This window comes from Devosia neptuniae (assembly GCF_025452235.1).
GTDB lineage: Bacteria > Pseudomonadota > Alphaproteobacteria > Rhizobiales > Devosiaceae > Devosia.
In genome coordinates, this window is sequence record NZ_CP104965.1 from 1,732,501 (window position 1) to 2,187,195 (window position 454,695).

At 62.7% G+C, this 454,695-nt stretch carries 433 protein-coding genes, 4 tRNA genes, 1 other RNA gene, 3 pseudogenes and 2 riboswitches (2 of these 443 cut by a window edge); of the genes and pseudogenes, 240 read left to right on the forward strand and 201 right to left on the reverse strand.

Going from position 1 to position 454,695, the window contains the following annotated elements:
- The 5 genes from N8A98_RS11335 to N8A98_RS11355 all read left to right on the forward strand — a co-directional run.
- Positions 1–484 carry the 3' portion of a GNAT family N-acetyltransferase gene (locus N8A98_RS11335; RefSeq protein WP_262171416.1) on the forward strand. Its footprint begins 11 nt before the window's first position, so only the last 484 of its 495 coding nucleotides appear in the window; the start codon falls outside the window, past its left edge; it ends in the stop codon at positions 482–484.
- A gap of 127 nt (positions 485–611) precedes the next feature.
- A complete protein-coding gene (locus N8A98_RS11340; protein WP_262171418.1) occupies positions 612–2,780 on the forward strand; it encodes a mechanosensitive ion channel domain-containing protein in 2,169 nt (722 codons plus the stop codon).
- A 164-nt stretch (positions 2,781–2,944) separates the two neighbouring features.
- Entirely contained in the window at positions 2,945–4,159 is a 1,215-nt protein-coding gene (locus N8A98_RS11345) for a lytic murein transglycosylase (protein ID WP_262171419.1), read from the forward strand.
- Between the two features lie 319 nt (positions 4,160–4,478).
- A complete protein-coding gene (locus tag N8A98_RS11350; RefSeq protein WP_262171421.1) occupies positions 4,479–5,489 on the forward strand; it encodes an alpha/beta hydrolase in 1,011 nt (336 codons plus the stop codon).
- Positions 5,490–5,523: 34 nt separating this feature from the next.
- A complete protein-coding gene (locus tag N8A98_RS11355; protein WP_262171422.1) occupies positions 5,524–6,135 on the forward strand; it encodes a nucleotidyltransferase family protein in 612 nt (203 codons plus the stop codon).
- Here N8A98_RS11355 and N8A98_RS11360 read toward each other — a convergent pair whose 3' ends face one another.
- The 5 genes from N8A98_RS11360 to N8A98_RS11380 all read right to left on the reverse strand — a co-directional run bounded on the left by N8A98_RS11360 (position 6,136) and on the right by N8A98_RS11380 (position 9,301).
- Entirely contained in the window at positions 6,136–6,546 is a 411-nt protein-coding gene (locus N8A98_RS11360) for a VOC family protein (RefSeq protein WP_262171424.1), read from the reverse strand.
- A gap of 68 nt (positions 6,547–6,614) precedes the next feature.
- On the reverse strand, positions 6,615–7,100 hold the full coding sequence (bfr, locus tag N8A98_RS11365) for a bacterioferritin (RefSeq protein ID WP_035103068.1): 486 nt from the start codon (positions 7,098–7,100) through the stop codon (positions 6,615–6,617).
- The gene (locus N8A98_RS11370; protein ID WP_113123676.1) at positions 7,066–7,377 is read right to left on the reverse strand and encodes a (2Fe-2S)-binding protein; all 312 of its coding nucleotides are present in this window, start codon (positions 7,375–7,377) and stop codon (positions 7,066–7,068) included. Before N8A98_RS11370 ends, bfr begins: the two co-directional genes overlap by 35 nt.
- A 110-nt stretch (positions 7,378–7,487) precedes the next feature.
- A complete protein-coding gene (locus N8A98_RS11375) occupies positions 7,488–8,183 on the reverse strand; it encodes a DUF599 domain-containing protein (protein ID WP_262171426.1) in 696 nt (231 codons plus the stop codon).
- Between the two features lie 80 nt (positions 8,184–8,263).
- The gene (locus N8A98_RS11380; protein WP_262171427.1) at positions 8,264–9,301 is read right to left on the reverse strand and encodes an aldo/keto reductase; all 1,038 of its coding nucleotides are present in this window, start codon (positions 9,299–9,301) and stop codon (positions 8,264–8,266) included.
- Between the two features lie 223 nt (positions 9,302–9,524).
- On the opposite strand from N8A98_RS11380, the gene N8A98_RS11385 reads away from it, so the two are divergent.
- The 9 genes from N8A98_RS11385 to N8A98_RS11425 all read left to right on the forward strand — a co-directional run bounded on the left by N8A98_RS11385 (position 9,525) and on the right by N8A98_RS11425 (position 19,919).
- Positions 9,525–9,601 (forward strand) — tRNA-Met (locus N8A98_RS11385).
- A 276-nt stretch (positions 9,602–9,877) separates the two neighbouring features.
- Positions 9,878–9,970 carry a K(+)-transporting ATPase subunit F gene (kdpF, locus tag N8A98_RS11390; protein WP_162740466.1) on the forward strand — a complete coding sequence of 31 codons (93 nt, stop codon included), beginning with the start codon at positions 9,878–9,880 and terminating at the stop codon, positions 9,968–9,970.
- Between the two features lie 16 nt (positions 9,971–9,986).
- Entirely contained in the window at positions 9,987–11,696 is a 1,710-nt protein-coding gene (gene kdpA, locus N8A98_RS11395) for a potassium-transporting ATPase subunit KdpA (protein ID WP_262171429.1), read from the forward strand.
- 9 nt (positions 11,697–11,705) lie between these two features.
- Entirely contained in the window at positions 11,706–13,760 is a 2,055-nt protein-coding gene (gene kdpB, locus N8A98_RS11400) for a potassium-transporting ATPase subunit KdpB (RefSeq protein ID WP_262171431.1), read from the forward strand.
- 14 nt (positions 13,761–13,774) lie between these two features.
- Positions 13,775–14,341, forward strand: a complete 567-nt coding sequence (kdpC, locus tag N8A98_RS11405; protein ID WP_262171433.1) for a potassium-transporting ATPase subunit KdpC — start codon at positions 13,775–13,777, stop codon at positions 14,339–14,341.
- 1 nt (position 14,342) lies between these two features.
- The gene (locus N8A98_RS11410) at positions 14,343–17,009 is read left to right on the forward strand and encodes an ATP-binding protein (RefSeq protein WP_262171435.1); all 2,667 of its coding nucleotides are present in this window, start codon (positions 14,343–14,345) and stop codon (positions 17,007–17,009) included.
- Entirely contained in the window at positions 17,006–17,689 is a 684-nt protein-coding gene (locus tag N8A98_RS11415) for a response regulator (RefSeq protein ID WP_262171955.1), read from the forward strand. The genes N8A98_RS11410 and N8A98_RS11415 overlap by 4 nt, the downstream gene beginning before the upstream one ends.
- 88 nt (positions 17,690–17,777) lie before the next feature.
- Positions 17,778–18,449, forward strand: coding sequence for a GntR family transcriptional regulator (locus tag N8A98_RS11420; protein ID WP_262171437.1), 672 nt, complete (start codon positions 17,778–17,780; stop codon positions 18,447–18,449).
- 42 nt (positions 18,450–18,491) lie between these two features.
- Positions 18,492–19,919: a mannose-1-phosphate guanylyltransferase/mannose-6-phosphate isomerase gene (locus tag N8A98_RS11425; RefSeq protein ID WP_262171439.1), complete on the forward strand. Its 1,428-nt coding sequence runs from the start codon at positions 18,492–18,494 to the stop codon at positions 19,917–19,919.
- 6 nt (positions 19,920–19,925) lie between these two features.
- Here the strand turns inward: N8A98_RS11425 and N8A98_RS11430 are convergent, their stop codons facing one another.
- Positions 19,926–21,320 carry an L-serine ammonia-lyase gene (locus N8A98_RS11430; RefSeq protein ID WP_262171957.1) on the reverse strand — a complete coding sequence of 465 codons (1,395 nt, stop codon included), beginning with the start codon at positions 21,318–21,320 and terminating at the stop codon, positions 19,926–19,928.
- Between the two features lie 140 nt (positions 21,321–21,460).
- Between N8A98_RS11430 and N8A98_RS11435 the strand changes: the two genes are divergently transcribed.
- Entirely contained in the window at positions 21,461–22,060 is a 600-nt protein-coding gene (locus tag N8A98_RS11435) for an alpha/beta hydrolase (protein WP_262171440.1), read from the forward strand.
- Between the two features lie 5 nt (positions 22,061–22,065).
- Here N8A98_RS11435 and N8A98_RS11440 read toward each other — a convergent pair whose 3' ends face one another.
- Complete coding sequence (locus N8A98_RS11440; RefSeq protein WP_262171442.1) at positions 22,066–22,512, reverse strand: hypothetical protein; 447 nt, start codon at positions 22,510–22,512, stop codon at positions 22,066–22,068.
- 151 nt (positions 22,513–22,663) lie between these two features.
- Between N8A98_RS11440 and N8A98_RS11445 the strand changes: the two genes are divergently transcribed.
- Positions 22,664–23,710, forward strand: coding sequence for a DUF3298 domain-containing protein (locus tag N8A98_RS11445; protein WP_262171443.1), 1,047 nt, complete (start codon positions 22,664–22,666; stop codon positions 23,708–23,710).
- Here the strand turns inward: N8A98_RS11445 and N8A98_RS11450 are convergent.
- Both N8A98_RS11450 and N8A98_RS11455 read right to left on the reverse strand, forming a co-directional pair.
- Positions 23,707–24,006: a GNAT family N-acetyltransferase gene (locus N8A98_RS11450; protein WP_315974546.1), complete on the reverse strand. Its 300-nt coding sequence runs from the start codon at positions 24,004–24,006 to the stop codon at positions 23,707–23,709. The genes N8A98_RS11445 and N8A98_RS11450 overlap by 4 nt on opposite strands.
- Positions 24,007–24,051: 45 nt before the next feature.
- Positions 24,052–24,753, reverse strand: a complete 702-nt coding sequence (locus N8A98_RS11455; protein WP_262171445.1) for a DedA family protein — start codon at positions 24,751–24,753, stop codon at positions 24,052–24,054.
- A gap of 107 nt (positions 24,754–24,860) precedes the next feature.
- Here N8A98_RS11455 and N8A98_RS11460 point away from each other — a divergent pair, with 107 nt between their 5' ends.
- Positions 24,861–25,259 carry a RidA family protein gene (locus N8A98_RS11460; protein ID WP_262171446.1) on the forward strand — a complete coding sequence of 133 codons (399 nt, stop codon included), beginning with the start codon at positions 24,861–24,863 and terminating at the stop codon, positions 25,257–25,259.
- Between the two features lie 342 nt (positions 25,260–25,601).
- Here N8A98_RS11460 and N8A98_RS11465 read toward each other — a convergent pair whose 3' ends face one another.
- From N8A98_RS11465 to N8A98_RS11475, 3 genes are read right to left on the reverse strand one after another with little or no spacing between them, the layout of a single operon-like run.
- Positions 25,602–26,453, reverse strand: coding sequence for a fumarylacetoacetate hydrolase family protein (locus N8A98_RS11465; RefSeq protein WP_262171448.1), 852 nt, complete (start codon positions 26,451–26,453; stop codon positions 25,602–25,604).
- 36 nt (positions 26,454–26,489) lie between these two features.
- Positions 26,490–26,924, reverse strand: a complete 435-nt coding sequence (locus N8A98_RS11470; RefSeq protein WP_262171450.1) for an RbsD/FucU family protein — start codon at positions 26,922–26,924, stop codon at positions 26,490–26,492.
- A gap of 30 nt (positions 26,925–26,954) precedes the next feature.
- On the reverse strand, positions 26,955–27,698 hold the full coding sequence (locus tag N8A98_RS11475; protein WP_262171451.1) for a GntR family transcriptional regulator: 744 nt from the start codon (positions 27,696–27,698) through the stop codon (positions 26,955–26,957).
- A gap of 123 nt (positions 27,699–27,821) precedes the next feature.
- Here N8A98_RS11475 and N8A98_RS11480 point away from each other — a divergent pair, with 123 nt between their 5' ends.
- Positions 27,822–29,372: a D-arabinonate dehydratase gene (locus N8A98_RS11480; protein WP_262171453.1), complete on the forward strand. Its 1,551-nt coding sequence runs from the start codon at positions 27,822–27,824 to the stop codon at positions 29,370–29,372.
- A gap of 16 nt (positions 29,373–29,388) precedes the next feature.
- On the opposite strand, the gene N8A98_RS11485 is transcribed toward N8A98_RS11480, so the two are convergent.
- The 6 genes from N8A98_RS11485 to N8A98_RS11510 all read right to left on the reverse strand — a co-directional run bounded on the left by N8A98_RS11485 (position 29,389) and on the right by N8A98_RS11510 (position 34,903).
- On the reverse strand, positions 29,389–30,021 hold the full coding sequence (locus N8A98_RS11485; protein ID WP_262171454.1) for a class I SAM-dependent methyltransferase: 633 nt from the start codon (positions 30,019–30,021) through the stop codon (positions 29,389–29,391).
- Complete coding sequence (locus N8A98_RS11490) at positions 30,018–30,923, reverse strand: SMP-30/gluconolactonase/LRE family protein (RefSeq protein WP_262171456.1); 906 nt, start codon at positions 30,921–30,923, stop codon at positions 30,018–30,020. Before N8A98_RS11490 ends, N8A98_RS11485 begins: the two co-directional genes overlap by 4 nt.
- 57 nt (positions 30,924–30,980) lie before the next feature.
- Positions 30,981–32,168 (reverse strand): alpha-hydroxy acid oxidase, encoded by a 1,188-nt coding sequence (locus tag N8A98_RS11495; protein ID WP_113123622.1) that lies wholly within the window; start codon positions 32,166–32,168, stop codon positions 30,981–30,983.
- A 1,023-nt stretch (positions 32,169–33,191) separates the two neighbouring features.
- The gene (locus N8A98_RS11500; RefSeq protein WP_262171458.1) at positions 33,192–33,989 is read right to left on the reverse strand and encodes an anti-sigma factor family protein; all 798 of its coding nucleotides are present in this window, start codon (positions 33,987–33,989) and stop codon (positions 33,192–33,194) included.
- Positions 33,986–34,492 carry a sigma-70 family RNA polymerase sigma factor gene (locus tag N8A98_RS11505; protein ID WP_262171459.1) on the reverse strand — a complete coding sequence of 169 codons (507 nt, stop codon included), beginning with the start codon at positions 34,490–34,492 and terminating at the stop codon, positions 33,986–33,988. Before N8A98_RS11505 ends, N8A98_RS11500 begins: the two co-directional genes overlap by 4 nt.
- Positions 34,493–34,510: 18 nt before the next feature.
- Positions 34,511–34,903, reverse strand: a complete 393-nt coding sequence (locus tag N8A98_RS11510; RefSeq protein ID WP_262171461.1) for a COG4315 family predicted lipoprotein — start codon at positions 34,901–34,903, stop codon at positions 34,511–34,513.
- 203 nt (positions 34,904–35,106) lie between these two features.
- Between N8A98_RS11510 and N8A98_RS11515 the strand changes: the two genes are divergently transcribed.
- The 7 genes from N8A98_RS11515 to N8A98_RS11545 all read left to right on the forward strand — a co-directional run bounded on the left by N8A98_RS11515 (position 35,107) and on the right by N8A98_RS11545 (position 44,749).
- Complete coding sequence (locus tag N8A98_RS11515; RefSeq protein WP_262171463.1) at positions 35,107–36,057, forward strand: carbohydrate kinase family protein; 951 nt, start codon at positions 35,107–35,109, stop codon at positions 36,055–36,057.
- A gap of 77 nt (positions 36,058–36,134) precedes the next feature.
- On the forward strand, positions 36,135–36,611 hold the full coding sequence (gene dps, locus N8A98_RS11520; protein ID WP_262171464.1) for a DNA starvation/stationary phase protection protein Dps: 477 nt from the start codon (positions 36,135–36,137) through the stop codon (positions 36,609–36,611).
- 76 nt (positions 36,612–36,687) lie between these two features.
- On the forward strand, positions 36,688–37,236 hold the full coding sequence (locus N8A98_RS11525; protein ID WP_262171466.1) for a dihydrofolate reductase family protein: 549 nt from the start codon (positions 36,688–36,690) through the stop codon (positions 37,234–37,236).
- A gap of 418 nt (positions 37,237–37,654) precedes the next feature.
- Positions 37,655–42,397 (forward strand): glutamate synthase large subunit, encoded by a 4,743-nt coding sequence (gltB, locus tag N8A98_RS11530; protein WP_262171467.1) that lies wholly within the window; start codon positions 37,655–37,657, stop codon positions 42,395–42,397.
- Between the two features lie 5 nt (positions 42,398–42,402).
- A complete protein-coding gene (locus tag N8A98_RS11535) occupies positions 42,403–42,708 on the forward strand; it encodes a hypothetical protein (protein WP_262171469.1) in 306 nt (101 codons plus the stop codon).
- Between the two features lie 4 nt (positions 42,709–42,712).
- A complete protein-coding gene (locus tag N8A98_RS11540) occupies positions 42,713–43,312 on the forward strand; it encodes a glutathione S-transferase family protein (RefSeq protein WP_262171960.1) in 600 nt (199 codons plus the stop codon).
- A 9-nt stretch (positions 43,313–43,321) separates the two neighbouring features.
- A complete protein-coding gene (locus N8A98_RS11545) occupies positions 43,322–44,749 on the forward strand; it encodes a glutamate synthase subunit beta (RefSeq protein WP_262171471.1) in 1,428 nt (475 codons plus the stop codon).
- A gap of 60 nt (positions 44,750–44,809) precedes the next feature.
- On the opposite strand, the gene N8A98_RS11550 is transcribed toward N8A98_RS11545, so the two are convergent.
- The 3 genes from N8A98_RS11550 to galE all read right to left on the reverse strand — a co-directional run bounded on the left by N8A98_RS11550 (position 44,810) and on the right by galE (position 48,240).
- The gene (locus N8A98_RS11550) at positions 44,810–45,970 is read right to left on the reverse strand and encodes an SGNH/GDSL hydrolase family protein (protein WP_262171472.1); all 1,161 of its coding nucleotides are present in this window, start codon (positions 45,968–45,970) and stop codon (positions 44,810–44,812) included.
- Between the two features lie 73 nt (positions 45,971–46,043).
- Entirely contained in the window at positions 46,044–47,249 is a 1,206-nt protein-coding gene (locus tag N8A98_RS11555; RefSeq protein WP_262171474.1) for a lytic murein transglycosylase, read from the reverse strand.
- Between the two features lie 4 nt (positions 47,250–47,253).
- Positions 47,254–48,240 carry a UDP-glucose 4-epimerase GalE gene (gene galE / locus N8A98_RS11560; RefSeq protein WP_262171475.1) on the reverse strand — a complete coding sequence of 329 codons (987 nt, stop codon included), beginning with the start codon at positions 48,238–48,240 and terminating at the stop codon, positions 47,254–47,256.
- Positions 48,241–48,336: 96 nt separating this feature from the next.
- Between galE and galU the strand changes: the two genes are divergently transcribed.
- Positions 48,337–49,221, forward strand: a complete 885-nt coding sequence (gene galU, locus N8A98_RS11565) for a UTP--glucose-1-phosphate uridylyltransferase GalU (RefSeq protein ID WP_113123681.1) — start codon at positions 48,337–48,339, stop codon at positions 49,219–49,221.
- Positions 49,222–49,286: 65 nt separating this feature from the next.
- On the opposite strand, the gene N8A98_RS11570 is transcribed toward galU, so the two are convergent.
- The 7 genes from N8A98_RS11570 to eda all read right to left on the reverse strand — a co-directional run bounded on the left by N8A98_RS11570 (position 49,287) and on the right by eda (position 54,708).
- A complete protein-coding gene (locus tag N8A98_RS11570) occupies positions 49,287–50,576 on the reverse strand; it encodes an outer membrane beta-barrel protein (RefSeq protein ID WP_262171477.1) in 1,290 nt (429 codons plus the stop codon).
- A gap of 96 nt (positions 50,577–50,672) precedes the next feature.
- Positions 50,673–51,125, reverse strand: coding sequence for an NfeD family protein (locus N8A98_RS11575; RefSeq protein WP_262171479.1), 453 nt, complete (start codon positions 51,123–51,125; stop codon positions 50,673–50,675).
- Positions 51,126–51,134: 9 nt separating this feature from the next.
- Positions 51,135–52,127, reverse strand: a complete 993-nt coding sequence (locus N8A98_RS11580) for an SPFH domain-containing protein (protein ID WP_113123703.1) — start codon at positions 52,125–52,127, stop codon at positions 51,135–51,137.
- An 80-nt stretch (positions 52,128–52,207) separates the two neighbouring features.
- Positions 52,208–52,888, reverse strand: a complete 681-nt coding sequence (modB, locus tag N8A98_RS11585; protein ID WP_262171481.1) for a molybdate ABC transporter permease subunit — start codon at positions 52,886–52,888, stop codon at positions 52,208–52,210.
- Between the two features lie 14 nt (positions 52,889–52,902).
- Positions 52,903–53,634 carry a molybdate ABC transporter substrate-binding protein gene (gene modA, locus N8A98_RS11590; protein ID WP_262171482.1) on the reverse strand — a complete coding sequence of 244 codons (732 nt, stop codon included), beginning with the start codon at positions 53,632–53,634 and terminating at the stop codon, positions 52,903–52,905.
- 65 nt (positions 53,635–53,699) lie between these two features.
- Positions 53,700–54,068 (reverse strand): winged helix-turn-helix domain-containing protein, encoded by a 369-nt coding sequence (locus N8A98_RS11595; RefSeq protein ID WP_262171484.1) that lies wholly within the window; start codon positions 54,066–54,068, stop codon positions 53,700–53,702.
- Between the two features lie 4 nt (positions 54,069–54,072).
- Positions 54,073–54,708: a bifunctional 4-hydroxy-2-oxoglutarate aldolase/2-dehydro-3-deoxy-phosphogluconate aldolase gene (gene eda / locus N8A98_RS11600; protein ID WP_262171486.1), complete on the reverse strand. Its 636-nt coding sequence runs from the start codon at positions 54,706–54,708 to the stop codon at positions 54,073–54,075.
- Positions 54,709–54,830: 122 nt separating this feature from the next.
- Here eda and nadA point away from each other — a divergent pair, with 122 nt between their 5' ends.
- The gene (gene nadA / locus N8A98_RS11605) at positions 54,831–55,898 is read left to right on the forward strand and encodes a quinolinate synthase NadA (protein ID WP_262171488.1); all 1,068 of its coding nucleotides are present in this window, start codon (positions 54,831–54,833) and stop codon (positions 55,896–55,898) included.
- Here the strand turns inward: nadA and N8A98_RS11610 are convergent.
- A complete protein-coding gene (locus N8A98_RS11610; protein WP_262171489.1) occupies positions 55,895–56,347 on the reverse strand; it encodes a hypothetical protein in 453 nt (150 codons plus the stop codon). The two genes, nadA and N8A98_RS11610, sit on opposite strands and share 4 nt — an antisense overlap.
- 77 nt (positions 56,348–56,424) lie before the next feature.
- Between N8A98_RS11610 and N8A98_RS11615 the strand changes: the two genes are divergently transcribed.
- Positions 56,425–58,011 carry an L-aspartate oxidase gene (locus N8A98_RS11615; RefSeq protein ID WP_262171491.1) on the forward strand — a complete coding sequence of 529 codons (1,587 nt, stop codon included), beginning with the start codon at positions 56,425–56,427 and terminating at the stop codon, positions 58,009–58,011.
- A gap of 71 nt (positions 58,012–58,082) precedes the next feature.
- Here N8A98_RS11615 and N8A98_RS11620 read toward each other — a convergent pair whose 3' ends face one another.
- Positions 58,083–58,538, reverse strand: coding sequence for an Hsp20 family protein (locus tag N8A98_RS11620; protein ID WP_113123691.1), 456 nt, complete (start codon positions 58,536–58,538; stop codon positions 58,083–58,085).
- Positions 58,539–59,068: 530 nt separating this feature from the next.
- Between N8A98_RS11620 and N8A98_RS11625 the strand changes: the two genes are divergently transcribed.
- The gene (locus N8A98_RS11625; RefSeq protein ID WP_262171493.1) at positions 59,069–60,043 is read left to right on the forward strand and encodes an alpha/beta fold hydrolase; all 975 of its coding nucleotides are present in this window, start codon (positions 59,069–59,071) and stop codon (positions 60,041–60,043) included.
- A 40-nt stretch (positions 60,044–60,083) separates the two neighbouring features.
- Here the strand turns inward: N8A98_RS11625 and hisN are convergent, their stop codons facing one another.
- Positions 60,084–60,869: a histidinol-phosphatase gene (gene hisN, locus N8A98_RS11630; protein ID WP_262171495.1), complete on the reverse strand. Its 786-nt coding sequence runs from the start codon at positions 60,867–60,869 to the stop codon at positions 60,084–60,086.
- A gap of 209 nt (positions 60,870–61,078) precedes the next feature.
- Positions 61,079–61,975, reverse strand: coding sequence for an N-formylglutamate amidohydrolase (locus tag N8A98_RS11635; RefSeq protein ID WP_262171496.1), 897 nt, complete (start codon positions 61,973–61,975; stop codon positions 61,079–61,081).
- Positions 61,976–62,234: 259 nt separating this feature from the next.
- Between N8A98_RS11635 and cpdR the strand changes: the two genes are divergently transcribed.
- Positions 62,235–62,594: a cell cycle two-component system response regulator CpdR gene (cpdR, locus tag N8A98_RS11640; protein WP_035103227.1), complete on the forward strand. Its 360-nt coding sequence runs from the start codon at positions 62,235–62,237 to the stop codon at positions 62,592–62,594.
- A 275-nt stretch (positions 62,595–62,869) separates the two neighbouring features.
- On the opposite strand, the gene N8A98_RS11645 is transcribed toward cpdR, so the two are convergent.
- From N8A98_RS11645 to N8A98_RS11660, 4 genes are all read right to left on the reverse strand, one after another.
- A tRNA-Val gene (locus N8A98_RS11645) sits at positions 62,870–62,944 on the reverse strand.
- Between the two features lie 30 nt (positions 62,945–62,974).
- Positions 62,975–63,049: transfer RNA gene (locus N8A98_RS11650), tRNA-Val, on the reverse strand.
- 222 nt (positions 63,050–63,271) lie between these two features.
- The gene (locus tag N8A98_RS11655; protein ID WP_262171500.1) at positions 63,272–64,069 is read right to left on the reverse strand and encodes a phosphodiesterase; all 798 of its coding nucleotides are present in this window, start codon (positions 64,067–64,069) and stop codon (positions 63,272–63,274) included.
- Between the two features lie 94 nt (positions 64,070–64,163).
- The gene (locus tag N8A98_RS11660) at positions 64,164–64,562 is read right to left on the reverse strand and encodes a winged helix-turn-helix transcriptional regulator (RefSeq protein ID WP_262171501.1); all 399 of its coding nucleotides are present in this window, start codon (positions 64,560–64,562) and stop codon (positions 64,164–64,166) included.
- Positions 64,563–64,686: 124 nt separating this feature from the next.
- On the opposite strand from N8A98_RS11660, the gene N8A98_RS11665 reads away from it, so the two are divergent.
- Entirely contained in the window at positions 64,687–65,283 is a 597-nt protein-coding gene (locus N8A98_RS11665) for an NADPH-dependent FMN reductase (protein WP_262171503.1), read from the forward strand.
- A gap of 12 nt (positions 65,284–65,295) precedes the next feature.
- On the opposite strand, the gene N8A98_RS11670 is transcribed toward N8A98_RS11665, so the two are convergent.
- Positions 65,296–65,910, reverse strand: coding sequence for a pyridoxamine 5'-phosphate oxidase family protein (locus tag N8A98_RS11670; RefSeq protein ID WP_262171505.1), 615 nt, complete (start codon positions 65,908–65,910; stop codon positions 65,296–65,298).
- Positions 65,911–66,016: 106 nt separating this feature from the next.
- Between N8A98_RS11670 and msrB the strand changes: the two genes are divergently transcribed.
- Positions 66,017–66,421 (forward strand): peptide-methionine (R)-S-oxide reductase MsrB, encoded by a 405-nt coding sequence (gene msrB / locus N8A98_RS11675; RefSeq protein ID WP_262171506.1) that lies wholly within the window; start codon positions 66,017–66,019, stop codon positions 66,419–66,421.
- A 267-nt stretch (positions 66,422–66,688) separates the two neighbouring features.
- On the opposite strand, the gene hrpB is transcribed toward msrB, so the two are convergent.
- Positions 66,689–69,136 (reverse strand): ATP-dependent helicase HrpB, encoded by a 2,448-nt coding sequence (gene hrpB / locus N8A98_RS11680; protein ID WP_262171507.1) that lies wholly within the window; start codon positions 69,134–69,136, stop codon positions 66,689–66,691.
- 125 nt (positions 69,137–69,261) lie between these two features.
- On the opposite strand from hrpB, the gene N8A98_RS11685 reads away from it, so the two are divergent.
- On the forward strand, positions 69,262–70,125 hold the full coding sequence (locus N8A98_RS11685) for an aldose 1-epimerase family protein (protein ID WP_262171508.1): 864 nt from the start codon (positions 69,262–69,264) through the stop codon (positions 70,123–70,125).
- A 115-nt stretch (positions 70,126–70,240) separates the two neighbouring features.
- On the opposite strand, the gene N8A98_RS11690 is transcribed toward N8A98_RS11685, so the two are convergent.
- Both N8A98_RS11690 and N8A98_RS11695 read right to left on the reverse strand, forming a co-directional pair.
- Entirely contained in the window at positions 70,241–71,749 is a 1,509-nt protein-coding gene (locus N8A98_RS11690; protein ID WP_262171509.1) for a helicase HerA domain-containing protein, read from the reverse strand.
- A gap of 180 nt (positions 71,750–71,929) precedes the next feature.
- Positions 71,930–73,210, reverse strand: coding sequence for a Gfo/Idh/MocA family oxidoreductase (locus N8A98_RS11695; protein WP_262171510.1), 1,281 nt, complete (start codon positions 73,208–73,210; stop codon positions 71,930–71,932).
- Positions 73,211–73,454: 244 nt separating this feature from the next.
- On the opposite strand from N8A98_RS11695, the gene N8A98_RS11700 reads away from it, so the two are divergent.
- The 6 genes from N8A98_RS11700 to N8A98_RS11725 all read left to right on the forward strand — a co-directional run bounded on the left by N8A98_RS11700 (position 73,455) and on the right by N8A98_RS11725 (position 81,250).
- Complete coding sequence (locus N8A98_RS11700; RefSeq protein ID WP_262171512.1) at positions 73,455–74,129, forward strand: GntR family transcriptional regulator; 675 nt, start codon at positions 73,455–73,457, stop codon at positions 74,127–74,129.
- A gap of 66 nt (positions 74,130–74,195) precedes the next feature.
- Complete coding sequence (locus tag N8A98_RS11705) at positions 74,196–75,110, forward strand: alpha/beta fold hydrolase (RefSeq protein WP_262171513.1); 915 nt, start codon at positions 74,196–74,198, stop codon at positions 75,108–75,110.
- Positions 75,111–75,193: 83 nt separating this feature from the next.
- On the forward strand, positions 75,194–78,100 hold the full coding sequence (locus tag N8A98_RS11710) for an insulinase family protein (protein WP_262171515.1): 2,907 nt from the start codon (positions 75,194–75,196) through the stop codon (positions 78,098–78,100).
- Positions 78,101–78,334: 234 nt separating this feature from the next.
- Complete coding sequence (locus tag N8A98_RS11715; protein WP_262171516.1) at positions 78,335–79,339, forward strand: ligase-associated DNA damage response exonuclease; 1,005 nt, start codon at positions 78,335–78,337, stop codon at positions 79,337–79,339.
- Entirely contained in the window at positions 79,336–80,913 is a 1,578-nt protein-coding gene (locus N8A98_RS11720; RefSeq protein ID WP_262171518.1) for a cisplatin damage response ATP-dependent DNA ligase, read from the forward strand. The genes N8A98_RS11715 and N8A98_RS11720 overlap by 4 nt, the downstream gene beginning before the upstream one ends.
- 40 nt (positions 80,914–80,953) lie before the next feature.
- A complete protein-coding gene (locus tag N8A98_RS11725) occupies positions 80,954–81,250 on the forward strand; it encodes a UvrB/UvrC motif-containing protein (RefSeq protein ID WP_262171520.1) in 297 nt (98 codons plus the stop codon).
- Positions 81,251–81,255: 5 nt separating this feature from the next.
- Here the strand turns inward: N8A98_RS11725 and N8A98_RS11730 are convergent, their stop codons facing one another.
- A complete protein-coding gene (locus N8A98_RS11730) occupies positions 81,256–81,648 on the reverse strand; it encodes a MerR family DNA-binding protein (RefSeq protein ID WP_262171521.1) in 393 nt (130 codons plus the stop codon).
- Entirely contained in the window at positions 81,645–83,357 is a 1,713-nt protein-coding gene (locus tag N8A98_RS11735; protein ID WP_262171523.1) for a long-chain-fatty-acid--CoA ligase, read from the reverse strand. Before N8A98_RS11735 ends, N8A98_RS11730 begins: the two co-directional genes overlap by 4 nt.
- A 276-nt stretch (positions 83,358–83,633) precedes the next feature.
- On the opposite strand from N8A98_RS11735, the gene N8A98_RS11740 reads away from it, so the two are divergent.
- The 9 genes from N8A98_RS11740 (at position 83,634) to N8A98_RS11780 (ending at position 95,338) form a co-directional block, all read left to right on the forward strand.
- Complete coding sequence (locus tag N8A98_RS11740; protein WP_262171524.1) at positions 83,634–86,099, forward strand: acyl-CoA dehydrogenase; 2,466 nt, start codon at positions 83,634–83,636, stop codon at positions 86,097–86,099.
- Positions 86,100–86,143: 44 nt separating this feature from the next.
- Positions 86,144–88,105 (forward strand): 3-hydroxyacyl-CoA dehydrogenase NAD-binding domain-containing protein, encoded by a 1,962-nt coding sequence (locus tag N8A98_RS11745; RefSeq protein ID WP_262171526.1) that lies wholly within the window; start codon positions 86,144–86,146, stop codon positions 88,103–88,105.
- A 3-nt stretch (positions 88,106–88,108) separates the two neighbouring features.
- Entirely contained in the window at positions 88,109–89,392 is a 1,284-nt protein-coding gene (locus tag N8A98_RS11750) for an acetyl-CoA C-acetyltransferase (RefSeq protein WP_262171528.1), read from the forward strand.
- Entirely contained in the window at positions 89,389–89,553 is a 165-nt protein-coding gene (locus N8A98_RS11755) for a hypothetical protein (protein ID WP_262171529.1), read from the forward strand. Before N8A98_RS11750 ends, N8A98_RS11755 begins: the two co-directional genes overlap by 4 nt.
- 218 nt (positions 89,554–89,771) lie before the next feature.
- Positions 89,772–91,385 (forward strand): peptide ABC transporter substrate-binding protein, encoded by a 1,614-nt coding sequence (locus N8A98_RS11760; RefSeq protein WP_262171531.1) that lies wholly within the window; start codon positions 89,772–89,774, stop codon positions 91,383–91,385.
- Positions 91,386–91,490: 105 nt separating this feature from the next.
- The gene (locus tag N8A98_RS11765) at positions 91,491–92,414 is read left to right on the forward strand and encodes an ABC transporter permease subunit (RefSeq protein ID WP_113122456.1); all 924 of its coding nucleotides are present in this window, start codon (positions 91,491–91,493) and stop codon (positions 92,412–92,414) included.
- Positions 92,414–93,334 (forward strand): ABC transporter permease, encoded by a 921-nt coding sequence (locus N8A98_RS11770; RefSeq protein ID WP_113122457.1) that lies wholly within the window; start codon positions 92,414–92,416, stop codon positions 93,332–93,334. Before N8A98_RS11765 ends, N8A98_RS11770 begins: the two co-directional genes overlap by 1 nt.
- A 1-nt stretch (position 93,335) precedes the next feature.
- Positions 93,336–94,319 (forward strand): ABC transporter ATP-binding protein, encoded by a 984-nt coding sequence (locus N8A98_RS11775; protein ID WP_262171533.1) that lies wholly within the window; start codon positions 93,336–93,338, stop codon positions 94,317–94,319.
- Positions 94,316–95,338 (forward strand): ABC transporter ATP-binding protein, encoded by a 1,023-nt coding sequence (locus N8A98_RS11780; protein ID WP_113122459.1) that lies wholly within the window; start codon positions 94,316–94,318, stop codon positions 95,336–95,338. The genes N8A98_RS11775 and N8A98_RS11780 overlap by 4 nt, the downstream gene beginning before the upstream one ends.
- On the opposite strand, the gene N8A98_RS11785 is transcribed toward N8A98_RS11780, so the two are convergent.
- Positions 95,335–95,835, reverse strand: coding sequence for an HIT family protein (locus tag N8A98_RS11785; RefSeq protein WP_262171961.1), 501 nt, complete (start codon positions 95,833–95,835; stop codon positions 95,335–95,337). The genes N8A98_RS11780 and N8A98_RS11785 overlap by 4 nt on opposite strands.
- 224 nt (positions 95,836–96,059) lie before the next feature.
- On the opposite strand from N8A98_RS11785, the gene ykgO reads away from it, so the two are divergent.
- Complete coding sequence (gene ykgO, locus N8A98_RS11790; RefSeq protein WP_035098668.1) at positions 96,060–96,185, forward strand: type B 50S ribosomal protein L36; 126 nt, start codon at positions 96,060–96,062, stop codon at positions 96,183–96,185.
- 84 nt (positions 96,186–96,269) lie between these two features.
- A complete protein-coding gene (locus tag N8A98_RS11795; protein ID WP_113122460.1) occupies positions 96,270–96,674 on the forward strand; it encodes an SRPBCC family protein in 405 nt (134 codons plus the stop codon).
- Here N8A98_RS11795 and N8A98_RS11800 read toward each other — a convergent pair whose 3' ends face one another.
- The 3 genes from N8A98_RS11800 to N8A98_RS11810 form a co-directional block, all read right to left on the reverse strand.
- A complete protein-coding gene (locus N8A98_RS11800; protein WP_262171537.1) occupies positions 96,675–97,772 on the reverse strand; it encodes a DUF4037 domain-containing protein in 1,098 nt (365 codons plus the stop codon).
- 75 nt (positions 97,773–97,847) lie between these two features.
- Positions 97,848–99,287, reverse strand: coding sequence for a pyruvate kinase (pyk, locus tag N8A98_RS11805; RefSeq protein WP_113122462.1), 1,440 nt, complete (start codon positions 99,285–99,287; stop codon positions 97,848–97,850).
- The gene (locus tag N8A98_RS11810; RefSeq protein WP_262171539.1) at positions 99,284–99,868 is read right to left on the reverse strand and encodes a DUF1036 domain-containing protein; all 585 of its coding nucleotides are present in this window, start codon (positions 99,866–99,868) and stop codon (positions 99,284–99,286) included. Before N8A98_RS11810 ends, pyk begins: the two co-directional genes overlap by 4 nt.
- Positions 99,869–100,196: 328 nt before the next feature.
- Between N8A98_RS11810 and N8A98_RS11815 the strand changes: the two genes are divergently transcribed.
- On the forward strand, positions 100,197–100,457 hold the full coding sequence (locus tag N8A98_RS11815; protein ID WP_035098656.1) for a DUF2312 domain-containing protein: 261 nt from the start codon (positions 100,197–100,199) through the stop codon (positions 100,455–100,457).
- 49 nt (positions 100,458–100,506) lie between these two features.
- Here the strand turns inward: N8A98_RS11815 and N8A98_RS11820 are convergent, their stop codons facing one another.
- On the reverse strand, positions 100,507–101,244 hold the full coding sequence (locus N8A98_RS11820) for a UdgX family uracil-DNA binding protein (RefSeq protein WP_262171541.1): 738 nt from the start codon (positions 101,242–101,244) through the stop codon (positions 100,507–100,509).
- On the opposite strand from N8A98_RS11820, the gene N8A98_RS11825 reads away from it, so the two are divergent.
- Positions 101,243–101,530, forward strand: a complete 288-nt coding sequence (locus tag N8A98_RS11825) for a DUF3175 domain-containing protein (RefSeq protein ID WP_262171543.1) — start codon at positions 101,243–101,245, stop codon at positions 101,528–101,530. The two genes, N8A98_RS11820 and N8A98_RS11825, sit on opposite strands and share 2 nt — an antisense overlap.
- Positions 101,531–101,555: 25 nt before the next feature.
- Positions 101,556–102,020 (forward strand): DUF305 domain-containing protein, encoded by a 465-nt coding sequence (locus N8A98_RS11830; protein WP_262171544.1) that lies wholly within the window; start codon positions 101,556–101,558, stop codon positions 102,018–102,020.
- A gap of 5 nt (positions 102,021–102,025) precedes the next feature.
- Here N8A98_RS11830 and N8A98_RS11835 read toward each other — a convergent pair whose 3' ends face one another.
- Positions 102,026–102,778, reverse strand: coding sequence for a sulfite exporter TauE/SafE family protein (locus N8A98_RS11835; RefSeq protein ID WP_262171546.1), 753 nt, complete (start codon positions 102,776–102,778; stop codon positions 102,026–102,028).
- Between the two features lie 117 nt (positions 102,779–102,895).
- Between N8A98_RS11835 and N8A98_RS11840 the strand changes: the two genes are divergently transcribed.
- The 3 genes from N8A98_RS11840 (at position 102,896) to ligD (ending at position 106,555) form a co-directional block, all read left to right on the forward strand.
- Entirely contained in the window at positions 102,896–103,069 is a 174-nt protein-coding gene (locus N8A98_RS11840) for a hypothetical protein (RefSeq protein WP_162740312.1), read from the forward strand.
- A gap of 93 nt (positions 103,070–103,162) precedes the next feature.
- Positions 103,163–103,972: a non-homologous end joining protein Ku gene (gene ku, locus N8A98_RS11845; RefSeq protein ID WP_315974548.1), complete on the forward strand. Its 810-nt coding sequence runs from the start codon at positions 103,163–103,165 to the stop codon at positions 103,970–103,972.
- A gap of 3 nt (positions 103,973–103,975) precedes the next feature.
- Complete coding sequence (gene ligD, locus N8A98_RS11850; RefSeq protein ID WP_262171550.1) at positions 103,976–106,555, forward strand: DNA ligase D; 2,580 nt, start codon at positions 103,976–103,978, stop codon at positions 106,553–106,555.
- Positions 106,556–106,564: 9 nt separating this feature from the next.
- On the opposite strand, the gene N8A98_RS11855 is transcribed toward ligD, so the two are convergent.
- Positions 106,565–107,611, reverse strand: a complete 1,047-nt coding sequence (locus tag N8A98_RS11855) for a PAS domain S-box protein (protein ID WP_262171552.1) — start codon at positions 107,609–107,611, stop codon at positions 106,565–106,567.
- Between the two features lie 196 nt (positions 107,612–107,807).
- Here N8A98_RS11855 and N8A98_RS11860 point away from each other — a divergent pair, with 196 nt between their 5' ends.
- Positions 107,808–108,299: a YciE/YciF ferroxidase family protein gene (locus N8A98_RS11860; protein WP_113122468.1), complete on the forward strand. Its 492-nt coding sequence runs from the start codon at positions 107,808–107,810 to the stop codon at positions 108,297–108,299.
- 57 nt (positions 108,300–108,356) lie between these two features.
- Here the strand turns inward: N8A98_RS11860 and N8A98_RS11865 are convergent, their stop codons facing one another.
- From N8A98_RS11865 to N8A98_RS11880, 4 genes are all read right to left on the reverse strand, one after another.
- Positions 108,357–108,827, reverse strand: coding sequence for a hypothetical protein (locus N8A98_RS11865; RefSeq protein ID WP_262171554.1), 471 nt, complete (start codon positions 108,825–108,827; stop codon positions 108,357–108,359).
- Positions 108,828–108,915: 88 nt separating this feature from the next.
- On the reverse strand, positions 108,916–109,104 hold the full coding sequence (locus N8A98_RS11870; RefSeq protein WP_113122471.1) for a DUF3008 family protein: 189 nt from the start codon (positions 109,102–109,104) through the stop codon (positions 108,916–108,918).
- A 76-nt stretch (positions 109,105–109,180) separates the two neighbouring features.
- Positions 109,181–109,780 carry a hypothetical protein gene (locus tag N8A98_RS11875; protein ID WP_262171556.1) on the reverse strand — a complete coding sequence of 200 codons (600 nt, stop codon included), beginning with the start codon at positions 109,778–109,780 and terminating at the stop codon, positions 109,181–109,183.
- Positions 109,764–111,002, reverse strand: coding sequence for a hypothetical protein (locus tag N8A98_RS11880; protein WP_262171558.1), 1,239 nt, complete (start codon positions 111,000–111,002; stop codon positions 109,764–109,766). Before N8A98_RS11880 ends, N8A98_RS11875 begins: the two co-directional genes overlap by 17 nt.
- Positions 111,003–111,171: 169 nt before the next feature.
- Here N8A98_RS11880 and N8A98_RS11885 point away from each other — a divergent pair, with 169 nt between their 5' ends.
- Complete coding sequence (locus N8A98_RS11885) at positions 111,172–112,311, forward strand: glycosyltransferase family 2 protein (RefSeq protein WP_262171559.1); 1,140 nt, start codon at positions 111,172–111,174, stop codon at positions 112,309–112,311.
- A gap of 151 nt (positions 112,312–112,462) precedes the next feature.
- On the opposite strand, the gene dxs is transcribed toward N8A98_RS11885, so the two are convergent.
- The 5 genes from dxs to N8A98_RS11910 form a co-directional block, all read right to left on the reverse strand.
- A complete protein-coding gene (dxs, locus tag N8A98_RS11890) occupies positions 112,463–114,394 on the reverse strand; it encodes a 1-deoxy-D-xylulose-5-phosphate synthase (protein ID WP_262171561.1) in 1,932 nt (643 codons plus the stop codon).
- Between the two features lie 148 nt (positions 114,395–114,542).
- Positions 114,543–116,183 (reverse strand): peptidoglycan L,D-endopeptidase MepK, encoded by a 1,641-nt coding sequence (locus tag N8A98_RS11895; protein WP_262171562.1) that lies wholly within the window; start codon positions 116,181–116,183, stop codon positions 114,543–114,545.
- A gap of 264 nt (positions 116,184–116,447) precedes the next feature.
- Positions 116,448–118,136, reverse strand: coding sequence for a L,D-transpeptidase family protein (locus N8A98_RS11900; RefSeq protein ID WP_262171564.1), 1,689 nt, complete (start codon positions 118,134–118,136; stop codon positions 116,448–116,450).
- A 404-nt stretch (positions 118,137–118,540) separates the two neighbouring features.
- Positions 118,541–118,837 carry an Atu4866 domain-containing protein gene (locus N8A98_RS11905; RefSeq protein WP_262171963.1) on the reverse strand — a complete coding sequence of 99 codons (297 nt, stop codon included), beginning with the start codon at positions 118,835–118,837 and terminating at the stop codon, positions 118,541–118,543.
- A 105-nt stretch (positions 118,838–118,942) separates the two neighbouring features.
- Positions 118,943–119,443: a nuclear transport factor 2 family protein gene (locus N8A98_RS11910; RefSeq protein ID WP_262171566.1), complete on the reverse strand. Its 501-nt coding sequence runs from the start codon at positions 119,441–119,443 to the stop codon at positions 118,943–118,945.
- Between the two features lie 115 nt (positions 119,444–119,558).
- On the opposite strand from N8A98_RS11910, the gene N8A98_RS11915 reads away from it, so the two are divergent.
- The gene (locus tag N8A98_RS11915) at positions 119,559–120,455 is read left to right on the forward strand and encodes a LysR family transcriptional regulator (RefSeq protein ID WP_262171567.1); all 897 of its coding nucleotides are present in this window, start codon (positions 119,559–119,561) and stop codon (positions 120,453–120,455) included.
- A gap of 201 nt (positions 120,456–120,656) precedes the next feature.
- On the opposite strand, the gene N8A98_RS11920 is transcribed toward N8A98_RS11915, so the two are convergent.
- A complete protein-coding gene (locus N8A98_RS11920; RefSeq protein WP_262171569.1) occupies positions 120,657–121,562 on the reverse strand; it encodes a LysR family transcriptional regulator in 906 nt (301 codons plus the stop codon).
- Between the two features lie 93 nt (positions 121,563–121,655).
- On the opposite strand from N8A98_RS11920, the gene N8A98_RS11925 reads away from it, so the two are divergent.
- From N8A98_RS11925 to N8A98_RS11945, 4 genes and pseudogenes are all read left to right on the forward strand, one after another.
- Positions 121,656–122,864, forward strand: coding sequence for an MFS transporter (locus tag N8A98_RS11925; RefSeq protein WP_262171570.1), 1,209 nt, complete (start codon positions 121,656–121,658; stop codon positions 122,862–122,864).
- 10 nt (positions 122,865–122,874) lie between these two features.
- A pseudogene (locus N8A98_RS11935) lies at positions 122,875–123,971 on the forward strand (alpha/beta hydrolase).
- Positions 123,972–123,985: 14 nt separating this feature from the next.
- Positions 123,986–124,180, forward strand: a complete 195-nt coding sequence (locus N8A98_RS11940; protein WP_262171573.1) for a hypothetical protein — start codon at positions 123,986–123,988, stop codon at positions 124,178–124,180.
- Positions 124,177–124,637, forward strand: a pseudogene (locus tag N8A98_RS11945) (cyclophilin-like fold protein). Before N8A98_RS11940 ends, N8A98_RS11945 begins: the two are co-directional and overlap by 4 nt.
- 278 nt (positions 124,638–124,915) lie before the next feature.
- Here N8A98_RS11945 and N8A98_RS11950 read toward each other — a convergent pair.
- Genes N8A98_RS11950 through N8A98_RS11975 form a run of 6 tightly spaced genes read right to left on the reverse strand, consistent with a single transcriptional unit; the run spans position 124,916 to position 130,792 of the window.
- Complete coding sequence (locus N8A98_RS11950; RefSeq protein WP_262171575.1) at positions 124,916–126,043, reverse strand: ABC transporter ATP-binding protein; 1,128 nt, start codon at positions 126,041–126,043, stop codon at positions 124,916–124,918.
- Positions 126,043–126,780 (reverse strand): tyrosine-protein phosphatase, encoded by a 738-nt coding sequence (locus N8A98_RS11955; protein ID WP_262171576.1) that lies wholly within the window; start codon positions 126,778–126,780, stop codon positions 126,043–126,045. The genes N8A98_RS11950 and N8A98_RS11955 overlap by 1 nt, the downstream gene beginning before the upstream one ends.
- The gene (locus tag N8A98_RS11960; RefSeq protein ID WP_262171578.1) at positions 126,780–127,655 is read right to left on the reverse strand and encodes a carbohydrate ABC transporter permease; all 876 of its coding nucleotides are present in this window, start codon (positions 127,653–127,655) and stop codon (positions 126,780–126,782) included. Before N8A98_RS11960 ends, N8A98_RS11955 begins: the two co-directional genes overlap by 1 nt.
- Positions 127,645–128,565, reverse strand: a complete 921-nt coding sequence (locus tag N8A98_RS11965) for a carbohydrate ABC transporter permease (protein WP_262171579.1) — start codon at positions 128,563–128,565, stop codon at positions 127,645–127,647. The genes N8A98_RS11960 and N8A98_RS11965 overlap by 11 nt, the downstream gene beginning before the upstream one ends.
- Before the next feature lie 54 nt (positions 128,566–128,619).
- Positions 128,620–129,909, reverse strand: coding sequence for an ABC transporter substrate-binding protein (locus tag N8A98_RS11970; RefSeq protein WP_262171581.1), 1,290 nt, complete (start codon positions 129,907–129,909; stop codon positions 128,620–128,622).
- 13 nt (positions 129,910–129,922) lie between these two features.
- Complete coding sequence (locus N8A98_RS11975; protein ID WP_262171582.1) at positions 129,923–130,792, reverse strand: metallophosphoesterase; 870 nt, start codon at positions 130,790–130,792, stop codon at positions 129,923–129,925.
- A gap of 150 nt (positions 130,793–130,942) precedes the next feature.
- Between N8A98_RS11975 and N8A98_RS11980 the strand changes: the two genes are divergently transcribed.
- A complete protein-coding gene (locus N8A98_RS11980; protein WP_262171584.1) occupies positions 130,943–131,512 on the forward strand; it encodes a TetR/AcrR family transcriptional regulator in 570 nt (189 codons plus the stop codon).
- 5 nt (positions 131,513–131,517) lie between these two features.
- On the opposite strand, the gene N8A98_RS11985 is transcribed toward N8A98_RS11980, so the two are convergent.
- The 7 genes from N8A98_RS11985 to N8A98_RS12015 all read right to left on the reverse strand — a co-directional run bounded on the left by N8A98_RS11985 (position 131,518) and on the right by N8A98_RS12015 (position 137,657).
- Positions 131,518–132,252: a tyrosine-protein phosphatase gene (locus N8A98_RS11985; protein WP_262171585.1), complete on the reverse strand. Its 735-nt coding sequence runs from the start codon at positions 132,250–132,252 to the stop codon at positions 131,518–131,520.
- Positions 132,253–132,311: 59 nt separating this feature from the next.
- Positions 132,312–133,610, reverse strand: coding sequence for an ABC transporter substrate-binding protein (locus N8A98_RS11990; RefSeq protein ID WP_262171587.1), 1,299 nt, complete (start codon positions 133,608–133,610; stop codon positions 132,312–132,314).
- A gap of 24 nt (positions 133,611–133,634) precedes the next feature.
- Positions 133,635–134,489: a metallophosphoesterase gene (locus N8A98_RS11995; RefSeq protein WP_262171589.1), complete on the reverse strand. Its 855-nt coding sequence runs from the start codon at positions 134,487–134,489 to the stop codon at positions 133,635–133,637.
- Between the two features lie 45 nt (positions 134,490–134,534).
- On the reverse strand, positions 134,535–135,203 hold the full coding sequence (locus N8A98_RS12000) for a TetR/AcrR family transcriptional regulator (protein ID WP_262171590.1): 669 nt from the start codon (positions 135,201–135,203) through the stop codon (positions 134,535–134,537).
- A 244-nt stretch (positions 135,204–135,447) separates the two neighbouring features.
- A complete protein-coding gene (locus tag N8A98_RS12005; RefSeq protein WP_262171591.1) occupies positions 135,448–136,020 on the reverse strand; it encodes a dihydrofolate reductase family protein in 573 nt (190 codons plus the stop codon).
- 133 nt (positions 136,021–136,153) lie between these two features.
- Positions 136,154–136,933: a class I SAM-dependent methyltransferase gene (locus tag N8A98_RS12010; protein WP_262171592.1), complete on the reverse strand. Its 780-nt coding sequence runs from the start codon at positions 136,931–136,933 to the stop codon at positions 136,154–136,156.
- Between the two features lie 70 nt (positions 136,934–137,003).
- Positions 137,004–137,657, reverse strand: coding sequence for a TetR/AcrR family transcriptional regulator (locus N8A98_RS12015; protein WP_262171593.1), 654 nt, complete (start codon positions 137,655–137,657; stop codon positions 137,004–137,006).
- Between the two features lie 101 nt (positions 137,658–137,758).
- Between N8A98_RS12015 and N8A98_RS12020 the strand changes: the two genes are divergently transcribed.
- A complete protein-coding gene (locus tag N8A98_RS12020; protein ID WP_262171594.1) occupies positions 137,759–138,298 on the forward strand; it encodes a GFA family protein in 540 nt (179 codons plus the stop codon).
- A 13-nt stretch (positions 138,299–138,311) separates the two neighbouring features.
- Here the strand turns inward: N8A98_RS12020 and N8A98_RS12025 are convergent, their stop codons facing one another.
- The 4 genes from N8A98_RS12025 to N8A98_RS12040 form a co-directional block, all read right to left on the reverse strand.
- Positions 138,312–138,797 (reverse strand): hypothetical protein, encoded by a 486-nt coding sequence (locus tag N8A98_RS12025; RefSeq protein ID WP_262171595.1) that lies wholly within the window; start codon positions 138,795–138,797, stop codon positions 138,312–138,314.
- Between the two features lie 11 nt (positions 138,798–138,808).
- Positions 138,809–140,959 carry an autotransporter domain-containing protein gene (locus N8A98_RS12030; RefSeq protein ID WP_262171596.1) on the reverse strand — a complete coding sequence of 717 codons (2,151 nt, stop codon included), beginning with the start codon at positions 140,957–140,959 and terminating at the stop codon, positions 138,809–138,811.
- A gap of 483 nt (positions 140,960–141,442) precedes the next feature.
- Complete coding sequence (locus N8A98_RS12035; protein ID WP_262171597.1) at positions 141,443–142,411, reverse strand: AraC family transcriptional regulator; 969 nt, start codon at positions 142,409–142,411, stop codon at positions 141,443–141,445.
- Positions 142,412–142,538: 127 nt separating this feature from the next.
- A complete protein-coding gene (locus N8A98_RS12040; RefSeq protein WP_262171598.1) occupies positions 142,539–143,519 on the reverse strand; it encodes a LacI family DNA-binding transcriptional regulator in 981 nt (326 codons plus the stop codon).
- 223 nt (positions 143,520–143,742) lie between these two features.
- On the opposite strand from N8A98_RS12040, the gene N8A98_RS12045 reads away from it, so the two are divergent.
- The 9 genes from N8A98_RS12045 (at position 143,743) to N8A98_RS12085 (ending at position 155,420) form a co-directional block, all read left to right on the forward strand.
- The gene (locus N8A98_RS12045; protein ID WP_262171599.1) at positions 143,743–145,671 is read left to right on the forward strand and encodes an ABC transporter substrate-binding protein; all 1,929 of its coding nucleotides are present in this window, start codon (positions 143,743–143,745) and stop codon (positions 145,669–145,671) included.
- Positions 145,672–145,735: 64 nt separating this feature from the next.
- Entirely contained in the window at positions 145,736–147,847 is a 2,112-nt protein-coding gene (locus N8A98_RS12050) for a family 10 glycosylhydrolase (protein WP_262171600.1), read from the forward strand.
- An 86-nt stretch (positions 147,848–147,933) separates the two neighbouring features.
- The gene (locus N8A98_RS12055; RefSeq protein ID WP_113122491.1) at positions 147,934–148,920 is read left to right on the forward strand and encodes an ABC transporter permease; all 987 of its coding nucleotides are present in this window, start codon (positions 147,934–147,936) and stop codon (positions 148,918–148,920) included.
- A gap of 9 nt (positions 148,921–148,929) precedes the next feature.
- Complete coding sequence (locus tag N8A98_RS12060; protein WP_262171601.1) at positions 148,930–150,096, forward strand: ABC transporter permease; 1,167 nt, start codon at positions 148,930–148,932, stop codon at positions 150,094–150,096.
- A gap of 10 nt (positions 150,097–150,106) precedes the next feature.
- Complete coding sequence (locus tag N8A98_RS12065) at positions 150,107–151,816, forward strand: ABC transporter ATP-binding protein (RefSeq protein WP_262171602.1); 1,710 nt, start codon at positions 150,107–150,109, stop codon at positions 151,814–151,816.
- Positions 151,817–151,820: 4 nt separating this feature from the next.
- A complete protein-coding gene (locus N8A98_RS12070) occupies positions 151,821–152,852 on the forward strand; it encodes a Gfo/Idh/MocA family protein (RefSeq protein ID WP_262171603.1) in 1,032 nt (343 codons plus the stop codon).
- A gap of 10 nt (positions 152,853–152,862) precedes the next feature.
- Positions 152,863–153,777, forward strand: coding sequence for a sugar phosphate isomerase/epimerase family protein (locus N8A98_RS12075; protein ID WP_262171604.1), 915 nt, complete (start codon positions 152,863–152,865; stop codon positions 153,775–153,777).
- Positions 153,778–153,780: 3 nt separating this feature from the next.
- Entirely contained in the window at positions 153,781–154,566 is a 786-nt protein-coding gene (gene hyi, locus N8A98_RS12080) for a hydroxypyruvate isomerase (RefSeq protein WP_262171605.1), read from the forward strand.
- The gene (locus N8A98_RS12085) at positions 154,563–155,420 is read left to right on the forward strand and encodes a 2-hydroxy-3-oxopropionate reductase (protein ID WP_262171606.1); all 858 of its coding nucleotides are present in this window, start codon (positions 154,563–154,565) and stop codon (positions 155,418–155,420) included. Before hyi ends, N8A98_RS12085 begins: the two co-directional genes overlap by 4 nt.
- A gap of 1 nt (position 155,421) precedes the next feature.
- On the opposite strand, the gene N8A98_RS12090 is transcribed toward N8A98_RS12085, so the two are convergent.
- Positions 155,422–158,124: a DUF4344 domain-containing metallopeptidase gene (locus N8A98_RS12090; protein ID WP_262171607.1), complete on the reverse strand. Its 2,703-nt coding sequence runs from the start codon at positions 158,122–158,124 to the stop codon at positions 155,422–155,424.
- A gap of 377 nt (positions 158,125–158,501) precedes the next feature.
- On the opposite strand from N8A98_RS12090, the gene N8A98_RS12095 reads away from it, so the two are divergent.
- Positions 158,502–160,376: an ABC transporter ATP-binding protein gene (locus N8A98_RS12095; protein ID WP_262171608.1), complete on the forward strand. Its 1,875-nt coding sequence runs from the start codon at positions 158,502–158,504 to the stop codon at positions 160,374–160,376.
- A 50-nt stretch (positions 160,377–160,426) separates the two neighbouring features.
- On the opposite strand, the gene N8A98_RS12100 is transcribed toward N8A98_RS12095, so the two are convergent.
- Positions 160,427–162,439 carry a methyl-accepting chemotaxis protein gene (locus N8A98_RS12100; protein WP_262171609.1) on the reverse strand — a complete coding sequence of 671 codons (2,013 nt, stop codon included), beginning with the start codon at positions 162,437–162,439 and terminating at the stop codon, positions 160,427–160,429.
- Between the two features lie 406 nt (positions 162,440–162,845).
- Between N8A98_RS12100 and N8A98_RS12105 the strand changes: the two genes are divergently transcribed.
- Positions 162,846–164,696: an ABC transporter ATP-binding protein gene (locus N8A98_RS12105; protein WP_262171610.1), complete on the forward strand. Its 1,851-nt coding sequence runs from the start codon at positions 162,846–162,848 to the stop codon at positions 164,694–164,696.
- A gap of 121 nt (positions 164,697–164,817) precedes the next feature.
- Positions 164,818–165,903, forward strand: a complete 1,086-nt coding sequence (locus N8A98_RS12110) for a LacI family DNA-binding transcriptional regulator (RefSeq protein ID WP_262171611.1) — start codon at positions 164,818–164,820, stop codon at positions 165,901–165,903.
- A gap of 352 nt (positions 165,904–166,255) precedes the next feature.
- Here N8A98_RS12110 and N8A98_RS12115 read toward each other — a convergent pair whose 3' ends face one another.
- A complete protein-coding gene (locus tag N8A98_RS12115) occupies positions 166,256–167,278 on the reverse strand; it encodes a LacI family DNA-binding transcriptional regulator (RefSeq protein WP_262171612.1) in 1,023 nt (340 codons plus the stop codon).
- A gap of 157 nt (positions 167,279–167,435) precedes the next feature.
- Here N8A98_RS12115 and N8A98_RS12120 point away from each other — a divergent pair, with 157 nt between their 5' ends.
- From N8A98_RS12120 to N8A98_RS12140, 5 genes are all read left to right on the forward strand, one after another.
- Positions 167,436–170,213: a glycoside hydrolase family 2 protein gene (locus N8A98_RS12120; RefSeq protein WP_262171613.1), complete on the forward strand. Its 2,778-nt coding sequence runs from the start codon at positions 167,436–167,438 to the stop codon at positions 170,211–170,213.
- Between the two features lie 210 nt (positions 170,214–170,423).
- Positions 170,424–171,509 carry an ABC transporter ATP-binding protein gene (locus N8A98_RS12125; RefSeq protein WP_262171614.1) on the forward strand — a complete coding sequence of 362 codons (1,086 nt, stop codon included), beginning with the start codon at positions 170,424–170,426 and terminating at the stop codon, positions 171,507–171,509.
- A gap of 91 nt (positions 171,510–171,600) precedes the next feature.
- Complete coding sequence (locus N8A98_RS12130; RefSeq protein ID WP_262171615.1) at positions 171,601–172,875, forward strand: type 2 periplasmic-binding domain-containing protein; 1,275 nt, start codon at positions 171,601–171,603, stop codon at positions 172,873–172,875.
- A 225-nt stretch (positions 172,876–173,100) separates the two neighbouring features.
- Positions 173,101–173,982, forward strand: a complete 882-nt coding sequence (locus N8A98_RS12135; protein ID WP_262171616.1) for a carbohydrate ABC transporter permease — start codon at positions 173,101–173,103, stop codon at positions 173,980–173,982.
- A complete protein-coding gene (locus N8A98_RS12140; protein WP_262171617.1) occupies positions 173,979–174,860 on the forward strand; it encodes a carbohydrate ABC transporter permease in 882 nt (293 codons plus the stop codon). The genes N8A98_RS12135 and N8A98_RS12140 overlap by 4 nt, the downstream gene beginning before the upstream one ends.
- A gap of 302 nt (positions 174,861–175,162) precedes the next feature.
- On the opposite strand, the gene N8A98_RS12145 is transcribed toward N8A98_RS12140, so the two are convergent.
- Entirely contained in the window at positions 175,163–176,053 is an 891-nt protein-coding gene (locus N8A98_RS12145; RefSeq protein WP_262171618.1) for a LysR family transcriptional regulator, read from the reverse strand.
- Between the two features lie 119 nt (positions 176,054–176,172).
- Between N8A98_RS12145 and N8A98_RS12150 the strand changes: the two genes are divergently transcribed.
- Positions 176,173–177,030: an SDR family oxidoreductase gene (locus N8A98_RS12150; RefSeq protein ID WP_262171620.1), complete on the forward strand. Its 858-nt coding sequence runs from the start codon at positions 176,173–176,175 to the stop codon at positions 177,028–177,030.
- A gap of 282 nt (positions 177,031–177,312) precedes the next feature.
- Here the strand turns inward: N8A98_RS12150 and N8A98_RS12155 are convergent, their stop codons facing one another.
- The 3 genes from N8A98_RS12155 to N8A98_RS12165 are packed head-to-tail and all read right to left on the reverse strand — an operon-like array spanning position 177,313 to position 180,314.
- On the reverse strand, positions 177,313–177,954 hold the full coding sequence (locus N8A98_RS12155) for a ThuA domain-containing protein (protein ID WP_262171621.1): 642 nt from the start codon (positions 177,952–177,954) through the stop codon (positions 177,313–177,315).
- Positions 177,955–177,975: 21 nt separating this feature from the next.
- Positions 177,976–179,073, reverse strand: a complete 1,098-nt coding sequence (locus N8A98_RS12160) for a Gfo/Idh/MocA family protein (RefSeq protein ID WP_262171964.1) — start codon at positions 179,071–179,073, stop codon at positions 177,976–177,978.
- Positions 179,073–180,314, reverse strand: coding sequence for an ROK family transcriptional regulator (locus N8A98_RS12165; protein ID WP_262171623.1), 1,242 nt, complete (start codon positions 180,312–180,314; stop codon positions 179,073–179,075). Before N8A98_RS12165 ends, N8A98_RS12160 begins: the two co-directional genes overlap by 1 nt.
- 209 nt (positions 180,315–180,523) lie before the next feature.
- On the opposite strand from N8A98_RS12165, the gene N8A98_RS12170 reads away from it, so the two are divergent.
- The 4 genes from N8A98_RS12170 to N8A98_RS12185 all read left to right on the forward strand — a co-directional run bounded on the left by N8A98_RS12170 (position 180,524) and on the right by N8A98_RS12185 (position 184,800).
- Positions 180,524–181,819, forward strand: coding sequence for an extracellular solute-binding protein (locus tag N8A98_RS12170; protein ID WP_113121204.1), 1,296 nt, complete (start codon positions 180,524–180,526; stop codon positions 181,817–181,819).
- A gap of 150 nt (positions 181,820–181,969) precedes the next feature.
- Positions 181,970–182,830, forward strand: coding sequence for a carbohydrate ABC transporter permease (locus N8A98_RS12175; protein ID WP_113121205.1), 861 nt, complete (start codon positions 181,970–181,972; stop codon positions 182,828–182,830).
- A gap of 82 nt (positions 182,831–182,912) precedes the next feature.
- Positions 182,913–183,695 (forward strand): carbohydrate ABC transporter permease, encoded by a 783-nt coding sequence (locus N8A98_RS12180; protein WP_390888836.1) that lies wholly within the window; start codon positions 182,913–182,915, stop codon positions 183,693–183,695.
- 37 nt (positions 183,696–183,732) lie between these two features.
- Positions 183,733–184,800: an ABC transporter ATP-binding protein gene (locus N8A98_RS12185; RefSeq protein ID WP_262171625.1), complete on the forward strand. Its 1,068-nt coding sequence runs from the start codon at positions 183,733–183,735 to the stop codon at positions 184,798–184,800.
- A gap of 107 nt (positions 184,801–184,907) precedes the next feature.
- Here N8A98_RS12185 and N8A98_RS12190 read toward each other — a convergent pair whose 3' ends face one another.
- From N8A98_RS12190 to N8A98_RS12215, 6 genes are all read right to left on the reverse strand, one after another.
- Positions 184,908–185,648, reverse strand: a complete 741-nt coding sequence (locus tag N8A98_RS12190) for a FadR/GntR family transcriptional regulator (RefSeq protein ID WP_262171627.1) — start codon at positions 185,646–185,648, stop codon at positions 184,908–184,910.
- 1 nt (position 185,649) lies between these two features.
- Positions 185,650–186,627 (reverse strand): galactofuranose ABC transporter, permease protein YjfF, encoded by a 978-nt coding sequence (gene yjfF / locus N8A98_RS12195; RefSeq protein ID WP_262171628.1) that lies wholly within the window; start codon positions 186,625–186,627, stop codon positions 185,650–185,652.
- On the reverse strand, positions 186,624–187,628 hold the full coding sequence (locus N8A98_RS12200; protein ID WP_262171630.1) for an ABC transporter permease: 1,005 nt from the start codon (positions 187,626–187,628) through the stop codon (positions 186,624–186,626). The genes yjfF and N8A98_RS12200 overlap by 4 nt, the downstream gene beginning before the upstream one ends.
- Entirely contained in the window at positions 187,625–189,142 is a 1,518-nt protein-coding gene (locus N8A98_RS12205) for a sugar ABC transporter ATP-binding protein (protein WP_113121211.1), read from the reverse strand. Before N8A98_RS12205 ends, N8A98_RS12200 begins: the two co-directional genes overlap by 4 nt.
- Before the next feature lie 188 nt (positions 189,143–189,330).
- Positions 189,331–190,305: a galactofuranose ABC transporter, galactofuranose-binding protein YtfQ gene (gene ytfQ / locus N8A98_RS12210; RefSeq protein ID WP_390888822.1), complete on the reverse strand. Its 975-nt coding sequence runs from the start codon at positions 190,303–190,305 to the stop codon at positions 189,331–189,333.
- Between the two features lie 382 nt (positions 190,306–190,687).
- The gene (locus tag N8A98_RS12215) at positions 190,688–191,725 is read right to left on the reverse strand and encodes a LacI family transcriptional regulator (RefSeq protein WP_262171632.1); all 1,038 of its coding nucleotides are present in this window, start codon (positions 191,723–191,725) and stop codon (positions 190,688–190,690) included.
- Positions 191,726–192,000: 275 nt separating this feature from the next.
- On the opposite strand from N8A98_RS12215, the gene N8A98_RS12220 reads away from it, so the two are divergent.
- The 5 genes from N8A98_RS12220 to N8A98_RS12240 all read left to right on the forward strand — a co-directional run bounded on the left by N8A98_RS12220 (position 192,001) and on the right by N8A98_RS12240 (position 199,538).
- Positions 192,001–193,320, forward strand: coding sequence for an extracellular solute-binding protein (locus tag N8A98_RS12220; protein WP_262171633.1), 1,320 nt, complete (start codon positions 192,001–192,003; stop codon positions 193,318–193,320).
- Positions 193,321–193,509: 189 nt separating this feature from the next.
- Positions 193,510–194,409 (forward strand): carbohydrate ABC transporter permease, encoded by a 900-nt coding sequence (locus N8A98_RS12225; RefSeq protein WP_113121214.1) that lies wholly within the window; start codon positions 193,510–193,512, stop codon positions 194,407–194,409.
- On the forward strand, positions 194,410–195,225 hold the full coding sequence (locus N8A98_RS12230; RefSeq protein WP_262171635.1) for a carbohydrate ABC transporter permease: 816 nt from the start codon (positions 194,410–194,412) through the stop codon (positions 195,223–195,225).
- Complete coding sequence (locus N8A98_RS12235; RefSeq protein WP_262171637.1) at positions 195,222–198,422, forward strand: alpha-mannosidase; 3,201 nt, start codon at positions 195,222–195,224, stop codon at positions 198,420–198,422. Before N8A98_RS12230 ends, N8A98_RS12235 begins: the two co-directional genes overlap by 4 nt.
- 60 nt (positions 198,423–198,482) lie before the next feature.
- Positions 198,483–199,538, forward strand: coding sequence for an ABC transporter ATP-binding protein (locus N8A98_RS12240; protein ID WP_113121217.1), 1,056 nt, complete (start codon positions 198,483–198,485; stop codon positions 199,536–199,538).
- On the opposite strand, the gene N8A98_RS12245 is transcribed toward N8A98_RS12240, so the two are convergent.
- Entirely contained in the window at positions 199,535–200,560 is a 1,026-nt protein-coding gene (locus N8A98_RS12245) for a LacI family DNA-binding transcriptional regulator (protein WP_262171639.1), read from the reverse strand. The two genes, N8A98_RS12240 and N8A98_RS12245, sit on opposite strands and share 4 nt — an antisense overlap.
- A gap of 159 nt (positions 200,561–200,719) precedes the next feature.
- On the opposite strand from N8A98_RS12245, the gene N8A98_RS12250 reads away from it, so the two are divergent.
- The 4 genes from N8A98_RS12250 to pbpC all read left to right on the forward strand — a co-directional run bounded on the left by N8A98_RS12250 (position 200,720) and on the right by pbpC (position 210,615).
- A complete protein-coding gene (locus N8A98_RS12250; RefSeq protein ID WP_262171641.1) occupies positions 200,720–202,393 on the forward strand; it encodes a Na/Pi cotransporter family protein in 1,674 nt (557 codons plus the stop codon).
- A complete protein-coding gene (locus N8A98_RS12255) occupies positions 202,393–202,893 on the forward strand; it encodes an NUDIX hydrolase (RefSeq protein ID WP_262171642.1) in 501 nt (166 codons plus the stop codon). The genes N8A98_RS12250 and N8A98_RS12255 overlap by 1 nt, the downstream gene beginning before the upstream one ends.
- A 94-nt stretch (positions 202,894–202,987) precedes the next feature.
- The gene (locus N8A98_RS12260; RefSeq protein ID WP_262171644.1) at positions 202,988–208,486 is read left to right on the forward strand and encodes an MG2 domain-containing protein; all 5,499 of its coding nucleotides are present in this window, start codon (positions 202,988–202,990) and stop codon (positions 208,484–208,486) included.
- Positions 208,483–210,615, forward strand: coding sequence for a penicillin-binding protein 1C (gene pbpC / locus N8A98_RS12265; RefSeq protein WP_262171645.1), 2,133 nt, complete (start codon positions 208,483–208,485; stop codon positions 210,613–210,615). The genes N8A98_RS12260 and pbpC overlap by 4 nt, the downstream gene beginning before the upstream one ends.
- A 78-nt stretch (positions 210,616–210,693) precedes the next feature.
- On the opposite strand, the gene N8A98_RS12270 is transcribed toward pbpC, so the two are convergent.
- Positions 210,694–212,649 carry a TonB-dependent receptor, heme/hemoglobin family gene (locus tag N8A98_RS12270; RefSeq protein ID WP_262171647.1) on the reverse strand — a complete coding sequence of 652 codons (1,956 nt, stop codon included), beginning with the start codon at positions 212,647–212,649 and terminating at the stop codon, positions 210,694–210,696.
- A 315-nt stretch (positions 212,650–212,964) separates the two neighbouring features.
- Between N8A98_RS12270 and hemP the strand changes: the two genes are divergently transcribed.
- The 10 genes from hemP (at position 212,965) to N8A98_RS12320 (ending at position 220,676) form a co-directional block, all read left to right on the forward strand.
- Positions 212,965–213,141: a hemin uptake protein HemP gene (gene hemP, locus N8A98_RS12275; RefSeq protein WP_113121223.1), complete on the forward strand. Its 177-nt coding sequence runs from the start codon at positions 212,965–212,967 to the stop codon at positions 213,139–213,141.
- 8 nt (positions 213,142–213,149) lie between these two features.
- Positions 213,150–214,205, forward strand: a complete 1,056-nt coding sequence (locus N8A98_RS12280) for a hemin-degrading factor (protein WP_262171649.1) — start codon at positions 213,150–213,152, stop codon at positions 214,203–214,205.
- Between the two features lie 8 nt (positions 214,206–214,213).
- Positions 214,214–215,083: a heme/hemin ABC transporter substrate-binding protein gene (locus N8A98_RS12285; protein ID WP_262171651.1), complete on the forward strand. Its 870-nt coding sequence runs from the start codon at positions 214,214–214,216 to the stop codon at positions 215,081–215,083.
- 17 nt (positions 215,084–215,100) lie between these two features.
- Complete coding sequence (locus N8A98_RS12290) at positions 215,101–216,183, forward strand: FecCD family ABC transporter permease (protein ID WP_262171652.1); 1,083 nt, start codon at positions 215,101–215,103, stop codon at positions 216,181–216,183.
- 4 nt (positions 216,184–216,187) lie between these two features.
- Positions 216,188–217,012, forward strand: coding sequence for a heme ABC transporter ATP-binding protein (locus N8A98_RS12295; protein WP_262171654.1), 825 nt, complete (start codon positions 216,188–216,190; stop codon positions 217,010–217,012).
- The gene (locus tag N8A98_RS12300) at positions 217,012–217,440 is read left to right on the forward strand and encodes a hypothetical protein (RefSeq protein WP_262171655.1); all 429 of its coding nucleotides are present in this window, start codon (positions 217,012–217,014) and stop codon (positions 217,438–217,440) included. The genes N8A98_RS12295 and N8A98_RS12300 overlap by 1 nt, the downstream gene beginning before the upstream one ends.
- An 11-nt stretch (positions 217,441–217,451) precedes the next feature.
- On the forward strand, positions 217,452–218,147 hold the full coding sequence (tolQ, locus tag N8A98_RS12305; RefSeq protein WP_262171657.1) for a protein TolQ: 696 nt from the start codon (positions 217,452–217,454) through the stop codon (positions 218,145–218,147).
- Entirely contained in the window at positions 218,147–218,581 is a 435-nt protein-coding gene (locus N8A98_RS12310) for an ExbD/TolR family protein (protein ID WP_262171658.1), read from the forward strand. The genes tolQ (N8A98_RS12305) and N8A98_RS12310 overlap by 1 nt, the downstream gene beginning before the upstream one ends.
- A 1-nt stretch (position 218,582) precedes the next feature.
- Entirely contained in the window at positions 218,583–219,551 is a 969-nt protein-coding gene (locus N8A98_RS12315) for an energy transducer TonB family protein (RefSeq protein ID WP_262171660.1), read from the forward strand.
- A 210-nt stretch (positions 219,552–219,761) separates the two neighbouring features.
- Complete coding sequence (locus tag N8A98_RS12320; RefSeq protein WP_262171661.1) at positions 219,762–220,676, forward strand: dihydrodipicolinate synthase family protein; 915 nt, start codon at positions 219,762–219,764, stop codon at positions 220,674–220,676.
- Positions 220,677–220,898: 222 nt separating this feature from the next.
- Here the strand turns inward: N8A98_RS12320 and N8A98_RS12325 are convergent, their stop codons facing one another.
- From N8A98_RS12325 to N8A98_RS12335, 3 genes are read right to left on the reverse strand one after another with little or no spacing between them, the layout of a single operon-like run.
- On the reverse strand, positions 220,899–221,903 hold the full coding sequence (locus N8A98_RS12325) for a 4-hydroxyproline epimerase (RefSeq protein ID WP_262171663.1): 1,005 nt from the start codon (positions 221,901–221,903) through the stop codon (positions 220,899–220,901).
- A gap of 6 nt (positions 221,904–221,909) precedes the next feature.
- Positions 221,910–223,142, reverse strand: coding sequence for an NAD(P)/FAD-dependent oxidoreductase (locus N8A98_RS12330; protein WP_262171665.1), 1,233 nt, complete (start codon positions 223,140–223,142; stop codon positions 221,910–221,912).
- Positions 223,142–223,882 carry a GntR family transcriptional regulator gene (locus tag N8A98_RS12335; RefSeq protein WP_262171666.1) on the reverse strand — a complete coding sequence of 247 codons (741 nt, stop codon included), beginning with the start codon at positions 223,880–223,882 and terminating at the stop codon, positions 223,142–223,144. The genes N8A98_RS12330 and N8A98_RS12335 overlap by 1 nt, the downstream gene beginning before the upstream one ends.
- Before the next feature lie 179 nt (positions 223,883–224,061).
- On the opposite strand from N8A98_RS12335, the gene N8A98_RS12340 reads away from it, so the two are divergent.
- From N8A98_RS12340 to pip, 7 genes are all read left to right on the forward strand, one after another.
- Positions 224,062–225,111, forward strand: coding sequence for a LysR family transcriptional regulator (locus N8A98_RS12340; RefSeq protein WP_262171668.1), 1,050 nt, complete (start codon positions 224,062–224,064; stop codon positions 225,109–225,111).
- Between the two features lie 113 nt (positions 225,112–225,224).
- Positions 225,225–225,305, forward strand: coding sequence for a pyrroloquinoline quinone precursor peptide PqqA (pqqA, locus tag N8A98_RS12345; RefSeq protein ID WP_113121237.1), 81 nt, complete (start codon positions 225,225–225,227; stop codon positions 225,303–225,305).
- 25 nt (positions 225,306–225,330) lie between these two features.
- A complete protein-coding gene (pqqB, locus tag N8A98_RS12350; RefSeq protein WP_262171669.1) occupies positions 225,331–226,224 on the forward strand; it encodes a pyrroloquinoline quinone biosynthesis protein PqqB in 894 nt (297 codons plus the stop codon).
- Entirely contained in the window at positions 226,221–226,985 is a 765-nt protein-coding gene (pqqC, locus tag N8A98_RS12355; RefSeq protein WP_262171671.1) for a pyrroloquinoline-quinone synthase PqqC, read from the forward strand. Before pqqB ends, pqqC begins: the two co-directional genes overlap by 4 nt.
- Positions 226,986–227,017: 32 nt before the next feature.
- On the forward strand, positions 227,018–227,305 hold the full coding sequence (pqqD, locus tag N8A98_RS12360; protein ID WP_390888837.1) for a pyrroloquinoline quinone biosynthesis peptide chaperone PqqD: 288 nt from the start codon (positions 227,018–227,020) through the stop codon (positions 227,303–227,305).
- Positions 227,302–228,477: a pyrroloquinoline quinone biosynthesis protein PqqE gene (pqqE, locus tag N8A98_RS12365; protein WP_262171674.1), complete on the forward strand. Its 1,176-nt coding sequence runs from the start codon at positions 227,302–227,304 to the stop codon at positions 228,475–228,477. Before pqqD ends, pqqE begins: the two co-directional genes overlap by 4 nt.
- On the forward strand, positions 228,474–229,445 hold the full coding sequence (gene pip / locus N8A98_RS12370) for a prolyl aminopeptidase (protein WP_262171675.1): 972 nt from the start codon (positions 228,474–228,476) through the stop codon (positions 229,443–229,445). The genes pqqE and pip overlap by 4 nt, the downstream gene beginning before the upstream one ends.
- Here the strand turns inward: pip and N8A98_RS12375 are convergent.
- On the reverse strand, positions 229,419–230,468 hold the full coding sequence (locus N8A98_RS12375; RefSeq protein ID WP_262171677.1) for a dipeptidase: 1,050 nt from the start codon (positions 230,466–230,468) through the stop codon (positions 229,419–229,421). The two genes, pip and N8A98_RS12375, sit on opposite strands and share 27 nt — an antisense overlap.
- A 10-nt stretch (positions 230,469–230,478) precedes the next feature.
- Positions 230,479–231,963, reverse strand: coding sequence for a sigma-54-dependent transcriptional regulator (locus N8A98_RS12380; protein ID WP_262171678.1), 1,485 nt, complete (start codon positions 231,961–231,963; stop codon positions 230,479–230,481).
- 183 nt (positions 231,964–232,146) lie between these two features.
- On the opposite strand from N8A98_RS12380, the gene N8A98_RS12385 reads away from it, so the two are divergent.
- From N8A98_RS12385 to N8A98_RS12415, 7 genes are all read left to right on the forward strand, one after another.
- On the forward strand, positions 232,147–232,896 hold the full coding sequence (locus N8A98_RS12385) for a YbaY family lipoprotein (RefSeq protein ID WP_262171679.1): 750 nt from the start codon (positions 232,147–232,149) through the stop codon (positions 232,894–232,896).
- Positions 232,897–232,971: 75 nt separating this feature from the next.
- Entirely contained in the window at positions 232,972–234,777 is a 1,806-nt protein-coding gene (locus N8A98_RS12390) for a M3 family oligoendopeptidase (RefSeq protein WP_262171681.1), read from the forward strand.
- A 51-nt stretch (positions 234,778–234,828) separates the two neighbouring features.
- Positions 234,829–235,080: an aa3-type cytochrome c oxidase subunit IV gene (locus tag N8A98_RS12395; protein ID WP_113121245.1), complete on the forward strand. Its 252-nt coding sequence runs from the start codon at positions 234,829–234,831 to the stop codon at positions 235,078–235,080.
- 115 nt (positions 235,081–235,195) lie between these two features.
- On the forward strand, positions 235,196–236,704 hold the full coding sequence (locus tag N8A98_RS12400) for a Re/Si-specific NAD(P)(+) transhydrogenase subunit alpha (RefSeq protein WP_262171684.1): 1,509 nt from the start codon (positions 235,196–235,198) through the stop codon (positions 236,702–236,704).
- On the forward strand, positions 236,705–237,067 hold the full coding sequence (locus N8A98_RS12405; RefSeq protein ID WP_262171686.1) for a proton-translocating transhydrogenase family protein: 363 nt from the start codon (positions 236,705–236,707) through the stop codon (positions 237,065–237,067). It begins immediately after the preceding gene.
- A gap of 4 nt (positions 237,068–237,071) precedes the next feature.
- Positions 237,072–238,499, forward strand: a complete 1,428-nt coding sequence (locus tag N8A98_RS12410; RefSeq protein ID WP_390888823.1) for an NAD(P)(+) transhydrogenase (Re/Si-specific) subunit beta — start codon at positions 237,072–237,074, stop codon at positions 238,497–238,499.
- Positions 238,500–238,621: 122 nt separating this feature from the next.
- The gene (locus N8A98_RS12415) at positions 238,622–239,038 is read left to right on the forward strand and encodes an SgcJ/EcaC family oxidoreductase (protein ID WP_262171688.1); all 417 of its coding nucleotides are present in this window, start codon (positions 238,622–238,624) and stop codon (positions 239,036–239,038) included.
- A 101-nt stretch (positions 239,039–239,139) separates the two neighbouring features.
- Here the strand turns inward: N8A98_RS12415 and N8A98_RS12420 are convergent, their stop codons facing one another.
- The 4 genes from N8A98_RS12420 to N8A98_RS12435 all read right to left on the reverse strand — a co-directional run bounded on the left by N8A98_RS12420 (position 239,140) and on the right by N8A98_RS12435 (position 241,261).
- Positions 239,140–239,958, reverse strand: coding sequence for an alpha/beta fold hydrolase (locus N8A98_RS12420; RefSeq protein ID WP_262171689.1), 819 nt, complete (start codon positions 239,956–239,958; stop codon positions 239,140–239,142).
- A gap of 24 nt (positions 239,959–239,982) precedes the next feature.
- Positions 239,983–240,189: a SlyX family protein gene (locus N8A98_RS12425; RefSeq protein WP_262171691.1), complete on the reverse strand. Its 207-nt coding sequence runs from the start codon at positions 240,187–240,189 to the stop codon at positions 239,983–239,985.
- Positions 240,186–240,641: a redox-sensitive transcriptional activator SoxR gene (soxR, locus tag N8A98_RS12430; protein WP_262171692.1), complete on the reverse strand. Its 456-nt coding sequence runs from the start codon at positions 240,639–240,641 to the stop codon at positions 240,186–240,188. The genes N8A98_RS12425 and soxR overlap by 4 nt, the downstream gene beginning before the upstream one ends.
- Positions 240,642–240,787: 146 nt before the next feature.
- On the reverse strand, positions 240,788–241,261 hold the full coding sequence (locus tag N8A98_RS12435) for a hypothetical protein (protein ID WP_262171694.1): 474 nt from the start codon (positions 241,259–241,261) through the stop codon (positions 240,788–240,790).
- Positions 241,262–241,627: 366 nt separating this feature from the next.
- Between N8A98_RS12435 and N8A98_RS12440 the strand changes: the two genes are divergently transcribed.
- A complete protein-coding gene (locus N8A98_RS12440; protein ID WP_262171696.1) occupies positions 241,628–244,609 on the forward strand; it encodes an AfsR/SARP family transcriptional regulator in 2,982 nt (993 codons plus the stop codon).
- Between the two features lie 10 nt (positions 244,610–244,619).
- Here the strand turns inward: N8A98_RS12440 and N8A98_RS12445 are convergent, their stop codons facing one another.
- Both N8A98_RS12445 and N8A98_RS12450 read right to left on the reverse strand, forming a co-directional pair.
- Positions 244,620–245,243, reverse strand: coding sequence for a LysE family translocator (locus N8A98_RS12445; RefSeq protein ID WP_262171698.1), 624 nt, complete (start codon positions 245,241–245,243; stop codon positions 244,620–244,622).
- Between the two features lie 154 nt (positions 245,244–245,397).
- Entirely contained in the window at positions 245,398–246,018 is a 621-nt protein-coding gene (locus N8A98_RS12450; RefSeq protein ID WP_262171700.1) for a response regulator, read from the reverse strand.
- A gap of 41 nt (positions 246,019–246,059) precedes the next feature.
- Here N8A98_RS12450 and N8A98_RS12455 point away from each other — a divergent pair, with 41 nt between their 5' ends.
- The 7 genes from N8A98_RS12455 (at position 246,060) to N8A98_RS12485 (ending at position 251,988) form a co-directional block, all read left to right on the forward strand.
- Positions 246,060–247,766 (forward strand): hybrid sensor histidine kinase/response regulator, encoded by a 1,707-nt coding sequence (locus tag N8A98_RS12455; RefSeq protein WP_262171702.1) that lies wholly within the window; start codon positions 246,060–246,062, stop codon positions 247,764–247,766.
- A gap of 160 nt (positions 247,767–247,926) precedes the next feature.
- Positions 247,927–248,061 carry a hypothetical protein gene (locus N8A98_RS12460; protein ID WP_262171704.1) on the forward strand — a complete coding sequence of 45 codons (135 nt, stop codon included), beginning with the start codon at positions 247,927–247,929 and terminating at the stop codon, positions 248,059–248,061.
- A 73-nt stretch (positions 248,062–248,134) separates the two neighbouring features.
- Complete coding sequence (locus N8A98_RS12465; RefSeq protein ID WP_262171706.1) at positions 248,135–248,269, forward strand: hypothetical protein; 135 nt, start codon at positions 248,135–248,137, stop codon at positions 248,267–248,269.
- A 277-nt stretch (positions 248,270–248,546) separates the two neighbouring features.
- Positions 248,547–249,080, forward strand: a complete 534-nt coding sequence (locus tag N8A98_RS12470; protein ID WP_262171708.1) for a tryptophan-rich sensory protein — start codon at positions 248,547–248,549, stop codon at positions 249,078–249,080.
- Between the two features lie 85 nt (positions 249,081–249,165).
- Positions 249,166–249,804 carry a DsbA family oxidoreductase gene (locus N8A98_RS12475; RefSeq protein ID WP_262171710.1) on the forward strand — a complete coding sequence of 213 codons (639 nt, stop codon included), beginning with the start codon at positions 249,166–249,168 and terminating at the stop codon, positions 249,802–249,804.
- A gap of 53 nt (positions 249,805–249,857) precedes the next feature.
- Positions 249,858–250,676 (forward strand): alpha/beta hydrolase, encoded by an 819-nt coding sequence (locus tag N8A98_RS12480; protein WP_262171714.1) that lies wholly within the window; start codon positions 249,858–249,860, stop codon positions 250,674–250,676.
- Between the two features lie 82 nt (positions 250,677–250,758).
- Positions 250,759–251,988, forward strand: a complete 1,230-nt coding sequence (locus N8A98_RS12485) for a multidrug effflux MFS transporter (RefSeq protein WP_262171716.1) — start codon at positions 250,759–250,761, stop codon at positions 251,986–251,988.
- A gap of 245 nt (positions 251,989–252,233) precedes the next feature.
- On the opposite strand, the gene rpsU is transcribed toward N8A98_RS12485, so the two are convergent.
- Complete coding sequence (gene rpsU / locus N8A98_RS12490; protein ID WP_035100030.1) at positions 252,234–252,503, reverse strand: 30S ribosomal protein S21; 270 nt, start codon at positions 252,501–252,503, stop codon at positions 252,234–252,236.
- A 231-nt stretch (positions 252,504–252,734) separates the two neighbouring features.
- On the opposite strand from rpsU, the gene N8A98_RS12495 reads away from it, so the two are divergent.
- Positions 252,735–253,427: an alpha/beta fold hydrolase gene (locus N8A98_RS12495; RefSeq protein WP_262171720.1), complete on the forward strand. Its 693-nt coding sequence runs from the start codon at positions 252,735–252,737 to the stop codon at positions 253,425–253,427.
- Positions 253,428–253,430: 3 nt separating this feature from the next.
- Here the strand turns inward: N8A98_RS12495 and N8A98_RS12500 are convergent, their stop codons facing one another.
- From N8A98_RS12500 to N8A98_RS12510, 3 genes are all read right to left on the reverse strand, one after another.
- A complete protein-coding gene (locus N8A98_RS12500; RefSeq protein ID WP_262171967.1) occupies positions 253,431–254,480 on the reverse strand; it encodes a 5-(carboxyamino)imidazole ribonucleotide synthase in 1,050 nt (349 codons plus the stop codon).
- A 40-nt stretch (positions 254,481–254,520) separates the two neighbouring features.
- Positions 254,521–254,985 carry a 5-(carboxyamino)imidazole ribonucleotide mutase gene (purE, locus tag N8A98_RS12505; protein ID WP_113120217.1) on the reverse strand — a complete coding sequence of 155 codons (465 nt, stop codon included), beginning with the start codon at positions 254,983–254,985 and terminating at the stop codon, positions 254,521–254,523.
- Positions 254,986–255,090: 105 nt separating this feature from the next.
- A complete protein-coding gene (locus N8A98_RS12510; RefSeq protein ID WP_035100036.1) occupies positions 255,091–255,306 on the reverse strand; it encodes a YdcH family protein in 216 nt (71 codons plus the stop codon).
- Between the two features lie 154 nt (positions 255,307–255,460).
- Between N8A98_RS12510 and N8A98_RS12515 the strand changes: the two genes are divergently transcribed.
- A complete protein-coding gene (locus tag N8A98_RS12515; RefSeq protein WP_162740050.1) occupies positions 255,461–255,634 on the forward strand; it encodes a YdcH family protein in 174 nt (57 codons plus the stop codon).
- Between the two features lie 126 nt (positions 255,635–255,760).
- On the opposite strand, the gene N8A98_RS12520 is transcribed toward N8A98_RS12515, so the two are convergent.
- From N8A98_RS12520 to N8A98_RS12535, 4 genes are all read right to left on the reverse strand, one after another.
- Entirely contained in the window at positions 255,761–256,522 is a 762-nt protein-coding gene (locus N8A98_RS12520) for a sulfite exporter TauE/SafE family protein (RefSeq protein ID WP_162740051.1), read from the reverse strand.
- Between the two features lie 54 nt (positions 256,523–256,576).
- On the reverse strand, positions 256,577–258,409 hold the full coding sequence (locus N8A98_RS12525; protein ID WP_262171725.1) for a monovalent cation:proton antiporter-2 (CPA2) family protein: 1,833 nt from the start codon (positions 258,407–258,409) through the stop codon (positions 256,577–256,579).
- Positions 258,410–258,759: 350 nt separating this feature from the next.
- Positions 258,760–259,494, reverse strand: coding sequence for a DUF1013 domain-containing protein (locus tag N8A98_RS12530; protein WP_113120047.1), 735 nt, complete (start codon positions 259,492–259,494; stop codon positions 258,760–258,762).
- A 141-nt stretch (positions 259,495–259,635) separates the two neighbouring features.
- The gene (locus N8A98_RS12535; RefSeq protein WP_262171728.1) at positions 259,636–260,649 is read right to left on the reverse strand and encodes an NAD(P)H-quinone oxidoreductase; all 1,014 of its coding nucleotides are present in this window, start codon (positions 260,647–260,649) and stop codon (positions 259,636–259,638) included.
- Positions 260,650–260,726: 77 nt separating this feature from the next.
- Between N8A98_RS12535 and N8A98_RS12540 the strand changes: the two genes are divergently transcribed.
- Entirely contained in the window at positions 260,727–260,909 is a 183-nt protein-coding gene (locus N8A98_RS12540; RefSeq protein ID WP_262171730.1) for a DUF1192 domain-containing protein, read from the forward strand.
- 308 nt (positions 260,910–261,217) lie between these two features.
- Positions 261,218–261,736 (forward strand): protease adaptor protein RcdA, encoded by a 519-nt coding sequence (gene rcdA, locus N8A98_RS12545; RefSeq protein ID WP_262171732.1) that lies wholly within the window; start codon positions 261,218–261,220, stop codon positions 261,734–261,736.
- Here the strand turns inward: rcdA and N8A98_RS12550 are convergent.
- Both N8A98_RS12550 and rpmE read right to left on the reverse strand, forming a co-directional pair.
- Positions 261,733–262,053: a YnfA family protein gene (locus tag N8A98_RS12550; RefSeq protein WP_262171734.1), complete on the reverse strand. Its 321-nt coding sequence runs from the start codon at positions 262,051–262,053 to the stop codon at positions 261,733–261,735. The genes rcdA and N8A98_RS12550 overlap by 4 nt on opposite strands.
- A gap of 94 nt (positions 262,054–262,147) precedes the next feature.
- The gene (rpmE, locus tag N8A98_RS12555) at positions 262,148–262,369 is read right to left on the reverse strand and encodes a 50S ribosomal protein L31 (RefSeq protein WP_262171736.1); all 222 of its coding nucleotides are present in this window, start codon (positions 262,367–262,369) and stop codon (positions 262,148–262,150) included.
- 224 nt (positions 262,370–262,593) lie between these two features.
- On the opposite strand from rpmE, the gene N8A98_RS12560 reads away from it, so the two are divergent.
- Positions 262,594–264,411 (forward strand): ABC transporter transmembrane domain-containing protein, encoded by a 1,818-nt coding sequence (locus tag N8A98_RS12560; RefSeq protein ID WP_262171737.1) that lies wholly within the window; start codon positions 262,594–262,596, stop codon positions 264,409–264,411.
- Between the two features lie 118 nt (positions 264,412–264,529).
- Here the strand turns inward: N8A98_RS12560 and N8A98_RS12565 are convergent, their stop codons facing one another.
- Together N8A98_RS12565 and N8A98_RS12570 are read right to left on the reverse strand one after the other, a co-directional pair.
- Positions 264,530–265,555, reverse strand: a complete 1,026-nt coding sequence (locus N8A98_RS12565) for a peptidoglycan -binding protein (RefSeq protein WP_262171739.1) — start codon at positions 265,553–265,555, stop codon at positions 264,530–264,532.
- Positions 265,555–266,541: a flagellar motor protein MotA gene (locus N8A98_RS12570; RefSeq protein ID WP_113120052.1), complete on the reverse strand. Its 987-nt coding sequence runs from the start codon at positions 266,539–266,541 to the stop codon at positions 265,555–265,557. The genes N8A98_RS12565 and N8A98_RS12570 overlap by 1 nt, the downstream gene beginning before the upstream one ends.
- 158 nt (positions 266,542–266,699) lie before the next feature.
- Between N8A98_RS12570 and N8A98_RS12575 the strand changes: the two genes are divergently transcribed.
- Positions 266,700–267,413: a DUF1868 domain-containing protein gene (locus N8A98_RS12575; RefSeq protein WP_262171741.1), complete on the forward strand. Its 714-nt coding sequence runs from the start codon at positions 266,700–266,702 to the stop codon at positions 267,411–267,413.
- On the opposite strand, the gene N8A98_RS12580 is transcribed toward N8A98_RS12575, so the two are convergent.
- The 14 genes from N8A98_RS12580 to tkt form a co-directional block, all read right to left on the reverse strand.
- Complete coding sequence (locus N8A98_RS12580; protein WP_262171743.1) at positions 267,410–267,880, reverse strand: group II truncated hemoglobin; 471 nt, start codon at positions 267,878–267,880, stop codon at positions 267,410–267,412. The genes N8A98_RS12575 and N8A98_RS12580 overlap by 4 nt on opposite strands.
- A 74-nt stretch (positions 267,881–267,954) precedes the next feature.
- A complete protein-coding gene (locus N8A98_RS12585) occupies positions 267,955–268,749 on the reverse strand; it encodes an inositol monophosphatase family protein (protein WP_262171744.1) in 795 nt (264 codons plus the stop codon).
- A 2-nt stretch (positions 268,750–268,751) separates the two neighbouring features.
- On the reverse strand, positions 268,752–269,318 hold the full coding sequence (gene efp, locus N8A98_RS12590) for an elongation factor P (RefSeq protein ID WP_262171746.1): 567 nt from the start codon (positions 269,316–269,318) through the stop codon (positions 268,752–268,754).
- Positions 269,319–269,521: 203 nt separating this feature from the next.
- A complete protein-coding gene (locus tag N8A98_RS12595) occupies positions 269,522–270,607 on the reverse strand; it encodes a tetratricopeptide repeat protein (RefSeq protein WP_262171747.1) in 1,086 nt (361 codons plus the stop codon).
- Complete coding sequence (locus tag N8A98_RS12600) at positions 270,604–271,230, reverse strand: thiamine phosphate synthase (protein ID WP_262171748.1); 627 nt, start codon at positions 271,228–271,230, stop codon at positions 270,604–270,606. The genes N8A98_RS12595 and N8A98_RS12600 overlap by 4 nt, the downstream gene beginning before the upstream one ends.
- 138 nt (positions 271,231–271,368) lie before the next feature.
- Complete coding sequence (locus N8A98_RS12605) at positions 271,369–272,397, reverse strand: class I fructose-bisphosphate aldolase (RefSeq protein ID WP_113120059.1); 1,029 nt, start codon at positions 272,395–272,397, stop codon at positions 271,369–271,371.
- 106 nt (positions 272,398–272,503) lie between these two features.
- Positions 272,504–273,013: a GNAT family N-acetyltransferase gene (locus N8A98_RS12610; protein WP_262171749.1), complete on the reverse strand. Its 510-nt coding sequence runs from the start codon at positions 273,011–273,013 to the stop codon at positions 272,504–272,506.
- An 11-nt stretch (positions 273,014–273,024) separates the two neighbouring features.
- Positions 273,025–273,534 (reverse strand): GNAT family N-acetyltransferase, encoded by a 510-nt coding sequence (locus N8A98_RS12615; protein ID WP_262171750.1) that lies wholly within the window; start codon positions 273,532–273,534, stop codon positions 273,025–273,027.
- 6 nt (positions 273,535–273,540) lie between these two features.
- Positions 273,541–274,743, reverse strand: a complete 1,203-nt coding sequence (locus tag N8A98_RS12620; RefSeq protein WP_262171751.1) for a phosphoglycerate kinase — start codon at positions 274,741–274,743, stop codon at positions 273,541–273,543.
- A gap of 82 nt (positions 274,744–274,825) precedes the next feature.
- A complete protein-coding gene (locus N8A98_RS12625) occupies positions 274,826–275,116 on the reverse strand; it encodes a hypothetical protein (protein WP_262171753.1) in 291 nt (96 codons plus the stop codon).
- A gap of 66 nt (positions 275,117–275,182) precedes the next feature.
- Positions 275,183–275,719 (reverse strand): putative glycolipid-binding domain-containing protein, encoded by a 537-nt coding sequence (locus N8A98_RS12630; RefSeq protein ID WP_262171754.1) that lies wholly within the window; start codon positions 275,717–275,719, stop codon positions 275,183–275,185.
- Between the two features lie 67 nt (positions 275,720–275,786).
- A complete protein-coding gene (locus tag N8A98_RS12635; protein ID WP_262171756.1) occupies positions 275,787–276,398 on the reverse strand; it encodes a GyrI-like domain-containing protein in 612 nt (203 codons plus the stop codon).
- A 109-nt stretch (positions 276,399–276,507) separates the two neighbouring features.
- Positions 276,508–277,515: a type I glyceraldehyde-3-phosphate dehydrogenase gene (gene gap, locus N8A98_RS12640; RefSeq protein ID WP_113120065.1), complete on the reverse strand. Its 1,008-nt coding sequence runs from the start codon at positions 277,513–277,515 to the stop codon at positions 276,508–276,510.
- A 47-nt stretch (positions 277,516–277,562) separates the two neighbouring features.
- Positions 277,563–279,536 carry a transketolase gene (gene tkt / locus N8A98_RS12645; protein ID WP_262171758.1) on the reverse strand — a complete coding sequence of 658 codons (1,974 nt, stop codon included), beginning with the start codon at positions 279,534–279,536 and terminating at the stop codon, positions 277,563–277,565.
- A 196-nt stretch (positions 279,537–279,732) separates the two neighbouring features.
- On the opposite strand from tkt, the gene N8A98_RS12650 reads away from it, so the two are divergent.
- A complete protein-coding gene (locus tag N8A98_RS12650; RefSeq protein WP_113120067.1) occupies positions 279,733–280,020 on the forward strand; it encodes a DUF4164 family protein in 288 nt (95 codons plus the stop codon).
- Positions 280,021–280,024: 4 nt separating this feature from the next.
- A complete protein-coding gene (locus N8A98_RS12655; RefSeq protein WP_262171760.1) occupies positions 280,025–280,402 on the forward strand; it encodes a cell division protein ZapA in 378 nt (125 codons plus the stop codon).
- Here the strand turns inward: N8A98_RS12655 and N8A98_RS12660 are convergent.
- The gene (locus N8A98_RS12660) at positions 280,399–282,027 is read right to left on the reverse strand and encodes a Na+/H+ antiporter (RefSeq protein WP_262171761.1); all 1,629 of its coding nucleotides are present in this window, start codon (positions 282,025–282,027) and stop codon (positions 280,399–280,401) included. The two genes, N8A98_RS12655 and N8A98_RS12660, sit on opposite strands and share 4 nt — an antisense overlap.
- 129 nt (positions 282,028–282,156) lie before the next feature.
- Here N8A98_RS12660 and N8A98_RS12665 point away from each other — a divergent pair, with 129 nt between their 5' ends.
- The 6 genes from N8A98_RS12665 (at position 282,157) to N8A98_RS12690 (ending at position 285,150) form a co-directional block, all read left to right on the forward strand.
- The gene (locus N8A98_RS12665) at positions 282,157–282,420 is read left to right on the forward strand and encodes a type II toxin-antitoxin system ParD family antitoxin (protein ID WP_262171763.1); all 264 of its coding nucleotides are present in this window, start codon (positions 282,157–282,159) and stop codon (positions 282,418–282,420) included.
- 3 nt (positions 282,421–282,423) lie between these two features.
- Entirely contained in the window at positions 282,424–282,711 is a 288-nt protein-coding gene (locus tag N8A98_RS12670; protein WP_262171764.1) for a type II toxin-antitoxin system RelE/ParE family toxin, read from the forward strand.
- Positions 282,712–282,753: 42 nt separating this feature from the next.
- Positions 282,754–282,911, forward strand: a non-coding RNA gene (gene ssrS / locus N8A98_RS12675) — 6S RNA.
- A gap of 20 nt (positions 282,912–282,931) precedes the next feature.
- A complete protein-coding gene (locus N8A98_RS12680; protein WP_262171766.1) occupies positions 282,932–283,516 on the forward strand; it encodes a 5-formyltetrahydrofolate cyclo-ligase in 585 nt (194 codons plus the stop codon).
- Positions 283,513–284,331 (forward strand): TIGR00282 family metallophosphoesterase, encoded by an 819-nt coding sequence (locus N8A98_RS12685; RefSeq protein WP_262171768.1) that lies wholly within the window; start codon positions 283,513–283,515, stop codon positions 284,329–284,331. The genes N8A98_RS12680 and N8A98_RS12685 overlap by 4 nt, the downstream gene beginning before the upstream one ends.
- Before the next feature lie 72 nt (positions 284,332–284,403).
- Positions 284,404–285,150 (forward strand): YebC/PmpR family DNA-binding transcriptional regulator, encoded by a 747-nt coding sequence (locus tag N8A98_RS12690; RefSeq protein ID WP_113120074.1) that lies wholly within the window; start codon positions 284,404–284,406, stop codon positions 285,148–285,150.
- A gap of 50 nt (positions 285,151–285,200) precedes the next feature.
- Here N8A98_RS12690 and N8A98_RS12695 read toward each other — a convergent pair whose 3' ends face one another.
- Both N8A98_RS12695 and N8A98_RS12700 read right to left on the reverse strand, forming a co-directional pair.
- The gene (locus N8A98_RS12695) at positions 285,201–285,980 is read right to left on the reverse strand and encodes a GGDEF domain-containing protein (protein WP_262171770.1); all 780 of its coding nucleotides are present in this window, start codon (positions 285,978–285,980) and stop codon (positions 285,201–285,203) included.
- 74 nt (positions 285,981–286,054) lie between these two features.
- Entirely contained in the window at positions 286,055–286,810 is a 756-nt protein-coding gene (locus N8A98_RS12700; RefSeq protein WP_162740055.1) for a GGDEF domain-containing protein, read from the reverse strand.
- 165 nt (positions 286,811–286,975) lie between these two features.
- Between N8A98_RS12700 and ruvC the strand changes: the two genes are divergently transcribed.
- The 20 genes from ruvC to N8A98_RS12800 all read left to right on the forward strand — a co-directional run bounded on the left by ruvC (position 286,976) and on the right by N8A98_RS12800 (position 307,154).
- Positions 286,976–287,482 (forward strand): crossover junction endodeoxyribonuclease RuvC, encoded by a 507-nt coding sequence (gene ruvC / locus N8A98_RS12705; protein WP_262171772.1) that lies wholly within the window; start codon positions 286,976–286,978, stop codon positions 287,480–287,482.
- Positions 287,479–288,096, forward strand: coding sequence for a Holliday junction branch migration protein RuvA (gene ruvA, locus N8A98_RS12710; RefSeq protein WP_262171773.1), 618 nt, complete (start codon positions 287,479–287,481; stop codon positions 288,094–288,096). Before ruvC ends, ruvA begins: the two co-directional genes overlap by 4 nt.
- Positions 288,097–288,155: 59 nt before the next feature.
- Positions 288,156–288,446 (forward strand): AbrB/MazE/SpoVT family DNA-binding domain-containing protein, encoded by a 291-nt coding sequence (locus N8A98_RS12715; protein WP_262171775.1) that lies wholly within the window; start codon positions 288,156–288,158, stop codon positions 288,444–288,446.
- Positions 288,443–288,841: a type II toxin-antitoxin system VapC family toxin gene (locus tag N8A98_RS12720; RefSeq protein WP_262171777.1), complete on the forward strand. Its 399-nt coding sequence runs from the start codon at positions 288,443–288,445 to the stop codon at positions 288,839–288,841. The genes N8A98_RS12715 and N8A98_RS12720 overlap by 4 nt, the downstream gene beginning before the upstream one ends.
- Complete coding sequence (ruvB, locus tag N8A98_RS12725) at positions 288,838–289,875, forward strand: Holliday junction branch migration DNA helicase RuvB (protein WP_113120080.1); 1,038 nt, start codon at positions 288,838–288,840, stop codon at positions 289,873–289,875. Before N8A98_RS12720 ends, ruvB begins: the two co-directional genes overlap by 4 nt.
- Positions 289,876–289,891: 16 nt before the next feature.
- Positions 289,892–290,710, forward strand: coding sequence for a metallophosphoesterase (locus N8A98_RS12730; RefSeq protein WP_262171779.1), 819 nt, complete (start codon positions 289,892–289,894; stop codon positions 290,708–290,710).
- Positions 290,707–291,105, forward strand: coding sequence for a tol-pal system-associated acyl-CoA thioesterase (gene ybgC, locus N8A98_RS12735; protein ID WP_262171780.1), 399 nt, complete (start codon positions 290,707–290,709; stop codon positions 291,103–291,105). The genes N8A98_RS12730 and ybgC overlap by 4 nt, the downstream gene beginning before the upstream one ends.
- 207 nt (positions 291,106–291,312) lie before the next feature.
- Entirely contained in the window at positions 291,313–292,014 is a 702-nt protein-coding gene (tolQ, locus tag N8A98_RS12740) for a protein TolQ (protein ID WP_262171968.1), read from the forward strand.
- A gap of 1 nt (position 292,015) precedes the next feature.
- A complete protein-coding gene (tolR, locus tag N8A98_RS12745) occupies positions 292,016–292,465 on the forward strand; it encodes a protein TolR (RefSeq protein WP_113120083.1) in 450 nt (149 codons plus the stop codon).
- A 9-nt stretch (positions 292,466–292,474) separates the two neighbouring features.
- Positions 292,475–293,641: a cell envelope integrity protein TolA gene (locus N8A98_RS12750; protein ID WP_262171782.1), complete on the forward strand. Its 1,167-nt coding sequence runs from the start codon at positions 292,475–292,477 to the stop codon at positions 293,639–293,641.
- A 60-nt stretch (positions 293,642–293,701) separates the two neighbouring features.
- Positions 293,702–295,012, forward strand: a complete 1,311-nt coding sequence (gene tolB / locus N8A98_RS12755; RefSeq protein ID WP_262171784.1) for a Tol-Pal system beta propeller repeat protein TolB — start codon at positions 293,702–293,704, stop codon at positions 295,010–295,012.
- A gap of 224 nt (positions 295,013–295,236) precedes the next feature.
- On the forward strand, positions 295,237–295,725 hold the full coding sequence (pal, locus tag N8A98_RS12760; protein WP_113120222.1) for a peptidoglycan-associated lipoprotein Pal: 489 nt from the start codon (positions 295,237–295,239) through the stop codon (positions 295,723–295,725).
- A gap of 181 nt (positions 295,726–295,906) precedes the next feature.
- A complete protein-coding gene (ybgF, locus tag N8A98_RS12765) occupies positions 295,907–296,929 on the forward strand; it encodes a tol-pal system protein YbgF (RefSeq protein ID WP_262171785.1) in 1,023 nt (340 codons plus the stop codon).
- The gene (gene tilS / locus N8A98_RS12770; RefSeq protein WP_262171787.1) at positions 296,914–298,188 is read left to right on the forward strand and encodes a tRNA lysidine(34) synthetase TilS; all 1,275 of its coding nucleotides are present in this window, start codon (positions 296,914–296,916) and stop codon (positions 298,186–298,188) included. Before ybgF ends, tilS begins: the two co-directional genes overlap by 16 nt.
- Before the next feature lie 539 nt (positions 298,189–298,727).
- A complete protein-coding gene (gene ftsH / locus N8A98_RS12775; protein WP_113120086.1) occupies positions 298,728–300,659 on the forward strand; it encodes an ATP-dependent zinc metalloprotease FtsH in 1,932 nt (643 codons plus the stop codon).
- A 132-nt stretch (positions 300,660–300,791) separates the two neighbouring features.
- On the forward strand, positions 300,792–302,135 hold the full coding sequence (glmM, locus tag N8A98_RS12780) for a phosphoglucosamine mutase (RefSeq protein WP_262171789.1): 1,344 nt from the start codon (positions 300,792–300,794) through the stop codon (positions 302,133–302,135).
- A gap of 132 nt (positions 302,136–302,267) precedes the next feature.
- Positions 302,268–302,999 (forward strand): outer membrane beta-barrel protein, encoded by a 732-nt coding sequence (locus tag N8A98_RS12785; RefSeq protein ID WP_262171791.1) that lies wholly within the window; start codon positions 302,268–302,270, stop codon positions 302,997–302,999.
- A gap of 104 nt (positions 303,000–303,103) precedes the next feature.
- Positions 303,104–304,081 (forward strand): D-erythronate dehydrogenase, encoded by a 978-nt coding sequence (gene denD, locus N8A98_RS12790; protein ID WP_262171792.1) that lies wholly within the window; start codon positions 303,104–303,106, stop codon positions 304,079–304,081.
- A gap of 94 nt (positions 304,082–304,175) precedes the next feature.
- Positions 304,176–305,177, forward strand: a complete 1,002-nt coding sequence (locus N8A98_RS12795) for a LacI family DNA-binding transcriptional regulator (RefSeq protein WP_390888824.1) — start codon at positions 304,176–304,178, stop codon at positions 305,175–305,177.
- 60 nt (positions 305,178–305,237) lie between these two features.
- On the forward strand, positions 305,238–307,154 hold the full coding sequence (locus tag N8A98_RS12800; protein WP_262171794.1) for a glycoside hydrolase family 127 protein: 1,917 nt from the start codon (positions 305,238–305,240) through the stop codon (positions 307,152–307,154).
- 46 nt (positions 307,155–307,200) lie between these two features.
- On the opposite strand, the gene N8A98_RS12805 is transcribed toward N8A98_RS12800, so the two are convergent.
- The 3 genes from N8A98_RS12805 to N8A98_RS12815 form a co-directional block, all read right to left on the reverse strand.
- Positions 307,201–308,394, reverse strand: coding sequence for an MFS transporter (locus tag N8A98_RS12805; protein WP_262171795.1), 1,194 nt, complete (start codon positions 308,392–308,394; stop codon positions 307,201–307,203).
- Positions 308,395–308,454: 60 nt separating this feature from the next.
- Positions 308,455–309,444 carry an AraC family transcriptional regulator gene (locus N8A98_RS12810; RefSeq protein WP_262171797.1) on the reverse strand — a complete coding sequence of 330 codons (990 nt, stop codon included), beginning with the start codon at positions 309,442–309,444 and terminating at the stop codon, positions 308,455–308,457.
- Positions 309,445–309,558: 114 nt separating this feature from the next.
- Positions 309,559–310,773: an MFS transporter gene (locus tag N8A98_RS12815; RefSeq protein ID WP_262171798.1), complete on the reverse strand. Its 1,215-nt coding sequence runs from the start codon at positions 310,771–310,773 to the stop codon at positions 309,559–309,561.
- A gap of 127 nt (positions 310,774–310,900) precedes the next feature.
- Here N8A98_RS12815 and N8A98_RS12820 point away from each other — a divergent pair, with 127 nt between their 5' ends.
- Positions 310,901–311,491, forward strand: coding sequence for a TetR/AcrR family transcriptional regulator (locus N8A98_RS12820; protein ID WP_262171799.1), 591 nt, complete (start codon positions 310,901–310,903; stop codon positions 311,489–311,491).
- 1 nt (position 311,492) lies between these two features.
- Here the strand turns inward: N8A98_RS12820 and N8A98_RS12825 are convergent, their stop codons facing one another.
- From N8A98_RS12825 to N8A98_RS12845, 5 genes are all read right to left on the reverse strand, one after another.
- Positions 311,493–311,852 (reverse strand): cytochrome C oxidase subunit IV family protein, encoded by a 360-nt coding sequence (locus N8A98_RS12825; protein ID WP_262171801.1) that lies wholly within the window; start codon positions 311,850–311,852, stop codon positions 311,493–311,495.
- Between the two features lie 5 nt (positions 311,853–311,857).
- Entirely contained in the window at positions 311,858–312,580 is a 723-nt protein-coding gene (locus tag N8A98_RS12830) for a heme-copper oxidase subunit III family protein (protein WP_262171802.1), read from the reverse strand.
- Positions 312,577–313,296 carry a cytochrome c oxidase subunit 3 gene (locus N8A98_RS12835; protein WP_262171804.1) on the reverse strand — a complete coding sequence of 240 codons (720 nt, stop codon included), beginning with the start codon at positions 313,294–313,296 and terminating at the stop codon, positions 312,577–312,579. The genes N8A98_RS12830 and N8A98_RS12835 overlap by 4 nt, the downstream gene beginning before the upstream one ends.
- Positions 313,293–315,062 carry a cbb3-type cytochrome c oxidase subunit I gene (locus tag N8A98_RS12840; RefSeq protein ID WP_262171805.1) on the reverse strand — a complete coding sequence of 590 codons (1,770 nt, stop codon included), beginning with the start codon at positions 315,060–315,062 and terminating at the stop codon, positions 313,293–313,295. The genes N8A98_RS12835 and N8A98_RS12840 overlap by 4 nt, the downstream gene beginning before the upstream one ends.
- A 71-nt stretch (positions 315,063–315,133) precedes the next feature.
- Positions 315,134–315,925, reverse strand: coding sequence for a cytochrome c oxidase subunit II (locus tag N8A98_RS12845; RefSeq protein ID WP_113120097.1), 792 nt, complete (start codon positions 315,923–315,925; stop codon positions 315,134–315,136).
- Positions 315,926–316,294: 369 nt separating this feature from the next.
- Between N8A98_RS12845 and N8A98_RS12850 the strand changes: the two genes are divergently transcribed.
- Entirely contained in the window at positions 316,295–316,591 is a 297-nt protein-coding gene (locus N8A98_RS12850; RefSeq protein ID WP_262171807.1) for a DUF2934 domain-containing protein, read from the forward strand.
- 6 nt (positions 316,592–316,597) lie between these two features.
- Here the strand turns inward: N8A98_RS12850 and N8A98_RS12855 are convergent, their stop codons facing one another.
- Both N8A98_RS12855 and N8A98_RS12860 read right to left on the reverse strand, forming a co-directional pair.
- Entirely contained in the window at positions 316,598–317,023 is a 426-nt protein-coding gene (locus N8A98_RS12855) for a low affinity iron permease family protein (protein WP_262171809.1), read from the reverse strand.
- A 23-nt stretch (positions 317,024–317,046) separates the two neighbouring features.
- Entirely contained in the window at positions 317,047–317,457 is a 411-nt protein-coding gene (locus tag N8A98_RS12860) for a VOC family protein (protein WP_113120099.1), read from the reverse strand.
- A gap of 154 nt (positions 317,458–317,611) precedes the next feature.
- Here N8A98_RS12860 and N8A98_RS12865 point away from each other — a divergent pair, with 154 nt between their 5' ends.
- From N8A98_RS12865 to N8A98_RS12880, 4 genes are read left to right on the forward strand one after another with little or no spacing between them, the layout of a single operon-like run.
- The gene (locus N8A98_RS12865; RefSeq protein ID WP_262171811.1) at positions 317,612–317,935 is read left to right on the forward strand and encodes a hypothetical protein; all 324 of its coding nucleotides are present in this window, start codon (positions 317,612–317,614) and stop codon (positions 317,933–317,935) included.
- A gap of 56 nt (positions 317,936–317,991) precedes the next feature.
- The gene (locus N8A98_RS12870) at positions 317,992–318,330 is read left to right on the forward strand and encodes a hypothetical protein (RefSeq protein WP_113120101.1); all 339 of its coding nucleotides are present in this window, start codon (positions 317,992–317,994) and stop codon (positions 318,328–318,330) included.
- 25 nt (positions 318,331–318,355) lie between these two features.
- Positions 318,356–318,964 (forward strand): cysteine hydrolase family protein, encoded by a 609-nt coding sequence (locus N8A98_RS12875; protein ID WP_262171813.1) that lies wholly within the window; start codon positions 318,356–318,358, stop codon positions 318,962–318,964.
- Positions 318,961–319,926, forward strand: a complete 966-nt coding sequence (locus tag N8A98_RS12880; RefSeq protein ID WP_262171814.1) for a TIGR03885 family FMN-dependent LLM class oxidoreductase — start codon at positions 318,961–318,963, stop codon at positions 319,924–319,926. Before N8A98_RS12875 ends, N8A98_RS12880 begins: the two co-directional genes overlap by 4 nt.
- Here N8A98_RS12880 and N8A98_RS12885 read toward each other — a convergent pair.
- The 4 genes from N8A98_RS12885 to N8A98_RS12900 form a co-directional block, all read right to left on the reverse strand.
- Positions 319,923–321,695, reverse strand: coding sequence for an alpha-amylase family glycosyl hydrolase (locus tag N8A98_RS12885; protein WP_262171816.1), 1,773 nt, complete (start codon positions 321,693–321,695; stop codon positions 319,923–319,925). The two genes, N8A98_RS12880 and N8A98_RS12885, sit on opposite strands and share 4 nt — an antisense overlap.
- Before the next feature lie 104 nt (positions 321,696–321,799).
- Positions 321,800–321,997: a hypothetical protein gene (locus tag N8A98_RS12890; RefSeq protein WP_113120105.1), complete on the reverse strand. Its 198-nt coding sequence runs from the start codon at positions 321,995–321,997 to the stop codon at positions 321,800–321,802.
- Between the two features lie 54 nt (positions 321,998–322,051).
- On the reverse strand, positions 322,052–323,698 hold the full coding sequence (locus N8A98_RS12895; RefSeq protein ID WP_262171818.1) for an alpha-amylase family protein: 1,647 nt from the start codon (positions 323,696–323,698) through the stop codon (positions 322,052–322,054).
- A gap of 1 nt (position 323,699) precedes the next feature.
- Positions 323,700–324,593 (reverse strand): SDR family oxidoreductase, encoded by an 894-nt coding sequence (locus tag N8A98_RS12900; protein WP_262171819.1) that lies wholly within the window; start codon positions 324,591–324,593, stop codon positions 323,700–323,702.
- A 235-nt stretch (positions 324,594–324,828) separates the two neighbouring features.
- Between N8A98_RS12900 and N8A98_RS12905 the strand changes: the two genes are divergently transcribed.
- Positions 324,829–326,430: a metallophosphoesterase family protein gene (locus N8A98_RS12905; protein WP_262171821.1), complete on the forward strand. Its 1,602-nt coding sequence runs from the start codon at positions 324,829–324,831 to the stop codon at positions 326,428–326,430.
- Here N8A98_RS12905 and N8A98_RS12910 read toward each other — a convergent pair.
- The 5 genes from N8A98_RS12910 to N8A98_RS12930 all read right to left on the reverse strand — a co-directional run bounded on the left by N8A98_RS12910 (position 326,427) and on the right by N8A98_RS12930 (position 331,543).
- A complete protein-coding gene (locus N8A98_RS12910; protein WP_262171823.1) occupies positions 326,427–327,506 on the reverse strand; it encodes an ABC transporter ATP-binding protein in 1,080 nt (359 codons plus the stop codon). The genes N8A98_RS12905 and N8A98_RS12910 overlap by 4 nt on opposite strands.
- A gap of 5 nt (positions 327,507–327,511) precedes the next feature.
- On the reverse strand, positions 327,512–328,405 hold the full coding sequence (locus N8A98_RS12915) for a carbohydrate ABC transporter permease (RefSeq protein ID WP_113120110.1): 894 nt from the start codon (positions 328,403–328,405) through the stop codon (positions 327,512–327,514).
- Positions 328,405–329,262 carry a carbohydrate ABC transporter permease gene (locus N8A98_RS12920; RefSeq protein WP_390888838.1) on the reverse strand — a complete coding sequence of 286 codons (858 nt, stop codon included), beginning with the start codon at positions 329,260–329,262 and terminating at the stop codon, positions 328,405–328,407. The genes N8A98_RS12915 and N8A98_RS12920 overlap by 1 nt, the downstream gene beginning before the upstream one ends.
- 79 nt (positions 329,263–329,341) lie before the next feature.
- Positions 329,342–330,565, reverse strand: a complete 1,224-nt coding sequence (locus N8A98_RS12925; protein ID WP_262171826.1) for an ABC transporter substrate-binding protein — start codon at positions 330,563–330,565, stop codon at positions 329,342–329,344.
- Between the two features lie 48 nt (positions 330,566–330,613).
- Positions 330,614–331,543, reverse strand: coding sequence for a sugar phosphate isomerase/epimerase family protein (locus N8A98_RS12930; RefSeq protein ID WP_262171970.1), 930 nt, complete (start codon positions 331,541–331,543; stop codon positions 330,614–330,616).
- Between N8A98_RS12930 and N8A98_RS12935 the strand changes: the two genes are divergently transcribed.
- From N8A98_RS12935 to N8A98_RS12945, 3 genes are all read left to right on the forward strand, one after another.
- The gene (locus tag N8A98_RS12935; protein WP_262172136.1) at positions 331,487–331,714 is read left to right on the forward strand and encodes a hypothetical protein; all 228 of its coding nucleotides are present in this window, start codon (positions 331,487–331,489) and stop codon (positions 331,712–331,714) included. The two genes, N8A98_RS12930 and N8A98_RS12935, sit on opposite strands and share 57 nt — an antisense overlap.
- A gap of 63 nt (positions 331,715–331,777) precedes the next feature.
- Positions 331,778–332,845, forward strand: coding sequence for a LacI family DNA-binding transcriptional regulator (locus N8A98_RS12940; protein ID WP_262171827.1), 1,068 nt, complete (start codon positions 331,778–331,780; stop codon positions 332,843–332,845).
- Positions 332,846–332,889: 44 nt separating this feature from the next.
- A complete protein-coding gene (locus tag N8A98_RS12945) occupies positions 332,890–334,542 on the forward strand; it encodes a GMC oxidoreductase (RefSeq protein WP_262171829.1) in 1,653 nt (550 codons plus the stop codon).
- Positions 334,543–334,673: 131 nt separating this feature from the next.
- Here the strand turns inward: N8A98_RS12945 and N8A98_RS12950 are convergent, their stop codons facing one another.
- Positions 334,674–335,567, reverse strand: coding sequence for a LysR substrate-binding domain-containing protein (locus N8A98_RS12950; RefSeq protein WP_262171830.1), 894 nt, complete (start codon positions 335,565–335,567; stop codon positions 334,674–334,676).
- A gap of 127 nt (positions 335,568–335,694) precedes the next feature.
- On the opposite strand from N8A98_RS12950, the gene N8A98_RS12955 reads away from it, so the two are divergent.
- The 10 genes from N8A98_RS12955 to N8A98_RS13000 all read left to right on the forward strand — a co-directional run bounded on the left by N8A98_RS12955 (position 335,695) and on the right by N8A98_RS13000 (position 346,329).
- Positions 335,695–336,666, forward strand: a complete 972-nt coding sequence (locus N8A98_RS12955) for an ABC transporter substrate-binding protein (RefSeq protein ID WP_262171832.1) — start codon at positions 335,695–335,697, stop codon at positions 336,664–336,666.
- Positions 336,667–336,720: 54 nt separating this feature from the next.
- A complete protein-coding gene (locus N8A98_RS12960; protein WP_262171833.1) occupies positions 336,721–338,067 on the forward strand; it encodes an MATE family efflux transporter in 1,347 nt (448 codons plus the stop codon).
- Positions 338,064–339,071: a FecCD family ABC transporter permease gene (locus tag N8A98_RS12965; RefSeq protein WP_262171835.1), complete on the forward strand. Its 1,008-nt coding sequence runs from the start codon at positions 338,064–338,066 to the stop codon at positions 339,069–339,071. The genes N8A98_RS12960 and N8A98_RS12965 overlap by 4 nt, the downstream gene beginning before the upstream one ends.
- Positions 339,068–340,102 (forward strand): FecCD family ABC transporter permease, encoded by a 1,035-nt coding sequence (locus N8A98_RS12970; protein WP_262171836.1) that lies wholly within the window; start codon positions 339,068–339,070, stop codon positions 340,100–340,102. The genes N8A98_RS12965 and N8A98_RS12970 overlap by 4 nt, the downstream gene beginning before the upstream one ends.
- A gap of 8 nt (positions 340,103–340,110) precedes the next feature.
- Complete coding sequence (locus N8A98_RS12975; protein ID WP_262171838.1) at positions 340,111–340,899, forward strand: ABC transporter ATP-binding protein; 789 nt, start codon at positions 340,111–340,113, stop codon at positions 340,897–340,899.
- Positions 340,900–341,159: 260 nt separating this feature from the next.
- Positions 341,160–342,488 carry a sn-glycerol-3-phosphate ABC transporter substrate-binding protein UgpB gene (gene ugpB / locus N8A98_RS12980; protein WP_262171840.1) on the forward strand — a complete coding sequence of 443 codons (1,329 nt, stop codon included), beginning with the start codon at positions 341,160–341,162 and terminating at the stop codon, positions 342,486–342,488.
- Between the two features lie 110 nt (positions 342,489–342,598).
- On the forward strand, positions 342,599–343,483 hold the full coding sequence (ugpA, locus tag N8A98_RS12985) for a sn-glycerol-3-phosphate ABC transporter permease UgpA (protein WP_262171841.1): 885 nt from the start codon (positions 342,599–342,601) through the stop codon (positions 343,481–343,483).
- A 12-nt stretch (positions 343,484–343,495) separates the two neighbouring features.
- Positions 343,496–344,344 (forward strand): sn-glycerol-3-phosphate ABC transporter permease UgpE, encoded by an 849-nt coding sequence (ugpE, locus tag N8A98_RS12990; protein WP_262171843.1) that lies wholly within the window; start codon positions 343,496–343,498, stop codon positions 344,342–344,344.
- A 4-nt stretch (positions 344,345–344,348) separates the two neighbouring features.
- A complete protein-coding gene (locus N8A98_RS12995; RefSeq protein WP_262171844.1) occupies positions 344,349–345,389 on the forward strand; it encodes a sn-glycerol-3-phosphate import ATP-binding protein UgpC in 1,041 nt (346 codons plus the stop codon).
- A 154-nt stretch (positions 345,390–345,543) separates the two neighbouring features.
- On the forward strand, positions 345,544–346,329 hold the full coding sequence (locus tag N8A98_RS13000) for a DeoR/GlpR family DNA-binding transcription regulator (protein ID WP_262171846.1): 786 nt from the start codon (positions 345,544–345,546) through the stop codon (positions 346,327–346,329).
- 542 nt (positions 346,330–346,871) lie between these two features.
- On the opposite strand, the gene N8A98_RS13005 is transcribed toward N8A98_RS13000, so the two are convergent.
- Entirely contained in the window at positions 346,872–347,768 is an 897-nt protein-coding gene (locus N8A98_RS13005) for a LysR family transcriptional regulator (RefSeq protein ID WP_262171847.1), read from the reverse strand.
- Positions 347,769–347,874: 106 nt separating this feature from the next.
- Here N8A98_RS13005 and N8A98_RS13010 point away from each other — a divergent pair, with 106 nt between their 5' ends.
- From N8A98_RS13010 to N8A98_RS13035, 6 genes are all read left to right on the forward strand, one after another.
- On the forward strand, positions 347,875–348,303 hold the full coding sequence (locus N8A98_RS13010; RefSeq protein ID WP_262171849.1) for a (R)-mandelonitrile lyase: 429 nt from the start codon (positions 347,875–347,877) through the stop codon (positions 348,301–348,303).
- Entirely contained in the window at positions 348,300–349,184 is an 885-nt protein-coding gene (locus tag N8A98_RS13015; protein WP_262171850.1) for an aldo/keto reductase, read from the forward strand. The genes N8A98_RS13010 and N8A98_RS13015 overlap by 4 nt, the downstream gene beginning before the upstream one ends.
- 11 nt (positions 349,185–349,195) lie before the next feature.
- Complete coding sequence (locus tag N8A98_RS13020) at positions 349,196–350,176, forward strand: aldo/keto reductase (RefSeq protein ID WP_262171852.1); 981 nt, start codon at positions 349,196–349,198, stop codon at positions 350,174–350,176.
- Positions 350,173–350,769: an NAD(P)H-binding protein gene (locus N8A98_RS13025; RefSeq protein WP_262171853.1), complete on the forward strand. Its 597-nt coding sequence runs from the start codon at positions 350,173–350,175 to the stop codon at positions 350,767–350,769. Before N8A98_RS13020 ends, N8A98_RS13025 begins: the two co-directional genes overlap by 4 nt.
- An 83-nt stretch (positions 350,770–350,852) precedes the next feature.
- On the forward strand, positions 350,853–351,869 hold the full coding sequence (locus N8A98_RS13030) for a zinc-dependent alcohol dehydrogenase family protein (protein WP_262171855.1): 1,017 nt from the start codon (positions 350,853–350,855) through the stop codon (positions 351,867–351,869).
- A gap of 91 nt (positions 351,870–351,960) precedes the next feature.
- Positions 351,961–353,175 (forward strand): multidrug effflux MFS transporter, encoded by a 1,215-nt coding sequence (locus N8A98_RS13035; protein WP_262171856.1) that lies wholly within the window; start codon positions 351,961–351,963, stop codon positions 353,173–353,175.
- Positions 353,176–353,232: 57 nt separating this feature from the next.
- Here N8A98_RS13035 and N8A98_RS13040 read toward each other — a convergent pair whose 3' ends face one another.
- A complete protein-coding gene (locus N8A98_RS13040) occupies positions 353,233–354,288 on the reverse strand; it encodes a LacI family DNA-binding transcriptional regulator (RefSeq protein ID WP_262171858.1) in 1,056 nt (351 codons plus the stop codon).
- A 283-nt stretch (positions 354,289–354,571) separates the two neighbouring features.
- On the opposite strand from N8A98_RS13040, the gene N8A98_RS13045 reads away from it, so the two are divergent.
- The 9 genes from N8A98_RS13045 (at position 354,572) to N8A98_RS13085 (ending at position 362,752) form a co-directional block, all read left to right on the forward strand.
- Entirely contained in the window at positions 354,572–355,834 is a 1,263-nt protein-coding gene (locus tag N8A98_RS13045) for an ABC transporter substrate-binding protein (protein ID WP_262171859.1), read from the forward strand.
- Positions 355,834–356,748 carry a carbohydrate ABC transporter permease gene (locus N8A98_RS13050; RefSeq protein ID WP_262171861.1) on the forward strand — a complete coding sequence of 305 codons (915 nt, stop codon included), beginning with the start codon at positions 355,834–355,836 and terminating at the stop codon, positions 356,746–356,748. Before N8A98_RS13045 ends, N8A98_RS13050 begins: the two co-directional genes overlap by 1 nt.
- Positions 356,749–356,752: 4 nt before the next feature.
- Positions 356,753–357,580, forward strand: a complete 828-nt coding sequence (locus N8A98_RS13055) for a carbohydrate ABC transporter permease (protein ID WP_113122557.1) — start codon at positions 356,753–356,755, stop codon at positions 357,578–357,580.
- Between the two features lie 4 nt (positions 357,581–357,584).
- Positions 357,585–358,652, forward strand: coding sequence for an ABC transporter ATP-binding protein (locus N8A98_RS13060; RefSeq protein ID WP_262171863.1), 1,068 nt, complete (start codon positions 357,585–357,587; stop codon positions 358,650–358,652).
- Between the two features lie 102 nt (positions 358,653–358,754).
- A complete protein-coding gene (locus tag N8A98_RS13065; protein WP_262171864.1) occupies positions 358,755–359,642 on the forward strand; it encodes a sugar phosphate isomerase/epimerase family protein in 888 nt (295 codons plus the stop codon).
- Positions 359,639–360,670 carry a Gfo/Idh/MocA family protein gene (locus N8A98_RS13070; RefSeq protein WP_262165939.1) on the forward strand — a complete coding sequence of 344 codons (1,032 nt, stop codon included), beginning with the start codon at positions 359,639–359,641 and terminating at the stop codon, positions 360,668–360,670. Before N8A98_RS13065 ends, N8A98_RS13070 begins: the two co-directional genes overlap by 4 nt.
- Positions 360,667–361,434, forward strand: coding sequence for a hypothetical protein (locus N8A98_RS13075; protein ID WP_262165940.1), 768 nt, complete (start codon positions 360,667–360,669; stop codon positions 361,432–361,434). Before N8A98_RS13070 ends, N8A98_RS13075 begins: the two co-directional genes overlap by 4 nt.
- 11 nt (positions 361,435–361,445) lie before the next feature.
- Positions 361,446–362,270 (forward strand): 3-keto-disaccharide hydrolase, encoded by an 825-nt coding sequence (locus N8A98_RS13080; RefSeq protein ID WP_262165941.1) that lies wholly within the window; start codon positions 361,446–361,448, stop codon positions 362,268–362,270.
- A 17-nt stretch (positions 362,271–362,287) separates the two neighbouring features.
- Positions 362,288–362,752, forward strand: coding sequence for a heme-degrading domain-containing protein (locus N8A98_RS13085; RefSeq protein ID WP_262165943.1), 465 nt, complete (start codon positions 362,288–362,290; stop codon positions 362,750–362,752).
- A 50-nt stretch (positions 362,753–362,802) separates the two neighbouring features.
- Here the strand turns inward: N8A98_RS13085 and N8A98_RS13090 are convergent, their stop codons facing one another.
- Positions 362,803–363,018 (reverse strand): hypothetical protein, encoded by a 216-nt coding sequence (locus tag N8A98_RS13090; RefSeq protein ID WP_262165944.1) that lies wholly within the window; start codon positions 363,016–363,018, stop codon positions 362,803–362,805.
- Positions 363,019–363,336: 318 nt separating this feature from the next.
- Between N8A98_RS13090 and N8A98_RS13095 the strand changes: the two genes are divergently transcribed.
- Together N8A98_RS13095 and serA are read left to right on the forward strand one after the other, a co-directional pair.
- Positions 363,337–364,509: a phosphoserine transaminase gene (locus N8A98_RS13095; protein ID WP_262171971.1), complete on the forward strand. Its 1,173-nt coding sequence runs from the start codon at positions 363,337–363,339 to the stop codon at positions 364,507–364,509.
- A gap of 157 nt (positions 364,510–364,666) precedes the next feature.
- Positions 364,667–366,250, forward strand: coding sequence for a phosphoglycerate dehydrogenase (gene serA / locus N8A98_RS13100; protein ID WP_262165946.1), 1,584 nt, complete (start codon positions 364,667–364,669; stop codon positions 366,248–366,250).
- Positions 366,251–366,312: 62 nt separating this feature from the next.
- Here serA and N8A98_RS13105 read toward each other — a convergent pair whose 3' ends face one another.
- Positions 366,313–367,260: a DMT family transporter gene (locus N8A98_RS13105; protein ID WP_262165947.1), complete on the reverse strand. Its 948-nt coding sequence runs from the start codon at positions 367,258–367,260 to the stop codon at positions 366,313–366,315.
- 156 nt (positions 367,261–367,416) lie between these two features.
- Here N8A98_RS13105 and N8A98_RS13110 point away from each other — a divergent pair, with 156 nt between their 5' ends.
- Positions 367,417–368,706 (forward strand): adenylosuccinate synthase, encoded by a 1,290-nt coding sequence (locus tag N8A98_RS13110; RefSeq protein ID WP_113120118.1) that lies wholly within the window; start codon positions 367,417–367,419, stop codon positions 368,704–368,706.
- A gap of 48 nt (positions 368,707–368,754) precedes the next feature.
- Positions 368,755–370,800 carry a hypothetical protein gene (locus tag N8A98_RS13115; protein WP_262165951.1) on the forward strand — a complete coding sequence of 682 codons (2,046 nt, stop codon included), beginning with the start codon at positions 368,755–368,757 and terminating at the stop codon, positions 370,798–370,800.
- A 158-nt stretch (positions 370,801–370,958) separates the two neighbouring features.
- On the opposite strand, the gene N8A98_RS13120 is transcribed toward N8A98_RS13115, so the two are convergent.
- Genes N8A98_RS13120 through thiB form a run of 3 tightly spaced genes read right to left on the reverse strand, consistent with a single transcriptional unit; the run spans position 370,959 to position 374,209 of the window.
- Positions 370,959–371,600 (reverse strand): ATP-binding cassette domain-containing protein, encoded by a 642-nt coding sequence (locus N8A98_RS13120; protein WP_262165953.1) that lies wholly within the window; start codon positions 371,598–371,600, stop codon positions 370,959–370,961.
- Positions 371,587–373,179 carry an ABC transporter permease family protein gene (locus tag N8A98_RS13125; RefSeq protein ID WP_262165954.1) on the reverse strand — a complete coding sequence of 531 codons (1,593 nt, stop codon included), beginning with the start codon at positions 373,177–373,179 and terminating at the stop codon, positions 371,587–371,589. Before N8A98_RS13125 ends, N8A98_RS13120 begins: the two co-directional genes overlap by 14 nt.
- A 25-nt stretch (positions 373,180–373,204) precedes the next feature.
- Positions 373,205–374,209: a thiamine ABC transporter substrate binding subunit gene (gene thiB / locus N8A98_RS13130; RefSeq protein ID WP_262165956.1), complete on the reverse strand. Its 1,005-nt coding sequence runs from the start codon at positions 374,207–374,209 to the stop codon at positions 373,205–373,207.
- 74 nt (positions 374,210–374,283) lie between these two features.
- Positions 374,284–374,380, reverse strand: a riboswitch (TPP riboswitch).
- Positions 374,381–374,421: 41 nt separating this feature from the next.
- On the opposite strand from thiB, the gene N8A98_RS13135 reads away from it, so the two are divergent.
- A complete protein-coding gene (locus tag N8A98_RS13135; RefSeq protein ID WP_262165957.1) occupies positions 374,422–375,096 on the forward strand; it encodes a thiamine diphosphokinase in 675 nt (224 codons plus the stop codon).
- Positions 375,097–375,146: 50 nt separating this feature from the next.
- On the opposite strand, the gene rpoH is transcribed toward N8A98_RS13135, so the two are convergent.
- Together rpoH and N8A98_RS13145 are read right to left on the reverse strand one after the other, a co-directional pair.
- Positions 375,147–376,019, reverse strand: coding sequence for an RNA polymerase sigma factor RpoH (gene rpoH / locus N8A98_RS13140; RefSeq protein WP_113120123.1), 873 nt, complete (start codon positions 376,017–376,019; stop codon positions 375,147–375,149).
- 291 nt (positions 376,020–376,310) lie between these two features.
- Entirely contained in the window at positions 376,311–377,339 is a 1,029-nt protein-coding gene (locus N8A98_RS13145; protein WP_262165959.1) for an RluA family pseudouridine synthase, read from the reverse strand.
- Here N8A98_RS13145 and N8A98_RS13150 point away from each other — a divergent pair.
- Positions 377,338–377,691, forward strand: coding sequence for a DUF6476 family protein (locus N8A98_RS13150; RefSeq protein WP_262165961.1), 354 nt, complete (start codon positions 377,338–377,340; stop codon positions 377,689–377,691). The genes N8A98_RS13145 and N8A98_RS13150 overlap by 2 nt on opposite strands.
- A gap of 177 nt (positions 377,692–377,868) precedes the next feature.
- Here N8A98_RS13150 and N8A98_RS13155 read toward each other — a convergent pair whose 3' ends face one another.
- Positions 377,869–378,783 carry a coiled-coil domain-containing protein gene (locus N8A98_RS13155; protein ID WP_262165962.1) on the reverse strand — a complete coding sequence of 305 codons (915 nt, stop codon included), beginning with the start codon at positions 378,781–378,783 and terminating at the stop codon, positions 377,869–377,871.
- A gap of 300 nt (positions 378,784–379,083) precedes the next feature.
- Here N8A98_RS13155 and N8A98_RS13160 point away from each other — a divergent pair, with 300 nt between their 5' ends.
- Positions 379,084–379,983, forward strand: a complete 900-nt coding sequence (locus N8A98_RS13160; RefSeq protein ID WP_262165963.1) for a dihydrodipicolinate synthase family protein — start codon at positions 379,084–379,086, stop codon at positions 379,981–379,983.
- Positions 379,984–380,225: 242 nt separating this feature from the next.
- Here N8A98_RS13160 and N8A98_RS13165 read toward each other — a convergent pair whose 3' ends face one another.
- A complete protein-coding gene (locus N8A98_RS13165) occupies positions 380,226–380,792 on the reverse strand; it encodes a DUF1134 domain-containing protein (RefSeq protein WP_113120128.1) in 567 nt (188 codons plus the stop codon).
- Positions 380,793–380,976: 184 nt separating this feature from the next.
- On the opposite strand from N8A98_RS13165, the gene N8A98_RS13170 reads away from it, so the two are divergent.
- From N8A98_RS13170 to N8A98_RS13180, 3 genes are all read left to right on the forward strand, one after another.
- Positions 380,977–381,396, forward strand: a complete 420-nt coding sequence (locus N8A98_RS13170) for a YHS domain-containing (seleno)protein (RefSeq protein ID WP_162740060.1) — start codon at positions 380,977–380,979, stop codon at positions 381,394–381,396.
- Between the two features lie 64 nt (positions 381,397–381,460).
- Positions 381,461–382,141: a histidine phosphotransferase ChpT gene (chpT, locus tag N8A98_RS13175; RefSeq protein WP_262165965.1), complete on the forward strand. Its 681-nt coding sequence runs from the start codon at positions 381,461–381,463 to the stop codon at positions 382,139–382,141.
- A 79-nt stretch (positions 382,142–382,220) separates the two neighbouring features.
- On the forward strand, positions 382,221–382,586 hold the full coding sequence (locus N8A98_RS13180) for a response regulator (RefSeq protein ID WP_113120131.1): 366 nt from the start codon (positions 382,221–382,223) through the stop codon (positions 382,584–382,586).
- On the opposite strand, the gene N8A98_RS13185 is transcribed toward N8A98_RS13180, so the two are convergent.
- The 5 genes from N8A98_RS13185 to ctrA form a co-directional block, all read right to left on the reverse strand.
- Positions 382,583–383,842 carry an RNA polymerase sigma factor gene (locus N8A98_RS13185; RefSeq protein WP_262165967.1) on the reverse strand — a complete coding sequence of 420 codons (1,260 nt, stop codon included), beginning with the start codon at positions 383,840–383,842 and terminating at the stop codon, positions 382,583–382,585. The genes N8A98_RS13180 and N8A98_RS13185 overlap by 4 nt on opposite strands.
- 98 nt (positions 383,843–383,940) lie before the next feature.
- Complete coding sequence (locus N8A98_RS13190) at positions 383,941–384,300, reverse strand: YciI family protein (protein ID WP_262165969.1); 360 nt, start codon at positions 384,298–384,300, stop codon at positions 383,941–383,943.
- A 29-nt stretch (positions 384,301–384,329) separates the two neighbouring features.
- Entirely contained in the window at positions 384,330–385,196 is an 867-nt protein-coding gene (locus N8A98_RS13195; protein ID WP_262165970.1) for an alpha/beta fold hydrolase, read from the reverse strand.
- Positions 385,197–385,284: 88 nt separating this feature from the next.
- Complete coding sequence (locus N8A98_RS13200; protein WP_262165972.1) at positions 385,285–385,800, reverse strand: DUF2867 domain-containing protein; 516 nt, start codon at positions 385,798–385,800, stop codon at positions 385,285–385,287.
- 121 nt (positions 385,801–385,921) lie between these two features.
- Positions 385,922–386,629: a response regulator transcription factor CtrA gene (ctrA, locus tag N8A98_RS13205; protein ID WP_113120136.1), complete on the reverse strand. Its 708-nt coding sequence runs from the start codon at positions 386,627–386,629 to the stop codon at positions 385,922–385,924.
- Positions 386,630–387,061: 432 nt separating this feature from the next.
- Here ctrA and fliI point away from each other — a divergent pair, with 432 nt between their 5' ends.
- Together fliI and fliJ are read left to right on the forward strand one after the other, a co-directional pair.
- Positions 387,062–388,390 (forward strand): flagellar protein export ATPase FliI, encoded by a 1,329-nt coding sequence (gene fliI, locus N8A98_RS13210; protein ID WP_262171974.1) that lies wholly within the window; start codon positions 387,062–387,064, stop codon positions 388,388–388,390.
- Between the two features lie 52 nt (positions 388,391–388,442).
- The gene (fliJ, locus tag N8A98_RS13215; RefSeq protein ID WP_113120138.1) at positions 388,443–388,853 is read left to right on the forward strand and encodes a flagellar export protein FliJ; all 411 of its coding nucleotides are present in this window, start codon (positions 388,443–388,445) and stop codon (positions 388,851–388,853) included.
- Between the two features lie 57 nt (positions 388,854–388,910).
- Here fliJ and N8A98_RS13220 read toward each other — a convergent pair whose 3' ends face one another.
- From N8A98_RS13220 to N8A98_RS13255, 8 genes are all read right to left on the reverse strand, one after another.
- Positions 388,911–389,546: a LysE family translocator gene (locus N8A98_RS13220; RefSeq protein ID WP_262165975.1), complete on the reverse strand. Its 636-nt coding sequence runs from the start codon at positions 389,544–389,546 to the stop codon at positions 388,911–388,913.
- A gap of 57 nt (positions 389,547–389,603) precedes the next feature.
- Entirely contained in the window at positions 389,604–389,849 is a 246-nt protein-coding gene (locus tag N8A98_RS13225) for a hypothetical protein (RefSeq protein ID WP_262165976.1), read from the reverse strand.
- 106 nt (positions 389,850–389,955) lie between these two features.
- The gene (locus N8A98_RS13230) at positions 389,956–390,363 is read right to left on the reverse strand and encodes a cytidine deaminase family protein (RefSeq protein WP_262165978.1); all 408 of its coding nucleotides are present in this window, start codon (positions 390,361–390,363) and stop codon (positions 389,956–389,958) included.
- A gap of 35 nt (positions 390,364–390,398) precedes the next feature.
- The gene (locus tag N8A98_RS13235) at positions 390,399–390,776 is read right to left on the reverse strand and encodes a SecDF P1 head subdomain-containing protein (protein WP_262165979.1); all 378 of its coding nucleotides are present in this window, start codon (positions 390,774–390,776) and stop codon (positions 390,399–390,401) included.
- A gap of 105 nt (positions 390,777–390,881) precedes the next feature.
- A complete protein-coding gene (locus N8A98_RS13240) occupies positions 390,882–391,808 on the reverse strand; it encodes a PRC-barrel domain-containing protein (protein WP_262165981.1) in 927 nt (308 codons plus the stop codon).
- A 72-nt stretch (positions 391,809–391,880) separates the two neighbouring features.
- On the reverse strand, positions 391,881–392,489 hold the full coding sequence (locus N8A98_RS13245) for a PRC-barrel domain-containing protein (protein ID WP_262165982.1): 609 nt from the start codon (positions 392,487–392,489) through the stop codon (positions 391,881–391,883).
- A 354-nt stretch (positions 392,490–392,843) separates the two neighbouring features.
- Positions 392,844–393,299, reverse strand: a complete 456-nt coding sequence (locus N8A98_RS13250; RefSeq protein ID WP_262165984.1) for a GNAT family N-acetyltransferase — start codon at positions 393,297–393,299, stop codon at positions 392,844–392,846.
- Between the two features lie 32 nt (positions 393,300–393,331).
- Positions 393,332–394,390, reverse strand: a complete 1,059-nt coding sequence (locus tag N8A98_RS13255; RefSeq protein WP_262165985.1) for a zinc-binding metallopeptidase family protein — start codon at positions 394,388–394,390, stop codon at positions 393,332–393,334.
- 146 nt (positions 394,391–394,536) lie between these two features.
- Between N8A98_RS13255 and N8A98_RS13260 the strand changes: the two genes are divergently transcribed.
- The gene (locus tag N8A98_RS13260; RefSeq protein WP_262165987.1) at positions 394,537–395,148 is read left to right on the forward strand and encodes a LysE family translocator; all 612 of its coding nucleotides are present in this window, start codon (positions 394,537–394,539) and stop codon (positions 395,146–395,148) included.
- On the opposite strand, the gene N8A98_RS13265 is transcribed toward N8A98_RS13260, so the two are convergent.
- The gene (locus N8A98_RS13265; RefSeq protein ID WP_262165988.1) at positions 395,149–395,532 is read right to left on the reverse strand and encodes a VOC family protein; all 384 of its coding nucleotides are present in this window, start codon (positions 395,530–395,532) and stop codon (positions 395,149–395,151) included.
- A 115-nt stretch (positions 395,533–395,647) separates the two neighbouring features.
- On the opposite strand from N8A98_RS13265, the gene N8A98_RS13270 reads away from it, so the two are divergent.
- On the forward strand, positions 395,648–395,845 hold the full coding sequence (locus N8A98_RS13270) for a DUF2934 domain-containing protein (protein WP_262165990.1): 198 nt from the start codon (positions 395,648–395,650) through the stop codon (positions 395,843–395,845).
- 16 nt (positions 395,846–395,861) lie between these two features.
- Here N8A98_RS13270 and N8A98_RS13275 read toward each other — a convergent pair whose 3' ends face one another.
- The 8 genes and pseudogenes from N8A98_RS13275 to fliF all read right to left on the reverse strand — a co-directional run bounded on the left by N8A98_RS13275 (position 395,862) and on the right by fliF (position 404,123).
- On the reverse strand, positions 395,862–396,434 hold the full coding sequence (locus N8A98_RS13275; RefSeq protein ID WP_262165991.1) for a histidine phosphatase family protein: 573 nt from the start codon (positions 396,432–396,434) through the stop codon (positions 395,862–395,864).
- 128 nt (positions 396,435–396,562) lie between these two features.
- On the reverse strand, positions 396,563–396,841 hold the full coding sequence (locus N8A98_RS13280) for a putative quinol monooxygenase (RefSeq protein WP_262165993.1): 279 nt from the start codon (positions 396,839–396,841) through the stop codon (positions 396,563–396,565).
- A gap of 2 nt (positions 396,842–396,843) precedes the next feature.
- Entirely contained in the window at positions 396,844–398,979 is a 2,136-nt protein-coding gene (flhA, locus tag N8A98_RS13285) for a flagellar biosynthesis protein FlhA (RefSeq protein ID WP_262165995.1), read from the reverse strand.
- A 52-nt stretch (positions 398,980–399,031) separates the two neighbouring features.
- Positions 399,032–400,398 (reverse strand): annotated as a pseudogene (flbD, locus tag N8A98_RS13290) (sigma-54-dependent transcriptional regulator FlbD).
- Between the two features lie 13 nt (positions 400,399–400,411).
- Complete coding sequence (gene fliN / locus N8A98_RS13295) at positions 400,412–400,702, reverse strand: flagellar motor switch protein FliN (RefSeq protein ID WP_262171975.1); 291 nt, start codon at positions 400,700–400,702, stop codon at positions 400,412–400,414.
- Positions 400,703–400,752: 50 nt separating this feature from the next.
- Positions 400,753–401,412, reverse strand: a complete 660-nt coding sequence (locus N8A98_RS13300; protein ID WP_262165996.1) for a FliH/SctL family protein — start codon at positions 401,410–401,412, stop codon at positions 400,753–400,755.
- Positions 401,413–402,486 carry a flagellar motor switch protein FliG gene (gene fliG / locus N8A98_RS13305; RefSeq protein WP_113120150.1) on the reverse strand — a complete coding sequence of 358 codons (1,074 nt, stop codon included), beginning with the start codon at positions 402,484–402,486 and terminating at the stop codon, positions 401,413–401,415.
- Positions 402,487–402,491: 5 nt separating this feature from the next.
- Positions 402,492–404,123, reverse strand: a complete 1,632-nt coding sequence (gene fliF, locus N8A98_RS13310) for a flagellar basal-body MS-ring/collar protein FliF (protein WP_262165999.1) — start codon at positions 404,121–404,123, stop codon at positions 402,492–402,494.
- A gap of 157 nt (positions 404,124–404,280) precedes the next feature.
- Between fliF and N8A98_RS13315 the strand changes: the two genes are divergently transcribed.
- On the forward strand, positions 404,281–404,895 hold the full coding sequence (locus tag N8A98_RS13315; RefSeq protein WP_262166000.1) for a glutathione S-transferase family protein: 615 nt from the start codon (positions 404,281–404,283) through the stop codon (positions 404,893–404,895).
- An 87-nt stretch (positions 404,896–404,982) separates the two neighbouring features.
- On the opposite strand, the gene sciP is transcribed toward N8A98_RS13315, so the two are convergent.
- The 4 genes from sciP to N8A98_RS13335 form a co-directional block, all read right to left on the reverse strand.
- Complete coding sequence (gene sciP, locus N8A98_RS13320) at positions 404,983–405,261, reverse strand: CtrA inhibitor SciP (RefSeq protein ID WP_035102845.1); 279 nt, start codon at positions 405,259–405,261, stop codon at positions 404,983–404,985.
- A gap of 219 nt (positions 405,262–405,480) precedes the next feature.
- Positions 405,481–406,176, reverse strand: coding sequence for a flagellar hook assembly protein FlgD (locus N8A98_RS13325; RefSeq protein WP_262166007.1), 696 nt, complete (start codon positions 406,174–406,176; stop codon positions 405,481–405,483).
- Positions 406,177–406,186: 10 nt separating this feature from the next.
- A complete protein-coding gene (locus N8A98_RS13330) occupies positions 406,187–406,666 on the reverse strand; it encodes a flagellar hook-length control protein FliK (RefSeq protein ID WP_315974555.1) in 480 nt (159 codons plus the stop codon).
- Between the two features lie 39 nt (positions 406,667–406,705).
- On the reverse strand, positions 406,706–407,704 hold the full coding sequence (locus N8A98_RS13335; protein ID WP_262166008.1) for a hypothetical protein: 999 nt from the start codon (positions 407,702–407,704) through the stop codon (positions 406,706–406,708).
- Positions 407,705–407,964: 260 nt separating this feature from the next.
- Between N8A98_RS13335 and mnmA the strand changes: the two genes are divergently transcribed.
- The 3 genes from mnmA to N8A98_RS13350 all read left to right on the forward strand — a co-directional run bounded on the left by mnmA (position 407,965) and on the right by N8A98_RS13350 (position 410,719).
- Complete coding sequence (gene mnmA / locus N8A98_RS13340; protein ID WP_315974460.1) at positions 407,965–409,119, forward strand: tRNA 2-thiouridine(34) synthase MnmA; 1,155 nt, start codon at positions 407,965–407,967, stop codon at positions 409,117–409,119.
- Between the two features lie 5 nt (positions 409,120–409,124).
- The gene (locus N8A98_RS13345; RefSeq protein ID WP_262166010.1) at positions 409,125–410,012 is read left to right on the forward strand and encodes a phosphotransferase family protein; all 888 of its coding nucleotides are present in this window, start codon (positions 409,125–409,127) and stop codon (positions 410,010–410,012) included.
- Positions 410,013–410,086: 74 nt separating this feature from the next.
- On the forward strand, positions 410,087–410,719 hold the full coding sequence (locus tag N8A98_RS13350) for a LysE family translocator (protein WP_262166011.1): 633 nt from the start codon (positions 410,087–410,089) through the stop codon (positions 410,717–410,719).
- A 104-nt stretch (positions 410,720–410,823) separates the two neighbouring features.
- On the opposite strand, the gene N8A98_RS13355 is transcribed toward N8A98_RS13350, so the two are convergent.
- Positions 410,824–411,015: a hypothetical protein gene (locus tag N8A98_RS13355; protein ID WP_262166012.1), complete on the reverse strand. Its 192-nt coding sequence runs from the start codon at positions 411,013–411,015 to the stop codon at positions 410,824–410,826.
- A gap of 156 nt (positions 411,016–411,171) precedes the next feature.
- Here N8A98_RS13355 and N8A98_RS13360 point away from each other — a divergent pair, with 156 nt between their 5' ends.
- Positions 411,172–411,684 (forward strand): RNA polymerase sigma factor, encoded by a 513-nt coding sequence (locus tag N8A98_RS13360; protein WP_262171978.1) that lies wholly within the window; start codon positions 411,172–411,174, stop codon positions 411,682–411,684.
- On the forward strand, positions 411,681–413,798 hold the full coding sequence (locus tag N8A98_RS13365; RefSeq protein WP_262166013.1) for a vWA domain-containing protein: 2,118 nt from the start codon (positions 411,681–411,683) through the stop codon (positions 413,796–413,798). Before N8A98_RS13360 ends, N8A98_RS13365 begins: the two co-directional genes overlap by 4 nt.
- Before the next feature lie 60 nt (positions 413,799–413,858).
- Here N8A98_RS13365 and N8A98_RS13370 read toward each other — a convergent pair whose 3' ends face one another.
- Complete coding sequence (locus N8A98_RS13370; protein WP_262166014.1) at positions 413,859–414,809, reverse strand: ring-cleaving dioxygenase; 951 nt, start codon at positions 414,807–414,809, stop codon at positions 413,859–413,861.
- 263 nt (positions 414,810–415,072) lie between these two features.
- Here N8A98_RS13370 and N8A98_RS13375 point away from each other — a divergent pair.
- The 4 genes from N8A98_RS13375 to N8A98_RS13390 all read left to right on the forward strand — a co-directional run bounded on the left by N8A98_RS13375 (position 415,073) and on the right by N8A98_RS13390 (position 420,578).
- Positions 415,073–415,149, forward strand: a tRNA-Met gene (locus N8A98_RS13375).
- Positions 415,150–415,312: 163 nt separating this feature from the next.
- On the forward strand, positions 415,313–416,413 hold the full coding sequence (locus tag N8A98_RS13380; RefSeq protein ID WP_262166015.1) for an efflux RND transporter periplasmic adaptor subunit: 1,101 nt from the start codon (positions 415,313–415,315) through the stop codon (positions 416,411–416,413).
- Positions 416,410–417,501 carry an efflux RND transporter periplasmic adaptor subunit gene (locus N8A98_RS13385; RefSeq protein ID WP_262166016.1) on the forward strand — a complete coding sequence of 364 codons (1,092 nt, stop codon included), beginning with the start codon at positions 416,410–416,412 and terminating at the stop codon, positions 417,499–417,501. Before N8A98_RS13380 ends, N8A98_RS13385 begins: the two co-directional genes overlap by 4 nt.
- Positions 417,498–420,578, forward strand: a complete 3,081-nt coding sequence (locus tag N8A98_RS13390; protein ID WP_262166018.1) for an efflux RND transporter permease subunit — start codon at positions 417,498–417,500, stop codon at positions 420,576–420,578. The genes N8A98_RS13385 and N8A98_RS13390 overlap by 4 nt, the downstream gene beginning before the upstream one ends.
- 52 nt (positions 420,579–420,630) lie before the next feature.
- On the opposite strand, the gene N8A98_RS13395 is transcribed toward N8A98_RS13390, so the two are convergent.
- Both N8A98_RS13395 and N8A98_RS13400 read right to left on the reverse strand, forming a co-directional pair.
- Positions 420,631–421,329, reverse strand: coding sequence for a L,D-transpeptidase family protein (locus N8A98_RS13395; protein ID WP_262166019.1), 699 nt, complete (start codon positions 421,327–421,329; stop codon positions 420,631–420,633).
- 118 nt (positions 421,330–421,447) lie between these two features.
- Entirely contained in the window at positions 421,448–422,119 is a 672-nt protein-coding gene (locus N8A98_RS13400) for a hypothetical protein (protein ID WP_262166021.1), read from the reverse strand.
- Positions 422,120–422,331: 212 nt separating this feature from the next.
- On the opposite strand from N8A98_RS13400, the gene N8A98_RS13405 reads away from it, so the two are divergent.
- From N8A98_RS13405 to N8A98_RS13430, 6 genes are all read left to right on the forward strand, one after another.
- Positions 422,332–422,604: a hypothetical protein gene (locus N8A98_RS13405; protein WP_262166022.1), complete on the forward strand. Its 273-nt coding sequence runs from the start codon at positions 422,332–422,334 to the stop codon at positions 422,602–422,604.
- 129 nt (positions 422,605–422,733) lie between these two features.
- Positions 422,734–423,306: a PepSY domain-containing protein gene (locus tag N8A98_RS13410; RefSeq protein WP_262166024.1), complete on the forward strand. Its 573-nt coding sequence runs from the start codon at positions 422,734–422,736 to the stop codon at positions 423,304–423,306.
- Positions 423,303–423,968: a response regulator transcription factor gene (locus tag N8A98_RS13415; RefSeq protein WP_262166025.1), complete on the forward strand. Its 666-nt coding sequence runs from the start codon at positions 423,303–423,305 to the stop codon at positions 423,966–423,968. The genes N8A98_RS13410 and N8A98_RS13415 overlap by 4 nt, the downstream gene beginning before the upstream one ends.
- Positions 423,965–425,308: a sensor histidine kinase gene (locus N8A98_RS13420; RefSeq protein WP_262166027.1), complete on the forward strand. Its 1,344-nt coding sequence runs from the start codon at positions 423,965–423,967 to the stop codon at positions 425,306–425,308. The genes N8A98_RS13415 and N8A98_RS13420 overlap by 4 nt, the downstream gene beginning before the upstream one ends.
- Positions 425,309–425,512: 204 nt before the next feature.
- Positions 425,513–425,956 (forward strand): DUF1236 domain-containing protein, encoded by a 444-nt coding sequence (locus N8A98_RS13425; protein WP_262166029.1) that lies wholly within the window; start codon positions 425,513–425,515, stop codon positions 425,954–425,956.
- Between the two features lie 73 nt (positions 425,957–426,029).
- Positions 426,030–427,340 (forward strand): DUF6600 domain-containing protein, encoded by a 1,311-nt coding sequence (locus tag N8A98_RS13430; RefSeq protein ID WP_262166030.1) that lies wholly within the window; start codon positions 426,030–426,032, stop codon positions 427,338–427,340.
- Between the two features lie 268 nt (positions 427,341–427,608).
- Here N8A98_RS13430 and N8A98_RS13435 read toward each other — a convergent pair whose 3' ends face one another.
- The 5 genes from N8A98_RS13435 to N8A98_RS13455 form a co-directional block, all read right to left on the reverse strand.
- Entirely contained in the window at positions 427,609–428,772 is a 1,164-nt protein-coding gene (locus tag N8A98_RS13435; RefSeq protein ID WP_262166032.1) for an HPP family protein, read from the reverse strand.
- 108 nt (positions 428,773–428,880) lie between these two features.
- Positions 428,881–430,200, reverse strand: coding sequence for an HlyD family type I secretion periplasmic adaptor subunit (locus N8A98_RS13440; protein WP_262166033.1), 1,320 nt, complete (start codon positions 430,198–430,200; stop codon positions 428,881–428,883).
- The gene (locus tag N8A98_RS13445; RefSeq protein ID WP_262166035.1) at positions 430,197–431,921 is read right to left on the reverse strand and encodes a type I secretion system permease/ATPase; all 1,725 of its coding nucleotides are present in this window, start codon (positions 431,919–431,921) and stop codon (positions 430,197–430,199) included. The genes N8A98_RS13440 and N8A98_RS13445 overlap by 4 nt, the downstream gene beginning before the upstream one ends.
- Positions 431,922–431,939: 18 nt before the next feature.
- Positions 431,940–433,202: an Ig-like domain-containing protein gene (locus N8A98_RS13450; protein ID WP_262166036.1), complete on the reverse strand. Its 1,263-nt coding sequence runs from the start codon at positions 433,200–433,202 to the stop codon at positions 431,940–431,942.
- 208 nt (positions 433,203–433,410) lie between these two features.
- A complete protein-coding gene (locus N8A98_RS13455) occupies positions 433,411–433,794 on the reverse strand; it encodes a pyrimidine dimer DNA glycosylase/endonuclease V (RefSeq protein ID WP_262166038.1) in 384 nt (127 codons plus the stop codon).
- Between the two features lie 129 nt (positions 433,795–433,923).
- Here N8A98_RS13455 and N8A98_RS13460 point away from each other — a divergent pair, with 129 nt between their 5' ends.
- From N8A98_RS13460 to N8A98_RS13480, 5 genes are all read left to right on the forward strand, one after another.
- Positions 433,924–434,433, forward strand: a complete 510-nt coding sequence (locus tag N8A98_RS13460; RefSeq protein ID WP_262166039.1) for a lipocalin family protein — start codon at positions 433,924–433,926, stop codon at positions 434,431–434,433.
- A gap of 54 nt (positions 434,434–434,487) precedes the next feature.
- Positions 434,488–434,695: riboswitch (cobalamin riboswitch) on the forward strand.
- 144 nt (positions 434,696–434,839) lie between these two features.
- Complete coding sequence (locus N8A98_RS13465; RefSeq protein WP_262166041.1) at positions 434,840–435,850, forward strand: ABC transporter substrate-binding protein; 1,011 nt, start codon at positions 434,840–434,842, stop codon at positions 435,848–435,850.
- Between the two features lie 44 nt (positions 435,851–435,894).
- Entirely contained in the window at positions 435,895–436,887 is a 993-nt protein-coding gene (locus N8A98_RS13470) for a FecCD family ABC transporter permease (RefSeq protein ID WP_390888839.1), read from the forward strand.
- A gap of 204 nt (positions 436,888–437,091) precedes the next feature.
- A complete protein-coding gene (locus tag N8A98_RS13475) occupies positions 437,092–437,340 on the forward strand; it encodes a hypothetical protein (protein ID WP_262166045.1) in 249 nt (82 codons plus the stop codon).
- Positions 437,341–437,589: 249 nt separating this feature from the next.
- Positions 437,590–438,195 (forward strand): zinc metalloprotease, encoded by a 606-nt coding sequence (locus tag N8A98_RS13480; protein ID WP_262166047.1) that lies wholly within the window; start codon positions 437,590–437,592, stop codon positions 438,193–438,195.
- A 41-nt stretch (positions 438,196–438,236) separates the two neighbouring features.
- Here N8A98_RS13480 and N8A98_RS13485 read toward each other — a convergent pair whose 3' ends face one another.
- Complete coding sequence (locus tag N8A98_RS13485; RefSeq protein WP_262166048.1) at positions 438,237–439,175, reverse strand: substrate-binding domain-containing protein; 939 nt, start codon at positions 439,173–439,175, stop codon at positions 438,237–438,239.
- 116 nt (positions 439,176–439,291) lie between these two features.
- On the opposite strand from N8A98_RS13485, the gene N8A98_RS13490 reads away from it, so the two are divergent.
- The gene (locus N8A98_RS13490; RefSeq protein WP_262166050.1) at positions 439,292–440,746 is read left to right on the forward strand and encodes a xylulokinase; all 1,455 of its coding nucleotides are present in this window, start codon (positions 439,292–439,294) and stop codon (positions 440,744–440,746) included.
- A gap of 63 nt (positions 440,747–440,809) precedes the next feature.
- On the opposite strand, the gene N8A98_RS13495 is transcribed toward N8A98_RS13490, so the two are convergent.
- A complete protein-coding gene (locus tag N8A98_RS13495; protein WP_449240164.1) occupies positions 440,810–442,426 on the reverse strand; it encodes a GMC family oxidoreductase in 1,617 nt (538 codons plus the stop codon).
- 144 nt (positions 442,427–442,570) lie between these two features.
- On the opposite strand from N8A98_RS13495, the gene N8A98_RS13500 reads away from it, so the two are divergent.
- The 5 genes from N8A98_RS13500 to mce are packed head-to-tail and all read left to right on the forward strand — an operon-like array spanning position 442,571 to position 449,574.
- Positions 442,571–444,103, forward strand: coding sequence for an acyl-CoA carboxylase subunit beta (locus N8A98_RS13500; RefSeq protein WP_262166052.1), 1,533 nt, complete (start codon positions 442,571–442,573; stop codon positions 444,101–444,103).
- A gap of 2 nt (positions 444,104–444,105) precedes the next feature.
- Complete coding sequence (locus N8A98_RS13505; protein ID WP_262166053.1) at positions 444,106–445,050, forward strand: hypothetical protein; 945 nt, start codon at positions 444,106–444,108, stop codon at positions 445,048–445,050.
- Positions 445,047–447,062 (forward strand): acetyl-CoA carboxylase biotin carboxylase subunit, encoded by a 2,016-nt coding sequence (locus N8A98_RS13510; RefSeq protein ID WP_262166055.1) that lies wholly within the window; start codon positions 445,047–445,049, stop codon positions 447,060–447,062. Before N8A98_RS13505 ends, N8A98_RS13510 begins: the two co-directional genes overlap by 4 nt.
- Positions 447,062–449,179 (forward strand): methylmalonyl-CoA mutase, encoded by a 2,118-nt coding sequence (gene scpA / locus N8A98_RS13515; protein ID WP_390888762.1) that lies wholly within the window; start codon positions 447,062–447,064, stop codon positions 449,177–449,179. Before N8A98_RS13510 ends, scpA begins: the two co-directional genes overlap by 1 nt.
- Positions 449,176–449,574, forward strand: coding sequence for a methylmalonyl-CoA epimerase (gene mce, locus N8A98_RS13520; protein WP_262166058.1), 399 nt, complete (start codon positions 449,176–449,178; stop codon positions 449,572–449,574). The genes scpA and mce overlap by 4 nt, the downstream gene beginning before the upstream one ends.
- 4 nt (positions 449,575–449,578) lie before the next feature.
- Here the strand turns inward: mce and N8A98_RS13525 are convergent, their stop codons facing one another.
- The gene (locus N8A98_RS13525) at positions 449,579–450,457 is read right to left on the reverse strand and encodes a LysR family transcriptional regulator (RefSeq protein WP_262166060.1); all 879 of its coding nucleotides are present in this window, start codon (positions 450,455–450,457) and stop codon (positions 449,579–449,581) included.
- Between the two features lie 95 nt (positions 450,458–450,552).
- Between N8A98_RS13525 and N8A98_RS13530 the strand changes: the two genes are divergently transcribed.
- Positions 450,553–452,049 (forward strand): CoA-acylating methylmalonate-semialdehyde dehydrogenase, encoded by a 1,497-nt coding sequence (locus N8A98_RS13530; RefSeq protein WP_262166061.1) that lies wholly within the window; start codon positions 450,553–450,555, stop codon positions 452,047–452,049.
- A 397-nt stretch (positions 452,050–452,446) separates the two neighbouring features.
- On the opposite strand, the gene N8A98_RS13535 is transcribed toward N8A98_RS13530, so the two are convergent.
- Entirely contained in the window at positions 452,447–454,120 is a 1,674-nt protein-coding gene (locus N8A98_RS13535; protein ID WP_262166063.1) for an electron transfer flavoprotein-ubiquinone oxidoreductase, read from the reverse strand.
- A gap of 183 nt (positions 454,121–454,303) precedes the next feature.
- On the opposite strand from N8A98_RS13535, the gene N8A98_RS13540 reads away from it, so the two are divergent.
- Positions 454,304–454,695, forward strand: the 5' portion of a protein-coding gene (locus tag N8A98_RS13540; RefSeq protein WP_262166064.1) for a flavin reductase family protein. The gene runs 109 nt beyond the window's last position; the window shows 392 of its 501 coding nt (coding positions 1–392); its start codon is at positions 454,304–454,306; its stop codon lies beyond the right edge, outside the window.

The window sequence follows — 454,695 nt, forward strand, 5'->3', positions numbered from 1 at the left end:
TGAAATTCGCAAGGCTATAAAAGCCGATGCCGTCGCGATCCTGGAAATCCTGCAATCGGTAGCCTTGTGGCTGGAAACGGCGGGGCCTGGCAAGCTGTGGTCGGCCTCAAGCTTCAGCCTGTCCGGTGTCGTTGACAGGATCGAGGCGGAGGAAGCCGTGGTGCTCGAGGCCGATGGGACTGTCGCGGCCATTATGTATCTGCAAGGCCGGGACGACATATTCTGGCCGGACGATCCGGCCGGTGAGGCGCTCTATATTCACAAGCTGGCGATAGCGCGGCCATTCGCGGGCCTTGGGCTGTCGCGGCTGATGCTTGATTGGGCCGCCGATCAGGCCAGGCAGGCGGGCCGGCACTATCTGCGGCTCGACTGCGCGCCGCGGGCCAAGCTCATTGCCATTTATCGCGATGCGGGGTTCAGCCGGGTCGGAGACGATATTGTCGTCGAGGGGTATTCCGTGGCGCGTCTGCAGCGGAGTATTTGAGCTATTGCCGCGCTCAAAGCGCTCACCAGGGCAAAATCTGGGCTTATTCGCAGCCTAGGCTTGACCGGCTGACAACCAGCGCCATGCTGGACCCAGATCCTGGATTTCAATCGGACCTTATTGCCCCATGCGCTTTATTCTCGTCATCGTGGCCCTATTTGCCTTGGGCATGCCCGCTCTTGCCCAGCAGGCGGCGCCGGCTGCCGCGCCGGCCAGTGCCAGCGATGCCGATATCGATACGCTGATCAAGATTATCGAGAATGATCAAAGCCGGGCGGCGCTGATTGAGCGGTTGCAGCAATCGGCTAGTGCCGAGCCGGCGGTACCGGCCGAAGCGCCAGCGGATCTGAGCATTGCCCGACAACTGGCCGAATATACCCGCAGCGTGGCGGAAGGTGCGTCGGCGACTTTTGCGGCGGTCGGTCAGGTGTTTTCCGATCTGCAACAGGGCTTTAATGGCGCCGCCAATGGCGACCTGAATGCCCTGCGCGACATCGCCATTGGCGTATTGCTGGTCGGTCTCGGCTTGTTCGGCAGTTTCCTCGTGCTGCGGCTGCTGGTGGTGTGGCTGCAGGGCATGATTGCCGGCCGCGTCGCCAATCGCGCCTGGTATGTGCGGCTGCTGGGTGCCGTGGGTGCGGCGGCAATCGATGGCGGCTCGGTGGTGCTGGCGTGGGCCATTGGCTATGTGCTGGCGCTCAGCGTCATTGGCGGCAATGCGGGGCGGATGGGGATCAACCAATCGCTGCTGCTCAATGCCTTCCTCGTCGTGGAAATGAGCAAGCTGGTGGTGCGGGCCATTCTGGTGCCGCGTCACACGGCTTTGCGCCTGCTGCCGGTGTCGGACAGCAATGCGGCCTATTGGTCATTCTGGCTGGCGCGGGTCATCTCGCTGGTCGGCTACACCTTCATGTTCGTCTCGCCGGTCATCGCGGCCAATCTGTCACTGGGGGCGGCCAGTGCGGTGCAGGCTCTGGTTATGCTGACGGCCGTGGTCATCGGCATCATCATCGTCTTGCAGAACAAACTCGACGTGCGGCATTGGCTCAATGAGCTGGCGCAAAAGCGCGAGAAGGACGGGCTGGGCCAATTGTTCATGCTGGTCGGCCAGTTCTGGCATCTGGTGGCGATCGGCTATCTGCTGGCGCTGCTCGTGGTCTGGTTTGCCAATCCCGAACGGGCCTTGCCCTTCATGATCGCGGCCACGATCCAGTCGCTGATCGCCATCGTGGTTGGCGCGGTGATTGTGGGTTTTGTCGGCCGCTTTGTAGGCGTCGGCCTGCGCCTGCCGGGGGATATCAAGGCGCGGCTGCCATTGCTCGAAGCGCGGCTGCATGCCTTTGTGCCCCGCGTCATGCAGGTGGTTCGCTGGGTGGTGATTGCCGGGGTGGTTGCGGCCATTTTGCAGGCCTGGTCGCTGTTCGATTTCCTGGGCTGGATCGGCAGCGAACAGGGCCAGCAGATTGCCGGCTCGATCGTGTCCGCCGCGCTGATCGTGCTGGTCTGCGTGGTGCTTTATGTCGTGGTGGCGTCCTGGGTCGAATATCGGCTCAATACCACGGTGGGCAAGGCGCCGACGCCGCGCGAAAAGACGCTGCTCAACCTGTTCAAGAATGCCTTCACCATTGCCCTGGTGGTGTTCGGGCTGATGCTGGCGCTCGCCCAGATCGGGGTGAATATCGCCCCGCTCCTCGCCGGCGCCGGGGTGATTGGTCTGGCCATCGGGTTTGGTGCGCAAAAGCTGGTGCAGGACATCATCACCGGCATTTTCATCCAGTTCGAGAATGTCATGAACGAGGGCGATGTGGTGGAGGCCGCCGGCAAATCCGGCGTGGTCGAAAAGCTCACCATCCGCTCGGTAACCATTCGCGACATGACCGGCACGGTGCATCTGATCCCGTTCTCCTCGGTGGATCAGGTCTCCAATATGGTGCGCGGCTATTCCTTCTATGTCGCCGAATTCGATGTCGCCTATGACAGCGATATCGAGGCGGTCAAGCAGGTGCTGCGCGATGCGTTCGTGGTGGCCATGCAATCGGAACACCGCGACATGGTGATCGATGATCTGGATCTACAGGGCCTGGTGTCGCTGACCGGCGGGGCGATGAAAGTGCGGGCTCGCATCAAGACCATGGCCGGCAAGCAATGGGGCATTGGCCGGCTCTATAGCGAAACCGTCAAGCGCATGCTGGCCGAGCGCGATATTCGCAGCCCCTCCCAGATCGTCACCTACCGGACGGTTGACCGGCCGCAAATCCTGCCGCCGCTGGATGACGAGGCCGCCACGCAACCGTGATCGCAGCGGCACGCAAGTGTGATCGCCTCGGGCTTTAGCCTTAAGCCGATCTTAATTTGATCGGTTAAAATAGTGATACGCGTCCTGTGCGGCACACTTGACGCGCGGGCGGGGCCTGTTTGCTCCGCCACCGTGACTGAAGTTAGCGTATCACGAGGCCCGCCATGCACCCATCCGGCAAGAAGATTGCCTTTTTCCGCCGCCTGCTCATGCTGGCTCTGACCGCGCTGTTGGCGTTTGGCGCTATTGTGCCGGCCTTTGCCAATAGCGCCGATTTCGTGCGCCGGCTGTGGCCCGATGCGCAGGCGCAGGGGGTGAGCCGCGCGGCCTTTGACGCGGCCTTTGCCGGGTATAGTTTTTCGCCGAAAATCATGGAGCTGACGCGCAAGCAGCCCGAATTTTCCCAGACGGTGCAGCAATATGTCGATCGCCGCGTCACCGATGCCCAGGCCGGCAAGGGAAGGGCCATGCGTAGCGAATGGAACCAGACCCTGACCGGCGCGCAGCAGCGCTATGGCGTGCAGCCGGAAATCGTATTGGCCATCTGGGGCATGGAAACCAATTTCGGTGGCTTTATGGGCGGCGAGAACACCATCCATGCGCTCGCCACCTTGGTCGAGGGCGGCTATCGCGCCGACTTCTTCAAGCGCGAGTTGCTGACCGCCTTGCGCATTATTTCGGATGGGAATGTGAGCCCCGCTAACATGGTGGGCTCCTGGGCCGGCGCCATGGGGCATACCCAGTTCATGCCATCGAGCTTCATGGCCTATGCGGTCGACTATAATGGCGACGGCAGGAAGGATATCTGGAACTCGGTGCCTGATGCGCTCGGTTCGACCGCCAATTATCTCAAGAGCTTTAACTGGCGGCCGGGCGAGACGTGGGGCTATGAAATCAAGCTGCCCTCCGGCTTCAATTTTGCCGCCGCACGGCAGTTGGAGCGGGCGCCGCTCAGCCAATGGCAGGCCATGGGGATTACCCGGGTTTCGGGCAAGCCGTTCCCGCGGCAGAGCGATGTGGCGCGGATCTATATGCCGGCCGGGGCAGTGGGGCCATCCTTCCTGCTGCTGCACAATTTCGATGTGATCAAGCGCTACAACAATTCGGACAGCTATGCCCTGGCCGTCGGGCACCTGGCCGACCGGATCATCGGGGGCGGGCAGTTCGCTGCGCCCTGGCCATCGGGTGATTATGCGCTGAGCAAGGATCAGCGCGCCCAGGTGCAATCGCTGCTGGCGCGGGCCGGCTATGATGTCGGTTCGCCCGATGGGGTGATCGGCCCCAAGACGCGGGCGGCGGTGATGGCCTTTCAAAACCGCGCAGGCGTGGTGGCTGACGGACATGTGTCCGGTCGGCTGCTGGATATGCTCAAACGCTAGGACCAACCGCCCTTCAGCTGATGCTGGCCTGCAAATGGGCAGTTTTCTGCGCTTCCGGTCCTCACGTACCCAAAAGTACGCTCCGGTCCGGTTCTCGCAAACCACCATTCTCGGCTCAGCCTGAGCTGAAAGTCGATTGCTCCTCGTGTCGCCGTTAACCTATCGTTAACCAATTGCGCCCAGATTTGTCGGCGCTTAAGTAGAGGGCAGGCGCGTCTCGGACCATTGAGACTCCTGCCCTCGCCCATTCTGGATGGCCATAAAATCCTCCGCATTGGGCGCTAGGCACCCTCATTCTCCGCTGAAAACCAAGATGGTCATGACCCGAAATCCCTTGCTGCTGCGCCCGATCCTGATGGCGCTGATGGTGTTGATCGCGATCCACCCGGCGCCCAGCATGGCGCTGTCGCTGCTCGATCCGTTCAACCTGCCGGCGGCCATGGATGCCGGCACATCCAAGGTTGGCGACGGCATCGCCTATGCCGATGGCCCCCGCCACAAGCTGGACGTTTACGCTCCTGAGCAGCGGGGCACGCCGGCGCCGGTGGTCTATTTCATCTATGGCGGCGGCTGGAATCGGGGTGAGCGCAGCGACTATCAGTTCGTTGGCCGGGCTCTGGCGGCGCGGGGTTTTGTCACCGTCATCGCCGATTATCGGCTGGTGCCCGAAGTGCGCTATCCGGAGTTTCTGGAAGACAATGCCAATGGCCTGCGTTGGGTGCAGGACAATATCGCCCAATATGGCGGCGACCCCAATCGGGTGTTCCTGGCCGGGCATTCGGCCGGCGCTTACAACGCGGTGATGCTGGCGCTCGACCCGTCTTTCCTGCGCGAATATGGCGTGACGCTGTCGATTCTGGGGGTGGCGGCTTTATCGGGACCCTACGATTTCTATCCGTTCGAATATGGCGAAGTGCGCGATGCATTTGGCGATGCGCCCAATCCGCAGGGCACTCAGCCGATCAATCTGGTCACTTCCGATACCCCGCCCATGTATCTGGCGACGGGCACCACCGACCCCATCGTGCGGATGCAGAATACCGAGCGTTTCGCCCAGAAACTCAAGGATAGCGGTATCTGGGTCACCACCAAATATTACAATGGCTTCGGCCATATGGAGCCGGTGATTGCCATGGGCGCGATGTGGCGTTGGCGCATGCCGGTGCTCGACGACATGGTGAGTTTTTTCCAGATGTTCGGGGCGTTTCCGAGCGGGGTGCCCTATGTCGCGGTGGCGCCGGAGCCGCCGGAGCAATTGCCGGAATCGATTGCGCCGATGGATCAGATCATCCAGCAGATGGATGCCATGTTCCAGCCGATCCAGAAATAGGCACAGCGCCGGAGAATCGCGCTAGCTTGCTCGGATGAGCGATCATTTGCGATTTTCCGGCGCCAGCCACCAGGTTCAGGTCGAGACCGTCAAGGCCATCATCCGGCGGCAGCCGGTGCTGATGACTATTCTCGAACGGCTGCGCGACATGGCCTTGCCCGACCCGCTGCTGGGGTCCGGCGCGATCTACAATTCAGTGTGGAACGAGCTGAGCGGAAAACCGCCGCTGACCGGCATCAAGGATGCCGATGTCGTCTATTTCGACGATAGCGATCTCTCCTATGAAGCCGAGGACCGCGTGATCCGCCGCGCGGCGGCAGTGTTCGGCGATCTGCCGCTACCGGTCGAGGTGCGCAACCAGGCGCGGGTGCATTTGTGGTTCCCGCAGAAATTCGGCACGCCCTATCCGCAATTGCGCAGCAGCGCCGAGATGATGGACTATTTCGCCTCCAAGACTCATGCGGTCTCGGCGCGGCTCGAGGATGACGATGCGATCAGCATCTTCGCGCCGTTCGGGCTCGATGACATGTTCTCGTTCCGCATTACGCCGAATACTGCGCTCGACAATCGCAACACCCATAACGTCAAGGCCGAGCGCAACAAGGGCATCTGGCCCGAACTGACCGTGGTGCCATGGCCCGGTTGATCAGGCTGGATCGAACCTGACTGACTCGGCCGAGCGCTGCACCGGGCCGTGGAACACTGCCTCGATATTGTTGCCATCGGGGTCGAGTACGAAGGCGCCGTAATAGCCGGGATGGTAGTGCCGCTCGCCGGGCGGCCCGTTGTCGCTGCCACCGGCCGCCAAGGCGGCTTTATAAAAAGCGTCTACCATGGCGCGGTCCTTGGCCTGAAAGGCCAGGTGGATATGGGTGGGCACGGTCCTGGCGTCGGCGGCGTCGACGAACAGCTCGTCGACCTGGAACCAGTTCTTGCCCGATTGCTCGATTCTGTGGCCAAGCACGGCCAGCACTTTTTCGTAGAAATAGCGCGTGGCGGCAAAATTCCTGGCACGCAGATGGACGTGGTCGATAAGACGGCCGGTATGCCAGGTCATATGTGGTCCTCACGTAAAAAGACCGCCCAGGGGATAGCCGGGCGGTCCATAGAAAATAGGCAAAAAGCTTATTCGGCTTCGTCGGCGGAAGCGGAATTGAGCTGGCCGTATTTTTCTTCGCCGATCTTGGAGAGCAGCTCGAGCTGGGTTTCAAGGAAGTCGATGTGACCTTCCTCGTCGGTCAGCAGGGCCTCGAACAGGTTCTTGGAAACATAGTCGCCCAGGCTTTCGCACAGCTCGCGGCTGGCCTTATAGGCGGCGCGGGCATCGTATTCGCCGGCAAGGTCGGCTTCGAGCACTTCCTTGATGGTCTGGCCGATTCGCAGGGGCGCGACGCGCTGCAGGTTCGGATGGCCTTCGAGAAAGATGATGCGCTCGATCAGGCGATCGGCGTGATGCATTTCCTCAATTGATTCAGCGCGCTCCTTGGCGGCGAGCTTCTTATAGCCCCAGTCGTCCAGGAGACGGAAGTGCACCCAATACTGGTTCACCGCGCCGAGTTCGAGAAAGAGGGCCTCGTTAAGCCGCTCGATGACTTGTGCTTCGCCTTTCACGACGTACTCCACTCTGCTGTTTCTTGAGCTTCTCCAGCCCGGTCTGAATGTGGATCAGATCGGCAGGCGGATGGGCTTGCTGCGAGTGGTAGTTTTCGGTGACGCGAACAATAATGTCCACCACATTCGGCACGCAACCGCTGCATTTGGCGCGGCGGTTGAGCTCGTTATAGACCTTGGCCGGAACCACCAATTGCCACGGGTCGGCCTTGAGAAGGTCGAGAACGATGTCCTCGATTTCCTTGGACGTGATCATGTTGCATTGGCAGACGAGCATTTGTGCCGGCTTGTCAGGGTGGAGCTTGCTGGGCGGCATAAAGCGTCCAGCATTCATGATTGTCAATGTCAGAAATTAATATCGCCGAACACATTTGCTGGAAACGGGGCTCAGCTATCGGCCTTTTGCTGGCGGCGCGCGGCGATGACCGCGGCAAGGGCAGCCGTGCGATGCGCGGTCGAGAAGAATTCGCGATGGGCCAGGATGAATATGGTGGCAAGGCACGTGGCGATGGCCAGCCATTCGGAAGCGAACCAGGCCACCGTCGCCACCGAGAAATAATAGGCACGGATGCCGCTGTTGAAATTCTTGGCGCCCAGCGCATTCATGCGGGCAATGGCCTCGATTTCGTCTTCGGGCGTCTCCACATTGTGGTCGAGCGCTCCCAGCATGATGCAGAAATGGTTGAACTGGCGCAGCGACAGGGTGAAGGCAAAAAACGCCAGCACGAATAGCGCCAGCATGACCACGAGATGGATTTCCACGTCGCTGACCGAATAGGCCCGGTCCAGCGACAGGGAATCGAGCGCCGCCATCAATGTCGGCAATTGCCCGAACACGGCGAACACCGCCAGCACCATCAGCACGGCGGTGGAGGCGAGGAAACTGACCGATTGCATGATATTGCCCGACAGGATGGCGTCGAACGGGGTTTCGCGCTTGGCGGCATTGGCGACCCAACGCCGGCGCTGCATGTTCATGATCACCGAGAGCGAGGGACGCCGCCGCTCGATCCAAGGCACGATGATGTTATAGGCGAAATAGCAGATCAGCGGCAGGATGGTGGAGATCAGCGTGATCGACAAGGTCGTGGCCCCGGAGTGGTTTGCTTCACTTATAACGCGGCCGTGAAAAAAGGCGACGGCATCAACCGCCGCCTTAAGGCTTAGATGGTGCGCGGCCAGCGGCGGTGAATCGCTTCGATCGCCGTCAGCACCTCTGGCGACAGGATAAGCTTGGCGGCGCCGATGGCATTGGCCAATTGGGCGGTGCTGGTGGCGCCGACAATCACCGAGGTCATGAACGGCCGGGTGAGGGCGAAGGCAATAGCCATTTGTGCGGGATCAAGGCCGTGCTCCCGGGCCAGGGCGACATACTCCTTGGCCGCGGCCTCCGAATAGGCATTGAGGCGCCAGAAGCCCTTCTGGTAGTCGGCGCGGCTGCCGGCAGGAATGGCGCCATCGAAATATTTGCCGGTCAGCAGGCCGCCGGCCAGCGGGGAATAGGCGAGCAGCCCCACCTGTTCATGGTGGCTGAGTTCGGCCAGGTCGAGATCGAAATGCCGGCGCAGCAGGTTATACTCGTTCTGCACCGAGACCAGGCGCGGCAGGTTGCGGGCCTCGGCAATGGCCAGCCATTGGCTGATGCCCCAGGTGGTTTCGTTGGAGACGCCGGCATGGGCAATCTTGCCCTCCTTGACCAGCGCGCCCAGGGTTTCGAGCATGTCCCCGATATTGTCGAGCACATCGGCTGTGTCCTGCTTATTGGGCGCATAGGTCCAGGAGCCGTCGAAATTATAGCTGCCGCGCGAGGCCCAATGGACCTGGTAGAGCTCGATGCGGTCGGTCTTGAGGCGCTTCAGGCTCTGTTCGAGCGCGACGCGAATCGAAGCGCCGTCGGCACGGGCGCCGTTGCGGATATGGCTACTACCGCCGCCACCGATCTTGGAGGCCAGGATCCACTGGTCGCGCTTGCCGCTTTGGGCGAACCAATTGCCGATGATTTCCTCGGTGCGCCCGGACGTCTGGGCGCTGCCGGGCACGGCATAGAGCTCGGCGGTATCCATGAAATTGATGCCCGCTTCGAGCGCCAGGTCAATCTGGGCGTGGCCCTCGGCTTCGGTATTCTGGCTGCCCCAGGTCATGGTGCCAAGGCAGATTTCGGTGACCCGCAATTCGGTGCGGCCCAATGGCTTCAATTTCATGAGCAAATTCCAGATGATCGGGGGAAACGGGAGGCGGCAGTTAGCGGATAAAACGGCTGGCTGCGGCAGACAAGGCGCTGATCCGGTATAAGTGTCAAAAAAGCGTCATGGCGGACCGTTTAGGGGTTGAGCTGAGCGAATTCACCCCCTATATACGCCTCACGTCGCGACCACCGGGTCGCCGTGATGACCAAGCCAACCGGCATTGTTATCAACGTTTTGACGCGGGATGGAGCAGCCCGGTAGCTCGTCAGGCTCATAACCTGAAGGTCGCAGGTTCAAATCCTGCTCCCGCAACCAAAAAAGCCCAGCAAAGCCAAGTGCTTCGCTGGGCTTTTCCTTTTCCGGGCCAGCAGTTCTGCGGGCAGGCCGGCATTTGATCCGAGCGATGCCGGCGATGGCGCCCTTATGAAATCCTTATGCCGCGGCGTCGCATTCCATATGGAAATCTGACGGCGCATGGGTGCAATGAATGGGCCTCAATTGGAGGCTCGTTATGCTCGACCTTGCATTTATTGCTCTTGGCGCCGGCACGTTGATCGCTCTGGCGATCTATGCCGCGGCGCTGCATCGCCTGTGAGCGGCACCATGCTCATCATCGCTTTTCTTATCGCGCTGGCGCTGGCCGTCTACCTTGTGGTGACGCTGCTGGCCCCCGAGCGCTTCTGATCCTTCGGAGCCAGATATGTCCCTCATTGGCTGGCTGCAAATCGGCTTTGTGCTGGTTGCAGTCCTTCTGCTCGTCAAACCGCTTGGCCTCTATATGGCCAAGGTGTTTTCCGGCGAGCGCACTTTTCTCTCGCCCATGCTCGCTCCCGTCGAGCGCGGCTTTTATGCCCTCGCCGGGGTGCGCCCCGACAAGGAGCAGGGCTGGCTCGGCTATACGATCGGCGTGCTGCTGTTCAGCCTCGTCGGGTTCCTGTTTCTCTACGCCATCTTGCGGCTGCAGAATGTGCTGCCGCTCAATCCGCAGGGCTTTGCTGGCGTGCCGCCAGACCTGGCCTTCAACACCGCCGCCAGCTTTGTCACCAATACCAATTGGCAGAGCTATGGCGGGGAAACCACGATGAGCCATCTCAGCCAGATGCTGGGCCTCACCGTGCAGAACTTCGTTTCGGCCGCCACCGGCATTGCCGTGGCCATGGCGCTGACCCGGGCCTTTGTGCGCTCGGGCGCCAGTGAGCTGGGCAATTTCTGGGTCGATCTGACCCGCGCCACGCTTTATGTGCTGCTGCCGCTCGCCATCGTGGTGGCACTGGCTTTCGTGGCGCTCGGCCTGCCGCAGAGCCTTGATGCCAGCTTTACCGCGACGACGTTGGAAGGGCTGCAGCAGACCATCGCCACCGGGCCGGTTGCCAGCCAGGAGGCCATCAAGCAATTGGGCACCAATGGCGGCGGGTTCTTCAACGTGAATGCCGCCCATCCGTTTGAAAATCCCAACGCCTTCTCGAACTATCTCAATATCATCGCCATGCTCGGCGTGTCGTCGGCCCTGGTCTATGCCTTCGGGCAGATGGTGGGCAATCGCCGCCAGGGCTGGGCGCTGATTTCGGTCACCGTCATCATGCTGGTGATCGGCACCGGCGCCATCTATTGGGCCGAGACGTTTGGCAATCCGCTGCTGACGGCGGTGGGCGTCGATCCCTCTCTCGGCAATATGGAAGGCAAGGAAGTCCGCCTCGGCCAGGCGATGTCGGCGCTCTATGCCGCCGTCACCACAGGCCTATCGAATGGCGGCGTCAATGCCATGCATGGCTCGCTCACCCCGCTTGGAGGCCTCGTGCCCATGTTCCTGATCCAGCTGGGCGAAGTGCTGCCCGGCGGGGTTGGTTCGGGGCTTTATGGGCTGCTGGTCTTTGCCATCCTCGCGGTCTTTGTGGCCGGGCTGATGGTGGGCCGCACGCCGGAACTGTTGGGCAAAAAAATCGAGGCCCGCGAGATGAAGTTTGCCATGCTGGCCATTCTCATCCTGCCGCTGACCATACTGGGCTTTACCGCCATTTCGGCGGTGGCCGAATTTGGCACCAGCTCGATCCTCACCCCCGGCCCGCATGGGCTCAGCGAAATTCTCTACGCCTATACCTCGGCGGCGGGGAATAATGGCTCGGCCTTTGGCGGGCTCACGGCGAACACGCCCTGGTACAATACGACGCTTGGCATCGCCATGCTGCTGGGTCGCTTTGCGTATCTGGTGCCAGTGCTGGCCATTGCCGGTGGGCTGGTGGCCAAGCCACGCGTGCCCGCCTCCTCGGGCACGTTCCCCACCGACAGGCCGCTGTTCGTGGGCCTCCTCATCGGCATCATCATCATCCTGGGCGGGCTGCAATTCTTCCCGGCCCTGGCTCTGGGTCCCATTGTCGAGCATTTCGCCATGCTGGCCGGGCAGAGCTTTTAGGAAACCAAAATGTCCACTTCCGCCAAATCCATTTCCATTCTTTCGCCCGCCATTCTGGTGCCGGCGCTGCGCGACGCGGTGATCAAACTCGATCCGCGCCAGCTGATCCGCAATCCGGTTATTTTCGTCACCGAAGTGGTGGCGGTTGTCGTCACCGCCATCTTCATCCAGGACCTGTTCGGCGGCGTGAGCGCCAGCTTTTCCGGCCAGATCGCGCTCTGGCTGTGGTTTACCGTGCTGTTCGCCACCTTTGCCGAAGCCGTTGCCGAAGGGCGCGGCAAGGCGCAGGCGGAGAGCCTGAAACGCAGCAAATCGGACCTCGTCGCCAAGAAAATGCTGTTCGCCAATCAGAGCGGCAATAATGGCTGCGAGGTTATCCCGGCTACGGCGCTCAAGATCGGTGACATCGTCTTGGTCGAGGTCAATGACCTTATCCCCGGCGATGGCGAAGTTATCGAAGGGGTGGCCTCGGTCAATGAAAGCGCCATCACGGGCGAGTCTGCACCGGTGATCCGCGAGGCGGGCGGGGATCGCTCGGCCGTGACCGGCGGCACGCAGGTGATTTCCGATTGGCTCAAGGTGCGCATTACCACCAAGCCCGGCGAGAGCTTTGTCGATCGCATGATCGCGCTGATCGAAGGCGCCAAGCGGCAGAAGACACCCAATGAAATCGCGCTGTCGATCCTGCTCTCCGGGCTGACGCTGGTGTTCCTCATCGCCGTGGTGACGCTCTATGGGCTGGCGCTCTATTCGGGCACGACGCTGTCGGTGGCCGTGCTGGCCGCCTTGCTGGTCACGCTGATCCCCACCACGATTGGCGGCCTGCTCTCGGCCATCGGCATTGCCGGCATGGACCGGCTCATCCGCTTCAATGTCATCGCCACCTCGGGCCGGGCGGTGGAAGCGGCGGGGGATGTGGATACGCTGCTGCTCGACAAGACCGGCACGATCACCTTTGGCAATCGCATGGCGTCCGAGTTTTTGCCGGTGTCGGGAGTGAGCGAAAAGGAATTGGCCGAGGCGGTGCTGCTGGCGTCGCTGGCGGATGAGACCGCCGAAGGGCGTTCCATCGTGGCGCTTGCCAAAACCGATTTCGGCCTCAGTGAGCAGCGCATCGTGGGCAATGGCACGACGACCATTGCCTTCTCCGCCCAGACCCGGATTTCGGGCATCGATATCGAGGGCAGGCGCATTCGCAAGGGCGCGGTGGATGCCGTGTTGCGGTTTGTCGGGCTCGACAAGGCGCAGGCCAGCCCCGAATTCAACAAGGCCGTCGATGCCATTGCGCGCACCGGCGGCACGCCGCTGGCTGTGGCGGAAGCCGATCGCCTCCTGGGCGTCGTGCATCTCAAGGATGTGGTCAAGCCGGGCATCAAGGAGCGGTTTGCGGCCCTGCGCGCCATGGGCATCCGCACCATCATGGTCACGGGCGACAATCCCGTCACGGCCGCGGCCATTGCCTCGGAAGCGGGGGTGGATGATTTCCTTGCCGAAGCGACGCCCGAGCAGAAGCTGGATTTTATCCGCAAGGAACAGACTGGCGGGCGGCTGATCGCCATTTGCGGCGACGGCACCAATGACGCCCCTGCTTTGGCGCAGGCCGATGTGGGTGTCGCCATGCAATCGGGCACCCAGGCGGCGCGCGAGGCGGGCAATATGGTGGATCTGGATTCCAGCCCCACCAAGCTCATCGAGATTGTCGAGATCGGCAAGCAGATCCTGATGACGCGCGGTTCGCTCACCACCTTCTCCATCGCCAATGACGTGGCCAAATATTTCGCGATCATCCCGGCGCTGTTCCTGGTCACCTATCCGCAGCTAGGCGCGCTCAACATTATGGGGCTGACCTCGCCGCAATCGGCGATCCTGTCGGCAGTGATCTTCAACGCGCTGATCATCGTGGCGCTGATCCCGCTGGCTTTGCGCGGGGTGAAATACCGCCCGGTCGGCGCCGCGGCGCTGTTGTCCCGCAACCTGCTCGTTTACGGCCTGGGGGGCCTGGTCGCCCCGTTTATCGGCATCAAGCTGGTGGATATGGCCGTCACCGCGCTTGGCATCATCTGAAGGGAGCCACAAAAATGCTCAACCAAATCCGCCCTGCCATCGTCCTCACTGTCCTGCTCTCGGCCGTCACGGGGCTGGCCTATCCCCTCGCCATTACCGCTGCGGCGCAGGTCGCCTTTCCCGGGCAGGCCAATGGCAGCCGTATCGAGCGCGATGGCGTCACCATCGGCTCCGACCTGATCGGCCAGAATTTCAGTGAGCCGAAATATTTCTGGCCGCGTCCTTCGGCGACCGGGCCCGAGTCCTATAATGCGGCTGCATCCACCGGCTCCAATATCGGGCCGACCGGCAAGGCGCTGGTTGATCGCGTCGCTGGTTCGGTGCAGGCCATGGGCGGTGGACCAGTGCCGGGTGATGCGGTCACCACCTCGGGCTCAGGGCTTGATCCGCATATTTCTCCGCAATATGCCGCCAGCCAGATCGCCCGCGTTGCCCAGGCGCGCGGGGTCGAACCGGCAGCAATCGCCAAGCTCGTCGCAGATGTGACGGAAGGCCCGGCTTTGGGTATATTCGGCGAAATGCGCGTCAACGTGCTGCGCCTCAATCTGGCGCTGGACGCGGCCGCTCCCCTCGGGAATTGATATGGCTCGCCAGACCGAAACAGACCGGCCGGACCCCGCCGTCCTGCTCCAGCTTGCCGCGCGCGAAGGCCGTGGCAAGCTGACGGTGTTTCTGGGTGCGGCGCCCGGCGTGGGGAAAACCTATGCCATGCTGGAGCGGGCACGCGGGCTCAAGACCAGCGGCATGGACGTGGTCATTGGGCTGGTCGAAACGCACGGCCGCAGCGAAACGGCGAAGCTGGCCGAGGGCATTGAAGTGCTGCCGCGCCAGGGCGGCGACACGCCCTATGGCGAGTTTGATCTCGACGCGGCTTTGGCCCGGCGGTCGGCTTTGCTGATCGTGGACGAATTGGCGCATAGCAATGCGCCCGGCTCGCGCCATCCTAAGCGCTATCAGGACATTGCCGAACTGGTGGGCGCGGGGATCGATGTGTGGACCGCGCTCAATATCCAGCACCTCGAAAGCCTCTCAGATCTCGTCGCCCGCATTGCCGGCATTCCGGTGCGCGAGACCGTGCCCGATATTGTGCTCAAGCGGGCCGATGAGGTGATCCTGGTCGATCTGCCGCCCGCCGAGCTGATCGCCCGGCTCAATGCCGGCAAGGTCTATCTGCCCGACAATGCCAAGCGGGCGCTGGACGGCTTCTTCAAACCTGCCACCCTCACCGCCCTGCGCGAACTGGCCCTGCGCCGCGCCGCCGACCGGGTGGACGACCAGATGGTCGATTTCCTGCGCCAGAGTGCGGTGGAAGGCCCCTGGGCCACCGGCGAACGGTTGCTGGTCTGCGTCGGCCCCGACACCATGTCGGAAAGCGTGGTGCGGGTGGCCAGCCGCCTCGCCTCGGGACTCAATGCCCGCTGGCTGGTCGTGTCGCTGACAAGGCCGGGCACACCCTTGCCCGCACCGGCCGATGCCGAACAGCTGGAGGAAACCCTGCGCCTGGCCGAGCGGCTCGGCGCTGAAACGCGGCGCGAAAGCGCCAGTGATTTCGTTGATGCCATCCTGCGCATCGCCCGGCGCGAGCATATTACCCAGATCGTCATCGGCCGGCCGGCGACCCGAAGCTGGTTGCGCCGCTCGCTGCCCGATGCGCTGCTACGCGGGGCCGGCGAGATCGGCATTCACATCGTGCCCGGCGAAGGCTCGGCTCCGTCCCGCCGCGCCCGCAAATGGCCCAGCCTGCCGGAATGGGCGCTGACCCTAGGCCTGCCGCTACTCTCGGTTGGTGCCACGACGCTGTTCGGCCTGGGCCTGACGGCGCTGGTGGCGCTGCAGAACCTCTCCATGCTCTATCTCGCCGCCGTGCTGCTCTCGGCGGTGATTGCCGGGCGCGGTTCGGCGCTGATCGCGGCGGGCCTGTCGTTCCTTGCCTATAATTTCTTCTTCATCGAGCCCACCGGCGAATTGACCGTGGCCCAGCCGCAGGAAGTGCTGTCGCTGGTCATCTTCATCGCGGTCGCGCTCGCCGCCGGACAATTGGCCGCCCGGCTACGCGAGAGTGCAAAAGTCTCCCGCCAGCAAGCGCGGCAGAGCCAGGCTTTGCTCGATTTTTCCCGCAAGCTCTCGGCCGCCCATGGCCAGGAAAGCGTCGTCGACGCCATTGCCAGCCATCTCAATGCCAGCCTGGGCCGACCCGCCATCGTGCTGGTGCCTGACGAATCCGGCGACCTGCTGCCCACTGCTGCCTGGCCGCCCGACCAGGCGCTGGGCGCAGCCGAACTCACCGCCGCGCGCTGGGCCTTCGACAAGAAGGAGCCGGCCGGCTTCCTGACCGGCACCCTGCCGCAAATCCATTACCTGTTCCGCCCCATCATCTCGGCGCAGCGCCTGCTGGGCGTGGCGGGCCTCGTCATGGGCCCGCGCGATATTCCGCTGGCGCCGGACGAAGAGCGCACCTGGATTGCCCTGCTCGATCAATCCGCTATTGCGCTGGACCGGGCCCGCCTCACCCGCGAAAGCGCCAGGGCCTCGGTGGCGCGCGAGAGCGAGAAGGTGCAATCGGCCCTCCTTTCTTCCCTCTCCCACGACCTGCGCACCCCGCTCGCCTCGATTATCGGGGCGGTGACCAGCCTGCGCCAGCTGGGCGACAAGATGCCGCCCGAGAGTCGAGCCGATCTGCTGCTGTCGATCGAGGAAGAGGCGGGGCGCCTCAATCGCTTTGTCGCCAATCTCTTCGACATGACTCGTATCGAAGCGGGTATGATGAAGGCGCGGCGCGAGCCGATCGAGCTTGCCGCCATTATCGACACCAGCACCGCCCGGGCCCGCAAATTGCATCCTGACCTGCTCATAGAAACCAGCATCGCGCCTGGCCTCCCCCGTGCGCTGGGCGACGCCGTGCTGCTCGAACAGGTGCTGTTCAACCTGTTCGACAATGCCCGCAAATATGGCGGGGCGAGCCTGCCCGTCACCATCTATGCCCGCGCCGAGGATGGCGAAGCGAGCATTGCGGTGACCGATCAGGGCAAGGGCATTCCCGAAGCCGAGCTCGAAAAAATCTTCGACAAATTCTATCGCCGCGCCAAGGGCGACGGCCGCCCGGCGGGCACCGGGCTGGGCCTTTCCATCGCGCGGGGCCTGATGGCCTCCATGGGCGGCTCCATCAAGGCGAGCAGTCCCGCCATCCGCAAGCGCGGCACCCGCTTTACCCTGCGCCTGCCTCTGGCCGAGCCGGGAAAGGCCAGCTGATGCAGCAGCGTATCCTCGTGGTCGATGACGAGCCGCAAATCCAACGCTTTCTCAAACCCGCACTGCTCGCCGCCGGTTTTGACGTCGAGACCGCCGCGACCGCCGCCGACGCCAAGCGCCTCGCCGCCACGCGGGCGCCGGCGCTTATCGTGCTCGATCTCGGTCTGCCCGATGGCGACGGCAAAACCGTTATTGAAACGGTGCGGGCCTTCTCGGCCGTGCCGATCATCGTGCTCTCCGCCCGCGACCAGGAAATCGAGAAGATCGCGGCGCTCGACCTGGGCGCCAATGATTATGTCGAAAAGCCCTTCGGCATTGGTGAATTGCTGGCCCGCATCCGTGTCGCGCTGCGCCAGGCCGGGTCTGCGGAGGCCCACCTTAGCCAACAACGCTTTGGCAATCTGGTGCTCGATCTCGAATTGCGGCACGTGCTGGTCGATGGCGTGCCCGTGCATCTGACGCCCAAGGAGTTCGATCTCTTTGTCCTTTTGGCGTCCCATGCCAATCGAGTGGTCACCCACCGCCAGGCGCTGACCAGTATTTGGGGACCGGCTCACCAGGACGACGTGCAATATCTGCGCGTCGTCATCGGCCAGCTGCGGTCCAAGCTCGAAGCAGACCCCAAGGCCCCCAGACATCTGGTCAGCGAGGCTGGCGTCGGCTACCGGCTGATGGAATAGCCGCGATGCATTGACTTCGCCCCGCCGCTCTACCACAACGCCTCGAAGAGTTATCGTGAGCGCGGATATCGGTCGGTGAGTCACTAGCATGGCCATTCCCAATGCAGTTGCGGGCCTGTTGCGGCGTCCCGCCCGGCTGGGCGACGAGGTTTATTCGGCCATTTTCGCGCGCATCATGTCCGGGGAGATCGGCCCGGGCGGGCGGATTGGCGTCGATGCGCTAGCCCGGCAATTGGGCGTGTCGCAGACCCCGATCCGCGAGGCTTTGGGGCGGCTCGAGGCCGAGGGGCTGGTCGTCAAGACCCATCTGGTGGGCTATAGCGTGGCGCCGCAATTGAGCGCCCGCCAATTGGCCGAGCTTTATGAAATGCGGCTGCTGATCGAGCCCTTTGCGGCGCGCAAATGCGCCGAGGTGATGCCCGAGGCGGTGATCGCCCAGATCGAGGCTTTGTGCGCCGATATGGCGGCGCTGGCCAATGCCGAAGGCCTGGATGCCTATGCCCAGTTCGGCCAGCTCGACATGGCGTTTCACGACCAGATCGCCGTCAGCGCCGACAATGCGCTGCTATTGCAGGCGCTGGCAGGGCTGCATGCCCATGTCCACCTGTTCCGGCTGGTGCGCGAGCCCCGCGTGACCCGTACGGTGCTGGACGAGCACGAGGCGCTGGTGGCCGCCATCAAGGCGCGCGATCCCGCTGCCGCCGAGCAAGCGATGCGCGCCCATATCGAGCGCTCGCATGCCCGGTTTGCGGCGGCGTGAGGAACTGGCTAAGTTGCGGCCTCGTCTGAGTTGGAGCCTTGTATGAGTTCTCGTATCGTACCCGTCATCCTGGCCGGCGGCCAGGGCACGCGGCTGTGGCCGATGTCGCGCGCGGCGCGGCCCAAGCAGTTTTTGCCGCTGACGGGGGCACAGAGCCTGTTCCAGCAGACGCTGGCGCGGGTGGCGGACGGGCAGGTCTATACCCCCGCCATCATCATCACCAATGCCGATTATCGCTTCATCGTGGCCGAGCAGGCCAGCGAAATGGGTGCGCCGCTGGCCGGGGTTTTGCTCGAGCCGGTCGCTCGCAATACCGCGGTGGCGATTGCAGCGGCTGCAGTCTATGCGCGCAATACATTTGGCCCCGATGCGGTGCTGCTCGTGCTGCCATCCGACCATGATGTGACGGTCGATGCCGGCTATCTGCAGGCGGTGCAGCAGGCGGCGATTGCAGCGGCCGAGGGCCGCCTGGTCACTTTCGGCATCGTGCCGGCCGCCCCCGAGACCGGCTATGGCTATATCAAGGCCGGCGCCGGCCTGGGTGAGGGCGTCAGCGCGGTCGAGCGCTTCGTTGAAAAGCCCGATCTGGTGCGGGCCGAACAGATGCTGGCTGATGGTGGCTATCTGTGGAATTCGGGCATGTTCATGATCGGCGCCGAGGCATTCCTTGCCGAGTGCGCGGCGCTGTCGCCCGAGACGCTGGCCGCGGCCAGTGGCGCTGTTGAAGCAGCGCGGATTGATCTGGATTTCGTGCGGCTCGATGAGGCGGCATTCGCCACCGCGCCCAATATCTCAGTCGATTACGCGATCTTTGAAAAGACCAGCCGGGCCGCCGTGGTCGCGGTCAGCTTCGGCTGGTCGGACCTGGGCAGCTGGGACGCGGTCTGGAAAGCCCAGGAGCATGACGCCGCGGGCAATGCCGGCAGCGGCGCGGTGACGTTCAGCAATACCTCAAATTCGCTGGTCGTTACCGATCACGCCCATGTCGCCATCGAAGGGCTGGACGATATCGCGGTGATCGCCAGCGAAGACGCCATCTATGTCGGCAAGCTCTCCGAAGCGCAGAAAGTGGGGCCGCTGGTCAAGTTGCTGCGCGCCGGCAAGGAGACTGTGGGGCTGACCGAAATTCACCGCACCGCCTATCGGCCCTGGGGCGGCTATGCCTCGGTGCTCAATGGCGAGCGCTTCCAGGTCAAGCGCCTCTTCGTCAAGCCGGGCAAGAAGCTCAGCCTGCAAAAGCATCATCACCGTTCCGAACATTGGGTCGTGGTGCGCGGCACGGCTGAAGTGACGCTGGATGGCGTGGTCACCATGCTCAGCGAAAACCAGTCGATCTACCTGCCGTTGGGCTGCACGCATCGGCTGGCCAATCCGGGCAAGATCGAGCTGGAACTGATCGAAGTGCAGACCGGCTCGTATCTGGGCGAGGACGATATCATCCGCATCGAGGACGAGTTCGGGCGGGCTTAGGGGCGTTCAACAGGCCACAACGTTGACAGCCAGCCCTGCCAGGCTCGTTTCCTTATAGCGCTCCGACATATCCAGCCCGGTCTGCCGCATCGTTTCGATGCAGGCGTCGAGCGGCACGGCATGGGTGCCGTCGCCCTTCAAAGCCAGAGAAGCGGCAGTGACGGCTTTGACGGCGCCGAAGGCGTTGCGTTCGATGCAGGGGATTTGCACCAGCCCCGCGACGGGGTCGCAGGTCATGCCCAGATGGTGTTCGAGCGCGATTTCGGCGGCGTTTTCGACCTGGGCCGGGGTGCCGCCCATAATGGCGCAGAGTCCGGCGGCGGCCATGGCCGAGGCGGAGCCGACTTCGCCCTGGCAGCCCACTTCGGCGCCGGAAATCGAAGCATTGTGCTTGATGATGCCGCCAATGGCGGCGGCGGTCAGCAGATAATCGCGCACGTCCTGCGGGCTGGCGGCGGCATTGAATTTGAGAAAATAGCGCATCACGGCGGGGATCACCCCGGCCGCGCCATTGGTCGGCGCGGTGACGACACGGCCGCCGCCGGCATTCTCCTCATTGACCGCCATAGCGTAGAGGCTGAGCCAGTCATTGGCCATCAGCGGGGTCAGTTCATTGCGCTGCCATTGCGCATCGAGCTGCAGGAAAATGGAGCGGGCGCGGCGCTTGACGTTGAGCCCGCCCGGCATGATGCCGTCCTGGGCCAGACCCCGGTCGATGCAGGAACTCATCACGCCCCAGATTTCGTCGATGCCGCGGTCCAGCGCCACGCGTTTGGTCGTGGCTTCCTCATTGGCGCGTTTCATGGCGGCGATGGAGAGACCCGAGGCCGCGGCCATGGCCAGCATGTCCTTGGCATGGGCAAAGGGATAGGGCACGTCGGCCTGGGCCGGGGAGGCGTCCTTGAGCGCTTCGAGTTCCTCGGCGCTGACCACAAAGCCGCCGCCGATGGAAAAATAGGCGCGGCGCAGCAGCAATTGCCCATCCGTGTCATAGGCGGCAAATTGCAGCCCATTGGGGTGGCCGGGCAGGGCGTTGCGCTTGTCGAAGACCAGATCGACGGCGGGGCGGAAGCGATAGGGCGCATGGCCGGGCGGATGCACCATGCCGGAGCGTTCGACCCCGGCGATAATGGCATCCATCGTATCGGGATCGACCGTCTTGGGGTCTTCGCCACACAGGCCCAGAATGACCGCACGGCCGCTGCCATGGCCGATGCCGGTATAGGCCAGCGAGCCATGCAGGCTCGCCGTCAGCGCGGCGGCGCGGGCATTGGCGGGGCGGGGGCGGTCATTGTGCTTGAGCTCATCGAGAAAGCGCCTTGCCGCACTCATCGGCCCCATGGTGTGGGAACTCGATGGCCCGATGCCAATCTTGAAGACGTCGAAAATCGATAGGAACATGGCCGTATAGTGCATGGAACGCGGCGACGCGCAACGCGACTATCGTTTCCCATTGGGCAACAGTGCGTGACGTTGAAGGGCGATTGTGCCGCGGCTTGCCTTCCCCGATATCGGAGGGCGAAGACATAAGGAGACAAGCCATGGCCGAGTATCACTATCGCGAAGGCAAGGGCGCCGACGCCGCTTCGCCGCTGTTTGTGCTGCTGCATGGCACGGGTGGGGACGAGAACCAGTTTTTCGAGCTGGGCGGGCAATTGCTCCCAGGCGCCCGCCTCATCGCGCCGCGCGGCGATGTCAGCGAGCATGGCGCGCTGCGCTATTTCAAGCGCACCGGCGAGGGCGTCTACGACATGGCCGACCTGGCGCTGCGGACCCGGCAAATGGCCGATTTCGTCACCGCGCGGCGCAACGAAGGCAAGCCTTCGCGCGTGGTCGGGCTGGGCTATTCCAACGGTGCCAATATTCTCGCCGCGGTGCAATTTGCCGCGCCGGAGCTGTTCGACGCGACCATCCTGATGCATCCGCTGATCCCCTTCACCCCGCCGGCGGTGGATTTCGGCGGCCGACAGGTGCTGATCACGGCAGGGCAGCGCGATCCCATGGCCTCAGTGGCGATGACCGAGGCGCTGGGCGATTATTTCACTGCCCATGGCGCCAGGACCGAACTGGTCTGGCATGCCGGCGGCCACGAATTGCGCCAGGAGGAATTGCGGGCGGCGCAGGGATTTCTGGCGGGGTAGGGGCGTCAAACCAGCCCATGCTCCGCCATTGCGCCCTGCTCATCCGGCGTCACATAGGCGAAAATCTTGGGTTCGCCTGACGCTATCGTGACGAAGTAGTAATTGGTGAAGGTCACATGGCCGCTTTTGCCTGCCTTGTTGGTATAGGCGAAATCCCAATCGACATCGGCAATGGCGTGCAACTCATCCAAGGGCGTGACCGTCAGGCCCTTGATGGTCATGTGCTTGCCGCCGACCTTGCGGTAATGGGCGAAGCCTTCCGGGATTTTCTTGCGGAATTCATTGTCGTTGGGTCCGCCGAACACGCCTTGCGGGCTCGAGCCGACGAAATATTCGGCAAAGGCGGCGGCATGGCCGCCACTATCCTCGATGGGCGGGTCCTGCAGGGCGTCGTCGCTGCGCCGGCCATAATGGTCGAACAGGCGGCGCACCTTGGTTTCGAGCGGGTTCATCCTCTCCTCCTCTGCATCATGCCGCCACAACGCGAGCGGCGGCCATCGGGTTCACTGCCGGAGATTTGCGGTCATATTGCTGCCCGAAGGGGGTGATCTCAGACGCAAAAGCTGCCACAAACGGCCGGGCGATGCGCTTGCGGAGGACGAGATGAGCAAAACGATCAAACTATTGAGCGCATTGGCGATGCTGGGGGGGCTGGCTGCGCCGGGCGTTGTCCTGCCGGCAGCCGCTGCGAGTTTTGATTGCACCAAGGCCTCCACTCCGTTCGAACATGCCATCTGCGACCGGCCTGAACTGTCGGCGGCCGATGAGGTATTGGCCAAGACCTTCGCCACCGCCATTGGCGGGCTGACCAAGGATGGCACCGAGGCAATGCGGGCGGGCCAGCGGGTGTGGCTCGATTACGCCCAGCGGGTATGCACCGACACTGCGACGCCCTTGACCGAAGGCGCTTACGACGATGACAGCGCGGCGTGCCTGTTGGAAAAATTCAAGGCGCGCAGCACGGTGCTGGAAGCCAGCCGGATGATTGGCGGGCATCGTTTTTATGTCGCCTCGCAATACCGCGCCATGCCCGACCCCAATGAGGCGGACGATCCCGATTCCTATTGGAAGGTGGCGAGCCACGAGCTGAGCTATCCGCTGCTCGACCATGACGATGCCATGGCCGAAAGCTTCAACGGCTTCATCAAGCAGAACTGGACGGCATTGGTTCCGGTCAATCCTCAAGACGATAGCGAAGCCAGCAGCGATTCCGTCGATAGCGCGGTGATCAAGCAGGTGCTCAATTCGCGCATTACGCTTGAGACCAGCACCTATTGGTTCGGCCATGGCGCCGCGCATGGCAATGGCGCTACCCGCTATCTGCATTATTTCGTGCCCGAACACCGGGCGCTGGCAGCCAGCGATATATTTGCCGGCGAGGGCTGGGAAAAGGCGCTGCTGGCGCTGGCCAAGACCGGGCTGGAGGCCGAGCATAGTGATTGGCTGCAAATGCCGGACGATGCGGACCTGGAGGCGATCATCATCGATCCAGCGCGCTGGAGCTTCGAGGACGATTACGGGTTGGTGATCCAGTTCAACCAGTATGAAATCGCGCCTTATGCCTATGGTGCGCCGACCGTCACTATCCCTTGGGACCAGCTCGAAGAATTCAAGGCCGACAACCAGGATGCGGTGCGCTACGGCAGCTAGGCCCGCAGGTCCGCCCATTCGGGGTGGCGGCGGAACTGGGCCACGACATAGGAGCAGAGCGGGGTGATCTTGAAGCCCTGCTCGCGCGCATCGGCAATGGCCCGATTGACCAGCTTGGCGGCAATGCCACGGCCCTCATATTCGGGCGGCACGCCGGTATGGTCGATGATGATGGTGCCATCGGCTTCCTTGCGGAAGGTCATTTCGGCATCATAGCCCGGCGCCAGATGGATGACGTAGCGGCCCCGCGTTGGGCCGTCTTCGCGCTGCACGATCAGTTCGGCTTCACTCATCATTTGCACTCCTGTTGCCATCGAATGTGGGTGTTGCCACAGCCAAGCTCAATGGACCGCGTCGGAATTGCCCCAACGGGCGCGGATCGAGCGGCCAAAGCCCCCCATCCAGGGGGCAAAGAACAGCAGGATGCGGCGGTGATAGTGCAGGCCCAGGAACAGCACGGTCAGCACCAGCGCGCCCACCACGATGACCAGCTCGAGCGACAGGCCGATGGATTTGAGCCATGCCGTCAGCAGCATGCCGGGCAGGATATGGGCAGCAGCCCAGACAAAGGCCGAGGTCACGTTGATCACGGTAAAATGGCCGTAGCGCATGCCCATAATGCCGGCGACGCCGGGGATCACCGCTTTGACGCCGGGGATGAAGCGGCCGATGAACACCGCCTTGCCGCCATGCTTGGCAAAGAACACTTCGCCCCGGGTGATCAGGTCGACATGGTTGCGGAAGGGCCACATGGTCTTGATCTTGTCCTTGAGGAAATGGCCGATCGTGTAGGAGATGGCGTCGCCGATAATGGCGCCGATCACCGCGGCAAAATACACTTCCCAGAATGGCAGCCGTCCTTCGGCAATAATGCCGCCCGCCATCAGCAGAACGGGCGTCGAGGGTACGAACAGCCCCAGGATGAACACGGCCTCGCCGATGGCAACGCCGAAAATGAACCAGAAGGTCAGCCAGAAATTGCCGGAAATGGCATCGAGGAAAGTCTCGAGATAGAGCGAGATCGTGTGGAAGAACTCGAACATGAACCGACTGCTCCGCAGCGCTGATAGCGGTGCGAACTGCCCGCCGGAGATTGACTTATGGCTGGTGCCGCACCCAGGCTCAAGCATGATCACACTGGAGTTATGCAATGAGTGAGCCGATTTACCACATGGTGGCATCCGGGCCACGCCCGGTGGCCCCATTTTCCCATGCGGTCGAGGTCGATGGCTGGGTGTTCGTGACCGGCCAGATGCCCACCGACCCGGCTGCGCCCGACGCACCATTGGTGGAGGGGATCGAGGCGCAGACGCGCCGGGTGGTGGAGAACTTGCGCGTCGTGCTGGGCGGCATCGGGGTGGGCCTCGAGCATGTGACCATGGCGCGGATTTATCTGACCCAGTTCGAGCGCGATTATGCGGCGCTCAATGCGCTGTGGCCGAGCTTTTTTGAGCCAGGGAAATTGCCGGCGCGCACCACAGTGGGGGTGACGGCGCTGGCAGTCGGCGCGCTGGTGGAAATCGATCTGGTGGCCAAGCGGCCGGCCTAGTTCCCCTCTCCCCTTGAGGGAGAGGGACGGCATTCTGCGTTCAGCAGAAATGACAGGGTGAGGGGTTTGCGCCATCCTATACCAGAAGCTTAGAAAGCGCCCCCTCATCCCAACCGAAATTCGCCTTCGCGAATTCGGTGTCGCTGCGCGGCACCTTCTTCCTCAAGGGGAGAAGGGAAGAGCGAGCAGTCTCTCCCACCCTCGGTGTCACCCCGGCGCAGGCCGGGGCCCATCCTGAGATGACTGGGCGTTACCAATGGCCGAACTGACACCTTGCGGCAGAGGCCATATCTCAAGATGGGTCCCGGCCTGCGCCGGGATGACATTGTGGTCGTGGCAGTACTAAGCGCTGTAAGCCTTCACATTCTGCTGCTGCTCACCCAGGCCTTCGATGCCCAGACGCATGACGTTGCCGGGCTGGAGCCAGACCGGGTTTGGCTTGATGCCCATGCCGACGCCGGGCGGGGTACCGGTGGAGATGATGTCGCCGGGCTGCAGGCTCATGAACTGGCTGACATAGGCGACCACATTGGCGACGCCGAAGATCATCGTTTTGGTGGAGCCGTTCTGGTAGCGGTGGCCGTCGACATCGAGCCACATGCCCAGCTTCTGGGGATCGGCCACTTCGTCCTTGGTGACGAGCCAGGGGCCGATCGGCCCGAACGTATCGCTGCCCTTGCCCTTGTCCCAGGTGCCGCCACGTTCGGTCTGGAAATGGCGTTCGGACACGTCATTGACCACGCAATAGCCGGCGACGTGGTCAAGCGCGTCAGCCTCCTCGACATAGCGGGCTTCCTTGCCGATGATCACGCCCAGCTCGACTTCCCAATCGGGCTTGATGGCATTCTTGGGAATGATCACATCGTCATTGGGTCCGATAATGGCGCTGGTGGCCTTCATGAAGATGATGGGCTCGGCCGGAATGGGCGCGCCGGTTTCGGCTGCATGGTCGGCATAGTTCAGCCCGATGCAGATGAACTTGCCCACATTGGCGACGCAGGGGCCGATGCGCTGGCCGGCATCGAGCTTGGGCAGCACACCGATATCGGTGGCGCGGATCTTGGCCAGGCCCTCGGGCGTCAGCGTCTCCCCGCCGATATCGCCGACAATGCCCGAGAGATCGCGGATCGAGCCGTCTTCGGCCAGGATTGCCGGCTTTTCGGCACCCTTGGCGCCAACACGAAGCAGTTTCATAGGTCAGGTTCTCCAGAAATAGTCGAATGCAGCAGCTCAGCCCTTGGGGCGGATAATGCCCTTTTTGAGAATGATATTGCCGTAGAGCCGGCTTTCCCCGGTCTGCACGATGGCGTAGCCGGTCTTGACCCGGTCGTAGAAGGCAAAGCGTTCCAGCGAGGAGAGGCCCATGGCCGGCTCATGCTGCTTGATAATGGCCTCGAAGGCGTCCATTACCGGCTCGCGCTTGGCTTCATTGCCCACCACCTGCATGCAGATCGCGGCCTGATCGACAAAGTCGTCGAGCGGCATGACCGTCAGGATGGCGTCGAGCACGTCGGTGGCCGCAATGCCGTCGAGGCGTACGAGAACGGGACCCGCCGAGTCCGCCGGGTAATTGGCGTCGACAATGGCGATTTCATCGCCATGCCCCATGGCCCGCAAGATGCCCAGCAGATCGGGGCCGAGCAGCGGCGGAATATTCTTGAGCATAAATGTCCTCCCTGGACACCGGCTGGGTGATCAGCCGAATGGAAACGTCTCCTCCTCGAGCGTCTTGCCATCGGCAAAGGGCTCGGGATTGTCGCGCGCAAAGGCGAAGAGTTCGACCATGACCGCGTCGATATGGGCGCGGATGGCGGCGATGGCCTGCTCCTGGTTCTCGGCCAGGATGCCGGCGAAAATGGCCTGGTGCTCGGCAATGGTCAGCGCCAGCCGGCGCGGCGTGATGATCAGCCGCCGGGCGCGATCCAGATTGGCCCGCGCCGAATCGATAATGCCCTTGATCTTGGAAAACCGCATCGAGCGGAAGATGATGTCGTGGAAATCGATATCGATCTGATGGAAGGCTTCGGCATCGTCGCGCGCTGCGGCGTCGCGTTGCGCCGCCATATTGGCATGCAGCGCGGTGATGACATCGTGGTCGATATTGCCGATCAGCACCCGCAAGGCCTCGCTCTCCAGCGCCTTGCGGATCAGCATATATTCTCGGACATCGGCAATTTTGACCAACGAGACGGTGGAGCCGCGTTGCGGGGCGATATCGACCAGCCCTTCGGCGGCCAAGCGCGCCAGCGCTTCGCTGACCGGAAAGCGGGAGACACCCAATTGCTCGCAAATAGCTGATTTATCGATGCTTTGCCCCGGCGCCAGCGCCAGCGTGACGATCGCCTGGCGCAGCACATTGGTCACGTCCAGCGTGACGCTGCCACGCGTCAGCGCCGTTGGGCGTGCAAGAAAATGGTAGGGACTTTCTGCCGATATCATGCTAACATGTTAGTTAGAGAAGTGATGTTTTACAATCGTCCAATAGCTCAGGATTGCGCGCAATCTGGAGGCAAACCGGATGCAGGTAAAGCGCAGTTGAGATCCGACCCCGAAAGCCCCTTCATGTCCGAAACCCTGACCCGTCCCCAAAGCCGTACGCTGGTGTTGAACCCGGCCGACAATATCGCCGTGGCGCTTGCCAATCTGGAGGTGGGCAGCGACACCCCGCAGGGCGTCACCATAAAGCGCCGCGTGCCCAAGGGGCACAAATTTGCCACCCAGGGGATCCGGGCCGGCGAGGCTATCGTCAAGTTCGGGCAGATTATCGGCTTTGCCAAGGAAGCCATTCCGCCGGGCGATTGGGTGCATGAGCATAATTGCGGCATGGGCGGCGCCGATGGCAGTCTCAAGCATGATTATGCCTTTGCCGAAGGCGCCATCCCGCCCGAAATGATCCCGGTGGGACAGCGCGCCACGTTCGAAGGCTATCGCCGCGCCAATGGCAGTGTGGGCACCCGCAATTATGTGGGCATTCTCACCTCGGTCAATTGCTCGGCCACCGTCGCCAAATTCATCGCCGAGGGCATCAACCGCTCGGGGATATTGGACGATTATCCCGAGATCGATGGTGTCGTGCCTTTCGTGCATGGCACGGGCTGCGGCATGGAGAGCCGGGGCGAGGGCTTCGATATTTTGAAGCGCACGCAATGGGGCTATACGTCCAATCCCAATCTGGGCGCTGCCATGCTGGTCGGGCTGGGCTGCGAAGTGTTCCAGATCGGCCGGATGAAGGAGATGTACGGGATTGTCGAAAGCGACACGTTCCAGACCATGACCATCCAGGAATCGGGCGGCACCAAGAAGATCATCGAATGGGGCATTGAGCGCATGAAGGAAATGCTGCCGGTGGCCGCTCGCGCTCGGCGGGAAACAATCGATGCATCCGAATTGACGCTGGCGCTGCAATGCGGTGGTTCGGACGGCTATTCGGGCATTACCGCCAATCCGGCGCTGGGTTACGCGGCCGATATTCTGGTGCGCAATGGCGGCACGGCAATCCTGAGCGAAACCCCGGAAATCTACGGCGCCGAGCATTTGCTGACGCGGCGTGCGGTGAGCCGGGAAGTGGGCGAAAAGCTGATCAGCCGCATCCATTGGTGGGAGGATTACACCGCCCGCAACCATGGCGAGATGAACAACAATCCCTCCCCCGGCAACAAGCTGGGCGGGCTGACTACCATTCTCGAAAAGTCGCTCGGCGCGGCGGCCAAGGGCGGAACGACGCCGCTGACCGCGGTTTACGAATATGCCGAGAAGGTGACTGAGAAGGGCTTTGTGTTCATGGACACGCCCGGTTTCGATCCGGTGTCGGCAACGGGCCAGGTGGCCGGCGGCGCCAATATCCTGGCCTTCACCACCGGCCGCGGATCGGCCTATGGCTGCAAGCCGGTGCCCTCGATCAAGCTCGCCACCAATTCGGACATGTATGGCCGCATGACCGACGACATGGATATCAATTGCGGCGATATCGTCGAGGGGGTGTCCATCGAGGCCAAGGGGCAGGAGATTTTTGATCTCATGCTGCGCGTCGCTTCGGGCGAAGCCACCAAGTCCGAAGCCCTGGGTTATGGCGACAACGAATTCGTGCCCTGGCAGGTCGGGGCGACGATGTGAGCCGCCAGCAAACTGTCTATTTGATTGCATAGACTGACCCCGTCCGATCCGTGCTGCTGCGTTGATCCCCGACGTCGCCAACTGGGTAAGAGGCGAGGCGGGTGAGGCTTTGGTGGGGCAGGTCGCGGCGGTCGGGGTCGCCGATCAGTACTGCTATGCCTGCCTCGGCGCAGCGGACGAGGAAGGGCAGCATAAGTCCGGCGATCTCGGCATTGTAGAAGACGTCGCCGGCGGCGATCAGGTCGATATTTTGGGGCGGTGCGCTGCTGATATCGATGTCGATCAGGGGCAGGGCGACGTCGTTGGCTGCGGCATTGAGGGCGATGGCGGCGCGGCCGTTGGGGTCGATTTCGGCGGCGCTGGCCCGCGCCCCCAATTTCGCCGCGACGATACCCACCAGCCCCGAACCCGCGCCCAGATCGAGTACGCGCCTGCCAGCCACCACGTCCGGATGCGCGCGAAAATGCTGCGCCAGTGCCAGCCCACCCGCCCATTGATAGGCCCAATAGGGCGCCGGCGGATCGTTCTCATCGCCGGCGAACTGCGATAGCCGGCTGCCGGGATGGGCGGTGTAGAGCCGGATATCGGGCAGGGTCGGGACCGGTTCTAGCCGCAGATATCGGGCGATGGCAGCATTGCGATCGATCAAGGATATTGCAGGCCGGTGGCGGTGACGTAGATCGCCATCAGATACTGGCTCGAGGTGATGAAGAGCCGGTTGCGGGCCGGGCCGCCAAAGGTGACGTTGGAGGTGGATTGGCCGGTATGGATGCGGCCGAGCAGCGCGCCGGCGGGATTGTAGACGTTTACGCCGGGGCCGGCGCTGGTCCAGATATTGCCTTCGGTATCGAGGCGGAAGCCATCGGGCAGGCCGCTGTCGATATCGGCAAAGACGCCCGGATTGGTCAGCCGATCTCCACTGACGGCGAATTTGCGGATCTGGGCCGGCCAGTCCGGATTATGGCTGCGGCCGGTATCGGAGACATAGAGCAGGCTTTCGTCGGGCGAGAAGGCCAGGCCGTTGGGCTTGGCGAAATCGTCGGCGACGACGGTCAAAGAGCCCGTGGCTGGATCGAAGCGATAGACGTAGCAGCCGGCCTGTTCCTGGTCCGATTTATGCCCCTCATAGTCGGAGAGAATGCCGTAGGGTGGGTCGGTGAACCAGATCGTGCCGTCGGATTTGACCACGACGTCATTGGGGGAATTTAGCCGCTTGCCTTGGTAGCGATCGACCAATGTGGTGATCGTCCCATCGATCTCGGTGCGCAGCACGGCGCGGGCGCCATGCGAGCAGGAAATCAGCCGCCCCTGCCGGTCCCGCGTATTGCCATTGACGTAATTGGAGGGCGTGCGAAACGCACTTACGCCGCCATCGGGGACCCAGCGCAGCATGCGGTTGTTGGGAATGTCGCTCCACACCAGCATGTTGGCATCGCCGAACCACACCGGCCCTTCGGCCCAGCGGCATTGGTCGTAGAGCACTTCCAAGGCGGCGCTGCCGATGGTCAGGTCATTGAATTTGTTGTCGATGCGCTCAAGAACCCCGGCCATCGTATTCCTCCATATTTTTAGGCAGCATTTGAGAGGAAGGCCGGGGCGCTGGCAAGGCTAGCCGTTGGCGCCAAGCGGCGAATTCCGCGGCGGCAGGTCGATGGAATAGATATTGTGCAGGCCGACATTGCGGATGTCGCGCTCGCCGCACAGCGCCATGGTGATATCGAGCTCGCGCTGGATGATCTGCAGCGTGCGGGTGACGCCGGCTTCCCCGCCAGCGCCCAGGCCCCAGAGGAAGGCGCGGCCGATAAAGGTGCCCTTGGCGCCCAGTGCCATGGCTTTGAGCACGTCCTGGCCGGAGCGGATGCCGCCATCGAGATAGATGTCGGTAAGATTGCCCACCGCATCGACGATTTCGGGCAGCACGCGGATGGAGGAGGGGGCGCCATCGAGCTGGCGGCCGCCGTGGTTGGAGACGATGATGGCATCGGCGCCATGGGCGACGGCGGCCTTGGCGTCATCGGCGTCGAGGATGCCCTTGACGATAACCGGGCCGCCAAAGCGTTCCTTGACCCAGGCGACGTCCTTCCAGCTCAGCGCCGGATCGAACTGATTGGCGGTCCACACCGACAGCTTGGAGAGATCGCCGGCATTTTCGACATGGCCGACAATATTGCGGAAGCTGTGCCGCTTGGTCCCCAGCATGCCCAATGCCCAGCCCGGCTTGCGGGCCATTTCAAACACGAAGCGCGGGGTGAATTTGGGCGGGGCGGACATGCCATTGCGCAGGTCCTTGTGGCGCTGGCCCAGGATCTGCAGGTCCATGGTCAGCACCAGGGCCGAGCATTTGGCAGCTTTGGCGCGATCGATCAGCCGCTCGATAAAGGCGCGGTCGCGCATCACATAAAGCTGGAACCAGAACGGCTTGCTGGTGTTCTCGGCCACGTCCTCGATGGAGCAGATCGCCATGGTGGAGAGGGTAAACGGCACCCCGAATTTCTCGGCGGCGCGGGCCGCCTTGATCTCGCCATCGGCGCTTTGCATGCCGGTCAGGCCAGTAGGCGCAATGGCGACGGGCATGGTTGCCTGCTCGCCGGTCATGGTGGTGGCAAGGCTGCGCCCATCCATATTGACCGCGACGCGCTGGCGCAGCTTGATCTTCTGAAAATCTTCCTGATTGGCGCGATAGGTGCTCTCGGTCCAGGCGCCGCTATCGGCATAGTCGAAGAATTGCTTGGGCACCTTGCGCTTTGCCGCGGCCATCATTTCTTCGATGGTGAGAATCTTGTCGAGGGACGGCATGGCGCGGGCTCCGGGGAATGGTCTGGCGCTGGCCTAGCAACTAACATGTTAGTCGTCAATTGGCCATGCGGAAGCGCCGCCTGGCGCGGTTATCGAAGAGACGGACGGACCCGAGACGGCTTTCGCCTCGTAAGGGATAAAAAATGAGACGGAAACCGTCTCGGGGTGCCGGGACTTTTTCGGACGGCGCGATCGCAGGCCCCAGCGTTTGCCGTAGCGCCCGCCCGATTGCCTCGTCCGCTCGACCCGGAGCGGAGCGCGACCTCCCCTCCCCCAGCTGGCTCCCGGACGCTCGTCGCTGCAGCGCCGCCCGTATCCCGGAAGATGGAGGGAGTATGCGGGAGGTTTGGGGGGTGGGGGATAAGTTTGTGTGGGGGCCGCTGTTCCCTCCAATTATAGTCATCACCCGGCTTGTCCGGGTGATCCATGTCTCAGCGCCAGCGGCAGCATGGATTGCCCGGACGAGCCGGGCAATGACGGTGGAGTAGCGTTGGGAAGAGGCAACGAGATCCCGTGCCGACCCGAGAAAACAGAGGTTCCCGCCTGCGCGGGAATGACATTGTGGAGGTGAGCTGGGGCATGCCACCAATGCTCCCAATATCACTGCATCTCCCTCGGGCCTGACCCGAGGGTCTTTCTCAAATCCGGCACAAGCGGCAAGTGGCCCTCGGGTCAGGCCCGAGGGAGAGCGGTGGGGAGGGGAGATTGGGGATGGTTCTGGGATCGCGCAATCAATCACGGTGTCATTCCGGCGGAGGCCGGAATCCATGCTGAAGGTCACCCTCAAGCTGGATGGTTACGGGGCGCCACGGACATGGATTCCGGCCTGCGCCGGAATGACGCCGTGGGTGGGGATGGGTTTGAGCGGGGGAGGAGAAAGGGCGGATGGATCGGGGCTCTCATTACCCCCTCCTAGCCTCCCCCTGATAGGGGGCGGGATCTCTCCACTCTTGGGGCTGGATCGAGTTCTAACCCCTAGGCTGTCCCTCCCCCTATCAGGGGGAGGCTAGGAGGGGGTATCCCCTAACCCCAATTCGCCCGTGCCACATCGCCCTCGGTCAGTTGCTGATATACCGCCCGCGACACGGTTTTCATCTCTGCCTCGGGCAGGGTGCCCACTACTGTGCAGGTGATGCGGGCATTGGCCCAATAGAAGGCTTCGGCGCCGTCCTGGCTGGCGAATTGATAGGCGGGGGCGCGGTCGGGCAGGGCGGCGGTGACATAGACGGTGATGCGCTGCTTGGCGGCGTTTTCATACATCAGCTGGGCGGCGCGGCCGCCGCGGCTGGGTTCGCCCGGCAGCAGGCGCCCGCCCACCAGGGTAAAGCCTTCGGCGCTCAGGTCGGGCATGCCCAGATTGGTGTCGAGGCGGTTGGAAAGCCAATTGGACAGGTGCTCGCTATCGCTGCCGGGGACTTCCACGGCATGCCGGTTTTCGGCGACGAATACCGTATGCGCGTTGACCGCGTCGGCAATCAGATATTGGCTCGATGGTTCGGCGTCGAACAGCGGGCGGGCAAACCAGCCGGCGCCCAGGCCCAGGCCGACCAGCACCAATGCGGCGGCGGCCCAACCAAAGGTATTGCTGCGGCGGCGACCCAGCTCGGCCGCAATGCGGCGCGGGCGCAGGCGGGCGGGCACGGGTTCGGCGCCGGCCGGACCAAACAGGGTGCGCAAGGCATCAGACTGGCGCTGCCAGGCGGCGATTTCGGCGGCGAGATCGGGATTGGCGGCCAGATGGGCTTCCACCGCAGCGCGCTCGGCCTCCGGCAATTGCCCATCGGCAAAGGCCATCAATCTATCGCTGGTGAACTCGCTCATTTGACCGTCCTCAGATGCGGCTCGGCCGGATTGCCGGTGGCCAGCCGCAGCGCCGCACGGGCGCGACCCAGCCGGGACATCAGCGTGCCGAGCGGAATCTTCAAGATGTCGGCGGCCTCGGCATAGGGGAGGCCCTCCAATGCAACCAAGAGAATGGCTTCCTTCTGTTCGAGCGGCAGGGTTTCGATGGCGCGGGCCATTTCGGCCAGCGCGATATGGCCGGGCTGGGGCGCAGGCGTGCCCGGCTCGGCAATGGCGTCCATGGCCAGGAAGGTGCCGTGCCGGCGGGTGGCGCGGAGGCTGTTGCGATAGAGATTGACCAGGATGGTGAACAGCCAGGCGCGGACCTCGCCACTGGGGCGAAATAGCCCGCGCCGGGAAATGGCGCGTTCCAGGCAATCCTGCACCAGATCATCGGCCAGATCGATATTGCGCGTCAGCGCCCGGGCATAACGCCTGAGGGCCGGCACGCAGGCTTCGATCTGGTCGAGAAAATCTTGCAAGGCCGGGAATCCAGAACCTTATTCGACGGCAAGATGCCAGACGCCGCCGACGCCGTCACCAGTGATATCGCCCGGCTTGGCATCGCTCTTCCAATAATACAGCGGCCAGCCCTTATAGGCCCACATCTTGGAGCCATCGGTGCGGTCGACAATGGTGAATTCGCCTTCTGGCTTGGCCGAGGCATCAGCCATGAGCGGGGGCCAGTTGACGGCGCATTGCTCGTAGCAATTGGTGACGCCGGGAGCGTCCTTGTCGAAGATATAGAGCGTCATGTCATTGGGGCCGGTCAGCACGGTCTTGCCACCGATTTCGGCGGATTTGACGGCGCCGCCGACATAGTCTTCGGCAAAGGCGGGGGCAGCGAACAACGCCAGCACGGCAGCGCCAGCCAGGATAGAACGAAGTTTCATTTGGTATTCCCTCCGAGTTGCGGGGCCTTTCCTTGAAGGCCCTCGATCCCAACAACACCGCTCGGGCCGGTTTAATCCGCGGCACCCAAAATATTTCTATCGGCTGGACGAATACGGCGGGGCCGCACTGGTGACAGCAGCTGCAAAAATGATATTGGCTGGCTCCGCGCCAGCGGGGCGCCCGGTGCCTGGAGGTCAAATCTATGTTCGTGGTGAGCGGCGAAAGCCTGATCGATCTGGTGTCCGAGCCGCGCGGGGCGGATGGGTCCATCGTCATGCAGGCCCATCAGGGCGGCTCGCCCTATAATTGCGCCATCGCGCTCTCCAAGCTGGGCAATGATACGGGTTTTTTGTGCCCCATTTCCAAGGACGGGTTCGGCTCCTATCTGCTCGAGCCGCTTGACGCCGCCGGGGTGACGCCGCTGCTCAAGGAGCGGGTGTTCGCGCCGACCACATTGGCCGTGGTGACGCTCGATGCGCAGCGCAAGGCGCAGTATGAATTTTACCGCAATGCCGACCATGCCTTTACCGAGGCCGGGCTGATCGCGGCGCTGCCCGAGCAGATCGAGGTCTACCAGACCGGCGGTTTCTGCCCGATCCTGCCCGAGGATGCGGCGATCTGGCTGCAGGTCATCAAGGCGGCCATTGCCCGGGGCGCGACGATCACCATCGACCCCAATGTGCGGCCATCTTTGGTCGAGGATTTCGAGGGTTATAAACAACGCCTGAGCCAGTTCCTCGATCTGGCGCATCTGGTCAAGGTGTCCGAGGAAGACCTGGCGGAGCTCGATGCAAAAAAGAGCATCGAGCAGCATGCCGCCGATCTGCTGGCGCGACCCAATTGCGAACTGGTGGTGGTGACGCTGGGCGAAAAGGGCTCGCGCGCCTTTACCGCTGCCGGCGAAGCCCGCGCCGATATCTATTCCCCGCCGGTCTTCGGCGACACGGTTGGCGCGGGCGATAGTTTGATGGCGGGGATTTTGACCTGGCTGCATGAGGCGGGGGATCTGAGGCCCGGCAAGCTCAAGCAACTCGACAGTGCGGCTTTGGCGACCACGCTGCGTTTCGGCGCGGTGGTGGCCGGGCTCAATTGCGCCGAGCAGGGCTGCAAGCCCCCGACCCGGGCGCAGGTCGATGCGGTGCTGGCGGCATAGAAGACTTCCGCGCCGGACGGAACCTGCGGCCACGCGCCCTAGTTGAAGCAGCAGCTTCTCCTCAAGGACACCTCAGCATGAAAACGCCCGCCATCAAGCTCGCCTCCAGCAATGCCAAATCCGCCATCATCGATATCCTCAATGGCAGGCTGGCCGACGCCATCGATCTGGCGCTGATCACCAAGCAGGCGCATTGGAACCTCAAGGGCCCCAATTTCATCGCCGTGCATGAAATGCTCGATCCGATGCGCGCCAGCATCGACACCCATGTCGACATCATTGCCGAACGCATCGCCCAGCTCGATGGCATTGCCCTGGGCACCAGCCAGGTCGTCGCCAAGGCCAGCAAGCTCGAGCCCTATCCCACCGATATCCGCAAGACCGCCGACCATCTGGCGGCGCTGGCCGACCGCTATGCCGCCCTCGCCAATCAGGTGCGCGAGGATATCGATGCCACCGACGAAGCCGGGGATGCCGACGCGGCCGATATCCTCACCGCCTTCTCCCGCGACCTCGATAAAAATCTCTGGTTCATCAAGTCGCATCTGGAATAGGGGCGGGCACCGCCACCTTTACGCCACCGCTCTTGCACCCTACCTTTCCTGGGCGCACGCCCAGGAGACTGAAATCTTGCCTCACGATATCGTCGGCCACGCCATTGTCTCTGCCGATGGCAAGATCGCCACGGCCGATGGCGCCATGCCGGCCGAACTGCGCAATGACCTCGATTGGCAGCGCTTCCAGACCCATCTTGATCGCGCGAGCCTGGTCGTCCTCGGCCGCCCGGGCCATGAGCGCAATCCCAATCCGGGGCGCAAGCGGCTGGTGGTCACCTCCACCGTTGGCGATCTGGCGCTCGATCCGGCCGACAAGCATGCCCATTTCTGGAACCCGGCCGGCCTGTCCTTCGATTCGGCGCTGACCGCCCTGGGCGTTGCCGAAGGGACGATCGCCATTACCGGAGTGTTCGACCTGTTCCGCGAGCGCTTCACCGCCTTCGATCTGGCCGAATCCAATGTGGTGCTGATCCGCGATGGCCAGCCCTGTTTCAGCACCGGCCATCCTCGCCTCGTGCTGGCGGATTGCGGGCTTTTCCCCGTCAGTTTCGAAGCGCTCGACCCCGAGGCCAATGTCACGCTGACCCGCTGGCGGCGCCTGTCGGACAGCGAACTCCTATGATTTCCTATAGCTGGATTGGAAATCTCCTATAGGACTTTTGTAAATCCGCTTGCAGCCAGTTTGGAATTATGCAAATGTGACCTTGTTAGGGCAGCACGACTGTCCTATCTGACGCGTCGCCCCGCTCTCCGCGGCCAGCACGCACGCTGGTCCGGCTGGACCGCTTCATGTGAGCGGAAACGGATAGGCGGGGTTGAGATAAAACCCGAATTGAGCGGCCATTTGGATGCAGCGCCGCTCCCCACGCATGGACGTATTTGGCAATGCGAGCCGTACTGTAGTAGTACGACCCGCCTGAACACTGCGCCCACCAGAGGACGAGACCGCATCCATAAGCCCCAACGGGCACCATCAGGATGCACACGACATAGCGACAGAGCCCGGTAACGGGCGCGATCAACAAGCGAGGAACAACGATATGGCACACGCGCGGAACGGACAGCTTACTCCGGTCACCACCAAAGCCACCAATCGCAAAACCTTGATTGAGCATGCTCGCCCCGTCACTGGTCGTCCCGAGGCCCAGGGTCTCTACGATCCGGCCAATGAGCATGATGCCTGCGGCATCGGCATGATCGCCAATATCAAGAACAAGCCCAGCCATGAAGTGGTGGAAAAGGGTCTCGAAATCCTCGAGAACCTGGAACATCGCGGCGCCGTGGGTGCCGATCCGCTGATGGGCGACGGCGCCGGCATTCTGGTGCAGACTCCGCACGGCTTCTTCAGCCAGGTGCTGGATTTCCCGCTGCCGGAAAAGCACCACTATGCCGTGGCCATGCTGTTCTATCCCAACATCGTCGCCCTGCGCGACAAGTGCGCCGAAGCCGTGCGCGGTGTGCTGGCCCGCGAAGGCCTGACCCTATTGGGCGAACGCGTCGTCCCCACCGACAATTCCGCGCTCAGCGAAGGCGTCATCGCCACCCAGCCGATTATCGAGCAGATGGTGATCGCCCGGCCGGCCGGCCTGACGCTGGATGAATTCGAGCGCAAGCTCTTGATCGTGCGCAAGGTGATTTCCAACACCGTCTATGCCGCCATTCCCGAAAGCGATGGCGACAATGGCTTTTATGTCGTGTCCATGTCGGCGCGTACGCTGGTCTATAAGGGCATGTTCCTCGCCTTCCAGCTCAAGGCCTTTTTCCCGGACCTGTCCGACGAGCGCTTTGAATCCGCCATCGCCCTGGTGCATCAGCGTTTTTCGACCAATACTTTCCCCAGTTGGAAGCTGGCCCATCCCTATCGCATGACCACCCATAATGGTGAAATCAACACCATTCGGGGCAATGTGAACTGGATGGCTGCCCGCCAGGCTTCGGTGTCTTCGCCCCTATTCGGCGACGACATCACCAAGATCTGGCCGATCTCCTATGAAGGCCAGTCCGACACGGCGTGCTTTGACAACGCGCTCGAATTCCTCGTGCGCGGCGGCTATTCGCTGCCCCACGCGGCGATGATGCTGATCCCCGAAGCCTGGGCCGGCAATCCCTTGATGGACGACACGCGGCGCGCTTTCTACGAATATCACGCTGCCCTGATGGAGCCGTGGGACGGCCCTGCCGCCATGTCGCTATCGGACGGCCGCTATGTCGTGGCCACGCTGGACCGGAACGGGTTGCGCCCCGCCCGCTATCTCGTGACCCGCGAAGGCCACGTCGTGCTCGCGTCGGAATCCGGCGTGCTCGACATCCCGGACGAGGACATTGTCGAACGCTGGCGCCTGCAGCCGGGCCGCATGCTGCTGCTTGATCTGGAGGAAGGCCGCATCATCTCCGACGAGGAGATCAAGCGCACCCTTGCCACCAAGAACCCCTATGCCGAATGGCTCGCCCGCAGCCAGATCGTGCTCGAAGACCTGCCCGAGACCGAGCCCAAGGCTCCGGTTACCTCGGAGTCGCTGCTCGATCGTATGCAGGCCTTTGGTTACACCCAGGAAGACATCAAGCTGCTGATGGCCCCCATGGCCACTACCGGCCAGGAAGCCGTCGGCTCGATGGGCACCGATACGCCCATCTCGGCGCTGAGCGACAAGTCGAAGCTGCTCTATACCTATTTCAAGCAGAACTTCGCCCAGGTCACCAATCCGCCCATCGATCCGATCCGCGAGGAATCGGTGATGAGCCTGGTCAGCTTCATCGGCCCGCGCCCGAACATCTTTGATCTGGAAGGCGTGTCGCATCAGAAGCGGCTGGAAGTTCGTCAGCCCATTTTGACCAATGAGGATCTCGAAAAGATCCGCGCCATTGGCGATATGGAAGACAACCAGTTCAAGACCAAGACGATCGACATCACCTATCCCGCCGATATGGGCGCGGTGGGCATGGAAGCGGCTATCTCGGCCATCTGCGAAAAGGCCGAGGCCGCCATTGCCGGCGAGTACAATATCATTGTGCTCTCCGATCGCCTCGTCGCGTCCGACCGCATCGCCATTCCCGCACTGCTGGCCACAGCCGCCGTGCATCACCACCTGATCCGCAAGGGGTTGCGCACCTCGTCGGGCCTGGTTGTCGAAACCGGCGAAGCCCGCGAAATGCACCATTTCGCCATGCTGGCCGGCTATGGCGCCGAAGCCATCAACCCGTACCTCGCCTTTGAAGCGCTTGCCGCTTTGCAGGCCGAAGGCGAGTTCCCGGCCGAGGTCGACGCCTCCGAAGTGGTCTATCGCTACATCAAGTCGGTCGGTAAGGGCCTGCTCAAGGTCATGTCCAAGATGGGCATTTCCACCTACCAGTCCTATTGCGGCGCGCAGATTTTCGACGCGGTTGGTCTCAAGACCGATTTCGTCAAGCGCTTCTTCTTTGGTACCGCCACCACCATTGAAGGGGTGGGCCTTGCCGAAGTGGCCGAGGAAACCGTGCGCCGGCATCGCGACGCCTTTGGCGACGATGTGGTGCTGCGCAAGGCGCTCGATGTGGGCGGGGAATATATGTACCGCATCCGCGGCGAAAAGCATGCCTGGAGCCCCGACGTCGTCGCGGACCTGCAGCACGCCGTCCGCACCAAGGATGAAAGCCCCGAAACCGCGCAGGATCGCTACAACAGCTTTGCCGAACGGGTGAACACCGGCGAAAACGGCTATCTGGCCATTCGCAACCTGTTCGACATCAAGCCGCTCGGCGCTCCCGTGCCGCTTGAGGAAGTCGAACCGGCGGTCGATATCGTCAAGCGCTTTGTCACCGGCGCCATGTCCTTCGGCTCGATTTCGCGCGAAGCCCATACTACGCTCGCCCAGGCGATGAACCGCATCGGCGGCAAGTCCAATACCGGCGAAGGTGGCGAGGAGCCCGATCGCTATAAGCCGCTGCCCGATGGCAGCCAGAACCCGCTCCGCTCTGCCATCAAGCAGATCGCTTCGGGCCGCTTCGGCGTCACCGCCGAATATCTGGTCAATGCCGATGCATTGCAGATCAAGGTTGCGCAGGGTGCCAAGCCCGGCGAAGGCGGCCAATTGCCCGGCCACAAGGTCGATTGGATCGTCGCCAAGACGCGCCATTCGACGCCCGGCGTGGGCCTGATCAGCCCGCCGCCGCATCACGATATCTATTCCATCGAAGATCTCGCCCAGCTCATTTACGATCTCAAGAACGTCAATGAGCAGGCCGATATCTCGGTCAAGCTGGTCTCCGAAGTCGGCGTCGGCACTGTCGCGGCCGGCGTCGCCAAGGCCCGCGCCGACCACATCACCGTCTCCGGCTATGATGGCGGCACCGGCGCTTCGCCCTTGACCTCGCTCAAGCATGCCGGCGGACCGTGGGAAATCGGTCTGGCCGAAACCCACCAGACCCTGGTGCTCAACCGTCTGCGCTCGCGCGTCGTCCTCCAGGTCGATGGCGGCCTCAAGACCGGCCGTGACGTCCTCATCGGCGCCCTGCTTGGTGCCGACGAATTCGGCTTCTCGACCGCGCCGCTGATCGCCGCCGGCTGCATCATGATGCGCAAGTGCCACCTCAACACCTGCCCGGTTGGCGTCGCTACCCAGGACCCGGTGCTGCGCAAGCGCTTCAAGGGTACGCCCGAGCATGTCATCAACTACTTCTTCTTCATCGCCGAAGAACTGCGTGGCCTCATGGCCGAATTGGGCGCGCGCAACCTCAAGGACCTGATCGGCCGTTCCGACCTGCTCGATCAGAAGCGCCTCAAGGATCATTGGAAGAGCGAAGGTGTCGATTTCACCAAGCTGTTCTATAAGCCCGAGCCGATTGGCGGGGACACGCTCTATCATTCCGAGTTCCAGAACCACCATCTGGAAGCCGTGCTCGATCGCAAGCTGATCGAGCTGGCCCAGCCGGCTCTGGACAATGGTACCCCGGTGCAGATCGAGTTGCCCATCCGCAGCCGCGACCGCTCGGCCGGCGCCATGCTGTCGGGTGCCCTGGCCCGCAAGTATGGTCATGAAGGCCTGCCGGACGACACCATTTCGATCAAGCTGACCGGCACCGCCGGCCAGGCCTTCGGCGCCTTCCTGGCTCGCGGCATTTCCATCGATATGGTGGGCGACGCCAATGACTATGTCGGCAAGGGCCTATCCGGCGGCCGCATCGTCGTGCGCCCCTCCGACAAGGCCACTTTCGTGCCGGAAAAGTCGATCATTGTCGGCAATACCGTGCTCTACGGCGCCATTGCGGGCGAGTGCTACTTCCGTGGCGTGGCCGGCGAACGCTTCGCCGTCCGTAACTCGGGCGCGGTGGCGGTCGTCGAAGGCACTGGCGATCATGGCTGCGAATATATGACCGGCGGCGTCGTCGTCGTCATCGGCCAGACCGGCCGCAACTTCGCCGCCGGCATGTCGGGTGGCGTCGCCTATGTGCTCGACGAGGACGAGACCTTCCGTGACCGGTGTAACCTGGCCATGGTCGATCTCGAGCCCGTGCCCGAGGAAGAAAACCTCATGCAGAAGCTCCACCATCACGGTGGGGATCTCGAATGGCACGGCCGTGTCGACATTTCCGGCGACATGACCCGGCACGACGACGAGCGCCTGCACCAGCTCATCTCCAACCACCTGCACTATACCGGCTCGACCCGCGCCAAGTTCATCCTCGACAACTGGGTCGACATGCGCCCGAAATTCGTGAAAGTGATGCCGGTCGAATATCGCCGCGCCATCCGCGAAATGGAAAAAAAGCGCGCCAGCGGCACCATGGGCATGGCGGCGGCGGAATGAGCAGCATGACGAAGGCAAACAGACTCGTCCCGCTACTCGCTGCTGTGTTGGCGGTGACAGTGGTCACTGGCCCAGTCATGGCAGCGCCCGAGGCGGCGATCGTCCTGCAGTACAAACTGACCGACGGGACCCTCAAACCGCTGCTGTTCACGGCCCCCGAGGGCCTGAGCCTGGCTGACTGCCGCTCGCAAATTCGCGACGTTCTGCCCACCTTCAAGCGGCAGGTCGAGCAGATGGCCATTCCCGAATTTTCCGGAGCCGAGTTCGTCGACGCCAAGTGCGAACGCTACTCCGAAGACCTGTTGAAGTAACATGATGCAAATCTATGGCGACCTTGCGTCAGGCAATTGCCTCAAGGTCAAGTACATCGCTGACGCGCTCGGCCAGCCCTATGTCTGGCACGATGTCATTGCCAGGACCGGCGCCACGGCGACGCCGGAATTTCTGGCGCTCAATCCTGCCGGCCAGGTTCCCGTCGTCGTGCTCGACGATGGCCGTCCCTTGGCGCAGTCCAATGCCATCCTGCGCTATCTGGCGCTGGGCTCCCGCTTCATTCCCAGTGATGCCTATGAGGCCGCCAAGGTGGACGAATGGCTGTTCTGGGAACAATATAGCCACGAGCCGACGGTGGCGGTGGCGCGCTCCCGTATCCGCTACAATGGCCAGACCTTTGCGACCCTGGACGCGGATCTGGTGGCCCGCGCCAACAAGGCGCTCGACCGGCTGGAACAGGCCTTGGCCGGCAGCACGTTCCTGGTCGGGAACACCATGAGCATTGCCGACATTGCTCTACTGGCCTACACCCGCCTGGCTCCCGAAGCCGGCTTTGATTTATCTGGGCGGCCCGCGCTGTTGCGCTGGATTGCGGCCTGCGAACAAGAACTCGAACTACCTGCCGTAGCGGCAGCGAATTAGGGGCACGATATGGGTAAGGTAACAGGTTTCCTCGAGATCGAGCGTGAAGAGCCCCGGTACGAACCGGCTTCCGATCGCATCCGCCATTTCGGCGAATTCACCGTGCCAATGTCGGAAGGCCGCGTGGTCGATCAGGCGGCGCGCTGCATGGATTGCGGCATTCCCTTCTGCCATGGCGATACCGGCTGCCCGGTCAACAACCAGATCCCGGACTGGAATGACCTCGTCTATAATGGCGATTGGGAAGAGGCGGCGCGCAACCTGCACTCGACCAACAATTTCCCCGAATTCACCGGTCGCATCTGCCCCGCCCCCTGCGAGGAAGCCTGTACGCTCAATCTCGAAGATACCCCCGTCGCCATCAAGACGGTGGAACAGGCCATTGCCGACCGCGCCATCCGCTCGGGCTGGGTCAAGCCACAGCTGCCCAAGGCCAAGACCGGCAAGTCGGTCGCCATTGTCGGCTCCGGTCCCGCAGGTCTGGCGGCCGCCCAGCAGCTCGCCCGCGCCGGTCACGATGTTCATGTCTATGAACGCGAGCCCAAGGCCGGTGGCCTGATGCGCTATGGCATTCCCGACTTCAAGATGGAGAAGGACCATATCGACTTCCGCGTCAGCCAAATGGAAGCCGAGGGTGTCACTTTCCACTATGGTGTCAATGTCGGGGTTAACACTCCGCTAACCGATTTGCAGCAGAAGCACGACGCGGTGCTGCTCGCCGGTGGCTCGGAAAAGCCCCGTGATGTCGACGCCGAAGGCACCCATTTCAATGGCGTCCACTTCGCCATGCCCTTCCTCGTGCAGCAGAACCGGCGCCTGGGCGGCGAGGATGTGAGCGAAGAAATCCAGCTCACGGCAGCGGGCAAGCATGTCGTCGTGGTCGGTGGCGGCGATACCGCAAGTGACTGTGTTGGCACGTCTTTTCGCCAGGGCGCCATCGCCGTGACCCAGCTCGACGTGCGCGCCCAGCCGCCCGAGCTTGAGAACAAATTGACCAATTGGCCCAATTGGGCGGTCAAGATGCGTACCTCGTCCAGCCAGGCCGAAGGCGCCATCCGCGAATTCGCTGCCGGCACGATGAAGATCATCGGCAATGCCAAGGGCCAGGTCACCGGCGTCGAATGCGCCCGCGTCGATCGCAAGCGCCAACCCATTGCAGGCACTGAGTTTATTATCAAAGCGGACTTGGTTCTGCTGGCCATCGGCTTCGCCCATCCGATCCACGAAGGCATGCTGACCGAGCTCGGCGCCCAGCTCGACAAGCGCGGCAATCTCTTCGCCGACACGCTGAGCTACAAGACCACCGTCCCCAAGGTCTACGCCGCCGGCGACATGCGCCGCGGCCAGTCGCTGGTCGTCTGGGCGATCCGGGAAGGCCGCCAGGCCGCCCGCTCCATCGACTTTGATCTGATGGGCAAGACGGACCTGCCGCGCTAAGAAATGATAGGGCAGCCCAGGCTGCCCCATTTCGCTATAAGATGCCGCAATTGCCGAGGCTTAGCGCCCGCTGGCATTCTGCGCCGGGCTCGCCGTCGGATCGATGCCCACCCCGAACGCATCCACTCGCCCGATCGGCGCGGCCACCAATTCATCCAGGGTAAAGGCCGGTGCCGCAGGCGCACCTGCCGCGGTCAGCAGCTCCCCGGCCCGCTGCGGCGCCCGGCTCAGCGGGATCACCGCGCCCGCCACTTCAAGCAGCCGGATCTGCCCAAGCCCTTGATAAGGCGGGCGCAACATGGCCGCAGCATCGGTTCCCAGCAGCGGATCGCCCACTGCCACACTCACTCCGCTGCCGCGGTAGAAGGTGCGGATGGTCTGGCTCAGGTAGAATGCCAGTTTATCCGCGCCAGCCGCCGAAAAATGGATGCCGTCATCCTTGCGCATCAGTGCATTCTGCCCGCTGACATCAGGCCCATAGGAGGAATATTTGCCGTCCTCGCCCAGAAATCTCTCATAGATATCAAGGAATTCCGCACCGCCAGAGAAGCTGGCCAGTTTCTGGATATTGCTGATCTGCGTCATCGCGGTCGAATAATCGCCCTTGGCCATGGGCGGCAATCCCACCCAGATCACCGGCTTGCGCGCCGCCCTGAGCTGCCCCAGAAAATCGGCAATCCGCGCCTGATAGGCCGCATTCCACGGCTCGCTCAGCGCCGCATAGGAGCCGATATCCTGCCGGTCGTTGATCCCCATGATGACCACGGCGAGATCAAAACTGTCGGCGGCAATCTGCTCGCCAATCGCCTTGTCCCAGTCGAAATAATCGGCCCGCACAAAGCCCGACGAGCCCACGCCCTGGCCGATCACCACCAGATTGGGGTCCTCGGCATAAAACCGCTCCAGCGCCTTGGCCAGGTCCACCGCTAGCGAATCCCCGAACACCGCCAGCCGTGTAGCGTCAGCCGCCTTCTCGATCTGCGGCTTGGGTGGCGGCAGGCTGGCCCGCGGTGCCGACGGCTGCGAACGCGGTTGCTGGCGGGGCTGTTGGCGCGGCTGCTCCACCGGCGCCTGCGGCTGGTCATCGCCAAACAGCAGATCAAACAGCGTCCGGCGCCGCTGCTGCTGAGCCACCACCAGCGTATCGTTCTGGGCAAAGGCCGGCGCCACGTCGATCAGGACGAGCAGAGCCACCATGATTGCCACAACAAGCCGCTTCATTTTCAGTCCCACGCATGCTTCTTGGCCGTTCTAGCAAAGCCGGGCGGCAAAACCCACGCCTGTCGCCCCAATGTTACCGCGTCGCGGCCGCCAGTGCTTCATAGGACGCCCGGGTGATAAAGCCATCGGCTACCTCGCCCCGCGCCGCCTGGAACCGCGCATAGGCCGCCTGGCTGATCGGCCCGATCCGTCCATCCACGGCCCCGCGATAGAGCCCCAGATCGATCAACGCCTGCTGAATGGCCTTGCGCTGCGCCAGATTCGGGAAGGCGGTACTGCGCGGCCAATCCTGCACGAAGCTGCCGCCGCCCTTGAGCCGGTCGGTCATATGCGCCACGCTCATGGCGTAGCTATCGGAGAAATTATAGCCCTTGAGCACCAGATAATTCCCCGTCATCAGGAATTTCGGGCCGTCCTTGCCCGCCGGCACATAGAGGAATACCGGCGTGCGTGCATCGGCAAAAGCCCGCCCATTGGCCCGCGTCACCCCGCGCTCGGCAAAGAACGAGACGGGCCGCAACTGCTCCCGATCGGCCAGCAGATAATCAAATCCCGCCGGCAAAACGACCTCAAAGCCCCAATCCACCCCGGGCTGATAGCCCAGATCGCGCAGGAATTTGGCTGATGTCGCCAGGGCATCGGCCAGCGAATTGTGCAAGTCGATCCGCCCGTCGCCATCCCCGTCAGTGCCATGCGCCACCACATTGCTCGGATTGACCTGCAAATGCCCGATCGCCCCGGCCCAGGACCCGACCAGATGGGATGCGTCGAGCGGCCCGCGCTGCACCAAAAGCAGCGCTCCGATCAGGTCGGCCTCATCCTCCACCAGCCGCGTCCGCTGCTGATGCACCAGCGTCGCCAATGACCGCACGATGGGGCGGATCAGGCTGGCATTGCCCAGCACGGTGCCATAATCGGTTTCCATGCCCCAGATGGCACCCAGCACATAGGGATCAACGCCGTAGCGCTGCCCGACACTGCTGAAGAGATCGGCATTGCGTGTCAGCGCCGCCTTGCCCCGCTCGATCCGCCCCGCGGTCACCCGGCCCTCGATATAGTCCCACATCGGCGTGGTGAATTCGGGCTGGCTGGTGACCAGGTCCGGCACCCGCGGGTCGGGCGTCAGCCCCGTCATGGCCGCATCATAGGTGGCCGCGCTCACCCCCGCAGCCAGAGCCTTGGCGCGGAAATTGGCGACGAAGCTAGCAAAGCTCTCGACCGGCTGCGCCTGAACGGAGGCGACCATCAGCAGCAGAAACAGCCCGATCAGGCGAACCATGGGCTTACCTATTTCTCACCATCAGATGCCGCTCCCAATCATAGGCCGACTGGACGATTTCGTTGAGATCATCATGCTGGGGCACCCAGCCGAGCAGGGAGCGCACCTTCTCGCCGGTCGCGGTGATCGAAGCCGGATCGCCCGGCCGGCGCGGGCCTTCCTCGGCCAGAAAATCGACACCCGACACGGCTTTGACCGTATCGACCACCTGGCGCACCGAATAGCCCTGCCCATAGGCGCAATTGAGCGTGGTGCTGTCGCCACCGCCGCGCAAATGCTTGAGCAGCAGCGCATGGGCTGCGATCAGGTCGGTGACGTGAATATAGTCGCGCACGCAGGTGCCATCCGGCGTTTCGTAATCGGTGCCGAAAATATCCATCTTGGCGCGCTGACCCAACGCCGTCTGGCACGCCACCTTGATCAGGTGCGTCGCCAAAGGCGTCGATTGCCCGCTGCGCTTGCCCGGATCGGCGCCGGCCACGTTGAAATAGCGCAGCACGCCATAGGTCATGGGGTGCGCTGCCGCCACGTCGGATAGCATCCATTCGGTCATCAGCTTGGAGCGGCCATAAGGCGACATAGGGTTGAGCGGGGTGGTTTCCACCACGGGCGCCAGACCGGTCATGCCATAGACGGCAGCCGTCGAGGAGAAAATGAAATGCTTGACCCCGCCCTTGACGGCCGCTTCGATCAGATTGCGAGAAGTGGCAGTATTATTGCCGTAATATTTTAGCGGATCGGCAACCGATTCGGGGACCACAATGGAGCCGGCAAAATGCACGATCTCGGTGATCTTGTGGGTTTCGATCAGCTTCAGCACGAAGTCGATATCGCCGGCATTGCCCTGGACGAATTTGGCGCGCCCGTCGATGGCCCAGTCAAAACCGGTGACCAGATTGTCCAGCACCACCACGTCTTCCCCGGCGTCGGTGAGGTTGAGCACCATATGGCTGCCGATATAGCCAGCGCCGCCCGTAACCAGTACCGTCATACCGTAACTCCTGTCTTGAGAACGCAATTTTGCCCTGATGATATACTGCATGTCTTGAGATAGCTTTACCCCTGCCACTCAAATGGAGTTCCCGATTTGCCAAAGCGCGTAAGAACGGCCGTGTTTCCTGTCGCAGGCCTCGGCACCCGGTTCCTGCCGGCCACCAAGGCAATGCCCAAGGAAATGTTGACGGTAGTGGACCGCCCACTGATCCAGTATGCGGTCGATGAGGCACGCGAGGCTGGTATCGAGCACTTCGTCTTCGTCACCGGTCGCAACAAGGGCGTCATCGAGGACCATTTCGATCGCCAGTTCGAGCTGGAAACCACGCTCGAGGTTCGCGGTAAAAACAATGCGCTCAGTGAGTTGCGCAAGGACCTGCCCTCGGCCGGCCGCACCAGCTTCACCCGCCAGCAGGAGCCTTTGGGCCTGGGCCACGCGGTCTGGTGCGCCCGCGACATCGTGGGCGACAATCCCTTCGCCCTGCTGTTGCCCGACATGCTGTTCAAGGGCGAGCCGGGCGTGCTGCGCCAGATGATGGACGCATATGAAGAAACCGGCGGCAATGTCATCGCCGTCGAGGAAGTACCGCCCGCCGAAGTGTCCTCCTATGGCGTCATCGCCCGTGGCGAAGGCGAGGATAATGGGTTCCGCGTCACCGGCATGGTGGAAAAGCCCAAGGTGGAAGAAGCCCCGTCCAACCTCATCATTTCAGGCCGCTATATCCTGCAGCCCGAAGTGTTCTCGCTGCTGGCCGACCAGCCCAAGGGCGCGGGTGGAGAAATCCAGCTCACCGACGCCATGCAGACCCTGATGCATACCCAGCCCTTCACCGGCGTCAAATACCAGGGCAAGAGCTTTGACTGCGGCTCCAAGATCGGCTTTCTGACCGCCAATGTGGTCTATGCGCTGGACCGCGACGACATCCGCGACGGCTTCCTCAAGGAATTGCAGAAGCTCGATCTGGGCGCGCATTTCTAGGCAGACTGGCCCGGTCGCTCACGACCGGGCCGCCGCTAAATCCCCAGGCACATCCCTGCGACAAATCAGCGCGAGACGGTCAGCCCGACCATGATGCGGTGGCTGTCTTCAACGCCATCCGTGGTGCTGTCGCTATGGGAAAAGTCGTAATCGGCCGACACCGTCGTATGCGGGCCGAGCTGATAATCGGCACCCAGGCCATAGCCGTTGCCATCTTTGGTCTCGGAACTGCCCTCGTAACGCGTCGTGCTCCAATCGGCCGAGGCGCGGAGCGCCAGCCAGGAATTGACCGCATAACCGATCTCGCCGCTTGCTGCATAGCGCACCGCGGTGGTGCCGGCCGAAGTGGGGCCGGGCGGCTCGACGCTGGTCGATAGCGTACCGGTCGCGCTCCAGCGCTCGTCGGGGGTGAAGGTGACGCTGGCGTTGTAGAGATGAGTGACGACCTCGCCCAGGCTTGCCTCGTCGAAGCGGCGCAGGTTGAGACCGGTCGAGGCCGTGGCCTGCCAGACGCTGCTCCAGCGCCCGGTGACGCCGGCCTCGATACTGGCTTCATTGGCATCGGTTTTGATCAGCAGGACCGAGGAAGGATGGTCGAACATGTCACGGCCCAGGCCCGCCCGGCCGAAGACTTCAAAGATCGGCGTCATCTGGAAACCCAGCCGCAAGCCGGAATCCAGCGCCCAGACGGCGCGGTCGGCATTGTCGATCACGCTGCCATCCACGAGGCCGGTTTCCCCATAGACGCTGCGCTGCACGGCCCCGGTCACGCCCAGATTGAAGCGGCCGAACTTGCGGGTCACGCCAAACTCGACGCCGCCGGAAATGCGCTGTGGCGGGTCGGCGATATTGCTGGCGACGCCCGGCATGCCGGGCAGGTCCTGCGTGAGGGAGAAATTGGCGTCGGCCGAGGCAAGGGTTTCCCGATCGAGCGCGTAATCGCCCGACAGGTTGAGCCGCAAGGCGGTAACATCGATCTGCCCGTCATCGGGCCGGGTCACTTCGGCTTCCGCATCGAGGCCAATGGCCGAGCGGGAGCCCACATGGTTCAGCGTTACGCTGGGCACCAGCCGCGTGTCGAAGCGCTCTCGTTCGGCGTTCTGGGTATAGGTGCCACGCAACGCCACCGACCAATCGACGTCGAAGAATGGATCATAGGGCTCGGGAACGCCGCTGCCATCGGCCAATACCGGGCCGGCAGCGGGATAGATATCGGGCAATAGCCGCTGATTGTCGGTGCCTGAGCCATCTCCGGCGGGACGCTCGGAACCGGCCATGGCCGGCGCGACAAGGCAGGCAAGGCCAAGCGCAAAAGCGCCGGCCCATTGTCCCGATTGCCGTATGCGCCAGGGCAAGGTCCGCTCCGCCAGCTGAAATCAGCCCGCGACGATGAAAGTCCGGGCCTTACCCAATCCTTTCATCTTATGGTTAACGAAAGTTTGCTGCCGCCGTCAGGAAATCGGCTCGACCTTGAGCACGGCGCCATCGCTGCCGACAATCCGCACCCGCGCGCCAACGGGCAGGTCCGGTCCGGCGACGCGCCACACCGAATCTCCCAGCACGATCCGCCCGAAGCCGCCCGCAATGGGCTGTTCCAGCACGGCTTCCTGGCCAGTATAGCGATCGGCCCGGCGGTTGAGATAGGGGCTGTCATTGGCCGTCTCGCGGCCACGGCTCCAACGGGTCCACAGGAAGATCGTCACCAGTGACAATGCGCCAAAGATCAGCCATTGCAGCGGCCAGCCGATCGGCTGGAATAGGGTGAGCAGGCCCACAATCAGCCCGGACACCCCCATCCACAGCAGAAAGCCGCCGGGCACCACCAGCTCAAGCGCCAGCAGGATCAGCCCGGCAACGATCCAGGACCACGGGCCATAGTCGGCAATGAACTGCACGACCTGCATCTAAGCCTCCTATTGCGAGGAACCCGTCGACGGTGGGCGGCTCGGCCGTGCCGCCGCCGGAGCGCCGCCGCCAAAGGTTTCCTTGGCGATTTCGGCAATGCCGCCAATCGCCCCGATCACGCTGGAGGCTTCCACCGGCAGCATCAGGATTTTCTGGTTGGGCGAAGTGGCGATGGCTTCGAGCGCCTTGATGTAATTATTGGCCACGAAATAGTTGATGGCCTGCACATTGCCCCCGGCAATGGCGTCGCTCACCATCTGGGTTGCGCGCGCTTCAGCCTCGGCCGAACGCTCGCGCGCCTCGGCGTCGCGGAACGCGGCTTCCTTGCGGCCCTCGGCTTCCAGCACCTGGGCCTGCTTGGCGCCTTCGGCCTGCAGGATGGCCGATTGGCGGCGCCCTTCGGCCTCAAGAATGGCCGCACGCTTCTCGCGCTCGGCCTTCATCTGCCGGCCCATGGAATCCACCAGATCCTTGGGCGGATCGATGTCCTTGATTTCGATACGGGTGATCTTGATACCCCAGGGCGACACGGCCGTATCGACCACGCGCAGCAGGCGCTCATTGATCTCGTCGCGATGGCTGAGCAGCTCATCGAGGTCCATCGAGCCCATCACGGTACGGATATTGGTCATGGTGAGGTTGAGGATGGCGTTTTCGAGCCCCGAGATTTCGTAGGCCGCCGCAGCCGCATCCAGAATCTGGTAGAAAGTCACGCCATTGGCCGTGATCGAGGCATTGTCGCGGGTGATGACTTCCTGGTGGGGAACGTCGAGCACCTGCTCCATGACATTGATCTTTTTGCCCACCGTATCGATGAACGGCACGATCAGATTGAGGCCGGGTTTGAGGGTGCGGGTATATTTGCCGAACCGCTCGATGGTGTAATTAAAGCCCTGCGGCACCGTCTTGGCCCCGGCAAACAAGACCAGCAGCGCCAGAATGCCCAGGCCGATCAGCGTGATGCTGAGCCCATCCAGCGCAAAGCCGTTGGTGATTTCCATCAGCGATTCTCCCTTATTCTTCATGGCGGCGACATTATGCAGGCGCGTCCCTTTGAGCAATCAGTTCCGGCGATTGGCCCTTAAGGCATGGGCGTGTTCAGCCGCCGGTCCACCGTCAGCGTCACCGCGATGACCACAAAGGCAAAGATGACCATGCCCAGCGCCAGCACGTGGGCATTGCCCCATTGCAGCCGCTCGACATAGTCGTAGAGCGCGATGGCGATCACCTTGGTCTGGCCCGGAATATTGCCGCCGATCATCAGCACGACGCCAAATTCCCCCACCGTATGGGCAAAGGTCATCACCGCCCCGGTAATGTAGCCCGGCCGCGCCAGTGGCAGCACGACCCGCCAGAAGCGTTGCCAATTGCTGGCGCCCAGGCTCGATGCGGCTTCCAGCGGCTCATTGCCGATGGCGGCAAAGGCATTGCGCAGCGGCTGGATCATGAAGGGCAGGGAATAAAAGAACGAGCCGATGACGAGGCCGGTAAACGAAAAGGCCAGCGTGCGTCCGCCCCAGAGCCCGGCAATCCAGCCGCCCGGCCCATTGGGGCCGAGCGCCAGCAACAGATAGAAGCCTAGCACGGTTGGGGGCAGCACCAGCGGCATCGACACCACCGCCCCCACCATTTCACGATACCGGCTCTGGCTGCGCGCCAGCCACCAGGCAATCGGCGTGCCTGCCAGCAGCAGGATGAGCGTATTGATGGCCGCCAGGCTCAGCGTCAGGCTGACGGGCTGCCAGATTTCGGCAAGGCTCATCCTGTCGGCTCCGTTTATTCGACGGTGTAGCCTGCGGCTTTTATCACGGCCACGGCCTTGTCGCTCTTGAGGAAATCAATGAACGCCGTCGCTGCCGGATTGGCCTCGCCGGTCTTGAGCAGCACCGCGTCCTGCCGGATCGGCTCGTAAAGGTCAGCCGGCACGATCCACACGCCTTGCTTGCCCACCACCTGGCTGGCCGCGACAAAGCCCAATTCGGCATTGCCGCTTTCGACAAATTGCAGCGTCTGGCTGATGTTCTCGCCGGTCACGATCTTGGGCTGCACGGCATCATAAATCCCCAGCGCCGTCAGTGCTTCCACCGCCGCACGGCCATAGGGCGCGGCTTCCGGATCGGCGATGGCGAGCTTTTCAAACGGCCCCTTGAGCGCCGCTTCCCCGTCAGTCACGTCGATCGAGGTCGAATACAGCGCCAGCGTGCCGATGGCATAGGTGAACACCGTGCCATCCACGCCGAACCCGTCCGTCACCGCCTTGGTGGGCCGCTCATCATCGGCCGCCAGCAGGATTTCGAACGGCGCGCCCTGGGTGATCTGGGTATAAAGCTGCCCGGTCGCCCCGAAGCTGAGCACCAGATCATGGTCCGTCTCGGCCTTGAACAGCACCGCCAGCTCTTCAGCGACCTTGGTAAAATTGGCAGCGACAGCCACGCTGGCACTGTCGGCGTGGGCGGCGCTAGAGACCAGCAATCCGGCCAGAAGTGTGCCCAGGAAAACGCGCTTCATCGACAGCTCCGATATGTTCTAAAAACCATATCGGTTTTGGCAAAGCCAAGCCCGTCCCGCAAGCGTTATTTCCGCGGCGCCATATCGAGAATGGCGCGCAGCGCCACGACATCCCCGGCAATCGCCGCCCGTGTCTTGTCCTGCATCTGCCGATAATGCCCCAGCACGGCCCGTCCGGCCTCGGTCAACTGCGCCCCACCCTGCGCCGCCCCGCCGCGGCTGGATTCGACAAGCACAATGCCAAAGCCTTCATTGAGCGCCTGCACCAGCCCCCAGGCCCGCTTATAGCTCATCCCCATAGCCTTGCCGGCGGCCGAGATGGACCCGGTGCTGCCTATCAATTCCAAGAGATCCGCCCGGCCCGGCCCCAGATAGGCCGTTTCGCTCAGGGTGACACGGAGATGGCTGAGGCCGTCTTCGGGCACGTCGGCCATGGGTCTAGCCGCGCAGCGCGGCCGCCTCACGCGCCAGCGCTTCGATGCGGGCAAAATCATTGGCCGCCAGCGCATCCGCCGGCATGATCCAGCTGCCGCCCACGCAGATCACATTGGACAGACCCAGATAAATCTTGGCCTTGGCCGGGTCGATGCCGCCCGTGGGGCAGAAGGTGATGTCGGGCAGGGGCGAGGCAAAAGCCTTGAGCACCGGGGCGCCGCCATTGGCTTCGGCCGGGAAGAATTTGAGGAAGCTATAGCCGCGCTCGGCCGCCGTCATGGCTTCGCTGGGCGTGGCAATGCCGGGGAGCAGGGGAATGCCGATATCGTCGGCGGCGTCGAGAATGCGCGGGGAAATCCCCGGCGACACCATGAATCGGCAACCGGCATCCACCGACTGCTTCATATGGGTCGCATTGCGCACGGTACCCGAGCCGACAATGGCGCCGGTGACCTTGGCCATTTCTTCCATCACCTTGAGCGCATTGGGCGTGCGCAGCGTGACCTCGAGGATCGGCAACCCGCCCGCCACCAGCGCCTCGGCCAGCGGCCGTGCCTGGGACACGTCATCGAGAATGATCACCGGCACGACCGGAGCCAGCGACAGGATGGAACGGATGGCGGACGCGTCTTGCGGCATGGCTCGGCCTCTCGAGGGGAACGTTGAGGAACGGTTAGGCGCATGGAAAAATTCCCGCAACCCCGTTCATTGAAAAGCCGTCAAATAATCCCTAGGTTCCGCCCCACCATTGGGAGGCCAGTATGGTTCAGACGATCAACGCTACAACGCCGCTGGACGAAGCGCGCGCCATTCTGGCCCGGAATTTCGATCTCAAGTTTTCCAAGGCCGTCGAGCAGGCCACGGAAAGTGTGTTTGATCGGGTCAAGGACAAGATTCCCGCCATTGAATGGCCCTTCTATGCGCCGCTGATTTTCGAGATCAACCGGCTCAAGAAGGAAAAGGACGCGGTCATTCTGGCGCATAATTACCAGACCCCGCAGATCTATCACGGCGTCGCCGATATCGTGGGCGATAGCCTGCAATTGGCGATCGAGGCAACCAAGGTCACCCAATCGGTCATCGTGCAATGCGGCGTGCACTTCATGGCCGAGACGTCAAAGCTGCTCAACCCGAGCAAGACGGTGCTGATCCCCGATAGCCGCGCCGGCTGCTCGCTTGCCTCCTCGATCACCGTCGAAGATGTCATGGCCATGCGCGCCATGTATCCCGGCGTGCCCGTGGTGACCTATGTCAACACCTCCGCCGCCGTCAAAGCGGTGACCGATGTGTGCTGCACTTCCTCGAACGCGCTCGACATCGTCAATCGCGTCGAGGGCGACACGGTGATCATGATCCCCGATCAATATCTGGCGCAAAACACCGCCAAAAAGACGCATAAGAAAATCATCACCTGGGCCGGCGCCTGCGAAGTGCACGAGACCTTCACCGCCGACGACATTGCCGAATTGCGCCACGCCTATCCCACGGCCAAGATCATCGCCCATCCCGAATGCCCGCCCGAAGTGATCGACGCAGTGGACTTTGCCGGCTCGACCGCCGCCATGATCGATTGGGTCAAGACCGAACGCCCCGCCCGCGTCGTCATGGTCACCGAGTGCTCGATGTCGGACAATGTGGCCAGCGAAACCACCGGCGTCGATTTCCTGCGCGGCTGCAATATCTGCCCCCACATGAAGCGGATTAACCTCGAAAACGTGCTCTGGTCGCTCCACACCATGACCGAAGAAGTCACTGTTCCTCTCGACATCATTCCCCCAGCGCGGCTGGCGGTGGAACGCATGATCGAGATGAGCCGAAAGGGCGACTAAGCGCCGAGCACGCTGCGCCGATGAAACGCCAGATGGGCGGGGCTCGGCTGGAACAATGGTTCGACAGGCACCACGAGGCGCCCGCTGGTGTGCAGGCGGATCGCGAGTGCGCGGGGCAAGGCATCGGGATTGGGGACGACGACGGCGTAATCGTCTTCGACGAGAAACAGCCCGGCCCGGAAGGCGCGGGCCGCGTGTTCTTCAAGGGCCAGGTAATTGTTGATCTGCAGCGGCCCGCCGGCATCGCGCGGGCGGATGGCGATGACTTCGAGATGGGGGTGAATGAGACCGATATCGGGCTGGAATTGCTCGCCGGTCAATGCGCAGCGGTAGCTATACGCGGTCAACACCAGCCGATACACAGATTCATAGGCATCCAGAGACGGCGCAGCAGCAAAACCCTGCTGGGCGAATTCACCGAACGCATTTTCCTTATCCGAACTTGCCATCTGTCGCGGTCCCAGCCCTGCTACGGACCTGACCTTAGGCAAGAATACGTATCTTGAGAACAGGGCGGAGCCCGGCCATGACCACCTTTGACAACACGCTTAACGCCGATGGCGCACTCATCGTCGGCGCCGGTCTGGCGGGTCTGTTCACCGCGCTCAAGCTGGCGCCCCGGCCGGTGACGGTGCTTTCGCCCAAGCCGCTCGGCACCGGGGCCTCCTCGGCCTGGGCACAAGGGGGCGTCGCGGCGGCCGTGGGCAAGGGCGACAGTTCGCACGCCCATGCCGTCGATACCGAAATGGCTGGCGCCGGCATTGTCGACCATGGCACGGCCGAAAGCGTTACCGCTGAAGCTGCCGCGCGCATCGAGGATCTGGCCCGCTGGGGCACGCCCTTTGACCGCGATGATTTCGGCAATTTCGCGCTGGGCCGCGAAGCCGCCCATTCAGCCAATCGCATCGTCAAGGTCGAGGGCGATCGCGCCGGCTGGGCCATCATGCAGGCGCTGATTGCCGAAGTGCGCCGCACCCCCTCGATCCGCGTCGTCGAAGGCATTACCGCGCTCAGCCTCGCCCGCGACAATGGCCGCATTGTCGGCGTCTTCTGCCGCAAGCTGGGCGACCGCTATTCCGAGCCTGTCTTCATCCGCGCCCGCGCTACCATCCTCGCCGCTGGGGGCCTGGGCGGGCTTTATGCCGTCACCACCAATCCGCCCGGCGTGCGCGGCCACGCCATGGGCATGGCGGCCCGGGCCGGGGCATTGATCGCCGACGCCGAATTCGTGCAATTCCACCCCACCGCCATCGCCACCGGCGCCGATCCGGCCCCGCTGGCCACCGAGGCTTTGCGTGGGGAAGGGGCAATCCTGGTCAATGATCTGGGCGAGCGCTTCATGCCCGCCATCCATCCTGATGCGGAACTCGCCCCGCGCGACATCGTCGCCCGCGCCAATTTCCGCCAGATCCAGGCCGGCCGAAAGGTGTTCCTTGACACCCGCAAAGTGCTGGGCGAGGCCATCCTCACCCGCTTCCCCACCGTCGCCAAATATTGCCTCGATGCCGGCATCGATCCGGTCGCTGGCATGATCCCGGTCACCCCGGCCGCCCACTTTCACATGGGCGGCGTCAAGGTCGATGAACGTGGCCGCTCCTCGCTCCCGGGCCTCTGGGTCTGTGGCGAAGCCAGCTGCACGGGCCTGCATGGCGCCAATCGCCTGGCGTCCAATTCCCTGCTCGAAGCCACCGTTTATGGCGCCCGCATTGCCGAGGATATTGGCGGGCTCGAACCCGTCCGCTCGCTCGCCCCGTTCAAGGGCATCGAATGGGATGAAGCCGAAGGCGAAAAGGCCGAACAGGTGCTGCGCAACCTGCCTGCCGTGCAGCAATTGCGCCATATAATGACCGATCTGGTCGGGGTCGAGCGTGATGCCGAGGGCCTGAAGCAGGCCCTGCGCGCCATTGCCACGCTCGAAGCCAATGCCGAGCACGTCACCCGCGCCTATCTCAATATGACCACCTCGGCCACCATGGTCGCCGCCGCGGCCCTCAAGCGCACCGAAAGCCGGGGCGGCCATTTCCGGACCGACTATCCCCAGACCAATGAAAGCTGGGAGCACCACACCACGATGACGCTGGAAGAAGCACTGGAAATCCGGTCCGGCGCTTAGGTTCGCAGTCCCGGACGCAAAAAAGCGCGGCCCTTGCGGACCGCGCTTTTTCTCGTCTCGGGAGGAGGCGATTAGTTGACGGACTTGTCCTCGATGGAGGCGGCGGCGCCGTTGATCGCGATCTGGCGCGGCTTTTTGCTTTCGGGCAATTCGCGCTTCAGTTCGAGATGGAGCAGGCCGTTTTCGAGCGTGGCGCCCTGAACCTCGACATAGTCGGCCAGCTGGAAGCGCAGCTCGAAGGCGCGCTCGGCAATGCCGCGATGGAGGAATTCACGGGCCTTCTCGGCGCTCTCCTGGGGCTTGGCGCCCTTGACCACGAGGCTGTTCTCCTTGGTTTCGATGGCGATATCGCCATTGGAGAAACCGGCCACGGCGATGGAGATGCGATAGGCATCCTCGCCGGTGCGCTCGATATTGTAGGGCGGGTAGGTCTTGGTTTCCTGGCCGCTCAAAGTATCGAGGCGGTTGAACAGACGGTCAAAGCCGACCGTGGAACGGTAGAAGGGGGAAAAATCGATGGTCTGCATGTCACATTCTCCTGTGAGCAACGTGGATCTCCCGGTGGTCTGCACAAGCGTTCCCAGCATTAGGCGAACGGCATGATCGGCAGGTCGGGGCCCCCGGATTTCCGGCGGGCCAACAAGATGTAGGGAGAGGGCGAAATGGTTCAAGAGCCCCGAAGCTGAATGAATTATGAACCGAAAATGAACGGGCCCGTCCGGTTTGGTTCAGGCAGGGGGGCGTAGAGCTTATCTCGTGTTCAGGAGACATCTTGAATACGCCCCGCGGTCCATCATCCGCCCCCCGCATGGACCGCACCTAAAAAAAGAGACCAGCGTCCCCCACCAGGCCGCTGGTCTTCTTTTTTTGCTGGGTGCCTTTCTGCTTTTGAGGGTCTGCAAATAGCGGTGCTCTGCGCTTCCGGTGCTCACGTACCGATGTACGCTCCGCTCCGGTTCTCGATCACCACCATTTTCGGCTCGTCCAAAGCAGAAATGCTTCCCAGCAATGGTGGTCTGCCGCTATGCAGGATGGACCAGAGAGGTGATTGTTCTTCATGACCATTACTGTCGATCCCGATGGACCCGAGCTGGTCAATATTGCGTCCAATCCGGTGCCGGACGGCGTGCGGGCGGGGTATTTTGCCACTGAGGACAAGGTGCGGCTGCGCTATGCGATCTGGCCCAAGGGGCAGGGCGCGCCGCGGGGCACGATATGCCTGGTGCAGGGGCGGGCCGAATTCATCGAAAAGTATTTCGAGACGGTTGCGGATTTCCGCAAGCGGGGCTTTGCCGTGGCGACCTTCGACTGGCGTGGGCAGGGCGGCTCGGAGCGGCTGATCGGCAATCAGAGCCTGGGCTATGTCGACCGGTTCGATGATTACTGGACCGATCTCAAGAGCTTTCATGGGCAGATTCTGCTGCCCGATTGCCCGCCGCCCTATTACCTGGTGGGCCATTCCATGGGCGGGCTGGTGTGCCTCAATGCGGGCACGCGCGACCGCATGATGTTCGAGCGCATGTTCCTGTCGGCGCCCATGCTGGCGCTGGACAACCAGCCACTGAGCATGGCGGGCATGGCGCGGCTGACCGAGACGCTGAGCTTTGTGGGGCTCGGGCGGCTGCCGGTGCGGCGCCGGGCGGACAGGCCGGCAAGCGAACTGACCTTTCCGGGCAATCCGCTGACCTCGGACATGCTGCGCTATATGCGGATGATCGACGCGCTCAAGGCGCAGCCGGGATTGGAGACCGGATCGCCCACCATTCGCTGGGCGGCGGCGGCCATGGGGGCGATGGCGAAGGCGGGCCGGGACGATTTTCCGGGGCAGATAAAAATCCCGGTGCTGATGCTGGCGGCAGCGCGGGACGAAGTGGTGTCGACTGCGGCGATCGAACGGTTGGGGCTGCGCATGCGCACGGGCCACCATCTGCTGGTGGGCGGTGCGCGGCATGAATTGTTCATGGAAAACGACACGATCCGCGGGCAGGTTCTGGCCGCGTTCGATGCGTTTATTACGGATTTAACGGTTTAGGTTTCGGCCGTTGGCATCAGGCTGGACGAGGCCGTGCCCCTCAGGCCGCGTTGATCAATTCCAGGGCTTTTTCCAGAAGCTCGGGAGTAGCCGCGGCCACCACATCGCCGCCGCCGGTGGGTTCGCTGCCGTCCCAGCAGGCGATGGCGCCGCCGGCTTGCCGGATGATGGGGACGAGCGCGGCAATGTCATAGGTGTTGAGGGAGGGCTCGATGACGAGGTCCGCGTGGCCGGCGGCGAGCAGGGCATAGCCGTAGCAATCCATGCCGAAGCGTTGCAGGCGCGTGGCTGACTCCATGGCTTGCCATTTGGGCCAGTGTTCGCCGAGGAACAGGTTCGGCGTGGTGGTGAAAACACGAGACTGCGCCAGTTCGGTCTGGCCGCTGGTGCGAATGGGTTGGGCTGCGCCAGCGCGGCGATAGGTGGCGCGGCCGGGCACGGCGAGGAAGGTTTCGCCAATGAAGGGCTGGCTCATCAGGCCGGCAATGGCGACGCCATTATGGGCAAAGCCGATCAGCGTGCCCCAGACGGGGGCGCCGGAAATGAACGAACGGGTGCCATCGACCGGGTCGATGATCCAGCAATATTCGCTGTTGCCCGAGGTGCCCCATTCTTCCCCGATAATGGCGTGATCGGGGAATGCCTCGGCGATGACGGCGCGGATGGCGGTTTCGGCTGATTTATCGGCCTCGGTGACGGGGTCGAAGCCTTGGCTGAGCTTGTTGTCCACGGCCAGCGACGTGCGGAACAGGGGCAGCGTGCATGTTGCGGCGGCGTCGGCGGCGGCGAGCAGGGTGGCTTCGATTTTGGCGAGGTCGGGGGGCATGAATGGGTCCGGGGATCGTGCCACGACCTCGTGGTTCGACAAGCTCACCATGAGGTCTACTGAGGGATTGGGGGCGTTGATAGCATGGTGGGGGTGAGGTGGGAATTGCGCCGTGCGGGACGGAAGAAAACGGAGGTTTCCGCTTTCGCGGGAATGACATTGTGGGAGGAATAGGAGTTTGCGGAGCGGGTGGGAATAGGGGGCGGAAACTATTCTGCGGCGGTTTTTTCCGGGAGGGGTGGGGTGCCGACCAGAGCGGGGAGGTCGAGGCCGATCAGGGCGAAGATCAGGCGTTCGAGCAGGGCTCTGGTGGCATCGAAATCTTCGTTTTTGGCCAGAGTCACCTCGTTCATATAGAGGTGGCGGCTGATTTCGATTTGCAGGGCATGCACGCCATGCTGGGGGCGGCCGTAGGAGCGAGTGGCAAAGCCTCCAGCATAGGGGCGGTTGCGGGCGACCTTGAGGCCGGCGCCGGCAAAGATGGTTTCGACCAGATCGACCAGTCCCGGCGCGCAGGTGGTGCCATAGCGATCGCCCAGCACGATATCGGGCGCGGCGCGCTCGGCGGTGCGGGTGATGCGGGGCATGGAATGGCAATCGATCAGCACGGCCACGCCAAAGGCTGATATGGCCTCGCTGAGCAGCTTTTGCAGGGCGGCGTGATAGGGGTGGTAAATCCCCTCGATGCGCATGCGCGCATCATCCAGCGTCAGGCGCTCGCGATAAATGGGTTTGTTCTCAGCGACCACGCGGGCCAGCGTGCCCAGGCCCGCCGCAACGCGGGGCGAAGTGGTGTTGAACCGGTCCGACAGGGGCTCGACGAACATGGTGGGATCGAGCTCCCAGGGTTCGCGATTGACATCGAGATAGGCACGCGGGAAATGGGCGCGCAGCATGGGAGCGCCCAAATGGGGGGCGCGGCCGAACAATTCATCGACCCAGGCATCCTCCGACTGGCGGATGGAGAGGTGATCGAGCCGGGTCATGGCGAGGAAGCGGTCGGGATAGACGCGGCCAGAATGGGCAGAATTGAACACGAGTGGCGCAACCAACCGCCTCGGACGGATGGTTTCGAACGCCGGCTGATCCCAATAGTCGGACCGCACTATGCCTCCCCCAATTGTCTGCCCCCGCAAAAGTTACGGGGCGCAGCAATGATTTGCGGCCAGTTTGGCGCTTTGTCGGGGAATTGTCCAGATTGTCGCAAAATTGCGAGCTGAAATCGTGCTGTGGTTGTCAAAGCGCAAAACTCGCTTAAACATCGTGGCATATTTTATGGGGCAGCGCGGATTCGTCCGAAAGGTGATATCACCTTGAGCCAGTTGCCCAGAAATGCCACCCAAGCCGGACTGCCGGAGAGATTTGATGAAGCGAATCCTGCTCGCCGAAGATGACAATGACATGCGCCAGTTCCTGACGCGCGCGCTCAAGAACGCGGGCTATGACGTGGTGAGCTTCGATAATGGGCTATCGGCCTATGAACGCCTGCGCGAAGAGCCATTTGCCCTGCTGCTCAGCGATATCGTGATGCCGGAAATGGACGGAATCGAACTGGCCCGCCGGGCGACGGAACTGGACCCCGATCTGAAGGTGATGTTCATCACCGGGTTTGCTGCGGTGGCGCTGAACCCTGATAGCGACGCGCCCAAGGATGCCTCGGTATTGAGCAAGCCGTTTCATTTGAAGGATCTGGTCAATGAGGTTGAGCGGCTGTTGGCCGCTTGAAACCAAGCACTGTTGATTTGAGTAATCCCCGCGAAAGCGGGGATTTTGTTTTTGGGCTTAGACTGGTATTTGCGGGGAGATCGCACCCCTCACCCTGACCTTCCGCTGAACGCGTCAGGTCGGTCCCTCTCCCACAAGGGGCGAGGGTTGGCTGCGCGTTTAACCCAACCACGGGGCCTTCCTTCTCCCCTTGTGGGAGAAGGTGCCCGAAGGGCGGATGAGGGGGCGTGCGCCAGCAATGCGAGGGATGGCTGCAAAAATCAAAAGAAGGGAAATGGTGGGAGTAACAAGGATTGAACTTGTGACCCTTCGCGTGTGAAGCGAATGCTCTCCCGCTGAGCTATACTCCCATCGCCATCAGGCGAAAGTCTTTAGAGAGATGGTGGGCGTAACAAGGATCGAACTTGTGACCCCCTCGATGTCAACGAGGTGCTCTCCCGCTGAGCTATACGCCCATCTCTCCGGGAAGGAAAAGCCGTAAAGCCTGTCCAGTGGCGCGGATAGACCATAAAACCCCGACAGGGGTCAAGAGGCTAGTTTGGGCTTTGTGGAAAGAGGGTGAGGCGGGGATGGTTTTGCATCGTCGATTGACGTGTGGCGGTCGCCCGTATCCCTCAGCATGGACCCCGGCCTGCGCCGGGATGACATGTGGTTGGGAGGGATACGGACGAAAATAATCACTCGCGAACCGTATCGATGATTGCATTGCCGTTGATGAAATCGTCGAACAGCACGGTGGTGCGGTCTGGTGTGCCGACGACGACGGCCATCTGGCCGGGGCCTTCGAGGCGGTGGAGCGGGGCCTCGGGACGGTCGACGTCGAAGCTGACCGAATAATGTCCGCCGGCCAGGGTGGTGAAGGGCAGGCCGTGCCAGATGGCGGTCGAGGTCAGATGCACATGGCCGGCAATGACCTGGCGGATATCGGGATGGGTCTTGAGGGCGGCGATGAAGGCATCGGGCTCGAGAATGCGGATCGTATCGGCGTGGATATGCAGGGCATTGGCATTGTGATGCAGAATCACGATGATCGGGCGGTCCTGCGCCTCGGCGAGGCGGGCGGTGAGCCAGTCGATCTGGGCGGCTTCGAGCACGCCATCGACCCGGCCGGGTTCGGACGAATCAAGCAGGATGATGCGGTAGCCCTTGATGTCGATGATCTTGTCGACCTTGCCGGTTTCGGCGGCGAAATGGGCGCCGAAACTGTCGAGGAAGGTGGGGCGGTCGTCGTGATTGCCCAAGGTGATATGCACCGGGATGGGCAGGCGCGCGATAATGGTTTTGAGGCGCTGATAGGCGGCCGGATTGCCGGTATCGGCGAGATCGCCGGCCAGTACGCAGAAATCGGCGTCGCCATAGCGGGCGATCACTTCATCGACCGCGCGTTCGAGGCGCGCGGAGGTGTCGAGCGTCAGAGATAGTTCGCCCTCGGGCAGCAGATGCAGGTCACTCATCACCACGAATTTCAGGGTCATTCTTTTTGCCTTTTGGTCGGTTTGGCGACCTCGTAGCTGGAGAGGATGACTGGGGCGTGACAGTTGGCTTCTGCCGCTGCGGCGGCGGGTCGGATCAGGCGACGCCGCGCTCGGCGGCATAGCGGGCGCGGGACGCCGCGATGGCGTCGCCGTTGCGCTCGGTCCATTCGGCGATCGCTGCAAGGGGCCCGCGCAATTCCATGCCGATTACGGTCAATTCGTAATCGACACGTGGCGGAATGATCGGGGTGACCTTGCGGGTTACCAGGCCGTCTTCCTCCAGGTCGCGCAGCGTTTGCGTCAGCATCTTCTGGGAAATGCCGTCAACCTGCCGCCTGAGGTCGGAAAAGCGCATGGGGCCACGGGTCAGCGCCATGATGACATAGATCATCCACTTGCCGCCGATCCGGCTGAGTACGTCAGCAACGGGCACCGCGGCCTGGTTGCATTCGGCAAAGCTATGCGGTTCCCCGCGGGTGACCAGACTAACCATTGCGTGCCTCGGGTGAAGAAATAGTGCCGTCTTGTGCGGGTATTGGACAAGCACGATTATAGGGTCGGTTACCCTTTGTGACCAGCTTCCCATTCGTACCTTCACTGAAAAATAGAGACATTTCATGACCCAGCCCAAGATCGGCATCATCATTTCCACGACCCGCAAGGGGCGCCTGGGCGAGCGCATCGCGCGCTGGGTGCATGAGCTGGCCCAGGGCCGCACCGACCTGTCGTTCGAAGTCATCGACCTGCGCGACTATCCGCTGGGATTCTACGAGGTGGAGGTATCGCCCCGCTTTGCTCCACTCGACGGCGCTGTCGAACAGGCCTGGGCCGGCAAGATGGCGAGCCTTGATGGCTATATTTTCGTAACGGCCGAATATAACCGGTCCATCACCGGCGTGCTCAAGAACGCACTCGACCATCTCTATTACGAGCCGGGTCGCAAGCCGGCAGCCTTTGTAGGCTATGGCGCGGCGGGCGGCGTGCGGGCGGTGGAACAATTGCGGCTGATGGCGGTGGAACTCAGCATGGTGGTGACCAAGAACGGCGTCCACATCGGCATGGAGCCGATGCTGGGGCTGATGCGCGAAGGCAAGGAACTCGCCGATTTCCCCTATCTGAGCCCCACCGTGGTGACCATGCTGGACGAACTGGCCTGGTATGCCAAAACCCTCAAGACCGGACGTGACGAAGAGGCGCAGAAGACTGCGGCCTGACGGACCTTGTCCTCACCACATGGTCTGTTTGGCCCGCTCCGGCCAGGCCTGGTCATAGGTCTGGCCACCCACCTGATTGTCGGTCATGGCAGCGAGGATGTCGCCGGGCGTCGGGAGGGCCTTGGGATCGATGTGGCGGGCCGGGTTCCACAATTCGGAGCGGATGATGGCGCGGGCGCATTGGAAATAGAGCTCGTCGATGGCCATGACGATGACCGAGCGGGGCGGTTTGCCATCCACCGCAAAGCTCTCGAGCAGATCAGGATCGGTGCTGAGATGGGCACGGCCATTGGCGCGGAACGTGGTGCCCGAGCCGGGGAGCAGGAAGAGGAAGGCGACGCGCGGATCGCGCACGATATTGCGCAACGAATCGATGCGATTATTGCCGCGCCGATCGGGCATCATCAGCGTGGTGTCGTCATGAATGCGCACGAAGCCGGGATGGTCGCCGCGCGGGGAGCAATCAATGCCCTCGGGGCCGATGGTGGCCAGAGCGGCAAAGGGGCTGGCCTCGATCAGTCGGCGATAATGCGGCGTCATCCTATGCGCCACTTTGACGGTGGAGGCGGCAACGGGAGCAGGGGTATAGAGCGCTTCGAGCTCTTCGATCGTGCGAATCGTGGTCATGATTGTCTCGAAAGGTCACGCCGCCGTGATGGGGCGGATGGGTGTCGGCGCGGGCAAGAAGATACTATATCTGTGCCCAGTGACAGACAGACAAAAGGGGAATGCCATGGACACCCACGCCTTCAAGGTGACCCGTACCGATGCGGAATGGCGCGCCAAGCTGACGCCCGAGCAATATCAGGTGATGCGCAATCACGGCACCGAACGGCCGGGCAGCTGCGCGCTGCTCTATGAAAAGCGGGCAGGGGTGTTTTCCTGCGCCGGCTGCGACACGCCGCTGTTCGAATCGACGCTGAAATTTGAGAGCGGCACGGGCTGGCCCAGCTTTAACGATCCGCTGCCGGGGTCGGTGGAGACCACGACGGACCGCTCTCATGGCATGGTGCGGACGGAATGCCATTGCGCGGTGTGTGGCAGCCATCTGGGGCACGTGTTCCCCGATGGTCCGCCGCCGACGGGATTGCGCTATTGCATCAATGGGGTGGCACTGGAGTTTAGGCCCAAGGCGTGAGCCATTGTTATTTGAGTGAGATTGGGAACCCCCGGGGCGTTAGCCCTGGGGGTTTTTATTTATCTGGGTGTGGGTGCTTTCTTCCTTCTCCCCTTGAGGGAGAAGGTGCCCGAAGGGCGGATGAGGGGTTGTTGCTGTAAGCACCCAAGCATGGGCGGGCGCAGAACCCCTCACCCTGGCATTTCTGCTGAACGCAGAAATGCCGTCCCTCTCCCTCAAGGGGCGAGGGGAAGAGGGGCTCTCGGCCTCGTGCGCCCCGCGTCCTTACTATGTGCCTCGTGGCTTTGCCCTCGCAGTTGCTGCTGCGTTGATTGGGTCTTCGGGCCAGAAATGTCTTGGGTATCTCCCCTTTAAATCCTTGGCGACGTCTTTCCAGGAACCGCGCCAGAAGCCGGGGAGGTCTCTTGTGGTCTGGATGGGGCGGTGGGCGGGGGAGAGGAGGATGAGGAGGAGGGGGATTTTGCCGTTGGCGATCGAGGGGTGGCGGTCGAGTCCGAAGAGTTCCTGCACGCGGACTTCCAGCGCCGGGCCGTTTTCGGCGGCGTAGTCGATGGGGAGGTGGCTGCCGGAGGGGGCGGCGAAATGGCTGGGGAGGAGCGTATCGATCTGCTGGCGTTCGGACCAGGGCAGGAGACTGTCGAGGGCGGCGCCGAGGTGTTCGGCAGTGATGGCGGCGAGGCGGGTTTCGCCCAAGAGATGGGGGGCGAGCCAATCGGTGCTGGTGGCGAGGGCGTCGGCGGAGAGGTCGGGCCAAGGGGCGCCGATGGAGTGGTGCAGGAAGCTGGCGCGGGCGCGCAGGGCGCGTTGATCCTTGGACCAGGGGAGAGCGTCGGGGCCGCGCCTGATAGCGGCTTCTGCGAGGAGTCGCGCGGCGGCCTCCAGGTCTTCGACCGGGGCGGGGTCGTCGGCGAGGCGTAGGGCGTCGAGGTGTTTGATGCGGCGGGCGCGGACGGCGGAGGAGGCTTCGTCGAAGGCGAGGGTGGTCTCGGTCGTGATGTGTTGGGCAAAGAGGGTTTCGAGATCGTCACGGGAGAGCGGCGCGGCGGCGCGGATGCGGGAATTGGCGGCGGCGCCGGTCAGGTCGGTGACGACGAGGAAGGGGGCGCTGGCGAGGGCATCGGTTTGCTCGAGGCTGGCCTGGCGACCATTGGCGAGGCGGAATTTTCCGCGGGGGCCGGCCGCCTGGGCGATGCGGTCGGGGAAGGCGCGGGCCAGGTGGTGGCCGGCGGGGAGATTGCCGCCAGACTTGCCGCCGGCGAGCTTGGCCCAGCGCTGGGCCATGGCGCGGGCATCACTGGCGCGTTTGGAGCGGTCAGTACGGAAGCGGTCGAGGCGGTGGCTGAGATCGGTGCTGTCCCCGCCCAGGCCCCGTTCGCCGATGAGCACGGCGAGTTCGGCGGCGGTTTGGGCATCGTCTTCGAGGGCGGCGGCGACCACCATATGGGCCAGACGTGGATGGAGCGGCAGGCGGGCGAGGGCTTTGCCATCGGCGGTTAGGTGGCCGGTGGAGTCGATGGCGTCGAGGCGTTGCAGCAGCGCGGTGGCTTCGGCCCAGGCGGGGGCGGGTGGGGCGTCGAGGAAGCGCAGGGCGCTCGGTGTCGTGATGCCCCAGGCGGCGAGATCGAGGGCGAAACCGGCAAGGTCCGCAGCGAGAATTTCGGGGGTGTCGAAGGGTTCGAGCGCGGCGGTCTGGCCCTCGTTCCACAGGCGGATGGCGACGCCCGGACTGGTGCGGCCGGCGCGGCCGCGGCGTTGGTCGGCGCCGGCGCGGGAGACGCGGCGGGTTTGCAGAGTGCTCAACCCAGTCGCCGGTTCATATGCAGAGACGCGGCGGAAGCCGCTGTCGATGACGATGCGGACGCCATCGATGGTCAGGGAGGTTTCGGCAATGGAGGTGGCGAGGACCACCTTGCGGCGGCCGGGTTCGGCGGGGCGGATGGCGCGATCCTGCTCGGCTGGGGTGAGCTGGCCGTACAGGGGGGCGATATCAATATTGGCGGGAACGCGGGGGGCGAGGCGTTCGGCGACGCGGGTGATTTCGCCCTGGCCGGGCAGGAAGACGAGGGCGGAACCATCGTGCCCGCGCAGGGCGGCGAGAATGGCCGCGCTGACTTGGTCTTCGAGGCGCTGGAGCGGGTCGGGCTCGGCGTAGTGCGTTTCTACCGGGAAGGCGCGGCCCAGACTTTCGATGATGGGGGCATTGTCGAGCAGGGTGGCGACCTTTCCGCCTTCGATGGTGGCGGACATGACGAGGACGCGCAGATCGGGGCGGAGGGCTGCGGCGTCCAGCGTGAGGGCAAGGCCCAGATCGCCATCGAGGCTGCGTTCGTGGAACTCGTCGAACAGCACGGCGGCAATGCCGGTCAATTCGGGATCGTCGAGCAGCATGCGGGTGAAGACGCCTTCGGTGACGATTTCCACGCGAGTTTTGGCGGTGATGCGGGTGTCCATGCGGACGCGGTAGCCCACGGTTTCTCCGACTTCCTCGCCGAGGAGGCGGGCCATCTGGCCGGCGGCGGCGCGGGCGGCCAGGCGCCGGGGTTCGAGGACGATAATGCGATTGTCCTGGCGCCAGGGGGCAGAAAGGAGGGCGAGGGGGACACGGGTGGTTTTGCCGGCGCCGGGTGGGGCGACGAGGACGGCATAGGGGCTCTGCGCCAGGGCCGTCAGGAGGGCGGGGAGGGCGTCGTCGATGGGCAGGGGCGGCAGGGACAAGCGGAGCTCCGGGTTGGCGGAGGCTTACCCCCAACGTTACCCGCCCCACAAGTGGGAGGGGCGGACTGACGGATTGCGGGCGAGTGGGGGTGCGGGTAGCGTGCGTGGGTATTCAGGAGTGCGGCATGAGCAATATCAGGATCGGCAATGAGCATTTGAGCGTCGAGGTTTCCGCGCTTGGGGCCGAGATGCAGTCGCTGACGACGCGGGATGGGCGGGATTGGTTGTGGAATGGCGATGCCGCGTTCTGGACCGGGCGGTCGCCGATCCTGTTTCCCATTGTGGGAAAGGCGCCGGAGGATCATGTCAGTATCGGGGGCGTGCGCTATCCGATGGGGCAGCATGGTTTTGCGCGGCGGAGTGAATTTGCGCTGACCGAGAGCGGCAGTGATTTTTGCCGGTTCGAGCTGACGGCGAGCCAGGCCACCCGGTCGATCTATCCGTTCGACTTTGTGCTCAGCCTGGAGCACCGGGTTGTGGGATCAGCGATAGCGGTGACGGCGGAGGTAACCAACAGGGACACTCGGCCGATGCCGTTTGGCATCGGGTTTCATCCGGCCTTTCTGTGGCCGCTACCGGGCTGCGAAGGGCAGGATCACACGATCCGGCTCGATAGCGGCGGGTCGCCGGCTTTGGCGCGGCTCGAAGGTGGGCTGGTCGATCCGCAGCCGCGACCCTCGCCATTTGTGGATGGCGTGCTGGCGCTGGACCGGAGCCGGTTTACCGGCGACACGATGATCTTTTTAGAAGGGGCGGGGAGTGGGCTGCGCTATGGCGCCGAGGGCGCGCAAGTGCACCTGACCTGGGAGAATTTGCCGAACCTGGCGTTCTGGAGCAAACAGGCGGATGCGCCGTTTTTGTGTCTTGAGCCGTGGCATGGCACGGCGGCGGCTGTTGGACGCGGGGACGGGATCGAGGCGCGGCCGTCGACGGTGGTGTTGGGGGCCGGGGAGACGGGGCGGTATCGGTTTGTGGCGGAGGTGGGGTAGGTTTTTGCTTCAGCATTGAAGCATGGGCTAGCTCCCAACCCCTCACCCTGTAATTTCTTCTGGACGAAGAAATTACTGTCCCTCTCCCTCAAGGGGCGAGGGGAGAAAGAGGCGCCTACTCGGCTGCGCCGCGTTCGTCCACCATGGTGTCGGGGCCGTTGGGGTCGCCGGCAGCGGTTTCGGCGTTGAGGTCGGGGAAGGCGACGACGCGGTTGTTGCGGAAGTCGAGGCGCACGACAAGGAGGCCCCGTTCTTCGAACCAGGTGAGGAGGCGCCTGGCGCGGCTGGCCGAATGGGTGCCGTAAAGGCGCGCCAGGGTTGCGTCGGAGGGGCAGGGGGCATTGGTGAGGGCGGCTTGGGCCAGCACGAGGAAGACGCCCTGCACGTCATCGGAGAGGGTTTCGGATAGCGATAGCGCGGTCTGCCAGCCATCGGATTGGGCGGTTTCGGTGTCGGGGGCGACGCGGGCGACGGCGAGCTTGCGCTTGAAAGCCGGCAGAGCCGGTGGCTCGCCGGGGACGCGGCGGATGCGGCAGCGGACAAGAAAATCCTGATAGAGCACGGCGACGGTGCGGAAGCTGGCGTCGGGATCGCCGAGCAACTCGACCATGATGGCGTCGATCTGGCTTTCGCGTTCGGCCTCGTCGATCTCGGGGAACAGGCTTTGCGGCGCAGCTTCCACTTCGGGGCGGGCGCGGGCGACCTGGGCCAGCAGCTCATTGGTCGAGGGCGGCGGTGGTGGGGCCGGGCGGCGCACCACGGGCCGGACGATCTCTTCGGGGCTGGCGGTGAAGATCAGGTCGGCAGCGTCAACTGGCGCTTCGAAGGGGGTCAGCTTGGGGCTGGTGGAGCGGGCCGAGGTTTCGACCGCGCCGATGGTGACCGGCATGGGGCGGCGGGAAATGGCGGGGCCGAGGGCGACGAAATGGCCGCGAGCCAGATCGCGGAACTGCTCGGCCTGGCGCTTTTCCATACCCAGGAGATCGGCGGCGCGGGCCATGTCGATATCGAGGAAGGTGCGGCCCATGAGGAAGTTACTGGCCTCGGCGGCGACGTTTTTGGCCAGCTTGGCGAGGCGCTGGGTGGCGATGACACCGGCCAGACCCCGCTTGCGGCCGCGGCACATGAGATTGGTCATGGCGCCGAGCGAGAGTTTGCGGGCTTCGTCACTGACTTCGCCGGCCACGGAGGGGGCAAAGAGTTGGGCTTCGTCGACGACGACGAGGACGGGATACCAGAAATCGCGATCGGCATCGAACATGCCGCCGAGGAAGGCGGCGGCGGCGCGCATTTGCTGCTCGACGTCGAGGCCTTCAAGATTGAGCACGACGGAGACGCGGTGCTGGCGGATGCGGCCGGCAATGCGGGTGAGTTCGGCTTCGGTGCGGGTGGCATCGACCACGACATGGCCGAATTTATCGGCCAGGGTGACGAAATCGCCCTCGGGATCGACAATGCATTGCTGCACCCAGGGAGCGGATTGCTCGAGCAGACGGCGCAGCAAATGGGATTTGCCGGAGCCGGAATTGCCCTGCACCAAAAGGCGCGTGGCCAGCAATTCCTCGAGATCGAGCGTGGCGGGCGCAGACCCCGTCGTCGCGCCCATGTCGATTGCTACCTTCATCAAATCTCCAGGCCGGCCAGTCACGTCTCGGTCGGAGACTCAGGCAGATGGTTGACCTAGCGTTAGCATGATTTTGGGCGCGCGGGGGTAGGGCTGGCCGGGAATTTCACAGGGCGATGCGCTCTGGCTCGCGTGGAATGCATAAGGGCCCGGCACAAAAGCGTGCCGGGCCCTCGTGGTTCAGAAGCGAACCAGTTTGCGCACGTCCACCGGCAGGCCGGTGGCGAAGGACTGGTTGGCGGCGATGCCGGTCAGGATCGATAGCGCGCCGTCGCGATGGTTGGCGCCATAGCCGGGCCTGGGCGTGGCGTCGCCGAAGATTTCGTTGAGCATGATATTGTCGCCGCCGCCATGCCCGCCTTCAGCATGCTTGATCGGGATGACGCGGGCTTCGCCGTGCAGGGGGAAGTGATAGAGATCGATACCCTTGGCGGCGCCTTCGGCGGTCGAGGTGGAGCCGGCATTGATGTAGGAGGTTTCGCGCACCATCAGCTCGAGGCGCCCGCCGGTGCCGTTGATGGCGACGTTGAAGCCTTCCCAGGGGGCATAGGCATAGAGCGAATAGGTCATCACCGCCTTGTTGCGGTAGCGGACCATGACATTCATCGTATCCTCGATGGAGATGCCGTCGCCAAACACGTTCTGGTCGCGCTGGTAGCCGTCTTCCTTTTCGCCGTCCCAATAAAGGCCCTTCTGGACCGGGTTGGCGGTGAGGTCGATGGCGAAGGGATCATCCTTGGCCGCTTCGACGCCGGTGGTGCGGGTATAGGGGGTGAATACCCCGCGCTCCTCGGCATTGGCGCGGCCGTAGAATTTGAGATCGCCCATGGCAAAGACCGTGTCGGGCTGGCTGCCGAGCCAGAAATTCACGAGGTCGAAATGGTGGGTCGATTTGTGGACCATCAGGCCGCCACTATTGCGCTTATCGCGGTGCCAGCGGCGGAAATAGTCGGCGCCGTGGCGGGTGTCGAGCAGCCATTCGAAATGCACCGAAGTCGGGGTGCCGATGGCGCCTTCGGCGATCAGTTCGCGCAGGGCAGAATTATGCGGGGCGTAACGGTAATTGAAGGTCACCCGCACCGAACGGCCGGTCCGCTCGACCGCGTCCAGGATGGCCTGGCACTTTTCGGGATCGGTGGTCATCGGCTTTTCGGTGATGACGTCACAGCCGGCTTCGAGCGCCGCAATGATATATTGGTGGTGGGTGCGATCGATTGAGGTGACGATGACGGTATCGGGCTTGGCCTCGGCGATCATCGTGGCAAAGTCGGCGGCCTTGTAGGTGGGGACGGCCTTGCCGGACAGCTCTTTTTCGATCGCGCGATTGGTGTAATCCATGCGGACCTGGTTGGTGTCGCAGAGCGCGACGAGCCGGGAATGTTCGCGATGAGGACCCAGGATGGCTTCATAAAACATCCGCGCCCGACCCCCGGTTCCCACCAGTGCATAGGTCTTGGCCATTCGATTTTCTCCAGTCTCGATGCGATTATTGCGCCCATGGACAGGCAACGACGAAGCATCTACCATACAAGATTGCGAGGGGCACTAGTTCTTTTGATTATTTTGAGAGTGGGAAGCTCCGTCCTCCATTGAGGGGCCGGTAGACGGGCCGGGCAGGCAAAAGACCAAAAACCTGTGGATCGCGGCCGATTGGGGGAATTGGGCGCGATCAAAGCAGGCATGGTTGGGGAGAAACAACGAGACGATGGCCCAGGTGCTGGAAACGAACGAGGAAACCATTGCGCTGCGCGTGGTGCGCGCATTGCGCGACGAGATTGTCACCATGGCCCTGCGGCCGGGCGATGTGATTTCCGAAAGCGATATTGCGGGGCGCTATGGGGTGTCGCGCCAGCCGGTGCGCGAGGCCTTTATCCGCCTGGCGCAGCAGGGATTGCTGCTGATCCGGCCCAAGCGGGCCACCGTGGTCAAGAAAATCTCGCCCGACGGGGTGCGGCAATCGCGGTTCATCCGCGAATCCATCGAGGTCGAGATCATTCGGCGGGTGGCGGCCAAGCCGGGCAAGGATGCCCTGGCCGTGCTCAACGGGTTGATCGCCGATCAGGAAAAGGCCTCGGCGGCCAATGACCGGGCGGCGTTTCATACGCTGGATGAATTGTTTCATCGTACGCTCGCCCGGCTGGCGGGTGTGGAATATGCGTGGCAGTTGATCGACGATCACAAGATCCAGCTCGATCGGGTGCGCTATCTGACGCTGGGCGTCTCCTCGAGCCAGCGCGCCATTGCCGAGCACAAGGAAATTGCCGCTGCGGTGGGCAAGGCCGATGTGGCGGCGGCCGAGCAGGCTATGCGCGAACATCTGGAACGCGCCGAAGTGCTGCTGACCCAGACGATCGAGGATTTCCCGGATTATTTCGAATAGGCCTCGGGGCCAGCCACGCTGAACCATGTCGGGGGTCTGTCGTTGAGACAGGCAAGGAGAACCGACATGAGCGAGAGCTGGCAGGCCGAGCGGCGTAATCTTGACCGGTTGACCAAGCATCGGCGCATGGACGTCGATGGGGTCGATGTTTTTTATCGCGAGGCGGGGCCGGCCGATGGCCCGGTCCTGCTCTTGCCGCATGGCTATCCCGGCTCGTCGATGGAGTTTCGCGGGCTGATGCCGGCGCTGGCCGACCGCTACCGGCTGCTGGCGCCGGATTTTCCCGGGCAGGGATTGAGCGCCACCCCGGAAGGGTTCGATTATAGCTTTGACGGCTATGCGCGGTTTCTGGAGCGCTTTGCCGAGAGGCTGGGCGTGCAGCGGCTGGTGCTTTACCTGCACGATTTCGGATCGCAGATCGGGCTGCGCCTGGCCATCTTGCGGCCCGAATGGATTGCCGGGCTGATCATTCAGAACGGGGACATCTACGAGGACGTGCTGGGCCCCAAATATGGGGGGCTCAAGGCCTATTTCGCCGACAAGAGTCCCGAGCACGGCAAGGCCATCGAAGATGCGGTGAGCCAGGAGGGGTTCAGGGAAGAATATCTCAATGCGCTGCGGCCCGAACTGGCCGAAACCCTGCCGCCCGAACTCTGGCTCTATCACTGGTCGCTGATGACGCCGCGGCGCAAGGCCATCATGGTGGATATCATCAAGGGGCTGGAGCAGAACCTGGACTGGTTCGGGCGTTACCAGTCCTATCTGCGCCAGCACCAGCCGCCGGCGCTGATCCTGTGGGGGCCGCAGGACGGCTATATGCCCGAGGAATCCGCACGCGCCTATCAGCGCGACCTGCCGCGGAGCGAGCTGCATCTGCTCGATGCCGGCCATTGGGCGCTGGAGACCAGCCTTGACGACATGGTGCCGCTGATCCGGGACTTTCTCGGACGGGTCTGGGCGGACCGCGTTACAAATGCGTAATGGAGTGGCAGCGGGGGCTGGCGGATCGGGGTAGGGGTGCCTACCTTGGAGGCAATCGATAAGAACCCTGCCGAGTATTCCTTATGTCCCATCCCGCATTCGAGCTGATCCGTGACGAGCATATCGCGGAGGTCAATTCGCAGGCGCAATTGTTCCGGCACAAAAAGACCGGGGCGGAGGTGCTCAGCCTCGTCAATGACGATGAAAACAAGGTGTTCGGCGTAACCTTCAAGACGCCGCCGCAGGATTCGACCGGGATTGCGCATATTCTGGAGCATTCGGTGCTGTGCGGATCGCGCAAATATCCGGTCAAGAAGCCGTTTGTGGAACTGCTCAAGGGCAGCATGCACACATTCCTCAATGCCATGACATTTCCGGACAAGACCGCCTATCCGGTGGCCAGCCAGAATCTCAAGGACTTTTACAACCTCGTCGATGTGTATCTCGATGCGGTGTTTTTTCCGCTGATCAGCGAAGACACGTTCCGCCAGGAAGGCTGGCATTACGAACTGGAAAATGTGCAGGCGCCGCTGGTTTATAAGGGTGTGGTGTTCAATGAGATGAAGGGCGTGTTTTCCTCGCCCGACGCGGTGATGCGCGATCTCAGCCAGCGCTCACTTTATCCCGATATCACCTATGGTAAATCGTCCGGCGGCGATCCCAAGGCCATTCCCGAGCTGACCTATCGGCAGTTCAAGGAATTTCACGACACCTTCTATCATCCGTCCAATACGCGGGCGTTTTTCTCGGGGGATGATGATGCGGGCAAGCGCCTCGCCATCCTCGACGAATATTTCAGCCAGTTCGAACGGCTGGACGTGGATGCCGAGGTGCAGTTGCAGCCGCGGTTCAATGCGCCGCGGCAGATCGTGGCCACCTATGCCGGGCCCAAAAGCGAGGGCAAGGCGCGGGATGGCATGGTGTCGGTCAACTGGATGATCGATCCGCCGGCGGACCGCACCGAAGCACTGAGCCATTCCATGCTGAGCTATCTGCTGGCGGGGAATCCCGCGGCCCCCCTCCGCAAGGCGCTGACCGAATCGGGGCTTGGCGAAGGCATGACCGGAGGCGGCATTGGCTCGGGCCTGCGCCAGCCGATGGCGAGTTTCGGCATGAAGGGGATCGATGCGGCGGATGCCGAAAAGGTCGAGGCGCTGATCCTGTCGACGCTCAAAGATGTCGCCGACAAGGGGTTTGCCGAGGACCAGCTGGAAGCGGCGATCAATACATTCGAGTTCTCGCTGCGCGAGAACAATACCGGATCTTACCCGCGTGGCATGACCTATATGTTCACCGCCATGAATGGCTGGCTGCATGGCGGGGACCCGCTGGAGCCGCTGGCTTTCGAAGGTCCGCTGGCGAGCCTCAAGGCCAAGGCGGCAGAGGGACATTTCGCCAGGGAGATTTCCCGGCTCTTCCTCGACAATACCCACCGAACCACGGTGACGCTGAGCGCGGATCCCGACCAGGGGGCGCGCGAAGCAGCCGAAGAAGTGGCGAAGCTGGCCGCTGTGCGGCAAGGGCTGGACGAGGTAGCGCTGGCAGCGGTGGTGGCCGAGACTGAAAAGCTCAAGGCCTTGCAGGAAAGCGTGGATGATCCGGCGGAACTGGCCAAGATTCCGACGCTGACACTGGCAGATCTGCCACGCGAAAGCCGGACGGTGCCGATCGACATCGGCACGCTGGCCGATACCAGGCTGTTTTATCATGACCTGCCCACGCTGGGGATCGTCTATCTCGATCTGGGCTTTGACCTGCATGTGCTGGACAAGGAGCTTCTGCCCTATCTGCCGCTGTTTGGACGGGCATTGTTGCAGACCGGGACGAGCAAACAGGATTTCGTATCGCTGACGCAGCGGATCGGGCGCGCGACGGGCGGGATTGCGCAGCATCGGGGCCTCTCGGCTCGGCAGGGGAGCGATGGCAGCGCGGCGTGGTTTTTCCTGTCGGGCAAGGCCGTGCCGGACAAGCATGAGGAAATGCTCGCCATTATGGGCGATGTGCTGCTCGATGCGCGGCTGGATAATCGCGAGCGGTTCCGCCAGATGGCGCTGGAGGAAAAGGCCGGGTTCGAGACGCGGCTGGTGCCGGGGGGCAATGCCATTGTCGACACCAGGCTGAAATCCGGGCTGACCGAGGCAGGCTGGATTGCCGAGCAATCGGGTGGCGTCAGCTATCTGGGCTTTCTGCGCGAATTGGTGCAGCGGATCGATAGCGATTGGGCCAGTGTGGAAGCGGCGCTGGTGCGCATTCGCGATACGCTGTTCCAGCGCGGGCATATGGTGGTCAATGTCACGGCCGATGGTTCGCTATGGGATCGAGCCAAGGTGGAGATCGGGAGCTTCCTCGGGCGGCTGCCCAATGGCACGCCGGCCTTTGCCGATTGGTCGGTGGACCTCGCGCCCAAGTCGGAAGGGCTGATCATTCCGGCGCAGGTCAATTATGTGGGCAAGGGCGCTAACCTGCGGGCGCTCGGGTTCGAGCTGACCGGCGCTTCCAGCGTGGTGCTGAAGTTTTTGAACACCACTTATTTATGGGACAAGGTGCGGGTGCAGGGCGGGGCCTATGGCGGCTCGAGCCGGTTTGACCTGACCTCGGGCAATTTCTCGTTTCTGTCCTATCGTGATCCCAATCTGCTCAAGACGCTGGATGCCTATGATGGGGCGGCCAAGGCGCTGAACGCCGGGATTGGCGAGAACGATCTGACGCGTTCGATCATCGGGGTGATCGGGGATATCGACGGCTACGAATTCCCCGATGCCAAGGGGTATTCCTCGATGTGGCGGCAGTTGACGGGGACGACGGATGCAATCCGGCAGCAGCGGCGCGATGAGGTTTTGGGCACAAGTGCAGCTGATTTCAAGCGACTGGCCGAGGCGGTGGACGCGGTGGCGCGGCACGGCCATGTCGTGGTGCTGGGCGGAGAAGCGGCAATCACCGCAGCCAATGAGACGCGGCCGGGACTGTTGAAGGTCAGCAAGGTGCTTTGAGGAAGCGGTTTAGCGCCCACTGCTTCCTTCTCCCCTTGTGGGAGAAGGTGCCCGTAGGGCGGATGAGGGGTGTTTTTCTGAGCTTCTGGCATGGGATGGCAGAACCCCTCACCCTGATCATTCTGCTGAACGCAGGATGATCTGTCCCTCTCCCACAAGGGGCGAGGGATGATGACTGATGGGGTTGTGTCAGAATCTGAACCAGGTCTGCCCGCCTTGCGTTATCATCGCGCCATGGCCAGTCCGATCCTCGATCGAAATCTGCATATAAAGGCGATCGATGCCTATATCGATCCGAGCGTGCCGCGGGAGCGGGCGATTGTTACCCATGGGCATGCGGACCATGCGCGGGCGGGGCATGGGGCGGTGCTGGCGACGCCCGATACGATTGCCATCATGAAGACGCGGTATGGCGAGGATTGTGCCGGGCGGTTCGAGCCGCTGGATTTTGGCGTGCCATTGCGGATCGATGAAGTGACGATCACGCTGCATCCGGCGGGGCATATTCTGGGTTCGGCGCAGGTGCTGGTGGAGCAGGCCGGGCAGCGGGTGGTGGTGACCGGGGATTACAAGCGCCTCAGAGACCGGACGGCGCAGGCTTATGAGCTGGTGGAATGTGACCTGCTGGTCACCGAGGCGACGTTTGGGCTGCCGGTGTTTCAGCATCCGTCGCCGAGCGTTGAAATCGGGCGACTGCTGAAATCGGTGGCGGACAATCCCGAGCGGGCCCATCTGATCGGCTGTTATGCGCTGGGCAAAGCCCAGCGGGTAATCGCGCTATTGCGGGATGCGGGTTATGACGCGCCGATTTATCTGCATGGCGCGATGCTCCGGCTCTGTGCGCTTTATGAGGAACTGGGCGTGAGCCTGCGGGAATTGCGGCCGGCGCTGGATGTGCCCAAGGCGGCTTTTGCCGGGCAGATCGTGATGGCGCCGCCCTCGGCTATTCGCGACCGCTGGAGCCGGCGGTTTCCCGATCCGGTGACCTGCCAGGCCTCGGGTTGGATGAGTGTGAAACAACGCGCAAGACAGGCGCTGGTGGAATTGCCGCTGGTGATTTCGGACCATTGCGACTGGGGAGAATTGCAGCAGACGATCCGCGAGACTCAAGCCGAAACCGTGTGGGTGACGCATGGGCGGGAGGATGCGCTGGTCTATTGGTGCCAGACGCAAGGGCTGACAGCCGAACCGCTCAATATCCAGGGTTTTGAGGACGATGGCGGGGAGGGCGAGGCGTGAAGCGGTTTGCCCAATTGCTGGAGCTCTTGGCGCTGACGCCGTCGCGGACGCGAAAGCTGGCCGCGCTGACGCAGTATTTTCGCGAGGTGCCCGACCCGGACCGGGGCTTTGCGCTGGCGGTGCTGACCGGGGCGTTGAGCTTTCGCAATGTGAAGCCGGCTTTGCTCAAGGAAACCGTGCTGGCCGAGGTGGACGCGACGCTGTTCGCCATGAGCTACGATTATGTTGGAGACCTGGGCGAAACGATTGCGCTGATCTGGCCGCATCATGGGGCGCAGGAAGATCTGCCGTCGCTGACCGATCTGATCGAGCTGTTCAATACGACCTCCAAGAGCGAATTGCCCAAATTGATCGCCTCGCTGCTGACGCGGGCGGGGATCAATGAGCGCTGGGCGCTGGTGAAGCTGGCGACGGGGGCGCTGCGCATTGGCGTGTCGGCGCGGCTGGCCAAGACGGCGTTAGCCGAGATGAGTGGCGTCGAGGTGCAGGAAATCGAGGAAGTCTGGCACGGGCTCAAGGTGCCTTATCTCGACCTCTTCGCCTGGCTTGATGGCAGAGCGGGGCGGCCGGATATCGATCAATCGGCGCGGTTTCATCCCTTGATGCTGAGCAATCCGATCAACGAGGAAAAGGACCTCGCCAAGCTCGACCCCAGGGATTTCTCGGCCGAGTGGAAGTGGGACGGCATTCGGGTGCAACTGGTGTTGGGCGGGGGGACGGTGTCGCTGTTTTCGCGCACGGGCGATGATATCGCGACGGCATTTCCCGACATTGTCGAGAATGTGCATGGGCTGGCGGTGCTCGACGGAGAACTGCTGGTGGGGCGGGATTTCGAGCCGGGTTCGTTCAACGACCTGCAACAGCGGCTGAACAAGAAGGTGGCGTCGGCCAAGCATCTCAAGGAATCACCCGCGTTTATTCGCGTTTATGACATGCTGTTCGATGGGCGCGAGGATGTGCGGGTGCTGGGATGGACGGAGCGCCGCAAGCGGCTCGAGGCGTGGTTCGCGGCCAATCCGCAGACGCGGCTGGACCTGTCCGAGGTGCTGCCGTTCGCCGATTGGGACGACCTGGCGAGGCTGCGGCGGCAGGGGGCGGACGAGCACGGGCATGAGGGGGTGATGATCAAGCTCCGCACCTCGCCTTATGTGCCGGGTCGACCCAAAGGCTATTGGTTCAAGTGGAAGCGCGACCCCAATGTGGTCGATGCCGTGCTGATGTATGCGCAGCGCGGGCATGGCAAGCGGAGTTCGTTTTATTCGGACTATACGTTTGGCGTGTGGAAGGGGAACGAGATCGTGCCGATCGGCAAGGCCTATTTCGGCTTCACCGATGAGGAATTGAAGCTGCTCGACAAGTGGATCCGGGCCAATACATTGGCCTCGTTCGGGCCGGTGCGGGAGGTTCGCAAGGAACTGGTGTTCGAGGTGGCATTTGACTCCGCGCAAGTGTCGAGCCGGCACAAGTCGGGCGTGGCGCTGCGGTTTCCACGGATCAGCCGGATCCGCTGGGACAAGCCGGCGGCGGAGGCAGGGACGCTGGAGGATATGGCTGTTTTTATTGGAGCGACTTAGCCAAAGACCCTGCGGGCTGGATAACCAGGAGAGCAAAACAATGTCATCGCGATCCAATCATTTGCGGCTGGTGGCGCTGGAGAAGCAGATGGCGGCGGCGGCCGAGGCGATGGATTTCGAGCAGGCCGCGGCGCTCCGCAATGAGATTGCGCGGCTCAAGGGGGAGACGCCGGTGGTGAGCGAGGATGGGGCGGTGAGTGTCACCGTCAGTCAGCCGCCGCCCGGCGCTATGGGGCTGGGCACGCAAGTGCCGGTGCGGCAGCCGCCCAAGGGCTGGGTGAAGCCGAAAAAGCCGGATTTTTTGACCAAGAATGTGAAACCGCGAGGCGGGCGGTAGGACGCCTATCCCGCCTGCTTGATACGTTCGTCGGCGAGTTTCTTGATTTCCTTGAGTTCGCTGATCGTCGTCTGCAGGTCCGAGAGCTGGGCTTGCAGGGAGGCGAGGCGTTCGTCGACCTTGCCGATGAGGAGGCTGACTTGCTGGCTGCGGTCGGCGTCGTAGAGGCTGAGATAGTCGGAGATGTCGCGGAGGGAGAAGCCGAGGCGCTTGCCGCGCAGGATGAGGATGAGGCGGGCGCGGTCGCGGCGGCGGAAGATGCGGGTGGCGCCGACGCGCTCGGGGGCGAGTAGGCCCTTGGCTTCGTAAAAGCGGATGGCGCGGGTGGAAATGCCGAATTCCTTTGCCAGATCGGCAATGGCAAAGAGATCGCGGCTGTCAGGCTCTGGGCGGTTCACGATTTTTTGGCCTTGGTGGCGGCGTAGTCCTCGCGCAGCTCTTTTTTGCTGAGCTTGCCGATCAGAGTCTTGGGCAGGGCATCCTTGAAGATGATTTCGCGCGGCATTTCGATCTTGTTGAGTTTGTCGGCGAGGAACAGTTTGAGTTCGGTATCGGTGACCGATTTGCCGGATTTGAGCTTGATATAGGCGACGGGGGCCTCGCCGCGATATTCGTCGGGTACGCCGATGACATTGTTTTCTTCGACCGCCTCATGAGTCATCAGCGCTTCCTCGATAATGCGGGGATATACGTTGAAGCCCGAGCAGATGATGAGGTCCTTGGTGCGATCGACTAGGAAGACATAGCCGTCTTCGTCCATATGGCCGACATCGCCGGTGCGCAGCCAGCCATCGTGGAAGGCTTCCCCATTGGCTTCGTCATTGTTGAAATAGCCGGTCATGACCTGGGGGCCGCGGACTTCAAGCTCGCCATTCTCGCCAATGGCGGCGACTTCCCTGTTGTCGATATCGACGAAGCGAATATCGGTGCCGGGGAGAGGCAGGCCAATGGAGAGGGGTTTGCTCGGCACGCGCAGGGCGGCGCAGCAGACCACGGGCGAAGCCTCTGTGAGGCCATAGCCTTCCGCCAGCAGCGCCTTGGATTTTTTGGCGAAATTGGCGCGGATTTCATTGGGCAGAGCGGCGCCGCCAGAAATGGCGACTTCAAGGCTCGCCAGCTTGGCGGAAATATTGGGGTCTTCGGCGCGGGCTATGGCCGAGAGCAGGGTGGGCACGGCAGGCAGCACATTGGCCTTGGTGCGGGCGAAGAGGTCGAGTAGCGCCTTGAGCTCGAAGCGGGGCAGCATGACCACCTGGGTGCCATTGCAGAGCGGCACGTTCATGCAGACCGTCATGGCGAAGATGTGGAAGAAGGGCAGCACGGCCACGACCTTGGCGGGCGGGTAGAACAGCCCGCATCCCCATTGGTCGATCTGGCTCATATTGGCGGCGATATTGGCGTGGCTGAGCAGGGCCCCCTTGGGCACGCCAGTGGTGCCGCCGGTATATTGCTGGACGGCGATGTCCTTATAGGGATCGATAACGACGGCGCTGGGGGTTTCCTTGCGGTCGATCAATTCGTTGAAGGCGGCGATGCGGTCGCGGACCGGGGATTTGCGCAGCTTGGCGAGGTCTTTGCGCTTGGCGATGGAATAGAGGATTTTCTTGGGTAGCGGCAGCGCGTCGGGGAAGTGGCAGACCACCAGCGATTTGACATGGCCGAGCTGGACCAGCTGTTCGGCCTTTTCGAAAATCTGCTGCAGATCGAGGGTGATCAGCAGATCGGCGCCGGCATTGGCGGTGATGTGACTGAGTTCCTTGACGGTATAGAGCGGGTTGCAATTGACCACGATGCCGCCGGCCCGCAGCACGCCGTAATAGGCGATGGGGTAGAAGGGGGTATTGGGCAGCATGATGGCCACGCGGCTGCCCTTTTTGACTCCGAACTGGGTCTGCAGCGCGCCGGCAAAGGCGGTGATCTTGCGGGCCAGTTCGCCAAAACTGGTAGTGCCACCCATGAAATCGAGCGCCGTGGCGAGGGGGTTTTTGGCGCAGGCGGCCAGCACTTGTTCGTGCACCGGGCGGGTATCGATCTTGACGTCCCAGGCAATGCCATCGGGGTAGCTGGCGATCCAGGGGCGCATTGCCCGCTCGTTCCGCTGGTCCATCAATGTCCCTCCTCGTGCCGTTCGGCTTGGGCTTTGCCCTTATCACGCAGTATTCCATGGCTTTACGTTAGCGTCAAAGGGGTGACGGAGGATTTTGAACATAGGCCGCGACCTCGGCTTACGTGAACGTAATGTGTCGTTAGTTGACGTTTACGTAAAGAACGGTAAAGTGCGGCCTCAACACTGGGGATATGGTGCGCTATGGTTTGAGCGCGGCAGGCCCAGCAGGAAACCGGAGGACCGGGAAACGGTCTGACGTTTTGGGAGGAGGCCGCCGTGACACTTGCGCTTTTCGTGATCAGCCTCATTATTTTTGGCGTGCTGGCCTGGCGGGAAAGCCCGCTCTGGCATTGGGGCGTGGCGGTGCTGGTGATCGGGCTGCTGAGCCGGCTCGATGTGGGCGGCAGCGGGCTGTCGCTCGATGGCGGGTTTGGCGGCCTGTTGCTGGCGCTGGTGCCGGGCGCGGTGTTGTTGCTGCTCAGCGTTGAGGCCATTCGCAAGCCGGTGCTAACGCGGCCGGTCTATGGGGCGGTCAAATCGATTTTGCCGAAGGTCAGCAAGACCGAGCAGGATGCGCTGGATGCCGGCACAATCGGCTGGGATGCGGAATTGTTTTCCGGCAAGCCGGACTGGAGCAAGCTGACCGATATTCGGCCGCTGACGCTAACGGCGGAGGAGCAGGCCTTTATCGACGGGCCGACCAATGAGGTCTGTGCCATGATCGACGATTGGGACACGCGCAACAATCGCGCTGATCTGTCGCCCGAGGTCTGGCAGTTCCTCAAGGACAAGGGGTTCCTCGGCATGCTGATTGCCAAGGAATATGGCGGGCTGGGCTTTGGCGCGCAGGCGCAGTCGATGATCGTTTCCAAGATTTCGAGCCGGTCGGTGGCGGCGGGGATCACTGTCATGGTGCCCAATTCGCTCGGGCCGGGCGAGTTGCTAGAAAAATACGGCACGCAGAGCCAGAAGGACAAATATCTCGGACGGCTGGCCAAGGGTCTTGAAGTGCCGTGCTTTGCGCTGACCGGCGTGCATTCGGGGTCGGATGCCGGTGGCATGCGCGATATCGGCATTGTCACCAAGGGGACCTATCAGGGCGCCGAAGTGTTGGGCATCAGGCTGAGTTGGGACAAGCGCTACATTACGCTGGCGCCGATCGCCACGCTGGTGGGCCTGGCCTTCATCCTCAAGGACCCGGATAATCTGCTGGGCAAGGGCGAAGAGATCGGTATCACGCTGGCGCTGGTGCCGCGCGATCACCCGGGTGTTGAAATCGGGCGGCGGCATTTTCCGGCGCGGCAGGCTTTCATGAATGGGCCGACGCGCGGTACGGATGTGTTCATTCCCATGGAGTTTTTGATCGGTGGCGTGGACCGGGCCGGGCAGGGCTGGCGCATGCTGATGGAGTGTCTCTCCACTGGGCGGGCGATTTCGCTGCCGGCGATTGGGACGACCTCGATCAAGCAGGCTTTGCGGGTGAGTTCGGCCTATGCGCGCATCCGGCGGCAGTTCGGCATTCCGGTGGGGATTATGGAGGGCGTGGCCGAACCGCTCGGGGAAATGGTCAAGCGTGCCTATACCTATGAAGCGAGCCGGCGGCTGACGGCTTCCATGGTGGATGAGGGGCAACGGCCGGCGGTGATTTCGGCGCTGCTCAAATATCGCACCACGGAGGCCATGCGCGAGAGCGTGGATGATGCCTTCGATATTCATGGTGGGCGGGCCATTCAGGACGGGCCGGGCAATTACCTGTTCGGTGGCTATATGGCGACGCCGGTGGCCATCACGGTGGAGGGCGCCAATATATTGACGCGCACGCTGATGACCTTTGCGCAGGGCGTGCTGCGGGCGCATCCCTTCCTTTATAAGGAAATTGCGGCGGCGCAGAATCCCGACAAGGCGGCCGGGCTCGACCAGTTCGATCTGGCCTTTGGCGGGCATACCAAATTCATGCTGCGCAATATTGCGGCCAGTTTCGTGCATGGGGTGAGCAATGGAGCTTTTGCCTCGGCGCCCGCGCAGTCGGAAATGGGGCATTGGTATTGCAAGCTGCATCGCTACAGCCAGGATTTTGCCCTCGTGGCCGATTGGACCACGGTGGTGCTCGGCGGGGCGCTCAAGCGCAAGCAGAAGATTTCCGGGCGGATGGCCGATATTCTGGGCGAGCTCTATCTGATGTCGGCCGTGCTGAAGCGGTTTGAGGAAGAGGGGCGCTTGGTCGAGGATCGCGAGCTGGTCGATGCGATTCTGGCGGACCGGATCGCGGCGATGGAGCGGACCTTTGGCGAGGTATTTGCCAATTTCCCCAATGGGCTGCTGGCCAATGCTATGCGGTTCCTGTGCTTCCCGCTGGGACGGCATGCGAGACCCGCCAGTGACCGGGTAAATTACCGCTTCGTGCGGGCCGTGCTGCGGCCGGGGGCGTTTCGTGACCGGCTGACCACAGGCGTGTTCGTATCGATGGACCCCAATGATGTAACCGGCGTTCTGGAAGACGGGTTGCTCAAGGTGACCGAGGCCGAGGAGATCGAGGCGCGGTTCGTCAAGGCGGCGCGCAAGGGCGTGATCGAGCGGCGGCTGGATCGCGATGCGATTGCCGATGCCGTGGCGGCCGGGGTGCTCAATGAGAATGAAGCGGGGATCATGCGGGCGGCGGATGAGGCGACCGACCGGGTGGTGAAGGTGGATGATTTTGCGGCCGATGAACTGGCGGCGGAGCATAAGCGGGCGGCCGAGTAAGCCGGCGGAATATGGCGACAAGCCAAACGATTTGAGGAGGCAAGATGATTGCGCTGCAGGAGACGGTGACCAAGCATTGGAGCTTTCACACCGATGTGGAAAGGCTGGGCTGGCTGACGATCAACACGCAGGGGGCGGGGGTCAATACGCTCAGCCGCGAGGCGATCATGGAGCTCGAAACGCTGGTGGCGCGGATCGAGGACCTGGCGAGCTCGGGCGAAGTAATCGGGGTGATCCTGCTCAGCGGCAAGGATAGCGGGTTCATTGCCGGGGCCGATGTCAGCGAATTCGATGCGATGAGCGATTTTTCGGTGCTCCCGGAGGCGCTGAAGCGCACGCATGCGCTGTTTACGCGGATCGAAAAGCTCAAAGTGCCGGTGGTGGCGGGGATACACGGCTTTTGCCTTGGCGGCGGGCTGGAGCTGGCGCTGGCGTGTCACTATCGCATCGCGGTCAATGACGAGAAGACGCGGATCGGGTTTCCGGAAGTGAATCTGGGGATTTTTCCCGGCTTTGGTGGCACGGGGCGCTCGATAAGGCAGGCGGGGCCGGTCGATGCCATGCAGATCATGCTGACGGGCAAGATGCTGAAAGCCGGTGCGGCGCGGGGCTTGAACCTGGTCGATAAACTCGTGCGGCATCGCGACATGCTGGCCTGGGAGGGGCGCAAGGCGGTGTTGCAGAAGCGCAAGAGCGTCGCCGCGGCGCCGGTCAAGCGCTTGATGGCGATGGGGCCGATCCGCGGCTATGTGGCGAGCAAGATGCGCGAGCAGGCGAGCAAGAAGGCGAACAAGGCGCATTATCCCGCCCCGTTTGCGCTGATCGACCTGTTCGAGGCGCATGGCAATGATTGGCAGGCGATGAGCCGGGGGGAGATCGACGCTTTCGTGCCGCTGATGGGCACGGAGACCGCGACCAATCTGCGCCGGGTGTTTTTTGCCTCCGAGAGCCTCAAGAAACAGGGCGCTAAGGGCGCCAAGTTCGCGCGGGTGCATGTGATCGGGGCGGGGGTGATGGGCGGCGATATTGCGGCCTGGTGCGCCCTGCGCGGCATGGCAGTGACGCTGCAGGATATCGAGATGGAGCGCATCAAGCCGGCGCTGGAGCGAGGCAAGGCGCTGTTCAAGAAGCGCCTCAAGAGCAAGCGCGAGGTCGATACGGCCATGCTGCGGCTTGAAGCGGACCCCAAAGGCAAGGGCGTGGCGCGGGCCGATGTGATCATCGAGGCGGTGGTGGAAAAGCTTGAGGTCAAGCAGGCGATTTTCAGCGGGATCGAGGATCAGCTCAAGCCCGGCGCCATTCTGGCAACCAATACATCATCGATTGAATTGGAGCGGATTGCCGAGGGGCTGAAGGACCCGGCGCGGCTGATCGGGCTGCATTTCTTTAATCCGGTGGCGCAGCTGCCGCTGGTGGAGGTGATAAGGTCCACGTTCAATTCCGATGCGGAAATCGGCAAGGGCGCGGGTTTTGCGCTGGCGATCGGCAAGTCGCCGGTGGTGGTCAAGTCGGCGCCGGGGTTCCTCGTCAACCGGGTGCTGATGCCCTACATGCTGGGCGCGGTGAAGCGGGTTGAGGCGGGCGAGAGCAAGGAATTGCTGGATGCTGCCGCGGTGGCCTTCGGCATGCCGATGGGACCCATCGAGCTGATGGACACGGTTGGACTCGATGTGGGGCAATCGGTGGCGCGGGAATTGGGGCAGGCGGTGCCGGCGGAGTCCAAATTTGCCGGGCTGGTGAGCGCGGGTAAGCTCGGGCGCAAGACTGGCGAAGGCTTTTACAAATGGGTCGATGGCAAGGCGCAAAAGGGCGAGACGCCGCCCCATGCCGACCTGGCCGGGCTGGGGCGTGAGCTGGTGCAGCCGCTAGTCGATACAACCGAAGTGGTAGTGGCCGAGGGCGTGGTCGCCAATGCAGGCCTGGCCGATATCGGGGTGATCCTGGGGACGGGCTTTGCGCCGTTCCTCGGTGGCCCCCTCAAAGCACGTGCGGATGGGAGGGCTTGAGACATGGCCGAATTGCGGAGAGTTGCCATTGTCGGGTCGGCCCGGACGCCGTTTGCGCGGGGGCATACGGCCTATGCCGATGAGACCAATCTGTCGCTGCTGGCGACGGCATTGGGTGGGCTGGCGGACAAGTTTGGCCTCAAGGGCGAGAAGATCGATGAGGTGATGGCCGGCGCCGTCATCGGGCATAGCCGGGATTTCAATCTGGCGCGGGAGGCGACGCTCGATGCGGGGTTTTCGCCCCGCACGCCGGGAACCAATACCCAGATCGCCTGTGGCACGAGCCTGCAGGCGGCGTTGGTGTTGGGCGCCAAGATTGCCACTGGCGAAATCGAGAGCGGCATTGCGGCGGGCTCGGATACGGTCAGCGATGCACCGGTGGTGTTCGGCAATAAATTCCAGCACCGGATGATCGAATTGTCCAAGGCGCGCTCGGCGGGCGAGAAGTTCGGAGCGTTCAAGGGATTTTCGTTTGGCGAGTTGCGGCCGGTGGCGCCTTCGACGCAGGAGCCGCGCACGGGCCTCTCCATGGGCGAGCATTGCGAGCTGATGGCGCGCAATTGGGGAATTTCGCGCCAGGCGCAGGACGAGCTGGCCGTGGCCAGTCATCGCAACGCGGCCAAGGCTTATGACGAAGGGTTCCACGACGACCTGCTGGTGAGCTGTGCGGGCCTGGTGCGCGACAATAATGTGCGGGCCGACACCAATATCGAGAAAATGGCCAGCCTCAAGCCGGCCTTCGACAAGAGCTCGGGTCTGGGCACGCTGACCGCCGCCAATTCGACGCCGCTGACCGATGGAGCCAGCGCGGTGCTGTTGGCGAGCGAGGATTGGGCGCGGGCACGGGGATTGCCGGTGCTGGCTTATCTGACCATGGGGCGGGTCGCCGGCAATGACTTTGCCCATGGCGAAGGATTGCTGATGGCGCCCACCATTGCGGTGTCGGAACTGCTGGCGCGGGCCGGCATCGGGTTTGACGATATCGACTATTTCGAGCTGCATGAGGCATTCGCCGCGCAGGTGCTGTGCACGCTCAAGGCGTGGAACGATCCGGCGTATTGCAAAGATGTGCTGGGGCGCGATGCCGTGATGGGCGTGATCGATCCGGCCAAGATCAATGTGAAGGGGTCGAGCCTGGCCTATGGGCATCCCTTTGCCGCCACCGGCGCGCGGATTTTGGGGCTTACGGCCAAATTGCTGTCGACGGAACCGGGAAAACGGGCTTTGATTTCGGTGTGTACGGCCGGCGGCATGGGTGTCGCGGCTTTGGTAGAGAGCCCGCTATGAGCGACAATGTCGTTAAATTCCGCCGCATCGAGAAACAGCCCGAGCCGCCGGTGAAAAAGCCACGCGGTCCGCTACCGGGCTGGGTGCCGTTCGTGGCGCTGGTGGCGATCGCGGTTGCCATCTACTTTATCCGGCAAGCGGGCCTGCTGGGCGGCGCTTGAAGAGGCTGTGTCTCTCAGGCTTCACAGCATGTTAATAATTCCGGCGGCCTTGACGCTTAGGTCAATGTTTTACTTGTCAGTGGACGGAATTGCGTAATACCGTCCAGCAATCTTGACCGTCGGGTCAAATCTGACGGCCACAAGACTACCCACCCGCTGCAACAAACGCGCGGGACAAGAAAAAACTCAGGAAACTCCAAAAGGAGATGGGAACGAGCATGAAACTTCACAAAACCCTGACAGCGGTAGCGGCCGCCGGCGCCGTGGCGCTGATGATGAGCACGGCCGCTTCGGCCGTCACGCTGCAGATGCATAATGGCGGCGATCCGGGTTCGCTTGATCCGCACAAGGTGTCGGGCGACTGGGAAAACCGCATTGTCGGTGACTATATCGAAGGTCTGGTCACCGAAGACATCAAGGCAGACGCCATTCCGGGGCAGGCCGAGAGCTGGGACATTTCCGAGGACGGCACGGTCTATACCTTCCATCTGCGCGAAGGCATCAAGTGGACCGATGGCGAGCCCGTCACGGCCGAAGATTTCGTGTTCGCCTTCCAGCGCCTGATGAACCCGGCGACGGCGTCCGAATATGCCTATCTGCAATATCCCATCAAGAATGCCGAGGCCATCAACTCGGGCGAAATCACCGATTTCAGCCAGCTCGGCGTCAAGGCCATCGACGACAAGACCGTCGAGATCACCCTGGAAGCGGCGACCCCGTTCTTCCTGCAGGCGCTCACCCATTACACCGCCTATCCGGTGCCAAAGCACCTGGTGGACGAATATGGCGATGCCTGGACCAATATCGAGCATATCGTTGCCAATGGTCCCTACAAGATTACCGAATGGCTGCCGGGCTCCTATGTCCATTCGGTCAAGAACGAAGATTACTACGACGCAGCGAACGTGAAGATCGACGAGGTCTATTACCACGTACTGGAAGATCAGGCTGCGGCGCTCAATCGCTACCGTGCCGGTGAATTTGACATCCTGACCGATTTCCCTGCTGACCAGTATCAGTGGATCCAGGACAATCTGCCGGGCCAGGCCCATGTCGAGCCGTTCCTGGGCATCTATTACTATGTGCTGAACCAGGAAAAGCCGCCGCTGAACGATCCCAATATTCGTGAAGCGCTGTCGATCTCGGTGCTGCGCGACGTGATCGGCCCCGATATCCTGGGCACTGGCGAATTGCCGGCCTATGGCTGGGTTCCTGAAGGCACCGCCAATTATGAAGGCGAAGTCTATCTGCCCGAATGGTCCAAGCAGCCCTATGAAGAGCGTGTCGCCAAGGCCAAGGAATTGATGGCCGCGGCCGGCTATACGCCGGAAAAGCCGCTGACCCTGCAGCTGCGCTACAACACCAATGACAACCACCAGCGTATCGCCGTGGCGATTGCTGCCATGTGGGAGCCGATCGGTGTGAAGGTCGAGCTCTTCAATGCCGAAACTGCCGTGCACTATGATGCACTGCGTGCCGGTGACTTCAATGTCGGCCGCGCCGGCTGGCTGCTCGACTATTCCGATGCCTCCAACACGCTTGATCTGCTGCGCACCGGCACCAAGCAGGGCGACACGATCAACTGGGGCAACAATTACGGCCGCTATTCGAATGCCGAATTCGACCGCCTGACCACCGAAGCGTCTTCGGAGCTGGATCTGGTCAAGCGCGCCGGCCTGCTGCACCAGGCCGAAAAGCTGGCCATGGACGAGTTCGCGGCCATCCCGATCTACTGGTATGTGTCCAAGAACCTGGTATCGCCCAAGATCACCGGCTTTGAAGACAATGCCAAGGACATCCACCGTACGCGCTGGTTGACCAAGGCCGAGTAAGCCCAAGGGCTTGATGATCGTGGGGGCCCGACCGGCTCCCACGATCTCTTTTATTCCGGCGAGCGCGCGTGGACGCAGCGCCCTGGATAGCAAAGGTTTACAATCATGTTGGGTTATGCCCTGCGGCGCGTGCTATCGGCCATTCCGATCGCATTGATTGCCGTAACCGTCTGCTTTTTCATTCTGCGCCTGGCACCGGGCGGTCCGTTCGATGGTGAGCGTGCGCTCCCCCCCACGGTGCTCGCCAATCTGCGGGCGCATTACAATCTCGATCAGCCCCTGATCAACCAGTACTTCATCTATCTGTGGCGGCTGCTGCATGGGGATCTGGGTCCGTCCATGGTGATCGACGGCTTCAATGTGAGCCAACTGATCCGCATCGGCTTTCCCTTCACCCTGACCGTGGCGCTGACCGCCTTCGTGATCGCCACCAGCATCGGCATTGTCGCCGGCATGATCGCCGCGGTGAACCAGAACAAATGGCCCGATTATGTGCTGGTGCTGGTGGTGATGCTGGGCGTGGTGGTGCCGAACTTCCTGATGGCGGCGATCCTGCAGCTGTGGTTCGGCGTCTATCTGGGTTGGCTGCCGGCGGGCGGCTGGGTCAATGGTTCGGCCTGGCATCTGGTCTTGCCGGTGACGGTGCTGGCCTGGCCACATGCGGCGCGTATTTCGCGGCTGATGCGCGGCTCGATGATCGAGGTGCTGGGCACCAATTATGTGCGCACCGCCAAATCCAAGGGCCTGGGGCAGCGGCTGGTGCTGGCGCGCCATGCCATCAAGCCGGCTTTGTTGCCGGTCGTGTCCTATCTGGGGCCGGGGCTCTCCTATTTGCTCACCGGCTCGCTGGCTGTCGAACAGATTTTCGGGCTGCCGGGGATCGGCAAATATTTCGTCACCGCAGCGCTGAATCGCGACTACGGCATCGTTCTGGGAACGACTATCCTTTACATGTTCATTATCCTGGCGCTCAATCTTCTGGTCGATCTCCTCTATGCCTGGCTTGACCCCAAGGTGAGGTATCGCTGATGGCCGGGATTACTGGAAAAGACGAAGTCCTCAGCGCCTATGCGCGCAAGCTCGAAACGCTGGACGCGCCCAAGGGCCGCTCGCTGACGCAGGACGCCATCAGGCGCCTCAAGCGCAACAAGGCTTCGGTGGTGGCGATCTTCCTCGTCATCTTCATCGTGCTGGCAGCGTTTATCGGGCCGTATTTCCTCACCTGGGGCTATGCCGAGGTCGATTGGACCGCCATTCGCAAGCCACCCGATTTCGCCAAGGGCCATTATTTCGGCACCGACCAGAATGGCCGCGACATGCTGGCCCGCGTGCTGCAGGGCACCCAGATGAGCCTGATCGTGGCGGGTGTCGCCACCATCGTGTCGGTCTCGATCGGGGTGGTTTATGGCGCTGTGGCCGGCTATTTCGGCGGCCGGGTCGATGCGGTGATGATGCGCATCGTCGATATCATGTATGCGCTGCCCTATATCCTGTTCGTCATTATCCTCGTGGTGATGTTCGGGCGCAATCCGGTGCTGCTGTTCGTGGGCATCGGGGCGATCGAATGGCTGACCATGGCGCGCATCGTGCGGGGGCAGACCCTGTCGCTGAAGGAAAAGGAATTCGTCGAGGCGGCACGCGCGGGCGGGGCCAAGCCCTGGACGATCATCCTGCGCCATATCGTGCCGAACCTCACCGGTCCGGTGGTGATCTATGCCACGCTGACCATTCCCGAAGTCATCATTGCCGAGAGCTTCCTGAGCTATCTGGGCCTTGGCGTGCAGGAGCCGCAGACCTCGCTGGGCACGCTGATTTCGTTCGGCGCGCCGGTGGCGGAAGTGCTGCCCTGGATGCTGCTGGCCCCGGCCGGCGTGCTGGTGACGCTCCTGCTCTGCTTTACCTATATCGGGGACGGCTTGCGCGACGCGCTCGACCCCAAGGATCGCTAACATGAAACAAGTCCTTAAAGTGGAAGACATGTCGGTGACCTTCGCTCTGCATGAGAGCGAAGTGCATGCCGTGCGCGAGATGAATTTCGCCCTGTCGGAAGGGGAGACCCTGGCCGTAGTGGGCGAGAGCGGGTCGGGCAAGAGCCAGGCCTTTCTCGCCATCATGGGCCTCTTGGCCAAGAATGGCCGCACCGGCGGGCGCGCCATGATGGGCGATGTCAACCTGATCGGGCTGGCGCCCAGGCAGCTGGATATCTATCGCGGCAAGGATATCGCGATGATCTTCCAGGATCCGATGACCTCGCTCAACCCCACATTGCGGGTCAAGACGCAACTGGCCGAAGTGCTGGTCAAGCATCGCGGCTTCGAGAAGGGCAAGGCGATCAAATCGGCCGTGGAAATGCTCGAGCGGGTCGGCATTCCCGAACCCGCCAAGCGCGCCAATGCCTACCCGCATGAGCTCTCGGGCGGCATGCGGCAGCGCGTGATGATTGCCATGGCCCTGCTCTGCCAGCCCAAGATCCTGATTGCGGACGAGCCGACCACGGCACTGGACGTGACGGTGCAGGCGCAGATGCTGGACCTGTTCAAGACGCTGACCGACGATTTTGGCACTTCGCTGGTGCTGATCACGCACGATCTGGGCGTGGTGGCCGGCATCGCCGACCGCATGATGGTGATGTATGGCGGGCGCGCCGTGGAAAAGGGGGTGACCGACGATCTGTTCTACGATCCACGCCATCCCTATACGCTGGGCCTCTTGCATTCGACGCCCCACATCGCCAAGCGCGCCGAGCGGCTCGACCCGATCCAGGGCCTGCCGCCCAGCCTTGAACACCTGCCCAAGGGGTGCTCGTTCAATCCGCGTTGCGCCTTTGCGTTCGACCGCTGTCTCAATGAACGCCCGCCTTTGACCGATACCGGCAATGGACGGGAAAAGGCCTGTTTCTATGAAGGCCCGATGACTTACGGAAAGGTCGCATGATGGACCAGACCCCGATCAATCTGCTCGAAATCAAGAATCTCAAAAAGACCTTTGCGATTTCCTCGGGCCTGTTCGCACGGCCGCTGACGCTGACGGCGCTCGAAAATATCAATTTCACCATCCGCCAGGGCGAAACGCTGGGCATTGTGGGCGAGAGCGGTTGCGGCAAGTCCACGCTGGGCCGCTGCATCCTGCAATTGCTCAGCCCCGACGAGGGACAGGTGCTGTGGCTGGGGCAAGACCTGACCAAGCTGCCGGCCGAGGAAATGCGCAAGCGGCGGCAGGACCTGCAGATCATTTTCCAGGACCCGCTAGCCTCGCTCAATCCGCGCATGACGGTGGGCGAAATCATCGCCGATCCACTACGCACGCTGCGGCCGGAGCTGAAAAAGGACGAGCGGCGCGCCCGCGTGCTCAAGACCATGGAAGCGGTGGGGCTCTTGCCCGAAATGATCAACCGGTATCCGCACGAATTTTCGGGCGGGCAGGCGCAGCGTATCGGCATTGCCCGGGCGCTAATCACCGAACCCAAGCTCATCGTGTGCGACGAGCCAGTTTCCGCGCTCGACGTGTCGATCCAGGCGCAGATTCTCAACCTGTTGAGCGAACTCAAGGACGAGTTCGGCCTGACGCTGATTTTCATCTCGCACAACCTCTCGGTGGTGCGGCATGTGTCGGATCGCATTCTGGTGCTCTATCTGGGGCGGATCGTCGAACTGGCAACGGGCGACGAGATTTACGAAGAGCCCAAGCATCCCTATACGCGGGCGCTGCTGACGGCGGTGCCGATCCCCGATCCCAAACTGGCGCGACAACGCAATATCGATGCGCTCAAAGGGGAAATTCCTTCCCCGATCAATCCGCCCTCGGGCTGCACCTTCCGCACCCGCTGTCGCTTCGCTAAGCCCTTCTGCGCCGAACAACGCCCGCCGCTCGAAACCATCGATGGCGGAAGGCTGGTAGCCTGCCACCGCTGGCGCGAAATCGAAGTGCCGGAAGAAGCGGTGCTGGGGGTTTAGTCTCCCAGCGCTGCCAGAGTGGCAGCAATTCGCGCGGCGATATCGCCCATTTCGGCGTCCGGAAGTTTGAGGACGCCGTTTTCTGCCATCAGCGCGTGATATTGCTGTTGCTCATAGGGCACGCCCTTGGGCAGCGGCACCACGTGCCAATGGATATGGCTATTGCCCGATTGGCTACCGAGCGAGAGCACATAGATCCGCTCGGCATCGAAGACCTGTTTAAGCGCACGGGACAGGCGGTGCACATGTGACTGAAGCTTCAGGTAATCATCCGGCGTCAGGCCCTCGGCCAAGTCTTCGATATGGGCCTTGGGACAGACGATCGTGTAGCCGGGCAGGGTGGGATATTTGCTAAGAAAGGCGACGACGAACTCGTCTTCGGCAATGACGTGGTGCCGGTATCCCGGATCGCCCGCCAGCATTTTGCAGATAAAGCAGGGGCCGGTCTGGCTGGCTTTGGTGAGGGAGGCGAGGTCGAAGGGCTGGCGATCCATCAGCTGGCCTGCTGTTTTTAGCGATTTACCATAATAGCTTGGTTTGCTCGGATCGGCGTTATCGGTGATTTTTTCGGTGCTGTTCCAGATGTGCCGATTTGCGGTGAAAACCATGGCTTTGGCGCGTTGACAGGGCGGGGCATTTTCCCTATGTATGCCCCCAAGTTTCCGGGCGGCGCTTAGAGAAAACTCTTGGGCGCCCTTTTTGTTTGACCGAGGATACCAAGATGAAGATCCGCAATTCGCTGAAGGCGCTGATGACTCGCCACCGCGCGAACAAGCTCGTCCGCCGTCGCGGCCGGGTTTACATCATCAACAAGGTGGACAAGCGCTACAAGGCCCGTCAGGGCTAAGCGTTTCGACCAATGTTGAGTTGACTCAAGCCCGCGAAAGCGGGCTTTTGTTTTTCTACCCCATTTGTGTTGCATAGAAAGCCGATGCGCCGCTCGCATACGATCAGCATCCAGATCGAGTATCCCTACGAGGCGACCTACCGGTTTCTCTCGCAGCCGCGCAATTATGGCGAATGGGCCGCGGTGGACAAGGCGAGCTACAAGCCCGTCGGCAATGGCGATTGGCAGGCCGACACGCCCTTTGGCAAACGCCATTTCCGCTTCACCCCGCCCAATACATTCGGCGTGCTGGACCATGCCGTCTTCGTGCCGGGCGAGCCGCTGCTTTATACGCCGATGCGGGTCATGCCCAATCAGGACGGCACCGAGCTGACCTTCACCTTCTATCAGCGGCCGGGCATGAGCGAGGCTGAATTTACCTCGGCGGTGGAGTGGATCACCACGGATTTTCTGACGCTGAAGAGCCTGCTGGAGGCGCGCAGGACGTAGTCACTCGTGCAACTGGCGCATCATCCGTTGGGAGAGTCTGGCGTCCTGCAGCAGCGGCGTCAGGTCGCTGACCTGATCGAGCGCGCCGACAATCGGCAGGCGCTTGATCGCGGCATCCGATATCGCCGCCTGCGCCGCCGCCACGGCATCGTCAGCATTGATGGTCGTAAACGGCCGCTCATGGTATGGGCCGACAATCGGCTCGAACCGGGCAACGCCGATGGCGTTCTGGTGCCGCGCCAGTTCCAGATAGGCCGCAGCAAGCGCGTCCTGGCACTCGGTCCATTCACTCGATAGCAGGGCCCGCTGCAGGTGAGGCGACAGCGACGCTGCAATGGATAGCCTGGCAAAACTGCTACCGAACCATTTTGCATAGGGCGGGTAGCGCCGCTCGAGCAGGAACCCCAGTCGCATCACGTCGCGCGCCAGCCGCGCTGCGATGACCCGTGAACCGAGGTCGTCGCCTACCTGTCCCGCGCGGCCGACAAAGGCCTGCTCCTCCGCAATGCGCCGCCACTGGCAGGTAATTTTGTAGAGCCATATGTCATCGGGAAAATAGGCCAGGCGGTCCTGGGCCTGACGCAGGCGACCATCGTCATCGTGAAAGACGGGAGCTGAGGTAAAGGCGAGCAGCTTCTGTTCGGCAAAGCCCAGCCATTGCAGGGGATCGAGCCCTTCCGCCGAGCGTATTGCGAAATGCCCTTCGAGGAGGGCTTCGAGCGTATGAAACTCCAGCCCGTGTTCCAGCGCTCCCGCTGCTTCCATGCCATTGGCCGGCGGATGCGGCCGGCTGCGCCAGCCGATGGGCTCGCCGCGATAGCTGGCCGGCGCAATCTTGGAAAATTGCTCGACCAACTGGCGCGCAAGCGCATCGAACTGTGCCCGCGTGACGATGATATGGACACGCGGCCCCCAATTGTGGTCACGGGAGGTCTCGTCGTCAAAGCCCAGCAGCTCCGAGCCGTAGGTGGTCAATGATGCCGAATAGCGGAGGTTCGGCGCGATCCGGCCCAACCAGGGCTGAACGATATCGGTATAGAAACCGCGCGATAGCTCGATGCCCTGCATGCCTTCTCCCCCCGCTTGCAAGGCCAACATGGTTGATCCGCTCTGGAAATGCAAAAGGCCCGCACAGGGCGGGCCTTTTCGATTTGAAGCAGTGATCGGATAGCCTCAGCTCGAGCCGGCGCCGTCCTGGCGGACGAAGGCGATGCGCAGCATATTGGTGGCGCCGGGCGTGCCCAAGGGAATGCCGGCGGTGATGGCCACGCGGTCGCCGGGGCGGGCAAAGCCCTCCTGATAGGCGATAACGCAGGCGCGATCGACCATGTCTTCGAGCGAAACCGCATCTTCGGTCTGCACGCAATGCACGCCCCACACCACCGACATGCGGCGGATGGTGCGCATATTGGGCGAGAGCACGATGATCGGCTTGGCCGGCCGTTCGCGGGCAGCGCGGATGCCGGTGGAGCCCGAGGCGGTATAGGTGACGATGGCGGCCAGATCGAGAGTTTCGGCAACCTGGCGGGTCGCCGCTGAGATAGCGTCGGCGGCGGTGGCCTCCGGCTCGGTCTGGGCAGCGCGGATGATGCCGCGATAATTGGCGTCGCCTTCAACGGCCACGGCCACCTTGTTCATGGTGGCGACGGCTTCGACCGGGTATTGACCCGACGCAGACTCGGCCGAGAGCATGATGGCGTCGGCGCCTTCGAATACGGCGATCGACACGTCCGAGACTTCGGCGCGGGTCGGAACGGGCGCCGTGATCATGGATTCGAGCATCTGGGTGGCCACGACCACCGGCTTGCCATAACGGCGCGCCATGCGGATCATGCGCTTTTGCAGGCCCGGCACGGTTTCGAGCGGCAGTTCGACGCCCAGATCGCCGCGCGCCACCATGATGGCATCGGAGAGCTTGACGATTTCCTCAAGGCGATCGATGGCCTGGGGCTTTTCGATCTTGGCCATGACGCCGGCGCGACCCTGCACGATCTTGCGGACGTCGATAATGTCTTCAGGACGCTGCACGAAGCTCAGGGCAATCCAATCGGCTTCAGCCTTGAGGCCTTCGAGCAGATCGGCGTGGTCCTTTTCCGTCAACGCGCCGGTCGGCAGGAGCGTATCGGGCAGGGAGACGCCCTTCTTGTCGGAGAGCTTGCCGCCATAGATGACTTCGGTTTCGATAGCGCCATTACCCACCTTGGTGGCCTTGAGCGCGATCTTGCCATCGTCGAGCAGCAGACGGTCACCGACCGAGACGCTTTCGATGATTTCGGGATGCGGCAGGTAGACACGCTGCGCATTGCCGGTGTCGTTCTTGTCGCTGTCGAGGGTGAATTTCTGGCCCGCGACGAGCTGGATGGCGCCTTCAGCGAATTTCCAGACGCGCAGCTTGGGACCCTGCAGATCGACCAGAATGCCCAGAGGATGCTTCAGCCGCGCCTCGACGCTGCGAATGCGCGCAACGGTCTGGTGCAGCAGCTCGTGGCTGGCATGGCTCATATTGATGCGGAAGACGTCGGCGCCGGCCTTGGCCAGTTCCTCGATCATCTTCTCGTCGTGGCTGGCGGGCCCGAGGGTGGCGACGATCTTTGCCCGTCTCATGCGTCTCATTGCGTATCCATGCCTTCGCTATTGGGTTCGTCCGGCGGGGGAGGCTCGTCCGGAGCTGGAATGTCGTCTTGCGGTGGAGCGGCGTTCACATCGTTCGGATCGACCAGAAATGAGGGATCTTCCAGATCTTGCCCGCCGGGAGCGGTAACCGAAGGCTCGACGCCGCTCTCGGTGAGCTGCAACGTCCAGTCCGAACGGTTCTGTGTATCGATTTCAAAGAACCCCGTGCGCTCATAGCCCCGCGCCAGGCAATCCTCAACCCCAAAGATGGTAAAGGTCTCGTCGCGCGTGCACATGAATACCGAACCATCCCAGGCCCCACCGCCGATATCATCGACTGCGAACATGTAATAAAAGCGACGCTGCAGATCGCCCTGGTACAATACACGGCAATCGCCGGGCGGGGCCTGCCACCAGCCTTCGCTCATCCAGCCGCGATCGGCCCGATAGCCGATGGCCACCGAAACCAGGTTGGCGGTTTCGTTGCAGATGCGCAGATCGGCCTTTGCCGGAATGGCAAAAAAGGCCAGGCTTGTCAGCGTCGCGCCGACCAGGGTTAGACCGAGACGGAGAGTTCGCAAGAGCGTGCCGGAAATCATCGGGAAAAACGAGCCTGTTTGATAACAAGGTGGTGCCAAGGTCAATGGCTAAAGCCGCGATTTGACGGAATTGCGGGCGCAGATAGGGCCAGACTCGCAAGGATGTGACCGCATTGCGTCCGCCGGGCATTTTCAAGCCCGTTCCGGGTGTGGATTGACCCACAAAAGGCTTGAACCGGAGCGGGGTCTGGGTTTGAACCAAGCCCAACACCGCGCGGCTATCTGTGCGGGTGAAATTTTGCTCGCGCGGCATGCGCGCGGGCGGGGGCAGCCGCGGAAGCTGCATGCTCCCAACCAGAAGGATAAAAGAATGGCCGAAGACAGCGTTGCCCAGGACCAGCTCCGCGCGTTCATCGAACGCATCGAGCGCATGGAAGAAGAAAAGTCCGCCATCGCGGCCGATATCAAGGAAATCTATGCCGAAGCCAAGGGCAATGGTTTCGACACCAAGATCCTGCGCAAGATCGTGGCGATCCGCAAGCAGGACGCCAATGAGCGCATGGAGCAGGAAGCGCTGCTCGAGCTCTATATGAGCGCCCTGGGCATGGTGGCGGCGCCGTCGGACGACTGAGCGCAAGGCGGGGAAAGCCCCGCTTTGTAGAGCTCCACCCCCCTGCCGTTCACGGAGCGGGGATGGCGCTGCGCACCATGCTCAATTCCTCTTCGAACCTGGCCCGTTCGCGCGCCTGGTCGGCCTTGTCGCGGATGCGCAACAGGTAGGAGGGGTGGTTGGTGACAAATAGCGTGGCGCCGTCATCGCGCTTGATGGGCGCGCCGCGCAGCTTGCCGATGGTGACGGTTTTGCCGAGCAGGCTGCGAGCGGCGGTGGCGCCCAGCGCGACGATGATCTTTGGCTTGATGAAGGCGATTTCCAGCTCCAGCCAGAATTTGCAGGCCTGGATTTCCCCGCCATCGGGCCGCTGATGCAGGCGCCGCTTGCCCCGCGGCACGAATTTGAAATGCTTGACCGCATTGGTGACATAGACGCGGCGGCGGTCGATGCCGGTCTTTTCCACCGCCTCATCCAGCACCTTGCCGGCCGGACCGATAAAGGGCTTGCCGGCTAGGTCCTCCTTATCGCCCGGTTGCTCCCCCACAAACATCACCAGCGCATCACGCGGACCTTCCCCAAACACTGTCTGGGTCGCATGCTCATAGAGCGGGCATCGCGTGCAGGAGCGCGCCGCCGCACGCGCCTGGGCAAGGGAGGTAATCTCGGTTTCTGCTGGGGAATGTTCGGCCATAATCTGCTCGGATGTCTTGGCTTGCTCGTTGAGCAACGCCGCGCACGCCGCTGGGGTTGCCGGCGCAACTGCGGGGCGGTTCAGGGGTTTTCCTCGTGGAAGGAGAGCCACCATGACCAAGGCAAAACAGAAATGGTCGGCCGATGTGACCGAACATAGCGACGCGATGGATCTGGAGGATCACATCTTCAAATCCGATGATCCGCGGGAGATCGCCGCCTCGCTCAAGCACTCCGCCGAGCGCTCGCACCGGCGCAAGGCCGAGCCGTATCAATCGGCAATGTCCATGCTGACATTCTACATCAACCGGGCCGGCGACAATTTGAGCCAGAAGGAGCGGAAGGTGCTCGAACAGGCCAAGCAGGAATTGCGCAAGGCGTTTGGCCGCGACGAAGAGTGAGGCGCAGAGCAAGCGGAGACGATCGATGGACCATTCCAAGCCGTCAAAGTCCGCCTATGGAATGCTGGCCCTCAACCTGATCCTGAGCGGCATCATCATGTACCTGGTGATGTTCTCGATGATTGATGGCTGGGCCGATTTCCGCAATAATATCAACATGGGTTACATGGCGGTCACCATGGTGGCGCCGATGGCCATCATCATGCTCGCCACGATGGGCGGCATGTATGGCAACCGGGCGCTCAATCTGGTGCTTTATGCGCTTTTTGCCCTTCTGTTCATGGGCGCATTCCTTGCCATTCGTGGCCAGACGCTGGTCGATGACCGCCAATTTATCAGCTCAATGATCCCGCATCACTCGGGGGCGATCCTGATGTGCCGGGAGGCCCAGCTCGAAGATCCCGAACTGCAAACGCTGTGCGATGAAATCCAGGCCGGGCAACGCCGCGAGATCGAACAGATGGAGGCTATAGCCGCGCGGTTGCCGTGACACAGTCAGCCGGGACCCAATAAGCCCATGAAATTATAGCCGGCCAGGACGATGACGATCACCGCGACGATGCCGATCAACAGGCGCTGCGGCAGCACGCGGGCGAGAAAGCCGGCAAAGGGCGCCGCTATCCCGCCACCGATGATCAGGCCCAGCACGATCTCGCCATAGCGGCTGAAATCGAGCGTGGTGATGAAGGTGATCGAGATGGCGAGCGTCACGAAGAATTCCGAGGCGCTGACCGAGCCGATGGATTGGCGTGCCGCGTCGCCGCGGGCGATCAGGGTCGAGGTTACCATCGGCCCCCAGCCGCCTCCGCCCAGGGCGTCGAGAAAACCGCCACCCAGGCCGATGGGAATGACGCTGATGCGGGGCCTGGGGGCGGCCGAGCCGCGGAAGAGCCGCCACAGGATCAGCACGGCCATGGCGCTGAGATAGAGGACGACGAAATATTTGACCGGCTGCTGGGGCAGGTTGGTCAGGAGATAAGCGCCGACCACGCCGCCGGCGACACCGGCCGGCACCAGCCGCCGGAAGATGCGCCAATCCACATTCTTGTTCCAGACATGGGAGCCTGCGGCCAGCCCGGTGGTGACCATTTCGGCGGCGTGAACGCTGGCGCTGGCAATGGCCGGCGGCGCGCCGGTGGCCAGCAGGACGGAGGTGGAAATCAGCCCATAAGCCATGCCCAGGGCGCCATCGATGAGTTGGGCGAGGAAGCCCAGGGCGATGTAGATGGCGAGCGCGCTCAGATCCAATTTTCAAGGTTCCATGCGGGGGGCGGTCTTGACCCGCTTGCCAAGCCCGCGCGACCCGCCGTTACGGCACGGCAACCATGTCATCTCCAACTCGTTGCCCTCAAAAGGAGTTCCGACATGCAATCTGGACCAGCATTCTGGCTCGTGCTGTTGACCTTGGGTGTTGTCGTGCTGGCCGTGGCGATCGGCTATGGCATGATGCGCAACCGGGGGCGGACGCGCCTTGAAAAAGCCCATACCGAAATCGAGACCCGGCGCGAATATCAGCGGGAAGACCAGGACCACAGCTAGGGGGCGGAACAAAGCTTTTGGCTGGCCGTTGCACCTGTGCACGCAGTCAGCACCGAGCCCGCCATGCCCACCCGTCCGATATGGAAAGGCCAATTGCGGCTTTCCCTGGTCTCCATTGCCGTCGAGCTCTACACGGCCACCAAGGCCAATGCGAAGCCAAGCTTCCGCCAGATCCATGAGCCGTCCGGCAAGCCGATCCATTATGAAAAGGTCGTCGACGGCATCGGGCCGGTCGACAAGGACGAGATCATGAAGGGTTTCGAATATGAGAAGGGCGACTATGTCCTGCTCACCGACGAGGAGATCGACGCGGTCAAGCTCGAGACGCGCAAGACGCTGGAGCTGACCCAATTCGTGGGCAGCAACGAGATCGATCCGCTGTATTTCGACAAGCCCTATTACATGGTGCCGGCGGATGAGCTGGCCGAGGATGCTTTCGTGGTCATCCGCGATGCCCTGCGCAAGAGCGAACGGATCGGGCTGGGCCAACTGGCGCTGCGGGGCAAGGAATATCTCGTCGCCGTCAAACCGGCCGGGAAGGGCCTGCTGCTCGAAACCCTGCATTACCAGGACGAGCTGCGTAAGGCGGACCCGTATTTCTCGGATATTCCGGCCAAGAAGGCCGATGCCGACCTGCTCGACGTCGCCACTGCGCTGATCGAGAAGAAGACCGACAAATTCGATGCCGGGGTGTTCAAGGATCATTATCAGGCCGCCTTGCGCGAGCTGATTGCCCGCAAGCTCAAGAGCAAGGGCCGCAAGATCAGTACCGAGGATGAACCGCGCGAAAGCCGGCCGGCCAAGTCCAATGTGGTCGACCTGATGGACGCCCTCAAATCCAGCCTTGAAGGCGGCAAGAAAAAGCCGTCTGCCAGCAAGGCGGCGCGCAAGAAAGCGAGCTAGCTCATGGCCCGTCAATCGGATGCCTTGCTCAAGGATTATCGCGCCAAGCGCGACTTCACCAAAACCCAGGAGCCTTCGGGCGCGTCTGCCGCTGACAAGTCCACGGGCTATCGCTTCGTCGTGCAGAAGCATGATGCGACGCGCCTGCACTATGATTTCCGCATCGAGCTGGATGGGGTGCTCAAGAGCTGGGCGGTGACCAAGGGACCGTCCGACAATCCGGAGGACAAGCGGCTGGCCGTGCGCGTCGAGGATCATCCGCTCGATTATGGCGGCTTTGAAGGCACCATTCCCGAGGGCGAATATGGTGGCGGCACGGTGATGCTGTGGGACGAGGGCACCTGGGAGCCGATCGGGGACCCGCATGCGGCCCTTAAGGATGGCGACCTCAAGATGGTGCTGCATGGGCAGCGCATGAAGGGGGAATGGGTGCTGGTCCATATGAAGGGTCGCGACAGCAAGCGCAAATCCGGCCCGCCACGCGAGAATTGGCTGCTGATCAAGCACCGGGACAAATACGCCAGGGACAAGGAAACCCTGGTCGATCGCTTCACCAATTCGGTGTCCACCGGCCGCGATCTGGCCGGTATCGCCAAGGGGCTCAAGCCCAAAAAGCGCACCTCCGTTGCGGCCGACGCGACCTGGCATTCCGACAAGGACAAGGCCGTCGACAATCCGCTGCCGGCCAAAACGGGGCGGAGCAAGCGAACGGCGAACCTGCCGGAATTTCGCGCGCCACAATTGGCCACGCTGGTCTCGGAAGTCCCTGCGGGCGGCGATTGGCTGTTCGAAATGAAATATGACGGCTATCGGTGCCTGGCCGCCATTGCCGGCGAGACGGTTCGCCTGTTCACCCGCACCGGCAAGGACTGGACCGAGCAGTTCGGGGCCATCGTGCCCCCGCTGTCACGGCTCACCAAGGGCAGCGCGCTGATCGACGGCGAATTATGCGCCTTCGACGCCAAGGGGCGCACCGATTTTTCCACCCTCAAGGCGCATCTCTCCAATGGCGGGCCGCTGACCTATTTCGCCTTTGACCTGCTGGAGCTGGATGGCGAGGATCTCACCAGGCACAAGCTGATCGACCGCAAGGCGCGGCTCGAAACGCTGCTGGGTAAGATCGAGGCGTCCTCGCTGGTGCAATTTTCCACCCATGTCACCGGCAATGGACAAAAGGTCTTCGACGCTATTTGCCGGGAGGGTCACGAGGGCATTATCGCCAAGGAGGCGCACGCGCCCTATCGCAGCGAACGCACCAGAAGCTGGCTCAAGATCAAATGCGTGCACCGCCAGGAATTCGTCATCGGCGGCTGGTCGCCCTCGAGCAAGAAGAAGAGCTTTGCCTCGCTGCTGCTGGGCACCAAGGAAAAGGGCAAGCTGATCTATCGCGGCCGGGTCGGCACCGGCTTCGACACTGACAGTGCAGAAGCCTTGCAGCAGCAGCTCGACAAGCTGGGGCGCAAGACCAATCCGTTCGACGCCGTGCCAAGGCCCGTCGCCCGCGCCGCCAATTGGGTGGCCCCAGAGCTGGTGGCCGAAATCGGCTATGCCGAGTTCACCCCCGATGGCGTGCTGCGTCATCCATCCTTCCTCGGCCTGCGCGAAGACAAGCCGGCAGGCGAGGTGGAGCTGGAACAGCCGGCGGCCGCGCCTCAAAAAGGCAAGCTCGATGCCCAGGCCGGGATTGCGGCCGCGCAAGCTGCGGGGATCAAGCTCACCAGCCCCGATCGCGTGGTCTATCCGGGCCAGGGCGTCACCAAGGCAGATTTGGTGGCATACTATGCCGCCGTGGCCGAGCGGATGCTGCCCTATATCGCCAAACGGCCGCTGAGCCTGCTGCGCTGCCCGCAGGGGCGGGCCAAATATTGCTTCTTCCAGAAGCACGATACCGGTGGCTTCCCCGACGCGATGAAATCGCTGCTCATCACCGAGAAGGATGGCAGCCGGGAAGACTATTTCTACATCGAGGACCTGCCCGGGCTGATCGCCGGTACGCAGATGAATGTGCTCGAATGGCATTTGTGGGGAGCCGATATCGACCAGGTCGAAAAGCCCGAGCGGATCATCTTCGATATCGATCCGGATGAAGGATTGGGCTTTGCCGAGGTGCGCTCGGCGGCGCGGGATATCAGCAAGGCATTGCAAGCGCTGGATCTGGAAAGCTATCCATTGGTCACCGGCGGCAAGGGCGTGCATGTCATCGCGCCGTTGCGCCCAAGCATGGAATGGCCGGAGGTCAAGGCGTTCTGCAAGGCCTTGGCCCAGCGCCTGGCCGATAACGAGCCCGATCGCTTCGTCGCAACGATGAGCAAGGCCAAGCGCAAGGGCAAGCTGTTCATCGATTACCTGCGCAATGAGCGCGGCTCCACGGCCATCGCCCCCTGGTCGAGTCGCTCCCGGCAGGGGGCACCGGCGGCGGTGCCGGTCAGTTGGGACGAGTTGGAGACCATCACGGCCGCCAATCAGTTCACCCTGGCCGACGCCGCCGCACGGGCTAGCCTGGCCGACCCCTGGAAGGGTTATTTTTCGACCAAGCAGTCGATCACCAAGGCCATGCTGCGCGCCGTGACGGACGAGACCTAGCGCCGGGCCTTACGGCATCGGTCCGATGATTTCGCCTAAATCCGCACCGCCGTCGGCCATGGTCAGCCGATCCAGATGGGTATGCAAGGTCCAGCGAACCCGTCCATTTTCGCGCTCGACGCTTGCCTGCCCGCCTAGCGCGATGGGAACCACCCGCTCCAGCACCACGCTGCCAAAGCCGCGCCGCGTGCTCGCCTGGGCGGGCGGGGCGGGTTCGCTCCCCTTTGCCTGCTCATCCCAGGTTAAGGTCAGGCCGCGCACGCCATCGTCGAACTCCTCGATTTCCCAGGACAATTGCACATGGCCGCCGCGCGGCGAGAGGGCGCCATATTTGGCGGCATTGGTGCCCAGTTCATGAAAAGCCATGCCCAGGTTTTGCACCGCGCCCGGCTGCAGCATAATCAGCGGGCCCGACAGGGTCACCTGCTCGGCATTGGCAAAGATGCTCAAATGCTCCTGCGCCAGCTCGAACAGGCCGGCGCCTGACCAGTTGGAATTGACCAGCAGGTCATGCGAGCGGGAAAGGGCCATGATGCGGGCCCGCACCTGCTCTTCGAAATCCTTGGCTGACAGCGCGCGATTGCTCGATTCCCGGATTATCGAGAGGATCACCGCGAACTGGTTCTTCATGCGGTGGTTGACCTCGCGCAGCAGCAATCGGATGCGCTGCTCGGACTCGCGCGTCTGGCTGATATCCCGCGCAATCTTGGACGCGCCGATAATGCTGCCGTCGGCGTCCTTAATCGGTGAAACGGTGATGGACACGTAGATGGTCGAGCCATCCTTGCGCAGGCGCGTCGTGTCATAGCTTTCCACGCGCTCGCCATTGCGGATGCGCGAAATGATGTCGGTTTCCTCGCTGCGCAGATGCTGGGGAATGAGCATCAGAATGGAGCGGCCGACAGCCTCTTCGGGCGTATAGCCGAACATGCGTTGGGCCGCGATATTCCAGCTGGTGATGACGCTGTTCAGATCCTTGCTGATGATCGCGTCAAAAGAGCTGTCGATGATCGCTGCCAGGCGCGCGGCCGCAGCGAAATCTGGTCTGGTGTCCACGAAGGTACTCACTTGATGGAGGGTTGATCAGAGGTTTGACGCCAGTTGCATTCTTGCCCGTCGGCCCTTGGGCTGGCAATGGGCCGGCGCGTTTTGCCAACCAACAAATATCGTGCATGACGGGGCCCGTGGGGAACCTCAGCCAAGGCGGCTCGTTTTCCGAGCAGCGTCCAACCTCATCACGGAGAATAGACAAATGGCTGAGCAGAAAACCCTCGACGATCTGTTTCTCGATACGCTCAAGGACATCTATTACGCCGAACGGCAGATCGTGAAGACGCTGCCGAAAATGGCCAAGGCGGCGACAGCATCGGAACTGAAAGCCGGTTTCGAGCAGCATCTGAGTGAATCCGAAGGCCATGTCGAACGCCTCGAACAGGTATTCGAGCTATTGGGCAAGACGCCGCGCGGCAAGACCTGTGACGCCATCCTGGGCATTATCGAGGAAGGCAAGAGCATCATGGAAGAATTCAAGGGCACGCCGGCGCTCGATGCCGGGCTGGTCTCGGCGGCGCAGGCGGTGGAGCATTACGAGATTGCCCGCTATGGCACGCTCAAGAGCTGGGCGGAATTGCTTGGCCTGAAGCAGGCCGTGGCCCTGTTCGATGCCACCCTCAAGGAAGAAATCGCCACCGACAAGAAACTGAGCCAGGTGGCATTGGGCGCGGTCAACAAGCAGGCAGCCTAAAACCAGAATGGCGCGAACCCTGGGGTTCGCGCCATCTCACTGCCGGCATATCCCAGGTTAGTCGGGAAATCTGAACAGCGCTGCAAGCAACCTGCCGCTGCGAATCCCGGCTTGCTGTGGGCTGGCTTCTTTTTCGCGGCGCTCCATCCGCTCGGTCTTGTAAGCCCGGCCGTCATGGCCCCGCACAGTCATCGGCTCATAGGCCGGCGAGAGGGGCTTTTCTTGATCATTGGACATGTCAAACCTCCCAATGCCCCGATAACGGGGCGATTGGGAGAAAGGTTGCGGCGTCTCAGCCCCGCCGCTGGCGCAATAATCGGCGATGCGCTCCCGCCACGAGCGGGTGCGCAATTGCCCGATCAGCAATTGCCGCACGCTTTCATCATGACCACGATCGCCGACCGGCAGCAGGATAGTTTTGCCGTCGATATTGGCGTGCAACACGCCGCGCTCGACGAAATAGGTCGCTCGCAGGCTGGCATGCCCATCCGAGACTTCGAGGTCCCGCACGATATTCTCGTTCCGCATGTTCTGGCCTCCCTAAGGGAGACTAACGCGGTTGTCTGAGGTCGGTCCAGTAGCGTTCAGGCGAGCAAATCGGCGCGAGCCAGCCGGCCTAATGCGGCTTGGATTTGTGCTCGGGTTTACCCTTGCGCTTGGTCGAGGCCATTTTCTCCAGCTCGGACTCGCTCATCGACAGCATGGATTTGGACGCGCCCTTGAGTTCGCCCTTGGGCGTATCGCCGCGTTTGGCCGAGAGAGCCGCGCCGGCGGCTTTTTGTTGAGCAGCTGATTTGGCAGGCATGGTGAAATCTCCGAAAAGAGGTTCAACCAGGGCAACGCGTGGAGCCTGCGACGGTTCGATCACGAAACAGGGGAGGTCAGGAGGCCGGTGTCAGGCTCACCATGACCAATTTGATCGAGCGCTTGCGCACATTGGACTGGCCGGGGCTGGTGGTTACCGCATCGGGCAGGTCTAGGATGATGTCGGCGCGGCCATTAACGATCGCGCTGGCGGGTAGGGGAAAGCTGAAGCGGCCAGTTCTGCCGGGCATCACCATGGCCCGGCCCAGCGGTGTGCCATTGGCCGAGACCACAACCCGCTGCTGGGGGGGGCCGGGGAGGGTGACGCCGGTCAGCTCCAGGGTCAGCGTCAGGTTTTGCGCGGGCACCGTAAAGGCCAGCTGGGCGCTTTCACCCAAAGCATGCATGCCGTCCCCTGCCGGGCCTTCCCAGCCACACGGGCGCAGCTCGCGCGTATCGGGGCCGCCGGAGCGGAAATCGATGCTGGTGCCCAGCGTATAGGCGGCCGTGACGGGCTGGGGCAGGCAGGTCGTGGTCCTGTCGATATAATAGGCCCGATAATCCGGCGGCACATTGGGGTGCAGCATCAACCAGACGACGGCCAGTTCCCCCAGAGCGAGCACGCCCGCCAGGGCATAAAGCGGAATGGCCCAGGGGCGATCAGACCAGCGCAACATTGCCTCCGAACCAGGCCAGGGTCGTGGTGTAGGCACCCAGCAGGATGACGGCAAGGCTCAGCCAAAACAGCCAGCGGCGGCGGGCAAGGATCGTCATCAGCGTGATGGTGAGCGGCGTTAATGCCGACATGAAGCGCAGCATGGAGGCAAGCCCGGCCGCCAGCGGGATGATGATGGCGAGCAGGCAAAACAAAGCTGCGGGCCATTGCCGCCGCCAGGCGAGGACGCCAGTCAGAATGAGCCCGGCCAGCGCGACGGTGGCCAGAATTTGCGAGCTGGTCGGCGCCCAGCCTTCATCCGGCCGATTGCCGAAGCCCTGCCAGAGATAGGTCAGCGGATTGGCAATGGTGCGGGCCCAGGCACGCTGCACATGACTGAAGGCCAGCGCGTCGCCCACCCAGAAATGGAGGAACGCCATATAGGCAAACAGCCCGAGCGGGGCGACGAACAGGGCAAGCACCAATTGCGGATTGCCCAGCAGCGCCGGGATGGCGCCGCGCCAGGTGCCGGCGTTGCGGCGATAATCGAGCAGGGCTTGCAGGCCGATGGCGAGCGAGGCGAACACGCCGACAATGCGGGTGGCCGACAGGATGGCAGCAGCGACGCCGGCGCTGAGATAGCGCGAACGGGCCAATTGGGCGAAGACCAAAGTGGTCATCAGCACATAAAGCGGCTCGGTGAAGAAGCTGGTGAAGTAGAACGAGACCGGCCCGCTCAGCATGAAGGCGGCATAAAGCGCATAGGCGGCGCGGTCGCGGTTCAGCAGCGGCCAGGCGGCGAGGACCGCCATGTAAGTGGTGACCAGCGAGACCAGGCTTGCCGTAACGATAGTGGGGAAGGGCAGCAGCGCACGCACGCCGCCGACCAGCATGGGGAAAGAGGGAAAGAAGGCCCAATTGCCGGCATTGATGCGCCCGGGCACGGGAAAGCGGTCATAGCCGGTTTCGGCCATCTTGACGTACCAGCTGCAATCCCAGCGGCAGAGTTCGTCGAAATATTCGGTGAACTCGGCCGCAGGCATGGCGGTGCGGAAGGCAAGGAAGCGCAGCAGCAGCCCGCTGAGCAGGAAGACCAGCGGCAATAGCAGAATGTAGGAGAGCGCCGGGGAGCGGGGGATGTCGAAAACGCTTGTTGCCGGCAGCGTCAGGCCAGCCTCTACCGGGGCGGACGTGGCCGTAGCTTCTCGATATATGTCGGTGCCGCGGTTCTCGAAAATCGCCATGGGCTCACCCTGAAACGCCAAGCAAGATTGGTTGACATAAATCCATGCGTGGGGACATCTGCGTCAATTGCAAGGCAGCCATCCGTTATTTGCGTGCAACCAATTGGCGATCTCGTGCTTTGTAGCGCTTCGCGGGTGGTGGTATAAAATTAAGCAACAGGTAACACCCATGTCGGTCGGCCCCGCTATCGATACTCCTACCGTACAGACCACCACTTTCAGCCCTGCCCAATTGGCGGTTATTGTTCCCAGCTACAATGAGCGGGGCAATATTGAGTTGCTCTATGAAAAGCTCGCCATAGCTTTAGGCGATACGGCCTGGGAGATGATTGTCGTCGACGACAATAGTCCCGATGGCACGGCCGACGTGGTCAATGAGCTGTCGCGTGTTTATGCCAATGTGCGCTGCCTGCGCCGGTTTGGCCGCCGGGGCCTGGCCTCGGCCTGTATTGAAGGCATGGCCGTGACCTCCGCGCCCTATGTGGCGGTCATCGATGCCGATCTGCAGCATGACGAAGCCATCCTGCCCAAAATGCTGGAAGAGGCGCTGAATGGCGCCGATCTGGTCATCGGGTCGCGCTTTATCGGCGGCGGTTCAGCCGGGGATGGCCTGAGCAAGACGCGGCTATCGGGCAGCCAATTGGCGACCAAGCTGGCCGTGATGATTGCCGGGCAGGATGTCAGCGATCCGATGAGCGGCTTCTTCCTGATGCGGCGCGATGCGGCGCTGAAGGCCGCGCCGAAGCTGGCCAGCGACGGCTTCAAGATTTTGATCGATCTGATCGTCACCTCGGCCCGCACGGGCAACCCGCTCAGAATCGCCGAAGTGCCTTACGTGTTCCGGCCGCGCCATGCGGGCGAGAGCAAGATGAACCCGCTGATCGTCATCCAATATCTGGGGCTGTGGTTCTCCAAGCTGACCGGGGGCGTCTTGCCGCCGAGCTTCTTGCTGTTCGGCCTGGTCGGCGGCACGGGCGTCGTGGTGCATCTGGCGAGCCTGTGGCTCTTCACCTCGGCGATCGGGGCCAATTTCGTGGTGTCGCAGATTGCGGCCACGCTGATCGCCATGACGTGGAATTTCTTCCTCAACAACAACCTGACCTATGCCGATCGCAAGCTGCATGGGATGAAGCTGATCACCGGGTTGATCGGCTTCTGCGGCATCTGCGCACTGGGCGGCATTGCCAATATTTCGGTGGCCAATGCGATCTACCAGGCCAATCACCAGACCTTCATCGCCGGCCTCTCGGGCGCGATCATGAGCTCGGTGTTCAACTATGCCGTGACGCGGGCCTTTACCTGGAAGTAGGTGCTTGGGGCGTCTGTCCCACAACACCGTAAAACCCACGGTGTCATTCCCGCGAAAGCCGGAACCTCTGTTTGCTAAAGCAGCATCGTAAAACAGAGGTTCCGGCTTTCGCGGGAATGACACCGGGATGGAATATCCGTCGGGGATAGTTCTAGCTAATCTGACCCAATGCCGCCGCCATGGCGGCTTCGTCGTAGCCCAGCGTCGTCAGCGCCGTAGCGACGATACCAGCACGATCAAGCCCTGCGGCTGCATACATATCAGCCTGCGTGGAATGCTCGTCAAACCGATCGGGGATCATCAGCGGGCGGAAGCGGAGCTTGCCGTCGAGCAGACCATTGCTGGCGAGGAACGTCGCGACATGGCTGCCAAAGCCGCCAATGGCGCCTTCTTCGGTGGTGAGCAGCACGTCATGGGTGCTGGCAAGGCGGGCGACCAATTCCTCGTCGAGGGGTTTCAGGAACCGCGCATCGGCAATGGTGGGGTTTAGCCCCAGGGCCGCCAGCTTGTCGGCAGCCGCAAGCACTTCGCCCAGGCGTGTGCCATAGCTCAGAATGGCAATGGTGGCGCCCTGGCGCACGATGCGGCCCTTGCCGATGGGCAGGACCTGGCCGCGGGCGGGCATATCCACACCCAACCCCTCGCCGCGCGGATAGCGGAAGGCGATCGGGCCATTGTCATAGGCGGCGGCGGTGGCCACCATGTGGCGCAATTCGGCTTCGTCGGCTGCGGCCATGTGGACCATGCCGGGAATGACTCCGAGATAGGCGCTGTCGTAATTGCCGGCATGGGTTGGGCCATCGGCGCCGACAAAACCGGCGCGGTCGATGGCAAAGCGCACCGGCAGATGCTGGATGGCGACATCGTGCACAACCTGGTCATAGGCGCGCTGCAGGAAGGTGGAATAGATGGCGCAGAACGGCTTCATGCCCTCGCTGGCCAGACCCGCCGCGAAGGTTACCGCATGCTGCTCGGCAATGCCGACATCAAAGACGCGGGTGGGGTGGACTTCACCGAATTTGTCGAGCCCGGTGCCCGAGGGCATGGCGGCATTGATCGCCACGATGCGCGGATCGTCATTGGCTTCCTGGATCAGGCTTTCGGCAAAGACATTGGTATAGGACGGCGCGTTGGAGACCGCCTTGGCCTGGGCGCCGGTGACCACGTTGAACTTGGACACGCCGTGATATTTGTCGTCGGCATCCTCGGCCGGGGCATAGCCCTTGCCTTTTTTGGTGACGATGTGGATCAGGATCGGGCCTTCGGCCGCCTCGCGCACATTGTCGAGAATGGGCAGCAGGTGATCGAGATTATGCCCGTCAATGGGGCCGACATAATAGAAGCCCAGTTCCTCGAACAGCGTGCCGCCGGTGAAGAAGGAGCGGGCGAATTCCTCGGTGCGGCGGGCCGGCTCGTGCAGGAAGGGCGGCAGCTTGCTGACGAAATTCTTGGCCGCTTCACGCGTGCCGCGATAGACGGGGCCCGAGACCAGCCGCGCGAGATACGCGCTGAGCGCGCCGGTGGGCGGAGCGATCGACATGTCATTGTCGTTGAGGATGACGATCAGCCGCGCATCCATGGCGCCGGCATTGTTCATCGCCTCATAGGCCATGCCAGCCGACATGGCCCCATCGCCGATAACCGCCACCACATTGCGCGGCACGCCCTGCAATTCGCTGGCCACGGCCATGCCCAGGCCTGCCGAAATCGAGGTCGAGGAATGGCCGGCGCCAAAGGGGTCGTATTCGCTTTCGGCGCGGCGGGTGAAACCGGACAGGCCATTTTTCTGGCGCAGGGTGCGGATGCGCTCGCGCCTGCCGGTCAGGATTTTGTGCGGATAGGCCTGGTGGCCGACGTCCCAGATGATGCGATCATGCGGGGTATCGAACACGGCATGCAGCGCCACGGTTAGTTCGATCACGCCCAATGCCGAGCCCAGATGCCCGCCGGTCACCGAGACGGCGTCGATCACTTCGGCGCGCAATTCGTCGGCCACCTGGCGCAGTTCGGTGCGCGGCAAGGCGCGCAGATCGGCGGGGGTGTGGACAGTGTCGAGCAATGGTGTCGAGGGGCGGTCGGCCAAGCGGCAATCCTTCGCCAGAAACGGCAATATATGAACTCTTTAGGCCCGCTGCAGAGGCTTTGCAACATGGCCCGCTCGCCACGCTTTATGCAGGCGCGGCGAGCGATAGGGTCATATCGTGCCCGAAATGAGGCTTTGGCCGGAGCTTTTAATTGGTGGCGGTGACCACGAAGCTGGTGTGGCTGGGCACGGCGGGGAAGTCGCCGGCGCGCAGCGTGGTGACGTATTCGCCCATCTCGGTGGCGGGGCTGAAATCGGCCTCGTCATGATCGAAGATCACCGCGAAATGGTCCGAGCTCATCGTGGAGGGCGCGGTGAAGATTTCGGCGACATGTTCGAGATCGGGGGCAACCAGATCGGGCTTGCGCATGCCGCCGGGCGGGGTGCGATTGGCCAGATGATTGGCCAGAGCGGCCGCCACGGGAGCGCTATTGCTCTGCTGGGCGGCGCCAAAGGTGCCCGAGAAGAAGCCGGCCAGCGCCGCGGTGGCCGGATCATCGCCCAGTGAAGCGGTGCGTACCCCGGTTGCGGCCGTCAGTGGTGGCAGGATGGGCAGGCGATCGGCCGGCTGGGGCGGCACTGCGGCCGTCACGGTGGTGTCGCGCTCAATGATCATTTCCAGCGCCCGCTGTGAATCGGGCGTCTGCGGCATGGGCGGCATATAGGCGGTGACCGCTTCGGGCGGTTCGGACATGATGAGGCGCGGCTGCGGCATCGGCGCGGTAAAAGAGGCGAGCGCGGTGACAGCGTCGCCCGAGGGCATGGCTGCCGCAGTGGCCACGCGAAGGGTTTCCGATTTCATGGCCGGCATGGGCGCAGTGGTATCGGGCAGCAATTCGGCCGCGTCGAGCGGCGCGCTGCCGCGGGTCGAGAACGGGATGGGAATGGCGCCGGCGGCCGCTGGTTGCGGCGCGACATCGGCGACGGCCACGGCAGCGGGTGCGCCACCCAGATCGGCCGGGCGCATCATCGGCATGGGCGCTGCCGCGGGTGTCGCGGTCTGCTGCGGCGCCACGGCTGCCATCTGCACGGGCGCCGAGGCGGGGGCGGAAGCCGGCTGGCTGTCATTGCCGCCAAAGAACATGTCCATCAGCGTGCGGCCGCTGCCGCTATTGCTGGCGACGCGAGTGCCCGCATTGCTGCCGCCATTGCAGGGATAGGCGTGGCATTGCTTCCATTCGGCCAGGGCGACCTGATAGCCCTCCTGCGACAGCGGCTTGCCATCGGTGGGCAGATGCATGGTGCGTCCGTCGGGGAAGATTTCCTTGAGCTGGGCACGGGTCATGCGCGGCCAGGCGCGCACCGAGCCGGTGTCCAGATGCACGAAGGGGCTGCCCGAGGTGGGATAGAAGCCCACGCCGCCGACCTGCTTGCGCATGGCCACGGCCCGCAGCTTGGAGAGCGGAATGCCCGGAATGAAGAAATCCATGGCATGGCCTTTGGTGTGCTGGGAATTTTCAGCAACGCCGGAGGAGGTGGCCCGCAGCATTTCATTGGTCTTGGGCGAACGATAGGCCGACACGACATTGATGGGCTGGGTGGCGCCCACTTCCTGATAGACTTCCCAGACCAGATCGAACAGGCGCGGATCCATGCGGGCGGGCTCGTTGCGGCGCCAGTCGCGCAGGAAATAATTCAGCTCATTGAGGCCGGATTGCACATATTGCCCATTGCGCTTGAAGACGATGCGGGCCGTCTCCTTGGTATGGGTATAATACAGATAGATCGCGCGTTCGCTCGCTGCCTGCGCCGGAATAACCGCCTGCGGCAGGATCACGGTGATGCTCATAAGGGCGGCCACGCAGGCGCGCACGATATGGTGCCGTATCAAAAGGTAAGTCCCCGTCACGCCAAACTCTGCCCGGTTGATTGCCAGTTGTCGTCCGACATTAGCGTGAAAATCGCTCGATTTTATTAACGCTAACGAGATGTCAAATGGCCCGCACCCGGACCCCTTCACGGCAGTGTTATTACGGGGAAAACCCGGCTGAACCAAGGCGAAATTGTAAAGCGGGGGTTAAGAGGGGCGGCCCGAGCCTCCCCGTAGCGCCACTCAGGGGGAGAGCGTGGTGTCAGCCGGGGCCGCGTCGGCAATCACCGGGGCGGCCGCGTCGCCAAGGCCCAGCGCCTTGATCAGCTTGGCATTGTGCCCATAGACGTCGGCATAGGAGCGCAGTTCGCCATCGGCGCCGACGCGCAGGGTGAAATAGGCCAGATGCACGGGCACCTGCTGTTCCGGGTTCACCCAGCGCTCGGACGAGCCAAACATGGCCTCAAGCGAAGCGCGGTCGATATTGGGCTCGTTGGCGGTCAATGCGGCGGCAAATTCCATCGGGTTCTGCACGCGCACACAGCCATGGCTGGCGGCGCGGAAGGCGCGGCCGAACAGGCTTTTGGATGGGGTATCGTGCAGATAGACGTCGTGCTTGTTGGGAAACAGGAATTTGATCTGGCCCAGCGAATTGCTGGGGCCGGGCTTTTGCCGCACGCGGAAGGGGAAGCTGTCGCCCACGGCGGCCCAATTGACCTGATAGGCGCTGACCACATTGCCCTGATAGATCAGTTCCATATTCTGGCTGGCGATATAGCCCGGATTGGAACGCGTCTTGGGGGCGATCTCGTTCTTGATGATCGAGGAGGGCACGTTCCAATAGGGATTGACCACGATGTGGCGGATATTGTCCGAGAAGATCGGGGTCTGGTTCTTGGTGCTGCCCACCACGACGCGGGTGGCATAGGTTTCCTGCCCGTCGCGATTGATGGTCAGGCGATATTCGGGAATGTTGACGAAGACGTTGAACTTGCCCAGGTCGCGCGGCATCCAGCGCCAGCGTTCCATATTGGCCAGAATGTCCTCGCGGGTCACCGGCGCACCGCCATTGAGCGCAGTCAACGTCGCCGGGCCCATCACGCCGTCGTCTTCCAGACCCGCGCCGGCCTGGAAGGTCTTGATCGCGGCAATCAGCGCCTCGTCATAGACCAGGCCATCGACCGCCGGCAGTTCCAGGCGCTGGCGCAAGGCGGGCACGCGCGGATCGCTCATGCCGGGCTTGAGCGTGGCGCCCGCCTCGATGGTGATCGGGCGTTCGGCCTGTGTCGCATCGAACGTCGCCAGCCGCGCCTTGAGGGCAAGGAATTCGGGATGGGTCGGCTCGAGCTTGGCCAGCACCGCAGCGGGATCATCGCTCGTCGCCAATTCCAGCATCAGCGCCGATTGGTCGAGCTGCTTGGGCTGGATATCGAGATTGGCATCAATCGAAAGGGGTTCGATGCGGCCGGTATAGATATGGGTGGCATAGCGCATGGTGGCCGCCGAAAAGGCGGTTTCGAGCGCCGCCAGCTTGGCCGGGTCATTGCCGACGGCGGTAACGTCGAGCGCTGAGGTCAGATAGTCGGAAGGGCGCAGGCCTTCGCTGGCCGCGGCGCCAAAGAGTTTCATGATCTTCTGTGCTGCGGCCGAATAGCCGACGGCGCCGTTGGCCTCATCCAGCCAGATGGGCTCGAAATGGCGTGCACCATAGAAGAAATAGAGCTTTTGCGCCTCCCGATAGGCCAGCGAGTCCTTGCGCGCGCCGTAATAAGTGGCGGCGAGCCCGGATTTGATGGTTCTGGCGAGATCCGATTGTGCCGGCGCAATCACCACCGGCGTGACGGCCAGGCTCGCCACATCCTGGGCGACCGCAGGCAAAGCCACACCCGCACCGGCAAGAGCGGCGAGCAAACCAACCAAAATCCTGTTCATGCGAGCTCCATGCACGGCGACGCGGGCCGCGCCTGAACCCGATTCGGCAGGCTGCGGAGTAAAGGAGCAATAACTTGCAAACCTTAACGGGAGCAATTGCTCGCAAAGTTGTGAGCAGGATTTGTGGCAGGGGAGCAACGTTACCCCCTTCCAAGAAGTCGCGTAAATTTCTTTCATTGGGCGCGTGATTTTTCGTTGGGTGCGGACGCGCAGCGGGCGATTGCCCCGGGCGGGCGATATCAACGACGGCCATGCCAATCGCGGCAGGATCCGAAATCGGGTGGCACGGCATGCGCCAGGGCAGCCCGAATGCGATCTGCAAAGCTACTCGGCCATGCTTTGGTACACTCGGTTACGGTCGCCTGATCTTCCGGCTCGCCCCATGATTTGAATTTTTGAATCGGCTAATCGCGCCGGAAGAAAATCATGCCGCCGTGGTGCAGTTCATCGTCGGTGACGAACTCGCCATCAGCGGTGAAGCCGGTATCGTCCCAGTAAAAGATCATGTTGCCCTCGACCTCGTAGCGTCCCTGATAGGCGCTCTCCCGAGAGCCCCGCGCTTCGTCGTAACGTCCGTTGGGGAGTAATTCCTGACGGATGACACCGTCAGCGGTGACCCACATGCCGATATAGGGATGCTGCTGCATGGGACGTTGTTCCTCTGGTGATCCGATCGGGGTTGGGGCGGTCTCCTGGGCCATCGGCCCCGGGTGAGTGAGAGCCGCTGCTGCCAGAACCAGTGTGAGCTTTGTCATCATATTCTCCTTGGTGACCTCGATGACGAGGCGTTGTCGAACTCGACTGCATCAGAGCTTTTGCGGTTCGAACTTGCCGAGCAGTGCATGCACCTCTTCGACCGGCACGACGCGGCAGGATGTGTGTTCGCGGATGATCGTCCACCGGCCATCCTTGAGGCCCCAGACGTGGGAGGTGCGGCACACCGCGCCGGTGACCTTGCCGTCGGCGGCCTCAAGCCGTGCGCAGAATTCGAAGGTGGCCGAAGCCATGTCGCCGCTGACCAATATGTCGGGTTCGTCGGTCACGGCGTGGAGCGCGCTCTGCATGGAATCAAAAGATGTCTCGAACGCCTCGGCCCATTCGTGAGGGCTGTGGGCAACGCGCAATTGCGGATCGAATGTGTCGTGAAGCGAGGTGGCAGGGTGGTCCCAGTCGTAGAAATGGCCGACCTTGTCCTTGAACACGAAGCGCTCGCCCGGTTGCTTTTCCCAACCCTTGAGAATCCAGCGACGCTGCAACTGGCCGACGGTCTGTTCATGGCTGCTGGCCGAATGTTGATCGGTGGTCATGGGTGTTCTCCTTTCATGTCTGCCAGATTGGCCGGCAGGCTTGGGCAAGGTAGTTCTGCGTTGCACGCTGGACAATTCGCTATATTCTTACGTCAATGGTAAGTGGAGTTAACCAATGGCGGTAGATGTCAATGCGATCGAGCTGTTCTTGTCGGTCGCGCAGGCCAAGAGTTTTCGGGCGGCAGCGGATCGTGCCGGCGTTACCAGGTCGGCCGTCAGCCAAGCCATTGGACGGCTTGAGGCGGAGCTGGGTATTGCGCTGTTCGTGCGGACGACGCGCAGCGTGAACCTGACCGAGGCGGGGCAGCTTCTGTTGGACCGCGTCGCGCCGGCTATGGCGGACCTGTCGGCGGCCATTACCAGCACCCAGGAACTGGCCGGGCGACCCAGTGGCCTGCTCCGGCTCGCAGTATCCTCGATAGCCGAGCGGTTCATTGCCGGGCCGTTGCTGGCCAGTTTTGTCGAGATTTATCCGGAAATTGAACTGGACGTTTTCATCACCGATGACGAGTTCGACATCGTTGCTGCAGGCTATGATGCCGGCGTCCGCCTGGGCGAAATCATCGAACAGGACATGATCGCTATCCCCGTTTCTGATGACCAGCGCCAGGCAACCGTGGCATCCCCGGCCTATCTCGCGCGACATGGACGCCCGCTGCATCCCAAAGACCTGACCGGGCATCGCTGTATTGGATGGCGCCCCGCGCCCTCGGTGGCCCCCTATCGGTGGGAATTCGAGGAAGATGGACAGGCCTTTGACGTGGCGGTCGCGCCGCAAGTGACGACCAATGACATGGGCCTGATGCTCCGCATGGCACTTTCCGGGAGCGGCATCACCTGCGGAATGGAAGAAACCTTCCGCCCCTTTGTCGAGCGGGACGAACTCGTGCCGTTACTCGAGGAATACCTGCCCAGTTTTGCCGGTTTTTTCCTCTACTTTCCGAGCCGCAGAAATCTCGCACCTAAATTGCGCGCGCTTGTGGACCATGTGCAGGTGAGCCGTAAGCGGTGACGGGGAGATTGACGGATCAAGATCGCTGTCCCGGACCATTGGTCCTGACCTCGCGCGTGAGAACAGCTTTCAACCACCTGGTTGAGGCATTCGACACTCTGAGCGGCTGAAGGGCTGGATTTGTGACTGTCTGCTTCTAGGCAAGACAACAGAGGTCCAACGCTGGTCTTCGATCAGGTGATATCGGTTTCAGCACCGACACTATTCGCTTTGAGGCGACCGGACACGCAAGGCCTCCATGACCACAGTAAAGGCGGGAGAATTCTGCCGCTTGCTGGGATAGTACAGGTAATAGCCCTGGAAAAACGGCGACCAGTCGTCAAGAACCTGCACAAGCCCGCCGCTTGCAATGTCTTTGATCACCAGATTTTCGGGAAGATAGGCAATGCCGTAGCCACTTTTTGCGGCTTCGATTTGGGGATAGGAGCCATTGAAAATGAACTGCCCATCCACGCGCACTCGAAGCTCGCGTCCGTCTTTTTCAAACTCCCAAGCATAGAGACCGCCTGACCTGATATGACGTTGGTTGATGCAATTGTGCCCGACCAATTCCTGGGGGTGCTGCGGGACGCCATGCGCCTCAAAATAGGCGTGCGCACCCACGGCAACCAAGCGCCAATCAGGGCCGATACGGACCGCGATCATGTCCTTGTCGAGGCTTTCGCCAAGCCGCACGCCGGCATCGAAACGCTCCTCGACGATGTTGCGAAAGCCATTGTCGCTGTTCAGCTCGATCTTGATGTCCGGATAATCTTGCATGACCGGCTGCAGCTTCGGCCAGACCACGCTTTCCAGCGCGTGATCGGAGAGGGTGATCCGCACCGTCCCGGAGGGCTTGTCCCGGATCTCCAACACGGCGTCGATGTCGTGCTCAATCTCAGAAATACGCGGCGCCAACGAGCGCAAGATCTTCTCGCCCGCTTCGGTTGGTGACACGCTTCGGGTGGTGCGAGTGAGAAGCCTGAGGCCCATTCGCGTCTCAAGACGTTTGATGGTGTGACTCAACGTGGATTGCGATGTGCCCAGCCTAGCGGCCGCTCTGGTAAAGCTGCGCTCTTCGGCAACCGCCATGAACCAAAGCATATCGATGAGGTCTTCGCGCTTCATACCGCATCTTCATCCGATTTATGTCGGCAGGCAATAAGTCTTTGCCGATTGCGGGGGCTAATCAGGGAAACGGTTAGGGCCTAGTTTCCCGGCATGACACAGCATTCTGCCGCCACCTACGATGAAAACCTGGTCCGAAGCCCTGCTGCCTGGAGCGCCGTCCTCTCGATGTCGCTTTGCGTCGCGGTGTTGATCGCATCCGAGTTCATGCCCGTGAGCCTTCTGACGCCGATCGCGGCCGAACTGGGGGTCACCGAAGGCCAGACCGGGCAAGCGATCTCAATTTCAGGCGTGTTCGCTGTCATAACGAGCCTGTTTATTTCCGGCCTGACCCGCCGGCTCGATCGCCGCATCGTGTTGATCGCCTTTTCTGCGTCCTTGGTCCTGTCGGCGGCGATCGTCACCTTTGCTCCCAATTATGCGGTGCTGATGATCGGCCGTGCCCTGCTGGGCGTCGCCATCGGCGGCTTCTGGTCGATGTCGACGGCAATTGTCATGCGCCTCGTGCCCGCAGATTCGGTGCCCAAAGGCCTCGCGATGATCAACGCAGGCAACGCGATTGCGGCGACGATTTCGGCACCGCTCGGCAGCCTGCTTGGTGACTATATCGGCTGGCGTGGCGCCTTCTTTCTGGTCGTGCCGCTCGCTCTCGTGGCTCTGCTCTGGCAGTGGGTCAAGCTGCCCTCGTTGCCACCAGAACGTGCCGAAAGCTCTCCCAATGTCTTCCGGCTCCTGCTTCGTCCGCAGGTGGCCCTTGGCATGGCCTCGATCTTCCTGCTGTTCATGGGCCAGTTTGCGCTCTTCACCTATCTTCGGCCATTTCTGGAAACCGTCACGGGCGTTCCCGTAACAACCCTGTCGCTGCTTCTTCTGCTGATGGGGCTTGCCGGTGTCGTCGGCACTTACCTGGTCAGCCGGCTCTTGGAAAAGCGTCTGTTCAGCATTGTCGGCACGATCCCGCTCGTCATGGCCGCGATCGCTCTCGGGCTGATCGCCTTCGGACCCTCGACCGTCTTAACCGCGATCCTGCTGGTCGCATGGGGCCTCTTTGGCACCGCTGCGCCTGTTGGATGGGGCACCTGGCTCAGCCGATATCTCGCCGACGATGCCGAAGCCGGCGGCGGCCTGCAGGTCGCAATCATCCAACTCGCCATCACCACGGGCGCGGCCCTCGGGGGCTTCCTGTTCGACACGGCAGGATGGTGGAGCACCTTTGCCTTCGCCGCTGCCACTCTGGGCGCCTCGTCGCTTCTTGCGGTCGTGGCCTGGCGCTCAACCCTCAAACTCAACCAAACCTCATAGGAGATTTCAGATGAGCAATTTCGACAACGAAACCGACTTCTCACAGGCAGGCATGTCCCGGCGCAATCTCCTTCAGGCAGCCGGTGCCGGGGCCCTCGCGGTGAGTGCCCTCGCGATCGCCGGCTGCCAGCTGCAGCGCAGGAAGGAACCACCATGACTACAGACTGGGACAAGGTTTTCCCGAAAAGCGAAAGCGTCGATCACCGCAAGGTCAGCTTCAAGAACCGGTACGGCATCACCCTGGCGGGGGACCTGTATTCTCCTCAGGGACGCTGGGGTGAACGCCTGCCGGCAATCGCGGTGAGCGGCCCTTTCGGGGCTGTCAAAGAGCAGTCGTCAGGCCTTTATGCCCAGACCATGGCTGAACGTGGGTTTATCACCCTGGCCTTCGACCCATCCTATACCGGGGAAAGCAGCGGCGAGCCCCGCAACATTGCATCGCCCGACATCAACACTGAAGACTTCAGCGCAGCAGTCGATTTTCTGGGCCTGGAACCTGACGTTGATCGCGAACGGATCGGCATCATTGGCGTCTGCGGCTGGGGCGGCATGGCTCTAAATGCCGCAGCGATCGACAAGCGCATCAAGGCGGTTGTGGCGAGCACGATGTATGACATCAGCCGCGTCTCAGCCCATGGCTACAACGACAGCGTGACTTTGGAACAGCGCACCCAGATGTTGGAGCAGTTGGGTGAGCAGCGGTGGCAGGATGCGGAAGCCGGCGTTCCGGCATATGGCTCGGCGTCCAACGAACTCAAGGGCGGGGAAGCGCAGTTCCTGGTGGACTATCACGACTACTACATGACGCCGCGCGGCTACCATCCGCGCGCAGTCAACTCGGGCAATTCCTGGGCGATGACATCCGGCTTGTCGTTCATGAACATGCCGCTGCTGACCTACATCGCAGAGATATCCCCGCGGCCGACGCTGCTGCTCCACGGTGAAAATGCGCATTCTCGCTATCTCAGCGAGACGGCGTATGCAGCTGCGGCGGAGCCGAAGGAACTCCTGATCATCCCGGGCGCAAGCCACACCGATCTTTACGATCAAATGGACATCATTCCCTTCGACAAGCTGCAATCCTTCTTCGAGCAACACCTGGTCTGATGTCAGCCGCGCGCATGAGCCTGCGAAAGTTCTGGTGCCGCACGCTCGCGGGCGGCATCGGCGCTCAATTCGACTGGCTTGCCATCAGCCTGACCGGAGGCTTCGACGAGCAAGCCTGTGGCGGCAGGCCGATCAGAAATGGGCAGGAGGAGGCGGCCTTGCTTCCGGGCGGGGACGCCTCCCAGACCAAGCTGGAGCCGTCGAGATGAGTCCGATCAATCGCCGAGCTCTGATCGCCGCCGGCGTTGCCACAGTTCTATTGCCCGCCCTGGCGAGGGCCCAACAGGGGGTGAACCGGCAAGCCAGAGGAGGACCGACATGAAAATCAGGATGAGGTTTGACGGTCGAACCATGATCGCCACCCTGTACGACAACCCGTCCGCACAGGACTTCTACTCGATGTTGCCGCTCGATCTCACGGTCGAGGATTTTGGGCACAACGAGAAAATAGTGCACTTGCCGCGAAAGCTCACCGAGGAAGGCAGCGGGCCGTTCGACAACGAACAGGCATATGACCTTTGTTACTACAAGCCCTGGGGCAATCTGGCGCTGTTCTATGCCGATTACGAGCATCCCGGCCTGATCCGCCTCGGCCGCTTCGATGAAGGCTACGAGGCTCTCCACGTCAGGGGCGAATTTCCAGTCCTTATCGAGGCGGTTCGATGAGCCAGGCCATGTTGGCTATCGCCGCGAGGATAGTTCAGCACTGCCATCGCAAACAGCTTTTGAAGATCGCGGCAAGAGCTTGACGATCACGGCCTTGCCGACATTGGCCTCAGCAGAACACGGGGCGCGACAAGGGAGGAACCTTGCCCGGCCGGCCGGCGGCAAGAAGGATTCGCATGCAGCCCCGAGGTCAGGTTGCGGCAGGACTGTTCGCAACAATGCGTCGGACTTAACCAGCCTGTTTGGCAATGGCATGACGAAACCGGCCGCCTGAGTCATCAGACCACCGCAGGTTGAGCACTCGCGCTGGCCGGGGCGGAATTGCCCGCAGCCATGTCGGCATCGAGGCGCTTGCCGGTGACGCGGTCAAAGCCTTGCAAGGCCTGGGGCGGGAATGTCAGCCACACGGTTTCGCCTTCAAGGTTTTCGTCACCGGGTGGCAGGACGACGGACAGCTCGCGGCCGGCCAGGTTGCCATAGGCGACGCGGGAGCCGCCCAGTTCTTCCACGAGGTCGATCGTGACCGGCAATCCCTGGTTGGGCCGGGTGGAGAGCGTGATGCTTTCGGGGCGGATGCCGATGGTGAGCGGGGTGCCCTTGGCCAGTTTGGATTGGGCGATGGTGGCGTTGGCTGCAACACCATCAAGCGTTACGGCGCCATTCTCGCCAATGGTGGCGGGCAGCAGGTTCATTGCCGGCGAGCCCATGAAGCCGGCAACAAAAACCGAGGCGGGCTTGCGGTAAATCTCGGCGGGTGAGCCGATCTGTTCGACACGGCCGGTATTCATGACGATGAGCGTATCGGCCAGCGTCATGGCTTCCACCTGATCGTGGGTGACGAAGATGGAAGTGGCTTTGAGGCGTTTGTGCAGGCGCTTGATCTCGATGCGCATCTGCACCCGCAACAAGGCATCAAGGTTGGAAAGCGGCTCGTCGAACAGGAAGACATCGGGTTCGCGCACAATGGCGCGGCCCATGGCGACGCGCTGGCGCTGGCCACCCGAGAGCTGGGCGGGGCGGCGGTCGAGATACTCGGTGAGGTCGAGGATTTTGGCGGCCTGGTCGACGCGAAGATCGCGTTCGGCAGCGGGGAGTTTGGCGAGGCGGAGCGGATAGGCAATGTTCTGTCGCACACTCATGTGCGGGTAGAGGGCATAATTCTGGAACACCATGGCGCAGCCCCGATCGGCGGGCTCGATGTCGTTCATCACCGTGCCGCCAATGGCAATTGTGCCCGACGTAATATCCTCGAGCCCGGCAATCATGCGCAGCAAGGTTGATTTGCCACAACCCGACGGGCCGACGATGACCACGAAATGACCGTCAGGCAGGGCCACGTCGATGCCGTGCAACACGGGCTTGCCATCATAGGTTTTCTTGACATTGGTGATCGTGACATCGGCCATCAGAACTCTCCCAGAAGACGGTTGCGCAGGCGTTCGATCGTGACCTGGTCCAGTCCAATCCGTTCCACATAAGCTGCGATCGAGCCGAACTCGGCCTGGATGAAAGCAAGGGTCGCCGCCATAGTGGCGGGCTCGGATGCCAGCAGGCGTTGAAAGCTGGCGGGGTCTGCCCCGCGAGCGACAGCGCCGGCGGTGATATCAGCGATGATCGGCGCGATGAGGTCGGCGGTCAGCGCATAATCCTCGACGATGAGCCCGGCTTCGACACCCGCGACGCCAAGCAGCAGGGCAGCGACGATGCCAGTGCGGTCCTTGCCGGCGGTGCAATGGAACAGCACGGCGCCGGGCGGCGCGTCTGCGATGATGCGCAGCACCTGGGCCAAAGCCGGCTGGCGCTGGGTGAGGGCGAGCTTGTAGAGCTCGAGCAGCACATCGCCCTCGCCCATCAGGCTGGGTGCCAGACCATCGAGCAGCGACACATTGTGGTAGACCACGGCGCCATGTCCGTTGAACGGGTTGGGCTGGTGGGTCAGCTCGTCGCCATGGCGCAGGTCGATCACGGTGGTAATGCCGGAAGCCAGCATCGCCGCAACCCCGTCGCCATCGAGCCGGTGCAATGCGTCGGCGCGCAGGATGCGGCGCCATTGGGTCTGGCTGCCGGCAGCGGCATAGCCGCCCAGGTCGCGAACGTTATAGGTGCCCTTGATGGGCAGGTGACGAATTGGTGCAGATTGCATCAGCGGATTCCGGATTTCATGAAGGATTGGACGACCTGGCGCTGCAGGGCGACATAGATGACGAGGACAGGCAGGCTGGCCAGGGTGGACGCGGCCATGAGCGGTCCCCATTGGTTGCCTTCGGCGGTTATGAACATCTGGATGCCGATCTGGATGACGCTGTTCTCAGCGGTGCGGCTGAGCAGCAGCGGCCAGAAATATTCATTCCAAGTCGAGATGAAGATGAGGATGGCCAGGGAGGCGATGGTGCCGCGCAGATTGGGCACCAGCACTTCCCACAGAACCCGCCAATTGCTGGCCCCGTCCATGCGGGCCGCTTCGATGACTTCCCTGGGGAAGCCGCGCATGGCCTGGGCCAGCAGCATGATGGCGAGCGCCGCCGCGAGATTGGGTAGGATCAGTGCGAGCACGCTGTCGAGCAGGCCCATTTGCGCGATCAGCAGGTAATTGGGGATCATCACTACCTGGAACGGCACCAGCCAGGTCAGCGCGACGCCGGTATAGACCAGCTTGTCGAACGGGAACTTCCAGCGGGCGAAGGCGAAGGCGGCCAGAATGCCGGTCAGCAGTTGGAAGATGGTCGACACCGCCGAGAAGACCAGCGTGTTGACCAGCATGCGGGCGATCGGAATGGCGTCCACGGCCCGCGTGTAATTGTCGAGCGAGGGCTGCGTCGGCCACAGGCTGGTTTCGAACAGCGTATTGGCCGGGCGGAACGAACTGACCAGCATCCAATAAACCGGAAACAGACAGAAGATCGACAACAGCACCATGAGCAGGTGACCTGCCGCCGTATTGAGACCGGACCGGTTCGAAATACGTCGCAGCGTTGCGGGCCGGGCGCGGGCCGGACGGGCAAGGACATCAATTGTCATGGAAGGAATACCTGTCGATCAGGCGGAACAGCACGAAGGCCAGCACGCCGAAGCCGAGAAAAAGGATAACCGCCGAGGCCGAGCCCCAACCCACCGACATGGTGGAGAAGCCGAAATCCCAGAGCAGGTAATAGATATTGGTGGTGGCGCCGAGCGGGCCGCCGCCGGTCAACACATTGATATAGGTGAAGCTCCACTGCGCTCCGAGCAGGATGGTCATCACCACGAGAAACAGCACGGTGGAGCTGAGCAACGGCAAGCGCACGTCGCGGATGATTTCCCACTTGCCGGCGCCATCCATGCGGGCGGCCTCGATCAGCGTGGGATTGATATTGGCATTGGCGGCCGAGAGGATGAGGGTGGAAAAGCCCATCAGCTTCCAACCGGTGATGGCGATGACCGTCCAGATGGCGACGTCGGGGTCGGAGAGGAACTTCACCGGATCGAGCCCGACGCCCTTGATGGCCTGGTTGGCAAGGCCGTAGGCGGGATCGAGCAGCCAGCGCCAGACGGCAGCGGCGACAACCGGGGCGATGATCATCGGCACGAAGATAATGGCGCGGTAGATATTGCGGCTCCGCTCCGGCAGGTCATGGGTATAGATGGCTATGGCCAGCGGGATCAGCACAGCGAGCGGCAGCAGGCCCAGGATGTAGACACCGGTATTGCGCAAGGCCTGCCAGAATTTGGGGAGGGCAAAGATGCGCTGATAATTCTCCCAGCCGACAAAGGTCTGGGGAGAATTGGGCAGCATGTTCCACTGGAAAAAGCTGAGGCGCACGGCGTCGACCAGCGGCCAATAGATCCACACGACCAGGGTGATCAGGGCCGGCGCCAGATAAAGCCAGGGGACCCAGCGCGCCTTGCTGATGCGTCGCAAACGGGTGGGGGCGTGGGCAGCAATGGCCATTTCGCGCTCCTCCAAAGAGAGTGAACGGCCCGCCCCGCTGGGCGGGCCAAAGGGTCAGGGCATCAGCGCCTGGGCATTGGCTTGGGCGTCAGCCAGGGTGGCCGCGACATCGGTGCCGCCGAACACCGACATTTCGACGGCGTCCATCATGGTCTTGCCGATCTGGCGGTAGTTCGGTCCCGGCATCGGATCCCAGGGTTCAAGACGATCCAGCTGCTCCAGATTTGGGGCAACCAGCGGATGCTCGGCAACCCAGCCGGCCAGGTATTTGGGATCGGTGACGATGGCCGGACGCAGCGGTAAATAGCCGATTTCCGAAGTGATGACGGTATAGCCATGCTCGGAGGTCAGGAACTTCATCAGCTCCCAGGCAGCGCGCTGCTTGAGCGGATCGGTGGTGTGGATGGTCAGGGCACTTCCCGAATTATTCGGGCGGGTTGGCTTGTCGCCGAAGCGGGGCATGGTGGACGAGCGCAGCTCGTAATTGCCGTTGGCCCCGGCCACCAGCGAGCCCTGGAGCGCGCTGGTCTGCAAATACATGCCCAGACTGCCCGAGGCCATGGCATCGACGGCGCCGGCAGAGTCGTAGTTCTCATAGACGCCGGCGTCGTAGAGGTCGCGCAGCATGGTGACCGCCTCTACCGCTTCCGGCTCCGCGAATTTAAGCGTCTTGCGATCACGCGAAATCACTTCGCCATTGTTGGAGCGAACTACGCCCTGGAACAGCCAATCGACCGCACCAGGACCGGTAATGCCCGCAGTAAAGCCTTCAGCGTCGGTTTTTTCCTCGATGGCAAGGGCGGCCAATTTGACGTCTGCCCAGGTCTTGGGCGGATTTTCCGGATCAAGGCCCGCCGCGCGGAAGAGATCGGCATTGTAGAACAGCACCGGCGTCGAGAACGTATAGGCCAGCCCGTAGGTCTTGCCGTTCAAAACACCCAGCTTGGTGCCGTTGGGATGCATGCCTTGCAGATGGGCCGCGATTTCGCCGGCGGGGACGATGTCCTCCAGCGCCTGGGCGCCGAAATTGGTCACCGAGAAGTCGAGATCGCTGAACACGGTCTGGACCACGTCCACCGGCAGGCCGGCGGCAAGATCGGCCTGGATGCGGCTGCCATCGGCGCTGCTATAGGGCACGCCGGTAACGGTCACATTGGGATTGGCCACCATGAATTCGTTGATCAGCTTCTGGGTGGCTTCAGCGCCCAGACCTGCGGCAGCGAGGTTGTAGTTGTAGAAGGTGATGGTGACTGGCTGCTCGATGCTGGGCGCCATGGTTTGGGCAAGCGCAGGAATGGCCGTGGAGAGTGCCAGCAAGCCGGCAAGGATACTTGTGCGGAGCATGGTGTGGTTCCTGTCACTCAGCGGCGGCCGGAGCGGCCTCGTATTTCTTCAGCATCTCGGCCATGCCGGAAAAGCTGAAGCTGTGCAGTTCGCGGCGAGTAGCCGGCTGCGGAGCGAAGGTGATGGAAAGACCCGAGGGGCGGACCGTGCCGATGGCAAAGGCGGCGCCTTCGAGCATGCGCAAGCCTTCATGCAGCCAGAGAACGTCGGTGGCGGCATGCTGGCCGATGCCGACCACGGCCGGGATGCCATACCAGTTGGAGACGCGGTCATAATGGATATGGCCTGACAGGATGCCGATGACGTTCTTCCCGGCAACGAGCTGACGCAGCGCCTCGGTATCGACATAGGACAGGGATTCCCACTCCATGCCCGGATCATGCGTATCGAGCGCCGGCGCATGGTGCATGACCAAGAGCTTGGGCAGCTCGGCGTGGTTCTCGATCTCGGCCCTGAGCCAATCGAGCTGGCCCGGCTCGAACGCGCCGCCAACCTTGTTGGGCACGCTGGAGTCGAGGGTGATGACATGCACGCCGGCAATGACCTCGGCGTGGTCATAGGGGGCATCGACGTTGTCGGTGCGGCCGAGCATGACCGGATAGAAGCCGTCGCGGCGGTCGTGATTGCCCAGGGCATAGAGGATGGGCATGTCGAGGCCGGATTCGGCAATGAGCGACTTGAGGTTTTCGTAGCTGCCCGCGTCGCCGCGATTGGTCAGATCGCCACTGGCGACGATGAATTTGGGTTGCGGCACCAGCGTCTTGATATCAGCCAGAATGGCACGCAGCGTCGTCGTGGTGTCGGAATAAAGATGATCATCCGGCACGGCCGGATTGCCGACATGCAGGTCAGTCAGATGGATGAAGGTGACGGGTTCGGACACGAGCGCTCTCCTTGCTCTGGCGGGGGCCAAAACGGCAAAGTCCCACTGTAACTATTTGTTTCGCCATAGTTTTTTCAAAAACGTCTTGTGCGGCGACATGGACAGGGTTATCGTCCCTGCATGACAGGTGAATGAAGGTTCATTCAGTTTATGGATATTGTCCTCGACAAGCGTGAGCGCATCCTGGCGGCGGCCGCCCGGCTCATTGTCCGCAACGGCTTGCAATGTTCCATGGCCGCCATTGCCGAAGAGGCAAATGTGGCCACCGGCTCGCTCTACAATTACTTCGACTCCAAGGAAGCTCTGGTGCTGGGCGTTTATACGCGTGTCACCGAATTGATGACCGAGCGCCTGGTGACCCCACCTGATCCGGCTAGCGGCGGAGAAGAGCCGATACGCCGCTATATCGAGAACTATATTGACTTCATCTGGGAGGACGCCGATCGCGCGGTTCTGTTCGACTATCTCGACAATAACCCGCTCATCACGCTGAGCGATGCCAGAACCATTTTCGGCGCCTTTGTCGAGCACGGCATTGCCATGATCGAGACGGCGCAGGCAGCCGGATTGGTTCGCGCCGGGCCCGCCACCATGATCACGAGCTTTGTGCGCGGCTCCATCCGCAATACGCTCAAGCGTCGGCGCATGACCGAGACCACGCTGAGCGCCGCCGACCGGCAATTGGTGGCGGATATGTGCTGGGCCGCCATCGCCGCTTGAGCCGGTCAGCCACATAACCGATTGGCCAGCAGCGCCACCTCGGTTTGGGACAGGCCTATACCGGCCAGATAGGCGTCAATGCCGCCATGGGCGGTTTCGAGATGGTCGAGCATGGCCAGCATGGTCGCGCCATCGCTGGCGAGCACACGTTCGACATGTTCGGGACGGCCGCCGGCGGCAAGCGCCCGTTCGCGCAATTGGCCGATCAGACCGTCCGCTGCGGCGGTGAGCGCATAATCGGCAACGATGTCTGTGCGGTCGACACCGGCAACCAGCAGCAGGAGCGCTGCAATGATGCCGGTACGATCCTTGCCGGCCGTGCAGTGAAACAGCACGATCCCCGGCGGCGCGGCGATGATGGCGCGTAGCACCTCGGCCAGTTGGGCGCCGCATTTGTCCAGGGCGTCGCAATAGCGCTGCGCCATGTCGAACGGCGTCTCGCCCATGGCAATTGGCGCCAGGGCGTCGAACAGGACAATGTTGCGGTAGGCAACCGTGTTATGTTCGCGAAATGGATGGGGCGTTACCCCGGCCTCATGGGGGCCGCGCAGGTCGATGACCAGCGTCAGGCCATCATCGATGAGCCTGCTAACACTGTCGTCGCGCAGGGGATGCAAGGCCTCGCCGCGCAGGATGCGGCCCCATTGGGTGGTGCCGCCATTGCTGCGGGCATAGCCGCCCAGGTCACGGATATTGTGGGTGTCCGGCAAGGGCCAGTGACGCGTCGCTGCCAGGCTCATGGCGGCCTCCAAACAGTGCGAAGAAATGGGCGCGGCGGCTTGGCCGCGCCCGGCAGGGATCAGGGCATCAGGCTCTGGGCATTGTCCTGGGCAAAGCTCAGCACTTCGGTGACATCGCCATCACCGAGTACGGCTTCGACAACGGATTCCTTCATCATCGTTTCGGCCTGGCGATAGTTCGGGCCGGGGAAAGCGACATTGGGGGTGAGGCGCGACAGCTGTTCCAGGTTCGGGCGGATCAGCGGATGGGTCTGCGTCCACGGACCAAGGAATTCCGGATCGTCCACGATATCGAGGCGCAGCGGCAGGTAGCCGATCTTGCTGGTGATGATCGTGTAGCCGTATTTCGAGGTGAGGAACTTCATCAGCTCGTAGGATGCGCGCTGCTTGATCGGGTCCTTGGAGAAGACATAGAGCGCACTGCCCGAATTGGTCGGCGCGGTCGGCTTGTCTCCAAAGCTCGGCATGGCGGCGACGCGGAGCTCCCAATTGCCCTCCGAAGCGGTGGAGAGGCTGTTTTGCACCGCGCTGGTATAGAGGAACATGCCGAGCTGGCCCGCGGCCATGGCCTCGCTCGGATTGGTCGGATCCAGCCGCGCATGAGCGCCGCTATCCACCATGTCGCGCAGCATCTGCACGGCCTCGATGCCCTCGGGATTGGCAAAGGTCAGCGTATTGCCATCGCGGACATTGCCGCCATTGGACATCAGGATCGCCTGGTAGACAAAGGTGCCATCGGCCGGGCCATAGGCGCCGGGGAAGAAGCCTTCGGCATCGGTCTTGGCCACGATGGCTTCGGCAGCTGTCTTGACCTCGGCCCAGGTCTTGGGCGGATTGTCAGGATCAAGACCCGCCTGCCGGAACAGGTCGGCATTGTAATAAAGGATCGGGGTAGAGAAGGTATAGGCAAGGCCATAGGTCTTGTCGTCGATCTTGCCCAGGTCCAGACCACGCGGGAGCATGCCATCGGTGAGCGCGGCATATCCCTCGGCGCCCGCCATGTCCTCCAGCGCGTTGGCGCCCAGGTCGCTGGCAATGTAGTAAAGGTCGCGGAACACCAATTGGGCCACATCCGGCTGCCGGCCTGCGGCCATATCGGCCTGGAGCCGCGTGACGATTTCGTTGGACGGCACGCCAACGGTCTCGACCTTGATGTTGGGGTTTTCTGCCTCGAATTTCGCCAGCAGTTCGCGCGTGGCATCCGCGCCGGCGCTCGCGGTCGCCAGGTTGTAATTGTAAAAAGTGATGGTCACCGGTTCGGTGATCGCATCGGCCATTTGCGCGAAGGCCATGCCGGAAAGGGCGGTAAAGCCCAGGCCGGCCGCGGCCAGAAGCTTGAGGAAATTGCGTTTGATCATGGCGGTTGTCCTTGGGGGGAGGGATCAGCTTGCAGCGGCCTCGGCGAGAGCCGCTTCCTGCTTTTGCCGGAGCAGTTTGAGGTCGTAGCGATTGAGTTCGGCCCGGGTCTGGGGCAAGGGCACCAGCGCCATGGTAAGGCCGGAGCGGCGGATGGTGCCGATGCCGAACGAGGCGCCTTCCACCATGCGCAGTACATCAGAGGTCAAAATATCGGTGGCCGCGTGCTGGCCCATGCCGACAATGACGGGAATGCCGTGCCACACCGAGAAACGGTCATGGTGGATATGGCCGGAAAGAATGCCCAACACATTGCGACCCTTGAGCAGTTCGGCCAGCTTCTGCGACTGGTTGAATTCGATGGTGCGCCAATGATCCCAGGGCGGCGTATCGCCGAGTGCGGGGGCGTGATGCGCCACGATCAGCTTGGGCAGGTCGGGATTGGCGGCGAGTGCCGCTTCCAACCAGGCGAATTGTTCCGGCTCGATAGAACCACCGATCTGGCCGGGAGTGCTGGTATCGAGCGTGATGACATGCACGCCCCCGATCACCTGTTCATGGTCATAGGGCATATCGAGATCGACGTTTCGATCCAGCATGCCCTGATAAAAGCCGGGACGGGTGTCGTGATTGCCCAGCGCGTAGACCACGGGCAGATCGGTAGCCGACATGATCGAGCGGAGTTGGCGATAGCTGTCGGCGTCGCCGCGATTGGTGAGATCGCCGCTGGCGATGATGAATTTGGGCGCTTGGTCCATGCTGCCGATGAGCTCAAGCACGCGGGTTAGTGTTGCTGCGGTGTCGCTGAACAGATGATCGTCGGCGACAGCCGGATTGCCGACATGCAGGTCGGTGATGTGGATGAAACTGGTCTCGCCCATCGGCCATGCTCCCTTTGCTGGAACACGACCTATGCCGGTCTCGTCTCAGTGACGTGACGAGTTTGGAACAGTGTTTGAATGCGTGGGAGGCGCGGTGAACATGGGCGCTGTCGCAGCCACGACTTGAGCCAGCACGACATTAGGATCGCTCAGGTCAAGCCTGTGGTCGGTCAGCTCATCCGTCCGCTGCCGGCTGCGCGTCATCTGCGAGCGCACCCCCAAAAGGCACGAGATGCGAAAGCCAATGTCGACGTCGCTCAGCCAGGGCGCAATCTTGCGAAAATGCGGGATGAACAGGCGATGGTGGTCGATATCCTCGACCATCGGCCGGAAAATCTCGGGATGATCGCTCGATTGGGCAATCGTGGTCATATGCCTGAGCACGCTATAGCTCGAGCGTGGATCCAGGCTCCAGCGGATCGAGGGACCGATCAGCGCCACGATAATGTCCTCGACCGGCGCAGGGGCAGGGTGCGCGCGCTGTACCGCGGCCTGCAGCAAGGCCAGGCGCTCGGCATTGAGCCTGAGATAGACCCGTTCGGCGGCGGAAAAGATCAACTGCTCGACGCTGCCGAAATGATAGCTGACCGCACCAATGCTGGTGCCCGCGCGCTGCGCTATGCTGCGCACGGTCACGACTTCGGGGTGAGTGGCCGTCCTGAGCAAATCTTCGCAGGCGCTGCGAAGCCGGTCGGGTGTTGTGCTTTTAGCCATATTGCGCTGCATGAAGGCACTATGTCCCAGCCCCGTGACGGCATGGTGACCCTCCGGCCCAGATGCTGTTGCGCCTGAACAATTGAACTTGGCAGGGACTTCCCGGTGGCCATGGCTGCCGACACCTACTGCCGACGGCCTCGGTGCTCGCCCTGACGGCGCCATCCATTGCCCGTGCTCATACCGTGCAGGCGGCAAGCGTGCTGCCTGGGCTGTGGCGAAATGTCGGGTCTCGTGGGCGCCGCTAGCGTCGCGGCTCGTAGCGTAGCGCCACAGCGCCTGAGCTGAGCTCCTTGCGATCAACGAGCTTCAACTCGATGTATTTTGAGAGCCCGGCGAACAAGGTGGGCCCGTGACCGGCAAGTCTGGGTTGCACCACGAATTCGTATTCATCGATCAGGCCCAGTTCTGCCAGCGCCATCGGCAGCTTCACGCCGCCCGTGAACAACGCCTTGCCCGGTTGCTGCTTGAGCTGCTGGACGGCCTCGCTCAAATTGCCGCTCAGCAGCTCCGCGTTCCAGCCGACTTGGCCGAGCGTGCTTGAAACGACGTATTTCTTCATCGCGTCGATGGTGCGCGCGAAAGGTTCGGTCCAGTCGGGCGGCGTCATGGTTCGCGTCTCCAGGCGCCACGCCGCTTCCATCATCTGGTAGGTGACGCGACCAAAGAGCAGCGCATCGGCCCGGCCAATGGTTTCGGTGGCGTGCAGATGGGTGGCCCGCAGCATCATCTGCTGCAGCGTCGGGTCCGAGGGGATGGCGCTGTGGTCGACGCAGCCATCGAGGGTGACGTTGATGGAGTAGAGGAGGGGGCGCATTCCGGTCGCTCCTTTGTCGCTCGTCCTGCTGGGTAAGATCGAACCGTTGCCGTTGACCTGTGTCAAGCCGCGTTGGGCCGGCGTGCGCCGCGTTCTGCGACCGGCAAGATGGTTGGCCCCGGGGCTGGCGCATTTAATCCGCTTTGATCCTCCCCCAGACCAATTTGGTGCGCACGCAATATGTCAGCCGACCGCCACTGGCATGGGGCCGCAGGATTTGCTCGAGCTCGCGGTCAAAGTCCGGGAGCCGGGCGCCGAGCTTTGAGGGGGCGAATGTATCGCGCGAATGCTGGCAGGCAATGAACGCTGCCACGCTCTGCTCAAATGGGGCGGAGACGAAATACTCTTCGCCCTTGATGTCGAGGTGCGCGGCGTAACGATCCCATTCCCGCGGTTTGCCAACGGGGTCGAACCGCTCGCCCGTGACGGCAAGCACCCAGCGCTCCAGGAAGTTGACCCAATCTGCTCGCCATGGCGGTTCGAACGCATCGTCGCCCGCAACCACCGCCACGACATGGCCGGGACGTCCATGCGCCACGAGGCGGGAAAACAGCCGCTGGTGATCCATCCAGTGGATGCTCGCCGCTGCGACCGTCAGGTCGAACCTCCGGTCCGCGATCGGAAAGTCCTCGGCAAAGCCTTCTACCCATTCGATATTGGGTGCATTGCCGTCCGGCATGGAGCGGCCGAGCGCGATCATGGCCCGGGAAGGATCGACGGCGGTTACCGTCTCGAAGTGCCGGGCCAGGGGACGCGAGATTTTGCCTGGGCCGCAGCCGATGTCGAGCAGCGCCGTGCGGGCTGGCGCGATCTCGACGAGCCTTTGGAACAAAGCATGCGGATAGGGCGGCCGAAAGACGTAATTTTCGACGACCTCCGCTTCTTCAAAGGAAGCCCCGGCGCGCATGTTCATGAGACCCCGAATTTTGGTGCCGCACTCTTATCCTGTCCATATCAGCTTGATGACACAAGGCCCGGCCCGTTCACCGCTGGTCTGGATGCAGGAATGCGGCAAGGAACGTCGCCACCGCCGCTTCGGCGTGGCGGCGGATCTCCGCCTGGCTCGGCAGCGCCGCATCGCCCAGCATCATAACGCGGTTGACCGGATCGGCCATGACCAGCCAGTTGAACTGGGACGCCGCCATGTTCGCATCGGAGAATTGCAGCAGGTTTTTCGCCGCCAATTGCTCGAAAGCAGCGCCCATGGCCTCGACCGCCCGAGCCGGGCCGCGGGCATAAAGCTGCCTGGCGAGTTCGGGGAAGCGCTGGGCTTCGGCAATCACCAGCCGGCGCAATTGCATCAGTCCGGGCGTCAGCACGATGGCCAGCTGGCGCACCGCATAATCCAGCAGATAGGCCTCAAGCTGGGCGCGATTCTCCACCCTGGGCAGGCCCTGATGCACCGCGATATCGGCCTCGCCCATCATCTGGCCCATCACCGCAATGAACAGCGCCTCCTTGCTGGTGAAATGCTTGTAGACGGTCTGCTTGGACACCCCGGAGCGGCTGGCGATTTCGTCCATGCTGGCGCCGGCATAGCCCGTGCTCAGAAAGACTTCGGCCGCCGCGCCGACAATGGCCGCCTGCTTGCGCTCCGAGCGCGTGCCGGCCGGGATCTCACTGTCTGTCGTCGGCATTGTCGCTCTCCATCGCCAAATCCTGCTTGACACAATCAAACTGTACAGTCTAGTTCCTATTTACGGAACCAAACCGTCTAGTTTGATTGTGGAGGAGGGCTATGGCCATGAAGACGACCCAGCTGAGTTGCGCCTGCGGAGCCGTGCGCCTCGAGGTGCACGGCACGCCTATCATCAGCACGGAATGTCACTGCAGCAGTTGCAGCGAGGCGGGCAAAAGGCTTGGAGCACTCGATCTGCCGCAGCCTATTCTCACGCCGCAGGGCGGTACGCGCTATGTGCTCTACCGCAAGGACCGGGTCAGTATTCTTGCCGGCGCCGACAATCTCAGCGCATTCCGGCTTGGCCCCAGCGCGACGACGCGGCGGGTGCTGGCCTCCTGCTGCAACACGCCGCTGTTTCTGGAATTCAAAGGCGGCCACTGGCTCAGCCTCTACGGCAATCTGTGGCCATCCGGCGAACTGCCGCCACTGCAGCTGCGCACCATGACGCAGGACGCCCGCGACCGCTCAAGCGTGCCGGATGACGTGCCCTCGGGAGCCCTCGCCACCGCCGGTTTTTACCGCAAGCTGCTCATGGCGTGGATCGCCATGGGCTTCAAGGTTCCCCAGATCGTGGTCAACGGCGCGATCGACGCCTGAGGACCACGCAGGCTTATTCCCCGAACACCAGCACCTGTAGCCGCGGCAGCAGTGGCCGCACGGCGTCGGCATTCGCCTGCCCGCTCTCCCGCGCCGCCCGGGCCGCGGCGATTTCAGGTTCGAGATCGGCACGGATGGCGGCTTTCTGTTCGGCGGAAAGGCTGGTGCTGGCGTCCAGCTGCGCCAGCGGTCCGGCAAAGATGGCGTTGAATTCGGGCTCCGGCATGCTCGCCATGAAGCCGGTCAGCACTGCGTCATGGGCGGTGATCCAGCTGTCATGGTCAAAGCCCGCGGCGGGGATCAGCTCGCCGTTCTGGGTATCATAGTCAAACACTTCGCCGCCTCCGCCGTAATAAATGGGCTCGCCGCTGATGGCGGCCACTTGCTCCATGATGCCCACGACAATTTCGGCTTCCCGCTGGTCGAGGGCCCAGCCCGGTCCGGTCAAAGCCAGCACCGCAAGGAAGCCCAGCGATACCGATCTGAACATTGTGATCATCGTGTTCATCCTCAAAATACCGCCTTGAGGCCAAGGCTGCCGCCAATGCTGGCATCTTGGCCACGGGTTGCCGCATTGACCGATAGCGAAAGGCCGACATTGTCGCTCAGTTTGTGATCGAGATCGGCGCCGATCCGCAGCCAGGTCTGGCCCTGCTGGCCGCCGCCCATGCTGAAGTCGAACAGCCCGATCACATTGCCATTGGCTGCCGCCCCATCGCCGACACGGTGGGCGACTTCCAAAGTCGTGCTCAGCGCGGTGCTGGCCGAGAATTCGGTCACCGCCGTCAGGCCCAGCCGCGCCTCATAGGAGGTCAGCGATTGTCCATCGAAGCGAGCGGGGAAGGGGCCACCGCTTTCGACGAAACCGTCAATATCGGTGCGCCCGGCCGCGATGGAGGCCCATGGGTTGAGCGTCGTATTGCCGATGGTGGCCGCTTCCAGCCAGTCGGCACGCAGCCGGATGACGCCGCTGCCCAGATCGGTCTGGCCGTCGGAATAGGCCGTCGCCGCGCCATTGCTATAGCCACGCTGCAGCTCGGCCTGCCAGCCGCCCAGCATGCCGGTGAGCGAGAACAGCAAGGGCGTGCCATCGGGCTGCCAATCGACCTCGCCCAGCAGATATTGCCCCGATAGATCGCTGTGGCCGCCATGGGCCAGATCCTGCCAGGAATGGCTGGTGCCCACGCTGATGCCGGCGCGCACCGCGCCACCGAACAGATCGGTACAGGCGCCGATCTCGGCCAGGCCGAGGCCCGTGCCACTATCGCCGTGCCGGGCTAGGTCGCCCGTCGCCCAGACGCAGGATTCCTGCGACAGGCTTTTCTGGCTCAGCAGCGGCCGGTGATGGGCGCCATTGAACGGCAACCAGGCCAGAAACTGGCCGGCATTGGCAATCTGGGTGCTCGAGAACAGGGAGCGATGATACTCCTCGATGTCCATCAAACCACCGCCGGGGCCAGGCCCCGGGCCGGGACCGGGGCCAGGACCGGGATCGGGCGGAATGACCCGGGCGATATAGCCCCTGAGCTCGCCATCCGGCGTGGACATCCGGCCCACGATGACATTGCCGTCGCCCGATACGTCGTTGGCGTTTATCAGGTGATCCGTGCCGACATCGACACCGGCGGCCTCCAGCCATTCAGAAACAGCGATCATCCCGGTCGCCTCGCTCCACCGGAACGCCGTATTTTGTCCGTCGGCGACCAATGATTCTCCGACCACGACGTCGCCAGTGCCCGATAGGGCGTAGGCCCAACTGTGGTCGCCGCCCAACGTTCCCAGATCGTACATCTGCATGTTGGCGGCCACGCCGCCGGTGGCCCCCTCGACCCAGCGAAAGGCGTGATAGTTGCCGTCGCCGTCGTCGCTGTATCCCACCACCACGCTGCCGTTGTCGGAGATATCGGAACCGAAGGCGGAGTCGCCGGCCGTGCCGGTCAGGGTGCCCAATCCCATGACGTCGCCATTGCCATTCTCGATGTCGTCGACATCCCAGCGTATGGGTTGCCAGCCATCGGCGCCGTTCTCGCTGCCGATGACATAGCGGCCGTCGCGGGAGATGCCCTCGACATAGTGATCTGTCGCGAGATCGCTGAGTTCCTGCAACTGATACATCTGGGCGTTGCCGGCAACGCCGGTCGTGGCGCCACTGATCCAGACAAACCCCCGAATGTCGGCATCGGCGCGGCTGGCGCGGCCGACCACGATATTGCCGTCACCGGACACGTCAAAGGCCCAGCTTCGATTGCCGCCGAGTGTGCCGATATATTCGATGCCTTCAGTGGCGCTCCAGCGGAACGCCCCGGCCTCCGCCAAGGCGGTATTGTAGCCGACGACCACTGAAGCATCGTCCGAAATACCGCTGGCGTAAGAGCTGGAGAAGACATCCGTGTCGAGATCCACCGGCAGCCCGTCTGGCCCCCACACTGTCGCCCGGAACAGACCGGACGATTCTCTGGACCATTGTCCGATCACATGGGTGCCCGCCCGGTTTATCCCGGATAGATAAATTCCCCCTGGACCCGCCTCGGGTGAATAGACGTAGTCGATGCGGCTTTGCGCCTCAGTGCGCGGCATCCCGATCAGTACACCGGTCCCGGCAATTGCCACCAGCGCCGTGCCACGCCGCAGCGCTGCCAGCCGTTTCCGTCTCGTCTTCATCCCCTGCAGCCCCTTGCCCTCGCTCCCAAATCGGGGAGCCTCAAGGCTGCGGTAGTTGCCCGCGCGCCCGCGATCAACGCGGGGAACGCTGCGGCATAACATTTGCCGTTCCGCATAATCGGCGCAAGGCAGGCGGCCGCTTCCCTCCCCTTGAGGGGTGTTCATTCTAGACTGCTTGCAGCTATCGGCTCTTTCCTTCGCTCTCCCTTGATGGGGAGTGTTTACTCGGGACTCGCCCCACCCACGGTGTCACCCCGGCGCAGGCCGGGGCCCATCCCGAGATGCTGCGGCGGCCGCAAGGTGTGTGAGCGGGGTGCCGGGATGGCGCTTATCAGGCGATCTGGCGGCGAGTTTGGACAGCTCAGGATGGGTCCCGGCCTGCGCCGGGATGACACCGCGTTCTTGAAGGCGTCCGGAGCGAACACTGCCCCTTGAAGGGGAGGGCCGGCGTGGGGGTGGTTGCCGCTTCGGCGCTAAGCTCGCCTAGCGGTCGCTCTCGCGGACGCGGCGGTAATAGCCGGGTGGCACGCCGAAGCGGCGGCGGAAGGCGGTGACGAAATTGCTCGCCTGGTTATAGCCCAGCTCCCAGGCCAATTGCTTGAGCGGCAGGGTGGAGCCGGCCTCCAGCGCCGCCCGGGCGGCATCCAGCCGGGCATCGCGCAGATAGTCGAAAATCGTGGTGCCGAACAGCAGCCGGAAGCTGCGGTTCAGCCGCCGCGGCGTCATGCCCACCGCAGCGGCCAGGCTCGCCAGGTCCGGCGGGTCGCGCAGGTCGGCCAATAGCCGCTCGCGCGCTTCGCGCACCCGGCGCAGTTCAGGCCCCAGCGGCATGGCGAGGCCGGTGCGCATTTCACCCAGAATATCGAATTGATGGGCCAGCAATTCGAGCACCTTGGCCTGCCGGTAGATATGGGCCATGGCCCCGCCATAAGCGGGCCGCAGCAGCGCCTGCGCCAGCGTGCGCATGGGCGCGGGCAGCGGTGCCGTCGCCGCCATGTCGTTGCGCTTGCCACTCAGGGCCTCGCGCACCGCGGGCGGCAGGTCGTTCTCGGCGCCCAGGAAATCGAGCGCCTCTTCTTCCAGCCGAATGGCCACGGCCTGCCAATCGCCTTGCGCCCGCACGTCATAGACAACCCGGCGCTCGATCGGCGTCAGCGAAAAGAAGCGGCCCTCCTCGCGCCAGCTCTGCTCGTCGCAACCCTCCATGGCCACGGTGCCAGCACCACCCAGCATGCCGCCCAGCACCATCTGGCCGGTATTGGACACGCCCTCCATGGCAATGCGAAAGGCGCTGCTGCCATCGGTTCCGGCGCGATAGAGCAGGATGCCGGGGAACATCTGCTTTTGCTCCATGAAGGCTCGCACCGGCCCGGCGGCGAAATTGATCCGCTCGTGCCGGCCGAAATCATGCCTCCATCTGCTATCGCCACTGGCAAACAGCCAATCCTGCATCCACCCGCCCCCAGAAGGTCAATCCGCGCCCCAAGCCTTTGCCGCATGGCGCGCGGGCCTTCACCAATAACGGCTTATGCGATTGTGCCATTTATTATGCGCAAAGGCACGTCTGGACTGTGGGGTGTTAATCCTGCTGCAGCCGGAACACGGATTCCCGCTCGATCAGCTTGGGCACGATCATGACGCGCTGGGGCGGCAATTGGCGGCGGGAACTGTTCATGCGTTCGAGCAGCAGGCGGAAGGCGGCTATGCCCATGTCCTCGCCCGGCAGGCGAATGGTGGTGAGAGGCGGGGAAATCTGCAAAGCCGCGGCGAAATCGCCATAGCCGATAATGGAAATATCCTCGGGCACCTTGTAGCCGAGCCGGTGCAGTTCGGAGATAACATGCACGGCCAGCCCGTCATGCGAGCAGAACAGGGCCGTGGGCCGATCCCCCTGCTCCAACAGGGTCTTGAAGGCGGTGGCAAAGCCTTCTTCGCCATATTGGATTTCATGCACCCGCGCGCCCGGGCAACCGACATAGGCTTCATTCAGCCCGAACAGGCGCTCCATGCGGCCGCGCAGCACGCGCGTGCCATGCACGAAGCCGACAATGCGGTGGCCCCGCTCGCGCAGATATTGGCCGATCGCGCTGCCCGCTTCGTGGTCGGCGCCGGTGACCTGGTCGACCGGATCGAGCGGGGACACCCAGCCCAGCCGTACGACGGGCTTACGCGTGCGCCGGAGCGCAGCCAGGGTTTCCTCGCCATGCTGGCCGACCAACACCATGCCCGCGCTGGCCCGGGCGACGTTCTCGATCTGCTCGGCGCTGCGCGTCCAGTGCAGTTGCACTTCATAGCCCGACAGGGCGGCTTCGGACTGGATGCCGTTCTGCATCTGCATCCAGAGTTCACTGTTTACCGGGTCATGATCGTGGAAAACGATATGGATCGCGGCGCGCGGCGCGGCGCCCGCGCCCTTGAAATAGCCCAGCTCCACCGCCTTGCTGCGCACCAGCGCACGGGTCTGTTCGCTGACGCCAACCTTGCCGGACAAAGCGCGCGAGACGGCGAATTTGGAAATGCCCAATTGGTCGGCGATAGCCTGAAGGGTGATTTTGCTCACGGATGCCTTCCTAAGATTTGTTAGGTAATAGCATGCCGCTTATTTATTGCAAGTTGCGAAAGTTGCATCATAAATTATGATTGTATATCAATATGATGGATGAAATTTGTAAGAATAAAAAATTCTTGAACGAAGGTTATTGACCTAACAGACGCAACTTTGCACGTTATCGTTATCCCAGAATAAGCGCTCGAAAAGAGCGTCGCGGATGAGGAGGAAAACGATGACCAGGATTTCCCGCAGAACCTTTCTGGCCGCCAGCGGTGCGGCGCTTGTCTTGCCCGCCATGCCCAGTTTCGCCCAGGCTGCGGCAAAGGAGGCGCCGGCTTTGGCCGAGGCCGTGGCAGCCGGCACCCTGCCGCCCGTGGCCGAACGCCTGCCGCTCAATCCCATGGTGGTCGAGCCCTTCGAGGGCGTTGGCCGTTATGGCGGGGATTTGCGGACGGCTTTGGTGGGCGGCGGCTCGCTCAACATGATGCATCGCTACCAGGGCTATGAGCCGCTGGTGCGCTACACGCCCGATTTCCTGGGCGTCATTCCCAATGTGGCGGAAAGCTTCGAGGCCAGCGCCGACGCCTCGGCCTATACGTTCAAGCTGCGCGAAGGCCACAAATGGTCCGACGGGCAGCCCTTCACCACCGATGACATCATGTTCTTTTATGAAGACGTGATGCTCAACGAGGAGTTGACGCCGTCTCCGCAGGGCCATCTGCGCTCGCCCGATGGCACCCAGGCCAAGTTCGAAAAGGTCGATGCGACCACGTTCCGCATCGTCTTCAGCCAGCCCAATGGCCTGCTGCCGCTGCGCCTGGCCTGGGCCAATGACGACCGCACCACACGCACGCCGCGCCATTATCTCGAGCAATTCCACATCAAGTACAATCCCGATGCGGACCAGATTGCGCGGGATCAGGGCATGACCGGCTGGGTGCAGCTGTTCCAGATCAAGAGCGGCATCGCCGTCGACGGCGAAATCTTCAAGAACAAGGAGATGCCGACCCTTTATGGCTGGACCGTCACCCAGCCCATCGGCGAGTCAGCCGAATTCGCCATCGCCCAGCGCAATCCCTATTATTTCAAGGTCGATACCGAGGGTAATCAGCTGCCCTATCTCGATCGCATCACCTATGCGGTGGCGGCCGACAATGAAGTGCTGTTGCTCAAGGCGCTGCAGGGCGAGATCGACCTGATCGATCAGTGGATCTGCACCCCCGCCAATCGCGCCGTGCTTTATGACGGGCAGGAAACCGGCCAATACGGTTTTTACACCACTACCTCGACCGAGCCCAACGAGATGGTGTTCCAGCTCAACCTGACCCACAAGGATACGGTCAAGCGCGCGCTGTTCCAGAACAAGAATTTCCGCGCCGGGCTGTCCCACGCCATCGACCGCCAGGCGGTGATCGATACGGTCTTCATCGGCCAGGGCGCGCCCGCCCAGCCTTCGGTGCGGCCGGAAGATCCGCTCTATAACGAGCAATTGGCCACCCAATATACCGCGTTCGACCTGGCCAAGGCCAATGAGCTGCTCGACAGCGTCGTCCCCAACAAGGATGGCGAGGGCTATCGGCTCGATGAAAACGGCAATCGCATCACGCTGATCTTCGAGATCGACCAGGTCCGCCAGACCTTTGTCGACAGCTTCCAGCTCGTGCTGCCGATGATCCGCGCCGCCGGTATCGATGCCCAGATGCGCACCATGGACCGCTCGCTGTGGGAAGTCCGCGTCCGCCAGGGCGGGGAATATGACGCCACCGTGCACAAGTTCGGCGGCAATGGCGGCATCGTCGCCATTCTCGATCCGCGCTACTTCTTCCCCAATACCACCGAGGCCATGTACGCCAAGGGCTGGCAGATCTGGTACAATGATCCGTCCTCGCCCGATGCGGTCGAACCGCCCGACGCCACCAAGCGCCAGTTCGAAGCCTATAACGAATTGCGCCAGACCAGCGACACCGCCAAGCAGCAGGAGCTCATGAAGGAGATCCTGCAGATCGCCGCCGACGAATTCTACGTCTTCGGCGTCACCCTGCCGCTCGATGGCTATGGCATCGTCGCCAACCGGCTCAAGAACGTTGCGCCGTCCATGCCCAATTCCTGGGGTTATCCGACCCCGGCGCCGACCAATCCCGAGCAATATTACATCAGCTGACCCCAGCCATCCGCCGGCGGTGCGATGCCGCCGGCGCCTCCCACACCTTTCCCGGATTGCCCCGATGCTCAAGATCGAAGACAGCCCAGCTGCGCCCAGCCTGCGCACGCCCGACTGGTACAAGACCGCCACGCGCTGGACCCAGCTCACATTCGTCGAGGACGATCCGCAGCGCTATGATCCTGCTTTCTGGGTCGATGTGTTCAAGCGCACCAAATCCAATGCCATTTGCCTCTCGGCCGGCGGCTATATCGCCTACTACCCCAGCGAAATCCCGCTCCACTATGTGTCCAAATTCATCGGCGATACCGATCCCTTTGGCACGCTGGTGGCCGAAGCGCGCAAGCTCGACATGCATGTCATGGCCCGGGTCGATCCGCACGCCATCCATGCCGATGCCGCCGAGGCGCATCCCGAATGGGTCTCGCTGACCGTGGACCGGCAGCCGCGCGAACACTGGGCCATGCCCGGCATTTTCGTCACCTGCGCCTATTCGAGCTACAATTTCGATTTCATGACCAAGGTCATCGTCGAGATCGCCGAAAAATACGATATCGACGCGCTGTTCGGCAATCGCTGGCAGGGCCATGGGGTCTGCTATTGCAAGGCCTGCGAGGACAATTTCCGCGCCGCCAGCGGGTATGACCTGCCCGAAACCAGCACCGCTTCGGACCCCGTTTGGCAGGCCTGGGCCGCCTGGCGCCGCACCACGCTGACCCGCCTCGTCGCCCATTGGGACAATGAGGTCAAAAAGGTGCGCCCGCATGCCAGCTTCATTCCTAATATGAGCGGTTCCTCGCTCATGGAATTCGACCTCTCGGTCATCAAGAAGCACTGCCCGATCCTGTTCGTCGATCACCAGGGCCGCCGCAATGTCGAGCCCGCCTGGTCGGCCGGCCGCAATGGCAAGCGCATCCGCGCCACCTTCCGCGATCGTCCGGTGGGCCTGATCACCTCGATCGGCCCCGAGGAAATTCCGCGCTGGAAGGATTCGGTGCAGACCGGCCCCGAAATCGAGCAATGGGTGCATGCCGGCATCACCCAGGGCCTCTTCCCCTGGTTCACCAAGTTCAATGCCTGCATCCCCGACGATCGCTGGGTGCAGCCCGTCGCCAATGCCTTCAACCTGCATGCCGAGGTCGAGCCGGTGATCGGCTCCATGCTGCCATCGGCCGAGATCGCCATCATCGATCCGGCAACGACTTTACGCCATTGGGATCCCGACAAGCGGCACCTGGCGGAGCTCAACGATCTGGGCTTCTACCACGCCCTGGTCGAGGCAAGGCTGCCCTTCGAATTCCTCTCCGACCAGATCATGAGTGCCGAGACGCTGAGCCGCTACAAGCTCGTCATCCTGGCCAATGCCACCTATCTGTCCGACGCCCAATGCCAGGCGCTGCGCGACTTCGTCGCCGCCGGCGGCAGCGTGGTCGCCGCCCACCAGACCTCGCTCCATAACGAGAAAGGCGCCGCCCGCGCCGATTTCGGCCTGGCCGATGTGTTCGGCGTCACCATGAAAAGCCCACCGCGCAGCGGTGTGCGCAATTCCTATATCGCCCTCAACGGCAGCCACCCCATCAACCAAGGCTATGACGGCGCCCAGCGCATTATCGGCGGCACCGAAGTGGTGGAAGTCGCGCCCATTACCGAGATCGAGCAGCCCTTCCTCGCCATCCCCGATTTCCCTGATCTGCCGATGGAGGAAGTCTATCCGCGCCTGCCGCCGCAAGGCGTTGGCGTCGCCGCCCGCACCACCGAAGCCGGCGGGCGCGTGGTCTATATCCCCTGGAATATCGGGGAAGTGTTCTGGACCTATATGGCGCCCGATCAGGGTCGGCTGATCGCCAATGCCGTCAAATGGGCGCTGGGCAAACGGCCCGAAATCGAGGTCACCGGCCGCGGCGTCTTCGATGTGGGCCTGCATAGCGACGACAAGGGCCGGGCGCTGTGCCTGCTCAACCTGACCAATCCGATGATGATGAAAGGCCCGCTGCGCGACACCTGGCCGGTCGGCCCGCTCACCGTCAGCCTCGAAATCCCCCAGGGCAAAAGTGTCAAATCCGCCCGCCTGCTGGTCAGCGGCCAGGCTGTGCCATTCGACATCGCCGATAACCGCGCCACGGTCAGCGTGCCTGATATCGAGACCATGGAGGTGGTCCATCTGAGCTGGGAATAGAGGGGCGCGGCTGAGATGAAAGCACAGAATAGACGGTCCGACGCTCACCGCGCCGGGCCACCCGCAAAGCCGAACGAGGAGCGGCAATGCTGAATTACATACTCAAGCGCCTGGTCTACATGATCCCGACCCTGTTCGGCATGTCGATCATTTCGTTCGCCATCATCCAGCTGCCGCCGGGCGATTATCTCACCTCGCTGATGTCGACGCTTGCCGATGGCGGTGCGCCGATCGATGCGGCGACGGTGGAGCGCCTGCGCGGCCAATATGGGCTCGATCAGCCCATCTGGGTGCAATATGGCAAATGGATGCTGGGCATCCTGACGCGCGGCGATTTCGGCTTTTCCTTTGAATGGAACCAGCCGGTTTCCGAGATCATCTGGTCGCGCATGGGGTCGACCCTGGCGATTTCCTTCGCCGCGCTGCTGCTGGTCTGGGGTGTGTCCCTGCCCATCGGCATCTATTCGGCCGTGCGCCGCAATTCACTGGGCGATCACGTCTTCACCTTCCTTGGCTTCATCGGCCTCGCCGTGCCCAATTTCATCCTGGCGCTGACGCTGATGTATGTCTCCTTCCGCGTCTTCGGCCAATCGGTGGGGGGTCTCTTCTCGCCCGAATATGTCGAAGCGCCCTGGAGTTGGGGGAAGCTGTGGGACCTCATCATGCATTTGTGGATCCCGATCCTGGTCATCGGCATGTCCGGCACGGCCTCGATGATCCGCATCCTGCGCGCCAATCTCACCGATGAGCTGTCCAAGCCCTATGTCACCACCGCCCGCGCCAAGGGCCTGCCCGAATACAAGGTCATCGTGAAATACCCGGTGCGGATTGCGCTCAATCCGTTCATTTCGGCCATTGGCTGGGTGCTGCCCGAGCTGGTCTCGGGCGTCACCATCACCGCCATCGTCTTGAACCTGCCGACCGCCGGGCCGTTGCTGCTGCGGGCTCTCGTCGCGCAGGACATGTATCTGGCCGGCAGTTTCATCCTGCTGCTGAGCGTGCTGACCCTGGTGGGGATGCTCATTTCCGACATCCTGCTGGCGCTGCTCGATCCGCGCATCCGCTATAATTGAGGTGATGGAATGACCACGTCTCCCGCCCTCGACGCCAAGCTTGCCGAAGATGGCCCAGCCATTTCCGGCCTCAAGCCCGGCATGGACCCCATTTCCGATGCCGCCGCCGGCCAATGGACGCTGATCTGGCGCAAATTCCTCGGCCAAAAGGTCGCCCTGTTCTGCGGTGGCGTCATTTTGGTGCTCTATCTCATCGGTGCCTTCGCTGAATTCCTGGCGCCGGGCCTGCCCGATACCAGCCGCGCCCAATACACTTACGCCCCGCCGCAAAGCATTGGCCTGTTCACCCCCGATGGCCAATTCCAGCTGCATGTGAAGGGCTATACAATCGCCATCGACAAGGCTGCGCTTCGCCGCACTTTCGTGGTCGATGAGAACGTCATCGTCCCCGTCGGCCTCTTCGTCGAAGGCCCCGCCTACAAGTTCTGGGGCCTGTTCGAATCCAACCGGCACCTCATCGGTCCGCTCGACCCGACAGAGACCATGTATCTGCTCGGCGCCGATCGCCTCGGCCGCGACCTGCTCAGCCGGCTGATCTATGGCACGCGCATTTCCATGTCGATCGGGCTGATCGGGGTGTGCGTGTCGCTGTTCCTCGGCGTCGTGCTCGGCTCCATCTCGGGCTATTTCGGCGGCTGGGTCGATACGGTCATTCAGCGCGTCATCGAAGTGGTCAGCGCCATGCCCACCATTCCGCTCTGGCTCGGGCTGGCCGCCGCCATCCCGCTCACCTGGTCACCCATCAACGTCTATTTCGTCATCACCATCATCGTCTCGCTCTTGGGCTGGACCGGTCTGGCGCGTGAAGTGCGGGGGCGTTTCTTCTCGCTCCGCAACGAGGACTTCGTGACCGCCGCCAAGCTCGATGGCTCGTCGGAACGCCGCGTTATCTTCCGGCATATCCTGCCGTCGCTCACCAGCCATATCCTGGCTGTGGTAACGCTGGCCGTGCCCTCGATGATCATTGCCGAAACCTCGCTCTCCTTCCTCGGCGTCGGCCTCAAGGCGCCCGTGGTCAGTTGGGGCGTGTTGCTGCAGGACGCGCAGAATATCCGCTCCATCTCGACCGCCCCCTGGCTGCTCATCTGGCCCAGCCTTGCCGTGGTGATCGCGGTGCTGTCCTTCAACTTCTTCGGCGATGGCCTGCGCGATGCCGCCGATCCCTATGAGACCTGAGGAGCACACTATGGAACAGCCAGTCCTCAGCGTCGAAAACCTGTCGCTCGATTTTCACCTGCGCACCCATATCCTGCATGCCGTGCGCGATGTGAGTTTCGAGCTGCATCGCGGCCGCACCCTGGCTCTCGTGGGTGAAAGCGGCTCAGGCAAGTCGGTCACTGCCCGCTCGCTCATGCGCATTGTCGACCGGCCCGGCGTGATGGTCGGCGGCAAGATTATGCTGCGCACGCAGGGGCGCGAGGTCGATCTGGCGCAATTGGCCGCCAATAGCCCGGAAGTCCGCGCGGTGCGCGGCGCCCGCATCGGCCTGATTTTTCAGGAGCCGATGTCCTCGCTCTCGCCGGTCCACACCATCGGCAGCCAGATCGATGAAGTGCTGCGCCTGCATGCCCGGCTCGACAAATCCGCTGCCCGTGCCCGCACCATCGAACTGCTCGGCCAGGTCGAAATTCCCAATCCGGCCGAAATGGCGGATCGCTACACCTTCGAATTCTCCGGCGGCATGCGCCAGCGCGCCATGATCGCCATGGCCCTGGCCTGCAATCCCGATATCCTGATTGCGGACGAGCCGACCACAGCGCTCGATGTCACTACCCAGGCCGAAATCCTCGACCTCATCAAGCGCCTCCAGACCGAACGCGGCATGGCCATGCTGCTCATCACCCACGATATGGGCGTGGTGGCCGAAGTCGCCGACGATGTCGCCGTCATGCGCTTTGGCCGGATCGTGGAAACCGGCAGCGTCGACGACATCTTCCATGCGCCCCAGCACCCCTATACGCAGCGCCTTCTCGCTTCGACCCTCAAGCTCGAGCAACCCGCCGACGCCCGCGCCGAGGCGGTGGTCACCCCGCAACCCATTCTGACGGTCAAAGGCCTCACCAAGGTCTATGGTGGCTCCAAGGGTTTTCTCGGCACCAAGAAGTTTGCCCTCAAGGCGGTGGATGATGTGAGCCTGGTCCTCCATGCCGGCGAAAATCTCGGCGTGGTCGGGGAATCCGGCTCCGGCAAAACCACGCTGGGCCGGCTCATCCTGCGCGTTGTCGAACCCACCGCCGGCCAGGTGCTCTACCGCCAGAAGGACGGCACGGAGATCGACGTCACCGCGCTCTCAAAATCCGAGCTGCGCAAATTCCACGCCGATGTCCGTCTGATCTTCCAGGACCCCTTCGCCTCGCTCAACCCGCGCATGACCATCCGCCAGATCGTCGGCGACCCCCTGGTCGTCGAGGGCCAGCTCAAGGGCAAGCAGATCGAGGAGAAGGTTGCCGAGCTGCTCCGTCTCGTCGGTCTCTCGCCCGATGTCATGGAGCGCTATCCGCACGCCTTCTCCGGCGGCCAGCGCCAGCGCATCGGCATTGCCCGCGCCCTGGCGCTCGATCCGCGCATCATCATTGCCGATGAAGCGACCTCGGCGCTCGACGTGTCCATCCGCAGCCAGATCCTCGACCTGCTGCTGGAGATCCAGAGCCGGCTCGATCTCTCCTTCATCTTCATCTCGCACGACATCTCGGTCGTCCGCTATTTCTGCGACCGGGTAGCCGTCATGCATCGCGGCAAGCTGGTCGAAGTCGGCCCCGCCGAAAAGATCTGCACCGCCCCCGATGCCGACTATACCCGCGCGCTGATTTCGGCCGTGCCCAATCCCGATCCGCGTCACAAGCGCATGTTGCACCGAACACGCCTTTCCGCTCTCTCAACGCTAACAGTCCGCTAACCAAATGACACTTAATCAGCGTGCCGTGCTCACCGGTGCCGGCGCCATGAGCCGCAAATGGCTCGAGGCCATCAAGACCATCGGCAGCGTCGACATCGTCGGCATTGTCGATATCAATCCGGCCAATGCCGAGGCCCGCGCCGCCGAGCAGAACATCAATCCCGAGATCGGCAGCGACCTCAAGACGATGTTGGATAAGTTCTCCCCGGAGATCGTTCTCGACGTCGCCATTCCCGCCGTTCGTCACGGAATTGTCTCCACCGCCCTGGCCGCCGGCGCCCATGTGCTGTCGGAAAAGCCGATGGCCGAAACCCTTGATCAAGCTCGCGATTTGGTCGCTCGCGCTGAGGCTGCCGGGCGTCTGCACGTCGTCATCCAGAACCGCCGTTATCTCGCCCAGCTGCGCCGTATCCGCCGCCTCGTCGCCTCCGGCGCCATCGGGGATATCACCGGCGTGCATTGCGATTTCTTCCTCGATCCGCACTTCGGCGGCTTCCGTGAACAGATGCCTCATGTCCTCCTGCTCGACATGGCCGTGCACACCTTCGACGCCGCCCGCTTCGTCATCGACGACGCCGCGACCTCGGTCTATGCCGAGGAATGGAATCCCGCCGGCTCCTGGTACCAGCGCGACGCCTCGGCCTTTGCCAGCTTCCGATTTTCGCAAGGCGCCGTAATGACTTACCGCGGCTCCTGGGCGGCGCCGGGCTTCCGCACCAGCTGGGAAAGCGCCTGGCGCATCACCGGCACAATCGGCTCCATCCTCTGGGACGGCGCCGACGACCTCCGCGCCGAGCGCTCGCTGCCTCTCGTCGCCGGCAAGCTGCTGCCTGACACGGAAGTCATTGAAATTCCTGCGCTAGATCCCGCCGACCGCATCGGCGGGCATCTCGGCGTCATCAGCGATTTCATTGCCGCCACCCGCGGCGGTCCGGAGCCGGAAACGGTGGGCCGGGAAAATATCAAGAGCCTCGCCATGGTTCTCGGCGCCATCGACAGCGTCGGTCAGGGCAGGCGTGTCGAAATTATAATTTAGGAGATATTTCATGGCATTAGACCCCAAAGCCATTCGCATCGGCACCATGATCCGCGGCCACGAACCCGATCCGGTCGGCTATCTCGAAAAGATCCTGCCGCACGGCTTCGAGAGCATCGAGCCCTATTTCTGGCAGACCGTGAACAAGGACCTCCCCGAACTCGCCAAGCGCCTCAAGGACGTCATCGGCGACCGCGACGTGACCATCTCGACCCTGGGCATGTTCGGTAACCCATTGGAAGAACAGCCGAAAGACCTGGAGACGCTACGCGGCTGGGAAGCGCTAATCGACAACGCCCACCATTTCGGCGCCACCTGCGTCGCCGGCTTCACCGGCCGCATCCGCAATCGCCCGCTGCCCGAAAGCCTGCCGCAGTTCAAAAAGGTCTGGACCGAACTGTCCAAGCGCGCCGCCGATAAAGGGGTTCGGATCGCCTTTGAAAATTGCGCCATGCGCGGCAATTGGGAAACCGGCGACTGGAACATTGCCCACAATCCCGACGCCTGGGAAATGATGTTCAACGAGGTGCCGGAAGACAATATCGGGCTCGAATGGGAGCCCTGCCACCAGATGGTCTATCTCATTGATCCCATTCCGCAAATCCGCAAATGGGCGCACAAGTTCTTCCATGTACACGGCAAGGACGCGACCATCCGGTGGGATGTCATCAAGTCGCAGGGCTATGGCGGCAAGGAGAAAGCCGTCTGGATGCGCACGCCGGGTTTCGGCGATACCAATTGGACCGACGTCATTTCCGAATTGCGCCTGGCCGGCTGGTCCGGCTCGATCGACATCGAAGGCTGGCACGATCCGGTCTATCGCGAAGAGCTGGAAATGGTGGGGCAAGTGCACGGCCTGAACTATCTCAAGGCCTGCCGTGGCGGCGATTTCATTGCCTATCCCGGCCCGCTCAAGGGAGCCTGATCCATGCCGCGTTTTTCAGCCAATCTTTCAATGCTTTACCCCGACCTGCCTTTCATGGACCGCTTCGCGGCAGCGGCCGCCGATGGGTTCAAGGCGGTGGAATATGTCGGCGCCTACGACCAGGATCCCGCAGCCTTGCGGCGCCTGCTCGACCAGCACGGCTTGGTGCAGGCGCTGTTCAACCTGCCGGCGGGTGATTGGGCGGCGGGTGAACGCGGCATTGCTTGCCACCCCGATCGGGTCGAGGAATTCCGCCGCGGCATCGCCAAAGCCATCGACTATGCCAAGGCAACGGGCTGCGATCAGGTCAATTGCCTCGCCGGCATCGCTCCGGCCGGGCATGATCGCGCCATACTGGAGCAGGTGCTGATCGACAATCTCGCTTATGCCGCCCCGCTTCTGGCCGAGGCCGGGATCAAGCTTTTGCTCGAGCCGATCAATACCCGCGATATTCCGGGCTTTCTGATCAATTCTACCGATGATTATGAGCGGATCGCGGCGGCGGTCGGCACCGACAATCTCTATCTGCAATATGACTTTTACCACATGCAGGTGGTGCAGGGAGACCTGCTGCCCAACTTTAGCCGGCTGCAATCGCGCATTGCTCATGTCCAGGTGGCGGACAATCCGGGGCGCCATGAGCCGGGGACCGGCGAGATCAACTATTCCAACATTTTCGCGGCACTGGACGCGGCTGGCTATGCCGGCTGGGTCGGCGCCGAATACAAGCCGAAGGCTGCCACCAGTGCGGGCCTCGGCTGGTTTGCACCCTGGAGGGAACGGGCATGAAGATCGGTTTTATTGGGCTGGGCGTCATGGGGCGCCCGATGGCAGCGCATCTCATCGCTGCCGGGCACGATGTCTTTCTGCATCGCGTCAAGGATGCGTCGCAGCCTCTGGTCGAGGCGGGCGGCAAGGCGCTGGGAACTGCCCGCGCCGTGGCCGAAGCGGCTGAAATCACCATTCTCATGCTGCCCGATACGCCGGACGTCGAGGCGGTCCTGTTCGGGCCAGATGGCGTTGCCGAGGGCTGCGCGCCCGGCAAGCTGGTCATCGACATGAGTTCGATTTCGCCCGGCGCCACCAAGGCTTTTGCCGCTCGGATCGCCGAGACCGGCGCCTCTTATGCCGATGCACCGGTGTCGGGCGGCGAAGTGGGCGCCAAGGCTGCGTCCCTCACCATCATGGTGGGCAGTTCGGAGGCCGATTTCGCCCGAGCCAAGCCGCTGTTTGAGCTGATGGGCAAGAACATAACCCGCATCGGCGGGGTGGGGGATGGGCAGACGGCCAAAGTGACCAATCAGGTCATTGTCGGCCTCACCATCCAGGCGGTGGCCGAAGGGCTGGCCCTGGCAAAGGCGGCCGGCGCTGACGTGGCCAAGGTGCGCGAGGCGCTGATGGGCGGCTTTGCCGCGTCGCGCATCCTCGAAGTTCACGGTGAGCGCATGATCAAGCGCACCTTCGATCCCGGCTTCCGGATCCGCCTGCATCGCAAGGATATCGGGCTGGCGATGGAGGCCGCCAAGTCTCTCGAGCTATACCTGCCCCATGCCGCCAGCCTGCAGCAATTGATGAACAAGGCGCTGGCCGATGGCCTTGGCGACAAGGACCATTCGGCCTTGATCAGCTTGCTGCAGGACTAGGCTATTCCACGGCCGCCAGGGGCAGGCCGTTGGATTGCCAGGCCTCAATGCCGCCGCGATACCAGAAGGCGTTCCAGCCCAGGGCGCCGGCGCGCAGGGCGCCGTTATAGGATGAGCGGTCCTGCCGATCGCGGCCGAAGAAGATGACGGGCATCTTGGCGTCGGTGGCGGTTTCCTCCTTGAGCCAGCCATCGACGGCGCTCTGGAAACGGTCGGTCAGGCTGCCATCCTTGCCGGCATCGGTCACCGAAAGCGCGCCGGGAATGGTTTCGGCCAAACCACTGGTATCCACCAGCAGCATCGGCGTGCCCTCGTTCAGCGCGGCGGCCAGGTCTTGCGTGGTCAGGATCTGGGCCTTGCTATGGCTGGCCGGGGTGGGTCCCTTGTAGGGCGCAGGAAACAGCACGCTGGTGACCGGCACGCCCAGATCGGCCAATTCGTCGGCCGAGGTGGCATTGCCTACCGATGCGGTGCTGGTCTTGGCGACATTGCCGGCGCTGCTGGTCGGCTGGGTCTGCGTCGCGCTGCCGGTGTCGCCGGTGCCCATTTCGATGTCGGAGATCATGAGGGCCAGGTGCTCGATCAGATCGTAGCACATGGTGATGGTCCCCTCGCGGGGATCGTACCAGGCATTGAGCTCGCCACAATCCTTGTAGGTGACGGCGATTGGGCGGGGCAGGGCATAGTTCTTGGACAGGTTGTCGGCAAAGCCACGCAAGCCGTCGCCGAATGTCGTGGCCAGGAACGTGCCGATCTCGCTGTTGGATGGCTCAAAGGTCACTTCGACCTTGGCGCCGGGCGCATCGGCCGGCAATTGCCCTTCGGGGAACCAGGTGTCGACCCTGGTGTGCGGCGCCAGGATGGTGCGCCAGGCGCGGTTCTGCTTGGTGAATTCTTCCTCGCAACGTCCCAGGGTGCGCTCGTCGAACTTGATCTGTTCGGCCATGTCGGTGAAGATTGCCGGATTGCCGCCATACATCACGCAGAACACATTGCGGAACCGCTTGAGGTCGGGGGTATGCTCGTCCTGCCAGGGGGTTTCGCCGCCGCCCTGCTGCTGGGCCAGCATGCCGCTATAATACCATTGCAGGGCCGAATAGGTCGCCACTTCCCGGCCGATCGCGTTGATCCCCTCGTCTTCTGTCGGGTACATGGTGGGTTCGACCACCTTGAGCGCCGAGAAGATGTCGACGGAATCTTCTTCCGGGCCGGTGGAGGGGATCTGCAATTCCCCGATCAGCGCATGGCCGAATTCATGCATGAAAATACTGTTGGTGAGGCCCAGATAAACCCCGATCAGGCGCGCTTCGTCATGGCCGAACATCGGCACACCAGCGCCCACCGATGTCGTGCCACCCGAAGAGGGTGTTCCACTGGAGGCAGGCGTTCCGGCCGATGCCGTGCCGGCGCCTGAGGAGATGGTGAAGCCACCGACATAGAATTCGCCGCGTTCATAGGCCAGAATGCCGATATCGCCGCCAAGGGCGGGATCGTCCTGAAGCTGGGCGATGACCTGGCCATTGAGCCGGAATTCGCCAAAGCCGGGGCGCTCGACAAATTGCAGCACGTCCTTGCCGCCACCTTGGGCGGCGCCCGCAAGCCGGCCGACTTCACGCCCCTTGCCGTCGGCGCCAAAGCACAGCACCAGCCCGTCGCGGGCGGCGGTGATTTCCCCGATGCAGGAGGCGCTGCCATCGCTGCTTTCGATCAGGATGCCGGCTGCGGATTTGGTGAAGTTCGCCGCATCCTCGCCCTGTGGCGGCAGGATGCCGATATCGAGGCTGGTGACGCGTTCGCCCGAGGTCAGCGGGCCAACCGGCATTTTGTAGACCAGCTCGCTCGAGGCGGTCGCGGAATTGACCAGGACCAGCCAATTGTCCTCGAAGAACAACTGCCAGCCTTCCTTGTCATCGCTGCCATTGATGGTATCGGCCAGCGGACCCATGATGGCCGCCATTTTATTGTCGCCGCCACCTGAATTTTCCCCCGTGCTGCCACCGCCGCTGCTGGGCGCGGTGCCCGATCCCGAGCCGCCGGCGCTGGCGCCGCCCTTGGGTGGCAGGCCGGTGCCGCCCGAGCCGCCTTTGGGTGGCAGGCCCGCGCCGCTGCTGGCCTCGGGGCCGCTGATCTGGAAATCGGCCAGCCCGAAAGTGCCGCGTTCATAGGCCATGATGCCGATTTCGGCGCCAAGCGCTGTGGCATAGGTGACGTCACCGATCTGGGTGTCGTTGATGAAGAAGCGCGCGGCGCCGGGGACTTCGACCATGGTGATGATGTCGCTGCCATCCATGCGGGCGGCATTGGGCACCGAGGCGATAGACTTGAAATCGCCCTCGATGACGCAGAACAGGTTGCCCTTGGCCTCGGCGGTGATTTCCATCAGGCAGACGTCATTATTGGTGGCGCTGCGGGCGAGCAGGCCAATGGCGGCTTCCGGAATCTGGGATTTCAGCGTGACGTTGACGGTGATTTCCCGTCCGTCCGTGGGCGGCGGGCCGGCATTGATCGCCAGTGTCTGCTCGGAGCCTTCCAGCGTGTCATTGCGCAGGACGAACCAGCCGCCTTCTTCCCCGGCCTGCCAGCCTTTCACCAATTGCTGATCCACCGCGCCGGCAAGCGGGCCGAGTACATCCTGCGCCCACACCTGCGTGGCCGAACCGAGCGCCACTAGTCCCAGCGCCAATACCAAGGATTTGCAATTCATTTCAGGTTTCCAGAAGAGACGGTTCCCGGCAGCCACAGCGGTTTATAGCCATCTTTGACCATCATGCCTGCCAAGACTCTGTCAAGCGGCAGAGCATGCTCGAATCTGCCTAGAGGAGGTCCATATCCACCTTGACATGCCCTTGGAGGCCACGTCTGCGGAGAAAAAATGCCGTCACCTCGATGCACTGGGGCCCCCATTTGTCCTGTCATTGCTGTTTTGACGCTTGAGCCTGGGCGGTCCTTGGGTGCCGATGCAGATTATTTTTGCACTGTGACCGGAGGCTGACGCCGAAAGCTTCTGCGTGCCTGCCAGCCATGCTAGATGTGCCGGATGCAATCGTCGTTCCGACGCAATTTGGGCCTTAGCGTGCGTTCATGAGCCTGTTCAGCCCATTGCACAAAATCTTCGAGTCCTGGCTCGATCCGTTCCGCCACGCCGACAATCTGCAGCCGCCCGCCACCGGCCCTCGGTTTTTCTGGCATTATATCCGTCAGGCCAAGCTGCCCTTCCTGTCGCTGCTGATCCTGGGTGGCGCGGTGGCTTTGGTCGAGGCCGCACTATTTTATTATGTGGGGCGGCTGGTCGACATTCTCGATGCGGCTAATCAGGGCGAAGGCTGGGGCGGGCTGCTTGCCGCCAACGGCACCGAACTGGCGTTCATGCTCGTCGTCGTGCTGGGCGTGCGGTTCATCGTGACGTGGCTCTCCGCCGTTGTGGAAGAACAGACGGTCAATCTGGGCTTTTACAATCTCGTACGCTGGCAGGCTTATGCCCATGTCATCCGCCAGAGCCTGAGCTTTTTCCAGAATGACTTTTCCGGCGCCATTGCCAGCAAGGTGTGGCAGAGCGGCGGGGCGGTGGGCGATTTCATGGTGGCCCTGCTCCAGGTGGTCTGGTTCATCGCGGTCTATGCCATCACCACGCTGGTGCTGGTCGGCCAGCTCGACTGGCGACTGGGCGCGGCCGTGGCTTTGTGGATCGTCGCCTTTGCTTTTCTCGCCTGGTATTACGTGCCGCGCATGCGCAAGCGGTCCACATTGGCCGCCGAGGCGGCCTCCGCGCTAACCGGGCGCATTGTCGACAGTTTTGCCAATATCCAGACCCTCAAGCTGTTCGGTTCAAGCGACGAAGATGACCGCTTCGTGCGGCGCGGCTTCGACAATTTCTTGGGCGCTATGACCACTTTGGCGCGCACGCTGGTCGGGGTGCGCTCGGCGATGGGCATGCTGTCGGGCGTCGCCATTGCCGGGATTGGTGCGCTCTCCGTGCATTTGTGGACGCAAGGGCTGATCTCGGTGGGTGGCGTGGCCTTCACGCTGGGGCTGGTGTTGCGGCTCTATAATCTGCTGGGCCGCATGATGAACCAGCTCAATGGACTGATGCGCAATTACGGCACGGCGCAGAACTCGGCCGAGTTGATCGCCCGCCCCTTGGGGCTGGTCGATGTGCCCGCCGCGCCGCCCCTCGTGGTCACGGCGGGCCATATCCATTTCGACACTATCGATTTCCACTATGGCAAGCCGAGCGGGATCATCGATCATCTCGATCTCGATATCGCGCCGGGCGAGCGGGTCGGACTGATCGGGCGCTCGGGCGCGGGTAAATCCACGCTGATGAGCCTGCTGCTGCGGTTTTATGATCTGGAAGGTGGCCGCATCACCATCGATGGGCAGGATATTTCCAAGGTCACCCAGGCGTCGCTGCGCGCCAATATTGGCGTGGTGACGCAGGACACCGCGCTGCTGCATCGCTCGGTGCGGGCCAATATCGTGTTCGGCCGGCCCGATGCTAGCGAAGAGGAAATGGTCAGCGCCGCGCAGATGGCGGAGGCCGACGAATTCATCGACACGCTAGTCGATTTCAGGGGTCGCACGGGCTACGACGCGCAGGTGGGCGAGCGCGGCGTCAAGCTGTCCGGCGGCCAGCGCCAGCGTGTGGCCATTGCCCGGGTGCTGCTCAAGAATGCGCCGATCCTGGTGCTCGACGAAGCGACTTCGGCACTCGATAGCGAGGTCGAGGCGGCCATTCAAAGCCAGCTGGAGCGGCTGATGGCGGGCAAGACGGTGATCGCCATTGCCCATCGGCTCTCGACCATCGCTGCCATGGACCGGCTGGTCGTGCTGGAAAAGGGGCAGATCGTCGAGCAGGGTACCCATGCCGAGCTGCTGGCGCTGGGCGGCCAATATGCCCAGCTCTGGCACCGGCAATCCGGAGGGTTCCTCGATCTCGATGTCACGGCCGCGCAATAGAAAAGGCCCTCCCGCGAGGAAGGGCCTTTCTGGTTCAGTCTAGGGACAGATCAGAAGCTTTCCCAATCGTCCATCTTGATCGCGGCATTGCCCTGGGAGCGATAGGCCGTCGGCGCAGCCTTGCGGCGGGGCGGGGCGGCGTGGCGGATGGGCTCGGCCGGCGCCTGATGCACCGAGAAGATCTCGACAATGCTGTCGAGCTGGATGGCCTGGCCCTCGGTCTGCTCGATCGAGGCATTGATTTCCTCGACCAGGGCGGCGTTGTGCTGGGTCATCTCGTCCATCTGGCGGACGGCAACGCCCACTTCCTGGATAGCGCTGGCCTGTTCCGAGCTGTCGCGGGCAATGCCTTCGAGCAGTTCGGAATTGGCGCGCACGCCGTCCAGCATTTCATCGAGCTTGGCAGCCGCATCGGCCACGAGCTTGGTGCCGCCACGCACTTCGAGTGCTGATTGCTCGATCAGCGCCTTGACCTCGGTCGAGGCCTGGGCGGAGGACTGGGCCAGGCGCCGCACTTCGACGGCAACCACGGCAAAGCCCTTGCCGGCTTCACCGGCCCGGGCCGCTTCCACCGAGGCGTTGAGGGCCAGCAAATTGGTCTGGAAGGCGATGTCGTCGATCATGCCGATAATGTTGGAGATTTTCGACGAGGAGGTCGCGATGCGTTCCATGGCCTGGGTGGCTTCAGCCATCACCACGCCGCCTTCTTCGGCCGAGCGGGTCGAAGCGATGGCATTGTCGCTGGCGGATTTGGCGCGGGTCGAGTTCTGCGTGACCGTGGCGGCCAGCTGTTCCATGGCGGCCGAGGTTTCCTCGATGGTCGCCGCCTGCTTGGTGGTGCGCTCGGAGAGATCGTTGGCGCCAGAGAGGATTTCCCCGGTCGCGAGCTTGAGTTGACCGGAAGTGTCGCGCAGCCGCCCGACAATGTCGGAGAACTTGATCGCAACAGCATTGGTGTCGTCCTTGAGGCGGCCGAAGGCGCCTTCATAGAGGCCTTCGACCCGCTTGGTCAGGTCGGCATTGGCGAGGGCGGAGAGCACCTGGCTGGTTTCGGCCAGGCCAGTATCGACGGTCTTGACCAGGCTATTGACGCTGCTGGCCAGGGCATTGAGTTCGGGATCGGGGAAATCGGCAGTGACGCGCTGGGAGAAATCGCCTTCGGCGGCGGCATCGACCACCGAGCCGAAGGCGCTTTGCAGCTCGGTCATCATTTCCTTGCGGGTTTCCTCGTCGCGAATGATGCGAGCGGCTTCGGCCTGCGTCATGTGGGCGATCTTCTCGCCATTGTCGCGGAACACGTCCACGGCCCGGGCCATGGCGCCGATTTCGTCGGCCCGGTCGGTGCCCTGGATGGTGATGTCGAACTTGCCATCGGCCAGTTCGGCCATCTGGCCATTGAGCGCGGTGATCGGCTTGGTCAGGCTACGCACGATGAGCCAGCCGGCCAGCACCAGAACGGCGATGACACCGAGGGCGATCAGCGCGCTGCTCAGCGCATTTTCCTGGTAGATGGCGTCGATATCGGTCTGCAGCACGCCCGTGCCGATGGCCCAGGACCAGGGCGCGAAATTCTGCACATAGGTCAGCTTTTCGATGGCCGGCGCATCGGGATTGGCGCCCGAGAACATGAAGGTGGTGAAGATCGAACCCTGGGTGCGGGCGCCATCGGTATATTCTTCGATGAAGCGCTTGCCATTGGTGTCGGTGCGGTCGCGCATATTGGTGTCGACCACAGCCGGGTTGGCATTGACGATCATGACATAGTCATGGGTCACCGCGAACACATAGTCATCGCCTGAATAATTGATGGCATGCAGCATGGCCTTGGCTTCGGTCTGAGCTGCTTCCAGCGTCATTTCGCCGGCCTGCACGCGCGCATCGTAATTGCCGAGCATGGTCACCGCAGTTTCGATGACGCTCTTGATCTCGGCCTTTTTGAGATCGATGAGATTGTTGTGAATATTGGTCAGCTGATAGGCGGTCAGGCCGGCAAAGCCGACGACGAACAGGAGCAGCAGCGCGGACATCCGGCGCGCAATGCTGCCAGTCACGATCTTGAGCATGAAATGTGTACTCTGATGGGAATCGAAGAGGGAAGCGATCGGCTTCAGGAGCCGGGTGGGAAATCCGGCTAAGGCGCGGCGCGCGCGAATGCGATCAAGGCAGTGGCCTCCTGGCAGAGCATCAGCCGTTCTGGCTGGATGGGTCATGTCGTTCAGGCAAAACATGCCGCCCTTAGGTTAATTTACTGACAAGCCGGATGGGTCTAGGGCTCTGTGAGCGCTCGAAAAATTCGACCTCGTGCTCAAACAGCCTGAGTAAAATTGTCGCACAATCGCGGGCCGTGCCCTTGTCCCCACCAGCGGATCGGGTCATAGTCGCGCTGCTATCAAAGCCCGTATCAGGAGAGCGAAATGAAAGCCGCCATGTCCAATCAGAAAGGAAAAGTTCAACAGGACATGAAGCTTTATGCAGATCCGATTTCCACGGGTGAGGGCGCATGCACAGCCACGCCGTAGCCATTCTCTAAAACACTTCTTCGCCGGGTTTTTGCCGCAACCGCACAGCAGCGGGGGCGACAGTTTTGCGCGTGCGCGGAAATTTCTCTCCTATTACAAGCCGCATCTGCCGCTGCTGGCGGCTGATCTCGTCTGCGCCCTCTTGGTCGCGGCGACGGCATTGTTCCTGCCGCTGTGCGCCAATTACGTCACTAAACAGCTGATCGAATTGCCCAAGGTGCCCGAGGCGATCGGGCAGATCTATGCGATGGGCGGCTTGATGCTCGGGGTGCTAGCCGTGCAGGTGCTGGCGATCTTTTTCGTCGATTATCAGGGCCACATGATGGGCGCCAAGATCGAGGCGTCGGTGCGCAAGGAATTGTTCGAGCATTGCCAGAAGCTGTCCTTCAGCTTCTATGACCGGCAACGCGTCGGGCAATTGATGAGCCGGATCACCAATGACTCGCTGTGGCTGGGCGAGCTGTTCCACCATGGGCCAGAGGATATTTCCATTGCGCTGCTCAAATTCGGCGGCGCCATGGTCATCCTGTTCTTCATCGATCCGGTGTTGGCGGGGCTGATCGCGGCATTGACGCCGTTGGCGGTGCTCTATGCGCTCTATTTCAATCGCCGCATGAATATTGCCCTGCGGCAGAGCAAGGAGCGGATCGCGTCGGTCAATGAGCGGGTGGAGGATGCCTTGAGTGGTATCAGGGTGGTGCAGTCCTTCGCCAATGAGACGATGGAATCGAGGCGCTTCGAGGCAGAAAACCAGCGGTTTCTGGACAGCCGCCGGGAGGGGTATCGCAGCGAGGCCTATTTCTCCGCCGGCACCGAAACCTTCGCGCAATTGGTGACCGTGCTGGTCATCGTAGTGGGGGCCGTGCGGGTACTCACGGCAGGGCTGGGCGTGGCCGACATGCTGACTTTCCTGCTCTGCGTGGCGGTTTTGGTCGATCCGGTGCAGCGACTGGCCAATTTCGTGCGGCTTTGGCAGGAAGGTTATACCGGCTTCGTGCGGGCCATGGAGATATTGGACGTTGCGCCCGATATCGAGGACCGGCCTGGGGCGGCGGAACTCGACCATGTGGTCGGGGCCATCGCGTTCCGCGATGTCAGTTTCCGCTATGAGGAGAGCGGGCCGCATGTGCTGAGCAAGCTGTCGCTCGACATTGCGCCGGGGGAATTCGTGGCTTTGGTCGGCCCGTCCGGCGTGGGGAAAAGTACGCTTTGTGCTTTGATTCCGCGGTTTTATGAGGTGAGCGGCGGGGCGATCCTGATCGATGGCAAGGATGTGCGGGATGTCACCATGGCCTCGCTGCGGCGCAATGTGGGGGTGGTGCAGCAGGATATCTACCTGTTCAGCGGCACGGTGACCGACAATCTGCGTTATGGGCGGCCCGATGCATCGGTCGAGGAAATCGTGGCGGCGGCCAAGGCGGCCAATGCGCATGATTTCATTGCGGCGCTGCCGCAGGGCTATGACACCGATATCGGGCAGCGCGGGGTCAAGCTCTCGGGTGGGCAGAAGCAGCGGCTGACTATCGCACGGGCATTCCTCAAGAATCCGGCGGTGCTGATCTTTGACGAGGCCACCAGTGCGCTCGACAATGAGAGCGAGCGGGCGGTGCAGCAGGCTTTGCTCGAGCTCACAAGGGGGCGGACCACGATCGTCATCGCCCATCGCCTGTCCACGGTGCGCAATGCCGACCGTATCCTGGTGCTGACCGAAGATGGCATTGGCGAAGAGGGGACGCATGAGGCGCTGATGGCGGCTGATGGGCTCTATGCCGGGCTGCATAAGGTGCAGGCCAGCATCTAGCGCGATCCGGCCCGCGCCTTTGGGTGCGGGCCGGTCTATAGCGGTGCGGGCGAAAAGTGCTTATACTTGATAATATTTATTGATAGTATTAGCGACGAGCAGGGGTCTGGGGCCAACTTGTATGACAAGGCAAACCGATGATGGGAGTGTTGCCGGCGCGGGTCGGGCGCGGCGGGGGCAGTCGCGGCGGGTGACCATGACCGATGTGGCGCGCGAAGCGGGGTGTTCGCAGGCTACGGTATCATTCGTCCTCAATCATGCACCGGGGATAAAATTGTCGGCCGAGACGCGGGAGCGGGTGTTCGATGCGGCGCGGCGGCTGGGTTATGCGGCGGGGGGCAATGGGCGGCAGGCGCGGGCGGTTGGTGGCGGGCGAAGGATCGGGTTCATTGCCGATCAATTGGCGACCAGCCCCGAGGCGGCGATTGCCATTGAGGGTGTGAGCACGGCAGCGCGGGCCAGGGGCGATATGGTGCTCGTGTCGCAGAGTTTTAATGATGCCGAGACCGAGGCGGGGCTGGTGCAGGCCTTTGTCGAGCAGGGTGTCTCCGCGCTGGTCTATATGACGATTTTCACCCGCGAGGTGGAGCTCAATCCGGCGCTGCTGGGGCTCGATATCCCGGTGTTTTTGCTCAATTGCTATACCGAGGGCCAGTCCCATCCTGCGGTGGTGCCCAGCGAGATTGCGGGCGGGCAGCGCAGCACACGGCACCTGATCGAGCATGGGCATAGACGCATCGCCACCATTACCGGGGAAATCTGGATGGAGGCGGCGCAGGACCGGCTCAAGGGCTATCGGCGGGCGCTGGCGACGGCCGATATTCCGTTCGATGGGGCGCTGGTGGTGGAGGGCGATTGGTCGGCCAGCGCGGGCTATGCGGCGACGCGGCAATTGCTGGCCTTGGCCGAGCCGCCGACGGCGATTTTTTGCCAGAACGATCGCACGGCCATCGGATGCTACGAGGCGCTGAAGGAAGCCGGGCTCGACATTCCGCGGGACATGTCGGTGATCGGCTATGACGACGAAGAAATCTCGCGGCATCTGCATCCGCGGCTGACCACGTCCATCCTGCCGCATCGGGCGATGGGGCAGTGGATTGTCGAGCAGATCGACGAGCTGGCGGGGCAGGCGGCCGGGCGGTATCCGCTGACCAAGCTGGAATGTCCGCTGGTGGAACGGGATTCGGTGGCGGGGCCGAAGGGGTAGGGAGCCACCGGCCCGCCACCTTCCCCTTGAGGGGAGGGTGCCGCATCGCGTTTGTGGCTGCGTGCTGCGCAATCTTGCCCACCCTCTGGGTTCACCCTCCCCTTGATGGGGAGGGAGGGGGTGGGGTGATGGGAGCCACGAAGGTTCGTGTTTGCGGAAGCACACCCCCACCCTGCTCGATCACGGACTTAGCTCACGCTAAGTCCTATCTCGCTTCCCTCCCCACAAGGGGGAGGGGTGATCCCGACTGAGGGCATGATGGTTGGTGGTGGTTGGTCGCCAGGCCCGAGATAACGGCAGGTGACGTAAACGGAGGTTCCCGCTTTCGCGGGAATGACACCGTGGGAGAACGCTAACCCCTTGGGGGAGCGATGGATTCTCGTTCGATGAATTCGCATTCGATCTTGATCTTTTGCAGGCGCTCGTCCTGGTCGGCGGCCTGGTAGCCGTCGAGCAATTGGCCGACGGCCCAGCGGGCCATTTCGTCGTGGGGGAGGACCATGGTGGAGAGGCGCGGATCGAGATAGGCGGAGAGGTCTTCATCGTCGAAGCCGATGATGGAGAGGTCCTGAGGGACACGCATGCCCAGGGTGCGGGCGGCTTCGTAGCAGCCGATGGCCATGCGGTCGTTGAAGCAGAAAATGGCGGTGGGCGGATTGGGCTGGGAGAGCAGTTCCAGGGCCCGTTCGCGGCCGGCGCGGATGGTCCAGCCGCCCAGGGTGACCAACTGGTCCTGGGGCGGAATGCCCCATTTGTCCATGGCCTGGCGGAAGCCTTTTTCGCGATCGACCGAGGCCTCGAGAATGGTTTCGCCGGCCAGGTGCGCGATGCGGCGATGGCCTGCCTTGAGCAGGGCTTCGGCCGCCGTGAAGCCGCCCACCAGATCGCCCGGGACCACCGAGGGATAGCGCAATTTGCGCTCGTAACAATTGAGCAGGACCAGGGGCAATTCCCCGAACCTGTCGGGCACGCTGACCTGCCGGGTGATCAACGAAGCATAGAGAATGCCGATGGTTTTCTGCGACACCAGCAGATCGATGGCGGCCTGTTCCAAGGCCGGATCGGAGCGGGTGCAGAAGGTGGCGACGGTGACATCCTGCAGAGCGGCTTCGTCGCGGGCGCCGACAATGAAGGGCGGGGCGAAGGGGGTGGTGGAAACTTCGTCGATGATGAGGCCGATGACACGCTGGCGACCCTCGGGCACCGGATGGGCCTTGCCGCGGCGATAGCCCAGCGTTTCGGCGGCATCGAGCACGCGGCGGCGGGTAAGCTTGGAGATGCGGGCATTGGTGACGCCGTTGAGGACCAGGGACACGGTGGCCTGCGACACGCCGGCCAATTCGGCCACATCCACCATGGTCGCGCGCTTTTCCAAGATTTCGGCCCCTCAAATCACAACGGCATTGAGCAGCCTTTTAGCCGAATTCGTGCACGGACTGTTAGCGTTGAGACTCGCAAATCGTGCCCCCTTGCCAGCACCGCGGAAGGGTCATAAGGTGATAATAATATAACTAATACTTCGAGGGATGAGGATGGAACGCGCTCAAGCCAGAGCCGAGCAAACACGACCGGCGGCACGCCGCAGCCTGTCGCTGGACGGGGTCTGGCAGTTCCGGCATGAGGACGGGCCATGGCGGGAGGCGCATGTGCCTTCGCCGTGGCAGGCCGAATTTTCCGACCTGGTCGATACGAGCGGCCGGGCCGTCTACAAACGCAGTTTCACGCTGCCCGAAGGCTGGGGCGCGGGCGAGCTGGCGCTGAAATTCGGGGCGGTGAGCTATTTCTGCGAAGTGCTGCTCAATGGCACGCCGGTCGGCAGCCATGAAGGGGCGTTTCTGCCGTTCGAAATCGTGCTGCCGGGCAAGTTGCTGAAGGCGCAGAACGAGGTCGAGGTGCGGGTGACCATGCCTTCGGCGGATCAGCGGGCCTATCCCGATTTTCCTTTTGGCGAAGTGCCGCATGGCAAGATCAGCTGGTATGGCCGGATTGGCGGGCTATGGCAGTCGGTGTCGCTGGAAGCGCGGGATGCGCGGCATGTGCAGAGCGTGGCGATATCAGCGGGCATTGATGGCGCGGTCAGTGTCGATCTCGGCTTTGCGGCGGCGGCTACGGGACTGCCGGTTCGGGTTGTTGTCGAGGATGCCGATGGCGCCGTGGTGGCGGAAACCGAAGTGGCGGCGGGCGAGGCTGTTACCGCCAAGCTGTTGGTGGCTGATCCAAAGCTGTGGTCGCCGGACAGCCCCAATCTTTATGCGCTGACGGTGGAACTGGGGGATGCCGATGCGGCGACGCATAATTTCGGTTTCCGCAGCATCGAGGCGCGGGACGGCAAGCTGCTGCTGAATGGCGAGCCGCTTTATATGCGCGGGGCGCTGGACCAGGACTATTATCCCGACGGCATCTATACGCCGCCGTCGCTGGAATTCCTCGAGGACCAGGCGAAGAAGGCCAAGCATCTCGGGCTCAACCTGCTGCGCTGCCATATCAAGGTGCCGGACCCGCGCTATTATGACGTGGCGGACCGCTTCGGGTTGTTGATCTGGACCGAAATTCCCAATGTGGCCAATTTCACCGCCAAGGCGGCAGCGCGGATGCGCGCCACCATGGAGGGCATCCTTGAACGCGACCGCAATCATCCTTCGATCGTCGCCTGGACGATCATCAATGAGGATTGGGGCACGCGCATGCTCGAAAATGCCGAGCATCGCCAATGGGTGAAAGACACTTATGACTGGCTGAAGGCCAAGGACACGACGCGGCTGGTGGTCGACAATTCGGCCTGCTTCCCCAATTTCCACGTCAAGACCGATATCAACGACTACCACTATTACCGCTCGGTGCCCGAGCGGCGGCAGGAATGGGACGACATCACCGCCCAGTTTGCCGCCGGCGCCGACTGGACCTTCTCCTCCCTGGGCGACGCCGAACGACGGGGCGACGAGCCACTCATCGTCTCCGAGTTCGGCGTCTGGGGGCTGCCTGACCCAAAGAAGCTGCGTCGCAAGGACGGAAGCGAGCCGGACTGGTTCGAGACCGGTTCGCTGTGGGGCGATGGCGTGGCGCTGCCGCATGGCATCGAGGAGCGCTTTGGGGCGCTGGATCTGGACCGTACCTTTGGCTCGTTCGACGGGTTCATCGAGGCGGTGCAATGGTATCAGTTCATGAACCTGCGCTACGAAATCGAGACCATGCGCGAGCATGCCTCGATCATGGGCTATGTCATCACCGAATTCACCGATGTGCATTGGGAGGCCAATGGCCTGCTCGATATCGAGCGCAATCCGCGCGTGTTCCACGATGTGTTTGCCACGATCAATACCGATATCGTCATCGTGCCGCGGCCGGCGCGGTATTCGGCCTATGCCGGAGAGCATTTGCGCTTTGCCATCAAGGTGGCGACCGGTGGGCTGAGCATTCCCGAGGGCGCGGTGTTGCGCTGGAGCGGGGCGGTGAGTGGCGAGCTGTCGGTGGGGGCGACGGGGGCGGTTTCGACATTTGCTATCGAGGCGCAGCTGGCCATGCCGGCGGCCACGGCAAACCAGATGGTGCGGATCGATTTCGTGCTGGAGGCGGGCGGGCAAGAGCTGGCGCGCAATTCCTGCGATATCGCCCTTTATGCGGCGCGCGGGACGAGCGAGTTGCCCAGCATTGCGGCGGCTGATGCAAAGCTGGCGGATTACGCCAAGGGGCTGGGCTATCGCGTGGTGCCGGCGGGTGAGGCCGATGTCGTGCTGTGCCACGCGGTGGATGGCGAGGACGTGGAAGCCATCAAGGCAGGCGCGCGCTATGTGATCCTGGCCGATGGCACGGTCAAGACCAACAATAACCTGCGCACGGATATGCCTGATGGCGAGCTGCCGCATCGCAGCATCGTGGCGGATGGACGCAAGTTCCGACCGAGTCTCGATCAGCATTTGCCGGGGATTAGCCTGGTCGAACGCGATGGCACGATCTGGCGGGGCGACTGGATTGCGGGCTTTTCCTGGGTGCGGCGCGATGGTCCGTTTGCCAATATTCCGGGCGGGCCAATCTTTGATCTGAGCTTTTCGGATGTGGTGCCGCATCACCTGCTGACCGGGTTCCGGCCCTGGGAATATGGCTCCAACGTGCATGCCGGCATGGTGGTGGGCTGGGTGCATAAGCCCGCGGCCATTATCGGGGAAAAGCGCGTGGGGCGCGGCGGGGTGGTGGCCACCACATTCCGGCTGACGCGGGAAGCGCCGGGCGCCGATCCGGTGGCGGCGGCCTTGTTCGATGCGGTGGTGCAGACGGCGGTGGAATTGCAGGTGGATCGTGGGGTTTTTGGGTGAGTGAGAGCTAGGGCTTTCGCCTCCCTCCCCCTTGAGGGGAGGGATCGAGGGTGGGGGTGCTGAGATTTCCGGCAGCGCCGAGCGTTTGGAGGTCGCAGCACCCCCACCCCTAACCCCTCCCCTCAAGGGGGAGGGGAACGAAGAGCCGGGAAACCGGTGCGGGTTGGAAGACGGCAAATATGCCGCGCCAGCCACAAGAGGAGGAATGATATGGCCGATATCGTGCTGAACGAGGTCAGCAAGTCCTATGGCGCGGTGAGCGTGCTCGAGAAGGTGTCGATGCACATCAAATCGGGCGAGTTCATCGTGTTTCTGGGGCCTTCGGGCTGCGGGAAATCGACGCTGCTGCGCATGATTGCCGGGCTTGAGGCGGTCAATGAAGGGGAGATCCATATCGGGGACCGCCGGGTCGACCAATTGCCGCCCAACCAGCGCGGCGTGGCCATGGTGTTCCAGAATTATGCGCTTTATCCGCATATGACGGTGCGCGCCAATATGAGCTTCGGGCTGCAGAATATCGGCACCGACAAGGCGGAAATCACCCGCCGGGTGGAGGATGCGGCGCGGATGCTCGAAATCGTGCCGCTGCTGGAGCGGCGGCCGGCGCAGCTTTCGGGCGGGCAGCGGCAGCGCGTGGCGATCGGCCGGGCCATCGTGCGGGAGCCCGAAGCATTTTTGCTCGATGAGCCGCTGTCGAACCTCGATGCGGGGCTGCGGGTGCGGACCCGGGTGGAGCTGGCGCAGCTGCATAACCGCATCAAGGCGACGATGATTTTCGTCACCCATGACCAGACCGAGGCCATGACGCTGGCGAGCCGGATCGTGGTGATGAACAACCGTAGGATCGAGCAGATCGGCACGCCGATGGAGGTCTATTCGCGGCCGGCATCGCGCTTTGTCGCGGCGTTTGTCGGTTCACCGTCGATGAACTTTTTGGCCGTGACGGGAATTGCCGACAAGGGCGGCAAGGCGGCGGTGAGTGCGGGCGGTTCGGTGATCGACACGGGCATTGCGTTTGGCGCGCTGCCGGGGGCGGAGGGGCTGACGCTGGGCGTGCGGCCGGATGCCTTGCGGGTGGCGGCGGATGGTTCGGGGAGCCTCGCGGGCACGATCGATATCGTCGAGCGGCTGGGTGACCGGACGCTGGTGCATGTGCGGCTGGGCGATGGCGCGCTGGTGGTGGCCGAGGATGCCGGCAACAGCGCGCTGGAGCCGGGCATGGACGTATCGCTGCGGGCGGATGGGGCGGCGACGCATATTTTTGGCGCGGATGGGAGAGCCTATCACGCCAACTAATTTTTCGCATAACGGCGGCCGGGTGAGCGCTCAATGCGCCGGGCTGCCGATAGGAGGAGACATTGGGCATCCATTTCGGGAGGAGTGAATCATGCTGAAATCACTGAGACGGTTGGCGCTGGTTTCGAGCGCTTTCATGGCCCTGGCAACCGGTGCCATGGCGCAACAGAACGTGGTCTGGTGGGATTTTCTCGCCGGGGGCGACGGCATTCGGATGAAGGCGCTGATCGACGGCTTCAACGCCGAGCATCAGGGGGAAATCCAGATCCAGGGCACGACGCTGGAATGGGGGACGCCGTTCTATACCAAGCTGCAGACCTCGGCGGCGATCGGGGAGGGGCCCGATATCGCCACCTATCACCTCAGCCGCATTCCGCTGGCGGTCGATAGCGGCACGCTGAGCGAAATCACCGACGAGGATATGGCGGGCGCCGGCATTGCCGATGGCGACTTCACCGCGGCGGCGTCGGACGCCGGCAAGGTCGATGGCACCCGCTATGCCGTGCCGTTCGACCAGCATGGCCTCATTCTCTACTATAATAAGGACATGCTGGGGGAAGCCGGCATGCTCGACGCGAATGGGCTGCCGACCGGGCTCGATGGGCTCGAGAATTTCGATGCCGTGCTCGCCAAATTTACCGGCGAGGGCAAGTATGGCATTTCGACGCCAACGGGCGACCGCTATCGCACCATCTATAGCCTGTTCGGCCAGCAGGGCGGCACCATGTTCGACGAAGCGGCGGGCGGGTTCTTCCCGACTGACGAGGACCTGACCAAGCTGACCAATGCGATCGAAGTGGTCAAGGGCTGGGTGGACAAGGGCTATACGCCGGTGCAGGTGGAAAGCCCGGCGGCGCTGGCGCTGTTCACCTCGGGACAAGCCCCCTTCTTCATCATGGGCAATTGGGAAGTTCCCACCTTTGTCGATCTGCATGCCAAGGGAGAATTGTTCGAATGGGGTGCGGTGGAACTGCCGACGCTGTTCGAGAACAAGGCCGCCTGGTCTGACTCGCATGCCTTCGTCATTCCGGCCAATGCCGGCAAGGAAGCCGATCCGGCCAAGCGGGAAGCGGTGATGAAGGTCATCGCCTGGATGGATCAGCACTCGCTCGACTGGGCCGGCGCTGGCCATATCCCGGCCTATAATGCGGTGCGCGACAGTGCCGAATTCAAGGCGCTGAAGCCGCAATCGGACTATGCCGGCTTTGCCGATACGGCGGTGTTCGATCCGCGCACGATCCTGGCCGGTCCTGCCGCGCCGCTGGGCGATGCGTGGACCAATTACATCAATCCGGCCACCACGGGCGATCTCGAACCGGCCGATGCCGCCGCGCAGATGCGGGATGATCTGAACGGGCAGTTGTAGGAACCACGGGCGCAGGGCTTTCGCCTCCCTCCCCCTTGAGGGGAGGGATTGAGGGTGGGGGTGCTGAACTCTCAACAGGCATTGAGTTTGTTGAGGCCGCAGCACCCCCACCCCCGCTTTTCGCTAGCGAAAAGCTGAGCCCTCCCCTCAAGGGGGAGGGGATTGGATCGGGACTCTCCCCGTTGAGTGAAAAGTCTCGGTTACTGCAAGCGGGAGGAGACCGCCATGCTCAGGGATAAACGCCAGGAATATCTCACAGCCTTCATTCTGGTGGGGCCGTTCGTGCTGATCTATGGCGCGTTGTTCGTGTGGCCGACCATTCAGATGGCGCTGCTCAGTTTTACCAAGGCGCCGCTGATCGGGCCGGGGGAATGGGTGGGGTGGGACAATTACGTTAAAATCCTCAGCCATAAGCTGTTTCATTCAGCGTTCTGGAATACCGCCTATTTCGTTTTGCTGACGGTGATTCCCAATACGCTGATCAGCCTCGCCATTGCGCTGGCGGTCAATCGGCTCAAGGGGTGGCAACAGGGCTTTGTGCTGGCCTGCTTCTTCCTGCCCTATATCCTGCCCGTCTCGGTGGTGTTTCTGGCATGGAACTGGATCATCGATGTGCAATATGGGTTGGTGCAATATGGGGTGCGGCTGTTCAATGGCGGCCAGCCGATTTCGCTGACGCGCACCATTCCGCTGTTCATGCCGACAGTGGCTTTCGTCACCATCTGGTGGACATTGGGCTTTAATGTGCTGCTGTTCATTGCCGGCCTGCGCAATATTTCGCCGGAAATCTACGAGGCGGCGGCGCTTGATAGCGCCGGGCGGTGGCGGCAATTCACCCGCATCACCTGGCCGCTGATCTGGCCGGTGACGGCTTTGGTGCTGACCATTCAGCTCATCGCCCAGCTCAAGATTTTCGACCAGGTCTATCTGTTCTCGATCGGCGGGCGGCAGGATGCCACGATTGTGCTGGTGCAATATGTCTACAAGCTGGCCTTCCAGCAGAACAAGGGCGGGGAGGCGGCGACGGCGGCCATGCTGCTATTCGGGATGATCATCATCCTGAGTGTCCTGCAATATCAATTGCTGCGCGCGCGAGGCCAGAAATGAGTGTCGAGGCTCTTCCCCGAGTGGCCGAGGCCAGCGCACCAGGCGGCCGCGACCGCGCCATCGATATTGGCGGGCTGATCCTGACGATCATCACCTTCGCTGCGGCGCTGGCGGCGTTTTTCCCGATCTATTGGGCGATCATCACTTCGGTAAAGCCGGATGGCGAGGTGATTTCGGGCAGCAATAGCCTGTGGCCCAGCCGGTTCAGCTTCGACAGCTATATCCATATCTGGAACAACACCAATATCGCCATCTGGTACGTCAATTCCATGGTGACCTCGCTGATCATCACGGCCCTGGTGATCGTCAGTTCGGCCGGCTGCGCCTATGCGCTGAGCCAGCTCGATTTCCCGGGGCGGCGGGTGATCTATGTGCTGATCCTGGCCTGTTTCATGGTGCCGATGCAGGCGCTGATCGTGAACCATTTCGTGCTGATGGCGCAGTTCAAGCTGCTCAATAGCTGGGCCGGCATCATCCTGCCGCAGCTGATCGTGCCGGTGGTGATCATCGTCTACAAGCAGTTCTTCGACTCGGTGCCCAAGGAGTTCCGCGAGGCGGCGCAGATGGATAGCGCCGGGCATTTCAAAATCCTGTTCCGCATCTACCTGCCGATGAACTGGGGGGTGACGGCGGCCCTGGCCATCATCACCTTTATCGGGGCGTGGAACAGCTTTCTGTGGCCATTCCTGGCGGCGACCGGGGAGGCGACGATGACGGTGCCGGTGGGCATTACCCAGGTCAAGGACGCCTATGGCATTATCTATGGCAAGCAGATGGCTTCGGCGGTGGCGGCGGGGCTGCCGGTGGCGATTGTGTACCTGATCTTCCAGCGGCGGGTGACGCAGGCGATCATGCTGTCGGCTGGGGTCAAGGGCTAGCGGACCGGTCGCTATTCAGCTGAGGCCGGGCTGCAAATGGCGGTGTTCTGCGCTTCCGGTGCTCACGTACTGATGTACGCTGCGCTCCGGTTCTCGAAAACCACCATTTTCGCCTCGGCCTGAGCTGAATATCAACCCGTCCTCGATGGCCGAGAACGGTTGGGTTTCTCGGGTCGAACCCGAGGGAGAGCGGGGGCGGGGCTGGGACACATCTCTCCACATTGCGGTGTCGATGACCTTCAGCATGGATCCCGGCCTCCGCCGGGATGACACGGTGGGTGGGGTGGGTCGGAGGCACGCGTTTAAGTCGCAGCGTAGTCTTGCAGGCCTTGGACCAGGGCGTCGAAGGTTAGGCGGATGCGTTCGACGTGGCGCAGGTCTTCGTGGGTAACGACCCAGGTTTGCAGATCCATGCCGAAGGCGTCGGGGAGGACGTGGACCAGGTTGGGATCGCGTTTGCCCAGGCCCGTGTGGCAGATGCCGATGCCGATGCCGGCGCGGATGGCGGCCAATTGGCCGATATCGCTATTGCAGCGAAAGGCGAAATCCTCGCTTTGCAGGGTGACGCCCTGGTCGCGATAGGCGGCGATGCCAACGGGATCGGTTTCAAAGCCGATCAGGGCGAAGCGCGCTAAATCCTTCATGGTGGCGGGGATGCCGTGGCGGTCGAGATAATCGCGCCGCGCGTGCATGCCCAGCCGGATGGTGCCGATGCGTTTGGCGAGCAGGGCTTCCTGCAGCGGACGGGTCATGCGCACGGCGATATCGGCCTGGCGGCCGAGCAGGTCTTCGCTGCGATTGTTGAGGCCCAGTTCGATCACGAGGCCTGGATGGGCCTCGCGCAATTGCGCGAGGATCGGCGGGAGCACTTCGACTGCGACCACCTCGCTGGCGGTGATGCGCACAATGCCTGAGGCGGAGCCGGCTTCGGCCGAGGCGGTGCGGGCAAAGGCGGCGGCGGCATTGGCCATGGCCTCGACATGGCCGGCCAGTTCGAGGGCAATGGCGGTGGGGATGAGCCCGCTGGAGGCGCGGGTGAACAGCGCCACGCCATGGTCGCGCTCCAAATCCTCAATGCGACGGCGGATGGTGGGTTGCGCCAGATTGAGCGCGCGGGCGGCTCCGGACAGGCTGCCCTCGCGCAGCACGGCGAGGAAGGCGCGCTGTCGTTCCCAGTCAGTTGGTATGCTCATATATTTTGTATGAGCTGGGTGGCACGTATTGTCAATTTATTGCAGGGACCGGAGGGGCGATATTGGGTGGGCCGATGCGGGGCTGGGTAGCTCCACGGCACCATTCAAGGAGAGAAAAAATGATCCTGCTCACTGGCGCGACCGGCACTGTCGGATTTGAAGTTGCCAAGCTGCTCGACCAAAAGGGCGTTTCGGCCAAGGCTTTGGTTCGCTCACCTGAAGCGGCAGAAAAGCTGGCCGGGCTCAGCCATATTATCCCGGTTATGGGCGACCTGGACGATGCCGCCTCGGTGGCGGCGGCGCTGGCGGGGGTGGAGACGGCGTTCCTGCTGACCAAATCGTCCGAGCGGGCCGAGTCCCAGCAATTGGATTTTGTTGCGGCGGCCAAGGCGGCGGGTGTGCGCCATATCGTCAAATTCTCGCAGGTGCATGCCGATGTGGCTTCGCCGGTGCGGTTCCTGCGCTATCACGCGGTGGTGGAGGCGGCGATCAAGGCCAGTGGCATGACCTATACCTTCCTGCGGGCGAACCTGTTCATGCAGGAAATGCTGGCCTTCCGCGAGCCGATCCGGCAGCAGGGCCGCATCTTTGCGCCGATCGGGGAAGCGCCGGTGAGCCTGGTGGATGTGCGTGACCTGGCCGAAGTGGCGGTCGCGGCGCTGACCGGGACGGAGCATGACAACAAGAGCTATGACCTGACGGGGCCAGAGGCGCTGAGCCATGCCGAGCTGGCCGACCAGATCGGGCGGGCCATCGGGCGGCGGATCGAGCATGTGCAGCTGGCGCCCGAGCAGATGCGCCAGATCATGCTGAGCTACCAGTTTCCGGAATGGCAGACCGATGGGCTGATCGAGGATTATGCCCATTACGATCGCGGCGAGGCGGCGGGGATCAGCGGGGATGTCGAGAGGGTGACGGGCAAGAAGGCCCGGAGCTTTGAGGTGTTCTTGGGGGATTATGCGGATCGATTGCGGTAGGGGGGCTTGGGGAAGCACGATCGGCCTCCCTCCCCCTTGAGGGGAGGGATTGAGGGAGGGGGTCCGCCGGGTCTTGCGCAAATCAGACGACCCCCACCCCCCGCTTTTCGCGAGCGAAAAGCTGAGCCCTCCCCTCAAGGGGGAGGGAGGGCAGGAGCCGCGTGTTTTGGGTGTAGTCCCACGCCTCACGTGCATCCAGCGCGGGGATGGCCTTCAGCATGGATTCCGGCCTGCGCCGGAATGACACGATGGGTGAGGCACCTTCAGAGCTGATTACCAGCTTTACCGCGCGGCCCAGTTCATGCCGCGGCGGAGGATGGTGTTCATTTGGGGGACGGCGAATTCGCTCGCGACGTGGCCGAGCGAGGAATAGAAGACGCGGCCCTGGCCGTGTTTGCGCTTCCAGACGACCGGCATGGTGACGCCATCGATCCAGGCGGCGTGTTCGCCGGTGAAGGTGGTGGTTGCCAGCACCTCGTTGGAGGGGTCGACATGCATGTAATATTGCTCGGAATGGTAGGGAAAGCTCTCGATCCCGGCCATCACCGGATCATCGGGGCGGGTGATATTGACCCGGTAGTCGATGATATTGCCGGGGTGAGCCACCCATTGGCCGCCGACCATGAATTGGTAATCGACCGCATCGCGGAAGGCATCGCCCATGCCGCCGTGATAGCCGGCCAGACCCACCCCGCCTTCGACAGCGGCGGTGAGGTTTGACAGCTCTTCCTTTTCGATCTTGCTCATGGTGAAGATCGGCACGATCAGGCTGAGATCGCGGATGGAGGGATCGGCAAAGGCTTCGGTCGTGTTCTCGACATAGACCTTGAAGCCGTCTTCCTCGAGCATGGTGCGGATGATGGCGGCGCATTGTTCGGGCTCATGCCCGCTCCAGCCACCCCAAACGATCAGTGCTTCACGCATTCCATTCCTCCTTGAATTCGATCAGGCCAGTTTGCCGTTGACGAGCGAGCTGCCCAATTGGGCGGGCCGCTCGGCTGGCGTGGTGATGTCGATGACGCGGCCACTCATGGAGGAGGTTTCAAAGGCCTCCATGACTTCGAGCACATGCAAAGCCAGGTCGCCATTGCAGCGATGGGGGCGCCCCTCGAGAATGGCGTGGGCCATATCGGCGAGGCCGATCGAGCGATAATTGCCTTCGGCATAGGGCATGTCGGTGGCGATATCGGTCCATTCGCCGCCCTTTTCGAGCAGCTGGATCTGGCCGCCGAAATGGTTGGGATCGGGCACGATGAGCGAGGCTTCGGTGCCGTAGATTTCGAGCGGCACATGCTTGTGGCCGGCGACGTCAAAGCTCATCGTCACCTGCACCACGGCGCCATTGTGGAACACCAAAGTGCCCGAGACATGGGTGGGGACATGGACGGGGATGATCTCGCCATTGCGGTCCTTGGAGGTGATGGTGCGGGTGTCGCGCAGCTTGGTGCCGAAGCCGGACACCTTGGCGACGGGGCCGAGCAGGTTGACCAGATCGGTAATGTAATAGGGGCCCATATCGAGCATGGGGCCGCCGCCGGCTTCGTAATAGAAGGCGGGGTTGGGGTGCCAGCGCTCATGGCCGGGGCACATGAAATAGGCGGTGCCGCCGACCAGTTGGCCCAGGGCGCCTTCATCGACGAGGCGGCGCGAGGTCTGGTGGCTGCCGCCCAGGAATGTGTCGGGGGCCGAGCCGACGCGCAGGTTTTTGGCCTTGGCGGCCTCGACCAGCTTTTTGCCTTCGGCAAAGACAATGCCGAGCGGCTTTTCCGAATAGACATGCTTGCCCGCTTCGATGGCGCGCAGGCCGACCTCGACATGGGCCTTGGGGATGGTGAGATTGAGGATGATGTCGATAGAGGGATCGGTGAAGATCGCGTCGAGATCGACGGCCTTGAGGCCGAATTCATCGGCGCGCGCCTTGGCGGCGGCGGGGTTCATATCCGCTACGGCGCGGATATCGAGCACCAGGAAATCCTTGCTCGCCTTGAGATAGGCGGCGGAAATATTGCCCAGTCCGATAATGCCAATACCGACCTTGTCCATCATTCACTCCTCGTTCCGGCATTTGAAAAATCAGTGTAGCTGCGGCGCGCCGGGCCTGTCGTGCCCCAAGGCGAGCCATAAAGTTCGCCTAGCGCGACGGCGGCCGCGCCGCGCGCCCAGAGCTCGTCGCTGACCTCGTCGATGACGATCTGGGCGACATTGGCGAGGCTTTCCGGGGTGGCGCGGGCAAAGGCGGTGCGCAGGGGATCAAGCAGATGATCGCCCAGCGCCAGGGTGGAGCCGACGAGGATCACCCTTGGCGGGGCGAACAGGGCGACCAGATTGGCGATGGCAATGCCGAGTGCGGCGCCGGCGCGGCCAGCGGCGTGTTTGAGGCGGTTATCGCCGGCCTCGATCAGCCCGCGCACCCGGCTCATGCCCTGGCCCAGCCGGATGGCATCGCGAATTTGCGGGTCGTTATGCTCGCCATTGAGGATGGCGCGCTCGCTGGCGACTTCGGAGAGCTTTAGCGCGTGATCGGGGTCGGAGCCCATGATCATATCGCCCAAAGTGAGGCTGAGCTCGCGGGCGCCGCGGAACAGCTGGCCGCCATGCATGACGCCCAGGCCCAGGCTTTCCTCGATGGCGACGAGGACGAAATCGTCGCAGTCGCGGCAGCGACCGAACCAGTGTTCGGCCATGGTGATGGCATTGGCGTCGCTTTCGACAATGGTGTCGATGCCCAGGCGCTGCACGATGGCTTCCTTGAGCGGCACATTGGTGTCGCGGAAAATACTGGAGGCGCGGACGCGGCCGGTGCCGTGTTCGACAATGCCGGGCAGGGAGAGGGCGACGGTCTTGATCTGGTCCAGCGCCAGGCCGGCATCGAGCACGCAGCGGCGCACGCCATCTTCGACGAGATCGGCGATGACATCGACCGGCAGGCGATCGACCCGCACCGGGAGCGTCAGATTGGCGAGCACGTCGCCCTGGAAATTGGTGACGGTGAAAACCAGGCGATTGGTTGCGATCTTGGCGCCGACGACGCGGGCGGCTTCAGGATTGAGGGTCAGCATGACGCGTGGCCGGCCACGGCTGCCGCCGCTGCGCAAATCGCCTTCGTGGCGGGTGGAAATCAGCCCGTCATCGAGGAGCGAGGCGGTGATGGCCGAGACGGTCGTGGCCGAAAGCTGGATGCGTTCGCCGATCTCGACACGCGAAATCGCGCCGAACCGCCTGATGGTATCGAGCACGTGAAAGCGATTGATCGCCCGCATCAATTCGGGATCGGCGGTCTTCACAGACGGGGAGGCTCCTCACGCGTTCATTTCTACGTGACGCGAATTAAGTTTTGCCTTTCTAGGCATGGCAAGGTGGGCAAAGCAAGCGCAAAGCGCTGAAACATGGCGCTTTTGGCGGGCGTTTTGCACACCCTCTTGACAGATGGAAACAGGCGGGCGCTATTTAATACGCATCAAGGACAAATATGTCCGGATCTGGGAGGATCACCATGAATCACGGCTTTGCCCGCCCTTGGCGGGATACGCTTCTGCTTGCCGTCAGCGCTGTGACGCTGTTCGGCGGTGTCACCGCTGGCTATGCGCAGAGCACCATCAAATGGCTGCATCTGGAAGCCAATGCGGACCGGCTCAAGACCTGGCAGGACATTGCGGCGGCCTATGAGGCCGAGCATCCCGATGTCAAAATCGAATTCCAGTTCCTCGAAAACGAGGCGTTCAAGGCCAAGCTGCCGACGCTGCTGCAATCCAATGACGCGCCCTCCATGTTCTATACCTGGGGTGGTGGCGTGCTGAAGGCGCAGTCGGAAACCGGCGCGATCCGCGACGTGACCGCGGCCATGGATGCCGACGGCGGGGCCTGGCGCAATTCGATTTCCCCGGCGGCGGTGGATGGGCTGAGCATTGACGGCAAGGTGTGGGCCGCCCCGATCCAGTCGGGCCTGGTGTCGTTCTTCTACAACAAGGCCTTGTTCGAAAAGGCGGGCGTCGACGCCAGCGCCATCGCCACCTGGGATGATTTCCTGGCGGCGGTGAGCAAGCTCAAGGAAGCCGGCATTACCCCGATTGCCGGCGGTGGCGGGGACAAGTGGCCGCTGCATTTCTACTGGAGCTACCTGGCCATGCGCGAAGCGGGCCAGGACGGTTTTGCCGCGGCCAAGGGCGGCGAGGGCTTTACCGGGGAGGCGTTCGTCAAGGCGAGCCAGCATCTGGTTGACCTGGGGGCGCTGTCTCCATTCCAGGAAGGCTATCTGGGCGCAACCTGGCCCGATACCCAGGCGGTGTTTGCCGATGGGCGCGCTGCCATCATCCTGAGCTTTGAAAATACCGCGACGCCGCAGAACCAGGCCAATGCCGCAACGGATGGCAAGGGGCTGGCCGAGGACGCTATCGGGCGCTTCGCGTTTCCGCTGGTCGAGGGCGGGGCCGGGGTGATCACCGATGATTTCGGTGGCCTCAATGGCTGGGTGGTAACGGCCAATGCACCCCCCGAGACCGAGGATTTCCTCAAATATTTCACCAGCAAGGACAATGCGGCCAAGCTGGCGGAATTCAACAATATCCTGCCCACCACGCTGGGCGCCGATGTCGGGGTGAAGGACCCCTCGCTGGCCGAAAGCGCGGCGCAGATGGCCAAGGCCACCTGGCACCAGAATTTCCTCGATCAGGACCTGGGGCCCAATGTCGGCCGCGTGGTCAATGACATGTCGGTGGAACTGGTCTCCGGCCAGATCTCGCCGGAAGACGCACTGCAGCAGATCGAAGACGCCTTCTCGCTTGAGATGTAAGCGCCGCCGCCGCCTCGCTCACGCGGGGCGGCGGTTTTCTTTCTGGCGAACCAGGAGCCTCGATTTCGGATGAGCCAAGCGACTTCCCTATCAGCAGACGGCCGGGCGGCGGCCAGGGTGCCCAGTGTGGCGCGACGGCGGCGCGGGCAGATGCGCGGCAAATGGCCGGTGCTGGTGCTGTTCCTGCCGCCGGCGCTGCTGCTGTTCACGGTGTTCGTCATCCTACCCATGGGCGAGGCGGCCTGGTATTCGTTCTACAACTGGAATGGCTATGGCCTGCCCAGCCAGTGGATCGGCACCAAGAATTACGAGCTGATCTTCCGCAATGGGGCGTTCCGCACCGCGCTGATCAATAATGGACTGATCATCGTCATCTCGATCTGCGTGCAGATCCCGTTGGCGCTGTGGCTGGCGACCATGGTGTCGCGCAATATCAAGGGCGCGCTGGCGTTCCGGCTGCTGTTTTTCCTGCCCTATGTGCTGGCCGATGTGGCGGCGGGCATGATCTGGCGCTTTGTCTATGACGGCGAATTTGGCCTGGTGGCCGGCATCTGGAATTTCTTCGGGGCGGCGCCGCCGTTCTGGCTGGCCGACAAGCAGGTGGCGTTTTATGCCGTGCTCGGCGTCATCGTGTGGAAATATTTCGGCTTCCACATGATGCTGTTCATCGCCGGGTTGCAGGCCATTGACAAGAGCGTGCTGGAAGCGGCCGATATCGATGGGGCGACCGGCTGGCAGAAATTCTACCGGGTGACCTTGCCGCTGCTGGGCTCGACGGTGCGGCTCTCGGTATTCTTTGCCGTGGTGGGCTCGCTGCAATTGTTCGACATGATCATGCCGCTGACGGGCGGGGGACCCTCGAACGCCACGCAAACGCTGGTGACCTTCCTTTATTCCTTCGGCGTGATGCGCATGCAGGTCGGGTTCGGCTCCGCCGTTGGCGTCGTGCTGTTCATCATCTGCGTCACCCTCGCCTTCGGCTACAAGCGGATATTCATGCGAAATGACTGAAGCAGCACCAATTGATGCGGCAACGGCCGCCAGCAGCGGCAGGCGATTGAGCGCCGGCACGCAGACCTATCTCTATGTGTCCATGCTGATCATTGCCGGCATTGTCATCATTCCCCTGCTGACCACGGCGCTGGGCGGGTTCAAGACGCTGGGCGAATTGCGCGGCAATCCGTTCGGGCTGCCGGCTGAATGGCAATGGAGCAATTACGGTAATATCCTCGCCAGCCAGCGCTATTGGATGCAGATGGGCAATTCCCTGCTGATTGCGGGGCTGACCGTGTTCCTGACGCTGCTGTTCGCTTCCATGGCGGCCTTTACCTTTGCCCATGTCAAATTCTTCGGTTCGGATTTCCTGCTCAATTATTTCCTGATCGGGCTGATGTTTCCGGCGGCGACGGCCATCCTGCCGCTGTTCATCCGCATCCGCGACCTGGGCCTGCTCGATACCTATTGGGGCGTGGTGCTGCCGCAGGTGGCATTCGGGCTGGGCATGAGCATTCTGCTGTTCCGCAATTACTTCAAGAACCTGCCGCCCGAGCTGTTCGACGCGGCGTTTGTCGATGGGGCGGGTTATCTGCGGTTCTTCTGGCATATCTCGCTGCCGCTGAGCCGGCCGATCATCGCCACGGTGGGCATCATCTCGTTCGTGGGCAGCTGGAACAGCTATATCCTGCCGCTGATCATGCTCAATTCGGAGAGCAAATATCCCTGGCCGCTGGGCATCATGGTCTATCGCGGGGAATTCAGCACCGATTGGCAGCTGATCCTGGCCTTCATCACGCTCACCATCCTGCCCACCGTCATCGTGTTCTTTGCGGCGCAGAAGCACATCATTGCCGGCCTTACCGCTGGCGCAGTCAAATAAAGGGCGACGAGCAATCGGCGCTGTAGAGGAGGCATGAATGGCGGGACTGGAACTACGGAATCTCGAAAAGAGCTATGGCTCGGTCTCGGTGATCGAGGACATTAATCTCACGGTCGCGGACGGGGAGTTCGTCGCCCTGGTGGGGCCTTCGGGCTGCGGGAAATCGACCATTTTGCGCATGGTGGCGGGGCTGGAGGAAATCACCGCGGGCGATATCCTGATCGGGGACAAGGTGGTCAACGACCTGACGCCACGCGAGCGCAATATCGCCATGGTGTTCCAGAGCTACGCGCTTTATCCGCATATGAGCGTCTATCGCAATCTGAGCTTTAACCTGGAACTAGCGGGCAAGCCCAAGGCCGAAATCGAGCGGCGGGTGATCCAGGCGGCGCGGATGCTGGAGCTGGAGCCTTTGCTGGAGCGCAAGCCGAGCCAGCTGTCGGGCGGGCAGCGCCAGCGCGTGGCCATGGGCCGGGCCATTGTGCGGGACCCGTCGGTGTTTTTGTTCGATGAGCCACTGTCGAATTTGGATGCCAAGTTGCGGGTGCAGATGCGCGGCGAGATCAAGACGCTGCACAAGAAGGTGGGGGTGACTTCGATCTATGTGACGCATGACCAGGTGGAGGCGATGACGCTGGCGGATCGGGTCGTGGTGCTCAACCGGGGCGTGATCCAGCAATCGGGCTCGCCGATGGAGCTGTATAGGCGGCCGGCCAATCTGTTCGTGGCCGGGTTTATCGGTTCGCCGGCGATGAATTTTGTCGATGCCAAGATGCAGGGCGGGGTGGCGCGGACCGAGGATGGCACGGATTTCGTGTTTACCCCGGGCCAGCAGCTGGCCGAGGGGCAGGCGGTGGTGGTCGGCGTGCGGCCCGAGCATTTGCTGGTGGCAGGCGAGGGAACGGCGGTTACCGGGCAGATCAGCTTTGTCGAGCCGACCGGCGGGCAGACCTTTGTGACGCTGGATGTGCATGGCAAGGCCGTGACCGTGGTGATCAGCGGGGAGGACGATATTGCGCTCGATGGCGCGCTGACGGTGCGTGCGGCGCCGCACCATGTTTATGTGTTCGATGCGGCGAGCGGGGAGCGGGTGAGCGAGAATTGAGGAGCCATCCAGCCATCCAGCGCCGGGATGATCTTCAGCATGGATTCCGGCCTGCGCCGGAATGACACGGTGGGTGGAGGGAGAGCCAGGGTCGCGCAGGGGCCCGCTTAGCCGAACACTGCCATGGTCTGCTGCTTGTCGCGGGTGATGATGGATTGCATCAGCTGCACGGCGGCGTCGCCGTCGCCGCGTTCCATGGCGCTTACAAGGGCTTCGTGCTGGGCGACATAGTCGGCATGGCGCTGGCGGAGATCGGCCGGCGGGGCGAATTTGGCTGATAGCACCATGGTCAGTTCGACCACACCAGTGACCGAGCGGAGCAGGGCATTGCCGGAGCTTTCGGCAATGGCGCGGTGGATCTCGAGGGCGGCGAGCAGATGGGGTTCAACGCCATCTTCGGCGATGTCCATCTGGTGGGCCCAATATTTGAGGATGCGGATTTCATCGGCCGTGCGGCGGTGGCTCGCGAGTTCGGCGGCGCGGCTTTCCAGCGCTTCGCGTACATCGAACAGGCTTTCGTAGAAGCGGCGGTCGGGCTTGGCCTCGAAATGCCAGAACAGCACCTGCGGATCGAAAAAGCTCCAGCGGCTGGCGGGGGAGACTTTGGTGCCGACCTTGGGCCGCGCCTCCACCAGGCCCTTGGCTTCGAGCGTCTTGAGGGCCTCGCGCAAAACGGTGCGCGACACGCCATAGGTTTCCATCATCACCGCATCGCTGGCCAGGATCGAGCCAACGGGGAACTTGCCCGTGACAATGCCATGGCCGATTTCGTTGATGACGAAGGTGTGGAAATTCCGTGCAGCGGATCGCCCGGAAAGCGAGCGAATAAGGCTGCCTGGCTCGATCATGCTACACTTTCTCGGGTGACTTTTCTCCGGGTGCGGAGGCGGCAAATATGATCCGCTGCAGGACGATGAACAAGAATAGCAGCACGCCAATAACGATCTTGGTCCACCAGCTCGATAGCGTGCCATCGAAGATGATGTAGGTCTGTACCAGGCCCAGCAGCATGACGCCGACAAAGGTGCCCAGCACAAAGCCATAGCCGCCGGTGAGCAGGGTTCCCCCGATCACCACTGCCGAGATGGCGTCGAGTTCGACGCCCACCGCCGCCAGCGGATAGCCAGCAGATGTGTAAAGGGAAAAGACGATTCCCGCCAAGGCCGCAAGTACGCTCGAGAGCATGTAAATCTGCACCGTGGTGCGGGCCACCGGCACGCCCATGAGCGAGGCCGAGGTGGCGTTGCCGCCCAGGGCATAGACATAGGAGCCGAAGCGGGTGCGGTGGGCCAGCAGAGCGCCGATGAGGAAGATGGCGATCATCAAGAGGCCAATGAAACTGAGGCGGCCGCCGCCGGGCAAGCGGATGATGAGGCCGGTCAGCGTCGAATAGAATTCGTGATTGATGGGCACCGAATCCTGGGTGATGACCGAGGCGCCGCCGCGCGCCAGGAACATGCCGGCCAGCGTGACGATAAAACTGGGCACTTGCAGATAGTGGATGGTGAGGCCCATGGCGGCGCCGAACAGGGCCGCGACCCCCAGCGCGATGGCAAAGGCCAGGAGGGGATGAATGCCCAGCCAGGAGATCAGCACTGCAACCAATACGCCGGTGAAGCCGATCACCGCGCCGACCGACAGGTCGATGCCGCCCGAGATGATGACGAAGGTCATGCCGACGGCGGCAATACCCAAAAAGGCATTGTCGGTGAGGAAATTGCCCAGCACGCGGGTCGAGAGCAGGCCGGGAAATTGCACGACGCTGGCGGCATAGGCGATGATGAAGATGACGGCGGTGGCCGCCAGGGGGCGCAGGCTGCGTTTCATTTGGGGCCTGCCTTGGCGGGAACGAGGCGCTGCCGGGTGAAGAGGCGCGCGGCAAAGGGCGACTGGATCAGCAGGATCAGGATGATCATGCCGGCCTTGACGATGAGATTGAATTCAGGCGGGAAGCCCGACATCAGGATGCCGGTATTCATGGCCTGAATGATGATGGCGCCGACCACGGCCATGGGCACCGAGAAGCGGCCGCCGAGGAGCGAGGTGCCGCCGATGACTACGGCGAGGATGGCGTCGAGTTCGAGCCAGAGGCCGGAATTGTTGGCATCGGCGCCGCGAATGTCGGCGGCGACGACGATGCCGGCAATGGCGGCGCAGAAGCCGGATAGCGCATAGACCAGGACCAGCAGCATGCGGCTGCGGATGCCGGCCAGGGTGGCGGCGGCGCGATTGACGCCGATGGCCTGGATGAAGAGGCCGATGGCGGTTTTGCGCACCAGAACCGTCACCAAGATCAGCAGGACCAGGGCAATGACCGCGGCCATGGGGAAGCCGAGGAAGGAGCCGGTGCCGATAAAGATTAGCGCGGGGTCGTTGAAGGTAACGATGGAACCTTCGGTGATGAGCTGGGCAATGCCGCGCCCGGCCACCATCAGCACCAGGGTTGCAACGATGGGCTGGATATCGAGGATGGCGACGAGAAAGCCGTTCCACAGGCCACAGGCAATACCGACGGCAAGCGCGGCGATAACAGCGATTGGCGTGGGATAGCCGGCGACCACCATGGTGGCGGCAACGGCGCCGCACACCGCCATGATGGCGCCGACCGACAGGTCCACGCCCTTGGTGGCGATCACCCCGGTCATGCCGATGGCCAGGATCGCCACCGGCGCACCGCGATTGAGCACGTCGATCAGGCTGCCGAACAGGCGCCCATCCTGCCAGGTGATGCGGAAGAAATTGGGAAACAGCAGCCAATTGATGAGCAATACGCCGGCGAGCGCCAGCAATTGCGGATTGGCGAGGCGTTCGAGATGGAGGCGCTTCATGGCTGGGCCTCGTCGGCGGAATTGGCGATGGCCTGCACGATGACTCCGGGGTTGATATTCTTGCCGCGCAATTCGGCCACCATTTCGCGATCGCGCATCACCACGATGCGCGAGCTATAGGCGACCACTTCGTCGAGTTCGGAGGAGATGACGACCATGGCCATGCCATCGTCGCGCAGCCGATTGATGGTGCGCACGATTTCGGCATGGGCGCCCACATCGATGCCGCGGGTGGGCTCGTCCAGAATGAGGAAGGCCGGGTCGGTGGCGAGCCAGCGCGAGAGGATGACCTTTTGCTGATTGCCGCCCGAGAGCAGCTTGACCGGCATGTCGAGCGAAGCGGCGCGGATATCCATGGCCTCGCCGAACTTGCCGGCGATTTCGAGCTGTTCGTCGCGGTTGAGGGCGCGGAACCAACCGAGCTTGCCCTGCAGTGCGATGATGATGTTTTCGCGCACGGAGAGATCGCCGAAAATGCCCTCGGCCTTGCGATCCTCGGGGCAGAAGCCGAAGCCGCGGCTGATAGCATCGGTGGTGTTGCGGATGGCGGTGGGCTTGCCGGCGACAGTGAGCGTGCCCTGATCGGCCGGATCGGCGCCGAACATCAGGCGCGCCATTTCGGTGCGGCCGGAACCGAGCAGGCCGGCAACGCCGATGACCTCGCCCTTGTGGATGGTCAGATCGAAGGGATGCACGCTTTTCTTGCGGCCATAGGATTTGAAATCGAGCAGCACGTCGGTGGTGGGGCGCTCGGGTTCCAGATCAGTGGCGCCGGAAAAGGCGATGTCCTTGCCCAGCATGAGGCGGACCACATCGGTGCGGCTGACGCTGTCGAGCTGGCGGGTATCGACCAGCTTGCCATTGCGCAGCACAGTGACGCGGTCGGAGATGGCAAAGACCTGATCGAGGAAATGGGTGATGAAGATGATGGCAAGGCCGCTTTGCTTGAGGTCGGCAATGACCTCGAACAGGCGCTCGACTTCGTTGCGATCGAGGCTGGCGGTGGGTTCGTCGAGGATCAGCACCTTGCCGGAGAGTTCGACGGCGCGGGCAATGGCGACGATCTGCTGCACGGCGACCGAATGGCTGCCCAGATCGCTGCCGGGATCGATCGCCAGGCCATAGCGTTCGAGCAGGGTCTTGGCGGCCGCTTCCATCTTCTTGTGGTCGACGAGGCCGAAGCGGGTGGGCTGGTGGCCCAGATAGAGGTTTTCGGCCACGGAGCGGTTGGGCAGGAGATTGACCTCCTGATAGACCGTGCCGATGCCATGGGTCTGCGCATGAAGGGGATTATCGAGGGTGACCGGAGCGCCGTCGACAAAGACGCCGCCGACATCGGGTTGGTAGGCGCCGGTCAGAACCTTGATCAGGGTGGACTTGCCGGCCCCGTTTTCACCCAAGAGGGCATGGACCTCGCCGGGCCGCAGGCCGAAATCGATGGCGTCGAGCGCGGTGTGATTGCCAAAAATCTTGGTCACGCCGCGTGCTTCGAGCACGTAAGGGCTATCGGTCATGCGCACTCCCCCGGGCGTCCAGCTGGATGAGATTTTCCTTCCCTCCCCCTTGAGGGGAGGGACCGAGGGAGGGGCTGTTTGGTCAACCACATAACCACCCCTCCCCAGCCCTCCCCTCAAGGGGGAGGGAGGCCCTTCATCAGCATCTTGCCTAAACCGCCGAATACTCGGCGGCACCATAGCTAAGATTAGTAGCCCAGACCCTTGCGGGTGTCATATTCGCCCTGCGGATTGTCGGCAGGGGTGTAGAGCTTGGATTCGGTGATGATGAACTTGGCGGGCTCGGTGCCGTCCTTGAGGTAGGCAGCGAGCGCATCGAAGGCGGGGCCGGCCATGTTGGGGGTCAGTTCCACCGTGGCATTGGCTTCGCCGGCCACCATGGCCGAGAAAATGTCCGGCACGCCGTCGATCGAGACCACCTTGATGTCGGTGCCAGGCTTGAGGCCGGCATCCTTGATGGCCTGGATGGCGCCAACGGCCATGTCGTCATTGTGAGCGTAGACAGCGCAGATATCGGCGCCGCCATTTTCGGCCTTGATGAAGCCTTCCATCACTTCCTTGCCCTTGGCGCGGGTGAAATCGCCAGTCTGGCTGCGGGCGATGGTGATGTTGTCGTGGCCCTTGATGGCCTCTTCAAAGCCCTGCTTACGGTTGATGGCGGGGGTGGAACCGACAGTGCCCTGGAGTTCGACGACCTTGCACGGCTCGGTGCCGACGGCATTGACCAGCCAATCGCCGGCAACGCGGCCTTCCTTGACCTGATCGGAGGCAACCGAGGTGAGGTAGAGGTCTTCAGGCGCATCGACGCCGCGATCGAGCAGGATGACCGGGATTTCGGCTTCCTTGGCTTCGGTCAGCACATCTTCCCAGCCGGTGGCGACGACGGGCGCGACCAGGATGGCATCGACGCCCTGGGCGATGAAGCCGCGAATGGCCTTGATCTGGTTTTCCTGCTTCTGCTGCGCATCGGCAAATTTGAGATCGATGCCGCGCTCTTCAGCCTGCTGCTTGGTGACTGAAGTTTCGGCGGCGCGCCAGCCCGATTCCGAACCGATCTGGCTGAAGCCGACGACCAGGCCGTTCAGGCTATCCTGCGCGATAGCGACAGACGTCAAAGCAGTAGCAAGGCTCGCCGCGACGGCGAGCGTTTTAATGATGTTCACGATGTCCTCCCAATGTGGCCGCCGAGGCGTATTCACCTTCAGCGATGAGGGGACGATATATAAAGTACTATTATATGTAAAGTGAGGACGTGAAGGGGTATTTGTCGTTTGTTTTGCGGTGGCGTGAAGAGGGGTCAGGCCCCGGATTTTCAAGCAAATGCGGCGGTTTCCGCTCGGGACCTGAGGGATGGTCGGGCGGCCATTGGGTTTAGTGCAAGCTGAGAGTGGCCCTCGGGTCAGGCCCGAGGGAGAACGGTGGGGAGGAGAGCTTGGGATCGACCCATTTGCGCGGCGTGATTGCTTGGCGGCGTGGCAGGGAGTGCGGTGCCACGACCTTGTGGTTCGACAGGCTCACCATGAGGTCTACTGGAAGCCTGCCCGCTCAGCTGCGCCATTGGGGGGTGGGTTCGGCCAGGGTTTGTAGCGTCTCTACGGGTTCGCCGTCGATGCGTTTGAGCAGGAGGCGGGTCAGTTCGACGCCGGCGCCGAAGACGTCTTCCTGGATGCTGTCGAGCGTGGGGAAGAGGGTGGGCAGGATGTCGGAGGTTTGTTTGTAGACCAGCTGGACATCGCGGCCCAATTGCAGCCCGCCATCCTGCAGGCCTCCGATCAGGGCGATGGCGCGCATTTCGCTGTCGCTGATAATGCCATCGGGATGGTCGGGCGCGCGGGCCAGTTCCTCACCGAGGCGCCGCACATCGGCCGAGCCGCCCAGCGCGACCGGGCCGCCGAGCACTCTGGCGCGCATGCCGGCCTGGGCTGTGGTGCGGTGAAAGGTGGTGACGATATTGTGGTAATTGGTGGTGCTGTCATCCCCGATCATCAGCAGCACATTCTTGCAGCCGCGCTCGGCCAGGCGCTGCACGGCCATGGCGGCGAAGGTTTCCGAATGGAAATCGTGATAGGGGTGGGGGCTGTAAAATTCGGTGCGGCCGTGGCTGACAAAGGGAAAGTCGGCGTCGATCAGCATCTGTACGCGGCGGTCGCGCGGGCCGGTATGGGTGATGATCACGCCATCGGCGGTGCGATTATCCAGAATGTAGCGGATGGTGTCGGTGGAGAGCTGGCGCTCGAATTCGGGCATCACCGTTAGGTGGTAGCGGGTATTCTTGATGGCCTGGCCGATACCCTGGATCATCCGGCGGGAAAAATCGATGGAATCCTCGGCGCCATCGAGCACGAGGGCGACCACATTGGTCTTGCCGGTGCGCAGGCGCACGCCGGCGCGGTCGGGCACATAGCCCAGCGATTGTGCCGCGTCCATGACGCGCTGGCGGGTTTCCTGCTTGAGCGTGGTGCCGCCGCGCAATGACAGCGAAACAGTGGAAAGGCTGAGCCCGGTCAACTCGGCGAGCGTCTTCAGCGTCACGCGCTGATGGGCGCTGCCTGGCCGCGAACCCGGCTTTGGCGTTTGGTTCATGATTTCATTTGTCCCCGGCCTCTCTTTTACACCGGCTGCCTGATATTCCAAATGCTGTTCAGCTTGCAACGATGCAGAATGTATTCAACAGGCTAAAGCGCTCCAAATGGCCATAAATTCCTACGAAAAACGCCGCATGACGCGGTTCATAAGAGCACGAGACAATTAGGATTTGCAACGTTGCATTTCCTGTGTTTACCTTGGGCCGCGCCGGGGGAGGGTCTGGCGCCGCAAAGCCGCGCAATGTCGCGGCGCGAGCACTCGAGGAGGAGTTGATGCTCAAAAAGAATCTGCTGACGACGGTGGCCGCCATTGCCATGGCCGCGACGACTGCCCTGCCGGCGCATGCCGAAGTGACGATCATGTATGCCGAATGGCTCTCGTCCCTGGTCGAACCCGGCATCAAGAATTTCGAAGCGGCGACGGGGGAGACGGTCAATGCGATCAAGCTGCCCGGCCAGGGCTATGATCAGCGCATTGCGCTCGACCTGAGCGCCGGCACGGCGGCTGATGTGATCCAGATGGACAGTTTCATGGTGTCCGAACTGGCGTCGGCGGGATATCTGCATCCGCTCAACGAGCAGGGGGCAGGCTGGGACCAGTTCCAGTATTATCAGCCCGGCCTGCTTGAAGTCGCGTCCTATGAGGGCAAGGTCTATGGCCTGCCCACCGATACCGACGTGCGCATGCTGTGGTACGACAAATCCAATTTCGAAAAGGCCGGCATTGCCGTGCCGTGGGAGCCCAAGAACTGGGCCGATGTGCTCGACGCCGCCCAGAAGCTCAAGGATGCGGGCGTGCAATATTTCTTCCAGCTGCCCGCCGGCACCAAGCAGGGCGAAGCCTCCACCATGCAGGGCTTCTACATGCTGCTGCTGGGCGCGGATACGCCTGAGGGTGACCGCAACCGCCTGCTCAATCGCGAGACGGGGCAGTGGATCGGCGACAGCCCGGCCATCCGCCGGACGCTGGAATTCTACAAGAAAGTCTATGGCGATATGGGCATGCCGGCCGACCTCAATTATGCGGCCGATCCCGGTGTGGCGGTGCGCGAGGCGCTGGCCAATGACCAGCTCGGCATCCATGCTTCAGGCTCGTGGGAAGATGCGTGCCTGTGGGATTGCAACGGGGTGAACCTGCCGACCCGTGAAGAGCGCGATGCCATGGTAGGGTGGACCCCATGGCCCGGCTCGGGCGAGCCCGGCGCCAAGGCGACCACCAATATTTCGGGTGGCTGGACCATCGGCGTCAACGCCAAGGCCGCCAATCCGGATCTGGCGTTCCAGCTGGTAACGACGATTTTCGACGTCGAGAACTTCAAGGCCTGGACGCTGGCCAATCATCGCATGGCGGTGCGTACCGATATCTCGGACTCGCCCGAATATATGGAAGACGCGTATCTGGCCAAGGCAACGGCGCTGGCCGCCGACACGACGGGCCGCGATACGGTGCCCGGCTACCAGACGGTTTCGGCCCTGGTGCAGCAGATGACGGCCGATATCCTGGACGGCGCCGAAGTCGAAGACGTGGTGCAGGAATATCATGATGCCCTGGTCGACGAGTTCGGCGAGGACAAGGTCATCACCTACGAATAAGCCACACCTCCCCGGTGCGGCGGTCTCCAGAATAGGGGCCGCCGTGACAGGGTGTATTTTGGGTGTCGCATGGTGTCGCGACATCTATCCCCACACGCGATGTCACCCGAGATCGACGACGCGGCAAAATCTCAGGATGGTTCCGGCCGGCGCCGGAATGACACCGAGCAAAATCATGGGCCCGTGTGAATGAGTTTGATGAAAAACCAGGCCAATCCCTGGCTCACCAGCAACCTGCTTGTGCTGGGGCTGGGCATGTTGCCGGCTTTGCTGCTGATCGGGGTGCTGCTCTATTTCACTGCCTGGGCCTTTGCCTTCAGCTTTACCGATCTGGCGCTGGTGGGGCGCAAATCGGTGGAGTGGAGCTGGGTGGGGCTGCAGAATTTCGAGCGGCTGTTCACGCGGCGCGGGTTCCTTGAATCGCTGTGGACCACGGTCATCTTCGTGTTCTTTTCGGCCATTGTGGGCCAATCGGTGCTGGGCTTTCTGCTGGCGGCGCTATTGCGCGGCACGCAGTCGACGATCAAGACCGTGGTCGAAGTCTGCATCATGCTGGGTTGGCTTTTGCCCGATATCGTGGCGGCGTTCCTGTGGTCGGCGACGACGTCGCAGACCGGGCTGGTCAACTCGCTGATCATCGTGCCGCTGGGTCTGCAGCCGATCAATTTCATCAATGATTATGCCCTGCCGGTGGTGACCATCGCCAATATCTGGAAGGGTACGGCCTGGTCCTATCTGCTGTTTTCGGCGGCGCTGGATTCGGTGTCGCGCGAAGTGGTGGAGGCGGCCAAGGTGGATGGGGCGACCCCGTTCCAGCGCATCTGGCTGGTCATGCTGCCGATCATCCGGCCGCATATCGCCACCAATATGTTGTTCATCACGATCTGGACCTTCACCTATTTCCCGCTGATTTTCGCCATGACCGGGGGCGGGCCGGGCACGCAGACGCAGACGCTGGCCGTGTTCCTCTACAATCAGAGTTTTTCGCGCGGCAATCTGGGTTTTGGCAGCGCCATTTCGGTGGCCATGCTGGTCATCGTCGGCCTGTTGTCGCTGGTCTATCTGCGCATGCTGCGGGAGCCGAAATAGATGGAAGCCAATCCCGCTCACTCGCGGCTGACCGCGATTGCCCTCGCCTTCATGGCTATCATCTGGGTCAGCCCGTTTTCCTGGCTCATCCTCAATGCCTTCAACCCGGCGGCGACGGGGAGCCTGGCCATTCCCCAATCGGTGGGCCTGGACAATTTCGCGCTGGCGGTCAGCGGCAATGCTGGGCGGCAATTCCTCAATTCGGTGCTGATTGCGGCGGGTACGGCGACGCTCAGCGTCGTGGTGGGGATTGCCGCGGCCTATCCGCTGTCACGGCTTAAAATCCCGGGGCGCAATGCCTTCCTGTGGACACTGGTGCTGCTGCGCATGCTGCCTTCGGCGGGCGTGCTGGTGCCGCTCTATTTTGCGGCGCAGCGCGGGGGGCTGCTCAACCAGTTCGGCGTGATTATCGCGCTGACGATTCTGAACCTGCCGTTCACGCTGCTGTTGCTGAAGAATTTCTTCGATACCGTGCCGATCGAGCTCGAAGAAGCCGCCTATGTGGAAGGGGCTTCGCTGTTCCAGATCGTGACGCGGATTGTCTTGCCCATGTCACGCGCCGGTATTGCAGTGGTGTGGTTCTTCAGCTTCACGGGGGCCTGGAACGAGTTCCTGTTGCCGCTGATCTTCTCTCGCGTCGAGGCCGGCTTTCCCATGTCGGTCGGTCTTTACGCGGCCTTTGGCCAGCAGGGGTCCGTGCAATACGGGTTCCTGGCGGCCTATTCCATCATCTACGCAGCGCCGGCGGTCGGCGTATATTTTCTATTGCGGCGGAACATGAACACAGGGTTCGCCGGTGTCGGAGTTAAAGGATGACCTATTCCAATCCCCTTTCGTCCAAGCTTGGCTTGCTGGACGATGACCTCAAGATGGAAGGCAAGCTCCTCAGGCTCTGCGCCGATCTCGAAAAGAAGATTTTAACGCCGATCCATGACGCGCCGTTCCAGTGGCATGTGCTGCGCGATGACGTGACGACCGAAACCGCGCTCAAGGCAGATTGGCGCGGTTGGGAGAAATTTGGCTCGCATTCGGTCTGGGCCAAGAAGCAGGGCCATACCTGGTTTGCCGCCGAAGTGACTGTGCCCGAAGCTGCCGCCGGCAAGACGTTTGTGCTCAAATTCACCAGCCAGTGGCAGGATCGGCCGGGCTCAACCGATCCGCAATGCCTGGCCTATCTCGATGGCAAGATCGCCCAGGCGCTGGATGGCAACCACACTGAATTGGTCATCGAGCGCAATGCCAAGCCCGGCAGCAAGCATGTGCTGCTGGTCAATGCCTTCACCTTTTTCGAGCGTCCACTGGTCGGCTTCGCCGTCGATTTCTATACGCGCAGCGAGCGGGCCGAAAAGCTCTATTGGGACCTGCAGACGCCGCTGGATGTGGCGACGCGGCTTTATCAGAACGATCCGCGCCGCCAGGCAATCCTCAACATCATTGATCGCTCATTGCGCGCGCTGGATCGCCGGGGCGGCTATACGGCCGAGTTCGAGGCCTCGCTGGGCGAAGCCGAAAAGATTGCCGCTGAAATCTATGCGCTGGTCGATACCGAGACCCAGCCGCAGATCACGGCCGTGGGTTCGACCCACCTCGATGTGGGTTGGCTGTGGCGCGTGATGCATACCCGCGACAAGACGGGCCGGTCCTTTGCTACGGTGCTCAACCTGATGGAGGAATATCCCGAATTCGTCTTCATGTATAACCAGTCGGTGCTGTTCGACTTTCTCAAGAAGGACTATCCCGAGCTGTGGGATCGCCTGCAGGCGCGGGTCAAGACCGGCCAGTTCGAGATCGAAGGGGCGATGTGGGTCGAGCCCGACGTCAATATCGTTTCGGGCGAAAGCCTGGTCCGCCAGATCATGCGCGGGCGGCAGTTCCATTTGGCCGAATTCGGCGTTGATCCCAAGACCGTATGGCTGCCCGATACGTTCGGCTATTCGGCCAATCTGCCGCAGATCATGGACAAGTCGGGTCTGAAATATTTCGTCACCTCGAAGCTGAGCTGGAACGATACCGACCGGCATCCCTATGACAGTTTCCACTGGCGGGGGATCGACGGCACCGTCACCAAGGCCCAGCTGATCACCGCGCAGCGCTATGAGAGCGAGGCGGTTTACACCACCTATAATGGTGACCTCTCGGTCAGCGAGACCATGGGCGCCTGGAAGCGCTATGAGCCCAAGGCGGTCCATGATGAAGTGGTCATGTCCTATGGCTATGGCGATGGCGGTGGCGGGCCGACCCGCGGCATGATCGAGCGCGGCATTCGTCTCGAACGCGGCATTCCCGGCGCGCCGCGCGTCAAGCTTGAAGGCATCGTGCCGTTCCTTGACCGCCTCGGCGCCAAGATGGACGCGCCGGGCAACAAGTTCCCGACCTGGAATGGCGAGCTTTACCTGCAATATCACCGCGGCACGCTGACTTCGGTTGCCAAGAACAAGGCTAATAACCGCAAAGCCGAGCGCCTGTTGCGCGAACTCGAATTGCTTGGTGCGCTGGCGCTGGCGACGACGGGTGCGCCCTATCCCAAGGAGACGTTGGCCGAGTTCTGGGAATTGGTGCTGATCAACCAATTCCACGACATCCTGCCGGGCACGTCGATCCCCGAGGTCTATGTCGATAGCGACAATGAATATGGCAAGATTTTCTCGACCCTGGGTTCGGCCAATGGTCCCTGGCACAGTGCGGCAGCCGCGCTGAGCAAGGCGGGCGGCGGCGGGATCAAGCTGTTCAACTTTACCGGGCAGACCCGCTCGGGTCTGGTCAGCGTCGGCAGTGATGCGGGGCTCGAAGGGAATTCGCTCAGCATTGGCGGCAATCAGCATAGCCTGCAAAAGGTCACCGGCGCTGGTGGCGAGGTGGCCTATGTGGCGCCGGTTTCCGATCTGGCGCCGCTGGGCTGGACGGGGGCGCAGATCGTGACCGGGGCGACGGCTAATAGCTCGCCACTTTCGGTGTCGACGAGCCATCTTGAGAATGAATTGCTCAAGGTTACGTTCGACGCTTCGGGCGAAATCACTTCGGTGTTCGACAAGACGCGTAATCGCGAAACCATTGCGGCGGGCGAAAAGGCCAACCGGCTCATCGCTTATGAAGACAAGCCGATGGAATGGGACGCCTGGGATATCGATCGTTATTTCGAGGAGCAGTTCTGGCCGCTGGCGGATGCCAAGGCCAAGATCACCGTGCTCGAAACCGGGCCGCATCGGGCTGCCATTCGCATCGAGCGCAAATATCAGGCCTCAACCGTGGTGCAGGTGGTGTCGCTGGCCGCCGGCGCGCGGCAGGTGGAGTTCGATACCTTTATCGACTGGCAGGAGCGCCAGACGGTGCTCAAGGCGCAGTTCCCCTTCGATCTCAACACCTCCGAAATTCGCTCGGAAATCCAGTTCGGCCATGTGCGGCGCCCCACCCATCGCAATACCAGCTGGGACAAGGCGCGGTTTGAAGCCTCGATGCATCGCTGGGTGGATCTGAGCGAGGCCGACTTTGGTGTGTCGCTGCTCAATGACTGCAAATATGCCTATGATTGCCTCGAGCAATCGGTGCGGCTGACCCTGGTGCGGGGCTCGACGTTCCCACATCCCGAGGCCGATCTGGGCGAGCATCGTCTACGCTATGCTTTGTTCGTGCATGACGGCGTGGCCGATCTTGCCGATGTGCATCGTGCCGCTGAGCGCTTCAACAATCCGGTCGCCGTGATCGGTTCGCTGCAGCCGGTGGCCGATGCGGCCGAAGATGCGGGCAGCTTCTCGTTCGCCAGTGTCGATCAGTCCAATGTGACGCTGGAAACGGTCAAGAAGGCCGAAAAGTCCGATGCCATCGTGCTGCGCGTGTTCGAGCACGCCAATATCCGGGCCGAAGCGACGATCACGTTTGGCATTCCGGTCAAGTCGGTGCGGGTGGTCAATCTGATGGAAGAGGGCGCGGGCGACGCGCTGGAGCTGACCGACAACGCGGTGACACTGTCGCTGCGGCCCTTCGAGATCGCAACGCTGCTGATCGAAACAGCCTAAGGGCCATTGGCCATCCCGGCCTTGTGCCGGGGTGGCCGCTATCGAATAGGGAGGAAAATCATGGCTGATGTTACCCTGCGCGGCATCCGCAAATCCTATGGTTCGCTCGAAGTGGTGCATGGTGTCGATCTCGACATCAAATCGGGGGAGTTCGTGGTGTTTGTCGGCCCCTCGGGCTGCGGCAAATCCACATTGCTCAGAATGATTGCCGGGCTCGAGCCGATTTCGGGCGGCGAGATTTCGATCGGTGGCAGGGTGGTCAACGATGTGCCATCGCCCCAGCGTGGCATTTCCATGGTGTTTCAGTCCTATGCGCTTTACCCGCATATGAGCGTCTACGAAAACATGGCTTTTGGGTTGAAGTTGGCCAAGACGCCCAAGGCCGAGGTGGACCAGCGGGTGCGCGAGGCGGCGCGGATCTTGCAGATCGAGGATTATCTCGAGCGCATGCCCAAGGCGCTATCGGGCGGGCAACGCCAGCGTGTCGCCATCGGCCGGGCCATTGTGCGCAATCCCAAGGTGTTTCTGTTCGACGAGCCGCTGAGTAACCTTGATGCCTCGCTGCGGGCGCAGACCCGGGTCGAAATCGCCAAGCTGCATGACACGCTCGACGCTACTATGATCTATGTTACGCATGATCAGGTCGAGGCCATGACGCTGGCTGATCGGATCGTGGTGCTCAATGCCGGGCGGATCGAGCAGGTGGGCTCACCGCTCGAGCTTTATCGCAATCCGGTCAATACCTTTGTGGCCGGGTTCATTGCCAGCCAGCGCATGAACTTTTTGCCGGTGGTGGTGGAAGGCAATCAGTTGCGGCTAGTCGATGGCAAGGCTCTGCCGCTGTCGCATCCGCAATTGGCCAAGGCGGTGACGCTGGGCGTGCGGCCTGAGCATCTGGAACTGGCGAGCCCCGAAGCAGCACATTTCAGCGGGACGCTGTCGGTGATCGAGCAGTTTGGCGAATATGCCCTGGCCTATGTGGAACTGGCCTCGGGCGAGCTGATGACGGTCAAACTGGATGGCGCGCCGGATCTGCAATTGCATGAGCAGGTGCATATCGGCCTGCCGGCGGATGGGGTGCATTTGTTTGACGCTGAGGGGCGCGCCCTGCGTTAGGCCGCGCCCGGTCGCGGTAGCACCGACTTGCGCCAGATGGGGATTGGCTTGATGGGCGGCACGGTGTGCGCCCATTCGTCGGGGCCGGCCTGGGAGAGCAATTGCATGATGTGCTCGACCATTTCTTCCACCGGCTGGCGGAAGGTGGTGAGGGCGTAGGATTCCCAGCCGGCCTGTTCGATGTCATCGAAGCCGACAATGCTGACATCCTGGGGCACGCGCAGGCCGAAGGCGTGACGGGCGGCGTCCATGAAGCCCAGGGCCAGCAGGTCGGTGACGCCGAACACGCCATCGGGGCCGCCGCTGCGGCCATAGAGCTGGCGGGCGGCTTCGGCGCCGGCGGCATAGCCGGTGGGGCCGGCGCGGATGATGGGAACGCTCAAACCATCCTCTTGAGCGGCCGCGACGAAGGCGCTGTCGCGAGCGGTGAGGCTGGGTGTGCCGGCGGTGGAGGAGACCACGGCGAGCCGCTGGCAGCCGGCACGACGCAGCAGGTGATAGGCTTCGCGCGCGGTTTCGGCATTTTCGACCGCCAAATTGGCGGGGCCTTCGATGTGGTCACTGCGATTGATCAGGATGACGCGCTGGCCATTGGCGACGCAGCTGGCGATCAGGGAGGCGTCGGGGGTGCCGGACAGCACGATGACGCCATCGGCGCGGAAATTGAGCGTCTGGCGCAGGGCATTGGCGACGCTTTCCTGGTCGCCGGTGGTGTTGATCACCATGCCGACCTTGCCGATGACCTGCAATTGGCGGGTCATTTCGTCGAGCATGCGCGCCTGGTAGGGCGTAGGAATTTCGGAGACGATGATGCCGATAATGTTGCTGCGGTCATGCGAGAGGCCGCGGGCGAGATGGTTGACGTGGTAGCCAAGCGCATCGGCGGCCTCGAGCACCTTCTTGCGGGTGGCTTCCGACACGCTGGCGCCATCGGTGAAGGTGCGCGACACGGCCGAGCGTGAGACGCCCGCCAGGCGCGCCACCGTTTCGGCACTGACGAAACCTTTCGCCTTGATGTCCATTTGCCCTCCCGCAACGTGCACGCCCGTGCATGGGCAGCTTACTAGCGTGCCCGGCAAAACTTGTCCAACGGGGCCAATGGCAAGATCGACGTTGACGCGTCATCGAAAGGGCGTAGTCTGTTGCAACCGTGTGCAAGCCTTGGTGATCAACAGGTTTCAATGTCGTCAACAATCCATCTGATCGATCTGCTCGGAGCCGGCGCCCTGCTGATCTGGGGGCTGCGCCTGATCAAGACCGGCATCATGAATGCCTTTGGCGGCTCGTTGCGCCAGTGGATCGGCAAGGGCACGGGCAACCGCTTCAAGGCGGCACTGTCGGGGCTGCTGGCGACGCTGGCCCTGCAATCGAGCACGGCGACGGCGGTGATCACGGCGTCTTTTGCCAGCCGCGGCATTATCGAGCAGCGCATGGCGCAGGCGGTGATGCTGGGCGCCAATGTCGGCACGGCGATTGCCGCAGTAATTCTGTCCATGGATGTGCACTGGATCGGCTCGGCCATGATCCTGATCGGGGTCGTGACCTATTCGGTCAGCCAATATGCGCGGGGCAAGGGCGTTGGCCGGGCGGCGCTGGGGCTGGGGCTGATGCTGCTGGCGCTGCAATTGCTGGGGCAGGTCACCGAGCCGCTGCGCGAATCCGACATGGTCATCGCTGTGCTGTCCGGGCTGGGCGATGCGCCGGTCATTGCGCTGCTGCTGGCGACGGGGCTGGCCTTTGTGGCGTCGTCCAGCCTTGCCGTGGTGCTGTTCGTGGCGCTGCTGGCGCAATCGGGGCTGGTGACGCCGACTTTGGCGGTGATCCTGGTGGCGGGGGCCAATCTGGGCGGGGCCGTTCCGCCCTGGTTGGCGGTATCGCGCGAGGGCGTCGAAGCACGGCGGTTGACGCTGAGTAACCTCGTGGTGCGCGGTCTGGGGGCGCTGGTGCTGACGGCGTTTGCCGGGCCGGTGGCGGCGCTTGCGCTGCCGCTGCTGCCCAATGCGCATATGCTGACCATTGCCACCCATATCGGGTTCAGCCTGGTGCTGCTGGTGGTGTTTTTGCCGCTGCTCGATCCGATTGCTGCGCTTGCCACCAAGCTGGTGCCGGCGCGGGCGGCGGGCAAGCAGGGGCCGACTTATCTTGACGACGGGGCGCTCGATACGCCGGCTATCGCGCTGGCCGTGGCGGCGCGTGAAACGTTGCGGGTGGGGGATCTGGTCGGCAAGATGCTGGAAATCAGTCTCAATGGGCTGATGCAGAACGATCCGGCGCTGCGCGACAAGCTGGGCGGGTTCGATGACGATGTCGATGCGCTGCAGGAAGCGATCAAGCTGTATCTCGCCAAGCTGGGCCGGGGCGAACTTGACCCCGATGATGATCGGCGGGCGGCCGAGATCGTGTCCTATGCAATAAATCTTGAACATATCGGGGACATTATCGATCGGGGCCTGTGCGAGCAGGCGACCAAGAAGACCCAGCGCAAGCTCAAATTCTCGCCTGAGGGACTGGCCGAAATCCAGGAAATGTATGCCAAGACCATCGAAAATCTGCGGCTGTCGCAATCGGTGTTTTTCGGGCGTGATCCAGAATTGGCGCGGGCGCTGATGGCGGGCAAGGTCGAAATCCGGCGGCTCGAAGCGGCGTCGAGCGAGCGGCACCTCAAGCGGGTGCGGGCGCTGCGCAGCGAGACGCTGGAAACCAGCACGCTGCATCTCGATATCCTGCGCGATCTCAAGCGCATCAATGCGCATCTGGCTTCGGTGGCCGTGCCGATCCTGGAGCAAATGGGCGAATTGAGCGAAAGCCGGCTGGTACATCAGGCCAGCGCGGCACCGGCTTTGGAGCAGAAGTGATGGGAGCCAAGACGCCGGTGATGGAAAGGACCAAAGTGGATCAGATCGTGGCTGGCGAGACGCCGCTGGATTTTGCGGCGCAGTTTGCCACGGTGCCCTGGCGGATTGGCCGCCGTGGCACGCTCGAAATCCTGCTGGTCACCTCGCGCACCAGCCGGCATTGGCTCCTGCCCAAGGGCTGGCTGGTGCGGGGCAAATCGGCCATGGAATCGGCGGAGATCGAGGCGTTCGAGGAAGCCGGTGTGCAGGGCAAGATGCGCAACAAGCCGATCGGTGCCTTCGCCTATAACAAAATCCTCAAGACCGGCGAGGCTCTGCCCTGCCGGGTGACGGTGTTCAGCCTCAAGGTCAAGAAGCTGCTCGATGACTGGCCGGAGGCCGGGCAACGCGAGCGAGCATGGTTCGACATCGCAGTGGCGGCCGATGCCGTATATGAGCCGCAATTGCGAGATTTCCTCCTCGGCCTGAGCCGGTCGGAGCCTATCGCATTGTTACGGTAACGCTTTCTGCGTTCCCCCAGCGTGATCAGCTTTACCGGCATGGCGGCGCCCCTTAAGGTGGCACCGCGAGTATGCGTTGGGAGAGGGCTGGGGTATGGGCAAGCTGGGGGCGTTGCGCTGGTTGGGCGCGGCTGTGCTGATGGGGCTCAGCCTCGTGAGCGCGCAGGCGGCGGACGTCAAGGTGACGGTGCTGGAAAACACCGACCTGCCGGGGTTCGATTATTCGATCCTCAGGGATACCGATCTCGATGCCTGCCGCAGCGCCTGTGTGGATGACAATATCTGCCGCGCCTTCACCTTCAATGCGCAGTCCAATTGGTGTTTCCTCAAGGGCGACAGCAACGAAATCGCCGAATTTAACGGTGCCACGTCGGGCCGCGTCAGCCGGGCGCCGACGCCCGCTGCCACCGAGGCCGCGCGCCAGGCCGAATTGCCGTTTCCGCCGCAGGATTTGATCTCGCAGGCCAAGAGCTTTGCCACGGGGCTGCCCAGCACAGATACGCCGCCGCCCAAGACCAGCTATGCCGATCTGGTCGCGGCTGCCGAGCAGGCGGTGACCGAGGAAAATCCGGCTGGAGCCATTGTGGCGTTCCGGCAGGCTTTGGCGATCAATGCCAATGACCGGGCCGTCTGGCAGGCGCTGGCCGATGTGGCGCTGGCCCGGGCCAAGGCCGTGGCGGGTCAATCCGAGGGCGACAATAGCTATGATCTGGCCTCGACCGGCACGTCGGCGGCGATGAATGCCTTTCTGCGTTCGACCGAGCGGGACGACCGCGCCGTGGCGCTTAAGTCCCTGGCCGAAGGCATGGCCTATCGTGAAATGTGGCGCGAGGTGATTGCCACCTATCGCGCGAGCCTGGCGCTGGCGCCGAGCAAGCAATTGCAGGCGGAGCTGGATGATGTGATTGCCCAGCATGGCTTCCGCGTGACCAGCCATGAAGTGGATGCCGAATCCGCCTCGCCGCGCATCTGCGTGGTGTTTTCCGATCCGCTGCCCTCGGGCAGCACGGACCTGTCCGGCTATATCGTGGTGCCCAATGCGCCGCAGGCGGCCATTGAAACGGAGCAGAGCCAGATTTGTATCGATGGCGTGCAGCATGGCGCCCGTTATGCCATTCAGCTGCGTGCCGGCCTGCCGTCAGCCGATGGCGAAACGCTGCGCAAGGACGTCAAGCTCGACGTCTATGTGCCCGATCGTTCGCCCTTCGTGGCCTTTGCCAATAATGCCTATGTGATGCCGGCCGGCCTCGGTGGCGGGCTGCCGATCACTTCGGTCAATGCCGAAACCGCTGACGTGATGATCTATCGCATCGGGGACCGGTCCATTGCCGCCGCGGTGCGCGACGGGGTGTTCCAGGGCTCGCTGACCGGCTATTCGGCCGAGAATGTCGCCGACCAATATGGCGAAAAGATCTGGGACGGGAAGGTGGACCTCGCCAAGGGGGCGGCCAATGCGCTGACCACCACGGCCATTCCGGTTGCCGATGTGCTCAAGGATATTCCGCCCGGCGCCTATGTGGTGACCGCCAAGGTGGCCGATAGCGAAGCCGATTATTGGGATAGCCTGGCCACCCAATGGTTCATCGTGTCCAATCTGGGTCTGACCACGATTGCGGGCGATGATGGCGTGCATGCCTTTGTGCGCGGGCTGGGCGATGCCAAGCCGATGGCTGGCGTCGATGTGCGGCTGGTCGCGGTCAACAATGAGATTTTAGGCGAAGGCGTTACGGATGCCGATGGCCGGGCAGTGTTTGCGCCGGGCCTGGCGCGTGGCACGGGCGGCAAGGCGCCGCAATTGCTGGTCGCCGAAACCAAGGATGGCGATTATGCTTTCCTTGATCTGTCCAAGCCCGCTTTCGATCTGACTGATCGGGGTGTTGAAGGCCGGCCGTCGCCGGGTCCGCTGGATCTGTATGCCACCACGGAACGCGGTGTCTATCGACCGGGTGAGACGGTTTATCTGACGGCCCTGTTGCGTGATGCGCGGGCGCAGGCGGTCAAGGATATGCCGCTGACCATGGAAGTCGAGCGGCCGGATGGCGTCGTCGCGACCCGGGATGTGCTCCGCGATGGAGGGGCGGGGGGCTATTTCACCGCGCTGCCCATGGTGGGCGACGCGATGCGTGGCTCCTGGACGGTGCGGCTTTATGCCGACCCCAAGGCGGCGGCGCTGACCAGCGTGGCCTTCCTCGTCGAGGATTTCGAGCCTGAGCGGTTGGCCTTTGATATTACTGCGCCCGATGCACCGGTCGAAACGGGCGTCGAGACTGCCATCGATGTCACCGCGAAATATCTCTATGGCGCTACGGCGCCTGGCCTGGCGGTGGAAGCCGACGCGGTGCTGCGGCCGCGCACGACGCTGGAGCAATTCCCCGGCTATACCTTTGGCCGCGAAGACGACACGATCGAAACCAATCGCGAGCCGCTGGGCGTGGTCGGCACGACCGATGAAGCCGGCAAGGCGGTCGCCGCTGTCGTGCTGCCCGAGCCGCAATCCACCACGCGGCCGCTCGAAGCCCAGATCATTCTGCGGCTGGTCGATACCAATGGCCGCACGGTCGAGCGCTCGCTGACCCGTCCGGTGCTTGCCGATGTCGATCGGATCGGCATCAAGCCGGCCTTTACCGACGCGACGGGCCTGGGCGAAGGCAGCAAGGCCGAGTTCGATATCGTGGCGGTTTCGCCGCAGGGCGAAGCGATTGCCAAGACGGGCCTGACCTGGACGCTGTCGCGCATCGAAACCAACTACCAATGGTATCGCGATGGCAGCAGCTGGAAGTGGGAAGCCATTACGACGACGCGCGAAGCGGCCAATGGGACGCTCGACACGGTCGCAGGCGGGCCCGCCCGCATCGGCGCCAATGTGAATTGGGGCCGTTACCAGCTCGAAATCGAAAGCGCCGGGCCCAATCCGACCTCGTCGACCTACGAATTCTATGCCGGCTATTATTATGCCGATGCCGGCAGCGACACGCCGGACACGCTGCAGGTGGCGCTGGACAAGCCGGCCTATCGCGTCGGTGACACCGCCAATCTCAAGCTCGATCCGCAATTTGCCGGCACGGCTTTGGTGATGGTGGTGGATAACCGCATCATCGATATGGTTGCTGTCGAAGTGCCCGAAGGCGGCATGACTGTGCCGCTCAAGGTCACCGAGCAATGGGGGCCGGGCGCCTATGTGACGGCCGTGCTCTATCGTCCGTCCGATGCCAGTGAAAAGCGCATGCCGTCACGGGCTTTGGGCCTGGCCTTTGCCGATGTCGAGCCGGGCGATCTCAAGCTCGCCACGAGCATCGACGCGCCCAAGGAAACGCTGCCGCGCCAAAGCTTCACCGCCACGGTCAAGCTGGGCAATGTGGCCGCCGGGCAGCAGACCTATGTGGCCGTTGCCGCGGTGGATCTGGGCATTCTCAACCTCACCAATTTCAAGGTGCCGGCGCCCGACGACTGGTATTTCGGCCAGCGGCAGCTGGGCATGGAAATCCGCGATCTCTATGGGCTGCTGATCGACCCGACCCAGGGCCTGCCCGGCGCGATGCGTTCGGGCGGCGATGGCGGGGCGTCCCGCCTGGGCACACCGCCGCCAACTTCGGTGCTGGTGGCTTTGCATTCGGGTATCGTCAAGGTCGATGCTGAGGGCAATGCGACCGTCACCTTCGAGATGCCAGACTTTTCCGGCACGGTGCGGCTGATGGCCATGGCCTGGACTGACACGGCGGTTGGCCATGCTTCGGCCGATGTTATCGTGCGCGATCCGGTCGTCGTGACACTGAGCCCGCCGCGCTTCCTGCGCGTGGGGGATGAGTCTCGCCTCTTGGTCGAGGTCAACAATGTCAGCGGCGCCGCCGGGAGCTATGGCATTGCGCTGAGCACCGGACAGGGCATTTCGACCGATGCGGAAAATACCGATGTCGAACTGGCCCAGGGCGCGCGCACGTCGCTCGACCTGAGCCTAACCGGAACGGGGATTGGCGATTGGCCGGTGGTGTTGACCATTACCGCGCCCGATGGTTCGATCCAGAAGAAGGAGCTGACGCTGGGCGTCCGCGCCACCAGTGGGCCGGTGACCACCAGCCGGTTGATTCCGCTGCCGGCGGGGAAAACCGTCAGCGTCGAGGACAGCTATTTCGATAGCTATATGGCCAATACTGGTGCGCTGACGCTCGCCATTGGTCCGCTGGCGCGTCTCGATGTACCAAGCCTGCTGCTCTCGCTCGACCGCTACCCCTATGGGTGCGCCGAGCAGACCTCGAGCCGTGCTCTGCCGCTGCTGTACCTCAACGAAGTGGCCAGCATGATCGGGGTGGGCAGTGACGACAAGCTCAACGAGACCGTGACCAAGGCCATTGCCTCGACCCTTGCCAAGCAGACCTCCACCGGCGGTTTTGGCCTCTGGGGTCCGTTCGATGGCGGGGATCTGTGGCTGGATGCCTATGTCACCGACTTCCTGATCCGGGCCAAGGCGGAAGGCTATGCCGTGCCCGAGGATGCCATGACCATGGCGCTGGATAACCTTTCCAACCAGGTGTCCTACGCCACCGATTTCGACAATGGCGGGGAAGCCATTGCCTATGCGCTGCACGATCTGGCCCGCGCCGGCCGTGCCGCCATTGGCGATCTGCGCTATTACCTCGAAGCCCGGCTCGATGCCTTCGCTTCGCCGCTGGCCAAGGCCCAGCTGGGCGCGGCTTTGGCGCTTTATGGCGATAGCACCCGCTCGGAAACCGCCTTCCTCGCTGCCGTGGAAGATCTGCGCAAGGCCGAGCAACCCAATCGCTATCGCTCCGATTATGGGAGCCTCTTGCGTGATACAGCGGGCGTGCTGACGCTAGCCGCCGAGTTCAAGCCGGCCGGCGTGGATATTGGTGCGCTTACCAGCCAATTGGCCAAGCTGCGGGATCGGGCGCGCTATACCTCGACCCAGGAAGACAGCTGGACGCTGCTGGCTGCAGCTGCAGTGGGCCGCGATAGTGCCGATGGCTCCATTACGGTCAATGGGGAGGCGTTGACCGGTCCGGTCTATCGCCGCTTTGACCAGGAAGAGCTGGAAGCTGCTGCTGTCGAGATCACCAATAATGGTGCGACCGATACGGAAGCCAAGGTGACGGTGACAGCCATTCCGCTGACGCCGCCGCCGGTTTCGAGCAATGGCTTTAGCATCACGCGGGAATATTTCCTGCCTGATGGCACCAGCGTTGATCCGCAGGATGCGCCAATCGCCCAGAATGAGCGGCTGGTAGTGTTGCTGACGGTCAAGCCGCAGCATCTGGGCTCGGGGCAATATGTCATTGCCGATCCGCTGCCGGCGGGTTTCGAAATCGAAAACCCGGACCTGTCGGCGGGCGAGGGCGTGTCCGATTTCGCCTGGCTCACGGTGGATGCGCCGACCCATGTGGAATCGCGCACCGACCAGTTCGTCGCGGCCTTCCGCTATTATTCGGATACCGCCACGTTCAGGACGGCCTATATGGTCCGCGCCGTTTCCCCGGGCAGTTTCACCCTGCCGGGCGCGACGGTGGAGGACATGTACCGGCCCGAATTCCGCGGCAATACCGCCGCGGGCCGCATCGAGGTCACCCAAGCGGGACAATGACCGAGACGGGCGCCAGTGCTGCACGCAAAGCTCCGCGCTGGCGGCGGGTGGCGCTTGTCGCCTGCCTGCTCGCCGGCGGGTTGCTGGCCGGCGGCACGATCTATGTCCGCTCGGTGATCGGGGAGATTGCCGCGACCCTGCCGGTTTTGCCTGATCTGGCCACCATGCCGGTATCGGTCGCGGTGGTGGATCGGGACGGGCAATTGCTGCGGCCGTTCACCACCAAGGATGGGCGCTGGCGCTTGCCCGTCACGACGGCGCAGGTCGATCGGCGGTTTCTCGATATGCTGGTGGCCTATGAGGATCGCGGCTTTGCCGGTCACCATGGCGTTGAATGGGGCTCCATGCTGCGCGCGGCGGGGCAATATGTGGGGGCAGGGGGCAATATCGTTTCGGGCGGCTCGACTCTGACCATGCAGGTGGCCCGCCTGCTCGAGGGCGCGCCCACACGAAATCTCTGGGGCAAGCTGCGCCAGATGGTGCATGCCGATAGCCTCGAGCGGCAATTGAGCAAGGATCAGATCCTCAATCTCTATCTGACGCTGGCGCCCTATGGCGGCAATATCGAGGGCATTCGCGCGGCCAGCCTTGCCTATTTCGGCAAGGAGCCGACGCGGCTGACCACGGCCGAGGCGGCTTTGCTGGTCGCCCTGCCGCAATCGCCCGAAGCTCGCCGGCCCGATCGGGACCCCGATGCCGCCCGCCGCAGCCGCGACATGGTGCTCGACCGGCTGGTCACGGCAGGCGCCATTGCCGCCGAGGAGGCGGAAGCGGCCAAGCAGGAGCCGATCCCTACGGCGCGCAAGCAGTTTCCCATGCTGGCCAGCCACATGGCCGAGCAGGCTTTGCGGGCGCAGCCGGGCATGCGCCAGATCGGCCTGACGGTGGACAAAAGATTGCAGGATGCGCTGGAGCGGCTGGGTGCTGCCCGTGCCCGCCAGATCGATCCCAAAGTGTCCGTGGCGATTGTCGCGGCTGATATCCAAACCGGGGAGATCCTTGCCTCGGTCGGCTCGGCGGGCCTCTTCAATGCCGAGAGCGCCGGCTATGTCGACATGACCAGCGCCATTCGTTCGCCCGGCTCGACGCTCAAGCCGCTGATTTATGGGCTGGCCTTCGAATTGGGCCTCGCCCATCCCGAAAGCCTGATCGAAGACCGGCCGACCGCCTTTGGCGGTTATGTGCCGGTCAATTTCGACGGCTTCAGCCGGGGCACGGTGACGGTGCGGCAGGCACTGACCGAATCGCTCAATATTCCGGCCGTCGTGGTGCTCGACGCGGTGGGACCGTCGCGGCTGATTTCGCGGATGAAGCGGGCATATGCCGATCCGCGCCTGCCGGTGAATACAGCGCCGAGCCTTGCCGTGGGGCTGGGTGGCGTGGGCATTTCGCTGCGCGATCTGGTGTCCATCTATGGCGCCATTGCCCGCGGCGGCTCGCCGGTGCGGCTACGCGATGGGGTCAAGCCCGATACGACATTGGCGTTCGAAAAGCCTGCGCCGGTGCTTGATCCGGTCGCGGCCTGGTATGTCGCCGATATCTTGGCCGATGTGCCGCCGCCGCTGAATGGTTCACCCGGCCGTATCGCCTACAAGACCGGCACGTCCTATGGCTATCGCGATGCCTGGGCCATCGGGTTTGACGGCAAGACGGTGATCGGCGTCTGGGTCGGCAGGCCTGATGGTGCGCCGGTGCCGGGGCTGTCGGGCATTATCGGTGCCGCGCCGATCCTGTTCGAGAGTTTCGATCGGTTGGGAAGTCGCACAGCGCCGTTGCGCAAGGCGCCGCCGGGCGTGCTGTTTGCTTCCAACACCCAATTGCCCGCGCCGCTGCGCCGCTTCCGCCATCCCAATGAAGATGTCGTGGCGCGCGATGCTGCGCCCAAGATCGCCTTTCCGGCCGACGGGGTCGATGTCGATCTGGGGCTGGCTTCGGGCAGCGCGGCTTCGCTCATGGTCAAGGTGCGCGACGGGGTGCCGCCCTTCACCTTCTTTGCCAATGGCGCGCCGTTTGGTCGGTCGGCTTTCGCCCGCCAGAACGCCTGGCAGCCGGATGGAGCGGGCTATGTGACGCTCTCGGTGGTGGATGCCGAGGGGCGAGGGGACAAGGTTACGGTGTTTTTGAACTGAGGGGTGTGTTGGTCCCAACGCCTCCCCAGTGAGTGAGCATGCAAAAAGCCCCGGATTTTTCATCCGGGGCTTTGGTTTTTACCAGTCAAACTGCTTGGCCAGGGTCACCTTGAAGGTGCGGCCGAGTGAGCGGTCGGGGGTCTGGTTGTCGCGGTAATCGACGTTGAAGATGTTGTCGATGCCGAAGCGCAACTCGGAGCCTTGCAGCGGGCCGGTGGTTGGCTTCCAGGAGGTGAACAGATCGAGCGTGCTGTAGGCGGGGGTTCCGCTGGATCCGGCTATTGCCGGCGTCACGCCCGTTTCGGTCGATGCCGCGAACGTGGCCTTGATGCCATACTCAATTCCATATTCCGGCTCGCGACCCCCGACGGTAACCACCAGCTTGTGGGCAGGGATGGAAGTGAGCGCAGCGCCGGTCAAATCGTTCTTGCCGACCGTTGCGGTATAGGCGACGCGGCCGAACAAGCGTTCGGATTCGTAGGCGCCCTCCACTTCCACACCATAGATCGTGGCTTCCCCGATATTGCGATAGTAGGGGTTGCCGGGAACGCTTGGTGAAGACTCGATCATGTTAGTCAATTCGCTATAGAAGCCGGTGACCTTGACGCTGGCCTGGTCGCCGTCCTGGATCAGTTCGTAACCGGACAGCGCGAAGCCGGCTTCGTAATTGTTGGAGCTTTCCTTTTCGAGGCCCAGGCTGGGGCCCTTGGTTGCATTGTATTGGTAAAGCTCATCCAGCGTTGGCAGGCGTTCGGTGTGAGCGACCGAGCCGAAGATCGAGAAATTCTCGTTGATATCGTAGAGAGCGGCGATCTTGGGTGAGAGGGCGACGTCATCGATGTTGCGCTCGCCCTTGGTGGTTTCTTCCGGCCGCTGCCAGACGAAATCGGCACGACCGCCTGTGATGATGGTCAGGCGATCGTCATAGATGGCCTCGTTCTGCACGAAGACGCCAAGTCTTGTGTCGGTGCCTTCCGGATGGGTGGTGATCGGGGTGTCAGTGCCAGTCGCCGTACTGAAGGCAATGCGATCCTGGTAGCTGGTCTGCACGCCATAGGTCAGGTAATGTGTCCAGTCTCCGAGATCGAATTCTGAAGTGTTCTGGATATTGCCCTGCCAAGTGCGGTAGCCGTATTCAGCCTCGGCAAAGCCACCCAACGGGGAGCCGGTCTGGGTCACATAAGTGTCCGAGAATGACAAGTTGGCCTTGAGGTCAACCCAAGGATTGTCGCTGTCGGCATTTTCGTAGCTCAATACGGCTGTTTGATCGACGACCGTGCGATCGACAAGGCCGAACATCGCGGATGTGCCGGTCTGGGCGTAATCCTGCTGGTCCGCATCGCTGCTCCAGCGCTGATAGGAGAGGCGCAGTACCTGCTCGTCATTGTCGCCAAAGCGGGCCGTGCCCTTGATCAGGCCCGACAGCGCATCGAAGTCGGAGCCGGACAGCGTACCGCCATTGGCCAGGTCGTACTCTTCCGAACGGCGCCAATTGCCGGCGGCCAACACGTCGAAGCTTTCATTGACGCGCTGGGCGACAATGCCTGAAACCAAAGTGCCATCGCCATTGGAGCTGTACTGGGTCTTGAGGCGGGCAGCGCCGGTATGGCCCTCGGTAATGAAGTCTGAGGCGTCCTTGGTGGTGAAGTTGATCACCCCGCCCAAGGCGCCCGAGCCATAAAGCGTTGAGGACGCCGGGCCGCGCAGCACTTCGACTTGCTTGTAAAGCTCGGGATCGGAGAAGAACGAGCCCATGCGGTATTGCTCGTAGAACTTCTTGGCGCCATCGACAGTGACGATGATACGCGCTTCGTCGCCCGAGGTTTCGGCCGTGCCGATGCCGCGGATGTTGAAGGATTCGCCGAAAACGCGGTCCGAGCCGATGATGGTGACGCCGGGTACGGTACTCAGCACCTCGCCGATGCTCGTCGCCTGCACGGCGTCGATATCGTCCTGATTGACCACCGTCACGGCCTGCGGGGTGTCGATGGCGATCTTGGGCGCCCCCGCCCCGATCACCAGACGCTCCAGCATCGTTATATTGCTTGCATTCGTGGTGGTGGCTTGGGCGAACGCCGCCCCCATCCCAACCACACTCAACGCCGCGCCGCACATCAGTGCAGCCGCATGCGACCTGACCAGCCCCATTGTTAACTCCAGTAGTCTGTTTTTGGTTTGTCGGTTTTGGCTGGCGGCTGGCTGGCTGTTCGTGACCCGGTCTTTAAGCTGACTCTTAAAATCACCTATTGCGTCCTGTAATTAACATGACTAGTAGAGTCAAGAAACCATGGACAGATCGGCCGCCGCTGTCAGGCACAGCCAAGCCACTGATCCGACGAGACATTAGTGATGCAACGAAGCGATCAATCACCGCCGGGCAAGCCAGCCAATGCAGTGCCGCAAGGCACCAGAACCGTCACCACCGCTGAACTGTTCGGCGGCGGGGACGAAATCGTGCTGCTGCATAACGGGGTGCCATACCGGTTGCGCATCACCCGCCAGGACAAGCTCATTCTGACCAAATAGGCCAAGCCATGACCGAGAAAACTGCCAAGACCCCTGCCCAGATTCGCGAATTGCGGGCGCGCCATCCCGAAATGCGGGAGCGTGATTTCGCCCGTATCCACGGTATTTCCGAGGGCGAGCTGGTTGCTGCCGAAGTCGGCCGCAGCGCCGTGCGGCTGCAGGTCGATCTCGATCTGCTGCTCAACGGGTTGCGGGCCTGCGGCGAAGTGATGGCGCTGACCCGCAATGAAAGCGCGGTGCATGAAAAGATCGGGCCTTACGAAAAGGTGGTGATCGGCCCGCGCGCTTCGATGGTGCTGGGCGAGCAGATCGATCTGCGTATTTTTCCGTCGCGCTGGGCCTTCGGCTTTGCGGTCGAAAAGGCGGGCGAGGAGGGCGCGGTGCGCCGTTCGCTGCAGTTCTTCGACCGGCAGGGCGTGGCCGTACATAAGGTGCATGCGCGGCCTTCGACCAATTTCGAAGCCTGGGACCTGCTGATCGCCAATCTGCGTCATGCGGACCAGTCCGAAGGGATCACAGTGAGCGAAGCTGAAACGCCAGAGCCGCTGGGCGAGGCTGCCGGCATTGCCGAATTGCGCGAGCGTTGGGCCGCGATGACCGACACGCATCAGTTCTTCGGCATGATCAAGGCACTCAATCTACCCCGGCTCGATGCGCTCGAAATGGTGGGCGAGGATTATGCCTTCCAGCTCGATCATGCGGCTGTCGCCAAGCTGTTCGAGGAATCCGCGGCGAGCGAACTGCCGCTGATGGCTTTTGTCGGCAATCACGGCTGCATCCAGATCCATGCGGGGCCGGTCAAGACGATCAAGACCATGGGCCCCTGGCTCAATGTGATGGACGACACGTTCCACCTGCATTTGCGGCTCGACCAGATCGCCGCCGTATGGGCGGTGCGCAAGCCGACTTCGGACGGTCATGTGACGTCGGTGGAAGTCTATGACGCACAGCGCGAGCTGATCATCCAGTTCTTCGGCAAGCGTCAGGAAGGTTTTGACGAGCGCGCCGCCTGGCGGACGATTGTTGAATCGCTGCCGCTCTTTGCCCAAACCCACGCCGCGTGAGATCAGTCATGACTTTGTCTTTCAAGCGCTTCCTGGCTGCAGGCGCGATTGTCGCGCTGGCCTCGCTGCCGACCAATGCGCAGGAGCTGCATCCCTTCGCCGATAGTTCGCGGCTGGTGTCGATCGGCGGTTCGCTGACGGAAATCATCTATGCGCTGGGCGAGGAGGGCAAGCTGATCGCCCGCGACCAGACGGCGACCTATCCCGAAGCGGCGGCGGCGCTGCCCGATGTGGGCTATATGCGCCAATTGGCGCCGGAAGGCGTGCTTTCGGTCAGCCCCAGCGCGTTGCTGGTGATCGAAGGCAGCGGCCCGCCCGAGGCGCTCGAGGTGCTGTCCCATGCCGGGGTGGAATACCAGACCGTGCCGGAAAGCTTCAGCCATGACGGTATCCTCACCAAGGTGCGGGCGGTGGGCCAGGCGCTGGGTGTGCCGGACAAGGCCGAGGCCCTGGCCAATGAAATCGACACGGCGCTCAAGGCCGTCGAGCAGCGCACGGCTGATATCGCCGAGCGCAAGCGCGTGTTGTTCGTGCTGTCGGCCGAGGGCGGCAAGATCCAGGCTTCGGGCACCGGCACGGCGGCCGATGGCATTATCGCGCTGGCTGGCGCGGTCAACGCAATCGACGAATATTCCGGCTACAAGGCGCTGACCGAGGAAGCCATTATCGAGGCGGCGCCCGATGTGATCCTGATGATGGATCGCGGTGGCGACCATAGCGCCAGCAATGCCGATCTGATCGGCAATCCGGCGATCGCGCTGACCGAGGCGGGGCGCAATCACGCCATCATCCGGCTGGACGGCGCCTATCTGCTGGGCTTTGGCCCGCGCACGGCAGAAGCGGTTTCCGACCTCGTCGACGCGCTGTACGGCGAGTAGGCGGGATGAGCCAGGTCATGTCCATCCATGGTGCCATTGCCGAGCGTGCCGAGGGCGACCGCAGTGGGCTTGGCCGCGTGGTGGTAATCGCTTTGGCGCTGCTGCTGGTGGTGACCATGGCCATTTCGATGACCACCGGGGCGTCCGGCGCTTCGGCCTCTACCATTATCGGGGGCTGGTTTGGGCTGGTTCCCGAAAGCGAGGTGCAGGCGGTGCGCGACTATGCGGTGATCTACAATATCCGCCTGCCGCGCATGATTCTGGGCGTGTTGATCGGGGCGGCTTTGGCGGTGTCGGGCCTTCTGATGCAGGGCCTGTTCCGCAACCCGCTGGCCGATCCGGGGCTGGTGGGCGTCTCGGCCGGGGCGGGGCTGGGCGCGGTGGGCATCATCGTTTTGGGCACGACGATGCTGGCGCCGCTGACCGCATTGCTGGGGATTTATGCGCTGCAGATCGCTTCGTTCATCGGCGGGCTCATCACCACCTTCATTCTTTATCGCGTGGCGACGCGCGGCGGGCAGACGGCGATTGCCACCATGCTGCTGGCTGGCATTGCGCTGGGGGCACTGGCCGGGGCAGTCACGGGTGTGTTGGTCTATGTGGCCAATGACGCGCAATTGCGGGACCTGACCTTCTGGGGCATGGGCTCGCTGTCGGGCGCCAACTGGACCAAGATCATGGCATCCGGGCCGATCATCATCGCGGCGCTGGCTGTGGCGGCGTTTCTGGGCAAGGGGCTCAATGCGCTGACTTTAGGCGAGGCGACCGCAGGGCATCTGGGGATTCCCGTACAGCGGTTCAAGCGGGTGGTCATTGTCGCGGTGGCGGCAGCGACCGGGGCGTCGGTGGCGGTCAGCGGCGGCATTGGATTTGTCGGCATTGTCGTGCCGCATCTGTTGCGGCTGGTGATCGGACCTGACCATCGCTATCTGCTGCCGGCTTCGGCGCTATTGGGCGCTTCCTTCCTGCTGATGGCGGATGCCGTCAGCAGGCTGATCGTGGCGCCGGCGGAATTGCCGATCGGCATCGTGACCGCCGCGGTGGGTGGGCCCTTCTTCCTCTGGATATTGCTGCGCAAACGCGCGGTCTTTGCCTGGTGACGCCATGATCCATGTCGACAATATCGCGGTTGAAATCGGCCAGCGGCGCATTCTCGATGGCGTCAGTTTTTCTGCCTATCCGGGGCAGGTGACCGCCATTATCGGCCCCAATGGCTCGGGCAAATCCACGCTGATGAAGGCGCTGTGCCGGGACTATGCGTTCAGCGGGGCGATCAGCATCAATGGTCGCGATGTGGCCAGCATGGATCTGGGTACGGCCGCCACTTTGCGGGCCGTGCTGCCGCAATCGAGCACATTGCCGTTCCCATTTACGGTGCGTGAAGTGGTGGCTTTGGGGCTTACTGCAGGGCGGCCGGGTGTGTCGCTGGCGGCGCTGCGGCGGTTGCCGGACGAGGCGTTGGCGCGGGTGGATCTCGGCGGTTTCGGTGGGCGGTTCTATGGCGAATTGTCGGGCGGGGAGCAGCAGCGCGTGCAATTGGCGCGCGTCATCTGCCAGGTGTGGGAACCGGTGCTCGATGGGGTGCCGCGGTTCCTGTTTCTCGATGAGCCGGTATCGAGTCTGGATATCAAGCACCAGTTGATGATCATGGATGTGGCGCGCCAGTTCGCCGCTTCAGGTGGCGGCGTTATCGCCATCCTGCATGATCTGAACCTGGCGGCGATGTATGCCGACCAGATCGTGGCGATCCGCAATGGCGCGGTGGCCGGCGCCGGTACGCCCGCCGAGGTGCTGACCGATGGCCTGATCGCCGAGGTTTTCGATTGTCCGATGCGGGTGGGCGCACTGCCTGCCGGCAATATTCCCTTCGTCTTGCCGCAGTCGGCGCAGCGTTTCGTCGCTGCGGCACCACAAAGCAAGGTTGCCTGATGTCTAAAATTCCTGCCCTTCTGTTCAGCGTACTCGCTCTGAGCGCCCCCGTTCTGGCGCAAGAGGCTGCGCCCGCGGCGCCATCCCTGGCGCTCGAACTCAATGCTCTTCAGCCTGCCGAGAACGGTTGCCGGGTGACGTTCCTTGCGACCAACACGCTGGGTGGGCAACTCGATCGCGCCGCGGTGGAAGTGGCGTTCTTTACCAGCGATGGCGCCATCGACCGGATCGTGACGCTCGATTTCAAGGCGCTGGCCGAGGGCAAGACCAAGGTGCTGCAGTTTGAGCTCAAGAATCTGGCTTGCGAGGGCATCGGGCGGCTGCTGATCAACGATATCACCGCCTGCGAAGGCACGGACATCGCCGCGGCGGCCTGCCTTGACGGGCTCGTCACCACGACGCGACCCGACATTGCCTTTGGCGTTTGAGGACGGGACCGATGGACGTAGCAGCGCAAGCGCATGATTTTTCCATGTTCGCCCTGTTCATGCAGGCGGACTGGGTGGTCAAGTCGGTGATGATCGGGCTGGTCATTGCCTCGGTCTGGGTGTGGGCGATCATTGCCAATCGGCTGGCCGCCTATGGCAAGGTCAAGAGCGAAATGGCGGCGTTCGACAAGGCGTTCGCCTCGGGCCGGCCGCTGGCCGAGTTGCGGGCCGATTACGCTGGCGCCGGCCAGCATGGGCTATCGGCTGTGTTTCTTGCCGCCATGGAAGAATGGGACAAAAGCCACGCGGTGCAGGCCGACAATGCGGTGGGCCTGCAGAGCCGGCTCGAAATTGCGCTCGATCTGGCGGTGAGCGAGCAGAGCGCGGACCTGGAAAAGCGGCTAGGCTTTCTCGCCACCATTGGCAGCGCGGGGCCATTTGTGGGGCTGTTCGGCACGGTCTGGGGGATCATGAATGCCTTTACCGCCATTGCCGCGGCGGAAAATACCAGCCTTGCGGTGGTGGCGCCGGGGATTGCCGAGGCGCTGCTGGCGACGGCGCTTGGCCTGTTGGCCGCTATCCCCGCTGTTATTGCTTACAACAAGCTCAGTGCGGATGCGGGCAAGCTGATTGCGCGGCTTGAAGGCTTTGCCAACCGGCTGGTGGCGCTGATGTCGCGGCAACTCGATGCCGGAAAGTCGCTCTGATGGGCATGGCGCTGGGTAATAATAAAGGCAAGCGCGGCCGGGGCCGGGCGCCGATCAGCGAAATCAACATCACCCCCATGGTGGATGTGATGCTGGTGCTGCTGATCGTCTTCATGGTCGCGGCGCCCTTGATGACGATGGGCGTGCCGATCGATCTGCCTGAAACGCGGGCGCAGGCCATGCCGCTCCAGACCAAGCCGATCACCGTAACGGTCGAGCCCGATGGCGCGCTGTCCATCGAGGGCGAGCCGGTGACGCCGGACACGCTGGTGAGCAGTGTCGCAGCGCTGGCTGTCGAGGGCACCGACGAGCGGCTTTATGTGCGGGGCGATACGACGGCGGCCTATGGCGCCATCATGGAAGTGATGGGCGAATTGTCGGGCGCCGGCTATAGCCGCATCGGCCTTGTCACCGTGCCGGCGCGGACCCCCTGATATGCGCTACGCCCTGCCAGGTTCACTCTTGGTGCATGCCGGCATTTTCGGCGTGGCCTTTGTCGGCTTTGCCTGGCCGCAACCCGAGGATGCGCCGCCGCCGGGGGCGGTGACGGTGGATATCATTTCGGTCACGTCCGTTTCCACCAATGAGACCTCCAATGTCGAGGATGGCAGTGCGGAAAATCTGATCTCGGCGGGCGGCGAAATCGTCGCGACGACGCCGAGCGAAACGCTTGAGCCGGTCGAGCCCGAAACCCAGGTCGCCGAAGTGCCCGTCGAGCAGGCGGTGCCGCCCGAAACGGTCGAGCCGCTGGAGCAGGACGAAGCGCCGCCGGTTGAGACCGCTGCGGCCGAACCCGTCGAGCTGGTCGTTGAGACGATGGACATGGCTGTGCTGGCGACGCCGGTCACCAGCCCTGAACCCGTCGACACGGTTGCCCCAGTGGCGGCCGAGCCGCTGGAGCCGGTGGAGGTGAGCGAGTTGAACGCCGCTCCCGTGCCCCGGACGCTGAGTTTCGAGCGGCCCAGCGCACCCACGCAGCGACCGCGGCCACAGCAGCAACCGACACAACAGGCCTCGCGCGAAGCCCCGCGGCCACCGCCGCCGACCGGCAATAGCGGGCAGAGCAATGCCGACAGCGCCGCGGCGCGGGCTACGGCCGGCCAACAGAGCCAGGGGAGTGGCGGTGCCGCGGAAGCGGCATCGTGGCAGCGCCAGGTGCAGCGGCGCCTCAACAATGCCAAGCGTTATCCGCGGTCGGCCGGCGGGGCGACGGGAACGGCCCTGGTGCGGTTCACCATTTCGGCCGGCGGTGGGCTGGCGGGCGTGAGTCTGGTGCAGTCCTCCGGTAATCCGGCGCTCGATCAGGCGGCCGTCGATGCGGTCACGCGGGCCGCGCCCTTTCCGCCCCCGCCGAGCGGCGGCAGCGAGACGCTGGGCGTTCCGGTGGATTTCACGCGCGGCTAGCGGCAGTCCCGCTGGCGGTTTCGACCCGGCATTTTTAGCAAGAAAACAGAGGTTCCCGCCTGCGCGGGAATGGTTCCGTGGGGGTGTGGGTCCCGCAGGCAAATCCGTTGATTTAGAGAGGGCACCTCTTTGCAATTTCTTGTCGACAAACTAAATACAACACTCTAAATCTGGCGGCAGAGACGTTATTGCGACGATGAGGAACTAGGCATGCAAAAGAGTGATTTCCGCGGTGTATTGCCCGCGATCACCACCAAGATGACGGCGGACCAGCAGGTTGATCTCGATGGCGTCAAGGCCGATGTGGTGTTTCAGATCGAGGGTGGCGTCGACGCCATCGTGGTCTGCGGCTCGCTGGGCGAAGCCTCGAGCCTGACGGTCGCGGAAAAGCTCGCCATCGCCAAGGCCGCCATCGAAGCGGCAGCCGGTCGTGTGCCGGTACTGCTGACCATTGCCGAGGATTCCACCAGTGTTGGCGCAGCGCTTGCCGCCGAAGCCGAGAAGATCGGCGTCGAGGGGCTGATGGTGCTACCGGCCATGCGCTACCTGGCCGATGATCGCGAAGTGGTCGTGCATTACCGCGCTATCGCCGCGGCCTCGAACCTGCCGATTATCGTCTACAATAATCCCCTGGCGTACGGCATCAACATCACTGCCGAGATGCTCAAGGACATGGCCGACGAGCCCAAATTCGTCGCCATCAAGGAATCGACCGGCGACACGCGCCGCATCAACGAGACCATCAATGCATTGGGTGATCGCTACCAGCTATTGACCGGCGTCGACGATCTGGCGCTGGAGAGCCTGGTGCTGGGTTGCCATGGCTGGATTGCGGGCCTGGTCGTCGCCTTCCCCAAGGAGACCGTGGCTATTTACAAACTGGTGCAGCAGGACCGCATCAAGGAAGCCATGGAAATCTACCGCTGGTTCCTGCCGCTGCTGCATCTCGATATCGGGCCGAAATTCGTCCAGAACATCAAGCTGTGCGAAGCGATTGTGCGTGGCACGTCCCCGGTCGTGCGCCAGCCGCGGTTGGAGCTGGTTGGGGACGAGGAAAAGGCTATCCGTGCGGTGGTCGAGCAGGGGCTGAAGACGCGGCCGGATTTGGCTAAGTACGGGTTCTGATCGGGAGCGCGCGATGCGGGGCAGTGCTCACTTGAGGACTTCTCCGCGTTCTCCCAAGCCCGCCCTTCTGTCGTTGCCCGGCTCGTCCGGGCAATCCATTGTCGCCGCATGTGCTGAAAGATGGATCACCCGGACAAGCCGGGTGATGACGATGAGTGGAGGGAGTCGCGAAAATGACGAAATCCCTCAAATGAACCCTCCCCGCTGGGGGAGGGTATCCCCTCAGCTCACCGTAAACCCCTTCACAAACGGATCGCGGTCGTCGAGGAAGATGGTGTTGTAGCCGGTGATCCAGGCTTGCCCCGCGATCGAGGGCACGATGGCGTCGTAGGGGCCGACCTTGGTGGCGGATTCGACCCGGCCGACAAAGAGGCTGCCGATGATCGATTCATGCACGAAGCTCTCGCCAACCTTGAGCTCGCCGCGCGCGGCTTTTTGGGCGAGGCGCGCCGAGGTGCCGGTGCCGCAGGGGGAGCGGTCGATGGCTTTTTCGCCGTAGAACACCGCATTGCGGGCATCGGCCTTGGGGTTCACCGGGGCGCCGGTCCACATGATATGGCGCAGGCCGTTGATGGTGGGGAATTCGGGATGCTGGAAGGTGTATTTCTCGTTGATCAGTCGCCGCGCCACGGGCGAGAGCTGCTGGATATCGAAGGCCGAGAGCTGATTCATATCAGTGAAGCCGGGCTGCGGCTCAAAGATGGCGTAGAAATTGCCGCCATAGGCGACGTCGAACTTGAGCGGCCCAAGCCCCGGCAGGTCGATTTCGAGCCCGGTGGCATAAAGGAATGAGGGCACATTGGTGATGCGCACGTCGATCACATGGCCCGCATTGTCCATGGTGTATTCGGCCTCGATAATGCCGGCCGGCACTTCGAGCCGCAGCTTGCCTGGCGTCTTGGGCGTCACCAGTCCTTCTTCGATCATCACCGTGACCGTGCCGATCGTGCCATGGCCGCACATGGGCAGGCAGCCCGAGGTTTCGATGAAGAGGATCGAGCCGTCCACATCCTCGCGCAAAGCGGGATAGAGGATCGAGCCGCTCATCACGTCATGGCCGCGCGGCTCGAACATCAGGCCGGTGCGGATCCAGTCATATTCGGCCAGAAAATGCTCGCGCCGTGCATTCATCGTATCGCCCTTGAGGTCGGGGCCGCCCCCGGCCACGACGCGGACCGGATTGCCGCAAGTATGGGCGTCGATACAGAAAAAGCTCTTCTTGCTCATGATGGCCTATTGGAAGCGGGTAATGCTGAAAGGGGCGAGCGCCGGGTCGGGTGGTGCGTCGGCAATAAGGCTAGCGACCAGTCGCGCGGTGACGGCGCTCAGGGTCAAGCCCAGATGGCCATGGCCGAAGGCATAGACGATGCGGTCGTCGCCGGGATGGCGGCTGATGACGGGCAGGGAATCGGGCGTCGAGGGGCGGCGGCCCATCCATTCCTTGCCGCCCTCGGGCAAGGCGGGCACATAGCGCCGCATCTTGGTGCGCATGGCCTTGGCGCGGGCGAAATTGGGGGCGGTGTCGGGCTTGGCCAATTCCACCGCGCCGCCCACGCGCAGGCCATCGACCAGTGGCGAAGCGATAAAGCCATGATCGGCAAAACCTACCGGCATGGGCAGGTTCCAGTCCAGATCGGTGAAGGTGGTGTTATAGCCGCGCTCGTTTTCGAGCAGTACTTTGGCGCCCAGCCCGCGCACCAGATCGCGCGACCACACCCCGGCGGCGACCACCACCTTGTCGAAGGTTTTCTGGCCCGATGGTGTGGCGATGGTGATGCCGTTCTCGCCCTGTACCAGCCGTGTCACCTTGGCCGGCACGAGCTTGGCGCGGCCACTGACGAAGGCCTGATAATGGCGCAAAATGGTCAGGGGATTGGAGGCCGTCCAATAGCTGGGCTGATAGATGGCACCGGCAAAATTGCCCTCCAGTTGCGGCACCAATTGGCGCGCGCGCTCGGGGGTGATGCGTTCGAAATCATAACCGAGTGCAGCCTTGACCACGCCGGCTTCATGCAAGGCGGAGGCGACACTTTTTTCGCTGTCATGCACCGAGACATAGCCGGTCTGCCGCAAATGGCCGGTGAGACCGGCCTTGCGGCCAAGCTCTTCGTGGTCGGCCAAAGCCGTTGTCATCAGCAGCGTCAGTGCCTCGCGGGCCTTGGCGCCGCGGGCCGGGGTGGCCGAGGCGAGGAATGCGAGCAGCCATGGCAGTAGCGCGGGCACATCGGTCCAGCGCAGGGTCAGTGGGCCCAGCGGATCGAGCAGCCAGCCGGGCACGGCCGACAGAATGCCGGGGCTGGCGATCGGCGCGATTTCGGGCAGGGCGATCAGCGAGGCATTGCCTGATGAGGTGGGCAGGCCATCGGGCTCGGGCTCGAACACCGTGACGTCATGGCCCTGATCGATCAGCCAGGTGGCAATGGCGGCGCCGATAATGCCAGCGCCGGCAATGGCAATACGGGCCATTAGCGGGCTTCCGAGAGGCTAATATGGGCGGCGGTGTCGCGGCCGATATAGCTCTGGATCTGCCGCACGATCTGGGCGGCATGTTCGGCACCCAGCCGGTCGGCGAGGTCCGCATCGCCCGCCTCGATGGCCGCAACCATGGCGCCGTGTTCGTCGACATATTGGCGCGGCAGCTTGTCGTCGAAGGAGGAATAATAGAGCCGCAGGATGCGCCGGCCTTCGTCGAGCAGTCTGGCGAAGAGATTGGTGAAATAGATATTGCCGCCGGCTTCGGCGATGGCCATGTGGAAATCGCGATTGGCCTGGATCATGCCCAGCGCATCGCGCCGCGCCACGGCCTCCGAATAGGCGCCTTCAAAGCCGCGAATGGCCAGCAGATGTTCGGGCCGGCGATGCACCGCCGCCGAGCGGGTGGTGACGCGATACATCAGCGTCAGCGCTTCGAAATAGAGCGGCAGCCGCACGAAATCGATGGTTGAGACCACCGTGTTGCGATTGGGGAGCGTGGTCACCAGCCCTTCGCCCGACAGGCGCACCAGCGCCTCGCGGATCGGGGTGCGCGACATTTCGAATTGTTCGGAGAGGCTTGATTCGTCGAGCGGGCTGCCCGGTTCGAGTTCCAGTTCGAGGATGGATTGGCGTAGCCGCTCATAGACGGTCTGGGCGCCTTGCCCGCGCACACGGCCATTGGCGGGGGCTTCGGCCGCCGGCTTGGTTTTCTGGGTCTTGGCCGTGGCCATGTTCAGTGCTGCTCCATAGGCTTGGTGCCCGATCAGGCCGATAGCTTGTCAGCCGGCCGGCCCGGTTTCAAGCGCGCTCGGAACCTACATCGTATTCAGTTTGTCGACAATATGGTCTTTGCACTGCCGGCCGGTTCGCCTTAGCTCTAGCCGCGCGAAAATGGCAAGGGTTGGCGGCGATGGATGATGAACGAGCAGGCGCAAAGATCAAGCGCGCCGGCGGCAGCAAGCCTTCCGCGCGCCAGAAGGTCGGCGAGGTCACGCTGCATCAATTGCGCATCTTTTGGGCCGTGGCCCGTTCGGAAACGCTGACCAAGGCGGCCAAGCAATTGGGGCTGGCGCAGCCCTCGCTGTCCCAGCAATTGAGCAAGCTGGAGGCCAATGTCGGCACGCTGTTGTTTCATCGCCGCTCCAGTGAAATGGAACTGACCGAGGCAGGCGCTTATCTGCTGCCCAAGGCCGAGCAGGTGTTGCGCAATATGCGCGAATTGGAAGATGGGCTGGCTCAGTTCAGCGGCGGCAAGCGGCTGACGCTGCGGCTGGCGGGGATCAATTCGGTGTTGCGCGTGCTGTTGCCCGCGGCCATCGGCAGCATGCAGAGCCAATTCCCCGAGGTCGATTTCGACATTCAGGAAAGCGCCCCCGCCGATATTCTGGAACTGCTCTATGGGCGGCGGGTCAATATCGGTCTGCTCGCGGCCAATTCGGTGGCGCAGGCTGGCGTCGGTTTCGTGCAAATCCCGCTGATCGAAGACCCCTATGTGCTGGTCGTGCCCGAGGCGCTGACGCTCGATGGCATCGCCGACCCGCAGGGTGAATTGCCGGCGGAGCAATTGGGCCTGCTCAACCAAGCCATCCAGTTCACCTTTGGCAGCCAGCAGGCCAATCGGGTGGCCGATTGGTATGATCGGCTGCTGCCGCAGCATCGTGTCGTCGCGCAATGCCGCAGTTTTGAGACGGCCATTGGCCTGGTGCGGGCTGGGTCCGGGGTGTGCCTCGCGCCCGCGCTCGCCACCATTGCGGGCAATGGTCCGGCGGGCGGGGTAAAGCTCTATCGCGTCAAGGCGCCGCCGCGCCGCATCGTGGCTTTGGTGCCCTCGCAATATCGCCGCGCCGAGCCTTATGCGAGCCTGCTCGAGCTGTTGCAGCAGACGTCGGCTGCTTATGTCCTGCCGGGCATCTTGCCGACGCCGCCATTTCTGGCGGTGGACACGGAAGACGATTTCTAGGCGCTACCAGCACTATAGGCAAAAGCTATCGCGGCCATAGAGTGCGCCCGAGCCGCTCAGCCGTCACCCTCACCGCCAGCGGCAATCCCGCCGCCTTCGTGAGGAGACCTGAAATGGCCTGGAAGAAACCAACCATCGTTGAAGTTCCCGTCAGCATGGAAATCAACATGTACGCTTGCGCCACGCGCAAGTAGGGACCGGCCTGCCGCGGACGCCGACATGATCAAAATAGTCATTCTGGGCTCCGCGGCAGGCGGGGGCCTGCCGCAATGGAATTGCGGATGCGACAATTGCCTTACAGCACGACGCGAGCCGGGCTTGCGCGCGAGCCAGGCTTCCATCGCCATAAGCGGGAATGGCGAGCATTGGTTTTTGATCAATGCGTCGCCCGATCTGCGCCAGCAAATCATCGATACGCCGATGCTGCATCCGCGTGCCCTCAGGCACAGTCCGATTGCCGCGGTTATCCTGACCAATGGCGAGGTCGATGCTGTTACGGGCCTGTTGTCGCTGCGCGAGGGCTCGCCCTTTACACTTTACGCGCATCAGCGCGTGCAGGAGATTTTGCGGGCCAACAGCATTTTCAATGCGCTCAACACGGAGAAGGTGACGCGCATTGCCATCGAAACCGGCGTGGCGTTCGAGCCCACGCTGCCTGATGGCTCGGGCTCGGGGTTGCTGATTGAGCCCTTCATCGCGCCGGGCAAAACCGCGCTTTATCTCGAAGGCGTTGCCGAAAATGACGAAGGTGACACGCTGGGCCTGCGCATCACGCGCAATGGCAAGGTACTGGTCTTCCTCGCCGCTTGTGCTGCTGTCACGCCCGAAGTGGCCGAAAAGCTGGCTGGGGCGGATCTGGTGTTCTTCGACGGCACGCTATGGCGCGACGATGAGTTGATCGCCTTGGGCCTCGGGCAAAAAACCGGGCAGCGCATGGGCCATATTGCCATGGATGTGGCTATGCCAGCGCTCGCTGATCTGGGGATCGGTCGCAAGGTCTTCCTGCATATCAACAATTCGAACCCGGCCTGGCGGCGCGATGCGCCCGAGCGGCTGCAAGCAGAACAAGCAGGATGGATCATTCCTGCCGATGGGATGGAGATGACGCTTTGACAGCAATGACAGCTTTTTCGGTCGCGTCCGATGCGGTGCTCGATAGTGCGGACGATCTGGAAGCGCAGCTGCGCGCCATTGGCGCGACCCGCTACCACAATCTGCACCCCTTCCATCACCTGCTGCATGGCGGCAAGCTCAACAAGGGCCAGGTGCAGGCCTGGGCGCTCAATCGCTATTATTATCAAAGCTCGATCCCGCTGAAAGACGCCGTCGTCATCTCGCGCTTCCGCGACCGCGCGACCCGTATCGAGTGGCGCCACCGCATCGAGGATCATGATGGCGATGTGGGGAGCGAAGGCGGTATCGAGCGCTGGCTGCAACTGACCTCGGGCCTGGGGCTCGACAATGACTATGTCGAATCTGCCGAGGGCATTCTGCCGGCCACGCGCTTTGCGGTGGATGCCTATATCCACTTCGTCAGGGACCGTAGTCCGCTCGAAGCCATCGCCTCGTCCCTCACCGAACTCTTCGCGCCCAATCTGCATGAAGAGCGGATTTCGGGCATGCTGGAGCATTACGACTTCATCAATCCGGGCGTCATGACCTATTTCAAGCGGCGGCTGGAACAGGCGCCGCGCGACGCCAATTTCGCGCTCGATTACGTCAAGGCCAATGCCAAGACCCCCGCCGAGCGGCAGGCGGTGTGCAATGCGCTGATCTTCAAGACTAATGTGCTCTGGGTGCAGCTCGACGCGCTTTATCACGCCTATGTCGAGGGGCATGTGCCGCCCGGCGCTTTCGTGCCGGCTCAATCATGAGTGATTATATCGCCCCGGCCACCCGCCGCCGCATGAGCGTCAGCGAAGCCAGCGTGCCCACCCTGGCGCGCGGCACCAAATTGCGGCTCGATGAAACCCGTCAACGCTGGGTGCTGCTGGTGCCTGAGCGGGTGATGGCGCCCGACGAGATTGCCGTCGAAGTGCTCAAGCTCTGCGACGGGCAGCGCAGCGTCGCTGACATTGCCGACCATCTGGCTGATATCTACACTGCCCCGCGCGAGGAAATTGCCGGCGACATTATCGCCATGCTGCAGGACCTGGCGGATTCGGGCTTTCTGGTCGAGGCGGCAAAGCCATGAGCCCGACACTGAGCGATGCCAATGATGGCCTTGCCATTCTGGAAGGCCAGTCCGTCGCGCAGGCCTATGGCATTCCGCTGGCGGTGCTGCTGGAAATGACCCATCGCTGCCCGCTGCAATGCGGCTATTGCTCCAACCCCGTGGAGATGGAGCGGGCGGGCAATGAGCTAACCACCGATGAGTGGAAAAAAGTGCTGACCGAACTGGCCGAAATCGGCGTGTTGCAGGTGCATTTTTCCGGCGGCGAACCCAGCGTGCGCAAGGATTTGGTGGAGCTGGTGCGCCATGCCAATGATCTGGGCCTCTATACCAATCTGATCACCTCGGCGGTGCTGATCACCAAGGAGCGCCTCACCGAAATTGCCGATGCGGGGCTGGCGCATATCCAGATCAGCTTTCAAGCCAATGATCCGGCGCTGGCCAATCGCATTGGCGGCTTCAAGAATGGCCATGCCAAAAAGCTCGACGTGGCGCAATGGTCGCGCGAACTGGGCCTGCCGCTCACCGTCAATGCGGTGATGCATCGGCAGAACCTGCATGAGCTGCGCGACATGATTGCGCTGGCGGTGCAACTCGATGCCGACCGCATCGAGGTGGCCAATGTGCAATATTATGGCTGGGCGCTGAAGAACCGCGCTGCTTTGATGCCCACGATCGAGCAGATCGACGAGGCGACAGCCATTGTCGAGGAAGAACGCGTGCGGCTGCGCGGTATTCTCGACATCGATTTCGTGGTGCCCGACTATTATGCCCTGCGCCCCAAGAAGTGCATGGGTGGCTGGGGGCGGCAGTTTTTCAACATCACGCCCTCGGGCAAAATCCTGCCGTGCCACGCCGCCGAGACCATTACCGAACTCGAATTTGAATCGGTGCGCTCCAACCACTCCATTGCCTGGATCTGGCAGAACTCGGATGCCTTCAATCGCTATCGCGGCACCGGCTGGATGCCCGAGCCGTGTCAGAGCTGCGCCTTCAAGGAGATCGATTATGGCGGCTGCCGCTGCCAGGCATTCGCCTTGACCGGCAGCGCCGGCAATACCGATCCGGCCTGCCATCTCTCGCCCTTGCATGAGAGCATTTTCAAGACGGCCGAGCAGGAATCCAGCGAGGGCGGCGACCGCTTCATCTATCGCAATTTTTCCGGTGGCACGCTGGAGCCGGAGCTGCCATGACGCCACCCGACGGCGGGGGTGATCCCTTCGCGCCGCTCACCAGCCAGATGCTCGATGTTGGCGACGGGCATAGCCTTTATGTCGAGACGGTGGGCCGGGCCGATGGCATTCCCGCCGTCTATCTGCATGGCGGGCCGGGCAGCGGTTGCCAGCCTTCGCACCGGCGGCTGTTCGATCCCAGCCGGTTTCGCGCGGTGCTGTTCGACCAGCGCGGGGCGGGGCGCAGCCAGCCGGCGCATTCGCGGGAGCACAACACCATTCAGCATCTGATCGCCGATATGGAGCTTGTGCGGACTGCGCTGGGGATCGAGCGCTGGCTGGTCGTAGGCGGCAGCTGGGGCGCAACGCTGGGCCTCGCCTATGCGCAAGCCCATCCCGAGCGCGTCAGCGGCATCGTGCTGCGCGCGACGTTTCTGGGAACGCGGGCCGAGCTGGATTGGGCGTTTGGCACGGGGCTCCGAACGTTCCATCCGGGGCTTTACGAGGACTTCCTCAGCGTCCTTACGCCCGACGAGCGCGGCACTCCGCTGGACGCCTATTTTCGTCGCATCCTTGATCCCGATCCGGCAATCCACGGCCCCGCCGCTCGCGCCTGGCATGATACTGAACGAGTGCTCTCCGAGGCTCGACCGGGTACGAGGCGGCTTGATCTGGATGATGTCCAAAACGGCAGCCGGTTGCCGTCGACTGCATTTATGGAAGCCCATTATTTTGCGCAGGGATCGTTCCTGGCGCCCGGCCAATTGCTGGCTGGGGCAGGGCGGCTCAAGCCTATCCCGGGGGTGATCGTGCAGGGGCAGTTTGACCTGCTCTGTCCGCCCGCGATGTCGTATGCACTGGCAAAGGCATGGGGGAATGCGGAGATTGTGCTGGTGGAAGGGGCAGGGCACGCCATGTCGGAGCCGGGGGTGAGTGAGGCCGTGGTGGCGGGGATCGATGCTCTAGCGATCAATCACCCGCGCCAATAGGTCCAGCCAATTCCCATGCGCCAGCCGCTGCACCAGCGCATCATTATACCCGTGCTGTTGCAGGGCCTCGATCAACACCGGCAGCCCAGCCGACGAGCCAATCGCCGCCGGCAGCATGGCCCCGTCGAAGTCCGAGCCCAGGCCCACGCGCGTCTCGCCAACTGCCTCGATCATTGCATCGAGATGCCGCAGCATGACGTCTAGTCCGGTATCCGGTCGCCACGCGCCGTCAGGCCGCAGGAAGCCGGTGGCGAAGTTGAGCCCCACCATGCCGTTGCTGTCGCGGATCGCCTTGAGCTGGTCGGCGGTGAGATTGCGCGGATTGGCGCAAATGGCATGAACATTGGAATGGGTGGCGACCAGCGGTGCGCTGGACAGCTCAGCCACGTCCCAAAAGCCCTTTTCGGTGATGTGGGATAGGTCGATCAATACGCCAAGCCGGTTGCAGGCGGCGACGAGGCGCTTGCCGGCTTCGGTCAGGCCCGGGCCGGTATCGGGCGAGCCGGGGAAATTGAACGGCACGCCATGCCCAAAAATATTGTCCCGGCTCCAGACCGGGCCGAGCGAGCGCAGGCCGGCGGCATAGAGCACATCGAGAAATTGCAGATCGGCATCGATCGCCTCGACGCCCTCGATATGCAGCACGGCGGCGATTTTGCCCCGCGCCATGGCCGCCTTGATCTCAGTCGTGTTGCGGCAGACGGCGAGGGCGCCAGCGGCTTCCAACCGATAGAGCAGGCTGACCTGTTGGATCGCCATGGCCTGAGCGGGAACGAGGTCCAGCGGCAGCGGCGCCATATCGAAGGCCATGCCTGGGGGTAGCGCGCCATCGGGCTTTTTGGGCGAGGGACAGAACACGGCGAATATGCCCCCGGCAAAGCCGCCGGTCTTGGCCTTGATCAGGTCGATATGGCTGGGGAAGGAGCCGGTGAGGAAGGCTTGCACCGGATCGGCGACGTCGGACGTCGCCAGATGGCCCAGAATGTCGTTATGGCCATCAAAGACCGGAATAGGCTCGCTCATTACCCTGCCGTCATGCTGCGTCGTTGATCAATTCCTCAGCCAGACCATATTCGTGCAGCTTGCGGTAGAGGGTGGAGCGGCCAATCTTGAGGGCGCGGGCGACGCGCGACATGCGCCCGCCATGATGCTCGATGGCAAAGACGATGGCGGCGCGCTCGATTTGCGCCAAAGCGGCGATTTCGCCCGAGGCATCGAGGAAGCGGTCGGGCGCGGCGGGTTGTTCCTCGAAGGCCCGCTGGCGGGCGGTTGCAGTGTCGATATGGGTCGGCGCGGCGGGTACCGGCACGGTTTCGATATCGGACAAAGCGGTTTCGCGGCCGGCGGATTGGGCGACGATCTGGGGAAAATCGACGGTTTCGAGGAAGGCGCCGTCGCTGAGCACAATGGCGCGATAAACCGCGTTTTCCAGCTGCCGCACATTGCCCGGCCAGTCATAGCCGAGCAGCAAATCAAGCGCCACGGGGGAGAGCCCCAATACGCGCTTGCCGGCTTCGGCCGAGAAGCGGGCGATGAACATGGAAACCAGTGCCGGCACATCCTCCATGCGCTCGCGCAGCGGCGGCACATAAATAGGGAAGACGTTGAGGCGGTAGTAGAGGTCTTCGCGGAACTCGCCGGATTTGGCGAGATTGAGCAGCCGCCGATTGGTGGCCGAGATGACACGGACATTGACCCGCTCGGTGCGGCTGGCGCCGACCGGCTCGATTTCCCCGTCCTGCAGGGCGCGCAGCAATTTGACCTGGGTGTCGGGCGGCAGTTCCCCGATTTCGTCGAGAAACAGCGTGCCATTATGGGCTTCGGCAAACTTGCCCGGCTGGTCGGCGATGGCGCCGGTAAAGGCGCCTTTCTTATGCCCGAACAATACGGATTCGACGAGATTAGGCGGAATGGCCCCGCAATTGACGGTGATGAACGGCTTGCCGGCGCGGTCACCCGAGCCCTGGATGATGCGGGCAACCAATTCCTTGCCGACTCCGGTTTCGCCTTCGATCAGCACGGGAATGGTCGATTTGGCGGCCTTGGCGCAGAGCGTGAGCACCCGACCCATGGCGGGCGCCTTGGCGATCATGTCGGCGGCGGTGAAAGTGCCAGCCTTGCGGGCATGTTCGGCGCGGATGGCGGCTTCGAGCGTATCGAGCTTCATGGCATTGCGCAGCGAAATGACCAGCCGCTCGGGTGATACCGGCTTGACGAAATAGTCCGCCGCGCCCTGGCGCATGGCCGAAATGACGGTTTCGAGCGATGCATTGGCGGTCTGGATGATGACGGGCGTGGTCAGCCGCTCGCGGCGCATCGCCTCCATCACCGCCATGCCATCGAGATCAGGCATGACCAGATCAAGGATCATGGCGCCGATATTGCGATCCTCGCGCAGAATGGCCAGCGCCTGCTCGCCGCCCGTGGCGGTCAGCGGCTTGAAGCCGGCGCGGTTGGCGATTTCGGCGGTGAGCCGCAGCTGCACCGGATCATCGTCGACAACGAGAACACGCGTCATACTTACCTCAGGCTTGGTCCCGGCACGCGAATCTGGTGTGCCGTTTTGGGAAGAAGATGGGCCAAGGGGTTTAAGAGGGGATTAACTGTGTGGGATTTTGGGGGAATGGCATCGGAGTGGCACTCCGATGGACGACCCGACCACCGCTCGCTAGGATCGCCCTAAACCAAACGAGAAGGCATTATGGTCCTCAGAATCTTCGCAGCGCTGGCAACGATCATCGCCCTCACCCTGTCCGGCCCCGCAATGGCCGACGGCGCTGTCCTCAGCGGCACGGTGTTCTTTCGCGAGCGCATCATGCTGCCCGATACCGCTAAGGTCAGTGTGCAATTGCTCGACACCTCGCTGGCCGACGCTCCCGCCAAGGTGCTGGGGGAGACCGTGGCCAGCGGCAAGTCGCCGCCGTATGCCTATGCCATTGCCTATGATCCCGACGCGATCGTGTCCGGCCACCGCTATTCGGTGTCTGCCCGCATCACCGAGGGCGACAAGCTGCTCTTTATCTCGACCACGCATAACAGCGTGTTCGGCTCGGGCCCCGACGCCACCGAAATCCTGGTCGAGCGGGTTGCCGAGGCTATTTCCGCGGCCAGCGACGGCTGGCCGGAAGGGCGCTGGCTGGCCGAGGACATTGATGGCGGTGGGGTGATCGATAATCTGCAGACCGTGCTGGAGCTGGCGCCCGATGGGCAGGTGAGCGGTATGGCTGGCTGCAACCGTTTTGGTGGCAAGGCCAGCATTGATGGTTCGGCGCTCAGCTTTGGCGATCTGTTTTCGACCGAGATGGCCTGCGCCCCGGCCATCATGGACCAGGAGGGCAAATTCCTCGATGCGCTGAGGCGGGTGGCGAGCTACCGCCTCGACAATGCCCGCGGCAAGCTGATCCTGTTCGATGCAGCTGGTAATGACATCATGGTTCTCGCCCGGATTTGAGCGCGCTGCCCTTCCAATCGCCGTCCTCGCTGGCTAAGGTCCGCGCGCAATTGGACCAGCCGGAGAGAGCACGCCATGACCGAAACCAAGAGCCAGAAGGGCCACAATCAATTCGGCACGCTGCCGGTATGGGACCTGAGCGATCTTTATCCGGGCAAGGACAGCAAGGAATTTGCTGCGGCGCTGGACGAGGCCAAGGCGCTCGCGACGCAATTTGAGGCGACCTATAAGGGCAAGCTGGTCGAGCTGACCAAGGCGGGCAAGCTGGTCGAGGCGATCAAGGCCAGCGAACAACTGGGCGATATCAGCGGCCGCATCGGCTCGTTCTCCTTCCTGCAATATGCGCAGAAATCGACCGATCCGGATCGCGCCAAGTTCATGGGTGATACCAATGAGGCGCTGACCAATCTCTCCACCAAAGTGCTGTTCTTCGAACTCGAACTGAACCGCATCGAAGACGCGGATCTGGAAGCCGCCTTCGCTAGCGATGCGGAGCTGGCGCGCTACCGCACCTGGTTTGCCGAATTGCGCAAGGCCAAGCCCTATCAGCTCGATGACAAGCTCGAAGAGCTGTTCCACGACAAATCGGTCACCGCCTATTCGGCCTGGAACCGGCTGTTCGACGAGACGCTGTCGAGCCTGCAATTCCAAGTGGATGGCGAGATTCTCAATATGGAATCAACGCTGCATCTGCTGTCCGAAAAGGACGAGAAGAAGCGCGAAGCCGCCTTTAAGGCTTTGGGCAAGACGCTCAAGGACAATGCGCGGCTCTTCACTCACATCACCAATGTGCTGGCCAAGGACAAGGAAATCTCCGATCGCTGGCGCGGCTACGAGGATATCGCCGATTCCAGACACATGGCCAATTCGGTGGAACGCGAAGTGGTCGATGCACTGCAAAAGGCGGTGACCGACGCCTATCCCAAGCTCAGCCACCGCTATTACAAGATGAAGGCCAAGTGGTTCGGCAAGGACAAGCTCAATGCCTGGGACCGCAATGCGCCGCTGCCGACCAGCGACGAGCGCACCTGGGATTGGGACAGCGCCGTCTCCACCGTGCTCGAAGCCTATGGCAAGTTCTCGCCCGAACTGGCCGAAGTCGCCAAGCCGTTTTTCAATTCGGGCTGGATCGATGCGCCGGTGGCCGAAGGCAAGCTTTCGGGCGCCTTTGCCCATCCCACCGTGCCCAGCGCCCATCCCTATTTGATGCTCAATTATATGGGCCGCTCGCGCGATATCATGACGCTGGCCCATGAATTGGGCCATGGCGTACACCAGCGGCTGGCCGCGGCGCAGGGCCCGATCCTGTCCAATACTCCGCTCACTCTGGCCGAGACCGCCTCGGTCTTCGGCGAAATGCTGACCTTCCGCTCGCTGCTCGACAAGACCACCGACCCCAAGCAGCGCTTTGCGCTGCTGTCCTCAAAGGTCGAGGATATGCTCAATACGGTGGTGCGGCAGATCGCCTTCTACACCTTCGAGCGGCGCGTCCACACCGCCCGCCGGCAGGGGGAATTGCGCACCGAAGAGATCAACCAGATCTGGCTGGACGTGCAGGCGGAATCCCTCGGCGACGCCATCATTGCCAATGAAGGCTATGACATCTTCTGGGCCTATATTCCGCACTTCATCCACTCCCCCTTCTATGTCTACGCCTATGCGTTCGGGGACTGCCTTGTGAACTCGCTTTACGCGCAGTATGAGAAGGCCGGTGAGGGCTTTGCGGAGCGCTATTTCGAACTGCTCAAGGCCGGCGGGAGCAAGCACCATTCCGAGTTGCTGGCCCCCTTCGGGCTCGACGCGAAGGACCCCAAATTCTGGTCGCTGGGTCTGTCGATGATCGAAGGATTGATCGACGAGCTGGAAGCGACCAGCCCATAAGGCGCCGGTGGCGCAAAGACTTTGAGACGACGCGAATTATTGAGGACGAGAATGGCAGCCAGCAAGCACGAACCGCTTCCGCCCCTGCGCGAAGAATCCCCGATGGACTATGCCCAGCACGAGGCCACCTATAGCGGCTTTGTCACGGTGACCAAGTATACCATCATGGGCATCGCCATCCTGATGGTGGGGCTCTATTTCGCCGTGATCGCCGGCCAGCCGGTGCTGGGCCTGGTGTTGGTGCTCGCCTCTTTCGTCGTGCCGCCAGTGGTGGGCGTGTTGAGCGAGATATCCAAGAAATAGCAGCCCTGCGGCAGGTGCCGCTTCGGGTCAGCAGCGCGTCGGGCCATGGCCCGGCCGCACGTCGTCGGCATGCCGCAGTGCACGCTAGGTGCATTGCCGCCGCAGGAGGTAGTGCATGAAGATCGCCATCGTCCGTGAACGTTTTGAAGGCGAGAACCGCGTCGCGGCTACGCCGGAAACCGTCGGCAAGCTCGTGGGTCTGGGCGGCAGCGTGACGGTGGAGAAAGGGGCGGGCCTGGGCTCGCGCATTCTCGATGCCGATTATGTCGCCGCTGGCGCCACGATAGCGGCCAGCGCCGATGCGGCCCTCAAGGGCGCCGAAATCGTGCTGACCGTGCGACGGCCTGCTGCTTCAACGCTCGCTGGCGTGGCCAAGGGCGCCCTGGTGATTGGGGCGCTCGATCCCTATGGCAATGACAAGGACGTGGCGGCTCTGGCCAAGGCGGGCGTTACTGCCATTGCCATGGAATTCATGCCGCGTATTACCCGCGCGCAGGTGATGGATATCCTCTCCAGCCAGGCGAACCTAGCCGGATATCAGGGCGTCATCGAAGCCGCCGCGCAGTTCGATCGCGCGCTCCCCATGATGATGACCGCCGCCGGCACGGTGCGGCCGGCCAAAGCCTTTGTCATGGGGGCAGGGGTTGCGGGGCTGCAGGCCATCGCCACCGCCAAGCGGCTGGGCGCGGTGGTTTCGGCCACCGATGTACGTCCGGCGGCCAAGGAGCAGGTGGAAAGCCTGGGCGGCAAGTTCGTCGCCGTCGAGGACGAGGAATTCAAGCAGGCCGAAACCGCCGGCGGCTATGCCAAGCAGATGTCGGCCGAATATCAGGCCAAGCAGGCGGAACTGACCGCCAGCCATATCGCCAAGCAGGATATCGTCATCACCACCGCGCTGATCCCGGGGCGTCCCGCGCCGCGGCTGATCACCAAGGCGATGGTGGAATCCATGGCCCCCGGTTCGGTGATTGTCGATCTGGCCGCCGAGCGCGGTGGCAATGTCGAATTGACAGTGCCGGGGCGGGTTATCGAGCATAATGGCGTTGTTATCATCGGTTACACCAATATGCAGGGCCGCATTCCCACCACGGCCAGCCAGCTTTATGCGCGTAATCTCTTGGCCTTTGTCACCACGCTGATCGACGCCAAGGAAAAGGCACTGGCGATCAATTGGGATGACGAACTGGTCAAGGCTACCGTGCTGACCCGCGATGGCGCCGTGGTGCATCCAAGCTTTGCCACCGCTCCGGCGACCGAGGCAAAGCCGGTAGCGGCTGCGAAGGCTCCGGCCAAGGCCGCGCCCGCCAAAAAGCCTGCTGCCAAAAAGGCAGTTGTCGCCGCCATGGCTGATGCGCCCAACAAGGCGGCGCCCGGCGTTGAACAATCCATTCCTTCTGCCGCCGAGCCTGCGCCGACCCCGGCCAAGCGTGCCGCGACCAAGAAAGCCGCTGCCGTGATCGACGCCGCCGCAGCCGCTGCTGCGCCGGCCAAGAAACCGGCGGCGAAAAAGCCGGCTGCGGTCAAACCGGCCGAGGTCAAAAAGCCGGCAATTGCCAAGGCGCCGGCAGCAGCGAAAAAACCTGCGGCGGCCAAGAAGCCGACCACTCCAAAGGGGGCCAAGTAAATGGAAGCGACGGCAGAACAAAGCGCCGATGTGATTGCGGCCGTGGCGCATGGCGCGCTGGGCGGGGCGATCGATCCCTTCACCTTCCGCCTGGCCATTTTCGTGCTGGCGATCTTCGTTGGCTATTTCGTGGTCTGGTCGGTTACCCCGGCTCTGCACACCCCGCTGATGAGCGTTACCAATGCGATTTCCTCGGTCATCGTGGTGGGCGCATTGCTGGCAGTGGGCGTGCATCTGGCGGCTGATGCCAGCTGGGTGTCCAAGCTGTTCGGCTTCATCGCACTGGTGTTTGCCAGCGTGAATATTTTTGGCGGGTTCCTCGTCACCCAGCGCATGCTGGCCATGTACAAGAAAAAGGGTTGAGCCGATGATCTCTGCAGATATCGCAGCCCTGCTCTATCTCGTTGCCGGGGTGCTGTTCATCCTGGCGCTGCGGGGTCTGTCCAATCCCCGTTCGGCCCAGCAGGGTAACCGTTTCGGCATGATCGGCATGGGCATTGCCATTGTCACCACGCTGGCATTGGCTGCGCCCTCCGATTGGGTGAGCTGGCTGCTCATCATCGGCGGCATCGCCCTTGGTGGTGGCATCGGCGCCTATATGGCCCGCACCATCAAAATGACGGACATGCCGCAGCTGGTCGCGGCCTTCCACTCGCTGGTGGGCCTGGCCGCAGTCTTTGTGGCTGCCGCGGCGCTCTATGCGCCTGAGGCCTTCGGCATTGTCGATATCGACCCGCTCACGGGCCTGGCCGGGGCGATCCATGCGCAGGCGCTGATCGAAATGAGCCTGGGTGTTGCCATCGGCGCCTTCACCTTCACCGGCTCGGTCATCGCCTTTGCCAAGCTCAATGGCAATATGAGCGGCAAGCCCATCCTGCTGCCGGCTCGCCATGCCCTCCATATCGTGCTGGGTCTGGTGCTGATTGGGCTGGTCTGGGCCTTTGTGGTCACCGGCAATCCCTGGCTGTTCTGGCTCACCACGATCCTGGCTTTGGTGCTGGGCGGGTTGATGATCATCCCCATTGGCGGCGCCGACATGCCCGTCGTGGTCTCGATGCTCAATTCCTATTCGGGCTGGGCCGCCGCCGGCATTGGCTTCACACTGGGCAATACCGCGCTGATCATCACCGGCGCCTTGGTGGGCTCGTCCGGCGCGATCCTCTCCTACATCATGTGCAAGGCGATGAACCGCAGCTTCATTTCGGTGATCCTGGGCGGGTTTGGTGCCGATAGCAGCGCCGCGGCCTCTGCTGCCGAGGATGATCGCCCGGTCAAGCAGGGCGCTGCTGACGATGCGGCGTTCCTCATGAAAAACGCCGGCAAGGTTATCATCGTGCCCGGCTATGGCATGGCCGTGGCCCAGGCCCAGCATGCTTTGCGCGAAATGGCCGACCTGCTCAAAAAGGAAGGCGTCACCGTCAAATACGCCATCCATCCGGTGGCCGGCCGCATGCCGGGGCATATGAATGTACTGCTGGCGGAAGCCAATGTGCCCTATGACGAAGTGTTCGAGCTGGAAGATATCAATTCCGAATTCGCCCAGTCCGACGTCGCCTTCGTCATCGGCGCCAATGACGTGACCAACCCGGCCGCCAAGACCGACAAGACTTCGCCCATCTACGGCATGCCCGTACTCAATGTCGAAGATGCCGGCACCGTGCTGTTCATCAAGCGCGGCATGGCGGCGGGCTATGCCGGGGTGCAGAACGAATTGTTCTTCCGCGACAACACCATGATGCTGTTCGGTGATGCCAAGAAGGTGACCGAGGATATCGTCAAGGCACTGGGGCACTAGGGGGCGACACCTCTTTCGGTAACCAAAACCAAGCCCGCTTCGGCGGGCTTTTTCTTTGCTTGCCCGCTTGACCTCAACTTTACTTGAGGTTGTAGGCAGTTTCCTCACCCAAGAGGAGCAAGATGATGAACGAACATGCCGCCAGTTTTGCCGATAGCTGGCATCGCAACGCCGTCGAGCAGGTGGTGCGTAGCCTTGAGGCCGCGTTCAATGCGCATAATCCCGATGCCTTGGCCGCGTGCTATTCCGAAAACACGGTCTGGACCAATGCGATGGGAAGGCGACTATTGGGCCGGGCGGCCGTTGCGGAATTCGGTCACTCTGTCATCTCGAGGCTCAAGGACAGCTACGCGCGCTACGAGATAGCATCCATTGTCGCCCTCCGACCTGATCTGCTCGCGGTTGGCGTCGACCAGACTCCGACGGATGCGGATGGAATAGCCATCGATGGCGGCCATGGCGCAGCGCTATACGTGATCGGGCTGGAGATTGACGGCTGGAGGATCGTGGCGGGGCAGAATACGATCGTTGCCTCGTAGACCGGAGTAGCCCTACCTGGGCTCCCCTTGGGGGGTATCTCCACGCTTGGAACTGGATCGCGTTCTAACCACCAGGGCGGTCCCTCCCCTGTCAGGGGAGACTAGGAGGGGGTACCCGTTACCGACTCCAAAAACTCCAACACCACGCGGTTGAACAGATCCGGCCGCTGCAGCGGTGCGAAATGGCTGACGCCTTTTAGCTCGACCAGCTTTGCGCCCGGAATGGTGTCCGCGAGATAACGGGCGTGTTCGGGCTTGATGAACTCGTCGTGCTCACTTTGCACGATGGTGACCGGAACGGCGATCTCAGCGAGATCGGCCGCAGTGTAATTGGGTTCGCTGGCCATCATACGGCCGACGGCACTGACAAAGTTCTGGAACTGGTCGGGCGTAGCCGAAAGAGCAGCATAATCCTTGCTGTGGCGGCCAAAGCAGCGCTCGAGCAGGGGGCCGCCGGCGACTTCCACATTGGAGCCGCTGGGGTCCATGTTGCAGCCGAAAAAGAACACGCCGGCAACGCGCTCGGGCGACTGGTGGCCCAGCACCATGCCGATGCACGCACCATCGCTCCAGCCGATTATGGCGGCGCGGGCAATGCCCAGGTGATCGAGCACGGCAAGCACGTCGGATGCCATCAGGTGATAGGTATAGGGCCGCTCGTCGCGGGTACTGCGGCCATGGCCGCGGCTGTCGATGAGGATGGGCCGGTAGCCGGCTTCGATCAGCGCGGGCAGTTGATAGCCCCAATTGCCCGAATGTCCGAGCCCGCCATGCAACAGCACCACGGGGGTGCCGCTGCCGTATGTCGAATACCAGATGCGGGCGCCGTCATGGGCCAGGTGGCCCTGTTCCAAGGCGGGAGGCAAAGGCGCTGCGCCGTGTTCGGCAAAGGCGATCAGCTCGTCATCGGTAAACGTCATCTGTCGGCTCTCCGTGCGATTGGCTCAGTAATGCGGCGGCGGGGCTTCCGTGCTGGGATCGGCAATCTGGCTACCGGAGCGCATCTGCTCTTCCAGCGTCGTCAGCTTGCGCGTCAGTCCATCGATCACCCGCCATTGCGCCGTTATGGTGGCGTTGAGTTCCTCGATGGTCTGGTCCTGGAAGGCGATGCGAGTTTCCAGGGCCTCGAGCCGCTCGGCGAAATCGCTCATGGGGAATCTCCATCATCGGGGTCGAGCAGCAGGCGGGGGCCGCTGCCCTCTGCGCCCAGCCGATCATGCGGGTTGCGTAGCGGGCAGTGGTCGAGCGACAGGCAGCCGCAGCCAATGCAGCTGTCGAGCCCTTCACGCAGGCTCTGCAGTCTTTCGATGCGGCGGTCAAGAGCCTTGCCCCAGGCGCTGGCAATCACCGACCAATCGGCGCGGCTGGGGGTGTGGTCGCGCGGCAGATCGGCCAGCGCGGTGGCGATTTCGGCGAGCGGAATGCCCAATTCCTGGCCGACGCGGATAATGCCGAGACGCCGCAGCACATCGCGATCGTAGCGGCGCTGGTTGCCCGGCGTGCGATGGGCATGGATCAGCCCTTTGCTTTCGTAGAAATGCAGCGCTGACACCGCCACACCACTGCGCGCGGCAATTTCACCCACGCTCATGCCAAGAGCCATGGCGACCTCCAAAAGCTCAATGTTACTTTAGCTTTTAGGATGTTTGGCTGCTGCCGCCAAGCGCGTCACTGCACGTAAAAAACCCGCCGCTCCGAGTGGGGAGCGACGGGCCCTCTATGGGTTCGTTGTGAGCGCGATGCGCTAAATCATTCTGCCGGCGCGTGGGCCTGGAAACCGGGGGCAGCCGATGGACGCAACACGGCGGCGTGTTCGGAACGCCAGACCCGGTGCACCAGATAGGCCTGGACCAGCAGCAGGGCCAGTTCGCACACCCAGAGCACGCCGATCAGCCCCGGCACACCGTTGAAAATGGCGTTGAGCATGGCGATGGAGAAGAAGGCGCGGACCACCACATCGGTCAGCCCGTTGGCCCAGCTGGGATTGATCAGCCGCAACACGGCCCAGATCGAGATCAGCGAGCCCAAGAAATTGATGAACATTATGGCCAGTGGGGAGAGGTCGCCGACATGGCCGCCCAGTCCGACCGCACCATTGAGCGTATCGAGAATGGTCAGGTAGACCCCGGCAATGCCCGGCAAAGCGAGCGGCAGGCAAGTAACCAGATCATAGACCGCGCTGGTCTTGACCGCGCGCGCCAGTTGGACGTTCAGCTCCGCCATCGACATTCCCCCGAGATGACCGAGGGGATCGTTACATATTTACGAAAGTTTTACCATATCGATGATTCGGCCACAAAAAAGCGCCCCCGCTGGTTAGGCGGGGGCTAGCGGCGGTCAACTAAAGGTCGAGGAAGCAGCACCCATGTGCGGCGGAAAGGCGCCGCTCCCTCGATGGGTGGACAACCAGGGCAACACTGGAAGCCACTTTTCTTTGGACAGCACTGTATTTCGTGCCCCTCGATATATGAAATAGAGGGGCAACGTCATGGCGTCGTGATGCCGGCCAAGTAGATGCGTGATTTACTCGTGATTTTTTCTTGGTTCTGCTAGCGTGCTGCAAGTTGGTAGCAGGAATTGCAACGGCTTATGGACGCGCCGCATCTTTATCTCCGTCTTCTGGGGCCGTTCGAGGCGCGGGCCGATGACGGGCGCCGGCTGGCGTTCAAGCTCAAGCGCGCGCGGATTTTGCTGGCCTGGCTGGCGCTGCGGCGCGGCCAGAGCGGCAGCCGCGAAGAGATCGGCGCCCTGCTGTGGAGCGAGCGCAGCGAGGCCCAGGCGCATCAAAGCCTGCGCCAGACCCTGGCGGTGATCCGGGTAGAACTGGCCGAGCTGGCCGATAAGATTCTAGGGATCGATCGCGAGACGGTGGCCTTTACTCCCGGCGCCGTTCAGTCCGATGTGGGCCTCTTGGTCCGGTGTACCCCCGATAGCCCGATCGAGGAGTTGGAGCGGGCCGTTGCCCAATATGGCGGGGAGTTTCTCGAGGGCATCAGCATTCACGATCCGCTGGCTCAGGAATGGCTGCAGGGACGGCGCGCCGAATTGCGGGCGATTGCCACCAAGCGCTTCGAATGGCTGCTGAGCGCCTATGCGCAGGCGGGGCGCCATGCCGAGGCCGAGCCGGTGGCCACCAGGCTCATCGAAGTCGATCCGCTCGCCGAGGAAGGCCACCGCGCCTTGATCCGGGCGCTGCTGGCGGGGGGCAAGCGCGCCATGGCGGTGCGGCAATATCAGCGCTGCCGGGCCATCCTGGCGCGAGAATTGTCGGTCGAGCCATCGGCGGAAACCAAGGCGCTGCTGCGGATGGCGGCCGAGCCGGTGGCAGAACTGGGTGGACCGGCGCCATTCCTCCACGAACAGTTCCGGCCGCATCGGGCCCATAACCTGCCCCGGCAGATGAATGCTTTGGTGGGCCGCGATACTGCAGTGGGCGAAGTGCTCGACCGGCTGCGCCGCTATCGGCTGGTGACGCTGACCGGACCGGGCGGGGCCGGCAAGACGCGGCTGGCCATCGATACGGGTTTTCGCCTGGTGGGTTCCTATGCCGATGGCATTTGGCTGGTGGAATTTGCCTCCATTGCCGATCCGCAACTGGTGGGCGAGGCCCTGTGCGGTGCACTGGGTGTGCCCGTTGCCGGCGACCGGCCGGCGGTGGAAAGCGCCATCGCCTATCTGGCGCAGAAGGAAGCGCTGCTGATCTTTGACAATTGCGAGCATCTGGTGGCCAATTCGGCGCGGCTGGCCGAGGCTCTGCTGCGCAATTGTCCGTCTATCGCAATCCTTGCCACCAGCCGCGAAAGCCTGTCGGTGGGTGGGGAAAGCCTTTATCGCGTGCCGCGGCTGGCCTTTCCCGCCGATACCGAAGTGATCACGCCCGACGCCGCCATTGATTACAGCGCGGTGCAATTGTTCGTCGAACGCGCCGCTGCCACCATCGACGGCTTTGTGCTCGATGCATCAACTGCGCCTGCTGTAGCCAGCATTTGCCGGCAGGTCGATGGCATTCCACTGGCCATCGAGCTGGCCGTGGGGCGGCTCAAGATGATGCGGCCCGATTGGCTGGCCGCCAATCTCAGCGAATCCTTCCTGACGCTGCGCGGCGCCGCCCAGGCCACCCCGCCACACCACCGCACGCTGCAGACCATGCTCGACTGGAGCTATGACCTGCTCCCGCCGGTCGAGCAGACCTTGCTGCGCCGGCTTTCGGTGTTTGCCGGTGGCTGTACGCTGACCTCGGCCGCCCGGGTGATTGGCGGGTCGCCGGTGGGTGAGCATGACATGTTCGACCTGCTCTCCTCGCTGGTCGAAAAATCGCTGCTGACGGCAGACCTGTCCGAGGCCGAACCGCGCTACCGGCTGCTCGAAACCACGCGCCGCTATGCCATGGACAAGCAGCGCGAAAAGGGCGAGCCGGGGCGGCAGCGCCAATTGACCGAATATCTCATCCACCGTTTTGCCGATGCGGGCGAAAGCTGGCCGGCTACCCCCACGGTGACCTGGCTGGCAAGGTATGAACCCGAGCTCGACAATCTGCGTGCCTCGCTGGAATGGGCCTTTGGCAGCGATGGCGATGCCGTATTGGGCGTGGAACTGGCCGGGCACAGCATGCGGCTGTGGGATGAGCTGTCGCTGTTCCGCGAGCGCAAGCGGTGGACGGAAACGGCAATGGCCCATCGCCAGGCCGATACGCCGCCGGCCATTGTGGGGCGGCTGTGCCTGGCGCGTACCTCCAATAGTGCCCATGGCGATCAATCGGGGTTTTCCTATGCCGACCAGGCCGTGCAGCTGTTTCGCACCAGCGGGCGGGCGCTCGATCTGGGCGAGGCGCTGGCGCGGGCTGGTGCGGCGCTGCTCACCCCGCAGACGATTGCCAAATCGCTGCCTTATCTCGATGACGCGCTGGCCGCATTGGAGCCGCTGGGGCCCACCAAGCCGCTGGCCAATTGCCTGCGCTCCAAAGGGGTCGCGGCCTATCTCGGTGGCGATTTCAGCGCGGCGCGCACGCTGATCGGCCGCTCTATGGCGGTCTGCCGCAGCGTGGGCGATTCTCGGGGCACGGCCAGCGCACAGATCGCTTTGGCTGAACTCGATTTCGGCGCCGGGAAGGTGGAGGACGCCATTGATGGCGTCCGCCTGATGCTGGAAGGCCGCGACCATAATCGCCGCCAGGCCACGCTCGGCCTCGCCAATCTGGCCTCCTATCTGCTGGCGGCCGGCAATGTCGAGCAGGCCGCACAGGCGGCGTTCGAAAGCCTGCGCGAGGCGCGGGCCTTGGGGTGGTCCGGTGCCATCGTGCGCGCCGGCGAGCATCTGGCGCTGGTCGCCACGCTGAGCGGGGATGCGGATCTGGGTGCGCGCCTGCTGGGTTTTTCCAGCGCCTTTTATGCCAGGGGCACGGCCAGCCGCGAATTGACCGAGCAGGTGACGCATCAGCGGCTGAGCGACGAGCTGGCCCGCCGCCTCACGCCTTATCGGCTCAATGCGCTGCTGGAGGAGGGTGCCACGCTCACTGAATTGCAGGCCGCCGAGGCGGCAAGCCAGGCCGGTCGCATGCTGCGGCCGGTGTGAAAGGCAAAAATCACATTGGCGGCCAGACCAGCATGACGCCAAGCCCGATCAGCACCGAACCGCTCACCGCCGGCAAAACCCGGTTGCCTGCGCCGCGTCGGGGCAGATGGCGGGAGATCAGTGATGCAAGCCCCACCGCGCCCAGATCGGCCATGGACAAAGCCAGGTTGACGATCATTCCCAGGCCCAGAAATTGCAGGCTGACCGGCACGCCGGCCAATGGGTTCACGAATTGCGGCAGGAAGGTCAGGAAGAACAATGCGGTCTTGGGATTGAGCATTTCCACCACGACGCTCTGCCGGAAAATGGCGCCGCCATTGCCGGCAATGGCGTGGTCGCCGGCATGCGCCCGGCCCAGCAGCATGGAAACGCCCAGCCACACCAGATAGGCCGCGCCCAATAGGCGGATGGCGGCATAAAGCCCGGGCAGATGTTCGAGAATGGCCGCAAGCCCCACCGCGGCAGCGATGATATGGACATAGCAGCCGACGTGAATGCCCAAAGCCGCCATCACGCCCGCCCGGCGGCCATGCGCCAAGGTCTGCGCCGTCATATAGAGAATGGCCGGCCCGGGCATGCAGGCAAACAGCATTGTCGCCACGATAAACGGTATCCACGGCTCGATCGCCAACATGACGTTCCCCCAATGCGTCGCTGCGCCTGGGAGCAGTCAATAGCTGCGCCGGGGTGGCTGGTGGCATACGCCGGCTGTCGTATTTCGGTTGGGCGTCGAGTTTCGTCGTGAAGAAAGGGTGAAGGAGGGCAGGAGCATTTTGGGGAGCCGCGGTTTATCCGGCCGGCAACCCCAACCGCACCGCATAGGCGGTCAGCTCCGCCGCATTGTGCAGGTTCAGTTTTCGCATCAAATTCTCCCGATGCTTGCGCGCTGTCAGCGGGCTGATGCCCAGCCGGGCGGCAATCTCGGGTGTCGTGGTGCCATTGGCGATCAGCGCCAGAATTTCCCGCTCGCGCCGGGTCAGTGGAATAGGCGACAGCGATTGGGAAGCGGCGCCCGTCACCGGGCTGACATAGGGCCGGCCATCCCGCATGGCCGCAATGGCCAGGCCGATTTCGGCGGCGTCGCCATGCTTGGTCAGATAGCCATCGGCCCCCGCCTCGAGCGCCGCCGTGACCATGCGCGGCTCCACATTGGCGGTCAGCACCAGGATGCGCAGCTTTGCATGAGCCCCCCGCAGATCGCGAATGAATTGCACCCCGGCAATGCCCGGCATGCCCAGATCGAGCACCAGCAGGTCTGCGTCATTTGCCAGAAGCTGCGCCAGCACTGCAGCGGCGTCGGCGGCTTCGCCCACCACATCGACACCCGCCATGGTGGAGAGCAGCAGCTTGAGGCCTTCGCGAACAATGGCGTGATCATCGGCCAGGATGACCTTCAGCGCGCGAATCATGGCCTGCCTGACTATGGTTGGACGAAACGGAGGGCAGGATCGTGCAGGAAAGACCCATTTGGGAAGCCCTTATCGCGCTGCTCTACCGCCAATCCTATGCCATCCTGTTCGCCAATTTCGTCATTCCGCTGCCGGTGGCTTATGTGTTCCGCAATGAGGTGCCGGGGCCGGCGCTGATCGGCTGGATCGGCGCGATGTATCTGCTGACTGGCGCCCGTATTGTCTTGGCCAAGCTCTATTTTAGCCATGAAGCCGCAGAGGATGCCCTGCGCTGGGCCTGGCGGGCCACGGCCTTTTCCTGGGCGTCCGCCGCGCTGTGGGGCGCGATCGGCTGGGTGGGATTTATTCCTGGCGATCCAAACCTGGCGGCTTTTACCTGCATCGTGCTGACCGGCCTTGCCTGCGGCGCGGTGCCCTCGCTCTCGGCCTTTCCACCCGCCTATGCCGGCACGGCCGTCTTCATGCTGCTGCCCATGGCGATAAGATGCGTGCTGGGCGAGGGCGAGATCTTCCGCATTTATCTGCTCTTCATCCTGTGCCTCGTCGCGGTCAATCTCTATTATAGCCGCCAGACCTTCCGCATGCTGTCCGAGACCGTCCGGCTGCGCTCGGAAAACCTGGCGCTGATCGGCGATCTCGAACAGCAGCGCGATCGCGCCCAGGCCGCCGATCGCTCCAAATCCCGCTTTCTGGCCGCAGCCAGCCACGACCTGCGCCAGCCGGTGCATGCCATGAGTCTGTTCGTCGAGGCCCTGTCCGTCACGGCGCAGCGCGGCGATGTGCTTGCTGCCGAAGCCGGCATTATTGCCGGGCGCCTGCGTGCGGTAATCGGCAATTTCGGCGGCGTGCTCAATGGCCTGCTCGATATTTCCCGGCTCGATGCGGGCGTCGTCAAAATGCAGAAGGAGCCGGTTTCGCTCGCCCATTTGCTGGACGAGCTCAAGGGCGAATTTGCCGACATTGCCCGCGAGCGCGGGCTCGATTGGCGCGTCGTGGGCAGCACGGGCTGGGTCGAGACCGATCCGGCTCTGCTCCGGCGCATTCTGGGCAATCTGCTGACCAATGCCTTTCGTTATACCAAAACAGGCAAAGTGCTGCTGGGTGTGCGGTGTCGGAAGGGGCAGTTCGAAATTGCGGTGCTCGATACCGGCGCGGGCATTCCCGCCGGCCAGACCGAAGCGATTTTCGATGAATTCGTGCAACTTCCCAATGCGGAGAAACAGGGCTTGGGGCTGGGCCTCTCCATCGTGCGGCGCACGGCTGGTCTTTTGGGCCACGCACTCGACTTGCGCTCGAAGGAGGGGAGGGGGTCGGCATTTTCCATCCTCATTGCGGCCGCTGTTCCCGGTGTGGTGAAACAGGATGTCGTGCAGGACATGGGCGCCACGCCGCTCAATATAGCCGTGATCGATGATGAGCAGGACGCTCTCGACGGGCTGGTCAACCTGCTCGAAGTGTGGGGCCATCACGTACGGGCCGGCATCTCGGCCGAGCGGCTTATCGCCACTATGGATGGCGGCACGCCGGACCTGCTGATCACTGACTATCGGCTAGGCGACGGCATCACAGGCATTGCCGCCGCCGAGGCGGTGTGGCGCCATCTGGGGCGGACCATGCCCCTCATCATCCTCACCGGCGACACCGCGCCCGATCGCCTGCGCGAGGCCACTGCCAGCGGGCATAAGCTGCTGCACAAGCCGGTCGATCCCGATGCGCTAAGGCAAGCCATAAAGGCAAGCTCTCGGTAACTAATGCCGCAGACGCAGGCACGAAATACGGCATCGGTCGTATCTGATCGGTCGCCTCCAGCTTCTAGAAGTCATCCTTGGGGGCAGTCCATGGCGCGCAGGCGCCCCTCCGCTATTGGTTTGCCGCGCCAGGGCTTCGGCCCATTTGAGGAGATGATCCATGAAGCTGATCATGATCGTGGCCACAGCTATTCTGGCCCTGACCACCACCGTTTATGCCGCCGGTCCGGCCCGGAACGGTGGCCATAACGTGGGTGAATTGCCCCAAGGCAGGAGCGTTTACTCGGGGCGTTGAAGCCAACCCCGGCTCACGGACCGGGAAATTACCTAGTCGCACCGGGCCTCTGGCCCATTTTAGGAGATGATCCATGAAGTTGATCATGATTGTGGCCACGGCCGTCCTGGCTCTGACCGTCACCGCGCAGGCCGCCGGCACGCAACGGTCGTCTACAGCTCACACCGGCAATTCAATCCCGGGCAAGACCTTTTACAGCGGGCGCTGAAGATAGTCCCCGTTCCCAGCAACAACGGGCCCCGGGCTCATTTTAGGAGATAAGAATGAAGACGTTTGTGATCGTGATTGCAGCTGTGCTGGCCCTGACGGCCAGTGTACAGGCTGCTGGTATTAGTAATCCCACAAGCATTGCGCGCGGCCACCGCTAAAACTATCCCCGGCCCATGGGCCGGGAATTCTGCATCACGCGAGCGTGTTGACGTATAGGGAACTCTCTTGGCGTTTGGGCCATTGGTTGGGCGTGATAACGCGCAACAGGTGCCGTCATGGCCGCCAAGACAATAGCGATCCCCTATGGTTCGGCGCCCGATGTGGATCGGTCCGATGTCCTCGGGCTGGTGCTTAGCGCCGCCCTGCCATTAGCCCTGTTCATCCTCGCCAACGGCATGGCTCATCTGGTCGGTACGCGGCCCATGTTCTTTGCCCCGTTCGGCATGCCGGCAGCGATTGCCGCGGGGCTCCATCTTGGCGCCTTGCCGCTGTTCGGCGCGGCGCGCTGGATGGTCGCCGACAAGGGCCGCGCGGGCCGTGTCGCCGGCCGGTGGGTGGTTGGGCTGATTGCCGGCACGATCGCCTTCCCCTTCCTTGTCGCCCCACTCGATTCCCTCGCCTTGAGCGCCGTGGCCATGGCGCTGCTGATTGTGGGCCTGGCCGCTATCGCCCGCGTCAGCAAGGTCTCGCCCCGCGCGGCGCTGCTGATGGCGCCGGGCCTGGCCTGGATGGGCTTTAGCGCGCTGATGGGGCTGAGTTTTCTCAGCGGCTGGTCGCCGCCCTTCGGGCCCACCAACAATCAGAACTGAGCTAAGTTACCTCGACGTGCGTTCTTGCAGGCGGGGCGTTTCCGCGCCATGTGATTGGGCAATGTGAATTGGCAAGGATTGCCCGATGTCCAAAATCCTCAAGATCGATGTGTTCACCGACGTCGTTTGCCCCTGGTGCCTGGTTGGCTCGGCGCGGCTCGATACGGCGCTGGCGGCACTCCCTGACGATATCGAGGTAGTGGTGGAGAACCATCCCTTCTATCTCGATCCGAGCGTGCCGCCCGAAGGCGTCGATGTTGGCGAAATGCTGCGCGCCAAATATGGCAAGGACCCGCGCGAGATGTGGGCACGCGTTGAAGGCGAGGCGGAGAAGGCCGGGATCGAGCTGGATCTGAGCAAGCAACCCCGCATGTTCAACACGGCCAAGGCGCATACCATCACCCGGCTGGCCAAGCCCTTGGGGATCCAGCATGAGCTGGCCAATGCCATTGCCGGGGCCTATTTCCTCGAGCATCGCCAGATCAATGACGACAATGTGCTGGCCGATATCGCGGTGGCCTTCGGTTATGACCGGGGCGATGCACTCGACGCCATGAATGACGAGAATGAGTTGGCGATCACCGAACAATTGGCAACCGACGCTGCCCAGCAGGGTATTCGCGGCGTGCCCTTCTTCATCTTCGGGGAAAAATACGCCCTCTCGGGGGCCCAGCCGGCTGAAGTGTTCGACAAGGCGCTGGCGCAGATCATCGAGGAACTCTAGACGGATGGGAAAACCGCATTAGTGTGGTTGTCCCGACTCTCTGAGGCTCTCCCATGAAGCTGTTGCGCCGCATCGTCCTTGCTGTGCTGATCGTTGTCGTCGTGCTCTACGCGGCGGTGGTCATCTACATGTATGTCAACCAGCGTGCGCTGCAGTACGATCCCAGCGGAGACGTGGTGGCGCTGGGCGATACGGCTTTGCCGCAGGCCAGGGAAGTCGCCATTCCCTCGGGCGATGGCGTGGTCAATGGCTGGTATCAGGCCCCACAGGCCGGCAAGCCTCTCATCATCTATTACAAGGGCAATGCTGGCAGCTTCTCCTCCGAGCATGAGCGCTTCGAGCGCTGGGTCGCCGATGGCTACGGGTTCTTGTCCTTTGATTATCGCGGCTTCCCGCTCTCGCCCGGCACGATCAGCCAGGACAATATTCTTGAGGATGCCCTGGCTGCGTTTGATTGGGCGCAGGCGCAGGGCGCGCCCATCGTCATCTGGGGCCGCTCGATCGGCACTGGTCCGGCCACCTATGTTGCGAGCGAACGTGCCGCCAATGCGCTGCTGCTCGAAACCCCGTTCTATTCGGCTGTCAACGTGGCCGCCGAGCGCTATCCCATCCTGCCGGTCTATTGGGTGATGCAGGACCAATTCCCGGTCAATGACTGGATCGCCAAGGTCGATGAGCCCGTGCTGGTGGCCCATGGTACGGCCGACCAGACTATTGGCGTTTCCAATGGCGAGCGCGTCTATGCCCTGGCCAAGAACAAGGACGAGCTGTGGATCGAGCCCGGCGCGGACCACAATGATCTGTGGAAACTCAACATCTGGAGCCATGCCGAGCCGTTTTTCGAGCGCGCCGAAGCTGCGGCGGGGCATTGATCCCATGCAAATGTGGCTTGACCTTCCCATGGGATAGGGCTGCCGTTCACGCCTCTCTTTTAGGCCCTCGCGGAACAATAGTATGACATCGCCCTCCACCAGCCAGCCCATGAGTGCGCGGCGCACCGCCATCATCGGGGGGCTGATGGTGGCCGCGGGGCCGCTCAGCATCACGCTTTATGCGCCGGCTTTGCCAACTATGGTCGCCGACCTCATGACCACCGAGGCAATGGGCAAGCTGACCCTCTCGGTCTATTTCGGCGCCTTCGCCCTGGCGCAGCTGGTCTGCGGCCCGCTTTCCGACCGTTTCGGGCGCAAGCCTGTCGCCATGGCGTTTTTTGCCCTTTACGTGCTGGGTAGCTTTGCCGCCGCGCTGGCTCCGAGCATCGAAATGCTGCTGCTGGGCCGGGCCCTGCAAGGGGTGGGCGTATCGGCCGGCGTCGCCCTGTCGCGCGCCATGGTGCGCGATCAATTCGTGGGTTCGGAATCGATCCGCATCCTCACCCTGATCAATCTGATCCTCACCGTCGCCCCTGCCGTGGCGCCGACCCTGGGCAGCGTGCTGCTGCTGGCCGGCAGCTGGCATCTGCTCTTTGTAGTCATGGCTGGGTTCGGCATGGCCATCATCGCCATGCTGGCCTGGGGTGCGCGGGAGACCCAGCCCGTGGCCGCGCAGACCCCGCTCAAGCCCAGCCGTATTCTCGCCAATTACGGGCGCCTGCTGGCCTCCGCCCAGTTCATGGCCCCCGCGCTGCTGCTGGCCATCGCCTTTGGTGGCTTTTACGGATTTTCGGCGCTGCTGCCCTTCGTGTTGCTCGACGATCTGGGGCTCACCACGTTCCAATTCGCCATGACCATGCTGATCCAGACCGGCTCGTTCATCACCGGCAATCTGGTGGCCGGGCAGGTGGCCCGCCGCGCCTCGGGGCTGCAGATGGTGCGGATTGGCCTGGTGCTCCTCGTGCTGGCCGGGCTGGGCTTTGCCATCGGCCCGCGCCTTTTCCCCGACTCGCTGTTTGCCGTGATGATCCCGGTGGGGCTCTGGATGCTGGCTTTGGCCTTTATCGGCCCTAGCACCACGGCCGCCGCCATGGCCGGCTTCGGCACCATTGCCGGCGCCGCTGGCGCGCTCACTGGGGTGTTCCAGGTAGGTGGCGGCTTTATCGGTTCGACGCTGGCCAGCGTGCTCTTCCCCGATGCGCGCAGCGCCATCGTAACGCTGCTGCCGATCATGGCGGGTCTCGCCGTCCTCGCCGCCCTCTGGCGCCGCATCTCCGCAAGGCCAGTGGCTGAAGCGCCGCCGGAGACCTGAGGGGCTTCCTTCTCCTCTCGTGGGGGCCTAGCCACTCCCACCAAAATTATCATCTCCACAATGTCATTCCCGCGAAAGCGGGAACCTCCGTTGACCGGGCTCTCCAAGCAAACAGAGGTTCCCGCTTTCGCGGGAATGACACTGTATGGGTTAGGGAGGTCGGGTGCCCCCACGCACATGTCAAAGCCCCAAAAACAAAAACGCCGCCCCGAAGGACGGCGTTTTCAAATTCTGCGTTGCAGCTCTTAGCTGCGAACGTTGGCTGCGCTCGGACGGACCGGAGCGCCAGGGCGCGTCGTGGTCGGAGCGGGCAGGCCGCCTTCGCGCTGGGCGCGCTTGCGAGCCAGCTTGCGGGCGCGGCGCACGGCCTCGGCCTTCTGGCGAGCCTTCTTCTCAGAGGGCTTCTCGTAGTAGTTGCGCAGCTTCATTTCACGGAAGACGCCTTCGCGCTGCAGCTTTTTCTTCAGCGCGCGCAGCGCCTGATCAACGTTATTATCGCGAACGACTACTTGCAAAGGTCAACCGCCCTTTCGAAGCTTGGACAATGTGTTTGGATGGAAGCAGCGGGGCCAAAACAACCACGCCGCCGACCAGCAGAGCCAGTCACCGTGGGTGGGTCTATAGCCCAAGCTCGGGGGCTTGTCCACTGTCACGCTCAGAAAAACCGCGCAAACCAGTGTCTGGGCTTGCTCCCGCCACCCGGCCGGCGCAGTTTTGAGAGCAAATCCAGAATAATGGAGATCAGAATGACCCGCAATCTCGTGCTGCTGCCCGGCCTGTTATGCGATAGCCGGTTGTGGCGCGACCCATTGGCGGCGATGGGCGAGGCGGTTTCCCCGATGGTCGCCGACCTGACACAGGACGATTCCATCGCTGCCATGGCCGCCCGCACCCTGGCCAAAGCCCCGGAAAGCTTCGCTTTGGCGGGCCTGTCCATGGGTGGCTATGTGGCGCTCGAGATCATGCGGCAGGCGCCCGAGCGTGTCACCCATCTGGCTTTGCTGGACACCAGTGCCCGCCCTGACGACGAGGAACGCCGCGCCAAGCGCCGGGCGGGGATCGAGAGCATCAAGCTGGGCAAGTTCATCGGCGTGTCGCGGGCTTTGCTGGCCTCCCTGCTGACACCCGAGCATCAGGGTACGCCCCTGGCCGATGAAGTGCAGGCGATGTCGGAGCGCGTCGGGCAGGAGGCTTATGTCCGCCAGCAGACGGCGATTCTCGGTAGAGTCGATTCCCGCTCGAGTCTGGGGGCGATCACCGTGCCGACGCTGGTAGGCGTGGGCGAGGCGGATGTGCTGACACCACGGGCCATGGCCGAGGAAATGGTGGCCGGGATTGCTGGGGCGGAGTTGGTGGCGTTTCCCGATAGCGCGCATTTGCCGACGATGGAGAACCCGGCCGCGGTGGTAGTGGCGCTGCGGAATTGGCTCGCCAGGTAGCGTCTACCCCCGCACAATCCTGTTCACATGCCCCATCTTCCGCCCCGGTCGGATGTCCGTCTTGCCGTACAAATGCGGCTGCGTATTCCCATCGATCCCGCCGGGCACGATGTTCACTTCGTCGCCGACGAGGTTTTCCATCACAACATCGGCCAGGCGCGCCGGGTCGCCCAGCGGCCAGCCCAGGATCGCCCGGATGTGCTGCTCGAACTGGTCGGTGAGGCACACAGCCTCCGTCCAGTGCCCCGAATTGTGTACGCGCGGGGCAATCTCATTGACCATCAGCGTGGGCCGCTCGCCCGGCACGACGAAGAACTCGACCCCGAGCACGCCGACATAGTCGAGCGCCACCACGATCACCTTGGCCAGCATGGCGGCGTGCTTTTCCAGCCCCGGCGCAATGTCGGCCGGCACGGTGCTGGTGAACAGAATATGATGGCGGTGCACATTTTCGGCGGCGTCGAAGCTTCTGACTTCGCCGCCCAGATTGCGCGCCACGACCACCGAGATTTCCTTCTCGAAGGGCACGAAGGCTTCGAGCACCAGCGGCTTGGGCTCGAGCGCGGCAAAAGCCTCTGCGGCCTCGCCCCGTTCGCGGATGACCCGCTGCCCCTTGCCGTCATAGCCCAGCCGGGTGGTCTTGAGCACGGCGGGCAGGCCCAGTGCGTCGATTGCGGCTTCGAGCCCCGCCAGCGTCTCGACAGCGCGATGCGGCGCCACGGGAATATTCTTGCTGGCCAGAAAGCCCTTTTCTGCCAGCCGGTCCTGCGAGATGGCCAATGCTTTGGCGCCGGGCCGCAACGGCTTGCGCGCGGCGAGGAATTCGGCGGTGGCGGCCGGCACATTCTCGAATTCATAGGTGATGACGTCGACCGCATCGGCAAAGGCGGCCAGTGCCACTTCGTCGTCATAGGCGGCCACTGTCTTGTGCGGGGTCACCTCGAAAGCGGGGCTATTGGCATCGGGGCAATAGATATGGGTGCGCATGCCCAATTTGCTGGCTGCCAGCGAGAGCATGCGGCCCAGTTGCCCGCCCCCCAGAATACCGATCATGCTGCCGGGAGGGAGGGCTGAGAGGTCAGGGGCCACGAAATTACTCGGTGTCGGAGGGGAAAAGGGGCACGCGGGCGCTTTGCTGAGCCCGATAATGGTCGAGCCGGTCGGCCAGGTCTTCATCGGACAAAGCCAGGACGGCAGCGGCCAGCAGCGCCGCATTGATGGCGCCGGGCTCGCCAATAGCCAGCGTGCCCACCGGAATGCCACCGGGCATCTGCACGATGGAGAGCAGACTATCCTGCCCGTTCAGCGCCTTGGACTTGACCGGCACGCCAAACACCGGCAGTGGCGTCATGGCCGCGATCATGCCGGGAAGATGGGCCGACCCACCGGCGCCGGCGATGATGATCTTGAACCCTTCGGCGCGGGCATTGGTGGCAAATTCCACCATGCGCTCGGGCGTGCGATGCGCCGAGACGATGCGCGCCTCATATTCGATTTCGAGGGTTTCGAGGGTTTCGGCGGCAAGCCGCATGGTGGGCCAGTCGGACTGGCTGCCCATGACGATGGCAACGGAAGGCTTGGTGAGCAAAGGCCTGATCCCTATCGGTCGTTGCAAAACGGGGAATTAGCCCAATTGCCGCCACAAAACAAGCGCGGCGAAGCCTCAGGCGATGATGTCGGGCAGCAAAATATTCTCGAGCTGGACGATGCGATCTTTCAGCGCCAGCTTGCGCTTTTTGAGGCGCTGCAACAGCATCCGATCGGCCACATGGGATTGGGTCAGCGTATCGATCGCCGCATTGAGATCGGAGTGTTCCTGGCGTTTTGTGGCCAGCTCCAGCCCAAGATTGGCTTCCTGCTCTCTGGTTAATGGCAACATCGAATTTAATGCTTCCCCGGCCCTCAACCCTCACCCTTGGTTAACCGATCACAATAGGTTTTGCACCAGATTTCCAAAGGCCAGCGGAAGGTGGTCGACAAAGCGTGAATTATTTGTGACCATCGGGATGTCCACCAAGCTTCAAGGAGTTGTTATGACGACTGAAGGCCATGTTGCGGCGCTGGAACGGCGCCACCAGGAGTTGGATCGCCAGATCCAGGCCGAGATCAAAAGCACACGGTATGACGAGATGGCGATCAGCGCACTCAAGCGCAAAAAACTCGAAGTGAAGGACGAATTGTACAAATACGCGGCGAGTTCACAGTAAAAAGCGGCGTTGTTCCTCAAACAGGAACGGAAGGGGTCACAGCACACGGCTGCGGCCCTTTTTTGTTGGCCTTTGTTGGTCGCGTTTCCGAACTGCAAAACCGTTGCCACTTTTGCTGGAAACGCTTTAGGCCCCGCCAAACAGCCCCGTCGCGCCCTTCCAGATGATGTAGAGCGACAGGATGAAGACCAGCCAATAGGCGATGCGGTAGAACCACACCATGGAGATGCGGCGCACCAGCCAGACCCCGATGAGCACGCCGGCAAGGCCGACCGGAATCAGCGAGGCTGAGAGCGTCAGATTGTGCAGGTTGAGCTGGCCCAGGAAGAAATAGGGCACCAGCTTGGCCGTGTTGACGATGGCGAAGAACACCGCTGTGGTGCCGGCGTAGATGGCCGGCGACAGGCGCTGGGGCAGCACATAGATCTGGAATGGGGGGCCGCCGGTATGGCTGATAAAGCTGGTGAAGCCGGCAAAGCCGCCCCAGAAAACGCCCCAGGGCTTTGACGGGTGCAGCCCTTCGAGCTTCTTGCGCAGTGGCAGGATGGCATCGAGGATGAACAGCAGCGTCACGACACCCACAAACAGCAGCACGGCATCGTCGGAGACGAAGGACCACAGTACCCAGCCCGCAATGGTGCCGATGGCCGCGCCGGGCAGCATGATGCGGATGATCCGCCAATCCACTTCCTTGCGATAGGTCCAGACGGCGATGATATCCATGGCCAGCAGCACCGGCAGCATCATGCCCGCGGCATCACGGGCCGGCATGACCAGACTGAGCAGCGGCACGCCGACCATGCCCAGGCTGCCCAATAGACCAGCCTTGGAGAGGCCAACGATCAGCACCGCGATCGCGGCGATCGTGACGAAATAGGGATCGAACATTTTGGGGCATTCCGGCAGGTGGGGAGGAGGCGGTAGGTCTCAATGGCTAGCGCGCTATTCGCCCCGTGGCGAGTCCTTCTTGTCGAGCGGAGCGGGCGGCTCGTCGCCTTCCATGGTTTCGTTGAGCAGGCTCATGGATTGGCGCACCATGCCGACATAGGCGTCCTCGTCCTCGCGCACGGCGAAGGAATCAGTCAACAATTGATTGTCGTGTCGCTCGAAGGCCTGTGCCATGTGGTGCGCATCGATCGGCGCCACCCCCAATTGCACCAGCACCTTGGCGCCAAGGCTGATGGCCGACAGGAACGTTTCGCGTTCGAACACTTCCACCCCCATGGCCATCAATTCGTGCGCATGGCCCCGATCGATAGCGCGGGCGGCAATGGTCACATCGGGAAAATGCCGCCGCACCTTGCGGGCGATGTCGAGGATCCGGTCAGCTCCGCCTACCGCCACGACCACCAGCTCGGCCTGCCCGACCCCGGCAGCGTGCAGCAGATCGAGCCGCGAGCCATCACCGTAGAAAACCTTGACGCCGAATTTGCGCACCAGTTCGATCTGCGCCGGATCGTCATCGATCAGGGTGGTCTCAAACCCTTGGGCGCGCAGCATGCGGGTGATGATCTGTCCGAAGCGACCATAGCCGAGCACCACAATCTTGCGTTGCTCGGTAATGTCATCGCTGTCGCGGGTATTGCGCGCATCAAGCCGGGGCGCCACCAGCCGGTCAAAGGCCAGCAGGAGCAGGGGCGTCGTCGCCATGGAGAGGGCTACCGCCACCGCCAGCAGCCCATGATCCTCGGCGCTCAAGGCTCCGGCGCTTTGCGCAAATTGCAGGATGACGAAGGCAAATTCTCCTGCCTGGCTCAAGAGGATTGCCAGCAGCAACCGGTCGGCCAGATGCATGCGGAACAGACTGGCGAGGCCAAACATCACAGCGATCTTGACGCCGACAAAGCCGCCCACCAAAGCCAGCAGCCGCAGCGGCTCGGACCACAGCACCGAAAAGGCGATGGACATGCCCACCGAGATGAAGAACAGCCCCAGCAGCAGGCCTTTGAATGGCTCCAGATTGCTTTCGAGCTCATGGCGATATTCGCTATCGGCCAGCAGCACGCCGCCGATGAAAGCACCCAGAGCGGGCGACAGGCCTTCAAGCTGGGTCAGCAGCGCGGCGCCGAACACGATGGCCAGACCCAGAGCGGTAAAGGCTTCGCGTACTCCAGTGCGCGCCACATAGCCCAGCACTGGCCGCACCAGATAGCGCCCCGCCACAATGGCCCCGATAAAGGCGCCGATCAGGATCAGCGGGGTCACCCAATCGAGCGGGTCGGCAATGGCCTGCACCGCGTGGTCCAGTTCCACATGCACGGCGTGCCGGCTGCCCGACACGGCCAGCAGGGGAATGGCCGCCAGGATGGGAATGACGGCGACGTCCTGCACCAGTAATACGGCCAGACTCGCCCGCCCCGCATCGGTGCGGGTGATGTCGCGTTGCTGGGCCGACTGGATGGCAATGGCGGTGGAGGACATAGACAGCGCCAGCCCGATAATGATGGCGGTGTTGAGCGTGAAGCCTGCGACCAGCAAGGCCAGGGCCAGAATCACCGTGGTGATGACCAATTGGGTGACGCCCAGGCCCAAAACCTTGTGCCGCATGCGCCAGACTTCGGAGGGCTGCAGATCAAGCCCGATCAGGAACAGCATCATGACAATACCGAATTCGGCAATCTGGCGGATCAGTTCGCTATCGGAGACCAGCCCCAGTCCATAAGGTCCGATCAGAATGCCGGCGGCGAGATAGCCCAGCACCGTGCCCAGCCCCAGCGCCTTGGCCAGCGGCGCGAGCGCGACACTGGCAGCCAGCAGAACGAAAATGGCCAGCAAGATGTTGTTTTCCAACGACCGGGATCTCTCACAAAGCAGCGCCGGCAAATCATGGGACGGGGAAGTGGCGCTGTCGAGGTATTGTCGCTGGTGACGTGAATTTGAGGCATCGGGTTTTGCATGCTATGTCCCAACAAACCACGGTGTCATTCCGGCGCAGGCCGGAATCCATGCTGTGCTCTATCCCGGCATACGATGTGGCTGATGGCCCTCAGCATGGATTCCGGCCTGCGCCGTAATGACATTGAGGGGGTGATCGGTCTGGTGGGCAACTCGTACAGCCCCAAAAAACAAAGACCCCCGCTCGCGCAGGGGTCTCATTCTCATCAAACCTGAAGCCCAAACCGGCCTTAGTTATCCGTATCGCTCTTGAGCGACTTGAGCTTGGCGAAGACGGAATCCGCGTCGAATTCTTCCTGGGCCGGGCTATGATGGGGGCGGTGGTCGCCTTCGGCATATTCGCCGTCTTCGGCAGGGGCATTGCTGCGGCTGCCGGAGCGGGCCATGGCTTCCTCGGCCGTCATCAGGGTGGTGCCCTCATCGGCCTCATCCACGCCCGGGCCGCCCTTGGAGGCGCGCTTGACTTCAAGATCGAGGTCGATCTGGCTGCACAGACCCAGGGTAACCGGGTCCATGGCGGTCAGGTTAGCGGCGTTCCAGTGGGTGGATTCGCGCACCGACTCGATGGTCGATTTGGTCGTGCCGACAAGACGCATGATCTGCGCGTCCTTGAGCTCGGGATGGTTGCGAACCAGCCATTTGATGGCATTGGGGCGTTCGTTGCGGCGCGAAATCGGGGTGTAGCGCGGGCCCTTGCGCTTGGCCGCGGCGACACGCACCTTGGGCTCGCTGAGCTTGAGGCGATAATTGGGATCGGCCTCGGCCTTTTCGATTTCCTCGCGCGTCAGCTGGCCGTTCTGGATCGGGTTCACACCCATGATCCCGCCTGCGACGTCACCGTCGGCAATGCCCTGGACTTCCAGCGGATGCAGCGTGCAAAAGGCCGCGATCTGCTCGAATGACAGCGCAGTGTTGTCGACGAGCCAAACGGCGGTCGCCTTGGGCATCAACAGGGGCTGGGTCATATACATAACTCCTCGTGGCGCGGCCGGTATTCCTCCGGACCGCTCCGCCTCGTGCTTCATTGCTGAGGGGAACAGATGCCTAATATATGGCTTGCTCGGCCAATCTGCAATGAGATTGTAACTATAGTGATGGGGTAGAGATCACAACGTTGCCCCAAACGCCGTCACCAGCACGATCTTGCCGATATGCTGTCGCGCCTCCATGGCCGCATGCGCCGCTGGCGCGTCCGCCAATGCAAAATTTGTCACGCGCGGCCGGCGGAATCCTGGCGCCGCCAGTGCCGGCAATAAATCGGTCCGGATACGCGCCGCGACACTTGCCTTGAATTCCGCAGACTGCGGCCGCAGCGTCGATCCCGACAGCGTCAATTGCTTGGCCATCAGCAGGCCCAGTGACAGCTCGGCCTTGCCGCCCTCCAGCGTCGAGACCTGGACGATATGCCCGCCTCGCGTCGAGGCGGCGATATTGGTTTGGGCCATGGCGCCGCCGATAATATCGACCACGCGGTCAACGCCGTTGCCGTCCGTTAGCGCCAATGCACGAGCAGCGATGTCCTCGCTGGTATAGTCGATCACCGCCACGGCCCCGAGTTCGCGGGCATAGTCCGCCTTTTCGCGCGAGGAGACCACGGCAATGGCTTTGGCGCCCAAAATCGTCGCGATCTGGATGGCCGCTCCACCAATGCCGCCGGCTGCGCCGTGCACCAGCACGCTCATGCCCGCGGTAAGCCCGGCGCGCATCACCAGGGTCTGGGTGATGGTGAACCAGGTTTCGGGCAGGGCCGCCGCCTCGCTCAAAAGCCACTGGTCTGGTACCGGCAGCACCTGGCCGGCCGGCACAGCCACATATTCGGCATAGCCACCGCCATTGGTCAGTGCCATTACCCGGTCGCCAAGCCGCCAGCCGGTCACCGCCGCGCCGATGGCGGCAATTTCGCCGGCGACTTCAAGGCCGGGCAGGGGTGAGGCGCCGGGCGGTGGATCGTAATGGCCACGGCGCTGCGCCAAGTCGGGGCCGTTGACACCGGCCGCCGCAACCCGGACCAGCACGTCGTTGGCGCCCAGATCGGGCAATTCCTGCTGTCGTGCCGTCAAGACTTCAGGGCCGCCGGGGCTGGCGATGGCGATCACGGTCATGCTGTCGGGAAAGGTCATGGCGATATGCTGGACGAAGTGATCTTGCCCGGCAAGAGCGGTGCGCTATCCTATGGCAAGACAACAGGAGGCTGAGCATGGATGACGAGGAAGTCAGCAAGCCAAAGCGCCACGAAGTGGGCATGCCGATCGATACCATGTCGGTGGAAGAATTGAGCGAGCGTATCGGGCTGCTCGAAGCCGAGATCGCCCGGCTGCGTACGGCCATCGAAGCGCGCGGCGCCACGCGCAAGGCGGCCAACGCGGTGTTCAAGTTCTAACCAGCGGAGCGGTCAACGCTCCGCAAATTTACAGGGTTAAGAAATCGACACGCTTTAACCGGCAATTAATGTTTGCGCGGTAACCTCTCATTATTCAGGTTCTTCTGAATTTTTCAGAGTGGTTTCTCCCTCTGTTTGACGCCTCCCTGTTAACTTCGAGAGCCGTTCTTACGGCTCTTTTTTCTTTTTCAGGGCCGTTTTGTCGTCACTATCATCATGTTCTTAAAGCTCTTTTCAGCTTGATGCGAAGTGGCGGGTGACGCTTGCAGCGTTTGCGCCTAGCATAGAACAATGAGCGAGGAGGTCGCGTGACGGAACTGAGCGAAAAGGGCCAGGCGATTGCCATCGGGCCGCGCATCGTGGCGTCCGGCGGGTTTGACCTGCTGTATCGCGAAGGCATGGCGCTGATCGAGGAGGTCGCCGCCTATCTCGATGGCGAGGGCCGCGGCGATAGCCGCATCCTGGGCCGGGAAGCCTCGTTCCTTTATGCCACCGAATCGATGCGCCTGACCACGCGGCTGATGCAGCTGGCCTCGTGGCTGTTGCTGCAGCGCGCAGTCAACGAAGGTGAAATCACCAAGGAAAATGCCCGCTCCGAAAAGGAGAAGGTCAAATTCTCCGCCACGCCATCCGAACGCGGCGGGCCGGGCTATGCCCAATTGCCGGCGCCGTTGCGCGATTATATCGACAAGGGCGACCGCCTGTTTGACCGGGTGATGCAGTTCGACACGCTGGAGCGTGGCAAGCTGCCCGAGCTCGATATCGGCGTCGCCAATGGTATTGCCGATCAGTTGGCGCGCCTCAAGGCAGCGTTCGGGCGGGCCTAGGCACCGCGCGGGCCGAAATAGATCACGGCCGCACCCAATAGGCAGATCAGCACACCAGCAATATCCCAGAGATCGGGCCGAACGCGTTCGATCGTTACCATGAAAATCACCGAAGCGGCGATGTAGATGCCGCCATAGACGGCGAAAATCCGGCCGGCGCTGTCGGTTCCGGTCAAGGCCAGGCACCAGGCGAAGAGGCCCAGCAGAACCAAAGCCGGCGCCCAATACCAAGCCTGGCCAAGGCGCAGGGCTTGCCAGACCAGGTAGCAGCCACCGATTTCAAGCACGGCAGCGGCGGCAAACAGCAAGGCGCGCATGGCGATCCCCCAAATCTTGCAAAGGATAAGGGCTTGCCGGCAAAAGAAAAACCCGGCACTAGGCCGGGCTTTCCGAATTCTGAGAAGGACTGGCTTAGATGCCCAGGCCCTTGAAGCGCTCCTTGAAGCGCGAGACGCGGCCGCCGCGGTCGAGCAGCTGGCCCGTGCCGCCGGTCCAGGCCGGATGGGTCTTGGGATCGATGTCGAGCTGCAGCGTATCGCCGGGCTTGCCGTAGGTCGAACGGGTTTCGTACTTGGTGCCGTCGGTCATGACCACAGTGATATTGTGGTAGTCCGGATGGATATCAGCCTTCATCGGTATCGCCTCAAATCAAACGGGCGCCGTGGCGCCCGGAGAGCATCTAAAACTGGTGTTGGCGGCTTCATACAGAAAGCAGGCCCGGTCTGCAAGGGTATGGGCGTGGCAAAATTGCGCGGGACAAAGCTGTTGCGGGCATTTCGGGCAGCGCCTATATCGAAGCCGCAGCGCGGCCCGGGCTCCTCCGGACCCCAACTCCACCAGAGTGGCGTATCCGAGCGATGACAGATCAGGCGACCCAGGCACCGACCGGGGCCGAAAAACTACTCGAAACGCCCAATGTGAATCCGCGCAAGCTGCAGCCCTTGCGGCGCCTTATGCCCTTTGTGCTGCGCTATCCGTGGCGGCTGGTTCTAGCGGTCCTGTTCCTCCTGGTGTCGGCGATTTCTTCGCTGGCCATTCCCGCCATGCTGGGCGGGGCGATCGATCAGGGCTTTGTCGAGCAGAATCTGGAAAATGTCGGCCGCTATGGTTGGCTGATCGTCTCCATTGCGCTGGTGATGGCCATTGCCAGCGGGCTGCGGTTTTATTTCATCTCGGTCATCGGCGAGCGGGTGCTGGCCGATCTGCGCCAGGCGGTGTTTTCCCACCTGCTGGCGCTGGATGCCCGCTTCTTTGATACCCACCGGGTGGGCGAGCTGACCAGCCGGCTCAATGGCGACGTCGCGACGATTCGCAGTGCGGTGGGTTCCAGCATGACGCTGGCTTTGCGCTCCATCGTCACCATTATCGGCGCGCTGATCATGATGCTGCTGACCAGCCCGGTGTTGACCATTGCCGTGGTCATTGCGGCGCCGCTGATCCTGCTGCCACTGATCGCCTATTCGCGCCGCCTGCGCGGCATGTCGCGCCGCACGCAGGATGCGCTGGCGGATCTGTCCGCCATGGCGACCGAAATGCTGGGCGCCACCCGCACGGTCAAGTCCTTCACCCAGGAAGATGCACAGTCGTCCCATTACGGCAAGCGCAGCGAGGCCAGCTATATCGCCGAAACCAAGCGCCTCGCCGCCCGTTCGGTGCTGGTGGGCATGGTGATTTTCCTCGGCTCGGCGGCCATTGTGTTTCTGGTCTGGTGGGGCGCCCGTTCGGTGTTCGAGGGGACTGTCACCGCCGGCCAGCTGGCGCAATTCCTGGTCTATGCCCTGATGGCCTCGGGCGCATTGACCAATGTCAGCGAAGTGCTGGGCACCCTGCAGACGGTGGCGGGCGCCACCGAACGACTGACCGAAATTCTCGATACCGAACCCAGCATTACAGAAGCGACCAAGCCTGTGGCACTGCCCAATCCGCCGCTGGGCACCGTGGCATTCGAAGCGGTCAATTTCGGCTATGACACCGGCGGCTACGAGCATGTGCTGACCGATCTGAGCTTCACCGTGGGGCATGGGGAAACCGTGGCCCTGGTGGGCGCCTCCGGTTCGGGCAAGTCGACCACTTTGTCGCTGCTGCAGCGCTTTTACGACGTCAAGAGCGGCGCCATTCTGGTGGACGGTATCGACATTCGTCAGGTGCGGCTGAGCGGGCTGCGGCAGCGCTTTGCCTATGTCGAGCAGGAGCCGACCATTTTTGCCGGCACGATTGCCGACAATATCCGCTTCGGCAAACCCGATGCGAGCGATGCCGAGGTGATCGCGGCCTCTACGGCAGCTTTGGTGCATGACTTCGTCACCGATCTGCCGTTGGGCTATGACACCATTGTCGGCGAGCGCGGGGTGATGCTGTCGGGCGGGCAGAAGCAGCGGCTGGCCATTGCCCGGGCGATTTTGAAGAATGCGCCGATCCTGTTGCTCGACGAGGCGACCAGTGCGCTGGACGCGCAGAGCGAGCAATTGGTGCAGAAGGCGCTGGAGCATCTGATGCAGGGCCGCACCACGCTGGTGATCGCCCACCGGCTGGCCACCATCCGCGACGCCGACAAGATACTGGTGCTGGACGCCGGCCACATCATCGACCAGGGCACCCATGACGAGCTGGTCGCCAAGGGCGGCCGCTATGCCGAACTGGCACGGCTGCAGTTCCGCTTGGATGATCTAGCTTAGGCGCCACGACCTCGTGGTTCGACAAGCTCACCATGAGGTCTACTTCTAGAGCGCAGACCGACCAATAGACCTCATCCTGAGCCTGTCGAAGGACGAGGTCGTGGCCCAGGTTTTTGGCTCACCCCTCGGTCAGCTTGAACTCAATGCGGCGGTTGCGGCGATAGGCTTCGTCGTTGTCGGCGGGATCGAGCGGGGTGAATTCGCCAAAGCCGGCGGCGACCAGCCGATTGGGCGAGACGCCCTTGGTCACCAGATATTGTGCCACCGAAATGGCGCGGGCGGCTGACAGTTCCCAGTTCGAGGGGAAGCGGGCGTTCGAGATCGGACGCTTGTCGGTGTGCCCGTCAATGCGCAGCACCCAATTGATATCGGGCGGGATTTCGGTTTCGAGCTGCAATATGGCGGCGGCCAAGGCATCGAGGTCGGGCGTGCCGCCGGGCTGGATATCGGCCTGGCCGGGGTCGAACAGCACTTCGGACTGGAACACGAAACGGTCGCCGACGACGCGCACATCGGCACGACCTTCCAGGATTTGCCGCAAGCGACCGAAGAAGTCGGAGCGATAGCGGCTCAAATCCTGCACGCGCTGAGCCAATGCCAGATTGAGGCGGCGGCCCAGATCGGCGATCTGGGTGCGCGATTCGGTGTCGCGGCTTTCGGACGCTTCGAGCGCATTCTCCAGCGCGCCGATCTGGGTGCGCAGCGCGGCCAATTGCTGGTTGAGCAGGGTGATCTGCGCATTGGCCTCGTCGGACAGGTCCTGGGCGTCCGCCAGCTCGGATTGCAGGCCCGCAATGGTCTCGTCCTTGCCCGCCAGCCCCGCGCCGATACCCGAAAGCTGGCCCGTCAGCTCGGCATTGTCGGATTGGGCGGTGGCGAGCGTGGCCGTCAGATTGGCGATCTGGGAGTTCAAGTCATCGGAATTGGAACGCTCGAGCTGCAGCAGGTCGGTGAGTTCGGCAATCTGGCTATTGAGCCGGGAGAGCGCGGTGTCGCGGCCCTGCAATTCCTGGCCCAGGAAGAACTGGGTCAACATGAACAGGGAGAGCAGGAAGATGATGACGAGCAGCAGGCTCGACAGGGCGTCGACGAAACCGGGCCAGTAATTGGCCTCGATGCGCCGGCGGGAGCGGGCTCCTGGCATTAGTTCCGCCGCTCGCTATCAGCCTGGGACAGCACGGCCTCGATCAACTCACGCAGCTTCTGATTGGTTTCGGCCTGATCGGTAATGTGCTTGCGCAAATCGTCCTGTTCGGTGCGGATGTGCTTGACCAGCCCGTCAATGCCGCGCGCCAGTTCGGCCATGGCGCGGATGGCGTTCTGCGAGGAATTCTGGTTTTGCATCGAGCTGCCGAGCTTGTCGAACATGGCCTGCATTTCGGGGCCACCCGCATTGGCCTGCATGGCCGAAACGGGATGGTCTAGCTCGGTCATCGAGGTCATCCAGTCTTCAAGATCGGTATAGAAGGCGTTCTGTGCCTGGCTGGTCTGCAGGTCGAGGAACCCCAGCACGAGCGAACCCGCAAGACCGAACAGTGAGGAGGAAAACGCGGTGCCCATGCCGGCCAGCGGCGCCGACAGGCCCTCGCGCAGGCTCGAGAATTGCGCGGCGCTGTCGCCATTGGTCACGTCGAGCGAATTGATCACGCCGGCAACGCTGCTGACGGTTTCGAGCAGGCCGTAAAACGTGCCCATCAGGCCCAGAAACACCAGAAGGCCGGTCAGGTAGCGCGAGGTATCCTTGGCTTCATCGAGCCGGTTGCCCACGCTATCGAGGATCGAGCGCATGGAAGAGGGCGTGATGATCGCTTCCCCGATCCGCTCGCGCAGCAGGCCCGCCACCGGCGCCAGCAGTACGGGCGGGCGCACATTGGTCACATTGCCGTCCTGCAGCGAATTGACCCATTTCACCTCGGGGAAAAGGCGGAATATCTGGCGGAAGCTGAGGAAAATGCCGACGAACAGGGCCAGGAAGATCATCGAATTGATGAACGGATTGGCCCAGAAGAAGGTGACGATCGTGGTGAACAAGATCGCCCCAACCAGCGCCACCAGCACCAGAAAAATCACGATCTTGATGAGGTAAACAGTCGGGCTGGCGAGATGGTATGGATCGTAGCCTTGCGTCATCTTTGCCGGAACCTTGCCTCATGCGCGCAAATCACTGCCAAGACTAGTCAGTGCAGCGTGGCAGGGCAATGACAAAGGTTTGTGTGTTGGCCGCTGTCACAGAGGTTTCGTTTAGGCCGGATAGCGCTGTGCCCAGCAAACGTTATCCGGAGCCCGCCATGTCCCTGGCCATGATCTCGCCCGATCTACAGGCATTTTCCCACACGCATCGTCCTGCAGCGCCGTACCATCTGGGCCAACGCTACAATCGGGACGGCATTTTCCTGCCCGAGCGGGGCAATACCGTGGTGTGTCATCTGCAGGAGGGCTCGGACACCGAGCGGGTCCTGCATGCGGCGCGGCAGCGTTATCTCGACATGCCCGAAGCGCGCCAGCTGGCCTTCACGGCGGCGGAGAGCCTGCATATGACGCTGTTCCAGGGCATTATCGAAACCCGCCGCGAGCCGACCTATTGGCCGGCCGGCGTGCCGCTCGATACGCCCGTCGATACGATGACCGAGCTGATGCTGGAGCGGCTGGCGCCCTATGCGGGCGGGACGGCATTCGCGGTGGAAGCCGTCCGGGCGCTGCCCACGGGGCTGGTGGTACAGGGGATTACCGAAGCCGATCGCCGCGCTATGGCTGGCTGGCGCAATGATCTAGCGGCGCTGTTGGGTTATCGGCACCCCGACCACGACAGCTACGAGTTCCACATCACCTTTGCCTATCTGATCGACTGGCTCGATGAGGCGGCGTTGCCCGCCTGGCAGGATATGCTGGACGATGCCTTGGCCATGATCCGCGTGCAGGCGCCGGTGCTGGAATTGCGCACGCCGGCTTTCTGCAGCTTTGAGGATATGAACTGGTTCGAGGAGCTGCTGCCCCTCGGCTAGTCGGCCTTGGGAATATAGGGACCGCCGGTTTCGCCCCAGCCCCATTTGGGCATTGGTGCCTGTTCGGACACGCTCGCGCCGGGCACCGAATTGATGACGGCCAGCCGCGATCCCCATTCGAGATAGCCAACCAGCGCCGAAGCAAATTCGGGATCGGCCGGCAGGCCCAGATCGGTATAGGTGTCGAGCAGCAGGCTGATCCAGCGCCGCCGCATGGTCTCGCTCAAATGCCGGCCCAGATGGTGGCGCACCATTTCGGGGTGGCCGCCATGTTCGCGCGAATAAAGCGCGGGGCCGCCCAGTACTTCGGCGAGGAACAGCGCAACATGTTCGGGGTGGTCCGCCGCCATATGGGCGAATACCGGCGCCAGCACCGGATCATCGGGCACGCGGCGGTAGAATTCGGCGGTCAGACGGCGCAACGGCTCAATGCCGCCGATCCATTCATAGAGCGTGGGCACTGCCATGAGAAAACGCCTCCGGCAGCATAGATGCGCAGCGGCCGGGCAAGATGCAAGCCTGGGCCGCTGCGGATTCGTCGTTACTGGATCGGCCTGAGTTGCTTCAGCAGCGCTGCATGCAGCGCTTCATTGCCGGCCACGACCTGGCCATTCCAGACCGAGCCGGGGCTGCCGGCAAAGTCGGAAATGGTTCCGCCGGCTTCCTTGACCATCAGCAGACCCGGCGCCACGTCCCAGGGCGCGAGCCCGGCTTCCCAGACCGCGTCATAGCGGCCGGCCGCCAGCCAGGCCAGGTCCATGGAAATCGAGCCGGAGCGGCGGATGCCGGCCACGGCGGGATTGATGGCGGCCAGCTGGCGCAGCTGTAGGCTGTCATTGGCCGTGCCCTGGGTCTTGATACCAGTGCAGACCACGGCATCGGCCAGATGACGGCGGCCGCCAATGCGCAGGCGGCGACGATCGTTGACCCAGGTGCCGCCGCCCTTTTCGGCGGTATAGAGCTCGTCGAGCACGGGATTATAGATCACCGAAGCCACGATCTCATTGGCGCGCTCAAGGGCGATGGCAACGGCAAAGAGCGGGATCGAGTGCAGGAAATTGGTGGTGCCATCGAGCGGGTCGATGATCCAGCGATGCTGGCCATCGGTGCCGGTGACTTCCCCGCCTTCTTCCATCAGGAAGGCATAGGTGGGGCGGGCCTTTTTGAGTTCGTCGAACACGATCTGCTCGGCTCGCAGATCGGCCTTGGAGACGAAATCGGCCGGTCCCTTGCGCGAAACCTGCAGGTTTTCGACTTCGGCAAAGTCCTTGGTGAGCGAACGGCCAGCCTTGATCGCGGCTGAAACCATGACATTGAGAATAGCGGAACGTGCCATGATCAGTCTGCCCGGCGCATATAGGTGGCTTCGGTGGTGTCGACGACGATGCGTTCGCCTACGGCAATGAAGGGCGGCACCATGACCTTGAGGCCATTCGACATAATGGCCGGCTTGAACTGGCTGGAGACGCTCTGGCCCTTCTGCACCGGATCGACTTCGGTGACTTCGAGGATGACGTTGGCCGGGAATTTGACGCCCAGTGGGGTTTCCTCGTGCATTTCGAGCGTGATCTTCATGCCGTCCTGCAAGAATGCGGCGCGCTCGCCGACGAAGTCCTTGGCCAGCTCGACCTGCTCGTAGCTGGCCTGATCCATGAACACCAGACTATCGCCCTGCTCGTAAAGATAGGTGAAGTCGCGGAATTCGAGTTCAACGGTTTCGACGGTCTCCGCCGAACGGAAGCGCTCATTGAGCTTGGTGCCGCCAAGGATGGCTTTGAGTTCGACCTGGGCATAGGCGCCGCCCTTGCCGGGCTTGACGTGATCGACCTTGACCGCGACCCAGAGCCGGTCCTGGTGGTTGACGACATTGCCGGGGCGGATTTCGTTGCCGTTGATCTTGGCCATGAAGAAAGTCTTTTCTCGCTGTGGGGCGACGGGGCCGGCTGGCAACAAACCTCATCCTGGGCTTGCCGAAATACCGGATCCGCGCGCCATGCCCGTTCGATCAGGGTTTCGACAGGCTCATCATGAGGCCGAATGACGACCCGCTGCGCTTAACCCGTGTGTGGCGGGCTTATTGCCCCAGAATGCCCAAAGGTTCAAGGGTTTTACGGTTGGGGTGCCGGATCGCTGCTTTGCTCGGCCGGCGCGGCAGGGGCCTCGTTCGGGTCGGTCGGCGCCGGCAGCACTGGCGGGCCGTCCTGCGGCGCCGGCGTCGTGGTGGGAATAGTGGCAATGGTTTCGGCGGTTGGCGGGGTAGAGGGCCAGAAGCGGGCGCGCTCCTCCGCCTTGGCCAATTGGTCGCTGGGAATGGAGACCAGCAGCCGGTCGAGCGATGGATCGGACAGCCCTTGGCGCCGCGCCAAAGCACGCCACATGGCCGCGTCCTCGAGGCTGAGCGGCACGCCCTCGCCCACCGCCAGCAGCTTGGCATAGCGGTTCTGCGCCACGGCGTTGCCCGCCTCGGCAGCGCGCTGATACCAGCTAGCTGCTTCCTCGACATTCTTTTCCACGCCCTGGCCGAGATAGAGCAAGGTAGCGTAATCGATCTGGGCGGCGATCAGGTCCTGCTCGGCCGCCAGCTTGACATATTTGGCGCCTTCGGCCTCGTTGGGTGCCAGGCCCGCGCCTTCGATCAGCATGGTGCCGTAGTCATATTGCGCCTCGGGCAATTCCGCGTCGGCGGCTTCCTTCATCAGGCTTGCCGCTTCCGTGAGGCTGGGCGAGGCATAGATGCCTTCGACATGCAGCAAAGCCAGGTTGTACTTGGCCGGAATATAGCCGCCCTCGGCGGATTTCTTGAACAGATCGGCGGCGCGCGCGCGGTTCTTGGGCACGCCGATGCCGTCCTGATAGTAAAGCGCCAGCTCGAACATGGCGAGCACGCCGCCATTATTGGCGGCCAGTTGGTACCAGCTGGCGGCGCTTTCATCATTCTGCGTCACGCCCAGGCCCTTGGCGTAGATTTCCGCAATCAGCGTCTGGGCGGCGGCATCACCCTTTTCGGCGCGCGGCAGGGCATATTCAAGCGCCGTCAGGAAATAGCCGCGCTGAAATGCGCCGAAGGCATAGTCCACATTGGCGCGCGGGCCGAAGACCTCGCTGCTGATGGCCTCGGCCGCTTCGTCCTGCGCCAAAGCGGGCAGGGGGGCGAGCGCCAGCAGCAGGGCGATGGCGGGGAGCAGCCGGGTCATGCAGTTTCCTCGAACGAAGCGGCGATCGCGGCAATGGCTGCGGCCGGAGAAGGGGCGGACCAGATGGAGTCCGAAAGGGCGAGGAATTCGGCGCCGTGATGCAGCCCGCTGGTTGCCGCCGGATCGCTGAACACGGCGGGAATTTCGAAGGTCTCGGCCCACCATTGCGCCAGATCGGCCGCTGCGGCGTCAGTCGGGCCGTGCAACGGGCCGAAGAACACATAGTCGACGTCCAGTTCACCCATGGTCATGGCATCATGCCGGCTGGTGATATTGCCGGCTCCCACAATGGCGGCAGGCTTGAGCGCTGCGATGGCGGCCTTGGCATCCTTGCTGCCAGTCGTGACGTGCACACCGTCGGCGCCGAGCTTTTTGGCCAGTGCCGTGTCGTTTTCCAGCAGAACCGCGCAGCCGGCGCCCTGGCCGATATTGACGATCTTGCCGGCAAGCGCGGCGTAGGCCGCGTCAGCCAATTCGCCCCGGCGCACCAGCAGCGCGGAGATTTCGGCAGCGCTCAATACGCTCATCAGGAGAGCGGGAAAGCTTTCCGGATCGGCGGCAGCGGGGGTGATGAGATAAAGCTGAGGGGCCATGGCTTCCGGATACTCGACGCGCGTGCTCAATAGATCGCCATTTTGGCGACAAAAGGGACGGCTCTTGCAATAGGCGAAGTGGCAGGGCTCGCGCAAAGAAAATGCGCGCTCCGGGAGGGAGGCGCGCATTTCAGATGCGACTGGGAGAACGTCGCAGGGAACTTTATGTCAGGCGGCGCGGTCCAGCTCGCCCGTCCAGGTGCCCAGCGCCGCCAGGGAATTCATATGGGCGCGGTGGCTGAAGGCGGCCTGGGCCTGGGGGAAATTCTCGCGGCGGCCGGCCCAGGTGCGCAGGGCAACGTTCTGCAGCGCGCGGCCATAGGAGAAGGTCATCGGCCAAGGCTTGCCGGGGATGCGGTTCATGGCCGACAGATGCGCGGTGGCTTCTTCGTCGGTCTGCCCACCCGAGAGGAACGCAATGCCGGGCACTGCAGCGGGCACGTGCTCGCGCAACACTTCGACCGTACGCTTGGCGACGTCCTCAACCGAAGGGCGATCGCGCGAATTGATGCCGGGCAGCACCATATTGGGCTTGAGCAGCATGCCGGAGAGATCGACACCGGCGAGGCGCAGTTCCTTGAACACGTTTTCCAGCACCTCACCAGTCACGGTCGCGCAACGCTCCAGCGAATGGTTGCCCGGCTCGCCATCGCCGACCACTTCGGGCTCGACCACCGGCACGATGCCGGCTTCCTGGCAGAGAATGGCATAGCGGGCCAGCGCATGGGCATTAGCCCGGATATTGTTGCGGGTGGGGGCGATGTCATTGATGGTGATGACGGCCCGCCACTTAGCAAAGCCGGCGCCCAGGGTGGCATAGCGGGCGAGGCGTTGGCGCAGGCCATCAAGGCCCTCGGTGATCTTTTCACCGCCATCGCCGGGCATGGGGAACGTGCCCCGATCGACCTTGATGCCGGGAATGACGTCGGCATCGGCCAGAATGGCGCGGAACGCAGTGCCATCGGCGGCGGATTGCTCGAGTGTCTCTTCGGTCAGGATGACGCCCGAAATGTAGTTCTGCATCGCATTGGTCGAGCGGAACAGCATCTCGCGATAGTCGCGTCGCAGATCGAGCGTATTGGGCAGGTTGATCTTGGCGAAACGCTTGCCGATGGTGCCTTCGGATTCGTCGGCAGCCAGAATGCCTTTGCCGGATTCCATCAATTTCTGCGCGATGGCGTTAAGCGACTTCGTCATGGATATCAGCCTCAAGTGGTGAACTTGGTGGCAGATTAGACTTTCGTCACGCCGGCTTCGATTAGACCTAGGGTTATTAGACGAAAGATGTATCTTGTATGGTAGACTAGACCGTGGGCCCTTTTAGATCGAGCAGGGCGTCGGGCCATGGTCGATCACCAAGCTCAGCGACCATGCCGCCGCGATAGACGAACTGCTTGATTTCTCCGTGCTCGGTGAACCGCGTTTGCGTGGTCATGCGGCGATAGCCCGATGACAGATAGCGTTCGGGTTCGAACGCGAAGAGCACCGCAAAGCCAATATTGGCGTTGACCAGGAACTGGTGTGCCGCTGCGATGAGACGCTTTGACAGCCCCTTGCCGCGATAGTTCGGCGCGATGGCAACGCCGCCCAGAATTCCAATCGTCATGGGCTCTCCGCCGACGCTCACCTGTCGGATATAGGCTGCGAGATGCCCTACAACCGTGTCATCATCCAGCAGCAGAATGAGCTTCCGGGGTATCTCGCCCTGGTAATATTGTCCGGCCATGTCGGGAAATGCCAGATCAAGCAGATCTTGGGTCTGCCTTGCCAACGCGCCGCCAAGCTCGGAATGGTCGATGCTGACCAGTTGCATGGCTGGCACTCCTACCAATAGCGGAACACCAGGCACGCATCACCATTCGGCGTTGCGGCCGCCTTGTCCAATTGGCCACCCAGCCGCTGAGCGAGCTTGATCGAGGGGGCGTTGTCGGGGTCGATGTAGGACACAAGACTTGGTGAGGCGATCGTCAGGCGCGCGTAGTCTCTGGCGGCTTTTGCCGCCTCGAGGGCAAAGCCTTGCCGTTCGAAACCTTCAAACAGCACCCAGCCGATTTTGGTCTCGGGATATTCTGGAGGTCGGCACACGGCGACTTCGCCGATGCATTGACTGCTCGCCGTAATGTCGATCGCCCAACCGCCCATGCCACAGATTGGCCAATGGCCCACCGAGTTCATGAAGTCCCGCCAAACGACGGCTGGGGCTCTGCGGCCGCCGACGAAGCGTGAGCGGTCGGTCGTATAGAGCGCAACCAGCAGATCGAAGTCGCTGCGCCGTTGTGGGCGCAGCGTCAGCCGTTCGGTCGTCAGCGTCGGAGCGACCACCGGATGAGGCATGTCTGCCTACTTCTTCAGCGCTTCAACGCCCGGCAGGGGCTTGCCTTCCATCCATTCGAGGAAGGCGCCGCCGGCGGTGGAGACATAGGTGAAGGCGTCCTTGACGCCGGCATGGGCGAGGGCCGAAACCGTGTCGCCTCCACCGGCCACCGAGACCAGCTTGCCGTCATGGGTACGTTTGGCGACATGTTTGGCGATGGCCACGGTGCCCGCGTCGAATGGGTTCATCTCGAAGGCGCCCATGGGGCCATTCCAGACCACGGTATGGGCATCGTCGATGGCGCCGGTGATGCGTTCGATGGAGGAGGGGCCGATATCAAGGATCATGCCGTCGGGATCGATCGCGTCCACGCCATAGAGGCGGGTGGGGCTATCGGCCTTGAAATGCCAGGAAACCACAGCGTCGATCGGCAGGATGATGGCACAGCCGCTATCGATGGCCTTGTCCATGATGCGCAAAGCAGTTTCCGCCAGGTCCTTTTCGGCCAGCGATTTGCCGACACCATGGCCCTGGGCATGCAGGAATGTATTGGCCATGCCGCCGCCGATGACCAGGCCATCGACTTTGGTCACAAGGTTTTCCAGCAGATCGATCTTGGAGGAGACCTTGGCGCCGCCGACAATGGCGACCACCGGCTTTTTCGGCTTGCCCAGGCCTGCCTCGAGAGCTTCGAGCTCGGCCTGCATGGCCAGGCCCGCCGCCGCCGGCAGCAGATGCGCCAGCGCTTCGGTGGAGGCATGAGCGCGGTGGGCGGCCGAGAAGGCGTCGTTGACGTAGACATCGCCAAGGCTGGCCATGCGCTGGGCCAATTCGGGATTGTTGGCTTCTTCGCCGGGGTGGAAGCGGGTGTTTTCGAGCACCAGGACCGAGCCGGCAGGGGCGGCGTCGATCGCCTTTTTGGCGGCGCTGACATCGTTCCAGTCGGTGGCAACAAAGCCGACGGGGTGGCCGGTCTGGTCGGCCACGGCGGAGCAGACCTGCTCCAGCGAGAATTCAGGATCGACCTTGCCCTTGGGGCGACCGAAATGGCTGAGCAGGATGGCCTTGCCGTCATGCTTGACGATTTCGCGGATGGTGGGCACCAGCCGCTCGATGCGGGTGGCGTCGCTAACCTTGCCATCGGCGACCGGGACGTTGAGGTCGGCCCGCAGCAGCACGCGCTTGTTGGTCAGGTCGAGTTCGTCGAGGGTCTTGAAGGTTGCGGTCACAGTCGGGCCTCCGGAGAAATATCAGCCGTGGCGTAGCAGAGCGTGAGAGGAGGGGGAAGCCGGGGCGGCAAAAATTGCGGTGTCAGGCCGCAATGAGCACGCCGCGCAGGAATGCGCCGATGAAGAAGAGCGGCAGGCCGGCCAAGGTCAGGAACAGTAACCAGCCCAGGTCATCAACCAGCACATGGCGGGCAAAGCCATCGCTGGGCCAGGCGGCAAGGCCCACCCGGCGGCGGATGATGCGGTCGCGGATCAGCACGAACCCGGCGGTGAGCGCGGGCGGCACCACCAGAGCCGCAGGTTGCCCGGCAAAGCCGATCAGGACCGACGCAATCGGCAGGCCCGCAAAGATGTGCCGCATGATCTGGAACATGGTTGCTCGCCCCAACGACATGAACGAGGCCGATTTTGGGCTGATTTGATGACTCTGCGATGACGGCTAGGGCGCCTGCGCAAACAGGCCGGGATAGTCGAGCACCAGACCATTACCATCCACTTCGAGCACCCGCTCGAAGCCATTGGCGCCCTGGAAGCGGAAATGGCTGTCATCGAGCTTGGTATAGATCTGCTCGTTGCGCTGCACTGTCATTTCGTCGCCGTCGATCCAGGCCATGGCGAAGCGTTGCGGCGTGCCGATACTCCATTGACTGCGCCAGATGGGCAGTGAATTGGTCAGCGGCGTCGGCCAGATATCGATGTCGATGCAGCCCGCCAGGTTGGGCAGCGGTTCGGCGCGGTCATCCGACCAATTGCCGGCGCCGTCGGAAAATAGCTCAAGCACGGCCCCATCGGTGCGCTCGAGCCTCACCGTACGGACCTGCTCGGTATCGTCCAGCTTGATGCGGTAGAACAGGCCATAGGTAGGCGTGACGATGGCGCCGCGAATGCGGGTGTCGCGCGGGGTCGAGATGACGTGGCAATGCTCAAGGCTGACCGGATCAAGACCACGCCAACGGATGGATCGGTCTAGGCTCATGCGGCATCTCGGGGAAATGGTGGCTTTGAGCGGAGATTAGGGGCGCGGAGACCTCACTGGCAAGCGCTCAGGCAGGTTTGACCGGCTGGCGCAGGATGGTCTTGAGCTTGGCGGGCGCGGTCTTGCGCGGGTCGTTGAGATAAATTTCGTGGTGATGACCATTAAAGGTCAGCCCGCGCCCCGGCATTTCCACCTCGTGCAGATGCTCAAGCGCCGGGCCTTCGTCATCATAGCTGCCCAGATGCATGATTTGCAGGGCGCGGCCCTCGTCCAGGGTCTCGAGACGCAGGCTGGCCGGCGCCTCGGTCAATTTTTCGGCAGATTTCTCGACGGCGGCATCAAACATGGTGCGAGTGATGAAATCGGGCACCATGATCATCATGGTCCAGTGCCAGTTCGCCTTGTTACGGGCGAGAAAATCACCGGGACTATCGGCCCACCACAGGCCTTCCAGCGGCGGTACGAAATAGTCCTGCCCCAGGTCCTTGGAGGCGAATTTCATGGCATAGCTCACCGAATAGAGCCATTCCACGGCCACTCGATAACTCTCGGCCGTATTCGGGTCACCCTCGCCATCGACCATGACGAAGCTCATGGCGGGCACATCGACAAAGACAAAATCCCGCGAGCCGGGCTGGTAGAGATGCTTCAGTTCGGTCTTGAAATCGATCTTGTCCATGCGAAGCCCTCCTGATCGTCATAGAACAAATCGATATGACAAAAGCTGTCAGCAGCACAAAGGCCCCGCCGCAAAGCGACGGGGCCCTTGGTTCATTTCAGGCGAAAGCTTAGAGCGTCTTGCCCAGCGCCACGGCGGTATCGGCCATGCGGTTGGAGAAGCCCCATTCATTGTCGTACCAGGACAGTACGGCGACGAAATTGCCGTCCATCACCTTGGTCTGGTCCAGCGCCACGGTCGAGGAATGGCTGTCGCCATTGAAGTCGATCGAGACATTGGGGTGGATGGTGTAGCCCAGAATGCCCTTGAGGCTGGAATCGGCATATTTGCGCACGATTTCGTTGATCTCGTCGGCCGTGGTGTTGCGCTTGGCGATGAACTTGAAGTCCACCAGCGACACGTTCGGGGTCGGCACGCGGATCGAGACGCCGTCCAGCTTGCCCTTGAGCTCGGGCAGCACCAGGCCAATGGCCTTGGCAGCGCCGGTCGAGGTCGGGATCTGGCTCAGGGCCGCAGCGCGGCCGCGATAGAGATCCTTGTGCATGGTATCGAGGGTCGGCTGGTCACCGGTATAGGAATGGATGGTGGTCATCATTCCCTTGTCGATGCCGACGGTCTCGTTCAGCACATAGGCGAGCGGGGCCAGGCAATTGGTGGTGCAGGAGGCGTTGGAGACGATGATGTGCTCTTTGGCCAGCTTCTGGTGGTTGATGCCATAGACCACGGTCAGGTCGGCACCTTCGCCCGGCGCCGAGATCAGCACCTTCTTGGCGCCGGCCTTGAGATGCAGCGCGGCCTTTTCCTTGGAGGTGAAGATGCCGGTGCATTCGAGCGCGATATCGACGCCCATGGCGGCATGCGGCAGCTCTTCGGGATTGCGGACCGCAGTCACCTTGATCGGGCCACGGCCCACATCGATGGTGTCGCCATCAACCGTCACCGTACCTGGGAAACGGCCATGCACGCTGTCAAAGCGGAACAGATGGGCATTGGTTTCGACCGGGCCGAGGTCGTTGATCGCAACGACTTCGATATCGGTGCGGCCGGATTCGATGATGGCGCGCAGAACATTGCGGCCGATACGGCCAAAACCATTGATGGCGACGCGAACTGCCATAGGAGGCTCCTCAAAGGTGGGAGGTGGAAAAGGGAGGCGGGGCTCTCTTACAACTGTGCGGTGACGGCTTCAACAACGGCTTTGGCCGTAATACCAAAGTGATCATAGAGCGCGTCGATCGGGCCGGAGGCGCCGAAGCTATGCATGCCGATGAAGCGGCCCTTGTCGCCCAGCAGCTTGCTCCAGCTCATTTCGATGCCGGCTTCGATGGCGACGCGCGCCTTGGCATTGCCGTAGAGCTCGGCCTTGTAGGCATCGGACTGCTTGGCCAGCAATTCCATCGATGGCACCGACACGACCTTGGCGGCAATGCCTTGCTCGGCGAGCTGCTTCTGGCCCTCGACGGCGATGGCAACTTCCGAGCCAGTGGCGAAGATCACGACATCAGCATTCTTGTCGCCGGCAATGACATAGGCGCCCTTGGCCGACAGGTTTTCGGCCTGATATTCGGTGCGCAGGGCCGGCAGGTTCTGGCGCGACAGGGCCAGGATGGACGGCGCATGGGTCGATTCCAGCGCCAGCTGCCAGCATTCGAGCGCTTCCACGGCATCGGCCGGGCGGAAGACCAAGAGGTTGGGAATGGCGCGCAGGGCGGTCAAATGTTCCACCGGCTGGTGGGTCGGGCCGTCTTCGCCCAGGCCGATCGAGTCATGGGTCATGACATAGATCGAGCGCACTTCCATCAGCGCGGCAAGGCGGATGGAGGGGCGGGCATAGTCGGTAAAGACCATGAACGTGCCGCCATAGGGAATGAGCCCGCCATGCAGCGCGATGCCATTCATGGCGGCGGCCATTTCATGCTCGCGGATGCCGTACATCATATAGCGGCCAAGATAGTTATTGGCCTGGAACGGCACCATTTCCTTGGTATTGGTCAGGTTCGAGTGGGTCAGGTCGGCCGAGCCGCCCTGGGTCTCGGGCAGCACGGCATTGATCACGTCCAGCGCCATCTGGCTCGACTTGCGGGTCGCGACCTTTGGCTTGTCCTCGACGAGCTTTTTCTTGAAGGCGTCGATAGCGGGCTTGAATGCGGCGGGCAGGTCGCCCTTCATGCGGCGTTCGAACTCGGCCTTTTGCGGGTGAGCGGCGAGGCGGGACTGCCATTCACCGCGAATATTCTGGCTGCGGGTGCCGGCAGCGCGCCAGGTAGCCAGGATTTCGGCGGGGATTTCGAATGCGGGATAGGTGATGCCGAGCGCCGCCTTGGCGCCGGCCAGTTCCTCGGCGCCGAGCGGAGCGCCATGCACTTTTTCGGTGCCGGCCTTTTTGGGTGCGCCGAAGCCGATCGTGGTCTTGGCGGCGATCAGGGTCGGCTTGTCGCTCTTTTTAGCGGCAAGCAGCGCCTTTTCGATGGCGTCCTGGTCGTGGCCATCGATCTCGATGGTGTTCCACTGCACCGCCTTGAAGCGGGCGATCTGGTCGGTGCTGTCGGAATTGGACACGGCACCGTCGATGGTGATCGAGTTATTGTCCCAGATCACCGTCAGCTTGTTGAGCTTGAGGTGGCCGGCTAGGGCAATGGCTTCCTGGGAAATGCCTTCCATGAGGCACCCGTCACCGGCGAGAACCCAGGTGTGGTGATCAACGATGTCGGAGCCGAATTCGGCAGCAAGCTTGGCTTCGGCGACGGCAAAGCCGACCGAATTGGCCAGACCCTGGCCGAGCGGGCCCGTGGTGGTTTCGATGCCGGTAGCGTGGCCATATTCGGGGTGGCCGGCAGTTTTGGAGCCGAGCTGGCGGAAGTTCTTGACCTGGTCGAGGGTCATGTCTTCGTAGCCAAGCAGGTAGAGGCTGGAATAGAGCAGCATCGAGCCGTGGCCGGCCGAGAGGATGAAGCGGTCGCGGTCAGCCCATTTGCTGTCGGCGGGATCGAACTTCATCACCTTGGTGAACAGCACAGTGGCGATATCGGCACAGCCCATGGGCAGGCCCGGATGGCCGGAATTGGCTTTTTCGACGGCGTCCATGGAAAGGGACCGGATCGCATTGGCCAAATCGTTCTGCTGGGCTGAGTTCGTCATCGCGGCTTCCGCTCTCTTGAATTGCTCTAAAACTGGGGAGAAGAGGCGTGGGGCGCCTCCTCCCAAAAGGCGGTTCGAGGCATAACAGGTTAGGATTGCCTGTCAATGACGGCCGATTGGCGCAGTGGTTGCATTGGCGGCATGGCTGAGGCAGGATTCGGCAGGGGCCCGATGAGCCGGAAAGGCATTGACGGCGATGAGCGATAATGAACTTGAAGATGGGCTGACGGCTGCGACGGCGCGGTTCGACCGGGCCATGGCGCGACTGGATCAGAGCGTCAAAAATCTTAATACGCGGATGCGGCAGCTCAATCGTATCGAGGTCGATACCCAAAGGCTGGTGCAGGAGCGGGCGCGGCTAGCGACCGAACTCGACAAGGCTTCGGCGCGAGCCAAGCGGCTTGATGACAGCGCCCATGATGTGTCGCGCCGCCTGGTCGAGGCGATGGAAACGGTCCGGCACGTGCTGGCCAAGGCGGAGTAGACCGGTGCCTGAAGTCAATGTCGAGATCAATGGCCGCAAATATCGCATGGCCTGTGAAGAGGGCCAGCAAAAACACCTGATCGGGCTGGCCGAGCGCTTCAACAGCCAGGTCGAAGCGCTCAAGGGCGCCGTCGGGGAAATCGGCGACAATCGCCTGACGGTCATGGCCGGCATCGCGGTCGTCGACGAATTGGCCGAGGCCGAGCGCAAGATCAAGGCGCTCGAGACCGAAGTGGTCGTGCTGACGCGGGCCGGGCAGGAAGTTGCCGCCGAATATGAGGCCTTGGAACACAAATTTGCGTCCAAGCTCGGCGATGCCGCGCGGGCGCTTGAAGGCGCGGCTGTTGCGCTCGACGAAACGGCGCCGCTGCCGCAGGGCTAGCGCATCCGGCTCTGCATATTGTCGGCCACCGCCTGTTCCAGATCCATCTGTTCGAGCATTTCGCGCACCACGCTGTCGTCCAGCTCCATGGCATCGCGGGCTGCGATCAGCCGGTTACGCCGGGCGGCGAGCATGGTCTGGCTGAGCGTCAGCATCTTGGCGCGGTCGAGATTGCGGTCGGTGCCGGCGAGCTTCTGGTTGCCAGGCATGCGACGGCGCATCATCTCGCCAAGCCGCCGGTCATCCTCTGAATCGTTGTCGCGCAGATAATCGTCCACCGCGCTATTAGCAGCCTCCAGCGACAGTGAGCGAGCCAGATTGCGCTGTTGCTGCTCGTGCTCGGCATCGCGCGGATCGGACACGTCGAGCCTCTTGATCAGCCAGGGCAGGGTGAGGCCCTGCAATAGCAGCGTGCCAATGGTGACCAGAAAGGCCAGTGCCAATATGGCGTCGCGCCAGGGGAATTCCTCGCCACTGGCGGTCAGCAGCGGAATACCGGCCGCGGCGGCTAGGGTCACCACGCCGCGCATGCCATTCCAGGAGAGGACCAGGTTTTCCTTCCAGCTGAAGGGCGCGAGCAATTCGAAGCGGCGGCCGCGTGGCGCCTTGACGTGTTGGAGTCGCTTTTCGATCCCGCGATGCCGCAGCCGGCCCAGCACGGCGGTGCCGTAAATCCAGGCAAAGCGCACCACAATGGTGGCCAGCAGGATCAGCCCGGCAATAGCCAGCAGCTCGGGCAATTCGAAGCCGGCACCCTGGGCGTCGTCAATCACGAAACGCAATTGCAGGCCGATATAGGCAAAGACGAAGGTCTCGAGCAGGGTATCGATGGTGCGCCAGAACTGGCGCTCCTGCATGCGCTCGGCATAGCTGACCGCCGCCGCGTTGTGACCCAGCGAGAACCCGGCCGCGACCACGGCGATAACGCCGGAAGCATGCAATTCTTCGGCCAGCAAATAGGCGGCAAACGGGGTGAGTACGGAAACTACGGTGGCAAGCGAGGGATTACTCAGCCGGACGCGGAAGGATTGCACCGCCCAGCCCAAGGCGACCCCGACAATGATGGCGACGATGGCCGAATAGATGAAATAGAGCGTCAGATTGTCGATAAAGGCGGGCGTGCCGGCCACCGTTGCAACGGCGGCGGCGAAGAGGGTCAGCGCGGCCGCGTCATTGATCAGGCTTTCGCCTTTGAGCACCGTCATCAATCCCGAGGGCAAGCCTGCCTTGCGGCCAATGGTAATGGCGGTGACCGCGTCGGGCGGCGCGATCACGGCGGCCAGCACCAGGGCGACGGGAAAGGTCATGCCGGGAATGGCGAAGCTGGCAACGCCTGCCACGGCAAAGGTCGTCGCCACGACGAGGAACACGCCCAGATTGACGATCGAGCCGAGCCGCTTGATGAAGCTGAAAAACGAAAAATCGGCCGCTGCCGAGAACAGCATGGGCGGCAGCACCAGGCCGAGAATGATCTCCGGCTCCAGTTCCAGCCTCGGCATGCCGGGAATGAACGAGGCGGCCAGCCCCACCATGGCTACCAGCAAAGGCGGCTGGATATCGCGCCGCTCTGCAAAGACCGTGACGGCGATGGCGGCAATAATGACGATGAGAATCTGGGCAATCATGAACGGGACCCGCAACAGCGCGTGGGATAGTGGGGTCACCCGCAGCACGCGGCAAGGGGAGGGCCGTAAAATCACCGGTCTTGGCAAAGTTTGCCAATCGGCCTATTTTGGACGGGAAGGAGACTGCCCATGGCCACGATGAATGTTTCGCTGCCCGACGCGATGAAGGAATGGGTGGAGGCCCAGGTCGAGACGGGCCGCTACGGCAATTCCAGCGATTATGTGCGCGATCTCGTCCGACGGGATCAGGAGCGGGCTGAGGCTCGAGCAAAATTGCAGCAAATGGTCGATAGCGCTCTTGCCAGTGGCATAGTCGAAATGAGCCGGGATGAGTTGCTGGCGCGAATGCGCAAAAAGGCGGCTGCGGCTGTCGGCCAGAAGAAAAGCGCCTAGTTCGTGGCGTGGATACTAACGGCCGACTCGATTGCCGACATCGATCACATTGCTGCGGAAGGCGCCAAGCAGTTCGGATTTGCTCAATCTGAGCTCTACGAACTTCAACTGGTGGACATGTTCGACATGCTGGCCGCCAATCCTTACATGGCAGTAGAGCGTCACAGCGCGGCGGGATCTATCAGGCTAATGCCCATCGGCGCTCATAACATATTATACGTTGTCGAAGCCGAAAACGTGATCATTTTGCGCGTACTCCATGGGCTGCAGAACTGGTTTGAACAGCTTTAGCAGGTTCCCCCTTTGCACCCGGCCGCTGAAGCGCCTATATCTTTGGTGCTGCCCGGTGCGTGTGGATAACAATATCCCCGGGGCCTTAACGATCTCATGGGAGCTGTCCCTGACTGAGCCCCTGGGCTTAGATATACGGCGCCCACCTACGTAAAGTAGGTTCCCGGGATCGCATATCCCACGGCCAGGGTGGCACCTAGTTTTGTTTCGAGCGGCGCGCATGGCTGACGATTACATCGAAGACGCCAAGGCGGGGTTGCGCGACAAGGCGCGCTCCGCCCGCGCCGCCGTTTCGGCCGATATCCGCGCCGAGGCCGCCGCAACCGCCTCCAAGGCTTTTTTTGATAGCATCACGCTCGAACCCGATTGGATCGTGGCCGGTTATTGGCCGATCCGCGACGAGTTCGACTGCCGGCCAATCCTGGTGCGCCTGATGGATTCAGGCCAGCCCGTCTGCCTGCCGGTGACCGAAGGCGATCAGCCGCTCACCATGCGCCTCTGGCAGGATGGGGAGGCGCTTTATCCCTCCGGCTTCGGCACGCTGGCGCCGATCGAAACGGCGCCTGTGGTGGAGCCCGATATCATGCTGATCCCGCTTTTGGGCTTTGACAGTACGGGCACACGGCTGGGATATGGCAAGGGCCATTACGACAGGACTATCGTGCGCATGACCAAGAAACCGCAACTGATCGGGCTCGCCTTTGCCGCGCAGGAGTTCCACCAACTCCCGCGCGAAGCGCATGACATTCCGCTCGATGCCATTATCACCGAAACAGGCCTCCGCCGCTTTGGCGCCGGCCAATGAAGTTTCTGTTTCTGGGCGATGTGATGGGCCGTTCCGGTCGCGACGCGATCAATGAGCGCCTGCCGGGCATTATCGAGCGCTATGGCTTTGATTTCGCCGTGGTCAATGGCGAGAATGCCAGCCATGGCAAGGGCCTGACCGAGGCGCATTTCAACGCCATTCGCAATGCCGGGGCCGATGTGGTCACCCTGGGCGATCATGCCTTCGATCAGCGCGAGACTATTTCCTACATTGAGCGCGAGACGACGCTGATCCGCCCCATCAATATGCCGCCGGGCACGCCGGGGCGCGGAGCGATGTTTGTCGAGGGCCGCAATGGCCATCGCGTACTGGTGATCAATGCGCTGGGCCGCGTCTTCATGGGGCCGGCCGACGATCCGTTCCGGGCCGTAGAAGCCGCTGTCGCCGCCTGCCCGCTGGGCGAGCAGGCCGATGCGATTATCGTTGATTTTCACACCGAGGCGACCTCGGAAATCCAGGCCATGGGGCAGTTTCTCGATGGCAAGGTCAGTCTCGTCGTCGGCACCCATACCCATATCCCGACAGCCGACCAGCGCGTGCTGCGCGGCGGTACGGCGCTGATGGCGGATGCGGGCATGTGCGGGGATTTCGATTCCATCATCGGCAGCGAAACCGACGAACCGCTCAACCGCTTTCTCACCGGCATTCCCAATGGCCGCTTCACTCCGGCCGAGGGGGAGGCAACGCTGTGCGGCGTCGCCGTTGAAACCGATCCGCGCACGGGGCTTGCTCGCAGGGTGCTGCCGCTGCGCCTTGGCGGCACGCTGGCCCAGGCAGAGCCAGACTTCGGCTAGCGCTTTATTTTTGGGCGGCCTGCCCCTATAAGCGGGCCAAATTCAAAGTTCCGACTGTTCCGAGGGTTTCGAATGGCAGGCCATTCCCACGCCAAAAACATCATGCACCGCAAAGGCAAGTCCGACGCGGTACGCTCCAAGATTTTCTCCAAGCTGGCGCGCGAAATCACCGTCGCCGCCAAGATGGGCATGCCCGACCCGGCCTTCAATTCGCGTCTGCGTCTGGCGGTGACCAATGCCCGTTCCCAGTCCATGCCCAAGGACAATATCGACCGCGCCATCAAGAAGGCGATCGGCAGCGATGGCGAGAATTATGATGAGATCCGCTATGAGGGCTATGGCCCCGGCGGCGTCGCCATCATCGTCGAGGCGCTGACCGACAACCGCAATCGCACCGCTTCCAATGTCCGCTCCTATTTCTCCAAGAATGGCGGCGCGATGGGGGAAACCAATTCGGTCGGCTTCATGTTCGACAAGATTGGCGAAATCACCTATCCGGCCAAGGTCGGCTCTGAAGACAAGGTGATGGAAGCGGCCATCGAAGCGGGCGCCGACGACGTCGAGAGCGACGAGGAAAACCACTATATCTACACCTCGTTCGAGGCGATGGTGGAAGTTGCCGCCGCACTGGAAAAGGTGCTGGGCGAGGCCGAATCGGTCAAGGCCATCTGGGAGCCGCAGACCAAGACCCCGATCGACGCCGAAAAGGGCGCGACGCTGATGAAGCTGATCGCGACGCTCGAAGAAGACGATGACGTGCAGAACGTCTATTCGAATTTCGAGATGAGCGAAGAAGACATGGCCAAGCTTGAGGGCTGAGGCCGGTTCGAGCTGGAAATTTTGAGGGCGGCGCTGCGGCGTCGCCTTTTTCATGCGATTTTGAGGTCGAGCACCGGATAATCGCTGGCATGGGCGATGGTCACGCGATTGCGGCCAGTCTGCTTGGCGCCGTAAAGGCGCTGGTCGGCGATATGGAACAGTTCAGAAAAGCTGGTGGGCTGGTCGAACACGGCGCCGCCGACGCTGACCGACAGCGAGCGTAGCCGGCCGTGTGGCTGGAACACGGCCAGGTTGATCGAGCGGCGGATGCGCTCGGCGATCACTTCGGCGTCGCGCATATCGGCGCCCGGCAGATAGACGCCGAATTCCTCGCCACCCATGCGGCCCACCAGATCTCCACTGCGCAGCACGGCGCGGATCGAGCGAGCGATGATGGTCAGCGCTTCGTCGCCGGCATCGTGACCGAACAGGTCATTGATCGCCTTGAAATTGTCGGCGTCGATCATCAGCAGCGCGCCGCTCGGGTGTTTCTGGCTTTTAGCCAATTGGGTGGCGACCTTGGCGGTGAAGGCGCCGCGATTGAGGCAGTCGGTCAGGCTATCGGTGCGGGCGACCTTGCCCAGGCGCTTATTGGTGGTGGCCAGGTCCCGCAATTTGAGGCTGACATAGCAGAACAGTGGCAAGCCAAGGATGACCGGCAGCACCGTGGCGCTGATAAGCGAGCGCTGCAATGCGCGCGCGCCCAGATCATCGAAGAACAACGCGTTGAACACCACCGACACCACGACACAAGCCAGAGTCCCAAAAAGGGTCGAGCGTGCCACGCCCGACCAGCTTTGCAATGCAGTCAAGGTCTTGGAAGGAAGCATGAAAAACTCGCTGCTGAGGAAAATCAGTTGCTGGGAAATGCCGTTCGGTCAGGTATGCAATAGGTGTTCCATGGTCAGGCCGCCTGCATGATGGCAACGCGGTCGCGCCCGGTATTCTTGGCTTCGTAAAGTCGTTGGTCTGCCAGGCGATAGAGATCGGTGAAGCGGGTGCGGTTGACATAGGCGGCGCCGCCTATGCTGACCGAAAGCGGGCAAGGCGCCTCGCCCGGGGCAAAGACGATGGCATTGACGGCCTGCCGGATGCGCTCGGCCGCCGTGTCGGCAGCGTCGAGATTGGCACCCGCCAGAAAGATCCCAAATTCTTCGCCGCCCAACCGCCCCACCAGGTCATGTCGTCCCACGGCGCCGCGGATCGCCCCGGCCATTAGCCGCAGGGCCTCGTCGCCATTGTGATGACCATACGTGTCATTGACGCGCTTGAAATCATCCGCATCCACGATGAGCAAAGCCCCGCCTTCGCCGGGGCGCTGATTGCGCCGGTCGAGATAGGTGGCGACCCTGCCGGTAAAGGCCCCGCGATTGAGGCAACCAGTCAGCCAGTCCACGGTGGCCATATGGGCGAGCTGCTCATTGGCGAAGCGCAATTGCTCATGCTTAAGCACAAGGAAAAACGTCATCGGGCCGCCCAGCACGATGGGCATGATCACCGAGACAGCCAGCCCCTGTACATTCACGCCGTTCGAAAGGACTTCCATGAAGAGGTTAGTCAGAATGATCGAAATGACGATTGAAACGGCGACGATCCCTCCGGTCACACGATAGACATGAGCCCAGGCCCGCTTGGGGAGGCTCCGGTGGAGTCCGGTCATCTGTTCGTCCTTGCATTCCCAAGCGCGAGACTAGGAGGCGCTGTTGAACATGGTCTTGTGAGCTTAGCTGCAATTTTATCTTTCCCCGGTTTTCCACCGGGTTTTGTTGCCGCTTTGTTCACATTCGGCTTGGTAAGTTGGGCCGGCCACACTAAGGATGAAGCCATGAATGCGAGCGTACGAATCATTGGCATCGATCCGGGCCTGCGCCGCTGCGGCTGGGGCGTGATCGAAACGCAGGGCAATCGGCTGAGCTTTGTGGCGGCCGGTACGTTGACGCCGCCCACCGATGGCGCGCTGGCCGACCGGCTTGCTGTACTGTTCGCCGGGCTTGGCGAAGTGTTGGACAAGTTCGCGCCGGACGAGGCAGCGGTCGAAGAAACCTTCGTCAATCAGGGCGCGCGTTCGGCGCTGATCCTCGGCCAGGCGCGGGGCATCGCATTGGTGACTCCGGCGGCCCGTGGCGTGCCGGTGGCCGAATATGCGGCCAATCTGGTGAAAAAATCCGTCGTGGGCACCGGTCACGCGGAAAAGGGGCAGGTGGAGCTGATGGTGCGAACCCTAATGCCGGCGGCGCAATTCAAAGGGCCCGATGCCGCGGACGCCCTGGCGATCGCCATCTGCCATGCCCATCACCGGGTATCGCAGCAGCGGCTGAGGGCTTTGGCATGATCGGTAAGCTCAAGGGCCTGGTCGACAGCATTGGCGACGATTTCGCGCTGATCGATGTCGGCGGGGTCTGCTATGAGACCTTTTGCTCCAGCCGCACGCTGCAGGCCTTGCCGCGCGTGGGCGAAGCCACTGTCGTGTTCATCGAAACCATCGTGCGCGAGGATATGATCCGGCTCTATGGTTTTTCCAGCGAAACCGAAAAGGCCTGGTTCAACCTGCTGATGACGGTGCAGGGCGTGGGCGCCCGCGTCGCGCTGGGCATTTTGTCGGCCCTGTCGCCGTCGGAAATTTCAAGCGCCATTGCCCTGCAGGACAAGGCGATGATCGGTCGTGCCAATGGCGTGGGGCCCAAGCTGGCCGTGCGCCTCGTCACCGAACTCAAGGGCAAGGTCCCGACCGGGCCGGGCATCGATGCCGGCACATTGGGCCTCCAAACCGCGCTCGGCGAAGGTCGCGCCGCCGGCACTGTGGCCGATGCAGTTTCCGCGCTGGTCAATCTGGGCTATTCCAGCGCTCAGGCCTCGGCCGCCCTGGCCCGCATCGTAGCGCGCGAGGGCGCCGATACGCCGACCGAAAAACTGATCCGCCTGGGCCTGCGGGAGTTGAGCAGTTGATTCCTTGCGAATAGCGCCATTCCTTACTATGTTAAAAAGTAAGGAATTGGGAGGCGAACATGAATGAACACCCGAAAATTTCGGCCCGGTCCAAAATGACCAGCAAGGGGCAGACCACTGTTCCCAAGGAAGTCCGCTCGCTCCTCAAGTTGAAGGAGGGCACCTTGATGGAGTGGATCGTCAACGAACAGGAGGGGACTGCGGTGGTAAAGCCTAAGACGTTGCGCGCAGTCGACCTGGCCGGATTTCTGGGCAAGCCGCCTAACGGCCGTCACGTCACGGTCGAGGACATGGACGACGCTATAGCCGAAGCTGTCACCGAGCGGTTCAGGCGGGCAACAAGAGAATGATTGGTGTCGATACCAATATTCTGGCCCGGCTGTTTGTCGATGACGACGATAGACAGCGGGAGCTTGCCAACCGGTTTTTTGCCGATCGGACGCCATCCGATCCCGCCTTTGTCAGCCTCGTGGTCATCGCGGAATTGGCGTGGTTGCTCAGGCGAACCTACGATTACCCGCACCAGGCAATTCTGGAAGCGGTCATGGCGCTGCTCGACAGCGCAGATTTTGCTGTCGAAGCGCGGGACATTGTTCTCGCCGCTATCGACACTGCCGCCGCTCATCGCTTCGGATTGGCAGATGTGCTCATTGCTGAGATCGCGTCACGGGCCGGTTGTGCCGCCACCATGACATTCGACAAAACGGCGGCCAAACGCATACCGGGAATGGAATTGCTCGCGTGACCGACCTCACCTCCCCCGCTGCCGGGCGTGATGATCCGCTCGATGTGTCGCTGCGCCCCTCCGGCTTTGCCGAATTTGTCGGGCAGGCGGCGGCGCGGGCCAATCTTGAAGTGTTCATCCAGGCCGCCAAGCAGCGCGGGGCGGCGCTCGATCACGTGCTGTTCGTGGGGCCGCCGGGTCTGGGCAAGACGACGCTGGCGCAGATCATTTCGCGCGAATTGGGTGTGGGCTTCCGCGCCACGTCCGGCCCGGTCATTGCGAAGGCGGGGGATTTGGCGGCGCTGCTGACCAATCTTGAAGACCGCGACGTGCTGTTCATTGATGAAATACACCGGCTCAATCCGGCTATCGAGGAAATCCTGTATCCCGCGATGGAGGATTTCCAGCTCGATCTGATCATCGGAGAGGGGCCTGCCGCCCGATCGGTGCGGATTGATCTGGCCAAATTCACGCTGGTCGGCGCCACCACCCGGGCGGGCCTGCTCACCACGCCGTTGCGGGATCGTTTCGGCATTCCGGTGCGGCTCAATTTCTATACGCCCGAGGAATTGGTGCAGATCGTCACGCGTGGCGCGCGGCTGCTCGGCATGCCGATGGCGCCCGATGGCGCATTGGAAATCGCTCGCCGTTCGCGCGGCACGCCGCGTATCGCGGGGCGGCTGCTGCGCCGCGTCACCGATTTTGCGCTGGTCGATGGCGCGGCCGAAATCGATCGCAAACTGGCCGACAAGGCGCTGTTGCGGCTCGATGTGGATGCGCGGGGGCTCGATCAGCTCGACCGGCGCTATCTCACCACCATTGCCGATTTCTACAATGGCGGTCCGGTGGGCGTCGAAACCATTTCGGCCGCGCTCAGCGAGCCGCGCGACGCGATCGAGGAAATCGTCGAGCCTTATCTCATCCAGCAAGGCTTCATCCAGCGCACGCCGCGCGGCCGCATGCTGACGGGACTGGCCTTCCAGCATATGGGCCGCGCCGTGCCGCAGGGCTTTGTCGGGATGCAGGCGAGCCTGTTCGAGGAGCCGGAGGCGTGAGCCGAAGGGCGCTCTCTTGACCCTGCACGTCACGCGTTACCGGCCCGAGCTGCCGCAATGGCCGCACGACCTGCCATTGCGCATCGCCGTGCTGACCGATCTGCATGCTTGCCTGCCCTGGACGGGCCCAGCGCAGTTCAGCGCCTTCTGTCGCCAAACCAATGGCTTGGGCGCCGATATCATCCTGCTCCTGGGCGATTACGTCACGGGGCCGCGGTTTTCCCGTCCCATGGATGCCGCCCATTGGGCAGCCCATCTGGGCACGCTGTCAGCACCGCTGGGCGTGCACGCCATTCTGGGCAATCACGATTATGACGGCTATCGCCGCGCCGATCTGGCGCATGGGCCGATCGAGGCCGAACGGGCGCTGATAGCCGCCGGCATCCCGGTCTATATCAATCGCGCCGTCCGGCTGGATCACGCCGGGCGCGGCTTCTGGCTGGCGGGGTTGGGCGACCAATTCGCCTTCGCGCCCAAGCGGGACCGACGCTTTGCCCGCACCGACGGCGTCGCGGACCTGGATGGTACTCTGGCGCAGATCTCCACTGCCGAGCCGGTCCTGCTGATGGCGCATGAGCCCGATATCTTTCCCGATGTCCCCGGCCGGGTCGCGCTAACCTTGTCCGGCCACACCCATGGCGGGCAGGTCAAGCTGTTTGGCAAGACGCCGGTGGTTCCTTCGCGCTATGGCAGCCGCTATGTCTATGGCCATATCGTGGAGGAGGATCGTCACTTGATCGTGTCTTCGGGGCTAGGCTATTCCGGCTGGCCGATCCGCTTGGGCACAAAATCCGAGATCGTGGTCATCGATCTGGGCGGGGATAGACCAATTTGACCCAGCATCGCTTTCCCATCCGCATCTATTACGAGGACACCGATTTTTCGGGCAATGTCTATCATGCGGCGTATCTGAAATTCTTCGAGCGCGGCCGCACCGAATTCTTGCGCGATGCGGGCATTCATCATTCCGAACTCGCGGCGCAGGGCATTGCCTTTGCCGTGCGCTCAATGGACATCCAGTTCGATGGCGCCGCCCATATCGATGATCTATTGACGGTGACGACCGAAATCGGCGCGATTACTGGTGCACGATTGACACTCACCCAGGCAATTTTACGTGATCAGACCGTGCTGACCCGCGCCAATGTGGTTGTCGTCGCCATCAAAACCGCCGGCGGCGCGGCTCGCCTGCCGCGCGAACTCGTCGCCCGCTTCGCCGCTAAGGCCTAGCGGCGCTGGCGATAAAGGCCACGCTGACTCTCTTTGTTAACTACTCCTTGACCATAATTGCGGCAAAGGGACACTGATCCCGTTCGCCGCGCTGCAAAGCCCGGCAAATGGGCATTTCTCTTAATTTTGACAGATTTCGACCCCATCGCCTGTGGCCTGTGGGTCGGGCATGTAGACCGGGCCGAAAAGGATCACTTCATGGAAGCCATGGATGCTGTTGGAGCTGTTGCTCCACACGCCGACTTGTCCATCTGGGGACTGTTCTGGGCGGCCGATTGGATCGTCAAGGCGGTCATGCTCGGGCTGCTGGGTGCCTCGATCTGGTGCTGGGCCATCATCGTGGACAAGACCATTACCTATCGCCGCACCCAGGCCGAGATGAACCGGTTCGAGCGTGTGTTCTGGTCCGGCCAGTCGCTGGAAGAGCTCTATCAGCAGCAATCGGAGAAGGCGACCGGCGGTTTGGGCGCCGTCTTTGTTGCAGCAATGAAGGAATGGAAGCGCAGCCACGAGCAGAATGCGGCCTCCTTCGTGGGCATGCAGCAACGCCTCGATAAGGTGCTCGACGTGGCCATTGCCCGCGAGAGCGAGGCGCTGGAAAAGCGTCTCGGGTTCCTGGCGACAGTCGGCTCAGCCGGTCCGTTCATTGGCCTCTTCGGTACGGTCTGGGGCATTATGAATGCCTTTACCGCCATTGCCGCCTCCTCCAACACCAATCTGGCCGTGGTGGCCGGGCCGATCGCCGAAGCGCTGTTCGCCACCGCCATTGGCCTGGTTGCCGCTATTCCGGCCGTTATCGCCTACAACAAGCTCTCCGCCGATGCCGGCAAGATGATCGGCCGGCTGGAAGGCTTTGCCGACGAATTCTCGACCATTCTCAGCCGTCAGCTCGAAGCACGGAGCCGCTGATATGGGCATGGGTGTAGCATCTGGCGGTGGAGGCGGGGGCGGACGCCGCCGCCGTCGCGGTCGCAAGGCGATTATGAGCGAGATCAACATCACGCCGATGGTCGACGTGATGCTGGTGCTGCTCATCATTTTCATGGTGGCCGCCCCGATGATGACATCGGGCGTGCCCATCGACCTGCCCAAGACGGCGGCCGCCGAACTCTCCAGCCAGACCCAGCCGATCACAGTTGCAGTGACGCCGGAAGGCACCATCTATGTCGGTGACGACGTGGTGGCGGAGGCCGACCTGATCAATACGGTGACGGCTTTGGCAACCAATGGCACGGAAGACCGCATCTTCCTGCGTGGCGATACCACGGCCAATTACGGCTCGGTGATGCGGGTCATGGGGATGCTGTCGGCGGCCGGTTTCACCAAGATCGGCCTTATCACCCAGCAGCAGGATCAATAGGCCAGCCCCATGCGCACCGGCCTCATCGTTTCGATCGTCGCACATGTCACGGTTCTGACCATCGGCCTCATCAATCTGGGCCTGGCGGAGCCGATGACCACGGTCGAAAACGCCATTGCGGTCGATCTGGTGCCGGTCAGCGATTTCAACAATATCCGCATGGGCTCGCTCGATAGCGAAGTGGTCGATACCCAGACCCCCGCCATTGCCGAATCCGACCAGCCGGCCGAACTGGCCCAGCCCACCGGCAATACCGAGCGCGATCAGGAAACCCCATCGCCGGCCGATACGCCCACGCCCATGCCGGTAACCAACAGCGCCCCCGCGCCCGAATCCGCGCCACCACCGCCGGAGCCCGAACCTGAGCCGGAGCCGACCCCGCCCCCACCGGCGGCCCAGCCTGAACCGGCGCCGGAACCCGAGCCTGCTCCTACCCCGCCAACGCCCGCAACCCGGCCGCGGCCTGCGCCGGAGCCGGTACCCGCACCTGCGCCAGAACCAACGCCGGCTCCCGAGCCGGTGCCCGAACCCACGCCCGCCCCGACCCCCGCGCCTGAGCCGGCACCCGAGCCGACGCCGGCTCCGGCCCAGCCCCCGGCGCCGACGCCAGCGGCGCGGCCGAGCAATCTGGCGCAGCTGCGCCAGCAATTTGCCGCCGCCGAAACCGAACGCCGCCGGCGCGAGGAAGAGGAACGCCGCCGCCAGGCTGCGGCCCAGCAGCCCGCGACACCGGCGCCGAACCCGCAGCCCAATCCGCCGCAGCCGGCCCAGCTCGATTCCGCGCTGGCGGACGATATTTCCTCGATCATCAATCGGGACAATACGACCGGGGCGACGACCGGGCAGGGCGGTTCACCCACTTTGGGCGACACCACCGGCACCTCGGCCACCCTCAGCCAGACCGAGATCGGGGCGCTGGTCGCCAAGATCAAGCAGTGCTGGTATCTGCTGCCCAATGAAGAGGCGAGCGGGGCCGAAGTCGTCGTCAATATGCGGCTCAAGCAGGATGGCTCGCTGGCCGATGTGCCGCGCATCGTCTCGGTCAGCCAGCAGCCCGAAGCCATCGGCATCGCCCAGAAGGCGGTGAGCGCGGTGGCCGGTTGCGGTCCCTACAGCATGCTCTCGGCAAACACTTATGACCAATGGCAGAATATCAACGTCACTTTGCGTCCGTGACATCTTGGAAGCGCCTTTGTCTGGCAGCATTGTCAACGAACGGCAGGAATGGAGACTGAAATGACCCTTCTCACCCGGCGCAACGCCCTCAAGCTCGGTCTGGCCGGCGGCATTGCCATGGCTGCAGCCGCCAAGGCCAGTGCCCAGCTCAATATCACGGTCGAGGGCGCCAATTTCCGGCCCCTACCGATCGCCATTCCCGATTTTGCCTCGAGCGATCCCACCTTCGGGCGCGAGATTGCCGAGATCGTGCGCAATAATCTGCGCCGTTCGGGCCTGTTCCAGCCGCTCGATCCGGCTTCGCTCCCCGTGCAGGTGGGCGATGTGAACGCCACGCCCGATTTCAACACCTGGCGCACCGCCAATGTGGATGCATTGGTGATGGGCGCGGTCGAGCGCGGCGGGCAGATTTCGTCCTCGGTGCGCGTATGGGACACCCGCCAGGGCGCCCAGGTGGTGGGCAGCAGCTACAATACCGATCCCAATTCCTCGCGCCGGGTCGGCCATATCATTTCTGACGCCATCTATTCCAACCTGACCGGCGGCGGCGGCTATTTCGATACCCGCGTAATCTACGTTGCCGAAAGCGGCCCCAAGGCCAATCGCGTGCGGCGCCTGGCCATTATGGATCAGGACGGCGCCAATTCGCAGTATCTGACCGATGGCAGCTCCATGGCGCTGACCCCGCGCTTTTCGCCCAATGGCGACATGGTCACCTATATGAATTTCGCCAATGGCAATCCGCAGGTCTTCCTGCTGCAGCTATCCACCGGTCGCCAGCAACAGCTGGCTGCCGTCGGGGCCATGACCTTCGCGCCGCGCTTTTCGCCCGATGGCGGCACGGTGGCCTTCTCGGTCGAGCAGGGCGGCGCCACCAATATCTATTCGGTCAGCACCGGGGGCGGCCAGCCCATGCAGCTCACCTCGGGCGCCGCGATCGATACCGGCCCCTCCTATTCGCCCGATGGCAGCCGCATCCTGTTCGAAAGCGACCGGGGCGGCTCGCCGCAGATCTATATGATGGGCGCCAGCGGCGGTAATGCGCAGCGCATCAGCTTCGGCCAGGGCAGCTATTCCACCCCGGTCTGGTCGCCCAATGGCGATTTGATCGCCTTTACCCGCCAATCCGGCGGCCAGTTCAATATCGGGGTGATGAATCCCGATGGCTCGGGCGAGCGCATGCTCTATTCGAGCTTCCACGCCGAAGGCCCCACCTGGGCGCCCAATGGGCGCGTCATCATGTTCTTCCAGGATCCGGGCGGCAATGACGGCCCGCGCCTGATGAGCATCGATATCTGGGGCCGCAATCTTTTGACCATCCCGACGGATGGCTATGCATCGGATCCGGCCTGGTCGGGCCTGCGGGCTTAAGTGTTTGGGGCGGCACGAAAGTGATTTCGTGTTGCCCCACTTAACCTAACGTTATCGGCCATCGCCGCTGTGGCCAAACTGCACCATCACGAAAAAGCCCGGATTTCCGCCACATTTGTGCCCCGATAGGCAAACATTAACCAGACACGCAAACGCGGTCTTAAGAATAAGCGCGGTAAATGCCGTGCTTAAGATTGTAAGCCTTTCAGGAGCCTCCATTGGCCATTTCCGCACCCCTCAACACCGCGTTGCGCGCATTCGCAATGTTGCTCTTCGTCGTCGCGATTGCGGCCTGTTCCCGCACCCCCAATGCGATGCCGACCGGTGTTGGCAATCTGGGCCCCGGCGGCGGCGCCCCCGGCAGCCAGCAGGAATTCCTCGTTTCGGTCGGTGACCGCGTGTTCTTCGAAACCGATTCGAGCAACCTCACCCCTACCGCCATGGCCACGCTGGACAAGCAGGCCGCCTGGCTCAACCAATATTCGAACTACCGCATCATGATCGAAGGCCATGCCGACGAGCGCGGTACCCGTGAATACAATATCGCCCTGGGCGCCCGCCGCGCCTCCATCGTGGTCAATTACCTGACCTCCAAGGGCGTCAATGGCCAGCGCATCACCAGCCAGTCCTTCGGCAAGGAACGCCCGGTGGCCATCTGTAACGACATTTCCTGCTGGAGCCAGAACCGCCGCGCGGTCACCGTGGTCCAGTAAGACAAAACCGGCCCTGCCGCTGGCAAGGCCGAAGCGATCCAGTGCAAACTGGAGGCAAGAGCGCCCGGAGCCCCGAAAAGGGCCCGGGCGCTTTCTTTTGACCAAAATTGGCCTTTATTGCCTGGCCTCCAAAGGTTCATGGTGCGTCGTGCAGTCACGACGCGTTTGGAGGCGTATTGCTTTGACGACGACCAATCATCTGAAGGCGCGACTGGCGCTGGCGACGGCGCTGGCCCTCGGCGTGGCAGCCCCGGCTGTCGCCCAGTCCGGGTTGATGGCGACCCCGCCGGCTCTGGTGGGCCGCACGCTGAGCGACGAGACGCCGCCGGTTTTGCTGGCCCAGGCCAGTGACACTGCCCAATTGATGCTGCGCATCCAGCAGCTCGAGGAGCAGATCCGCTCGCTCAATGGCCAGGTCGAGGGGCTGACTTTCCAACTCACCCAGATGCAGACGCTGGTGCAGCGCCAGAGCGAGGAAAACGCCGCGCGCTTCCAGGCGCTCGAAGGCGGTGCGCCGGGAAAACCTGATGCGGCGACCCAGCAGGGCGGCGCGACGCCGGCCCCGGTGTCGCCGCAGGCCCCCGCTGACGAATCCAATGTGCCGCTGACCGATATTCCCGCCCAGGGCGTCCAGCCATTGCCCGGCGAAACCGAGTTCGACCCCACATTCGACGATGGCAGCGCGCCAATGGACGATCTGGGCAATTCCAACGATCCGCTGGTCGGCACCGGCCGCACGGGCGGTACGGACCTGACCACGGGCGAGCCGCTGGACCTGACCTATGATCCGGCCGCCGGCCCCTCGGACAATTCCGATGCCGATGCACAGTTCCGTGCCGGCTACGAGGCCCTGGCGCGCGGCGACTACGCTTTTGCCGAGGATCAGTTCACTCAGTTCATCGAGCTGTACCCGGACAATCCCCAGGTTACCGACGCCGCCAATTGGCTGGGCGATGCGCTGTTGCAGCGCCAGGCCTATAGCGAAGCCGCCGATGTGTTGCTCAATGCCTTTCAGAAGGCGCCGGACAATCCGCGCGCGCCTGAATTGCTGCTCAAGCTGGGCATGTCGCTATCGGGCGCCGGCGAGCGCGAAACCGCCTGCCGCACCTTTGCTGAAGTCGATCGCCGCTATACGACGCTGCCCGATGCCGTCAAAGGCCGCCTGGCCGAGGAAAAGACCAAGGCCGAATGCCCGCCCGCTTGACCCCCAGCCTCGACGACGCGGCAGCGCTGGACCAGCTCTTTGCTGCCGTCGCCGGGGAACAGGCGATCGGGCTGGCCGTGTCCGGTGGCGCCGATAGCCTGGCACTGTTGCTGCTGGCCCATAGCTGGGCCAGCGCCCGCGACAACGCGCCCATTCTGCACGTCTATTCGGTCGATCACGGTCTGCGCCCCGAAGCGGCCGCCGAAGTCAAAATGGTACTCGCTGCGGCCAAAGAGCTGGGCGTCGCCGCCACCGGCCTCAAATGGAGCGCGACCAAGCCCGTGGCCGGCCTGCAGGAAGCGGCCCGGATCGCCCGCTACCAATTGATCGGCAACGCCATGGCACAGGATGGGATTTCCGTCCTGCTCACCGCCCATCATCGCAACGACCAAGCCGAAACCGTGTTGATGCGCATGGCCCATGGCAGCGGTATCGAGGGCCTCAAGGGCATGTCGGCCATGGCTGTGGTGGAGGGCATAATCGTGCACCGCCCGCTGCTCGATATCGATCCGACGGCTCTGCGGGCAATTGTGGATGCAGCGGGCCTCGTGCCGGCCGAAGACCCCTCCAATGCGGACGAGCATTATGAACGCGTGCGCTGGCGCAAGGCCTTGCCGCAATTGGCAAGCCTGGGGCTGGACGCCGCGGCACTCGCGGTTTTTGCCGACCGCATGGCCGAAGCCGATGCGGCGATTGCGCAGATGGCCGAGAGCTGTTTTGCGGCCATGGTGCGGCTGGATGGCTTCGGCTCGGCCCGGATCGAGCTGGCCGGCTTTATCGGTCTCAGCCCAGCCATTTCGGTGCGTGTGCTCGGCCGGGTGCTCAATATTGTCGGCGGCCGGCAGAAGCCGCGCGCATTGGGGCAGGTCGAGCGGCTGCGCCAATCGATTGCCGACGGGGCTCTGCCCAAATCCACCACCGTTCTGGGCTGCGTCATCCGCCTCAAGGACGATGCCGTGGTGATCGCCCGCGAACCCGGCCGCGCCGTGCCCCCCGACGCGATCCTGCGGCCCCATGCCGAGCTGATCTGGGACGAACGCTTCCTGATCATCAACGGCTCGGATGAAAGCGACCTCACCGCCAGCGTCGCCGATTATCTGCCCCGCCACCGGCTCGAAGAATTCCTCGGCTTCAAGGTCACCGCTCCCGCCGAAGCCATCCGCACCGCCCCCATCGTCCGCGACGCCGCCGGCGGCGTCCTCTCGCTGGGCGGCTGGTCGTTCGACGATCGCATCAAGGTGCAATTGCTGATCGATTGAGGGGGTCGGGCTTGCTCCCAATCCCTCCTTCCCACGGCGCTCCCGCGGGAGACAGCGAAGAACCCCAATCTATCCATCTTATCCCCGCCCCACCCACCTCATGCCACTATCCCTCCATCACCCTGCCAGAGCGCGGTCATGACGAGTGGATGGGCTGGGTGAATGCCGTGGGTTGGAGGTCGCTCCGGCCACGCAGAGGTACGACGGCTCGCCTCATAACAAGGCAAGCTCATCCGGCCCTGTGAAAAATCCCGGCGCGATGGCGAGGCCGACGTTTCACCATCTACCAAACCCCAGAGACGCCGGTCTCGCCATCGTCGCTCACTGCCAAAACCGTCGGCACCAGCCGGACGGCGTATCGCCACGCCCCTGTGGAACCTTCCGCTTCGCCATTGCGTATTAACCCAATCGCGACATTATGACTGGACGGAGCGCCCAAAGGGCCGCAGGTCTTGCCCTTGTAACGCCCCATTGCCGGACATACATTCGGCCTTACTGCTGGCTGCTGCATTTGGGCCGGCTTCTCCGGGACAGGATTGATGAACGGAAACTTCCGCAACTTCGCCATCTGGCTAGTCATACTCTTCATGCTGATGGGCCTGTTCCAGGTCTTCCAGTCGTCGACCCGCTCAATTTCGGTCTCCGACAAGAGCTACAGCCAGTTCGTCACCGATGTGGAAGCAGGGCGCGTCCAATCCGTCACCATCACCAATAATGTGGTGTCGGGCGTGCTCAATGACGGTGCGCGCTTTGAAACCGTGCTGCCCGATGGCGCCGACGTGATCAATCGCCTCGAAGACAAGGGCGTGTCGATCACCGCCCGCGCCCCCGAATCGAGCCCGTTCTGGTCGATCCTGCTCTCTTCCTGGCTGCCCTTCATCGTCATCATCGGCGTGTGGTTCTTCTTCATACGGCAGATGCAGGGCGGTGGCCGTGGCGGCGCGATGGGCTTTGGCAAGTCGCGCGCCAAGTTGCTCACCGAAACCCATGGCAAGGTGACGTTCGAGGACGTTGCTGGCGTGGACGAAGCCAAGCAGGACCTAGAGGAAATCGTCGAATTCCTGCGCGATCCCGGCAAATTCCAGCGCCTGGGCGGCCGTATTCCGCGCGGTGTGCTGCTGGTGGGCCCTCCGGGTACCGGTAAGACGCTGCTGGCCCGTTCGGTCGCCGGCGAAGCCAATGTGCCCTTCTTCACCATTTCGGGTTCGGACTTCGTTGAAATGTTCGTCGGTGTCGGCGCGTCCCGCGTTCGCGACATGTTCGAACAGGCCAAGAAGAACGCGCCCTGCATTATCTTCATCGACGAAATCGACGCCGTCGGCCGCCAGCGTGGCGCCGGGCTCGGTGGCGGTAACGACGAACGCGAACAGACCCTAAACCAGCTCCTTGTCGAGATGGACGGCTTTGAAGCCAATGAAGGCATCATCCTGATCGCTGCCACCAACCGTCCCGACGTGCTGGATCCCGCTTTGCTGCGTCCCGGCCGCTTCGACCGCCAGGTCGTGGTGCCCAATCCCGACGTGTCGGGCCGCGAAAAGGTGCTCAAGGTTCACGTCCGCAAGGTGCCTTTGGCCCCCGATGTGGATCTGAAGGTTCTGGCCCGTGGTACCCCCGGTTTCTCGGGCGCTGACCTGATGAACCTAGTCAACGAAGCGGCCCTTATGGCGGCGCGGCGCAACAAGCGCTTCGTCACCCATGCAGAATTCGAAGACGCCAAGGACAAGATCATGATGGGCGCCGAGCGCCGCACCATGGCCATGTCCGAGGACGAGAAGAAGCTGACGGCCTATCACGAGGCTGGCCACGCCATCATCGCGCTCAAGGTTGCGGGCATCGACCCCATCCACAAGGCGACGATCATTCCGCGCGGCCGCGCTTTGGGCATGGTCATGACCCTGCCCGAGAGCGACAGCTATTCGTTCTCCCGCGAAAAGGCCCTGGCGCGCCTCACCATGCTGTTCGGCGGCCGCGAGGCCGAGATCATCAAGTTCGGCCCGGAAAAGGTCACCTCTGGCGCCTCCGGCGATATCCAGATGGCGACGAGCCTGGCCCGCTCCATGGTCATGGAATGGGGCATGAGCGAGAAGCTTGGCCGCGTCCGCTACAAGTCGAGCGACCAGGAAGTGTTCCTGGGTCATTCGGTGACGCAGTCGACCAATATGAGCGACGACACCGCGCGCATCATCGACCAGGAAGTGCGCAAGCTGATCGAGGATGGCGAGGCTTCGGCCAAGGAAATCCTCACCACCTACCACGACGAGTGGGAGGCGATTGCCCAGGCGCTGCTCGAATATGAGACGCTGACTGGCGATGAGTTGCGCGCCCTGATGGAAGGCAAGCAGCCGGTTCGCCCGGACGACAATGGCCCCTCCGCGCCCAAGGCGACGGGTGTGCCCTCAGCCGGCAAATCGGGCAAGAAACGTCCCGATGCACCGCCCGAGACGGGTCTCGAGCCGCAGCCGGGCAGCTAAGTCAGGCAGAAAACTGGAAAGGTCGCCGCAGGGCGGCCTTTCTGCATTTGATCTTCACCGTTATTCCGCCGAAAAGCGCTCTTAACGGTTGAACGATAGAATCACCGCTCCATACGAGTGTGAGGGCAGATCATGGTCAGGAAATATTTCGGCACGGATGGTATTCGCGGCCTCGCCAATGGCAGCAAGCTTACCCCCGAACTGGCAATGAAGGTCGGCATGGCTGCCGGCACCAAATTCGTGCGCGGCGACCATCGCAATCGCGTGGTGATCGGCAAGGATACCCGTCGCTCCGGCTATATGATCGAGACGGCCCTGACCGCCGGCTTCACCGCCGTGGGCATGGATGTATACCTGCTCGGCCCGATGCCCACCCCGGCCGTCGCCATGCTGACCCGCTCGCTGCGTGCGGATCTAGGCGTCATGATCTCGGCCTCGCACAATCCCTATGATGACAATGGCATCAAGCTGTTCCGCCCCGATGGCTATAAGCTCAGCGACGAGCTGGAGCTGGAAATCGAGCGGCTGATCGATAGCGACACGAGCAAGCTTCTGGCGCATGGCATGAATATCGGCCGCGCCCACCGCGACGAGGAAGCCCGCACCCGCTATATCGAATATGCCAAGCGCACGCTGCCGCGCAATGTCGACCTGTCCGGCCTGCGCGTGGTGCTCGATTGCGCCAATGGTGCCGCCTATAAGGTCGCGCCCATCGCCCTGTGGGAATTGGGCGCCGAGGTCATCACCATCGGCGTCGAGCCCGATGGCTATAATATCAATCACAAGGTCGGTTCCACCGCGCCCGACGCCGTGGCCGCCAAGGTGCGCGAGATGCGTGCCGATATCGGCATTGCGCTGGATGGTGACGCCGACCGCGTCATCATCATCGATGAAAAGGGCAGTGTGGTCGATGGCGACCAGTTCATGGCGGTGATCGCCCAGAGCTGGATGGAGCGCGAAATGCTGGTGGGCGGCGGGATCGTCGCCACCATCATGTCCAATCTGGGCCTCGAACGCTATCTGCTCTCGCTGGGGTTGACGCTGGAGCGCACGCAGGTGGGCGATCGCTACGTGCTCGAAGCCATGCGCGCCAAGGGCTTCAATGTGGGCGGCGAACAATCGGGCCACATCATCCTGTCCGATTTCACCACGACCGGGGATGGCCTCGTCGCCGCGCTGCAATTGCTGGCCGTGCTCAAACAGCAGGAGCGCTCCATCTCGGAAATCTGCGCTCGCTTCGAAAAGGTCCCGCAGCTGTTGCGCAGCGTCAAGTTCAAGTCCGGCAAGCCGCTGGAGCACAAGCAGGTCATCCAGGCCATTGCCGATGGCCAGGCCATGCTTGGCAAGGGCGGGCGCCTCGTCGTCCGCGCCTCGGGCACTGAGCCGGTTATCCGCGTCATGGGCGAAGCCGACGATGCCGCTTTGGTATCGACCGTGGTCGGCCAGGTAGAGGCAGCCATCCTGCAGGTTGCCTGACTTCCGACAACAGTTGTCGGGCCGGTCTCTACTGCTGTTACGGTTAAAAGTTTAGGTTAATCGGGTTTTAAGAAAGTTGTCCGATATTTGCCAACAATCGACTCATGTCGTGGCAACCTAAGGACGAATTTCATGAACAAGCTCATCGCTGCGGTCATGGTGGCTGGAGCCGCTGTTGTGGCTGCCCCGGCACTGGCCGCGGATATGCCTTATTATCCGCCGGTCATCGACGTTCCTGACGTGGACTATGGCGTCCAGGGCGCCTTCTACCTGCGCGGCAGCGCCGGTGGGAACGGGCTGTGGGCCAAGGAAGTCAGCCATCCCAGCGGCGTCCCGGACACGGTATTCGCCACCGACGATTGGGGCTTCGGCTACTCGGTCGGCGCGGGCGTCGGCTATGAAACCGGCACCGGCCTGCGCTTCGACGTGACTGCCGACTATCTCGCCAATGATGAGCTGTCGACCACCATTTCCGGCTCGGCCAATATCGCCAATGGCCAGCACAAGCTGGAACTGCGCTCCACCATCCTGCTCGCCAACGCCTATTATGACTTCGGTCTGGGCGGCGGCGGTTATGGCGCAGCCGGCGGCGCCTTCGGCTATGTCGGCGCCGGCGCCGGTGTGGCACTCAACAACGTGATCAGCCACGGTCCGGGCCTGCCCGATACGCGGGGCGACAATACCAGCTTCGCAGCTGCCGGCATGGTCGGCGTCGGCTACGATTTCGGTCAGGTCGTTGCCGATATCGGCTACCGCGCGCTCTACATCAATTCCGTCGAGAATGACGAGCCATTGCTGCCCTATAGCGTCGCCAATGTCTGGGCTCATGAAGTGCGCGGCACGGTTCGTTACCGCTTCAACTAAGCGTCCCTTTGCACCGACAGAAGTCAGATCGGCACCTTCGGGTGCCGATTTTTTTACCCTCTGCGCCAGAATCGCCCCTACCATGAGCGCGGCAGGAGGACGCGATGAAGGTTTTGGTGATTGGTGCGGCGGGCATGGTGGGCCGCAAGTTGACGGCGGCGCTGCTGGCGGCGGGACAGGTGGGTGGTCAGCCGATAGAGAGCCTCATGCTGGCCGACATCGTCGCGCCGGAAACGCCGGCTGCGTCGCTTCCGATCGACACCATCGCCACCGATCTGTCCGAGCCCGGCAGCGCTGCGTCCCTGCTACAGGCCCGGCCCGACCTGATCTTCCATCTGGCAGCCATTGTCTCAGGTGAGGCGGAAGCCGATTTCGAAAAAGGCTACCGCATCAATCTCGATGGCACGCGGCATCTGTTCGAAGCTATCCGGCTCAGCGCGCAACTCTATCGTCCGCGTGTGGTGTTTACTTCTTCCATCGCCGTTTTTGGCGAGCCACTTCCGGCCGTGATCGGGGACAGCCAGGACCATACTCCGCTCACCAGTTACGGCACCCAGAAGGCGATTTGCGAACTGCTGCTGGCCGACTATTCCCGTCGCGGCTTTCTCGATGGCGTGGGCATTCGTCTGCCCACCATCGCCGTCCGGCCCGGTAAGCCCAACAAGGCCGCCTCCGGTTTCTTCTCCGGCATTATCCGCGAGCCGCTGGCGGGCATGGAAGCCATCCTGCCGGTCGATGACAGCGTGCGCCATTGGTTCGCCAGTCCGCGGGCGGCGGTGGGTTTCCTGCTGCATGCCGCGCAGATGGATACCGCGCCCTTGGGGCAGCGGCGCAATCTGACCATGCCGGGCTTGTCGGTGACAGTGGCCGAACAGATCGCGGCGCTGCGACGCGTGGCCGGTCCGGCGGCAACCCAGTTGATCCGCCGCCAGCCTGACGAAGTCATTGCCAAAATCGTCGCCGGCTGGCCCCAAGCCTTTGATGCCCAACGCGCCTCGGCGCTGGGCTTCCGTGCCGAAACCAGCTTTGACGAAATCATCCGCATCCACATCGAAGACGAGTTGCCGCCGGTCCAACCCTAATTGGCGCGAGCTGCATTTGTCGATTGACGGCTGACGGTCGAAATGAGAAAACGTTTGCGCAAATGAGCAAACGTTTGCGCAGCCGGAGGCTATCGTGTCGGAGCCGGTCAAAACTATCGAGCGGACGCGAATTTATGACGTGGCTGCTGCCGCGGGCGTCAGCGTTGCTACGGCCTCGCGGGCGCTGAACGATACCGGCCGCATGACCGAGCAAACCCGCGAGCGGGTCAAACAGGTTGCAGCCCAGCTCGGCTTTCGCCCCAATACCATGGCGCGAGGCCTGCTCGGCAAGCGCAGCTTCACCATTGGCCTATTGACCAACGACACCTATGGCCGCTTCACGCTGCCGCTGATGGCCGGCGTGTCCGAAGCCCTGGTCGACCGGGGCGTCTCGGTTTTCCTCTGCACCATCGAGGATGATGCGGCGCTGGCCAAGGTGCATGTCGATGCACTGCTCGACAAACAGGTCGATGGCATTATCGCTTCCGGCCGGCGGGTCGATCGGCGCTTGCCGGTCGATTTGAGCAATCTGCCCGTGCCCGTCGTCTATGCCTTTACCGAGGGCCCGGACGATAGCGTGACCTTCATATCCGATGATGAACAGGGCTCGCGCGAGGCGGTGCAATGGCTGGTCAGCCGTGGCCGCCGCCGCATCGTCCACATTACCGGGCCGGAAAGCTTCGCCTCGGTACAGGTGCGGGCCCAGGCCTATCGCACCGTGGTCGGCGAACAGGCCGAAATCCACCACGGCGAATGGAGCGAGGCCTGGGGGCATGAGGCGGTGGCCCGGCTCTGGAGTGGCGCAGATACCCCGCCCGACGGTATTTTTTGTGGCAATGACCAGATTGCCCGCGGCGTGGTCGATGCCTTGCGTGAACGCGGCGTCACGGTGCCCGATGACGTCTCCGTCGTTGGCTTCGACAATTGGGAAATCGTCGCCGCAGCAACGCGGCCGCCTCTCACCAGTGTGGATATGAACCTGCGGGAACTTGGCCGCGAGGCCGGCCTGACCATTCTGGCGCTGGCCGAGGGCAAGGAGGTCGCGCCCGGAATCCGGCGCTTGCCGTGCCAATTGGTGCTGCGCCAGTCAGGCTGAGGCAATGCCACAGGCGCCGGCCCGGCGCCTACCACTTGATCAACCATCGGAAAGCTCAAAATGTCTGCTGCTCAAGATCGTCAATTCCGCCCGCTGCCCGTGCCCAGCGTCGACGTCTCCGGCTTTTGGGGCGATTGGCAGGATGCGGTATGCGATCATACCGCCGCCACCTTGCTCGACCGCTGCGTCGAAGCCCGCATGCTCGAACAGATCGATATCGGCGTGCCCAGCCCGGGCGTCGTTATCCCGTTTATCGGCTGGCTCGGTTCGGCCCAGATGTTCTGGGACAGCGACCTGGGCAAATCGATCGAGACCATCGCCTATTCGCTTTACCGCAAGCCCAATCCGGAACTCGAGGCGCGGGCCGACGCCATTATCGACCTCTATGAGAAGCTGCAGGAGCCGGACGGCTATCTCAATTCCTTCTTCCAGCGCATCAAGCCGGAATGGAAATGGACCAATCTGCGCGATTTCCACGAGCTTTATTGCGCCGGCCACATGATCGAGGGCGCCGTCGCCTATTACCAAGCCACCGGCAAGCGCAAATTCCTCGATATCATGTGCCGCATGGCCGATCACCTGGTAGCCCGCTTCGGCAAGGGGCCGGGCCAGGTTCCCGGCTATTGCGGCCATGAGGAAATCGAGCTGGCGCTGGTGCGGCTCGCCCGCGTCACTGGCGAGCAGAAATATATGGACCTCGCCAAATTCTTCATCGACGAGCGCGGCCAGAATCCCAATTTCTTCATCGAGGAAGCCATCCGTGAGGGGCGCAACACCAAGAGCGCGCAGCACGATACGCTGGGTTACAATCAGTCCCATCTGCCGGTGCGAGAGCAGAAAAAGGTGGTCGGCCACGCTGTGCGCGCCATGTATCTCTATTCGGGCATGGCCGATATCGCGACCGAATATAACGACGACAGCCTCACCGACGCCCTCGAAATTCTGTGGGACGATCTGACCGGCAAGCAGATGTATGTCACCGGCGGCATCGGCCCGGCGGCCTCAAACGAGGGCTTCACCGATTATTACGACCTGCCCAATGACACCGCCTATGCCGAGACCTGCGCCTCGGTGGGCCTGGTGTTCTGGGCCAATCGCATGCTGGGGCGCGGTCCCGACCGGCGCTATGCCGATATCATGGAACAGGCGCTCTACAATGGCGCCATCGCCGGCCTGTCGCGCGATGGCAAGACGTTCTTTTATGAAAACCCGCTCGAAAGCATCGGCAAGCATCATCGCTGGACCTGGCATACCTGCCCCTGCTGCCCGCCTAATATCGCGCGGCTGGTCGCCTCGATCGGCTCCTACATGTATGGCGTGGCCAAGGACGAGGTGGCGGTGCATCTCTATGGCGAAAGCACTGCACGGCTGGAGCTTGGCAACGGCGCCAAGGTCACGCTGAGCCAGCAGACCCAATATCCCTGGGATGGCGCCATCGGCCTCACCATCGGCGTCGATCAGCCGACCCAATTCGCCCTGTCACTGCGCATTCCGGCCTGGGCCAAGGGCGCGACATTGGCCGTCAACGGGGAAAGCATCGATCTCGGTGCTATCACCGAAAAAGGCTACGCCCGGGTCGAGCGACTGTGGAATCCGGGTGACGTCGTGGCATTGAACCTACCATTGGTGCCGCGTGCGCTGCGGGCCAATGGCAAGGTGCGGCAGGATGCCGGCCGTGTGGCGGTGATGCGCGGACCGCTGGTCTATTGCCTGGAAGGCACCGACAACCCGGTGGGGCTCAATTCGATCCTGTTGGGTGATGGTCTTGGCCGCTCGCAAACGGCGGTCATTCCCGATCTCAACCGGGCCATCGCGATCGATCTGCCGGTGCTGCGCGAGGTGATTGCCAGCGACGAGCTTTATACCGAGCAGACGCCCGACATTGTGGCCGATACCGCCCGATTGGTGCCCTACCATCTGTGGGACAATCGGGCGCCGGGCGACATGCTGGTCTGGCTGCGGGCGCAGCGCGGTTGAATATGCATCGAGGCCGGCAGCGGAATGCTGCCGGCCACCGGCGCTTTTAGCTGCGCGGCTGCAGTATGGCCAGCACCAGGGTCAGCGCGGACAGAACCGCGGCCAGGGTGAGCGGGCCGGCAACCGACAGGCCATCCACGATATAGCCGCCGACCACGGCGCCGACGGCGATGGCGACCTGGAAGCAGACCACCATGAGGCTGCCGGACGCCTCAAGGGCATCCAATGCGGCACGCGACAGATTGGTCTGCAACACGATGGGCGCCGTGCCGAAGGCAAAGCCCCAGAGGGCAACGAAGCCGAAAGCGGTACCGGTATGGCTGCCCCACAGCACCAGAGCCAAGGCGGCAATGCCCAGCGTCGTGCCGGTCGTGGCCAAAGCCGCGCGGATATTGGTGTCGGCCATGCGGCCGCCGGCAATATTGCCGATAACGCTGGCAACGCCATAGCCGAGCAGGGCCCAGGCGACGGCGCTGGCCGGCAATTGGGTAACCTGTTCGAGGAAGGGACGCACATAGACAAAGCCGGCGAAATGGCCGGTGACCAGCAGCAGCACGGCGAGCATGCCCAGCTGAATGCCGCGGCGGCCCATCAGGCGGAACACGTCGCCAAGCCGGGTGCCTTCGCCCGCGGGCAGGCTGGGCAGGCTGACCAATTGCAGCAACATGGCGATGGCCGCCGCGCCGGCCGTTGCGGCCATGGCGGTGCGCCAGCCGATCCAGTCGCTGAGTAGGGCGCCGATCGAGGGGGCAGCGATGGTAGCCAGCGACACACCGACAAAGATGATGGACATGCCCCGGCCCAGCGAATTGACGCCGACCAGCCGGGCGACGACCGCAGCCGACAGCGACCAGAGGCCGCTCAGCGCAATGCCCAGCCCGGCGCGACCGAGCAGCAGCAGCCAGAAATCGGTGGCCATAGCGGCCAGGATATTGGAGGCGATGGCCAGGGCACTGAGCCCGACCAGCACCGTCTTGCGGTTGAGCTTGCCGATGGCGGAATTGGCAAACAGTGCCGCGACGGCGCCGACGCTGGCCGTGGCAGTGACGACCTGGCCTGCGGTGCCTTCGCTGATGCCCAGATCGGCGGCCATCGGGGTCAAAAGGCCGGCTGGCAGGAATTCGGCGGAGACCAGCGCAAAGGTCGCGGCGGCCATGGAAACCACGGCCAGCCAGGTGCTGGTGCTCCAGCGGCTTGGCGCGGAGGCGACGCCGTCCAGAGGGATACTTGTGTCGGTCATAGAAGAGTCTCCAGAATTTGGAGGAACTTCATAGACGAGGCCGGCCGGACGATATGTGTCCTAAAATCCGAATTCCATGTCCGTTTGTCTGGAAAGCTCCCGCCGGACCGCGCCAGGCGAAGCGCCGGTGGTGCGCTTGAAGGCGCGGGCAAACGAGGCTTCCGATTCATAGCCCAGGCGGATGGCGACTTCGGCAACGGTCAGGCTGCCCTGGCCGAGCCATTCCTGGCCCAGTTGCATGCGCCAGCGCGTCAGGTAATGGGCGGCGCCTTCGCCCACCAATGCACTGAAGCGCTCTGCAAATACGGAACGGGACTGCCCGGCGACAGCGGCCAGGCTTTCCACCGTCCAGCCGCGGCCGGGGTCGCGATGCATGGCGGCCAGCGCCCGGCCCACATGCACGTCGCGGATGGCCGCGAGCCAGCCCGTGGTGGAGGAACTGGTGCAATCGACCCAGCAGCGGATCAGCCTTGCGGTGAGCAGGTCCGCCATGCGCGACAGAATGGTGGCGCCGCCCATGCGGGGCTGGCCGGCTTCGGCCGTCATGGCCGCGAGCAGGGGCGCAACCAGCGGGTCCTTGGCGGCGACATCGCAGCCGCGAATGACGGTGGGCATCAAATTGAGCAGCGGATGGATCGCACGGGCGCCCAGCGCCATCGAGCCGCAAAACAGCGTGCTGGTTTCCCCGGTCCCCTCATGCAGCACTTCGCAGACATTGCCGCCAAAGGTCTTGACCTGGCAGGTCTTGATCGAGGTGCAGGGCACGTCCGGCGCGCTGGCGAGGCGATGCGCGATGCCTTGGGGCAAAAGCACGAGATCGCCATCGCGCAATTCCTGCCAGCCATGCTCCTCGGTATGCAGCCAGCACGGGCCCTTGCTCACGAAGTGGAAACGCAGCAGCGGCTGTTCAGAAAAGGTGATGCCCCAGGGATGGCGCAATTCGCAGCGGCCATAATTGACACCGCTCAAACGAAAATCCTGCAGAACTTCGCTCAAGGCGTCCATGGGGACGCTGGGAGACAGACTTGGTGCGGACGGATGATCAAGCATGGGGCCAGATTAGGCATTGATCGTCCCCAGGGCAAGGGATGGATTTCGAATGCTGGTATGCGTTGGCGCCGCGTCTGCCCTTGCAGCCAAGGAAAGGGCAGACGCTTTGCGGACCTATTCCGCGGCTTGCGGGTGGGCGTCCGGGCAATCGGCATCGCCCGCCAAGGTTTTCTGCCCCAGCAGGATGGTGGCAAAGGCCAGCACGGCGGCGATGACCGAGACCCAGAAGCCGTTGGCGGGGCCGTATGTGTCGACCACCCAACCGGTGAGGAAGGCGCCCAGCGCCATGCCGATGCCGATGCCGGTGACCACCCAGGTAATGCCCTCGGTGAGGATGGCCGCAGGAACGCGGCGCTCGACCAGCCCGAAAGCGGTGATGAAGGTGGGCGAGATGGCCACGCCGCTGGCAAAGATCGCCAAGGCCAGGAGCGGCACGGATTGCACGAAGAGCAATGGCACGGCGGTGATGGCCAGCACGGAGAGCGCGATAGCCAATTGCCGTTCCAGCGGCATTTTGAGATTGAGCGCGCCGATGATCAGCCCGACGACAAAGGAGCCGACGGCATAGACACCGATGACCAGGCTCGCCGCGCCGGGCTGGCCCCAGGCCTCGGTGATGGCCACGACACTGACTTCGGCGGTAGCGAAAATGGCGCCGACGAAGATCAAGGCCAGGGTGATGATCTGCACCGGCCGCTGCCAGATGGCGGAGGCGCCGGAGGTTTCGGCGCTGCTGCGCGTTCTGGGCTGGGTGGAGCGTTGCACGATGAAGGCGAAGCCCCCCACGGCCAGCAACAGCGTGCTGACCACGAGGCCCGCTTCGGGGAAGAGGGCGACACTGAGCCCCACCGAGAGCGAAGCGCCGGCGATATAAACCAATTCGTCAGCGGCGGATTCAAAGGCAAAGGCGGTGTTCAGCTCGGGCCGGTCGCGGAACAATTCGCTCCAGCGAGCGCGCAGCATGGCGGGAAAGCTGGGCATGACCGAAGCGCCAAAAGCTGCGGCAAACAGCGTCCAGGCCGGCCAGCCCTGATTGGCGGCGAAGATCAGCACGGCAAAGGCGATGATGGCAATGATCGTGGTGGGTGCCAGCACCCGAGCCTGGCCGAGCCGGTCGACCACGCGCGAGATCTGCGGCGCGAGCAGGGCATTGGTCAGTGCATAAGTCGCCGAGACGGCGCCAGCGAGCCAGTATTCGCCGTGGGTTTGGGACAGCATGGCGACAATGCCGATGGGTGCCATGGCGATGGGCATGCGGGCAAAAAAGCCGGCGCTGGCGAATGCCTTGGCCCCGGGGGCTTTGAATATCTCTGCATAGGGGTTCGACATTTGGGAACGTCCTCGACATTAATGAAATGCCACAGCAGGTTTCACATACGTGGCGTATGATAATTAGGTAGTCGCATACGAAACGTATGTCAATTGACATTCGAGGCGTATGTGAATAGGTATGGCCATGACCCGCAGAACCCGCAGCGAGATGATTGTCGAAACCCGTGCCAAGCTGATTGCCGCGGGCCGGCAAGCCTTTGCCACATTGGGCTATGCCGAGGCCTCAATGGACGATTTCACCGCGGCGGCGGGACTGACGCGCGGGGCGCTCTATCACCATTTCGGCGACAAGAAGGGGCTGTTCGAGGCCGTCGTGAACCAGATCGACGGGGAAATGAACGAACGGCTGAAGGAGCGCGCGGCCAAGGCGCCAAGCCGCTGGGAGAGCTTTGTCGAAGAGGGAATCGGCTATATCGAAATGGCGCTGGAGCCCGAGATCGGGCGCATCCTGCTGCGCGACGGCCCGGCCGTGCTGGGCGATCCGGCATCCTGGCCCAGCGCCAATGGCTGCATCATGACGATGAAAGCCAGCCTTGACGCCCTGCTGGCAGATGGCGTGATCCGCGACATCGATACCGAAGCCACCGCCCGCATGGTCACCGGCGCGTCATGCTATGCGGCGCAATGGATCGCCAATGCGGACGACCCGGTGGCGATTTCCAAACGCGCGACCGAAGCCTATCGCCAATTGATCGAGGGCCTATTGCGGCCCTGAGCTAGGTGCCGCCATTGAGGAACAGCACCCGCGTCAGCTGCGTGTAATTGGCCTCAAGCGCCATCAGTGCCACAAAGACCAGAATGAGCACCGGCGGCACCAGAATGGCATAGCTCAGCGCCAGCCGTTCCCAGCGCATATGCATGAAGATCGAGACGATCAGCCCCGCCTTGAGCAGCATCAGCGTCACGATCAGGCCCCAGCGCAACAGGCCCTGGAACTGCAGGATGTCGACCATGTAGGAGCCGACGCTGAGGATGAAGAGCCAGGTCCAGACCACCAGATAGAGCCGGATGGGATGCTGCTGGCTCTCGTCGTGGCTCGGCACGGGCGTTGTGGAAGCGGTCGCAGAATGACTCATCTCAATCACCACAGGTAAAAGAAGGCGAAAATGAAAACCCACACCAGATCGACAAAGTGCCAGTAAAGGCCCATGATTTCGACGATCTCATAGCGGCCCTTGCGGGCGGTGAAGAAGCCGGGACGGCCGGTGTCGAAGTCGCAGCGCCAGACTTTTCGGGCAACGATCAGCAGGAAAATGACGCCGATGGTGACATGGATGCCGTGAAAGCCGGTGATCATGAAGAAGATGGCGCCGAATTGCTGGGCGCCGAACGGGTTCTCCCAGGGGCGCACGCCCTCGGAGATCAACTTGCTCCATTCAAAGGCCTGCATGCCCACGAACATGGCGCCGAAGGCGGCGGTCAGCAGCATGAGTACAGCAGTTTTCTTGCGGTCGCGGCGATAGCCGTAATTGACCGCCATGGCCATGGTGCCGCTCGAGGTGATCAGCACGAAGGTCATAATGGCGATGAGCAATAGCGGCATATGGTGACCGGCGATTTCCAGCGAGAAGACCTCGCTGGCATTGGGCCAGGTCACCGTGGTGGACATGCGCGCCGTCATATAGGACAGCAGGAAACAGCCGAAGATGAAGGTGTCGCTGAGCAGGAACACCCACATCATCACCTTGCCCCAGGAGGCGGTCTTGAACGAGCGCTGGTCGGAGGACCAGTCGGCGGCGATGCCGCGCCAGCCGGGCAGGCGCGCCGGGGGCTCGTGGGAGGGTGTCACTGCAGGATCGCTCATCGCATTCCTCCTTGGGACAGGATCTGGCCGCAAAAGGCCAGGAATTCACCGGCCGAACCGGACAGGACGCCGAGCAGCAGCGCCCAGATCAGCAGCATGAACAGCCAATAGGTGGCGGAGAGTTCCACGCTCAGTTTGATCCGTTCGGCCAGCTCATTGCGGCGGATGCGCTCGAACGTGCCGGCGAGGGCAAACATGCCCCCGATTACATGCAGTCCATGCGCCGCCGTCATCAGATAGAAGAAGCTGTCGGCCGGCCCCGAATTGACGAAATTGCCTGTGGCCGCCAGCATGCGCCAGGCCACGAACTGACCAACCAGGAACAGCAGCGCTAGCCCGATGGCGGCGAGCACACCGGTTCGCACCGCGCCCTTGTCGCCACGATTGGCCGCCCGTAGCGCCCATTCCAGCGCCAGTCCGGTGCCGACCAAAGCCAGCGTGTTGGGCCAGACAATCCAGGGCAGCGGCATGTCCCGCCAGTCCAGCCCCTCCGAGCGCAGCAGATAGCCGGTGATCAGCAGCGCGAAGAGCGAGCCGACGACAGCCAGAAATACCCCCAGGCCCACCTGCGCCGGAGCATAGGGAGCCGGATTGGGCGCGGCCACGCCGCCAGCCTGGTCGACCTGCAACCAGGGCTTTGCCGCCAGGCCTTGCCGCGACAGCCACCAGCCGACGATCAGGGTGAGAATGGCGATGAAACCCAGAATGGCGCTCATGCCGGGTCTCCCTTGGTCACGCTGCCCGGCTCGTTCTGGGGGATGAAATCCTCCTTGGCGCCGGGCACGCTGTAATCATAGGCCCAGCGATAGACATTGGGCAGGTGCTCGCCCCAATTGCCATGCGGCGGCGGGGTGGTGGGCGTCTGCCATTCCAGCGTCGTGGCGCGCCAGGGATTGGGACCGGACGGGCGGCCGTAACGCAGGCTCCAGATCAGGTTGAACACGAAGACCAACTGCGCGAACCCGACGATGAAGGCCATGATCGAGATGAAGGCATTCAGGCTGTGCCCCGACTCCGGCATGATCATGATGCCTTCAGTCTCGAAATAGCGGCGCGGCAGCCCCATCAGGCCCAGATAATGCATGGGAAAGAAAATGAGATAGGCGCCCAGGAACGTGACCCAGAAATGGAACTTGGCCATGGCGTCGCCCAGCATGCGGCCGGTGACCTTGGGATACCAGTGATAAATGGCGCCAAAGATCACCAGGATCGGCGCCACACCCATTACCATGTGGAAATGGGCGACCACGAACATGGTGTCCGAGAGCGGCACGTCCACCACCACATTGCCCAGGAACAGGCCGGACAGGCCGCCATTGACGAAGGTGACGATGAAGCCCAGGGCAAACAGCATGGGCGGATTGAAATGGATATCGCCGCGCCACAGGGTCAGCACCCAATTATAGACCTTTATGGCCGTTGGCACTGCAATGATCAGCGTGGTGGTGGCAAAGAAGAACCCGAAATAGGGGTTCATGCCGCTCACATACATATGGTGCGCCCAGACCACGAAGCTGAGCACGCCAATGCCCACAATGGCCCATACCATCATGCGATAGCCGAAAATGTTGCGGCGGGCATGGGTGCTGATCAGGTCCGAGACGATGCCGAAAGCGGGCAGGGCGACGATATAGACTTCGGGGTGCCCGAAGAACCAGAACAGGTGCTGGAAGAGGATCGGGCTGCCCCCGCCATAGCTGAGCTGCTCACCCATTTCGACCAAAGTCGGCATGAAGAAACTGGTGCCCAGATATTTGTCGAACAGCATCATGACGGCCGCGACGAACAAAGCCGGAAAGGCCAGCAGCGCCATGACGGTGGCGACGAAAATGCCCCAGATCGTCAGCGGCAGCCGCATCAGCGTCATGCCGCGGGCCCGGGCCTGCAAGACCGTCACGGTGTAGTTCAGCCCGCCCATGGTGAAGCCGATGATGAAGATGATCAGCGACACCAGCATGAGCATGATGCCCCATTGCTGGCCCGGTGTATTTGAGAGGATTGCTTGCGGCGGATAAAGCGTCCAGCCCGCCCCGGTCGGGCCGCCCGGCACGAAAAAGCTGATCACCAGCAGCATGACCGCGACGAAATAGAGCCAGAAGCTGAGCATATTGGCATAGGGGAACACCATGTCCCGGGCGCCCACCATCAGCGGGATCAGGTAATTGCCGAAGCCACCCAGGAACAGGGCCGTCAGCAGGTACACCACCATGATCATGCCGTGCATGGTGATGATCTGGTAATAGCGGTCGGCGTCGATGAATTCGACCAGCCCCGGGAAGCCCAGTTGCAGGCGGATCAGCCAGGACAGCACCAGCGCGACAAAGCCGATGGCCAGTGCTGTCCCCGCATATTGCACCGCAATGACCTTGGCATCCTGGGAGAAGACGTATTTCGTCCACCAGCTATGGGCGTGGTAAAGTTCCATCTCCTCGAGTTCGGCGGGCGGTACCGTGGCGCTCGCGTCATGGGGGATGTCGGCCATAAATTCCTCCTCAACTCTCCTCTTTGAAGTGCGGCCGTCTTATGCGGCCTGGCGCTTCAACACCCCCTGCTTCAGGAGGACAGGCTGGCAAATGTCGACTGCGACGTCAGCCATTCCTGGTATTCTTCGTCGGTGACCACGGTGACGGTGCCGCGCATATAGGAATGCCCGACGCCGCACAGTTCGGCGCACAGAATTTCGTAGGTGCCCGTCTTGGTCGGGGTGACCCAGAAATAGGTCACCGAGCCCGGGATCATGTCCATCTTGGCGCGGAATTCGGGCACGTAGAAATCGTGCAGCACATCGACTGAGCGCAGCAGGAAGCGGACCGGCTTGTCGACCGGCAGGATGAGTTCGCCTCCCTCGATCAGCAGGTCATCCTGCCCCAGCGGGTCATTGGGGCTCACCCCCAGCGTGTTGTCGCCGCCGATCAGGCGATTATCGGCGGCGCCCAGCTTGCCGTCGGCGCCGGGCAGGCGGAAGCTCCACAGCCATTGCTGGCCGATCACCTCGATATCGGTGGCGGTGTCGGGCACTTCGACATATTGCGCCCACACGAACAGGCCCGGCGTCAGCATGGCGATGACGCCACCGGCGGTGAGGGCGGTCAGCCAGCCTTCGAGCCGCTTGTTCTCGGGTTCGTAACTGGCCTTCCGGCCTTCCTGATGGCGGAAGCGATAGAGGCAATAGGCCACGAACAGCACGACGGCGGCAAACACCGCGCCGGTAATGGCAAAGGTCAAAACCAAAGTGTTGTCGATATAGCCCCAGTTCGATGCGAGGGGCGAAAACCACCAGGGACTGAAGACATGGAACGCCACCGACGCGACGACGATAACCACCATAATGACGGCAACGATCATGATCCCTCACCTTCCATCCGGCGGGAGAGATCGCGGTGCAACGGCCAGCAAGCATCCGCCGTGAACGAGCGGACCTGGACGGCCATGATTTCGCACTTTGGTCATAGGCATGGCCACGCTCCTTGCATCACCCCCTCCGGTGACCTCAATGCAGGAACAGACACGACGCTAGACAGTGAGGAGCATCGATCGTTGCGGTGCGGCTCACTCAAGGAGAAGGCTGTCATTGACTTGAGAAAATGTCAACGTGCTGCCGCAGCACCCGATTTGGACTTTTCGGTACCATCATAGCTTATCCCGGCTGAACTAAATGTGGCTCCCGAGCATTGCTCTAGTGGAGTGTTCCCCGCTCAACCGGAGGATGGCAGAATGGCTGACGACAATGATCCGTGGGTAGACAGAGATTTCGAGGCGGCGGTGCGGGACACGGCCTATTTCCTCTGGGAAAATGATGGCCGCCCGTTTGGGCGCGAGAAGGAATATTGGTTTGCAGCGCTCGAGAAATGCCTGCGCCAGCGCGATGCAGATGCCCTGCTGCGGCAAGGGCTGGATGGCGGCGAGCGGCCGGCGGATGACAATATCGATGATCTGGGCCGGCCGGTGAACAACCCGCGCGGCAAGCGGCTGGAGCAGCCGGTGGATAATGACGACGCAGTACGCAAATAGCACCATTTAAGGCGCGGGCGAGACTTTGGCGCGGGTGGTGCTTTTGCGCTTGGGCTGATCCACATCGTCCGGCGCGCCTTTTGCCGCCTGTTCCAGATCCTGATGCAATTGCTTGATCTCATGCTCGCTGAGCCGTTCGGCGCCGATAAAGGCGTTCTTGGCCGCCTTGCTGGCCAGGATCAGGTCGTCCAGCTTGGCGTGCAGGGCCTCGCTGTCCCGGTTCTGGGTGTTCTGCAGCACGAAGACCATCAGGAAGGTGATGATCGTGGTGCTGGTATTGACCACCAATTGCCAGGTTTCGGAAAAACCGAAGAACGGGCCGGATACAGCCCAGACGATGACGCCCAGCAACGCGACGCCGAAGGTCAGGGGCTTGCCGGCTGCGTGGGAAACGCCACCGGCAAACCGTGTAAAGATGTTCTTTTGCGACAAGGTTTTCACCTCTCTGGTCGGGGCTAACCCACCGCCTTGCGCGGGGGAATGACGTAGCGCGCATGGGGCGTGGTCAGGTCGATCACGTGGCCATCCAGGTCACGGATCACCGCGCGAACCTGCTCGCCGAAGGTCACGGGTTCCTCGATGATCTCCACCTCGAAGGGGCGGATCGCGTCAACCGCGGCGGGAACATCATCGACCACGATTTCCAGATACGAACCCTGGGCCACGCCCCGTGCGGCGCGGGGTACGAATTCGCTCACCCAATCGATCAGGCCCAGTTGAAAGGGACTGTCCGGCTGGGTGGCCAGCACCACATACCAGGTTTCGGTATGCACCTGCCGGAAGCCGCACAGCGCCCGATAGAATTCGGTACTGGCGGCAATGTCGCGGGTCAAAAGATTGGTCGAAATGCGATGGGCGATGGCCATCCGGAATCCTCCGTTTTGCACGAAGCTTTGTAGGAGGCCAACGGTGCTGGCGTAGGGAAGGTTGCATCCAGGCTGCCGGCCCGCCCCACGGTTTCGCGCAACATCCGGGCCGGGCAATGCGTTGGTCCTGCTCCAAACAATGAGGAGACAGATCATGCGCACCCATCGCACTTTTGCATCCATTGCCCTTGCTGCCAGCCTGGGTCTTTCCCCCATCGCTATGGCGCAGGAGCATGTCATCGGCGGGCAACCCGTAGCCGCCGACCAGGTCGATGCCATCCAGGAGCGCTGCGACGAGTTGCGCTACCAGCAGGGCACGACCGGAACGCAGACGCCGGAAACCACGATGACCGAAGCCCCGGCAACCGATGCAGCTGCCGCTGATCAAAGCGCCCAGGCCGGAGCGGTCGATCTCGAAAACCTGACCATCGCCATGTGCGACGAAGGCGGCTTCGCAGCCTCCGAGGAGGCGAACTAGCCGGGCGCGGGAACGAAACAGCGGGGTTCCCCCTTGTCTGGGCACAGGAGGATGCGATGCAACGCTTCCGGCAAATAGCCAAGGGGGAAGACGCCCCCGATGCCGTCACCATCGGCATCGAACGCGACGCAGCGGGCGCCATTCTGGCGGCCGTATGGTGGCCATCGCGGGGTGATGTGGACGCCGATGAGGTGACCTATCACTCCGTCGCCGAAGCGTTCGACGCGGCGCAGGCCGCCAAGGATCTGCACGGCTTTGCCGAAATCGTGGTGACGCTGCAAAGCGATGATCTGTGGCGTCCCGAATGGGGCGAATTGCAGCCGGCGGGCGCGGCATTGAGCGAGGACGAAGTCTTCGAGCTGGCCCGCGCCACCGAGGCCAGCCGCGATGCCTGACCCCGGCATGGTTTAGCGGAGATCGATGGTGCTGGATCGCGAACTGGATCGCCGCTGGGCTCATATCTGCGTCGACATGCAATCGCTGTTCGCCGAGGAAACCGATTGGCACGCGCCATGGCTCAAGCGTGTGCTGCCGGCGGTGGAAATGCTGGTGGAACGATCGGCCGAGCGCACCATCTTCACCCGCTTCGTGCCGCCGGAAACGCCCGCCCATGCCGTGGGCGCCTGGCAGGATTATTACCGGCGCTGGCCCGACATGACGCGCGAGAAATTGCCGCCCGAGCTTATCGACCTCACTCCGCCGCTCAAGCGGTTCGTGCCCCCGGCGCGGACCTTTGACAAGTCCATCTATTCGCCCTGGCTGGCCGGCAATTTGCACGGCTTACTGCAATCGGCTGGGATAACTACCCTGGTGGTCAGTGGCGGGGAAACCGATGTCTGCGTGCTGGCCACGGTGCTGGGCGCCATCGATCTGGGTTATCGTGTGATATTGCCGCTCGATGCGCTGTTCGGTTCGGCCGACGCCACCCATGACGCCATGATCGGCATCTATCGCAGCCGCTTCCAGGTGCAATTGAGCATTACCAGCGTGGAGGAATTGTTCGAGTTCTGGCGGGAGGAGGCGATATGACGGCTTTGGGCTATCACGCCTCGCATGAGCAATTCTCGCCCTCAGCCCTGCTCGACTACGTCCGGCAAGCCGAGGCGGCCGGGTTCGATTGCGCAAAATCCTCCGATCATTTCCATCCCTGGAGCGAACGGCAGGGCCAGTCCGGTTTTGCCTGGTCGTGGCTGGGCGCGGCCATGCAGGCCACGTCATTGCCCTTCGGCATCATCTCGGCACCGGGCTATCGCTATCACCCCGCCATTCTGGCGCAGGCTGCGGCAACCATTGCCGAGCTGTTTCCGCGCCGGCTCTGGCTGGCTTTGGGCAGCGGCGAGGCGCTCAATGAGGCCATTACCGGGCAGGCATGGCCGGACAAGGCGGAGCGCAATGCCCATCTGCTCGAATGCGTCGCGGTGATGCGGGCGCTGCTGGCCGGCGAGACCGTGACCCATCGGGGACGGGTGGACGTTGTCGAAGCGCGGCTTTATACGCGGCCCGCCGAACCGCTGCCGCTTTATGGCGCGGCCGTCACCCCGGAAACGGCTGCTTTCGTGGCCGGCTGGGCTGATGGCCTATTGACCATGGGCGGGGACATCGCGACCGTGCGGACGGTGCTCGAGGCCTTCCGCAGCAATGGCGGGGCGGGCAAGCCCGTGCATCTGCAACACGCTTTGTCCTGGGCGCCCACCGAAGCAGAAGCCCTGGCCAATGCGCTGGACCAATGGGGGCCGGTCGCGGCCGGCGGCGATGTCAGCTGGAAGCTCAGCCAGCCTTCCGAGTTTGACACGGTGGCACGTCTCGTCACCGAAGACGCCATTCGCCGCTGCGTGGCGGTATCGGCCGATCTGGGCCAGCACCGCCAATGGCTCGCCGACCTGATGGCGCTCGACGTCACGGCGGTGCAGCTGCATTGCGTGGGCCGCAACCAGCCCGAATTTATCGAGGCGTTCGGGGCGCACGTGCTGCCGGATCTGCGCGCGATCTAGGGATCGCGCTGCCAGGACCAGCATACGGCGCTCCACGCTCCCAGCCGCAGGACCTCGCCCTGCTGGGAGAATTCGCCGGTAGCGACAGGCGGGCCAGCAATGACGCAGGCAATATCGGCCGGCCGGTCCGCAGCATTGAGTGCCATGGTCAGCACGCCAGCCTCGAAAATCCAGCTGACGACGATGGCGGTGTCCTGCCGGCCGGTGCGGGCGTCGAGACATAGCGTGGCCGATAGCGGCCAGAGCAGGCTGCGCCGCCAGGACGCGAGCTTGCGAAAGCGCTCCAGCGCCGCGAGGCGTTCAGGATTGGTATAATCGGCCCAATCCAGCTTGGCGCTGTGGAAGGTCTCGGGCGCATTCGGATCGGGCAGGCCGCCATCCCTGACGTTTTCCTCGAAGGTTTCCCGCATCTGCTTATAGCGGTCCGCCCGTTTGGGTGCGGCGGCCGCCTCGGGCAGATCGATGAAAAACGGGAAGGGCGTGCGCAGATGCGCGTCCTCGCCCATGAAGAAGAGCGGGATTTGCGGCGCCAGCATCACCACGAAATGCAGGAAATCCAGCTTCTCGGCGCTGATCCGGTCCGGCAGGCGCTTGGCATCCGCCCGATTGCCGATCTGGTCGTGGTTCTGCACATAGGACACAAAGGCATCGAGCGGCAGCCGGCTGGCCGGTTCGCCCCGGGTTGTGCCGTCGCTGTCGCCATCCGCCTCGCCATCATGCACGAAACCGTCGGCGAGGCCCTTTTCGAGGTCGGCTATGGCGTCCTTGGAGCCGTCGGCATAGCCGTTCTTGTCCTCGCCGGTGACGAGATAATTGAGCACGTGGTGAATGTCGTCATTCCACTGCGCGGAGAAATCCAGCGGCCGTCCCCGCTGGTCGCGGTCGAGCCAGGAGGCGATATTGTCCATGTTCTCGATGATCAGCTTGGCATCGCTTTTGACCGCGCGGGCCGATTTGGCGAGCCCTTTCAGAAACACGCTGCGCGCGGCGGTCTTCATCTCATGCACGGAGTCAAAACGCAGGCCGTCGAAATCCAGCTCATCCAGCCACATGCGGGCGTTTTCGTAGTAGAATTGCCGCACCATCTCGTGGGTGAAGTCGATGCCGGGGCCCCAGGGTGTCTCGACTTCATCGTCGAACCATTCCGACGCATAGCGCTGGATGAAATTGTCGAAATTGCCGAAATGATTGTAGACGACGTCAAGGATCAGGCAGAGCCCCAATTCATGGGCGCGGTCGACCAGCTGACGCAACTCGTCCCGGCTGCCATAGGCCTCGGCCGGGGCAAAGATCAGCGTGCCGTCATAGCCCCAATTGCGCGTGCCCGGAAATGCGTTGATCGGCATGATTTCGAGCGCGGTGAAACCGGCATCGCGGAAATGCTCAAGCCGGTTGGCCAGACCCCGGAAGGTGCCTTCGGGGGAAGCCGTGCCCACATGCACCTCGCACAAAATAGTCTCATGCCAGGGACGCAGTGGCTGGTCGCGGCCGCTCGGCTGTAACGGCGGCAACACAATGCTCCAGCCTGCCGTGCCGCCATCCTGCTGCCGCGCGGCGGGGTCGGGAAATTCCAGCTCGCCGGCGCGGAATTTGTAGCGTGTTCCCGCTCCGCAATCATCAACGCGCGCGGACCAGAATCCTTTCTCGCCTTTCTCGAGCGCAACAGGCGGTCTGTCGGGAAATATCACTTCAATAGTTTTGGCGCTGGGCGCCCAGAGGCGGAATTCGGTGGCCGAGCCCTCAAGACGGGGGCCGAAGAGAGACGTCATGGCGGGTTTCCAATTGGGAATGCAGCCATAAACGAGCGGACGCGGCGGAGCGTTCCGCGCTTGCTGTATGATCGGCGGCTGCATGCGCCGGGATCGGGGCCGCCCTATTCGGAACCGCGCTGGGAGGTCTTTTCGAGTTCGGCAACCTCGGCCAGCAATCGCTCGCGCGGCTGGCCGTCCGGTTGTGCGGGAGCCGATGCCTCGGCCAGCGCCTGGGCCAGCACTTCCTTGAGCCGATCGGGCCCCGCGGCATAATGCTGGTCCACCAAAACCTTGGCCAGCAGCGTGAAGTCGGTGGTCATGGTTTCACCTCTTCGTCTTGCCTGAGCTAAACGCGCCTTGATGGCAGCGGTTTCCTAAGCGGGCCAATTCCGCTTGGCGCCTTGCAGCCAGCGATACCCATAGGGCGGCAGGGACAATGCCAATGTGTCGTTGACATCGAACGTGTCCCGGCCAAGCAGATCGGATAGCTGGGCCGAGAAATGCTCGCCGAAGCCAAGCGCAATATCCTGCTTCTGGCCGGACAGGTTATGGGCGAGCAGCACCAGATTGGCGCCATCGCCAACGGCCCTGACATGCACTGCCGGATTGTCGTTCGATACCGGCAAGGCGCGGCCGCGCAGCAGTTTGCTCACGCCGCGCTTGGCGCGGATCAGCGCCTTGACCTGGCCGAGCAGGGAGGCCGGATCGTCCGCCTGCTGCGCGACATTGACGTGGGGATAAGCAAAGCGCCCCTCGTCGATCGCCGGCTGGATGAGCTTTGATGGTGCGGCTTTGGAAAAGCCGCCATTTTTGCCAGCGGTCCATTGCATGGGTGAGCGGACCGACACGCGGTCGGGTTGGGAGAGATCGTCGCCCATGCCGATTTCATCGCCATAGACCAGCACGGAGGCGCCAGGCAGCGACATGGTCAGGCTCAGCGCCATGGCGATGCGCTGGCGATTGCCATCCAGCATCGGGGCGATGCGCCGCCTGATGCCCCGGTCATGCACTACCGCCTTGGGGTCCTTGGCAAAGGCGGCAAAGGCCTCCGCCCTGACATCGGACGGCACCTGCGAGAAATCCAGCTCGTCCAGGTTGCGCAGGAAATTGGCCCAGCCACAATCGGGCGGCGGCTCGGGCAACAGGTCCAGTGCCTCGGAAATGCGCCCGGCCTGTTCAGTGGCGAGCCCGGCAAAGACGTAGCAGGGAAGCAGGAAATTAAAGAGCAGGCCGAGCTGGTCGCCCTGGCCGAAATAGCGCCCGGTTTCGGCGGGTGGCAAATTGACCTCGCCCACCAGCAGGCCGCCTGGACGGCGGTCCTGAATATAGGTGTTGAACCGTTGCAGCACGCCATCGGGATTGTCCGGATCGGCCGAGGATAACCCGTTCTGGCCGATGACGAAGGGAATGGCGTCCAGCCGGAACCCGGCGACCCCCAGCGACAGCCAATAATCCATGACATGCTCGATGGCATCGAGCACGGCCGGATTGCCGGTATTGAGATCGGGCTGGAAGCGATAGAACTTGTGATAATAAAAGGCATGCGCGACCTGGTCATAGGTCCAGATCGTGGGCTCGTCGTCGGGAAAGACCGACTGATCGTCGGGTTTAACGGGTGGGGCCTCCCCGCTCCAGACGTAATAATCCCGAAACCGGGAGCGCTCGTCGCGCCGTGCCGCCTCAAACCAGGGGTGCTCGTCGGAGGTGTGATTGACCACGAGGTCAATGATCACCCGGATACCCCGCTCGCCCGCTGCATGCAGGAAATCGAGAAAATCCTGGGTCGTGCCGAGCCGGGGGTCGATCCGGTAATAATCGCTGACGTCATAGCCATTGTCCCGGCCGGGCGAGGCAAAGAACGGCAGTAGCCAGATGCAGGTCACGCCCAGATCGGACAGATAGGGGATTTTGCTGGTCAGGCCGGGAAAATCACCAATGCCGTCGCCATCGGCGTCAGCAAACCGCTTGACGTCGATGGCATAGAACACCGCATCGAGATACCAGGGTTCCTCATGCGCCATGCTAGGCGATGCCCTTGCCGCCGGTGACGCCGAACACCTCGCCGGTTATGAAGCTGGCTTCCTGGGAGGCGAGCAGGACATAGATCGGCGCCAGTTCGACCGGCTGCCCCGGCCGGCCAAAGGCGCTGTCCTGCCCAAAGGTTTTGACCTTTTCGGGGAATTGGCCGCCGCTGGGCTGCAGCACCGTCCAAAACGGGCCCGGCGCCACTGCGTTGACGCGAATGCCTTTCTCGATCAACTGTTCGGCCAGCGCCTTGGTATAGGCCGCAATGCCGGCCTTGGTGGTGGCATAGTCGAGCAGGTGAGCCGATGGTTCATAAGCCTGGATCGAGGTGGTGGTGATCACCGCTGCGCCCGGCGGCAGATGCGGCGTCGCGGCTCGGGCCAGCCAGTGCAAAGCGTAAAGATTGGTCTTCAGCGTCTTGTCGAAATCGGCCGAGGTGACCTCCTCGACCGATTCGCGCGCTTGCTGCCGGGCGGCGTTGATGACCAGGATATCGAGCCCGCCCAATTGCTCCACCGCATCGGCGACGATGGATTGACAGGTTTGCTCATTGGAAATGTCGCCGGGCAGGGCCACGGCCTTGGTGCCGGCCTTTTCGATATAGCCGATCACTTCATTGGCGTCCTCGATCTCCTCGGGCAGAAAATTGATCGCCACATCGGCGCCCTCGCGGGCATAGGCGATGGCGGCCGCCCGGCCGATGCCCGAATCGCCGCCGGTGATCAGCGCCTTGCGACCCAATAGCCGTCCGAAGCCGGCATAGCTCTCCTCGCCATGATCCGGCGCCGGCTCCATTTTGCCCACAATGCCCGGCGGCGATTGCGGCTGGGCGGGAAAGGGCGGAGCAGGATATTGGTAGCGGGGATCCTGCATGGTGAAGCGGTCGGGCATGGTTGTCCTCCGTGAAAAACTCCAGGGACCAATGCCTCAACGGCGCAAGTGTTCCCCACTCTTTCCACGCGCTTTGCCCTGCGCGCCGCTTCTGCATTGACCATTTTGCACGCGCGTGCAAAGACGGCTTTGCATTGGAGTTGACTAAGATGAGCGTCGCGCTGGAGCAGACCATGGAAACCGCCGATCCGGCTTCGGCATGGATTTGGGAAGCCCGGCAGGGCCAGCCAGCGTGATGCGTTTTGCCGTTATTGCCGATCCGCATTTCCATGATGCCGAGTTCACCGGGGCCGGCGATCAGCTGTTCCTGCGCAGCTTGATCGACACGGCTGAATCCACCCGCGTGTTCAACGAAAGCGCGCCGGCCTTCCGCGCTGCACTCGACCAGATTGCCGCCGATGGCATCAAGACGGTCATTATCGTGGGCGATCTGACCGATGACGGGCAGGGCTATGCGGTGGATGGCGCCGTGGCTTTGCTCGAGAGCTACACGGCCAGGTTTGGCATGCGCTTCTTCATGACGGTGGGCAATCATGACCTGTTCGCCCGCGCCGGGCGACATCAATCCAAGCGCATCCTGCGTGCCGACGGGCGCTATGACCTGGTGACCAGCGATGTTGCGGCAAGCGATCCGCAGGCCGCGGGCCAGGTGGTGACCGACGCCATGTTTGCCGGCGGTTACGATCGCGTGCTGCCCGCCTTGGGCCAGATGGGCTTCATGCGCCACCCCGCGGATATCCACTGGGAAAGCCCCTTTGGCAGCGACGATGCGCTGGCCAGCCGGCTTTATACCGCAACCTCAGAAGACGGCAGCCAGAGCGTGGACATGGTCGACGCCTCCTATCTGGTGGAGCCGGCGCCGGGCCTGTGGCTGCTCTCACTCGACGCCAATATCTATCGCCCCGAAGGCGACGGCTTTGCCGATTGCTCGGAGGCGGGCTGGAACGCAGCGCTGGAGCTCAAGCCGCATCTATTGGCCTGGACCGCCGATGTCGCCGCTCGGGCGCAGCAATTGGGCAAGCAATTGATGGTGTTCTCGCACTATCCGGTGGTCGATCCGCTCAATGGCACGATTGACGAAGAACTGGCCCTGCTCGGCAAGACCACATTCGCGCGCCGCATGCCGGCGCCGGCCGTGTCGGAAGCGTTCCTCGAGGCGGGGGTGAAACTGCATTTCAGCGGCCATTGGCATATCAACGACACGGCGCGCTTCGCCGATGATGGTAGCTATCTGCTCAATTTGGCGGTGCCGGCGCCGGTGGCGTTTCCGCCGGCCTACAAGCTCTGCGAATTGTCGGCGGAAACGCTGCAGGTCGACACCGTGATGCTGCGCGATGTGGCCGGCTATGATGTGGGCTTTGCCCGCTATGCCGCCGAATGCGCGGTGACGGGCTATGACGATGAGGGGCTGCGCGCGGCAGGCGATCATTTCGGCTTCATCAGCCGGCATCTCGATCTCCTGGTGCGCGATCGCTACCTGCCGCGCGAATGGCCCGAGGACCTGCGCCGCATGGTCGAAAGCGTCAATCTTGGCGCTTTGGCCCGACTGGCCGGGGGCGCGCTGGCGCCCGACATGGCGGCATTGCCGTTCATGGCGGCGGTAGTGGATTGGTACAAGCTGCGCAAGGCCAGCGATCTGACGCTGGCCGATATCGGGGCCACCCGGCTGGCCGCCTATGCCGATCTCGCCGCGCTGTTTGCCACGCGCGATTGGCCGGAGGGATCGGTCGAGCGGCAGCTGGGCCGGTTTTTCGGCATGATGGTGCGCTATGGGACCCGGCTGCCCGCCACGCGCTTCAAGGTGGATCTCGCCAGCGGGGCGGTGACCGCCGACTAAAGCCGCTTGCCGGTGGCGCTGTCAAAATAGGACGCCGTGGCGAGGTCGAGGCCCAACGTCACGCTGTCGCCAACCGCCCCGGCAAAATCGCCCGGCATGCGCACACTGAAGACGCCGCTTTCGGCCTCACACCACAGGATCGTGTCGGGGCCCATGGCCTCGATCACGCTGACCTTGGCGGCAAAGCCCGGCAGACCCGAAGCCGTGTCGAGCACGATCTGTTCGGGCCGCAAGCCGGCAATGACGGCGTGTTCTTCAGCGGCCTGCGCCGCTGCTTGGGGCAGCTCGACCGTGCCCAGTTCCGAACGAAAGAACGTCTTGCCCGCCTTGGGCACCAGCGCGCCCGAGATCAGGTTCATGGCTGGCGAACCGATAAAGCCGGCGACGAACAGATTGGCCGGGCGGTGGTAGATTTCGCGCGGGCTGGCCAATTGCTGGATCATGCCATCGCGCATGATGGCAATGCGGTCGGCCAGCGTCATGGCCTCCACCTGGTCATGGGTCACGTAGATCATCGTGCTCCCCAGTTCCTGGTGCAGCTTCTTGATTTCGACACGCAATTCGGTGCGCAATTTGGCGTCGAGATTGGAGAGCGGTTCGTCAAAGAGGAAGATATCGACGTCCCGCACCAAAGCCCGCCCGATCGCCACGCGCTGGCGCTGGCCGCCGGACAGCGCGGCCGGACGGCGCTGCAGATAGGGCTCGAGCTGCAGGATTGCCGCCGTGCGCTTGACCCGGCGGGCGATCTGGTCCTTGGCCATGCCGGCCACCTGCAGCCCGAAGCTGAGGTTCTTTTCGACATTCATATTGGGGTAGAGCGCATAGGACTGGAACACCATGCCGATGCCGCGGTCCTTGGGATCGGCCCAGGTGACGTTGCGCTCCCCAATCCAGATTTCGCCATCCGAAAGATCGGACAGACCGGCAATGGCATTGAGCAGGGTGGATTTGCCGCAGCCTGATGGCCCCAGCAGGACGAGGAATTCGCCGGCGGCGATTTCGAGATCGAAATCCTTGACCACGGCGGTGCTGCCATAGCCGATAGCGACGGAACGCAGGGAAACGGGAACGGGCATGGCAGCTAACCTTTTACGGAACCGGCAGTGATGCCGCGGACGAACCAGCGGCCGGAGACGAAGTAGGCGACAAGCGGAACGAGCGCGGTCAGCACGGTCGCGGCCATATGGACATTGTATTCCCGCTGGCCGGTCGTGGTGGTGACGATATTGTTGAGTTGCACCGTCATGGGGAGATTGTCGCGGCCGGCAAAGACCAGGCCGAGCAGGAAATCGTTCCAGATGCCGGTCATCTGCATCAGCCCGGCCACCACCAGCATGGGCAGCGACAGCGGCAGCATCAGCGCGAAGAAGATGCGCCAGAAGCCGGCCCCATCGACGCGCGCCGCCTTGAACAGTTCCACGGGAATGGCGGCGTAGTAATTGCGGAACAGCAGCGTGGTCAGCGGCAGGCCGAACACCACATGCACCAGCACGATGCCGCCCAGCGAATTGTAGAGCCCGAGAGCTGCGGTGGCGCGCACCATGGGAAAGAGGAAGATCTGCAGCGGAATAAAGCCGCCAATAGTGATGGCGGCAAACAGCAGCTTGGAGCCCGGCGGCTTCCAGAATGAGAGGGCGTAGCCGGTGACGGCGCCGAGCAGCACCGACAGGATGGTGGCGGGCACGGTGATCTTGACCGAATTCCAGAAGCCGACGCTGACGCCGTTGCAGTTCACCCCAGCACAGGCGCTCGACCAGGCTTTGAGCCAGAAAGACCAGTCCAGCATATGCGGCAGGGCGAAGATTTGCGCCGAGCGGATTTCGCCCATGCTCTTGAACGAGGTGACGATCATCACATAGGCCGGCAGCAGGAAGAATAGCGCGGCGATGAGCAGAAAAGCATAAAGGCCGATGCGCGCAGTGGTCAGGCGTTGCGGGCGCTGGCCACGGGCCGTGGCGGGAAAGGGATCGCGCATCAGAGCCTTCCGTTCTGGCGACGCGCCCAGATATCGCGCGCGTAAAGAATGGGAATGGTGACGGCCATCACGGTGAACAGCATCACAGTGGCGCCGGCCGTGGCGAGGCCCAGATCCTGGCGGGCGAACAGGCTGTCCATGATGAACTTGGCCGGCACTTCGGTGGATTGGCCGGGGCCGCCATTGGTCAGCGCCACCACCAGATCAAAGGTGCGCACCGCGCCCATGGTCAGCAGCATGAAGGCGGTCGCCACCGAGGGACCGAGCTGGGGCAGCACGATGGTGAGATAGGTGCGCCACATCGGGATGCCCTCGATGCGGGTGGCGCGCCACAGATCCGCGTCGATACCGCGCAATCCGGCCAGCATGAGCACCATGACGAGCCCGGCGCTCTGCCAGATGCCGGCCAATGCCACTGCATAAATCGCCATGTCCGAACGCGTGGTCCAATCGAAGGTGAACCAGCCCAGTCCGGCGGCGCGTGCGGTGGCCTGGATGCCGATTTCGGGGTTCATCAGCCATTGCCACATCAGGCCGGTGACGATGAAGGACAGCGCATAGGGATAGAGAAACATGGTGCGCCAAGCGCTTTCAAAGCGCACGCGGCGATCGATGGCTATGGCGAGCAGCAGGCCGACCACCATGGCGCCCAGCACATAGACCACGCCGAAGGTCAGCACGTTCTCGATGGAATTGGACCAGCGCGCGGTGCCGAACAGGCGCTGATATTGCGATAGCCCGGCAAACTCGTTGGACGGCAGCATGCGCGACTTGGTCAGCGAGATCTGCACCGTCCACACGGTGGTGCCCAGATAGACCAGGAGGATAATGAGCCAGGCCGGCGTCAGCGCCGCCATGGCGGCCACCGGCAGGCGAAGCCTGCCGATAGCCTTGGGTCGGGCGGGGGGTGACGCAATGGAGCGCGCGCCCGATTGATCAACCATTGGCGAAAGCGGCCTTGTATTGCTCGATAAAGGCTTCGCTGGTCATGGAGGGATCGGCGAAGAAGGCGCCCACGGCATCCTTGAAGCCGCCATTGATGGCGGGCGAGAGCGTCATGGCGGCGTCGGGAACGATCTTGTCCTGCTTGACCAATTCGACGGCCTTCTGCGCACAGGCATCAAGGCCGGAGGTGTCCACATCGGTGCGGATCGGCAGCGAGCCCTTGAGCGCCGAGAAATCGGCCTGCACCTTGGGGTCAAGTACGGTTTCGGCCAGCAGCGCCTGCGCCTTGTCCTCGTCGGCATTGCCGGTCTTGGGGAAGGTAAAGGCATCGGCGAGGAAGATCAGCGAATCCGTGCCCGGGGTGAGGGCGCAGCCATAATCGACGCCGGGCTTCTCGCCGGCCGTGGTGAATTCGCCCTTGATGAAGTCGGACAGCAATTGCACGCCGGCTTCGTCACGGATCACCATGGCGGTAGCATCGTTCCAGTTGCGGCCGGCGGCGCCCGCATCGACATAGTCGCGCATGCGGCCAAAGACATTGACCGCCTCGGCAAATTCGGGCGTGTCGATGACCGACAGGTCGCTGTCCTTATAGAGCCGGGTAAAGGCCTCGGCGCCAATGGTGGAGAGCACCACGGCATGGAAGACGATGCCTTCCTGCCAGGATTGGCCGCCCCAGGCGATCGGCACCAGGCCCGCCGCCTTGATCTTGTCCATAGCGGCGAAAAATTCGTCCCAGCTGGTCGGGGCTTCGGTAATGCCGGCCTTTTCGAACACCGGCATGGAATAGAACATCCAGCTGCCCGCATGCATGCCGGTGGGCGCCATATAGACCTTGCCGTCCACGGTGATGGCGTCGAGCACCACCTGGGGCACCACGCCATCAGGCACGGCGGTGTGGAAGGCGGTGTCGATGTCGTTCATCAACCCTTGGGCGATCAGTTCGGTAACTTCGGGCCCGGCAACGGCAGTCTTGGCGGTGGGCGGATCGCCGGCAAGCAAGCGGCTGATATAGGCCGCATTGGCGCTTTCAAAACCAGCCACGGACCAGTCGACCCATTTGCCGCCACGCGCGGTAAAGGCATCGGAGATGACCTTGACCGCGGCGGCTTCACCACCCGACGTCCAGGAATGGGCGACTTCGGCGGTGAGGTCCTGGGCCTGGGCGGCCGAAACCAGCAGCAGGGCAGTGAGACTAGGCAGGAGTAGACGCATTGGGGGTAGTCCTTCCTTGCACAGAGCGAGCGGGCGGGCCGTCGCGCTTTAGCCGATAATGGGGAGCAGAGTGGTCTCGACGAATTGCCGTGAGGCGATCATTTCGGACAGGGGGTCGGCGGCGGCATCCAGTTCAAGGACGGCCCAGCCGGAAATATTGTGGTCGCGATACATGCGCGCCCAGGCCGGCCAATCCACACGCCCCGCGCCCAGGCGGCAGAAATAGGCCTGGTGGCTATCGTGGATGCTGGCATCGATGGGAATGTCGAAGGGCATGACGCCGGTGGCGTCTTTCCAATGCGCCACGACCAGCCGGTCGATATGGCGGGTGGTAACCACGACCGGATCGGCACCCGAACCCAGCAGGTGGGCGGCATCAGGGCAGAAGCCGACATAGAGCGGGTCGGTCAACAGCATGAAGAGATCGACATCGCGCGAGGTGCAAAATACCGAATGGGCCTCGGTGTGGAGGGCGAGTTTGACCCCCTGGCGCAGCGTCAGCGCGCCCAGTTCGTTGATCACCTCGGCGATGCGCTGGGCATAGGGCAGGTCGACGAATAGCGGCGGCTCGGCATCGCGGGTGCGGCGCATGGGCAGACCCACCACCATGGCATCGCCACCACAGGCCGCAATCACTTCGGCATAGGCTTTGACGAGGTCGAACAGCTTGGAGCGGACCGCCGGATCGGCGATGTCGCTGCCATGTTCGAGATCGGCAAAGAAGCCGCTGGCCAGCGTCAGCCCCCGCTGTTCCATGGCCCGGGAAAACCCGGCAACGGAGCCGAAAGTCTTGATCGCATGCTGCCAGTTGAACGGGGAAAAAGTGGGCTCGATACCGCGCAGCCCGGCTGCAGCGACAGTGTCGAGAATTTTGTTCCAGAACAATTCAGGTTTTGATTCGGCAAAAGCAAGAATGTCGCCGTGATTTCCAACACCCCAGAATTCAGGGTGGAAGAAAGTTACAAGATCAACTGCCATGTCTATTTTGGCGTTCAGCGTCACGGCGCGCTCCTACTCGACGCCAGCAAATTTATTGCGGCGTTTTGTTTCATTGATCTGAATGTTTTTGGATTGGCAATCGATTGCCAACGCGATATTGATTGCACATGGCGTTTTGGTGCGCAAGCGGAAAAACTGCACCAAAATTAGGCTTAGCTACGTGTTTGACGGCACACGATTTTTACCGGCAAGAAGGGCGGAGGAGGGACAGCGATGAGCAAAAAACCAACGCCTGACCGGATATCTGCACCATCCGTTGCCGATGTGGCGCGCGAGGCCGGGGTGGCACCATCCACGGTCAGCCGCGCATTGACCATGCCGGGGCGCATCGCCGAGCCGACCCGCCTCAAGGTCGAGGCGGCCGCCCGCAAGCTGGGCTATATCGTCAACCAGACCGCGCGCAATCTGCGCATCGGGCAGACCCGCACCATCATGATCGTGCTGCCCGACGAGCTCTATATCGGCGCCTCCCAGACCGTGCTCGAAGTGCTGCGCTCGGCGGCTGCAGCCTTGACGGCGCGCGGCTATTCCTTGGTCATCGCCAATGTTTCCCGCGAAGCCCAGACCGACGAGCATATTCTGGCGCTGGCCTTTGGCGGCACGATCTCGGGTGTGCTGCTGATGGCCAGCCCGGTCCCCAGCATCGGGGATCGCAACCTGTTGCAGGCCTGCCTGCCGCTGGTCTCGCTGCATTTCGACATGAGCGCGCAGAACGTGCCCAGCGTGATCAGCAATGACAGCGCGGCGATCGGGGAGGCCGTGGAGGCCCTGGCCGGCCTGGGCCACAGCCGGTTTGTCTACATCCGCGGCCGGCCGGACAATTACCACGACGTCGAACGCCTCAAGGGCGTGCGCCTCGCCCTGCAGCGTAGCGGCCTCGCGCCGGATGACCTCAGCACCATGCAGGGGGATTTCAGCTTCAGCGGCGGCATCAACGCCGGGCAGCTTTATCTGTCCCTGCCGCCGCAGGAGCGCCCAACCGCCGTGGTTTGCGCCAATGACGACACCGCCATCGGCTTTATCAAAACCGTCGTCGATGGCGGGCTGAGCGTGCCGGGCGATGTCTCGGTGGTCGGCTTCGACGGCGCGGCCGTGGGTGCCTTCATGACGCCCAGCCTCTCCACGGTGCAGCAATCAACCGCCGAAATGGGCCGGCGCGCTGTCGATCTGGTGATCGACATGGCCCAGGGGGAAGTCACCAGCCCACCCCTGCGGACCGAAGTGCGCTGCCAATTGGTGCTGCGCCAGAGCGTGCGCGCGCTGCTGCCCGATCCATCCTAGTTCCACCGCGCCCAAGCCGGGCCTGCATCACAGAAAGCCGATAGATGTCTAAAGCCCAGTTCGACGCGATGGTTATCGGCTCAGGTGCGTCGGGCTCGTTTGCCGTCCGCGAATTGACCGCGCAGGGCCTCAAGGTCGTGTTGCTGGAAGCGGGGCCGGAAATCGGCCCCAGGGATTTCGAGGTCAAGAGCAAGATCCGGCAATCGGATATCAATCTGTGGCAACGGGCCAAGGCGACACTGAGCGGGCAGGGGGTTCAGGCCCGCGCCGCCTATTTCGACATGCGCATGCGCAATCTCTTCGTCAACGACCGCCAGCATCCCTATACGACCCCGCCCGATGCCCCTTTCGTGTGGATCCGCGGCCGCCAGGCCGGCGGGCGCACCCATACATTCGGGCGAGCGCTGCTGCGCTGGACGGACGATGATTTCAAGACGCGCAGCCGCACCGGGCGCGGCGAGGACTGGCCGGTTTCCTACAACGAGCTGGTGCCCTATTACGAAGAGGTGGAGCGCTGCCTCGAGATCTACGGCCGCGACGACAATGTCCCGACCCAGCCCGACAGCGTCTATACCCATGAGGCGCGGCTGACCGAGGCCGAGCAGCTGTTCAAGGCCGATCTTGAAGGCAAATGGCCGGATCGCCGGGTGATCACCTGGCGCTATATCGGGCCGGAACCGACCCGCATATTGCGCCCGCTGCGTGACGCCATGGCCAGCGGCAATCTCGATATCCGCTACAATGCCATTGCCCACAAGGTGCTCACCGACGAGCAGACCGGCCGCGCCATCGGCGCCGAAATCATCGACCGGCTGACCGGGCAGCGCAGCACCATCACCGCCTCGGCGGTGGTGCTCTGCGCCTCTCCGGTCGAGAGCATCCGCCTTATGCTCAATTCGGCCTCGGCCCGCCATCCCAATGGGCTGGGCAATAGTTCGGGCACGCTGGGCCGCTATTTCATGGATCAATTGCCCTGCATCGCCACCGGCTCCTATCCCAGGGTCAAGGGTGCCGCGAGCGCCGATACGGCGCCGCCAGATCCGTTCTACGGCCCGTCCGGAGGCATTTTCGTGCCCCGCTTTGTCGGCAAGGACGGCACAGCGGCGAGCGACTTCAACTTCCAGGGCTCGATCGGGCGCTATCCAACCGGCTCCTCGGGCAATGCGCGGCTGTCGTTTTTCGGCTTTGGTGTCATGCAGCCCACGGCCGAAAACCGCGTCACCATCGATCCCAGGCGCAAGGACGCCTGGGGCATTGCCGTGCCGCATATCCGCTGCAAGATGGGTGCCGCCGACGAGGCGACGCTGACCAGGCAATTGGCTACCTTGACCGAAATCGTCGAGGAAACCGGCGGGGAGCTCGAATTCATCGGTTCTCCCCTGGGCCTGGTCGAAAAGGGTCGTGGCGCCTATCCCGATGCCGATCCGCTGAGCCGGTTCCTGTTCCGCCGCATGTTCACCAAGACCATGGTCATGGGCGCGGCGATCCACGAGGCCGGCGGCGCGCGGATGGGCCGCGCGCCCGACCAATCGGTGCTCAATGGTTCCAACCAGAGCTGGGACGTGCCCAATCTCTTCGTCACCGACGCCAGCGCCTTTGCCAGCAGCGGCGTGGCCGGCACCACGCTCACCATCATGGCCCTGACCGTACGCGCCTGCCGCCACCTGGCCCAGGAAATGAAAGCGGGCCGGCTTTAGGGGTAAGGCATACCTGGATGGTTGCTGACCCCTTGAACCCTCCTCGGCGCCTGCCATGATCGTTGATCATGGGCGAAGTTATTCACTTCTTCGCCGCCGGACTTTTTAACGCCAGGGGCGCTGTGGGTGTACTAGGCAGCAGCGATATCGAATGCGGCCTTGGCCGTGTCGTTCTGGGTTTGCAGCCATGAGACGAATTGGCCGGCGAGCAGGCTTTTGGGCGCATGGGCGAATGAATATGCTCCCACAATGGGCGCCACGTCGGCGCAGAGCGCGACGAGCTGTCCGCTCCGCAATTCCTTTTCGATGAAGGATGGGCTGGCCTGGCCCACGCCCAATCCGGACAGGCAGGCGTCGATGGACGCCTCATCGGTATCGAGCGTTATGCTGCCGCCGCGCGGATGAAAGCCGATACCGGCTGCAGCACACCATCGCCGCCAGGACCATGCGTCGCCGGTATCGAGCAGCAATGGCAGGCCAAGCAGCTCGGCGGGTGCAAGGCTGCGTCCTCGCAAAGCCAGCAGTTGCGGTGAACACACGGCCATGGTGCGGTCGAGCAGGAAGGCCTGCGAGAGCGCGGTGGCATCGGTGGCTCTCACATAGGTCATGGTGATGTCGGCGGCTGCAGCATCGCCAAGCGCCAGTGAGTGGATGGCAATGTCGACGCCGGGATTTTCCTGGCAAAAGGAACGGATGCGCGGGATCAGCCACCGCCTGGCCAAGGTGATTGGAGCGCGGATCGATAGCTGCGAGCGATCCGGCACGATGGTGCTGGCGCCGGTCTGCAGCATCGCCAGGGCGCCGTTGACATGGGCGAGAAACCGGTGCCCGGCCTCGGTCAGCACGATCGAATTATGCCCGCGCCGGAACAACTGGGACCCAAGGCTTTCCTCGAGCGATTTGATCTGCCGGCTGATGGCCCCCGGCGTCACGCATAGTTCCCTGGCCGCCAGCGAAATGCTGCACAGCCTGGCCGCCGCCGAGAAGGCCGGCAAGGCGTTGAGCGATGGCAGGCGTCGCGACACTGATTGAGCTTTTGTCATGCAGGCGTGACGAGCTTTCGATTGCGTGGCGCCATTTGGGTGGTGTTATTGCGCTAACTTGACTTTGATGATCACATTTATCGGAGCCTGCGGGCATATGCAATTCTCGATGTCTTCCTTCATCTCGCCGGTTCGCGCTGGTGTCGCTGTCCTCGGTCTGGCGCTATTGGCCAGCACGGCTGCCGGGGCTCAGGAAATGTCATTCGTGGACGATCGCGGAATTGCCGTGACGGTGCCTGCCGGCGCCAAGCGCGTGGCGTCGGTGTCGTATTTTGCCGCCGATGTTGCTCTTGCCCTGGGCATCAAGCCGGTGGCAACGACCTATATGGTGGAGGGCCGCAACCCGGACTTCCTGCTCGATTACCTCGACGACGTGCCCCAGATCGGCCAGCGCGCTACACCCAATCTGGAACTGCTGGCGCAAGCCAAGCCCGATGTCATCGTCGCTATGCGCCGCTATACAGAGGGCAATGCCGTTCAATACCAGAATATCGCGCCCTATCTGGCCTATAATCTGGAGCTCTTCTCCGACAGCGACCGCTCGATCACCCAATTGGCCACCATATTGGGCCAACCCGAGCGGGCTCAGCAGCTCAATGCCGACTTCAAGAAGCATATCGAGGAATTCGCGGCCCAGGCGCCCAAGGATGTGCATCCGCGCTTCCAGGTGATGTGGGGCGGCGATGCACCATGGACATTCTACACCGAGAACATAACGGCCGCGATCGTCACCGCGCTGGGCGGCGAGAACATTGCCGGCCACAATCCGACCCCGCATATCCCGGATAATTTCGGCCTTGAGATGAGCCTGGAAGCCATGCTGGCCGCTGATCCCGAAGTCATCTTCGTCTATGATTACGGCCCCGATCGGCCGCACGAGAACAACCCGATCTGGCAGATGCTGTCGGCGGTCAAGAATAACCGGGTCTTCTATGTCGGGGACGAATGGGTCGAGGCGCACGGTCCGATTGCCCGCGAAATGGTGCTGCGCGAAGCCGCGCATTATCTCTATCCCGATACGTTCCCCATGCCCGAGATCCGGGCTGAAGCGGCCAAGATTATCCCCGCAAACGTCGAATAGCTGACCATGGCGGACCTCCGGGTCCGCCATTGCATCTGCACAGGATTGCCGTTCTTGACCAATTCCCTGCCCAGCCTGCGCGAAGCCCGGCATATTGTTGGCCTGGCGCTGCCTCTGTCGCTGGTGCAGCTTGCCCAGGTGGCGATTTCCACGACGGATATCGTCATGCTGGGCTGGCTCGGTGGCGAGGCCCTGGCCGGCGGCGCGCTCGGTTTCTTCGCGTTCAACCTGCTCCGCACCATGGGATTCGGGCTGATCGTCGGAACCTCCAATCTGGTGGCGGCCGACCAGCGCGAGAGTGTTGCCTCGGCCCATCTGCTCGCCGCGCTGATCGTGGCGAGCGGCGCCGCCATGCTGGCCGCGGGCTGTTTTGTGCTGGGCGGCGGAATGCTGGGGCAACTGGGCCAGGACCCGGCCGTCGCGGCCATTGCCGCGCACTATCTCATTCTCGTTGCGCCGGGCATTTTCCCGCTCTTCTGGTTCTACGCCTATCGCGGGGTCGTGGTCGGCCGCAGGAAGACCAATTCGTTGTTGGTCATCACGCTGGCGACCATCGTGATCAACGCCGCGTTCGACTATGGCTTCATCTATGGCGCCTTCGGCCTGCCCAGACTGGGTGCGGCCGGTGTGGCAGCGAGCAGTTCCATCGCCTATCTGGCCCAGTTCGGGGCCATTGTGTGGGTCACGCATGCCTCGTTCCGCTTCGAGCGGTTGGTGGCGCGTGCCGATATCTGGAATTCGGTGCGTCGGTTGCTGGCCATCGGCATTCCCACGGCGGGCTCGTACGGCTCGGAAGCCGGGTTCACCGCCGTCATCACCCTGATGGTCGGCACATTCGGCGCTGCGGCATTGGCCGGCCATGCCGTGGTCAATCAAATCACCTATGTCGTCTTCATGCTGTCCATCGGATTGTCGCACGCGACCTCCATTGGGGTGAGCGAAGGTGTCGGACGCGGCAGCGCCGCTGCGGCGCTGCGCTCCGGCCGGACCGGCCTGGTTGTCGTTGCTGCGATCATGGCGGTGTTTGCGGCCCTCTACTTGCTCTTCCCCCACAATCTGCTGGCCGCTTTCGGCCTCGGCGCCGACACGGCAGCGGTCACGGCCGTAGCGCTGACCCTGTTGCCGCTCGCCGCTGCCATGCAGATATTCGATGGCTTGCAGAATGTGGCGATCGGCGCCTTGCGCGGCGTACAGCGGGCCGGCATCAGCTTTTGGGTGACCATGGTGGGCTATTGGGTCGTCGGTGTGCCCGTGGCATGGCTGCTTGGATTGCAGTTCCATCTTGGACCGGCCGGCATCTGGATCGGGCTGGCGCTGGGGCTCGTAGTCACGGCGCTGGGCATGGTCGTGACCTTTGAACGCAGCGCCATGGCACTTCCATCCGCGGCGGCTACGGCATGAAGCCCGAACTGCGCTCCGCATCATTGGCTGCCATAGCACTGGCCCTGGCGATATTTGTCGGCTTTGCCGGGCTGCTGACCGGCGCCAAGCCGATGACGCTGCCTGCCGCCTTGGCGGCGGTGTTGTCGCCCAATCACGGACTGGATGGCGTCATCGTCTGGACCTTGCGGTTGCCGCGCAGCATTGCCGCTTTTCTGACGGGCGCAGGGCTGGCGGTGTCGGGTGCACTGCTGCAGTCGATCACCCGCAATCCGCTTGCAGCGCCGGACCTGACCGGCGTCACGGCGGGCGCCGTCACCGTCATCGTATCGTGCTTTGTTTTCCTGCCCGCCATTTCATCGATCTACTACCCGCCGATCGGCTTTGCCGGGGGTCTGGCGGCGGCGGCCGCATGCTTGTGGGTAGCGCGGGGTGGCCAGGCTTCCCCGCTCCATCTGGCGCTGGGCGGCATCACCATCTCGCTCTTTCTGGGCGGCATCACCACCTATGTCCTGCTGCTGGGCGGGCCGCAATCGTCATCCGTGCTGTTCTGGCTTTCGGGCGGATTGCAGGGGCGCTCGTGGGGGCATGTCGCTTTCATGCTGCCCTGGGTGAGCATGGGCATTATTGGTGCGTTGTTGAGCCACCGGATCATCGCCCTGCTCAAGCTGGGCGATGGGGTGGCCGCCGGCATGGGCGTGCGGCTCGGGCAATGGAAACTGCTGCTCTTGTTGTTTGCAGTCGCCCCAATTGCCGGGATTACCCCGGTTGCCGGTCCCATCGCGTTTATCGGCTTGGCCGTGCCGCATCTGGTACGGCTGATGAAGCCGGCCGGGGAGGCCTGGAGCATCGCCCTCAACCTGGCCTTTGGCGGCCTGATACTGGTTCTCGCCGATGTGCTGGCACGCACCATCGCCGCGCCCCGCGAATTGCCGATCAGCATCCTGACCGCGCTGATCGGCGGGCCGTTCTTCATCTATCTGGTGCAGCGCCGCAGCTTCGTCACGGCCGGAGCAGGGCCATGAACCTCGCCAGCACCATCCAGATCCGCTTTCCCGATTGGCCGCTCTGGATATTGGCGCCGATAGCCTTGCTGGCCGGCACGGCAGCGGTGTTCATGGGCGTCGTCAATATGCCGCCGGGCGAGGTGCTCAATGTCCTATTGGGGCACGGTTCGGCCGATGCCCGGCTGATCATCGGCGATATCCGCCTGCCGCGGGTGATCACCGGCCTGTTGGCCGGCATCCATTTTTCGGTCGCGGGCCTGCTGCTGCAATCGATCACACGCAATCCGCTGGCAGATCCATCGATCATGGGCGTTTCGCAGGGCGCGACACTCGCCATCAGCATCTTCCTGTTTCTTGCCGTCTATGGCTTCAATTCAGATCCGAACTTGCTGTATTTGCTGCCGGTGCAGTGGCTGCCGCTGGTGGGCTGCCTTGGCGGGGGCCTGGCGGGTGTGGTGGTCTATTTCCTCGCCATGCGCCACGGTCTCAGCCCGCTTCGCGTCACGCTGTGCGGCATTGCCGTAGGTGCCGTGCTGCATGCCCTGGCCATGGGGATTATTTCGGGCTGGGGCACGGCGCGGCTCGAGATCGTCATGCAATGGCTGGCGGGAAGCCTTTATGCGCGGAGCTGGGATCATGTGGTGTTCCTGCTGCCGTTCACCCTAGTGGGGCTCCTCGCGCTGCCGCTATTGCAGCGGCCGATCGACATGCTGCGCTTCGACGCAGATGTGGCCCGCTCGTTCGGGCTGAGCTATCGGCGCCAGTTCAGCATCATCCTGCTGATTGCCTGCATGCTCGCGGCCAGCGCGGTCGGCGCGGTTGGGCCGCTGATCTTTGTGGGGCTGGTCGTGCCCCATCTGGCGCGCTTCATCGCCGGGCGGCGCTTCGCACTGGTGCTGCCATTGACGATTTTTCTGGGGGCAACGCTGGTCGTGGTCGGCGACCTGGTCGGCCGTCTCATCGGCGGCAGCCAGGAAATCCCCATCGGCGTCGTCACAGCCATTGGTGGCGCGCCAATCCTTTTGTTCCTGCTGCGCCGCACCCCGTGAGACCCGCCATGTCGCTCCAATGCACCGATATCAGTGTCAGCTATGGCCGCCGGCAAGCGTTGCAGACCCTGACCCTATCGGTGCAAAAGGGCGAAGTGCTCGCCCTTATCGGACCCAATGGCTCGGGAAAAAGTACCGCATTGCATGCCTTGGCAGGACTGACCCGGCCCGACAGCGGCAGCGTGGCGCTTGATGGCCGCGCCCTTGCAAGCTGGCGCCGCCGCGACCTGGCCAAACGGCTCTCCTTCCTGCCGCAGGCGCCGATCGCGCCGGAGGAAATGTCGGTCGAGCAATTGGTTCGGCAGGGGCGCTTTGCCCATGTCGGCCTGTGGCGCGCCTATGGACCGCAGGACCAGGCCGCCATCGATTGGGCGCTGGACAGCACGGGCCTTGCCGATCTTGCCGGCCGGGGGCTGCGCGAACTTTCGGGCGGCGAACGCCAACGCGCCTGGATCGCCGCGGCGCTGGCGCAAGAGGCCGAAATCCTCATCCTGGATGAGCCGACCTCCTTCCTTGATATCGGTCATCAGGTCGAGGTACTCGAACTGGTCGGACGGCTGAGCCGCGATCGCGGGGTGACCGTCATTCTTGCCATCCACGACCTCAATCAGGCCATGATGGCTGCCGACCGGATCATATTGCTCGATCGTGGCAGATTATCCTTTGAAGGACCCGCGGGGCCCCTGGCGGCCAGCGGATTGGTCGAGAAGACCTTTAATGTCCAGGGCCGTTTTGTCGATCTCGGCAATGGAGCGGCGCCACATTTCGACGTCGACCTTCGCCGGGGCCGGTCCTGACCTTAGCCAGGTCTCCTCCAGTGCCCCGTCACGAGCAGGTGCCGTTGATGCATTCGCGCCCAGCTCACGCAAGAAGCTTTGCCCGGCTCCCACACAGCCCCGGCGCGTAGGGACATTCACCCGGGTCTGGGCCGGACATTCGTCGCCACTACGTGTTGTTGTTCATTTGAACATCTCCTTTGCCAAATGAAAATTGCGTTGCTACGACTAGACAACGCGAGGACGGAGATCCTTTGCTTAATAACAGGAGGAACCACCCTATGAAGAAGCTAGCGCTGCTCATAACGACGGGCGTGATCGCCGCATTGGCACATGCTCCGCAGGCCGCCGCCCAAACCGAGATTGCCTGGTGGCATGCCATGGATGCCGAACTGGGCAAGAAGCTCGAGGAAATCGCCACCGGCTTCAACGAGAGCCAGTCCGAGTACAAGATCGTCCCAACCTACAAGGGCACCTATCCAGAGACGTTGACCGCCGCCATCGCGGCCTTCCGCGCTAACGAGCAGCCCGCCATCGTCCAAGTCTTCGAAGTGGGTACCGGCACCATGATGGCCGCCAAGGGCGCCGTTTATCCGGTCTACCAGCTGATGGCGGACAATGGCGAGCCATGGGGTCCGTCGGGCTTCCTCGCGCCGGTCACCGGCTACTATTCGGACACTGACGGCAACATCCTGTCGATGCCGTTCAATTCCTCCACCCCGATCATGTATTACAACAAGGATGTGTTCGAGAAAGCCGGCCTCGACCCCGAGACGCCGCCCAAGACCTGGGCCGAACTCGAGACCATGGGCCGCCAGATCATGGAATCGGGCGCCGCTCCCTGCGCGCTCAGCAGCGCCTGGATCACCTGGATCCAGACCGAGAATCTCTCTGCGATCCACGACAAGCCGTTCGGCACCCTCGAAAACGGCTTTGGTGGTCTCGGCACCGAGTTCACTTTCAATGGCCCGCTGCAGGTCAAGCATTGGGGCAATCTCAAGAAGTGGGCTGACGAAGGCCTGTTCCAGTATGGCGGCCCGGTCGGTGGCGCGGATGCTGCTCCCAAGTTCTACGCCCAGGAATGCGCGATCTTCATGAATTCCTCGGCCGGGCGCGCCGGCGTCATCAACAATGCCAAGGACTTCGAAGTCGGCTTTGCGCCGCTTCCCTATTATGACGACGAGATCACCGAGCCGAAGAATTCGATCATCGGCGGCGCCACGTTGTGGACGCTGAATGGCAAGGATCCTGAAGTCTACAAAGGCGTGGCGCAGTTCTTCACCTATCTCAGCCAGCCTGAAGTCCAGGCCGCGTGGCACCAGTTCACCGGCTATCTGCCGGTCACCAATGCCGCCTACGAACTGGGCCAGGAGCAAGGCTATTATGCTGAAAACCCCGGTTCCGACATCGCCATCCAGCAGATCACCCGCGGTACGCCGACGGCAAACTCCAAGGGCGTGCGCTTCGGCAACCTGACGCAGGCCCGCAATGTGGTGGACGAAGAGTTCGAAGCCATGCTGGCCGGCTCCAAGACCGCCCAGGAAGCCCTGGATTCGGCCGTCGAGCGTGGCAACCAGATCCTGCGCGACTTCGAAGCCGCCAATCAGTAAGGCCTTCCACCCCAAGCCCGCTCCACCCTCCCACGAGGGTGGAGCGCCAGCACAGGCCGCAACTGGGCGACAGCACTGCTGCGCCGGAGCGGCATAGAACGAGGCGGAGCATGCAGGCCAAGCGAACCACCTTCCCCAACAAGATTCTGCCCTATGTGCTGCTTGTCCCGCAGCTGGCCGTGACCCTGGCCTTTTTCATCTGGCCCGCCCTGCAGGCCGTCAAATCCTCGTTCGAACGCGAGGATCCGTTCGGCTTCAAGACCACTTTCGTGTGGTTCGAGAATTATCGCCGTCTGTTCATCGACCCGCTCTATCTGAGCTCGGTCGGCAAGACCGCGATCTTTGCCGTGAGCGTGACGGCACTGTCGATGTCGCTATCGCTGATCCTCGCCGTCGCGGTGAACCGGGTGCTGCGCACGAACAGGCTCTACACCACCATGCTGGTGTGGCCCTACGCCGTGGCGCCGGTCGTGGTCGGTATCTTGTGGTGGTTCATGTTCAATCCCACGATCGGCATCGCGCCCTACATGCTGCGCGCCGTCGGCATCAGCTGGAACCACCGCGTCGATGGTGTCGACGCGATGATCCTCGTCATCATCGCGGCCAGCTGGAAGCAGATTTCGTACAATTTCCTGTTTTTTGTGGCCGGACTGCAATCGGTGCCGCAATCGCTGATCGAGGCGGCCGCCATCGATGGCGCCGGTCCGTTCAAGCGGTTCTGGACCATCGTCTTCCCGCTCCTGGCGCCGACCACCTTTTTCCTGCTGATCGTCAACATCAACTACGCCATGTTCGATACGTTCGGCATCATCGACGCTACGACCCAAGGTGGGCCCGCCCAAGCCACGAACACGCTGGTCTACAAGGTCTATACCGACGGTTTTCTCGGCCTCAACATCGGCTCGTCGTCGGCCCAGTCAGTGGTGCTGATGATCATCGTCATCGCCCTCACCGCCATTCAGTTCCGCTATGTCGAGCGGCGCATTCAGTATTAGGGAGCGGCCAATATGATCGAGAACCGACCTTTCCTGGCTTTCCTGACCCACCTGGTGCTGATCCTGGGCGTCGTCATCGTGGTGTTCCCGGTCTACATCGCCTTCATCGCCTCCACCCATGGCAGCGGCGATTTCATGCGGGGGCTGGTGCCCCTGCTGCCCGGCCCGCACATGATCGAGAATTACCGCTTCATGCTCACCGAGGGCATTTCGAGCGCCGGTGCACCGCCGCTCTCGATCATGCTGCTCAATTCGCTGGTGATGGCCATCTCCATCGCCGTGGGCAAAATCGTCATCTCGATCCTTTCCGCCTATGCCATCGTCTTCTTCAAGTTCCCGTTCCGGCTGCTGGCGTTCTGGATCATCTTCATCACGCTGATGCTGCCGGTCGAGGTGCGCATCATCCCCACCTTCAAGGTGGTGTCGGACCTGGGGATGCTCAATTCCTATCCCGGCCTGATCATCCCGCTGATCGCCTCGGCCACCGCGACCTTCCTGTTCCGCCAGTTTTTCCTGACGGTGCCGGACGAGTTGATGGAAGCCGCCCGGGTGGACGGAGCCGGTCCAATCAAGTTTTTCCGCGATATCCTGCTGCCACTGAGCCGGACCAATATCGCAGCCCTCTTCGTCATCCTCTTCATCTATGGCTGGGTGCAATATCTGTGGCCGCTGCTCGTCACCACCGACAGCCGCTACTACACTATCGTCATGGGCATCAAACGGCTGGCGGCCACCGCCGATGCCGAACCGCAGTGGAACTTCGTCATGGCAGCTGTAATGCTGGCCATGCTGCCGCCCGTCCTCGTCGTCATCCTGATGCAGCGCCTGTTCGTCAAGGGCCTGGTCGAAACCGAGAAATAAGCACATGGCAAGCATCGACATATCAGGCGTCAAGAAAATCTATGCCGGCAATGTCACCGCCATCCATAGCCTCGACCTCGCCATACCCGATGGCGAACTGGTGGTGCTGGTGGGCCCGTCCGGCTGCGGCAAATCCACCCTGCTGCGCATGATTGCCGGCCTCGAGGCCATTACCGAGGGCACGATTTCCATCGACGGAACCGTGGTCAACACCAAGGAACCGGCGGAGCGGGACATCGCCATGGTGTTCCAGAATTATGCGCTCTATCCGCATATGACGGTGCGCGGCAATCTCGAATACGGGCTGAAGAACCGTGGCACGCCGCGCGACGAGATCGACCGCCGCGTCACCGAGGCCGCCCGCATTCTCGAGATCGAGCCCTTCCTCGACCGGCGCCCGCGTCAATTGTCGGGCGGCCAGCGCCAGCGCGTCGCCATGGGCCGCGCCATCGTGCGCCAGCCCAAGGCGTTCCTGTTCGACGAGCCGCTGAGCAACCTGGACGCCAAGCTGCGCGGGCAGATGCGGATCGAGATCAAGCGCTTGCAACGCAACCTGGCTACCACCAGCGTCTATGTCACCCACGACCAGCTCGAAGCCATGACCCTGGCGGATCGCCTCGTGGTGATGAATGGCGGACGCATCGAACAAGTGGGCAAGCCGCTGGCGCTCTACGAACGCCCCGCTACACTATTCGTCGCTGGCTTCATCGGCTCACCGCCGATGAACCTGATCGATGTCGCCTATCTGCGGGACAAGGGCGTCCTGGCGCTTCCTGACGGTACCGACCTCGTCGGCATCCGCCCGGATACGATCCAGCTGGCGCCACCCGAGGGCCCGCACATCACGCTGAACGCCACGGTCGAGCTCTACGAGCCGATCGGCGGCGAGAGCCACCTGCATATGCGGCTCGACGGCAACGGGCAGCTTATCGTCGCGGCCGTACCGGCCCGCACGGCTGTAACCGAAGGCGCCGAAACAGCTCTTTACGTCAGCACGGCGGACCTGCATCCCTTCAACCAGGAAACCGGCCGCCGCACCGATTGAACGCTGGGCGTCACCAGGGGACATGCAAGATGACCGATCGCCGGCCTCAGACCACTGAGCGAGCTCAAGCACCACATCGCCTTTGTGGTCGCGCCGTGACGGCGCAGCATCCGAGCGCGCGCCATCCGCGCGGGATTGTTGCAGGTCCTGGTCAATGAACGACCCCCGGCTTTCGGACCGACAGAACGACATCCTGGTGCGCATCGGTGCGCGCGGGGCCCAGCAGATCGACCGGCTGGCGCGCGAATACGGACTCACCACGCAAAGCATAAGGCGCGATATCAACCTGCTGTGCGAACTGGGCCTGGCCCGGCGCCTGCATGGCGGCGTCGATTTGCCCGTCCTGCCGCAAAACACTTCCATCAATGCGCGCGCCAGCCTGCACGGTGGAGCCAAGCGGCTCATTGCGGCCCGCGTTGCCCAAGACATTCCTGATGGCTCCACCGTTTTCATGGGAATCGGCACCACAGTCCGTTTTACGGCCGAGGCGCTGCGGGGACATTCGGGCCTTACCGTCGTCACCAACAATGTAGATGTCGCTCTGACTCTCGGCGACGTCGAAGGCATCGAGCTGCATCTTGCCGGCGGGGTTTGGCGGGCGAATGACCGAGATTTGGTCGGAGCTGACACCATTCGCTATTTCGAAAAGTTCCACGCCACGCACGCCGTGGTGGGCACTGGCGGTTTGCACCCCACCAGCGGAGCGCTCGACTTCAGCTACGAAGAATCCCAGATCACCAACGCGATCCTGCAAAATTCAAGAACCCGCTACCTCGTTGCCGACGTCAGCAAGTGGTCCGGTACCGCTGCGGTGCGGGTGGCGCCATTTTCCGAATTCACCGCTTTCGTGACCGACCGGATGCCGCTCGAGCAAAAGAACGAAGAAAGCCTGCGCCAGAGCGGAGTACAGGTGATCGTTTGCGGAACGCCGGACTCTTAGCTCGGCTTGCGGGGTGAGATCCAAAGTGCGCCCCCCCAACCGCCCTTGTGTGCTGCATCACAATTCTAGAACGGATGGGGCTAACCCTTTGAACTAAGGGCCATCTATTGAAATCCTTGAATGGCCTTAGGCAAAAAGGTGCGAATTAACTTCGCGGCGCAAGGAGTGATCCGAATGCAGGAGCAAAGGTAGAGGTGTGACGTCCTGCGCGTCGAGATACTTTACTATCCATTGAGCAACGTTCGCTGCGCGACCGCCGCACCAATGCCGGTCCCGCCTCCCCGTTGCCTCCACCATGCTGCGCCTGATTCCCCCTGCGATCCCATTGGTTGACGCTCATCTCGGAAACAAGCGCCGCATACTGAACCCGCCGCCATCAGGGACGACGAGCTTCAGCAGTTCCAGGTGGCGTTTGCCGAGGTCAATGTCATCGGCGCCAGATCCGAAGCGCAGGCAATCGCAGATGGAGACTATCTGTTCGCAATACCGATGGGGCAGACCCTATCGCAGACATCTGCCCCGCGGGCGGCCAGCAAATGTGGTCAGTGGTGCCGGTAACGCAAGGCCTCGATCAGCCTGGAGAACGCCGGAGACGTCTGCCGCCGGCTGGGATAATAGAGATGATAGCCATCGAAAGTTGGCATCCAGCCTTCCAGCACACGGATTAGTCGGCCGGCTTCGACATGATGCTGAACGATGTCTTCGGGAATGCAGGCCAATCCGGCCCCGAAAAGAGCCGCGGACAGAATGTGGGTGCTGTTGCCGAAGGCCAGTTGACCTTCGACGCGCACATTGAGACGGCGACCGTCCTGCTCGAACTCCCAGGCATAATGGCCGCCATAGGTTGGCAGGCGCAGATTGATGCAGACGTGGTCGGTCAAATCCTGCGGCGTCAACGGCAGTTGCCGGCCTTCGAAATAGCTTGGCGAGCCCACCACGGCCATGCGCCAATCCGGTCCTATCCGCACGGCGATCATGTCTTTGGCGAGCTGTTCGCCCAGACGAACGCCCGCGTCGTAACGCTGGGCAACAATGTCCACGAAGCCGTTCTCGGCGATAATCTCCAACTGGATGTCGGGATAATCCCTGGTGAAATCCTGCAATCTTGGCCAGAGCACCGCATTGACGGCATGTTCGCCAGCGGTCAACCGGATCGTACCAGCGGGCTTGTCGCGGAATTCACTGACTTGCTCGAGCGCGGTATCGACTTCCTGAAACCGGGGCTCGACCGTGGCCAGCAGGCGTTCGCCTGCGTCCGTCGGAGACACACTCCTCGTACTGCGCGTCAGTAACCTGACGCCCAGTCGCTTTTCCAACCGGCTGAGGGCATGGCTGAGTGCTGACTGGGAAACGCCAAGGCGCGCCGCGGCGCGCGTGAAGCTGCGCTCCTGCGCGATGGTGATGAAGGCTATGAGGTCGGCAACATTCTCGCGGTTCATGGATGCCATCTATCATGAATCTCATTCATAGGCTCTAGCGGAGTGACCCCACTAATCACATGAGTGGAACAGGCCTACCTTGTGCTTGCAACAGGGGAGAGCTGTGATGAAAATTCAACGTGCGGGTTCGCAGCCTTCCGGCAAAGGGCCAGCGGAATGGTTCACCGGCGCCGTTCGGATCGATCCACTCTATGGGGTGGAGGCGCCCAATGCCATGGCAGGCAATATCGTCACCTTCGAACCCGGCGCCCGTACAGCCTGGCACACCTATCTGCTTGGACAGACGCTGATCATCATGGCGGGACGCTGCCTGGTGCAAAAACAGGACGGCCCGCTCGAAACTGTGCTGTCCGGTGATGTGGTGCGCTTCGGGCCAGGGGAAAAGCACTGGCACGGCGCCAGTGCCGAGACAGCCATGACCGATCTCGCCACCCAGGAATCGCTCGACGGCAAGGCGGTCGATTGGCTCGAGCAGGTCAGCGACCCACACTATGCGGCGCGTGCGAATAACACCCTGAAGGATCATCGCTCATGACATCGGTACCAAATCTACAACTCAACAACGGCGTGCTGATGCCCACCCTCGGTCTGGGTGTGTTCCAGACGCCGCCGGACGAAACTACCGCTGCGGTCGTAGAGGCGCTGCGCGTTGGCTATCGCCATATCGATACCGCCGCCGCCTATGGCAATGAGCGCGAAGTGGGCGAAGGCATCCGTCGCTCGGGCATCCCGCGCGGCCAAATCTTCATCGAGACTAAAATCTGGATCAATGATTACGGCTTTGACGAAACCCTGCACGGGTTCGAAAAGAGCGCGAAGAAACTGGGTGTCGAGCAACTCGACCTGCTGATCCTGCACCAGGCGCTGCCCTCCGCATTCGACAAGACCCTGGAGGCGTATCGCGCCCTGGAGAAGCTTCTGGCCGACGGGAAAGTTCGTGCCGTGGGTGTCAGCAATTTCATGCCCGAGCACATCGAGCGACTGCTGGCAGAAACGGACATTGTACCCGCAGTCAACCAGATCGAAGTTCATCCCTATTTTCAGCAGGCCGAACTGCAGCGTCTGCATCAGCGGTACGGCATCCTGACCCAGGCCTGGTCACCCATTGGCGGCATCACCTTCTATCGTGGCAGCGGCAAAAGCTCACTTGAGGATCCGGTCATCCTCGCCATCGCCCAGGCCCATGGCAAATCGGCCGCGCAAGTCATGCTGCGCTGGGGGCTGCAGCACGGCCGCTCGGTGATCCCGAAATCCGTCAAGCCCGCGCGCATCGCGGAAAATCTCGACGTCTTCGACTTCGAGCTCACGGCCGACGAGTTGGCGGCGATCGACGGGTTGGAGACCGGCGTTCGCGGTGGGCCAGAGCCCGACTTCATCACCCTCGACAATTTCAGCCGACCCATCCCCGAAGCCTGAGGAGACAGGACATGAAAATGCGGCACCTCGGTCATAGCGGCCTTGAAGTTTCGGCAATCGGCCTCGGTTGCATGGGCATCAGCCAGTCCTATGGTGTGCCCATGGAGACACCGGCCGGCGTCAAGCTGATCCGCGACGCCTTCGAGCGGGGCATCACCTTCTTTGACACCGCTGAAGTCTACGGTCCCTACACAAACGAGGAAGTGGTCGGGGAGGCTCTCGAACCCATCCGCGACCAGGTCGTGATCGCCACCAAGTTCGGCTTCGACATTGATGGCAGCGGCGTCCCCGACAGCCGCCCAGAACGCATCCGCAAGGCCGTGGAAGGGTCGTTGAAGCGCCTGCGCACGGATCATATCGACCTGCTGTACCAGCACCGTGTGGATCGCAATACGCCGATCGAAGACGTTGCCGGCACGGTCAAGGACCTGATCGCCGAGGGCAAGGTGAAGCATTTCGGCATGTCCGAAGCCGGTGTCGCCAATATTCGCCGCGCCCATGCCGTGTTGCCGGTCACGGCGCTACAAAGCGAGTATTCGCTGATGTGGCGCGAGCCGGAGGAGCAAATCCTGCCCCTGCTCGAAGAACTCGGCATTGGCTTCGTCCCCTTCAGCCCATTGGGCAAAGGCTTCCTGACCGGCACGATCGATAGCAATACAAAGCTGGCGGAAAAGGACTTCCGCAATTCCGTGCCACGCTTCGACCCCGAAAACCGGGTTGCCAACCAGGTCCTGGTGGATACCGTGAGGCGCATCGCGGCCGAGAAGCAGATCACGCCGGCGCAACTCGCCCTGTCCTGGGTTCTGGCGCAAAAGCCGTGGATCGCGCCCATTCCCGGCACCACAAAGCTACACCGTCTCGAGGAAAATATCGGCGCCGCTACGGTCAATCTGACCGCCTCCGAACTGGCTGCAATCGAACATGCGGTGGGCGGTATCGAGATCAAGGGGGATCGATATTCGGCTGCCAACCAGGCGCGGATCGACCGATGAGCGCGGGCTCGGCGCCAAAAGTGCTCGTGCTGGGCGCCAACGGCCAGGTCGCGCGGCACACGACGCCCGTATTGCTCAAGGCTGGCGCGGAACTCACTTTGTTCCTGCGCCGTGCCAGCCGACTGGCGAACCCAGACCCGGCGCGGGTTCGGATCGTCGAAGGCGACGTCCTTGACGCGCCCACACTCAGGACCGCCATGCAGGGGCAGGACGTGGTCTATGCCAATCTCGCCGGTGACATGGCACGACAGGCCCATGCCATCGTCGACGCTATGCGGGAAACGGGTCTCAAGCGGCTGATCTTTATCAGTTCCATGGGCATCTATGGCGAAGTGCCCGGCGAGACCTATCGCAGCGCGCTTGATCCCTACCGTGACTCCGCAGCCATCATCCAGGAATCCGGTCTGGACTACACCATTCTGCGGCCTGGTTGGTTCAATCGGCAGCCCTCCGCAAGCTATCGTCTCACCAAGAAGGGAGGACCCTTTATCGGACACGACGTAACGCTGAATGGCTTGTCGGCACTGATCGCGGCGCTCGCCACCACGCCTGACTTGCAGGTCGGAGAAAGCCTGGGAGTCAGTCACATCTGACCTTCAGTCCGGCAATGCCGAGACGTCGTATAGGCAGCGTTGGCCTTGTTTAGAAGCGGATCCACAACACCAAGGAAAAACTCATGTTCGGAACCATTATGTACGCACCGGGCGATGTCCGGTACGAGGAATTGCCCGAGCCCACTATCCTCAAGCCGACCGACGCGATCATCAAGCTGTCGGCCACTTGCGTGTGCGGCTCTGATCTCTGGCCCTATCGTGGCGCCAACGAAATCACCGCGCCCATGCATATGGGCCATGAATATTGCGGCGTCGTGGTCGACGTCGGCAGCGAAGTAAAGACCGTCAAGCCAGGCCAGTTCGTGGTTGGCTCATTTGTGCTGTCCGACAACACTTGCCCGCACTGCGCCCACGGCTTCCACTCGTCCTGCGAACAGCGCGAATTCATGACTGGTGCGCAGGCGCAATTTGCCCGCGTGCCGCTCGCTGACGGCACGCTGGTCGCCACGGACGAGCATCCGGCCGACGACCTGATCCCGAGTCTTCTAGCAGTGTCTGATGCACTCGGCACCGGTTGGTACGCAGCCGACGCCGCGCGCGTTCAGGCCGGTTCGACCGTGGTCGTCGTTGGCGATGGCGCGGTGGGGCTGATGGGCGTGCTGGCTGCCAAGCAGATGGGGGCCGGCCGCATCATTGCCATGAGCCGCCATAAGAGCCGCCAGGACCTCGCGCTGGAATATGGCGCCACCGACATTGTCGCCGAACGTGGTGAGGACGGTATCGCCAAGATCAAGCAGATGACCAACCGCGTCGGTGCAGATTCAGTCCTTGAATGCGTCGGCACTCAGCAATCCATGAATCAGGCGCTGCAGGTTGCCCGTCCCGGCTCGATGATCGGTTATGTCGGCGTGCCTCATGGCGTGACCTTCGATGGTCAGAACCTGTTCTTCACCCAGGTGGGTATGCTGGGCGGCCCGGCGCCGGTGCGTCGTTTCCTGCCGCATCTGATGGACCTCGTGCTCACCCGCAAGATCAATCCCGGCAAGGTGTTCGACCTGCAAATCCCATTGGCCGATGTTGCCGAGGGCTACAAGGCCATGGACGAACGCCGCGCCATCAAGACGCTGCTGCGAGTCTAAATCGAGTGGCCAACGTCATTGATATGGACTCCCAGCAGGCAGTTTTTGCGGACCAGCTCGATCTGGTCGCGGATATGCACAAGGCGACCCCATGACTGTCTCCTCAGCAAGTACCAGTGCCGAAAACTATCGAGGTATCTGGCTGACAATATTGCTCAGCCTGCTGCTCGGCTTTGCCTCGATTTCAACAGATCTATACCTGCCGGCCATGCCCAGCATGGGCGCTCAGCTTGGCGCGAGCCAGGGGCAGCTCGAACTCACGGTTTCGGGTTATCTGATGGGATTTGCGCTCGGCCAGCTTTTTTGGGGGCCGGTCAGCGACCGCTTCGGGCGCAAGGTCCCGCTTATGTTGGGGATTGCCATCTTCGTTGTTGGCGCTGCCGGCTGTGCCTTATCAACGGATGCGACCCAATTGATCGCCGCGCGCATCGTGCAGGCCCTTGGTGCCAGTGCTGCGGTGGTTCTCGGCCGCGCCATGGTGCGGGACCTGTTCCACAGGGATGAGGCTGCACGCATGCTTTCGACGCTGATGTTGATCATGGGAATTGCCCCGATGATCGGCCCGTCGGTGGGGGCACAAATCCTCGCCCTGTCATCCTGGCAGTCCATATTCTGGGTTCTGGTTGGGGTAGGCGGGGTAACGCTGATCGGGCTGGCGAGGACGGCCGAATCACTGCCCAGGTCCATGCGTGGCGAGGGCAATCTGGCGCAGGCATTCCTGGCCTATGGGCCGCACTTCAAGAACGCCAAGCTGATGGCGCACGCGATGATCCTTGGCTGTTTTGGTGCCGGCGTATTCGCCTATGTCGCCGGATCGTCCTTCGTCTTCATCGAGTATTTCTCACTTTCGCCGCAGGCCTACGGCCTGATCTTTGCTTCCGGCATCGGCGGCATCATGCTCTCCAACGCTGTCAACTTGCGGCTCGTCGGCAGGTTTGGGAGCAACCGCATGTTGTTTATCGGAACCTCAATTGCCGCAGTGGCGGGACTTCTCATTTTGCTCGTGGCGTCGGCAGGCTGGGGCGGCTGGATCGGGTTCTCCATCGCGCTCTTTGCCTATATCGGCATGAATGGCCTTATCGGTGCCAATGCCATTGCCGGCGGCCTCTCCAGCGTGGAGCAAGGAACGGGCTCGGCTTCGGCTCTGCTTGGGTTTGCCCAATATGGCGGGGGCATGGTTGGCTCTGCCCTGATCGGTTTGCTGGCCAATGGCACGCCTATGCCGATGGCATTGATCATCAGCGCCAGTACGACCTGCGCGGTCGTGATCAGCCTGACTATCAGCCGCCGGCGGGCTTCCCAATAAACCTATGCAATGCCCGCCCGCATCGGTTGCAGAGAAATCGACATTCAGTTTTTGAGGTCACAAGCGAGCTGGACCTGTTGAGTCGCGCAAAACCAATCGCGTTGGCACTGTAACTTTTGGCAGCGGGGCGGCGGGGTCGTTTATTGCCGCAAGCGCTATTTCCACGGCCAGGCGTCCGAGTTCCCCAATCGGTTGGGCAATGCTGGAAAGGGCCGGAGTGAGGATGTCGGCAAGGGTGTCGTCGTAGCCGGTGATGGAGAGGTCGGTTGGCACGGTCAGGCCAGCCTCGGCGATGGCTTGCAGTGCCGCAGCGGCCAGCAGGTCCGAGCCGCAGACCACCGCGGTCGGCCGGGGCGTGAGCGACAGGATGTCCTTCATCAAGCGGTACCCCGTTTGCCGGCCGGCCCCGTGGCTCTGGTAATAGGGGCCGCGGCGGATATAGGCCGGTGGCACGTGAATGTCATAGCGCGCCAGATTGTCGATAAATACCCGCTCGCGCGTGGCTTCGATGGCTTCGCCTAACGAGCTTTCCATCCGGCTGGAATCCACATCGCCACCGATATAGGCGAACTTGCGGTGGCCGAGATCAAACAGATGGTCGATGGTCTGGCGCATGCCGTCAGCGGGGTCAACGCCAACCAGGCCTCCCACTTGCGCGACCAGTCGCTCGACCTGCACGGTGGGGACGCCGCTACGATGGCCAAGGCGGACATTGGCCGGATCGATGGCTGTGCAGAAGATGATCGCATCGACATGGTGATCGAGGAAGCGCTGCATGCCGCGGGCTTCCATGGCGGGGTCGGAGTGATTGTTGAGGGTGAATACGGTGTAGCCCGATTTCAGCGCCTCGATCTGGATGACGTGGGCAACTGCTGCGGCGAAGGTGTTCAGATTGGACTCGCTGACCACCATGCCCAGGGTGAAACTGCGGCTGGTGCGCAGACCCCGGGCCACCATGTTCGGGCGGTAGCCGGTCAATTTGACGGCGGCTTCGACGACCTGGCGCGTTTCGTCTTTCACATAGCCATTTTTGTAGATGACCCGAGCCACCGTTGCCGCTGATACCCCGGCGCGCTCGGCGACATCCGCCATAGTGGCCTTATTCGGCTTCATAAGCTGTCCATTTCTGGTTTTTCATTACCCACAAATGCCCTCTTGCCAAACCGTTGGCAATATGATGACGTGAACATGTTGACGTCATCATAAAAAGACCTCGTATTTTTGGGGGCGGTGAGGGCGGGAACGCAGCCACATGGGCAAGACCCGCCGTGGCGGCAGGAGGCTATGGAGGAGGCAGGCAGAGCACGCCGGCCCTTCACGCATAATCGCAGCAGGAACAGCGCCCGGACGCCCGGAGCGCGACCGATATGACTTGCCCAGGGAGGGGCATCTATCCATGAGCAGAACCCAATACACACGACGCCTTGCAGCCAAGCTGGCCCTTGCCGCAACCGCGCTGGGCCTGAGTCTGCCACATGCCATGGCGCAGCCGGTGACGCTCGATTTCTGGGACATGAACTGGGCTGGCACGGAATATCCCGTGGCCGCGCAGGCGCTGGTCGACCGCTACAATGCCGAGCACCCAGACGTGCAGGTCGTGTATCGGTCGGTGCCATGGACCAATTGGTACGAGACCTTCGTCACCGCGATCGCTTCGGGCAGCGCGCCGGACCTGTCCACCGGCGCCGGCTTCCAGGCTGTGCAGCTCTATGACCAGGGCGCCATTCTGCCGGTGGATGAGGTCGTGGCCCAACTCGACCCCAATGATTTTGCGCCGGGCACGCTGGAGGCGCTGCGCTATGACGACCACTATGTCGGCCTACCCTGGGGCGTCGATATCCGCGTGCTGTTCTATCGCAAGGACCTGCTCGAGGCCGCCGGGGTGGCCGTGCCGACAAACTGGCAGGAATTCCGCGATGCCGCCAAGACACTGACCGGCGACGGCAAGTATGGGCTGGTGACCGCGGGCGACTCGATGGGCGTGCACTGGGTGCTGTTCAGCGCGATCAACAATGGCGGCGGGCTGTTCGATGCCGAGGGCAAACCGGATCTGAACGGAGAGCGCAGCACCGAGGCGTTGCAATACCTGTCGGACCTGGTGGCGGATGGCTCGGTCAATCCGGCCAGCGCCGGCTATGTCGGGGACGATGCGCGCGGTGCCTTCTTCCGGGGCGAAGCGGCCTTTGTCCTCGGCGGACCCCTGCTGCCGGACCAGTCGGGCGACGCCAAGCCGCAGATCGGCATCGTGCCGCCGCTCAAGGGGCCGCACGGGGACATCGGCACGATCAACTGGGTCAACAACCTGATGGTCTATAACCAGACGGAACATCCGGCCGAAACCATGGCCTTCCTCAAATGGTGGAGCGACAACGCGTTGACACTGTGGACCGAGGGCCATGCCGGCAATCTGCCGGCCCGCAAGTCGATCGCCGCCGATGCGCATTTCCAAGGCAATCCCAACGTCAAATACGTCATCGACAGCGTGATGCCGATCGCCAAGCCGATGTCCGCGGCGGTGGGCGGTACTTTCCCGCAGCTCAATGAGATCGATGGCGACGGCTTCCTGCGGGCGCTGAGCCAGTCGATCTGGCAGGGCCAGCCGCTGGCGGACAATCTCGCCGCCGCCCAGGTTCACCTCGAAGAGATCATGGCAGACTGATGAGCATGGTCCTCAATACCTCCGAAGCCCCGGCCTGGCGCACCCGCGCCAGGCAGCTGGCGGCGCCCGAATTCGTCACGCCGGCCATTTTGCTGGCGCCCTCGATCCTGTTGCTGGTGGTGGTCGTCGCCTATCCCATGATTCAAGGGCTGTTCTTCAGCTTCACGGATGGTTCGCTAATGAAGGCGGGCAAATGGGTGGGCATCGACAATTACACCAAGCTGCTCAGCTCGCCGGCCTTCTATCACTCGCTGCGCTTCAGCGCGGTATTCGCGGTCTGCAACATCGTCGGCTGTTATCTGCTGGGGTTGGGCCTGGCCCTGCTGTTGCAGAAGGACATGCCGGGACGGGGCGTTTTCCGCGTGCTGCTGCTACTGCCATGGATTGTACCATCGCTGGTGTCCATCGTGTCGTGGCGCTGGATGATCGCCGACGAAGGAGCGCTGTTCAACCAGATCATCAAGCTGTTCGGCGGCAGTCCGATTTATTTCCTGTCCGACAGCACCTGGGCCGTGATCGTGGTGATCCTGATCAAGATCTGGCGCAGCTTTCCCTTCATGATGCTGTCGCTGCTGGCGGCACTGCAAAGCATCGATCGCAGTCTTTACGAGGCCGCTGCCATCGATGGGGCGACGCGCTGGCAATCCTTCTGGAACGTCACGCTGCCGCAGATCAAGAATATCTCGATCGTGCTCTGCCTGTTGATGACGATCTGGACGGTCAATGATTTCGACACCCCCTGGCTCCTGGCACAGGGCGGACCGGCCAATGCCACCGAGAATCTGGTGGTGCTTGCCTATCGCTTCACCTTTGCGCGCAACGATGTCGGCATGGGTTCTGCAACGTCCTTCATCACCCTCTTCGTGCTGATGACGCTGGTATTCTTCCTGCTTCGTTGGCAACGGAGGAGCTGAGGTCATGGACAATTCCACACATATGCAGCGTTGGAGCCTGACGGGCTTGATGATCGTCATCTGCCTGCTAGTGAACCTTCCAATCATCCTGATGGCGCTCAATTCGTTCCAGACCACCGAACAGATTCTGGCTTCGCGCAGTCTCATTCCCCAGCAGTTCTCGCTGAGCAATTACCAGTCGCTGACCAATACGCCGTTTTTCACCTATCTGAGGAATTCCCTGATCGTGTCGCTGGGCGCCACCGCTTTCAGCGTTACGGCGGCGGTGCTGGCGGGCTATGCGCTATCGCGTTTCCGCAATGGACTGCTGGATGCCTATTCATCGACGCTGTTCGCGGTGCAGATGTTCCCGATTATCCTGGCGCTCATTCCGCTTTTCCTGCTGTTCCGCCCGCTTGGGCTGATCAACACGCCAATGTCGGTGATTATCGTCTATGCGGTGGTGAACCTGCCTTTCGTCACCTGGATGGCACGCAGCTATTTCGACACCATTCCGCGCGAGCTGGAGGAAGCCGCGCTAATCGACGGGTGCAGCCATATCGGCGCTTTCGTCAGGATCGTACTGCCCCTGTCGGGGCCGGGACTGGCGGCGGTTTCGATCTTTGCCTTCCTGTTTTCCTATAACGAATTCTTCATCGCCAGCGTCTTCCTGCGCACTACCGAGGCGATGACCCTGCCGGTGGGCATCCAGATGTTCATGCAGCAATTCTCGACCGATTGGGGGAGCCTGATGGCGGCGGCAACGCTGACCATGCTGCCAACCCTGGTCTTGTTCCTCTTCGTCCAGAAATTCATCACGCACGGCGCGATTGCCGGCGGCGTGAAGGGGTAGTCACATGGCTTCACTGAGCGTTCAGTCCGTTACCAAGAATTATGGCGCCGTGCCGGTTTTGCATGGGGTGGATGTCGATATCCAGGATGGCGAATTCCTGATCCTGGTCGGTCCATCGGGCTGCGGAAAATCCACCCTGCTACGCATGATTGCAGGGCTGGAATCCATTACCGGCGGCACGATCAAGATCGGCGACCGGGTGGTCAACAATCTGCCACCCAAGGCGCGCGATATCGCCATGGTGTTCCAGTCCTATGCGCTCTATCCGCATATGAGCGTGGCCCAGAACATGGGGTTCTCGCTCAAACTGGCGGGTCGTTCCAAGGCGGAAATCGATGCTGCCGTGCGCAAGGCGGCCGATATCCTGGCGCTAGGCGAGTTGCTGGATCGCACCCCCAAGCAGCTTTCGGGCGGTCAGCGTCAGCGCGTGGCCATGGGCCGCGCCATTGTGCGCGATCCGGCAGTGTTTCTGTTCGATGAGCCCTTGTCCAATCTCGATGCCAAGCTGCGGGTGCAGATGCGGGCCGAGATCAAGGAATTGCACCAGCGGCTGGGCACCACCATCGTCTACGTGACGCATGACCAGATCGAGGCCATGACCATGGCTGACCGGATCGTGGTGATGCATGGCGGATTGGTCGAGCAGATCGGCAGGCCGCTCGATCTCTATGACAAGCCATCCAATCTGTTCGTCGCCGGGTTCATCGGGTCGCCATCGATGAACCTGATCGCCGGCACCGTCGAGACGGCCGGTGTGTTCACGACCAGTTCGGGCGTGGCGATCGAGGTGCCGCATTTGGCGTCCCATGGCGACCAGGCGTTGGTGCTGGGCGTTCGCCCCGAGCATCTTGAACTGGGTGGCGCCGAAGTGCCGGGCGCCATTGCCGGACAGGTCGTGGTGGTCGAGCCGACGGGCTCGGAGACCCAGGTCAGCCTGCGGATCGGCGGGGATGATCTGTTGGCTCTGTTCCATAGCCGCATTGATGCCGTGCCGGGCGACACGCTGCATGTGCGGCCAATGGCGGGCAATGTGCATCTCTTCGATCAGGCTAGCGGCAAACGCATCGCCTGACCCCATCGGTCCGCCGTTTGGCGGCGGGCCGTATCGTGGGGCGTGTCTTTCTCCCGGGCACGCCCCGCAGATTTCAACCATGGTGTTTACCAGAGAAATTTCATGACCACTCGCATGGCCTATAATCCCCTGTCTTTCGTATTAACCGCCGAGGGCTTCCGGCCCGAACTGGCGCCGCCATTGCCCCAGATTTTGAGCATTGTGCGCGAGGCCGGCTATGATGGCATTCATGCCGACATCCCCGCCGGTACGACCCCCAAGGCCTATCTTGACCTGCTGGCCGAACATCACCTCGTGCCTGCGCCGGGCTATTTCCAGTCGCAGTTCGATGACCGGGACAACCTGGCCACAACGATCGAGACGGCGCAGCGGCTGGCGGCTGACCACGCGCAGCTGGGTCTCGACCGGATTTTCATTGCCGAACAATTCGGTGCCGATCCACGCCGCATCGACACGCCCGCCCAGGGAGTGGGTGCCGACAGCCCGCGATTGTCTCGTATTGCCGATGGTCTGGCTCAGGTCGCGCAGGCCATGGCGGCGGAGGGCGTCGTGCCGTGCCTGCATGCCCATGTCGGCACGCGGATCGAAACGGTCGAGGAGACCGAGTTCGTGCTGGACCGCATTGGCAGCGACATTCTGCTGGTTGGCCCCGATACCGGGCATTTGAGCTGGGCCGGCGCCGATCTCAACGCGTTTCTCGCGCGCCATGTTGGCCGGGTCGGCGCGGTGCATATCAAGGATTACCGGCGCGACGTCGCCGCGCGTGTCCAGGCCGAAGGGCAGGGCTATCATGCAGCCGGCGCCGCTCATATCTGGACCGAGCCGGGCCGTGGCAGCATTGATCTTGAAGCAGCGCTTGCGGCGCTGGCCGGGTTCGACGGCTGGTTTATCGTCGAGGTGGACATTGCCGACCAGCCCACCGTGCCCGAAAGTGCACGCGTTGCGGCTGAGTGGCTGCGGCCGCGCCTTGATGCGCGGAGGGCAGCATGAGCCGCCCCATAGGTATCGGCTTTGTTGGTGGCGGCCCGGTCACCCAGGCCATTCACCTGCCGGCCATCGCGACCCTGCCAGGGCAGTTCCGCACCGTCCGGGTCATGGACGTCAATCCGCTCGTGGCTGAGACGGTGGCGGCTCGCTATGGCGCCATAGCATCCACCGAGGCGGAACCGGTCTTTGCCGATCCGGCAGTCGAGGTTGTCGCCATTTGCAGCCCGAATGCCTTCCATACCGAGCAGGTCATCGCCGCCTGCCAGGCAGGCAAAAAGGCCGTGCTGTGCGAAAAGCCGCTGGCGGTGAGCAAGGGCGAAGCCGCCCGGATCAAGGCGGCTTCGGTCGCGAGCGGCACGGCGATTTTTGTCGGGACCATGCATGCCTATGACCCGGCCTATCGGGCGGCGTTCGCGGCCTGGCAGGCGAGTGGCGATACGGCGCTACAGGTGCGCAATGCCATTTTCCTGCCGAGCAATGACGAGTTTACCAATCGGGCCACCGAATTGGTGCCTGTGCCGGCCATGGAGCGTGGCGCGCCCAGCGCGGACGCGGCGTTCCGGAAGTTAATGCTGCGCAATGCCATGCTGGGTTTGTCCATCCACGATGTGCCGTTGGTACGTGATTTCCAGCCCATGATGGGGCGCCTGCTGCTGGCCCGGTATCTGCCGCCCTTTGGCTATGCACTGCTGGCCGAACATAATGGCTGCACGGCGGAGCTGACGGCGCTCATGCCGGGGCAATGGCCGGCAAAATGGACTTTCGAAGCAACCGGCCGAACACATCGCCTGCGAGCGAGCATGCCGCCCTCCTATGTCATGGCGGGATCGGCCGTGGTCGAGCTGGAGGGACCAGACAGCAGCCAGGTGTTCCATTTTACCCAGAATGGCTACCAGGCGTTGTGGCAAGCCGTGAGTGACACGGTGCGCAATGGGGCGCTACCGCCCATTCCCCTCGACACTGCCATTGCCGATCTGGCCTTTGCGCTCGATTTGGCCGACGGCATCGACCAGATACTGGATGCCGCGTGATGGACAATCCGCTTCAGATCCGCGTCTTTTGTGCACCCGAACAGGCAGAAGCTCATCTGGCCATATTGGGCAGTCTTCCGGCCAGCTTCCAAACCGTTCCGGATGGGCAACCCGACATTGCCCTGGTCGGCCCTGATGCAGCAAGCATATCCACCGGACGGGCCAGTGCTGCCCGCATGCTTGTCCTAGTCGACCCGTGGATGATCGACGATATTGAGGAGTTGACGCGCGCTACTGTAGCGGTCGCGCCGGTGGGGCGATTGTTCCCGCTCATGGCCGGGCTCGACGCCGACATGGTTGGGCAGCCGGCATTGGTGCGCTGTTCGATAGCCAGCCGGCAATCGCTGGCCGCGAGCTTGTATGAGCAATTGAGTGCTTTGCAGGTTCTGCTTGGACCGCTTGCCGGCGTAAAAATGCTGTCGCAAATCGGGTTCGCCTATAGCGGGACGGCGCGCGCCGGCAAAGGCGTCGAACTGGTGTGGAGCGGGCAGTCGGGGGCTATCCACGACAGCTTGGAGCTGGACGTCATGGGTATTGCCCAGCGGCTCGAAATCCTCGCGATGCCTGACGATACGGCGCGACCCGCCACGGTTCGTTTTGCCAATGCCGACGGGCTCACTCAATCCAGCGGCGTTTATGAAAGTGGGTTGCGCCTGTTTTGGCGATCTGTGGCCGCGGATCTTGCTGGGGGACCCAAAACCACGCGGCTTTCCGATTTCCTGGACCTGCTTATGCAGGTCCGTCAACTCACCCATATTGCCTAGAAAGCAGTTCAATGCCCGGTCAATTCAAACGCATTTTCGATGGTCAATCCCTCGTCGGCTGGCACGCCGTTCCGCGCCGTCTGGCTCCGATCAAGCCGGGCGGGCCGCAATGGGATGTGACGCCCGAGCGATTGGCCGCCATCATGGCCCATACTGGTCGCTGGACGGTGGAGGAGGGGGCAATCTGCGGCCGGCAGGAGCCGGCTGGCAGCGGATTGGGCGCCTATCTGCTCAGCGACGAAGTCTATGGTGACTATGAGCTGGTGTTCGAGGCCAAGCCCGATTGGCCTGCGGATACCGGTGTGGTGCTGCGCGCCACCGATATCGGCTCGCAAGGTTTCCAGGTGCTGATGGACCACCGGAAATCAGGCAATATTGGCGGCTACTACGGCAACGGCATTGGCGGCTTCCATGCCATCAATTTCGCTCTCGACGTGGCGCGGGATGCGGCAGGCCAGCCGACCGGGCTACAGCTGGAAGATCCGGCGACCACGATCGAGCCGCTGACGCCTCTCAAGCGGTCGCTTCTCAGCTATGCCGCATCAGGCGAGGACTTCCTCAAGACCTGGCATTGGGGCGATTGGAACGAGTTCCGCATTTCCATCGAGGGCGAAGTGCCGGTGCTCAGCACCACGATCAATGGTGTCAAGATTGCCGAACTGGATGCGAGCACATTGCCGGCAGACCTGTTCGACCGCCAGGGCGTTGCCGCCTTGCTCGGCCGGCGTGGCCGCATTGCCCTGGAAGTGCACGACAATGACCCCATCGTGGGGGGTGATCGCTGGGGTTATGATGCGGCGAGCCGCTGGCGCAATCTGCAGATACGTGAATTCTGACAATGGCAGCAGCGACAATGAGCATTCCGACCGTTACCGACCTGGCCGATGAGTTGAACCAGCTTCAGCTCAAAATCTTCAACTATGACTTTGCCTGGGAACTGGGTTCTCGCCTGCGCGCTCGGGCGCAGGACGCAAAGGCGCCGGTCGCCATCGAAGTCCGGCACGGAACGGACGTGGTTTTTGCCACCTTGCTGAGCGGAGCAACGATCGACAATTTCGACTGGACACGGCGCAAATGCGCCGTAGCCCACCGCTTCCACCGCAGCTCATTGTCGATGCGGCTTGAGGCCGAAGCGCAGGGCTACAATTTCAACTCCAGGTTCCGCCTGCCCGAAGCGGACTATGTCGCAAGCGGGGGCGGGGTTCCGCTCATGCTCGCGTCTGGGACTTTTGCGGGTTCGGTAGGCGTCAGTGGATTACCCGATATCGAGGACCATCAACTGATAGTCGCGACGTTGCGGGATATGCTGACCGCCTGACGCGCGGAGCTGGCGCGGCGCATCTCGAACGAGTTCGAGACAGACGTGTTTCATCGCCCTCCCTTACTCTCGGCCAATGCGAGCAAGTCCTGACCCGCGATGCCGTGCAGGAGTTCGAGGTCGATCCCCAGAGACACCGACTCCGCGGGCTCCAGGATCGGAAACGGATTGCTGGAACCCACGGGGCGGATGGTGGAGGGCTCAAATGCCAGTGCGTAATTGCCTGCCGGCAGGTTCATTTGCCAATGCAGCATCGTGGGCAACATGGCCGGGTTCCACTGGCTACCATGCCGGCAAGCGTCAAAACCAACTGATTACGGAAAGGTCACCATTCCGCTACGGGTGGAACTGAAGCAGATGCGGTCTCTGCCATGTCACCAGATCCCAACGAAGCTCCGCAAGGAAGTCTTGAAGCAGTACACGTTCATCGCCGCGATCTATGCTCCGGCAAAGCCTGGGTCGCTACTTGTGCCCGCAAAAAGACTCATTGACGGCCACCCTCCCGCGGGCGTATCTCCCGCCTCAGGACATCTTGCCCTAACGCAAGACGCATAGACCTGGGAGGGTCGCTGAAGATGGCTGCAATGCCCCTGACCGCGCCGGCGGTGAAACCGGCTAATCCGAATTTTTCGTCGGGCCCTTGTGCCAAGCGTCCTGGTTGGACGGTTGAAGCGCTGGCCAATGCGCTGGTCGGTCGGTCGCACCGCTCCAAGCCCGGCAAGGCCCGCATTCAGCGCGCCATCGATCTCACTCGCGAATTGCTGCAAGTGCCGGCGGATTACCGCATCGGCATCGTGCCGGCTTCCGATACCGGCGCTGTCGAAATGGCGCTGTGGTCCATGCTGGGCGCGCGCGGCGTCGATATGCTGGCCTGGGAAAGCTTTGGCGAGGGCTGGGTCACTGACGTTTCCAAGCAGCTCAAGCTCGAGGATGTGCGCATTCTCAAGGCTGGTTATGGCGAGCTGCCCGATCTCACCCAGGTCGATTTCGATCGCGACGTGGTGTTCACCTGGAATGGCACGACTTCGGGTGTCCGCGTCGAGAACGGCGACTGGATTGCTGCCGACCGCAAGGGCCTGACCATTTGCGACGCCACTTCGGCGGCCTTTGCGCAGAATCTCGATTTCGCCAAGCTCGATGTCGTCACCTTCTCCTGGCAGAAGGCGCTGGGCGGGGAAGCCGCTCATGGCGTGCTGATCCTGTCGCCGCGCGCCGTCGAACGGCTCGAAAGCTTCAAGCCGGATCGTCCGCTGCCCAAGATTTTCCGCCTCACCAAGGGCGGCAAGCTGCTCGAGGAAGTGTTCGAGGCGGCGACCATCAATACGCCCTCGATGATCTGCATCGAGGACGCGATCGATGCCATGGAATGGGGTAAATCGCTGGGCGGCCTCAAGGCCATGCAGGCCCGAGCCGATGCCAATTTCAAGGTGCTGGCCGATTGGGTCGCGGCGACTCCCTGGGTGGACTTTTTAGCCAAGAACCCGGCCAATCGGTCGAACACTTCGGTGTGCTTCTCGATCGTCGATCCGGCGGTGACTGCGCTCGACGCCGACAAGCAGGCGGCCTTTGCCAAGGCCATCGTCTCCCGGCTCGACAAGGCGGGCGTCGCCTATGATATCGGCGCCTATAAGGATGCCCCTTCGGGCCTGCGCATCTGGGCCGGCTCGACGGTGGAAGCGTCCGATCTGGCGGCGCTCGTGCCGTGGCTGGATTTTGCCTTTGCCGAGGAAAAGGCTGCGCTGAGCGTCGCTGCTTAAATCTCCATACCCCCTCCCAACCTCCCCCTGATAGGAGGAGGAGCTGATCGAGTTTTGGCACGATATTGCCCGGAACGCGGAGCTGTCCCTCCCCCTATCAGGGGGAGGCTAGGAGGGGTATCCCACTATAAACTCTTCAAATCTCAGGGATTACCAAATGCCCAAGGTTCTCGTTTCCGACAAGCTCAGCCCCACCGCCGTCCAGATCTTCAAGGATAATGGCGTCGAGGTGGATTACCTGCCCGATCTGGGCAAGGACAAGGACAAGCTGCTCGAAGTCATCGGCCAATATGATGGCCTGGCCATTCGTTCGGCCTCCAAGATCACCGAAAAGATCATCGCTGCCGCCACCAATCTCAAGGTGATCGGCCGCGCCGGTATCGGTGTCGACAATGTCGATATCCCCGCCGCCACCAAGAAGGGGATCATCGTGATGAACACCCCTTTCGGCAATTCGATCACCACGGCCGAGCATGCCATTGCCATGATGATGGCGCTGGCCCGCCAACTGCCGGAGGCCGATGCCTCGACCCGCGCGAGCAAGTGGGAAAAGAACCGCTTCATGGGTGTCGAAGTCACCAACAAGACACTCGGCCTGATCGGGGCGGGCAATATCGGCTCGATCGTGGCCGATCGCGCGCAGGGCCTCAAGATGAAGGTCATTGCCTTCGATCCCTTCCTGACGCCGGAACGCGCCCAGACCATGGGCGTCGAAAAGGTCGAGCTGGACGAGCTGCTGGCGCGGGCCGATTTCATCACGCTGCATACCCCGCTGATCGACGCGACGCGCAATATCATCAGCGCCGAAGCCCTGGCCAAGACCAAGAAGGGCGTGCGCATCATCAATTGTGCCCGTGGCGGTCTGGTCGATGAGGCGGCGCTCTATGATGCGCTCAAGTCCGGCCAGGTTGCCGGCGCGGCGCTTGACGTGTTCCTGCAGGAACCGGCCGAGAACAATCCATTGTTCGAGCTGCCCAATGTGATCTGCACGCCCCATCTGGGCGCTTCGACCACCGAGGCGCAGGAGAATGTGGCGCTGCAGGTGGCCGAGCAGATTTCGGCCTATCTGATGACCGGCGAAATCACCAATGCGCTCAATTTCCCGTCCATCTCGGCCGAGGAAGCGCCGCGCCTCACCCCGTTCATCAAGCTGGCCGAAGTGCTGGGCTCGTTTGCCGGGCAACTGACCGAAACGGCGATCCAGGGCATCAAGATCGAGTTCGAAGGCGGTGTTGCGGGCATGAATACCCGTCCCATGGTGGCGGCGGCCCTGCATGGCGTGCTCAAACCGCTGCTGGCCGAGGTCAACATGGTCTCGGCGCCGCAGGTGGCCAAGGATCGCGGCGTCAATGTCGAAGTGGTCACCCGCGAGCAGCAGGGCGCCTACGAGAACTATATCCGCCTGACAGTGCTGACCGAGCGGCAGGAACGCGCCGTTGCCGGCACGGTGTTTGCCAATGGCAAGCCGCGCATCATCCAGGTCAAGGGCATCAATATGGAGGCCGAACTCAGCCCCTCCATGCTCTATGTGACCAATGAGGACAAGCCCGGCCATATCGGCCGCCTCGGTACGCTGCTGGGCACGCTCGGCATCAACATCGCCAACTTCAACCTGGGTCGGGTCGAAGTCGGGTCGGACGCTATCGCTCTGGTTTCCATCGATGGCACGCTGACCGAACCCCAACTCGCCGAAATCGCCGCCCTTGAGGGCGTCAAGCAGGCCAAAGCGCTGAAGTTCTAGTCTTTGGGAATGTTGGAATGCTGGGGCCGGCGCGCAAGCGTCGGCCTTTTTTGTGAGGCCTGCTAAACAGCCTTCCGCCGCACCGACCATTCGGCCAGCACAATGCCGCCGACGATGATCGCGGCGGCCAGATAGTGGTAGAGCTCCAGCCGCTCGGCCAGCACCAGCACCGAGCCCAGCGCCCCGAACACCGGGATCAGATTGTGGCTGGGCGCGGCGCGGTTGGGGCCGACCAGTTCGACGCCGCGGGCGTAAAACACCTGGCTGAACATGGATGGAAAGATCATCACATAGGCGATGACGGCCCAGACTATTGGCGACATCTGCGGAATGGTTGCGAGCGATACGAGGCCCGGCCCGAACAGCTGCAGCATGACCAGCCCGGTCAATGCAGCCCCGGAAAAGGCCACCGCCATGAAGCTCATCATATGCACATTGGGACGGTATTTGAGCGCCAGCGTATAGGCGGTGTAGGCGAGGCACGCCAGGATCACGAAGCCATCGCCGATATTGATGTCGAGGCCCAGAATGCGGCCGAGATCGCCATGGGTTGCGGTCAGCATCACGCCCATGATGGCGATGATGACGCCGGCGATCTGCAGCGATTTCACCCGGGCGCGGAAGACGACGAAATTGGCGGCGAGGATCATCATCGGCAGGGCCGCCTGCACGATGGCGGCGTTGACCCCCGTCGTGGTGCCCAGGCCGACATAGAGCAGCACATTGAACAGCGCATAGCCGATCGCGCCAAAGGCCATCAGCAAGGGCCAGGTGCGGCGGATGACGGGCCAATCCTGCCGCAAATATCCCCAGGAAAACGGCAGGATGAACAAAGTCGCGCCCAGGCAGCGGGCCGCGAGCAGCAGAAACGGGTCGATTTCGCCCACCACCAGCTTGGCCGCAACCACATTGCCGCCCCAGAATAAAGGGGCCAGAATGAGCAGCAAATAGGGCTGATCGAGCAGGCGGGCGGAAATGCCGCGATTTTCGGTGTCTAGCGGCTTTGTCATCGTCGCCCGGGTGATGTAAGGACAGTCGGACTTATCAGTTATTCGGCCGCGTTTAAACTCGACAAAGGTGGCCCGGAGGACAGACGTCCAAGTGTTGGATGGATGTGGCAGCTCGCGCCGGCGTCAGTCGGTTGCGCTCTCTTGAGGAAGACTTTTATGGCGAATGTGGTTGTCGTCGGCTCGCAGTGGGGCGACGAGGGCAAAGGCAAGATCGTGGACTGGCTCAGCGAGCGTGCCGATGTGGTGGTGCGCTATCATGGCGGTCACAATGCTGGCCACACGCTGGTCATCGACGGGGTGAGCTACAAGCTCGCGCTGCTGCCCTCGGGCCTGGTGCAAGGCAAGCTTTCGGTCATCGGCAATGGCGTGGTGGTGGATCCCCATCATTTCGTAGCGGAGATGGCCAAGCTGCGCGGGCAGGGGGTCAAGATCACCCCCGAAATCCTGCGCATTGCCGATAATGCCCCCCTCATTCTGTCGCTGCATCGCGAACTCGATGCGATTCGCGAAGATTCCAATTCCGGCCTCAAGATCGGCACCACCAAGCGCGGTATCGGTCCGGCCTATGAAGACAAGGTGGGCCGCCGCGCCATCCGCCTGATCGATCTCAGCGAACCAGAAACGCTGATGCCCAAGATCGAGCGCCTGCTCGGCCACCACAATGCGCTGCGGCGCGGCATGGGCCTGGTCGAAATCGAAGCGCAGAAGATTTACGACGAGCTGGCTTCGGTCGCCGCCGAAATCCTGCCCTTCATGGATCGCGTCTGGCAGGTGCTGGATGACAAACGGAAGGCTGGCGCCCGCATCCTGTTCGAAGGCGCACAGGGCGCTCTGCTCGACAATGATCACGGCACCTATCCGTTCGTGACCTCCTCCAACACCGTTGCCGGCCAGGCTGCTGCCGGCTCGGGCCTCGGGCCCACCGCCATCGGCTATGTGCTGGGCATCACCAAGGCCTATACGACCCGCGTCGGCGAGGGTCCGTTCCCCTGCGAACTCGATGACGATATTGGCCGTCACCTGGCCGTCGTGGGCAAGGAAGTGGGCGTCAATACCGGCCGGCCGCGCCGGTGCGGGTGGTTTGATGCGGTGCTGGTGCGCCAGACCGTCAAGACCTCGGGCATTACCGGCATTGCGCTGACCAAGCTCGACGTGCTGGACGGGCTCAAGGAGATCAAGATCTGCGTCGGCTACGAGCTGGATGGATCACGAATTGATTACTTGCCTGCCTCAATGGGAGCACAGGCGCGCGTTACCCCGATTTATGAGACGCTGGAGGGATGGTCGGGCACCACGGCCGGTGCGCGCAGCTGGGCCGAATTGCCGGCCCAGGCGGTCAAATATGTGCGCTATATTGAAGAGCTGATCGGGGCCCCCGTTGCCATGCTGTCGACGAGCCCGGAACGCGCCGACACCATCCTTGTCGTTGACCCATTCCAAGACTGAGTTTTTTTGTTACAACACGTGCTGCAAATTGTGAGTACCAAGTAACCAATGGCGGACTACAAAGAGCTGTTGCGCCGGGCCATCTCGGCGCTGCCGGAGAATAACGGGGCCGCACGCCGTGCGGTGTATGAGAAGGCGCGTTCGGCCCTGGTGGGGCAATTGCGCGCCATCACCCCGCCATTGCCGGCGCGGGATATCACCCAGCACCGGCTGCAGCTCGAAGATTGCATCCGCCAGGTCGAACAGGAGGCCAGCGAGGCCGTCATCTCGCTGGGCCGTGACACGTCGTTTGCCTATAAGCCCACGCCCCGCAGCGAGCCGGTGATCGCACCGGCTCCCGCACCCGTCGAACCAGCGCCGCCCGAGCCGGTTGAGCCAGCGCCGCTTCAAGCGGTCGAACCGCCGCCGGCCATCATCCTGCCGACCCAGCCGCTGGCAGCCCCCAAACCCGTCGAGGCGCCGAAGACGGCGACTGTCACCTCGATCGAAGACATTATCGAGCAGGCTGCGTCCGCAGGCGGCAGTTCGGTCAGCATCGAGCCGGCCAAGGACGAGCCCGAGGCGCCCAAGCCGGATGTGCGTCCGATCCCCTCCATCGTCGCGCGCGCCGAGGCGAGCAAAAGCGGGCCGAGTTCGCCCCTGCCAGGCGCTTCCAATGTGCGGCCGCTCGAAGCGCCCCTCAAGTCGCCGAGCTTTGAAGTGCGGCGCGAGCCCTTGCCCTTTGCCGCCAATTCGACCAGCGAGGCGCTGCGCAGCCGGGCCGAGCCATCGGCCGGCAACCAGGCCCTGGCGCGCCAGCAGGTCATCGTGCCGCTCGAAGTGGTCCGCCCCGCCACGGACGACAGTGCCGAAGTCGAAACCGCGCTGTCCAGCGTTCGTGAAGTGGAGGTCGAACCGGCCACCAGCGATCCGCGCGAAGCCGAAAGCGCCATGGCCACCGCCATCGAAGTACTGGATCGCGAAGCGCGCGGCGAGCCGAGCCCGGCTTTGCCCGAGCGCGAGAAAAATACTGCCGCCGAGCGTGGCGCCTTTGCCATGGCCCCGGCCGAGACAGAGGAAGCCGGTGACGATGCCGGCTTTGCCGCCGCACGGCCCGAGGCGCGTTCCGGCGCGGGGCTGACGATCTTCCTCGTGGTGTTTGCCATCCTGCTCGCCGGTGTCGGCGGCGCGGGTTTCTGGGCATGGCGCGAAGGCTATGTGGATCTCGACCAGATGTTCGGCCAGGCCCAGCCCAATGTGACCGAGACGGCCGCGACGGCGCCGCAAACCCTCACTCCCACCTTGTCGCCCCCCTCGGCCGGCGACGCGCCCGCCAACACCGCCGACAATCCCACCGGACCCGGCAATACCGCGACCACGCCTGCCGCCGAGCCGACTGGTGCGCTGCTGCAGGGCCTTGAAATCGAAGATCGCCTCGAGCCCACGCCCGAGCCGGTGGTGCCCAATGCCGACCAGCCGGCGCTGCCGGGCATTAATGGCGAGGTCAAGACCGAGGAACGCCTGCCGGGCGAGGATACCAGCGTTGCGGCGACCGATCCGGCCGCCTCCGTCGATCCGGCCGTGCTGGCCGGCAGCCAGTCGCTGCTGCTCGAAGCCTCGCAAGATGGCCGCACCGGCGCCGTGCCCTTCTCGGGCACCATTGCCTGGAGCGAGGGCACGGACGAGCTTGGCCTGCCCACCCTGATCGGCAAGGCCAGCATTCCGGCCCGCAATCTGGGCGTCGAGCTGATCATTCGCAAGAATGCCGATCCAAGCCTGCCCGCCAGCCACCTGATGGAAGTCAATTTCCAGGTCAGCGACAGCTTTATCGGCGGAACTATTGCCGGCCTGCCCGGCGTGTTGCTGAAAAATGAGGAACTGGTCCCCGGCACGCCTTTGGTGGGCGCCTCGGCCCGCGTCGTGGGCAATTCGTTCCTCTTCGCCCTCAGCGCCGCCGCGACCGACGCCACGACCAATACCGACCTGCTCGAAAACCGCAAATGGATCGACCTGGCCGTGGTCTATGGCACCGGCCGCAACGCGATCATCACGCTCGAAAAAGACGACACGGCCCAGGCGCTGTTCCAGAAAGTGTTCACCACCTGGGGCGGCTAGCCGCCATAGGCCGAGAGCTCCCGTCCAGTTCCCTCCCCCTTGTGGGGAGGGCTGGGGTGGGGGTTCTACGCCTTCCCCGAACTCAATGTCGGCGGTGAGCCCAGCACCCCCACCCTCAATCCCTCCCCACAAGGGGGAGGGAGGCAGATAGGAGCTCCCTAACCCTCAACCACCAATTCCCCCGCCTCCAGCCGGTAGCGCCGGCTGGCAATGGCGGTGATGTCATCCATATGGTGGCTTACCAAAATCGTGTGCCAGTCATGCGCAATGGTCAGCGCCTTGACCAATTCCCGTGTCGCCGTCCGCGCCTTGTCGTCCAATGCCGAAAATGGCTCATCCAGCAGCACGATCGGCCGATTGCGCACGAGCGTTCGCGCCAGCGCAACGCGCTGCTTTTGCCCGCCGGACAGCGTCGATGCGGTCTGCTGCCCAAGCCCGGCCAGCCCCACTTCGGACAGCGCCGTCTCAACGGCCTGAACCACGGCGCCTTTCCCCGCCCCACTCGGCAGCCCCAGCGCCACATTCCGGCTGGCCGTGAGATGGTCGAACAGATTATCCGATTGCAGCAGCAGCGAGACCGGCCGGGATTCCGGCGGCAGCGGCACGAGATCGGTGCCGTCCAAATCGATACGGCCGGACAGCGGTGTGAGAAAGCCCGCCAGCAGATCGAGTAGGGTGGATTTGCCCGAGCCACTGGCGCCGGAAATCGCGGTGATTTCGCCCGGCGCCGCTGCCATCTCGAAGCGATAGCGCGTGGCCTGGCCGGCATGGGCAAAGCTCAGGTCTTCAACGCGCAGCATTGGCAATCCTCTCGAACAGCTTGGGCAGGCCGACAAAGGCGATGATCGTGCCAATGAGCAGGATGGCCGCAATGGCGGCTGCATCATTGCCGCGATAGGCGCCCAGCGCCCGGAACATCATCAAAGGCAGGGTCTGGAAATCCTGCGTGCCGAATAGGGCGATGACACCCAGATCGCCCAGCGAAAAGCAGAAGGCCAGCGCCAGCATGACGCCGATATCCTTGCCGAGCAGGGGATACTCGACAGCCATGAATTGCCGCCACCCGGATAGATCAAGCGAGCGGATCAGCTTGCCGCGCGTCCGTGCGATAGCCTCAAAGGGCGGGCCGAGCGTGGCCATGGCGAAGGGCAGAGCCAAGAGACTATTGCCCAGAATGACCACATAGGGCGCGGCCAGCGCCGGCGCCACGCCCAGATTACGGGCCAGCAGGAAAAAGCCCAGCGACAGCACCACGGCGGGCACGGCCAGATAGGCAAAGGCCGGCATGCCCAGAATGGTGCGCACCAAGCTGTTGGATGTCGCGCCGCGCCCCATGGCGAGCGTGAGGGCTAGCACCAGCGTCAGCAGCGCCGAGCTGGTGCCGATGACCAGGCTCGACAGCGCTGCCCACCAGAAGGCCGATTGCGACAGCAAGCGCCCAAAGCCGCCCAGCACGCCATCGATCAGCACCGAGGCGAGGGGCAGCACGAAGGCGATGGTGCACAGGATCAGGACTATCGCTTGCAGCAGCCGCGCGGCGCCGCCATCGCGCCAGCTTGGCGTCGTGGACGGACCAAGGCTCGTTGGGATGGGCGCCAGCGCCGAGGCAATGAGGATGACCACGGAGCAAACCCCAATCTGCGTCAGGGCCAAGAGGACCGCCGCGCGCAGGTCGAAATCCTGGCGGACGGCGGCATAGATGGCCACTTCCAGCGTCTGGTTGGCTGGCCCGCCCCCGAGCAACAGCACGATGGGGAAGCTGGTGAAGGCGAGGAGGAAAATGATGGCGCCCAGCCCCGGCAGGGTGCCGCGCAACGCGGGCCAATCAATGATGGAAAAACGCCGCCAGGCGGAGAGGGCGAGCGATTGCCCGGTCTTGAGGCGGGGCTGAGGAATGGCGTCGAGCCGGGCCAGCATGATGCGGGCGGCAAAGGCGCCATCGAGAATGACATGGGCAAACAGGATGCCCGAGAGCCCGAACGCGGGATTGCCGATCGAGGTGCCGAACAGGGCATTGCTGGCCTGATTGATCCAGCCGCTGCGGCCCCAGATGGAGAGCAGTCCAAACGCCACCACCATGCCGGGGGTGACGATGGCCGAAGCGAACAGCCCGACTACCAGATCGCGCCCGGGAAACCGCAACCGGTTCAGCGCCCAGGCCAGTGCCATGCCGACGGTGAGCGAGAGCAATGTAGTCAGCCCCGCCTGGATAGAGGTCATCCGCAGCAGGTGAGGAATATCCACCCGCCCGGCGCCGCTGGCCTGATCGGTCGCCGCGCTGAAGATGGACCAGAGGACGAGCGCGATCAGGATGGCAATGGCGAGGGCCAAGGCCGCGGCGGCGGCAATGCGCGCAGGGCGGTGGGGCAGAATGGCCATGGCTATTTGCCCCACGCGCCGGCCCCTACTGAATCGCCTTAAGCATCTCATCAATCCAGGCAGCCGAATTCGCCTCGATCTCCGCTTCCGGCAGCGTCAGCGTCTTCTCCGGCTGCGGCAATGTCCCAAAAGCCGGGTTCAGCTCATAACCAAGATCGATCACCGGGAACATCCAATTGGTCGTCGGAATGATCTTCTGCGCGTCCGCCGAGGTCAGATAATCGAGAAACTGGAAGGCCAGTTCCTGATGCTTGGAGGATCTGAGCACGCCGGCCACTTCGGTCTGGGCGAAATGGCCCTCCGTGAACAAAGCGGCTTTGATCGTGTCGTCATCTTCCTCGACAATGTGGTAGGCGGGCGAGGTGGTGTAGGAGAGCGCCATGTCGGCCTCGCCCTCGAGGAACAGATTATAGCTCTCGCTCCATTCCCGCGTCACGGTCAGGATATGTGGCTTGAGCCCGGCCCAGATTTCGGGGGCACGGTCGCCATAGGCGGCCTTGATCCACAGCACGAGGCCCAGGCCCGGGGTGGCCGAACGCGGGTCCTGAATGACGATCTTGAAATCGTCCGGCATGGCGATCAGCTCTTCAAACGACTTGGGCGGATTGGCCACTTTGTCACTGTCGTAGACAAAGGCGAAATGGGCGTAGTCGAAGGGCACAAAATTCTTGTCGGTCCAGCCATAGGGCAGCGTCAGTTCGTCGAAATAGAAATTGTGCTCGGCAAACAGGCCCGTGTCGCGCGCTTCCCCGGCAATGGCGGTGTCGAGCCCCACGATCAGATCGGCTTCGGTGGTGGCGCCTTCGAGCTGCACGCGGCGCAGCGTGCCGATGGAGCTGTCGGCGGCCACGAAATCCACCGTGCATTTGCAGATCGCTTCAAAGCCGGCCTTCAGGCCGGGGCCGGGGCCCCATTCGGCGGCGAAGCCGTCATAGGTGTAAATCTTGAGATTTGGCACGTCCTGGGCGAATGCCGGGGCTGCGAGCAGCCCGGCAAAGACCGCAAGCGCCAGAGAGGTGGATTTGACCATGGGGTCATCCCTTCATCGGTTCATGCGGTCATGGGTGAAGGGACAGGTGTCAATGGCCGAGGCGCAACGAGACGCTCTTGCCATCTCGAACTTCCTCCGCCAGCATGACCTGGTTCAGGTTCAATGGGTAATTCTCAGCTCCGGAAACCCGGAACACCCCAGCGAGACGCCTGAGACTTAGTGCGAGAATTGTGACAGTGCAAGAGACTTCCGTGAGCGGCGCGGATGGGCTGCCCATCGTGTTTGACGGCCCATTGGCCGTTGTCGGCGGCGGGGTGGTAGACCCGGCTTTGCTGGTCGAATTGGCAGGGCGCGGCGTGGCCCTGGTCGGGGCCGATGGCGGGGGCGACGCGATCGGGGCGGCGGGTCTCACCCCGGCCGCGATCATCGGAGACCTCGATTCCCTCGCCGACCGCGCCGGCTGGGAGCGCCGCACCAGGGTGATCCACCTGGCCGAGCAGGAAACCACCGATTTCGAAAAGGCGCTCTATTCGACAACGGCGCCAGTGACGCTGGCGCTGGGCATGACCGGCAAGCGGCTCGACCACACTCTGTCGGCGCTCAATGCCATGCACAAGTTCGCGCCCAGCCGCCATCTGCTGCTGGTGGATGAGGTCGATGTGGCGCTGGCGGTGATTGGCCCGTTCAGCTTCCAAGCCACCAAGGGCGAGCGGGTATCGCTCTATCCCCTCGCGGAAGTCAGCTTCACCCACTCCGAAGGCCTGCTCTACCCGCTGGACGGCTTGACGCTGGCGCCGGGCGGGCGGCTGGGCACCTCCAATGCGGGGCTCGGCGGCCGCGTCGAGATCGTCCCGGCCGATGCCACGCCCTGGCTGCTGATCCTGGGCAAGGCGCGGCTGTGGGACATGGTGCGGGCGAATTTGTAGGCACAAAAAAGGCGGGCACTAGGCCCGCCTTTTCCATATTTCTCATGCGCTCACGCAGCGCTGCGGGCGGCTTCCTTGACGGCGTCCTGCACCTTTTCAAAGGCGCGGACTTCGATCTGGCGGATGCGCTCGCGGCTGACGTCATATTGCTGGGCCAGCTCTTCCAGCGTTGCTGGATTTTCCTGCAGGCGACGGGCGTTGAAGATGGCGCGTTCGCGTTCGTTGAGCACGTCCATGGCATTGGTCAATAGACCCATGCGCTCGGAATATTCTTCGCTTTCGCCCAGCGTGGTTTCCTGGCTCGGCGTGTCGTCGACCAGCCAATCCTGCCATTCGGAGGTGCCCTCGTCGGCCCGCATGGGCGAGTTCAGCGAGGCATCGCCCGACAGGCGCGCATTCATCGACACCACATCGTCTTCGGTGACGTTGAGCGTGGTAGCGATCTGCTTGATCTGGTCGGGATGGAGCGAACCATCATCGAGCGCAGCGATCTGCCCCTTCACCTTGCGCAGGTTGAAGAACAGGCGCTTTTGCGCGGCGGTGGTGCCGATCTTGACCAGGCTCCAGCTGCGCAGCACATATTCCTGAATGGCAGCTCTAATCCACCACATGGCATAGGTGGCCAGGCGGAAGCCCTTTTCGGGCTCGAAGCGCTTGACTGCATGCATCAGGCCCACATTGCCTTCCGAGATCACTTCGGAAATGGGCAGGCCATAGCCGCGATAGCCCATGGCGATTTTGGCCACGAGACGCAGATGCGAGGTGATTAGCTTCTGGGCCGCGCCGGGATCGGCGTGCTCCTTGTAGCGCTTGGCGAGCATGTATTCTTCATCCGGTTCCAGCATGGGGAACTTGCGGATTTCCTGAAGATAGCGGCTCAGCCCACCTTCGGCTGAAAGGACTGGCAAATTTGTTTGGGCCATGGATGCACCCCTTTCCTGATATCCCCCACGCTAGTGGCGCCGGATTGCCGCTACATTGCGAAAAATGCGATTGTAGCAGCGCCGTTCAACGCATGGCGCGGGCGGATCAGTCCCCCGGAATATCCATTTCGGCATACTCCCCGGACGTAAGGCATATATAGGTATCGTCTTCGCGATTGTAAGAGCGCGAGTTGGTAAGGAACGTTACAAATATGCAATGGTTGCCGGGCGCTAGGCGCCGGGCAGTAGCGTTTGCGTGAGCTTGTTCTTACACCAAAATCGGCCGTCGCGCTAGCGGGCGAAAGCCTTGTTGAAGGGCTCAAGCGCATCTTCTAGCGCCTGCAGATCCGGGGGCAGCGGCGCCTCGAAGAACATTTCCTCGCCGCTTGTCGGGTGCTCGAAGCCAAGTTCAGCCGCATGCAGCGCCTGCCGGCCCAGCGCCTGGATCGGCCCGGCAACTTCGGCGGGGAGCTTATTGATCTTGGTGGCATAGCCCGAAGCATAGACCGCGTCAGCCACCAGCGGATGGCTGATATGGGCCATGTGCACGCGGATCTGGTGGGTGCGCCCGGTTTCGAGGTGACATTGCACGCGGGTAATGTCCCAGCCGACATCGCCGAAGCGCGCTTCGACGAAATAATGGGTGATCGCCTCGCGGCCATCCTTGCGCACGGTTTGCTTGAGCCGGTTATTGGCGTCCCGGCCCAGCGGCGCGTCGACCGTGCCCTTGGCGGTTTCGGTCGAACCCCAGACAAAGGCGATATAGGCGCGATGCAGCGGACCGGTACGGCCATGGTCGGCGAATTGATCGGACAGATGCTTATGCGCATGCTCGGTCTTGGCGGCGACCATGACGCCGGACGTGTCGCGATCGAGCCGATGCACGATGCCCGGCCGGCGCACGCCGCCAATGCCCTGCAATGAGCTGCCGCAATGATAGATCAGCGCATTAACCAGCGTGCCCGAAGGGCTGCCGGGCGCGGGGTGGACCACCATGCCGACCGGCTTGTTGATGACGATGAGCTGGTCGTCCTCATAAAGGATGTCGAGCGGGATGTTTTCGGGCTGCGGCTCGGGATCTTCGGGGGGCGGGGCGACAAGAGTGATTGTCTCGCCCGCGCTGACGCGGTACTTGGGCTCACTGACAATTGCCCCATTGATGCTGACCGCCTGGTTCAGGATCAGGTCCTTGAGGCGGTTGCGGCTCAGCACAGGATGGGCCTTGGCCAGCACGGCATCGAGCCGCCCGCCGGCCAGGGTCTCATCGACAACGATCTCGACCGCCTCGCCCTCGAATTCTTCTTCGGTATTTTCGGCCATGAGCAATCCTAACGAGACTGGGCCCGATGGCCCCTATGTAAACGAGCCATTGTCGCCCGAGGCGCAGGCTGCGCTCAGCAAGGCGCGCCGCTCGTTCCGGTTTTCAATCAGCATTCTGTTGCTCGGCTTTATGGCGATTGCCCTGGCGCTTGTCTATCGCGTGATGCGCGACGCACCCCCGCCCGCCGTGGCCGAGAGCGTTGCCATACCGGCTGGGGCGTCAATTGTCTCGGCCGTCGTGGCCGACGGGGCGATCAATGTGACCTACACGGTGGATGGGGTGACCACACTGGGCCTGTTCGACCAGGCCACCGGCGAATTGACCCGCAGCGTGGTGATCACCGCGGAATAGCGGCAGAGGGCCAAGACAAGTGGCCCAAGGCGCTTGCCGTCGCCTTACCCACAGTGTCATTCCGGCGCAGGCCGGAATCCATGCTGTGCTCTCTCCCCACACTGAATGGCCGGATAGCCTTCAGCATGGATCCCGGCCTGCGCCGGGATGACATCGTGCTTGTGTGAAGTGGGCGTCCTACCGCCCCTGAATTTCCTTGAGCGCCGTCAACCGGTCCGCCACCGAGCTGCGCCGCTTGCCACCCTTGGCCTTGGGCAGCATTTCCAGCTTTTCTCCATCATCGGCAAAGCGCTGCACGCGTTCGAACAGGCTTTCTTCCTGCGTTGCGGACAGCTGAGGCGCCTGATGATCGGCGGCATAGACCACGCGGCTGACGCGGGCCGCGATGTCGCTGAGTTTTTCGCGCAATTGGGCTTCGTCCGCCCGCTCGCTACCCCAATCGGCCAGAATGCTCGCCTGCACGGCCAGCACCCGCTGGCGCAATGTGTCCGCCTCGGCTTCGAGGTCCAGCTTTTCGGCCAGAGGCGGCTCGGCGCTGGTTTCTGCCAGCAGCGCATTGAGCCGGGTTTCGGCGCTGGCAATGCTGGCTTCGGCAGTGGTCAGCGTGTCTTCGGTTTCCGCCACTGGCTCGGGCTGGCTCTTCAACGCCGCCTTGCTGGCGGCGAGCTCGCGTTCGCGCATGCGCAATTGCTGCGCCAGGTCGGTGGTTTCGCGTTCCAGCTCGAGAATGCGGCTGCGCAACTCGGCCTCGCGCGCTTCCAGCTCCCCGACAATGGTGTGGTGCTCGTCGCGCTCGGTCTGCAACGCCCCGCCCAGGTCGGCCCGCTTCTGATTGACCTCGCTCAGCTGTTCGGCCAGCCGCTTGCGCAGCGCCTCGACATTCATTTCCAGCTTACGGGTCGACAGGGCAAATTCAGCGCGCAGCTGATCCTTGTCGGCGCGGAATTCGGCCATGGTAATGGGTGTAGCGGCCTCTATGCGGCGCTTGGTCAGCCGCACGGCGCGCTTCCACACTGCGGGCATGACGATCAGCCCCACCAGCACGGCGAGCAGCAGCCCCAGGGCGAAATACATGATGTTCTCGATCATCATCCTGCGTAATCCGAGGCCATGCGCGTCTGCTCATTCCTTGTCGAGCTGCTCTCTCTGTGGCAGCAAAGCCCCGCCATCGCTATCTTCGCTCCCGATTAACCCTAACGGGTTTGTGCGGTTCCGTCACGGCCCGGGGACCGAATCCCGGGCTATATCGGGCAGATGTCGATAGCGCGGGATATTGGCATGGCAACGGCAAAAGCCCCAGTCAGAAAAGCTTGAATTGACGGGGCGAGACGCGGCAGACTGCCAAAAAAACGAAGCGGTCGGCAGATCGGCTGCTGTGGAGGATCAACGGAAATGACCAAGCGCCTGTCGGGCATGTTCGCCGCCCTCATGACCGGCCTGAGCGATGGGGGTGAGTTCGATCCGCAACGCCAGCGCAATATCAATGGCTATGTGCTGCGGCAGGGCTTGGCGGGGCTCTATGTGGGCGGCAGCAGTGGGGAATCGGGCCTGCTGACGCGCGACGAGCTGCTGGCCCAGCAAGGGGTGGTGGCCGAAAGCGCCGCCGGTTCGGCGGCTGCGCTAATAGCCCATGTCGGCATGGCCAATCTGCGCGATTCCATTGCCCTGGCGCACAATGCCAAGCGGCTGGGCTATCATGCGCTTTCGGCCCTGCCGCCGCATGCCTATCCATTTTCCGACGAGGAAATTTACGCCTATTATCGTGAATTGGCGGCAGCAACGGATCTGCCGTTGATCGTCTATGAAATTCCCCTGCGTACCGGCCGACCCCTGCCGCTGCCACTCCTGGTCCGCCTGCTTGAGCTGCCCAATGTGGCGGGGATCAAGTTCACCTCCACCGATCTGTTCAAATATGCCCGCCTGCGCCGGCAACGGCCGGATCAGCTCTATTATTATGGCTTTGACGAAATCTATGCCGCCGCTGCTATGCTGGGCAGCGATGGCGGCATCGGCACCACCTACAATATTTTGGGCAGGCTCTATGTGGCGATCGACCAGGCCGTTCGCGCCAGCCAGGTGGAACGCGCGCAAGCGCTGCAGCAAGTGTCACAGGATTTCGTCGAGGCCCTGCTGGATTTCGGCGTGTTACCGGGCATGAAGGCGGCGTTCCGCGTTATCGGCGTCGATTGCGGCCCCACCCGCCTGCCGCTCGACCTGGGCGCACCCAATGCGGAGGCCAAAATGGGCGCGGTGCTGGGCCGTCCGGAGATCAAGCAATGGCTGGCTCTGTAAGGGCAGGGTCGCACAAATCGCCAGACCGCCCACAAGGCTCCTGCAACAGAAGTGTTCTGCGGACTCGCATCACCCACCGTGTCATTCCGGCGAAGGCCGGAATCCATGTCCGCATGTCTCCACTGGCACCGGCATTGGTGGGTGCTTCACAGCATGGATCCCGGCCTTCGCCGGGATGACACCGTGTTCTTGAATGCGTCTGAAGCAAAAACCTGACGCCGAATTGCCCAGAGCAAGCCCGATCAGAAGGGGTTCCAGGTCGGCTCATTGGTGAAGTTGAGATAGCCGATATTGATGCCCAGCCGTGCGCCCACGCCCGAGCGGATTGGCACCATCACCACATTGCCGCGCTTGATGACCGTCATGCCGAAGCCGCCCACCACATAGGCGGAGCCATTGACGCCGGCATAGCGCCCCAACACATCCTGAATCTGGGACAGGTTGTAGACCAGCATCATCACCTTGGAGCCGTCCCCGCCAATGTCGAAGCCGATCGAGGGGCCCTGCCAATAGACGGCATATTGGCCCACATTGCGGGTATAGACGGTGCCCTCGCCATAGCGGGCGCCGGCAAACAGCGCGCCCCCGGCATCTTCACCCAGAATATAGCCATTGGGCAGCCCGTATTGGCTGACGGCGCGTTCGACCAGCGAGGCAAGGCCCTGCGAGGTGGAGCCGAAGAACTCCTTGCCGCTTTCCACCAGTTCCTCGCCCGAATAGCTGTCGCTGAGCGAGCCCTGGGCGAAGGCCGTGACGGGGACCAGCATGCTGGCGAGCAAAGCAAGGCTGACGAGGATGCGCTTGAGCATGGGACGAACTCCTGGCAGGCGGCGCGGCCGCAATTACGAGGACCTTAAGGTTTGTTACCCAAAATCCGCTTTCGGCTGCACAAGACGCGCCGATCATGGCTCGATGATGAAGCAAAGCTGTAAACAAATCTTAACCATGCTTGCCTTTGTTCTGCCGCTTTTCCCGGCGGTTTGCGGAGGTATTGTGGCAGTGCAGGCGCAGTCGGTGGTCACCTCCATCGTCACCGATCCGCTGACCGGCATCGCCATTTTTGGCATGGACCCCGTCTCCTATTTCACCGAACCGGCGCCCTTGCAGGGCCGCGGCGATATCGAATTTTCCTGGGGTGGGGTGGCGTGGAATTTCGCCACCATGGCCAATCGCGACATCTTCAGCCGCTCGCCGCAGACCTATGCGCCCCAGTTCGGCGGACACGGCGCCATGGCCATGGCGCGGGGCTTTCTGTCCGACAGCGATCCGCGCATCTACACCGTCTTCAAGCAGCGGCTTTACCTGTTCTATTCTCCCGGCAATCGCGAGGCATTCCTCTTGGCGCCCGACGCTGCAGCGATCAAAGCCGAAGAGAATTGGCAGGTTCTGTCCAAAACGCTCTCGGCGCAGTAGTGCGAAAGCCCATCCATCACTAATGTTCCCTGTAGTGATTCCCTGCCGCTTTCCGGAGACTTTCATGGCTGACATCATCGAGCTCAAGGCCACCGATCTGGCCGCCATGCTGTGCAGCCGGGTTTGCCACGACCTGATCAACCCGATCGGGGCCATCGGCAATGGCCTTGAAGTGCTGGGCGATCCCAATCAGGGCGACATGGCCGAAGGCGCGCGCGATCTGATCGCCAGCGCCGCCAAGCAGAGCCGGGCCAAGCTCGAATTCGCGCGACTGGCCTATGGCGCTTCCTCGACCTCGGGCACCGATATCGACACCCGCGAATGCGAGCGCGTCGCCCGCATCCTGTTCGAGATCGAGAAAGCCGACCTCGAATGGAATGTCCCGCTGATCCTGCTGCCCAAGCACAAGGCCAAGCTGTTCATGAACATGCTGCTGATCGCTGCCGGTTCGGTGCCGCGCGGCGGGCAGGTGACGGCTTCGATCACTGGCGAAGCCGGCCAGGAGAAGTTTGAGTTCACCTCCAGGAGCGACCCCGAGAAGCGGCAGAAGACTTTGGTGCCGTCCGGTTCGGCCGGTCTGCTGTCGGGCATTCCCGAGGAGGGCTTTGTCGATGCGCGGGGCATCCAGCCGTTCTATACGGGGCTGTTGGCGCGCATGACCGACATGGAAATTTCCATCGGGCTCGAGAATGATCGCTTCTTCCTCAATGCGATCCCCAAACCGGCCATTGCCGACGTTCAATGACAACAGTCCGCTAACCAATTCCTAAGCGGAGTGACGCTATTGTGCACGAGGTGTCAGCCGCTGCGGAGCTTGCCCGGATATGAAATCCTGCCTGATCGTCGATGATTCCACTGTCGTGCGCAAAGTCGCGCGCCGGATTCTGGAAGACCTCGACTATATCGTCGAAGAAGCCGAAGACGGGCAGGAAGCATTCGACAAGTGCCGGCAGGAAATGCCCGACGCTATACTGCTCGATTGGCAAATGCCGATCATGAGCGGGCTGGAATTCCTCAAATTATTGCGGGCCTATGTGGGTGGCGAGAAGCCGCATGTTGTCTATTGCACGGTCGAAAACGACATCGGCGCCATCGCCATGGCGCTCAAGGCCGGCGCCAGCGATTACATGATGAAACCCTTCGACCGGCGGATTCTCGAATCCAAATTCGAGCCGCATCTGGCCGCCTAACCGGCCTCGGCGCGGTTGAGCAGATAGGTTTTTTCTCGTTCATTATGAGTGAGTTGCGCCGCGCGGCGGAACTCCAGCATGGCCTCGGTATGCCGGCCCAATTTGCTCAACATATCCCCGCGCACCCCATAGAGCAGATGATAGTTCTTGAGGGCCGGATCATCCTTGATCGTGTCGATCAACGCCAGAGCCGCCGCCGGTCCCTCGGCCATGGAAATGGCGACGGCGCGGTTTAATTCTATGACGGGGGACGGCGTTACTTGGGCCAGCGTTGCATAAAGCGCCACAATACGCGGCCAGTCGGTATCCTCGGCATGACGGGCCCGAGCATGGCAGGCGGCGATAGCAGCTTGCAGGGCATAGGGGCCATTGGCGCCGTCCAGCTCCTCCGCGCGGGCCAGCGCGGCAAGGCCGCGGCGGATCAGCAATTGATCCCAGCGGGCGCGGTCCTGGTCCTGGAGGAGTATGGGATGGCCCTTGGCATCGGTACGGGCGCCCAGCCGCGACGACTGAATTTCCATAAGCGCCACAAGGGCATGCACCTCCGGCTCGTCGGGTGCGAGGCGGGCGAGAACCCGACCCAGGCGGGTGGCTTCCTCGCAGAGTTGGGGGCGCATCCAATCGTCGCCGGCCGTGGCCGAATAGCCTTCGTTGAAAATGAGGTAGAGCACGCCCAGCACCGAAGCGAGCCGCTCCGCCCGCTCGAGACCACGCGGCACTTCGAAGGGGATCTTGGCGTCGGCAATGGCCTTTTTGGCGCGAACGATGCGCTGGCCGATAGTGGGCTCGGCCGCGAGGAAAGCGCGGGCAATCTCCTCGGTGGTGAGCCCACCTAGCAGGCGCAGGGTGAGGGCAACGCGCGATTCGGCGGGCAGGATGGGGTGGCAGGAGGTGAAGATCAGCCGCAGCAGATCATCGCCCACATCGTCGTCCAGGGCGTCGTGCAGCGTCTCGATCTGGTCGGGAATATCGGTTTCGATGCCATGGCCGACCTCGACCAGCTTGGTCGCAGCCATCTTCTTGTGGCGGAAATAATCGATGGCGCGGCGCTTGGCGGTCTGGGTCAGCCAGGCGCCGGGGTTCTTGGGCACGCCGCTGTCAGGCCAGGTCTTGAGCGCGATGACCAGGGCATCCTGCGCCAGTTCCTCGGCAAGTGAAATGTCGCGCACCATGCGCGTCAGGCCCGCGATCAGCCGGGGCTGTTCGAGCTTCCAGACGGCGGTGATGGCGCTGTGGGTTTCGGACTGGCTGGTCATGGCGGGATGAAAGCAGGATGAGGCGAACGGCGCAAGCCGGAGACGAAGGAGTTCCCACCGACTCATACCGGCTCGCGCCGGGATGAGTCCGCAATCAGCTAAGCCACGGCGTTAACAGCGAAATCGGCCGCCTCAAACACCTGGCGCAGTTCGATTTCTTCGCCATTCTCGAACGGGATGCGGCGGCACCAGGCCAGGGCTTCGTCGCGGGATTTGACGTCGATGAGCCAGAAGCCGCAGATCAATTCACGGGTTTCGGCGAAGGGGCCGCCGGTGACGGTGATCCCCTCGCCGTCGAAGCGCAGGCGCGTGCCCTTGGAAGAGGCCATAAGTCCTTCGCTATGCAGCATAATTCCGGCGTCGATCAGGGCCTCGTTATATTGGTCCATGGCGGCGAAGGCCTGCGCGGAGGGGATGACGCCGGCCTCGCTTTCCGGCGTGGCTTTGACAAGGATCATGAAGCGCATTTCTTTGTCCTTCCAAAGGGTTACGGCATAAAACCGGCAGGCGTTTCGCCCTTGAGGAAGGGCTCGATAAAGGCATGCAGCAGCTCGGGCTGGTTGATGACGGCGGTGTGCGACGTGGCCGGCAGGATGGCGAGACGCGAGGCAGAAAGGGGCTGGCCCATATCGCCCATTTCCCCACCGCCCAGCAGGCGGAACAGCGCCACATTGTGCTCGAGCGTGGAGACATCGGCATCGCCGGCAATGATCAGCACGGGGGTCTTGAGCGCGTTCACGTCAGCTTCCCAGGCCATGGGCTCCTTTTCGAGCGCAATGAGCTTTTCGACCAGCGCGCGGAAGCCATCCTTGTTGACAGCCAGCTTCTTGTATTCGTCCTCCATCGGCGTGCCGAGGAACATTTCGGGCGCCATTTGCGGGATGAAGGCGGTGAAGGCCGGCTGCCAGCCGGAAACATCGTAGGCGACCGAGGCGAGCACCAGCTGATCGACTTTTTCGGGGTGGCGGATGGCCAGTTGCAGCGCGGCGGCAGAGCCCATGGAATAGCCGAACACGTCAGCCTTATCGAGCGCGACGGAATCCATGAAGGCGGCCACGTCATCGGCGAGATTGGGATAGGTGATCGGGCGATCAATGTCGGTCGTGCGGCCATGGCCTTGGAATTCCAGCGCATAGACCGTGTGGGTCTTGGCGAGCATGGGGATGATTTCGCCCATGCTGGGGATATTCATATAGGCGCCGTGCAGCACGACCAGCGGGTCGCCCGAGCCAGAGACCTCATAGTACATTTCCATGCCGTTGACTTCGACCGTATCGGCCTTGGGCGCGGGCTGGGCGAAGGCGGCTGATGTCAGCAGGATGGTGGCGGCAAGGGTGGCTGTGGTGCGGAACATGGATATCTCCTCAGATTGGGCGTTCTGAGAAGACAACGAATGGTCCATGGCAAATTCGACGGCAGCGCGTAGATTTTTGTGACTGGCGTTAGTCCGAGACCGTCAGCCCCAGCTTTTGCGCATTGGCGAGGCAGCGGGCGACGATGAGACGGTGGAAGGGATAGATCACGGCGAGATAGGCGCGGCCGAACAGATTATGCGGGCGCACCCAGGTGCTCAGGCTGACGCAATCGGCGGCTTCGTCCTTGAGGATCGAGACGCGGAAATCGAGATGCTTGTCATCAGTGCCCAGGATCACCTCGGTCGGGGTGGCCGAATGGACCGCGAAAATGCCGGAATAGCTGCAGCTATTGATCTGCTCGACGGTGGGCGGGGCGATGTCGCTTTCGCTGCCGGTCTTGAGGCCGAACGGGGTCATCAGCAGATTGCGCAGGCCGAGCAGCACGCGCGCCCAGCCGGGCATGTTGAAGAAGATGGCAATGGTCAGTCCGGCCGCGTCGGGGGCGGGATGCGGCAGGGGCACGCTTTGGCTGTCGAGAAAGTCGCCCTCGCTAAAATATCCCATCAGGGCGCCATCCGGCGGGTAGCGAAAAGCCTTGGCCATGCTGTTCTCCGTCTTGAAACGGAAAATCTAGCTTAGGGGGCAAACAAAAGCCCCGCGCGACACTGTCGCACGGGGCTGGTGAATTGTCGCAGTGGGCGATGCGGTCGCCCGCAGCGGCTGATCAGGCGACGTTTTCGGAATAGGCTTCGCTCTCGTCGGGCTCGCGCAGCACATAGCCGCGGCCCCAGACGGTTTCGATGTAGTTCTTGCCGCCGGTTGCAACGGAAAGCTTCTTGCGCAGCTTGCAGATGAACACGTCGATGATCTTGAGTTCGGGCTCATCCATGCCACCATAGAGGTGGTTGAGGAACATTTCCTTGGTGAGCGTGGTACCCTTGCGGAGCGAAAGCAGCTCCAGCATCTGGTATTCCTTGCCGGTCAGGTGCACGCGCTGAGTCTGGACTTCGACGGTTTTGGTGTCGAGGTTGACGGTCAGCTCGCCGGTCGAGATGACCGACTGGGCGTGGCCCTTGGAGCGGCGGACAATGGCGTGGATGCGGGCAACCAGCTCGTCCTTGTGGAACGGCTTGGTCATATAGTCATCGGCGCCGAAGCCGAGGCCGCGTACTTTATCCTCGATGCCGGCCAGGCCGGATAGGATAAGAATCGGGGTCTGCACCTTGGCGACGCGGAGGGTGCGGAGCACCTCGTAACCGCTCATGTCGGGCAGGTTCAGATCCAGAAGGATGATGTCGTAGTCGTAGAGTTTTCCGAGATCGACGCCTTCTTCACCGAGATCGGTGGTGTAGACGTTGAAGCTTTCGGACTTGAGCATCAATTCGATGCTCTGCGCAGTTGCGCTGTCGTCCTCAATAAGGAGTACCCGCATTAATATTCCCCTTGTCATTCGTTCCTGCTGGAACACATGAGGTCCGGCGGGTGGCTGCCGCCTCATGTCCAACCCTACTGGATATGACTGAACCCTAAGCCCAAATAGTTAACAAAGTTTAATTCGGTTCTGCAATACGCAAACGGCATTAGGATGAATTAAGTTTAAGTTATTGAAATTTAAGGGTTAATTCTATCAATTTTTCTTAAGAAAATGGTTTAAGAAGGTGTTGCAAGCGACTCTGTCGACTCGTGCAATCGCGGCTATGTCAGGGGTTTAGGGCAGGGTGCGCGGCACGGCGCAAACGGAGTGCCCCGACACTGGGAATACAGCTTTTTGCTTAACGTTGCGTTACCATCTGATTCGCGGCGGCAGCTGCAAATGCGGCGGCGGAAACCATGTCCTGCCACAGTGATGAACGGGTCTGAACCGATGAAGGCGCTGATTTCAGCCATCGATGCCATCGACGATGTCGAAGTGTTCGGCCGGGTCAAATCCGTGCAGGGCCTGTTGATGGAAATCGTCGGGCCCGTGCGCGAATTGCGCGTGGGTGGGCGCGTCAAAATCGAGACGGTCAATGGCGAGCATCTGGCCGCCGAGATCATCGGCTTCAAGGGCGGGCATGCACTGTGCCTGCCGTTTGGGCAGTTGGCCGGGGTGCGGCTGGGCTGCAAGGCGGTGTTCCAGCGCCATGACGGGGCGGCGTTTCCATCGGAAGGCTGGCTGGGCCGGGTGGTCAATGCCAATGGCGAGCCGATCGATGGCAAGGGGCCGGTGCCGCGCGGGGCAGTAGCTTATCCGCTGCAGCAAAACCCGCTTTTGGCGCATGACCGGGTGCGGGTGGGCGAGCCGCTCGACCTAGGGGTGCGGTGCCTCAATACCTTTACTACCGTGTGCGAGGGGCAGCGGCTGGGCATTTTTGCGGGCTCGGGCGTGGGTAAATCTGTCCTTATGTCCATGCTGGCGCGCAATACCAATGTGGATGTGGCGGTAATCGGGCTGATCGGGGAACGGGGCCGCGAGGTTCATGAATTCATCCAGGAATATCTGGGCGAGGAGGGGCTGGCCCATGCGGTGGTGGTGGTGGCCACGTCCGACGAGGCAGCGCTGATGCGCCGGCAGGCAGCCTATATGAGCCTAGCGCTGAGTGAATTCTTCCGCGACCAGGGCAAGCGCGTGCTGTGCATGATGGATAGCCTGACCCGCTTTGCCATGGCGCAGCGCGAAATAGGCCTCGCCATCGGGGAGCCGCCAACGGCCAAGGGCTATCCGCCCACGGTTTTCACGGAATTGCCACGATTGTTGGAACGGGCCGGCCCGGGAACACCGACAACGGGTTCTGTTACCGGTCTCTTTACCGTTTTGGTAGAAGGTGATGATCACAATGAGCCCATTGCGGACGCCGTTCGCGGCATTCTTGATGGGCACATCGTAATGGAGCGCGGGATTGCCGAACGGGGTCGTTACCCGGCAGTCAACGTGCTCCGGTCCATCTCGCGCACCATGCCAGGGTGCGTTCCGGTCGATGTGCGACCGGTCCTGGCCAAGGCGCGAGAGCTCATGTCCATATTTTCGGACATGGAGGAACTGATCCGGCTGGGGGCTTACCGGAAAGGGTCAGATCCGAAAGTGGACCGCGCGATTGCTGTCTATCCCGCGCTTGAGGCTTTTTTGGGCCAGAGCCGGGAAGAGACGACGACAATTGCCGAGGGCTATAAAATGCTCGAGGCGATTGTGGCCGAGGCAGGCGCAGCGGTCTGAAGGGGCTGTGTATTGGCCCTGGAACTGACTTGATGTGTAAGGAGTACAGGTCTTGAAATCGCGCAGCGAGAGCCTCATACGGCTCAAGAAGTTCCAGGTGGACGAAAAGCGCCGCCAGGTCAGCCAGATCGAAATGATGGTCAACGACTTCGAGCGCATGGCCGGCGAACTCGACCAGCAGATCGAAATCGAGCAGACCAAGACCGGCATTTCGGACGTGGCCCATTTCGCCTATTCCACCTTTGCCAAGGCCGCCATGGCGCGGCGCGACAATCTGCTGGCCTCGGCCACCGATATGCGCAGCAAGCTCGAAACGGCGCAGGACGCCCTGGCGGAAGCCATCGAAGATTTGAAAAAGGTCGAGCTACTCGACCAGCGCGAACACCAGCGCGAAGCCGCCGATCAGCTCAAGGTCGAGCAGGCCGAATATGACGAAATCGGCCGGTTGCGCTTCCGCAACTGAGATGGTTTTGGAATGGAATGCGGAAGGGCCCGCTGATGCGGGCCTTTTGTTTTTGGCTCAGGCGAAGGTGCCGATGAGCATTCTGGCGCACAGCCACAGCAGGACTGCAGCAGCTAGCGCGTAGCTAGCCCGGAACCACAGCGGGGAAACCGTTGTGCGTTTGAAGGTCGAGGCGAGCAGGGCAAGGATTGTGTGAACGGCCAGGAAGATGGCCACCAGGGCCCCGCCATAGATGGCCAATTGGATTGGCGCGGGGATGGATAGAGTTGGATCGGCAAATTGCGGCAATAGGCCGACATAGAATGCCATGGCCAGCGGATTGAAGAGATTGAGCAGCAGGCCCATGCTGATCAATTCAGTATCCGATCCGACACGCTCTGGGCGAGGATTAGCGAGGGAACCGCGTATGGCTTTTTTCGCATAGAGATAGGCGAAATAGGCAAGGCAGGCAGCGCCCAGGACAGCGATGGCCACACGCAGATTGCCATTGGCAATGATCAGGGTGCCCAAGCCCAGGGCCACGAGGGTCACGTGAATAGCGTCAGACAGGAAAATGCCGAGGGCGAGTCTCATGCCGGCCGGGAAGCCGCGCGATGCTGAGATGGATAGCAGCAGAAGTTTGGCCGGGCCGGGCGTCAGGATGAGTGACGCAGCGGTCAGGGCGAAGAGGGCGAGGCTGTCGGCGTCGAACATTCGCGCTCGCTGGTTGGTGTGGCTTGCTATGGGCTGCGGCTTTGAAGGGCGCCGATATCAGAGGCCCTGATTTCTGCGATAATCCATGATGGTGACGGCAATTGCGTAGCCAATGACGATGATCCAGCCGAGTACGAAGAGAACAGCGAAATCGGATGGATTTCCGCTCTGGAACTCCTCCAAGAAACTTGGCTTGGTTCTGTTGAAGCGTGGGCCATTGTCGCGGGTAAACATCAGGAAGCCCATTCCCGTTGCGATGACCAATTGCAGGATGCCGCTTGCCGGCCATTTCCCAAAATACATCCGGTGCTCCCCCGATTTTGAGACGGTATCACAGGCGGGGAGGGGCGCCAGACGCTGCGCGAGCCACGGTTAATGTGGCGCGCGCGGTGCGGGGCCCTTGGTCCGCCTACAAGTCCAGAGGCTTGGGCCATTCGTGTGCGGGAAGGAGTTCGCGCAGGGTTTGGGTCCGGTCGCGGTCGAGGATGATCTCGGCGTCGAGATTGGCGTCGTCGATCTGGCGCATGAATTCGCGGCAGACGCCGCAGGGCGGCAGGACGTGAAGTTGGCCGGTCTGTTCGTTTCGCCAGACGGCGACCACTTGTTTGATGCGGTATTCGCCCTGCGTGATCATCGCGGCCAGCGCATTACGTTCGGCGCAAAGGCCCCAACTGGGTGTATCGACACAGACCCCGGCATAGACCTTGCCGGTGCCGGAGACCACCACGGCACCGACGTCGCCAAACAGGCGGCCGGCGGTGGTTCGATGGGGCTTGAGCAGTTGGGCGGCCTGCTCGATGAGGTCGATGTTTTTCATGGAGGCTGCGCAATATGGCGGGGCACGGGCGCGTCCTAACGCTGCTTTTTGGCGAGGTCGATTTCGACGGTGGAGGTTTTGTCGGTGAGTTGGTTGGCCATCAATTGCAGTTCGTGGACCGAATAGGGGCCGCTGAGCATGATGCTGGTGCCCAGGATGGGGGACTGGATCGTGGGGGAATTGATGATCTTGCCGTCGATACTGACATCGATGGTCTTGCCGACATGTTCGGTGGTGAACTCGGCAATGGCTTGCTGGCTGGCAGGGGTGAGCTCGATCTGCAGGTTGTCGAAACCGGAGAGGGGATCGGTGACGACCTTGGCGAATTCGACCATGAGGCGAATTGGCTTGGCTATGGCGGGGGCAAGGGTGACCACAAACGCGATGGCGATGAGGAGGATGTAGCGGAACATGGCGGGATGGTAGCGCGGAATCGGCCGGAGGGTTAGCGGCTGATTTGTCCGCCGAGCCCTTTCCCCTGCTGGGGAGGCTCGGCAGCCAGAGACCTCACCGTGAGATCAAGGCGTGATCACCATGCGCTGGGTGGCGCGTTCGGCTTCATAAGTTTGCGGATCGTAGGCGGGTTGGGTTTCGAGCTGATCACGGGAGGTATTGAGGAAGAGGTAGCGCTGGCCATTGGTGTCGGAGGAGAAGGTCAGGTTTTCAAAACCGACCGCGACTGGCTTGGCGCCGAGGCCCAGGAAGCCGCCGACATCGACGATGATGGCGTCCGAATTACCCTGGGGCGTGAGGACGACATCGCTGATGGTGCCGATCTGCTCGTCATTGAGACCATAAACCGGGATGCCGCGGAGGTCGTCGGCGCTGAGATCGGCCTGGTCGACATTGGTCAGGCCGGAACGGTCGGGCGTCGTGGTGATGATCGGGCGCTCCGGCTGGTCGGTGGTGAGGGAAGGGGCGACAGGGGTGGCGTTGGGATTGCCGTCGACCAGCTGGTTTTGCTCCTGCTGGGTGGTGAGGGCGGGCTTGCCGGTGGCTTCCTCACTGTCGGTCCAGATGAAGGCAGGAGCTTCGGAGAGTTCTTCCTCGGTGGTCTCAAGCACCCAGCGGCGGGTGCCATCCTCGCGCTCGGCCCAGGTGAGCTCGGCGAAGTCGACCGCAACGTCTTTTTCGCCAATGCCCAGAAAGCCGCCGACGCCGATCACCACGGCGGAAATTCCCATGCCCGAAGTGATGACCATGTTGTTGATGGTGCCGACCTCACGAGCATTGTCCGCCACCGAAGTGTAGACCTTCTGGCCCAATAGCTTGGTCACCAGCACGTCCTGATCGTCGGCCGCATAGCCTTCGGAGAGCACGGTTGGTGGCGTGAGGCCGCTTTGTTCGAGCTCGCTGGGGGTGGCGGGAGAAGGCGCAGTGTCCTGAGCATAGGCGGAGCTGGCCAGCAGCAGGACGAGGGCAGAGGCGGTGACGAAGTGGCGCATGAATTATCCTTAAGCCGGAATGCAAAGGGCCGGCCCGAAGGCCGGCCCTCACGCTCATAATCCCCGAAGGGGTCAGTTGGTTGCTGGGGCCGGCGCCATGGCGCCACCATCGGCAGGGGCAGCAGGCGCCGCGCCATCGGCGGGAGCCGTGGTATCGACCGGCTCATCCTCCGCCCAAACGAAGTCGGGGGCCGCCGTCAAGGCTTCGGCAGTGGTGGGCAGGACCCAGCGCTCGGTATTGTCGCCAGCTAGGGTGAATTCGAGCTGGCTGAAGTCCACGGCCACGGCCTTTTCGCCAATGCCCAGGAACCCGCCGACGCCGATCACCACGGCGGTGATCTGGCCGCTTTCGTCAAACACGATATCGGAGACATTGCCGATTTCTTCGGCGTCGTCGCCGCTGGACGAATAGACCGGCTGGCCGATCAGCCTTGTGCCGAGGTTATCGGTATCGGCAGCCGTGTAGCCGGCCGACATGTCCCAGGGTTCATTGACGTCAGTGGTCTGGGCGGCGCCGGTATCGACAGAATCGGCCGGAGCCGGAGCGGCGGGCGCTGCAGGAGCGGCCGGGGCTTCAGTGGTCGCCGGAGCGTCCGGGGCCGGCGGGGTGGCTTCCTGTGCGATCGCGGGGGCCGCAAGCAGCAGGGCTAGCGCCGAAGTGGTCAACAGGGTGCGGATCATTGTAGGCTCCTTAGGTTCATCGGTTCGGTGAACAGGGCCGTACGGTGCAAAACTTGCGAGGTGGCGCACCGTGCGGCCCATTTATGAGGGGTCAACGTCACGAGTGCGCGAGATGTTCCGCACCGATTTTTCGTGGCTTTTGGGGAACCAAATGAAAAGACCGGCTCTCAGGCGAGGCCGGCCTTCTCCGCCTCCCTGGGCGGTTTTTCGTTCTTGGAGCACGCGGCGCAACCAGGCGGCGCGCAGTGCTCCCGACATCGCCGACCATAGCGCAGCAGTGATGGCGGGGCACGCGGGACCGCTCGGCAGGCTTAATGGGTTGCTAACTGGTTAACGGCGGCAATGTAATCCAAGCTAGCTCAAGGCCGCCGTGTCGCGGTCATAGCTGCGCATGGCACGGTGGGGCATGCCGCCATCCTGAAATTCGGGACCGAAGGCGGCAAAGCCCAGGCGTTCGTAAAAACCGAGCTTGTCGGATTGAGCGGTGAGATAGAAGCGCTCGCGGCCTTGGGCTTTGGCGTAGTTCATGGCAGCCAGCATCATAGCCTTGGCTATGCCCTTGCCACGGAAGCTGGCCCGCACGGCGACGCGGCCGATCTTGATGTGCTCGGGCTTGTCGAGCAGGCGCAGCGTGCCGACCACTTCGCCTTCGAGAATGGCGACGAAATGGGTGGCGGTGAGATCGTCGGCGTCGTTTTCCTCCGCCTCGGGGACTTTTTGTTCCCAGACGAACACTTCGCGGCGCAGCGCGAAGGCGGCATTGCAGAGCGTGGAGAAAGGCGGGGCGGTGAGGATGGTGATGTCGGACATGGGCGGAGAATAGCGATGCGATGGCGGGGTGGCTAGGTCATTTGCCCATGCACCAGATCATGCACGAAGCCGAGTTTTTCGATCACCTGGGGCGTGAGGATGAAGGGATAGGCGTCGGGATGACCCATGGCGCGGTTTAGATTGTTGAGCATTGACGCCAGGGGAATCCAGTTGTCGACCACGGTCTGCATATCAGGTGTGGTGTAGGGATCGAAATCAACACCCACGGCCAGGGATTCATCTGCAGTCTTGGGACGGGCACGGACGCCAAAGGCGGCGGCCATTTCGACCGTATCGGTGATGTGCAGGTAATGGGCGAAGGTTTCGGCAAAATCCTCCCAGGGATGGGCGCTGGCATAGGCGCTGATATGGGTTTGCGGCCAGCCGAGAGGAGCGCCAGTGGCATAGTAGGTGGCCAAGCTTTGCGCGTAGTCGGCGGTTTCATCGCCGAACAGGGCGCGGAAGCGCTCGAGCGCTGATGTGTTGGCGACCAGCAGGTCCCAATAGTGGTGGCCGATTTCGTGGCGGAAATGGCCGAGCAGGGTGCGATAGGGCTCGCCCATGGCGGTGCGGCGGCTTTCGCGCTCGGCATCGTCGGCCTCGGCCAGGGCGATGGTGATGATGCCGCTATCATGGCCGGTCATCACGGGGACGGGTTCGATGGGCATATCGGCCAGGAAGCGGAAGGAAAGCCCGTGCGCGGGGTCCTCAGTCCGGGTGCGCAGCGGCAGATGCAGGCGCAGCAAGGAATAGAACAGGCGCTTCTTGGCGCGCTCGATAATTTGCCAGCGTAGCAGATTGCTCGGATCGGCAAGGGCGGGAATGGTGTCATTGTGCCGGCAGGCGGCGCAATAGACGTCGCCGCCGGGATTGGCAGGGACCAGCCAATTGCAGGCGCCATGGCGGGCGTTCTCGCAGAACAGATAGGCCTCGCCGGGAAAGACCGGACTGCTCCAATGACCACCGCTCTCGACCAGTGACACCAAGGCATTGCGATCGGGCAGATAGCCGAGCTGGTGGCGGCAGCGTTCGCACACCGCATTTTCAAAATAGACGGTGTTGCCGCAATGGTCGCAGACGAAGAGTTTCATTGAGCTTGCCCCAAGTCGTAGGCGAATAATGCGCGAGGGAGCGTGGTGTTCCGCGGGGGAGAGTGGTGAGCGTGGGGTGTGCAGGCGAAGCCATTATGGGCATGATCTGCTATAAGATCACAAGGCTGCAGCGCTGGGGGTAGGGCATGAGCATCGAATTTTTGATAACCACGCTGATCGTGGTCGTATCGCCGGGCACGGGCGCGCTTTACACCATCGCAGCTGGGCTGAGCCGGGGCGCAAAGGCGAGCGCGGTGGCGGCGTTTGGCTGCACGCTGGGGATCGTGCCGCATATGCTGGCGGCGATCACGGGTCTGGCGGCGATCCTGCACACCAGCGCATTGGCGTTTGAAATCATCAAATATCTGGGCGTCGCCTATCTGCTCTATATGGCCTGGGCCACGTTGCGCGAAAGCGGTGCGCTCAGCGTCGAACAGGATGTGGCGCATAAATCGGCGGGCAAGGTGATCGTGGAAAGCGTGCTGATCAACATTCTCAATCCCAAGCTGTCGATTTTCTTTTTTGCCTTCCTGCCGCAATTCGTGCCGGCGGATGCGCCCAATGCGCTGCCGCAAATGCTGGAATTGAGCGCGGTGTTCATGGGCATGACTTTTGTGGTGTTCGCACTCTATGGGCTGTTTGCCGCATCGATCCGCGGACAGGTTATCAGCCGGCCGGCCATCATGACGTGGATGCGGCGGACATTTGCCGGGGCGTTCGTACTGCTGGGCGCGCGGCTGGCGCTGACGGAGCGATAATCAGGCGTTGTTGAAGCCCTGGGTGGTGGCGAGCCACCAGGTGGTGCCGGAAGGGTCGGTGATGCCGCAGCGGCGATCGGCGTCGTCCTTCTGGGTGGGTTCCTGCACCACCTTGCCGCCGGCGGCGCGGGCCAGCTCGAAACTCTGGTCGACATCGGGAACATAGACGTGGATATGGGCGCTGCTGGTGGCGCCGGGCGCCTGGCCGAGCATCAGCACGGTATCGTCGATCTTGAATTCGACATGGCGCAAGGCGCCGCTCTCGTCGCGATGCTCCAGCGTGGGCTCGTCGCCAAATACGGCTTTGATGAAATCGAGCACCGGCTTGGCGTCGCTGACGATCAGGTAGGGGGAAAGGCTGTTGTGGCCGGCAGGCTTGTACATGATTTCACTCCGTTTGATGAGCAATGAACGCGGTGGCCAGGTGGTTCCAACCTGGGCAACCTGGCCCCCCTGCCAAGCGTTTTAGTTGAATCAACCCATGTCGCGGAGATGAAAGATGATCGGATGGGATGAAGGAAAAATTCGCAACCGGGCCTATCTGCTATGGGAGCGGGCTGGATGGCCGCAGGGCCGGGACCAGGAGTTCTGGCGCCGCGCCGAGGAAGAACTGGCGCGCGAGGACCAGCTCGATCTGTCCAAGGAAGACACCGAGATAAAAAAGCCGCCATTGCTGCCGGGACATCTGCTGCAGTAGTTTCGCGCCTCAATAGTTATTCGATGAAGTCCGCTCGACCAGCTTCTAGCCGATAGAAGCCATTCTGGGGAACGGGCAAGGTAAGCACTTCGCGTCGCGAGAGCCCCAGATAGACGCCGCGGATAATCCTGCCGGTCAGCCCGTGGGATATGGCGATTGTGGGCGTGGAGACAGTGTCGGCCAGCCAGGATTTGGCGCGAGCACAAATTTGCTCGAAAGTTTCGCCGTCTGGCGAGCGAAAATACCAATCGAATGCGTCAGTGCCGTCTAGGGCGCCAGGATGCTCCTGGTCTATTTCATAGAGGGTCATCCCGTCCCAAGATCCGATGGTGACTTCTATCAGTCGGGCCTCTTCCTTGGCGGGAAGGGGGATGAAGGCGGCTACGCGGGCGGCGGTTTGGCGGGCGCGACCGAGAGGGCTGATATGGAGTTCAAAGCAGTCGGGGTTGGGGATTTCTTCGGCAAGGCGGCGAGCTGCTAGATCGGCTTGCGCGATGCCGGTCGGGGTTAGGGGAGAGTCCAATTGACCCTGGAATCGGCTTTGGGTGTTCCAGAGGGTTTCGCCGTGGCGGAGGAGGTAGAGGGTCATTGGGGGTAACTCTCCGTGGTTCTGCCTGGATTTAAGCATGGGAACGCGCAGAACCCCTCACCCTGAAATTCTGCTGAACGCAGAATTTCTGTCCCTCTCCCTCAAGGGGCGAGGGAGGGAAGAAGGCGCTATTCCGTGCGGATGGAATAGTGCCGTTGCAGGCCGGCGGTGATCTCGGCCCAGGCGGAGGTGGCGGTGCGGGCCTGGTGGGCGTCGAAGGCGAATTGGTTGGCGAAGATTTCGCTGACCAGGAAATGGGTGGGATTGTCTGGGTTTTGGGCGACGGAAAAGGCGAGACATCCCGGTTCAGCACGGGTGAGGGCGATGTGAGCGGGCAGGGCCGCGATGACCGCTTCAATGCGGTCGGGCGGCACTTCCAGATGGCCCGTCAGGTAGACTTTGCCCATGGCTAGATGCTTCCCACCGTCTTGAGGCGGATGCGGGGGTGGACTTCGTTCTGGCTCATGACCACCGTTTGGGGGCGGAAGCGTTCGATGATGGCGCGGACATGGGGGCGGATCGAGGGGGAGGTGATCAGCACGGGCAGCTCGCCCATCTGGGCGGCGCGTTCATAGCCCTGCTGGATGCCGGCGATGAATTGCTGCAGGCGGGATGGGGCCATGGCCAGGTGCCGGTTGTCGCCATCGCCCACCATGGCTTCGGCGAAATCGCGCTCCCATTGCGGGGAGAGGGTGAGCAGCGGCAGGTTGCCGTCGGGGCCCAGATTGGCGGCGCAGATCTGGCGGGCGAGACGGGAGCGGACATGCTCGGCAATCATCTGGGTGGAGCGGCCGGGGCCGGCGATTTCGGCAATGCCTTCGAGAATGGTGGAGAGATCGCGGATCGAGATGCGCTCGGTGAGCAGGGTCTGCAGCACGCGCTGGACGCCCGAGACCGAAATGAGGCCAGGGATGATGTCTTCGGCCAGCTTTTGCTGATCCTTGGGCAGGCCCGAAAGCAGGGATTGCACATTGGCGTAGTTGAGCAGGTCGGAAACGTTGGCCTTGAGCACTTCCGTCAGGTGCGTGGAAATGACCGTCGAGGGATCGATGATGGAGAGGCCGCGCAGTTCGGCTTCGTCGCGCAGAGCCGGCTCGATCCAGGTGGCGGGTAGGCCGAAAGTGGGTTCGGTCGTGTGGTGGCCGGGCAGGTCGATCTGGTTGCCCATGGGGTCCATGACCATCAGCTGATTGGCGAAAATCTGGCCGTGGCCGGCTTCGACTTCCTTGATGCGGACTTTGTAGTCGTTGGGCTCGAGCTGCATATTGTCGAGAATGCGGACCGGGGGCATGACAAATCCCAGTTCGGTCGCCAGTTGCCGGCGCAGCGCCTTGATCTGCTCGGTGAGGCGATCAGAACCGTTTTCGTCTTCCTTGACGAGGCTGAGCAGGCCATAGCCAAGTTCGAGCTTGAGTTCGTCGATCTTGAGGCTGTCGGAAATCGGGGCTTCGGTGGCGGGGGCATTGGCGCCGCCGGGCTTGCTGGCTTCAATGGCCGACTTCAGATCGACCTCCGCTTGCCTTTCGTCCTTCTTGCTGGCCGAGCGCCAGGCCAGGTAGCCGACACCGCCGGCAATGGCGAGGAAGGGGATGACCGGCATGCCGGGCAGGAAGGCGAGCAGGCCCATGACGGCCGAGGACATGCCCAAGGCGCGGGGATAGCCGGTGAACTGGGCCGAAAGGGCCTTGTCGGCCGAGCCGGTCACGCCGGATTTGGAGACCAGGATGCCGGCGGCAGTGGAGACAATCAGCGCGGGGATCTGGGAGACCAGGCCGTCGCCGATGGTCAAAAGGGTATAGACATTGCCGGCCTCCTGGATGGAGAGGCCTTCCTGCATCATGCCGATGATCATGCCGGCAACGACGTTGATGAAGGTGATGATCAGGCCCGCAATGGCGTCGCCGCGCACGAACTTGCTGGCGCCGTCCATGTTGCCGAAGAAGGCGCTTTCGCCTTCGAGATCGGCGCGGCGCTGCTTGGCGGTGGCTTCATCGATCAGGCCTGAGCTGAGATCGGCGTCGATGGCCATCTGCTTGCCAGGCATGGCATCGAGGTTGAAACGGGCGGCGACTTCGGCGATGCGGCCGGAACCCTTGGTGATGACGATGAAGTTGACGATCACCAGGATCGCGAAGACCACGACACCAATGATGAAATTGCCACGCATGACGAAGTGGCCGAAGGCCTCGATGACGTGTCCGGCGGCGGCGGTGCCAGTGTGCCCGTCCGAGAGGATGAGGCGGGTGGTCGCCAGGTTCAAGCCCAGCCGCAGCATGGTGGCGATGAGCAGGACCGTCGGGAAGGACGAGAATTCGAGCGGCTTCTGGATGAACAGGGCCGTCATCAGGATCATCACGGAAAAGACGATGGAGACAGCCAGCAGCGCATCGAGCAGCAGCGGCGGCATCGGCACGATGAGAATGACGATAAGGCCCATGACGCCGGCAGCGAGCGCGATATCGCCCGAGCGGAGCAGGTCGAAGACTGACGCAGCGGTGGGGATCTTGAAGGCTGGGCGGGGCCGGCCGGCTGGGAGGTCAGTCATGAGATTTGATCACCAGCGTTAGGCGCGGGATTTGTGGTCGGCCCAATATTCATCAAGCCACTGACCGTCTCTCGCCGGGGTCGGGCACGTTGGTGCCTTCGTCGGCATATTGGTTGAGCTTGTTGCGCAGGGTGCGGATCGAGATGCCCAGGATGTTGGCGGCGTGGGTGCGGTTGCCCAGGGTGTGATCGAGCGTGTCGAGGATCAGGTCGCGTTCCACATCGGCGACCGTGCGTCCGACCAGGGCCGCCGACATGGTTTGGGCGGTTTGGGCCAATTGAGCCGACAGGCTGCCGGCACTGGCGGCTTCGATCAAGCCCATGCCGTCGGGCAGGACGATCGCGTCGGGGCCGATAATATCGCCCGAGGAGAGCAGGACCGCCCGGTGCAGCGTGTTTTCCAGCTCGCGGACATTGCCCGGCCATGGAGCCTTGAGCAGGGCGTCGCGGGCTTCGGCGGAAAGGGCGCGCGGAGGGAGGCCATTGGCCTTGGCGTATTTGGCGACGAAGTGTTCGGACAAAGCCACGATATCGCCGGGACGGTCGCGGAGCGGGGGAGCTTGAGGTTGACCACGTTGAGGCGGAACAGCAGGTCTTCGCGGAAACTGCCCTCACGCACTGCCTCGTTGAGGTTGCGGTTGGAGGTGGCGAGGATGCGGATATCGACGGGGACGGGCTTGGTGCCGCCGACGCGGTCGATAATGCGTTCCTGAATGGCGCGCAGCAGCTTGGCCTGGAGGCGCACATCCATTTCGCTGATTTCGTCGAGCAGCAGGGTGCCGCCTGAGGCTTCTTCGAACTTGCCGATGCGGCGGGCGATGGCGCCGGTAAAGGCGCCTTTCTCGTGGCCGAACAGCTCGGATTCGAGCAGGGCTTCGGGGATGGCGGCGCAGTTGACGGAGATGAAGGGCTTGCCAGCGCGTTTGCTGCGGGCGTGGACGTGCTTGGCGATGACTTCCTTGCCGGTGCCGCTTTCGCCGGTAATGAGGATCGAGGCGTCAGAGCCGGCAATCTGCTCGGCCATGCGGACGACGCGGTCCATGGCCGGGTCGCGGTAGAGGAATTCGGAGCTGTCGCGGGCGACGGCGGCGATGACGGCGGCAATCAGCTCGGCATCGGGCGGCAAGGGAATGTATTCCTTGGCGCCGGCGCGAATGGCGTTGACGGCGGCGGCCGCATTGGTCTCGATGCCGCAGGCGACGACGGGAATGGCGATGCGCTCGGCTTCAAGGCCCGCGATCAGCCCGGCAATGTCCATCATGACATCGACCAGTAGCAGATCGGCGCCGCGGCCGGCGCGAAGGGCCGCCAGGGCGATTTCGATGGAGGGAGCGTGGGCTACCTTGGCGCCGCCATCCATGGCCATTTTGGTGGCGGTGCTGAGCTGACCTTCAAGGGCCCCGATAATGAGGAGACGCATGGTTCCGGACTCCTTACTGGGGCTTGATGATTTCGGTCATGGTGACGCCGAGCCGGCCTTCGACCAGCACGATTTCACCACGCGCCACGAGACGGTCATTGACGAAGATTTCGACGGCCTCGCCGACCTGGCGGTCCAGCTCGATTACGGTGCCGGTGCCGATGCGGAGCAATTGGCTGACCGGCATCTTGGTGCGGCCCAGCACCACCGAAATGCGAACATGCACGTCGAATACGGCTTCGAGATCGGCAGCGCTGCGCTCGGTATAGGTCTCGGGGCCGCCGCGCTGGCCGGGGACGGTCATTTCCTCGAAGGTGATGCCTTCAGAGCCGGCAGTGTCATTGGGATCGGGGATCAATGTCCGGTCTCCTCGTGGTTCGCAGCGGCGGGTGCGCGCGTGTTGAGATAGGCCGAAATGGCCTTGTCGATGTCGGCTGATATGGCGGCGATGTCCCGGACCAGGCCACCATCGACCCATTCCAGACGCCCGTCGCTCAGGCGCTGGTCGGGATCACCCATGACGACGAGGCGCCCGGCAAAGCCGGAGGTCTGCATATGGGCGGTGGCAACGTCGCGGATGGCGTCGGCAATGTCGGGATGGCAGCGGATGACCAGATGCGGCACGCCATTCAGGCTCTGCATGCATTCGGCGATCAGCGCGTCGAGCTCGACGGTGGGATGGCGGGCCAGCAGGTGCAGCGCCAGCTTGCGGCCAATGCTGGCGGCCAGCTCGACCGCCTCGCGGCGGCTCTGGGTCATGGCGTCATCGAGGGCCGCGACCATTTCGCCGGTGCGGGTGGCCAGGGTACCGGCGGCGGCGGCCAGAGTCTGGGCGGCCATGGCGGTGGCGTTCTTTTCGCCCTGGGCGACGCCCTCGGCATAGGCATCCTCGCGCGCCTGAGCGACGAGCTGGGCGACCAGATCTTCGGGCACGGTGGGGCGAATGGGCGCCATGGCGGGGGTGGGGCGTTCGCCAAGGTCCAGATCGAAGGTGAAACGTGCTGCCTGTGCCACTTACGCCACCATCTGGTCGTCGGATTTGGTCTTGAGGATGATGATTTCACCCTTGGCAGCGAGGTCCTTGGCGGTCGAGACCATGCGGCCCTGCGCCTCGTCGACATCCTTGAGGCGCACGGCGCCCATGGTTTCCATGTCGTCGCGCAGCAGCTTGGCGGAACGGGCCGACATATTGGCGAAGAAGAAGTCTTTGATGGTCTCGTTGGCACCCTTGAGAGAAAGGGCCAGTTCGCGCTTGTCCATGCGCTGCAGCAGGGTCTGCATGGCGGAGGCCTCGAGGCGGGTCAGATCTTCGAAGGTGAACATCAGCGCCTTGATGCGCTCGGCGTCTTCGCGGCTGTTTTCCTCGAGCGAAGTGATGAAGCGCGCTTCGGTCTGGCGATCGAAACTGTTGAAGATTTCGGCCATCTGCTCGTGGCTGTCGCGACGCTTGGTGTGGCTGAGCGTCGACATGAATTCGGTGCGCAGGGTGGTCTCGATCTTTTCGAGGATTTCCTTCTGCACCGGGTCCAGGCCCAGCATGCGCTGCACCACATTCATCGCCAGCTCCTCGGGGAGAATGGCGAGCACTTTGGAAGCATGGTCGGGTGCGATCTTGGAGAGCACCACCGCGATGGTCTGGGGATATTCGTTCTTGAGATAGGCGGCGAGCACGTCTTCCTGAACGTTGCTCAGCTTTTCCCACATATTGCGGCCGGCCGGACCGCGGATTTCTTCCATGATGGAATCGACGCGCTCGGCGGGCAGGAACGAGAGCAGCAGGCGTTCGGTGGAGTCGGTATTGCCCGACAGCGAGCCGTTGGAGGCAATGGTGGTGACAAACTCGATCATCAGATCGTCGAGCATTTCCTGGGTGATCGGGCCCAGTCGCACCATGGCGCGGGAGAGGGTCTTGATTTCCAGCTCGTCCAGCTCGTCGAAAATGGGCTTGCCGTAATCAGGACCAAGCGCCAGCAGGAGGGCTGCGGCTTTTTCGTCGCCCCGCAGCACGCGCTGTTCACCGGCGCCGACCACCAATTGGCGTGGGGCGGTGATGTCTGGAATGTCGGTGGATTGGGAAACCAGGGCCATCTCGGTTACGCCGCGTTACCCAGCCAGTCGCGCACGATCAGCGCGGCCTGCTTGGGATTTTCTTCAACAAGGGTGCCGACCGTCTTGAGGGTCTGCAATTGGGTTTCGCCCATGGAGCGGGCATTGGCGACCCAGGCGGGGGTCTTGTCACGCGGCTCTGCCGTAGTTTCCGCCAACACCTCGCCATTGGCGGCGAGTACGCCGTGATGGCTGACTTCGGCGGCGGTGGGCAGAGCCAAAGGCTGGCTTTCCGGGGTCAGCACTCTCTTGAGCAGCGGGCGCATGACGAAGAAGACCAAAGCCAAGGCGATGAGCAGGGTGACCGCCATTTCGGCGCCGTTCATCAGATCGTCGCGGGTGAAATCAAGCAGGCCAGCCGAAGCATCGGTACCGGGTGTCGCCAGTTCGGGACGCTCGGCGAACTGCATATTGACCACTTCGACGCTATCGCCGCGGGTTTCCGAATAGCCGACGGCGGAGCGGACCAGGGTCAGGATCTGGGCGATCTCGTCGGCCGTGCGGGGGGTGTAGACCGGGGCGCCCTGCGGGTCGGTGGTGTAGACACCATCGACCACGACGGCGACCGAGAGGCGCTTGACCGCGCCGGCTTCGGTAACGGCGGTCTGGGTGGTCTTGGAAATCTCGTAATTGGTAACTTCTTCGCTGGACGTGCCCTGCTCGGAGGTGCCGGCGGCGCCGTTGTTCTGGCTCGCGCCGGGCAGTTCATTGGCCACGGTAACCTGGCCGGTAGCGCCATTGGACAGGTTTTGGTTTTCCCGCAATTGAGTGGAGCGGACAACCTGCCCATCAGGATCGAAGGTTTCCTGGGTGGTGGTGGAGCGGTTGAAATCGATCTCGGCAGCGACCTCGACGCGGGCGCGGCCAGCGCCAACGACATTGGCCAGCATGTCCTCGACGCGGGTGCGCAGGCGGTTCTCAAAGCCCAGTGTGCGCTCGGCGGCCTGGCCGGACATGGCGCCGGCCGCATCGTCCTCGGTGCCCGAGGCCAGCAGATTACCCTGGTCGTCGACGATGGAAACGCGGGTGGGCGTCAGCCCTTCGATAGCGGAGGCCACCAGATGCTGGATGGCGCGGATTTCGCCGCTGGAAAGCTCGCCCCGCACGGACAAGACGATAGAAGCCGAGGGATCCTTGCGTTCACGGCGGAACAGTTCGCGCTCGGGCAGGACCAGATGCACGCGGGCCGACTTGATGCGGTTGAGCGAGGCGATGGTGCGGGCCAGTTCGCCTTCGAGAGCGCGAACATTGTTGATGTTTTGCACGAAGCTGGTGGCGCCCAGGGTCGATTGCTGGTCGAAGATTTCGTAACCGACCTGGCCGCGCTGGGGCAGGCCGGAACTGGCCAAGCTCATGCGCAGGGTGGTGATCTGGTCGCGAGGCACGAGAATCGTGTCGCCATCGCCGCGCAGCTCGAAGGGAACGTTGGCCGTCTGCAGTTCGGTCACAATTGCCGAAGAGTCTTCGAGGGACAGCCCGGTATAGAGGGGAGCCAGATTGGGCGCCTGGGCCCGCATGATCAGGAAACCGAAGAAACCGAGCATCAATACCGCCACGGTCGCCATGGCCGCGAGACGGGGCAGACCGATGCGATTAATGAGCTGGGTAAGATTGTCCACGCCGGCACTCGATTCGAAGGGGGCCACGCGACGCAAACGAACACCGGGACCGATGGGCAAAAATTACCTAGCAGATGGTAAACATTGTCTTAACTCCCCGTTGCAGTTTGCGAATTTGGGCAGAAAGTGCCGGGTTGAGTGAAGGAAAGGTGAAGCGATGAAGGTTTTGGGACGGGTTACCTCGATCAATGTGCGCAAGGTGCTGTGGGCATTGGACGAGTTGGGGCTGGGTTACGAGCGGGAAGACTGGGGCCTGCCGCTGCGCGATCCGAAAGTGCCGCAATATCTGGCGCTCAATCCGAACGGGCAGGTGCCGGTGCTGATCGAGAACCAGTTCGTGCTGTGGGAAAGCAACGCCATCCTGATCTATCTGGCCGAACGGGAGGGGCAATTGCTGCCCAGCCAGCTCGAATTGCGGGCGCTGGCGCTGCAATGGCTGATCTGGCAGGCGACCGAACTCAATCCGCCCTGGGGCTATGCCGTTAATGCGCTGATCCGCAAGACGCCGGGCTATGACGATGCGGATAAGGTTGCAGCGTCAATCGCGTCCTGGGGCGATAAGATGGCTATCCTCGAGGGGCAATTGGCCCGCGGGCAGGTCTTTGTCGCGGGGGACGAGTTTTCCATCGCCGATATCGCGATTGCCCTGTCGGTGCATCGCTGGATGAGCCTGCCAGCCGAGAAGCCGGAATTTGCCGCGGTGGCGGACTATTATGAGCGGGCGATGGCAAGAGAGGCCGGGGCGAAGTGGATGGCGCCGGAAACGCCATAGATACGCGGTTCGTGCCACTGGCTCGCCAGAAACAACAAAACCCGCCGCGGCGAACCGGGGCGGGTTTTGCAATTCAGTCTGCCGGGATCAGCCCTCGCGGTAATGCTGGATCCAGGTGGTCCTGAGGCCGGCAAGGCCGTGTTTATCGATGGCGGCCTGCCAGTTGAGGAATTCATCGACGCTCAATGTGTAGCGATCGCAGGCCTCTTCAAGGCTGAGCAATCCACCGCGCACTGCTGCGACGACTTCGGCTTTACGGCGGATGACCCACCTCCGCGTATTGGCGGGGGGAAGGTCTGCAATCGTGAGCGGACTACCGTCCGGTCCGATAACGTACTTAACGCGTGGACGCATTTGTACGGTCATTTTACTCTCTACTCAAACCTGACCATATAAGTTCAGAGAGTAGGGCAACGGCCTTAAAATTCAGCTAAGGGGAAACTTACAACAGGTTAAGAATGCGCTGCGATTTCAAAGGATTGAATCGCGGTTGTGACAGCCTGATACAAGCTTCTTCTATTGGCTGCAGGCCAGCGCAAGTCGCTGACCACTAACATATTTCGGCTGAACTAAAGCCGATCAGCTTCAGGATGCAGTGTCGTCCTCGTCCGGAATGGGCGCAGTGTTGGGGATGCGCACATTGGTGACGTCGGAGAGCAGAATCTTGCTGGTGCCGACGGTCAGGATCGGCTGGGCGCCCGAGAAGTCGACGGCGGTGACGATGCCGATGGTGGAAGTGGATACCTTGATCGTATTGCCCGACAGATTGGTGCCCTTGATCTCGATCGTATAGGTGCCATCGGGCTGGGTATTGCCGTCCGACCCCTTGCCGGTCCATAGGAAATTGCCCGGGCCTTTATCGAGTGAGCCTGCCTCGGTGTAGACCACGCGGCCATTGGCATTCTTGATGGTGACGGTGGCGTTGGCCACTTGCGCATCGGCATTGAAGGCCCAGGTGGCGCCGCCGTTTTTGAGTTCGGCGGTGGTGCCGGCGGCGGTGATTTCCCGGCCGATATAGGAGACGGCGTCGGTCTTGCCCGTACTCTGCGTAGTTTGCAGCAGGCTTTCGAGGAATTCGTTGGTCTTGAGCTGCTGCTCGACACCGGTGAACTGCACCAATTGAGCCGTGAACTGATTGGTATCCAGCGGATCCAGCGGATTCTGGTTTTTCAGCTGCGTGGTCAGGATATTGAGAAAAGTATCGAAATTCTCGGCAATGGTGGTGCGCGAGCCGCTGAGGGCACTGGTGTTGGAGCTTCCCGAAACGCTATCGACGGCCATGGGCTGATCCTTACGCGAGAATGTTGACGCCGCTGGCCGTGAGGCTGCCGCGATAAAGGTTGATGGTGGGGGCAGGCGCCTCGTCGGCTTCGCCGCCGGCATCGGCCGCGCCGAACAGCGAAGGGCGGCCATTGCGCTCCTCGCCTTGCTGGCCGCCGCCATTGAAGGGGTTCTGCTTCAGCGAAAATTCGAGATTGGTCTTGGCGCCATCGAGCCCGGCCTGTTGCAGGGCCCGTTCCAGGCCGCGCTGATCGCGCTGCATCAGGTCCAGGGTTTCTGCTTTCTCGACGGTGAGATGGGCTTTGACGCGGCCAGTGGCATCGATATCGAGGCGTACATCGATGCGGCCGAGTTCGGCCGGATCGAGCCGGATCTGGAAGCGGGTATTGCCATCGGTTGCCTGGCGGGCGACTTCGAAGGCCAGTTGCGGCAGATTAAGCTGCTGCTGGCTGGTCTGATAGCCGGCATGGACGACGCGGGGGGCGAGCAGCGGGTCGACGCGCGCGGTCTGCTGTTGCGGTTGCGCGGCCTAGCTATCGGGTTGCTGCTTGTCGAGCGGGGCGGCGACGGGAATAGCGGCAGTTTTGGCATCGCGCTCGGGCGGTTTGCCAGTATCGGGCTGCGGATCGGGATCGCCTTTGGGCCTGTCGTCGATGGCCGGCTTGGCCTCGATTTCAGGTTTTGCAGCCGGTTCGGACACAGGCTCGGCCTTGGCTTCGGCGGTTTTGCCGGTGATAGCCGGCTCGGTCAGCTTGAGTTCGGGCGTTGCCAGCGGCTGGGCGTTGGCGGTGGTTTCGACCTTGATGGCGGTGCGGGCGGCGAGCTTGTCGAGCGCGGCCTGCAAATCGGGATCGAGCTCGGCGCTGGCCGGATCCATGCCCAGGGCAGCAAGCGCCTCGGGTGCGGCATCGCCGGCACTGAGAGCTTTTGCAAGAGCGGCGAGTTTATTGCCCATATCAGCCAATTGCTGGGCCAGTTCGGCATTGGCCGAGACCTCGGTGGCGGCATTGCCGCCCTGCAGCGATAGCGCGAGCGGGGCCAGAGCCTTGGCCAATAGATCGGTAGCGCTGGTGCCCGTCGCGCCATTGGCGAGGGCGGTCAGCTCGGCTGCGCTGGGCAGGTTATCGAATGACACGCCCAGGGACTTGGCCAAGGCTTCGAGCGCCGCGGTGAGATCGGCCATTTCCTGATCGGTCGGGGCCTTGCCCGCCTCAAGGCTGGCGCTGAGCTTGGTGAGGCGATCGAGCAGGTCAGCCAATTGATCCTTGGGCGGGGCCGGCTGGATGGGCATGGTCGCGTCGACCGGAGCGGCGACGGCCTGCGGATCATCGGTCGTGCGTTCTTCGTCATCGGCGCGAGGTTTGGACGGCTCGCTGGCGGGGGTAGGCTTGGCGGGCGTGGGTGCAGCTTTGCTGACGTCGTCGAGCAGTTCGGCAAAGGCGTCGTGCCGCGCCAAAGCCTGGCCATTGAGGCTCTTGCTGAGAGTGCCGGTGGCGGTCGAGGTCAAGACGGTCAGATTTGATGCCACGCTAAGCGGACCCGTGAAGTGAGACTAATCCGGGAACAGCAATGCAAGAGGGGTGCCAAGTGGCAGGCCCGCGTATTGCTGTTATAATCCAATGGGTTGATCTTGGCGCTACTCGGCGCTGACATGTCCCGTCCCGGCAGAAAAGGTGGGTAGCGGCAATTGTTGCCGGGTGTTGCAGCGCATTGCGCGAGCGGGCGTAAGGGAGTATGGAGCTGGCCTTAAATTCGTCCGCTGGCCCTTGAACCCAACCGGATAGAGGAATGATGTTGAACTCGCTTGATATTGCCAAGCGTCCCGAAGACACGCGCATTGTTGTTGCGATGTCGGGGGGCGTGGATTCTTCGGTCGTGGCAGGCCTGTTGGCCCGGCAGGGTTATGACGTGGTTGGGGTGACGCTCCAGCTTTACGATCATGGCGAAGCCACCCACCGCAAGGGCGCGTGCTGCGCCGGGCAGGATATCCACGATGCGCGGCGCGTGGCCGCGACGCTGGGCATTCCCCATTATGTGCTCGATTATGAAGAACGCTTCAAAAAGAGCGTCATCGCGCCCTTTGCCAATGCTTACCAGCAGGGCGAAACCCCGGTGCCGTGCATTGCCTGCAACCAGTCGGTCAAGTTCGTCGACCTGATGACGGTGGCGCAGGACCTCGGCGCCGATGCCCTGGCAACGGGGCATTATGTACAGAGCAAGCTGGGCGCGGATGGACGGCGGCAGCTGTTCCGGCCGGTCGATGCCGAGCGCGACCAGACCTATTTCCTGTTTGCCACGACGCAGGACCAGCTCGATTATCTGCGCTTTCCGTTGGGCGGGATGGGCAAGGCTGAAGTGCGCGAACTGGCGCGGGAGATGGGGCTGGAAATTGCTGAAAAGCACGACAGCCAGGACATCTGCTTCGTGCCGCAGGGCAAATATGCCGACATCATCCGCAAGATGCATCCCGAAGCGGTCGCAACGGGCGAGATCGTGCATCTGGATGGCCGCGTGCTGGGGACGCATGAAGGCATCGTCAATTACACGGTGGGCCAGCGCAAAGGCCTGGGGATCGCCGCGGCCGAACCGCTTTATGTGATCAAGCTCGAACACAAGACCGGGCGGGTCATCGTGGGGCCGCGCGAGGCGCTCAAGACCCATACGGTGCGCTTGCGCAATGTGAACTGGCTCGGCGGACGGCCGTTGGCCGAACTCAGCGCCGGCAATGGCGCCCCGGTCGAGGTCAAGGTGCGCTCGACACGCGGACCGCAGCCCGCCGTGGTGCAGATGCGGGGCGAAGATGTCTTCGTGACGCTGGTATCTGGCGAATACGGCATTTCGCCGGGCCAGGCCTGCGTGTTCTACGCTGATGATACCCCGACCTCGGAAGTCTGGGGCGGCGGGTTTATCGCCGAAGCAGTGCCGGCGGTGTTTGCGGCGTAGCAGAAATGAGCAAGCCGCTCATTTCGACGGAGCACGCCCGGCTGGCGCTTGAGGCGCGGTGGCCGGGCGTTTCCGCGTTTTCGCCATTGGTCGAAGGCGAGGAGTCCCGGGCGTTTCGTTTTGAACGCGGCGGGCAGGACTTTGTGTTGCGCATCAATCGGGACTCTGGCGGCTTCGCCAAGGACGATTTGGTGCAGCGGCTATTTGGCGCTCAACTGCCGATCCCCGAGGTCATGCTGATGGGCCAGTTGGAGGACGGGCTCGCCTTTTGCATCTCGCGGATGGTGCCGGGGACAACGCTGCAGGCGCTGCCGGCGGATCGCCTGGCGCCGGCGTTGCAGCCAGTGGCCGACCTGCTTGAGAGTATTGCGGCCATCAATGTTGGTGCGATCGCGGGATTTGGGCCGTTCGATGCGCAGGGCAGGGCTCGCTTTGCCGGATGGACCGCCTTTGTGGCAAGTATCGGCGACGTGGCTCACTATGATTGGTCGCGAGCCTGCATCGAGGGCGTTGCGCCCTGGCTGGAACAGGTGCTTGCATTGTCCAATACCTGCCCTGATACGCGTCAGCTGGTGCATGGGGATTTCGGATCAAACAATGTGCTGTTTGCGGAGGGCCGGATCACGGGGGTCATCGACTGGTCGGAGGCCATGGTGGGCGATGGCCTTTATGATGTGGCCAACATTCTGTTCTGGCGGACCTGGCTTGATTGCATGGAACAGCAGGCGGCCTTCTTTGAGGCCAACCGCCCAACTTGGCTCGCCCGCCGGGACCTGCTGCGGTGCTATCACCTCCGTATTGGGCTGGATCTGATCTATCAATGCGCGCTGGCCGGTGATCGTCCGATGCTCGATTGGGCGCGGCGAAGGTGTGGGGAAGTCGCTAACTTCTGAGGTGTTTGCGGCTTAGCGTAGGGCCTTCACGGTCTGATGGGGTTGTGGCATTTCTAGGTGATCCTGGGGGCCTGATGATGTCGTTGACCACTCTTGTTGCATTTGCAGGCGTGGCGCTGGTCATGGTGCTGACGCCGGGGCCGAATATGGCTTATCTGGTGTCGCGCTCGATTGCGCAGGGGCGGCTGGCTGGGCTGGTTTCGCTGATTGGCGTGGCGACCGGCTTCATTATTTACATGTTGCTGGCCGCGTTCGGCATTACGGCGCTGTTGCTGGCGGTGCCGCTGGCCTATGACGCGATCCGCATTGCGGGCGCGCTCTATCTGGCTTGGATGGCCTGGGGCGCGCTCAAGCCGGGTGGGCGGTCGGTGTTTCAGGTGCGCGATCTGCCGCCGGATTCCCCGCGCAAACTTTACCTGATGGGGCTGTTTACCAGCCTGCTCAATCCCAAGGTTGCCGCGCTCTATCTGTCGCTGCTGCCGCAATTCATCGACAAGGCGCATGGCGATGTGCTGGGCCAGACGCTGGCGCTGGGCGCCATCCAGATCTTGGTCAGCGTGTGCGGCAATATGATGTGGATTTTGCTGGCGGGTGTGGTGGCCAGCTTTTTCACGCAGCGGCCTTGGTGGGCGCGGGCGCAGCGCTGGCTGATGGGCACGGTATTGGGGCTGTTGGCGGTGCGGATGGCGGCGGATAGCAGCCGGTAGGTGCTTTGTTAGCTTGGAGCATGAGCGGGCGCAGTATCCCTCACCCTGACTGCTGAACGCAGAATTGTCGTCCCGCTCCCTCAAGGGGGCTCGCGGGTTTGGAGCTATTGTGCGGGGGCCTCGACAGGAGGCGCACCCGCCCCAGTCGCTGCGGCATTTGCTTCGCGCAATTGCTGGTAGGCATTGATGCCGCCCAACGATGTCGAGATGGCGATAACCACCAGCAGGGCGCCCAGCGCCAGCAGCATGATGCGGGCCGGTGTCAGTGCGAATGGGCTCAGTTTGGGTTCGTCCATCGGAAGACCTCAAAAATAAATCTGCTCAGAACCACCAAAGGAGCGGGCGGGCAGCGGCGTCTTAGCACTATAAGAGGCCCAAGGTTAAGGCTTGCGCGAGTGTTTGCCCCCGTGATGGGACTGTCTGCCGCACCACAGATCGATCATGCCGGTGCGCTGACGCGGGCGCTGGTCGTTCGCGCGCAGAATGGCGATGCCGCCGCATTCGGCGAGTTGATCGAGGATCATTATGACCTGATCTACCGCACGGCCTGGAAATGGTGCGGCAACCGCACCGATGCCGAGGATGTGGCGCAGGATGTTTGCGTCAAGCTGGGCGGGGCGATTGGCGGGTTTGACGGGCGCAGCGCCTTTTCGAGCTGGGTCTATCGCATCACGCTCAATGCGGTGCGCGACATGCAGCGGGCAGCCAGCCGGCGCGGCAAATATGCCGATGCCTATGCCGAGGTGAGCCCGGAAGATCACCCTGCCGACCAGGAAGAGGCAGCAACATCGCGTCAGCTCTGGGCGGCGGTGCGGGAATTGCCCGAAAAGCAACGCGACGCGGTGTTGCTGGTTTATGCGGAGGAATTGAGCCACGCGGCGGCGGCCGAAATCATGGGCATCAAGGAGGCCACGGTCTCCTTCCATGTGCATGAGGCACGCAAGACCCTGAGGGGGCTGCTATGAGCGACGATATGCACGATCCATTCACCGGTCTGAGCCAGACCAAGGCGCCTGCGGGCAATGCCGAGGCGAAAAAGCGCGCTTTGGCAGCCGCCATGGCGGCATTCGAAGCCGCGCAGACGGAAACTGCCAACAAATCTGCAGAGGCAGCCAAAGGAAACCGGAAAGGGAGCCGTCTTAATTTCATCATCACTACCCTGAAAGGGAACTGGATCATGGATATGCGTCTCCCCATCGGCACGGCGGCCATTGCATTGCTCGTGCTGCCGCTCGGCTACCAGCTTTACAGTAGCACCTCGATGACACCGAGCCAGGTGAACCAGACTACCAGCCAGCCGCCCATCTTGTTCGATCCGCCGCTAACCACCATGCCGGTCGATCCCACAACTTTGGGCGCAGCGCAGCCGGAGACCGAAGTTGCGCCGCCGCCGGCTCCAATCAGCCCGGCGCCCGTCGATGACATGCGGCTGCGCCAGCAGGCGGCCGAACCGCAATTTGGCGGAGAACTCACCGACAACATGTTCCTTGCGCCGCCACCAGCGCCCACCACGGTCATGCCGATGGGGGCAGTGGCGCGGGGAACGACGCCGGATTATGCCGTTGCGCCCCAGGCCGAAGCCAGCGGCGATCAATTCACCAGTTTTGAGGAACAGCGCCTCAAGGTTGCCGCAAGCGAGCCGGTCTCGACCTTCTCGGTCGATGTGGATACGGCCAGCTATTCCTATGTGCGGCGCTCGTTGGAAGAGGGCTATGTGCCCGAGCCAGACGCCGTGCGGATCGAGGAACTGCTGAACTATTTCCCCTATGATTATGCACCGGCGGAAAGCGCGACGACGCCCTTCAAGCCGACCATGGCGGTGTTTCCCACGCCCTGGAATCCCAAGACGCAGCTGCTCGAAATCGGCATCAAGGGCTATGTGCCCCCAGCCGGCGAGGACAAGCCGAGCAATCTGGTATTCCTGATCGATACGTCGGGGTCGATGGACGAGCCGGACAAGTTGCCGCTGCTGCAGCGGGCTTTCGGGCTCCTGGTCGATCAGCTTTCGGCCAATGATACGGTGTCGATCGTGACCTATGCCGGCTCGGCCGGGGTGGTGCTGGAGCCCACCAAGGCGACCGAAAAGGCCAAGATCCTGGCGGCGCTCGACCAGCTGTATGCCGGTGGCAGCACGGCGGGCGCCGAGGGGATCGAGCTGGCCTATAAGCTGGCTGAACAATCCAAGGTCAGCGGCGGCACCAATCGGGTGATCCTGGCTACCGATGGCGATTTCAATGTGGGGATTGATGACCCCGAAAAGCTGGAAGACTTTATCAAGGCCAAGCGCGATAGCGGCGTGACCCTGTCGGTGCTGGGTTTTGGCAAGGGTAATCTGGACGATGCGACCATGCAGGCGCTGGCCCAGAACGGCAATGGCAATGCCAGCTACATCTCCAATTTCCGCGAGGCCCAGAAGGTGCTGGTGGAAGAGGTGGGCTCGACCCTGAACATGATCGCCAAGGATGTGAAAATCCAGGTGGAGTTCAATCCGGCCGTAGTCAGCGAATACCGGCTGATCGGCTATGAGACGCGGGCGCTCAACCGCGAAGATTTCAATAATGACGCGGTCGACGCCGGCGACATTGGGGCCGGCCACACGGTGACCGCGCTCTATGAAATCACTCCGGTCGGTTCGGGCGCCGAATTGGTCGAGCCGCTGCGTTATGGCAACCAGCAACCGGCGGCCGGCGAGGCAGCGGGCGAAGAAATCGCCTTCCTCAAGATGCGCTACAAAATGCCCGATAGCGATGTCAGCCAGTTGATCGAGCAGGCGGTGACGCCCAGCGTGGTCTATGGCGATATCGGCGAAGCGAGCGACGATGCGCGGTTTGCTGCGGCCGTGGCGGCTTTCGGGCAGAAGCTCAAGGGTTCCGACTATGTCAGGGATATGAGCTGGGCCGATATTCAGGCACTGGCGCAATCGGGCAAGGGCGCGGATGAGAGCGGCTATCGCGCCGAGTTCATTCAGTTGCTGAAGACCGCCGCATTGCTCCAGCCTGATGCCAAGCCTGCGGCGGCTGCGGAGCCCGCAACGGACGACACTTGCACGTCGACTGTCGAGACCGACAGCGTTTGCTGATCGCCGGATAATTCTCCCTCGATTGGGCGGGCTGGGATAACCAGCCCGCCCAATGCGCTTCTAGACCAGCGGCTTGAGATTGGCCTCGATGCTGGCGCGGCGGGGTTCGAGGAAGGGCGGCAAGGCAAGAGACTCGCCCAGCGTTTCCATCGGCTCATCGGCAGCAAAGCCGGGTACATCGGTGGCGATCTCGAACAGAATGCCATTAGGCTCGCGGAAATAGAGCGAGGTGAAATAATAGCGTTCCACCTCCCCACTGGAGCGAATGCCGGCCTGGGTCACCCGGGCGATCCACTGGCGCAAACTATCCTGGTCAGGCGTGCGGAAGGCGACGTGATGCACTCCGCCTGCCCCGGGCCGGGCCGGCGCCAGGGTCGGATCGACCACGACATGCAGCTCGGCCGCAGGGCCGCCTTCGCCCATTTCGAACACATGGGTTTCCCCTGTCGTGCTGGTGGCCGGATAGGTACGGACCTTGCGCATATTCATCACCTGGGTCAGCACGGCTTCGGTACGATCAAGCTGCGGCACCGCCAGCGAGATGGGACCTAGCCCAATAATCTGCTTTTCGGCCGGAACCGGGCTTTTGTGCCAAGGCACGACCTTATTGGCCGCATCGATCACCATACGGAAACGCTGGCCTTCGAAATCCTCAAAATCCAGCGAGATGTGGCCGTTGCGCTCCTTGATGCCTGATGTGCCCACATTGTGGCTCTGCAAATGGTCTTTCCACCATTTGAGCGTGTCTTCGCTATCAACCCGCAGGCCAGTGCGGCTAACGGTATGATTGCCGCGCTTTTCCGGGCCGGTTTCGAAATCGAAAAAGGTCAGGTCCGCGCCGGGCGAAGCGACGCCGTCGCCATAGAACAGGTGATAGGCCGTAGTCTGGTCCTGATTGACCGTCTTCTTGATCAGCCGCATGCCCAGGGTCTGGGTGTAGAAGGCCAGATTCTTGCTGGCCTGGGCAGTGACAGCGGTCAGGTGGTGGATGCCTCCGAGCTGCAAAGTCATGGCTTTTATCTCCTTATGCGGCGAACCGCGCTAACATTGCCCAAGATGTAAGCGAGAGTTCCCTGCTTGTGCAGCGGTCCAATTTCGACAGGCTGTTGCCGATAATCGAACGATGGCCGGCGGATGTCGTCAAATTTGCAAGCTATCCAGATTGTCATGGGGGACGGCGGCGGAGGGCGCTTGACAGGCCGGGACGGCAAATCTAATACGTCGACAAGCTTTTCAAGCGTTGCCATCCGGGTCTTCTGCCGGGTAGCCCTTGGGGCGGAGTAGCTCAGTTGGTTAGAGCAGCGGAATCATAATCCGTGTGTCCCCAGTTCAAATCTGGGCTTCGCTACCATTCAAAACCCTCGGGAAACCGAGGGTTTTTTGTTTTCTGCAATCGGTATAGCAACGCTGCCCACAGGAGCCGTGGTGCAGAGAGTGATTTCTGATGAGAACGCAGTTGACCGAATGGCGCGGCAGGTTGCCAATGCCATGATCGCCTTGTCGTGAGGTTTGCCATGAGTTCCACCATGAATGCCCAGACGATCCGAACTGCCTTGGGTTTTGCCGCTGCCACGCTGCTGCTGGCCGGCTGTTCCAAGGCCGAGGCGCCCGTAGCGGCGGTCCCTGCCAAAAGCGTTCCCGTCATTGCTGCGGCGTCCAGCGAGACCATCACCCGGGCCTCGCTGACCGGCGAGGTCAAGGCGCAGGTGCAGCAGGATCTGGCCTTCCGCACCGCCGGGCGCGTGCTCGAAGTGCTGGTCGAAACCGGCGATCATGTCACCGCGGGGCAATCGCTGGCCCGGCTCGACGCTGCCGACCAGAAGGCGAGCCTCTCATTGGCCAATGCCTCGGTCGATGCGGCCCAGGCCCAACTTACTCAGGCGCAGCGCGATTTCGACCGTATCAACGCTCTGTTCACCGCCGGCAATGCCACCCGCGCCCAGTTCGAACAGGGCCAGACCGCGCTCGACAGCGCCAGGAGCTCATTGGCCGCCGCCCAATCGCAGCAGGCATCGGCCAATGAAGTGCTGACCTATGTCGATCTCAAAGCCAGTGCCGATGGCATTATCCTGTCGCGGACCATCGAGCCGGGGCAGGTGGTCGGCGGCGGCCAGACCGTGCTGACCCTGGCGCAGGATGGCCCGCGTGATGCGGTGTTCAATATATATGAAGCCGCGCTGACCGGAGTGCCCCATGATGTGCCGGTCGATCTGTCGCTGGTTGCCGATCCCTCCATCAAAGCCACCGGCACGGTGCGCGAAATCGCCCCCACGGTGAACACCGCAACCGGCACCGTCCGCGTCGAAGTCGGCTTTACCGATAGCGGCGGCACCATGCCACTCGGCGCATCAGTTGCCGCCAGCATCGCTCTGCCGCCCATTTCCGGTTTCGCTCTGCCCTGGGGCGCCCTGTTCCGCGACAGGAATGGCCCCGCCGTCTGGGTGGTCGATCCATCCGCGCAAACCGTCAGCCTCAAGCCGATCGTTGTCGACCGCTATCTGGCCGACAAGGTCATCGTCGCCTCGGGGCTGACAGCGGGCGATCTCGTCGTCACCGCCGGCACGCAGATGCTCTATCCCGGCCAGGTCGTTACCAGCGTGGAGGCCACGCCATGATGGCCTCGCTCCGCCTTGGGCTCTCCGCCACTCTGATCGCGCTACTGCTCACCGCCTGCGGCCAGGCGCCCGAAGCCCCGGTCGCCGAACCGCTGCGTCCGGTGCTCACCACCGACGTCACCCTTGCCACGAGCCAAACCATCGGCCCCTTTGTCGGCAGCGTCGAACCCCGCCATGAAACCACGCTCAGCTTCCAGTCGGCCGGCCGGGTGCTGACACGCGATGTCGGCCTGGGTGACAGCGTCACCAAGGGCCAGATATTGGCTACGCTCGACGCCAGCGTGCAGGCCTTCCAGGTCGAAACGGCCCAGGCCAATCTCGCCAGTGCCCGAGCCCAGTTCAACAATCTCTCCGCCGCCGAGGCGCGCGTCCGCCAATTGGTCTCGACCAACACCGCCGCGCAGGCCCAACTCGACGCCGCCACCACCGCCCGCCAGACCGCCCAGGCCCAGCTCGATCAGGCCCAGGCCAATGTGACCCGCGCGCAGGATCAGCTTGGCTACGCCCAAATCGTGGCCGATGCCGATGGCGTCGTGGTCTCGACCGGGGCTGAAGTCGGCCAGGTGGTCAGTGCCGGGCAGACCGTGCTGACAATGGCCCGCCCCGACCAGCGTGATGCCGTGTTCGACCTGCCCGAAAGCCTTGCGGCAACGCTGAAGGTTGGCGACGCCATTGCCGTCGCCACCACCGACGCCATCGGCGCGCAAACCAATGGCATTGTCCGCGAAATCGCCCCCAGCGCCTCGGCCACCGCCCGCCTGCGCCGCGTCCGGCTGACGCTCGACGCCCCCAGCGATGTTTTCCGCCTGGGCACGACGGTCGAGGCCGTTGTCACCCGCCAGCTCGATCAGCCTTTGGCGCAAATCCCGCTTACGGCCGTGCTGGGCGGTGGCGACGCCGCCAAGGTCTGGGTGCTCGACCCTGCCGCCGGCACGGTGGCGACCCGCCCGGTCACAATAGCATCCCGCACCGCCTCCACCGCCGCCATCAGCGCGGGTCTGGCCGAAGGCGACCGCGTCGTCACCGCCGGCATCAATAGCCTCAGCGAAGGCCAAAAGGTCCTCGTCAGTGAAGGAAACCCGGAATGAACTTCAACCTTTCCGAATGGGCGCTCGAACATAAGAGCTTCATCTGGTTCCTGATGGTCATCGCGGTTGTGGCCGGGGTGTTTTCCTATCAAAAGCTGGGCCGCGAGGAAGATCCGGCCTTTTCCATCAAGACCATGGTGGTGCAGGCCTATTGGCCCGGCGCCTCCATTGATGACACCAAAAGCCAGGTCACCGAACGCATCGAACGGGCGCTGGAAAGCCTCGACACGCTCGACTTCACCCGCTCCTATTCCACCGCCGGCCAGTCCACCGTCTTCGTCAACCTCAAGGAAACCCTGCGCGGCCAGGCCGTAAGCGATTCCTGGTATCAGGTGCGCAAGACCATCAATGATATCGCCGCCCAATTCCCCAGCGGGCTGGTTGGCCCCTTCTTCAACGACGAATTCGGCTCGGTTTACGGCAATATCTATGCCTTCACCGCCGATGGGCTGAGCTATCGCCAGCTGCGTGACTATGTCGAAACCGTCCGCAATGACGTGCTGGCCATTCCCGATATCGGCAAGGTCGAGCTGATCGGTACGCAGGACGAAGTCATTTCCATCGATTTCTCCACCCAGCAATTGGCGACCCTCGGCATCAGCGCCGATGATGTGATCGCCCAATTGCAGGCGCAGAACGCCGTCACCCCCTCGGGCACGATCCAGAGCGATGGCGAAAAAGTGCTGGTGCGGGTGGGCGGCCAGTTCACCTCCGAGGCCGATATCGCCAAGATCAATCTGCAGCAGGGCGATATTTTCTTCCGCCTGGCCGATGTCGCCACCATCAGCCGCGGCTATCAGGAGCCGCCCGATCCCCTGTTCCGCTACGACGGCAAAACTGCTCTGGGCCTCGCCATTTCCATGGCCCCGAGCGGGGATATCCTCAAATTCGGCGAAGCCCTCAAGGAGCGCATGGCTGAAATCGAAACCCGCCTGCCCATCGGCGTCGGTATCGACCAGGTCTCCGACCAACCCCATGTGGTCGAGGAGGCCGTTGGCGGCTTCACCAAATCCCTGTTCGAAGCCGTGGTCATCGTGCTCGTGGTGAGCTTCCTCAGCCTTGGGCTGCGGGCGGGGCTGGTCGTCGCCATCTCGATCCCCATCGTGCTCGCGCTGGTCTTTGTGTTCATGGAATTCATGGGCATTTCGCTGCAACGCGTCTCGCTGGGCGCGCTGATCATCGCCTTGGGCCTATTGGTCGATGACGCGATGATCACCGTTGAAATGATGGTGTCCCGCCTCGAAGCCGGGGACAGTTTGGGCAAGGCCGCGACCTTTGCCTATACGTCCACAGCTTTCCCCATGCTGACGGGCACCCTCGTCACCGTCGCCGGCTTCCTGCCCATCCTGCTCAATGCCTCGACGGCCGGGGAATATGTCCAGAGCCTGTTCTATGTGATCGCGGCCGCTTTGCTGATTTCATGGGTCGTCGCAGTCCTCTTCGCCCCGCTGATCGGGGTGGCACTCTTGCCTAAGGTCATGAAGGGCCATGCCGACAAAAAGCCCAGCCGCATTGCTGGCTGGTTCCGCCGCTCGCTGGCCGTGGCCATGCGGTTCCGCTGGGCCACCATTGCCTTCACCGTGGCGCTGTTTGCCGTCTCGCTATTCGGGCTGACCAAGGTGCAGCAGCAATTCTTCCCGCCTTCGGATCGCCCGGAAATCCTGGTCGATTTTACGCTGCCGCAAAATGCCACCATTCGCGAGACCGAGGCAGTGATGGACCGTTTCGAGGCGAGCCTAGTCGGTGATGCCGATATCGACCATTGGAGTTCCTATGTTGGGCAGGGTGCGGTGCGCTTCTATCTGCCCATGGATAGCCAACTGGCCAATTCCTTCTTTGGCCAGGTGGTCATCGTCTCCAAGGATCTGGAAGCCCGCGGCCGCGCGCGCGCCAAGATCGACGCGCTGCTCGCCACCCAGTTTACCGACGTAAACACCTTCGCCCAGTTCCTCGAACTGGGCCCACCGGTCGGCCGCCCCATCCAATATCGCCTCAGCGGCCCCGATGTGCAGACCGTGCGCGGTCTGGCGCTCGATCTGGCGGGCGTGGTCAGCGCCAGCCCGCATGTCCGCGACATCAGTTTTGATTGGAACGAGCCCGGCAAGTCGCTGCTGGTCGATGTCGATCAGGATAAGGCGCGCCGTCTGGGCGTGACCTCCGAGAGCGTCGCCCAGGTGCTCAATACCATCATCAATGGCACCACGATCACCCAGGTGCGCGACTCCATCTATCTGGTCGATGTTGTCGTCCGCGCCGAGGAAGATCAGCGCAATTCGATCGAGACCCTGCAAAACCTGCAAGTGCCCACGTCGAGCGGCGTGGCCGTGCCCTTGGGCGCCTTCGCGACCATTCAATATGGTCTAGAGCAACCCATTATCTGGCAGCGCGACCGCCTGCCGACCATCACCGTGCTTGGCTCGGTGGCGGGCGACCTGCTGCCCGCGGCGGTCAATAAGGAACTCGCCCCCACGATTGCCGCCTTTGCCGATAAGCTGCCCGCCGAATATCACGTGGTCACCGGCGGCGCGGCCGAATCCAGCGGCAAGTCCCAAACGGCACTGGTGGCCACCTTGCCCGCCATGCTGCTGGCCATCGCCTTCATCCTGATGGTGCAATTGCAGAGCGTGTCCAAACTGGTGCTGGTGGTCAGCGTTGCCCCGCTCGGCCTGATCGGCGTGGTCGCGGCGCTCTTGCCGACGGGAACGCCCCTGGGCTTTGTGGCGCTGCTGGGCGTGCTGGCGCTGGCCGGCATCATCATCCGCAATGCGGTGATCCTGATCGGCCAGATCAATGACAATCTGCGCGATGGCTATAATCAATGGGATGCCGTGCTCCACGCCACCGAACACCGCATGCGGCCCATCCTGTTGACGGCAGCGGCGGCCAGCCTGGGCATGATCCCCATTGCCAGCGAAGTGTTCTGGGGCCCCATGGCCTACGCCATGATCGGCGGCATTATCGCGGCAACCGCGCTGACGCTCTATTTCCTGCCCGCGCTTTACGTCGCCTGGTATCGCGTCAAGGCGCCGGAAAACAAGCCAGATGCTGAGCCTGCGGAGGCGCCGCCAGCAGTCTGAAATAGGCGATTGACATGACGGCGAAGCCGTCTCGCCGTCGGAACTGCGATTGCTAGGCCGGCAGGACCACCACCTTCGTATTGACCGGTGTCTTGTCGTAGAGATCGAGCATGTCCTGGGTGAGCAGGCCAACGCAGCCGCTGGAAACGCCTTTGCCGATCGTTTCGGGCATGATCGTGCTGTAGATGGTGTAAAGCGTGTAGGCGCCATTCTGGTAGAGATAAAGCGTGCGCGCGCCGAGCGGATTGTTCAGGCCCGGCGGCATGCCGCCGGCATAGGGGGCGGCCTCGGGCTGGCGCAGGATCATTTCCTTGGGCGGCGTCCAGATCGGCCATTCGGCCTTGCGGCCGATATAGGCGTCACCGCTCCACAAAAAACCCGCGCGACCGACATTGGCGCCATAGCGGGTGGCATAGCCGTCGCCTTCGATGCGGTAAACATAGTAGTGGCGGGGATCGATGATGATCGTGCCCACGGCCTCGGCTGAATCGTAACGCACTTTTCGGCGCAGGTACTTCGGATTGATCTTGCTGATATTTACTGCGGGAACGGGGAACCGTTCATTGGGAAGCGGCCCATAGACCCGCTCAGCCTCCGCCATACTCATGCCGCCTGACGTGGCGCAGCCAGCAAGTCCAAGCGAGCCGAGAGCGACGGCGGAGCCAAGCAGAAACGACCGGCGGTTCATCAGACTGGACCGAGTTACTGCCTCGATCGCGCCCCCGTCGACGACATCATCGCCTATGATCATAACCTAGAATCCCCACGGCCCTCCCGCCGGGCTGAGATTGATCCCACAGGGTTCAATTGGCAAGCGCGGCGTTCGATGCCGTAAGGCAATTCGCTACACTCAAGCCAAAGAACATCCCTCAGGCCTGCGGCCCGGCGAAACCGGCGCGTTCCCAAGCCGGTTTCCGGGGTATTTCGGGCAGGTGCGGCCGGGATCGAATTGCGGTCGGCGCCAGGCCGAGCGACATCAATCGCTTTTGTATCGTCACGGAAAATACCGGCCAGACCGCAAGCTTTTCCTGTTCGCTGAGATGCGCAAACTCCGCCTTGTGGGCTGCGCTACGGATTTGAACGTCAAAGATGCGAGGATCGACTTCCAGCCGCGAACGCGACAGGGCCAGCAGGAGGGCGGCTGCTCGGCCAGGCGATAGCTGCACGTTTCGGTCAAAATAAACAGCGACCTCTTGCAGGGCCGGATCATCGGTGCGCGCGAGAAGGTTGCGCAGCACCTCGCGGCAGGTGCGGTGTGTCAGGCGTACGGCAAGCCCGCTGAGATGGTCGCGCCACTGCTGGACACTGAGGGCACGGCTGTCCTGTTCCATCCGGAGCGGCGCTCGTTCAATACAGGTCTGGCAAATATGGCAGCTGCCGTCGACCTTGGCATGACGCACCTCAAAGCTAAGGCGCTGGTCTTGTTTGTCACACCAGGCGCAGTCGCCGTCGAACCTGCTGTGGTCGTGCACGTCGCCGGTGAACACCCACTGCTCAGCATCGCTGGGTCGGTGACGTTGCTGGTTGCCAATGTGATGCATTCAAAGTCCTTGGGTCCGCTGCAGAGTGCGGGCAGGTTACGCGATAGCGGGTGAGAGGGGCGTGATGTGCATTGTCAGCGTCCTGTAAGGAGCCGCGTTGGCCGCTTGCTGACAAACAGCTGACGGGCGCCCTCAGCGGCATCCCATGTGCCATGCCGTAAGCTGGTCACTGCGGCCGGTTCGCGGTCGCCATCACCTTTACGGAGCCAGCAATGAAAACCTCATCGAACAAGTCCATGCTTTTGGGCCTTGGCCTCGCACTCCTCGCGGGCGGGGCAATTGCGCATGCGGATGAAACTGCGTCCGGAAAGAGCTACGTGCTCAAGGATGGTACGGTTCACGACACGCCGGGCGAGATGTTTCAGCATCTGCGCACGCGCGATAATGGCCTGGCGGCCGGCAACCCCAAGGACATCGTGAATGCCTATCCGGATGAGTTCGAAAATGTGGGTGACCTGATCCAGCAGAAGCGTGAAGCCGAATAGCTGAACCCACCAATAGGCGCCGACAGGCAGTCATGACCACTGAAAGGCGAGTGCCATCGGGCGCTCGCCTTTTGCAGTATTGGAGGCAATGTCAGCGCTTTGTAAGCTCGGCTGCGCTATAGATACTGGATGAAAATCAAGGTTCTCACCGCCACATTTTTAATGATGCTTGCCATCACGGCGCCAGTGCTTGCTCAAGGCCAGGGAAATGGCAATGGTAATGGTAATTCCGGCCAGTCGGAGGGCGGCAATAACGGGAATGGCAATGGCAATGGCAACAACGGCAATGGCAATGGCAATGGTGGGAACGGCAATGGCGGCAATAACGGCCCGGCGGATACGCCCGGCGGGAACCGCAGTCGCGAAGATGGCGACTCCGATGCAAATCCCGGAAAAGGCAATAATGGCGCCAACCACGACAATGGTGCGAACGGCCCCCGTTCAAAGGATTCCTCGCCGCCGGCCGAACCGGTTATAATACCGGAAGACGAACTGTTGCCGATGGTCGAAGCGGGCGAGGCAGTCTCGCTGGTGTCGCTGCTGCCGGACATAAAGACCCGGACCGGTGGCCAGATCATCGATGCGCAACTGGTTCGCGCTGAACGCTCGTTGGTCTATGTCGTCAAGGTGTTGACGCCGGCGGGGCGAGTGGGGACTGAATATTACAATGCCCGCTCCGGCTCACATATCGAGGTGCCATGACGCGGATTCTCGTTATTGAGGATGATGACCGGATTGCGGAGACATTGTCCGCCGGTCTTGGTCGTTCCGGCTTTCTGGTGGAGCGCGAAAGCGATGGCGAGGCGGGCTGGTATCGCGGCGATACCGAAGAATTCGACGCCATCGTGCTGGATCTCGGCCTGCCCCAGATCGATGGCCTGACGGTTCTCAAGCGCTGGCGCCAAGCCGGCCGCATGACACCGATATTGATCCTGACGGCCCGGGTGCAATGGGAAGAGCGCGTGGAAGGCATCGAAGCCGGGGCCGATGACTATGTGATCAAGCCCTTCCATGTCATGGAGATCGCCGCCCGCCTGCGGGCCCTGGTACGGCGCGTCAACGGCCACGCGACATCGGTGATTTCCTTTGGCTCTTACCAGCTCAACCTGCGCACCTTGTCGGTCACCAGCGATGGTCTGCCGATCGATCTGTCGCCGCAGGAATTCAAGTTGGTGTCCTACCTCGTGCAGAACCGCGGACGTGTCCTGTCGCAGTTGCAGATTACCGAGCACATCTACAACCAGGATTTCGAGCGCGATTCCAACGTCGTCGAAGTGCTGGTCGCCAGGGTCCGCAAGCGCCTGGCCGCCGACGTGATCAAGACGCGACGGGGCTTCGGCTATACGCTTGGTGACGGATATTGAGTGTTTATTCCCTGCGACTGCGGCTGATGTCGCTGGCCGTGGTTTGGGTCATTATCTCGCTCGTCGCGGCCGCGCTAGTGCTGCAATACCTGTTCACGATCAATGTCGAGCGCAGCGCCCGGGAAGAAATGACGGCGACTATTGCCAGGCTGGCTGCCCTGATCGTCCCGGAGGCAAATCCGCCTGCCATTCGTTCGCCTTTGGCGGATCCACGCTACGACACACCCTTTGGCGGTCGCTATTGGCAGATCGAGGCGATCGATACCCAAACCGTCACGCGTTCGCGCTCGATGTGGGATGAGGGTATCGATGTTCCGGACAGTTACGAAGGCGTGTTCCACCATTCCATGCCGAACGATCGCCATTTGATCCTGCTGACGCGTCGATTGCAGGTCGATGGCCCCGCGGGCCCCCGCACCTATCTGGTCACGGTCGGACAGGATCACGACCCCATCTATCGAGCGACGCAGGCCTTTGCCCGCGACACCACCCGCTTGCTGATATTGCTGGGTGGAGCGATCCTGGCCGCCGCCTATTTGCTGCTACTGCTTGGGCTGGGCCCGATTTCGCGCATGCGCCAGTCCATCGAGGCCGTTCATCGCGGCGATGCTCCGCGCCTCGAAGGTCGATTTCCCAGCGAAATCGAGCCTCTGGTGGATGAACTCAACCGCCTGCTGGCAGTGCGGGCGGTGATGACCGACCGGGCGCGGGCGCGGGCTGCCGATCTTGCCCATGGCCTCAAGACACCGCTGGCTGCCTTGCACGGCATCGCCGATCGGCTGCGGGAGAGCGGCAATACACATGAAGCAGATTTGCTGCAGGACCTGTCCTACGAAATGTCCGAGCGCGTCGATTACCAGCTCAAACTGTCGGTACTCCGCCCGCGGACGGGCACCGACAATGCCAGCTCGTCCCTGAACACCGCAGTGCTGCGCACCTTAGCGGTTCTTAAAAAGACCGGTCGCGGCGAAACCTTGCATTGGGTTGCTGAATTGGGGACCGATTACCTTGTCGATATCCACCGGCAGGACCTGATGGAACTGGTCGGCGTGCTCATGGAAAATGCCGCCAAATGGGCATCGAGCCGCGTCGTGGTTCAAAGCCGGCTCGCCGACAACCGCGCAATTCTGGACATAAGCGATGACGGGCCGGGAATTGCCGATCACCATTCCGCCCGCCTGGGCGAGCGTGGCCACCGGCTTGACGAAAGCCTGCCGGGCACTGGGCTGGGCCTGGCCATCGCCCGGGAAATCCTCGCGCTCAATAATGGGGACGTAAGCTTCACACGAGCCGATATCGGCGGCCTCAGCGTCAGCGTCAGCCTGCCCCTGGCGCGCTAATCCGGCAAATGGCAGTTTGGATCACGAAGGGTCGAAAGTATTTTGAAATACATTCCTTTGGGATGACAGGTTGTATTCTGAAATTTTGCTTACATCCATTGTAATCATTATGTAATTTATCTTTAAAATACTTTAATTTGCGGAACCTGCCGCCAGAACTTTCATTCTCCTTGCTGCCCTTTGCAGTTCATGAGGAGAACGAAAATGAAGAACCTGCTTCTTGCATCAGTGGCCATAATTGCGCTTGGCGCTGGCCCGACCCTTGCTCAGGATACTAATGATAACGCCGATACCGGTGCGGCTGTTGGCGGAGTTGCCGGCGGCACGACCGGCGCGGTTGTTGGGGGCCTGGTCTTTGGCCCGCTTGGGGCGGCAATTGGCGGCTTTACCGGTGCCGCCCTTGGCGCCTCGGCCGGCGTGCAGGAATCGTCAGTGGAATATGCCCGACTCAACCCCACCGAGCCTGTGGTGATTGAAGGCGACATCGATGTGGGCTTTGCCGTGCCTGACACGGTCGAAGTCCATGTCATCGAGAACGATCCGGCCTACGGCTATTTCTACACCCAGGACCGGCTCTATTTCGTCGATCTGAGCAACCGCACTGTCGTCTACTCGCCCGGTACCGTTGTTGCCGTCGAGGCCGATTGAGCCGTTTCGCATTGGGCTGCCCACCAGGGCGGCCCTTTTGTTGTCGGGGGGCAATCCGTGGAGGAAAATCATCATGAAGTCCAAGCTACTTGCCAGTTTCGCCCTTGCCGGCGTTCTGCTGTCGACATCGGCGCTTTCCCCGATCGGTTCGCTGGGCGTCCAGCCGGTCCAGGCGCAATCTGTAAGCGTCAACTTCGATCTGTTTTTTACTCAATTGGAGCCGCATGGCGTTTGGGTGCGCCACCCGCAATATCGCTACGTCTTCTGCCCGACCGGCGTTGACAGCAGCTGGCGCCCCTACACACGAGGCCGTTGGCTCTATCTGGAGGATCGCGGCTGGTACTTTGCGTCAGACGAACCGTTTGCCTGGGCGACCTATCACTATGGCCGCTGGCTCGATGACGACAATCTGGGATGGTGCTGGGTACCCGGCACGAAATGGGCTCCCGCCTGGGTCAGCTGGCGCCAGAGCGACAACATCGTCGGATGGGCGCCCCTGCCTCCAGAAGGCGAGGGATATGCCGTTTCCGTGGAAGTTACGCGTGACGAATTGCCAGAGGGCTATTGGGTTTACGTGCCCACTGAGCGTTTCGTCGAGCCGCAATTATCGGCCAGTATCGTTCTTGGCTCCGACCAGCCCGACTATTATGCCCAGACGCAATTTCTCGGGCCGGTGGTTGTCGAGGGCGACGTCGTCACCAACAACGTGATCGAGGTCAACTATATCGAGCAGCACATCAATCAGCAGGTCACCGTCTATAACGCCGAAGAGGTAAGCGACCCCGCAGCCGCGTCCGTGGCGGTCGAAGGTCAAACCGTTCAGGTTTTCGATCAAGACGTGGCTGAACCCACCGAAGAAGCGGCACCCGCTGAGGCGGTCGATGAAGCAGAAGCACCAGAGGTGATTGCGACCGAAGGGGGCAGTGTTGACGCCGAGGGCGGCAAAGGTGCCCAAGCCACCCCGCCCGCAGCTGGCGAAACGCCGGAAACCGATGCCGAGATGGCGCCAGAGCCCGCCACTCCAGAAGCGGCGCCCACGGACGAAGCTTCGCCGCCAGCAGTGGAACCTGTTCCGGCCGAGAAGGACCCGGCTGCGGCTGATCCAGAGATTCCCGCTACCGAAGAGCCCGCGCCTGCCGATCAGCCGGCCACCACCAAAGAGCCGGCAAGTGCTGACGATCCTGCTGCTGCCGAACCGCCATGCCCACCTGAAACCATGGTGGACGGCGCTTGCGCGCCGGAAGCCGCCCCGGAGGCCACCGATACTGAGGCGGTTGAACCGGCGGCACCGGCAGCCGAACCCGCCGAAGCCGCGCCTGCCGCACCGGCAGCCGAGCCCGAGGCACGGGGGGCCGAACCTGTAGCGCCAGAAGCTGTGCTCTGAGGGCGTCGAAACGGCACCGGCCGAAGGCGCCGCTGACAGTGCTGAGGAACCGACCGAACCGGTTGCGCCGGCCGATGTCGCTCCCGCCACGCCTCCGAACCCGGAGGCAGAAATGCCGCCCTGTCCGCCCGAAACCATGGTGGATGGCGCCTGCCCGCCGACAGGCGGCGAACCCACTGAATCGCAACCCGTGCAATAGGGGGCTATAAGCGCTGCGAGGGACGCCCGGGCGCCCCTCGCAACCCGGACGCGAACTGGCTGTCTGTGACTAGTTTGCGTTGTCGAGCGATACGGCGAACATTGCAGCCATGACATCGGATTGCGTAACCATGCCGACCAGGCGGCCATTCTCATCCACGACCGGCAGATGATGCAGGCCGGCATCGGCCATGAAGGGCACGATCTGCGCGATGTGGGTATCGGGCCGGGCTGCTTTAACCGGAGCGCTCATGATATCCTCCACCTTGCCCTTGAGCCGGCGATCGGAATTGCTGATCGAGCGCAGTCGCCAGCCCAGGCCTGAACCGGTGGCGGACATGCCCCAATCGGCCTTGTCGAGCAGGTCGGTCTGGGTGAGAATGCCGATCACCTTGCTGTCGAGATCCACGACTGGCAGCGCCTTGATGTGATGCTCCCGCAGGTGCCGCAACGCCTCGCGCAGGCTGGTCTTGGGGCCGACCGATTGCACGTCCCGGCTCATGATATCGGCACAGGTAACGCCACCGGAGCGCCGGTCATAGGCGCGGATTTCGGCGCGATGCAGGATGTCCTCGAGATCATCGGTGGCTACCGGCAGCACCAAATCATATTGGGCCAGAACGGCGCTGATATCGGCCTGCGTTACGCCAAGCCGCCCGGTGGGCAGCGGATCGGCTGTCCGATGCGGATGGGCCGGCATTGGCGCCAGATGGGGATATCGGCGCCCGGTCAGGTTGTTGAACAGCAAAGCTGCCAGCAGCAAGAGCACCGAATTGGCCAGCACCGGCCACACCACGAAGCCAAAGCCCGCGGCCTGAATTGCGGGCCCGCCCAGCACAGCCGTCAAGGCCACCGCGCCACTGGGCGGATGCAGGCACCGCAGCGCCATCATGGCCGAGATCGCCAGAGCAACCGCTATGCCCGCGGCCAACATCGGATTGCCGATATAGCGCGCGCAAGTCACCCCGATCAGCGCGGCAATGGTATTGCCGCCGATGATCGACCATGGCTGGGCCAACGGGCTCGTGGGCGCGGCGAACAGCAATACCGCAGACGCCCCCATTGGCGCTATCAGCAGCGGAATGTCGGAAGAGCTGCCGAGCGCCAGGCCGGCAATCAACCCGGTAACGACGATGCCGATCAGCGCCCCGATGGAGGCGCGCAGTCGCTCGCCCAGGCTGACGGGCGCAAGGCCGGGCACGAACCGCTTGATGAAGGGGATGACGCTGGACATTGGGTGGGGATGTAGCAGTGGCGCCGCGCCGCGCCAACTGTCTGCATTGGGTGCCTGTTCTCTCAAAAGCAGTGCCGCAGGAATTTCCTTCCACGTGCACCGATTGCCCTATTCCTCCTTGAGGGCGCGGTTCAGCTGTTCTTCGACGGGATGGAGAATGTAGGACAGCACAGTCCGCTCACCGGTCTGGACGAAGGATTCCACCGGCATGCCGGGGATCAGCACGACGCCCTCGGGCAAACGCGCCAGCTCCTCGTCTGGAATGGCGATCCTGGCCGCGTAATATTGCTGGCCCGTCGCGGGGTCCTGGGTGGCATCGGGCGCCACTCGCGCCACATTGGCGAACAATTCCGGCGTGGTGCGCGGATTCAGCCCGGAAAAGCGGAGCACGGCCTGCTGCCCGACAGCGATCTTGTCGATATCGACCGGCTCGATCCGGACATTGACCATGAGCGGCTCATCCGAGGGCACGACGAGCATGAGCGTTTCGCCGGCCGCTGCCACTCCGCCTACCGTGTGGAGGATGGATTCGTGCACCACGCCGGTTTGCGGGGCGCGGATTTCGGTGCGGGTCAGCCGGTCGCGGTCGGCTATGCGGCGCTGGCCGGCCTCGGCAATCACGCGCCGCGCCTCCTGCAGTTCGGCCAATGCGCCCGTCAGATATTCGTCTTCGATCTGTTCGATCTGCAGGGCCCGCTCGGCGGCTACCGCATGCGACTCGGCGAGGGATGCGACGACACGGCCCAGTTCGCCCTGGGCGGTCGCTAGTTCCTTGTCGAGGCTGGTGCCGCGGCTGGCCGCGATCAGGCGCTTGTCATAGAGATCGTCGAAATCGGCGATTTCCTGCTCGATCACCGCGACCCGGCGTTCAATGGCCTGCTTCTGCAGATCGAGCCCTTCCCGTTGGCGTTCGAGCTGGATGATCTGTTCGCGCAATTGGGCAATGCGCCCCGCCTTGGTCGCCTGCCGCGCCACCAGCACTTGCTGTTCCAGCGCCACCAGCGATTGCAGCTGCGTCATATCGAACAGGTCGAGCACCGCGCCGGATAGGGTCACCGTATTGCGGCCTTCGATCTCGGCGATCAGCCGGGCCTCCTTGGCATAAGCCTCGCGCAACTGGGCTTCCGAGATTGCGAGGGCCGCGGCGATTGCGGTTTGATCCAGCGTCGCCAACACCTGGCCCTGCACCACGCGATCCTCGTCACGCACCAGCAATTGGGTAACGATACCGCCCTCGGGATGCTGCACGCGCTTGGCGCTGTCCTGGACCACCAGCATGCCGGGCGCGATGATGGCGCCGGAAATCTCGGTCATTGCAGACCAGGCGACCAGCCCGCCGAACAGACCCAGCACGGCGAATAGACCGACCCAACCATGGCGCTTGAGGCTGGCGAGGTCGGGGGCGGGCTGGACGGCTTCGATGGTCATGCGCCGGGCGCCTTGATGGGGCGGACATTGGTGCCGGTCTGGGTGATTTGCTGCAGGATTTCGGTCTTGGGCCCATAGGCCATTTGCCGCCCGGCGCGCATGTAAAGTACCTTGTCGACGGCAGCGATGGCACTGGGCCGGTGAGCGATGACGATGACGATCGAGCCGCGCTCGCGTGCCTTGTGGATGGCGTCAGTCAGCGCCGCGTCGCCCTCGGCATCGAGATTGGAATTGGGCTCGTCGAGGATGATGAGGAAGGGATTGCCATAGAGTGCGCGGGCCAGTCCGATGCGTTGGCGCTGTCCTGCCGAGAGCAAGTCGCCTTGTTCCCCGACCTGGCTGTTATAGCCATCGGGCAGGGCGCTGATCAGGTCGTGCACGCCGGCGGTCTTGGCCGCGGCAATGATCGCTTCGCTGGATGCATTGACACGGAAACGAGCAATATTGTCGGCGACGGTGCCGTCGAAGAGCTCGACCCGTTGCGGCAGATAGCCAATCATCGAGCCGATCTGGTCAGGCGTAAAATGGGCCAGCAGGGCGCCATCAAAGCGGATGTCGCCGGCAAGACTCGGCCAGACGCCCACCAGAGCTCGCGCCAGCGATGACTTGCCGGAACCCGAGGGACCCAGGATCGCCAGCCCATCGCCGGCAGCGATATCGAATTGCATGCCGGAAATCACCGGCATGCGCTGCCCCTGCGGCGCCGAAGCCAATCCTTTTACACTCAGCGACTGCGTCGGCAGCGGCAGTCTTACGTCACGCGGAGCGGCCTGCCTGACCGCGAGAACTTTCCGAATCCGCGCCCAGGCCTGGCGGGCACCGACAAAGCTGCGCCATTGCCCGACGATCTGCTCGACCGGCGCCAGCGCCCGGGCGGTGACGACCGAGGCGGCGATCATCAGCCCGGCTGTCATTTCGCCACGGATGACGAGATAAGCGCCCAAGGCGAGCACCAGGGACTGGAGCAGAAAGCGCAGGCCCTTGGTGGCGGCAGAAAAGAAGGCGGCTTGATCGCTGCCGGTGCGCAGCGCGGCGATCATCCGCCCGGTCTGGGCGGCCCAGCGGGCGCGCAGATCGTCGAGCATCCCCATGGCGATGACGGTTTCGGCGTTGACACGAATGTTTTCGGCCTGCCGCTGCCGCAGCAATTGGGCGGCACTGGCCTGTTGGGTCGGCTGTCGCGCCATGGCTTCGTTGATGATCATCAGCGCCGTGATGACGAGGCACCCGGCGACAGCCAGCCAGCCCAGCCAATAGTGGAACAGGAAGACGACGGCGAGATAGACGGGCACCCAGGGCAGATCAAGCAGCGCCAGCGGCGCGGAACTGGCAAGGAACTGGCGCAGCAGGTCGCCGTCGCGCAGCGGATCAGCGGTTTTGGGGGCGTCAGCGATGAGCCGGAAGTGAACGGCTGCTGCAAATAGTCGTCCGGAAAGCCGGGCATCGAGCACATTGGCCAAGCGGGTCGCCATGCGGCTGCGCAGTGCATCGAGAAAGCCATAAAAGGCAAAGAGCCCGCAGACCAAGCCCGTCAGCACCAATAGCGTGGGGACCGAGCGGCTGGCCAATACCCGGTCATAGACCTGCAGCATGAAGAGCGGCCCGGTCAGCATCAGCAGGTTGGACACAAAGCTGATGGCGCCCAGCGCCATTATGGGTCCGCCCAGCGACAGAACCGGGCCGCTGGGCCCGGCTGGTTGTTGCATTAGCGATGGTTGCATCAGCTTCTCCGGCGACGCCTAGAAGAAGTGATAGTCGCCTTGCCCGATCTGGGCCGTGCCGTCCGCCATCTGCACCATGATCAACCCGCCGCCATCCGGATTGTCGGGATCGTTCACGCGGTAGATCTGCAGCGTCTGATCGTCGCTGGCATAGTGGTCGAAGGTCAGTGTTGCATCATCGCCGAAGCCGAAGAGGCTGATGAAGTCCTGCTCGCCGGGGCCGGAATGACCCGCGCCATGGAAATCGATGATGTGGTCGAGCCGGCCATTGTGGTCCGCCGGATCAGCGAAATCACCCGGATTGAAGATGAAGGTGTCGTTGTCAGCGCCGCCTTGCATGCGGTCGACGCCCGTTCCGCCGGTGAGCTTGTCCCGGCCGCGTTCGCCATGCAGCAGATCATCGCCCGCGCCGCCATTGAGGGAATCGTCAAAGCGGCTGCCAAACAGATCGTCATTGCCGCCCTTGGAGGCGACAAGGACCGGATGGTCGCTGTTGAAATAGCGCAGGATGTCGACGCCATCGCCCAGGGCGATATATTCGGGACCAGCCATGGATCCTCCAATGGTGATTGTGACCGTTGCCAGATTGCTGTTGCCCTGGCCGTCGGTCGCCATGATCGTGAACGTGTCGGTGCCGACAAACCCGGATGCCGGGAAATAGTCGAACAGGTTGCCGTCAAGAAAAGCCGAGTGATAGTGGACGCTGCCCAGGAATTCGCTTTCCGGGAAGGGATAGTGATTGCCGTCATAGCGCCGATCGAGTTCGATCGTGCCGTGATCGGGACCATCGACGACGGTGAAGCTCAGCAAGTCATAGTCGACATCACTGGCCACGAATTCGATGTCGTTGAGAGATTGGCCGGGCGCCAGAACCAGGTTCAGATCGGAGACGACCGGCGCGGTGTTGACGAAGCTGTCGGGCAGTTGCACGCCGTCTTGAACCCTGATCTGGTGGTAGCCGTATTGGGTATTCTCGCCACCGAAATACATGGTGGCGCCCTTGTAGGTCACCACGAAATCGTCGGGCGTGTCAGCCATGACGGAGACGACTTCCAGCGATTGGCTCGCGCCTTCGGCATGGACGGTGCGAAGGAAATTGCCGTCATTGTCAAAGATATAGGTGTCGAGATTGGAGAAGATTCCGTATTTGCCATCATGGGTGAAGCCGGTGATGGCAAAGAAGCCGTCGAAGACATCGACCGACTCGACCGTTACCCAGCCGAAGAAATAATCCGGCAAGGCTCCGATAGGGTCGGAAACATTGCCTTCAGTATCGGTCAAAGTGAAGGAGTAAGCGACGTGCGGCTCGCCTCCCTCCAAGATAGTCAGTTCACTACCATTACTTAGGGTGGGCATCATGTTCCTCGAACGCTTTTACAGTGGGGAGGACGGCATGGGCACGTTTATTAAGTCGAGGCTAGCAGGCCGCCGGACGGCTTCCAAGCTGCGCCGGAGGCAGGTGAGGGGCGCTTCCGGCGCATGGCTCGCGCTAGATTTCCCGCTGCAGGCGGTCCGCGATCCGAGCCCGGTTGGCCGCGATAGCTGCCGCCGTCGGCTGCCAGTCCTGGCACCAGGCGGCAGGGAAGCCTTCCAGCAGGCGATCGGTGTCGGTGAAGCTTGGCCGGTAGCCGCGGGCCTGCATTTCAGCCACGAGCGCGGCCTGTCTTTTGGCAAGGTAGCCCAGGCGGCTGTAAAAGAACCGCACATGACCGGCGCCCAGCCGATATTCGACGGGGTTGCGCGGGTCATCGGGCTGCTCGCCGCGATCGATTGCCGCGCGGACGAGCGCAAAGATTCGAGGCAATTCCCGATATTCGGCGACCAGATGTGGCCCGGTCAATTCAGCTGGGGAAATGCAGTTGATGCGTGTCACGAGAGGCCCTTGGGCTGAGGCAGAGCAGCTTTGCCATAGAGCGGGCCGGTCCGACCCGTCAACCGGCACCGCCCGCACAGGAACCTTTGCAATCGAGTTGGCGTTGGCTCCCGCTCCGGAGACCTGAATATGACCGACGTGACCGCCATAGCCCGCCTGGACCTGAGGCGCTATCTGGGCCGGTGGTATGAGATTTGCCGCCTGCCGCTCAAATGGGAAGACGAGACGGCCACTGATATCACTGCCAATTACACACTGAACGACAAAGGCAATGTCGGCGTCGATAACCGCTGCTTTGACGAAGACGGCAAACCGGCCCGCGCATTGGGCGAGGCTTTTGCAGTGGATGACACCAATGCCCGTTTGCAGGTGAGCTTCCTGCCCCCGGTTATCCGGTGGCTGCCCTTCGGCAGGGGTGATTATTGGGTGCTCAAGATCGATCCCGATTACGCCGTTTCCCTGGTCGGCTCGCCCAGCAGAAAATATCTGTGGGTGCTGGCGCGGCAGCCATTCGTCGCCCGCGAAACGCTCGACGAATATCTCGCCGAAGCCCGCCGCCAGGACTTTGATTTGACCGGGCTTATTACCCCGCGCCACACCGGTCGCGTGGTGAGCGACGACATGGTCGAAGGCAAGTAAGCTGAACGGGCAGCATCGGCCACCGGCAGGACTTGCGGCCACATTAGCCGGCGTATATGAGAGCCATGTCACGGTTCCGCCAATTGAGCGCGGATCAAAAGGGAACACGGTGCGGATTACCCATCAGGGGCCAAAACCGAGGCTGCCCTCGCAACTGTAAGCGGCGAGTTTGCTGTTCATTACCACTGGCCTTTTGGCCGGGAAGGGAACAGCAAGCATCCGAGCCGCGAGCCAGGAGACCTGCCGCGACACCGATCAGCATGCCGGACGAGGTGTTTCGGCGGGGTTCGAGCCAGCCTGGCTGGCTTGTCGTGCGTGTTCTCGTCCGTAACAGGACCGCTCGCACCCTCGCATCTATGCCTATCGGCTTGCCGTTCGGTTGTCCCGAACTGCATCACGAGAGGTTATGATGCGTCTTCCTGCTATCGTCACCGGCACCTTGCTTGCCGGCGTGGCCTGCATGCCTGCAACAGCGGCCACACACTACCCGCTCATTCTTGAAAATTGCGGCGCCACCATCACCATTGCGGCAGCGCCGCAACGCGCGGTCGGCATCGGCCAGAACAGCTCCGAAATCATGTTGCTGCTGGGATTGGCCGACCGCATGGTGGGCACCGCCGTATGGGTTTCCCCTGTACTGGACGAATTGGCTAAGGCCAATGCCGGCGTGCCGCGCCTGGCCGATAATCAGCCCAGCTTTGAAAGCGTGGTCGGGACCAATCCCGATTTCGTTGCGGCGCAATTCCTGTCGGCCCTGGGGCCGGAGGGCCGCGTCGGCACCCGCGAGCAATTCGCCGATCTGGGCGTGCCCAGCTATGTCTCGCCCACCGATTGCGACACGACCGACAATATTTCCGCCGATGGTTCGCGGGCCAATTTGTGGACGCCGGAATTGTTGTATCGCGAGATCGAGGAACTGGCAGCGATCTTTGACGTCTCGGCCCAGGGTGATGAGCTGATCGCCGACTTCCGGGCGCGTGAGCAGGCGGTGCGAGATCGTCTGGCTGGCCGCTCCGATGATATTTCGATCCTGTTCTGGTTTTCCAGTGCGGAGACTGCCGGTGATGCTTGGGTGGCGGGTAAGAACGGCGCTCCAGGTTATATCACCAACGTGTTGGGTGCCCGCAATGTCATCGAGACCGAGGCCGAATGGCCGCTGGTCAGCTGGGAAACGATCGCCACCGCCGACCCGGCCGTGATCGTCATCGGCACGATGGATCGGCGCACGCAGGCGGCGGACGATCCGGCGGTTAAGCGCGAATTCTTGCACACGGACCCGGTCGCCAGCGCATTGTCGGCGGTGCAAGCCGGCCATATCGTCGAAATGGATGCGCAGGCGATGAACCCGACGCTGCGCACCATTGGGGGGCTCGAAAAGCTTGCCACGGCGCTGGAAGCCTTCGGTCTCCTCGATTGAGCGCAATTGCAGGCCTGCGCCCGGCCTTCCGGCCGGGTGTTCTTATCGTCATCGCCACTGGCCTCCTGCTGCCCGTGGTGATTGCATTGGGGGTGGGCATTGGTGAAATGCCCATCAGCCTCGAAACGACCGTGCAGGCGGTGACCAATCGCCTGGGCTGGACGCAGCACGAGCTCAGCCGCATCCAGGAAAGCGTGATCTGGGACTATCGGCTGAGCCGCTCGCTGGCCGCCGCCTGTTGCGGCGCGGGCCTGGCGCTTTGCGGCGCCATATTGCAATCGCTGCTGCGCAATCCGCTGGCCGAACCCTATGTGCTGGGGATTTCGGCCGGCGCCTCGACCGGGGCAGTTTGCGTCATGCTGCTGGGGCTGGGTGCCGGGGCGGTGACGCTGTCGGCAGGTGCCTTTGCCGGTGCGCTCGCCGCCTTTCTGTTCGTGGTCATGCTCGCCTCCGGCGCGCGTGGCGGCACCGAGCGCACAATTCTGGCCGGGGTGGCGGCGTCGCAGCTGTTCAATGCCCTGACTGCCTATATCGTGGCCACATCTGCCAATGCCGAACAGGCCCGCAGCGTGATGTTCTGGCTATTGGGCAGCTTTGCCGGCGTGCGCTGGTCCGATGTATCGCTGGTGGCCATTGTGGTTGTTGGCGGGCTTGGCATCTGCCTGCGCTATGCCCGCTCGCTCGATGCCTTTGCCTTCGGCGAAGATGCCGCCGCTTCCCTTGGCGTGCCAGTGCGCCGGGTGCGGCTGGTATTGTTCGCCGTGACGGCATTGATGACGGCCATGATGGTGTCCATGGTTGGGTCTATCGGCTTTGTGGGCCTCGTGATCCCCCATGCCGCCCGCTTCCTGGTCGGGCCGGGTCATATGCGGCTGCTGCCGGCTTGTGCGGTGATCGGGGCCAGCTTCATGGTTCTGGCCGATATCGTCTCCCGCATCATCTTGCCGCAACAGGTTTTGCCGATTGGGGTGGTCACGGCCCTGGTCGGGGTGCCGTTCTTCGCGGTCATTCTCTATCGCGGCGGGCGTCGCGGATGAGGCCGGAAGTGCCGTGGCGCCTTGAAATCGGGGCGTCGAAGGGCCATATTCAAACCATATGCGGGCTGCTTGCCCATGTCGGGATCGTCGATCGCCCGGCCATCTCCAGATTTGCGAACGGTTGCCCCGGCCGCTTCATCGCGGCTGGGGCTGTTGCCTGCGGTGCCATGGCATCTGCTGAACCCAATCCAGAAGGAATGAACCATGTCCGGTTTTGACTATTCCGCCGCTGCCGAACTCTATCCGAGCAAGGGCCGCAATGAATCTCCCAAGGCGCGCTACCGCCGGTTTGCGACCGCCGCAGAGGCAGTGCAATACGCTGTCGAGGAGATGCCGCAGGCCTTGCTGCGGGGCTCGTTTCTTGAGGTTGATGAGCAGCGCTTCGATGGCGCGCAGATTCTTGATCTCTACAGTGCCGAAACCTACCCGCTGGTGCGCGCCCCTGCGGACTGAGCCCAAATAATGGGAACGGGCCGCCATCTTGTGGGTTGATCCATAGAGGCCGGCGCGCGTCAACCGGACGTGGTGGTATAGGGAACGGGCTGGTTTTTCCGGTTTCCCGGTCCGGCCAACGCAATGGCAGCCGAGCTCTTGTCCCACCCGCGCCGCGCCTCATCCGCATTCCTGTTCCACGGTGATTGTTGCCTGCGATGGCTTTGGCGCAGTAAGTGCGTAGAGGCCAACGCGCCGGAGAGTCGCGCCGTGAATTTACTCCGAGAATTGAGCATGGGAGAGATCGTGTCGCGCATTGCGGCCGTGCTCCTCTATGCAGCAATCCAGGGCCTCGCTCTGGCCGGTTTCGCGCGCCTGCTGGGTGACAAACGGCCGCAATATGAGGGCCGTCTGACCGCCAATCCCTTTGTCCATATCTCGGTATGGGGCACCGTGATAGCAGCGCTGTTCGCCATGAGCTGGGTGCGGGTGGTGCGGTTCGACCCGGCGCAGAATCGGTTGGGACGCTGGGGGCTGCTGCTGGTGGCCGTGTTGGCGCTAGCTGTGGTCGTGGCACTGGTGCCACTGATCGACCTGCTGCGGCCGCTGGCCTTGCTGTTACCGCGAACCGGTGGCTATGCAGTGCTGTATGTGGCGGGGCAATTGCAGATATTGGCTTTGGCCTCGGCAGCGCTCAATCTGCTGCCAATCCCCGGACTGATCGGCGGGGTGCTCTGGCAGGCCATCTGGCCGGGCGAGGAGCGGCGCCTGCTGCGGCTCGAGCCTTTTGGGCTGGCCTTGGTGATCGTCGCAATCGTGGCCGGCCGGTTGCCCAACCTGGCCAACATGCTGCTGCCGCTGGTACAGCTTCGCTAGGAAGCCGCCTCTCCGCAAGGGAGAGGCGCCCGATTGGCGGACTACTCCGCGTTAACCGCAGTGATGAGCTTGGTGGGCACGTAAGTGACGCGCTGCTTGAGCTCTTCACCGGCAAGAACCCGCGTAACAGCATCAGCAGTAGCGGCGCCGATGCCGGCGAAGTCTTGGGCGACGCTGGCCTCGAAATTGCCGCCCGTGGCGATGGCTTCGCGGGCCTGGGGGTTGGCGTCGATGCCGGTGATGACGATGCCTTCGCCCTCACGGCCGGCGGCTTCGATGGCTTGGAGGGCGCCGAGAGCGGGCTGGTCCCAGGCGGCCCAGACGGCCTTGATGCTGCCGGGCTCTGGGTTGGCGGCAAGGATGGCTTCCATCTTGGCGCGGGAATCGGCAATGCCGCCGTCGGAGACGTCGGGGGTGACGCGGTCGAGTACTTTGATATCGGGGAAATTGCCGAAGACGGCATCGGCCACCACGCCGCGCACCTGCACGGGCGGGAAGGCTTCGAAGATGAACATCACCACATTGCCCTCGCCACCGATACGGTCGGCCACATAGGTCGCGGTTTCGGCGGCCATGGCATAGCCATTGGAGGTGACATTGGTGGCCAGCAGCGGATCGCTGCCGGCATCCATGCCGATGACCGGAATGCCGGCGTCGGCGGCGGCCTGCAGGCCCGCAGCAACCTGGCTGGGATCGACATTGATGACGATGGCATCGACATTCTGGGTGACCATGTCCTCGATGCGGCTGATCACGGCGGCGACGTCGCCGGCGGTGTCGATGACATTGACGTCCCAATCCTTGTCCTTGGCGGCAGCCTGGAAGGACTCGACATAGAATTGAGTGCCGGGCTGGGCCAGATAGGGCGTGATGATGGCGATCTTGGACTGGGCCATGGCGCCGCTCGCGCCCAGAGTGGCAGCGAGCAGGCTCGCGCCAGCCAGCAGGCTGCGGGTGAAATGAATGGTCTTGAACGTCATATGCTTGTTCCCCTGGATGCGAATGCCATCGGGTACGTCGTCGCGATGGTTCCCTTTCGCCGGCAGGCACCATATTGGAGAGGCTTGAGGGCGACTAGGCAATTTGGGGACGTGACGTGGCGAAAATCACGCTGATCGGCTTGGATGTGGGCACGACGGCCACCAAGGCGGTGCTGATCGACGAGGCGGGGGAGCGATTGGCGGCGTTTGCGCATCCGCATGCGACCAGCCGGCCGCAGGAAGGCCATGCCGAGCAGGACCCGCGCGATTGGATGGCCGGCGTGCTGGGGGCGCTGGATGCTTTTTCGCAGGGGCATGATCTGAGCGGGCTCAAAGCGATCGGCATTTGCAGCCAGGTCAATAGCCATGTGTTCGTGGATGGGGCAGGCACGCCGCTGCTGCCGGCGATTATCTGGCAGGATGGGCGTTCGGCGCCGGATGCAGCTGCCCTGGATGGGCAGGTGAGTGCGGACCAGAAAATCGGCTGGTTTGGCACGCCGATGCCGATTGATGCGAGCCATGCGCTGTCGCGGATGGCGCATGTGCGGCGAATGCATCCGGACATTTATGCGCGCACGCGCCATGTGCTGGCGCCCAAGGATTATTGTATTTTGCAGCTGACCGGGGCGGTGTTGAGCGACCCCATTGCGGCGGTGGGGCTGGTGGATGGAAGGGGCGATTATGTCGCCGAGCTGCTGGCGCTGGTGCCGCGGGCGGCGGAGCTATTGCCGCCGCTGGCGAGCTTTACGACGATTGCGGGCACGGTGCGGGCAGGACTGCCTTGTGCCGGCGTGCCGGTTGTTGTCGGGGCAATGGATGCCTGGGGCGGCATGTTCGGGGTGGGCGTGGTGGCCAATGGGGACGCCATGTATCAGAGCGGCACCAGCGATGTGCCGGGGATTGTCTCGAGCACGATTGTGCCCACGCCGGGAGTGATCCTCTTTCCGCCCTATGAGGGGGTGGTGATGCATGCGGCGCCCACCCAATCGGGCGGGGCGGCGCTGGGGTGGATCGCGGGCGTGTTGGGGCGGACGCCAGCCGAGGTAGCGGCTTTGGGTGCGAGTGCGACGCCGGGGCCATCGGTGCCGCTGTTTTTGCCGCATTTGCGGGGGGAGCGGGCGCCGCTGTGGGATAGCGCGTCGCGGGGAGTATTTGCGCGGCTCGATCCGGGGTCGGGGGCGGCGGAAATGGCGCGGGCAGTGATGGAGGGCGTAGCCTATGCCGGGCGCTGGGCGTTCGAGGCGCTGTATCGCTCGGCGGCGGTGGACCCGGCGGTGATCAATATTGGGGGCGGCGGGTCGCTATCCGATGGCTGGTGCCAGATACGGGCGGATGTGTTGGGCAAGCCCCTGCGGCGCTGCGTGGCGCCGGAATCTGCGGCGCTGGGAGCGGCGATTTTAGCGGGACAAGCGAGCGGGATTGGGGGAACGCTGACGGAAGCAGTGCGGCAACTCGTGCGGTATGACCGGGTATTCGAGCCGAATGGCGCGGTGGCGGGCTACCATGCCGACCGGTTTGGTCATTATCAGGCGCTGTATGCGGATTTGCGGGTTTTTAATACGCGGTTTTAGTTCGCACGCTGAGCCACCCTTCTCCCCTTGTGGGAGAAGGTGCCCAAGGGCGGATGAGGGGGCTTAGCGCCCCGTCCCGATCATCTCTGCGGCTTTTGAGCCGATCGCCATGGCGGGGGCATTGGTATTCCCCGAGACGATAGCGGGCATGATCGAGCAGTCGATAACGCGCAGACCATCCACGCCGCGCAAGCGCAGGCGCTCGTCGACGACGGCCATGGGGTCACTGTCGGGCCCCATGCGAGCGGTGCCGACGGGGTGGTAATTGGTTTTGACGGTCTGGCCGGCGAAGCGGGCGAGGTCTTCCTCGGCGGTAACGGCGGGGCCGGGCAGGAGTTCTTCGGCGATCTTGGATTTGAAAGGCTCGGTGGCGAGCAATTGGCGGGCGACGGCGAGCGATGCCAATGTCAGCCGCAGATCGTCGGCATGACCGAAGAAGTTGCAATCGACCAGTGGCTGATCCCCGGGATTGGCCGAGCGCAGCTTGACGCTGCCGCGCGCCTTGGGGCGGAGCAGGCAGGAGGTGAAGGTGACGCCATAGGTGGGCTTGGCGGAGGAGACGTCACGGTCGAGATACACGATTGGCGCGCAATAGAGCTGGATGGTGGGGCGGTCGCCGCCGTCGGGATCGTAGAACAGGCAGGCTTCGATGCCGGTGGTGGTGACGGGGCCCGAATTGAACAGCAGATATTGCAACCCGTTGCGGATCATGGGCCAGCCCTTGTCCTGGCCGAAATAGCCGGACTTGGCTTTGGTGGTGGCGATGATGGGGACTTCGTGATGGTCCTGCAGATTGGCGCCGACGCCGGGCAGGTCGGCGGCAACGGATATGCCGTGTTCGCGCAGGTGATCGGCAGAGCCGATGCCGGACAGCATGAGCAATTTGGCGGTGTTGTAGGTGCCGGCGCCGATCAGCACTTCGCGGTCGGCGTGGACGGTGTGGGTCGTGCCGTCCTTGGAATAGGCGAGGCCGATGGCGCGGTTGTTGTCGATGATGATGCGGTCGACGCGGGCGCCGGTGATGATGGTGAGGCGCCCGTCTTTGCGTAGCGGATCGAGGAAGGCTTTTTTGGCGTCGGAGCGGGCCTTGTGGCGATTCCAGAGGCCATAGGTGTGCTGCATGATGCCGACGCCGTTCTGCCGGACGCCGTTGAAATCGGGATTATAGGCATGGCCCAGGCCCTGGGCGGCGAGCAGGAAATCTTCGGTCGTGTCGCAAATCTGGCCGGGCTCGGAGACGCGCAAATTGCCGGCAATGCCGTGATAGACATTGTTGAAGCGCGTATTGGCTTCGATGTTTTTGAAGTGGGGGAGCAGGTCGGTGTAAGACCAGGCGCCGGTATTGCCCAGGCTCGTCGCCCAGCCGTCGTAATCTTCGCGCTGGCCGCGCATATAGACCATGGCATTGACCGCGCTGCCGCCGCCCAGTGCCTTGGCGACCGGCACGATGGGGCCGCGCCCGCCGAGCTGCGGTTGGGGGACGGTATGGTGCATTTCGAGGAAATCCTCGCGCGCCAGATATTTCATATAGCCGGCGGGGAAATCCATGAGGCGGGCGGTCTTGGCGGGGCCGCGCTCGATGATGAGCACGGAGCAGCCGAAATCGCGCACGAGGCGCATGGCCGCGACTGAAGCGGCCGAGCCGCCGCCGGCAATGATGAAATCGTAGCTGGACGCCAAGGCCAGGTCCCCTCCGCCGGATTGTTCCCGCGCTTTTGGGGCGCACTATTGCAGAGCGGGGAAACGGGGGCTAGCGCCGAGTTTTCGCTTTCGACAGGCTGGTTTGTCGGGCTAGTCTGCCCGCCAAAGACGGGGGAACCGCCGATGCAGAAGATTATCGCCGAACTCGAGGATAAACGCGCACAGGCGCGGCTCGGCGGGGGGCAGAGGCGGATCGACGCGCAACACGGCAAGGGCAAGCTGACGGCGCGGGAGCGGCTCGATGTGCTGCTCGATGCGGGCAGTTTTGAAGAATACGACATGTTCGTCACCCATCGGGCAGTGGATTTCGGCATGGCCGAGACGATCATCCCCGGCGACGGGGTGGTGACCGGCTGGGGCACGATCGAGGGGCGGCTGGTCTATGTGTTCAGCCAGGATTTTACCGTGTTCGGTGGCTCGCTGAGCGAGACCCATGCCAAAAAGATCTGCAAGATCATGGATCTGGCCATGCAGAATGGGGCGCCGGTGATTGGGCTCAATGATTCTGGCGGCGCGCGTATTCAGGAGGGGGTGGCCTCGCTTGGGGGCTATGCCGATGTGTTCTGGCGCAATGCGCAGGCCTCGGGCGCGGTGCCGCAGATTTCGGTGATCATGGGGCCCTGTGCGGGCGGGGCGGTCTATTCGCCGGCGATGACCGACTTCATTTATATGGTCAAGGACACCAGCTACATGTTCGTCACCGGCCCAGACGTGGTCAAGACGGTGACCAATGAGAGTGTGACGCAGGAGGAACTGGGCGGGGCTTCGACGCATACCAAGATTTCCTCGGTGGCGGATGCCGCCTTCGACAATGACATCGAAACCCTGCTCGAAGTGCGGCGGCTGTTCGGGTTTCTGCCGTTGGCCTATGGGCAGAAGCCGCCGCGCGTGGCCACGGACGATCCGGTCGAGCGGGGCGATGTGAGCCTTGATACGATCATCCCCGACAGCGCCAACAAGCCCTATGACATGCGCGAGGTGATCGAGAAAGTCGCCGACGAGGGGGATTTTCTGGAACTGCAGAAAGAGCATGCCGGCAATATTCTGGTCGGCTTTATCCGGCTCGATGGCGAAACGGTGGGTGTGGTGGCCAATCAGCCGCTGGTGCTGGCGGGGTGTCTGGATATCAATGCCAGTAAGAAAGCGGCGCGGTTTATCCGCTTCTGCGACAGCTTTGATATTCCCATCCTGACCTTTGTCGATGTGCCCGGATTTCTGCCCGGCGTGGCGCAGGAATACGGCGGCATCATCAAGCACGGCGCCAAGCTGCTCTTCGCCTATTCGGAGGCGAGCGTGCCGCTAGTGACGGTGATCACCCGCAAGGCCTATGGCGGGGCCTATGACGTGATGGCGAGCAAGCACATCAAGGCGGATGTGAACTATGCCTGGCCGTCGGCTGAGATCGCTGTGATGGGGGCCAAGGGAGCGACGGAAATCCTGTATCGCTCCGAGCTGGGCGACAAGGACAAGATCGCCAAGCGCACAGCAGACTACGAATCCCGCTTCGCCAATCCCTTCGTCGCAGCCGAGCGCGGGTTCATTGACGATGTGATCATGCCGCATGGCACGCGGCGGCGGGTCATAAGGGCGCTCTCGACGCTAAAGCACAAGCGCAGCGAAGGGCCGAAGAAGAAGCATGGGAATATTCCGCTGTGATAGTGGAATATTATTCTACCGCATCACCCCGGCTTATTCTGAAAGCAAAGAAGATTGGCGAAAAATTTGGCGTCTCGTTGGACGATGCTTGGTGTGATCACGCCGCTCGGACCACGACGCTTAGAAGTGATTTTCCAGAACTGAACGCGAAATACGCGACTGAGGTGGGCAATGGCGTATTTCACTTAGATCTCGCTCAGATGTGGTTCTCACTGATGGCGGAGGCGTGCTTTGTGGCCGCGGTATCACAAGCCAACCCTGGCAATGCACCGTCCGCTCTGGTGCTGGCCGCAAGCTCAATCTGCGGCAAGACAGGGTCTGATCTCTTGGCGATCAGAATGCTCGTGTCCGAAAGTCTGTGTGAACAAGCCAAGCAAATCACGCGATCTATGTCAGAAGGAATTGACGTTCTTAGCCGTGTTACCGTCGATCATGCATTTTGCACGGCCTATTTGGACTGCCACGACTCGGACCAACAAAATCGCTTTTGGCATAAGTACGTGGCCAGAGGAAAGACGCGAGATTTTGTTTATTCACTAGTTCGAAGTGCACTGGGGCGCGAGTTGGTAAATCTAGAGTATCGATCTGCAGAAGAAAAAATTCTATCTGCGGCATCCCACCCTTCTTACTATTCGGGCTTTTCAAGCTTGTTTCCGCATCATAACCCCATCGAAGAAGGCGAGTTGATAGGAAGGGTGCGCGCGCAATCCAAGCGGACACTCGCCTACGTAAATTATCGATGTGCTGAATATGCCATTTTTGACGGTCATATCTCTCGTGCGACCGAGAATATGTGCAATGCAAGTCCTCAGATTGTTGAGGCGTACGATACTACCGCTCTAAAAAACGAGTGTCGCTGTTTGCGTGAAATCGTCGACACTGTGGGAAGGCAACTCTTCTTGGAAGACACTGTGTACGAACCCCAAGGTGGCAAGCAAAAAGCATGATCACAAAACTCCTCATCGCCAATCGCGGCGAGATTGCCTGCCGGGTCATCAAAACCGCCAAGCGGATGGGTATTGCGACGGTCGCGATCTATTCCGATGCGGATCGGGAGGCGCTGCATGTGCGCATGGCCGACGAAGCGGTGCATATTGGGGCTTCGCCGGCCAAGGACAGCTATCTGCAGATTGATAAGATCATTGCGGCTTGCCGGGAGACGGGCGCGGAGGCGGTGCATCCGGGTTATGGGTTTTTGAGCGAGAATCCCAAATTTGCCGAGGCGCTGGCGGCGGCGGGGATCATCTTTGTCGGGCCGCCGGTGAAAGCCATCGAGGCGATGGGGGACAAGATTACCTCCAAGCGCATCGCAGCGGAGGCCGGGGTTTCGACTGTGCCGGGGCACATGGGGCTGATCGCCGATGCGGCGGAGGCGGTGTCGATTGCCAAGGAGATTGGCTATCCGGTGATGATCAAGGCCTCGGCCGGTGGCGGTGGCAAGGGCATGCGGATTGCCTGGAACGATGCGGAGGCGCGCGAAGGGTTTGAGCGGAGCAAGTCGGAGGCGGCGAGCTCGTTCGGGGATGACCGGATTTTTATCGAGAAATTCGTGACCGATCCGCGCCATATCGAAATCCAGCTGATCGGGGATAGTCACGGCAACGTACTCTATCTCAATGAGCGGGAATGCTCGATTCAGCGGCGCAATCAGAAGGTGATCGAGGAAGCGCCGAGCCCGTTTCTGGATGCACAGACGCGTCGGGCGATGGGCGAGCAGGCGGTGGCCCTGGCCAAGGCCGTCGGCTACCAGAGCGCGGGGACGGTGGAATTCATCGTCGATAACCAGCGCAATTTCTATTTCCTCGAAATGAATACGCGGTTGCAGGTGGAGCATCCGGTGACCGAGCTGATCACCGGGCTCGATCTGGTGGAGCTGATGCTGCGCGTGGCCAATGGCGAGGCGCTGCCGCTGGGCCAGGATGAGGTGAAGCTGAATGGCTGGGCCATTGAAAGCCGGCTTTATGCGGAGGACCCGTATCGGAATTTTCTGCCATCGACCGGGCGGCTGACGCGGTATCGGCCGCCGGTGGAAAGTAGCGATGCGGCTCTGGTGGTGCGCAACGACACCGGAGTGTTCGAGGGCGGGGAGATTTCCACCTTTTACGATCCGATGATCGCCAAGCTGTGCACCTGGGCGCCCAGCCGGATCGAGGCGATCGACGCCATGGCGACGGCGCTGGACAGTTTTGAGGTCGAGGGGGTGGGCAACAACCTGCCCTTCCTGTCGACGGTGATGGACCAGGAGCGGTTCCGCGAGGGGCGGCTGACCACGGGCTATATCGCCGAGGAATTTCCCGAAGGCTTTACCGGCGCGGTGCTGCCGCGCGGGCGGGTGTTTGAAGTCGCCGCGGTGGCGGCGATGATGCAATTGGTGTTGGAGGAACGCAAAGGGCAGGTTACCCGCACGCCGCTGGGCCATTCCACCGAGGTTTATGGCGAGTGGGTGGTGGTGATCGCGGGCGAACAGGTGCCGCTCAAGCTGCATCGGCTGGACCCCGAGGGAAGCTGGGAACTCAACCTGTTCGATCAGGCGGCGATGGCCGAGCGGTTCGACTGGGCGCCGGGGCGTACCATCGCGCGGATCGAATGGGCGGGCGGGGCGGCCAGTGTCGTCAAGGTCAATCGGACGACGTCGGGGTTCCGCATTCGGTATTGCGGGGCGGATCTGAAGGTGATGGTGGTGCGGCCGCATGTGGCGCGGCTGCTGTCGCTGATGCCGGTCAAGGTACCGCCCGACATGAGCAAGTTCCTGCTGTGCCCGATGCCGGGGCAGGTGGTGCGGATCGATGTGGCGGTAGGCGATGTCGTCGAGGATGGGCAGACGCTGGCCATTGTCGAGGCGATGAAGATGGAAAACGTGCTTAAGGCGCAGAAGCGGGCGCGGGTGAGCAAGGTGCATGTGGTGCCGGGGGCGGTGCTGGCGGTGGATCAGGTGATGATCGAGTTTGAGGGAGTGTAGTGGTGCCCACTAATTTCGCCCATTGGGCCGCACTCGCTCAAAAGGAACTCCGCGACGTCCCGCTCTCCTCGCTCGATCGCGATTATGGCGGCATCCCGGTAAAACCCGTCTATTTCGGCGAGGGCGCGGAAATTCCCGGGGTCGAGCCGTTTACCCGCGGCGTGCGGGCGACGATGTATGCCAACCGTCCTTGGACCATCCGGCAATATGCCGGTTTCTCCACCGCGCGGGAGAGCAATGCGTTTTATCGGCAGGCGCTGGAGAAGGGGCAGAAGGGGCTGTCTGTCGCCTTCGATCTAGCGACGCATCGGGGCTATGACAGTGACCATCCGCGGGTGATGGGCGATGTCGGCAAGGCCGGGGTGGCGATCGACACAGTGGAGGACATGAAGCAGCTGTTTGACGGGATTCCGCTCGATCAGATGAGTGTGTCCATGACCATGAACGGGGCAGTGATCCCGGTGCTGGCCATGTTTATCGTGGCGGCGGAAGAGCAGGGGGTGAGCCAGGCCAAGCTTGAGGGAACGATCCAGAACGACATTCTCAAGGAGTTCATGGTTCGTAACACTTACATCTATCCGCCTGAGCCCTCGATGCGGATTGTGGGCGATATCATCGCGCATACGGCGCGCAGCATGCCCAAATTCAACTCGATTTCGATCTCGGGCTATCACATGCATGAGGCGGGAGCGACCGCCGTGCAGGAGCTGGCCTATACGCTGGCCGATGGCGTGGAATATGTGCGGGCGGCGCAGGCGCGGGGGCTGGATATCGATGCTTTTGCCGGGCGGCTGAGCTTCTTTTTCGGCATTGGCATGAACTTCTTTCTGGAGTTGGCCAAGCTGCGCGCGGCGCGGCAGCTGTGGAGCGAGATCATGACCGGACTGGGGGCGAAGGACCCGCGCAGCAAGATGCTGCGCACCCATTGCCAGACTTCGGGCGTGTCGCTGACCGAGCAGGACCCGCATAATAATGTGATCCGCACGACCATCGAGGCGCTGGCGGCGGTGTTGGGCGGCACGCAGAGCCTCCACACCAATTCGTTTGATGAGGCGATTGCGCTGCCGACCGAATTTTCGAGCCGGCTGGCGCGTAATACGCAATTGATTTTGCAGCATGAAAGCCGGGTGACTGACGTGGTCGATCCGCTAGGCGGGTCTTATTACATCGAGGCGCTGACGGCGGAATTGGTGAATGGGGCGAAGCTGCTGATCGGGGAAGCCGAAATGGCCGGGGGGATGACGCAGGCGGTGCAGGCCGGTGGGCCGAAACTGGCCATCGAGACGGCGGCGGCGCTGCGGCAGGCGCGGGTGGACCGGGGCGAGGATGTGATTGTCGGGGTCAATCGTTACCGGCCCGACACCGAGGACGCCATCGAGATCAGAGAGATCGACAATGCCAAGGTGCGGGCCGAGCAGATTGCGCAACTGGAGCGGGTGCGGGCGAGCCGGGACGAGATCAAATGCCAGCAAATGCTATCGGGTCTGCGCGAATTTGCCGCCAAGGATGAGGGCAATTTGCTGGAAGCCGCGATAGAGGCGGCGCGGGCGCGGGCGAGCTTGGGCGAGATCAGTCAGGCGATGGAGGATGTGTTCGGGCGGCACGCGGCGGTGACGCGGGTGATTTCGGGGGTCTATGGCGCCAGCTATGGCGATGATCCGGAATTTTCCGCCATTGTCGGGCGGATCGATGCGTTCAAGTCCGCGCGGGGGCGGGCGCCCTCGATCTTTATCGCCAAGATGGGGCAGGACGGGCATGACCGCGGCGCCAAGGTGATCGCCTCGGCCTTCGCCGATCTGGGCTTTGCCGTGCATATGGGCGAGCTGTTCGAGACAGCGCCCGAAGTGGCGGCGCATGCCGATGAGCTGCGGGTGGATGCGGTGGGCGTGTCATCGCTGGCGGCGGGGCACAAGACGCTGGTGCCGGAGCTGATGTCGGCGCTGCGGTACCGCGAATTGGGTGAGGTAACGGTGATCGTGGGCGGGGTCATTCCTGAGCAGGATTATGATTTCCTGTTCGATGCAGGGGTGGCCGAGATTTTCGGACCGGGGACCAATGTGCTGGCAGCCGCTTTTTCGGTGTTGAGCCAGATCGAAGGAAGGCTGAGCAACCGGTGATCGGGCGGCTCAACCATATCGCCATTGCCGTGCCGGACTTGGCGGCGGCGGCGGCGAAATATCGCGATATGCTCGGCGCACAGGTGGGGGCGGTGCAGGTGCTGCCCGAGCATGGCGTGAATGTGGTGTTCATCGACACGGGCAACACCAAAGTGGAATTGCTGGAACCGTTGGGAGAGGGCTCGCCGATCGCCGGGTTTCTAAACAGGAACCCCGGCGGGGGCATGCACCACATGTGCTTTGAGGTACCCGATCTGACTGTGGCAGTGGCGCGGCTGACGGCCGGTGGCGCTCGCGTGCTGGGCGAACCCAGGATCGGCGCCCATGGCAGGCCGGTGGTGTTTCTGCATCCCAAGGACTTTGATGGGACGCTGATTGAGTTGGAAGAGGTTTAGGACCTCAAGCGAAAATCCCCCGATCCTTCGCAACGATTTCCGCTAAAAACTCCGCCACGATACCAACCCTTCGCAATGCGCGCAGGTCTTCGTGGACGACGGTCCAATAGGCGCGGGTGAGGCTGTGCTCGGGCAAGACTGGAACGAGGTTCGGATCACCCTCTGCCATGAAGCCATGCAGGATGCCGATGCCCGCGCCGGCGCGGACGGCCTCGGTTTGGCCCATGGCGGTGGAGACGGACAGGGTCGAGTGCCAATCGGGCAGGAAGGCGCTGGTATAGTCGAGCGAGGCCGAGAAGAGCAGGTCATCAACATAGCCGACGAGGTGGTGGGAGGAGAGGTCGGCTAGCGTTTGCGGCGTGCCGTGGCGGGCCAGGTAGGATTTGGCGGCGTAGAGGCCCAGGCGATAATCGGTGAGTTTGCGGGCGACCAGGCGCCCCTCGCGGGGGCGCTCGAGGGTGACGGCGATGTCGGCTTCGCGGCGGGAGAGCGAGAAGGCGCGGGGGACGGGGACCAGTTCGATGCGCAAGCCCTGATGCCGTTCGGTGAGCTGGCCGATGCGCGGGGCCAGGAAAGCGACGCCGAAGCCGTCGGGCGCGCCGACGCGGACTATGCCTTCGATGGCGCTATCGGCCCCGGCGGTCTGGCTGGCGGCGAGCATGGCGCTTTCCATGGCTTCGGCGTGGGCGAGGAAGCGTTCGCCGGCGCCGGAGAGGTCCGAGCCATTGGTTTTGCGGGTGAAGAGCGTGCTGCCCAGGGCGGTTTCGAGTGCGGTAAGGCGGCGGGCGACGGTGGCGTGATTGAGGCCCAGGCTGCGTGCAGCACCCAGGATCTGGCCGTGGCGGGCGACGGCTAGGAATATCCGGACATCGTCCCAGTTCACGGTGCTTCAACTCCTGCACAGCAGATGCGAAATCTATCGCGTTGAGTTGCGTGGATTATAGCGCGAAGACTGCTCTCACAACAAGGGAGAGCCTTATGCGCATTATCGGCCATTTCATCGACGGCGTGGAAACAGCGGGCGAGAGCAAGCAATTTCAGGATGTGTTCAATCCGGCGACGGGTGATGTGCAGGCGCAGGTGGCGCTGGCCAATGCGGCTGATCTCAATGCAGCGGTAGCGTCGGCGGCAGCGGCGCAGCCCAAGTGGGCGGCGACCAATCCGCAGCGGCGGGCGCGGGTGTTTTTCAATTTCGTGGCGCTGATCAATCGCGACATGGACGAGCTCGCCACCCTGCTCAGCACCGAGCATGGCAAGACGGTGGATGACGCCAAGGGCGACATCCTGCGCGGGCTGGAAGTGGCGGAATTTGTGGCCGGGGCGCCGCATCTGCTCAAGGGTGAGTTCACCGAAGGGGCCGGGCCGGGGATCGATATGTATTCGATGCGCCAGCCGGTAGGGATCGGGGCGGGCATCACTCCGTTCAACTTCCCGGCGATGATCCCGCTCTGGATGCTGGCGCCGGCCGTTGCGGCGGGCAATGCGTTTATTCTCAAGCCCTCCGAGCGTGACCCATCAGTGCCGGTGCGGCTGGCGCAGCTGGCGCTGGAGGCGGGCCTGCCCAAGGGCATCCTCAATGTCGTGCATGGCGGCAAGTCGGTGGTCGATGGGATATTGGCGCATGACGATATTGCGGCTGTGTCCTTTGTCGGCTCGACCCCGATTGCCCGGTATGTCTATGGCACGGCGGCGGCGAACGGGAAGCGTGTGCAGGCTTTTGGCGGCGCCAAGAACCACATGATCATCATGCCGGATGCCGATATCGAAAAGGCGGCCGATGCGCTGATGGGGGCTGGTTTTGGCTCGGCGGGCGAGCGCTGCATGGCCGTATCGGTGGCGGTGCCAGTGGGCGAAGCAACGGCGGACCGGATCGTTGCGGCGCTCAAGCCGCGCATCGAAAAGCTCAAGGTTGGGCCGGCGACGGACAAGGCCAGCGAAATGGGCCCGGTGATCACCAAGGCGGCCAAGGAGCGGATTCTGGGCCTCGTGGAAAAGGGCGTGGAGCAGGGGGCGACGCTGGCCGTGGACGGCCGGGGTTTCAGCCTCCAGGGCTATGAAGACGGCTATTTTGTTGGGCCGACGCTGTTCGACAATGTCACCGCCGAGATGGATATCTACAAGGAAGAGATTTTCGGGCCGGTGCTGTCTGTGGTGCGCTCCAAGACCTATGAGGATGCGCTCAAGCTGACCATGGACAATCCCTATGGCAATGGCACGGCGATCTTCACGCAGAATGGCGATGCGGCGCGCGATTTTGCCAGCCGGGTCAATGTGGGCATGGTGGGCATCAATGTGCCGGTGCCGGTACCGCTGGCCTATCACAGCTTTGGGGGCTGGAAGGCATCAGCGTTTGGCGATTTGAACCAGCATGGCATGGATTCGATCAAGTTCTGGACGCGCACCAAGACCGTGACGAGCCGCTGGCCGTCTGGGATCAAGGATGGGGCGGAGTTCCAGATGCCGACGATGAAGTAGGAGGTGGAGGCTCGGCCCTTTGGGGGGAGTTGAGATCGCAGACCCCCTCCCTTCCCTCCCCGCAAGGGGGAGGGTGACATCGAGTCTGGGGCAGCGTGTTGCCACGTCCTGTGAAGTGCTTGGCACTATTTCGCCCACCCACAGGGTTCACCCTCCCCTTGATGGGGAGGGCAGGGAGGGGTGGCGGGAGCCACGGTTTTGTGGACACGCTCGGTGTCATTCCGGCGGAGGCCGGAATCCATTCTGAAGGCCATCTACGACATCGTATTTGGGGATGGTCCACAGCATGGATTCCGGCCTCCGCCGGAATGACATCGTGGGTGGGGTGGGCTCGGTGCCACGACCTCGTGGTTCGACGGGCTCACCATGAGGTCTACTGGGGCGAAAATCCCGTACCCTACATATTCCCGTACATTGGACCCTCACCGCCCTGTGGCGGCACCCAGGTAATGTTCTGGTTGGGGTCTTTGATGTCGCAGGTTTTGCAGTGGACGCAATTGGCGGCATTGATCTGGAAGCGGGGGCCGGTGGGCTCCTCGATCCATTCATAGACGCCGGCGGGGCAATAGCGGGCTGACGGGCCGGCATAGATATCGTGTTCGGATGATTTTTGCAGCGCGGTATCGGCGACCAGCAAATGGCTGGGCTGGTCTTCGCTGTGATTGGTGTTGGAAATGAACACCGAGGCCAGGCGGTCGAAGGTCAGCACGCCATCGGGCTTGGGATAGGCGATGGGCTGGTGGGCGCTGGCGGGGTCGAGCGTGGCGGAATCGGGCTTGCCATGGCCGAGCGTGCCGAAGGGGGACCAGCCGTTGAGCAGGGTGGTCAGCCACATGTCGATACCGGCCAGCGCTATGCCGGCAATGATGCCGAAGCGGGACCAGAGCGGCTTGACGTTGCGGACGAGATTGAGGTCGCGGCCGATGGGGCCGCTGCGCCAATTGGCTTCGTATTCCGTCAATTCATCGCCGGAGCGGTCGGCGCCGAGGGCGGCCAGGGCCGCGTCGGCGGCTTCGATGCCCGAGAGCACGGCATTGTGGCTGCCCTTGATGCGCGGCAGATTGGTGAAGCCGGCGGCGCAGCCGAGTAGCGCTCCGCCGGGGAAGGTTAGCTTGGGCACCGATTGATAGCCGCCCTCGGTGATGGCGCGGGCGCCATAGCTGATCCTGGTGGCGCCGGCGAAGGTTTTGGCGATGGTCGGATGGGTCTTGAAGCGCTGGAATTCTTCGTAGGGCGAGAGGTAGGGATTGGCGTAATCGAGGTGGACGACGAGGCCCACGGCGACCTTGTTGTCCTCCAGGTGATAGAGGAAGCTGCCGCCGCCAGTGCTGTTATCGAGGGGCCAGCCGAAGCTGTGCTGGACGAGGCCCTTCTGGTGCTGCTCGGGCGCGACTTCCCAGATTTCCTTGAGGCCGAGGCCAAATTTGGGGGGCTCATGGCCTTGATCGAGCCCGAAACGGGCGATGGCCAGCTTGCTCAATGAGCCGCGGGCGCCTTCGGCCAGCAGCACATATTTGCCGAGCAGGGCCATGCCTCGGGCGAAATTGGGGCCGGGCGTGCCGTCGCGTTCGAGGCCCATATCGCCGGTGGCTACGCCGATGACGGCGCCCTTGTCATAGAGCAATTCGGCGGCGGCGAAGCCGGGATAGATTTCGACGCCGAGCGCCATGGCCTTGTCGGCCAGCCAGCGGCAGACTTCGCCCAGCGAGACGATGAAATTGCCGTGGTTATGCATCAGCGGCGGCATGAGGCGCATCAGCCAGGCGGGGATGGCGGTGGCGCTGGTCTGGCCGAGGAAGAGGAAGCGATCCTGGGTGACCGGCGTGCGGAAGGGGTGGCCGGGTTCGTCGCGCCAGCCGGGCAGCAGGGCATCTATGCCGATGGGGTCGACGACGGCACCCGAGATGATGTGCGCGCCGACCTCGGCGCCTTTTTCGAGCACGACGACGGCTAGATCAGGATTGTTCTGTTTGAGGCGGATGGCGGCGGCCAGGCCGGCCGGGCCGGCGCCGACGATGACGACGTCGAATGCCATGCTTTCGCGGTCATCCAGACCCCCCGTGTCAGCCATCCCAACCTGTTCCCGCAACTGTTCTCAACGCTGCCCAATTAGCAGCAATGGGACCGCTTGGCCCGTATTTTTTGCGCCTTCTGGCATAGCGCTGCGGCGGGAAGAAAAACTTCGTTGGGCGGGGGTGAATGGGCGCGTACCATTGACCGGTCTGCCTTTGTGTTTCCCTGCTGAGAGTTTTTCATGTCTGATGCTGCCGCGCCCGAACGGGTCATTGATGTTCGCACATTCTGGCAGGCGGTGGGTCTGCGGGCGGTGGGCACTGCCATTGTTACGGCCGAGGCCGACGACGGTCCGCGGGGTTTTCTGGCGCTGTCGGCAACGCATTTATCGGCCGAGCCGCCGCTGATGATGATCTCGGTCGACAAGAAAACCTCGGCGTTGCAGACCATTCTCGATGCCGGGCATTTTGCCATCAATTATCTGGCAAGTGGGCAGGCGGACCTGGCAGGGCCGTTTGGCGGCAAGGGCGAGCTCAAGGGCGCGGATCGGTTTCAGTTGGGGCACTGGGGCAGGCTGGCAACGGGGGCGCCGGTGCTGGACGGGGCGGCCGGGGTGATCGATTGCCGGGTTGA

Excerpts from the sequence above, each read along its gene's own strand:
- N8A98_RS11340 (WP_262171418.1), top strand. The coding sequence starts at position 612 with ATGCGCTTTATTCTCGTCATCGTGGCCCTATTTGCCTTGGGCATGCCC.
- N8A98_RS11345 (WP_262171419.1), top strand. The coding sequence starts at position 2,945 with ATGCACCCATCCGGCAAGAAGATTGCCTTTTTCCGCCGCCTGCTCATG.
- N8A98_RS11350 (WP_262171421.1), top strand. The coding sequence starts at position 4,479 with ATGACCCGAAATCCCTTGCTGCTGCGCCCGATCCTGATGGCGCTGATG.
- N8A98_RS11355 (WP_262171422.1), top strand. The coding sequence starts at position 5,524 with ATGAGCGATCATTTGCGATTTTCCGGCGCCAGCCACCAGGTTCAGGTC.
- N8A98_RS11360 (WP_262171424.1), bottom strand. The coding sequence starts at position 6,546 with ATGACCTGGCATACCGGCCGTCTTATCGACCACGTCCATCTGCGTGCC.
- N8A98_RS11370 (WP_113123676.1), bottom strand. The coding sequence starts at position 7,377 with ATGCTCGTCTGCCAATGCAACATGATCACGTCCAAGGAAATCGAGGAC.
- N8A98_RS11380 (WP_262171427.1), bottom strand. The coding sequence starts at position 9,301 with ATGAAATTGAAGCCATTGGGCCGCACCGAATTGCGGGTCACCGAAATC.
- kdpA (WP_262171429.1), top strand. The coding sequence starts at position 9,987 with ATGTCCCTCATTGGCTGGCTGCAAATCGGCTTTGTGCTGGTTGCAGTC.
- kdpB (WP_262171431.1), top strand. The coding sequence starts at position 11,706 with ATGTCCACTTCCGCCAAATCCATTTCCATTCTTTCGCCCGCCATTCTG.
- kdpC (WP_262171433.1), top strand. The coding sequence starts at position 13,775 with ATGCTCAACCAAATCCGCCCTGCCATCGTCCTCACTGTCCTGCTCTCG.
- N8A98_RS11410 (WP_262171435.1), top strand. The coding sequence starts at position 14,343 with ATGGCTCGCCAGACCGAAACAGACCGGCCGGACCCCGCCGTCCTGCTC.
- N8A98_RS11420 (WP_262171437.1), top strand. The coding sequence starts at position 17,778 with ATGGCCATTCCCAATGCAGTTGCGGGCCTGTTGCGGCGTCCCGCCCGG.
- N8A98_RS11425 (WP_262171439.1), top strand. The coding sequence starts at position 18,492 with ATGAGTTCTCGTATCGTACCCGTCATCCTGGCCGGCGGCCAGGGCACG.
- N8A98_RS11430 (WP_262171957.1), bottom strand. The coding sequence starts at position 21,320 with ATGTTCCTATCGATTTTCGACGTCTTCAAGATTGGCATCGGGCCATCG.
- N8A98_RS11435 (WP_262171440.1), top strand. The coding sequence starts at position 21,461 with ATGGCCGAGTATCACTATCGCGAAGGCAAGGGCGCCGACGCCGCTTCG.
- N8A98_RS11440 (WP_262171442.1), bottom strand. The coding sequence starts at position 22,512 with ATGAACCCGCTCGAAACCAAGGTGCGCCGCCTGTTCGACCATTATGGC.
- N8A98_RS11445 (WP_262171443.1), top strand. The coding sequence starts at position 22,664 with ATGAGCAAAACGATCAAACTATTGAGCGCATTGGCGATGCTGGGGGGG.
- N8A98_RS11450 (WP_315974546.1), bottom strand. The coding sequence starts at position 24,006 with ATGATGAGTGAAGCCGAACTGATCGTGCAGCGCGAAGACGGCCCAACG.
- N8A98_RS11455 (WP_262171445.1), bottom strand. The coding sequence starts at position 24,753 with ATGTTCGAGTTCTTCCACACGATCTCGCTCTATCTCGAGACTTTCCTC.
- N8A98_RS11460 (WP_262171446.1), top strand. The coding sequence starts at position 24,861 with ATGAGTGAGCCGATTTACCACATGGTGGCATCCGGGCCACGCCCGGTG.
- N8A98_RS11465 (WP_262171448.1), bottom strand. The coding sequence starts at position 26,453 with ATGAAACTGCTTCGTGTTGGCGCCAAGGGTGCCGAAAAGCCGGCAATC.
- N8A98_RS11470 (WP_262171450.1), bottom strand. The coding sequence starts at position 26,924 with ATGCTCAAGAATATTCCGCCGCTGCTCGGCCCCGATCTGCTGGGCATC.
- N8A98_RS11475 (WP_262171451.1), bottom strand. The coding sequence starts at position 27,698 with ATGATATCGGCAGAAAGTCCCTACCATTTTCTTGCACGCCCAACGGCG.
- N8A98_RS11480 (WP_262171453.1), top strand. The coding sequence starts at position 27,822 with ATGTCCGAAACCCTGACCCGTCCCCAAAGCCGTACGCTGGTGTTGAAC.
- N8A98_RS11490 (WP_262171456.1), bottom strand. The coding sequence starts at position 30,923 with ATGGCCGGGGTTCTTGAGCGCATCGACAACAAATTCAATGACCTGACC.
- N8A98_RS11495 (WP_113123622.1), bottom strand. The coding sequence starts at position 32,168 with ATGCCGTCCCTCGACAAGATTCTCACCATCGAAGAAATGATGGCCGCG.
- N8A98_RS11500 (WP_262171458.1), bottom strand. The coding sequence starts at position 33,989 with ATGAGCGAGTTCACCAGCGATAGATTGATGGCCTTTGCCGATGGGCAA.
- N8A98_RS11510 (WP_262171461.1), bottom strand. The coding sequence starts at position 34,903 with ATGAAACTTCGTTCTATCCTGGCTGGCGCTGCCGTGCTGGCGTTGTTC.
- N8A98_RS11515 (WP_262171463.1), top strand. The coding sequence starts at position 35,107 with ATGTTCGTGGTGAGCGGCGAAAGCCTGATCGATCTGGTGTCCGAGCCG.
- dps (WP_262171464.1), top strand. The coding sequence starts at position 36,135 with ATGAAAACGCCCGCCATCAAGCTCGCCTCCAGCAATGCCAAATCCGCC.
- gltB (WP_262171467.1), top strand. The coding sequence starts at position 37,655 with ATGGCACACGCGCGGAACGGACAGCTTACTCCGGTCACCACCAAAGCC.
- N8A98_RS11535 (WP_262171469.1), top strand. The coding sequence starts at position 42,403 with ATGACGAAGGCAAACAGACTCGTCCCGCTACTCGCTGCTGTGTTGGCG.
- N8A98_RS11540 (WP_262171960.1), top strand. The coding sequence starts at position 42,713 with ATGCAAATCTATGGCGACCTTGCGTCAGGCAATTGCCTCAAGGTCAAG.
- N8A98_RS11545 (WP_262171471.1), top strand. The coding sequence starts at position 43,322 with ATGGGTAAGGTAACAGGTTTCCTCGAGATCGAGCGTGAAGAGCCCCGG.
- N8A98_RS11550 (WP_262171472.1), bottom strand. The coding sequence starts at position 45,970 with ATGAAGCGGCTTGTTGTGGCAATCATGGTGGCTCTGCTCGTCCTGATC.
- N8A98_RS11555 (WP_262171474.1), bottom strand. The coding sequence starts at position 47,249 with ATGGTTCGCCTGATCGGGCTGTTTCTGCTGCTGATGGTCGCCTCCGTT.
- galE (WP_262171475.1), bottom strand. The coding sequence starts at position 48,240 with ATGACGGTACTGGTTACGGGCGGCGCTGGCTATATCGGCAGCCATATG.
- N8A98_RS11575 (WP_262171479.1), bottom strand. The coding sequence starts at position 51,125 with ATGCAGGTCGTGCAGTTCATTGCCGACTATGGCCCGTGGTCCTGGATC.
- N8A98_RS11580 (WP_113123703.1), bottom strand. The coding sequence starts at position 52,127 with ATGGAAATCACCAACGGCTTTGCGCTGGATGGGCTCAGCATCACGCTG.
- modB (WP_262171481.1), bottom strand. The coding sequence starts at position 52,888 with ATGAGCCTTGCCGAAATCTGGCAGCCCGTCAGCCTGACGCTGAGCCTG.
- modA (WP_262171482.1), bottom strand. The coding sequence starts at position 53,634 with ATGAAGCGCGTTTTCCTGGGCACACTTCTGGCCGGATTGCTGGTCTCT.
- N8A98_RS11595 (WP_262171484.1), bottom strand. The coding sequence starts at position 54,068 with ATGGCCGACGTGCCCGAAGACGGCCTCAGCCATCTCCGTGTCACCCTG.
- eda (WP_262171486.1), bottom strand. The coding sequence starts at position 54,708 with ATGCCGCAAGACGCGTCCGCCATCCGTTCCATCCTGTCGCTGGCTCCG.
- nadA (WP_262171488.1), top strand. The coding sequence starts at position 54,831 with ATGGTTCAGACGATCAACGCTACAACGCCGCTGGACGAAGCGCGCGCC.
- N8A98_RS11610 (WP_262171489.1), bottom strand. The coding sequence starts at position 56,347 with ATGGCAAGTTCGGATAAGGAAAATGCGTTCGGTGAATTCGCCCAGCAG.
- N8A98_RS11615 (WP_262171491.1), top strand. The coding sequence starts at position 56,425 with ATGACCACCTTTGACAACACGCTTAACGCCGATGGCGCACTCATCGTC.
- N8A98_RS11620 (WP_113123691.1), bottom strand. The coding sequence starts at position 58,538 with ATGCAGACCATCGATTTTTCCCCCTTCTACCGTTCCACGGTCGGCTTT.
- N8A98_RS11625 (WP_262171493.1), top strand. The coding sequence starts at position 59,069 with ATGACCATTACTGTCGATCCCGATGGACCCGAGCTGGTCAATATTGCG.
- hisN (WP_262171495.1), bottom strand. The coding sequence starts at position 60,869 with ATGCCCCCCGACCTCGCCAAAATCGAAGCCACCCTGCTCGCCGCCGCC.
- cpdR (WP_035103227.1), top strand. The coding sequence starts at position 62,235 with ATGAAGCGAATCCTGCTCGCCGAAGATGACAATGACATGCGCCAGTTC.
- N8A98_RS11655 (WP_262171500.1), bottom strand. The coding sequence starts at position 64,069 with ATGACCCTGAAATTCGTGGTGATGAGTGACCTGCATCTGCTGCCCGAG.
- N8A98_RS11660 (WP_262171501.1), bottom strand. The coding sequence starts at position 64,562 with ATGGTTAGTCTGGTCACCCGCGGGGAACCGCATAGCTTTGCCGAATGC.
- N8A98_RS11665 (WP_262171503.1), top strand. The coding sequence starts at position 64,687 with ATGACCCAGCCCAAGATCGGCATCATCATTTCCACGACCCGCAAGGGG.
- N8A98_RS11670 (WP_262171505.1), bottom strand. The coding sequence starts at position 65,910 with ATGACCACGATTCGCACGATCGAAGAGCTCGAAGCGCTCTATACCCCT.
- msrB (WP_262171506.1), top strand. The coding sequence starts at position 66,017 with ATGGACACCCACGCCTTCAAGGTGACCCGTACCGATGCGGAATGGCGC.
- N8A98_RS11685 (WP_262171508.1), top strand. The coding sequence starts at position 69,262 with ATGAGCAATATCAGGATCGGCAATGAGCATTTGAGCGTCGAGGTTTCC.
- N8A98_RS11690 (WP_262171509.1), bottom strand. The coding sequence starts at position 71,749 with ATGAAGGTAGCAATCGACATGGGCGCGACGACGGGGTCTGCGCCCGCC.
- N8A98_RS11695 (WP_262171510.1), bottom strand. The coding sequence starts at position 73,210 with ATGGCCAAGACCTATGCACTGGTGGGAACCGGGGGTCGGGCGCGGATG.
- N8A98_RS11700 (WP_262171512.1), top strand. The coding sequence starts at position 73,455 with ATGGCCCAGGTGCTGGAAACGAACGAGGAAACCATTGCGCTGCGCGTG.
- N8A98_RS11705 (WP_262171513.1), top strand. The coding sequence starts at position 74,196 with ATGAGCGAGAGCTGGCAGGCCGAGCGGCGTAATCTTGACCGGTTGACC.
- N8A98_RS11710 (WP_262171515.1), top strand. The coding sequence starts at position 75,194 with ATGTCCCATCCCGCATTCGAGCTGATCCGTGACGAGCATATCGCGGAG.
- N8A98_RS11715 (WP_262171516.1), top strand. The coding sequence starts at position 78,335 with ATGGCCAGTCCGATCCTCGATCGAAATCTGCATATAAAGGCGATCGAT.
- N8A98_RS11725 (WP_262171520.1), top strand. The coding sequence starts at position 80,954 with ATGTCATCGCGATCCAATCATTTGCGGCTGGTGGCGCTGGAGAAGCAG.
- N8A98_RS11735 (WP_262171523.1), bottom strand. The coding sequence starts at position 83,357 with ATGGACCAGCGGAACGAGCGGGCAATGCGCCCCTGGATCGCCAGCTAC.
- N8A98_RS11745 (WP_262171526.1), top strand. The coding sequence starts at position 86,144 with ATGATTGCGCTGCAGGAGACGGTGACCAAGCATTGGAGCTTTCACACC.
- N8A98_RS11750 (WP_262171528.1), top strand. The coding sequence starts at position 88,109 with ATGGCCGAATTGCGGAGAGTTGCCATTGTCGGGTCGGCCCGGACGCCG.
- N8A98_RS11755 (WP_262171529.1), top strand. The coding sequence starts at position 89,389 with ATGAGCGACAATGTCGTTAAATTCCGCCGCATCGAGAAACAGCCCGAG.
- N8A98_RS11760 (WP_262171531.1), top strand. The coding sequence starts at position 89,772 with ATGAAACTTCACAAAACCCTGACAGCGGTAGCGGCCGCCGGCGCCGTG.
- N8A98_RS11765 (WP_113122456.1), top strand. The coding sequence starts at position 91,491 with ATGTTGGGTTATGCCCTGCGGCGCGTGCTATCGGCCATTCCGATCGCA.
- N8A98_RS11770 (WP_113122457.1), top strand. The coding sequence starts at position 92,414 with ATGGCCGGGATTACTGGAAAAGACGAAGTCCTCAGCGCCTATGCGCGC.
- N8A98_RS11775 (WP_262171533.1), top strand. The coding sequence starts at position 93,336 with ATGAAACAAGTCCTTAAAGTGGAAGACATGTCGGTGACCTTCGCTCTG.
- N8A98_RS11780 (WP_113122459.1), top strand. The coding sequence starts at position 94,316 with ATGATGGACCAGACCCCGATCAATCTGCTCGAAATCAAGAATCTCAAA.
- ykgO (WP_035098668.1), top strand. The coding sequence starts at position 96,060 with ATGAAGATCCGCAATTCGCTGAAGGCGCTGATGACTCGCCACCGCGCG.
- N8A98_RS11795 (WP_113122460.1), top strand. The coding sequence starts at position 96,270 with ATGCGCCGCTCGCATACGATCAGCATCCAGATCGAGTATCCCTACGAG.
- N8A98_RS11800 (WP_262171537.1), bottom strand. The coding sequence starts at position 97,772 with ATGTTGGCCTTGCAAGCGGGGGGAGAAGGCATGCAGGGCATCGAGCTA.
- pyk (WP_113122462.1), bottom strand. The coding sequence starts at position 99,287 with ATGAGACGCATGAGACGGGCAAAGATCGTCGCCACCCTCGGGCCCGCC.
- N8A98_RS11815 (WP_035098656.1), top strand. The coding sequence starts at position 100,197 with ATGGCCGAAGACAGCGTTGCCCAGGACCAGCTCCGCGCGTTCATCGAA.
- N8A98_RS11825 (WP_262171543.1), top strand. The coding sequence starts at position 101,243 with ATGACCAAGGCAAAACAGAAATGGTCGGCCGATGTGACCGAACATAGC.
- N8A98_RS11820 (WP_262171541.1), bottom strand. The coding sequence starts at position 101,244 with ATGGTGGCTCTCCTTCCACGAGGAAAACCCCTGAACCGCCCCGCAGTT.
- N8A98_RS11830 (WP_262171544.1), top strand. The coding sequence starts at position 101,556 with ATGGACCATTCCAAGCCGTCAAAGTCCGCCTATGGAATGCTGGCCCTC.
- N8A98_RS11840 (WP_162740312.1), top strand. The coding sequence starts at position 102,896 with ATGCAATCTGGACCAGCATTCTGGCTCGTGCTGTTGACCTTGGGTGTT.
- ligD (WP_262171550.1), top strand. The coding sequence starts at position 103,976 with ATGGCCCGTCAATCGGATGCCTTGCTCAAGGATTATCGCGCCAAGCGC.
- N8A98_RS11860 (WP_113122468.1), top strand. The coding sequence starts at position 107,808 with ATGGCTGAGCAGAAAACCCTCGACGATCTGTTTCTCGATACGCTCAAG.
- N8A98_RS11865 (WP_262171554.1), bottom strand. The coding sequence starts at position 108,827 with ATGCGGAACGAGAATATCGTGCGGGACCTCGAAGTCTCGGATGGGCAT.
- N8A98_RS11870 (WP_113122471.1), bottom strand. The coding sequence starts at position 109,104 with ATGCCTGCCAAATCAGCTGCTCAACAAAAAGCCGCCGGCGCGGCTCTC.
- N8A98_RS11875 (WP_262171556.1), bottom strand. The coding sequence starts at position 109,780 with ATGTTGCGCTGGTCTGATCGCCCCTGGGCCATTCCGCTTTATGCCCTG.
- N8A98_RS11880 (WP_262171558.1), bottom strand. The coding sequence starts at position 111,002 with ATGGCGATTTTCGAGAACCGCGGCACCGACATATATCGAGAAGCTACG.
- N8A98_RS11885 (WP_262171559.1), top strand. The coding sequence starts at position 111,172 with ATGTCGGTCGGCCCCGCTATCGATACTCCTACCGTACAGACCACCACT.
- N8A98_RS11895 (WP_262171562.1), bottom strand. The coding sequence starts at position 116,183 with ATGAGCATCACCGTGATCCTGCCGCAGGCGGTTATTCCGGCGCAGGCA.
- N8A98_RS11900 (WP_262171564.1), bottom strand. The coding sequence starts at position 118,136 with ATGAACAGGATTTTGGTTGGTTTGCTCGCCGCTCTTGCCGGTGCGGGT.
- N8A98_RS11905 (WP_262171963.1), bottom strand. The coding sequence starts at position 118,837 with ATGGCCCAGGAGACCGCCCCAACCCCGATCGGATCACCAGAGGAACAA.
- N8A98_RS11910 (WP_262171566.1), bottom strand. The coding sequence starts at position 119,443 with ATGACCACCGATCAACATTCGGCCAGCAGCCATGAACAGACCGTCGGC.
- N8A98_RS11915 (WP_262171567.1), top strand. The coding sequence starts at position 119,559 with ATGGCGGTAGATGTCAATGCGATCGAGCTGTTCTTGTCGGTCGCGCAG.
- N8A98_RS11920 (WP_262171569.1), bottom strand. The coding sequence starts at position 121,562 with ATGAAGCGCGAAGACCTCATCGATATGCTTTGGTTCATGGCGGTTGCC.
- N8A98_RS11925 (WP_262171570.1), top strand. The coding sequence starts at position 121,656 with ATGACACAGCATTCTGCCGCCACCTACGATGAAAACCTGGTCCGAAGC.
- N8A98_RS11940 (WP_262171573.1), top strand. The coding sequence starts at position 123,986 with ATGAGCCTGCGAAAGTTCTGGTGCCGCACGCTCGCGGGCGGCATCGGC.
- N8A98_RS11950 (WP_262171575.1), bottom strand. The coding sequence starts at position 126,043 with ATGGCCGATGTCACGATCACCAATGTCAAGAAAACCTATGATGGCAAG.
- N8A98_RS11955 (WP_262171576.1), bottom strand. The coding sequence starts at position 126,780 with ATGCAATCTGCACCAATTCGTCACCTGCCCATCAAGGGCACCTATAAC.
- N8A98_RS11960 (WP_262171578.1), bottom strand. The coding sequence starts at position 127,655 with ATGACAATTGATGTCCTTGCCCGTCCGGCCCGCGCCCGGCCCGCAACG.
- N8A98_RS11965 (WP_262171579.1), bottom strand. The coding sequence starts at position 128,565 with ATGGCCATTGCTGCCCACGCCCCCACCCGTTTGCGACGCATCAGCAAG.
- N8A98_RS11970 (WP_262171581.1), bottom strand. The coding sequence starts at position 129,909 with ATGCTCCGCACAAGTATCCTTGCCGGCTTGCTGGCACTCTCCACGGCC.
- N8A98_RS11980 (WP_262171584.1), top strand. The coding sequence starts at position 130,943 with ATGGATATTGTCCTCGACAAGCGTGAGCGCATCCTGGCGGCGGCCGCC.
- N8A98_RS11985 (WP_262171585.1), bottom strand. The coding sequence starts at position 132,252 with ATGAGCCTGGCAGCGACGCGTCACTGGCCCTTGCCGGACACCCACAAT.
- N8A98_RS11990 (WP_262171587.1), bottom strand. The coding sequence starts at position 133,610 with ATGATCAAACGCAATTTCCTCAAGCTTCTGGCCGCGGCCGGCCTGGGC.
- N8A98_RS11995 (WP_262171589.1), bottom strand. The coding sequence starts at position 134,489 with ATGGGCGAGACCAGTTTCATCCACATCACCGACCTGCATGTCGGCAAT.
- N8A98_RS12000 (WP_262171590.1), bottom strand. The coding sequence starts at position 135,203 with ATGGCTAAAAGCACAACACCCGACCGGCTTCGCAGCGCCTGCGAAGAT.
- N8A98_RS12005 (WP_262171591.1), bottom strand. The coding sequence starts at position 136,020 with ATGCGCCCCCTCCTCTACTCCATCAACGTCACCCTCGATGGCTGCGTC.
- N8A98_RS12010 (WP_262171592.1), bottom strand. The coding sequence starts at position 136,933 with ATGAACATGCGCGCCGGGGCTTCCTTTGAAGAAGCGGAGGTCGTCGAA.
- N8A98_RS12015 (WP_262171593.1), bottom strand. The coding sequence starts at position 137,657 with ATGCCGACGACAGACAGTGAGATCCCGGCCGGCACGCGCTCGGAGCGC.
- N8A98_RS12020 (WP_262171594.1), top strand. The coding sequence starts at position 137,759 with ATGGCCATGAAGACGACCCAGCTGAGTTGCGCCTGCGGAGCCGTGCGC.
- N8A98_RS12025 (WP_262171595.1), bottom strand. The coding sequence starts at position 138,797 with ATGATCACAATGTTCAGATCGGTATCGCTGGGCTTCCTTGCGGTGCTG.
- N8A98_RS12030 (WP_262171596.1), bottom strand. The coding sequence starts at position 140,959 with ATGAAGACGAGACGGAAACGGCTGGCAGCGCTGCGGCGTGGCACGGCG.
- N8A98_RS12035 (WP_262171597.1), bottom strand. The coding sequence starts at position 142,411 with ATGCAGGATTGGCTGTTTGCCAGTGGCGATAGCAGATGGAGGCATGAT.
- N8A98_RS12045 (WP_262171599.1), top strand. The coding sequence starts at position 143,743 with ATGACCAGGATTTCCCGCAGAACCTTTCTGGCCGCCAGCGGTGCGGCG.
- N8A98_RS12050 (WP_262171600.1), top strand. The coding sequence starts at position 145,736 with ATGCTCAAGATCGAAGACAGCCCAGCTGCGCCCAGCCTGCGCACGCCC.
- N8A98_RS12055 (WP_113122491.1), top strand. The coding sequence starts at position 147,934 with ATGCTGAATTACATACTCAAGCGCCTGGTCTACATGATCCCGACCCTG.
- N8A98_RS12060 (WP_262171601.1), top strand. The coding sequence starts at position 148,930 with ATGACCACGTCTCCCGCCCTCGACGCCAAGCTTGCCGAAGATGGCCCA.
- N8A98_RS12065 (WP_262171602.1), top strand. The coding sequence starts at position 150,107 with ATGGAACAGCCAGTCCTCAGCGTCGAAAACCTGTCGCTCGATTTTCAC.
- N8A98_RS12070 (WP_262171603.1), top strand. The coding sequence starts at position 151,821 with ATGACACTTAATCAGCGTGCCGTGCTCACCGGTGCCGGCGCCATGAGC.
- N8A98_RS12075 (WP_262171604.1), top strand. The coding sequence starts at position 152,863 with ATGGCATTAGACCCCAAAGCCATTCGCATCGGCACCATGATCCGCGGC.
- hyi (WP_262171605.1), top strand. The coding sequence starts at position 153,781 with ATGCCGCGTTTTTCAGCCAATCTTTCAATGCTTTACCCCGACCTGCCT.
- N8A98_RS12085 (WP_262171606.1), top strand. The coding sequence starts at position 154,563 with ATGAAGATCGGTTTTATTGGGCTGGGCGTCATGGGGCGCCCGATGGCA.
- N8A98_RS12090 (WP_262171607.1), bottom strand. The coding sequence starts at position 158,124 with ATGAATTGCAAATCCTTGGTATTGGCGCTGGGACTAGTGGCGCTCGGT.
- N8A98_RS12095 (WP_262171608.1), top strand. The coding sequence starts at position 158,502 with ATGAGCCTGTTCAGCCCATTGCACAAAATCTTCGAGTCCTGGCTCGAT.
- N8A98_RS12100 (WP_262171609.1), bottom strand. The coding sequence starts at position 162,439 with ATGCTCAAGATCGTGACTGGCAGCATTGCGCGCCGGATGTCCGCGCTG.
- N8A98_RS12105 (WP_262171610.1), top strand. The coding sequence starts at position 162,846 with ATGCAGATCCGATTTCCACGGGTGAGGGCGCATGCACAGCCACGCCGT.
- N8A98_RS12110 (WP_262171611.1), top strand. The coding sequence starts at position 164,818 with ATGACAAGGCAAACCGATGATGGGAGTGTTGCCGGCGCGGGTCGGGCG.
- N8A98_RS12120 (WP_262171613.1), top strand. The coding sequence starts at position 167,436 with ATGGAACGCGCTCAAGCCAGAGCCGAGCAAACACGACCGGCGGCACGC.
- N8A98_RS12125 (WP_262171614.1), top strand. The coding sequence starts at position 170,424 with ATGGCCGATATCGTGCTGAACGAGGTCAGCAAGTCCTATGGCGCGGTG.
- N8A98_RS12130 (WP_262171615.1), top strand. The coding sequence starts at position 171,601 with ATGCTGAAATCACTGAGACGGTTGGCGCTGGTTTCGAGCGCTTTCATG.
- N8A98_RS12135 (WP_262171616.1), top strand. The coding sequence starts at position 173,101 with ATGCTCAGGGATAAACGCCAGGAATATCTCACAGCCTTCATTCTGGTG.
- N8A98_RS12140 (WP_262171617.1), top strand. The coding sequence starts at position 173,979 with ATGAGTGTCGAGGCTCTTCCCCGAGTGGCCGAGGCCAGCGCACCAGGC.
- N8A98_RS12145 (WP_262171618.1), bottom strand. The coding sequence starts at position 176,053 with ATGAGCATACCAACTGACTGGGAACGACAGCGCGCCTTCCTCGCCGTG.
- N8A98_RS12150 (WP_262171620.1), top strand. The coding sequence starts at position 176,173 with ATGATCCTGCTCACTGGCGCGACCGGCACTGTCGGATTTGAAGTTGCC.
- N8A98_RS12155 (WP_262171621.1), bottom strand. The coding sequence starts at position 177,954 with ATGCGTGAAGCACTGATCGTTTGGGGTGGCTGGAGCGGGCATGAGCCC.
- N8A98_RS12160 (WP_262171964.1), bottom strand. The coding sequence starts at position 179,073 with ATGGACAAGGTCGGTATTGGCATTATCGGACTGGGCAATATTTCCGCC.
- N8A98_RS12170 (WP_113121204.1), top strand. The coding sequence starts at position 180,524 with ATGAATCACGGCTTTGCCCGCCCTTGGCGGGATACGCTTCTGCTTGCC.
- N8A98_RS12175 (WP_113121205.1), top strand. The coding sequence starts at position 181,970 with ATGCGCGGCAAATGGCCGGTGCTGGTGCTGTTCCTGCCGCCGGCGCTG.
- N8A98_RS12180 (WP_390888836.1), top strand. The coding sequence starts at position 182,913 with ATGCTGATCATTGCCGGCATTGTCATCATTCCCCTGCTGACCACGGCG.
- N8A98_RS12185 (WP_262171625.1), top strand. The coding sequence starts at position 183,733 with ATGGCGGGACTGGAACTACGGAATCTCGAAAAGAGCTATGGCTCGGTC.
- N8A98_RS12190 (WP_262171627.1), bottom strand. The coding sequence starts at position 185,648 with ATGATCGAGCCAGGCAGCCTTATTCGCTCGCTTTCCGGGCGATCCGCT.
- yjfF (WP_262171628.1), bottom strand. The coding sequence starts at position 186,627 with ATGAAACGCAGCCTGCGCCCCCTGGCGGCCACCGCCGTCATCTTCATC.
- N8A98_RS12200 (WP_262171630.1), bottom strand. The coding sequence starts at position 187,628 with ATGAAGCGCCTCCATCTCGAACGCCTCGCCAATCCGCAATTGCTGGCG.
- N8A98_RS12205 (WP_113121211.1), bottom strand. The coding sequence starts at position 189,142 with ATGACCGATAGCCCTTACGTGCTCGAAGCACGCGGCGTGACCAAGATT.
- N8A98_RS12215 (WP_262171632.1), bottom strand. The coding sequence starts at position 191,725 with ATGAACCAAACGCCAAAGCCGGGTTCGCGGCCAGGCAGCGCCCATCAG.
- N8A98_RS12220 (WP_262171633.1), top strand. The coding sequence starts at position 192,001 with ATGCTCAAAAAGAATCTGCTGACGACGGTGGCCGCCATTGCCATGGCC.
- N8A98_RS12225 (WP_113121214.1), top strand. The coding sequence starts at position 193,510 with ATGAGTTTGATGAAAAACCAGGCCAATCCCTGGCTCACCAGCAACCTG.
- N8A98_RS12230 (WP_262171635.1), top strand. The coding sequence starts at position 194,410 with ATGGAAGCCAATCCCGCTCACTCGCGGCTGACCGCGATTGCCCTCGCC.
- N8A98_RS12235 (WP_262171637.1), top strand. The coding sequence starts at position 195,222 with ATGACCTATTCCAATCCCCTTTCGTCCAAGCTTGGCTTGCTGGACGAT.
- N8A98_RS12240 (WP_113121217.1), top strand. The coding sequence starts at position 198,483 with ATGGCTGATGTTACCCTGCGCGGCATCCGCAAATCCTATGGTTCGCTC.
- N8A98_RS12245 (WP_262171639.1), bottom strand. The coding sequence starts at position 200,560 with ATGGACATCAAGGCGAAAGGTTTCGTCAGTGCCGAAACGGTGGCGCGC.
- N8A98_RS12250 (WP_262171641.1), top strand. The coding sequence starts at position 200,720 with ATGTCGTCAACAATCCATCTGATCGATCTGCTCGGAGCCGGCGCCCTG.
- N8A98_RS12255 (WP_262171642.1), top strand. The coding sequence starts at position 202,393 with ATGGGAGCCAAGACGCCGGTGATGGAAAGGACCAAAGTGGATCAGATC.
- N8A98_RS12260 (WP_262171644.1), top strand. The coding sequence starts at position 202,988 with ATGGGCAAGCTGGGGGCGTTGCGCTGGTTGGGCGCGGCTGTGCTGATG.
- pbpC (WP_262171645.1), top strand. The coding sequence starts at position 208,483 with ATGACCGAGACGGGCGCCAGTGCTGCACGCAAAGCTCCGCGCTGGCGG.
- N8A98_RS12270 (WP_262171647.1), bottom strand. The coding sequence starts at position 212,649 with ATGCTGGAGCGTCTGGTGATCGGGGCGGGGGCGCCCAAGATCGCCATC.
- hemP (WP_113121223.1), top strand. The coding sequence starts at position 212,965 with ATGCAACGAAGCGATCAATCACCGCCGGGCAAGCCAGCCAATGCAGTG.
- N8A98_RS12280 (WP_262171649.1), top strand. The coding sequence starts at position 213,150 with ATGACCGAGAAAACTGCCAAGACCCCTGCCCAGATTCGCGAATTGCGG.
- N8A98_RS12285 (WP_262171651.1), top strand. The coding sequence starts at position 214,214 with ATGACTTTGTCTTTCAAGCGCTTCCTGGCTGCAGGCGCGATTGTCGCG.
- N8A98_RS12290 (WP_262171652.1), top strand. The coding sequence starts at position 215,101 with ATGTCCATCCATGGTGCCATTGCCGAGCGTGCCGAGGGCGACCGCAGT.
- N8A98_RS12295 (WP_262171654.1), top strand. The coding sequence starts at position 216,188 with ATGATCCATGTCGACAATATCGCGGTTGAAATCGGCCAGCGGCGCATT.
- N8A98_RS12300 (WP_262171655.1), top strand. The coding sequence starts at position 217,012 with ATGTCTAAAATTCCTGCCCTTCTGTTCAGCGTACTCGCTCTGAGCGCC.
- tolQ (WP_262171657.1), top strand. The coding sequence starts at position 217,452 with ATGGACGTAGCAGCGCAAGCGCATGATTTTTCCATGTTCGCCCTGTTC.
- N8A98_RS12310 (WP_262171658.1), top strand. The coding sequence starts at position 218,147 with ATGGGCATGGCGCTGGGTAATAATAAAGGCAAGCGCGGCCGGGGCCGG.
- N8A98_RS12315 (WP_262171660.1), top strand. The coding sequence starts at position 218,583 with ATGCGCTACGCCCTGCCAGGTTCACTCTTGGTGCATGCCGGCATTTTC.
- N8A98_RS12320 (WP_262171661.1), top strand. The coding sequence starts at position 219,762 with ATGCAAAAGAGTGATTTCCGCGGTGTATTGCCCGCGATCACCACCAAG.
- N8A98_RS12325 (WP_262171663.1), bottom strand. The coding sequence starts at position 221,903 with ATGAGCAAGAAGAGCTTTTTCTGTATCGACGCCCATACTTGCGGCAAT.
- N8A98_RS12330 (WP_262171665.1), bottom strand. The coding sequence starts at position 223,142 with ATGGCCCGTATTGCCATTGCCGGCGCTGGCATTATCGGCGCCGCCATT.
- N8A98_RS12335 (WP_262171666.1), bottom strand. The coding sequence starts at position 223,882 with ATGGCCACGGCCAAGACCCAGAAAACCAAGCCGGCGGCCGAAGCCCCC.
- N8A98_RS12340 (WP_262171668.1), top strand. The coding sequence starts at position 224,062 with ATGGATGATGAACGAGCAGGCGCAAAGATCAAGCGCGCCGGCGGCAGC.
- pqqA (WP_113121237.1), top strand. The coding sequence starts at position 225,225 with ATGGCCTGGAAGAAACCAACCATCGTTGAAGTTCCCGTCAGCATGGAA.
- pqqB (WP_262171669.1), top strand. The coding sequence starts at position 225,331 with ATGATCAAAATAGTCATTCTGGGCTCCGCGGCAGGCGGGGGCCTGCCG.
- pqqD (WP_390888837.1), top strand. The coding sequence starts at position 227,018 with ATGAGCGTCAGCGAAGCCAGCGTGCCCACCCTGGCGCGCGGCACCAAA.
- pqqE (WP_262171674.1), top strand. The coding sequence starts at position 227,302 with ATGAGCCCGACACTGAGCGATGCCAATGATGGCCTTGCCATTCTGGAA.
- pip (WP_262171675.1), top strand. The coding sequence starts at position 228,474 with ATGACGCCACCCGACGGCGGGGGTGATCCCTTCGCGCCGCTCACCAGC.
- N8A98_RS12375 (WP_262171677.1), bottom strand. The coding sequence starts at position 230,468 with ATGAGCGAGCCTATTCCGGTCTTTGATGGCCATAACGACATTCTGGGC.
- N8A98_RS12380 (WP_262171678.1), bottom strand. The coding sequence starts at position 231,963 with ATGACGCGTGTTCTCGTTGTCGACGATGATCCGGTGCAGCTGCGGCTC.
- N8A98_RS12385 (WP_262171679.1), top strand. The coding sequence starts at position 232,147 with ATGGTCCTCAGAATCTTCGCAGCGCTGGCAACGATCATCGCCCTCACC.
- N8A98_RS12390 (WP_262171681.1), top strand. The coding sequence starts at position 232,972 with ATGACCGAAACCAAGAGCCAGAAGGGCCACAATCAATTCGGCACGCTG.
- N8A98_RS12395 (WP_113121245.1), top strand. The coding sequence starts at position 234,829 with ATGGCAGCCAGCAAGCACGAACCGCTTCCGCCCCTGCGCGAAGAATCC.
- N8A98_RS12400 (WP_262171684.1), top strand. The coding sequence starts at position 235,196 with ATGAAGATCGCCATCGTCCGTGAACGTTTTGAAGGCGAGAACCGCGTC.
- N8A98_RS12405 (WP_262171686.1), top strand. The coding sequence starts at position 236,705 with ATGGAAGCGACGGCAGAACAAAGCGCCGATGTGATTGCGGCCGTGGCG.
- N8A98_RS12410 (WP_390888823.1), top strand. The coding sequence starts at position 237,072 with ATGATCTCTGCAGATATCGCAGCCCTGCTCTATCTCGTTGCCGGGGTG.
- N8A98_RS12415 (WP_262171688.1), top strand. The coding sequence starts at position 238,622 with ATGATGAACGAACATGCCGCCAGTTTTGCCGATAGCTGGCATCGCAAC.
- N8A98_RS12420 (WP_262171689.1), bottom strand. The coding sequence starts at position 239,958 with ATGACGTTTACCGATGACGAGCTGATCGCCTTTGCCGAACACGGCGCA.
- N8A98_RS12425 (WP_262171691.1), bottom strand. The coding sequence starts at position 240,189 with ATGAGCGATTTCGCCGAGCGGCTCGAGGCCCTGGAAACTCGCATCGCC.
- soxR (WP_262171692.1), bottom strand. The coding sequence starts at position 240,641 with ATGGCTCTTGGCATGAGCGTGGGTGAAATTGCCGCGCGCAGTGGTGTG.
- N8A98_RS12435 (WP_262171694.1), bottom strand. The coding sequence starts at position 241,261 with ATGGCGGAGCTGAACGTCCAACTGGCGCGCGCGGTCAAGACCAGCGCG.
- N8A98_RS12440 (WP_262171696.1), top strand. The coding sequence starts at position 241,628 with ATGGACGCGCCGCATCTTTATCTCCGTCTTCTGGGGCCGTTCGAGGCG.
- N8A98_RS12445 (WP_262171698.1), bottom strand. The coding sequence starts at position 245,243 with ATGTTGGCGATCGAGCCGTGGATACCGTTTATCGTGGCGACAATGCTG.
- N8A98_RS12450 (WP_262171700.1), bottom strand. The coding sequence starts at position 246,018 with ATGATTCGCGCGCTGAAGGTCATCCTGGCCGATGATCACGCCATTGTT.
- N8A98_RS12460 (WP_262171704.1), top strand. The coding sequence starts at position 247,927 with ATGAAGCTGATCATGATCGTGGCCACAGCTATTCTGGCCCTGACCACC.
- N8A98_RS12465 (WP_262171706.1), top strand. The coding sequence starts at position 248,135 with ATGAAGTTGATCATGATTGTGGCCACGGCCGTCCTGGCTCTGACCGTC.
- N8A98_RS12470 (WP_262171708.1), top strand. The coding sequence starts at position 248,547 with ATGGCCGCCAAGACAATAGCGATCCCCTATGGTTCGGCGCCCGATGTG.
- N8A98_RS12475 (WP_262171710.1), top strand. The coding sequence starts at position 249,166 with ATGTCCAAAATCCTCAAGATCGATGTGTTCACCGACGTCGTTTGCCCC.
- N8A98_RS12480 (WP_262171714.1), top strand. The coding sequence starts at position 249,858 with ATGAAGCTGTTGCGCCGCATCGTCCTTGCTGTGCTGATCGTTGTCGTC.
- N8A98_RS12485 (WP_262171716.1), top strand. The coding sequence starts at position 250,759 with ATGACATCGCCCTCCACCAGCCAGCCCATGAGTGCGCGGCGCACCGCC.
- N8A98_RS12495 (WP_262171720.1), top strand. The coding sequence starts at position 252,735 with ATGACCCGCAATCTCGTGCTGCTGCCCGGCCTGTTATGCGATAGCCGG.
- N8A98_RS12500 (WP_262171967.1), bottom strand. The coding sequence starts at position 254,480 with ATGATCGGTATTCTGGGGGGCGGGCAACTGGGCCGCATGCTCTCGCTG.
- purE (WP_113120217.1), bottom strand. The coding sequence starts at position 254,985 with ATGGGCAGCCAGTCCGACTGGCCCACCATGCGGCTTGCCGCCGAAACC.
- N8A98_RS12510 (WP_035100036.1), bottom strand. The coding sequence starts at position 255,306 with ATGTTGCCATTAACCAGAGAGCAGGAAGCCAATCTTGGGCTGGAGCTG.
- N8A98_RS12515 (WP_162740050.1), top strand. The coding sequence starts at position 255,461 with ATGACGACTGAAGGCCATGTTGCGGCGCTGGAACGGCGCCACCAGGAG.
- N8A98_RS12520 (WP_162740051.1), bottom strand. The coding sequence starts at position 256,522 with ATGTTCGATCCCTATTTCGTCACGATCGCCGCGATCGCGGTGCTGATC.
- N8A98_RS12530 (WP_113120047.1), bottom strand. The coding sequence starts at position 259,494 with ATGACCCAGCCCCTGTTGATGCCCAAGGCGACCGCCGTTTGGCTCGTC.
- N8A98_RS12535 (WP_262171728.1), bottom strand. The coding sequence starts at position 260,649 with ATGACCTTTCCCGACAGCATGACCGTGATCGCCATCGCCAGCCCCGGC.
- N8A98_RS12540 (WP_262171730.1), top strand. The coding sequence starts at position 260,727 with ATGGATGACGAGGAAGTCAGCAAGCCAAAGCGCCACGAAGTGGGCATG.
- N8A98_RS12550 (WP_262171734.1), bottom strand. The coding sequence starts at position 262,053 with ATGCGCGCCTTGCTGTTTGCCGCCGCTGCCGTGCTTGAAATCGGTGGC.
- rpmE (WP_262171736.1), bottom strand. The coding sequence starts at position 262,369 with ATGAAGGCTGATATCCATCCGGACTACCACAATATCACTGTGGTCATG.
- N8A98_RS12560 (WP_262171737.1), top strand. The coding sequence starts at position 262,594 with ATGACAGATCAGGCGACCCAGGCACCGACCGGGGCCGAAAAACTACTC.
- N8A98_RS12565 (WP_262171739.1), bottom strand. The coding sequence starts at position 265,555 with ATGCCAGGAGCCCGCTCCCGCCGGCGCATCGAGGCCAATTACTGGCCC.
- N8A98_RS12570 (WP_113120052.1), bottom strand. The coding sequence starts at position 266,541 with ATGACGCAAGGCTACGATCCATACCATCTCGCCAGCCCGACTGTTTAC.
- N8A98_RS12575 (WP_262171741.1), top strand. The coding sequence starts at position 266,700 with ATGTCCCTGGCCATGATCTCGCCCGATCTACAGGCATTTTCCCACACG.
- N8A98_RS12580 (WP_262171743.1), bottom strand. The coding sequence starts at position 267,880 with ATGGCAGTGCCCACGCTCTATGAATGGATCGGCGGCATTGAGCCGTTG.
- N8A98_RS12585 (WP_262171744.1), bottom strand. The coding sequence starts at position 268,749 with ATGGCACGTTCCGCTATTCTCAATGTCATGGTTTCAGCCGCGATCAAG.
- efp (WP_262171746.1), bottom strand. The coding sequence starts at position 269,318 with ATGGCCAAGATCAACGGCAACGAAATCCGCCCCGGCAATGTCGTCAAC.
- N8A98_RS12595 (WP_262171747.1), bottom strand. The coding sequence starts at position 270,607 with ATGACCCGGCTGCTCCCCGCCATCGCCCTGCTGCTGGCGCTCGCCCCC.
- N8A98_RS12605 (WP_113120059.1), bottom strand. The coding sequence starts at position 272,397 with ATGACGAAGTCGCTTAACGCCATCGCGCAGAAATTGATGGAATCCGGC.
- N8A98_RS12610 (WP_262171749.1), bottom strand. The coding sequence starts at position 273,013 with ATGCAACTGGTCAGCATCGACCATTCCGAGCTTGGCGGCGCGTTGGCA.
- N8A98_RS12615 (WP_262171750.1), bottom strand. The coding sequence starts at position 273,534 with ATGCCTCATCCGGTGGTCGCTCCGACGCTGACGACCGAACGGCTGACG.
- N8A98_RS12625 (WP_262171753.1), bottom strand. The coding sequence starts at position 275,116 with ATGTTCCAGATCATGCGGCACATCTTTGCGGGCCTGCCGATTGCGTCG.
- N8A98_RS12630 (WP_262171754.1), bottom strand. The coding sequence starts at position 275,719 with ATGAGCCTAGACCGATCCATCCGTTGGCGTGGTCTTGATCCGGTCAGC.
- N8A98_RS12635 (WP_262171756.1), bottom strand. The coding sequence starts at position 276,398 with ATGGACAAGATCGATTTCAAGACCGAACTGAAGCATCTCTACCAGCCC.
- gap (WP_113120065.1), bottom strand. The coding sequence starts at position 277,515 with ATGGCAGTTCGCGTCGCCATCAATGGTTTTGGCCGTATCGGCCGCAAT.
- tkt (WP_262171758.1), bottom strand. The coding sequence starts at position 279,536 with ATGACGAACTCAGCCCAGCAGAACGATTTGGCCAATGCGATCCGGTCC.
- N8A98_RS12650 (WP_113120067.1), top strand. The coding sequence starts at position 279,733 with ATGAGCGATAATGAACTTGAAGATGGGCTGACGGCTGCGACGGCGCGG.
- N8A98_RS12660 (WP_262171761.1), bottom strand. The coding sequence starts at position 282,027 with ATGATTGCCCAGATTCTCATCGTCATTATTGCCGCCATCGCCGTCACG.
- N8A98_RS12665 (WP_262171763.1), top strand. The coding sequence starts at position 282,157 with ATGGCCACGATGAATGTTTCGCTGCCCGACGCGATGAAGGAATGGGTG.
- N8A98_RS12680 (WP_262171766.1), top strand. The coding sequence starts at position 282,932 with ATGGCTGACGATTACATCGAAGACGCCAAGGCGGGGTTGCGCGACAAG.
- N8A98_RS12685 (WP_262171768.1), top strand. The coding sequence starts at position 283,513 with ATGAAGTTTCTGTTTCTGGGCGATGTGATGGGCCGTTCCGGTCGCGAC.
- N8A98_RS12690 (WP_113120074.1), top strand. The coding sequence starts at position 284,404 with ATGGCAGGCCATTCCCACGCCAAAAACATCATGCACCGCAAAGGCAAG.
- N8A98_RS12695 (WP_262171770.1), bottom strand. The coding sequence starts at position 285,980 with ATGCTTCCTTCCAAGACCTTGACTGCATTGCAAAGCTGGTCGGGCGTG.
- N8A98_RS12700 (WP_162740055.1), bottom strand. The coding sequence starts at position 286,810 with ATGACCGGACTCCACCGGAGCCTCCCCAAGCGGGCCTGGGCTCATGTC.
- ruvC (WP_262171772.1), top strand. The coding sequence starts at position 286,976 with ATGAATGCGAGCGTACGAATCATTGGCATCGATCCGGGCCTGCGCCGC.
- ruvA (WP_262171773.1), top strand. The coding sequence starts at position 287,479 with ATGATCGGTAAGCTCAAGGGCCTGGTCGACAGCATTGGCGACGATTTC.
- N8A98_RS12715 (WP_262171775.1), top strand. The coding sequence starts at position 288,156 with ATGAATGAACACCCGAAAATTTCGGCCCGGTCCAAAATGACCAGCAAG.
- N8A98_RS12720 (WP_262171777.1), top strand. The coding sequence starts at position 288,443 with ATGATTGGTGTCGATACCAATATTCTGGCCCGGCTGTTTGTCGATGAC.
- tolQ (WP_262171968.1), top strand. The coding sequence starts at position 291,313 with ATGGATGCTGTTGGAGCTGTTGCTCCACACGCCGACTTGTCCATCTGG.
- tolR (WP_113120083.1), top strand. The coding sequence starts at position 292,016 with ATGGGCATGGGTGTAGCATCTGGCGGTGGAGGCGGGGGCGGACGCCGC.
- N8A98_RS12750 (WP_262171782.1), top strand. The coding sequence starts at position 292,475 with ATGCGCACCGGCCTCATCGTTTCGATCGTCGCACATGTCACGGTTCTG.
- tolB (WP_262171784.1), top strand. The coding sequence starts at position 293,702 with ATGACCCTTCTCACCCGGCGCAACGCCCTCAAGCTCGGTCTGGCCGGC.
- tilS (WP_262171787.1), top strand. The coding sequence starts at position 296,914 with ATGCCCGCCCGCTTGACCCCCAGCCTCGACGACGCGGCAGCGCTGGAC.
- ftsH (WP_113120086.1), top strand. The coding sequence starts at position 298,728 with ATGAACGGAAACTTCCGCAACTTCGCCATCTGGCTAGTCATACTCTTC.
- glmM (WP_262171789.1), top strand. The coding sequence starts at position 300,792 with ATGGTCAGGAAATATTTCGGCACGGATGGTATTCGCGGCCTCGCCAAT.
- N8A98_RS12785 (WP_262171791.1), top strand. The coding sequence starts at position 302,268 with ATGAACAAGCTCATCGCTGCGGTCATGGTGGCTGGAGCCGCTGTTGTG.
- denD (WP_262171792.1), top strand. The coding sequence starts at position 303,104 with ATGAAGGTTTTGGTGATTGGTGCGGCGGGCATGGTGGGCCGCAAGTTG.
- N8A98_RS12800 (WP_262171794.1), top strand. The coding sequence starts at position 305,238 with ATGTCTGCTGCTCAAGATCGTCAATTCCGCCCGCTGCCCGTGCCCAGC.
- N8A98_RS12805 (WP_262171795.1), bottom strand. The coding sequence starts at position 308,394 with ATGACCGACACAAGTATCCCTCTGGACGGCGTCGCCTCCGCGCCAAGC.
- N8A98_RS12810 (WP_262171797.1), bottom strand. The coding sequence starts at position 309,444 with ATGCTTGATCATCCGTCCGCACCAAGTCTGTCTCCCAGCGTCCCCATG.
- N8A98_RS12815 (WP_262171798.1), bottom strand. The coding sequence starts at position 310,773 with ATGTCGAACCCCTATGCAGAGATATTCAAAGCCCCCGGGGCCAAGGCA.
- N8A98_RS12820 (WP_262171799.1), top strand. The coding sequence starts at position 310,901 with ATGACCCGCAGAACCCGCAGCGAGATGATTGTCGAAACCCGTGCCAAG.
- N8A98_RS12825 (WP_262171801.1), bottom strand. The coding sequence starts at position 311,852 with ATGAGTCATTCTGCGACCGCTTCCACAACGCCCGTGCCGAGCCACGAC.
- N8A98_RS12830 (WP_262171802.1), bottom strand. The coding sequence starts at position 312,580 with ATGAGCGATCCTGCAGTGACACCCTCCCACGAGCCCCCGGCGCGCCTG.
- N8A98_RS12835 (WP_262171804.1), bottom strand. The coding sequence starts at position 313,296 with ATGAGCGCCATTCTGGGTTTCATCGCCATTCTCACCCTGATCGTCGGC.
- N8A98_RS12840 (WP_262171805.1), bottom strand. The coding sequence starts at position 315,062 with ATGGCCGACATCCCCCATGACGCGAGCGCCACGGTACCGCCCGCCGAA.
- N8A98_RS12845 (WP_113120097.1), bottom strand. The coding sequence starts at position 315,925 with ATGATCGTTGCCGTCATTATGGTGGTTATCGTCGTCGCGTCGGTGGCG.
- N8A98_RS12850 (WP_262171807.1), top strand. The coding sequence starts at position 316,295 with ATGGCTGACGACAATGATCCGTGGGTAGACAGAGATTTCGAGGCGGCG.
- N8A98_RS12860 (WP_113120099.1), bottom strand. The coding sequence starts at position 317,457 with ATGGCCATCGCCCATCGCATTTCGACCAATCTTTTGACCCGCGACATT.
- N8A98_RS12865 (WP_262171811.1), top strand. The coding sequence starts at position 317,612 with ATGCGCACCCATCGCACTTTTGCATCCATTGCCCTTGCTGCCAGCCTG.
- N8A98_RS12870 (WP_113120101.1), top strand. The coding sequence starts at position 317,992 with ATGCAACGCTTCCGGCAAATAGCCAAGGGGGAAGACGCCCCCGATGCC.
- N8A98_RS12875 (WP_262171813.1), top strand. The coding sequence starts at position 318,356 with ATGGTGCTGGATCGCGAACTGGATCGCCGCTGGGCTCATATCTGCGTC.
- N8A98_RS12880 (WP_262171814.1), top strand. The coding sequence starts at position 318,961 with ATGACGGCTTTGGGCTATCACGCCTCGCATGAGCAATTCTCGCCCTCA.
- N8A98_RS12885 (WP_262171816.1), bottom strand. The coding sequence starts at position 321,695 with ATGACGTCTCTCTTCGGCCCCCGTCTTGAGGGCTCGGCCACCGAATTC.
- N8A98_RS12890 (WP_113120105.1), bottom strand. The coding sequence starts at position 321,997 with ATGACCACCGACTTCACGCTGCTGGCCAAGGTTTTGGTGGACCAGCAT.
- N8A98_RS12895 (WP_262171818.1), bottom strand. The coding sequence starts at position 323,698 with ATGGCGCATGAGGAACCCTGGTATCTCGATGCGGTGTTCTATGCCATC.
- N8A98_RS12900 (WP_262171819.1), bottom strand. The coding sequence starts at position 324,593 with ATGCCCGACCGCTTCACCATGCAGGATCCCCGCTACCAATATCCTGCT.
- N8A98_RS12905 (WP_262171821.1), top strand. The coding sequence starts at position 324,829 with ATGCGTTTTGCCGTTATTGCCGATCCGCATTTCCATGATGCCGAGTTC.
- N8A98_RS12910 (WP_262171823.1), bottom strand. The coding sequence starts at position 327,506 with ATGCCCGTTCCCGTTTCCCTGCGTTCCGTCGCTATCGGCTATGGCAGC.
- N8A98_RS12915 (WP_113120110.1), bottom strand. The coding sequence starts at position 328,405 with ATGCGCGATCCCTTTCCCGCCACGGCCCGTGGCCAGCGCCCGCAACGC.
- N8A98_RS12920 (WP_390888838.1), bottom strand. The coding sequence starts at position 329,262 with ATGGCGGCGCTGACGCCGGCCTGGCTCATTATCCTCCTGGTCTATCTG.
- N8A98_RS12925 (WP_262171826.1), bottom strand. The coding sequence starts at position 330,565 with ATGCGTCTACTCCTGCCTAGTCTCACTGCCCTGCTGCTGGTTTCGGCC.
- N8A98_RS12930 (WP_262171970.1), bottom strand. The coding sequence starts at position 331,543 with ATGGCAGTTGATCTTGTAACTTTCTTCCACCCTGAATTCTGGGGTGTT.
- N8A98_RS12940 (WP_262171827.1), top strand. The coding sequence starts at position 331,778 with ATGAGCAAAAAACCAACGCCTGACCGGATATCTGCACCATCCGTTGCC.
- N8A98_RS12945 (WP_262171829.1), top strand. The coding sequence starts at position 332,890 with ATGTCTAAAGCCCAGTTCGACGCGATGGTTATCGGCTCAGGTGCGTCG.
- N8A98_RS12955 (WP_262171832.1), top strand. The coding sequence starts at position 335,695 with ATGTCTTCCTTCATCTCGCCGGTTCGCGCTGGTGTCGCTGTCCTCGGT.
- N8A98_RS12965 (WP_262171835.1), top strand. The coding sequence starts at position 338,064 with ATGAAGCCCGAACTGCGCTCCGCATCATTGGCTGCCATAGCACTGGCC.
- N8A98_RS12970 (WP_262171836.1), top strand. The coding sequence starts at position 339,068 with ATGAACCTCGCCAGCACCATCCAGATCCGCTTTCCCGATTGGCCGCTC.
- N8A98_RS12975 (WP_262171838.1), top strand. The coding sequence starts at position 340,111 with ATGTCGCTCCAATGCACCGATATCAGTGTCAGCTATGGCCGCCGGCAA.
- ugpB (WP_262171840.1), top strand. The coding sequence starts at position 341,160 with ATGAAGAAGCTAGCGCTGCTCATAACGACGGGCGTGATCGCCGCATTG.
- ugpA (WP_262171841.1), top strand. The coding sequence starts at position 342,599 with ATGCAGGCCAAGCGAACCACCTTCCCCAACAAGATTCTGCCCTATGTG.
- ugpE (WP_262171843.1), top strand. The coding sequence starts at position 343,496 with ATGATCGAGAACCGACCTTTCCTGGCTTTCCTGACCCACCTGGTGCTG.
- N8A98_RS12995 (WP_262171844.1), top strand. The coding sequence starts at position 344,349 with ATGGCAAGCATCGACATATCAGGCGTCAAGAAAATCTATGCCGGCAAT.
- N8A98_RS13000 (WP_262171846.1), top strand. The coding sequence starts at position 345,544 with ATGAACGACCCCCGGCTTTCGGACCGACAGAACGACATCCTGGTGCGC.
- N8A98_RS13005 (WP_262171847.1), bottom strand. The coding sequence starts at position 347,768 with ATGAACCGCGAGAATGTTGCCGACCTCATAGCCTTCATCACCATCGCG.
- N8A98_RS13010 (WP_262171849.1), top strand. The coding sequence starts at position 347,875 with ATGAAAATTCAACGTGCGGGTTCGCAGCCTTCCGGCAAAGGGCCAGCG.
- N8A98_RS13015 (WP_262171850.1), top strand. The coding sequence starts at position 348,300 with ATGACATCGGTACCAAATCTACAACTCAACAACGGCGTGCTGATGCCC.
- N8A98_RS13020 (WP_262171852.1), top strand. The coding sequence starts at position 349,196 with ATGAAAATGCGGCACCTCGGTCATAGCGGCCTTGAAGTTTCGGCAATC.
- N8A98_RS13025 (WP_262171853.1), top strand. The coding sequence starts at position 350,173 with ATGAGCGCGGGCTCGGCGCCAAAAGTGCTCGTGCTGGGCGCCAACGGC.
- N8A98_RS13030 (WP_262171855.1), top strand. The coding sequence starts at position 350,853 with ATGTTCGGAACCATTATGTACGCACCGGGCGATGTCCGGTACGAGGAA.
- N8A98_RS13035 (WP_262171856.1), top strand. The coding sequence starts at position 351,961 with ATGACTGTCTCCTCAGCAAGTACCAGTGCCGAAAACTATCGAGGTATC.
- N8A98_RS13040 (WP_262171858.1), bottom strand. The coding sequence starts at position 354,288 with ATGAAGCCGAATAAGGCCACTATGGCGGATGTCGCCGAGCGCGCCGGG.
- N8A98_RS13045 (WP_262171859.1), top strand. The coding sequence starts at position 354,572 with ATGAGCAGAACCCAATACACACGACGCCTTGCAGCCAAGCTGGCCCTT.
- N8A98_RS13050 (WP_262171861.1), top strand. The coding sequence starts at position 355,834 with ATGAGCATGGTCCTCAATACCTCCGAAGCCCCGGCCTGGCGCACCCGC.
- N8A98_RS13055 (WP_113122557.1), top strand. The coding sequence starts at position 356,753 with ATGGACAATTCCACACATATGCAGCGTTGGAGCCTGACGGGCTTGATG.
- N8A98_RS13060 (WP_262171863.1), top strand. The coding sequence starts at position 357,585 with ATGGCTTCACTGAGCGTTCAGTCCGTTACCAAGAATTATGGCGCCGTG.
- N8A98_RS13065 (WP_262171864.1), top strand. The coding sequence starts at position 358,755 with ATGACCACTCGCATGGCCTATAATCCCCTGTCTTTCGTATTAACCGCC.
- N8A98_RS13070 (WP_262165939.1), top strand. The coding sequence starts at position 359,639 with ATGAGCCGCCCCATAGGTATCGGCTTTGTTGGTGGCGGCCCGGTCACC.
- N8A98_RS13080 (WP_262165941.1), top strand. The coding sequence starts at position 361,446 with ATGCCCGGTCAATTCAAACGCATTTTCGATGGTCAATCCCTCGTCGGC.
- N8A98_RS13085 (WP_262165943.1), top strand. The coding sequence starts at position 362,288 with ATGAGCATTCCGACCGTTACCGACCTGGCCGATGAGTTGAACCAGCTT.
- N8A98_RS13090 (WP_262165944.1), bottom strand. The coding sequence starts at position 363,018 with ATGTTGCCCACGATGCTGCATTGGCAAATGAACCTGCCGGCAGGCAAT.
- N8A98_RS13095 (WP_262171971.1), top strand. The coding sequence starts at position 363,337 with ATGCCCCTGACCGCGCCGGCGGTGAAACCGGCTAATCCGAATTTTTCG.
- serA (WP_262165946.1), top strand. The coding sequence starts at position 364,667 with ATGCCCAAGGTTCTCGTTTCCGACAAGCTCAGCCCCACCGCCGTCCAG.
- N8A98_RS13105 (WP_262165947.1), bottom strand. The coding sequence starts at position 367,260 with ATGACAAAGCCGCTAGACACCGAAAATCGCGGCATTTCCGCCCGCCTG.
- N8A98_RS13110 (WP_113120118.1), top strand. The coding sequence starts at position 367,417 with ATGGCGAATGTGGTTGTCGTCGGCTCGCAGTGGGGCGACGAGGGCAAA.
- N8A98_RS13115 (WP_262165951.1), top strand. The coding sequence starts at position 368,755 with ATGGCGGACTACAAAGAGCTGTTGCGCCGGGCCATCTCGGCGCTGCCG.
- N8A98_RS13120 (WP_262165953.1), bottom strand. The coding sequence starts at position 371,600 with ATGCTGCGCGTTGAAGACCTGAGCTTTGCCCATGCCGGCCAGGCCACG.
- N8A98_RS13125 (WP_262165954.1), bottom strand. The coding sequence starts at position 373,179 with ATGGCCATTCTGCCCCACCGCCCTGCGCGCATTGCCGCCGCCGCGGCC.
- thiB (WP_262165956.1), bottom strand. The coding sequence starts at position 374,209 with ATGGTCAAATCCACCTCTCTGGCGCTTGCGGTCTTTGCCGGGCTGCTC.
- rpoH (WP_113120123.1), bottom strand. The coding sequence starts at position 376,019 with ATGGCCCAAACAAATTTGCCAGTCCTTTCAGCCGAAGGTGGGCTGAGC.
- N8A98_RS13150 (WP_262165961.1), top strand. The coding sequence starts at position 377,338 with ATGAGCAATCCTAACGAGACTGGGCCCGATGGCCCCTATGTAAACGAG.
- N8A98_RS13145 (WP_262165959.1), bottom strand. The coding sequence starts at position 377,339 with ATGGCCGAAAATACCGAAGAAGAATTCGAGGGCGAGGCGGTCGAGATC.
- N8A98_RS13155 (WP_262165962.1), bottom strand. The coding sequence starts at position 378,783 with ATGATGATCGAGAACATCATGTATTTCGCCCTGGGGCTGCTGCTCGCC.
- N8A98_RS13160 (WP_262165963.1), top strand. The coding sequence starts at position 379,084 with ATGACCAAGCGCCTGTCGGGCATGTTCGCCGCCCTCATGACCGGCCTG.
- N8A98_RS13165 (WP_113120128.1), bottom strand. The coding sequence starts at position 380,792 with ATGCTCAAGCGCATCCTCGTCAGCCTTGCTTTGCTCGCCAGCATGCTG.
- chpT (WP_262165965.1), top strand. The coding sequence starts at position 381,461 with ATGGCTGACATCATCGAGCTCAAGGCCACCGATCTGGCCGCCATGCTG.
- N8A98_RS13180 (WP_113120131.1), top strand. The coding sequence starts at position 382,221 with ATGAAATCCTGCCTGATCGTCGATGATTCCACTGTCGTGCGCAAAGTC.
- N8A98_RS13185 (WP_262165967.1), bottom strand. The coding sequence starts at position 383,842 with ATGACCAGCCAGTCCGAAACCCACAGCGCCATCACCGCCGTCTGGAAG.
- N8A98_RS13190 (WP_262165969.1), bottom strand. The coding sequence starts at position 384,300 with ATGATCCTTGTCAAAGCCACGCCGGAAAGCGAGGCCGGCGTCATCCCC.
- N8A98_RS13195 (WP_262165970.1), bottom strand. The coding sequence starts at position 385,196 with ATGTTCCGCACCACAGCCACCCTTGCCGCCACCATCCTGCTGACATCA.
- N8A98_RS13200 (WP_262165972.1), bottom strand. The coding sequence starts at position 385,800 with ATGGCCAAGGCTTTTCGCTACCCGCCGGATGGCGCCCTGATGGGATAT.
- ctrA (WP_113120136.1), bottom strand. The coding sequence starts at position 386,629 with ATGCGGGTACTCCTTATTGAGGACGACAGCGCAACTGCGCAGAGCATC.
- fliI (WP_262171974.1), top strand. The coding sequence starts at position 387,062 with ATGAAGGCGCTGATTTCAGCCATCGATGCCATCGACGATGTCGAAGTG.
- N8A98_RS13220 (WP_262165975.1), bottom strand. The coding sequence starts at position 389,546 with ATGTTCGACGCCGACAGCCTCGCCCTCTTCGCCCTGACCGCTGCGTCA.
- N8A98_RS13225 (WP_262165976.1), bottom strand. The coding sequence starts at position 389,849 with ATGTATTTTGGGAAATGGCCGGCAAGCGGCATCCTGCAATTGGTCATC.
- N8A98_RS13230 (WP_262165978.1), bottom strand. The coding sequence starts at position 390,363 with ATGAAAAACATCGACCTCATCGAGCAGGCCGCCCAACTGCTCAAGCCC.
- N8A98_RS13235 (WP_262165979.1), bottom strand. The coding sequence starts at position 390,776 with ATGTTCCGCTACATCCTCCTCATCGCCATCGCGTTTGTGGTCACCCTT.
- N8A98_RS13240 (WP_262165981.1), bottom strand. The coding sequence starts at position 391,808 with ATGCGCCACTTCGTCACCGCCTCTGCCCTCGTCCTGCTGCTGGCCAGC.
- N8A98_RS13245 (WP_262165982.1), bottom strand. The coding sequence starts at position 392,489 with ATGATCCGCACCCTGTTGACCACTTCGGCGCTAGCCCTGCTGCTTGCG.
- N8A98_RS13250 (WP_262165984.1), bottom strand. The coding sequence starts at position 393,299 with ATGTCCGACATCACCATCCTCACCGCCCCGCCTTTCTCCACGCTCTGC.
- N8A98_RS13255 (WP_262165985.1), bottom strand. The coding sequence starts at position 394,390 with ATGAAACTCTTCGTCTGCGACCATTGCGGCAACACCGTCTATTTTGAA.
- N8A98_RS13260 (WP_262165987.1), top strand. The coding sequence starts at position 394,537 with ATGAGCATCGAATTTTTGATAACCACGCTGATCGTGGTCGTATCGCCG.
- N8A98_RS13265 (WP_262165988.1), bottom strand. The coding sequence starts at position 395,532 with ATGTACAAGCCTGCCGGCCACAACAGCCTTTCCCCCTACCTGATCGTC.
- N8A98_RS13270 (WP_262165990.1), top strand. The coding sequence starts at position 395,648 with ATGATCGGATGGGATGAAGGAAAAATTCGCAACCGGGCCTATCTGCTA.
- N8A98_RS13275 (WP_262165991.1), bottom strand. The coding sequence starts at position 396,434 with ATGACCCTCTACCTCCTCCGCCACGGCGAAACCCTCTGGAACACCCAA.
- N8A98_RS13280 (WP_262165993.1), bottom strand. The coding sequence starts at position 396,841 with ATGGGCAAAGTCTACCTGACGGGCCATCTGGAAGTGCCGCCCGACCGC.
- flhA (WP_262165995.1), bottom strand. The coding sequence starts at position 398,979 with ATGACTGACCTCCCAGCCGGCCGGCCCCGCCCAGCCTTCAAGATCCCC.
- fliN (WP_262171975.1), bottom strand. The coding sequence starts at position 400,702 with ATGACCGTCCCCGGCCAGCGCGGCGGCCCCGAGACCTATACCGAGCGC.
- fliG (WP_113120150.1), bottom strand. The coding sequence starts at position 402,486 with ATGGCCCTGGTTTCCCAATCCACCGACATTCCAGACATCACCGCCCCA.
- N8A98_RS13315 (WP_262166000.1), top strand. The coding sequence starts at position 404,281 with ATGAAGGTTTTGGGACGGGTTACCTCGATCAATGTGCGCAAGGTGCTG.
- sciP (WP_035102845.1), bottom strand. The coding sequence starts at position 405,261 with ATGACCGTACAAATGCGTCCACGCGTTAAGTACGTTATCGGACCGGAC.
- N8A98_RS13325 (WP_262166007.1), bottom strand. The coding sequence starts at position 406,176 with ATGGCCGTCGATAGCGTTTCGGGAAGCTCCAACACCAGTGCCCTCAGC.
- mnmA (WP_315974460.1), top strand. The coding sequence starts at position 407,965 with ATGATGTTGAACTCGCTTGATATTGCCAAGCGTCCCGAAGACACGCGC.
- N8A98_RS13345 (WP_262166010.1), top strand. The coding sequence starts at position 409,125 with ATGAGCAAGCCGCTCATTTCGACGGAGCACGCCCGGCTGGCGCTTGAG.
- N8A98_RS13350 (WP_262166011.1), top strand. The coding sequence starts at position 410,087 with ATGATGTCGTTGACCACTCTTGTTGCATTTGCAGGCGTGGCGCTGGTC.
- N8A98_RS13355 (WP_262166012.1), bottom strand. The coding sequence starts at position 411,015 with ATGGACGAACCCAAACTGAGCCCATTCGCACTGACACCGGCCCGCATC.
- N8A98_RS13365 (WP_262166013.1), top strand. The coding sequence starts at position 411,681 with ATGAGCGACGATATGCACGATCCATTCACCGGTCTGAGCCAGACCAAG.
- N8A98_RS13370 (WP_262166014.1), bottom strand. The coding sequence starts at position 414,809 with ATGACTTTGCAGCTCGGAGGCATCCACCACCTGACCGCTGTCACTGCC.
- N8A98_RS13380 (WP_262166015.1), top strand. The coding sequence starts at position 415,313 with ATGAGTTCCACCATGAATGCCCAGACGATCCGAACTGCCTTGGGTTTT.
- N8A98_RS13385 (WP_262166016.1), top strand. The coding sequence starts at position 416,410 with ATGATGGCCTCGCTCCGCCTTGGGCTCTCCGCCACTCTGATCGCGCTA.
- N8A98_RS13390 (WP_262166018.1), top strand. The coding sequence starts at position 417,498 with ATGAACTTCAACCTTTCCGAATGGGCGCTCGAACATAAGAGCTTCATC.
- N8A98_RS13395 (WP_262166019.1), bottom strand. The coding sequence starts at position 421,329 with ATGATCATAGGCGATGATGTCGTCGACGGGGGCGCGATCGAGGCAGTA.
- N8A98_RS13400 (WP_262166021.1), bottom strand. The coding sequence starts at position 422,119 with ATGCATCACATTGGCAACCAGCAACGTCACCGACCCAGCGATGCTGAG.
- N8A98_RS13405 (WP_262166022.1), top strand. The coding sequence starts at position 422,332 with ATGAAAACCTCATCGAACAAGTCCATGCTTTTGGGCCTTGGCCTCGCA.
- N8A98_RS13410 (WP_262166024.1), top strand. The coding sequence starts at position 422,734 with ATGAAAATCAAGGTTCTCACCGCCACATTTTTAATGATGCTTGCCATC.
- N8A98_RS13415 (WP_262166025.1), top strand. The coding sequence starts at position 423,303 with ATGACGCGGATTCTCGTTATTGAGGATGATGACCGGATTGCGGAGACA.
- N8A98_RS13425 (WP_262166029.1), top strand. The coding sequence starts at position 425,513 with ATGAAGAACCTGCTTCTTGCATCAGTGGCCATAATTGCGCTTGGCGCT.
- N8A98_RS13430 (WP_262166030.1), top strand. The coding sequence starts at position 426,030 with ATGAAGTCCAAGCTACTTGCCAGTTTCGCCCTTGCCGGCGTTCTGCTG.
- N8A98_RS13435 (WP_262166032.1), bottom strand. The coding sequence starts at position 428,772 with ATGTCCAGCGTCATCCCCTTCATCAAGCGGTTCGTGCCCGGCCTTGCG.
- N8A98_RS13440 (WP_262166033.1), bottom strand. The coding sequence starts at position 430,200 with ATGACCATCGAAGCCGTCCAGCCCGCCCCCGACCTCGCCAGCCTCAAG.
- N8A98_RS13445 (WP_262166035.1), bottom strand. The coding sequence starts at position 431,921 with ATGCAACCATCGCTAATGCAACAACCAGCCGGGCCCAGCGGCCCGGTT.
- N8A98_RS13460 (WP_262166039.1), top strand. The coding sequence starts at position 433,924 with ATGACCGACGTGACCGCCATAGCCCGCCTGGACCTGAGGCGCTATCTG.
- N8A98_RS13465 (WP_262166041.1), top strand. The coding sequence starts at position 434,840 with ATGATGCGTCTTCCTGCTATCGTCACCGGCACCTTGCTTGCCGGCGTG.
- N8A98_RS13475 (WP_262166045.1), top strand. The coding sequence starts at position 437,092 with ATGTCCGGTTTTGACTATTCCGCCGCTGCCGAACTCTATCCGAGCAAG.
- N8A98_RS13485 (WP_262166048.1), bottom strand. The coding sequence starts at position 439,175 with ATGACGTTCAAGACCATTCATTTCACCCGCAGCCTGCTGGCTGGCGCG.
- N8A98_RS13500 (WP_262166052.1), top strand. The coding sequence starts at position 442,571 with ATGCAGAAGATTATCGCCGAACTCGAGGATAAACGCGCACAGGCGCGG.
- N8A98_RS13510 (WP_262166055.1), top strand. The coding sequence starts at position 445,047 with ATGATCACAAAACTCCTCATCGCCAATCGCGGCGAGATTGCCTGCCGG.
- N8A98_RS13530 (WP_262166061.1), top strand. The coding sequence starts at position 450,553 with ATGCGCATTATCGGCCATTTCATCGACGGCGTGGAAACAGCGGGCGAG.
- N8A98_RS13535 (WP_262166063.1), bottom strand. The coding sequence starts at position 454,120 with ATGGCTGACACGGGGGGTCTGGATGACCGCGAAAGCATGGCATTCGAC.